We start from the raw sequence: 461,373 nt of genomic DNA, 5'->3' as shown, positions 1-461,373 counted from the left end.
CTGGGCTTGGATTTGTTCATCTTGACCAACCGCAGTACCCACAATGCCGCCCACCATAGCGCCGACTACCGCACCGACTGGCCCACCAACAATGGCGCCGAATGCAGCACCAGAACCCAGGCCAATAAGCTGTTCTTGTTCACCGACTTTGTAACTATCGTCTGAGTTGTCATTGGCCGTTGCGATTGGAGATACCAAAGAAGCTACTAACGTTGTTGCGATTAGGGTTGAAATAATCTGCTTTTTCATTGTGATGTCCTCATCATATGTATTGTGTCCGACTAACTGCTTAAGTCGCTGTGTCGTTTCGATGAGGTTATTAAAGCAAGCCGATCTGGCGAATCGGGGCGCAAAAAAAGGCAATGTCATGATCAATTGTGGCAAAAAAATGGCAATTGCCACGATTGCCCCAACAAGCCTTTTCTATCCGCTAGATTGTTGTATAGTCACAGCATAAACACTGTTCACAATATTTTACCGCTAGCGGTATAGGTAATAGGTCATGAAGAAAATTGTCATTGTCGAAGATGAAAAAGCCATCCGTGAAAACTACATCGATGTGTTGAAAAAACACGGCTACGATGTACAAGGCTATGACAACCGCCCTGATGCCCAGGCTGAATTTGAGAACGATCTGCCCGATTTGGCCATTATCGATATCGGCTTACAGGATGAAATAGACGGTGGCTTTACCCTTTGCCAGTCTTTGAGGGCTTTATCACCAACCCTGCCTATTATCTTTCTTACTGCAAGGGACAGTGATTTCGATACAGTCTGTGGATTACGCATGGGTGCAGACGATTACCTCACTAAGGATATCAGCCTGCCGCATTTGATTGCCCGCATTGCTGCCTTGTTCCGCCGTAGCGATCTGATGCAACAGCCAACCGATAAAGTTGAACTGATACAGCATGGCGATCTGTCTATCGACAAAAATAAGATGCAGGTGTTCTGGCAGCAAAATCTGGTAGAACTGACTGTGACTGAATTCTGGATGGTCTACGCCCTTGCCAAGCGCCCGGGGCATGTAAAGAGTCGCCATGATTTAATGGATGAAGCCCAAGTTGTTGTCGATGACAGCACCATTACTTCTCATATCAAACGGATCCGTAAGAAGTTCATGCAGTTTGACTCCAGTTTCGACTGCATCAATACCGTTTATGGCATGGGCTACCGCTGGGGGTCTTAATGCTCAAACACTTAATGGCTAAAGTAACCCACTTCGAACGAATAAGGCTAAAGCCATCCTTTGGCTTGCGTTCAAAAATCACCCTTATCGCCTGTTTGCTGCTAACACTCCCCTGGATCGGTTATAACTACATCCTTGAAATGGAAAAACTACTACGCCAAGGACAAGAGCAAACCTTGGTGGGAACGACTCGGGCTGTGGCGACCGCACTCAACGAACGTCCCAACCTATTTAGTGATCAAGCCAGCTTTTTGCAATCAGTACAAAAAGGGCGAGATCTTTATGCCTACGAACTGACATCAGCCATTAAGCTTGATGGACAAATCAATGACTGGGCCGACTATACCGAACAGGTTGTAAACTATGGTCGCGAATATATTCAATTCAGTCGTTGGCCCTACCAAAGATCCAGTATTCATTTCAATCATATGGTCGGTAAATATGAGGGTTACCTCTACGCCATGTTTGAAGTCAATGACAAGAAGCCTGTCATGCGACGGAAAGGATCAGCAAGAGTAGATCGCAACGATCATCTCATCATTGCAATGACAACGCCTAGCGGTGATTTCCAACGCTATGTCGTTTCGGTGTATGATGACGGTTGGTTTAATGCTTGGTATATCAATGGAGAAATCTCCAACCCTGCTGATTTGGTACTTGAGAGCCAAATACAGGGCTATTGGCATACCACTGACACTGGCTATAACATTGAGCTGCGCATCCCTGTGGAAATGCTAGGTAGCAAGCTAGGCTTTGCTTTCTATGATGTTAATAACACCAGCAACCGTGAAATTGAAACCATTATCGGTACCTCGAACACCAATCAGGTCAGCAAACTGGGCACTGTTCTTATTCCCTCACCGGAGATTGAAAATATCCTTAAAGGTATGGGCCACACCAGCTCACGGATTTGGGTAATAGACCGACACCAACGTGTTTTAGCACAAACGGGCGATATCCAAGACTCAAATGGCGTATGGTCATCATCGGTTAAATATGGCGATGATAATGATTCTTGGTGGGCGGCGTTAGAGCAAAAGTGGCTTCATCCCCTCTATTACCGCTATCTCATCAACGAGCCAACCGAATTCCAGGACTCTCTAAAAGATGCCGCTAGAGTTGAAGGTGTCCATATATCGCAAGCTCTGCAAGGACGAGGCTATTCACACTGGCGCCGTTCAAGTGATGGCAAAGCAATGATCTTGGCTGCCGCCTACCCGATTTGGTTAGGTGACAACGTAATGGGTGCAGTTGTTGCGGAAGAATCCACCATCGGTATCCAGACGCTGCGTAATCGCGCCCTTGAAAAGCTACTTAATGCCCTTATTGCTATTATCGCAATTGGTACGCTTACCCTCTTCTTGTTTGCCTCTAATATCTCACGCCGTATCAGAAAGCTACGCAATGAAGCCGAAAGAGCCATAGACAGCCAAGGTAAAATACAACATACCATTACTGCAGCAAGTGAAAGTGATGAAATTGGCGACCTTAGCCGCAGCCTGGCCGGCATGGTTAGTCGCCTTGGCCAATACAATCATTATCTCGAGAACCTTTCATCAAGGCTATCACATGAATTACGCACTCCGGTCGCTGTCGTCCGCTCATCGATTGAGAACCTGTCAATGCATGAACAAGACGAAGACGCCAAGCGCTACATAGACAGGGCTCAAGAAGGGGTTCAGAGGTTAAACACGATATTGTCGAGCATGACAGAGGCCACCCGGATAGAGCAGAGCCTTCAAGGTGCGGAAAAGGAGGTTTTCCCGCTAAACGAACTGGTTGAAGGCTGTATGCAAGGTTATCAAATGGCATACAAAGGCCAGTCTTTCAATGTTGATGCAGGCATGGAGCCTGTCATGGTTGATGGCGCACCGGATTACCTCGCCCAATTACTCGACAAGCTAATATCGAACGCTGTCGACTTCAGTCAAGATGATCACCCTATTAATGTGACATTGTCACAAAGCCATAGCCAAGCTTGCCTCATAGTCAGCAACAAAGGTCCACTACTACCAAAAGATATGGGCGATCAACTACTGAACTCTATGGTGTCTGTTCGCAGCCAAAGTAAGCATGATAAACCACATTTGGGGCTTGGGCTGTTCATCGCTCGCTTGATAACGGACTACCATCAAGGAACAATTGTGCTTAGAAACCGCAAAGACAATCTGGGTGTTGAAGTTTGCGTCACACTACCTGTAACGCAGCAAGAGGAAGAGTGATTAACTAGGCCATAACAGCAGCGGTAAACAAACCAATTGCTGCTGCTATTGCCACGACCACCAAAACGATCTCGAATAACATTTCTCGCATATTTAATTGCTCACGAACAAACAATGGAAACTTAGTCAAATAATGCCGCATAACCATACACTCACAAGGGTTAATGAAAGCAATTTATTTATCGTAACTATGATAAATAAAGCAAGCTTTCATTAGATGTTTAATTTACCTTATAGATAGTACGCCTATCGGCTAAATATAAGCTGAACAGTTAAAAAGCAGACGATCGATTATCCTATGCATAGAAACACACAGCATAAAGCCCAAGATATTGATAATTAAGTACTTATGATAGGTAGAAAATTATCGAACACAAATAAGCTTGTATCTCGTGTGAATTTACAAATAAATCACACGCACAGACAGCTTTCATTCAGAAAAGATTTTCAGAGGTAGCATAAAAAAGCTGGGAAAAAGGAAGGTACCTTACCCCAACAAATTGAACTCATTCACAGCATTGAATAAGTGATTAATTTTGTTCTCTCAGCTTTTCATCATTATTATTATCTTTGAGCCATTTCTCACTCTCTAAACCATTGGTTTGAGCAAATATTTCCTGCTCTTTTTTTTCGATGTCCCTATATTGATTTTCGCAAACGGAGCGTGTGACCTTATCCTGCCCATAAGAGGACATACACCTGTCCATATACTCATCGTACCCCATCAACAGAGTCTCGGCTGAAAGGCCAAATGACACAGCCATCGCCAAAGCAACCATCGAACTGTACTTCAAAGCCCGGTTCTTAAATGAGCAAGCATTCTTAAGTAAGCAAACCTCTAGCATATCAACCTCAGCTTAACTGGCAACGCCATAATTAAAGCAAAGTTGATTTCGGCTTCTTTTTCCAACCTGACTTTGAGACAAAATGAGACAAAAAAAGGAGCCTTTGTGGCTGTCTCTTATACACAAGTCCCCCGCCTCATGGCGGGGGCTTTTTTTGAACTCTTTTTCTTTATTGCGATCCGATCTTACACAATATGAGTAAAGGTCATCATCATGATAGGGAATTCTACTTTAGAATGGGCTCAACAAACCTTTTCGCATGCCAAGCTTGGCGACTCTAGACGTACACAACGACTAGTCCAATTAGCCAGTGATATGGCATCTAATGTTGGAGTGTCTATTGTGCAAGCCTGCCCTAATCCCGCCTCTATTGAAGGGGCATATCGCCTCATCCGTAACCCTGATGTTGAAGCCAATGCGATAGCTGAAGCCGGTTTTGTGGCAACAACTAACGAGGCTGAAGCGCATGACTTATTACTTGCCCTTGAAGACTCCACCGCTCTAACCTACACGCATAAAAGCCTCTCCGATGAACTTGGTCACGTGAACTCGGGAAATCGAACCCGGGGGATGCTAGCTCACTCTGTTCTGTTGTTTGCACCACGCGAGCAAAAGGTTGTGGGGCTAATCGAACAACAGCGGTGGACGAGGGATATTGCGACTCGAGGCCGGGGACATAAGTTCGCCAAGCGACCGTATGAAGAGAAGGAGACCTTCAAGTGGCAACAGGCATCAACCGCAATGTCTGAACGTTTAGGTCAACTCCAAGCCCGAGTCATTTCAGTGTGTGATAGGGAGTCAGACATCTACGAATACTTACATTACAAGCTGACCAACCAGCAGCGTTTTGTTGTGCGCTCGACCTATAGTCGCTGCATTGAGGAAAGTGGTTATAAGCTCCATGATTATGCAAAGGAGTTATCCCCATCGGGACAACGAACTGTCCATATTGCTCAACGGGGTGGTCGCAAAGCGCGTAAAGCAACATTAGATGTATGCTTTGCTCCTATTACGATTAAGGTTCCAGCCAATAAGTGTGGCAAGTCACTTTCTCTGTATTATGTTGGTTGTAAAGAGCGAGGTGACAACAACGAAAAATTGGAGTGGCACTTACTGACTTCAGAGCCAGTGACAACGTTAGCGAAAGCCCAGGAGATAATCAGTTACTACGAACAGCGCTGGTTGGTTGAAGAGTTCCACAAGGCGTGGAAAAGTGATGGAACCGATGTCGAAGCACTGCAACTTCAATCAAAGGACAACCTGGAGAGAGTTGCCGTCATTCAAGCGTTTATCGCTATCCGCTTGTTACAACTTAGAGCAGAAAGCCGCGGACAAGAAACCAGTAGCTGTGAGTCTGTTCTACCCGGAATATGCTGGAAATTATTATGGGTCAAACAAGAAAATAAGCCCTTACCAACAACAGCTCCAGATCTGAAATGGGCTCGAGTTACATTAGCAAGGCTAGGCGGATGGTATGACAGTAAGCGAACAGGGCGGCCCGGTTGGGCCGCCCTATGGCGAGGCTGGTATAAATTAGCAGCAATTCAAGAAGGATACCTTATAGCCCAATCCTTTACCTCTGATGAGATGTGATCAAGAGACAGCCTTTGTGGCTCCTTTTGAAATCAACAATAAAATCTAATAATTCCAATAATTTATTGGAAAATTATTGATTAACCACGATAGTAGTTTTGAGGAACGAATGGCATTTTTTCTACGGTCATCGGTAGTTTCTTGCCACGTACTTCAGCGAAAATCTCAGTACCGATAACAGCTAGGTCTGTTTTGACATAACCCATCGCTACTGGCGCACCTTTCGTTGGGCCAAAAGTGCCTGATGTAACGATACCGATTTCATTATCATCAGCATCAAATAGCTTGCTACCTTCACGGACAGGCGCTTTTGATTGACCAATCAAACCGATACGTTTACGAGCGACATCTTTAGTTTTGATCTGCTCAAGAATAATATCAGCACCAGGGAAACCGCCTGCACGCTCGCCATCGGCACGGCGCGGCTTGCTAATGCCCCACAACAGGCTACCTTCAACAGGTGTTGTTGTTGTATCGATATCATGGCCGTATAGGCATAGGCCACACTCAAGACGAAGTGAGTCACGGGCACCAAGGCCAATCCACTCTACTTCTTCTTGCCCAAGCAGTTCACGTGCTAGCGCTTCTGCTTTATCCGAAGGCACAGAGATCTCATAGCCGTCTTCACCGGTATAGCCAGAACGGCTGACTAGACACTCAACACCTAATAATTCAACACTTTCTGCATCCATGAAAATCATGTCGCTAACTGATGGGTTCAAGCGAGCCAATACCTGCGCAGCTTTAGGGCCTTGTAATGCCAGCAGAGCACGGTCTTCAATGATTTCCAAAGTGACATCTTCAGGAAGGTGCGCTTTGATGTGGGCAATATCTTGCTCTTTACATGCCGCGTTCACGACAACGAACAGGTGATCGCCGAAGTTTGTCACCATCAGATCATCAAGGATACCACCCTGCTCATTGGTGAAGAACGCATAACGCTGCTTGCCTTCAGGCAGGTCGATAATATCAACAGGAACCAGTGACTCAATCGCTTTTGCTGCGTTTGCACCGTGTAGGCGAAGTTGCCCCATGTGTGATACATCGAATAGACCAGCCGACTCACGGCAATGGATATGTTCTTTACGTACACCCAACGCATACTGTACTGGCATATCATAGCCAGCAAAAGGAACCATCTTGGCGCCCATTTCAATGTGAAGTGCGTGTAGTGGTGTTACCAGTAATTCTTGTGACATACGATTTTACTCCATACACCGCGAGCAATGCGGCGATACTCCATATCAGCTGTTACAACCATGTTATACATGGTTTCTTATAGTAAACAAAGTTTCCTATCATTCAACCGTGCTACATCACACATTTGAATCATAGGCAAATAATCTTGAGTTAACACTTTTTCAAAATAAAAGGAGCCTCACAACAAGCTCCCTTTCTTCCCAAGCAAGCCAGCAATTGTTAAATCACTCAATAGCATTAACAATCAACAGGCCGTTTGGTGATATTCAATAACCATGCGAAACATCATCAACAAAGAACTGTCTATGGTACAAAGCAGTTTCGTTTGCGGTTTTCTCTCCACACCAAAAGTTACACGGTCACTTAAGATGCAGTAACCCACAGTATTAATGCGTCGGCTTCACTGACAGAAGTGAGCATATGTCCCATGTTGGCATCGTAATAGACAGAGTCGCCTTCGCTTAAAGTCACTGGCTCGTAGAATTCTGAATAAAAGGTGATCTCACCATCTAACACCAACAAGAACTCTTCGCCATCATGACGAATCCAATCACTGTAATCCTCAAAAGCCCGCGCTCGAACTTTTGATTTAAAAGGCATCATCTTCTTATTGGTTAACTGCGTCGCCAATAACTCATGTTCATAGGTTGTTGTAGGATGCGGCTTGCCCTGCTCCTTACGGGTAATATCCCTCCGCCCCGTCGCCTTTAGCTGTTTTGGTGGTGCAAAAAGTTGAGGAATATCAATCTCTAACCCACCAGCGAGTTTTTGCATCGCCTGAAATGTCGGTGAAATTTGCTCATTTTCGATTTTTGACAACGTTGAACGAGCAAGCCCAGTTCGTTTACTGGCTTCCTCAAGAGTCAGGCCATGTGCCATACGAATTTCTTTGAGCCGCTTTCCTAGTTGCATTGGCTCAATCTTATCTGCCTTATCAGACTCGAACTCTTTTACGACGGTCATTGATGGATAAACATCAACCTGCTGTTCGTCACTCATTACTTCCCTCCCTGGTAACGACACTTACTTCATTCTGGCATAGCAACTCGGAAACATAAAAGCACATAGGTAAAAAAAATATGACCAATGCATCATATTTGAAATTTAGTTTCCAAAAGGAAACAGAGCAAAAATCAAACGTTCCTCTCGCATTGAATCACACCATAAAATGCATAACTAAGTTAAATCTGGTTCCTTTGTAATTGCGCTGTAGAACGTCATAATCCCTTACACAACAAGGGCTGATATACAAATTTAACCTTTTCAACACAGTTGAAGCCAAGCCACTCTTTAGAAAAAAGTTAACACCATATTAGAAATTTAGTTTGCAAAAGGCAAACGTTTGCGTAAGATTGTGACTACTAAAGTACATGATGTTCCACTATTGGAAATTTTCGTTTAATCGGCTATCTATAATAAGGCATGTTATGCAGTTGTTAGGGTGATACGTTACTCAACGCGTATTACTAGTAATCAGCAACGTGTAACAACAACTATCCATAACAACGATACACGCTTTGGCTCGGAACAAGGGATGACCTTAAAGAGCGCGATTAGAGGATAACGTGAAATGAAAGCTTCATACCAAAACCACGATTTAGAAGTGTTCTTCTCAACCCACCTTGCAGAGGTTGACGGTGCGGTTAACGCAGGTATTGCTGCAGAACTAACACGCCAAAACCAGCAGATCGAGTTGATTGCATCAGAGAACATTGTGTCTAAAGCGGTAATGCAAGCCCAAGGCAGCTGTCTAACCAACAAGTATGCAGAAGGTTATGCTGGTCGCCGTTACTATGGTGGTTGTGAGCATGTCGACGAAGTTGAACGCATCGCTATTGCCCGCGCCAAGCAACTTTTCCAATGTAAATACGTCAACGTTCAGCCTCACTCAGGCGCCCAAGCTAATGGTGCGGTGATGCTAGCTCTTCTTCAGCCAGGCGACACAATTTTAGGTATGTCGCTTGATGCGGGTGGTCACCTAACACACGGTGCACGACCTGCTCTATCAGGCAAATGGTTTGATGCCGTTCAATACGGTGTAGATAAAGAGACTTGTGAGATTGATTACGAGCAGGTTCGCCAACTTGCTATCGAAAGCCAGCCGAAGATGATTATCGCTGGTGGCTCAGCCATCCCTCGCCAGATCGACTTTGCTAAATTCCGTGCCATCGCTGATGAAGTCGGCGCATACCTAATGGTCGATATGGCACACATTGCTGGCCTAATCGCTGCTGGCGAGCACCCTAGCCCAATTCCCCATGCCCACGTTATTACTACCACGACTCACAAAACGCTTCGTGGCCCTCGTGGCGGCATGATTCTGACTAACCTGGAAGACATCAACAAGAAGATCAATTCTGCGGTATTCCCTGGCCTTCAGGGTGGCCCGCTAATGCATGTCATCGCGGGTAAAGCGGTTGCACTAGGCGAAGCCCTAGAGCCGGAATTTAAGTTATATATCAAGAATGTGATCAACAACGCGAAAGTCTTGGCCGAAGTGCTGCAAGCTCGCGGTTGCGATATCGTCACAAACGGTACTGATACACATTTGATGCTGGTTGACCTACGTCCGAAAGGCCTGAAAGGCAACCAAGTTGAAGAAGCACTGGAGCGTGCAGGCATTACCTGTAACAAAAACGGTATACCTTTTGATCCTGAAAAACCAATGGTGACTTCAGGTATCCGCCTTGGTACACCAGCAGGCACTAGCCGTGGCTTTGGTGCTGAAGAATTTAAGCAAATTGGTCAGTGGATCGGCGATGTACTTGACGGTTTGGCAGCAAACCCAGAAAACAACAGCGCCGTTGAACAGAAAGTGAAGCAGCAGGTGCAAAAACTTTGCAGCCGCTTCCCTCTTTACCAATAAGCTGAAGCAATAAAGTTAACTAACACATTTATATAGACATAGCGGCTGGTAAAGCCAGTCGCTGAAACAACTAATAAAATCTGCGGAAAGATTGCGCAAGGAGTTACAAATGGAAAATACACTGAAGTTCGCTGAAAGCCACGAGTGGGTTCGAGACAATGGTGACGGCACTATCACTATGGGCATCTCTGACCACGCTCAGGGTCTTCTTGGTGATGTTGTATTTGTTGACCTACCAGAAGTTGGCGATTCAACAGAAGCTGGCGAGTCTTTCTCTCTTGTTGAGTCAGTCAAAGCCGCATCTGATATCTACGCACCTGTAACTGGTGAAATCGTTGAAGTGAACGAAGAGCTGGAAGACAGCCCTGAGCTTGTAAACGAAGAACCGTACGAAGGCGGCTGGATTGCTAAAATCAAGATTCAGGATGTTGAAGAACTCTCCAACCTGATCGACGCTGAGAAATACCTAGCGAACATCGAAGAAGACTAATTGAGCCGGGCTTTCGTTGTTAATCATCTGAAAGCCCATTTAACACTGATACTCGCTCAACAACTCGATGACCCAAAGCTATTGCAATATGCTCAATGCAATAGGTAGTAACTGTTCAGGAAAGAACCATGACCGACATGACTCTTCTAAATGCTCTAAGTGACGATAAAGAATTTGCAGGTCGTCACAATGGCCCGGATTCGGCACAACAAAAAATCATGCTGGAAACCATTGGCGCTTCAAGCGTCGATCAGCTAATCGATGAAACGGTTCCGGCAGCAATTCGCCTACCAGAGGCAATGCAGCTCGACCTGCCACAAAGCGAAGCGGACATGCTGGCCTCTCTTAAAGCTATCGCCAGCAAAAACATTATCAACCGCAGCTTTATCGGTCAGGGTTACTACAACACCTTTACTCCGAATGTTATTCTACGCAACGTATTGGAAAACCCAGGTTGGTACACGGCTTACACTCCTTACCAGCCAGAAATCTCACAGGGCCGCCTAGAATCACTGCTTAACTACCAGCAAGTGATCATGGATCTAACCGGTATGGAACTGGCTAACGCATCACTTCTTGATGAAGCAACGGCAGCAGCCGAAGCCATGACCCTGTGTCAGCGCGCGAGCAAAAACAAGAGCAAGGCGTTCTTCGTTTCTAACGACTTGCACCCTCAAACCGTTGATGTTGTTCTGACTCGTGCCGGTTACATTGGTATCGAAATCATCCGCGGTGATATCAAAGATCTTGACCAGCACGACGTATTCGGTGCATTGGTTCAATACCCTGGTACTACCGGTAACGTACAAGATCTCACAGACATTATCGAAGCTGCTCACGCCAAGAAAACCTTGGTAGCGGTTGCTTCAGACCTACTAGCCCTTACCCTGCTTAAAGCACCGGGTGAAATGGGTGCAGATGTGGTTATCGGCTCAGCACAGCGCTTCGGCGTACCTATGGGCTTTGGTGGTCCACACGCTGGCTTTATGGCAACTAAAGACAAGCACAAGCGTACTATGCCTGGCCGTGTTATCGGTGTGTCTAAAGATTCCCGTGACAACCAAGCGCTACGTATGGCGATGCAGACGCGTGAGCAACATATCCGCCGTGAGAAAGCAACGTCTAATATCTGTACCGCTCAGGCACTCCTTGCCAACATGGCTGCTTTCTACGCGCTATACCATGGTCCAGAAGGCCTGCGTAAAATTGGCCGCCGTGTACACCACCTAACCGCTATTCTTGCTGCAGGTCTTCGTAACTCTGGCATTGAGCTTGCGAACGACAGCTTCTTCGATACCCTGACACTGAACACTGGCAAGAAAACGACTGAGTTCTATAACAAGGCGCTAGATGCTGGCATTAACCTGCGTAAATACGACGTTCAGTTGGGTATCAGCATTGATGAAACTACCAAGGTTGCCGACATCGAAGAGCTATTGGCTCTATTCAGCGGCGAAAACCTTAAAGCATCAATGTTCACAGCCGACATTGCTAGCGACGAGTTTGCTGCTATCCCTGAAAGCTGCCGTCGTACCAGCCAGTACCTGACTCACCCAGTGTTCAACCAGTACCACAGTGAAACGCTAATGATGCGTTACATGAAGAAACTGGAAAACAAAGATTACTCGCTAACACATGGCATGATCCCACTGGGCAGCTGTACCATGAAGCTAAATGCTGCTGCAGAGATGATCCCGGTTACTTGGCCTGAGTTTGGTGCCCTTCACCCATTTGCGCCTGCAGACCAAGCGAAAGGTTATGCTGAGCTAGCAGACAACCTGTCTAAGATGCTTTGTGAAATCACGGGCTACGATGCATTCTCGCTACAGCCAAACTCTGGTGCTCAGGGTGAATACGCAGGTCTTATCGCAATCCAGCGTTACCATGAAGCCAATGGCGACACACACCGTAATGTTTGTTTGATCCCAAGCTCTGCGCACGGTACTAACCCTGCTTCCGCGGCAATGGTTTCAATGAAAGTTGTGGTTGTAGGCTGTGATGATCAAGGCAACATCGATGTTGAAGATCTTAAAGCGAAGATCGAAAAACACCGTGACAGCCTGTCTTGCATCATGATCACCTACCCGTCTACGCACGGTGTATATGAAGAAGCGGTACAGGAAGTGTGTGAGCTTGTTCATGAAGCGGGTGGTCAGGTTTACCTTGACGGTGCAAACATGAACGCACAGGTTGGCCTAACTAGCCCTGGCTTCATCGGCTCTGACGTTTCTCACCTTAACCTGCACAAGACCTTCTGTATTCCACACGGTGGTGGCGGTCCAGGTATGGGTCCTATCGGTGTTAAATCTCACCTTGCTCCGTTCCTACCGGGCCACGTTGAGAACACTGAAGCTGATCAGCCACAATACTCAGTATCTGCTGCAGACCTTGGCTCTGCGTCAATCCTACCAATCTCTTACGCTTACATTGCGATGATGGGCGAAGAAGGTTTGACGGAAGCAACCAAGCTGGCAATCCTGAACGCTAACTACGTTATGGAACGCCTACGTCCGCACTACCCTGTGCTATACCGTGGTACACATGGCCGCATTGCGCACGAATGTATTATCGACATTCGCCCAATCAAAGAAGCGTCAGGTATCTCGGAAGAAGATGTTGCTAAGCGTCTGATGGACTACGGTTTCCACGCGCCAACCATGTCGTTCCCAGTAGCGGGTACGCTAATGATTGAGCCAACGGAATCTGAGGACATTGCAGAGCTAGACCGCTTCTGTGAGGCTATGATTGCAATCCGCCATGAAATCGCACGTGTTCAAGATGGCGAGTGGGATCTGAAAGACAACCCACTGGTTAACGCACCGCACACCCAAGCTGACATGATGGACGCTGAGTGGAACCGCAGCTACAGCCGCGAACTGGCTTGCTTCCCATCTGCACAGACTAAAGATGCGAAATACTGGCCAACTGCAAACCGTGTCGATAACGTGTTCGGTGACCGTAACCTAGTTTGTTCTTGCCCAAGCATTGATAACTACATTGAAGATTGAGTAAAGACAAAAGGTTTACAGCAACCAAATAGTAATTTGGACTAACCTATCAAAAATGGGCAAACTTCGGTTTGTCCATTTTTTATTTGCGCGAGTAACATCTAACCAAGGAAGGAAGAACATGCCCTCTTCAAAGCCAAAGCTGTATTACGTTTACGACCCAATGTGTTCTTGGTGTTGGGGTTACAAGCCGATCTAGAAGGAAATTTCCGAAGCGATATCCGATGAGGTAGAAATCATCTATGTTGTTGGCGGCCTTGCCCCTGATTCTGACGTGCCTATGCCCGAAATCATGCAACAACAGATTAAGGCTTATTGGAAGAAGATCGAGGACTACCTTGGCACCCAGTTCAATTATGACTTTTGGGTCAAGAACACCCCTCGCCGCTCAACTTATCCCGCCTGTAGAGCACTTCTCGCAGCCCGCTCACAAGGCGCAGAATTAGCAATGTTAAATGTCATTCAAGAAGCCTACTACCTAAATGCCAAAAACCCGAGTGATAACGACGTTCTGCAGAAATTGGCACAAGATATGGGCTTAGATATGGCTCGATTCAACACTGACTTTCTTTCTGAGCAAACTCACCAACGTTTATTGGATGAGATTGCCTTTTCTCGCTCGATCGGCGGTAGTAGTTTCCCTTCATTATTTATTGAAACCTCAGGAAGAATATTCCAATTACCCATTGATTATCAAAATGCAGTAACAACCGTTGGCCAGATCAGAAAGGTCACCGTAAACTGAAAACAAAAAGGCGAACTAAATGGTTCGCCTTTTTGCGTATGTCTGGACTAGAACAAATCCCAACCGATAAGACCATTGACTATTCCAGCAATGGCATCAATTGCTGCGTTGACCGCTTTTCAGCTAGCACCTAGTCATCAACACGCTCCCAAGCCATTACACTGTCGTAATTCACACAACTTTGAGTCACGTCAGATGCATCAGCAATAAATACCTGCTGTTTCTCCGATACTGGGTAGCTTAAATACTCTGAACATTTGGCGCTTTGCCCATTGCCAAGCACAATGCTTGTTCCTGGCTTTAAAGTGCATCGTACAAGCTTATCGAGCGGAGACCATTGATAGCAGATTTCATAAGCTTCTCTATAACCTGCAGTCTTACCTGCCGGGCGGGTAAATGACCACCATTGCCCCAATTGGCTACTGGGGTTAGTACTATTCCAAACCCGGTAAATCGTTACTTCTTGATTGCTTTGATATACTTGCCCCTGACATAACTTCCCTTCAAGAGGCTTACCAATGGCCTGATTCAGTAATGCAGCGTCTTGAACTTCAATAAATTTGTCACTCAGTTCATGGCTAAGTTCTGTCGTTCCTACGCATATTTGATCCTGCGTGCTTGCTGTCGTTACGGGATCACTCGCACACCCCTGGATGCCAACAATAAGCAATCCGATTAAAATCCTTTTCATACTTATTTCTTCCCTTCCTAAGTCGCTGCAACCTTGAGGGCAGCGCGTCAAATACCCACACAGCCCTAGGTTAGTCCACCCACTATGAGTCAACCTGCTTATTAATCGATTGCTGGTTTTTAAAATCATGTCGTGTTTCATGCTTAAATATCACGCCTTCTTTGCGCAATTTCGGGTCGCCCGCCTCATCCAAAAGAAAAACGGCTTGGTCAACACGACGCTGAATCTCAATGTTTATATAGAGGGTTTCATTGGGCTGTAACAGTGTGTTGATCTCTTCTTGTTCAAATCGATACTCAACGGCATGATAAAAACTAAAGCCTTGGGTTGGCCGAGCTATAATCCTGATACCCGTCAGTTGGCTCTTAATGATCACATCGTAATTTATGTAGTAAATAAGGTGATTGGGGCAGGCAGCGTTTTTCTGTCGGTCGACAAAAAAACCTTTCTTAAGTTTGTTTGGATCACGCTCTTGGCCACCAAGCAACACGATATCATAGTCAGTAATCGGCTCTGATTGATCATCATTCAGGACAAAAACCAGGCTAGAGTAACGTTTAGTGCTTTTTTGTGTTTGTTGAGTAAGTGCAGATAATTCCTGCTCCCGTGCCTTATATTTAGCGGATGAATCAACTTGTAAGCATTTTAGGATTTCGGCTAGTTGTGGCTTGTTCGATTTGTCGCTGATGATACTTCGCATTATCCCCTTGTCTTTGCCTGAATGGCTGGCATTAGGAATTACCCCAAGGGCAACAGGTTCGGGACGCTGTGCACTACCAACTAACTTTAGCAAGTTCACTTTAGGTTTTTCTATTCCATGAATAACGGTATCTGTAACATCAGATTCAACTAGCTTAACTGTAGTGAAGTTCATGTTTGCGCCAGAAACCCTGACGACCCCATCTGAGCCAGGTTCAGCGAGATAGCTATTCACGAAGTCGTAAAACTTCTTATCGATGGATTGGCCTGTTAAGACAAATGGGTAAAAATGATTAGCGACTGGTTTGTAGTCAAGGTAGGAAGTTGATAACTCAATTTGCTGCTGGCTTCCCAATGATAACCAATTGAGTATCAATTGACCGGGTTCAACCCCATCAAACCACGCCTTTATTCTACCTACCCTCTGCTTACCGAGCGCTGCTAGTGGTGAGCCATGGTTAGCCGGCGCTAGCATTATCAAATGACGTAGAGGGCTCTGGGACAGATTGGCACTTCCATAGTAGCGATCCAACCATTCTCGAACAACAGGCCCTCCCGTTGAATGGGTGATGCATGAAAACTCGGCGATACCACCAGCATCTGGATCACCACCTTCTGGGATAACATCGCGAAGTGCGCTATCAAACGCACGTATAATATCCCCCATGTTCACAGTATCGTTAAAACTAATGTATCTCCCTAACCAAAGGTGTTTTATTTCAATATCAAGCCCATAGAGAGTTGACTGTTTTGCCATCGCTTCTGGTAAAAGGCCATAGGTATTGGTATCTGTAACGCTCCATCCATGTACAAATATCACAATCATGTAATCACTCCTTTCATACACGTTAAATTTGAGACATTAAAATGCGGTAACTAAAATGTAACAATTGAAATTAATGCTGAAACAACTGCATAAAAACCTAGACTATGGGTGAATAATTTTTTGAGAGGGAGGTCATATAATAAACACTAACCTCTGTTATGTATTTCAACGGACACCAGTACAGTATGAAACGTCGCTAATGACATTTAACTCTATGGCGCGGCTGAGATTATTGGATTGGCTAAAGGCTGTAACGCAGAAAAAACTTGCAGAGAATTGTGACTCATGTAATTTGTCATACTAAATTTAATTGTATTGCCAACAGCTCGGTCAACTATGCCAACTAATAACATCAAATTCATTGCCGTCGATATGGACGGAACCCTACTCGATGAAAATAGCCAGCTACCTGAAGATTTCTATTCGGTATACCAGCAGCTAGAGCAGCGAGAGATTATTTTTGCTGCAGCATCAGGGCGTCAATATTACAGCTTGATGGAGACGTTCGCACCGGTAAGCGCAGATATGATGTTTATTGCTGAAAATGGCACCATGGTGATGCACCAAGGTAAAGAGTTGTACCGCTGCGAAATCGGCAAAGAATCTATTACTGCGATTATTCAGCAAGCGCGTGCTATCGACGGGGCTCATATCGTGTTGTGTGGTACGCAGTCAGCCTACATTGAAACCCAAGACCCACAGGCACTTACAGAGTTCGCGAAGTACTACCACCGCTGCCAGTATGTGGAAGATCTCTTGGACGTCGATGATGACTTCATCAAAGTCGCTATCTGCCATTTTGATGGCACTGAAGAGCATGTTTTCCCAAGCTTTGATCACGAGTTTGGTCAAAGCCATCAGGTGGTAGTCAGTGCCAAAATCTGGCTTGATGTAATGAATGCCGAAGCTTCAAAAGGTGCTGCCATTGAACACTTACAGAATACGCTTGGCTTTAGTTTTGAGCAAACTATGAGCTTTGGTGATTACCTTAATGATCTGGAAATGCTCAAAGCAAGCTACCACTCTTATGCCATGGAAAATGCCCACTCGAAGGTGAAAGAGATTGCGCGTTTCGCAGCACCAAGCCATCGTGATGCGGGTGTAATGACAGTAATCAAGCGCGAGTTGCTCAATTAAGCTTGATTGAAACTAGCCGGAGAGCCCTACTAAGCTCTCCGCTGTTTATTTCCCTAAAGGTATAAGCTGACTACTGACCAATAGGTGGCCAGGGCCTGTGCTGTTCGGAGTCAATCCATTCGGTCACCCACTGTGGCAGTATCGGTGTATTCACCGCCTCGTTCATTGCTTCAAGCAATTCGTGTGGTGAAACCAATCCCTTTTTAGATGTCACCCCCGCCCGAATCAATACAGACGAACACGGTTTGCCGTCTACCCACATAGATTGCTCTACATATAGCCATTTATCGTCCCAGCCGACGCACTGTGAGTACATTTTAACTTTGTGGAACATATGAATGCGTTTTCGATAACGCACCGAGCTGCCAGCAACCACCAATGCCCACCGTTTTTTCGCTAAGGTCTTCATCAAGCCGCAGCGAATCCCCAGCTCAGTACGCCCCAAGTCATACAGGGTAAGCACGCGGCCGTTATTCATTTCATTAAAAATATCGAGATCCCAAGGGCGGCAGGAGAAAGAAATTTCACTTTTGTCGGTAATGTGAACCGGCGAGTTTCGCTTGGCTTGCCACATTACTTTTGCTAGACGCATAAACGGGTACATAATCAGCTCTTCCTTTAACTGTTCTCTTTGTTATATACCACTGACATTTTGGACAATAATGACAATGGCAGGTACCACTATAGAGCAAAAAATCTAAACCCCATCATTATTCTGTCCAAATTGTCGTCTTCCAACAAATATTGTTGAAAATAAGCAATAATAAGGCCGAGTAAATTTACTCGGCTTTTTGCACATCAGCAATCGCTATAGATCAAGTGAGTTTCTGGCACTTAATAAAAATGAAGTTTGGGTTCTTCGATAAGTATTCGTAGCGGCCAGCATCCATTTCCTTGACCTTCTCTGATACTTCACCTTCAGATAGCTTAGTGATCACCAAGCCATTCTGTGTAAGCGCATTCATGATTTCGGTCAGCGAACGGCGATAAAAGCTTACTTGAACCGGTTTACCTACTGTATTCCACTCTTCTTGCACTAATTCGCGCTCAAAGTAGTTGCCGCTTTGTGTGCATTCAAAATCGGCAAACGGATGGTGGGTTGAAAACACAAACGAACCACCAGTTCTTAAGACACGATTCACATCACTGAACAACGGATTCAGATCTTCCAGGTAATGCACCATCAGCGGAGAAATAACCAAATCAGCGCTGGCATCTTTTTCTTTCGGTAGCCCTTTTGAAAGATTCTGAGCATAAGCAATTACCTTATCGGTTAGCTGTGCATTTTGTGCCTTACTCGCGACCAACTGAACCATTTCTTCAGAGTAATCAATACAAGTAACGTGTTTGGCGCCGTGCTCAAGCAAGTATTTTGCATAGACTCCCTAGCCACAGCCAAGATCGAGCACATCAAGATCGTTTAGGGCTGGCAGCATAGCTTGAAGCGTTGGTCGCTCTAAATGAGCGTTATAGATGTTGTCTTGAATAACTTCGTCATATTCGCTAGCGAATGTTGAGTACATCTTTGATTTCATAATACCTTCTCTGCTTAAGAATGCCGCGGTAAGGGGATGCATGTTTTACAGTATCAACTATTCAACAGCAATAGATGTAATGTGATCTTGCTCATAGTGATACAGTTTAAAACACAGCTAACCCTCTAAAATATCACCAGATTCAATATCAGAAACACAACCATACTCACTACAGTAGTCAGCAGGACATTTTTTGTTCTCCAGGCGAGGATTGCGGCTAGTAGTGCAGATACCAAATACGGGTTATCAAAAGCTAGCCACAACCCTTCCCCTTCGGGCATAAATACGATGGGTGCCCAAATCGCTGTCAGTACTGCTGGGCTTGAGTATTTCAGCAAGCGCTGCAATTCAGAGTTTATTTTGAGTGGCAGTTTAGGCTCTAAGAACAAATAACGACTCAAAAATACCAACGACGTCAGCACTAAAATCGATATAATAATCATCCCTGCTCTCCTCGCCATTTCTCAGCAAAGTAGCCCGCTAGCATGCCGCCTAGACTTGCGATCATTAACGCCCCACCAATCTCGAAGTAGTTCAAGGTAATTGATAAGCCAAGTGCAGCCAACACTGCAACAACTACCGGGAGGTTTATGACATGCGGTATCACCAAGGCAATAAACGTTGCCGCAACAGCAAACTCAAGTCCTAGCTCATTCAGCGCTGGGATATAACTACCAGCGACAATCCCAACCAGCGTCGCCGCATTCCACGCCAAATAGAAACTCAAACCCGCGCCTAACGCATACCAACGGTTAAATTGCTTTATTGATTGCTGACCACAGATGGCAAATAACTCATCGGTTAAAAGAAAACCCAGCCCCAAACGCCATCGCAATGGCAACGGGCTGATTTTCTCTCGCATCGATACGCTGTAGAGAAAGTGCCGTGAGGTAATAAAGAAAGTCGCCAGCATCATGGTAAGCAGTCCAGCCCCGGCCTTGAACATACCTGTCGCCACTAGTTGCGCCGATCCCGCAAATAAAATGGCTGACATCGCTTGGCTTTCCCAAGGGTTCAGTCCGGCATCAATCGCAAAAGACCCTGCCAATAGTCCCCATGGGATAACCGCAATGCTCAGTGGCAACATGGCTACAGCACCCTGACCAAATAAATACGATCTTCGGGTTTGGTCTAAATCATCCACTAACGTTGTATCCACCATGTCTCATTCTTCTTTGTTTCGAAATCATGCCTTCATCTCGCCAAAAAAACGTAATCAATACTTGTACAAAATTGCCCAATTCATAGTTAGCTTAGTGAGTGGGTGTATTGCTTGGGGGTTATGCCCATCGCACGCTTGAAATGGCGATGGAAGTGACTTTGATCATGAAAACCCGCTTCCTGTGCAGCATCTGAAATTGAATGTCCTGATTTCAGCAGCTTCTTAGCATAGCGTAAGCGACTTTGGATCTGGTATGCATGGGGAGGAAGACCAAACTCTTTTTGAAATGCCCGAACTAAATAGTAAGGACTATAGCCTGCTAAAGAAGCAAGCTCTTCCAGTGACACATCTGCTTGCGGAAAATCATCAAGAAACGTTTTCACCAACAGCACTTGCTTCTGACCACGAGTCCGCGGTTCAAACTCACTGCGGGTTTTGCTGTGCCTAGCCATTAGCTTAACAAGCGCACCATATACCAGGGTTTCACGTAATGGGCGATTGTCAGAGTTTTCCAGGGTAGAAAAAACCAAACGTAGCTGCTGAGCAACCTCGGGATCATGCACCACGGGTTCAGGAAAGTAAGGCACTGACGGATGGGAGCCTATCCCCTCTGTCATCGCGGCGAACTGCTCTGGCAACGGGTACATCGCCCTATATTCCCAGCCTCCTTCCGTTGCAGCATGACCGGTGTGTACCTCATCGGCATTGACCAAGATGATATGATCTTTGGGTGCAACATGGTTGCCACCGGTGCGGTAAAAACGCTGCGCACCTTTTTCAATCACGCCTATGGTGTAACCTTCATGGCTGTGGCGTGAAAAATTCTGGCGCTTGTATTTGGCCTGCAATAGTTCAAGGCCGCCCAGTTCATCGGCTATTGAGAAACTCGCATCCTCTTTGAATTTCTTTGTTTTCTCTGACATTGCTCACTCACTTTTCCTGTGATGCCAGTCTAGCTTAACGACCTTTGTGAATTTTGTACAAAATTGCCCTATTCAAATCAATCTCACTTAAAGCAACAAACAATATTTGCAGCCAAACCAGTCAACTGCTTCACATTTTGGCGCTATAAAGCCTTAAACTCATTGCTGTTAACGTGGTCAAAAGGCATCGTATGGACAGTTTTTTTAGTTGTTTTTCAAGGCTGTTCATGACAACTCACAATCATCTGCACTTTTATGTCGGTACTTATACCGATGCACCAAGTACCAGTACAGGTATTGCCCACATCAAGTTAGACCCTGCATCGGGTAAACTGACCCGCTGCGAAGATTTAACCTCGCTTCGTAATCCTTCTTACCTAACCACCACGGCTAATAGCCTCTATAGCTTCAGTGAAATATCTCAAGAAGAAGGGGCGGCGCTTCAGTTTTCGTCAGATATCGGCAATGCTTTCTTACCTATCGCAGGAGATTACCCTTGCCATGTAGATACCAAAGCCCCCTACCTTGCTGTTGCAAACTACGGTTCAGGTAATGTCTCTGTTTATCTGCTCGATGATAACGGTAGGCCCTTAAAAGCTGTTGCAAACTTATACGAAGATGGTTGTGGGCCAAATACTGACCGGCAGACAGCCCCTCATGCTCATCAGGTCACCTTCTTAGCACATTCTAATCAACTGGCCGTTGTTGATCTCGGCTCTGATCGTATTAGGTTTTACCAATACGATGACAAGCACTCATTCCAATTAGTTCAAAGCATTGCCATGCAAGCAGGCTCTGGGCCACGCCACATGGTATTTACCCACAATGAAAATCGCGCTTACGTCGTATGTGAGCTCTCTGAAACGCTTATCACTATAGACAGGCAAGGCAAAAGTTGGCAGGTATCTGAGCAATGCGAGCTATTACCGGGTGTGGCTAGCGGCGAAGCGGCATCGGCTATCCACCTTTCGGGAGATGAGAAATACCTCTATGTGTCCTGTCGAGCACAGAACAAAATCAGTACTTTTGACGTTTCTGGCGAGCAGCCGAAGCATCTCAATGCCTATGATTGCCATGGAGAATTTCCAAGAGATTTTACCCTTTCCGAAGATGGTCAATGGCTAATCGTTGCCAACCAGCATTCAAACAATATCGTGAGTTTCCACCATAACATTGAAACGGGAGAAATCACTCCAACAGGCTATCAGTGCAGCGTTGACGCACCTGTTTGTTTGGTTGAAGTTTGAATAACGGAAAAGACAGGCTTACTTACCTAACTCCCTGTATCGAAATAAGAATAAACCTTCGAGCTAAGAAAAAGCCTCTGTTCAAAATCAGAGGCTTTGGCTTTGGCTTTGGCTTTGGAGCTTAGACTTATGCCGATTTCAGCTCAGCTAGTACATCGCACAGCGAAGGGACAATCGCATGGCCAAACTGACGCACTTCTTCGCAAGGCTCGACCAAATCAGGGATTTGGTAAGTTTTCATTTTCGCTGCAACGGCGGCGCGAACACCATTGTTTGAGTCCTCAAAAGCCAGACAGTGCTCAGGCTCTACATTAAGACGGCTGGCCGCAAGCTGATAAATCTCTGGATGAGGCTTACCGTTAGCCACTTCACACCCCGTAGTGAGGTTATCAAAGTACTTGGCAATACCCGCTAGTTCTAACTTTGTTTTGGCAACATCTTTGGCGGTAGACGTCGCGATAGCAATCGGCGTACCTTGCGATTTAAGCCACTCCAATAGCTCTATCACTCCCTCTTTTATCGGGATTGCTTGATGCTTTACCACTGCAGTGTAACGAGTACGCCACTCGCTATGCAGGCGGTCTAAATCATCGCCATAGGTTTTGCGGAAAATCACCTCGATTCCCGCCGCGTTACGGCCAATGATAGAAAGGTAAACATCTTCATGAAATGGAAGGTTTTGTACCTCACATGCTTCTTTAAAGATACGCATACAGACGCGTTCCGTATCGAGAAGCAAACCATCCATATCGAAAATAGCAGCTTGATAGTTCATTACATTACAGATTTCTTGATGGAGACAGCACATTTTGACATAAGCACACAACTTTTTCCTGAATAATAACGTAATAAATAGCGTCTTAATCCTCTATTCATATTCAGAATGGTAGCCTTAACCCGACAAACAATAACGTTACTCAATACATCGCCATGAAACCAACTAAGACAATAATACTCAGTGCGACTGTTGCCGCGTTTACCCTAGCCGGTTGCCAAAGCACTGTAGAACATCCACTATATCAACCTTCAGGCAGCCAGACAGTCAAAAGCTACAAGTCTTTGATGAGTACCTTGGCAAAACTGAACGGCAACTCACCCAGCATCGCTACTTTTTGACTGACAACAAGCAGCTGGAAATAAAGGCAAACATGCCTTTTGAGGTGGAGCCTCGCTCACAACCTGGCCATTCACAAGCAGCCCTGCCTTCTGACACGCCACGAAAAGGGATACTACTGATTCACGGTTTGGGCGATTCCCCGTGGTCTTTTGTCGATATCAGCCAATCATTTGCTGATAGCGGTTTCCTAGTCAGGACTGTTTTACTTGATGGCCATGGCACACGCCCAGCAGATATGATGAATGCAGATCATGAGCAGTGGCAAAAGCTCGTTGATAAACAGGTACAATTACTGGAACAAGAGGTCGATGAGGTTTATTTAGGCGGATTTTCAACAGGGGGGAACCTTGCCTACCTTCATGCGGCTGATAATCCGGAGATATCTGGGCTGATGCTGTTTTCACCTGGTTTTCAATCCAATGAGCCGATGGCATTTATGACCCCTTTGCTTTCAACAGTAAGACCTTGGCTGCGCACAAACATCCCCAATGGCGAAACCAACTATACGCGCTACAGCAACATGCCCACCAATGGCTTTGCCCAGTATTACCACACCAGCAAAGCGACCATGGAAGATTTAGACAAACGGCATTTTGACCGCCCTACGTTCATGGTTGTGACTGAGCATGACAGTGTATTTGATACCAAGGCTATCCGAGAAGTGTTTCAAACTCGATTCACCCACCCTGACAACAAGCTAATGTGGTTTGGCACGAGCCCCGAACCTGCAGAAGATAATGTCGTTTATCTAAACAGCCGAGTACCCGAATTACGGATAAGTAATATGTCCCATATGGGCGTCTTATACTCACCGGATAACCATTATTACGGTATCTATGGTAGTGAAACAATTTGCCGTAACGGGCAAGAATCGCAAGAGGCAGAAGATTACTGCCGCTCTGGCGGTGAAGTCTGGTACAGCGCTTGGGATCACCGAGAACCGAATAAAGTACACGCTAGGCTGACATTCAACCCGTATTACGATCAGATGATAGATACAATCACAGAGGTATTTGAGCTCTAGGCCGTTTGCTTGGGCTCTAGGCAGTTTACTTCTGCTCTGGCAGTTAGTATTAGATGTCAGGTGGCCTTTTTATCGTCAGTCGTATTACCTCAGTTAGCACAAAGGCATTATTTCAGTTACATCTCACAGCAAAGGTGCGATAATCTTGCACCTCTGATTACCGAGAGTTCTCGACTGATTATCAGATCCCTGATTCAAAAGTATTTTTTCTGTAGGACATTCTTCAATGCGCGCCTTTGTATTACGAGCCCGATCCGCTCCTACCGACAGCCAGCTACTACTGGCTTCAGTTGGCCAAGAAGCTCACACCGAAATTTTGGCCCACACCCTAATGAACTCGATCTTTGTGGCGCAATCGCACCGTGAAGATGTGATTGTTCACCTGGTACTGGAAAGTACCCAGGACTTCTCCCGCACAGTGACGTTTGTTGCCAATGAAATGACCAATATCGGTGGTTTCCATGAGCAAGCACTGCTAAGCAAAGTCGCTAAAGCACTCGATGCATCACGTGGGATGACCAAAGAGCAAGAACGTCAAGTCGAACCAGGTATTACCGTTCGCACGCTAAGCTTCGAAAAGCTTGTGAAAGATCTAGCTGAAGATTACCAGCTATACATGATGGACAAGAAAGGAGCTTCAATCCGCGAACAAGAGTTCAGCGGCAACTCCTGCTTCCTGTTGACCGACCACATTCCAATGCCGAAGAAGACTTTCAAAAGCTTGGAACGCCTCGGCACCCAGAAGATCAGCTTAGGTCCGAAGATGATCTTCGCTTCTCAATGTGTGGTGCTGATCCATAACGAATTGGATCTTTGCGAATAACCGCCCCAGGCTATATACATTAAGCCCGAGTCAATCAGATTGGCTCGGTTTTTTCATTTTGCACTCTTGTATTTGTGCAGTAAATCCAACGGAATGTGGCAATAGTCGTTAGGAAAGCGCGTTAATCTGTCTTGGTGCTCTTCATCGCTTTTCACATAGTTGGTCAAAGGAAGCACTTCAACCGCGATACGATCTTTATCTACGCGGGCATTAATATACGCCTTAGCTAACAGAAGATGGTCCGGGTCTTTGCTATACACGCCTGTACGGTACTTTTCGCCAACATCCTCACCCTGCTTGTTAATACTGTAGGGGTCAATAATCTCGAACAAGTAGCCGATTAACTGCTCAACGCTCACGATCTTGGCGTCAAACTGAATCTGAACGCATTCGGCGTAACCATCGTAGTCACTTTGTGTTGTTTGCGTCGTACCATTTGCTCGGCCGGCCTCGGTAGCAATCACTCCGGGTAGGTGTTTCATAAACTCCTGAACACCCCAAAGGCAGCCGCCAGCAAAATAAATTTGTTCCATTCGAGTCTCCTGAGTTCTCAGGCTGATTATCTAACCATTGACGGCTCAATAGCAAGGAGTGACTACCATTAGCTCGTTTTTCTTTTTGGTTTGAACTGCTTAATACTCCGCTTAGCTTGGCTACGACGGTTAGCTTTTTTATCGCGTGGCGGCCGCTTACGTTCTGTGTTTGATGTAAGATCAGCAGGTTTATCCGTTACAGGGAAACCTTCAAGCTCTGTCGTTTCCATCGGCCTCCCCGTAAGCTTGCGGATAGCACTCAGGGCTAGCGTTTCACCGTGGCATACCAAGGAGATGGCGAGGCCATTATTACCTGCACGAGCCGTTCGCCCCACACGGTGAACATATACAGCTGCATTTTCAGGAAGATCAGCGTTGATCACGACTGGCAGCGCATCAACATGGATGCCTCGCGATAGTAAATCAGTGGTTATTAGCACCTGCGTTTTTTGTACTTTAAAGTCTGCCAATGTCTGCTCACGCATAGTTTGCTCTTTATCACCATGCAGCGCATCCACGCTGATACCCGCTTTTGACAGGCGTTTTGTCAGATTATCCGCAGCCTTCTTTTCACTAACAAAGACCAATACTTGCGGCCAGTTATTCTGCTTCAATAAGGCAATCAAGGCTTGAGGTTTGCTGCCTTTATTGACCAAATAAAGCTGCTCATGAATGTCTTCAACGACACTATTTTTCGTATTGGCCATAACACGCTCAGGTTTGTACATTAAACCCAATGCAGCTTTCTCTAACGTTTCAGGCAGCGTTGCTGAAAACAACAAGGTCTGTCTCGCAGCCGGAGCGAAAGAAAAGATCTTCTGGACATCAGGCCAAAAGCCCATTTCTAATAAGCGGTCGGCCTCATCAAGGGCAAACTGTGATAGGGATTTAAGCGAAATCAGCTCTTTGCTTAGAAAGTCCAACAAGCGCCCTGGCGTCGCAACGACTACCTGGGCGCCCTGCTCTACCTCTGCCTGTTGCGACTCTGGAGATACGCCACCGCAAAGCATGGCTACCTGTATACCCAACTTAACGCCAACTTCTTTCAAAGAGTCAGTCACCTGGGAGGCGAGCTCACGGGTTGGCACCAAGACCAAACTCTGAACCTGTTTCAGCTCGGTATCCACTCGCTGCAACATAGGCAGGCCGAAAGCATAGGTTTTACCGCTTCCAGTTTGTGCCAGTGCCAACAAATCACTTCCCTTGATAATGGTAGGGATCGCAAGACGTTGAATGTCGGTTGGTTTAGTCAGCTGGGATGGCAGTGCATCCAGTACCGACTTATTTAGCTGCAGTGAAGCAAATGTCATGGTAATTAACTATCACAATAGAAAAATTGGATGCGCAGTCTACCAGCCCACAACGTGTTTTTATAGTCAGACAAGACAGTTACCCACGGTACAATAGATAATTAGATCTTCTACTTCACGACTTGCCGATTAATAAAAGACAATTGCTGGTATACGGCTTCTGTTTTGGGCATTGCAACGCCCTGTTCCGCCGCCATATCCAATACGTTCTTGTACATATACTGCAACTCCATTTCACGGTTATTGCGTTTGTCTAACAACATACTGGTTAAGTATGGCTTCATCTTCGCCGTATTGGTCAGCATAGTGTCGATTAAAGACAGTTCAAGAATAGACCCTGTTGCCTGCGCGGCTTGCCTCACTTCAAGCATGATTGCTCTTGCCAACTGCGCCATTTCAGGGCAGCTCATCATCTTGGCGGTATCGGTATCTAATACTGCGGATAAACCATTGAAAGGCACGTTCCAGAGCAGCTTTTTCCAACGGGCATCCATAATGCTGGCTTCAACATCGACTTCAACGCCACTTTGTCTAAAGTCGTTCGCAACATCATTGAGATCAGCCATCCCTGATTCACCGTCAACTCCGAGGGTCAAGCGCCCATAGTCAATATGATTGATATGGCCTGGGCCTATTTTGTTGGAACAAATAAAACATAAACCACCAGCGATATGTTTCAACCCAAGCCTTTCAGAGAGAACTTGCTCTGCACCTATCCCATTCTGCAGCAGCACAACCAGTGTGTTTGGCTTGAGTAATGGGCGTATCAGTGTTTCTAGAAAGCCGTTTTGTGTCGTTTTCAACGCAACAAGCACTACATCGACTTTCGGCATAGCTTTGCTCGAATGATAAGCATTAAGCTGTTCAGCTGGTATCGAATAATCACCGTAATGCGAATCTACTTTCAAGCCGTTATCGCAAACAAAGTGGTAATCAGAATTGAAGAGAAAGTGCACATTGTGACCACTGCAATGAAGCCTAGCCCCGTAATATCCACCAATAGCACCAGAACCTATGACCGCATAAATCTTGCTACCCATCCGTTGAGTCTCCTCCTTTCCATATATCTTTATTGCTAGCTGTTTTGCCACTGTATAAGGTTTAGCCAATGGAACTAAGCTCTCGGTTATTGCTATGCTTCAATTGACTCATTGTTTTCTGATGGCACGTAACATACTTTCAGAGGACGTAATTTAGATTTACGTTTACGTTGATGCGCGTCCATCCTAGTCAAAACATTTACCAACAAAGCGATAGTATTTCGCATATTTTCACCTTTATTGAGCATAACGCACTCAGCTCGACTTGCCATAACGGCATCACTAATCTCCGCTCTTGATGGTGAACCTTTTTTAGCCAAATTTTCAAGTACCTGCGTAGCCCATATTACAGGTACATGGGCGGCTTCACACAGCCATAAAATCTCTTCCTGCAGTTCAGCTAATCGCTCGAAACCGACTTCAGCTGCGAGATCCCCCCGGGCAACCATCACACCAAACTTTGGCACTTCCAATCCAGTTAAGAGTAAATTACCTAGATTATTAAAAGCCATGTTGTTTTCAATCTTTAGCACAATGCCTTTATCTTGCGCGTTTAGCTTCTTAAGCATTTGCGTTAGATTTTTTATATCTTTAGGCTTTGTAACAAAAGACATTCCAATGATATCGACACGATTTACCAACTCAGCAAGGTCTGCTTGATCTTTTGGCGTCATTGCAGAAACAGATAACTGTGTTTTAGGTAAATTAATACCTTTATCTCCCTGCAGTTTAGTTCCCGATGGTCGGGCATGAGTAATTCTTATCCTTAAATACTGTTCTGACACATACTCAATTCTTCCCAGCAACTTGCCATCATCAAAACTAACTGGTTGACCGCTTTTGGCTGAAGTAAATACTTCCTGCATCGTACAGCTGACAGCTGGAATGTTATTATCAATAGGCTCAATCCTTCCTGGCGGCAGAAGATCGAGCAAATCGTCAATATTCAATGTAATTGAACTATATAGTTCAGGCAGTCGACCTATCAACTCCTGCGCGACCAACTTACCGTTACGGTAAAGATTCAATATTTGTCCAGCTTCAAAATATATTGATTTATCACAACTTGCGGTAACATAACCTTGATCAACTGACGTAACAATAAGTCGGCGTGATTTGCCCCTGCAATCGGTTAAGACAATCATATCCCTTAAACATACTTCATCCTGAAATAATGTCGAAATGGGAATATGGTTCTGATCACCAAACAGAGAGGGACTGTCAGCACATAAAATAATCTTTGCAGGTTCAATGACATACCCACGAGAATCTTTTCTGGCTTTGACATGTAAGATCCTTCCTAAGGATGACATTTGCCCGGTACGTAGCTTAGGGCCAGCTAAATCCATATAGACCTTACAACTCTTTCCAGAGAGTCTCTTCGCCGATTCTAAAAAGTCAATCATACGATGCCATTGTTCAGGTGAATCATGTGCACAGTTAATTCTCATGATATCCATACCAGCATTAAGGTAGCTATGTATCAATCCAGGCTCACTAGCCGCATCTGAAGGCATTGTCACCATAATATGCGAGCGGTGTTGAATCGGTCTTGGACCAAGTAGTTGATGACTATTTTCAGACAGTCGTTCATTTCCTGCCCTAAAGCTGCTTGGCTCGACTACTTGCATAGGCTTTCCTTGCATAGCAACTAATGCCTGCAATACCGCTTTAAGACTTGGTAAAATGTGTGCTTCAGAACGATCTAATGAGCTTAATCCTAATTCGGTTAATTGCTGTTGTAACTGCTGGATGTCAATTTGACGAAATGCGAGATAATTTAGAAGGTTTTGCGCACTAAAATAGTTATTTGAACTAAATTTATTTGGGTCTAAATTATATCTTTCTGTAAATTCAATAACGTAAGTAATAGTCTTTCGTAATAGCTTTTCCAAATCCATTAGATTATTCACAACACACTACCTTTAAAACTACTTGAATATAGCCACATTACGCTGTTAACTTGTTCAGGTACTGACCAAGATCATAAAACAATATGAATTTAAATTAAATATTTGTGTAAAAAATACCCTCTTAAAAGAGCCGGATATTAGGTTGATATTTCTAGTTATTCAGTATTTTTGTTAAAATTTATTTAAACTTGCTGCGCTATTATTATTAACCACTTAAGCAGTATTTCGGCTTGTTTAAGCAGAGCGATTCAATTTTGAGCAACTAAAACGGACACATTTCAATTTCTCCTCTATCCTCTGTAAAATGCATCCACAAACTTTCAGTAAAGAAAAATATTATGATCAATGAAAATGACGTTATCACCACGTTGGATGAACTTGAAGCCTTCCTTCTTTCAGTTGAAAACGGTGGTTTGGGTCTAACCAATGTCGCAGGCATTGCTCTAGCAACCAACAACGCGGATGGCCGCCACTTTGTCGCTGTCCTTGATGATAAGCATCAACTACTGATGGGTCGCTGGGTGACTGACGATGTTTATGAAAATGGTAAAGACCTTGTTCGTAACGGTCCAAAGAAACCACTTCACTAATTCGTGAGTGGTTAAAATGCCGCCACCAGCCAAGGCGGCATTTTTAGCTTCCACTGTTCGCCATATAGCCACAGTTTCCACTATAAACAGTTGCACCTAGGAAATATCTACTGTGATCTCAGCCTTAACAGAGTTCGCAATAAAGCAATTATCATGAGCGACTTTATGCAGTTTCTTCAAATTTCCCTCTGATGGTACATTTTCGCCGGAGAAACGAATATTAGGCATAAGCGTCACTTTTGTTATTGATAGTCTTCCCGACTTATCGCTTTCTAGAATACCAATTGCTTTGTCACTGTAGCTTTCAACTACATACTTACGCTTAGACGCTATAGTGAGAAATGCCATCATATGGCAACTTGACACTGCAGCAATGAAAGCTTGTTCAGGGTCAATATTATCTGGCTTGGAGAATGGAACAGGAACTATGTGATGAGATGATGATGCAGGAATACTCAAGCCGCCATCAAATTGCCAAAGATGTACCCTGCTGAATTTGTTATTAACAAATTGCTCCTCTTTCCCTTTTATCCAATCGACTTTTGCTTCAAAAGTAAGCTTATCCATTGCTCATCCTAAATAACACGATTTAACACCAAAGAAACATACAATACACTTAAAGCAACCCCGCATTCCAAATACGTATCGAAAGTAGTAAAACTGCGACATCAGTCACATGATTCAGCTGGCACATATTTATTATTATGCTATCGTTTTCATAAAAGCACTTTAATTGCTGTATTTTACCGTTACAGGTATCCGCAGTCGTACTGATCTTAAGTTATTTGTAATATGAGGTTGATTTATGGATCAAGCGGACAGCTTACGCAATCTCTTTGGAGAAAGAACAGCGAAGGATAAGCTTATCGATTGTAGAAACAAACTTTATGAAGCCATCATAATGGGAAATAATGAAAATATCGATTTCTTAATGGCAGAGCTTGAGCAAGCACAACGTCTTTTCGAAGCAAGCCTAAAAACAGATAAAACCACAGATACAGAGCAGCCATGATTAACTGGGGTTTATTCACTTCCGTTATAAATGATTTAATTAAAATACATCACTTTAAGTTACGACTGGTCAATCGTAACTTAAAGCCCTATGCCATAGAAAACGAAGGAATGCGTTTATTTGACAGGTAACTCAGTGTATAGAAATGTTATCTAGCTCTACAACCAAGTCATTATTGAGCTTATCAAGCCAACTATATCTGTCCCTGTACATTTTCCGCTTCGGCCTTTTTATTGACTCTATCTCTTTTCTCTCACTGCACAATGGTAATTGATAATACCATTCATTAAAGTCAGTACCACTTTGCTCAAGCCAAAGTTGATCGTAATTGAGCTTTAGCTTCTTGTTATAACGTGTATCTGAATACACATGTGCTGAGTTCTTTACAGCATACAAATTGTTGATATTGAAATAGTTCAACACAACCCTCAATGCTTCCACTACAAACGCTTTTGGGCGAATACCATAAACTGTTTTGGTAAATCGCTTACTAAAATTGTCCTTGTCAACACTCCCTTGAACACCACCAATGTAGGCATTACCTTCGTGTACCGTAAATGTAATCACATAGCGACGGTTTCCGCTGCTATCGCACAATGCTAACGTAAGCTCACCCTCTCGACGAAAGTTATCCAAAAAGAGTAGTTTTATCGAAAAATTTTCTTCATCAACATTGAATGTATGGAGTGTTAAGCCATTCTGATAAATAATATTTCTAGCTTCTTTTTTAATATTCGTGTCTATCCAATCATGGTGATTGATAACAACTTGTACCGCTTGTATACGACTAAGGTTTGTCCTTAGATACGGCCTCATTGCCTTTAGCGCAAATTCAGGCTGGTTGCGAAAAACTTGTACTCTTTCCCCGTGCCTGAAGTTGTCATTCAAAACCTTCAATGGCTTGTGATGAATCACACCCCGGAGTATGTATTTTGCTATACACTTAGGTTTATTACGGTAAGTATTTTTATAAGTACTAAAAGCATCGCGTATTAAAGTCATCACACACCAAAAATAAAACAGTATTTTTTAAGGGTAAAAACCAATACAGGATGACTCAATACCAACATTGTACTACTCTGTATCACTTTGTATTAAGGTTATGTCCTCTCGTGGATTATCCAGCCCTTCTATCTTTAGATTTAATGAAAGTTATTCACCATAATTAATCACATCAAAACCTATGTTGAATACCCGCCCAGGCTGCTCCAAAATGAGGGGCACCAAGGACAATCACCATGTAAGATATGCTGCCGCCCATTAAATACGAAATTAACTCTTTTAATTCAAATCTTTTAAGTTAATATCCAAGCCATGATCACCTAACAGTCAGGTTTGTCGTTCTATAATTTCAACAAGCCAAAGTATTTTATAGGAAAGGGTATGAAGCAGGGTCAACTGGTTCCACTTATCAAAACGGTTAATGCCAGTACCTTGATAGCGTTGATCAAACATTTCGAAAAAGACATCTACCCGCTACTTAGCGCGGCGGGTATCCCTGAAGATATTCTTCACCAAAAACATGAATACCTTCCTGAAGCGCCAATCAGAAATTTATTGGGGATGATGGCCGAACGAGCCGAACCTGAGTTTTACGGAGATATCCTCTGTACTTCCCTTCGTGAGTATTTTATTCCTAGAATGCTCAATTATCTGGTTTCCCCAAAAACCATTGGAGAAGCACTAGATCAAATGCTGACAGCAGTGCTGCATGAATCTCCGACAACACAAGTGAGCATAGAAATATTTAACGGAACCCCGTGGCTGTGTCGATATAAGCAGGTTGATGACTCAGACGGCTACGTATGGGCTGAGATTTTCGCCATTTTATTTCTTGTCGAGTTCATACGTTACGCCAGTAAGACAACATGGTCACCTTCTTGTATTGCCATGCAATCTAACGGAGCCGGGAAGCTAGCAAGTATCTTGCAGTCGAATGAAACGACTTACTACGGTGAGAGAAAACTCGCTGCCATCGCCCTAGATCAACAGATTCTAAACCTGCCTTACCATTCTGCAGCCAACTTCGATGATGCGGCCCCGTTTGATAATTCCCCTAAGTCAATTACCTATATTGAGTCTATATATCTCGCGCTGTCACCATATCTGTGCAAACAGTCAATGACCATTACCGAAGCGGCGAAAATCTTAGGAACTACATCACGAACGCTACAGCGCAGATTGGCGCAAGAACATACCAGCTTCAAACACATCAGAGATAACATTATGCTAGCTACAGCATGTCGGTTAATGGAACAAAAAGAGTATTCCCTTACAGACATCGCCATCGAGCTTGGTTACGCAGATATTGCTCATTTTTCGAGGGCTTTTAGAAAGTTAACCGGCTTTCCACCCAAGGATTATCGAAAACAATTTGTCCGCTAGCCAATGGGTACCGGTTGAGAGACCGATTGATTTGCTGCCAGGTTTAAAGCACGTCCGACCTGCCAGCATTCGATCAGTTTCGCCACTCCAATCATATAGACACTCATCAACACCAACTGCCAAATACGTGTATAGAAATTCATATCAATAAGTTTGCTGTCACTGGCAACAACCGCTCCGAAGATCACCAGAAACGCCGAGAATACCCCAGCATATAATGGTGCTTTAGCGGGTTGGCTAAAGATCTTACTCGCGAAACTCAGGGTTAAGAATGCCATCATTGCCAACAAGAAAGGAAACCAAGGTACAGTCACCAACAGCTCATAGGCAACGATTGCCAAAACACCACCAATAACATTGGTCATCAGCACAAACATGCTGAGTTTTACACTCTTTGGTGCCGTGAGTTGTAATGACAAAATCCCGACAAAAATCATGGTCAGGATCGCCCCTGTCAGCTGATTAAAATAACAAAACGCAATGACAGGGAAACTCACCAATAACGCTTTATAAGATTCCTGCATTCGCTGCTGATTCTCCGCCTGCGTTTGCTGAGCCGTTTTCGTCACTGGTTTGGGGAGTTCTTGCTGCTGGGGTGGCAAAACCCAGTGCATCAACCCATAAATAACAACCGCCCCGCCACCAGCCAACATTAACGCCTTACCCACTTGCAACGCGATGAAAGGCTGCATCAATCCCAAGTAAGGTAGCAGCAAAGCCGACACCATCAGCATAGTGGCAAAGAAATTCCAGTTGGGGTCTTGGAACAGGTAATATGCCCACAACATCATGACCCCAACCAACAACAACATAATGATTGGGTATTGTGCCAACCCATTGGTAACGGTTAAGGCTATCAGCACAGTTGCAACCATAGACAGCCCCAACTCCGTCATAACCTGCCTGGTTGCTACTGGCTTATCAACTAATAGTTTTGCAAGAAAAACCGGCATCACATAGGCCAATGTCCAATTGATGCTGTATGCGAGAATCAGCGACAACATGACACCAATGACATACCGGAGAATTTGATAGTTTCGCTCAGAGACCATCTCTTAAACCTCAACGTTATGATGTTATTATCGAATATATGAGAACCAAGTAATAATGCGGATCCAGGCTTTACCAAACACGTTCATCACAGAGCTTTCTTCGGTATACAGCATAATATCAGCCTGTCCGCCAACCCGTAGACTGCCGGATGGCATCGCTTCATCGAACTTGATCATAACAGGAAATCGCTGTGTTTGACGCAGCCAGCCTGACTGATTGGCAACAGTCGCAAGCTGCCCTGTTTGATGTGTTTGCCCCCAATCGACACCGTAATCAATGCTGGTCACTACACCGGTAAACACCTCGCCAGGAACATTATCCAAAGCAATTTCTACTTTGTTGCCCGGCTCAACATTGCCCAAACTGTTCTCACGGTAATATGCTTCGACCCAACTACCATCCCCCGAAAGAAACGTCATTAACGGTTGTCCTTTATTGGCAAACACCCCTTCATCTAATTTGAAGTTAGTGACCGCCCCTTTTGAAGGCGCACGGATAATGGTTCGCTCTAAATCAAGCTGCGCTTTTTGCAACGCAAGGATCGCCGCTTTAATTTCGGTATTTTCTTCCCCAATGGCACCTAGCTGCTTCTTGGCCTGATCAACAGCCGCTCTGGCTTGATCCACTCGGGCGCTGGCTTGTGCCAAAGCTGCATGAGTTTTGTCAGCATCAGCCTGGGTGACAATGCCTTTTTTGACCATTGCAAACACACGATTAGCTTGGCGGCGAACGTTCTGCTGGTTAGCGATGGCATCACTCAACTGTGCTTGAGCTGATTCAACAGATGCCGTTTGCACCCCAACTTGCTTACCCGCTTTTTCTAAATTCTCTTCAGCCTGCTTTAAAGCAATTTCGTAATCTGTCCTGTCTAACTCAATCAGTGGCTGACCAGCCTCTACAACATCATTGGGTTCAACATGCACCTTGGTAACAGGACCACTCACTAAAGGAGCTAGAGGTACAACATTGGCACGTACACGAGCCATGTCTGTCGTAGGAATGACCCTATCCGACACAAGATAGAACAGAAATAAGGCCGCACAGATCAGCAAAGCTATAGAGGTAGCTCGGCGGGGATCGGCTGCTTTTGGGCTTTCTTTACTATCAACGGTGCTACTCGTGTTTTCCACACTGTCTTTTACTGCTTGTTGTTGGTCTTGTGATTCTTGTTTTGTTTGTTCTGATGAAACTTTACTTTGCTGGCTCATTACAACCTCATTGTAATCATACAATTAGTTAATAACTTTCAATGCCAGCATTGTAGGTTTTACAGCGAACTATTCTTATCAATTCACGCCAGAAAGCATAATTTCGCACCTACACAATTTATCACTAAACAAAAGATGATAAAGCTCTGATTATCTGAATTAACTTGCTTATTAAATGCAATTTAGCTTGAAATATTGGAATCGATGTCACATATTGTCTTTATTGATGCTTTAATCAAAGAAATTATTGACCCATTTAGGTCTTACCACGGATGTATACGGTTGTAGTAGCTTAGATGATTGAATTCCCTCAGATCCATCTTGACCCTGATAACACCTTTGCCTCTGATTTCGGCATACTGATCCATGACGAGTTCGAAATCCTCTATGTCGATGAGAACCTCTGCAACATCATTGGTGTCGGTGAAGTGCCTGACAACATGTCTCTGCCTAACCTGCTGAGTTTAATCGTCGACATCAATCCAGAGCTCGCCCTGGCACACTATCACCGATTGATGGAAGGCTCGGTTCGACCTAGAGTTCAAACTTTCAAAGTCACTAAACCTTCTGGCAAAGTCGCCCATGTACTGGCTGCTGAATCTATTGTGCAATGGAAAGGTGAAATGGCGATACAATTGGCGATTATCGATATCACTGAAAAGTACAACGACTTTTACCAGCTGGAGCAGCAAGCTTCTGTTGACTCACTGTCCGGATTAACTACCCGCAATCGGTTTGAGTCTATTCTAAGCAATGAACTATCTAAGGCTCAGAAATACAACTACCCAATATCCTGTTTATACATCGACATCGATGACTTCAAACTCATCAATGACGCTTATGGGCACCAAGCAGGTGACAATGTCATTCAGCAATTTTCTCAGTGCTGTAAGTCTAGTATTCGTCAGTCGGACTTTATTGGCCGATGGGGAGGCGAAGAGTTCATTATCTTACTGCCACATACCTCTCATCAGTTCGCATTGCTATTAGCAGAACGTTTGCGCTGGCGGGTCAGCAAACTAGATATCACTATCCCTGAGGGAATAATTAACTTTACCATCAGCATAGGTGTGAAAACTCAGCTGAATGATTCGTCACCACCAGCCACAGTGCTACACCAGGCCGATCAGGCTCTTACTTATGCTAAACGCCACGGCAAGGATCAGGTTGTTTCTTACGAAAAACAGATTATCGCCGAAAACAAAAAAGACAAATAAAATCATAACCTTAAAAAATAAAAACCCATTAACTCTTTACTATCCATCACATTTCACTCAGTAATGGCGCGAATTGATAAACTCTATTTGCTGGTATTTTCTACACTTCTCCTCATCCAATAAACAACGAGGTTAAAAGTAAAGTGAAAAGTATTTGGAATAAAATTAAATATTTTCTAACTACACCTTACGGTAAAGCTTACTTAGTCTTTATTACCCTCACCAAGCTATTTCTTGTCTATGAGTGGGCTTTAGATCACGTCATCAACTATGGTGGACAATTGTTCAATTTCGTCGGAGCATCAATTAATTTTGGTGAGTCCGTCAGTGCTATTTCATTTACTACTCTGTGCGGTTATTACACGGTAAAAGCCGTGATAAATATCTTCAAGCCTTCTCCAAAAGAAGTCACCGCTTAAAATATCACCGGATATAATACTGAATGAAAAAAGATGGGAGCCAATTGGCTCCCATTGTTATTATTGTTTACTTTCCAACTCTACAGTATATCCCCAAACCTCCCCTTCACCTTCTGCTGGTGGTGGGTTATTCCACTCACCAGAGGTATCAATCCAGAAAGACTTGATAGCAAACTGAATACCATCAGATTCAGTGATCGCTAGTATCTCAGACGAGCCAATATAATCCTGATAGGTAATGGTAATACGAACCTGCCCATCGACCAATTGCCAATTAAATGGGAAATCACCATCTACCGGGTCAATGAATGCACCAGTATGGTCTGGGCTAAAGCGGATCATTTCCCCATCGTCATCAGATGTAATCCGCCAGATAGTCTGCTCATTGCCCTCTTTCCCAATCAACATATCTTCGGTGAATTTCAACATTCGGTTGTCAGTCCATACCAAACATTGCTGCACCGCATCCTGATATTCCTGTTCACTCGCATAGCTAGCTGGTTGCTCGGCCTCATCGTTCCAAGGGGTATCGCCATTTTCACAAATTGGAAGTGCTATACCTTGCTCATATTCCCGGAAGACAAAGCTCCAAATATCAGCTTGAAGAATACCGTCTTCTAGATATTGCTCATACACAACAAAGCTACTTTGGTTATCGTAGAATTGCTGATGAGCCAATAGCATGTACTCATTTGGGTTGCCGGTATCAGATACCATCTTCAGGAAGCCCTCAGTAGTGATTTCCCAATATGTCCCTTCTTCTGAACGCCAATCACCTGCGCGTATCCGGTTAAATAAACCGTTTTCATGGAACTGATAAGCGCGTGTATCGCCATCACTTCGCACTCGCACATAGGTCATGCCAGCTAGCGTGTTATTGAAGTCATCCTCGATGACATTGTATCCACCGCAGGTTTCTATAGCCTGATAGAAATCTTCCAGACTGGCACCCTGCTGGTCGACCGGACAGCTGGTTATCATTGGTGGATACGTCGTTACCCTTGCCGCCCATATGTTGTACCGGGACTCGCCACCTTCGTCCCACTGGCTATATATTTTCAACCCAACATATTGATCATCACTGCCTGTAATCGCAAAGTAATCAACAATCCCCGGGCCATAGGTGATCTCAATAACACCATCACTATTTACCCGCCAAGTGAAGTCTGCTGAAGTATCGTCGCTAAACACAACCTGGCCTTTTTCTTGATCCTTAAAGTGCCATTGCTGCAACTCTTGGCCGTTAAACAAGTAGTATGACTGACCCGCTATGTCTCTCTCAGTCGTTTGCACATAGACACACTGATCAAGAATATCTGCATAATCACCATATTGCGGCTCGCCTATTGGACCACCAGCATCCCACTCGGTATTGCCTAGATTACAGATCCTACCGTGTTGGGTAATCGCGACTTCCGCTTCGTCTTGGGATAGATAAAACTCGCCCAACCAGCTTTTCCATGCCCCTGAAGCCAAATCGATTTCATCAGCATTTACCATTACTCGCCGATACGCATCGAACCAATTCCACGGATTATCTATATGAGGAACAGAAATCACCAGCGTACCGCTTTGCGTATCATCTACTCGCCAATTGGGTTTAATACCATCATGAACCAACTGCAGTGAGCCAAGCTGATATTCCCCATCTGGATTTGGCGTCAATAGATCATTATTCGACACAACATATCAGTGCCTTGGTGCGCCTGACGCATCATATTGGAATGATTGCCCCAACAACATACCATTGTAATTACTTAGCCCGGGAAGAAGTGCTTCGTCTATTTCTTCGAACCCGTAACCACCGCTACGCAAGGCTTCTACTTTACCGCCTAAGTCGTTAACTTCCTTGCTTCCCCATTCAGCAAAACGATGACCTACCCACAAGCCATTGTCGCCTTTGATAAATACTTTGTAGTCTTGGCCGATATCAGCCTGCTGGACAGTAAAGTTACTCTCAGAGGAATCAAAATACTCATCAGAGACAGGCGTGTGATTCCAGCTAACGGACTCCCTATATTCTGATTCAGTTACCGCTGTTTGTTTCAAATTGAAGGAGTTAAACATCACACCATAAGGATTGGCTTCGTCTGTCAGTTTTCCTTCACTGCCTGATAATAGGTAACGATAACCTGTTACAACCTGAGACTTAGCGCTAAGATCGTATTCCGTCGTGACTTCATACCAATAGTTTCCTAGCACATCGGCTTTGTTGGGTACAAAGCTATATTGGGCATACTCTTCAAAATACGGCTGTTCCGGAGCGGCCCATATTGGACGGAAATGGCTGAAGGTATATTGCTGTTCATTGAGCACCGAGAAGCCAATTAAGGTATTGATAACCCCATTTGCTTGCCAGTCACGGGTATCTTGATAATCGACCACTACCCCTTTGCTAGCGGTAGAGGTTGCTTGTGCACTGTAGTTCAGCTCGCCATCTTTATCGCCAAACACCCAATTTGAAAGCTCATACTGTTCTAGCGTTGTTGTCGTAGTAACGGCATCTTGTTGGCTAACACGGGACACCTTGAGGTATTGCACGGCATCGATACCGTCGATACTCCCAAGAGCAACTTTAGCGGCTAAATCAATATCATCAAATTCACGGCCACTACCGTTGCTGCCACCCTCTGGTGCCGCATCTGATTCATCTATATAGCGCCAGAAGCTCTCCTGGTTTTCTGTGTATGTCCCAATATCAAGCCATTGGCTTTCATATTGGATATTACCGTCTAGGTTGTAATCGTAATAGCCGAAGCTATGGCGCTCGAAATTACCATCTTCTTTATAAGTCGCATGACTCTCCCATTCGCCGAACAAAGTGCCTGAGTCAGCATCGGTATAGGTTACTGTTTCCGTCTTGCGAATATCAGTATTATTCAACGTTTCGACGGTTATTTCGTGAATAACATCCAAGCTTTTCACATCTATCAAAATATCGATGAACATTGGTGAGGTATAGACATAGTGTTTGACGACATCTTCCATAGATTTTTCTGGATCATTGGGGTAAACATCACTGTTGTCGCCAACTTTATCTGAATCGCTGTCTAGCCATTCAGTGCCATCCAGCGGGAAAGCATCGTCTTCATCATTAACATCATCACCGTCATCATCAGGGTCAGCATTATTCCCTATTTTATCGCCATCAGTATCTAGCCATTCACTTTTATCAAAAGGAAAAGCATCTAGATTGTCGTCAACGTCGTCATTATCATCATCGGGATCACTGTTATCCCCAATTTCATCTAGGTCAAAGTCAGCCCACTCGGTTTTGTCATCAGGGAATTTATCAGCGAGATTATCGCCGTATCCATCACCGTCTTTATCTTCCCACTCATCTTTATCATCAGGGAACTTATCGGCTTTGTTGTCCCCATAACCATCGCCGTCTGTATCTTTCCATTCTGCACTGTTTTTCGGGAAGTCATCTTCTGAATCAGTGACACCGTCACTGTCTGTATCTGCCTCGACGGTTTTATTCTCTTCACTAACCACACGGTCAAAATCATAATCTTCAGGGAGTTCATCGCCACGGTCGGTTATCAAAGCATCACCAACCTGGTTACCCTCCTCTATCACTTCGGCGACATTGGCATCAATGTTATTTTCATCCAGCTCTTCTTCAGATTCAGGCAGCACGCCAGCAGTCACAATGGATTTAGCCGATTGTTTGACCAGCTTGACTGCAACACTAGCACCAACTGTCTCTGTGTCTTCATAATCTCTGTCTAACAGCTCAGGCTCAACACCAAACATTTGCGCCACATTCGCCTTCGCTTCATCGTGTGAAAGCCCCTCTTGGCGCATCTTAAAGTCAACCATCGTCGTCAGCGGCGATACCACAGTAGCGCCACTTGGTGCTGACATCACAAAGCTCTTCGAAACTGTCACATCAGGGTTATCAAGGTCGATCGTTTCCTTCTCGATCGCCTTTACCACCACCGGATACAACTGCGGGTTTTCAACGCCACTGACATCCAACGTCGCGGTGCCATTTTCACTTCGACCACTAGGCTCAGTGCCTTGATCAAACTGATAGTCTTTATCTAAATCCAACCAAACAAACGTATTATGGAGATATCCGTCTATCGCTTTAACACTCATGGATGTTGTAGGCTCAGGAATTGGCTGCTCGACATTGGAATTGTTATCGTCATTACAAGCCGCTACCGTCAATAAGGTGCCTATCCCTACTGCGACAGCTATGGGGTGCCGTTTCATACATGCTTCCTTGTCTATCCTCTACACAATACAGCTCAAGTCGTTCTCTTTATTTGGGGCATTTAAGAGCTATTACTGAGGTTATATGCAGGATATTTTTTGCTCGCATCACCCACACGGGGGAGAAAAGCCAACAAGAGCAGTAAATAACCGAATGGTTTGATATGGCTCAATAAAAAGCAGGTACAAAAAAGGAAGCCAAAGCCTGTCTCTTGATCACATCTCATCAGAGGTAAAGGATTGGGCTATAAGGTATCCTTCTTGAATTGCTGCTAATTTATACCAGCCTCGCCATAGGGCGGCCCAACCGGGCCGCCCTGTTCGCTTACTGTCATACCATCCGCCTAGCCTTGCTAATGTAACTCGAGCCCATTTCAGATCTGGAGCTGTTGTTGGTAAGGGCTTATTTTCTTGTTTGACCCATAATAATTTCCAGCATATTCCGGGTAGAACAGACTCACAGCTACTGGTTTCTTGTCCGCGGCTTTCTGCTCTAAGTTGTAACAAGCGGATAGCGATAAACGCTTGAATGACGGCAACTCTCTCCAGGTTGTCCTTTGATTGAAGTTGCAGTGCTTCGACATCGGTTCCATCACTTTTCCACGCCTTGTGGAACTCTTCAACCAACCAGCGCTGTTCGTAGTAACTGATTATCTCCTGGGCTTTCGCTAACGTTGTCACTGGCTCTGAAGTCAGTAAGTGCCACTCCAATTTTTCGTTGTTGTCACCTCGCTCTTTACAACCAACATAATACAGAGAAAGTGACTTGCCACACTTATTGGCTGGAACCTTAATCGTAATAGGAGCAAAGCATACATCTAATGTTGCTTTACGCGCTTTGCGACCACCCCGTTGAGCAATATGGACAGTTCGTTGTCCCGATGGGGATAACTCCTTTGCATAATCATGGAGCTTATAACCACTTTCCTCAATGCAGCGACTATAGGTCGAGCGCACAACAAAACGCTGCTGGTTGGTCAGCTTGTAATGTAAGTATTCGTAGATGTCTGACTCCCTATCACACACTGAAATGACTCGGGCTTGGAGTTGACCTAAACGTTCAGACATTGCGGTTGATGCCTGTTGCCACTTGAAGGTCTCCTTCTCTTCATACGGTCGCTTGGCGAACTTATGTCCCCGGCCTCGAGTCGCAATATCCCTCGTCCACCGCTGTTGTTCGATTAGCCCCACAACCTTTTGCTCGCGTGGTGCAAACAACAGAACAGAGTGAGCTAGCATCCCCCGGGTTCGATTTCCCGAGTTCACGTGACCAAGTTCATCGGAGAGGCTTTTATGCGTGTAGGTTAGAGCGGTGGAGTCTTCAAGGGCAAGTAATAAGTCATGCGCTTCAGCCTCGTTAGTTGTTGCCACAAAACCGGCTTCAGCTATCGCATTGGCTTCAACATCAGGGTTACGGATGAGGCGATATGCCCCTTCAATAGAGGCGGGATTAGGGCAGGCTTGCACAATAGACACTCCAACATTAGATGCCATATCACTGGCTAATTGGACTAGTCGTTGTGTACGTCTAGAGTCGCCAAGCTTGGCATGCGAAAAGGTTTGTTGAGCCCATTCTAAAGTAGAATTCCCTATCATGATGATGACCTTTACTCATATTGTGTAAGATCGGATCGCAATAAAGAAAAAGAGTTCAAAAAAAGCCCCCGCCATGAGGCGGGGGACTTGTGTATAAGAGACAGGCCAAAGCTTCTTTTTTTAATTAGAAATGACACTCAGAAATTAATAGCGGAAAAATGCCAACTGCTTGCGCTGCTGTTCTGCCAGTTGCGATAGCTCTTCACTGGCACTGGCACTCTGGCTAATACCAACCACGTTTTGATTAACCAGCTCAGACATATTCACCACATTCTTATTGATATCTTGCGTCACCATTGACTGTTGCTCAGCCGCTGTTGCTACCTCGGTATTCATATCACCAATCGAGGTAATCGCATCTGTAATGCCTTCAAATACTTCATTGGCTAGCCCGGTTAGTTCTTCGGACTCTTTCAGCATTTGCAGTGACTGCTGCATTCCATCGTTAGCACTCGCAGACTGGCGCTGCAGATCTTCAATGATCGCCTGGATCTCTTGCGTCGACTCTTGGGTGCGTGCTGCAAGCATTCGTACTTCGTCAGCAACAACGGCAAAGCCTCGACCAGACTCACCTGCTCGTGCCGCTTCAATGGCAGCATTGAGCGCCAGTAAGTTTGTCTGCTCGGAAATGGCCTGGATAACTTCGATAACCTTGCTAACTTGATCCGACTGCTCACGAAGGTGCATCACAACATTGGCCGCTTCAGACATCTTCTGTGAGGTAATTTGGTTAGATTGCTCGCTTTGGGTAAAGACGTTTCGACCTTCATCAACCATTCTCTGGCTTTGCTTCGCACAGGTATCAGCATCCTGAGCATTGCTACTCACATTGTCAGCAGTACTCGATAGTTCATTAACCGCTGAGGCAACCTGTTCAATCTCGGCCATCTCTTGTTGGGCATTGGCCTGAGAACTGTTCATCACCTCAGCAAGTTCAGTGGACGCAGCGGCAACTTCTTCACTAATACGGTTTAAGTGAGCGATGGTGTCTTGCATCTTTTCCAGCGTGTTATTCAAGTCGCGGCTAAGCTCACCGATTTCATTGGAACCCGAAACATGTACACGACCAGTCAAATTGCCAAGGGACAACTGCTTCAACACTTCACGTACTTCGAGGATCGGTTTTACCATCCGACCAGAAACGAGCCACGCAATAACTAAACCACTGATGACCATCACCGCCATAATTAACATGACACTCTGCATCATTTGGCGGTATTCCGCTTCTACTTCTTCAATTTCGTGTTCAACATACTGATCAATGGCAATGGTTAAATCATCTATCGATTGAATTAACTCGCTTCCTACCACTCTGAAATTCGTTGCCAGCATTTCTGATTCTTGCATCGTAACGCCAATGCTATTTTTGCGAGCAACAAAAGGCTTTAGATCACTATTTAAAAAGCGCTCATAACTTGCCATTTTTGCTTTAACTGCGTTGACATTTTGAGCGAGAGAGGATGTTTGGGAAAGCGTATCGAGCAATACTCTGTTTGCATCGAAGCCTTGCTTAACTGCACTATCTAAGTTATTAAATGCCGAAGGATCATACAGGGCATAAATAGCACTAACTCGAGCGGCGAAACTATTCTCAAGTATTTGTTGAGACATGGTTTTTTGCTGCAAAGCTGAAAAAGTTGTTTCGCTTGTCTGTGCTCGCTGTGAACGTGATTCCTTTGTTACTACGGCAAAAGCAACGGCCATAATTACGCATATTAGCAAGACCGGAACAAGCACCTGCTTCCTGATAGATATATTATTAATATTTATGAGCATGAGAAAAAATAAAAACTAAAACGTAATGAGAATGCAACTTTACCATGAATTAGCACTCTGTTTTTGATTTTTATCAATACGCTTGCACCGTTAATTTTATGACGGATATCGTCAAATAACCGCCTTTTAGAGATTAAAAAAAGCGGCGTAATAGCACCGCTTTTATCACTAGCCTTCTTTTGAGCTTTGGCTCATCGCTTCCCGTGTTGAGGTGATCACTTCATCAAAGAACAGCATCACTTCATCACGATTTAACCACTCAGGTTTAAATCGGAACTCGCTCCAATTGGTCACATGCTTCCATGTATTATCAATTGATGGTCCATGGAGATATAACATTGCTATCAATAGGCACTGAAAAGCGCTAATAAAAGGGTTTTTCGGTGAGAAAAACTTAAATGCAGAGCCAAAGGATAGCTTTAGACGGCGGTTGGCTAAGTCCACACTGTATAATTCGTCGAGCAATAAATGTACAACCCCACCAAAAAACAGAAAAGAACCGGATAACCAGGCGGTGACATCGCTATAGCCCAATAGATAAACAAGCCACACGGTGAAGAGCCCTGCAACAGCAATAAAAGCCAATGAGTGGCAGCAACCGCGATGTACTGTTATTTTTTCAAGTGAAGATTTGAAGTTGTACCTGATTGTCAAATAACAGAAGCCGCTATACACGATAAGCTCTAGCATCGACACCAGTTGATAGATATGACCGACAAAACTAAAGGTGATCAAGCCACCAAAAAACCGGAATAACGTACTCATTGACGTCGAGTTATCTGAGTCAATGTCCGGTAAAAGACCGCCTATTGTGCCAAGAAGCATCAACCATAACGCAGTGATCGGCACAATATGCCCTGCTGAGAGCAGGGCTGTCGCCGCCAAACTACTCGTAAGTGCGGCTGTTCCAAGATGTGTGTTGAAATTAGCCACTGTAATCACATATACATGACAGTTACTCAATCTATACTTTGGTCATAATGAGACCAACTCTAATTGTAGTATTCGTTGATAACTGCCATTGTCTCGTTAACTGGATAAATAACCAGTATATCGTATTACAGGGCGATTACTGTAATAAAATACAGTATTTTAATGCCACATCATGGTTGCGTGATCATTTTTTGGTCGCTTTTGACATCATGTTGACATATATGCTTTGAAGAACTCAGAGATCGAGAGCCAACTGATAAAATGCCAAATCTAACCATCGTTCGAATTTATAACCGGCACTCTTAATCACACCGACTTCTTCAAAGCCAAATTTTTGGTGCAGACGCAAACTCGCAATATTCTCTAAGTCTATTGCACCAATTAATGAACGATAACCTTGGCGTGAAGCGAGGACAATGATGGTTTTCATCAACTCCATGGCGACCCCCTTCCCACGGAAGTCGCCCGAAACATAAATGCTGTGCTCAACGGTAAATTGAAAAGCAGGCTGCTCCCTAAATTTGCCAAACGATGCAAAACCCATCAATCGGCCATTCTCATCAAAAGCACCTATAACGGGATAATCACCTTGTGTTTTCGATTCAAACCACTGCTCCATAACACCAATGGTCCGCGGTTCGTACTCATATAATGCCGTTGTGTTCAAAATGGCATCATTAAAGATGTCTAGCATCTCGCCAGCGTGTTCTTCATAAGAACAATATGTAATATGCATATCTTCCTTTCTTTGTATTTCGCCACACCCGTATACCCTAGTAATTTAGGTATATACCTACCAGGATCACAAGATGCACGCTTTTTTTTGTAATTAAATTCGTTATTGTCAAAAATCATTATAAGACTTAACGGATTAGGTTTGATATGGCTTTAGCTGATATATGGGTACGAAAGTTGATCGAAGCCGCTCAGTCTCCCTCTGATATCAACAGCGTGTTAGCTGAAATAAGCCATGCTATTGGTGCTGATGTCGGCGTGTTATTCATTGGTCCCTCCCCCAAGTTTGGGCCAGGTCATACTTTCCAATATGGCATCGAAAGCACTCTACTCGATTTTTACCATCGCCATTCAGACAACGATGCCTATCTCCAGCATTACTCTACCCATCACTTTCAAGGAAAAATGGTTCCTCTGCAGTCCATGCTGCCTATCAAACGGATAGAGAATGAATGGTTCCGGGACGTCATGCTGCCAACCTTGTCTGTCAAATATTCAATTAGCGGTTACAGCTACATAAGCAAGCACGAAGTACAAGTACTTACGTTTCATCGCTACACGACCCCCTTTGCACCTAACTGCCAAATCCAATTGCAGCAATTTATGGATGAACTTATTCCATGGTCACAGTACTACCTTTCAAGCCAAAAACTCATTGACCAGTTTGGTACAACCCCGCTTCACCATGGCAGCATACAACTTCCGGATGAATTAACCCCTGCAGAGCGGCAAGTGATCAAGCTATTGTCTAAAGGGTACGATGGCAGTGAAATTACCCAGTTCAGAGGCGTCTCCAAGGAAACCACCAAATCCCAAATCAAAAGCATACTGCACAAGCTTGACTGCAAACACCAGAACCACTTACTGCACAAACTATATACCCAGCTGGTCATCTAGCCTTTGTTTTTCAGTAATATAGTGAGAACCAGCACGCCCTAGCACAAGCAATCTTTGCTGAATTAGGTATACTATTAGCCATTCTCCATAAGCATTACGGAACAAACAATGGAAGCCGAACAGCTGGAAATTCTCAACTTTATCAGCCAGTACCCTCCTTTTAAGGCACTCCCGGAAGAGTCCATAAAAGAAATCGCCCTCAATATCGAAGTTGCCTATTACCGAGCTGACTCAATGATCCTGAATTTTGGCGATGAGATTCATGACCTTTACCTGATCCGCAGCGGTGCAGTCGAGATCTATCGCCGTAAGGGTGAACTATACAACAGGATTGATGAAGGTGACCTGTTCGGCCAAATGGGCCTGCTGATGAATAATAAAGTCAGGATGCCAGCCCGTGCCATTGAAGACACCTTGGTTTACTGTATCCCTGAAGATATTTTCAACAAGCTATGCGATGAGTTTGATTCCTTTGCTGATTTTGTTGAGCTTGAAGATAGTGCAAGGCTACGTAATGTCGTTTCCACCCAAGCTGAAGAAAACGATCTTACTACGTCTAAGGTACGCACCCTACTTTCTCGTGACCCTGTAACCATCAGCCGCGATGAAAGCATTCAAACCGCTGCGATGACAATGGCAGAAGAGAATATCTCGGCGATGCTCATTGTTGAGCCAAACGAAGACAGTGACGATGACGATTATGATCCACTGGTTGGTATCATTACTGATCGCGACCTGTGCTCTCGTGTTATTGCCAAAGGGTTAGACACATCGACCCCAGTGTCAGAAGTAATGAGCACCGAGCTTATCTCGCTCGATTACAACGCCTATGTCTTCGAAGCCATGCTCACTATGCTTCGCTACAATGTGCACCACCTTCCGGTTTTAAGAAACAAAAACCCAATCGGTATTATTGGTTTAACCGACATCGTCCGTTACGAGTCCCAAAACAGCCTTTTGCTTGTGAGTACCATTTTCCAGCAGCAAACCGTTGAAGAGCTGAAGGTTGTATCTGAAGAAGTTAAGCACTGTTTTGTCCGAATGGTAAACGAAGATGCCAACGCCCACATGATAGGTAGTGCATTGTCAGTTATTGGCCGCAGCTTCAAACAGCGTTTGGCTGAATTGGCACAAGAAGAGTTGGGGCCAGCCCCTATCCCATTCTGTCTCATGGCAATGGGCTCAATGGCAAGGGATGAACAGCTCATCGTTACTGATCAAGACAACGCATTGATCCTTGACGACAGCTACGATGAAAAACTTCACGGTGAGTACTTTGAGAAATTCGCTAAGTTTGTCTGTGATGGCTTAGCGGCATGTGGTTACAGCTATTGTACCGGTGATATCATGGCAACCAACCCAGAATGGCGTAAAACCCGTTCACAATGGGAACAATGTTTCGCTGAATGGATTGATAATCCAAAGCCACAGGCTCTGCTTAACAGCTCTATTTTCTTTGATTTGTCTGGCGTATGCGGTCGTGAAAAATGGGCCGAGCAGCTCAATAGCTTTGTAGTACGCCGTGCCCGAAAAAATAACCGCTTCCTGGCATGTTTGGCACGCAATGCGATTAGCCGTACCCCGCCACTTGGCTTCTTCAAAGACTTTGTGATGGAAAAAGATGGCAGGCACAATAACTCAATCAACCTTAAACGCCGTGGTACTGCCCCGCTGGCAGATTTGATCCGTGTCCATGCGCTGGCTGTTGGCTCGCGTTCGCAGAATTCCTTCGAACGTCTGGATGATGTCATCGATGCCGGCATCTTGCCTAAAGGGCGAGGCCAAGATTTACGTGATGCCATGGAATTAATCTACATGGTACGTATTCGTCACCAAGCATTGGATATTGAAGCAGGTATTGAAGCCGATAACAGTATCGAGCCGGAAAACATGTCAGACTTTGAACGCCGAAACCTAAAAGCAGCATTCCAAATTCTGAGTAACGCACAAAACTTTATTAAATTCCGCTACCAAGGTAACCGTCGTTAGTAAGCAGTATGACAGTTAACAAACCAAAATCTCATCGACAACTGCTGAATACGCGCAGTACGCCGGATTGGCCAACGTTTTTTCAGACGCTGCTCAACAAAGCCAATGATGAGAGACTAAAAAGTTTCTACTCCACTCCGATGGTAAGTGGTGATACTCCCCTAAGTGAGGTGCCATTCGTGGCACTTGATTTTGAGACGACAGGGCTAGACCCAAAGAAAGATGAAATCATCAGCATTGGCCTGGTTCCCTTCACACTGCAGCGCATCCGATGCCGGGAGTCAGCGCAGTGGACAGTGAACCCGCACCGCCCTCTCAATGAAGAGTCCGTAGTGATTCATGGTATCACCGACTCTGAAGTAGAAAACGCCCCTGATTTACTCAAAATCCTAGAGCGTGTATTGAATGCGCTCGCGGGAAAAATTGTTGTTGTTCACTATCAGAAGATCGAGCGTGAGTTCATGAATCAAGCATTGCTCAGCCGCTTAGAAGAAGGGATCCATTTCCCTGTTGTCGATACCATGGCAATAGAAATGGCCATTCAGCAACGAGATCACGGTGGCTTTATTAACCGACTTAAAGGTAACCGACCGGGCTCTGTTCGTTTGGCTCGTTCACGCCAGCGCTATGGTTTACCGGATTACCCTCCCCACCACGCCATGACGGATGCCTTGGCCACAGCGGAATTGTTGCAGGCTCAGATTGCCTATCATTTCTCTCCGGATACACCAATCTCGGAAATTTGGTTATAAAACGCTAATGCTTCACCCATAAAAAAAACGCCGTCATTATGACGGCGTCAGATTGCTGACGAACCCCACTTTTTAAGTGGGGTTCTTTTTAGAGAGCGGCCGTAGGCCGCGATCGCGATTTTTTTACCTACCAGCTCGGTTGGAGGCTCCTTTGCTCTTCTCGCCTGATATTGACTCGTATTAACCTAATTAGAGCGTTTATAAGGCCTATTTTCTGTAAGCAGCCCAGCACCAAGGCCATCTTCTTGATATTTTGAGCAGCAGCGGCCAACCAACATTGCATCTGCACCTTGTTCAACCCCCGGAACCGTGCATATCGGTGACCATGATGCTGTTTCGCATCTGCGAAGCTTCTTTCTACCGTTTCTCCCCTTCGCCGATAGGTCCTTTTACCATAAGGTGTCAGCCGTATTTTGTTTGCTCGTTCCACAGCCTCCGCGTAGATATGCCGGGTTATCACCTTCTTCATTGTTTTGCTTTGGGTGCAGTCATTTCTCATCGAGCAGAGCTCACACTCCTTGGGGGCCGAGTGGTATTCTCTGTAGCCTTCTCTTGACGTGGTTTTATAGATAAGTTCCTGGCCATTTGGGCACAGGTAAGTGTCTGTTTCTTTGTTATAGATAAAGTGCTTCTTCTTGATAGCATTCTGGGTGCGAGGCGGCCTACGGTAACCAAAGAGGCCAAGGATTTCTCTTCGTTCAAGGCTCTCAGCAACAGGAGCCGTGAAGTATCCAGCATCAAGGCCTACGGCTATAGGATTCAGGTTGAACTGGTTGAGCGTGTAGTCTAGCCGATTGATATAAGGCTGGGAGTCATTGACGTTACCTGCGGTCGCATAGGTATCGACGATAATCCCATGCATGCCATCGACGGTGCGGTGGTCAAGGTAAAAGAACCCTTGCGGCTTGTTATCCCGCGTCATAAAGCCGCTTTCAGAATCAGTCGTGCTCACTTTGGTATTTTTGAGCTTAGGCTCTGATTTTCGCTCAGCTAAAGGTTTTTTCCCTTCGGCTTCCCGCTCCTTGGCCACATCTTCGTTGAGCATCTCAAGGTAGGCACTGGTGCGGACAGCTTGCTGTTCATTGGTAAATTTCTTCTTGTTAGCATTGGCTTTGAGGTGGGTGCTGTCGGTGAATAATTCATTCCCGGCGACGAGCCCTTTATCCATGGCCTGGAGTACGATATTGGTAAAGATGCGTTCAAAAATATCCGTCCCGTTGAAGCGGCGGATGCGGTTTTGGCTGAGCGTCGAGGCATGGATAACTTTCTCTGTCAGTGACATGCGAAGGAACCACCGATAGGCCACATTGACCTCGATTTCTTTGACTAGCTGACGCTCGCTCTTGATGCCAAAGATGTAGCCCAGCAGGATGATTTTAAACAAGCGGACGGGGTCAACAGGAGGCCGGCCATTGTCTTGGCAATATAGGTGAGCGACTTCGTCTCTAATAAATTCGAAATCTATAACTTGGTCGATTTTACGTACGAGATGATGCTTCGGAACCAGCTGTTCCATTGTGACCATTTCGAGTTCGTACTGTTGGGGTGAGGGTTCTTTTAACATGTCGAGATATCCATATTTCGATATCTCTATTAGATCAAAGGCCTAGCTTAAAAGCCAGACCTTTGTCATCAGTCTGACGCCGTCATTATGACGGCGTTTTTTTATCTTCGCGACTGCTACTTGTTGTACTTTTCAGTGCTAAAGCCCATCAGCAAGCTTACACACATCAGCAGCAGGATAAAGACGAATGGCAATGCCGTCGATATTGCACCGGCTTGCAGCGCCTCGATAGCTTCTGTACCACCGACGTAAAGAAGAACCGCAGCAACTGCACCTTCGATAAAGGCCCAGAAGATACGCTGTGGCATTGGTGAATCAATCTTACCGCCCGCAGTGATGTTATCGATAACCAGTGAGCCTGAGTCAGATGAAGTGATGAAGAACACCATTACCAAGATGATTGCCGTTACAGATAGCAATGTGCTCAGTGGCAGTGATTCAAACATTTCAAACATCGCAAGCGGCACAGAAGTCAGGCCGTTTTCACCCAGAACGCCGATACCATTAATCACTTGATCAATTGCCTGGCCGCCAAATACTGACATCCAAAGCGTTGTGATTAGCGTTGGTACAATCAGTACTGCAACCATGAATTCACGGATAGTACGACCTTTCGATACACGTGCGATGAACATACCGACGAATGGAGACCAAGACACCCACCAAGCCCAGTAGAAAATAGTCCAACCGTGCAACCAAGTTTGGTCTTCACGACCATGTGGGTTACTCAGTGCGAAGAAGTTTTTCGCATAGCCCGCAACGGTTGTTGGTACTGTGCCCATTGAGATAGCGAAGCCAGCCAAGGCAACGAAAACTAGTAGCGCCAAAGCAACAAGCATGTTGATGTTACTCAGCAGCTTAACACCACCGTCGATACCACGGGCAACGGAAATAACAGCGAGCAACGTCACAATCGCAATAACCGCGATTTGCAAACCAATACCGCCAGAGATCCCAAATACGTGTTCAATACCACTTGCTGCCTGCTGAGCGCCCAAACCAAGTGAGGTTGCAAGGCCAAACAAGGTTGCAAGCACAGCAAAGATATCAATGATGTGACCCGGCCAGCCCCATACACGATCGCCAAGGATTGGGTAGAAAATAGAGCGGATTGAGAGTGGCAGACCTTTGTTGTAGGCAAAGAACGCGAGTGACAACGCCACAACACCGTAGATAGCCCAAGGGTGTAGACCCCAGTGATACATGGTGGCACCCAATGCCAGCTCTACCGCTGCAGGCGTATTTGGATCAACATTCAATGGGGTACCAAACCAACCTGTGTAGTAAGCCACAGGCTCAGCCACACTCCAGAACATCAGGCCAATACCCATACCTGCTGCGAACAGCATAGCTAGCCATGACATACGAGAGTAGTCAGCTTCGGCATCCTGACCACCAATGCGGATTTTACCAAAAGGAGAGAAAATAAGGCCTAGGCAAAAGATAACGAAGATGTTACCAGACCAAAGGAACAAAGCATCGAAGTTGTTAATGATGCCGTTTTTAACGCCATCCAATGCCGCTTTTGATGATGTTGGGTCACTTACCAAAATGGCTACGATGAAGAGAACAATCAAACCAGCACTGGTGCCGAAAACAGGGTTATGAACATCAAAGCCCCATTTCTGAATGTTATCCTGCCCTACCGTGTAATCCGTATTGTCTATGCTGTATCTATCAACTTTTTTCATTGTATTTTCCTACAAGCATACCGAAGTACTTCGGAAGCATTATCTGACCTATCAGTAAGATTAGACTGATGGGCCAGATAATGTCTCAGACGCGCCTCGGCACAAAATAGTTAGCCCTGTAAATATTCAAACGTGAAGTAGATCAAACCATTTCCACCCCCAGAGTGTCAAGTTTTGCTATAAATCAACGGTTAAAGCACAAATTTTAACCAAAAAATGTTAGTTTTATGCTCACTAAAAGCATAACCCAGCAGGTGAATTATTTTGTGAACTAATCATTATTGCTTCTAGCAGGAAAATGTTGCTTTCGTTATTTTCCCTTCTTTGTCAGCCTGTACGCATCAATAAGCGCAACTCACCGACACCAGATAACTCACAGCTCTCTGAATCCTGCACGTTTAGGTAAAGGGGATTAATGTTTATTTCATATAAAATTAGGCTTATCAAACTAATAGACTATTTATCGCCTAGTCATTAGCTGCCGCTAAGTCATTGATGGCGGCTAAACGAAAGAAGCGGCCGTTTGGCCGCTTCAATTATCTGTTTTTTACCTGGCAAAAAATTAGATAAACAGCAAGTAACCTAAGAACATGGCTGCTAGCGAGTAAATCACTGGGTGTACTTCTTTTGCTTTACCTGCAACGACCATTGAGAACGCATAACTTACAAAACCCATTGCCATACCGTTTGCTGGCGAGAAAGACAGCACCGTGAACATAATGGTAAAGAAAGAAGCGATACGTACTTCAATCACTTCCCAGCGGATCTTGGCAATACGGCCAATCATGTAGATACCGACCACAACCATCGCTGGAGCAACCATTGCCGCCGAGAAGATAGAAAAGATTGGGTAGAAGAATAACGAGGCGAAGAACATGCCGGCTGCCACTACGGCACTCAAGCCAGTCTTCGCACCTTGTGAAGATGCAATACCTGACTCTGAGAATGCTGTCACAGATGTTGTACCCAAAACCGCACCCACAACCGTACCACCCGCATCTGCAACCAGCGCAGACTTCGCATTTGGCACCTTGCCGTCCTTATCGATGATACCCGCATCGCGGCCTACACCAACGATGGTACTCAAGCCGTCGAAGAAGTCGACAATCAAGAAAATTAGCACAACAAATAGTAGGTCGAACATTTTCTCAGGTGTGAAGCCTGAGAAATCAAAAATCTGCCCGAAAGTTGGTGCAATGCTCGGTGGCAACGAAACAATTGAATCTGGGATCGGTGCATTGCTGGTGCCGAATACAAAATCGGCAGCGACCGTTAGAACAATCGCAGAAATGAAAGCAAAAAATGTGGCCAGTTTGATATTGCGGATCATACAAGCCAGCGCGATGAAGATAGAGATATAGGCAATCGCCACCTGAGGGTCACGGATGTCGCCTAGGCTAACCAGGATAATAGGGTTTGATACGATAATACCGGCGTTCTTTAGGCCAAGGAACGCAATGAATAAGCCCAAAGATACCGAGATAGCCAATTTTAGATCTTCTGGAATCGACTCAATCAAGCTCTTACGGATTGAAGTCATGCTCAGCAGAAGGTAAATGATACCTGAAATGAAGATACCCAATAGCGCTTCATGCCATACTAAGGCAATAGTACCGCTCAGTAGAACGCCCTTAAAGAAGCCGTTCATACTCATACCCGGTGCAAGCATAACTGGGTAGTTACCCCAAATACCCATCACCAAGGTAGCTAAGCCTGAAGCAATCGCTGTTGCTGTGAATAGCGCTCCCCTATCCATTCCGGGGATATCCCCCAAAATAGCAGGGTTAACAGCAAGGATGTAGCTCATCGCCAAAAAGGTAATGAAACCTGCATACATTTCTGTCGAAACAGTCGTCTTTCGCTCAGAAAGTTTAAATATCTTTTCCAAATTCACAACAAATCCCTAAGGGCAAAAAATCACAGGAAAGATATTATTAAATAGATACTTAGCGTGAGACATCTGAACCAAGATGTATAGCTACCGAGCTACGGATAAATTGTAGATTCAGAAATAGGTCCTGAAGTAGAAACTTTTGGTCCGTCTCACCAAAAATATACAATTTAATAATTCTTGGGCGCGGATTTTAATGGTCTGAGATTTGATTTCAATCTTGCAAATAGAAAAAAGTGACCCCAGAAACATTTTGAAACAATATAAAGCAAACGTTTGCGTCGCTATCGCAATATTGCTTCTGTTTCGTAAACCGACGATCACCTAACTGATACATTTCTGTCACAATCACCCTATAGGATACTGACAACAAAATGCATAACAGCCTAATATTGCGATAATAAAAAGGAAGCCAATAATGAGCGCCAAACCTAATTCCTCTCACCATGCAGAACCTGAGTTCAATCAAATCATCGAAAAAGGACTTAACCGTCGTCAGTTCCTCAAAGCCTCTTCAGCGGCAGGGACTGTCGCTTTTTTCGGAACCTCACCGCTATCGAGTGCTATTGCTGCATCGAAAGACAACAAAGATCTGATTGGATTTGATGCGATTCCTGCATCAACCGAAGATAAAGTGATTGTGCCAAAAGGTTACCAAGCTGATGTCCTTATCTCATGGGGCGATCCACTATTTAAAGGTGCTCCGGCGTTTAGCCAAAAAGCAGACAGCAAAGCGCAAGCCCTACAATTTGGTGATAATAATGACGGCATGACATTCTTCCAGATCAGCGATGATCGCGGCGTGCTCTCTATCAACAATGAATACACCAACCACGAATACTTGTTTGCCCATCAGGGTAAAGAAATGTCGGCTGATGATGTACTCAAGTCACAGAACGCACATGGCATTTCTGTTGTGGAGTTAAAGAAAGTGAACGGCCAATGGGAAATTAACGTAGATGGTCGCTTAAACCGCCGTATTACTGCCAATACCGAGATGGAACTGACTGGCCCAGCAGCGGGTGACGCCCTACTCAAGACTTCTGCCGATCCTAAAGGCACCAAAGTACTGGGTACTTTCAACAACTGTGCAAATGGTGAAACGCCGTGGGGGACTTATCTCACCTGTGAAGAAAACTTCAATGGTTTGTTTGGCTCAAAAGAAAGCCCAGCCCTTGACAGTAACTATGCGCGCTACGGCCTAAATACAAAGGGATCAGGTTACGACTGGTTCAAGCATGACGACCGTTTTGACCTAGCTAAAAACCCGAATGAACCACACCGCCATGGATGGGTGGTTGAAATCGATCCGATGAACCCAAATTCGACACCGAAAAAACGCACTGCACTTGGTCGCTTCAAGCATGAGAATGCCGCCTTGACTATCAACAATGACGGTCATGTTGTGGTTTACTTGGGCGATGACGAACGAGGTGAACACCTCTATCGCTTCGTATCTAAAAACAAATACAACCCAAGCAATCCAACTGCCAACCGCGACATCCTTGATGAAGGTACCTTGTATGTGGCTAAGTTCAATGCCAAAGAAGGTGAACTGGAAGGCAAAGGCGAATGGATTGAATTGACGTTTGGTAAAAACGGACTGAACAAAGAAAACGGCTTTAACAGTCAGGCTGAAGTGCTTATTTTTGCCCGTAAAGCAGCAACTCAAGTTGGCGCAACCACCATGGACCGCCCTGAATGGGTTGCGGTAAACCCTAAGAACCAGAGCGTATTCTGCACCCTAACCAACAACAAATACCGTGGTGTTAAAGCCAACCAACCTGTTGATGCGGTCAACCCACGAGAAAAGAACCCATATGGCCACATTGTTCGCTGGATGCCATCGGGGCAAGATCATACTTCGAACAACTTCGATTGGGACCTATACCTGATTGCGGGTAACCCTACCGTACACCAAGGTTTGATGGGCGGCAGTGACAACATCAATGCCGATAACATGTTCAACAGCCCAGACGGTATTGGTTTTGATAATGCTGGCCGCCTTTGGATCCAAACCGATGGTAAATACTCAAATACGGGTGATTTTGCCGGTATGGGGAACAACCAAATGCTATGTGGTGATCCGGACAGTGGCGAAGTGCGCCGCTTCCTAACTGGCCCTATTGCTTGTGAAATTACTGGGTTGACGTTTAGCCCTGATCAGAAAACGATGTTCATTGGTGTTCAGCACCCAGGTGAAGATCTCGCACCCTCACATTTCCCTGACGGCGGTAACACAATCCCGCGTTCGTCAGTGATTCGTATCACCCGCACTGATGGCGGTATCATCGGCGCGGCTTAATACAACAAGAACCATAACTCACTAGCTCATTTTGGCGGTTCTTCGGAGCCGCCTTTATTGTTTGTGCCCTTCTCTCGCATTGCCTCTTCGATGATAGCCCTTTTGTCTACGCTGATATGCTCATCAAAACGCGCTATCAAGATTTGTAGCTTAGGCATGATCTGTCCCTCGCAAAACGGCCGGTTAGGATGATTGAAAAAGTAATTCTGCTTTTCATCATCACAAGGTTCAAACTCACCCGCGGCTTCTACTTGAGTGACCAACCGATCACTAAAGTCACTCTGGTGCAACCTCAATGCTTCAACAGCCCTCTCGCTTTGAGGATCCGAGTAAGCATAAATGACAGAAGGATAACGGGTGCGAAGCGCATGATCGGAGGTGCAATGATGAGTATGTAGATGGACACCTACCAGTACATCAACCGAGATTGTTAATGGGTCATACTCCACCAGAACAGCTTCATAGCGCTCATTATTAGTCAGCGAAGTCATCCAGCCCTGTTCTGCCGATATCACCCCTTCTAATGACTGGAACACCGCTTCCATGCACCAATAACAACTTCCCGAAAAACCAAGTTGGAGTGTTTTCAACATGTGTATGACCTAGCTTGCTCTCACCCTATCAATGATAGTGTAGTGTGGCCATAGCCTGTTATGATCTTAGGTGCACTTAGGTAGTTAGTCGCTTGGCGGCTTCAATACCCTGCTCATACCCTTGCTGCAATTTAACACTATCTGTGGTTACCCGCCCAACTTCAAAGTTATCAGGGGGTGCTATCACCTTTACGTTACAGCCTTCCGGCGGGTTGAAGATAAAATCTATCGCTCGGTTATAGCTTTCAGCCCGATCCATCATTGCCTGTGCCAAATTAGGTTTATCATGCAGCAACTTTCTCACCAGCCAAGCACTTCTCGGCGCTTTCTTTCGATAACCTTTCGGACGGGAAAGCACAACGGTAATATCCCGGGCTCCCATCTCGTACGCTTTGATAACGGGTATCGAGTCGGCCACACCGCCATCCGTCATTTCGTACCCATCCAATTCTGGATAATGCCGGTAGGCTAATGGTACTGCGCAAGAAGCCTTGAGCAATTGATTCAGGTTTTGCTCTGTGGCTTGAATATAATGCGGCTCACCATTGTTTACATTGGTCGTGACAACAAACAGCGGGATCGATTGCTGCTCTAGTTCCCAGCCATCGATAGGAATTTCATCAATCGTCACATCCCAAAGCCAGTCAATATCAAGCCAGTGACCTCCTCGAATAAAACGGGGTAAGTCGATAAATTCGTCGCGGCACGAGTAATCGGTAATAACACGATGAGAGCGGCCATGCTGGTTTGCCAACCATGCTGCTATATTCGTTGAGCCTGCAGAAACGCCAATACAAAAGTCGAAAGTTCGGTACCCAATGTCGAGGAAATGATCCAGCACACCCGCTGCAAAAATTCCTCTCATTGCCCCACCTTCAACAACTAGCGCTGACTTTGTTCCTAGTGTGCCTTCTATGAACATACTGTCTAAAACTCCTTTTGATTCAGACAGTTTAGAATAAGAAATCTAAATATTAACTGAAGAGAAATAACTATTTGCTCAAAATTGGATCTCTGCCATATTAAACCTAGCCATAGCGTCTTGATAGGCAGGGTTATCTTGCTGGTAAAAGGCAGGAGGCATTCGGTCGCCAAGGCCGAGTTGACAAAGTGACTGCCACTCATTTCGTGACAGGATCACGTAATCTAAATATTGATCAAGTAATTCTCCAATCGCCTCTACCGTTAATTCGTCATCTCGGACTAATACTTTTAGCATGCCCGTTAGCACTGACAAAGGTAGCACCAGCTCTTTGATTGTCTCTTTACGAGCCTTGCAATGCTTAGCCTGTTTTGATGCCTTGGCGAAGCTAAAGACCTGCTGCCAATCCGGCTTTCCTTGCCGGGTTACTAAATTATGCCGATAACAATAATATGCCTCGAAGTATTGCTTTAGCGAATGATAACGTTCGCTATAAACTTCAAGGTAGATATGTTGTAACTCAAGATTGGCATTAAAATCGTTTGATGCCCCCATACTGGCTCCATCTTTTCTATGTATAACTACATACTGAGTGGGTGTACTCAGCCATGACGGGCGCAGACCTTACTCGTTTTAATCATTGGATCCAATGAAATCTTTGAAATTTATTAGCATGTAGCTAGGTCTACTTGTTTAACATCATCTTAGGTAAAGGAATATTCAATGTTTATCAAAAAACCTTCTCAGCTATCACTGAGTGAGAATGAGGCCACACCAGAAGCTATTTACAAGCAAAGGCGCACCATCTTGAAGGCATTGGGCATTACCGCTGCAAGCATCCCGCTTGCACAAACAGCGCAGGCTGGCCTATTTGATGGATTTGGAAAAAAAGAAGCGCCGGCCGATAAAAGGCGAGTATTAGCTTCCGCATCATCACCATACTCAAATAAGGCCTTGTCATTGACCCCTGAAGACAAGGTTCTGCAATACAACAATTTTTATGAGTTCGGAACGGACAAATCCGACCCGGCTGAAAGAGCTCAAAACTTTAAAACCAACCCATGGAACATAGAAATCGGCGGGCTTGTCAGTAAGCCAATCACATTGGGCTATGAAGATCTGTTCAAGTCTTTCCCTATTGAGGAGCGGATTTACCGTCTGCGCTGTGTTGAGGCTTGGTCAATGAATATCCCTTGGCTCGGCTTTCCTTTAGCGGCTTTACTCCGCAAAGCAGGTCCACTCAGCAATGCCAAGTATGTTGCATTTGAAACCCTCTATGATCCCAAACAAATGCCGGGGCAAGCATCACGCCGCTTGGGTGGTGGTATTGATTACCCTTATGTAGAAGGGCTGAGGTTGGATGAGGCCATGCATCCTTTAACTCTGATGTCTGTTGGCCTATACGGCAAAACATTAGCCCCTCAGAACGGCGCGCCAATTCGGCTTGTCGTGCCATGGAAGTACGGCTTCAAGAGCATTAAATCGGTAGTCAAAATCACATTGACGGACAAACAGCCACCAACGACCTGGAACATACTGGCACCTAACGAATACGGGTTTTATGCCAATGTAAACCCAAAAGTGGATCACCCTCGTTGGAGTCAATCCAGTGAACGTTTTATTGGTGAAGGCAGTATCTTTAGTAGTCGCCGCCAACCAACCAAGATGTTCAACGGCTATGAATCTCAAGTAGCCTCGTTATACAAAGGCTTAGATCTCAAACGAAATTACTAACCAACCACCTGTGTAACCAAGCTTTGAATCACAAGGGTTCAAGCTTAAAGGCATCAAACTGGATTTATATCAGGAGAGCTACATGCCATTACAAATGACGACTCAATGGCGATTAAAGATTACGCCACGCCAAGTGTTTTGGCTAAAGGTACTGATCCACGGTGTGTCCCTTATTTTCGTTGGACAGTTGGTATACCTTACGCTTTCCGGTGGCTTAGGTGCTGATCCCGTACAAGGGATCAGTCACTACACAGGTATAGCCGCCTTAAACACCTTATTGTTAACGCTGTGCATTTCACCACTGGCAAAATTGCTAAAAGCAGGGATGCTGGTACGCGTTCGCCGCCTACTCGGCTTGTATTGTTTTTTCTGGGCGTTACTACATCTAGCAGGCTATATCGCACTGGATTTGAATTTTAATTGGTCACTCGTGCTCGATGAAATTGTCAGCAGACCCTACCTTAGTGTTGGCGCGGTAAGCTGGTTAATCCTACTAGCCTTGGCAGTAACCTCGACCCAAGGCATCCAACGGCGAATGGGTAAGCACTGGCAAAAACTGCACAACTGGGTGTACCTTGCGACCTTACTATCACCTATTCATTATATCTGGTCGGTAAAATCAGGGCTTATCGAGCCGATCATTTACATTTTTATTGCACTAGGTCTTCTAGCATTTCGCTACAAAACCTTTATCAAGAGGCTTCCTGTTAAGGTAAACACCATACGTGTTAAATAAGTCACTGTTTCACCCCAACTAAATCACTGATATTAAGTGCTCATAGTCATTTTTCTGATACGATATAGATATCTACGTCCATAACGGACTTTAAGGCTGGAGAAAAGGGTTCCCACTCCAGCCTATGCTGTGAGCTAGTGGGGCAAACTTGTTTTCTGAACAACTAATTTCTGAATACCTTTCAACCAGCATTGAGCAGTTTCAACAAGACTGCTCAAAATTGTGTGCGCAACATTACCCTACGGTTCATAACCGAGGAATGCGTGAGAATCACCTTGGAAAAGCACTTTGCCGTAGAATTATGGCCACACTGCAACAAGCAGAATTCGCCCCTCATTTCTCGCAACTCAAAAATGATAACCAGATCTCACAGCCAGTGTTTGTGCTAGAAACTACGGATTTCACCATTGCGGTTGTAGCTCACCGTTTACTTAGCGCCAACAAGGCGTGCCGGAATGGTTTGGTTTCCACTATTGCCAATGTAAAAAGCAATCTTTCATTGTCAAAGACCTCTTTTATTGTTGTGGTTGCTGATCATTGGTTTGATCGCAGCAAAGCCAGTAAAGAGATCCCTGCTTGGTGGCTTGGCGAGTTACCTGCCAATTTCGATGACTATGTCAAAGACGGCATCAAGTTGATGGAATCAACTGATCATATTGCCGCTCAGTTACTCAACGAGCACCAAGTTTCTGATGGAGAATATCATCTCCATCATCCCCTAAAGCGTGAATCAAACAATAAGACTGTTCACAAATACCTCTTATTAAGTGCCTTTATCCCATTACATAAGTAGTTAGCTATGTCTTCAGCTTCACACCTTTCGCTCAAGGAAGATTCGATCGGTCGTCTTTTCTTACGCTATACCATGCCCACCATTGCCGCAATGCTGGTTACCGGAATTTATGTCGCTATCGACGGTATGTTCGTCGGCCACTTTATTGGTGAAAATGGCCTAGCCGGTATCATGCTCGGCTACCCAATAGGCTCTGTCCTCTATGCGCTTGGTGCTATGGTTGGTATGGGAGCTTCTGCCCTGGTATCGATTAAGCTAGGAGAAGGCAACGAACAGCAAGCCAAAAATATTGTTGGCAATGCACTGTCTCTCTGTATAGTCATCTCTCTAGTCACCTGTACCCTTGGTGTCGCTTACGGCGAAGCACTCCTTCGTTGGCTGGGCGCAGAAAGTGAAATTTTACAGATGGCCTCTGATTATCTGTTTTGGTATTTCACCCTTGGTGCCTTTCCTATTATCTCTATGGCTTTTTCTGCCCTTCTGAGAAACGACGGGCAGCCTAATCGCGTTACCATGATAATGATACTGGGTGGTGTGTTGAATGTAGTCTTGGATTGGCTGTTTATTGTTGTGATCCCTTGGGAGCTCACTGGTGCAGCCATTGCAACAATGCTATCGCAACTGGCAACAGCCCTACTTTGCCTTCAGCATTTCTTCTCAGACAAAAGCCAGCTTCGCATTACCTGGCAAACACTTAAGCTTAGGTGGCATGATGTTGGCCAGATATGCCAACTCGGCTTCTCCAGCCTGCTTATGTATCTTTATCTCTCTGTGGTGCTGACACTCCACAACAAGGCCTTTCTGTGGGTCGGTAAGCCAATTCATGTAGCAGCATATGGCATTGTCAGTTACACCGAAGCCTTCTTCTATCTTATCTTTGAAGGTATCGCGCTTGGTATCCAACCAATCACCAGTTACAACACAGGTGCTGGTCGGCATGATCGGGTCATCGCCGTAAGAAACCTGGCCTTTGCGGTTACTTTAGGTTTTGCACTATTGGGAGTCGCTTTCATTTACAGTCAGCCTCATTGGCTCGTCTATGCGTTTGCTGGTGACAACCCTGCCCTATATCCGGTTGCCATCAACGGCATTCAACATTATTTCTGGGGCTTGCCTATGGAAGGGATGCTGCTAGTCGGCGCTACTTACTTCCAGTCCATCAACCGTGCTCGAGAAGCCTCTGTGCTATCGGGTGGTAAGCTGATCCTGATTAGCTTATTCATCTTCGGCCTCGCTAAACTCTGGGGTGTAGATGGTGTTTGGATCGCACTACCACTGTGTAGCACTTTGCTAACAATATGGATGGTTTACGTTCTACGTAAGCAACATATGAAACAATAACAAACACAAGAAAAAGGGGCGACGCAAACGTTTCGCCCCTTCATTTCGTTGCATTATTGCGCGACTTTTACCTGCTCCCTACCCAAGATAGTGACCATGCTCACAGAATGTGATCTGACTCTGCAATACTGATTTCCAATAAATTGCTATTAGGTATTATCTGCGCAATTTCATTGATGTCTGGTGATGATCATGTTCAAAAAAACTCTTGTCGCAGTTTCCCTTGCTGCCGCCTCCCTTGCTAGTGTTTCTAGCTTTGCCGCCGAAAATGTTGACTTGCTGATCAAAAACGCAACTGTCTTAACGATGGATGAAGACAAAAACGTTTATGAAAACGGCTTAGTTGCAGTAAAAGAAAATAAAATTGTTGCAGTTACTGACGGCAGCGACCTTAAAGAGTTTGAGGCCAAGAAAATCATCGATGCTGATGGTGATATCGTGATGCCGGGTTTGATTAATACCCACACCCACGTATCAATGACAGTTTTCCGCTCGCTAGCCGATGACGTGCCTGACCGACTGCACCGCTACATCTTCCCGCTAGAAAAAAAACTAGTATCTCGTGACATGGTTCGCATCGGTGCCCAACTGGGTAACGTAGAAATGCTGAAAGGCGGTGTTACTACTTACGCAGACATGTATTACTTCGAAGATGAAGTCGCGAAAACTGTTGATGAAATTGGTATGCGCGCCATCTTAGGTGAAACTGTCATCATGTTCCCTGTTGCCGATGCGGCTAATGCCGATGAAGGTATCAAATATGCAGTTAACTTCATTGAAGAATACAAAGATCACCCTCGTATTACTCCAGCTTTTGCACCACATGCGCCATATACCAACACAACAGAGACACTAAAAAAGATTACTGAGCTGTCGTTGAAGTATGATGTACCTGTCCTTACCCACCTGGCTGAGTCAGATCGTGAAGAAGAAGTCATCGCAGAACGGAGTGGTGGTATGTCTCCGGTTGAGTACATGGCTGATATCGGTGCACTAACACCTAAGCTTGTAGGCGCACACGTTATTCATGTCAGCGACAGCGATATTGAGTTGCTGAAAAAGCATGACGTAGGTATTGCCCACAACATGAGTGCGAATGTCAAGTCAGCCAAAGGCGTATCTCCAGCAATGAAGATGCAGGAAGAAGGTCTGCGTATTGGCCTAGGAACTGATGGTCCAATGTCCGGTAATACTATCTCTACCATTGATGAGTTCAACCAGGTTGCTAAGGTACACAAGCTAGTCAACCAAGACCGTGCGGCTATGCCTCCGATTAAAGTGATTGAAATGGCAACCATTGGTGCAGCGCGCGCTCTTCACATGGAAGATACTATCGGCTCACTAGAAGTTGGTAAACTGGCGGATATCATTGTCATCGATACCAAAGCACCAAACATGGTACCGGTTTACAACCCATATTCTGCACTGGTTTACTCTGCTTATGCACCGAACGTTAAGCACACCATTGTTGACGGTAAAATCCTGATGAAAAACCGCGAAATGACAACCGTTGACGAAGACAAAATCCGCCAAGAAGCATTGGATTTTGCCGACAAAGTCCGTCAAACAGTTATCGAAAGTGGCGAAGTGGTTCAATAAACATCAAGCATCTTTTGAATAAAATTAAACACCGCCAGCTGGCGGTGTTTTTCATGAAGCACTTAATTGCTAGTGATTAACTTAATAATCAAACTTCATCGATTCAATCAAACTTATTATCTAGAAAAAAAGCCCTATTCCTTTTAGGATGCCGGTTCAAAATAAAGTCACACACTCGCGAGAAGCTATGTTCAAGGTAAGAGAAAGGTTCCAAACCGTCACTGTATATAATCAGCACGATCTAGATTGTGCACTGCGAGAGCTAATGGATGTTGAGATCCATCTGCAAGGTGACGTGTTTGAAATTTCTGCCGAGGATCTTTGTAGTGTGACACTTGTTGGCAGCGAAAGCCGCAAGACAACACTCATCCTCAAAGGTGCACCTGAGTTGTCAGCCAGAATGGATAATAGCCAGGCCGTACAACAGTTCTATCTGTCTAATTTTACCAATAGCGTATTTGTTAATGTTAGCTTAACGGCCAACGAACCAACTGAGTTACTCTTTGAATCTAAAGCAAATATTGATGCGAATGTGAATGTCTTTTATGACATCTCAAAACTTGAAGTATTGTCACTAAGTCATGATCACTCAAACATTTCTCATCGCATCAATTATGCAAGCAAGAAACCAGATACCGCACGTTTATTAGTAGAACATCTAGCGTAAATTAATTTTCAGTGAGCAAACTGGGCCAATTTTTATCACCCTGCGCTATGTGCTTGTGAACATTTTGTTGCCATTTCTTTTGAACTGACTTGTTATAGTTCAAGTAAAGTTTGCCTTGATGGATATGCCAGGCATCTGGATCTATTTTTGCGGTATAACCCTGGCTGACCGCCCATGCACAGTATCCACCATATTGTGGAGCATACTTTGCAGGGTTTTGGATGAATGAGTCCCTATTCTGTGCAGATGAAAAATACCACTTAGCTCCATTCCAACGATAGGTAAAATCGTTGTCTCCACGAACTGGCTTGCTCTGTGTAAAATAGGCGACCGGGTCATAGCCCTTAATCGCCTTACCAAAGAAGTCACTATACACTGGCTCTAATGCCATTGCTGGTAATGATAGGCTACCCCAAAGGGCAAAAATACCCAATATCCTAAGCATGAATTTCATCACTCGCCCTCTCCCTGTTCTAGCAGTCAGTAGTATAGACACGAGAAACAAATGAAAAATTTCAATTCAGGTCTCTTCAAATTGTTTAATCACGCCTGCTGCAGATAACCTATTTTGCTTACTGACTCCAACTAAGCTTCGCAATTTGCGAATATCGGCGACCAACAAGCGAATATGATTTCTTTTTTGCTCTCGGTGCGAGCGATTTGACGGACAGGTAAAGTCTCCGCGCTCTTTTAGAGAGTCGCATAGCCTACGCTCAAAGATCGCCAGCAACTCAGAGGGTGTATAGCGGAAAAGATCAGTGCTTAGCACGACATGAAATGATATAGCTTCCAAATACGTACCTTTCATATTTGCCTCCTATGAAACAAACAAATGTTAGGGCTTCTATTCCTCTCATGAATTGAATTTAGCTGGTTTACATTTTTAATCCTTAATTAAAGCAATATATAAGCCAATGCATAAAATTAGGGGGTATTGAATTTCATAATATAGGATAAATTTTTGATGTTGAGAGACTTAGTTTAGAGGATTTCATTAGAATGAAAGCCTGAGATATAGAGGTAGGGAAATATAGGGGTTGGAACATATAGAGCCTGGGAAGGCTCTATATGAAAATAGCTGCGACTTAAACGTAGTACGCTTCTACTGTACCCTTCAGGGTGATCAGGATTGGCTGGCCGCGGCGATCCAATGCTTTAGGAGAAGGGATTTTTACCCAACCTTCACTGATGCAGTACTCTTCAACATCTGTACGCTCTTTGCCGTTAAGACGGATACCGATCGCGTGCTCGAAGCACTCTGCCACGTGGTGTGGGCTACGAGGGTTACATGCAAGATGATCTGGCAATGCTGGTTTAGAATCGCTCATAATTATGACCTGGTTATAGTAAAAAGTGCGTCATTGTAGACAATGCTTGCTTGGCACTCAAGCACTGTAATCGTAGTTGAAGCAGTTATTTACCTCAAATCAGTTACCTAATTAGAAGCACTACTGTTGTTCTACGATCAGATAAGTGTGCAACTCAGGGTATTGGTCAAATTCAAGGTGTCTTATCGCACAGCCTAGTTCAATGAAAAGGTTTAGGAAGCCATTGGTGCCAAGCGATGAATAATATACATCGGGTCCCATAAAGTTATCGGTATGATCGCCTTCTTCGGCAGTACCGCCAAAAGAAAAGATAAATAGCCCACCACTATTCAGACTAGAAATGATTTTAATCAGTACATTGCGCTGCTCTGTCAGCGGAATATGCCAAATACTGTCCCAAGCAGTGATAAAGTCATACTTTTCGGTTAACTGATGCTTGCAAATATCAGCATGGATTAACTCCAGTTGTGGATGACGTTTCCTCGCAAGCACAATCTTCTTCTCAGACACATCAATGCCTGAAATAGTGTTCGCTTCAAAGCCCTCTTCCAATAGTAAATCAATAAACCGGCCTGTACAGCCACAACCGATATCCAGCGCTTTGCCTTTGTTTTTAACAAAAGATAACGCTCTCTTATGCGCCTCTATACCGTTGTTACGGTTAAAATCGTCACTTTCCCATAGGTGGGTAATTTGGTCGTAGGCTTTACCAATCTGCTCAGGTTTCATACATTATCCCTGCCGAATTTCTAAACAAGCTTTTCCATATAGATAAACTTTTCATCTTCACTGACGACAAGAAAGCCGCAGCGTTGATATAGATGAAATGCAGGACTTATCTTAAAGACTCTAAGCCTGAGCTTCTCTGCGCAAGCCTGTTTACTCAGTCGCATCGCTTCATCTAAAGCTTTTGCACCTAACCCTTTGTTTTGAAATTCCCCACTGATCTGAAGATCGCGTAAATAACCGCCCTCACTATCAAATGACATCCGTATGGCCCCAATAACTTCCCCATCATAGAGAATATCCCAGTTATCTAGGCCTTGAATCTGCTCCAGTATTTTCGACGGCTCCCAAGACACCGAAAGCTGCTCATAATATGGGCGCATATTAAAAAATGTGATTTCAGCAGATTTAGTTAGGTTCTTAGACGGCTGATATGAAATCATTATTTACTTCCTTATATCCATCACAACACTAAGCCCAATTCTCGTAACTCTTCCTCACACTGCACTGCATTTTCAAATTGAATTGCGGCAATACCCTCAGCCTTAGCACCTTCGACGTTATATGGCATATCATCGATAAACACAGTCTCTGATGGCTTAATATCATTTTGTTTCAACAAAGCTTGGTAAATGGCAGCTTGAGGTTTTAGTAAGCCTAAGTCAGCAGAAACTGTTGCACCTTTAAACAAGCTCCAGAACGAATAGGTCGACTTAAGGTAAGCTACAATTTCATGCACATTGTCGGTAAGCGCATAAACATTATAACCTGTGGCTTTGACACGCTTAACTAGATCAACAGACCCAAATATCAGAAGCTGGGTGTGCTTTATGTAGTAAAACAGCCGTTCACATTCTAGATCTGATAAGCCCAATGAAGTCTGATACCGTACCTTGGCTTCTGCTTCTGATATAAAGCCTTTGTTGAGATCCATCCAGGTATCAGATTGAAAGATGGCTTTGGCTAGCTCCTGGTGATCACGACCATTGCCAAATGTCAGCCTGATAATTTCTAAAGGAGCCCAACGTACAATGACATTACCGATATCAAAAACGACGTTTTTAATGCTTGTTGATTTCATTCTTGCTCCTTTGAAGTAATCAGGTACGTTATCGTACATCTCACTAGAAATGACTTATGACATATTGCTGTAGAGCCTTAATGAAATACAAGTAAAATCAGCAAGCTCAATGGACTTGGCTCAAAGAGTCTAGTAGGACGCCCCATCGATTTTTCGTACGGGAATACTAGCGAGTACCTCGAATTCAGCCATTTTCATATTAACCGCCAAAATATTCGCATCGCATTTCTCTGTGGTTACATAATGGGTCAAACAACCACAAGCACTACAGCGATGAAATTCGACCTCTTTATCACCCCAGCAATAGAAATCGGTTTCCTCGTTACAAGTCACCTCAACTTGCTTCGGAGAAAAGTAAGCCCAAGATGCAGCATACCTCCGGCAAATCGAGCAATTGCACTCGCCCACTTCACTGGGCGCAGATTCTAGTTTGATATTGACGTTACCGCAGTGGCAGGTTAATTCCATTTAATAATCCCTTATATGCTCAAGTTAACTGAAACCGTCTGCAGCACACCTTTTCCGCCTAACCACCTACACAATAGAACTAATCAGATCTCAGTTTCATAAGGCGCACTAATGTATCCATCTGAACTGATGTTTGTATCATAAAATCATTCCGAGATGACCTTAAGTCCTTTGTGATATCAGCCAAATTTAAATCATACGCACACACTATACTTAACCTTCAAAATAATCATGTCTGTTATACCCGGGATTCAGGAGCGACTTGAACAACTTTTTTATACTTAGTCCCTCATAAGAATAAATTCTTAAGGGGTTTTCACTTTTCTAAAATAAGGCATTGGTATTGCGCAATTTTAGCCAGCTCTGCTGTTTTACTCGGAAATTCAGATTCTAGGAAAAGCAAAGCATCAGCAAGCGTGATTTGGTGTAAATTTGAGGTGTAGTCGAATATTAAGCGATTCACTTGTTGGATAAACATTTTTCTATCTTGTTGTAACTCGCACCGCTCCCAAATTGATAGATCAATATTATCGTCAGGGTCTTCCAGTGGGCTATTTGCCTGAAGATATAAATTAGAAAGCATAGATTCATATTGAGTAGTTGATAAATGCTCTTTACAGCGTAACAACCATGCTAAGGTAATAAGGTTATGCCCAAAGAAACCGAATTGTTCAAGGCAAGATACCAATACATCTGAAACAACGAGCTTCTCTTTCTTAACTTCAACCTCGTTTGCACCGGAAAAGGTAGATGTAACAAACTCTGTAAAGCGATTTAGGAATGTTGGTACCTGGTCTGGACTCAGCTCTGAATACACTGAATTCACCGCAAGTAGAATCGTAACATTGTGCGACAGATACTCATTATTCAGTGAGGCTTTATTAGCAAAATGTTCAAAAATACCCTGAAAGCCTTTGCTTTGATACCACTGAAAGGTAGCTTGATATGATGCAGGATAAATACCACGTTGTAACATACGATGAATACGAAATTCTGGTAATTGTGGAGCTTGTACTGATTCAACATATTCAGGCAAAACATGGATTGAATCATTCTTCATTAGCATTGATGTATGTAAAAATATAGCTTCGCCATTACCCAGTCTATCCGTCAGATAATTTGCTGATAAATATGCCTTTAAAGCATGAGGTTGATGAATTATCGCTCCACTATGAAGTGCCTGTTCTAATAAATCTTGGTTGGTCATCTTTCCTGCATGAAATTAACCGCTTTATATATTGTTTTTCTACATCATCACACATATAAAACCCTAACGCACTTTTTATTAATGCGACACCACTCCAGATAGCGAAAGCGTGAATATCATGATGAAGAGTTCTTGAACAAAATTCATTTAGGCATACACCCATTTTTTCAGATGGTTTTAACGGCGGTTGGCATCTACACTTCTAGGACATTAGCCAACAAGGACATTACGCATGATTCAACAAGGTCAATCTATACCTAATGGTACGGTTAGCCAGTTAACCGAAGACGGGATGCAAAACCACTCAACCCAAGAGTTGTTTGCCAATAAAACCGTAGTGCTTTTCGCCGTACCCGGTGCTTTTACACCAACTTGTTCAGAAGCACACTTGCCCGGTTTTGTGGTCTTGGCTGATCAAATTAAAGCAAAAGGGGTCGACGTTATTGCGTGTGTCGCTGTGAATGACGCTTTTGTGATGCAGGCATGGGGCGAAGCACAAAACGCTTCTGAGCTAATGATGCTCGCAGATGGTGATGCGAGCTTTACCAAGTCAATGGGTCTAGAAATGGACACTGAGGGATTTGGTGGAATACGCTCACAGCGTTATGCCATGATTGTTGAAAATGGTGTTGTCAAACAACTGAATGTCGAAGAAGGCGGCCAGTTTGAAGTCAGTTCTGCCGAGGCGATCCTTGCCGCGTTATAGGATGTAGATTAATTTGGATCGGGATGAGGCTCCCGATCCGCACTCTCCTTTACTCTTCTATATACCCCATTTTCCAATGGCTGCTTCTAGTGACTTATTGATTACAACGACCTATTCAACGCCAAAATGCGGTGCTTAAACCGAGTTGATATCACCCTGTCCTCTGCATACTTTTCTATTAAAGTGTCGAAGCCTTCCATTGTCGACTCATTAACACGTGTCTCCGGCTCAAACAGCACCATCAATGAGATTAGATAGGCGTAATAATCTTGCTTGATAGTTGCGGTAGATGAGTGCTTATTGCAGAAATAGGATGGACTGAATTGTTTGAAGCCTCGCTCCAGCCATGGCTCTCCTATCCTTCGAGTATTTGAAAAGTCGATGAGATTGGCTGTATTGTCAGGGTGAAAGATAATATTGCTGGGTTTGATATCGCCATGAACAAAACCATTACTATGAATGGCTTCTAATTGGTCTAATACCGACTCAAGGTATTTTGATATCTGGTGATAATAGCTTAGCTGGTGAGTGTAGCTGGGTTGGTCATTGTAGCCTTGCTGAGCGATGTAGCTTGGTTCATCAATACTCTTACGCCGTTCTCGCAGCCATTGGTTGGCTGACAAGCCTGATAGGTAATTTGTCAGCAAGTAACTTTGCTGGCCGTTTCTATAGAATTTAATGCATTCACTGCTCGTGAGGTTAAGTGCGCTAAGCCGAGTCAACCACTCGGCTTCACGCTGCAGGACATAGGCTTCAGCAGGTGTTTCCCCATATTTCACCTTGAAAGCCTTGTCTTCCTGAGTCACCTTCAAGCAACTCTGCCCTATAATCTTAATCTGGGCGTCACTCGGCAGGCATAATTGTTCCAAAGAGGCTGAAATAACTTGAAGCTTTGAGGAAACAACCTGAGACATCAGGTTGTCAAATTTCATGTAGTTCATCAAATACAACAGGCCAAGCACAGAGAGTAAAATCACCCAAACCGTGATCACTAATCTTAAATGCACTTCAAAAAAATCCTTCATTGGCCACTTAATCCTAGAACGTGACGCTACCGCCAATCAAATATTTAGCAGTCAAGGGAGAAAAATGTGCATGAAATTTTGATTTGTTTTTAAAACCTGCTCTTGAGCCGAAAAACAATAATATATTTTTGTGTTTTCTTTAAATTTCGACTAGTCGAGATTTTTCGATAATAACCATATATAATACAATAAATTAATTTATAAGCAATCAACAACATCCACACAACAATTAATGAAAAACGTCGAAAAAAGGAAATAACCTCAACAAACAATAGGTGAAATTTATTTTACACGCCTCGATTTAATTAATATATAAAATAAACACACGTTTACATTCACCGAATTCACCATCTATTGTTCAATTATTCATTAGCGGCATATTATTAGGGCGTCCCATATCTCCGAGACTGTAATCACAGACACCGTCAGGAAAGGTTGCCTTTAGGCTTTCAATCTTACTAGATACATCGACTGACCCATAAATGCCCTTTTCAATCGCTTTCTCTAACGAAATTCTGTGACACTTGAATATACTACCTTTCCATGGTGCTCCCGCTTGAATACGGCTGTTACTATAGATTGGATAGGCTTGGGTACATGGACCATTGGCTTGTCCATTCCACTTCCCATCAAACACACCATTTCCAGATGCGTGTATGTTACCTTCAGTATTAAAACACGTATCAACGGCCAATTGCGGTTTTGTCGCTTTTACCTTCTGTTGGTAGCTCATCGTCGCTGGCATGCTTTTTATCGCCATCAGCCACTCATCCATCAGAGAGTATGCCTGCTCCACCGGATTAAACTGTTTATGGGAAATCCAGATAACATGGTTATCAGCATGGTTCATTGCTTCCAGAATCCGTAATCGAGTCGAGAACGATGCCGAAGTGTGATGCATATTCAGATCATCTTCGAGGTGATGGCGAATATCAATGATAGGTAAGCTAACATTTCCCAAGAATACTTGGCCATATTGATAAGCTCTTTCGATTGCAGATAAAGGAGCAGATCGCCGTTTAGCCGGCGTTGTTTTGTCTTCCGTTACGTTGTGTTCTCCCCAGAGTGAGAGCCAAAGCGGCGGGATACTTGCGCTTAAACTGAGTTTTTTCTCCGACTCCATGTCATTAAAAGGTTTCCAAGCCCCTATTCTCTGGTTTATTTCTATAAACTCATCTAAGGAAATCGTCTTATCGCGCAACGCTAGCAGACCATACTGTACACCTACGTTATCCCAAGTCGATTGGGCAAATCCGTGCTCGTCTTTGCCATAGACATGAACCAAATCCTGCCAGTAATTCCAATTGACCTTATCGACGACTGATTCATGGTAGTAAGGCTTAAGGAAGCCCTGTCTGGGATTGTTGAGGTAACTGCTAAGGCCAAAGTAACCGTTGATGCATTCGCTATTACCTTGCGGAAATTCAGGCATTTTCAATCGAACGAGCTGGTTTAATGGTTGCAGCCAGCCAAACCTTTGCTCCGCCTCATTAATCGCTCTTAGCCCTTCAATATGCTGTCGGGACTGCCAATCCTGCCACCTTTCTCTATCACTGGCTCTAAAGCTGAAATAGGTGTTGAGCAAGTCACAATCTAAGGCATATATCGAGACACTGACCATATCCGGATAGGAGTAGAGTGGCAGCAAACCATCCAAAATACCTTCACTGTTTTGAGCAATCAGGTATTGGGCAAGTCCTCCCCCAGAGCCACCGATACCTATGGTATACAAAGGCTCGCCAAACAGGCTAACAAACTGGGTCTTTACTCGACGTGCGGTATCTTCAGCAAGCAGCATGTTATAGCCATAGCTTGTTTTGTTCCCACTTGAAGCGATAACAGCGTAACCTTTTCTAATCTGTGGCAGCTCTTTTTTGATCAAGCGGTGTAGCTTCATTTTCCCTTGGCGAAACCCTAAGCCAGAGCCCCCCTCGAAACGGTATATCAAGCGCTTATTCCATGCTTTGGCACTGTCCTGCGACCCGACCTCATCGAGGCCAATAGGCATGGCGATGGTATAGATGTATCGATTAATGGTTCCTTTTTCGATTCGGACAAGGAGCTCTTCGTCTCTCGGAGGGTTATGTTGTAGCTCTAACTCGCTCCTTGGGGAAATGGTATTTTCTTTATCAATGACTACGTAAGAAAGCTGGGTTCTTATCGCACAATCTTTTGAGTAGCCAATGAGTTTCTTACCATTAAACACTTCGTAAATTGGAACACCGAAGCCGTCTTGGTTATCCACAACGGGCTGCCCGAGGCCTGAGTCCACCGTCATACAGAAAAAAGGATATTGGTTCGGGCCAGAGTAGAGAGATTTAACCGGGCCGATCTCGCCGACACGAATTGGAAAAGAAAAGGTTTCTTCTGGACGCGGGCTTTTGCTGATATGCCCTTTTATTTCAAGTAGGTAATTAGACTGTTCAGGAGCGAGTGCTTTCACTTGCCTTTCGACAATGTCGCCTTGATCATCAAACTGAAGGGCGATAGTGATAACAACAAAAAGACCAATCAAGCCAAATATCAGTTTTTTCATAGTGTCTACGAAGCTTTATTTACTCTTGTATAGTCTAGCTTCGTTACAGTTCTGCAGGGTCTTGGGACTTAGATTAGAAGATGATGAAGGATTTACTGGTAGGCTGAAAACGAAAAGGAGTACAAAACGTACTCCCTTCAATCAACATGTCAATCTGCGTAAGTATCTGATCAAAAATTATTAATCATATAGTTACTTAGATTCAATTAAGGCTCTTCATGTTCCGATTCGAGATCTGAACAGAATTTCAGTGTGCCTGTTTCAATATGATGACATAAGGGTGCCCGTCCATTGTGAACATTTTCAACTTCTACCCATTTGCCAGCTGATTGTACGCTTCCAGCAAAAAGGAGTCCGCTAACCACTACTCCACTGCTTACGCCAAGTATTTTTTTTGTACGGCGCGTGTTATGTGTCTTGATTGTAATTTGCTTTTTCATTTATCTATTCTGTTTTCTTGATTTAAGACTATTGATCAACAACAAAAAAGTCCTAGCCCAATAGTGCGTTTGCATTCAAACAGTTGATAACTCAATGACCTAGCCAGCATCAAACTGTCACTTTTTTAACATAACCCCACATAAGATATTAAAATTTAAGAATTTTATTGGTCATGCTACCCTGTTACAGGGTTGTACATAATGCAAGCTGAACAGAAAACAAACAACCCCGAATTTGGTTAAATGTGAGAATTTGGGTGTCAATTTATGAATGGATTTGAACAAATCACGACAGTACTGACGACTAACTATACATAGCGTGACTTGTCACGCAGATTCGATTTGAAAGACTTGAAACGATGTATTTACACTCAACAGCAAAGCAAATATAAATTGCCATAGTTATCGATAATAATTATCATTAACACCACTAAAGCTAAATGTACTGACAATTAATGTATGGAGGGGAATATGGATGTATCCCGGTGGGAGCAGCACACGTTGTTAGCCGACAACGCCGATAAGCAAGCAAAACCTATGATGGCAGTGCTTCATTATCACCTGGCTCTCGCAGAAGCTCAGCAACTCTCACCTGTCATTGGCACACAGGATGAACTAGATGAACTGCTGACTATCAAAGTGATGTCTTGTCATAATCTGGCAAATTTCTGGCGGATCCATGGTGATGATGAATATGAACTGAAGTACTTACAGCTCGCTTCGGAAGAAGTAATGGCGTTACTGCCACAGTGTCCATATACCAGCTGTAAAAGCTTCGTTTCTTCACTGGGCTGTTGCAAATCCGCGCTCATTGAATACTTGAAGCGCCATCCTAACCCGGCAGTGGCAAAACACGTCGAACGAATGCAGTCCACCAGCGAGTGCGAGCTGATTGTGAAATTCCAACTGCTTAAAATGTAGGAGAGAGTGCTATACAATTGAAGCTTCTATCAAGCTGCAATTGAATAGGACTCTCGTCCTGCATGTTTGTTCTTACGCTGGAAGCTCCCCTTGCCTTTTTTCGCCTTCACAACCCGTGTTTTGTACAGCTGGCTAGTCACTACTGCTTTTAGCGCATTGTCCCTAATAGTTCCTCTGCCGAAATCAGTTTCAACAATGTTCGTTTGATTTTGCTCTACAACTTCCTTTACAGGCGTTGAGTTCTTTCTTTTTTTACCCATTTTCAGGCCTCTTTTTGAGTTAAGTACCGGTCTCTTTGACCTCGTACCGCTGACGATACAACTTGAGGAAATAAAGTACAATCTCTCTGGCTACATCTGTCTCGCAATTAGTCAAAAATACCATACCTGTCTGAGTATGACGGTTAAACAGCATCTCAGTACGGATCCCTTTGACCCAGCCGCCATGATGGACAAATCCTGAGATCTCCTTGTAGTCAAAAGTACGCCAACCCAAGCCATAATACACATTACTGAGTTTCGCTCGGTAACGGTATTGGTTAGCTCTAATATGTGGTTTATGCATTATATCCAACAGTGGCGGCTGCAAAACTGAAGGGTTGTGACCAAACTGCGCCAGCATCCATTTCGATAAATCCTGCGCACTGGCATTAACACCCGCAGCAGCGGGTACTCGGTAGTAATACGGTGCAGGTTTAACCGGTGCAAAGCCCGCCTTCACTTTGACATGCGGTGTAACACGGTTTTCTGTTTCTTTGAATCCCTCCATTCCAAAAGAGGCATGATCCATCTCTAATGGGATGAAGATATTCTCCTGGACAAAAGTGGGGTAATCCATACCAACAGCTAAAGCCAGCATGTCGGCAGCCAAATTATAAACGACATTCTGATAGCCATAGCATTTGCCCGGATCACAAACGAACTTCACCCTATCCAGCATCTGTAGAATGCGCGTGTACCTGACGTTGTCCTCGATTAAATCTGAATATGCTTGTGGTACCAACCCGGTTGTATGGGACAGTAAATGACGCAAAGTGACATCTTTTCCCAACTGCGGGTCACTAAACTCTATGTTGTCTAAATACGGAACCACATGGGTATCCCACTCTATAGATTTCTGATCAACAAGTATTGATACTGCTGCTGAAGCGAAAGTCTTTGAAATTGAGGCCAGTGGAAACACCGTCGCTGAATCAATCTTATCTTTTCCCCCCTTCTTGGTCACTCCATAGCCCCGAAGCAATCGAATGTCCCCATTAATCACAACGGCCAGTGAAGCTCCCGGAATACCCTTCTTAACCGCCTTTTTGACATATTGATCAAGTTCAATTGCCATATCGTCATGCTCGGCACTGACGACAGGGACCGAAGCTAGCAACAACAAGGCCAGCCCCAGAATCCGATAACTTTTCATCAATTTACTACCTAGCCAAAATTATACTTACCAAAACACGCCAAGGCGTTCGGTTTCTATTAATTTTTTACCGCTGGCTATAAGCGTAGACGTATCACAGAAGGGGCTTTTTTCTCTTAAATGAGAAAGAATGTCAGCAATGGAACGTTGTTGACTAGTTAGCAATTTTAAGACGTAAAGTATTTCTCTAGATGATAAATAATTGCTATTTTTTAGAGCATTTATTTTGAATTTCTTCTAAGATAAGTTTGTTCTTCAACAGTTTTATACAGTGTATTTTTGTGCTTTTATCATTAAAATAAATATACATCTGTACGCTGAAATATAGGAACACATGTAAGCTGAAATAACTTACAGGTGTACGCTTAAATTTATGGGAAAGACTATTTTCTTACGACCGAATATCAAATGCGAGTTAAGTTAGTATTTTTACACTAAACCAAAACCTCTAAATATTGCTTGATATTCAGTTAGTTAAAGAAATGCTAGTAAGAAAACCGAGATGTAGAACACATTTTTTTCTTTCAATATTTTTATTTCCCATTACAATACTTCGCCTTGATTCGGCTTCAGGCAGTTTTAAATAATAAGGTATCAAGTCATGAAAGTTGTCGATTATTTTAAGCAAAAGCGTGGTGATCTATCGCTACATGCCTTTGAACTAAAAGACTTACTCTCTCCTTCTCTGCGTGAACATTGGCTTGATTTTGTCAACCGAGCAAACAAAACGCAGTTGGGCGCCCTTGTTATGCACAAACAGTCTGCATCCAACGATGATGTTGCCGAACAACCTAGTAAAAACAAGATAGAAAAAACTGTTGTGGAAAATATCGCACCTGAAGCTGTTGCTAAAACACCAGCTCCTATTGAAATGAAGCCTGAAGCAGAAGCCTTATACAAAGAGCTCACTGCTACCCTTGGCGAAGTCATCCATACTGGTGAATGGATGACTGTTGATCAGGGTCGTATCAACCAATTTGCTGATGTGACTGAAGATCACCAGTGGATTCACACTAACCCAGAGCGTGCAGCTGAAGAGTCTCCATTTAAGACGACTATTGCACACGGCTTCCTGACGCTGTCACTACTCTCTGTTCTTACAGACAGCGTTGACCCTGAGAACCAAAAGTTCCCAACGGCTAAAATGACCGTCAATATGGGTTTCAACAAAATCCGATTCCCATACCCGGTTAAATCTGAGAACCGTATTCGCGCTACTACCAAGATTCAATCTGTAAAGCCCGTTAAGCGCGGTTTGGAGATTGTCCAAGAGCTTACCGTTCAGATTGAAGGGATTCGTCGTCCTGGCTGTGTAGCGGAATCCGTTATCCAGCTTCACTTCTAATTCAAGAAGTACATCGCTGAACTATCATAGATGCCAAAAGCCATTGCTTTTGGCATTTTTGTATCTTGCGTCTAACCTCAAGATCAAACTCCCTCCAAGCGCTCCTCGATCAATAAAACTGTGTGATAGTTCAGCACACAATCAATCACTTCTTGCGTGAGCAAAAAATTACTCATACAATCACGCCAATTAAAAACATCATTCAAAAATAATTAACTATATTATCAATAATTTAAGCCAAACCATTCATTATGATTAGACTTGTCACCGTTATTCTTTTAGTCGCTATTTTAGCCGTTACTGGTGCAGTAACGATGTTAGGGATTCAGTCCGATGCTCGAAAATCAACACTAAACTCGATCGCCTCCACCATGCATACCACTTCGGAGATCGTTCATACCAAGGCTATTGTAAATGGCCTTACCGAAGCCTGTTATGTCTACAAGGATGAGACCACTCTCCGCGCATTCATTGAAGGAATTTATATCTGTAACGGCTACCCAACAGCCCATATAGATAACGTTAAGCGCGCCTTTAACATCAGCGATGATCTTGAAGTGAATAACCGAATGAAAGACGGAGGACGAATTGCTTATGTTTCTTTCAAGGAGGTCACTTACATCTCTGATAATGAAAGCAAACAGATTACTGTAACGCCTAAATGTTATGTCAGCTATCAAGATGCAAAAAGGGCTCATGGTCCGGAAATCTATGAGGTAACAGTTGAACTAGAGGATTGCTAAAAGAACCATGCCTAGGCACGGTTCTTCAATATCCAGCATGTGCCAAAGTATTAAGATACCACTAAGCTAACTGCTCTAAGCCCTCGAGGAAGGCAGTTGCATCTTGCTGAAACAAATGAAGGTTATCGCGGATTTTTTCGTCTTGCCAATCCCACCAGGCTAATGCCTCTAGCTTAGCCCCCATATCGGGATCTTCAAATCGCGGCCTCAGGATGCGGGCTGGATTGCCAACCACGATTGACCATGGCGGGACATCTTTAGTCACCACACTGCCCGCCCCGACAATGGAGCCGTTGCCTATCGTGACACCAGGTAGAATGATGGCACCATGGCCAATCCACACATCATGGCCGATAACCACTTTGTCTTCTTCACGCCACGCAAACACTTCATCATCAAGAGTTGCAGGGTCATCACCCAACTGATACTTACCCGGACGGTAGGTGAAATGATGCAAGGTCGGCCGCCACCAAGGGTGGTTACTCGGGTTTACCCTGACACTAGCCGCAATAGACGTAAATTTGCCGACTTGGGCAAACATCAGGTTGCTGTCATTCTGGATATAGCTGTAATCACCGACTGACACATTGTTCAAAATGCACCTGTCTGCAATTTCCACCCAACGGCCAAGTTTGGCATTATGCAGCTTGCTACTTTCAGCAATACTTGGCTCAGAGGATAAAGTTGGAGATAGCGGTTGATTCATTATTGCTTACTCATCGTTATGAGCCTACCTGTTCGTTCAAAAGCAGTTCGTTCAAAATCAGTTCTCTCTAAAGCTGCTCTCTCAAAAGCTACTCGCACGAAAACTATAGACTCAAAAGTTAAATTCCTGTCCATCGGAAACCAGAAAGAAGTCGTCATCAAAGGCTTGCGGGTTCGCCATGGCCCAGCTTTCAAGGTCATGGCCAATATGGATCAAGCCCATTTTCTTTGGACGGCATTCTTCTTTGAGTGATTTTGCCAGTATCACGTCGTTATGATTGCTCGGCTGCTCCCCTGCACTTCTATCAACAGGCGCAAAACTGCAGTCTATAAGCATTAGCTCTACGGGGTTATCTGCAAGCCATTGTTTAACCTCTGCTGGTAAATCAACGGTGTCAGTTAGGTATGCGATTCGCTTGCCCTGACATTCGAAGATATACCCTAAGCAAGGCTTCGAGTGAATCAAAGGCATAGGGGTGATACGGATATCTCGCCAATAGAAATGCTCAAACGGCTGCCTTGCCGCTTTGAAGTCCAAGATACCGGGATGTTTAAACAGATCATCACAGCCGACTGGGTCATCTGGACCAAACACCGGAATCGATAAATTCACTCCCCAGCGCAGATCAAACAGGGATTGCACATGATCCATGTGGTAATGGGTCAGCAAAATACTGTCGATACTCCCAGCGGGAAAACGTGCCATCAAGTCATCAGCATTGGCATCTATCAACAAGTTCCTGCCTTGATTGCTAATAAATGCCGATGTTTTCCCACGGGCATAGTCAGGGGTTGTCCTCGCCCTTTCGCAAGCTATGCAATGGCAGCCGTACACTGGCAATAGCCGAGCATTACCAGTCCCAATAACCGTGAGCTTCATTGCAATCTCTCCTTGTTGATTGGCAGCGCATGCTGGCTAAGGCGAGGCATGGCGCTCCGGTATTGGCTGTAATTTTTAATAAATTGTCCAATGGTCTGCTGCAACGAGCCGCTATTGTCCACGACAAAACCACTATCAGGGCATTGACCGCGGTAATACTCTGCCCTCGCCAGCCTGTCGACTATTTGATCCGGCGTCTCACGCCCTCTGGCATACAGCCGGGCTTCCAGGACTTCAGCGCTGACGTCGACGATGACAGGCACGACACGATAGCCGAAATCCATCATAGCTTGCTCTAAATAGGCTCTTGAGCCATTGACCACCACATCAAACCCTTGAGATAGCCAAAGCTCAATTTCTTTACCTAAGGCGTAATTAAAACCATTGGCCTTCCAACTCATAGCAAACAAACCTTGCTGCTTGCGCTGGGCAAACTCCTCCGCTGAGAGCTCTACGTGGTTCTCCCCGCCCGCCAGCGCAGAACGGGTGATATAACGATGTGCGACCAGCAACTGTTTGGGGTAGAGCGTGCGTATCGCCTGGAGCAGACTGTCTTTACCTGCCCCCGACGCGCCCATTACATAAAATAAGGTGCCTTGTTTATTCAACGCAGATCTCCTAGCGTTTCTAGTTCTTGGCATATCCCAGTATTAATTAAAATACCTGCTTGCCCTGACGCCAAACACGAGTGACATAAGTGTGATCATGCAAATGGTGTGCAAGGAGTAAGTCTGCACGTTTGCCCTCTGCTATCACACCGCGATCATTGAGTTGAAGTGCCTGTGCAGGGTTAATCGTCGCTAGCTTGGTTGCCTGCGGCAAATCCAAATCATTGCGCTCATCGTCTGCCAACTGGAACAGCGCATCAAGAAGGCTTCCCGGATAATAATCTGATGACAAAATATCCAATACGCCCAGGCTCGCGAGTTCATGTGCTGCCACATTGCCTGAATGCGAACCGCCACGAACAACATTCGGCGCGCCCATCATGACCTTCAATCCCATGTCATGAGATGCCTTGGCGGCTTCAATCGTGGTTGGAAACTCTGCAATCACCATCCCCAAGTCTTTTGACTCCTGAACGTGCTCAATGGTTGCATCATCATGGCTTGCCATTGGGATATTTCGCTCACGGCACTGGCGGGTAATTTCAGTGCGGTTCACCGCAGACCATTGCTGAGAACGTGCTACCTGCTCTTTCTCAAAGGCGAACATCTGCTCGTCGGAGAACTTGTATTTACCTTGGTAGTACTCACGGTATTTCTGAACATTGACGAACTGGCGTTGACCCGGCGCATGATCCATCAGTGACACCAAATGTACCTCAGGCAAATTGGCATAACGCTCAAACATCCCAACCGTAGTTTCATGGGGGACTTCACAGCGCAGATGCAAGAAATGTTCAGCGCGGTTTACCCCACGTTTTTGGCTTTCAATGACGGTGTCGATAAGGTGATCCAAATTTTCTTGGCGGCGTCCGCCTTCACGATAATCACCTAGGGCGACTGCATCCAATACCGTGGTGATCCCCGAGCCAACCAATTGGGCATCATGAGCGCTCATTGCCGAAAATGGCGGCCAGTCAACCTTAGGGCGCGGCGTGAAGTACTTTTCCAGGTTATCGGTATGGAGCTCAATCAAACCCGGCATCAGCCAGCCATTCTCGCCGTCATAGGCCTGTGGCAATTGGCTAAATGTGTCCGACATCGATTTAATCACGCCATTTTCCAATTCAACCGAGCCTTTTACGATCTCGTCTTCAAGGACCATATGTACATTGGTAATAATCACAATTGTTTCCTCATCCCTGAATTAGGCAACGTGTTCGGCTACTGGAGCCATTTCAAATTGCAATGATGATTGCTCTGTCATCTCGTACAAACGGTCTGCGACCTGCGACCTGACGTCTTCATCGTGGAATATGCCCACTATTGCTGCACCGCGAGATTTAGCCTCTTCAATCAAACTCACCACAACCGCGCTGTTGGTCGCATCCAATGACGCCGTTGGCTCATCAAGTAGCAAAATTGGGTAATCGACAATAAAACCCCTCGCGATGTTGACCCGCTGCTGCTCACCCCCAGAGAAGGTTGCTGGAGCCAAGTGCCATAGGTGCTCAGGCACATTCAATCGGCGAAGCAGCTCACTGGCTTTGCGCTTGGCCTCTTCACGGCAGCCTCCAATTTCCAGCATTGGCTGCATAACAACTTCCAGTGCGCTAATTCGAGGAATAACACGCAAGAACTGGCTTACCCACCCCACAGTATCACGGCGAACATTCAGCACATCTCGTGGGGCGGCGCTGACAAGGTCAACCCATTGGTCATTGTGGCGTACTTCAATGGAGCCACAATCAACCAGGTAGTTCGCATACAAAGCTCGCAGCAAGGTTGACTTACCCGAGCCAGAGTGGCCATGCAGCACAACACACTCCCCCTGCTCGACACCCATGGATGCATTTTGAAGAACTGGCAATTCAATACCGTTTTGATTATGCAAAACAAAGGTTTTGCTAACATTACAGACTTTCAACATTGGCTTGTTCATGTTCTTTCCTTAGTTTTGCAGTACCGATGAGACCAAAAGCTGGGTGTAAGGATGCTGGGGGTCGTCAAGCACCTGATCGGTCAAGCCAGTTTCCACTACATGGCTTTGCTTCATCACCATCAACCGGTGAGCAAGCAAACGTGCAACGGCCAAGTCATGAGTCACAATAACAACAGCAAGTTCCAGTTCTGTGACTAAGCGACGCAATAAATCCAATAGTTTTGCCTGAACAGACACATCGAGTCCGCCTGTGGGTTCATCCATAAAGATCAATTTAGGGTGAGTCACCAAGTTTCGGGCAATCTGCAAACGCTGCTGCATACCACCAGAGAAGGTGGTTGGCATGTCATCAATGCGTTCGGCTGGAATTTCAACATCGCCTAGCCACTTCTCGGCTTCGTTACGAATTTCACCGTAATGGCTTTTGCCTACAGCCATTAGCCGTTCGCCAATATTACCGCCAGCAGAGACACGCCCGCGCAAGCCATCCATAGGGTGCTGATGAACCACACCCCACTCAGTGCGAAGCAGGTGGCGGCGCTGGCTTTCTGCCATTGCATACAGGTCTTCTATCTGTGTAAGCTGTTGTTCTGCGCCACCGCGTAGGTAAAGCACTTCGCCATTGTCAGGTTGCAAGCGGCCAGAAATAGCCTTGAGCAAGGTACTTTTTCCCGAGCCTGATTCGCCAACAATACCCAAGACTTCACCAGGGAATAGCTCAAACGATACCTCTGAAAACCCTTTGCCAGGCGCATAGAGTTTGGTGAGATTTTGCACCGACAGTAGCGGTTGTTCTTTAAGGTTTGTCATTTCCATTATCTTCTTCTCGCACTGCCTATAGCGTATCCGTTAGTTCTGCGGTTTCAGGTGTGAATCCGGCAGCCTGTGACTCTGAGTTCTTTTCAACCTGCTGACGGCAGTAGTCGGTATCCGAGCAGACAAACATTCGGCTGCCCTCGTCATCAATCACCACCTCATCCAAAAAGGTATCAGTCGAGCCACAGATGCTGCATGGTTCATCCCACTTCTGTACTTCAAACGGGTGGTCATCAAAATCTAAACTGTGAACCTTGGTATATGGCGGGATGGCATAAATACGCTTCTCACGACCTGCGCCAAACAATTGAAGTGCCGCCATGTTGTCCATTTTCGGGTTGTCGAATTTCGGGATTGGAGACGGATCCATGATGTAACGATCATTGACGCGAACCGGATACGCATAAGCGGTTGCAATATGACCAAAACGTGCAATATCTTCATACAGTTTGACGTGCATGATGCCGTACTCCTGTAGGGCATGCATTTTACGGGTTTCCGTTTCACGCGGTTCGATAAAACGCAATGGCTCAGGGATCGGCACTTGATAGACAAGGATCTGATCTTCCTCCAACGCGACTTCAGGTATACGGTGGCGAGTCTGGATGATAGATGCTTCGGTTGTCGTTTCGGTGGTTTTAGCCCCGGCGACGGTTTTGAAAAACTCACGGATTGAAACGGCGTTAGTCGTATCGTCTGCCCCCTGGTCAATCACCTTCAGGGTATCGTCCTGACCAATGATGGTGGCTGTAAGCTGAACGCCCCCCGTCCCCCACCCATAGGGCATCGGCATTTCTCGACCGCCAAAAGGCACCTGATAACCAGGAATCGCTACCGCTTTTAGCAGCGCCCTACGGATCATTCGTTTGGTTTGCTCGTCTAGATAACCGTAGTTGTAGCCATGATTGTGTGTTTGTGACATTTACTTGTCCTCACCGTCTACGTGCTGTGTTGCCATCATTTCATCGTGTTCCTTGTGCATCTTGCGCAGAAGCTCCAATTCAGCTTGGAAATCAACGTAGTGCGGTAGTTTCAGGTGAGAGACAAAACCAGCAGCCTCAACGTTATCAGCGTGGGCCAAGACAAATTCTTCATCCTGCGCTGGGCCATCAACAGGCTCATCGTATTCGGCACCTTGCAACGCGCGGTCAACCAGCGCCATCGACATCGCTTTGCGCTCAGTAAAACCAAAGGTCAGGCCATAACCCCGTGTCAGCTTAGGTTTCTGCTGCTTATTACCAATGAATCCGTTAATCATCTGGCACTCGGTCAACTCAAGCTCACCGATATCAATATCAAAGCTTTCGGTTTTGGCTTCGGCTTCAGTTTCGGCGCATAGCTCTTCAGGACTCAGTGACAGCGTCACCTTCCCTGAGCGAATTTCACCAGCAAACGGGTGGTTGCGGCCGTAGCCACGTTGGGTCGAATAGCCAAGCGCCAGCAAAAAGCCCTCATCACCACGGGCCAGCTGCTGCAAGCGTGCAGAACGATCACATGGGAAATTAACCGGCTCCATGGTGACATCGTCGGGTTGCTCACCCTTATCCTGTTCAAAAACCATCAAATCCAGCTTTTCAAGAATCCCCATGACTTGCGGGCAAGGCTCGCTAGCGCTTTGAGCCCCCTCTTCAGCAGCCACCTGCTGCGCCATGTTCACCGGATTTTCACCCTCTGCAAGTAGGCTGAAATCCAACAAACGATGGGTGTAGTCATACGTTGGCCCTAACAACTGTCCGCCTGGTAAGTCTTTGTATGTCGCCGAGATACGGCGTTCTATACGCATATCTGAAGTATCAACCGGTTCCAGCACGGCCAAGCGAGGCAGCGTGGTACGGTAGGCGCGCAATAGGAAGATAGCTTCAACCAAGTCACCGCTCGCCTGTTTGATTGCCAGTGCCGCTAACTCTTTGTCGTAAATACCACCCTCAGTCATCACACGGTCGACAGAGCCGGCAAGCTGTTCGCTAATTTGTTCGACTTTCAACTCAGGCAAGTCGGTATTGCCCCGGCGTTTTTGTGCCTGAAGTTGGTGCGCGGCTTTAATCGCTTTTTCACCGCCTTTTACTGCAACGTACATTACATCGCCTCCACTGACGTTGAGCGCGGGATGGCCACCACTTGCTCACCTGAAACAAAAATCAAATCCAACCCTAGGGGAAACGCTTCTCCCTGAGCCAATAGGATGTTTTTTACATCCAGCGAAAGCACACCAAGCTGAATGCATTGTTCATCTTTGATACCCGGGCCTGTTAACTTGAACTGCTGGCCAGAAGATAAGCTATCTGTTTCGATAACAAGGGTTGTACTGCGGTCTGGGTACTCTTCATTGCCAGTATTAAAGGCAAGCTCATCCAAATTAATCGCTGGCATGTCCGTTAATGCAATGGCGGCAAATGATGCGTTGTCCGGGGTTGCATTGGTTGAAGCGCCAGTGTGGAAATGGATATTTTTTGTCGCAGCATTGTCTTGTAAAAACGACTGGGACAGCCATAAAGGCGTGCTGTTATCCGCCATCGCAAGTAACACTTGGCTTGTCGCAGGCATCATTGACCCGAAACCATGGCAGCGGTCTAATTTGACCTGGGTGCCCGGCTCCGACATGGCCTTAAGCAGGCGCCTGAAACAAAACTGACTGTCATGTACGGCATCAGTGAAAGCCGAGGTAATTTGGCTCATCGTATTTCTCCTTTATCTATTACCGCGGCTTAATCTTCACCACGAACCATGGTGAAAAAGTCCACTTTGCTGCTTGCAACTTCTTTCTGACGCAGCTCCCTTTCCGCTTGCTTGTCCGCCGCCAATGGGGAGATGATTTGAGCGAATATGACCTTGTGGTAATTTTCTGTTTGCAGCAATCCATCCAGCACTGCCGCTAGCTCTGCATGCTGCTTGTTGCGCCCCTGAAGGTAGCTATAACCCATCTCACCGCTTGCCAACTGAACCGCAGCACGAGTTATGGTGACATCGCCAATATTGAACTGGCGGCCAGTGCTCCCCATCCTTGCCCGTACTTGTGCCAAGCCGATTTCGGCCGGGCGGATGATCTGATAATCCGGAGCCAATCCATGTTGGTTTCGGCTCTGCAGCCAAAGGGTTGAGAGTTTTTCAAAACTGGCCTGAGCCAGTACAGACATCCAATGCTTTCTTTTTTCCGTGGTGTCCATTTAGTGCTCCATGACTAATTCAATGACATCGGATCGCGTATTTGAATTCGAATATTCAGCTACTTTTTCCGTGCCTTTGATGACATTTGTGGTACGTATAATTAATAACGGGATACTGCTATTTATTTGTAAAAGTCGGCAGTACTCGGTATTCGGTATTTGGGCGCGAAGCCGAGTGCTTTTACGCTCTAATTCAACACCCAATTCTTTTTTAATAAAATTATGCAGGGAGCCAGATTGAAAATGCTTAATCACTGGCCACCAGCTATAGTCAGGCAAATAATGATCAATCACGGTACGTGGAACACCATCCATTTTTCGGTATGTCCGCAAATGGATAATCTTACTTTCCGGTTCACAATCAAGCTTTCTGGCCAACCGTTCACTCGCTACAAGAATGCGGGACTGCAGGACTTCACAACGAGGTAGGGAACCTTGTTCAAGCAGGTTCCCGGTAAAGTGGGCGCCAGCGTGCAGGTAGTAGTCTGCTGGTTGGCTTAACACCATATTTCCTTTGCCTTGGTGGCGCAAAATCAACCCTGCCGTTACCAACTCATCTATAGCTCGTCTCACCGTGTGACGATTGACTTGAAAATATTTCGCTAATTGTGATTCGGATGGTAAATAATCACCTGCCTGATATTTATGACGTAAGTCATCCTCCAATTCCTTGGCAATTTTTTGATAGACAGGCATTTTCATTTCCTTAAATTTTGGTTTGCTAGTAGGTAAATAGTTATCTAGACATGTAAACCGAAAATTTTTATTTCGTGATTAAATCTATATTTCATTTAAATGAATTTCTTGCGAATGATCTGAGAAACAAAATCAATAATGCTCACAGTGACAATAACGATCAGCATGATGGCGGCAGTCTGCTGCATCTGGAAACCGGAGATTGATTGCCACAACAGTACGCCTATACCGCCCGCACCAACCATACCAACAACAGTCGCAGAGCGAATATTTGATTCTAGGCGATACAAGGAGTAAGAAATCCACAGCGGCATAACTTGCGGTATGACCCCATACAGAATCACTTCCAGTGGGTTTGCGCCGGTGGCTTTCACGCCTTCAATAGGTCCCGGCTCAATCGCTTCCACGGCCTCAGCAAACAGTTTGGCCAAAACACCCGTGGTGTGAATGAACAATGCCATAACACCGGCAAAAGGACCTAGGCCAACCACCACCACAAACAGCATGGCAAAAACCATCTCGTTGATTGCACGCAGGCCGTCCATCAAGCGCCTTACCGGAAAGGTAACCCAGGTCGGCATTAAGTTTTCTGCACTCAATATACCAAAAGGGACAGCCAGCATAATCGAAAGCAAGGTTCCCCAAATACCAATCTGAATCGTGACTAGCATTTCGCTGAAATACAGCTCAACATCAGTAAAGTCAGGTGGAAAGAAGTCCTTAAGTAGCTGCACCATATTTTCAGGATGCTCGAAGAACATCATAGGTGCCATTTCTGCGCCACGCCAAGCCCACATTAAAATGCTGAGCACGATGACCGCGACGACTGCGTTTTTAATCGAAAGCTTTGATGGTGGCATCAAGTGTTGAGTATTGGTGTGCATCATTATGTCCTTGTGTGGCAGGGACATCGCCCCTGCCCTCATCCTTTATTAACCTTGTGCTTTATCTAAGCTTGCGTTGAGTGCTTCAATTTCAGCACTCAAAGCGTCAAGTTCAGCCTGGTACTGGGCAATACGCTCTTGCTTCACTTTGTCACTCAAGCGTGGGTTATCTTGAGTTTCTACCAGTGCCTTATATGCTTCCATCTGTCGAATTGGCAGCAACTGGTTATTGTCTGCCGGTGCAAAGCCAGACCATGCCAATAACTTGAGGTTATCCAGCTGCTGAGGGTTTTCTCTTCCGTAAGCAAGGAAAAATTCACGAGCCTGTTCTTTGACGTTTTCAGGAATATCCTTACGCCAAGTGATCACATCCGAAGGGATCAGATCTGACTGCCACACCACTTTCAACTTGCTATACAAATCTGGATTGCTTTGCTTGATACGCACGAGGTTCATCGTGTGGTTCGTCGCCACATCGACCTGCTTGTTCGCCACAGCCATGGCATTTGACCCATGGTTAGCGATAATTGTGCGCTTAAAGTCGTTAGCTGAAATATGGTTCTGGGCAAAAGCATAGTAATTCGGAACCAAGAAACCTGAGGTTGAGTTAGGCTCACCATTGCCCAGCATCAAGTCTTTGCGGTTATCAATCACATCTTGCAGTGTATTGATGTCATCATTTTCACTGTTGACTAGCAATACGCTGTAATAACCTTGGGTTCCGTCTTTATCGATATAGCGAGCAAAGATTTCTGCATTGGCACGGTCAACCGCTTCCATCGCGGATTTATTACCAAAATAGGCGAAGTCGACTTTATTGAAGCGCATTCCCTGGATAATCCCAGCATAGTCTGGAGCAAAGTAGGCATTCACTTTGATACCCAGCTCTTCACTGAGGTCATCCAACATTGGCTCCCAGCGTTGCTTTAGGTTTTGCTGAGCATCAGTTGCAATAATGCCAAAGTTAATTTCTTTCATGGTTTCCGCCACGCTGGTTAGCGGTGATACCAAGCTGGCTGCTAATGCAATGGAGCAGCCAACTTTTTTGATAGTGGTAAACATGATCTTTCCCTGTCTAATTAAAATGATGGCGCTAGTTCAACACCAACAGGCGTATTTTCAGCCTGTGGCTTTGCCGCGGTATAAAGTGCTGTTAGTTTTTGCTCTGTCAATTCAGCCGCTGCGCCTTGATAGAAAACTTCCCCTTCACGCAGTGCGATGATCTGCTCGCAGTATTTAAGGGCATGGTCAACTTGGTGGAGGGTCACAATAACCGGAATGCCTTCTTTGCGGTTGATGTCCTCAAGTAACTCCATCACGATGCGGGATGACTCCGGGTCTAATGAAGCGATAGGCTCATCGGCGAAAATGATTTTAGCCCGCTGCATAAGCGCACGGGCGATTGCCACGCGCTGCTGCTGGCCGCCAGAAAGTGTTGATACTCGCTGATGGGCGAATTGTTCCATCCCTACACGTTGTAGTGCCTGCAACGCTCGTTGTTTCTGCTCTGCCGTAAAAGTGCCTGTCAGGGTGCGCCACTTGGATGTTTCGCTAAGTGCGCCAATAAGTACATTAGTCAATACACTCAGGCGATTCACCAAGTTGAACTGCTGGAAGATGTACCCTGCCTGTGCGCGGCACTGGCGAACCTGCTTACTGGCTTTACCCTGTGCCTGGACCGTTTCGCCAAGCACTGATATGTGTGAATCTGCGTCTTTGTCCGATACAACCAAGCCACTAAGGTGGCGCATTAACGTTGACTTTCCTGAACCCGATGGGCCCAGTAATGCAGTCATCGAGCGTTCTTTGATTGTCAGGTTAATCCCTTTCAGTGCCTGCTTGTTACCGAAAGTCTTATTGATATTGCTGATGCTTATGATGGTATCCATGTCCGTCATCTCATGTCCGATTCGAGGTACAGAGTGCGGGTGAAATATGAATGTTTTATTGATTGAAGATGTCAGGCTCGTGACGGGAGCAAACAACAATTAGCTTGTTGTTGTGAGGAAAAGTACCTAATAATCAATGAGCAATGCCAAAAATAAGCCAACAACAGGACAACTTGTCTAGATAACACCGTCAAGAAAGATTCATCAAGGGCAGATACTTGCTTCCATCGACCAAACACTCTAGGCTTGCAGGGTTTTTGATTATCCGTTGTAAGCATATGACTGCCAAGACCCGCTATCTAATCCACCACGAACCACAGATTTTGTTCACGCCAGATCAAAACCAGATCACCATAGGGCAAGAAGAAATACACCTAGAACCTTTGCAGTCAAAACTCCTGAGCTATTTCATCATTCAAAATGGTGTGGTCGTTAATGCTCGCCAGATCGCCGATAGCGTGTGGCAAAGAAACCATGTCTCCGACAACCTCGTTCGCCAAGTGATCAGTCTGCTTCGCAGTCAGCTAAAAGATAAATCCCGCCCTTACCAAATCGTCAAAACGATTCCCAAACAGGGATACCTGTTCGACCTACCGGTTTCAGCTATCATTGTTGAGGAAGTCACAGCAGAAGAAGCTAATTTAAGAGAACACAATCAAGATAGTTGCTCGCTAGGTGGTTGCTCCCAAAGTAATTGCTCTCAAGATAGTCAACCTGCAACTAAAGCGGTTACCAGCAAAGCGGAATCAGCAAAATCAGCTAACACGTTCAATGAAGTACAGAACAGTCCAGAACAATCATTTACTAATAAGCGAAAACACAAACGCATTGCAGCGACTCTATCTGGTATATTGGCATTAGCTGTAATGGGTTTAGGCGCAGGTTACATCTGGCAGAATACTCAGCCAGCACAAGAAACGATTATCACAGCTCAAACAAATCTCAATACCCCTGTATTTTTGCATCAAGTCCAGTTAGACACTGAGCAAGACTTTGAAATGGCACAAAGTGTCTATAACTATCTTTTCTACGGACTCAATTCTGCAAAAACAATCTCAGGCTATCATTTTTCAGAGCTAACCCCTGAGGCGAAGGACGCACTAGAAAATAAAGGTTTTGAACTTAAAAGTTGGATAAAGCATAACGGTCAAGACTATACATTTACTGTAATCTTGCAAAACACGAAACAGCCAGAGCTAAATCATAAAGTTGAAAAGCATTTTAACGAGCAAAGCTTTTTTAATGATATTGGTGATATCGTACTTGAATTAAAATCTCTTATATCACCCAATTATCCTGGCTATGAGATATCTAACCACCGTATTACTTCAATATCTGATTATGAAGACTGGAAAGCTATTTCTGCTGGCATCTCTCTTTTCTATCAAGGCAAGGGGAATAAAGCCTTAGATGCTGTTGCCGAACAACTTAAAATGATCAAATCGCAGGGGCGTGAGAATTACCTTGTCAATTCACTTCTTTCATACCACTCATCACTCGCTTTTTTGCAGTCAGGAAATGAGAGTGATAAGGAACTCGCACTTAACCTTGCTCATCAAGCTTTCGAAATGAATCCACGCTGTGACATTGCCAACTTAACTTTAGGGTTAGCACTGCTTCTCAATAAACGAAGTGATCAGGCTTTCCCTTATCTATTCTATGCGGCAGAAAGTACGCCTAGCCCTATCAGTTTTTATCTATTGAGTGTTGTCGACACCCAATCAATGAATCCGCGCGGTGCCGCATACCATTACCAATGCTATAGCGATATGAAAAAAGAGGTAAATGGTCAACTATATGATCTTATGGCACCTTTACAAAAAACAAACCTTTTCCAAACCCAAGATAAAAAGCATCAATAGACACTTTGGTCTATCTTGCCTAGCCTTTGCAACATAAGGGCTAGGCGCTTCATCACCCTGTTTAACCTGTTGGATAGCTCCTCTCAAAAGCTTTGATTTTTGTTTGTTTTCTTTTCGTCTTGCCTTGCATCAACAACCAATTAGTTCAATCTTTTCATAATCTCCTCATCCAACACTCTCTGTTTATTGAGGTAAAAGCATGTTAAAAAAGATGGCCTTCCAAATTATTCCTCTTCAAATTTTCTTGTTTGTATTTTGGTTTAAAAATGGCTTTATCGATAAGGTTATGGGCGTATTGTTAGGCGTGGTTACGCCAGACACCGCTTATTCTGGTGATACTTGGGCTGGATGGAAAGGCTATATTGTTGGCACGTGGGATAAAAGCCAAGTGGGACATGCTTTCCTCAGTCCTACTTTTGATTTCATGTTCCCTATTTTGATTGCATTGCAATGCGTTCCATTCATTTTAATTATTCGCTCTGTATTTAATGGAGAGTTCCTTTCAAATAAAGAGCGCCCATGGCTATTTTACTCAGCAGTATCTTCATTGTTTGTTGCTGGCTGTATGGCATTTACCCAAACACTTTCAGGTGCGAGTGATGGTCAATATCTATGGCAATTTATGGGCTTTAGTATGATTGCTATCATGTATATTCGTCATGAACAAGCCAAATAAGTAAAGTATTAAATTAAGCCACTCAATTAAACACGTTGAGTGGCTTTATTTGTTTAATGATACAGAACTCGTTTAATTAGTCTTCTTTGGGAAACCATCGATATACCGCTAAGAGGCTACAAAGACAAAGAGCGCCCATTACCCAATAAGCCGCAGATAACCCTAGCATTACCGCACTCCACCCTGCGAGCAAATAGGTAAACAACCACCACAAGTGGGTAAGCGAAAAATGAGCGGCTAAAAAAGCTGTTGCATCTTCCTCTTGGCATGAGCGGGTGATCAGCACACCTGCAGGAGTCTGGATAAATGACATACCGGCCCCAAACAGCAAACATACCCAACTAAACCCATACCAACCGGGAAGCTGAGTCGCTATCAAAAATGCGGTGACAATCATCGTGCTACCGAGCAACATGAAACTGCGAAGCTTTCTACCTTCGAGCCATTTAGGCAGTTTCAGCGCAATTACCATAGAGCCAAAACCTACCACTGCCATCGCTAATGCGGTCTCTTGTTCTCCTCCAACCAAAACCTGATTCACATAAACGACCGTATTTACAATAACCATTGCACTGGCAGCAGAAGCCGCCAGGTACCCAATCCACAGTGCCCTTAGCCTTGGTGTCGACAAATAAGACTGCATACCGTGCTTCAGTTGATTAAGAGGACCTCTATTACATGGCGGCGTTGCTTTGATTAATGGAAAAACACAAATCATCAGTAATATCGCCGACAACAAGAAGGTAAAAGCATTGAGAATAAATAACTGCCTGAACCCCAACATCACCAGCAATGAGGCGGTAAGTAACGGGCTGATGATTTGCTCCAGATCGTAGGCCAACCTGCTAAATGATAACGCCCTTAAATACTGGTTCTCATCAGGAAGTACAGCTGGCAGCGTTGATTGATACAAAGGAGTAAAACCTGCCGAACACATTAATGCAAAAGACCAGCACATAGATCTGCCAAGTTTCAGTGACAAAAAAACATAATGAAACCTGCTCGGAGTAAATCCAACGTGATCATTGCAGGTTTTCTGGGCAGCTTATAGGCAACGGCACCAAACACAGGTGCCAAGCCAACGTAAGCAATCATCTTCAAAGCAAATGCGATACCCAGTACAGCACTGGCTTCTTCCCCTGCGATATCCCAAGCAAGCAGCGCCAGCGTCAAGGTACTGATCCCAGTCCGTATAAGGGAAACCACTTGTGCAGACAGCAACTTCACATATGTCGCGTTTTTTCTCATCGGGATAGGTTCTGTCTGGCTCAGTAACGCCATGCTTACCATTCCTCTATAGAAGTTTATTTCACCGTAAGGTCTGCCGGTTCCGCTGATTCAACAAGCCCTGTCACAAGCTGCAAACCTATGGTTTCAGATGCCATTTTCACTGCATCCAAGTCTCCCACATATGGCTTTGCTTCATTCTTATTGCTAGTAATGTACTGGTACTTTTCATGTCCTTTACCACAGAGCAGCAAAACATCTCCCGATTGGAGCTCAGTAATGGCCACTTTGATTGCCAACAATCGGTCCTCAATACATGCGCTAGCTTTGTTTGAGTTCAATGGCAGTTTACTTGTCAGCGCCTTAAACAAATCTTCCTGATTAACGCCTAATGGATTATCCGTGGTCAGCACGAGTTGATCTGAATGCTCAAAACACAACGCACCAATATCATCGGCATCTGCTAGCCTCTCTCCCGTCACACCGATAACCGTCACGACTTTGCCAGTTTTATGCTCAAGGACATTCCGATAGAGATTACTTAGGCTATCGTAATTATGGGCATAATCGAGAATCACGGTTGCACCATTACTGAGTGGATACACTTCACTACGTCCTGGTGCCGGTTGCATTAACTCTAATAAACCCAGAACCTCTTTTATCGGCATTCCCAAACCCAGCATAGAAGCAATAATGGCAAGGCTATTTTCAACATTGAAAAGGAACGGCAAACTCGATGTGACTTGATATTCTGTCCCTTGGTAATTCAAGTTAAATTGACTGCCACTGCAAGTAGAAAGTACCTTTGAAGCAAAGAGATCTGCCCCTTCATCAACACAGCTAAAGCTGATAACTTCACAACGGCTTCGGCACCGTTCAATCACGGAAAGAGACTGCTCATCATCCAAATTTACAATGGCAACACCACCGGGCTTTAGCCTATCAATAAGCCTTAATTTCGCTTGAATGTAATCTTCACGGTGCTTGTGATAATCCAGATGGTCAGAACCAATATTGGTAATAATGACAATATCAAAGTCGATATGTGTCACCCTATCCTGCGATAAAGCATGGCTGCTCACTTCCATGACATGGTGGGACACACCACATTTCTCCATCGCATGAAATATGTTCAGTAAGGTAATAGCATCTGGCGTGGTGTTGTCCAACGGGTAATAAACGTCGTCAAACGAGCTGCCTAGTGTACCGGTATAAGCTGACTTGCCTCTGAGGTTGAGCAACTGGTTCAAGCAATATGCTACGGTTGTTTTGCCGTTGGTCCCTGTCACCCCAATATGCTTGATCTGATCTTGAGGGTAAGCATAGTACTGGTTAATCAAACTAACAGATGTACTGTGGCTGGGCGTCACCATGCATGGCACCGACAAGTCCAAGGGCCGATTCGCAATTACACCACAAGCACCACGTTCGACTGCGTCTTGAGCCGATAAATGACTATCCCATGTTAGGCCTTGTCGACATACAAACACATCGTCAGGATTCACCTTTTGGCTATGTGTCTTAAATTCCTTTACTGGTAATGAAGCTAATGACGTTAAAACTTTTCGGTGGCTACTATTCATACTGTTCTCAAGTCGAATACTCTCTTCAATGCTGTTATCTTAGCGCTATCAAAGATATCAACGAAATCGAATGGGCTGATTAAAGTTATGAGTGGTATTAATTGGAAAGGTGTCGACCTCAACCTTCTGCTGACGTTTGAAGCAATCATGATTTGCCGCAGTGACTCTGGAGCATCCGAACGCCTTCACCTTGGGCAACCTGCTACCAGTTATAACCTGAAGCGTCTCCGTGGTTTACTGGGTGATCCACTATTTGAACGGCAAGGTAACATCATGGTACCAACACAACGGGCCCACGAGTTATCACCAAAGATATCTGCCGTACTAACTATCATCCGCGAAGACATTCTGCTTCCTAATATTTTTGAGCCGCAAGAATACCACGACAAATTCGTCATTGGCCTTTCAGACTACGCAGAACAAGTGTTTGGTCCCGTCCTTTTTGATCAATTGCTGAGTGTTTGTCCAAACAGCCAGGTATTATTCAAAGCGATTGACCCTTCTAACTGCGAGTCTGCTCTTGAGTCAGGTGATATTGATTAGCCATTGGTGTGTTCAAAACCCTCCCCGAAAGCCTGTTGCGTACGTTTTTATACCGGGAGCGTCATGTTTGCTTATTCGATAACTCGGTATTGAACGTCAAATTGCCGATTAGTCTTGATGATTATCTAGCAACGCCACAGATGGTGATCACAGCCAATCGTGAATTAACCTCCCCGGTTGATATCACATTGTCTGACTTGGAAAAGAAACGAAAAGTCGTACTTGGCTCAACCCGCTTTCTTACCCTGCGTCATATGCTAATGGGTAGGCCGCTACTTTGCGTTATGGCAGAACTCGTTGGCCGCTCAGCGCCAAAAGGTGACATCGTTACTATATGTGAAGCCCCCATCCCAATCCCTGACTTTGATATTGAAATGATCACCCGACGGCGCGACAGTGAACATCCTAAACAAAAGTGGCTAACCAACCGGGTGCTTTCGATAATCCAACAGAAAGTTGCTGTATTAGTGAAATAGTAACGCGATAGTCTAGTTACCTTTACGCTTTTATATCTGAGACAATAAAATATTGTTTAATTAATAAATGCCATCAATAAAACAATATTCTTTTACTCACCAATCAATCCTGCTTATCGCAGTTATCAACGAGAGTAATGATCCTCATAACAATAATACAGTGTATAAATACACCATAACGTAAGCACTTAATCCAACGCCTACTTCTGTGGTAGGTCATCAATATGGTGAATTGAAATGAAAAAACTCTCTGCTGTTCTTGCAGTTGCATTGCTAGCTGGTTGTAACTCATCAAGCAACTCGTCAAATGATCCTTCTGATGACAAGATCCTGCCACCATCAAGCCATTTACCTGAGATTGCAGTGCCGGAAAGACCTGTGCCTGAAGTGCCTGATCATCTGCCGGAGTTTGGTCCTGATCGCCCACACCCAGACAACTGGTACCCGGAAGTATCTGCACGATTTGGTATGACGGTAGCTGCTCTTCACAAAGCGTGTAGCTTTGAAGGCGAGCATCCGCAATATGAAGTCTTCACAGGTTGTGACTGGGCCAATGAAACGCTAACTATCACCTACTACGCTGCTAAGCATACTGGCGATGATGACCAAGGCCATAGCAGCACTGACTTTGAGCACAATTTCACCTGGGTAATTAATGAAGACAACATAGCTGCGGGCAAAATTTGGCCTCAGGCAAACCATGTTGCAACAGGTCTAGACGGAAAAGAGCTGCATATCGAATATGGTAATGTCTCGTATGGCTTGAATATGTGTAATGTTGATGCGTGTAACACTGAAAGTGACTTTGACACGATCAATCACCCTCTTGCGGTTATTTCAAATAATAACCACATCTTCTCTGATGGGTCACCTCTCGATGGAGGCAATTCTGACTTTGTGATGGATTCGTACCGAACTGTTGAGCGTCTATTCTTTGTAGCTCACTTCACGGACAATAGTGATGGATTTGTCTACCAAAGACCTCTGATGATGGATACCGCATACCCTGCCATCATTTATGATGTACTTGCACCATCATTCGGTTACTAAACATATGATATGAGGGGGAGTTAACTCCCTCTCACTGCCTAAGTTCCTATTGTAATCTACCTTAAAAAGTGAAAATCTCACTCTATTACCCATGCAATATGGTGACTGAGTATGATTACTATCCATCCTTTGGATATCGCTTTGGAAAGCGGCATCCTGGACATTCAAGCAGACCAAGAGCAAATCGTTTTCTCTGCTTCGCCGGAATCTTTTTTAGCGACCAAGGAAGCAGGCATCCTTCCCTTTGCTATTTGCAAAGACCGCCAAGTCATCGGTTATTTCAAACTCGATATTCTCTTGTCTCAAAAACAAAACTACTGCCCTGCAAACAGTGTGGGACTGTGCACTTTGCTAATTGATAACAGGATGCAGGGAAAAGGCGTAGGCACACAGTCTGTTATCCGTGCTGTTGAGTATTGCAAAACACATTTCAAGCAATACGACTGCATTTACCTAACCGTAAATTGCAAAAACCCAGCCGCATACCGCTGTTACCTCAAGGCAGGATTTGAAGATACGAACGAATTGTATTGGGGTGGTCCTGTAGGGCCTCAGCACATAATGAGAGCCCCTCTAAAACCCGCAAAGACATAACCGCATGCCTTTGGTGCATATAATAGAGCGAGAAAGCTTGATAAGCCTCACTCTTTGATCAATCAAACCTTAATGAACTGTTTTTAAGTCACTGCTTTTAAACTATGTTTAAAGAGTGATTGATAAGGATGGAGTAATTTAGGATGCCACTGCAAGCTTGTCCACTTTGCGAAAAAGAAATTTCCAAACGTGCTCATACCTGCCCCAATTGCGGCGAGCCAGACCCATTTCGCTACTACAGCCGAAAGAGTTGGATCGAGCGCATCATATGGACCATCGTCATTGCCGTTATCGTTATCTACAGTTGGGTAGAATTGCTGCCAATGGCCATTGAAGCGCTTCGATAATTCCAAGCTAAAGAGCCTAAATCAAGAATAGATTTCCTCCTTGGACTGCTGCTGCGCTTCTATCTCGCTGATAAGGTCAAGCCTATATCGGCGAGTTTCCGTCCCATCAAACTCTGCATCAAGCCACGTGGTCACCAATTGCTTCGCATTGGCCTTCTCTGTGGTCAATGCGCCAAGTGTCAACACGTTGGTATCATTATGCTCTTTTGACTGTTTTACCGTGTAGAGGTTTGCCCCCATCACAGCGCGAACACCATTGAATTTATTGGCACAAATCGACATGCCAACCCCTGTACCACAAATTAAAATACCTAATTCGACTTCACCGTGATTGATTAGCCCTGCCACTGCGGTGGCATAAATGGCTGAATGTGTACGGTCAGTATCATTTGTCCCAACATTGACTACCGTGTGGCCAAGCTGTTCGAGTTGGGCTGTCAAATAACGTTTAAGCTCGACACCTGTGTGGTCATTACCTATTGCTATTTTCATATTGAGTCAGTCCTTTGATTATTATTGTGAATTTTACATGGGCGTATATACAAAAAGAGCCAGACTTACTCAGTGCAAGTCTGACTCTATTTTATTCAAATAAAAGAACCATTACATTGTCGGCATCACAAAACTGCTGCTGTGTTGCTCCAATCGTACGCTTGTAGGCCAACGGCTTGTCACTGTCTTCATTCGAGTATAAAAGCGAACGCCGTCGTTGCCGTGGACATTCAGCGGGCCAAACACTGAACGCTTCCAGCCACCGAAACTATGGAAAGCCATTGGCACAGGAATTGGTACATTCACACCCACCATGCCAGCCAATACATCTTCACTGAACTGGCGAGCCGTTTCGCCATCACGAGTAAAGATTGCAGTACCGTTACCGTACTCGTGGCGATTGATTAGCTCTAGGCCTGTCTGGTAGTCAGGCACACGAACGACGGCTAGTACCGGGCCAAAGATTTCTTCTTGGTAAATAGTCATCTCTGGCGACACATTATCAAACAGAGTTGGGCCAACGAAGAAGCCATTCTCATGCCCTTCGATACGGATATCACGGCCATCGACTACCAAAGCAGCACCCTGCTCAACGCCCGATGTGATGTAATCGCAGATCTTGTCTTTATGCTGTGAAGAGATCACAGGTCCCATGTCATTTTCAGGGCCGTCCACCACGCCAGGACCAACCTTCATCACATCAATTTGTGACTTCAGTTTACCAATAAGCTCGTTAGCAGTTTCATCACCCACAGCGACAACCACTGACAACGCCATACAACGTTCACCTGCCGCGCCATAAGCTGCACCCATGATTGCGCTTGTTGCCATATCCAAATCGGCATCCGGCATCAGGATACAGTGATTCTTCGCCCCACCAAGTGCCTGGCAACGCTTGCCATGTGCAGAGGCGGTTGAGTAAATATATTCTGCAATTGGTGTTGAGCCAACAAAGCTAACGGCTTGAATCCGAGGGTCAGTCAGCAATACATCGACCGCTTCTTTGTCACCGTTTACTACATTGAAGACACCATCTGGTAAGCCAGCTTCTTTTAATAGCTCAGCCAATACCAAACCCAGTGATGGATCTTTCTCTGACGGCTTCAAGACAAACGTGTTACCGGTTGCCAAAGCTATTGGGAACATCCACATCGGCACCATCGCTGGGAAGTTGAACGGCGTAATACCGGCACATACACCAAGCGGTTGCATCAGTGAATGGCTATCAACGCCCGTTCCCACGTTTGCTGAATGCTCGCCTTTTTGCAGGTGCGGAATACCACAGGCAAACTCAACCACTTCAAGGCCACGCGTAACTTCACCCACGGCATCCGAATACACTTTACCGTGCTCGTTTGAAATCAGGCGAGCCAGTTTGTCCATGTTCTGCTCAAGCAATGCTTTAAATTTGAACATGACACGGGCACGCTTCAATGGTGACGTTTTCGCCCAAGCCGGGAACGCTTTATCTGCCGCTGCAATAGCTTCTGCCGTTTCTGCTGCCGAGCTAAGTACTACCTGACGTGTCTGCTCACCGGTTGCGGGGTTGAATACAGGTGCAAAGCGCTGGCTGTGGCTTTCGCTGATTTGACCCTGAATGAAGTTTTGAACTGTTTCCATGTTTTGCTCCTGTAATTACTCTTGGCCTTCGCCATTTAATAGCCCGGCCTCGCGAGCAAGTTTTTGTAAATTGTTAAATCCTAAGGTGGCATAGGTCATTGGGTGGGCGATGGCTGGATCCTGCTCTGCCTCAACCACACACCAACCTTGGTAATTCGCTTTTTTCAGCTGTTCAAACACCGCTGGGTAATTCACACAACCATCACCCGGTACGGTGAACACGCCATCTAATACCGCATCAAGGAAGCTGGTTTGACGGTTCTTCACATCAGCCAATACATCGGCACGAACGTCTTTGGTATGGACATGGTTAATTCGGTGTGCCCAACGCGTTGCAACCTGCACCGGATCCGCGCCAGCAAATGTCAGGTGACCAGTATCAAGCAGCAGCCCGACTTCTTCACTGGTGAACTCCATGAGGTTATCGATATCTTCAGCCGTTTCGATAACGGTTCCCATGTGATGGTGATAGGCGACCTCAACACCTTGGCTTTTGGTGTACTTGGCAAACTCGCTCAGTTTCTTGCCATACTCTTGCCACTTGCCTGCAGGGAAATGAGGGCGTAAACGAACTGGTGTGTTTTGCTGGCCATGGATGCAATCGGTCACTTCAGCAAAAACCATTACCTTTGCCCCAAGTTCACGCAGCAATGTCAGGTGAGGCTGAACCGCTTCGATTTCTTCCTCTACCGAACGTGTTAGCAATTCGCCCGAATACCAACCTGATACTAACTTGAGGTCATGTTTAGCTAAAATAGGCCCAAGCACACTCGCTTCACGTGGAAACTTATTGCCAAGCTCAAAGCCGGCAAATCCTGCTTGGCGACCTTCGGTCAAACATGTTTCTAGCGGGGTTTCAGCTCCCAGAGACGGCAAGTCATCGTTGGTCCAAGTCAGAGGGTTGATACCTAGTTGAACAGTCATGCTAATTCTCCTTAAATAACTTGCTGTTGTTTGGCGACTTCATAACGTGCTCTGGCAGCACGTACTTGTTCTCGCTCAGACACTTCAGGTACTGCGACTTCCCACCATGAACCGCCCGATTCAGTTGTACTTAGTGGGTCGGTATCCAAGGTGATGACATACGTCGATGTCGCTTGCTTGGCTCGCACCAGGGCTTGCTCTAGCTCAGCAATATTGGCCACTTTCTCGGCCTGTGCCCCTAGCGAGCGGGCATGTGTAGCAAAATCTGTCTTCGGCGCTCCCTCATCAATGGTGTTGCAGTCTTTGAGCAAGTTATTGAAACCTGCCCCACCGCAAGCATGTTGAAGACGGTTAATACACCCGAATCCACGGTTATCCAGTACTACAAGCACCAACTTGTGCCCTAGCATCACCGAGGTAGCGATTTCTGAATTCAACATCAGGTATGAGCCATCACCGATCATGACGAAAACTTCAGACTCCGGCTTGGCCATCTTGACGCCAAGGCCACCGGCAATCTCATAGCCCATGCAAGAAAATCCATATTCGAGGTGATAGCCTTTGTCATAGCGGGTACGCCATAACTTATGCAGCTCGCCTGGCAGGCCACCAGCAGCACAAACCACTATGTCTTTTTCATCTGCCGAGCGGTTAACCGCACCAATCACTTCTGCATCGGTCGGCAGCTCTGTGCCACGGTCAGTCATAGCGATTGACACCGTTTCATTCCACTCAAGGCGAAGCGACTCGGCCTTTTGTTTCCAATCAGTACTCACTGGCCAATCCACTAACAGCTCTGTCAGTTTTGGCAGTGTTGACTTGGCATCGGCAACCAATGGCATGCCGTAATGCTTGGTCGCATCAAAACCATTGACGTTAAGCGAGACTATCTTGGCACCTGGCTTAAATAGCGCTCTTGAGCTAGAGGTAAAGTCTTGCAAGCGGCTACCAACTGCGATGATTATGTCTGCTTCTGCGGCCATCTTGTTGACTGCTGCCGAGCCAGTCACACCAATAGAGCCAAGGTTAGAGGTATGATCCCAAGGCAATGCCCCTTTACCTGCTTGTGTTTCACCAACCGGTAGCTGGTAGGTTTCAACAAATTCGCGGAATTGTTCCAGCGCACCTGAGTAATGAATACCACCACCAGCAATCACCAATGGCTGTTTGGCTTGCTTAATGAGTTCAACTACTTCAGCCAGTTCATGCTCGTCTGCACCTGGGCGGCGCACGCGGTGAACCTTTTCGTCAAAGAAATGCAGCGGATAGTCAAACGCCATGGTCTGCACATCTTGCGGGATGGCTATGGTAGCCGGGCCACACTCAACAGGGTCAGTTAACACACGCATCGCTTGCGGCAGACTGTTCAGCAGCTGCTCTGGGCGAGTAATGCGGTCAAAGAAACGACTGACAGGTTTGAAACAATCATTCGGCGTAATGGTTGCGTCACTCCAATCTTCAACTTGCTGAAGCACTGGATCCGGTTCACGAGTCGCAAAAGTGTCACCCGGCAGAAGCAGAACAGGCAAGCGGTTTACATGAGCCAGCGCCGCAGCTGTCACCATATTCAATGCACCTGGTCCAACCGAAGTTGTCGCTGCCATCATACGCTGACGATTATTCGCCTTGGCAAAGGCAATGGCACTGTGCGCCATTGCTTGCTCATTATGGGCGCGGTAAGTCGGCAAAATTTCGTTGGCGTGGTAAAGCGCTTCCCCTAGCCCGGCAACATTGCCATGGCCAAAGATGGCAAATACCCCAGCAAACATAGGCTTAATCTCGCCATCAATGTCTACTTTTTGTGCTTGAAGGTATTTCACTAGTGCCTGAGCCATTGTCAGGCGTACAGTATTAACACTCATGGTTGATTCCTTTAGCCACGCTGGCGCCACAGAGTAATTAGGTTGTGGTAGTTCTGTTTGATTTGTTCAATCAAACCAGCATCGTCAATCTCATTGGCAAGCCACAGGCGCGATGGCTGTCCGAAAATGGTTCTCCCCACCGCAAAGCCTTTTACAATGTCGGTGCTTGCCGCTGCATTGAACCCAGCTTTCAGCTCTTCTTCTGGTGCATCCAAGCCCAGCAGTACAACACCTCGGCAGTGCTTATCACGCGATTGAATAAGCGCATTAACAGCTTGCCAAGAATCAGCCTCCATCGGCGGTAGTTTCCACCAATCAGGTTTCACCCCTATGTTGTAGAAACGTTGCATTGCACGCAGATATAACTCATCAGTGCGTTCCATATCTGCAGGCAAAATCACTTCTAGCAGTAGCTCATGCCCTGTTTTACAGCAGGCTTCGTACACTTCACGCACTTGTTTCTCCTGCTCAAGGCGTAACGCATGGTGATCATCCGGGTGGAAGAACACAAGGCACTTCACAACATGCTCAAGCGGCCAATCAATCAACTGAGAGCCAATATTGCCGTGTTCCAACTCAAGCGGACGAGAAGCTGGCAGCTCTACCGGTCGGCCAATCCACCAACCTTCGCCGGTAATGTCATTCAGAACATCTTGTCCGAATGTGCTATCGCAAAGTAAACCGGCTTTACCTGACAGACCAGCCTCTTCAGCCACTTCACGGCTCGCCTGGAGGATAAGCTTTTTCAATGTTTTAACACGGCTGATATCCGTATTAGCTTCACGAGCCATTTCGACAAACTGGATACGGTGATCAAACGCAAGGACGCAGAGCTCTTCCCACTCTTTATCACGGGTCGTTACGCGGTGGAGGTGGTTCAGCGTATCATCTAGATCTGGACGGGGTACGTCATTGGCACGGGCTAAATAATTGTCTAGCTCTTCTTTAGATGGCATGGCAGGTGCACAACCATGGCGAGAAACTACCAAGGCACCACATGCGTTGGCATAAGCACAGGCTTTTTCCCAACCTTCATTATTTAGGTAGCCACGCAGCAAGCCAGACATAAAGGCATCGCCTGCCCCAAGTACATTCAGTACATCAACGCGAACGCCTTCAACGGTAATACCGTCGTCGAGATCATTTGGGATCTCATCAGAAAATACTGAGCAACCTAGTGGACCACGCTTACACACTAATTCGGCATTACTCACTTCACGAACGGCTTTCAGTGCTTCAACAGTATCTGTCGAGCCACCAGCGATGTGGAACTCTTCTTCGGTACCGACAATCAAGTCGAACAGCCCGAGAACTTCCTGCAATTGCTCAGTTACCTGACCTGATTCAATAAAGCGTGTCTCGCCATCGCCAAGTGTGGTTAAGCCCCAAAGTACAGGACGGTAATCAATATCAATGGCGGTTTTCACACCGTGCTTTCGGGCATAGCGCAAAGCCGTTAAGACTGCTTCGCGAGTGTTGGGATGAGAAAGATGGGTACCTGTTATCGCAAGACACCGAGCAGATGCAATGTATTGCTCATCAATATCATCGGCAGTAATCGCCATATCAGCGCAGTTATCACGGTAGAAAATCAGAGGAAAAGTATCTTCATCCTTAATTCCGAGGATGACCAGGGCGGTCAGGCGTTCTTTATCTGTAATCAAATTACTGGTATCAACACCCACACGTTGCAGCTCTTCGCGCAGAAAGCGCCCCATGTGTTCATCACCGACCCTTGCCAGCATGGAAGACTTCAAACCTTGCCTTGCTGTGCCATAAGCGACGTTGCCTGATGACCCACCAAGATACTTAGAGAAAGTGCCCATATCTTCTAGGCGAGCCCCAATTTGCTGGCCATATAGGTCAACAGCAACTCGCCCCAAACAAATAAGATCTAATTTCTTATTGCTGGTATTCATCCTTTTCACTCCTTCCTTTAACTACCGAGTAGTTAAGAACCGTTCAGATATTGATTAAACTGATTCCGACAATATTTGCTGAGAACACCTATCCCAACCCTCATTGTTTCGATACTCATATCATACGAAATATTAATTTCATTTTAAATGAAAAATGAAATGAAAAATATATTTTGTGATCAAGGTAAAATTTCCTTACCACTCAGAATCTCGCTCTCAACAGAAAAGAAATGGAAAATATTTTTCAAACATTTGCAACATACTAACAACAAGGTATCGTTTGCTTATTATTTTGTATAATTTCAATAACTTATACTTTTTACAGCACAAGCACTCAAATTTTAACCATAAAAATCATTAATTTAGAGGATAAGATAGCTATTAGACATTGATTCCAGTGAGACATGGTTAACAATTTTGTCATTTACACTCAATCAGTGGTGGTTATTAATTGAGCTCAGGCATATAGTTGTTTACATAAAAATAATAAATTTATTTCAATCAACGTGAACACGCTTTCTGGAGAGACATTTCACTCTAGAAAGTGACAAGCATCTATTTACCGTATTTTTGAAATGTACATTTCACCCAAGAAAACGGTTAGATGCATCATATTAAGGAGGCAACAATGCCGTCACTGATACATGGAATTACTTCTCTAATTACTAACTCTATTTCAACGACAAAGTCCCTATCCAAAGGGATCCTACGTAAGTTCGCGATCATCGGTGCTGTATTTGTACTGGCAGCCTGTGGTGGTGAAGATGGTGAAGATAAGATTAGGATTGGCGTTGCCATTCCTAACTTTGACGACACCTTCCTGGTCAATATGAAAGACTCCATGGATAAATACGCCAAGGAGATGGGCAACATAGATTTGATTTTCGTTGATGCAAAAGAAGACACAGTGAAACAGTTGGGTCAAATCCAAAACTTCATTGTTCAGCAAGTTGACGGCATCATCCTCGTACCGGTAAACACCGATGCGACCCAACCAATGACAGACAGCATCCAGAAAGCAGGCATCGAACTGGTTTACCTAAACCGTCGCCCTTCTTACCTGCCAGAAGGTGTGTCTTATGTTGGTTCTGACGAGCTTCGTTTCGGTGAAGAACAGGCTAAATACGCAGCATCTAAAGTAGAAGGCGGTAACATCGGTATCATCATGGGTATGATGACAGTAGAAGCGGCTATCCTACGTACCCAAGGTGTAGAAGACTTCTTCAAAGACAAGCCTGAATTTAACATCACCCGTAAGCAAACTGGCCTTTGGCAGCGTTCACAGGGCATGATCGTAATGGAAAACTGGATCAACTCTGGTGAACAGATCGACATTATCCTATCTAACAATGACGACATGGCTTTGGGTGCTATCCAGGCGCTACGTGCTGCGGGTAAACTTGATGACACTATCGTTGTCGGTGTCGATGCAACGCCAGACGGCATCATGGCAATCCAGGATGGTGCATTGGATGCAACCGTATTCCAAGACGGTGTTGGCCAAGCCCGCGGCGCACTTGACGCAGCAATGAATGCCATTAACAAAAAGCCTCAGGAAAAAATCACTTGGATCCCTGCTGAACTTGTTACCAAAGACAACCTAGCTGAATTCCAAGCTAAAAGTTAATCCACCACCCTCTCTATAAATAACTTATCCGGCCCTGCAACAGACTAGCCACGCGCTAGAGACGTAGGGCCAATTTTGGAGCAATTCTGTATGAGCCAAGTAATACTTGAGATGCGTGGTATTACCAAAACTTTTCCCGGTGTAAAGGCACTTGATAACGTGCAGCTTACCCTGAAGAAAGGCCGTGTAATGGCACTCATGGGCGAAAATGGTGCAGGAAAATCAACCTTGATGAAAGTGCTGTTTGGCACTTACCAGCGCGATGCTGGCACCATTCGCTACCTAGGGGAACTCGTAGATTTCTCTGGCGCTAAAGAATCTTTAGAGAGCGGGATTTCAATGATTCACCAAGAACTCTCTCCCGTTCTACACCGAAATATTGCTGAAAATATCTGGCTGGGACGCGAACCATTAAAAGGGCCACTTAAGCTCATCGACCATAAGAAGATGTTCGCTGATACCGAAGCCCTACTACAGCGTCTGGACTTAGAGCTTGATCCACGAACCCTGATGAGTGAGTTGACCGTGGCAACCATGCAGATGGTAGAAATCGCCAAGGCTATTTCCTTCGACTCAAAAATCATCATCATGGACGAGCCAACTTCAGCTCTGACCGATAAAGAAGTCGCCCACCTGTTTGAGATTATCGAAAAGCTCAAATCCCAAGGTGTGGCCATGGTGTATATCAGCCATAAAATGGATGAGATTTTCAAGATCTGTGATGACATCACAGTTTTCCGTGACGGGTGCTACATCGGCGAGCGGGAAGCACGGGACACCAATCATGATGAACTGGTTCAAATGATGGTTGGCCGTGATCTAGGTGATGTGTTCCCACCTCCTACCGCCAAGCCTGGTAGAACACGCCTCGAAGTGAAGAACCTCTCCGTTGATGGCTGCTTCCGTGATGTGAATTTCAAACTCCATGAAGGAGAGATCCTCGGGATTGCTGGGCTGGTCGGTGCAGGTCGCACTGAACTTATCGAAACACTGTTTGGTGTACGCGAAAAGGAAACCGGTGAGATATGGATCAACGGTGATCAAGTCGAGATCAAAGCTCCTCAGGACGCCATCAGCCATAAAATGGCTTTCTTGACCGAAGACCGCCGTCATTCAGGCCTCTACCTGATGCTCGATATCTTCGCCAACACCTCTATTGCCCATCTTGACGCCTACAAGAGCCGCGTTGCCAATGTCCTTGATGTCCGCCAAATGCGTAGCGACAGTGAGGATCACTGTAAAAAGCTAAAAGTCAAAACCCCACATATGAACGAGGCTATCGATAACCTCAGTGGTGGTAACCAGCAGAAAGTACTGCTAGCCCGCTGGATGTTAACCAAGCCTGACATCCTGTTCCTCGACGAGCCAACCCGAGGCATCGATGTGGGCGCGAAATCCGAAATCTACAAACTGATGCGTCTTTTAACCGGTATGGGTAAGAGCTTGGTCATGATCTCGTCTGAACTACCTGAAGTTATCGGCATGAGTGACCGTGTATTGGTCATGCATGAAGGGAAACTTAAAGGTGAGCTCGACGGTACCGAAGCGACCCAGGAAAAAATCATGTCAATGGCGTTGGCATAACGACCAGGCCAGCAAAAACATATATTCACCGCTGTTGTTACAGGGTGACGCAATAATTTATCAAGGAAAGTCATTATGATTGCGAAGTTAATAGAAGCAACGTCTGGTGCGAAATCGCCTCAGAATTATAAACGTTTGATTTCTAAATATGCCATCTACTTTGTTTTCATCGCCATGTGTGTGGTGATGTCGATTCTGTCTCCAGTATTCCTTACTGTAGCCAACCTGCTTAACGTTGTAACCCAAATGGCCAGTATCGGCCTGCTAGCACTTGGGGTAACCATCATCATTATCACCCGGGGTATCGACCTGTCGTCCGGTTCGGTACTCGCGGTCGCCGCTGTGGCCTCGGCTAGTATGGCCCAGACTCTCGACTGGGGTATGCGGATGTATCCTGCTATGCCTGAACTGCCGGTAATCGTGCCTATTCTGGTCGCGTTGGCAGTGGGTGCTCTATGTGGTTTCATCAATGGTGCATTGATTGCCTATACCGGTATCCCTCCGTTTATCGCCACTCTGGGTATGATGATCATCGCGCGTGGTGCAGCCCTACTCTACTCTGACGGCCGTCCAGTCAGTAGCTTGATCGATTCTTACCAGTGGATTGGCCAAGGCACCGTTGCAGGTATTCCGGTTCCAGTCATCATCTTTATTGTTATGGCTATTGTGTCTTATATCCTGCTGAACTATACACGCTTCGGTAAATACGCCTACGCTATTGGTGGTAACGAAACTGCAGCTTATGTATCGGGCATCAACGTTAAGAAATACAAAATCTTGGTTTACACCTACGCTGGCCTACTAGCCGGTATCGCGGCTCTTATCCTGTCTGCCCGTATCAACTCAGGTCAGCCTGGCCTTGGTGTGATGTACGAGCTTGATGCCATCGCATCGGCAACGGTAGGTGGTGTATCACACGCCGGTGGTATCGGTACGATTCAGGGCACCATCATTGGTACCATGATCATGGGTGTACTGCAGAATGGTCTCGACCTGCTCAACGTCTCGGCATACTGGCAGCAGGTTGTGAAAGGCTTAGTCATTGTGGTCGCTGTTGTCTTCGATATGAAACGCCAGAAGAAGAGCAAGTAACCATTAACTCAAATGAGCCATAAAGAAAATAACAACTCGAGCCTATAAAGAATTAGCTTTACTGTAGGACTTCACGTTGAAGTGCCACGTTGCTCCCCCTAGGGTTACGTGGCTTTTTTTATTTCACGTATTAGATCTCGGCGCCGAGTTGATGCAGGTACTCTTTCATAAAAGCAGTACGCTTTTCAGCTTCTACGATTGCAGACTGGGTGTTCATCGAGTCTTTCAACTTGAATAACTTGGTGTAGAAATGATCAATTGTATATTGTTTATCATTTAGCTCTCTATCCTCACTGAATGGGTCTTCTGCGTCATATAAGCTAACACCCAAATTTGAACTGACCTGGATACAACGGGCAATACCAATCGCCCCTAATGCATCAAGCCTGTCGGCATCTTGAACGATTTGGGCTTCCAAGGTTTCAGGCTTGATATTCGCGCTGAAACTGTGCGTCACAATAGCATGGTGGATTGCTTCCAAATGCTCCGCAGGGTAATCAATACTCGCCAGAAACGCTACCGCTTTATCTGCTGCAATCTTTGAACTCTTGGCTCTATCCGGATGATTTTTCGGAAAGGAAAAGCAGTCATGTAAGTAAGCGGCAGGGAGCACTACCTCAAGTTTTGCACCTTCACTGGCACACAATGTTTTGGCCGTTTTAACCACTCTCAGTACATGATTTAAATCATGCGCAAGATCTTGTTGCATTTCAGATTGGATAAACTCAATAAAGTGTTTTTCGATTTTATTATCAATAGTCGTTTTAAATGTATCTAACACTTTTACTCCTTATTGGCTTTTTCTATCACCTATTTCAGAAAGTACCATACACGCAACTGGCTTATCGCTCTAGCGTAATATGCTTACACGGCTAATGTTACTTTTTCTTCGCTTACAAGATAAAAACCATTACAATGCGCCCTGATTTAGACGTTAATCAGGCATTTTCATTGAAACTCAGTACAAGACTAAAGCAAATTGAACAAATGGTTCCATCTGGCTACGACTATGTTTGGGATTGCTGCTGTGACCACGGGCTCATCGGCGCTGCACTGCTATCACGACAGGCCGCTCCCAATGTTCACTTTGTCGATATTGTGCCTGACCTGATGGTCAAAGTAGAAAAGAACCTACATCGCTTCTTTCCAGAGGAGAATTGGCAAGTTCACTGCCAGGATGTCGCCACAATTCCTCTGAACCACTATGACGGCAAACACCTTGTGATCATTGCAGGCGTGGGCGGTGATTTAATGAGCGACCTTGCAGAAGCCATTCAACAGAACCATCAAGGCACTGACTTTGATTTTTTGCTGTGCCCGGTAAATAACCCATACACACTACGTCAAAAACTCAGAGAGCATCAATTTGGCCTAAAAAATGAGGTGCTAATTGAAGATAATCGACGCTTTTATGAAATCATGCATGTTACATCGACAGTTGGAGAAAACGGTCCTATCAACGCCGTCGGCTGTAAAATATGGCAATCTGATTCTGATGAGCAAACCGATTTAATCACACGATATATAGCCAAAACCTTGAGCCACTACCGACGCCTTCAACGAGGCAGTGCCGACAATATCAAGGCAATTATTGAGAGTTATAACGCTATAGTGGTTTGATTCAGCCTAAACGTCTGAAGGTAGCCACTCTCAATAACTTGGTAAGTTTTAAAGCCACACTTTTCGTAAAATGAAATCGCTGCTTTATTCTTAGGGTGTACCCCAAGTCGTACACCCAGTGCCAACTGGTCGGTATTAGAAAGCAGCTTCCGACTCTAACACCAAAATTACATCTCGGGTTGAGTAGGCATCAACGACAGGAGTATTTAAGCCTATTTTGACCATATCTACTGGCAGAGCATTCCAGCTAGGTAAAACAATTTTGTAGCGATCATTGTCCTTGGTTATTACAACCTGCCCGTGCTGGCTATTTAGCGTGACTGATTCACTACTAAAAACATCGTGTAGTTGAGCCTTGATGATTCACCGTCCCTTGTCTTACTACAGCGTAGTACTTTGATTTATTGCAACATTCACTGAGTATCCACGGTATTTATCAGGGAGGCAAGCTATTGATGCAATGAGAAGTTTTAGACCATTTTTCCAGTAATCAATGACTTTGACTCAAGCCACTTAAGAACAACCAATGCAGCAACAGAGCAAATGGCTTCATCATTACCATCGATAAATTTGAGCTCTTCAATTTCAGCATCTGGAAGTAACTCGCCAGTAAAGTCAGCGAAATAACAGGTTAACTTTACAGAGACACCTTCAGCTTTACCTTCAGCTTGAGCAGTAAATGTCTCCATATACTTAATACTATTCGAATCAAGTTCAGCGGATAGCTCTTCTTTGATTTCACGGATAATCGCCTGTTCATCACTTTCCCCGACTTCACGCTTGCCGCCAGGTAGGTAAAACAGCTCTTTGCCTTTCGATCTTACAACCAAAAGCTTGCCATCTTGAATCAACACCCAAGCAAGCTTATCTATGACTTTATTCATTATTATTCCTTAATCTACATTATTACACGAATGACTAATCGCTTGGCTAAGTGCTTGTTATTTCGCTGAACCCAGCATTTCATGCAATATATCTACTGAGTATTTCCAGCCAAGATTCCGCTGAGGTATTCTGTTTATTTTCATTGTTATTTCATTCAAATCACATACCCCCAACCCACCTTCAAGATGGATAAAATGTTCGAAATTCTCCAACAAGTCTTTCATGTTACCTAATAGTTTTTTGCTATCCGTCTTTGTAAATTCGACTTGCTCAGGAGCATTATCAAAGGCTTGAAGTACTTCAGCAGATACACCTTCAGATTTAAGGAGGCGCTTAACTCCATCTTGGAATAGTTGCCCAATGTCCTTATGATGTTCTTTACGGAGACCAACCAACACAAACGACATTAACGTTTTCTCTTCCATGAAAAATAGACACTTACGTCTATTTGATGTAAACGTATTTACATACCAGTTTCCTAGGACAAAGCCTTCCTCTTTTACCTCGGACAATTTAGATGATTTTAGTCCTAATACATCTTGAGCTTTCTTCGTACATCTTAGTTGGTACATTCTTTCTAGCCCCTTATTTTAAATCGATTTAGCTAAAGCTATTAAGCTACTCTCAATTACATCATATCGTCGAGCTGTAGCGTAAACCATTGTAATATTGGATAAATGACGAAATTGCAATGAAAAAGTGACAAAAACATTGTTAATCGAACATTTCCCAACGTAAATACGGGCGCTGACCATACATAATTTCCATAATTTCTGCACCGTAGCCTCTCGAACGGTGCTTGCTAGTACATTTACACCCATACATCTTGGAATGTATATTCTAATTACGCATATCAGTGGCCATTAATGAAAAAAAAGTTTCATAACAAAGCATAAGCCATTACAATAGATAAATGAGCAATTGAAGGGAGTGAAAAATGTCTGTTGCCAACAACCTTACCGAACTGCAAGATCAAATTCGAACGCGTTATAGCGATCTTAGCAAGCGTTTACAGCAGGTTGCCCGTTATGTGCTAGATAATTCCAACAGTGTTGCTTTCGATACAGTTGCGACTATTGCCAGCCAAGCCGAAGTTCCCCCTTCTACTCTTATCCGCTTTGCTAATGCTTTCGGTTTCAACGGTTTCAATGATATGAAACAACTGTTCCGTCGTAATCTTGTCGAGGAAACCGCGAGCTATACTGAACGGGCCAAACTGTTCAAAGAGCTCGATACCGACCAGAACGCACCGGAAAGCCCGGCGATGATTCTGCAAGAATTTGCTCGTGCTAATGCGCAGGCGATGAACCATCTTGCGGCACAAACACCGAGCGACAAACTCGAACAAGCGGTTGAGATCCTCAGTGAGGCGGAAAACATCTACCTGATTGGTTTAAGACGCTCTTTCAGCGTCGCCTCGTACCTTACGTATGCGCTGCGCCACTTAGAGCGCCGAGCCTTTCTTATCGATGGTCTCGGCGGTATGTTCAAAGAGCAGCTCTCGATGATTGGTCCTAAAGATGCGGTACTGTCGATTAGCTTTAGCCCATACGCGCAAGAGACAGTCACCCTTAGCGAAATCGCCTCTCAAGCTGGCGCCAAACAAATCGTTATCACCGACAGCCAGGTAAGCCCACTTGCTACCTTCAGTGACGTCTGCTTTGTGGTCAAAGAAGCCCAAGTTGAAGCCTTCCGCTCACAATCTGCTTCTCTGTGCCTGGCGCAAACATTGGCAGTTTCTTTGGCCTATCGGCAAGGTGCAACAAACGACTTTGAATCGAGCGTGACGAGTTAGCCCCCGTATACATAATTTGTTGCAGAATGCCGTCCTATTCTATCTATAGAAATGACGGCATTTTTGTTTCTGCCTAAAATTTTCGTTTCTGTCTAGAGTCGCATTCAGAGGTGATACCCCAATAGAAAAAGCCCCGCAAGTGCGAGGCTTAAAGAGTGATAAAACTTAAGGGGCGATGTCATTGGGGGGTAACTTCAACCCATACCGTCATCACTCAGGAGCTGTTAATTTAAGGTTTGATAAACCTGAAAGCTTAAAGCTTAAAGCTTGATGGTTTTACCCTGCTTCATTGACTCAAGCGCGGCATCCGCCAGCACTAGCGCGTATTCACCATCGGCACCGCCACACTCTGGCTCTTGACCTTCAAGCACATCTACGAAGTCCTGCCATTCAGCAACATAAGCCGCTTCGTAGCGCTCGAGGAAGAAATGCTGAGGTTTCGCGGCTACGCAGCCCTCTTCACCCCAGTGCTGAACCAAATTCTCTTTGACGTTGTGCGCTTGTAGCAAACCTTTTGAACCATGAAGTTCAAGGCGCTGATCATATCCGTAACCAGAGCGACGGCTATTGTTGATGGTTGCAATAGCGCCTGACGGGAAATTCATAACCAATACCGCAGTATCGATATCGCCAGCTTCACCGATTGCAGGATCAACCATGCAGCTACCGTGTGCAGTGATCGAGACTGGATCTTCACCCATGATAAAACGAGCCATATCCAAATCATGGATAGTCATGTCGCGGAACATACCACCTGATACTTTGGTGTACTCAGCTGGCGGTGGTGACGGATCACGTGAGGTGATCACCAAAGATTCAGGCTGGCCGATCACACCAGCATTAAGCTGATTCTTCACTGTTCTGAACTGAGGGTCATAACGGCGGTTAAAGCCAACCATCATTGGCACACCATGCTGGCGTACAGTAGCCAAACAATCGCGTACTCGGCTGATATCCAGATCAATTGGCTTCTCACAGAAGATCACTTTGCCATGCTGAGCTGCCATTTCGATCAAGTCGGCATGTGTATGGGTTGCAGAGCAAATACATACGGCGTGTACATTCGGATCAGACATAGCTTCGTCGATCTTTTGTATTTTCGCGCCATATTCTTCAGAGATCTTCTTCGCACCCTCTAAATATGGGTCGATGATTGAATACAATGTCGTCTTGGGATGCTTTGCAATATTTACAGCATGCACTTGGCCAATCCTGCCAGCGCCGAATAACGCAATATTAAACATGTCTCACTCCTTTGCCGGAAACTAATTATTGATGTTTTCTTGCATATTGCTCTTCGTTAATCCATTGGTGGTCATCTTCCCAGGTAAACAACCATTTACGTGTTGGCCCTGCCATTACATTAAGGTAATAGCTGTCGTAACCTGCAATGGTTGCCACTGGGTGATACCCCTTGGGTACTTGTACGACATCTTTGTCGTAAACCGCCATGCACTCGTCCAACGAACGGTCGTCGGTGTAGACACGCTGCATACAGAATCCTTGAGCTGGATTCAGACGGTGGTAATAAGTTTCTTCTAGATAGGTTTCGCTTGGCTCAGCGTCCTGGTCGTGCTTATGGCTTGGGTAAGAGCTGGTACAGCCTTCATCGGTATACACTTCAACCACCAGCAAGCTGTCGGCTGCTTTGTAATCAGGCAGGATGTTATGAACAAAACGCTTATTGTTACCTGCTCCACGCTGCTCGGCGTCAATATTGTCAGGCGCGATTAAACGTGTTGGGAAGTTACCCTGGCCTGGCGCAGTACACACCGCCAACTCAAGCTCGGTATTAGCCACCACTTTAATCGCCTCACCTTTTGCGACATACACGGCATAAGGCTTTTTGTGCTCGAACGGGCTCATTCGATCGCCGATATTTTCGAAGGTAGCAGTGGGTGTCGTCACAGTGGCAAAGCCACCTACCAACACCAAACAGACTTCATTATCGCTGGCTGGTAAGTCGATGCTCTGACCGCTTTCAAGTTCAAACGCTTGGAATCCTACATAGCCCCAACCTGCTGATTCCGGAGTAATATTCTGGGTATTACCCTGCTGGTCTGGTGCATGATATTTGGAGAGCAGTTTTGACATGGCGACCTTCCCGTTACCTATGATTAGAAATTATTTTTCAAAATAATAAGAGAATAAAAAAACCTTTTCAAACCAATTATGAAACAAATAATTCATTTTGTGGGCGAGGTAACACAGCAAAAATTTCTTCTTTTTTGATGAAATAATTGGCATAAAAAAATGATCTAGCCCGAAAAAATCGAGCCAAGCGATATGGCTTGGCTCGTGTATTTTCTACAGGAATATCAGAGGGTAATTAACGACGTCTGCTTGGTAGCATATCTGTCATTGAGCCATCTACCAGTTCAGCGGCAAATGCGAAGGTTTCTGCCAATGTCGGGTGGGCATGAACCGTATGAGCGATATCTTTTGCTGTACCACCAAATTGAAGCACTGCAGCCGCTTCGTGAATAAGCTCTCCGGCATTCTCGCCACATATTCCGGCACCCAACAAAGTGCCCGACTCTTTATCAAACAGTGCTTTGGTAACGCCATTAGTCGCACCGACACTTTGAGCACGCCCGCTAACAAGCCATGGTACTTTACCAGTTGTGTATTCGATACCTTGTAGCTTGGCTTCTTTCTCAGTCAGACCGACCCAAGCTACTTCCGGGCTCGTGTAAGCTACCGATGGGATCGCGACCGGATGGAAGGTGGCATCCAAACCTGAAATCACTTCAGAAGCAACCTTCCCTTCATGCGTTGCCTTGTGAGCGAGCATTGGACCTTTGACAATGTCACCAATCGCAAAAATATGCGGAACCGAGGTCTGCATTCTGTCATTGACTTCAACCAGTCCTTGCTCGTTGATATCAACACCGATATTTTCCAGGCCAATACCTGAAGTATTTGGCCTGCGACCAACAGCAACCAATACAGCATCAAAGACCGCACTCTCTGGCGCTTTCTTTCCTTCAAAACAAACAACGATGCCTTCCGGCTGTGCGGTCATATCCGTGACTTTGGTTTTCGTCAGCATTTGATAGGTCTTTTTCGTTGCCTTAAGCAACGGCTGAACAACGTCTTTATCAGCTGCAGGGATAATCTGATCTTGCGCTTCTACGATAGTAATATCAGAGCCAAGCGCTGAATAGACCTGCGCCATCTCCAACCCGATGATCCCGCCGCCGATGATCAACAGTTTTTCTGGGATGAATGGCAAAGACAGTGCATCCGTCGAGTCCCAAACCCTCGAGTCTTGCGGAGCAATCGGCAATTTGACCGAGTGTGATCCAGTCGCGACGATGGCATGTTTAAACTCTACCTGCTGCTCGCTGTCCCCTTTCACTAGCAGCGTATGTTCACCAATGAAATGTCCTTCACCTTGGACGCGCACCACTTTTCTCGCTTTGGATAGATTGGCAATGCCTTTGGTTAGCTCGGTGATCGTCTCTTCTTTATGGGAGCGCAGTGCATCAATATCGATATTGGGGGCGGAGAACGTGATACCCATTTGTGCACCATGCTTAGCATGCTCAACAAGCGATGCCGCATGAAGCAGGGTCTTCGAGGGAATACAGCCCACATTGACACACACACCACCTAATGTATCGCGCTTTTCAACGATACACACCGACAACCCAAGATCTGCAGCTCGAAAAGCTGCTGTATACCCACCGGGTCCACCACCGAGTACAACAACATCTACGTTGATAGATTCCGTCATTACGATTCCTTCTCTGCCTAGTGATTGACTTAAGTTATAAGCATCTGGATGAACAGATTTATCCCAGACGAAGTCAAAAATAAATCGCAAAGTTGGAATATCCGATGTTGGTCCACTTAATTGATAGGTTTCACCACCAAATTGTCTAGCAGCTCAATGTTTATGTTTTACAACGCTCGTGACACATTGCGCTTCTATCGGTGCTCTTAACGGCTAAACGTGTTGTTGAGTGCTTGATCTAGATGAGGTAGGTAGTAACGATGGTACAGCTAAGCAGAAGCTAGCCCGAGTATTGTGCAAATTATTGGAGCAGGTACATTCGGTCGTATTCATGAACGACGAGCTTAGTTGCTTGAAAATTGAAGTCGACGTACTCGCAAACTGGCGATTGTGAGAGCAGTCCCGGTATTATTGACTTACAAATGAGGTTCAAAACAGCTAAAGAAAAGCACTGAAAAGCTATACAATACTCGGGTTGCGAGGTCGCAGCATTGGATACTCATTCACAGAAAGCCTCAAAGTACCCATATGTCTAAAGATTTTAGTTTCACTACAGAGTACACCCTCGACAAGCCCTTTTTTGCCGAGTGTTATGATCAGACTAGCCGCCCTACTGAATTTCCAAAATCCTATTACAAAGCAATACTTTTTCTTCTTTTTGGGGTGGTTTTAGTCAAATTTGAGCTACTACCCAATAATTACGTTGGTTGGTTCTTTATTGTTTTGAGCATCGTTGAGGTGCTCAGTGTTTACTTTAAGAGAACCTGGTGGTTATGGCGACAATCTATCAGCTCAAGCTCTGGCAGCAAAGTAGGATTTCAGGTTGACTCTACAGGTGTGAGTTATACAAGAGGTAATAAAACTCATCACATCGCTTGGAATGAAATCGACCAGCTTCAACAAAGCGAATTAGGTTTAATCCTTCATATGGGTAAACAGCGCCAATATGTCAGTAAATCTTGCTTAAATGACGAAGTGATCGCGTTCATGGTAGAGCAGCACGCAATATCCAAAAAGCACTAACGTCAATGCGTGCAGAGTGGTGTTTATCTCTGCCGTTTTGTCCATTCTGTAATAGAATACCCGCAACCAACTCTCTTTCATATTGATAAGGAATGCCATGAGCAGCCAGAATGCACAATCAGATGATGTAGTGATTGTCAGTAACTCATCCGACAACCCGTTTGCAATCGATGTTGCATATGCAATGGGCCAAGATGAAGATATCTCAGATGTAATCAGCATGAAGCACTTCATGAACTCTGAGTTTTGCCCACGCTTTATCTCTGATGAAAATGACATGGAGAATATCGGCAACAGTTTAGAAGGCAAGACTGTTGTTATTGTGAGTACCGGTAACCTGGTTACTAGCCGCCAAGAATTGGCCATGCACAACCTTATCATTGCACGTGCGGCTAAAGAAAACGGTGCCAGCCGAGTAGTGTTGGTTGAGCCAGACCTCTTCTTCTCCGCTCAAGATCGTGGCCCCCGTGCAGATTTGGGGGATACGCCCGGCAAGCGTGATGTAGCCGACATCAAGAAGTTTGATGGCCAACCCTTTACTTCTAAACTCTATGCACAAATGCTAAAGCTTGCTGGGGTTGATGATGTCGTGACGGTGCATAACCATTCTGATTCTGTACAGAAAATGTTTAGCGAAGTGTTCGGTGGTCGATTCTACAACCTCATTCCTTACAAGATTTACACCCACTACTTGTTGAATTCAAATATTTTGAGCTACGGGCCTGACGGTGAAGGACTTGTTCTCTGTGCACCTGACAAAGGTGCTCGCGACTTCGTCAAAGAGATGTACAACACACTTGGTTTACCCAAGGCGAAGTTCATCATGTTAGACAAAGAACGTACTGCTGAACGTAAGGTAGAAATCACCCTACACGAAGAAAGTGAAGACACATTCGAGGGACTGAACAACCCGAGTATTGTGCTATTTGATGATATGGTGCGTACTGGCTCAACCGTAGTAAAATCCTGTCAGTTCCTTCAACAATTAAAGCCTGAGCGCATGGTATTTACCGTCTCACACTTCTATGCAAGTACTGAAGGACGTGAACGTATGTCTGACCCTGCATTGGGGGAGATTCTGACGCTGAATACAATGCCAACTATCCTCAATCGTGATGAGCAAGGCCGTTTACGCAAAAAAATGGTTGTACTGAAGATTGAGAAATTTTTGGCTCAAGAGCTTTGCAAGATCCTGGACCTACCACAGCGCTCTGAAGAAACGAACCCTTACAAGATTGACATGTCATCTAAAAACCCTCGCTTCCAGCGGAAGATTTGGTTCTCTGATCAACTATCCGAACTGTAGTCGTGGTACCTCTATATTCATAGGCTTGTTATCCAATTAGGGGAACATTTGTTCCCCTACATTTTCAACAATGATGATGTGAGAGGAGTTCATGAAATATGAGACGTTGTATTCTTTTTAAGAATGGTGCCACATTACGTCAAACATACGCGTCCGTCAGTTGAAATTAAATGAAGGTAATTGGTATTGTTGTGGCACGTAACCACACGCAATTGGGGGATAGCACGCTAGGTACCCCTTAATCTTTATTTATTCAACGAGAAAACCAAACATGTCAGCTACGCAATATCAATCAAACTGGATTAAGCCTTTCACTCTTGATCACGCTGCCCTCAAGCTCGGCAAAAGCAAAAAAGAAATCAAGGCGTTGTGTGAATCAAAAGTGTTGAATGGCGGTTGGGACGACTTTATCGGCGAGAATGGCGCTTTTGTAGTTTGGCTGCCAGAAGACCAAAATGATATTACAGCCGACGAAATACGTGCTGGCGCAACAATCCACTAAGCATTCAATCGAATTTTCCCACATCGTACCTCTGGTAAAGTCAGTTGAATCGTTGTCAGCCCTGTTTCAACCACGTTAATTCAGCAATAAATGCCTAATGAGATGGTATTTTGCAAGAAAATGCGCATAATCGTTGTTTACAACACTCTATGAAGAATTACCCATGACTACTTTTCAATATTTCTTTCATCAACTTCCTTGTTTTAACTGTAAAAAAGCCAAAGTAAGCACGGATCTTGGCTGGCTAACCCCAGCGATGAAAGAGGAAGCAATCGCGCAAGTGGCTACGATCATCGAGCAGGGCAAAGTTGAACCTGATCTTTCGGTAAACGTGACTTGTACTAAAGAAGAAGCACGTGACTACCTACTGCTGAACTTCTTTGGCTACCCAGAAGAAGAGCTAGCGAACCAAGTTGAAGCAGAAGATGAGCAAGAAGTCGCGGACGAAATCGCAGAGCTATTTGCTGAAGGTAACGAAACAGCTGTATTTGAGCACGAGATCGCATTGCAAAGTTGCACTGATTGCGACGTTGAATAAGCTTTAAGCTTAAAAAGAGCACCGTATATAGCACGGTGCTCTCTTTAAAACACCCGCTATCCCCACGGTCTACGATTCATGATGAAGCCGAGCATTTCAATCAACCTACCCTCTCTGGCACATAAAGTCACAACCGCAGGTATTTCAGAAATCAATTCAGTCATCACACCGTATGCTTGTGTTGTGAAACGCATTCGCCGCAGCCGAAACTACGTTCTTGTCGGCAGTTATAATGATCTGGTTTCGATAAAAACTGAATTGGCGCACCTCGTTAACTCCAAGAATTGTTTGAAGTGGCAGCGAGTCTATCAAAGCTTTCTTGCTGGCTTGGAAAAACTTAGCGAGGAAAGTGAATCTGCAACCTTTGAGATAAAGAACGCCACTGTTTCTCTTGGTAAAACAGACCGTATCTTCTTACTTGAAAAACTGACAGAAATTGGCATTGATACAAAACGCAAAGCTAACCAAAGGCACCTAGAGCTTTCTGGAGCATTAACGAAGTTAAACGCGCTACAGTCGATACTACAAGGTATGTCTAGTGAACCTTTAGCCGCCATCGGGAAATCAATTCAAAAGCGCCTTGCGAAATATCACGATATCGAAGAAATAGGCTTCGACTTCGGTAACACTGAGCAACCGCGTACTCTACTTTCCTATGTAGTCGAAAACCCAGCGATTACTGTTGCCGAGCTATGCTTTGAGACCAACTGCTCGACGGCAGATGCCAGAAAAGCGCTAGATGACTACTTCGAGCTCTAGCGCCCCCCAAGCCACCATTAAGCTAACTCCTATCAATTAAGATGTTTGGAGCGAACCACATAGCGGGTTTTACTGATACGAACGGTCCTTGATTTGGGCCGTTTTTTTCGTTCCGGCAAAATATAACGTTTCACTCTTTCCCGCATTGCCCTTAACTTCTTGGGTATTGAACCGGGCGATGCGATTGCACACCACATTAGTTCATCCTGGATATCCCTCAACGCCATCATGAAACTGATCCGTAAAGGCGACACTTTAGCTTCTTTTGCTATCCTGCTTATTTCCAACCGGACTAGGTTATAAGCAATTAAAATGCCCCAGATCTCCTGCTCAACACCTTCGATTGATTGACTACGGAGTAGGATCTCATCTTCAAGCATGTCATGCTTTATCTCCCCATAACTGTTTTCGATTTCCCATCGTTCGAAGTAAACATCAAGTAAGGATTGCAGGTCATATTTTTTGTCTGTTAGGGACGTCAAAACCCCTTTTATATGATTGGGTTGCTCTTTTTCTGGATAAAGCGCAAGCCTAGCTTGCCACTTTTCAGGCAGATGAGGATCTTTTTTGCGAGCGTGTTGAGAAACATTCATTTCGACTATCAAGTCACGCCCGTCTTCATCTAACTGCTCTATGATTGTGTACTTTGTATTGGATTTTATGGGGGTCATCCAGTGGCTAGAACCATGTTGGTTTTGCCAGTTAATCATTAACTCCGCACCTAAATAACATCGGTCGAAAATAGTAAGAGAGTTGGCCGTTGCAGAGGAAATGAGTTGCTTGGCGTAGCTTTCTTCACCGTTGTAGCTAGGGCCAAAAGCGACATTATGGATTAGGCGACTTCGAAGGGAGCAAAGTGCACATAGCCTTACAACTGGGTATTCAGTATGGCGTGTTTTACTGTGCTTAACGTATTGAAAATGCTCTGCAAGAGCTGGGGTATCGTGGGTTCTAAATTGCGTACCATCAACAGAGAAAAGCTTTAATCCGAACCATGTATCATCACTATCTTCTGTTTGTGCCCAATGTTGTGCAGTTAATGTAAATAAAGCTTCGAGAGGCTTAGCCGTTAACCGTTTTCTTGCTTGGGGGATCGCACTTGGAGCAATGGATTCACCTAGAGAACTGGAAAGCTTCAGATCTAACTTATCAAGTACATCGGTAATCGGTCTATCGCGGTATAAACCAATCCCGACAACGAGCCAGACCACAAGCTCAGCCGGTAACTTCCGTCGCCTCAAGCTTGCTTTATTGGTGTCATCGAGTGCCTGCTGAATCCACTCAAGCGGCAACTCTTTCTGAAACAAAGAGAGTGAGTCAGGTGAAGCAAAATCATCAACATCTATAAGCCAATGTGCCAACATAAAAAATACCCCCAAACTTAATGTCTGGGGGTATTTTCACTCAACCGTAGGATCATTCAACTGATCAATGGCTTAACTGATCGGTGTTAACCATTAAGCCGCTTTTTTGGTGATAAAACCGATCACGTGGCCGAGGCCACGATAGGTAAACAAAGCCAGCAGGATCATCAAGCACCCGGCTAGCTTATTGGCAGGCATTTCTTCGGCATACCAAATTACGCTTAGGATCACCGTCCATACCGGCTCCAGGATCATAATGATCGCTGCATTAGCAGCCGTGCTGTGCTTTTGTCCCATCGTCTGCATGACATATCGCAAACTGGTCGCAACCAACATGCTCAAGGTGAACCACCCCCATGTCGTCATGCTGACAGACTCTGGCCAGGTTTCGAACAGCAATGAGGCTATCAACCCCATACAACCAATGCTGAACAACTGCAAGCAGGTCAGTAACAACGTAGGGATCTTCCGGGCATACTGGCTGTTGAAATTAAAATGAACCGCCAGCATGACAGCCGAAGCCATAAACCATAATTGACTCGAAGACATCTGCCAGCCATTACCGCCGCCCAGTGATAGCATCAATAGACCTGCAAAGGCGATAGGTAACGCCAACCAGAATGTCCGAGGGGGTTTAGCCTTGAATAATGGCCAAGCAATTAAAGGAACGAACAGCATGGACAAGCTCATGATGAATGCGCCTTCACCCAGTGTTTCACTCACAGAGATAGCATGGATCCAAAGCAAGATAGCAGTACCTAAGATGCACCCTACCCCCAACGCTTTAGGGATAACGGATTTATCGACTTTCTTGATATCAGAAAAGCAAAATACCAACAGGCACAAAGAAGCCAGTACAAAACGTAGGCCAATAAAACCAAAAGCCGGCAACCCTTGGATAGCTTCTTTCGAAAATATCCAACCGGCTGCCGCCAACATTGTTGTTGCGACTAATATTAAATCTGCACGGCGCTCAAGATTCATTCTTAAACGCCTCCCATTTTGGTAGCGCGCAGACAATAACAACAAATTATATTCAACGTATTATTCCAAAAATTAGCCGAAACTCCTTGCCGGCTATTTCACTAATGCTTTCATCCCGCTCAGCATTTTTTCTGCCACTTCATAATGATCGTGTTCCCACAATTGGTCATTGAGGAATTCACCAGAGAAGAAGCCGTCATATCCTGTCTGTAGCAAGGCATCTACCCACTCTTGCATCGGGATATCACCTTCACCGATGTAGAAGCCGCGCAGCTCTCTTTCATCAACCCAAGGCTGGCCTTCTGCTGGGCGTTTACCATCAGAAAGGTGAACATTGTAAATCAATGACTTGTCAACTTGAGAGATCTGCTCAAGGGTAGCACCGCGACATGCCCACAGGTGCCATGTATCTAAAACGAAACCAAAATTATCACGCCCTACCGCATCGAGCAATCGATAGTAGTCTTCTAGCGTAGCAATAGGTGTCCATGCCGCACCTTCATACTGGAATCGGATACCATGCTCGCGACCAATATCGGCGATAGAACGGATGTTTTTAGCCGTTAATTGGATGTTGTCTTCGGTACTAAAAGCATTCAAACTTTCAAAGGCATTAAGCTGAATTGTCGGGGCACCAATATCCTTGGCAAAACGACATAAAATCTCGGCTTCTTTGAATACGCGCTGCTGCTCTTCTTTGGTTGCCGCTTCCACCCCGCCGATAATATCAATCGCAGAAGGCGTAATATTGGCCGCATCAAGTCTTGCCTTAAATTCTTCACTGGTAAAACCAGCGTTAATATAGCGCCATAATTTCTCAGTATGTATTTCTAAACCCTGGTAACCCGTTTCTTTTGCCAAACGAATATCAGAAAGAATATTACTGTGAAGCGCACACATTCCATGAAGAGCAAAACGCATTTTCAATCCTTATCGACAACAAATGCCGTGCATGAAGTTCCTAGGCGCCACGTCGAAGCACCTACCCAAATGAGAGTTTTAGCTGAAATTATTTATCTTGGTTTTAACTTGTTTATACCTAAGCACCTTCAAACGTCACTCTAATTTCAAAGATACTTAGATATAGGTAACCAAGTTATATAACTTGGTTACTCAATTTAAAGAAAGTAATTTAATTTAATTCAGTACCATTTATTTCACGGCAACTTAATTAACTGTCCTTTACTTCCTGGCACATCAAGCTAACTGCCAGTGTTTGTGTCAGATAAAGCGAACTACTCAAAGAACGGAAGCCCATGATTTCACCTTCAAGAACTTCGAAGCACACTTCCATTTTACTGCCCTGCGAAGTCATTTGATTATCGGTAATCGCGACAATAGGCACCTTCTTTTCAAACGCAGTATCAATCAGGCTACTGGTTTCTGGCGCATAAGGGCTGAATGTCACAGTGACCAATACATCTTGTTCATTCATACGGCGCGTCATTGGCGACAGCATCCCACCATGATCATCAAGCAGCACCACATTGTTGTCTGACTTCATTAGGGCATACCAGAGATAAAAAGCTACCGGATATGCACGGCGCATACCCTGGATGTAAATTGTCTCTGCCCCATCAAGTAAACTCACCGCTCTTTCAAGCTTTTGCGGAGAAACAGACATTTGCAGCTGTTCCATCGCTTCAATATTGGCTTGGCCAAAGTCTTGGAAAATAGCCATGGGTGAGTCTTGGCTCACTTCTTCTGTTTCACGCGCTTTTTTTACACGCTCGATATAATCCCGCGGACGATTCAAATACTGGTCGCGGAACAACGACTGCATTGAGCTAAAGCCTGAATAGCCCATCGCATTCGAAAACCGGCTCAGTGTAGACAAAGGAACATTGGCCTGTTCAGCAATGGTTGCCATTGTTTCGACCGCGACCAACATCGGCTGGGCCATCACAAAATCAGCTACCTGTTGTAGTCGCCCACTTAGGCTGTCGTATCGCTTTACAATAAGCTCACGCAGCGTATCTAAGTCAGCTGGTACTTGTTCTTCAACATCCATAATTGGCCGCTCTCCTGCCCGAAAGCACTACTACAAAATAAGAATACCTCAAGTGCTTAGCACCTGAGGCTATAGTTTATGATAATAATTCAAAGTTGCGAATCGCTTCTTCCTTAACGAAAGGCATTGCCTTCTTCATAAAGTAAATGCGATCAAACTTTTGTGGCTCCGCGTTCATAAAATCGCGCAAGTTATGACCCAAAGCCTGACGCAAACATGTGCCAATATTGAACTTGGACACACGAGTACGCTTTAGTACTTCCATGTCTTCGTCACGGATCCCGCTAGTACCATGAATAACCAAAGGAATATCTACCACATTCGCAATACGATCTAAACGACCGAAATCAATAGTACATGTAGGTTCGGTCAATCGGTGTACGTTTCCGACTGAAATGGCGACACAATCAGCGCCACTTTCTTTGGCAAAACGCAGTGCGTCTTCCGGCTCGGTATAAATCGACTTGATATGATCCCGGCCTTCATCGTAAGGCACCGAGCCAATCTCACCTTCTACTGATGCACCCAGTGCATGGGCGACGTCTGCAACGGCACGAGTACGAGCGATGTTCTCATCAAGCGGCAGCTGAGAGCCATCAAACATGACTGAGCTAAACCCCGCTTTCAGTGCACGGTATACAACATCTTCCTCGTAAGTATGATCGAGATGCAGGCAAACAGGTACTGTGCTGTTGTGGGCCAATGGCAACAACATTGCGGCAGCTGTCTCTACCCCGTAGAAGTCAGCGACATCTTTGTTGCAAGCCAAGATAACCGGCTTGTTCACCGCTTCAGCAGCTTCAACCACTGCGCAAGCATCTTCATAACCAAATACGTTAAAACAAGGTACTGCGTAATCAGATGCGGCAGCCTGAGGCAATAGTTCTTTTAAACTGACGAGCATATTGCCCCTCCTTATTTGAACTTGGCAATCATGTCCTTGATGCCAGGGATCGTCTCTACTTGGTACTCATGGTGTGGGTCGAAGTGCTGAATGAGCGACTTTTCGGTTTTGCCCACAATGATGGTGAAGTAGTACATTTCATAGCCCGGAGCGGCCACACTTGGGTGATAACCTTTGTCGATAGCAATCACAGAGCCTGTGCGCACGTGGTAAACCGGACCGAAGTCATCTTCATGTTCGTAAAGGAACTGGGCACCGAAGCCAAAGTCTGGGTTGAAACGGAACTGGTACACTTCTTCGTAAAGTGTCTCTTTGCTGCCATCAGGCTTAACGCGGTCTTCATCATGCTTGTGAGGAGGGAAACCTGACCAACCACCGGCACCAACGGTGAACAACTCGCTCACTAGCAGACGGCCGCGGTTATCGGCATTTGACTGACCCAGTACGTGTTTAATCTTACGGTGGGTTTTAGTGTCATCAGAGCCATACTGAACAATATCAACATTCTCTTCTCGGACACAGAATGGTTCCAGCGACTGTTCGAACTTACCGCCTGCAATCATCACATCAGCCGTATCGCTAACACAGTCAACGGTTGCGCTGTAGCCAAGCGGGACATACACCGCTTCAGGGTTACCGTCCCATACAGACTTACGCTTACCGATATTGTCGAATACTTCGGTCTTTTCACCATTGGTCACTGTGATTGAACAGGTACCGCCAGCCAGAACGATGACAGATTCATAGCCTTCAACAACGTGCTGGTGCTGCTCACCTTGAGCCAAACGAACTTGGTTGAAATAGCACAGTGGTGTTACTTCATCATTAACATCGATGATTGGTTGGTTTTTATTGTCAAATGGTGGGATATGCTTGCCCATGTTACTCTCTCCTCACTGCCCTGCTATTCCAACTGTCATTCGCCAGCACAGTGTTTATCAGTCTAATTTGTTTGAATAAAAAGGCCGGGCCTCGATGGTTTGTACCCTTCTAGACGTGTCCAGTAAAAATACTGACCCGGCAGGACCTAATTACCTTTAATCACTTCGTCCGGAGGTGGTTTATTAAAGGCTTTGTTCTCTGGTCTCAATAAAATCGAATAATTGTTCTTTGGTTGGCATCGCTTCGGTACAGCTATTACCGCTCACATTAATGGCAGCAGCGGCTGAACCATGTTTTACGCCGTCTTCTAACTCGCCACCGTTAACCAGTGTCCAAATCAAGCCACCAGCGAATGAGTCACCCGAGCCAAAAGGTTTTTGAACTTCTACGCGGAAGATGCCTTGCTGGAACTTGTGGCCGTCACGGCAGTAAACTTTAGAGCCGAACTCACCGGCTTTGATCACCACTACCTGGGTATTAGCTCGCAGGAAGCGCTCTGCCGTTGCATCGTCATCCTTGTTGCCCGGTGCCAACACGGTTTCCATCATGTCGAATTCTTCGCGGTTACCGATAACGATATCGGACAAGCTTGCTGCAATGCCGTAGTAGATAGAGGCATCAACATCGGTGCGCCAAGAATATGGGCGGTAATCAACATCTAGAACGACTAGCGTATTGCTACGGCGTGCATGATCCATCGCAATCAATGTGGCTTCACGGCTCGGGCTTTCAGAAAGCGCTGTACCTGTAACTACCAACACTTTTGCATTGGCGATGTATTCTGGGTCTACTTGCTCTGGCTTGATGGTCAAATCAGAGGCTGTATTGCGGTAAATCAATACCGTACAGTCACTTGGTTTCATCTCGGTAAACGCAACGGAAGTGCGCGAGCCCGAGTTGTCTGTCATCATGCCATCAAGGTTAATACCCTGGCCTGACATGTACTGCTTTACGTAGCCACCGAATGCATCATCAGCGACACAACCAATAAACCCTACTTTGCCGCCTAACTTGCTAACCGCCACTGCAATATTGGCTGCAGAGCCGCCGACAAACTTATTAAAGCCAGAAATGTCTGCCATGTCCGTGTTTGATTCACGGGCGTAGAGATCTACGCCCGCACGTCCCAACACGATGGCATCCAGCTTACGGTCTTGCTGAAGTGCAATCTTTGTCATGGTCCGTCCTTTCGTTATTACTTGTATTCAACCCATGCAGCGTTTTGGTCTGCTGACTCAACACACTTCTCACATAGGCGTACGCCTTCGATACCTGCATCGATACCTGGGAACCAGATACCTGCCAGTGTTTCTTGGTCATCACGGTCTGCAGCATCGAATGCCAATGCAAAACGGTGATATAGGTTTGCCCAAGACTCGAAGTAACCTTCAGCATGACCACCACCAACGCGGTTAGCAGCAACGCCTTCTACGTCTTGGTATAGGTAGCCCATACCGCGGTCTAGAATGCGTGGAGGCTCGCCCTGAATTTCGTAGCGAAGCTGGTTAGGCTGCTCATCCCACCACTCGATAGACGCTTTAGAACCCACGATGCGGATCTTCTGCTGGTGCATAGAGCCTGCGTTAACCGCTGATGCCCATAGCGTGCCCACAGCACCGCCTTTGAATTCCATCATCACGTGGGCGTTATCTTCTAGCGGTGTGCGTGATTTGATGAAGCTCTGGCGCATGCAAGATAGGCGGTCTACTTCCAGCCCTGTCATCACTTCACACAGGTAGAACGCGTGGGTACCGATATCGCCTAGCACGTACGTTGGGCCAGAGACTTCTGGGCTTACACGCCACTTCAAGCCTGGATCGTTTAGTTCGTACTCTTCGTTGTGGAAGCCATGCGCGAACTGCATGTTGATAACGCGGATTTCACCTAGGTCGCCACGCTTAACCATTTCGCGTGCCTGCTGAACCATTGGGAAACCGCTGTAGCCATACATCACGCCGATAACACGGTTGTTCTTCGCCGCAATTTCCTTCAGCTCTTCTGCTTCTTCTGTAGTGAAAGTAATTGGCTTTTCACACACCACGTGTAGCTTTGATTCAAGTGCTGCCTTACAGATTTCGTAATGCGTCGAGTTTGGCGTTGCGATAGATACCGCCTGAATGCCATCTTCGCGCTGGGCTTCTTGCTCGAACATCTCTTTGTAGTTGGCGTAGCAACGGTCGCCATCAAGGCCGAGGTTTTCACCGAAGTCACGGCAGCGCTGAGGATCAAGGTCAAAAGCACCGGCTACCAACTTGAACAAACCATCACGCTGTGCAGCGTTACGGTGAGAGTAACCGATCTGGCTACCACGACCGCCGCCCACCATTGCCCAACGGATAGGTTGATCAAAATGACGTTCTTCATTAAACATGGCTTCACTCCTTGCCAGGTATCCCCACCACTTTTTGAGAGAGACCTGCGTTTCAGATATTGGAAATAGTTTGTTCTTTTTTACTGAGTTCTTGTTTGCAAAGTTCTTGTTTACAAAGTTTTTATTCTCAGAGGCTCTCTGTGATAAGAGCCTCTTGGTTAATAAATTCTCTATACACCACGCCTTTGTGTAGCTCGGCCTTCTTCCCACTCTGCGACTTTCTGTGCAGTGTGGTCGTTGCGAGTCACTTCAGGCAGACCTACTTCCCACCAGCAGTCACACTTAGACCATGCCGCAGGTGATACCGGGTCGATATCCACCACAATCACGTAAGTACGGTCAGCTTCTTTAGCGCGGGCGAATGCTGCATCAAAGTCTTCGATAGAGGTCAGCTTCTCGGAAATCGCACCTTGAGCTTCTGCATGCTTGGCAAAGTCTACGCGGGCCAACTCGCCATCTGGGCGGCGGCAGTCTTCAAGCAGGTTGTTGAACGACTCGTTGCCGGTATTATTCTGTAGTTTGTTGATAACCGCGAAACCGCCGTTGTCACACACCACGACAATCATCTTGTGACCAGTCAGTACTGAGGAGTAGATATCTGAGTTCTGGATAAGGTATGAACCGTCACCAACTAGCACTACAACGTCGTTATCTGGGTTGGCAATTTTCGCGCCCCATCCGCCGGCAATCTCATAACCCATGCATGAGTAACCGAAGTCGATATCGAATTTACCGATCTGGTAGTTCTGCCAGTTCATTGACAGCTCAGCTGGAAGGCCACCTGCAGCAGTCAGTACGGTATCGCCTTTTTCCATTGACTTGTTTAGCTTGCCGATCACTTCCGCGTAAGAAGACATGCCCGGTAGCAAGTCGCCTTCTTGCGGGTGAGTACGGCGGTGAACCAGTTCTTTCCACTCATCCGCTTCTGCCTTGGCTTTTGCCGACCACTCATCACCTGAGCGCCAGTCGCCAAGTAGAGCAGACAGCTTGGTCATCGATGTTTTTGCATCGCCCAAGATTGGGTAAGACATGTGCTTGATGGCATCGAATTTCGCCACGTTGATGCTGACCAGCTTCATCTCTGGGTTCTTGAACACAGTCCAAGAGCCTGTGGTGAAGTCTTGTAGACGTGTACCGATAGCTAATACCACGTCCGCTTCGTTAGCCATGTGGTTGGCTGAATCAGAGCCGGTAACACCGATTGGGCCTGCGTTCAGCGGGTTGCCCTGCAGCATGGTGGCGCGACCAGCAATGGTCTCGACTACAGGGATATTGTGTTTGCCAGCAAAGTCAGCCAGCTCATCAGTAGCAAGTGAGTAGTGCACGCCGCCACCTGAAATGATCAGTGGCTTATTCGCTTGCATTAGGATTTCTTTCGCTTCTTCCAGAACAATCGCTTCAGGCTCTGGACGGCGGATACGGTGTACTTTCTCGGCGAAGAACACTTCAGGGAAGTCGTAAGCGACACCCTGGATATCTTGCGGTAGGCCAAGGAATACTGGGCCACAAGTGGCTGGGTCTAGCATGGTATCAAGCGCTTGCGGCAGCGTGTGCATTAGCTGAGATGGAGATAGAACGCGATCCCAGTAGCGCGTTAGCGGTTTAAAGGCATCATTTGAAGTCACAGACGGATCTTCGAAGTTCTCCGGTTGCTGCAAAACAGGGTCTGGCAGGCGGCTAACATAGGCGTCACCAGCAATAAGTAGTAGAGGTAGACGGTTGGTGTGTGCGATACCCGCAGCGGTAACCATGTTGGTTGCGCCTGGGCCGATAGAGCTGGTTGCAATACCAATGCGGCGACGCTGGTTAGCTTTCGCGTATGCAATGGCTGCTGTCGCCATCGACTGTTCGTTCTGACCACGCCAAGTTGGAATTTTATCTTCGATATTCTTTAGCTGCTGGCCAAAGCACGTCACATTACCGTGACCGAAAATCGCAAAGGCGGCACCAAAAAGTTGTTCTTTCTTTCCATCAATTTCAATCATTTGTGCTGCAAGGTACTTGGCAAGTGCTTCAGCAACGGTCAGGCGTACAGTATTCATTGTCTTCCTCGTTTTTCGATAGTCGAAAAATATTTCCTTTACTCACGGCAACTTTTTCATCGTTCTTGCTATGAGATGTTAAGGAGGCCTAGCCTGCCCCCTTATCCTTCAGCCTTTACTTACAGGCCGTATTTAGTCGCGTAGCCAGTGATGTTCTCAAAAGCGGTTTTTGCGAAAGTCAGCGGGTGCGCTTTTGCAGGATCCTGCTCAGCTTCAACCAATAGCCAACCTTTGTAGTCGCGCTCTTTCAGTGCAGCGAAAACGTCATCGTAATCAACATCGCCAGTGCCAGGAACGGTGAATACACCATCAAGAACTGCGTTAAGGAATGATTTGTCTGCATCACGAGCGGCCTTCATAACGTCTAGGCGTAGGTCTTTAAAATGCATGTGGCCGATACGGTGGCCCCAGCGCTTGATCATAGTGACAGGGTTACCGCCACCGTAGGTGATGTGGCCAGTATCCAGTGTTAGGTGAACAGCGTCGCCAGTCAGTTCCATCATTAGGTTGATGTCATCTTCTGTTTCACAGATAGTGCCCACGTGATGGTGGAAAGACAGCTTGATGTCGTGCTCGTTAAGTAGGTAATCAGCCACTGTAGTTAGCTTCTCACAGTAAGCCTTCCACTCATCCATCGTTAAGATAACGCGCTGAGATAGAGGGGTATTGATGTCGCCGTGAACTGTGTTGCTCACTTCACCGAATACCATGGCATTACAGCCAGCAGCCTTAAGCAGTTTGATGTGCTCTTGCATTGCTGCGATTTCTTCTTCAGCGGTTAGCGTCATCAAGTTGCCGCTGTACCAACCAGAAGCAAGAACAAGGCCGTGCTGTTCTAGAAGAGGGATAAGCACTTCAGGCTCACGTGGGTATTTAGTACCTAGCTCAGTACCAGTAAAGCCCGCTTCCGCCATTTCACTCAAACATGTTTCCAATGGGATCTCGCCGCCCAGTTCAGGCATATCATCGTTAGTCCAAGTTAGTGGGCTGATTCCGTATTGAACATTGCTCATGTTTGTACTCCAATTTTTTTGATTATTAAATTCCGGGTCGGTGACGATTGTGGTCAGTCCAGTGGAATATGTTCTTTAGGAATCTCTGAACCGCTTTTCAATCTGCACCATTTGCTTCACTGGAAATCACTATAACCGAAAAAATAAAAACGAAAAATATTTTTCACCAGTCACAATCGTTTTCACTTTTCCACATCAAAATGAAAAAACCCCAGTAATCACGCGGCTTAGAAGAAATTCTTGAGCAAGATCACAATTAATTATAACCATTTAAAATCAAATACTTAACCAGAAAACAAGTAACGGAAAATATTTTTCGCAATTTGACGTAAGTATCATTTTTAGACAAAACCACTTATTGGCTATAGCCGTAAAAATATTGGGAGCTTATGATTTAGGCCGTCACCAAGTGGAAAATTATTATCAAGGCAATAAATTACTATTACAAATATTGGTGGTGAGAATAATGCCGATGCAAATACCCTACAGTAATTAGCGCATTGGAAAGCTACCCAACTCAAACTTATTCGATGGTTGAGTAAGAGACGGGGATCTCATAAAGGAGTAGAACATGTCACCCACAACCGCGGCCGAGGCCCGAAAACATAACTTTGCATATATCATCAGAATTTGTTGTATCGCAGCCCTAGGGGGAATTTTATTAGGTTACGATACCGCTGTTATTTCAGGCGCCATCGGTCCTATCAGGGAGCACTTTGGCTTAACCCCGGCACAAACCGGCTGGGCAGTATCAAGTGTTGTTCTAGGTAGTATTATCGGTGCCGTCAGCGCCGGTTGGTCCGCACTAAAGTACGGACGCCGTAACACCCTCTTCATCGCCGCTATCCTCTTTATGATCTCCGCCATAGGCTCCGCACTGGCAACCACCTTCTCTTTCTACGTTATGCTTCGCATCGTTGGTGGTGTCGCAGTTGGTTTGGCCTGTGTGGTTTCACCTATGTACATGTCGGAAGTGGCACCGAAAGATTTCCGTGGCCGTGCGGTGAGTATGTTCCAGCAGTCTGCCGTTATCGGCCAGACCGGTGTATTCTACGTTAACTACCTGATTGCCAAAGGTATGAGTGAAGCTTGGTTGGTTGATATGGGCTGGCGCTGGATGCTGGGCTCAGAGGTGATCCCTGCCGCGCTATTTGCCGGTCTATTGTTCCTTATTCCGGAATCACCACGCTGGTTGGTATTGAAAGGCAAAATCGACCAAGCAAAAGAAACTCTATCGCGTATTTCCAACCCGAAACATGCTGATCAACTTATCGGCGAGATCCAGGATTCACTGGCTGACTCCAATCAACCGGGCAAAAAACAAGTTAGCCTGCGCTCACCGCTGCTGTTCGCTATCTTGGTGATCGGTACCTTCGTCGCCGCTGCCCAGCAGCTGACCGGTATCAACGTCATTATGTACTACACGCCGGAAATCCTGCGTCCAATTACTGGCAGCACAGAGAATGCGCTGTTCCAGACTACTTTCGTTGGTGTCGTCTTCATCCTGGGTAACGCTCTGGGTATGTACTTGATTGATAAAGTCGGCCGCCTACCACTGATGAAATACGGTACCTTTGGCTGTGCCGTCGGTATGACAGTGGTTGGCTTCGTGCTATACACCGGCACTGAAGGCTATGCGGCCCTGTTTGCTCTGTGTCTATACGTTGTTTCATACGCGACCTCTTGGGGCTGTGCGTGCTGGACCATGATTTCTGAAATCTTCCCGAACAGCATCCGCTCCCGTGCAATGGCTATCGCAGTGGGTGCCCAGTGGTTCACTGGCTTCATTGTGACCCAGTCATTCCCAATGCTGAACGAAAATGCCTTCCTGAAAGAGAACTTCAACGGCGCGTTCAGCTTCTGGTTGTTCGCAGCCCTGTCGCTAATCTGTATGTTTGTGGTCGTTAAATATGTACCAGAAACCAAAGGCGTCAGCTTGGAGAAAATGGAAGAAGCCATGGCCAAGAAGCTTGGTAAGAAAGTCCCGGCTAAAACTGCAGAAACCACCGCTTAACTTTTATAAATAGAACGAATGGCAGGCTTTCGTAAAGAAAGCCTGCTTTTGCATCATCACAAGGGAGAAATAATGCTCGATAAAATGGCTTTCTTTGTTTACGTCATCCGCACCGGTTCCATTTCTGCCGCCGCGCGGAAATTCAATATCTCTGTTTCTGCTGGGAGTCGCTGGCTACAGGATCTCGAACAGAGCTTTGGTATTACCCTCTGCCGCCGCACTAACCGGCTATTAACCGCCACCCCGGCAGGCCAAAAACTGGTTGATGAGTTCTCCCCTTTGGTTGATAACGCCGAGCAACTTTGTCGCAGCCTGCAAGATTTCCAGGAACAAGACAAAGGCCATATTAATATCGTTTGCACCCCTGTTTATGCCAATAATTTTTTGATGGATAAAATCAGTAACTACCTGATATCCCATCCGAATGTCACCTTTAACCTCAATGTGACGCCGTGGGCACTCGACCATGCTGCTGAGGCCGATTTGGTGATCAGTGCCAATGCTTGCTATCAAGGCTACCAGGAAAAAGATCTGCACCTAGTGCGTAGAGAGCTGATGCAAAGCCCGTTTGTTGCGGTGGCTTCTCCAACGTATCTGGAGCGAAACCCTGCCCCCGAACTGCCTACCGAACTTTCACAGCATCAATGCTTGTTCGCCACCACTCTGACCGGCAGCAATGATTGGATTTTCGAGCGCAATGGCGAAACCCAGATGATCAAAGTGCCTAAATCACTGGAAGTTAACGACAGCGATTTACTTTTACAAAGCGCGATAAAAGGCGCTGGAATTGCCTATCTTCCTGCTTTCATTGTTAATAAGCCATTATCTGATAAAGAGCTTACCCCTGTACTGGAAGAGTACGAAACCAGTATCTGGAGCCTCAACCTTTATTATCATCCACCGACAAAAGCTTCGGCGGTTGCGAGTCACTTCAAAAGCTACTTGCTAGACAATACGTAGCCCACTGGTTACAACAACGCACTGGAATGTCCATTCATAATGGCTTTTATGGATGGACATGTAAGACGTTTCTGGACAATTTCGAGCTTCGTTCTTTCTAATTTAGTAACACATGAATTAACTGAAGTATGGCAACTCACTTCGTCGAGTGCTCGATATCACTGGGGCAGGTCAAAATGAAAACACCGCTATAATTCTACAAATTAGCAGCTAAAGTTGTCCAAAATCGGCTGGGTCATTACAAGAATCCTCACAAAACAATATCAAATAACCATGACGAGAATTGTGCCCCTGCTTGATGTAGTTGAACCAAGAACGCCAGCAGACCCTCTGGCAGGATAGTTGTCACTGTTAAAATATCAGTAAATTTTATGTCCGCAGTAAGTTTTTGGGACTACAAGATAAAGCCCTGTATATTAACGCAGCAATCAGAAAACTTTTAGTTGAATCTAAAATAATTCCTAAGTACCATCACGCGCTCTCTGAACTCACAGAAAAAATCCGGACTAAAATTGAACTCACTTGATGAACTGAACGCATTCGCTCTTAAACTGCAGGAAGGTAAACTCCCTATTAGTGTTAAGGAATCATACAAAAAATATTTATATGAAGCTGCTTTTAGAACTATTAACCATATTGATTTACCCCTAACTACAGATGTAGATCAGATCTCTGAAGAAACAATTAGGAAGTGTATAAGAGACAGTGCTACAAAAGGTGTCAGAAAAGACTCCACAATTGATCGAATGTATAAAAACTGGATTGCAGTTGTTAAACACTTTAAAGCACATCAACAGCAATGTTATTCCGAAAATACTGTCGCTGAAGGTCTTGATCTCGAGCACAAGTCAGGAAGTACGAATGCTATTCTTACCTCAACACCTGATTACTCCGTTTTAAGCCATGAGCGCAACCAAAATGAAGGTGAACTAGAGATAGTTTTTGGGGAGATTAATAAGTATCAATCGCTCTGTCGCCGTTTTCCTGAACTAGAACCAAAGCTGACGCCACTTCTCAAGCAAGCCAAACAACGCTCTGCAGGTCTGCTAGGTAGTATAAATGCTTTGACAGAAGCACTTAGAGTACTCAAGGAGGATAAGTCAGCGTGTTAAGACATTGGCAGGTAGAATGCTCAGAACAAGCGTTACAGAAATATAAATCAAAGCAAGCCCATTTTTTCTGCCAAGCCACACCTGGTGCCGGTAAAACTGTGCTGGCAGCAAACATAGCTTCGAGATTACTTCAAAATGACATGATAGATCTTGTATTGTGTTTCTCACCTTCATTAGCTGTTGCAGAGGGGATTAAGAAGACCTTTTCGAACACTCTAAAATGTTCTTTTAGTGGCGAGTTAGGCTCTATCGGATGTTCACTTACTTATCAATCGATTCAATTTCTCAATGAGGAATTTTGGAAAACTTTGAGTAACTTTCGTGTGTTTGTCGTGTTTGATGAAATCCATCACTGCTCTGGTTCAGAGGCTGGGACTGCGAATGTCTGGGGGCAACAAATACTAACAAAAATTCAAGGGTTAGCTACATACACTCTTGCAATGTCTGGAACTCCTTGGCGATCGGATTCGTTGCCAATAGTAATGGCTGAATATAGCGCCCCCGATGGAAAGTTACTGGTCGACTACCAATACAGTTTAAAGCAAGCCATTGCCGATAAAGTTTGTCGTAGCCCTAAGATTGTACTTGTCGATAATGAACATTTGACAGTAACTAACGATGATGAGAAACAATCCTTTTCGTCGATTCTGGAGATGCTTAAACAAACTAAGACGTCTTACCAAAGTGTTCTTCACAATCAAGAAGCAATGGAGCACCTACTTGGCCTAGGCTGCAAAAAGCTAGTAAAGCTGCGCCGTCTAAAAAACGACGCCGGGGGCTTGGTCGTTGCCTCATCTGTTGCGCATGCACAAGAGATTAAAAGGATACTTACTAAAAAATACGCTCAAACAGTTTCTATCGTAACGTATCGTCACGAAGAGCCACTGGCAGAAATAGAACGATTTCGCAGTGGCAATACGCAATGGATCGTTAGTGTAGGGATGATTAGCGAGGGGACTGATATACCTCGCCTACAAGTTTGTTGCCACATGAGCTCGATAAAAACTGAGCTGTATTTTAGGCAAGTACTTGGTCGTATCCTGAGGGCAAATGGAATGGATCGTCAGTATGCATGGCTGTTTACTTTTGCAGAGCAAAGCTTGGTAGAGTTCTCTGAGCAAATAGAGCAAGACATCCCAACGTCTTGCATGTTCACTAGCGTAAAAGCACCAATAGTGCAGGATTTAATTTCTGCAGTTAAGTTGCTAGGAACTCGATCAACCCAACAAGCTGAAGGCTGTGCTGACCCGAGAGTTATCTGGGACGAAAAAACTACTCATGGCTCCCCTCAAGCACTAAATTGTACTTTAGATGAAATAAGGCTCGGCTTATTCAAGCAAAGGGTTATTGCAGCATTTACGTCACATGAACAGTAAGGTTACAAAGATAAGCAAGGCTACTAAGCCTTGCTCTGAGCTCAAAAGCTCATTGACAACATCACACGCTAGCAGCTATCCAGCAAGCATATGGACAATTCTGAGTTAATATTTGTAACAACTTTGACTAAACTCTTATAGAGTTAATTGATTAGGGAGATATCAAACTAGATTTTTGTAGCAATAATTTGTATTAGTTCCGACTAGATCTGACACTTCAATTGAAATGAAGAGAGTTACCCACTTTGATTAAAGGTGCTGAATCCGTAATCAAAGACAATAAGAGGTAACTCTCATGCTTCATACTAGCAATCCAATCATCAAACACAAAGCTGGGCTTCTCAATCTTGCAGAAGAACTCGGTAATGTATCAAAAGCTTGTAAAGTCATGGGTGTCTCAAGAGACACTTTCTATCGTTATCAAGAGTTGGTAGAAACAGGTGGTATCGATGCTCTGATTAATCAAAGCCGCAGAACACCAAACTTAAAGAATCGTGTCGATAGTGAGACTGAGCAGGCTGTGCTCAAATACGCCATCGACTTCCCTGCGCATGGACAAGTCAGAACAAGCAATGAACTGCGTAAACTAGGCGTGTTTATCTCTCCAAGTGGCGTACGCTCAATCTGGCTCCGCAATGACCTAGAAAACTTCAAGAAACGTCTTATCGCACTGGAAAAACAGGTCGCAGAGGACGGTATAATCCTAACGGACGAGCAAGTCGCTGCCCTTGAGCGCAAGAAGCATGATGATGAGGCCTGTGGTGAGATAGAAACTGCACACCCAGGTTATCTCGGCTCTCAAGACACGTTCTATGTTGGCAATCTGAAAGGTGTTGGACGCATCTATCAGCAGACGTTCGTTGATACCTATAGCAAAGTTGCTTTCGCTAAGCTCTATACGACAAAAACACCTATCACCGCAGCAGATATGTTGAATGACAAGGTTCTACCGTTCTTCGAGACTCACGAGTTGCCAATGCTGCGAATCTTGACTGACCGGGGTACTGAATACTGCGGTCGAGTTGAGCAACATGACTACCAACTTTACTTAGCCATCAATGATATCGATCACACTAAAACTAAAGCCATGTCGCCACAGACAAACGGGATCTGCGAGCGCTTCCACAAGACCATATTGAATGAGTTCTACCAAGTGACGTTCAGAAAGAAACTGTATGGCTCAATGGATGAGTTGCAGAAAGATCTGGACGAATGGGTGGACTACTACAACAATCATCGTACCCATCAAGGAAAAATGTGCTGTGGCAGAACGCCCATAGAAACATTAGAGGATGGGAAATCAATCTGGGCCGAAAAGAATCTAGCCCAGATATAATCTGACAGGCACCAAGTCGAAAGTGGGTAACTGTCAGATCGGGTCTGAATTAGTACATTTAATGAGTAACAATGCCAAACAATTCAGCTAATAGGGTCGCCCTTTCATCAGAATGATACGGGGTAATGGTTTTGCCCTCACTGGATGTTCTTGCTACATGCTCGTCAGACAACGCGATTCTTGTGTCACCCTGTAACTTTGAAACCACCCACTGTTTATTAAAGATTGATCGTTCATCATGCTCGATAAACGCAATACCATGTTTGAAGTCGATACGCTGATAAGGTTCATCGATGAATTGATAACGTGGTGACAGGCCTGGATTCTCTTTCCCCTTATCGCAATTAATGTCATGCAGCCACAATTGATAACAGTCCTGTCCAATGGGCTTTATTTGATGGGTAATGCCAAGGTGTTCGAAGCCAAGGCTGCCATCCATAGGAATAATTTGGGACATCGCCCGGGCATCCCCGACATCTGCGATGTACTTTTGCTCATCAAGCTCAAGAACCAGAGTGATGTGATTCGCAACATCTCTTAATTCACCTTCAACAAACATTCTTGCCGCAACACGATATACGCGGTAACCACAAAATGTAAGCAGCTCAAACAAGAAATTATTGAGCTCGAAGCAAACCCCTCCCCGTTTCGACAGAATTAATTTTTGGTAAAGGTGAGAGGTTTCATCATTGATTGGAATACCTGATAGCACATCCAAGTTCTCAAACGGAATCGCCGTCACCATCGCCTGGCAAAGTGCGTTTGCCCCTTCAAGGCCACTTAGTTGTGACAGCTGAAGACCAAGTCGCTGTTCAATTTGGGGTATCCAAGCTTTCTCTATCAACATCTGCTCCAATTATTTTTCGGTGGCTGCCAACAATGCTGCCCTATCATATAGCAACATAAAATCTGCAACTACGGAGGTAAATCAAGATTTTCTAACCCATACCACAGAAATCCCACAATAGTCGGTAGTAACCTGTTGGTTTCAAGAAGAATAACGCCACATAACCTTTTGGAACATCCTATGTATTTTAACCATCTCCAACAACCTATTGGCTCACCAATGCCTGACTGGCAAGGTGCCACCGTCCCAGAGCCTGTGACACTTTCCGGGCACTTTACCCGCTTAGAACCGCTTAACCCAAGCCGCCATGGCGATGATCTGTTTGCAGCATTCTCTGCCGACAAAGAGAACCGATTATGGACTTACATGTTCATGGGGCCATTTGATAGCAAAGAGAGCTTCTTTGACTGGCTAACCCCTCTAAAGCAAAGCCGCGACCCGCTTTTCTTTGCCATTATCGACCCTGCGACAGAACAAGCCGTGGGTATTGCTTCCTATATGCGAATTGTTCCCCAAATGGGTGTCATTGAAGTTGGCAACTTTCTTTTCTCGGCCAAACTGCAAAAAACGCCTGCTTCAACCGAAGCCATCCACCTAATGCTTAAACACGCCATCGAAACATTAGGCTACCGCCGCTGCGAGTGGAAGTGTGATTCCCTCAACCAGCCTTCGCGCCTTGCAGCAGAGCGCCTAGGGTTCACTTATGAAGGGTTGTTCAGACAAGCAATCGTCTACAACGGACGAAATAGAGATACTACTTGGTATGCCATCATTGACAGCGACTGGCCGCAAATCTCCAGCGCACATCAAGCTTGGCTGTCAGCGGATAATTTCGATGAAAAAGGAAGGCAGAAACAGCGCTTAGCAGACCTACTTCACTAGGCATAGCCTAACTATTTATAGCGTGTTATTTGGCTTTCCTTTAACCTAGCGCCGTACTGAACTGATAAGAAACAAAATTCAACAAAGGGATAACTGTGAAAATTTACCAGATCACCGACACTCACCTAGCCGTGGCTAGCAATGAGCTAGATGCCAATCTCATCAGGCTATTAGACATTGTTAACCAAGATAAGGACGAGAAAGTTTTGCTGCTGACCGGTGATCTTGCCAATGCCGCAGTCCCTGCTGCTTATCAGCGTATCCGAGCTTACCTTGAAGCCTGCGAGTTCATTACCCATTGCTATGCGCTTGCAGGAAATCATGACGATCTGAATGTTATGAAAACTTGCTTCAAGGGCAGCAAAATTAAGATTCGCCAATCAGCAACTGTGCACGGTATCCCTTTCCATTTCCTCGATACCAGCGAAAAGCCACAGGCAAATCTCTGGAGCTTGGTGCTGGGAGAGTTACAAGCAGAGAGATAGTGGCTCTAAGAAAGGCCATAAGGAAAACACCAAGGTTAATCGTCTCACACCACCCGATCCTTGATGTTAGCGAGCAATGGTTCAAGCAGATTGGCATTGAAAACCAAGCTGAGGTTGTTCGCTGTTTTACAAGCAAATGCAATGTGATTAGTGGCCATGCTCATCACCACTTTGATATTGAGGAAGGCGATGTCCGCCAGTTGGTCGGCATCGCTTCAGCCTATGGTTTTGAGCACCAAACTAATTCCCCACAGCGCAATGGCAGCAAAGGGATGACCATCTACAAAGCTAACTGGAAAGGTGGGGAAATCTGTGTCGAACACCTTGGCAACCACCAGCTATAGCTTCTTCTATATCTGATTACCACTGGTTTTGAGAAATGGTGCTCAAAATACAGCCCAGTCAAGTACTCACTGGGCTTGGTCTATGGCACTTATTGGTGGTGAAGTAGCTCTACGCCATCAAGTTCCACAATGGCTTGTGACATAGGTAATACCTGCCCCTCAGAAAGTAGGGACTCAAATTTTTCATTCGGCAGCGCCACCGAGTACGCACAGCGATCTTCTATACACACAAGTGCTTTGTCGTCAGAGCGGTGAATATCAGTGATCTTCTGCGTCATTGCCATACCTGCGACAAGCTGCTCGCCGGAAGACGATAGATCGAATAAGGTCGCTGTACTTGGGTACAGCACATCAACCTGCTCAACACTATCAGTCGGCGTAGATGTGCAGGCAGATAAGACAAAAGCAGCAAAAGCTGGCAAAAGAAGGTACTTGGTTTGCATTATGTCCCTTAATAATAGATTCCCTCCCCTATAGGAAGAACTAGGTAATATCCTACATCATCAAAAGACTAAGGCCACTTACCTTTGCCAAAATAGCCACTAAATGTCGTAAAATGACACTGTTGACATAAAAGCCGTAAGCTTTAGGTTGGTAGCTCTTTTATGCCCCTTTCCTTGTTTCAGCTTGCTGACGGTTAACTTCATCTAAGCGTTATTTGACTTACTTTCTCTCATATCAGTGACGTGATCATCAAGAGGCAAAAAGCAACCCCAGAATTAGTTCGCATCCTTACTATAACATTAGTAATGGTAGGCCAAATGTAATACTAACCATTACAATGCTAAGCCTTAATAACTTTCTGTTTTTTTAAAGTCAGCGATTAGAATTTCTGGCTTCATAAGACCCATCAACAGGCTAATGAATCAGACATAGTCTAATCCATTAACCTCCATAAGCTTGTTGATAAATAAAAGCAGATGAATTATTTATCAACTTTATAAGTAATGGTGGAGCCGCCTTCCCAGAATACACGATCCACTTCTGTTTTTGTGACATCTCTCCACGAGTCAAACAGAATATCACCTGGAGTCAATACGTTGTCTGTGTAGACAACAACCATTTCATCAGCATATGGCAGGAACAATTCCCATGTGGTTTTTCCGCCTGTAACAAGCAGCGTTTCATCACTGCCACTGAATTTATCTACCAGTTGTTTAAAATCAGTTACAACCTTTGCGTTTTCGTTGCCCATAAGATCAAAGTCTTCATCCAGAGATAAAACATTGATGTTCATGCCTTCTACAGCATTGGCATAAAATGCAGGGTAGGTAACACCTCCACTAGCGATATGTTCACCGTAGAAAAGTCGGCCTAGTTCAGCTTCAAAGTCTTTACCTTGTGGCCATTTTGCTACCCTGTTTTGCATATCCTGAGGATCTTTGCAGCCAATCATATTGCTGTCATCGGTCATAAATACTAGTCGGATCATGAAACGCTCCTATATTTGTTGTTTGTAAAATGTTTTATAAACGCAAAGTGCGTCTGCTATTGCATTATGAAATTAAGAACATTGTGTATTTTAAGAAGGCACTCAATATTCAGATTGAGATATTCTCTTTAAGTAAAATTCTTCAAACCCTGTTACTATGAAATAACTGGCGATACTGGACTCTCATCTGCCTTAAGTACCTGCCTGCATCACCACATGACTGCTCTAAGTGCAATGCCCATCACAATGGCGTACGCTGTAAGTACACAGGGGTAAATACGTTTAAACTAAATGGCTATTGACGCACAGTGAAAGACAATGCGACAAAGATTTAGACTCTGTCAGGCTAAATGCTTCTTCAAGAACCGACAATTGTTCGATTCGATCGAGATGAAAGTGGCGATAATCATCACTTTGTTCGCACCAAGCCACTAATGTCCAGTTGTTTCCCCAGAATATCTGCCCTAATGGTTGCAGTACGCGCTCAGTCACAAGGCCATCTTCAGTTATGTAATGAACTGAAACTTTATTTTGCTTATCAATTGCATGCCTTAGTAACTGCCCCCGCTTGGTGATATCAGACGGAATATGATTATCAGCAACAGCCATCGGGAAGGACTCGATTTGCTTCTTTACTCTGTCCGGCAGCACTGACTGTATTTTGGTTGACGCACTTTGAGCGGCTTTTGCAAGTTCTTCGTCTGACCAAGCTCGAACCATGCGCATACCCAGTTCAAACGCTACCATCTCTTGCTCTGTCAGCATCAAAGGAGGCAGGTGTGAACCAGCTTGTAGCATATAACCTACTCCGGTTTCTCCCTGAATGGGAACACCGGAATTTTGCAGTGACTGAATATCGCGGTAGATAGTCCGTTCACTCACATTCATTACTTTCGCAAGCTCAGTTGCGGTAACGGCATAGCGCTTTGAGCGTAGCACTGTCAGCAGGTCAAAAAGTCGTTCTGATTTACTCATATCAATTTCTATCCACCCGAACTTAGGGAATTCCTTTTATTTTAATTACTTGGTGATTAATAGCTAATGATTCAAAACCGATAAGTGACTTTGCTCGCCAGTCGTTCGTGCAAATCAATTGTTCAGTCGAGCGCGGATATTTTTACAACTACTGTCAGTTATTTTTAATGAATGTTTATAGCTCTGCTCAAGAGGCGTCTTCTCTCTGACCATGTCCTTGACGTTGAAATAATAGTATCTGACAGGAGTGTCAGTTTCTGTCAGTAGTGTGGGCAAATATTTTATTTTCAAATGTCAGCCACGATTAAGGCGTTGATTTAGTTGTGTTTTATGATAAAAAAAGGGGGGGGCTATCTATATTCTTCAAGGAAAGTTGCCTCAAAATCGGTGAGCTATTTTATAGGGTTAATGTTAACTAATTTTTTCCATGACTTTCCTAGCTAGAATGTCCCGCTAGCTTTCCTAAAATCCTAGTTGGCCAATAACATTCGAAGGAGGTCAACATGAGGAAGCAATCACCAAGGGCATGTAGCGGAATAAAAAGGCCATTCAAGCTTGAAGAAATCTGGCGAATCAGAACTCGATTAGAGCTTGAAAACGATTTGATGCAGCTTGCACTGCTTAATCTGGCAATTGATAGTAAATTGAGAGCCAGCGATTTACTTCAACTCCACGTATACGATGTATCATCCCAAGGAGTGATCTACGAAAGGGTGCAATGCATCCAGCAGAAAACTGGTACTGATGTGCATTACGAGATCACACCAAGAACGCAGGCAAAGTATCAGCCGATGGATCTATTCAGCCTCTCTAGAAGCAAATAATTACCTTTTCCCGAGTGCTCGACGAAAGGGGCAACCTATAAGCTACTCTTTTTATCGTTCAATAATCAGGAATTGGGCGAGCAAACTGGGGTTGAATGCAGATAATTATGGAACACATTCCATGCGTCGCACTAAAGCCACTTTAATCTACGCTAGAACAAAGAATATCAGGGCTGTGCAACTCCTGTTGGGGCACTCTAAATTAGATAACACAATCCGTTACCTTGGCGTTGAGTTGGAAGATGCACTGAGGCTTTCAGAGCAAACAGACTGCTAGAGTTAGTAATACAGGCTTTTTAATACACCGAAAAGCCTGTGCCGCAAAGCGTTGCAAGTGTTATTTCTTTGATTGTGAATAGTCTAATTACCAATAATAATGTAATGTATCTGCTTTATTTACTATGAACATTTAAATTATGAGTGATGTTTTTAAAACGCTATTAAACCTACGTTCTTTGCGCGCTACTGCACGAGAAGAGTTTACGTTAGAACAACTTCAAGAAGCCCTTGAGAAACTGCAAACTGTGGTTTCTGAGCGTGAAGAAGCTGAGGCAGAATCTCGCCAAGTAGAGAAAGAAAAAGAAGAAAAATTACAGGCGTACCGCGCTATGCTGATAGCAGATGGTATTGACCCAGAAGAATTGCTAGCAACATTGGCCGACACACCTAAAAAAGCTAAGCGTGCACCTCGTCCAGCTAAGTATAAATTCACCGTTGATGGTGAAGAGCGCACCTGGACAGGTCAAGGTCGTATGCCTGTGCCTCTGAAAGAGGCTATCGAGAATGAAGGAAAATCACTAGATGATTTTCTGATCTAATCTAATCGGGGAAAAGCCCCGATTGTTGGGGGCTTTCCCTTGAATTCAGCCTGTGCTTAATAGTTAGCTTTTTATCACTTAACTGACTTTGTAAGTATGTTCTGCCTCTTTCTAAGCTAGAGCATATATCCATCAATCTTTTCGGATCGCTATTTGACCTACTTTTTCTAATTATTTGTTCAGTGAAGAGAGGTCTTACCACTGGCTCTTGACTCGGCAGTAATTAATATATGTTGAAATCCCAAACTGAGGCACTGAGCAATCCCAAGCTAACCACATGATTTATAGATAAATAAAAAATAGAAGAAGAAATGTATATCTATTTGGTTCATACCGTGTATAGTAGCACTCAACTCAAACAGTGAGCTATTGATAACTTATTTAGTTCAAGCTCTTCTCAGTTCTCTATTGATTTGATTAATCATCTCTATCCTGCCCTGTGATACCTTTTTCTTCATTCCTTATTTAGTAGTTCGCTTTTTAACTCAATCTATCGAGATATACATGTCAAATAAAACAACTGGCTCAGTAAAATGGTTTAACGAAACAAAAGGCTTTGGATTTATCGCACCAGATAATGGGAGTTCTGATGTATTTGTTCATTTTAGGTCAATTACTTGCGATGGCTTCAAAACACTAGCGGAAGGTCAAAAAGTTTCCTTCAACGTGGAACAAGGTGGCAAAGGCCCACAAGCAGTCAACGTTACTACATTGTAAGAATTTTGGTGAGAACTTGCCTATTCCCTAGTGAAAGTAAGATCTCTCTATTTGAGCACTTATTAAGGAGTGAAATGATTAGAAGAACCAATCGAAAAAAATATTGGTACTATGTTTTGCGTGAGAAAAATCACCATAAGAGCAAAAGTTAATTGTATCAAGTTAAATATTATCTTTATCACAACAATACCTCTTGGTCAGCTATGATTAATCAGCTAAATAGCGATGTTTTAAAGCGTCATATCTTCCCTAGAGTAAATACTACCTGCCTTGACTTGCGTTTTACGTTTTGTGAGTCTGAAAATACTGGGGAAATCAGAAATGAAGAAGATATGGTTTTGGGACATTATTATATATTATAAGTAAAGGAGATTAGACTTTGAAAAAAACATCTGGTCGAAAATTGAAATCAAAAAATGTCGAAAGTCATGGCAACGGAGATCGTAAGGACAACATCCATAAGATAAGAAAGGAGATCGAGAATATTCTACTAGAACGAGAACAGAAAAAGCTATGGGAACTATGAAATGAAAATGAGAAAACCAGCAAAAAAATCAAGTAAGAATATTCGAAAAAACAACTTCGAAGAGAGGTTTTCTCTTATGGTAGCTGAGTATCACAAAGCTAAAGAAATTCTTGATTCTATGGCAGAAGGCACTCCAGAGTTTGCCAAACAGAAGAAAAAGTGTAATAGCCTGTTCGCTACCGCTGAACGGTTCATAAACACAAATTAATGCAATCTAATAGTTTTAGCCTTACTTGTGTGATTCATAGACATCCTTTCAACTATACTGGGTGTCTATGGACAGAGAAATCCAACAAAGACTTCAGTGGGTAAAAATGTATGAGGAATGTGGTGACGCAGGCCTCGTATGTCGACGCAGTGGTATTTCCAGACCAACATTACGCAAGTGGGCTAAGCGATATAAGGAGTGTGGAATAGCTGGTCTGGAAAGCCAGAGCAGACGCCCTCATTCATCTCCAGATACCAAAGTCACTGACAAGCTAAGAGCATTGATCCTTACGATGCGTGAGAAACGTAATCTAGGGGCGCGGCGTTTACAAACGGAATTAATCCGACTTCACCAAATACACCTAAGCACCGCAACACTCCATAAAGTTTTATCTGAAGCATCAGTGAAACCCATCGTAACTTACCGACGCAAAAAAGATTTCCAAAGATATGAGCGCCCAATTCCTGGTGATAGAGTCCAGATGGACACCTGTAAAATAGCGCCTGGAATTTATCAGTACACAGCTATTGATGACTGCTCTCGCTATCGGGTTCTAAGGTGCTACTCTCGACGCACAGCAGCAAATACAGTCGACTTTATTGATTGTGTCGTGGAAGAGATGCCATTTCCTATCCAGCGTATTCAGACGGACAGAGGGCGTGAATTCTTTGCTGAGAAAGTCCAGAAAAAACTCATGATTTATGGAATCAAGTTTCGCCCGAATAAACCTGGCTCACCTCACTTGAATGGTAAAGTGGAACGCTCGCAGAAAACAGATAAAAGTGAGTTCTATCCGACCATAGATGTCTCCGTGGGGCTGGAAGATCTGGATCTGCTACTAGCTGAAGACAACACTACTACAACTGGGAACGACCCCACAGCTCGTTAAATGGGCTAACCCCGATAGACAGGATTACGGAGATATCTGATCAGACTCCTTTGTCTGAAGACGTATCTCAGCACTACCAGATCGAGAAAGAGCGGTTTCAAGAGCAGAATTACAAGCTCGATCTTCAGCTAAGAAAATTGAAACCATCTCTATGATAGTGTTCATGCTCACCTAAATGCGACTTTGTTCTCACTTTTGTAATCGATTGTAAATAGCTGTAAAACACATTTAAGGCAGCCATCACGTTTCATTTTTCCCGTCTACATTGTAATCAGAAGGAATCGACACAACAGAATTATTCATTGTAAGGATGTAGAGGGTATTATGAGAAAGTATTGTCCTAACTGCAGCACTGAACTGATTGATCACTGCAATCGACTTGTGTGTCCGAGGAACGACATTGGTGAGTGCACCTATGACGGCTATGAGGTCTATAGACTTTACGAAGAGACCCATAACCTGATGGAAAGACACAGCCATTCAATTCACGATAATGAATTGACGACTGTTGATTAATAACAGTATCTTAGATGTAAGAAAAAGGTTTATGGATTAACCTTTTTAACAATATTCAAACAATAGGGATAGTTATCGATAGTGGCAGATAATCAAGGCAAGTCAAAGCCCTTACTAGACAGCGGCAAACACCAATATTCCCTTCTTGGGTTTGTGGTGTTTCCTGCTCTCATTTGTTTTGCTGCTATCTATTATTATCAGCCTTCCCCTGCCGGGCTTCGCTGGTCGGCTTCGTGGGTTCCCAGCCTCGATATCAACTTAAGCCTTCAACTCGATGCACTCTCCTTCGTTTTTGTCGGATTAATCAGCAGCATTGGCTTTTTTATTCAGCTCTATGCGCTGGCTTATATGAAGAGCAAAGCCGAACGCTTTTCATTCCACCTCTATCTCACCCTGTTCATGCTCTCAATGCTCGGGCTGGTGCTAAGTGACAACATCATCTTGATGTTTGTGTTCTGGGAACTCACAACAATCACTTCTTACCTGCTTATCGGGTTCAATCATGAAAACGAAAAGTCGCGCAAGAACGCCTTGCAGTCTTTGGTTGTCACAGGGGCTGGCGGCCTAGCACTGCTGGCTGGTTTGATACTACTAGGCCAAATTGCAGGTAGCTATGAAATAAGCACCATCATAGACAAGACGGTTAACGCCAAAGACAGTGTTACCCAGCATCCCTATTTCACCCCATCGTTAGTGCTGGTTCTCCTTGGCGCTTTTACCAAATCCGCCCAGTTTCCTTTTCACTTCTGGTTGCCTGGCGCGATGGCTGCACCGACGCCTGTCAGTGCCTTTCTACACTCAGCGACCATGGTCAAAGCTGGTATCTACCTGCTGGCCAGGCTTTCGCCTGTGTATGCCAGCAGTGATCTCTGGTTCTATACACTTATTACTGTTGGTGGTTTCACTGCGCTGTGGTCGGCTGTCATTGCGCTGATGCAAAAAGACCTCAAACTGATGCTGGCTTTCAGTACCAATACGATACTTGGGATCCTGACCCTACTGCTCGGCATCGGAACAGAAACGGCCTTGGCTGCCGCTATCTTGTTTATCCTTGCCCATGCCTTCTATAAGGCTGCATTGTTCATGGTGGTCGGCAATATCGACAAGGCAACCGGTACCCGTGATATTAGGGTATTGTATGGCTTAAAGGCCGTACTCATCTTTAGCTTTGCTTCTGGCCTTATTGCCGCCCTATCAAAAGCTGGAATACCGCCATTATTGGGGTTCCTGAGTAAAGAATACGCTTATAAGGCAGGGCTGGAAGTCCATGGCATCGTAATGTTAGCCCTAGTCATGATAAACGCTGTAATGGTCGCGCTAGCTATTGCGGTGATATCGCAGCCATTTTTACGGGAGAAAATAGAAGATAACCCTACGGTGAAATCCATCGAGGCAGAAATAGGCTACTGGATCCCGCCCATGGTCTTAGCCTGTTGCAGCGTTATTGTCCCGACTCTTGGGCTTGGCTGGCTTAATGAATATGTACTATCTGTCGCCATTTTTGAAATTAACCAAGTCGACCAGTCGAGTCCGGTTAAATTATGGCAAGGGATCAACCTGCCCTTAATCATGAGTGCAGTAACGCTAGCGCTTGGGATCCTTATCTTTAAGTACATGTCGTCAGTTACCCAAGCGTTAAATAAAGTGCTTAACCCTCTCCCAGTCGCTAGCGAAGTTTTTGAAAAGTGCATGGCAGCAATGTTGTCTGTTGCCACTTGGCAAACAGCGCGTTTACAGCAACGCAAGCTTAGCGTGTATGCCTTACTATTCTTCTCAGTGCTTGCCGCAATTTTGCTGTTGAGCCCAATTTTGCCAAATGGCGACTTCCTTGAGCGTATCCTTACGCTCAAGCTGTACGAAATTTCCATCGCACTGTTATTGATAGCTGCCGCCCTGCTGTGTGTTTTCTCCACCTCACGGCTTCTTTCAATTGCGGGGCTCGGTGCTATCGGCTTTTTAATGACACTGGTCTTCATGATTTACAGCGCGCCAGATGTGGCCAAAACCCTATTGCTGGTTGAAACCTTGATGGTGGTGTTTGTTGCGTTATTAATTCGCCACTTACCCCACTTCAGCACGGTTGCAAAGCATCCGGCTAGCCGCCGGGCTTTCCATGCTGCCATCGCTGCCGTAATCGGCTTTTCTGTTACCGCGCTGCTTGTCACCATTACCAAGGCTCCGCTGGACTCTCCACTCGCTGACTTCTTCGCTCAGAACAGCGTACCCGGCGGCCATGGCCGAAATATTGTCAATGTCATTCTGGTCGACTTCAGGGCTTTCGATACCATGGGCGAAGCCATTGTTGTGGTTATCGCAGCAATTGCTGCTATTAGCTTGTTTCAAAATCATTCCCAACAGCAAAACCGAATTCAATCTCTGATTTTTGGTACGACTGCACACATCGTTTCCGTATTGATGATGGTCTTTTCCCTGTACCTCCTTCTGCGCGGCCATAACTCACCGGGTGGCGGTTTCATCGGTGCCTTGATCGCCGTTATTGGTTTGACCCTGCTTATTTTCGCCGAGTCACCACAATACGTCAGGGAACGACTAGGCTATAGGCCGATGAATATTGCAATGGTTGGCGTCTTCCTGAGCTTATTGGCAGGCGGTATTGGCCTAGTGATGGGACAGCCTTTCTTAACCGGGATTTGGTGGAAGGAGATTTTACCTTTGGGCACACCGCTCATTTTCGATGTCGGTATCTATCTCGCCGTTATTGGTGGCGTGCTTGAAGTCTTATTGCGCGTGAATGAGGAGCTCGATTGATGGAAATACTTTGGAGCTTGGTCGTTGGGGGATTTGTCACAGCAGGGGTTTACCTCATGCTGGAGCGCCACATTATACGCATTCTGCTTGGGCTTATCTTAATCAGTAACGCGGTCAATTTAGCCATTTTCACTGCTGGTCGGCTAACGCCGGGCAATCCGCCGTTGATTGATGCTAACTCTGTGCTACCGCCAGAGGGAGCTGCGGATCCCTTGCCGCAAGCACTTATTCTGACCGCTATCGTGATTGGCTTTGGGTTATTGGTTTTCGCATTGATGTTGCTCTACCGGGCATACACCGAAACAGGATCTGCTGATGTCGATGCCATGCAACGCTCTGAGGAGGATCAATGACCTCAGTTTGGCTCACACTACCTGTTGTTATATCGCTACTGACCGCAACCGGTGCCTTTTTTGTCCGCCACAACCACAAGGCCATCAACTGGATTAGCGGCTCAAGCGTTATCCTTTCTGTATTATGTAGTGTGCAGTTATTGGCTGATATCACGGCAAACGGCCCTTATGCTGTGGCATTTAGTAACTGGATGGCTCCTTTCGGCATAGTGTTTGCGGCGGATTACCTTGCCGTTGCAATGACTGTCATAACCGCAATTATCGGTGCAGTCACCGTGTTTTACGCCATGGCTGATCTCAAGCACAAGCCTTCATACGGCCTCTATCATGTGTTGTTTCATGTTTTGCTGGCGGGGGTATATGGTGCATTTTTGACAGGCGATATCTTCAACCTGTATGTATGGTTCGAGGTCATGCTCATTGCGTCATTTGGCCTGATGATTGTCGATGCCGAGCGAAAGCAAATCGACGGTGCCGTTAAATACGTCCTGCTCAACCTAATTTCGACACTGGTCTTCCTATTAGCGATTGGCTTGACCTATGGGGCAACGGGAAGCCTCAACCTTGCCGATCTACACCTAAAATTCCCTGGAGTAGATACGCAAACTGCCACTGTGCTGTCAGCGTTATTCCTATTCACTTTTGCCATCAAATCAGCGCTATTCCCTTTATTTGCTTGGTTACCAGCGTCATACCATACATTGCCCAGTGCTGTCGTCGCCCTATTTGCAGCCCTGCTCACCAAGGTAGGGGTTTATGCCTTGATCAGGGTTTTCACCTTACTTTTTCCGCTTACCGAAACCAATTGGCAACCCATGCTATTCTGGATTAGCGGCCTGACAATGCTCACTGGTGTACTGGGTGCTGCCAGCCAATTTGATATTAAAAAGATCCTTTCATTTCATATTATCAGCCAGATTGGTTATATGATTATGGGCTTAGCTTTGTATACCCCTATCGCCATTGCCGGCGCGATTTTCTATATCATTCACCACATCATCGTAAAAGCAAATCTGTTCTTGATTGGCGGCTTTATTGAGAGAAAATATGGGACAAGCCAGTTGCGCCATTTAGGCGGCGTTTACAAAGCCATGCCATGGCTTGCTTTCCTGTTTCTTATCCCTGCTTTTTCATTAGCCGGTTTCCCACCGCTATCTGGCTTTTGGGGTAAATTTTTGGTTATCAAAGCCAGTATTATCAATGACTACAATGTACTGGCAGCCACAGCTCTGGTGGTTGGTTTATTGACTATTTTCTCTATGACAAAAATATGGAGTGAAGCCTTCTGGAAAGCGCCTGCAGCAGAGCAAACAGCACAGGAACTTACCCTGCCTACCACACTGCTTTACTGCTTGCCCATTGCCACTTTAACGATGATGACAATAACTATCGGGCTTGTGGCCCAGCCTTTCTTCGAATTTGCCAATGAAGCAGCAGAGCAGCTATTGAACCCAATACAGTATATTCACGCTGTACTGGGCGAGCCGTAAAGGAGCAAAGAAATGAGTTATTTTATCCTAAACCTGTTTCTTGCCATGGCATGGACACTGATCAATGGCCAATACAGCAGTGTCGATTTTATTGTTGGCTTTATTGTCGGGTATTTTACCCTCAGCCTTTGCCAACCGTTCGGGTTGAAAACCGGTTACTTCAAGAAATTTACTGCTTTCGTAAAACTCGTCATTTATTTCTGTTACGAAATGATCGTATCTGTCGCTAAAGTGGTCTGGGATGTCATCACGCCAACCCATTTGAGCCAACCGGACATTGTCTACGTACCGCTTGATGCCGAGACAGATCTCGAAATTACCCTGCTGGCCAACATGGTGTCATTAACACCGGGTAGCTTGAGCCTAGATGTCACGCCCGACAAGAAATACCTCATCTTGCATGTCATGTTTGCCCCTGATCATGAAAGCGTCAAGCAGGACATCAAACAGGGGATGGAAGCGCGGATTTTGGAGGTAACACGTGGCTGATTTCCTTCAAGTGAGCATTCAACTCTCCTACATCGGCTTAATTGTCAGCTTGGTATTGGCCTTTATACGCCTAATACTTGGACCAACTTTAGCTGACCGGGTGGTTGCATTGGATTTGATATCTTTCGTTACTATCGGCTTTATTGCTGTGTATACCCTAGATAGTGGCCAGAAGTCATTGCTCGATGTTGCCATCACCCTCGCGTTGGTCGCTTTCCTCGGCACCATTGCCTTTGCTCGGCTGATCACCAAACAGAAACTTGATAAAGGTTAACCATGGACATTTTAATCAGCATACTGCTGCTTTTCGGCACCTTTTTCACCCTTGTTGCCAGCCTAGGTATCGTCAGGATGCCCGATCTTTACACCCGCATGCATGCCGCGACAAAGGCTGGTACCGTGGGGATTTGTTTCCTTTTACTGGCCGTTTCATTATCAATGCCAGAGGTCACTGTGATCTCCAGGGTTATCGGTACGATTTTATTCCTCTTTATCACTGCCCCTGTTGCCGCCCACCTACTCGGCAAAGCAATGCGACAAGCTAACTATCAGATTTGGCGTAATAAGAAGTAACTCCTTTACGCACAGGCCTTCATTGAGATTATTTCCAAACTGATGCCTTTAGTTGTTTTGCCAATTCTCGATATTTTGCTTCATTGATAATCAAATTAAGCTCCGATATTGATATCGGTGTTTTCCCTGACTGGAAATAAAGTGTACGTAATTCATTGATGGCGCTGTTGACCTGAGCTAGAGGAACAGAATCATTTATTATCTCAACCGCATGCCTGACTGAGGCGTCAAAAGAAACAGCATCTTGCCACTCATCATCATTTGATAAGGTAATGAGATCAGTATTCGCACTATTTTTTATTATTGAGGTTCCACCATCAGCCTTTGTCATCACACTGTTTGTAGTAGCGGTATCTTCAACAGGAGGCAACAAGACAGCAAGAATTACAGCCCCTAAAGGGGAAAGAATCAAAGAGATAACGAAGAAGTCAGTCCCAGAATGAGCTCGAAGAGTTGCGAAAACAGCAACAACCACAGATAAAAACAACCACACAAAAGCAAATATTAACCACATAACAGCCCCTTAATGAATTGTTTTTCATTAATGCCAAATACGCAGTCGCCAAGTTTTTAGCTCTACCTTTGATAAACAAACTCGCACTGAATAACAGCATTTGTTTAATTTTTATACACGACATCTATTTGAACCGTGATCTTTCTCGAAATACGTGAATATTAATTAGTTTCATTACAAGATAATGACCTATGCCTAACTATCTCCCATGTCGAAATCTACATACCCACCATTTAGCGGCAACCTGCCACTAAATGGTAATTCCTTTCATATTAACTTTGCCTCTATTCCGGGCTTCGCATAACTTAACCGGCCTAGCCTGTGTGTTGAGTGATAGCTGTCCAAGCCTGACAACGCCACAGTACCCAGTGCTTCTATATCAATGTATCCACCAGAAGTCAGGGCGTTAACATCGACATCAATGTGTGTCACCTCGCCGATAACCATATCCACACCATTAATTTCCAGGGTCTGTACCGAGCGCAAAGCCAGTGCGAATTTCAAAGCGCTCTCTTTTACAAATGGTGCCGATGTGCCAGATAGCCATTGGGGGGTTAGTCCCACTTCAGAAAATTCAGAAACATCTTTGGAGTAACGAGCGGAGGTTTGATGAGCACGCTGCCAGATCTCCACATTGACATGATTGACTGTGTATTCACCCACTTCGAGAATGTTTTCGAGCGTATCTCGCCTTAAAGTATGAGGGCGCATTATCATACCGATTAACGCTGGATTTGCACCAAGGTGAAACACCGAACTGACAATAGCAAGATTGGTATTGCCTTTGTTATCTTGGGTCCCGATTAAATTTGCACTTTTGAACCCAGACAGGCTGTTAATTAAATTAATTCGATAACGGTCGTCCATTTCCAATAAGTCTGCTTTGCTAAAATGCATCTTACCTACCTGACATTGAATGATCATGGGATTGCTATACAGCCTTTCAGATACTCAGCCGCAAAGCAGAATGATCACACCCTTATCTTATTTCTCCTCCCCTTCTCCCCTATTTCGCACCTCTTTCGACCTATAATTATCCATTGTGAATAGGCGAGACCGAAAAAAACCGAAAAAAACCGAAAAAAACCGAAAAAAACCGAAAAAAATTAAATAGATAAAGCCATGTAAAACAAAGGAAAAAATGGAAAAACATCAAAACCTCATGCAGGTTACTAAAAGTTAACTAGTTGCACTTAGCATCCAGGCAACCATAATAAACCACATAGAGGGGGCGATCGAATTGATTGTTAGCCCAGTACAGTCCAGTGACATCTATTGAAGGATTTAGTTATGAATAGCGTTCTAATCATCAACGCCCATGAACCATCACCATTTTCTGAAGGCAAACTAAACGCAGCCCTGGTAGAAAAGGCGCGTACCCAGCTTGAAGCTAAAGGTCATGCTGTTCGCGTAGTGACGATGCAAGACGAGATTATTGTCGATGAACAGCTAGGTCACTTTGACTGGGCTGACCGCGTTATTTTGCAGTCACCTGTCAACTGGATGACAATCCCATGGTCTTTCAAACGCTATATGGATGACGTATTCACTGCAGGTATGGGCGGAGGCCTGTGTAATTTTGATGGCCGCAGCTCAGAGAACCCAACCAAAAATTACGGGACTGGCGGTACTCAAACGAACACTAAATATATGCTTTCTTTCACTTTCAACGCCCCTGAAGAATCATTCAATGACGAGAATGAATATTTGTTTGAAGGTAAGAGTGTCGATGATTTAATGTTCCATATGCATGCTAACTTCCGTTTCTTCGGCATGTCAGCCCTACCGACATTTGCTTGTTACGACGTAATGAAAAATGGCGATATTGAAAATGACTTCAATCGCTTCGAAGCGCATTTGGACGCAAACTTTTAACAGGGGGTAGCAAAATGAGCAAATTCACTTACTACACCGAAGATAGCGCTCCTGATGAGTCAAAAGAACTGGTCGCACAGTCACTCAAGGGATTTGGTATGCTTCCTAACCTTCACAGCATCTTAGCGGAAGCTCCTGCAACTTACGAAGCCTACAACACAACCTTTGAGTTGTTCATGAAGAACACAACTTTTAGCCCGCTGGAGCAACAAGTCGTGTTTATGACAGCTAACTTCGAAAATAACTGCCATTACTGTGTACCAGGCCATACTTGGATGATGAAAGCAGGGAAAATGCCAGAGGAAGTGATTGAGGCTTTGCGTGAAGGCACCGTCATTCCCGACGCCAAACTGCAAGCACTGCATGACTTTGCAAAAGCCCTGTTAGATAACCGCGGTCACATTGGTGATGAGCGCCTACAGGCTTTCTTGGATGCCGGTTATACCAAACGACAGGCATTAGAGGTACTAACAGGTCTATCGGCAAAGTTAATTTCTAACTTCACCAATGCCCTGGCTCATACCCAAACAGATAAGCCTTTTGAGCAATTTGCCTGGATCCACCCAAGCGAAAGATAACGGTTTATCTATTTACCAAGCTATTAAATAACAGCAGAACAAGCATAGGCTTGTTCTGCTTTTTGTTATATTGCCGTCTGTGATGCAGCTCGTTGTTAGACTCTTAAAACAACAGAGATATCTCATTCTTGCCCCATTCTGTTTTGTTTTAGATATCAATGATGTAAAGAGAGTCAATTTATGATGTGCGTTTATTCATCACATAAGGCTGTTAAGAAACCTCACGACTAACCTGTTTAGGTTGTTTTCTATCATTCACATTAGTTATGCACTATTGCAGGCCATCTGGTACATAAAAAATTCATATGCTTCAGTTACTCTCACACACCAGACTGTTTCAACGAATTTTGTATGCGTGATAAGCATCCCATAGACGGGTCAAAAACAGATTAAATGAGATAGCTACAGAGGAACAGTGAGTAAACCACTGTGAGGATCACAAGGGAAATAATAAGCAATGAAAAATACACATTTTATCGAAGTAAAAAGGTACATGGAACGTCATTATTCAGTACCTGCAGCTTACATTGATAACCTGAAGTCAGCACCACTTAAAGGGTTTCCTAATCAATATGCTGTCCTTGTAGAAGCGTTCGATAAAGAGTGGAGCTTATTGATTGATACCAGCACGTCGAATATCAACATTACAGAAGTTTAAACAGCGTATATTTCGTAATGGTTTGTAGTGGCTGAATGAGTTTGGCCACTCTATTAGAGGCTTCGCAATACTTCAGATGATCCGTTAAACGTTAATTTATCAAAATCACTGACCGCTTTTTCCAACATATTTCCGGCCCGGTATATAACCGATGAGGAAACTTTTCATGGCTCGATGTCTAAACAGATAAAGCCCTGGAAAGAAAGTTTAAGTTCATAACGCTGTGGGGTTTCAATGCCAAACGCTCATAGGCGAGAGCTTCAGCCAGCTCTTTCATACCGCCCCTTAGCGCTGACTCCGTCAGTGTCCAGTCAATGATATCCCGCTGAGCATGGCTGCCTCCGAAGCTATTTGTAATGTAACGGGCTTGGTAGAGTCTCTCTGCAGCGACTCTATAGTCGCCTTGCCAAAATGACTTGAACCCTTCAAGCAGTGGCAAACCGGTTTGACGTGCCCATACCTCCACCTCGCTCTGTGGGTTGTCCAGCCTCTGGAAGATTGTCAAAAGCCGCTCCACCTCTTCATTGCGCCCTGCGCCTAGGTAGGCCATCACTGCATGACAATCATTAAAAGGGTAGAGTTTGCCATCTGCGTGTTGATCCCACATATTCGCCAGCTCCAGCCAACGATTCGCAACCTTACAACCTGACAGTTCCAGCCGCCATAGAAGAGCTGAGGCATCAACCATATCTAGGGCAACACTGCTGTGATTCCCGCGAATCGGCCCGTCATAGAGTTCAAGAGCCTCTTCAGAGTGTCCCTGTTCCAAGTGATAGAGTGCCAAGTGCCACCAATTATGTACCTTGAAAAAGTTATCATCTCCGGACCAATAGCGCTCACGGTTGGTCATCCAACCTATACCGTCCTGAACCCGCCCCTGCATCTCCATTACGTGGGCAACAGCGTGATGTGCCCAGCAATCAAGGGGCTCGAGCTCAGTAGCCTGTCGTCCAACCTCTTCAGCTTGAGCATAATGATTACACTCCTCCAAGCCAAAGGAGTACATCCCAAGAACTATGGAGTAGCCTGGTATATCTGGAGACCAGTTACGCAAAACACGAGCCATCCGATCACGCAGGTTCCTGGCATTTGCCCGGTAGAAATCGATCAGGTGACCTACCTGTAAGCCAACAATATCCTGCGGGTAAGCGACATTATGGTGATCCAGAGCGATGGCAGCAGCACTCCAATTGCCTTTGAGCAGTTGATTCAAGGTGGCAATATGAGACTTTTCCCTTTCGTTGAGCGAAAGTGTTTTTGCTTTATCCAGGAGCTGTTGACTCGCTGTTATAGCTTCGGGCTCTGTCGCCATTGCGTATAGATAAGCCTTGAGGATATAAGCCATTCCCAAACCGGGGGCTTGCTCTATGGCATTGTCTAATAAAGTAATAGGATCGCCCCGGTATAGATTGAAGGTTTCGACTGCCTTGTTATATAGCTCAACCGCTTCTGGTGTTGCGCCTGACAACTTATTACCTTGTTGATCAGAAAACATAACCGAATCCTCCTAGGATGCCTTTACTCGAAGGAACTTTTGCACAGGTTAGGTCGCTTAAGTGTAGTCAATTTAGATGTACTCTTAGTGCACTAAGAATCGATACGCTCAGTGTGGACAGCAGATAATTATGACTTCATAACTCACCACTTCACTATGCCGAGTGTCACTTTTACCCCACCCACCAAGGTAGAACCGCCGTAATCCTTGGCTAGGCGTAACAAAGTGTCATGAAACCCAAGGTTAGGAAACGCCGCTTCCACTTCTGCAATAATTTCCTTACTCAAGCCTTTTCGGATGGTTCCTTTTGAAGCATCTATCCAATCGGCTTTGCGGCAAGCTTCAATCACCTTTTGGTGCTCCCCTTTGTAAGGTGAGATCTTATGGTGCCAATGAATTGCACCGCGCAGCGCCTCAGGGTCCAGACCCGACTCAAATTTCTCATTATCGGCCAATGCTACTGCCTCGGAAGGCTCCAAATAAGCCAGTTCGTGATCTGTCCATAATCCTATATCGTGATAGACAAAAGCCGTTTCGACCAACTGCTCATACTCCGCATCATTTCCCAGAAAGTGCATGGCGTAAGTAATGGTGCGATAAACATGGTTTCGGTAGCCGGGATAATCATCACCGATCTGGTCTTTATACCGTGCGAATAGCATTTCAACTCGTGGACGCTCAAGCTGTATATCTATCAGGGACATGCCTCATGCTCCTTTGGAGAAAGTGTTGTACGCTTTGGTCACTGGAATAATGATTTGAGAAAACAGTGCGGTTCCCCAAAGCAAATTCGCGACTATCGATGGAACAAATGCAACCGTCGCCAAGGTTATCAATGCCATTGTGATACCGAATGCCCTTACTTTGGCCGTCGCAAAGCGATGGGCTGTGCGAAGCTCAATCACATCTTGTATTTTCAATAAGCAATAAAGATAGGACACCAGTCCCAAGCAGCCAATTACTGCGTATTTCAGCGGGTACTGGTCGAGGAAAGAGACCTTTACCTCGGCTGATAATGCCACACCGATTGTGACCGCTGACAGCATCAATATTAGATGGGCAATAACCCATTTGACCAATGTCTTTGGCTTATCATCCCTTGGCTTGCCATTTCCGACAAAATCAAAATAAATCCAACACAGGACGAAAATGGCTGCGCCACCCAGGACATAATTAAAGAACACATCGACCACAACCTGGTCGATGCCTTTATCCGCCAACGTAATAACCAGTTTGAAAAAGCCCTCACCGGCGACAATAAGTAATAACAGTGCAAAACGCTCTGCCATATGACCAAACCGAGGAATAAAACGCTCACAATGTAATACACCCACTTTAGGAAGGACATAGAGAACAGCCATCAGCAACATGGCAAGGCTAAATACCAGATAGCTATAGGGTTTTGGCAAGAATGCACTGATAAGAAACAAGATTGCCCCTATTAAAAAAAAACGGGCTAATCTGCTTGGCAACTCCGCTTCCGTTTCCCCTACAAATCTCGCCCGCCAATATAACAAGGCAATAATGGCTCGGTTTACGGCATAACCCACCGCGAAATACGCCCAGCCACCTCCGTCTATATGCATGATAGACGCAGACATCACCATGATAGTAATGATCTGGGAAGCCATGATGTAACGATGCTGTATATCGGTACTGACGTAAAGTGAGTTAAACAAGCTTAAATCGAACCAAGCAAACCAAATCACCACAAAGATAGCGACAACATGAACAAGATCGTAGAACAGCTCTATCCAATGAACGTGATCATTACTGGTTTTGGCATCTAAATGATGCTGCGGCTTACGCCAAAGAGGATGGCTCGAGAGACTCATTTCAACATCAACCTTCCATATGTATTTTTCGTCACATGGTTTATTATGGTAACCTTAATCCCATAATCAACCAGTTTACTTTTTGTAACTTATAAATGAGGTAGATAGCGTGGAAGGCGTCGTAAAAGTTGATAGCAAAGGGCGTAAGTCTGTCGCCAATGTCTGCACAGAGCCATGCGCCATTGAGAAAGGCATGCGCCTGATTGGCGGAAAATGGAAAGGCTCGCTGATTTATCACTTAAAAGATGGTCCAGTTCGTTTCAACGACTTGGCTCGTTTACTGGGTGGCGCAAGTAAAAAGATGGTCGACCAGCGCCTCAAAGAACTTGAAGCTGAAGGCATGGTGATTCGCAAAGTGATCAGTGACCGCCCTATCGCCGTCAGTTATGAACTTACTGAGTTTGGCCGAACAGCCCTGAAGATTCTTGATGACCTTCGTGTCTGGTCTGAAAGTCACAAGCTTTAGGCTATTCTCTATCCACAACAGTGATTATATTCAAGCGTAAAAGCGGGGTAACAGCCATGACAAAAACGGTTGAACAAGCTTCTGAGTTGCTTAAAATCTGGGGAGCAACTGACGCCCAGTGCAAGCTCATCCTGCCCGATGACATCAGCCACACCGAACTGGAAGCAAGGGTTAACACCTTGCTTTCCATCCAAGAAAGCCTGGTTTGTATCTAACACCCAGTAAATCAACAAAAATTCGAATAGAACTTTAAATGTGCTTGCAAACACCCAGAGATGGGTATACCATCATCGTAAATTCACGATGAACGATAAACGATAAACACGAGTTAAAATCACTATGGCCGACTGTTTAACTAACCTCGACCCGATTGAACTAGATGAAGCAACCGAAAAAGAACTCGCTGCTTTTGGCAAGGCAATCAGCCATCCGGCTCGAGTCCGGTTGCTAAGGATCCTGGCCAGTGGCCAATGTCTTGGTACTGATCTTGTCGACCAATTGGATCTTGCACAATCGACAATTTCTGAGCATCTACGCGTTCTTAAGCTAGCGGGCTTGGTTCATGCTGAAGTCCAGCACCCCCGCACTTGTTTCAGCCTGAAGCCTGAAGCAATGGCAAGAATGAAAGAATTAATTGGCTACATCGCCTAATTTCAACAGCGCCTGAATGTTATTTCCCAGTCAGGCATTTTTATCACCATCATAATCGCAATTCGACGATAATCGATAAACATTAAGGTACAACTCATGGGCATATTTGAACGTTATCTAAGTGTCTGGGTAGGTCTGGCAATGGTTGCTGGCCTACTTGGGGGCACTGCTTTTCCCGAGCTCTTCTCATTTATGGGTGGACTAGAATACGCAAATATCAACTTCATCATCGCCGTTCTGATTTGGCTAATGATTTACCCAATGATGATGCAGATTGACTTTTCTTCGATAAAAGATATCCACCGCCGTCCCAAGGGGTTAATCGTTACTCTTACCGTAAACTGGCTGATCAAGCCTTTTACTATGGCGTTTTTGGCTGTGTTGTTCATCAAGCACCTGTTTGGCGACATGATGGGTTTAATTACGCCTGATTTGGCCAATGAATACATCGCAGGCATGATCCTTTTGGGCGTAGCGCCTTGTACGGCAATGGTATTTGTATGGAGTCAATTAACCAAAGGTGATGCCAACTACACCTTGGTTCAGGTTGCCGTCAATGACCTGATTATGGTTGTTGCCTTTGCCCCTCTAGCTGCATTCCTACTGGGTGTAACGGACGTGACAGTACCATGGAGCACGCTAATCATTGCGGTCGTCCTGTATATCGTCATTCCGTTAATCGCTGGCTTGATAACCCGTAAAGTGTTGAAGTCAGAGCAGGCATTGCAGCGCTTTGGTAGCAAAGTGAAACCACTTTCAATCCTTGGCTTAATCAGTACCGTTGTTCTGCTGTTCGGTTTCCAGGCTCCACAAATCCTGGCTAACCCTCTGGATATTGTATTGATTGCTATCCCACTGATCATTCAAACATTCTTGATCTTTGCGATTGCCTACTACTGGATGTTCAAGTGGAAAGAGCCGCATCGTGTAGCAGCACCTGGCGGTATGATTGGCGCTTCTAACTTCTTCGAGCTTGCTGTTGCCGTCGCTATCAGTCTGTTTGGTCTTCACTCAGGCGCCGCTCTGGCGACCGTAGTTGGCGTACTGGTCGAGGTACCTGTCATGCTGGCTCTAGTGGCCTATGCGAACAAGACCCGCGATAAATTCCCAGTTGCTCACGCTGTTTAATTCCTGACAATGCCTGCCCCTGACAACAGGGGCAGCAAATACTCACAATCAATAACGAAAAACGGAATCCTCACTATGTCTACTATTACTGTTTTCGACCCTGCAATGTGTTGTTCATCTGGTGTCTGTGGCCCGAAGCCGGACCAAAAGCTATCTGTTTTTTCCGCTGACCTTCAACACCTAGAAACGATCGGTCATAGCGTAACTCGCCACAACCTTGCACAAGAACCAGCAGCCTTCGTCTCAAACCTAACCGTCAAAGCGCTATTGGATGCAAATCAAAACGAAGCATTACCTATCATCCTGCGCGACGGTGAGTTGATCAGCTATGGCACCTACCCTAACCGTGAACAGCTTATTGCGTTAGTCAACGGTAGCCAACCACAGCCAGAACACGTCGAAGAAACCGTTGCAAAGACAACTAGCTGTTGCTGCAACGGTGAATGCTAAGGGGGGATCCAGATGGAATTTCTCTCACAATTACCGCGCGTTTTATTTTTTACCGGCAAAGGTGGTGTTGGCAAAACCAGTACCGCCTGCGCAACCGCCTTGCATCAAGCTAACTTAGGTGAAAAAGTCCTGCTCGTCAGCACTGATCCAGCCTCGAACATTGATGAAGTGTTAGAAACCCAGTTGGGTAGCACTCCAACAGCCGTTAACGGTGTAGACAAGTTGTTTGCCCTTAACATCGACCCTCGAGCAGCAGCGGCAGCATACCGCGCAAAAGCCATCGATCCTTATCGTGGTGTATTGCCTGATGCCGTTGTTGAAAATATGGAAGAGCAGCTTTCTGGTGCATGTACGTTGGAAATCGCCGCTTTTGATGCGTTTACCGAATTACTCGCAGACGAGAAAGCAACAGCAGGGTTTGACCGGGTTGTCTTTGATACTGCACCAACCGGCCATACGCTTCGCTTGCTGTCTCTGCCTAAAGCCTGGACGGGGTTTGTTGATGACAACTCTACCGGTACCTCTTGCCTTGGGCCGCTGGCTGCACTCGAGAAGCAGACCGAGCTTTATGCCAAAGCTGTTGAGTTACTGGCAGACGAGAGCCATACCCGACTGGTTCTGGTTACCCGCCCGGATCAAGCCGCATTGAAAGAAGCCGCTCGCAGTAGCGTTGAGCTACTGGACCTTGGTATAACCAACCAGCATCTTGTTATCAATGGCTTATTTACCGCAACGGATCAAACAGACTCTGTTGCCAATGCACTGGCACTGAGAGCTTCAGAAGCACTGGCAAAGATGCCGGAGCAACTGACTGAGCTACCTCAGACCATCATTCCGATGAAGGCAAACCCACCAATCGGCTTACAGGGATTGGCCTGTTTCTTTGAAGCTGAAGGTAACATTCAGCCAGTTCCGCAGGTGAACCTGTACGACAGTCACAGTGATGATCTTACCTCTTTCATTGACGACTTGGCAGAAAGTGGCCGCGGCGTAGTAATGACCATGGGTAAAGGTGGTGTAGGTAAAACATCTGTGGCAGCAATGATTGCCCGCCAACTGGCTGACAAAGGGCTGCCGGTGACATTGACGACTACCGACCCAGCAGCCCACGTTCAGGATGCAGCCGGACAAGTTCCTGGTAACTTGAATGTGGAACGTATCGACCCTGTGGCCGAGATTAAACGCTACAAAGAAGACGTGATCCGCGATGCGGGTGAACTCGATGCCGATGGTTTGGCATTGCTTGAAGAAGATCTCCGCTCACCATGCATTGAAGAAATAGCGGTATTCCAAGCTTTTGCCCGTACGGTTTACCAGGCAGATAACAGAATTACCGTTATCGATACCGCCCCGACCGGCCACACTATCTTGTTGCTAGATGCCGCGCAGAGCTATCACCGCGAGGTTCTCAAGCGTGGTGATGCCCACTCGGAAGAGGTGAGCGGCTTATTGCCAAGGTTGCGAGCCCCTGACTTTACCCGTTTGTTAATCTGCACTTTGCCAGAAGCGACACCTGTTCATGAGGCAGCTGATTTACAGCAAGATTTAGCACGCGCAGAGATCAAACCTGCGAGCTGGGTAGTGAATCAGTCACTTAACCCACTGACAGTGACTGATCCATTGCTAGTTGCCAAGCAATCACGCGAGTCGCAGTTTTTAACAGAGATTCGTTCCCAGCATGCCGAGCGTATGTTTGTTCTCCCATGGCAAGAACAAGGGTTGTAACTCCCAATTAGCTTTGCATACGTGTAAACCCTAAAAAAAGCAAAGGCCTTCAAAGCCTTTGCTTTTCCCTATCTCTACTCAACACTCACTTTACCGCTTTCTCTCGCTTTAAAAATCTCTTTAGCTAGAAACCGATAACCTCGCCCCCAAGGTCAGGGTTGTGATTGATTTTTTCTCCCAAAAATACGGTAAGCCTTGCTATTGGGATAATATTTGATGCTGCAACATTGATAAGATGATCGAGCTCTCAATTCCCACTAACAAAGTACGATTTCTGAAACGCTTATCAAACACGGTATAAACTTGGTATACAACAAGTTTGTTATTGGTACTGCTATGCTTTTGAAATCCCGCTTAATAGCCATGTTTAAAGGAATAAAGGTATGGCTGATCAAACGCATGATTTGGCGTATATTATTTATCGCCCTGTTTAGTACGGTTATCAATGCCGCTCAGTTCTATTTCTTCTACTCTCAAACTTTAGAAGTACTGGCGCAAGAATTATCTTTCCAGTTATTGCCTGAAGAATTTAATGCTGTCGCCCAATCTCTACCTTCAATGTATGAAGCCATGAACAATTGGCTGATATTACTGCTTTCCTTGCAGCTTGCATTAGCCACATGGGCAGGATGCTGGCTCAGTTATCGCCTTTACGGCCCTGTCGAGCGTATTCGCAATGCGCTAGTCGATATATCCATGGGAAAACTATCTTCAGAAATACAAATTCGCAAAGGAGATGAACTCACTGATATCGCGGAAGATATCAACGACAGTTCTGCGCGCATTCAAGTGATGGTGATGGGCATGAAGGAAAACCTCGCCGTACTGGAAAATTGTGACCTGCCCGAAGAGCACAATATCCATCTCGATACCATCCGCCATAACCTAGAATATTTCGAAACCCTAGAAATCGATTACGGGGACAAAAAAAAGTACAAAGCGGAGCGTGATGATGAGCCTGTGCTCTAACTCTCAAATGTCTATCAACCGTTTTATTGCTCTACTAATCACAATTTTCTTGTTGGGAAACTTCAGCAGCACTCGCGCCCAAACCCCAACGATCAATCAAACGATCGGTGAAGGCATACAACTAATTCAGCAGGGCCAGGTCAACGCAGCAAAGGTACGCTTAGCCAGCGCACGCCTGCCTGATAACGTCAATCCCTATCGTGGTGAAGCCTTGTTCTTGGCAGCCCGAATTGCTGAGTTCGAACACAATTGGCCGCAGGCCATGGCCTATTATCGCCAGTACCTGAGTGAGGACCCCTTCAGTGTGCACAGGCTAGAAGCCCGTGCTGCATTTGCCTTGCTACGAGCCTACCGCAATGATCCTCTTCTGCCTGATTTTCTGTACCTTATTCAATTGCGCGATCAGTATGCTATTTCGCAAATGCAGCAGGCGAGCTCTCGATTAATTGCGACCAACCCAAATCAACCACTGGCTATCAGAGGGCAAATTTTGATGGCTCACAGCCTATTAGAGCTTGCCCAACAGCCTGATAAAGCGTTGAACTTATACATGAGTGTCGCAAAGAAGACCGAAAGCCTAAATGCTGATTGGTATATTCAAGCCATGTTTGGGGCAGTATTTTCCGCACTCAGAACAAACCAGCCTGAAACAGCAATGGCATTATATAACCAACTCCAAGAAAAGCTGGACTCCAGTTGGGCAAGCCGGAATAGCCTGCTAGCCCTGAGTTGGCAACAGCGTGTAAATGCAATGACGTTTATGCTCAAGCTACAAGACAATGAATCCCCTCCCCCTGTTGAGCCCTTTCTATGGGGGATCGGCGCTAGACTCCTGCTGGATAACCCCGTAGGCAGCGGCAACCAGTTTGCTCCGATTTGGGATACGTTAACTCAACAAGAGTTAGCGGTTAAAAGCGTGACCCTTTGGATCACCCAAGAGAGTGATTGGCGCTGGTTACGCACAGATCTATTACGTGGTGCACATGCTAACGGTTATATTCCAATGATCAGTTATTGGTATTTTGGCGATAAAATCAGCCCTGATTATGTTCAAGCGAACCGCAGCCGTTATCTTGAGGAAATCCAAACCAAGCTGATCCCCTTATTGCGCGATCTACCGCAGGCATATTTGATCCTAGAACCTGAATTCAACAAACAAGGTATCGAGAGCTGGGAAGGTTGGGATCCTCTCATGCTAGAAGTGATTGCGCTCATTCGCGAAGGTGCACCACAGGTTAAAATCGGCCTTGGCTTGGGTGATTGGGATCAGCCAGGCAGCACCCCAAGCTATGCCAGCGCGCAAAAAAGCATTGAAGCTAGCGACTTTGTCGCTAGTATGTTGATGCTATCAAGTTACACCGAGCGAGTTCATTCCGCGCCAGATTGGTCGGCTTGGGTTCGCGCATTGCGTTTAGGTGAACGACTTCAACAGCGCTTCAATAAGCCTTGGATGCTGGCCTATCTATCCATTGCGTCCCAACCCAGCTGGGAAGCCCAGCAAGCCAATGAACTGCAAAAGTTGAATTATTACCTCCCCATGCTGCGTAAACTTGGCCTGTTTGCCTTGAACTGGTTCTCTCTTACCGATGAGCCTTTACAGCAAGGTTGGTTTGCCGATGCAGAACAGAGTTTTGGCCTTCTCGCTGCCGACTACCAAACCAAGGCCTCATTCAATGTTTACAAGAAACTGGTTAATAAAAACAACCACCTGATAGCCCCTCCGGCAATACTCAATTTTACTGTAGAGAAAACACCGGCACCAGTACTCACCCCCTTAACCATCCATGCCGAATTTTCCCATTGGGCGACTTGGCAAGTTGTTATTAAACAAGATGGTAAAGAGTGGATAACACAAGGGGTCGGAGACTCACTAATACTCGATTGGCATGGTCAAATGCTGCCAGAATGGGCGCATTCCGGTCCGGTCACAATCAGCCTTTCACTTAACGGGCAGGTCATTACGCATTCCCAGGCTTTGTGGGATGGAACATTGAGTCGCACATTTACCGTTAATGAAAGTATGAAGCTCAGTAAATGGCAGATATGGCAGAGGGAACCACCGGAAGAGCTTAACCCAACAATACTAGGCCAAGATACAAGCGGCGCTGTTGAGATTGTTTTAGCTAACACTTCGCCAAAGCAGGTGTCGCCACTTTACGTTGGCCTTATAGACAGTGACGGGTACTTGCAGACACTCTCCTCCTCTGGATATACCTACTCAAAGGGCAAAAACATTGCTATCAATATTCCCTTATCAGAGTTTAAATATTCTTGGGTAAAATATGAAAATGGCGTGCCAATATGGCGAAATAGCCCAACTGGAGCAATATCTATCGTGCTACAAAATAGTGCTCCCTCACCTATTTTTATTGAAGTAAATAAATTACGCGCTTTATTGCCTTAATCAAATCACTCTTAGTCCAATCAGCAATAAAAAAGGCAGGTATTTTACAATACCTGCCTACTCTTTATTTTTTTAATCTAAATATACTGACTAAATCAAAAATTATTCTACTTGCGGTAGCGTACCTTCGCCGTTAGACACAACAGCATCAATCTGAACTAGCGCATCCATTTCAATCTGAGAAACACCAACCACTGTACGAGCCGGTAGCTCGCCATTGAAGAAAGTGGTGTAAACCTCGTTGATTGCTTCGATGTCAGCAACATCTTTCAGGTGGATGTTGATTTTAACGATATCGTCCATAACGTGGTCAACACTTTCAACGATCGCTTTGATGTTCTTCAAGCACTGCTCTGCCTGCTCTTTGGCACCACCAGCAACGATAGCATTTGTTGCAACATCCACAGGCAACTGAGCAGCAATGTGGTTGTAGTGTGAGAACGCAACAGTTTGGGTGTGTAGCGCGTTACGTGGCGCAGCATCAGTATTGTTAGCACGAATAACGATATTGTGGCGATCTTCAACTTCTTGTGGTGGAGTACCGTCACCGTGAGAAACAGAAGCGTCGATTTGCACTAGCGCGCCCATAGGTAGTGCATCAGCTGCGATGATAGAACGTGCAGGTACGTAAGCGACGGTACGAGCAATAGATGAGTCAGGGAAGAAAGTTGAGTACACTTCGTTCACAGCATCAACATTAGCTAGATCACTTAGGTATAGGTTGATTTTTACGATGTCATCAAATGGTACATCGATGCTTTCAAGGATCGCTTTCATGTTCTTCAAACACTGAGCAGTTTGCTCCTTCACACCACCTTCAACGATAGCACCCGTTTTCGGGTCTACTGGCAGCTGAGCTGAGATATTGTTGTAGTGAGAGAAAGCAACAGTTTGAGTCGCTAATGGGTTTAGCGGTGCATTTTCAGTGTTGCGAGACAGTTTAACAAGCGGGCAAGGAGCTTGAGGAGCAGTACCCTCACCATTAGAAATTAGTGCATCCATCTGAACACGTGCATCGCTCATTGGTAGCGCTGCAACTTGAACCACTGTACGCGTTGGGATCAGGTTTTCAAAGAAAGTCGCGTAGACTTCGTCTACCGCTTCCATGTCTGCAATATCTTTAAGGAACACGTTGATTTTAACAACGTCGTCCATCACGTGATCGATGCTCTCTACAATCGCCTTGATGTTTGTTAGACACTGTTTCGCCTGCTCTTTGATATCGCCAACAACAATCTCACCTGTTTTAGGATCAACAGGAAGTTGTGCAGAGAAGTTATTGTAATGAGAGAAAGCCACTGTCTGAGTAGATACAGCGCTTAGAGGGGCATTTTCAGTGTTACGAGAAACTTTAATGATCGCATCAGTCATTTCTAATTATATCCTTTGATGTAGTACAGAAATAAATATCTATCTAAAGTAGATTTACTTTGAAGTGTTTTGAAAGTGAAGAGATAGTATGGGAAAAAATTCCGTTTAAATGTGACTCACATCAAAATATATTTTCACTAGCAGTTGACTATTGATAAGAATAATTAGTCATTTTACGACTAATTATCCACAAAAGTGATTATTTGCTGATTGCAGCTCTATTTTTTATTCAAATGATTCGAAAATAATGAATATAATCTCACGAGGTTAAAATCAAAAATTACCTTTTTTAAATCATTTTTGATATATTGTTCACAATAAATATATCCAAGTTGATATACGCCATGCTTTTCTATGTCGTTTATAGCGCTATTAATGAATAAAAACCCTCATTAAATTCCAGTTGAGAATAAAAATCACCGTTTCATACGCATACTTCTACATGAAATTTAAGCTAACGAGCCAAATGTTAAATTATTAACCAAAATGATAGGTGATTGTTAACACCTCAATGAAAGTAAAACTAATCAAGATATATAAAAAATAAAGGCCAAACACATATGTTGGCCTTTTTAAGAGCAAGCCTATTCAATAGTGGTTATAAACTATTGAAATGAGATATTTGATATCACAGATAAGTGATCAGAAGCGTAAATACCGTCTATGATTACATTCCGATATTCAAACGTGTTGACCGCTAATTTATCATTCACGAAAATGTAATCGATATCTTCCGGTTTCTCCTTGCCATAGCCTTGATAGGTAAAGACTTGATCTTTATTGCCATTGACGCCAGTAAATGGTTGTTTGGTGATCTCCCTGGCATCCTGATACAAATCTGTTAATGCTTTATAAGATGCAGTATCACTCCGCTCAAAATTCAGATCACCCAACACAATAACCGCATCGCCTGCGCCATTGGTGATCTCATCAGCTTTCTGGCTCAGCAGCTTGGCGCTCTCTTGCCTTGCCGTTTTCCCGATATGATCAAAGTGGGCATTGAACACAAGTACACGTTTGCCTGTTGCGATCTCTTCCAACCTAACCCAGGTAGTGATCCGGGTTAAATCTGCATCCCAGCCCACACTTGCGACGACTTGCGGGGTTTCTGACAACCAGAATGTACCCCCCCCCAGCTTCACATACTTATCATTGCGATAGAAAATCGGTACCGCTTCACCCTCTGCATTGCCGTCATCACGCCCTACCCCTACCCAGCTATATTCTGGTAGCTCACGAGCCAAATAGGCAATTTGATCACTGAAAGCCTCTTGTAACCCGGCGATATCTGTCTTCGCTACGATATCCACCACTATAGCCTTACGGTTATCCCACGTGTTGTTACCGTCGTATTCGCTGCCGATGACGCTGTCTTTATTATTGCGGATGTTGAATGACATCACATCGAAATCCGCTGCTATCGCCGGTAGACCAAGTGATATTAATAATGCCACTGCAATTTTGTTCATTATTAATTTTTCCATTAATGAAATTAAGAAGTGGCAGGGAAAGATGACCTTCCCTGCAACAAGAGAACATTAACCTTTGAGGTTTACTGTTTAATCTTTGAAACCTTTCCTGTTTCCAGATCCAATCGCTTCAAATCCACGATGGACCCTTTATCCAGGTTCAACTCGAAGTGATAGCTTGGCTCGCCATTAGCAAACTTGGTCAAGATGCCAAATAAGCCGCCAAAACGTTGTTTGAAAACATCGCCGAATTGGGTTGAATCCGTCACGGTCTGCTCAGCCAAGGTACTCGCCAAGAGTTCATATTGTGGCATCCGGTTTCGGTCAACGTCTTTGAAAGCCAATTCATCGGCGTTTCTCAAGCGGTAGAAATCGACAGCGAGATCGAAACCATTCCATTTTTCAAAGTCATCAAGCGATAGGCCATTCTCAGATGCTATCTGCTTGGCACTAGCCTCTGCCTGTTGCCATGCTTTAGAAAACGCGGGATCGTTTATGCCTGATGGGTCGAAGTTCACTGGATTTTCTTGACAAATTTCAATGGCATGGCGACCATTTGCCAGTTTCATGACTTGCTCTTGAGTTAACGGGCTGTCCAACTGGCTAAGAGTCAGCATCTGACGGCCGTCAAGTGCAAATACCATCTGTTTCAAGTCGCACGGCCATTCTTCCGGCAAGAAACGCATTCTTGTCAGCTCGGTAATATGCCAATTGGTAAACTCATAGTAATCCTTCGATGTCAGGACATCCTTGTTCCAAATTTCATCAGCCCCTTCGGCCTTGAGGTGTTTCCATTCCTTCTCATAATGCTCAAACAACTCATCGAAGCGCGGTACTTTGTCGAGTATCACCGTCTCGACTTCAACTTCGCTGTCCGATTTAAAGCTCAGCAATTTGTAGGCAGGAACATAGGCTGCCATCGACGGAGCCTGAACGTTAAATATGAAAGACCCATCATCATAGCGTTTCACACCGGTGTCATTGAAATGCATGTGGCCACCAATATGGAGCTTGATCCCCGTTTTAGCCAAAGCATGGCTAACATCCTCTTTCGGCGAGCGTGCTAATTGGAAGTTACCCGGACCAAAGATATCCTCTATGGTCTCCGCGGCGCCATTATAAAATTCCGTCATAGGAAAATGACTGAAAGCCACCAGCGTCTTGCCTTCGGCATTGGCCCTTTCAACAACGGTTTTCATCCATTCAATCACATGCTGTTTGTGAGTCAGCATCTTGTTGTAGCCGGCATTACCCGAGCCAGCGAAGTTCGAAGCCAATTCTGGCTGAGCAGTATCGGCGTCAGCATTTGGGATATACACGTTGGCATCGATTACCAGCAACCACAACCCTTCCACAGGCTCGACGAGGTAGCTAGTATCAGGAACCGTAAAACAAGCTGAATAGTTTGACTGTTTATACTCTCCCCCCGTCCCTTCGTGGCAAATCTCATACTGGCGCTGTTGATAGTTCGATTGGGCCAATGCCTTGTCGAAATCATATGTGACTTGGGTATAAGTTGAATATGGCGTTTCCCAATACACATTCGATGCCTGCGGAAAGAAACCAAAATCTCCCAACTCCGCCATCAAGCCTTCGTAGCCAAGTTCACGGATTTCTTCGGTACATACCGTTGGTAATTCATGGCCAGCATTAATGACAGCACTTTTTCCTTCGTAACCGGCACATTCATTGGCTCCTTTACTAAAAATACGCTGGGTCTTACCGTCTTTGCCGAGAAAGTCCTTCTCCCCGCTAGGCCTATCAAATGGGCGAACCGGGTCATGGTTACCGGGTGCGGCAAAGAACTCAATGCCATAAGTCTGGGCATAATGGTCGAGTATTTTTTTCAATCCTCGGATATGAACCGGTTGGCCGTCATCACTGAAATCACCCGGCAGAGCGATATACTTCACACCACGCCGCACGGCATCATCAAGCGCTGCCAGAAGGGCAAAGTAGTTTTCATTAAACAAGCGGGTCGAAGTCAGCTGGGCATGCATACTGCGGATAGTTGCATTCTGGCCACTATGGCTGTTTTTCAGGCCATCGAAACTGCCATCGGTAAAATCACCATATACATCATGGAAATGAATATCCGGCATGAAGGCGATTTGAACCTGATCCGCTGCCGAGGCCGTATTGAATGCCATTGCTGTAGCTATAGAAACGAGGAGCGCAACACTGCTTTTTCTGAACCTTTTCATTAAGGTATCTCCGTGAAGGGTCTTATTATTGGGCCCGAGTGATTTTGAATTTCGGTTTTGCTTCTTCTTGTTTTTTGGGTAGCTCTTCACCCTTGAAAACCAGCAATGAGCCAGCCGCGATGATGCCCGAGCCAACGGCAATTGCCAGCACATAAACCAGCCAGTTTTCAACGGCTAGCCAACCATAAAAACCAGAGATAGGTGCACGGTTTACAGCGCCTAACCCGACAGCCATAGCCGAGCCGACAGCTGAGCCGATCACGTTCACAACGATAATTTTCGGATTTGCCAGTGCGAATGGAATGGCACCTTCAGAGACACCTATGAGTCCCATTAAGGTTGATGCTTTACCTGCATCTTGTAGGGAATGTGGGAAACGCTGCTTCCAGATAAGTGTCGCGACGCCAATACCGATAGGCGGAATAATAATGGCGACCTGAGCGGCGGTGTTCGGATCATAGATCCCAGATGCAAGCATCGCCATCGCGGTTGTTACCGCCGCCTTGTTGATAGGACCACCGAGGTCAAAGCCGACCATACCACCAACGACTGCCGCCAGGACAATCTTGTTGCCATCAGACATGCTTAGTAGCCAGTTCTCCAATCCACGGTTCATGGCTGCAAGCGGATCACCAATGATGTACATCATGACGAGACAGGCAAGTAAGGTACCGCCTACGGGGATAATAAAAATGGGACCGGCAGATGCAACAGATTTAGGCAGCTTAACCTTGGTAACCAGCAACTTAACGATATAACCAGCAATAAAACCAGCCGCTAAGGCACCGAGGAAGCCTGTACCCATCTCTTTGGCTAACAAGCCGGCAACCATACCCGGAGCAATACCCGGTTTGTCTGCAATCGAGAAGGCGATATAGCCTGCGACAACCGGTAACATCAGGCTCAGTGCCAGCCCACCAAAGCCGTCAAAGGCATGGAAAAGTCGGACCAATGCATTGGCTGCTTCGGCGTGGCTTCCATCCCAAATATTGTCGATGCCATAGAATGACGCGCCGATACGGGCGATCCCCATGATCACTGCCCCGGCAATGATCAATGGCAGCATGTAGGAAACCCCGGTCATAATTGCGGTCTTAACTTCTGTTCCTACTGACTTTTCTTTTTTATTCATCGAAAACTTAGCCATTATTTATTTCCTCGCAAATTGCTTCGAAAACGGCATTTCCATGTTTAATTGGGTCTGCTACCGCACATTCCAAAATTGGTAAGGTTGAGAACCTGTCTTTTTTTGCAATCGCTACTTCAGCGGCAATAATACAACCGTCTGCGCGTGCAATATCTTCCTCTGTTATTTCGTTTTCAATCCCCAAGCTACCCTGGGTTTCGACTTTTACTTCATGTCCTAATTCTTTTCCAACCATTGCCAGTGATTCTGCCGCCATATAAGTATGTGCGACACCTGTTGGACAAGCCGCTACACAAACAAAATACATAATTAACCTCGTTGATTTTCACTTGGATAAAATAGAAAAAGCACAGAAAAGACATAAGTGCTTTCTGTGCTTTTATTCGGTTCGTTTCTTGCTTTGTATCTAGAACAGTTTCTAGACGTAAAGCGAGTTTATTTTCTTGATAGTTTTGATGAGAGGTAGAACGAAGAGACAAGCAAGTGGTGAGGGTGAAAAGTTGCAAGTACGCGGCTGCTGGATCACCCATATTGCGCTGACAAGACAACATCTGTGCAATAGAAGAGTTCACACAACCGTGAGATAGCAGATTAAAATCAGCAACTTGAATATTCAAGCGTGATTGCATTTCTGCTAACACAAGTAGCTCACGAACAGGCTTTTTACCCGACTTACGGAATGATAAACGATCAGTCACCGTATCCCACATTCCACTCCACTGCTTAGCTATTGTATCTAACTCATCAGTTTTGTTTTCATCAGACCGATTCAACTTCTCTAATTCAGGTGTTAGCGCTAGGCTAATATTTTCAAGCATAGTAAGCATGGAAAAGAGAGCATCTTTTCCCTTAACTACCACTATGCTGAAAAACAATACCAAACGAAGCATTGATATCACCTAATCAAATAAAAGTTAACGAACTAATCCTAACAGTAATAATCTTATATCGTCTAAGACAAAGATCACATTAACAGGAGTATGTAGAAATCAATCAATTTTTATATAGAAGATACTTAAGATAGATACCTTATTTTTATAAAATTAACATTAAGAGTAAAGATTATTAAATCGCTGTATTTCCTTCAGATTTAGACTTTAGCTTCATTAATAAAACAATACTTGAAAGAACCAAGGTAATACCATTGCCAAGCATAAGAGGCAGATCATGGGAGATTAATCCATAAATAAGCCAACATAAGATCCCAAACACAAACAAAACATACATAGCTAGCGAAATCCCTGCTGTATCTTTGGTCCTGATGGTATGCAGGACCTGGGGAAGAAATGACAGGGTTGTACATGCTGCCGCCAGGCTACCTAACATGGTGGGATGATCTATCATCAAAGGCAGCCCAATGGCCAATATTGTCATCACGACCAATACATTCAACGATATTACTTTCATTATTTTCAATCCAATACAGACCCTCAGGTATTTACCCGAAGTCATGTTGCCTATGCCACCTGCTCGTAGAGGATCCCTTGGAGTAGAGCAATTGTTTCCCCACTACTAGCGGCTGGGTTCATTAATGACTCGCGAAAATCTCGGTGCATCAGTTTCCGGGCCAGTTTGGAGAAAATACTCATATGAGTCCCCTCTTCATCACGACTGGAAATAGTTAGCATGATCACAGCAGAGACAGCTTCCCCCTCCGCTTCATTCCAAATTATTGGCTTCTCGAGTTGTGCTATCGAAATACTGTTATGGCTAACAGCGTCTGACTTACAGTGTGGAACAGCGACACCAAAGCCCAAGGACGTTGCAAAAATAGCCTCCCTGTCCCAGATAGCCTGCTCTACCGCTTCGGCTTTTTCCGTCCTTCCCTGTACTTCGAGAATATCCGTCAACTGCTTGATCACACCTGCTTTATCATTGGCATCACTCCGAATAACAAGGCTTTCGGATAGAATTTCTGGTTTTTCTTGCTGTTGCCAGAAGTGTTCGATACACGCCTTCACCTGATCTGCCGTTCCTTGGGCGCAGACTTCGTCAAGCAACTTACCGCATGCATCAAAATCAACTTTAGCCAGTTCTGCTCGTAACGGGATAATACTCGGCGCCGACATGCTGATTTCATCAAACCCCATGGCTAACAGTAGTGGCAATGCCCTTTTGTCACTGGCCATCTCACCACAGATACCCAACTCAAGCCCTGCACTTTTTGCCGCTCTGGCTATGTCACGCAGGAAGGCAATAAATCCAGGATGGAAGCTGTCATAAAGAGATGAAACTTGGCGGTTACCTCGATCACACGCCATGAAGTACTGGGTGAGGTCATTACTGCCTATTGAGATGAAATCGATCAACCCTGCCACTTTTTCAATCAAGTAACGTGCTGAAGGCACTTCGACCATAATTCCTAGCCGCCACTGGCCAACTTCTGTCCCTTCGGCCTGCAATTGTGCTTGGCATTGCTGGCATAACTGACTGATCCACTCCACCTCTTCCATGCAAGAAATCATCGGGATCATGATATCGACTTGACCATAACGAGATGCCTTTAGCAAAGCTCTTAGCTGAGTCTCTACCATAGCTTGGTACTGCGGGTACATCCGAACAGCGCGATAGCCCAAGAATGGATTTTCTTCTTCAGGTAACTCCAGATAAGGCAAAGGCTTGTCTCCGCCAATATCCAAAGTACGGATAATGACTGATTTTCCTGCAGCAGCCTCGATAACTTCACGATAAACCTCGAACTGTTCATCCTCACCAGGTGCTTGTTCTTGGTCCATAAATAGCATTTCGGTTCGGAATAGCCCTATCCCTTCAGCGCCCCGTCCAAAGGCACTACCGGCTTCCATACCCATTGCGATATTGGCAAACAACGCCATACGCTTTCCGTCTTTGCTTTGGCCCTGGCTGGTCGCAAATGGTATCAATATGGACGTTTTAGCCGCCTGTTTGCGTTGCTCTAAAAGGTAGAACTGATCCACTTTTTCATTTGGCTCGCGGATCAAACAACCATAGCTAGCATCAACCACCAAAGTATCAGTACCATGTGCAAAGGCATTGACGCCCTCAACAGTGGTTAATACCGGTACACCAAAAGAGCGTGCCAGAATCACGGTATGCGATGTCTGTCCTGCTTCTGCTAGCACAACCCCCTTGAGTAGTTGCTTATCCAATGCCAAAAACTCACTTGGCGTCAGGTTATCGGCGATTACAACACTGTTTTCAGAAAGAACAATAGGCTGCTGAAGGGGTTTACCCAAAACAATACCGGCTAACCTTGCACACAAGTCATCGATATCCAACGCCCGTTCACGCATGTAATTACTCTGACTTTTCAGCAATGGTACTTTTAACTCATCGCTTGCCTTTGCAATAGCATGGATAGGATTTCCCTGAGTGCTGAACTTCACCAACGATTCACTGAACAAACTGTCACCTGCAATCTGCAAATGGGCTTTGAGGATAGTGATCTCTTCATGACTGCTTTTTGATTCAGCTTCTACGATTTCCTGTTCAAGCTGCTGGCAAAGCGTGAACAACGCTTTTGCCAGCACGCTTTCGACGTTGCTACCAGACTGTAATTGCACATCTATAGCCAATTGGTGGAGGTCGATCTTGCTGCAAACAACCGGTCGCCCTCGGCCAATACCTCGGGAAACAATGGTGCCTCGAACCAAATCCGGCTCGGCTTTCACCAGCGCCACGGGAAGGGGCTGGTTTACGTCAGCTTCGATCACTTCCAGCGGCTCATCGCAAGAGGCGAAATCCTTGTCAATGAAGGATTTAATAGCCTCACAGGCAGCTTGCTCATCAGCGCCTTCGAATACCAGAAGACAATCGTCCCCCATTACAACATCGGCACCAACCAGCGAGAGCACGCTTTTTGCGTCTGCTTGTGTGCCTTTCGTTTTATTCATGAGGGTGATCTGACAGCTATACCGCTTTGCGCGGATCTCTATTTCAGCAGCAGGCCTAGCGTGAATGCCATTAACCAACGGATTGGTAAATTCAAATGATGTAGTCATGATTGCCCCTTGGGGTATATTTTGTTCGAATTTTCGGTGTAGCAGGCCACTCACCCGATCCGTTCACCTGGATCTGTAGTGAGGGCCTAATGCTATGGTTTAGGTTTTGCCTAAAGACTTTCTTTGCTCAATCGAAGGCCAATAATGCCTTGTGCAGGGATTGTCGTATCGGTTGTTGCATCACCCATTACTCGCTCCAAGCCGTCTACCTGCCAGGCCTTCCATCCAGACGGAAGTTGGCCCAGTTTGGCCTCGCCTTTACCGGCATTCATCAAACGGATGACGATACTATTGGCATCGTCCTCGCAGACCTTGATGGCGCTAACAGCCATTTCTGGCATGCCGAGCGCCACTAGGCTGAATGCCTCCGGTGCTGTGAACACTGGCGGTGCAATCATAAAGCGTTGCACCACCCCGTTATGCAAGGTCAACGGGGAACTCAACCACTCTTTCACTTGTTGACACAATCCAGCGTCAAAAGCACTACCACTGAATGGACAAAGTATCAGTCGGAATGACAGTGGCTGGCGAAGTTGAGAGTCAGGGCTGGCATCAGGCAGCCCGGACAGACGGCCTGGCCGGTATTTCAGCTCAGGCTTACCGACATATCCCATCGCTCGGAACAAAGTAATGGCAATTGAGTCATCATATTGCTGGTATTCACGGATACCGTCAGTCATCACAGCCAAACCACCTTTAGTGGTCTCCCCTGCAACAACACTTTGCATCGGGTAAATCGGCACTGGGCATGATGTCCACTCTTGGGCCTGCCAAACAGACAATGCAGATGCATCATCCCCACGCTTAATTAAACCGATAGGCTGATCGGCCACACTTTGGGCTCGAGCAAAATCTCCATTAATATGTAGCTGTACCCGATGGTCGTTGGCCTGATTGTCCAGCTCAACCGAAATTTCCAAACCTCGGCTGCCTTTTGCCAACCCAAGGATCACGTCGATGCGCTGTGTTACCGAACATTGCTTCGCAGCGCGCTCAGTTAAATCCGCAGGTAACATCGCTTGGTAAGAAATACGAACTTCAGAGCGCAAGCAACCTTCGGATACACTGATCGCATCTTCAAGCACTTCATAGGAAATTTTCAGATCGTCATGCGGCTCAGAAAAGTCGTAGTTATCACCATCATCACCACCATCGATCAAGGTAATCACATCATCCCAATGCTGGCCGCTGTCGAGACAAGATAAACTCACCCTGCCATGCTTATCGACATCAACTTTCATGGCTTCGTTAACTATGCTGATTGATGTCTCTTCAGTTGTTTCAGGCAGGCACGCGTTAGTGGCCATGTCCCCATCAGCCAAGCGCTCTACCCTCAGGTTGCGATAGCCACAGGCAGGCAAACCTTCCAAAGACACCCAAACACGGTGGCGGTACCAGGAGCGGAACCGCTCATCGCCCAAAGTGGTTGGATCCTGGACTATGGCATTGATATCGACCAGCTCACACGAAATGAACTGTATCTCAACGATTTGCTCACCGTCGTGAATGGCCAGATTGCGAGTCGGCAGCACCAGCTCCAACTCTATTTGGGCATTGCGTGAATAAGGCAATGGGTTGAAAACCAACACATACTCACCCTCTTTGCCTTTGGTTGATGCATCTGCCAGCTGCTTGAGCGTGATCGCTTGTAAACGCTCTGCATTTTCACGTACAGCTTGAATACGGGCTTTAACCTGACGGTTGACCGAGTCAGTGTTACAACCGCCGATAGAGTCATGAGCATGACTTTGCATCAGTTGTTTCCAGTTTTTCTCCATCAAGCCGTACGGGTACTTCAAGCCCAACTCATTGGCAACCGTCAACAATGGCTCCAACTGGTTGACCAACAGGTTCTCGACATCACTGTTGAGCTTCTTGATATCGTAGCGGGTTGAATAAATCCCACGGTGGATACGGCTGTATTTGCCATAGAGCATTTCGCTCTCAACCACAGGTAAAGTGTCGTTGGTCGTTTGGGCGAAATAATCTTCAAAAGTGCACAGCTGATATTGGTAAGGCCGCGATTCATTCGCGTACTTGATAGCTTCAACCGTTTCCCTTTGCCAAGGCTTTTGATCGTGCCCTCCCATGAACAGAAAGTGCTCACGTTCACCCGGCCAAAAACGTTCAGCTATTTTCTGGTCGATACCGTCAAGGTGGGTATCCATTGGCTTCATTCCCTGGAAGGCACTGTAGCCAAACTCGAGTACCGCAGTTGTCACTTCGCTGCCATCCGGAGCCCGCCAGACAAACTCAGTATTGCTGCAAATCCCTTCCCAGATCCCCCGCCAGAACACGCATTTATCGATTTTAAAATGTTGGAGAAGCTGAGGCAGTTGCTCACTCTGGCCGAATGAATCAGGTACATATCCAACTTTCATTATTGCGCCAAAGCGCTCGGCATCACGGCAACCCCACATCAAGTTTCTGATCTGCGATTCTCCGTGGACCACACATTGATCGGTTTGAGTGTACCAAGGGCCAACCAATAACTTACCCGACTCAACCAGGGCTTTCACCCTCTCTGTATCTTCAGGTACAACACTCAAGTAATCTTCAAGCATCACCGATTGGCCATCAAGTACGAAGCAAGGCAATCCTTCATCATTTTCCAACTGTTCTAAGATTTGCTGCATGGTAAAGACCAGCAAGACTTGTGATTCTTCCGTGCTGAAATACCACTCTCGATCCCAGTGAGTATGAGGAACTATGTAGGCTTTCTTATTCATTGACATCATTCTTACCTTAAGCAGATTTCGCTACTTGCTGCTGGTTTTCAGCATCAGTGGCCTGTTTATTAAACTGTCGCTTCATCAGTACTGTGGTGCAGGCGGCAACAAAAGCCACACCGGTTGCGATAGAAATGAAATACAAGAAGAAATGGGACGAAAGGATCAGGGCGAGAATGCCTGCCGCTGGCGCTTGGACTATCGAATCAAACATAATAACCATGGCAGCTGAAATGGCACTACCTATGGTATTGATAATGATCAGCGCGGGATTAGCAAGAATAAAAGGTATCGCCCCTTCACTGATCCCAACACAAGACATCATTAATGCAGCGCGGCCATTTTCCTGAAGTTCTTTGCTGTAGTATTGCTTGGCAAAAATCGTGGACAAGCCAATACCAAATGGGGCAATCATAATAGCGATATGTGACGCGGTAACTGGCTCAAAAATTCCCTGAGCAAACAGACCCAAGCTCACTGTAATGGCTGCTTTGTTGATTGGCCCACCCAAGTCAAAACCGACCATCGCGCCCAATACAGCGGCCATCACCACCTTGTTACCACCAGACATACCAACCAACCAGTTTTCCAAACCAGTGTTAAGGGCAATCAGTGGATAACCAACAATATACTTCATAACGAAAAGGATGATGGCAGAGCCGATAAGGGGAATAATGACCATCGGTAACAAACTTCGGAACTCTTTCGGCAGTTTAATGTTAGCCAGCATCCAGCGGACTAAGTACCCCACCATCAAGCCGCCTAATAAAGCGCCTAAAAAGCCCATTTGCATATCGCGGGCTAACATACCCGCAATGAGCCCCGGGGCAATTGCAGGTTTACCAGCTAGACCAAACCCGACAAATGCAGCAATGACTGGAAATAATAAAGTCAGGCCATATAAGCCAAAGGTTTTTAGATCATTTATTAATTGGGCAGCTAAAGAGTTGCTTTCTTTTAAATCAACACCAGTTAACGTTTCAAATAAAGAACCAAATGCCAACATCATACCACCAGCGACAATTACTGGGATCATATATGATACGCCGGTCATTAATGCTTCACGTAATTTATCTATTTCTGTTTTTTCTTTTTTTAGTAGTAGGGCCATGGTAATTATCCTTAATTAGTATTAATTAAATGCATCATGGTTTCATAAACGGCATCAGGTTGTTTGATTGGGTCTGCCACTGCGCATTCCAAAATGGTAAGAGGTTCAAACCTGTCCATTCCTTCCACTGCGACTTCTGCAGCAATGATAGCGCCATCTGCCCTTGAGATATCCTCAGCCGTGATTGCATTATCGATACCCGTACTGCCTTGAGTTTCGACCTTCACTTCCCAACCGTGATCCTTACCCAAGACTTCAAGTGCTTCTGCCGCCATATAGGTATGGGCAATGCCTGTCGGACACGCTGCTACACAAACAATATACATTTTGACCTCGCTAGCAACTTATTAAGCTGCTGTTATTTAATACAAAAAAAGCAGCAATCATCTTACGACGATTGCTGCTCATTGGATGGGTGCTAACGTAATTTACGTTGCTTTTGCTAGCATGTTCACGACCAACAGATGCAGTTCCATTGTTTAAAGACATCGCTGCGTTCGCTGGTGCATAGCGGTAGAAGCACACCAAGGAACTGGCCGAAACCTGCTTAGCAAAATATAGGTATGTCAGAGACAGTAAAGAAAACAAGGTGCGCATCTGAGCGGCACAGTACTGGTGATTGCGTTTCCAACGTGCAAAAGATGCATCACACCAATACCTGACTTGTTTCCCTAGCATGTCACCAACACTAATATAAAGCTGGTTATAGTTCGACGCTATCTCATCCAGTTCCTTGTCAGAGCTGGAGACTAAGCTTTCGCTAGAACTGATACAGACACACGAATAAATAGCATTAACCAGAGTGTGTAAAACACCCCGGACAAATACTAATAGTGTCGCCGCATCAAATTTCATCAAAGTATCCCCTATAAAGATACGCAAATCATATACACTTGAAATCAGTTAAGATGTGATGAAATTCACAAATAAACATCAATTGTTTTTTCACATGACTATTAATGACATTCATCACAAATATTAAAATAAATAAAATGGAAGCTTAATTATTAATATTTCATGAAAATTACTGTTTATTTTAAAATAGAAACCCCTGAAATACAGATTAAAAAGCCGCAGTATTATTTCCCTACGGCTTTTGTATTTATCAGCATGATATGGAGTTACAACACATCTAATACCAACTTCATCCCTGATAAGAAAAGGAAAAGATAGCACAGACGGTAAACTACATCCTGGCTGACACGATGAAGTAGCCACACCCCCATGTACACCCCAACCGGAGCGAGTGGCATAAGCACCATCGCCGTCATTAAGTTCGTGGTATCAAATTCACCAAGCATGCTATAAGGGATCAGCTTAGCCAAATTGATAATGCCGAACAGCACGGCCATGGTTGCAATCAGGGTGACTTTCTCCAGTCGCAGCGGCAGTAGATAAATACTGGCCGGCCCGCCCCCTGCATGAATTGCAGTGCTGGAGAAACCACCCAAGCTGCTCCACCACCACGCACTGGCTTTGCCGGGCTTTTTATCTTGCTGGCTACCGCCTAGCACATACTGCACACAGAACAGCAGTGATAACACCCCAATCAAAAGTTTGAGCCCTGCTTCAGGGGTTACGCTAAGAAACAGCCCTGCAAGCAATACCCCTAACAAGGAGCCTGGCAGCATTTGCTTCAGTACAGAATAATCAGCACTGCGATAGTGCTGCTTGACCGCAAATGCATCCATCACACACAGGATAGGAAGCAAAATAGCAGCGGCTTGTGTTGGCGAGACTACTAAAGCCATCAGGGGAACCGCGATGATCCCTAACGCCCCGCCCAAACCGCCTTTACCAATCCCGTAAATCAATACAGCAGGTACAGCAGTGATGTAAAACCAAGGATCGGTAACTATCATCTCAACCCTTACCTGCAATGCTCAGCAAGATAACCTCGGCTTTTCGCCATATCACCCTTCACATGGTCTAGCTGGGTTACTGCACGTTCTTGCTCGACTACGATCCAACCTTGGTAGTCGATATCCTGCAATACCTTGAAGATTTTAGAGAAGTTGATACTCCCCTCGCCCAGCGGGCGGGTCAGCCCTTTACTGAACGCATTGGTCATACCGCAGCGGTCGCGCATCGCATTGTGTAATTGCTGGCCATCAACATCTTTAAAGTGCAAGTGTTCTAAGCGGTTTGCATACCGGCGGATAAACTCTTCAGGTTTCATACCATCAATAAACAGGTGGCCGATATCCAAACACAAGCCAAGACGCTCAGCTGGAATTGTGTTCAATATCGTGGCAATCTCATCAGAAAACGCCACAAAGCCGCCTGAACTTGGATGCAGCAAGGTTCGCACACCTTTAGCCGCCGCCATATCAGCAACCTCGGAGATAGTCGATATCATCGCCTGCATTTGATCCTGCTTCAGCCGTGGTGCGATAACGCCATGGCCAACATAAGCATCCCTCGCCGCATTAGCGCGATCCAGGATGATCAGCTTATCGACGCCAATGGCGCTGAGCAGATCTATCACGCGCTGCGCATTTGCCAGCACCTCACCTCTTGAATCTGGGCAACTAAAATCACCATGCAGATTACCGGCGCAAACTCGCATTCCCCTTACCCGAAGAGAGCTAGCAAGGATCGTCGGGTCTTCAGGAAAGTACCCCACAGGCCCAAGCTCAATCCCTTCATACCCTGCTTCACGTGCCTCTACCAGCACTTTCGCCCAACTCGGGTTTCCACCTTGCTCTGAATTTTCCACTCCCCACGAGCAAGGTGCACACGCTATCTTCATTGCCATAATTACATCCTCTACATGACAAACTACTAAACAAAATTCTTTTGCAAACTCGCTTGCGACTAAATGAAGCCTTTTTCAACCAAGAACTGACGGCTTTTCTTAATATCGGGCAGCGTAGTGTCTGAGTTACGTGGGTCGCGCTCTTGCTCAATCGTGATCCAGCCGTGGTAGCCGATGCTATCCAAGGCATTCGCCACTTGGTCATAATCCACCGCACCTTCACCTAGTGGACACATCACACCATCGGCACAGGCTTGCCAGAAACCAACTTGCTTCTCAATAGCTTGTTGCAAGCGCTGCTGGTTAACATCTTTGAAGTGGACATATTCCAGCCGGTCTTTGTATTCAACCAAGCTCTTGGCAGGATCCATGGTCGCGTAATAGAGGTGGCCAGTATCAAGGCACAGACCCACCTCGTCAGCAGGCAAATCGGCAAGCATATGATCAATTTCATCCCGGTATTCGATATACCCACCCGCATGTGGATGGACAACAGCCCTGATCTGATGGCGCTTTGCAATCTCGGCAATATCCCTAATGGTGTTCATCATCTGCGCCCAGCGCACATCGTCGAGTCTTGGTGCCTGCTCTGGCATACCGGCATATCGGCTTCTTATGTCGTTGACGCAATCAATCACCACCAGCTTTTCACAGCCAATCTGTTGTAACAGGCCACACAAGCGCTTGGTTTTACTGATAATGCCTTCATAATTAGCAGACTCGGATAGCGGCTCGAAAATAGTCCCCGCGCAAATTTCCAACTCTTTGACATACAGAGCCGTGTTTACCGTATCGGCATCGAGTGGCAAAAAACCGTAAGGCCCCAACTCTGTACCGGTAAAACCACCCGACCTAGCTTCTGACAAGACTGTCATCCAATTCGGGTTATGTGGATTGTCAGATGATTCAACACCCCAGCAGCAAGGTGCACATGCAATTGAATAACTCATAGTTCCACCCTCAAGTGATCCAGTAACTGAACAAAACAAATTACAGTCAGACTAATCACTCTCCAGCCGAAATGGCGTGACCAAGCGCGCATCTTATTTTTGCATTTTCGCAAATCAGATTTGAATCTATGCCTATAACACCTCCAGCCCGCTCCCAAATACACTGTTGATAACAAATCAAACTGAAACAGGAAGTTGTATGGAATCTGTATACATTGTTGCCGCCAAACGCACCCCAATAGGCAGTTTTAATGGCGCCCTCGCCCCAGTCTCTGCCCCTCAGCTAGGGGCAACTGCCATCAAGGGTGCACTTGAGCAATGTCATCTCGATCCAAGCCTGGTTGATGAAGTAATTGCCGGTAATGTCCTTAGTGCTGGGATAGGTATGGGGCCGGGCAGGCAGGCTGCCATTTTGGCCGGTATCCCTGAAACCGTGCCGGCTTATACACTCAATATGATCTGTGGCTCTGGCATGAAAACCGTGATGGATGGTGTCAGCCATATCCGAGCAGGCGAGGCCGAGGTAGTTATTGCATGTGGAATGGAGAGCATGTCACAAGCGCCTTTCATTTCTGCAAACCCACTGCGTGATGGCGTGAAAATGGGTCAGCTGACACTTGACGACTCAATAATCAAAGATGGCCTGACCGATGTGTTCAACCAATACCACATGGGGCTTACCGCAGAGAACATTGCCGAACTGCACGAACTTAGCCGTGAAGAGCAAGACCTATTTGCCCTATCAAGCCAGCAGAAAGCGACGGCAGCTATTAACGAGCATGGCTTCAGCGATGAAATCGAGCCGGTCAATGTCTCCCACCGCCGTCAGCAATATAGCGTCAGCATTGATGAATACCCAAAAGCCGATGCGACGTTTGAAAAATTACAAAGCCTCCGTACCGCCTTCAAAAAAGAAGGCACAGTCACTGCCGGTAATGCTTCTGGCATTAACGATGGTGCCTCCGCCATTATTCTTGCTTCCAAGGCTGCGGTTGAGCGCTATAACCTCACGCCTATGGCTGAGATCGTCTCTTGCGGCCAAGCAGGACTATCACCAAAAGTAATGGGTCTTGGCCCTGTACCAGCCATCGCCAACGCGCTGGATAAAGCCAAATTGACCTTGGCTGATATCGAATATTTCGAGCTCAATGAAGCCTTCGCAGCCCAGGCACTTGGGGTAATGAAAGAGCTATGCGAGAAACACGGTGTCGATAAGTCTTGGCTAGAATCTCGAACCAACTTAAATGGCGGCGCAATCGCCCTAGGTCACCCTCTTGGGGCTTCAGGCAACCGCATTCTAACCACATTGATTTACCAACTTGAACGTTCACAGCAAACCTATGGCTTAGCCTCCCTCTGCATTGGTGGTGGTATGGGTACTGCTGTGATTATCCGTCGATGCCAGGCGAACAAATAGGAGCACAAGATGAAAAAATCTATTTCAGCCAATGAGATCGCCAACCTACTCCGTGATGATATGACCATCATGATTGGTGGCTTTATGGCAAACGGCGCACCTGAAGGGCTTATTGATATCATTCTTGAGTCTGATATTAAAAATATCACATTGATCACCACAGACACTGGTACGCCTGAGTCAGGCTCTGGCCGCCTGATCAAAGCCAAGCGTATCAAAAAGCTTTTTGCCTCCCACATCGGCACCAACCCTGAAACTGGCGCGCAGATGAACAGTGGCGAACTGGATGTTGAACTCGTACCCCAAGGCACATTAGCCGAACGTATTCGGGCGGCAGGCGCGGGCCTTGGTGGTGTATTGACGCCTACCGGTCTCGGTACGCTCGTCGCGGAGTCCAAGCAGGTCATTCAAGTCGATGGCAAAGATTTCCTATTGGAAAAACCGCTGCACGCAGACCTCGCTCTGATCCGAGGCTCTGTGGTCGATACCAAAGGCAATACTGTCTACAAAGGCACTACGCAAAACTTCAATCCGCTTATGGCCACAGCTGCTGATACCGTCATTATTGAAGCGGCAAGCTTGGTCAACGCTGGTGACATTGCCCCTGAGGCAGTGCACACACCAGGGCTGTTCATTGATCATATTTACCAAGGAGCCTAACCATGACAATTCAACGAGAAAAGCATCAGATCCGACGCATGATTGCATGGCGTGTCGCTCAAGAGCTTCATGATGGCGATGTGGTCAACCTAGGCATCGGGCTACCTAGCCTTGTGGCTAATGAGACTTCATCAGATATTGAAATTCTACTGCAGGCCGAGAATGGTCTTATCGGCATCGGTGAAATGCCGGACGAAGCCAACATTGACCCAGACTTGGTAAATGCCGGTGGTCAGTCTATTACCGCGACGACAGGCGCATGTACGTTCCACAGTGCTGACTCATTTACCATCATCCGTGGTGGCCACGTTGATGCAACGGTGCTGGGTGCACTGCAAGTTGACCAGTTCGGCAATTTGGCCAACTGGATCATCCCGGGGAAAATGGTGCCGGGCATGGGCGGTGCCATGGATCTTGTGGTCGGCGCCAAAAAGGTTATCGTTGCCATGGAGCACACCGTTAAAGGGAAGCCTAAGCTACTCAAACACTGCTCGCTACCGCTTACTGCGGCCAATCAGGTTGATCTGATTGTGACAGAACTCGGCGTTATCAAAATCACCGAGCAAGGGATGATGCTGACTGAGCTGGCACCGGGTACCACCATTGATGAGATACAAGCAGCAACAGAAGCCGAGCTGATCATCTCGCCGGATCTGAAAGCGATGCCGATCCCTAACGATCTGTAATATCACCAACGGCTGTTACTTAACCATATACAACACCGAGATCATGTTCCTATGAGTCTTGGTGTTGTTTTAAAGAAGGCTAAAACAGCACGCTGATAGTTACACCGTCGCACACGCCTCTTTATTATGTGAAGGAGTACGTTTTAACCACATGTCCTGCCCTAACCGCATGGCCAGCGCAATAACGACCGAAACTAAGCACACCCACAACGCCAAGTAGTAAGTAAAATATTCACCTAGAATACCGATGGCTAAACTGGCTAGTAGCAAGCTGGTTTGAATCGCATTTGAGAACAAAGTTGTCGCTGTGCCGACTTGGTCTTTCATCATGTCTTGCAAAACAACCATTCCCAGCGTCGCTGTTGCCCCGATAAACAAACCATTAAATAACTGCAAAGCTAACATCGCTGGCTCACTATCAACGACGGCCATACCCGCGAAAAACAAACACCCAAAAAACACACCAAGGTTCAGCAGGCGGTGAGGCCCCCATTTTACCGTCAGCAACCCAATCCCCAGCATAATTGGGATTTCAAACAAGGCCGCTAACCCCATCATATTCCCCACTAAGCCGCTGCCGTAATCAAGCTCATGGGTCAAGTACAATGGAATGGTCGTGAGGTAGAGGTTGTTTGCAAGAAACATCAGTACCACTGACACCAAGAATACCCATACCGATATTTGGCGATACCAAGGTTCAATAGGCATCGTTTGCGACGCGCTTCCCTCTTCAACCAGCTCTTTTTTTGTTCCATTAGGCAAGGTAATGACTATCAATAAAGTGATAACACAGCACAACGATGCCAGCAAAAATGTTAATGTAAAACCATATTGCGCTTGAGCCATGAAAGCCATTGGCGGGCCGCATACCCAAGCGAGCGCAATCCCAGCCCGCATAGCATTAAGAAAAAGTGTTCCTTTATCGCCTAAATGTTCATCCGCGTATTCCCTTCCTAAGGCAAACACCTGCGGAAATGCTGCACTGCTAATACTGGTTATCGCCATGACTACCGCCAATGCAAGCCAGTAATCCCTATTAAAAGCAAAAATAACCGCAGTGATTACGTAGCATGAGAAAGCAATGAATATAAGTCGCTTACGGCTTGTGCCCGTATCTGAAAAATACGCTATACGCTGGGAAACAATAATTGCACTCAACACGCTGCAAACGAGATATAAACTGATTTTAAATGGTGATGCACCCAGCGCTTCAACCAGATAAAGGGTGGTGTTCGGAAATAAAAAGGCTCCCCCTAACCCAAAAAAAAAGCGGTTGCAATAAAGCTAAAGACATGTCGGTTCAATGGCATGCGAAATCCTTTGACAAGAATGTGATTCAATTCACAAGAAGTTTACAGCGACTACCGGCCTAATGTTATACCCCCCCTCCATCAACTAATATTATTCATTCACTTTTGTCTGAAATTATAAAAGCTATGTATTAGTTATTTTGATAAGCCACGGATAAGGCAACTAAACCAATGAAACCCTACATCGAAAAAGTCAGTCCAGAACATGGTGCCACTTGGCGTTTAGAGCACTATCTTTCATTAGAAGAATCTTATGAGCTGAAGTGCGGCTGGCATTACCACCATGAGTATGAACTTGCCCTATGCCATGACCCGGGTGGTGCATTGCAAAGTACTGCTGTAAGCGGTGACCACTGCTATGAGCAAACGCACAACACATTGGTGCTATACGGGCCGGGACTCCCCCATATGATGTCAGGCCATGTATATGCTAAAAAGGGTTTGCCCGTCAGTAACCATATCCTCTGGTTTGACCCTAAATGGATTGAAAAGCTGATTCAGGCAGAGCCTGCACTATTAGTTCTTGAAAACACGCTCAAGCGTTCAAAAAGCGGTATAAAATTTAGCTCGAGATGTGCCGAACAAGTATCAGCTTTACTCAGAGAAACTAAACAGCTCTCACCCGCCCGGCAATTTAGTCAAATATTGAATATCCTACTTTGCCTTGCCGAAGATAGTGAAGCTCAGTCAATGGCTTCAACGAGCTATACCTACCATATACCCGATGACTCAGGCAGCCACCTACAGCGTTTGAAAAAGCTTCAGAGCTACATTGAAAAAAATTATCACAGACCGATAAAGATTGCAGAAATTTGCGACGAGCTACATATGAGTGAAAGCTCGGTTTACCGTTTATTTGAGCGCCACTTTATGGAAAGTTTTGCCGAGCACCTCAAGCGTTACCGGCTAGGAAAAGCCAGCGAAAAAATCATTAATACGGAATTACCGATTGCCTTGATTGCCGAGCAAAGCGGCTTTGCCAATTTGTCCAACTTCAACCGTCAGTTCAAGCAACAGAAGCAGATGACACCCAGCCAATTTCGCAGCATGTTCCGGCTGAATAGCAAAAATAAAAAAGCCAATGCTTAACAAGCATTGGCTTTGCTCATAGGTTGTTTACCTAATTAAACTTCTTCCGGTTGACCTTGCAACACGTTAGACACTTCAATAGGTAGCTTTTGCATCACATAGTCACCAGGAGCTGCGCATTTCACTGGGTAGTTCTCACTACCAGCAGAGCGAGCATCAACGACCTCGGCCTCTTCGAAGCCTGCCATCCACTGGTTCCAATGACCCCACCAAGAACCTTCCTGGCGTTTAGCCCCTTTCAGCCATGTTTCAGGCTCAGCCGAAGACTTATCATTCGTCCAGAAACCGTACTTGTTCTTGGCTGGATGGTTAACAATACCTGCAATGTGCCCTGACTCACCTAGAACAAACGTGGACTTGCCACCTAGCTTGCGTGCACCGCGATAAGTACCCTGCCACAGCGCGATGTGATCTTCCTGGGTTGAGATGAAGTAGGTCGGGATCTTGATCTTCGCCAGATCAATATACACGCCACCCACTTTGAACCCTTTAGGATCAACAAGACGGTTTTCCAGGTAGAACTGGCGCAGCAGCGTACTGTGACACGCTACAGCAACATTGGTGCTATCACCGTTCCAGTACAGCAAATCAAAATCGATTGGGCTGTTACCTTTCAGGTAGTTGTTGATGTAGTAGTTCCAGTACAGGCTGTTCTCACGCAGCAGGCTGAAGGTGACACTCAGCGAGCGGCCATCCATATACCCTTTTGCTTCGTTCTGCGCTTCAATGGCCGAGACTATCGGATCGTTGATATAAGCACCGATTTCACCTGGCTGAGAGAAGTCTAGCAGCGTGGTAAAGAATGTCGCCGATTTAATGCGGCTACGCATGCGCTTCGCAGAGTAGTACGCCAAGGCAGTCGCTAGCAGCGTACCACCAATACAGTAACCGGCTGCATTGATTTGCTTCTCACCAGTGATATCTTCAATAACATCAACGGCTTTGACCACCCCATCAACAACGTAGTTGTCAAAGTCGACATCGTACATGCTGGCATCAGGGTTACGCCAAGACATCATAAATACGGTATGCCCTTGCTCCACCAGCCAACGCACCATTGAATTCTTCTCACGAAGATCCAAGATGTAGTACTTATTGATAAACGGCGGTACGATCAAAAGCGGTGTTGAGTTGACTTTTTCAGTGAGTGGCTTGTACTGAATCAGCTCAAACAGGTGGTTCTTGTAGACAACATCACCGGCGGTGTTTGCCACATTTTCACCCAGCTGGAAAGCCGCATCATTGGTCATGCGGATCTTCAACACATCGGCACTTGACTGCATGTCTTGCTGAAGCAACTCCATACCTTTGAGCAGGTTTTCACCATTACTTTCAACCGTTAGCTTCGCCAGCTCAGGGTTGGTGGTGATAAAGTTGGTCGGCGACAATGCATTGATCGCCTGGCGCGAAAAGAAGCCCAAACGCTCTTTCGACTTCTCATCCAGCCCTTCAATTGACTCGATGGACTCTTTCATCTTATTGCTAAATAGCAGATAAGATTGCTTGATATAGTTGTAAAACGCCTCATTTTCCCATGCTGGGTCGGTGAAGCGCTTATCATCTTTTTCGGGCTGAATAAAATCTGACGTATCGCTATCTTTCATGACGACATTTTGCCAAATCTTCATTTGGTTTTCCCACCAGTCCATTTGCAATTGGGCAATGACGGCTGGCTGCGCTGATGCTTTTTCGATAAATTCGGTCGTATCTTCCAAGCTAACTTCATTAAGCGCTTTATTAAGGGGAGTATTCATGGCTGCCTTGCCTGAATCCAGCTCCTTCCACCACATTTGGTTCATTTCTTGGAGCTTGGCAAAGTAGTCCGAAAAAAAGTTCTGGTTCATTCCAATGACCTCTAATTTTGGACTAAAAATGCCGCCCCGGAGCGGGGGCGGCAGAGTGGTCATTTTGATTAAGCTGGAGTGACTTGCTTTACGTTTTCAGCAACTAGCTCTTCAACTTCAGTCTTGAAAGACTGAGCGATTGCAGTGAACTTGTTGCTGTCATCGATTAGCTGCTGAGAAAGCTTAGTCAATGTTTCTAGCTGCTGGCTGTTGTAAGCAGCAAATGACTGAACGTCTTTAACTTCGCTAACAGCTTTAAGCTGCGTTAGGCCTAGGTCGCTGTAAGCGCGAACAGCTGCAAGCTGAAGTTCAGTTAGGTCTTCAACGTTCTTAGTGAACAACTTGTTGAACTTAACGTATGGTGCTAGTGATTTTTCAGTCTGCTCAGAGAAAGATTTAAACATTTCCGTATACATAGCTTGTTTCCTTCATTTAAAGAATGATTGAGTACCTGTGCCATGGTGAATACAGGTACTGTTTAGCTTTACAATTGAATTAGACGCTCTTCAGTACAATCGCTGTACCCATACCACCACCAACACAAAGAGTGGCAAGGCCATGGTCTGTGCCGCGACGGCGCATTTCGTGAAGAAGGCTGACAATAATACGGTTACCTGAAGCACCCAATGGGTGACCCAGTGCAATCGCACCACCATTTACATTGGAACGCTCGGCCAGGTCTTCAACTTGAGACCCTAGCTCGTCAGCCAATTCATGTAGTACACCTAGTGCCTGACCCGCAAACGCCTCATTGAACTCGAACAGACCAACATCAGCAATGTTGAGTTCTGCTTTGTCCAACGCTTTAACCACAGCAGGAACCGGTCCTAGACCCATTACCTCTGGAGCAATGCCTGCTTGGGCATAGCTTTCAATTTCAGCTAGCGGTGTTAGGCCATATTTTTCAACAGCAGCTTCTGAAGCTACGATAATTGCACTAGCACCATCGTTGATGCCTGACGCATTACCTGCTGTCACAGAGCCGCCTTCTTTCTTGAAAGCAGGGCGTAATTTAGCCAAGCTTTCAATACTTGCGTCCGCCTTTGGATACTCATCGGTATCTACAACACTGGTTTTCCTGCGAACAGTCACTTCAACAGGTGCAATCTCACCTGCAAATTTGCCTTGTTCAATAGCAGCCACTGCTTTTTGCTGGCTAGCCAGTGCAAAGTTGTCCTGTTGTTCACGGGTAAGGCCTACTTTTGCAACAACATTTTCAGCTGTTACGCCCATATGGTACTTATTGAAGACATCGGTCAGACCGTCAGAAATAAGTAGATCATCCAGGCTTAGAGAGCCCATTTTCTGACCATCACGAATCGTTGCAGGTGCACAGAATGGAATCTGTGACATATTTTCTGCACCGGCTGCAACAACAAGTTCAGCATCACCTGCTTTGATATGAGCAGCAGCATCCATCACCGCTTTCATACCTGAGCCACATACCATATTTAGGCTGTATGCGGGTACTTCCTGAGGGACGCCAGCATAAATAGCAGCCTGACGGCCAGGACCCATACCTTGTCCAGCACCAACAACATTACCCAGAATAACTTCGTCAAGGTTTGCTGGGTCAACCTTTGCTTCTTCCAGCGCTGCTTTAATTGCAACAGCAGCAAGTTGAGAAGCAGGAACTGATTTCAGCGCACCATTGAAACTACCGATAGGCGTACGTTTAGCCGCAACGATATATACTTTTGACATGATTTTTTGCGTCCTTTCGAAATTCAGAAATTAAACCATTAGTGCATGTACAAGCCGCCGTTCACAGACAGCGTTTCGCCTGTGATGTAAGCAGCAGCATCGCTCGCCAAGAAAGTTACCGCCGCTGCAACTTCAGCAGGAGCTGCGAGACGCTTCATTGGGATTTCAGCTTTAATGCTATCGAGTACTTCTGGTTTAATTGCTTCTACCATTGGCGTACCGGTGTAGCCTGGGGCAATGGCATTAACAGTAACACCAGAGCGTGCACCTTCTGCTGCCAATGCTTTCGTGAAGCCGATCATCCCTGCTTTAGCAGCAGAGTAGTTCGCCTGACCAAACTGACCTTTAAGACCATTTACTGAGGAAATATTAATCACACGTGAATTACCGTGTTCGCACATAGAAGCAAATAGCGGCTGAGTAACGTTAAACAAACTGTTCAGGTTTGTTGTAATGACATCCCCCCATTGCTCTTTGGACATGCGCTTGAATGTTGTGTCACGTGTAATGCCTGCGTTATTAACAAGAACATCAATATTACCTTCCTCCTGCAACAATGTTGCCAGAGCCTCTGAGCAATAGTCAGCATCTGTAACATCCAGCGGGAACAAACGAACCTGCTCTTCTGAATAATTATTCTCTTTAAACCATTCTTTAGCTTTGGCTTCACCGCTTGGGAAATATGTGGCAATCACACGAAAACCCGCATCCACTAATCCTTTAGTGATCGCTGAACCAATACCACCTTTTGCACCAGTTACTAATGCTTTTTTACTCATTACAGAAGACTCCATTCCATCTTTATGATGACTTACCATCCCTAAATTCAAACACTTATAAGCATTATGTCAATAAGGACCACTAACCAACTTAGGCTGTTTTTCAGCCTTATTTTTAATCTTGTTGCATCCTAGCGAGTGAAAAAGACACTTGGGTGACTTTTACATTGCACGAATATTATAAGAACACATGCACATAGCAATATCAACACGGAGTATCAATGGTCGTACCAATATTCCTGCATAGAATCACGCTAAAGCACAAAACCAAGACTAACCTTTAAATGTGTCATTAATGTTAACTTTCATAAGCACAATAGGTGCCAAGTTTTATATATGCAAAAACAATGATATAGAAGGGGCTAACAGCTAAGCTTTGACTGAAATTTGTGCAAAGTTGCACTTCAAAAGTGCATCAATAATCACCAATTCAAAGAGGTCATACCTGTTATATACTTGGATGAAAGGCTAGAAAATAGACACCTACACCTTAGCGCTGAACTAAAACTTTTAATTTGAGTCTTAATTTTCATATTTGACTGTTTCATTTAAGGAAAATAGCACCCCATGTTGACAACGACTTTCCAACGCCTTCAATCTCACCTGAATACTCAGGTCATCGGTCAACCAAATCTTGTTAAACAGTTAATGATTGCCCTACTCGCTGACGGCCATATTTTGGTTGAAGGGCCTCCTGGACTAGCAAAAACACGAGCTGTAAAAGTGTTATCAGACAGTATTGAGGGGAACTTCCACCGCATCCAATTTACCCCGGACCTGTTGCCCGCAGATTTAACAGGTACTGATATTTTCCGTCCTGAAACGGGGGACTTCACATTCCAACCAGGGCCGATCTTTAATGCCTTGTTGCTAGCCGATGAAATAAACCGGGCGCCGGCAAAAGTGCAAGCCGCGATGCTAGAAGCAATGGCTGAAAAGCAAATCACCGCAGGGCGTAAAACCTATCAACTGCCTGAATTGTTTTTGGTCATGGCGACCCAAAACCCTATTGAGCAAGAAGGAACCTATCCACTGCCAGAAGCTCAGTTGGATCGCTTTCTACTGCAGTTGAATGTTGAATATCCAGACGAATCCAGCGAACTGGAAATTCTGCGACTTAATCGAGGGGAAGCTTTAGGGATCACTGCTGAGGAACAAGTACAAATCACACAAGAAGAGATATTTGCGGCCCGTAAGGAAGTGCTCAACATCCATATGGCGGAAGAGGTTGAGCAATACATCATTCGCTTGGTCATGGCGACACGCCACCCTCACCGATACAGCGAGCAACTTGCCAACTGGTTACAGATGGGGGTCAGCCCACGTGCAACACTTGCGCTTGACCGCTGTGCCCGTGCCCATGCTTGGCTTAACGGCAGGGACTTTGTCACACCTGAAGATGTCCAGCTAATGGCTTACCCCGTGCTACGTCACCGCTTGCTCCTCAGCTATGAGGCCCAGGCTGAAGCTGTCGCCCCGGATACCATTATCGAGCAGCTTGTTTCACAGGTTGCTTGCGCATGAATTCAAAGGATTTAACTCCAATACTCCCTACTCACAGTGATGGTGTTAACCTCTGCCTGGCTGAGTTACTGCAATACAAAAACCAGTCTGTCAGATGGTTGCCGCCAGCGCAAAGTGTCTGGTCACAGCTCAATGGCCAGCACCAGAGCCGCCACAAAGGGCGTGGAATGAATTTTGCCGAAGTACGCCCTTATCAGGCTGGAGATGACATCCGCTCCATTGATTGGCGAGTTACAGCACGCACAGGTAAAACGCATACCAAACTGTTCACCGAGGAACGCGAACAACCGGTTATGCTGTTAATTGATGTTAGCCCTAGTATGAAGTTCGGTACGCAGCTATTGCTTAAATCCGTTCAAGCAGCCCATTTTTCCAGCTTATTAAGTTGGCTCGCTGTCAGTGAACAAGACCGGATCGGAGCCATAGTGTTTAACGGTAATCGCTTGTACGAATGTAAACCAACCGCTCGCCAGCAAGGACCTTTGAGAGTCATCAATACCATGATTGCCGCCCACCAAGAAAGTGTAAGTGAAGAGAGTGTGAACGGCGGATTCGATGGCAAGCGACTCAGCTTTTCCGATGCCTTGAAGCATCTCCACCACCTCTGCCCTAAAGGTAGCGAAATCATCGTACTCAGTGATTTCTATCAATTGCAGGAAAAAGACAAACGGCGTTTAAGCCAGCTTCGCCAACATAACCGGCTTCAGTTTGTGCAACTCTTTGACCCATTGGAATTGGGTCAAACTTCATTCAATGGCACTGAGTTTGTCACCGATGATCATCAGTCAACGTGGCTAGACTTTTCGGCTAAAAGTACCCGTGACAGCCTGAGCACTCAGTACCAGCAGCATCAGCAATTTATTCAGGAAATGTGCAAAAGCCTAGCCATACCATTGCACCACTTATCTGCGGCTCAAACCTTGATGGAGCAATTGGGTCATTCTGGTTTCAAGCCTTATAAAGGAGGGGAAAATGGCTGAAGCAGCAGTACTCCCAGCGCTTCCCCTTGCTGATATTCACCTGCCTGATGCCCCGGGAGTTTGGCCGCTGGCATGGGGATGGTGGGTAGCAATCATAATCACTTGTATCGGGGCTGCTTATTTGGTGATGGCAGTCAAGAAACAGCGACGTTACAACCTTGCAAGGCGGGAAGCTTTACAACATATGGCAACATTTAAGTCTCCTGAGGATTTCAACCAAATCAACTTGCTATTGCGCCGGGTGGCAATGTCATACCACTCGCGCGAGTACGTGGCTGGCTTGACTGGTCAATCGTGGCTTGTGTTTCTCGATCAGCATCTTGAGCAGAGGGATCAAGGTTTTGTTCGTTTGTCAGTAGCTTGGCAGCAGGGGTTATTTTCACCTGTCCCATTAGAAAAAGATCAATTTACGATGTGTCACCAACAAGCCAAAAAATGGATACGCAAGGCTAAGTTCAATACCTTGCCAGAAATATCCAAGGAGTCGGGTAATGTTTGAATTTACTTGGCTTTGGGCGTTCGGGCTGATCCCATTACCCGCTGCCATCTATTTCTTTAGTAAACCCAAAGCTCAGCCATCGGCTATCAGGCTACCGAAATTACCTGACGGGCTCGGCCAGAAAGCCAAAGTCAGCCGCTGGTTAGTGATACTTATGGTGACGGCATGGATAAGCTTGATCGGTGCGCTTTCACGCCCGGTCTGGTATGGGGATCCAATAGAGATCAACCCAGATCACCGGGATATGATGCTCGCAGTCGATTTATCAGGATCGATGTCGATCAAAGATATGATCACCCAAGATGGGGAGGCCATTGATCGCCTAACAGCCGTTAAAGATGTGCTGCATCAGTTCATCGGCAAGCGTAGTGGCGATCGTCTCGGGCTGGTTTTATTTGCCAACCATGCCTATCTGCAAACACCTCTGACCTTTGACCGAGATACCGTCCAGCAACAACTCGACCGTACTGTATTAGGGCTTATCGGCCAAAGTACCGCTATCGGTGAAGGACTGGGTATCGCGACAAAGACCTTCATTGATAGTGAAGCACCACAGCGAGTGATTGTGTTGCTGAGTGACGGTGCCAATACAGCGGGTGTCATTGAGCCTTTGGAAGCTGCTGAGCTCGCTGCGCGCAGTGATGTCACCATTTATACCGTTGGTGTCGGCGCTGAAGAGATGGAGCAACGTACCTTCTTCTCTACCCGCACGGTTAACCCTTCCCACGATCTCGATGAAAGGATGCTAACCCGCATTGCGGAAATGACTGGCGGGCAATACTTCCGTGCCAGAAACCCGCAAGAGTTAGAGCAAATTTATCAGATGATTGACCAACTAGAGCCTATTAATACCGCCCAGCAGACTTGGCGGCCTCGTCAGGAGCTATTCCGATTCCCATTGGCTCTATCTCTGTTGTTGTCGGTCGTTATTGTTGTTATGAGAAAGCGTAATGGTTAGTTTTACATTTCTATATCCATATTGGCTAATCGCTCTGCTGCCATTGCTGATGATCTTACCTTGGCTAGCCAAGAAGAAACACAAGCAAGGGCTTATTGCACCGCACTTGGCCGAAAAACTCGGGCTATCAACTAAAGGTCAATCTCGGGCAACCTTACCCGCTTTAGGTATCCTGTGGACCTTGGCAGTTGTCGCTCTTGCAGGCCCAAGCTGGCAGAAATCACCGATCCCCGCATTCAGCCTTGCTGGGGCTCGGGTTTTGGTCATGGACATGTCTCGCTCTATGTATGCCGATGACATTGTGCCTAACCGTCTTAGCCAAGCCCGCTTCAAGGCACTTGATCTCCTGCCCGGCTGGAAAGAAGGCAGCACAGGGTTGGTCACCTATGCTGCTGATGGCTATATTGTGAGTCCTTTAACCAAAGACAGCTCAACGCTATCGAGCCTTATCCCCCACCTCTCCCCCGAGATAATGCCAATACAGGGCAGTAATGCTGCTGCAGGCATTCAGGAAGCCATTAACTTACTTAAACAAGCTGGCCACCAGCAAGGGGATATCATCTTGATCACTGATGGGCTCAGCCCAAAAGAGAGTCGTGATAGCAAAAAGCTCTTGGGTGATAATCTATACCGACTTTCTATTTTAGGCGTCGGGACAACCGATGGTGCCCCAATTCGGTTACAAGACGGAACGCTGCTGACCAATACCAATGGCAAAACTGTCATTGATAAGCTTGAAGTCGCTCCTCTGCGTGAGTTAGCGCGATTAACAGGTGGTATTTTCCAGCTATCCCAACCTACCGACTTTGATATCGAAGCGCTCATCAAGGCAACAGAGAAGCCTGTCAGCAACAATAGCAGCGATGCCAGCAAAGAGCTCGAAGAGCGCATCAATGGCGGCTTCTGGCTATTGGTTCCTATTGTCTTGCTTGCCTTACTTGGTTTCCGCCGTGGTGTGATTATCGCGGCCGTATTGATAATCACACCAGTTGATAATGCATTCGCTGCGTCCTTGTCTTCTCCATTCACCAATAGCGACAATCTGGGATTTGAATTATTTGAGCAGGAAAAGTTTGCTGAAGCCGCCGAGCAATTTTCTTCGCCGCAATGGCGTGGTGCCGCGCAATATAGAGCGGGAGACTTTGAAGGGGCGATAGATACTCTCTCACCGCTTTCTGATGAGCAGTCCCAATACAACCTTGCCAATGCCTATGCGCAAAGCGGCGATTTAGACCATGCCGAAGATCTTTATCAATCAATTCTTGATAACAGCCCTGATCACCAAGATGCTCAAAAAAACCTATCACTAGTCCAAGCCCTCAAACAACAGCAAGAGAAGCAACAACCAGAAAACCAGCAGCAGGATCAGAGCCAGCAGCAGAGCGATCAGCAATCAAAGCAAGATCAGAATCAATCTCAGGGGCAACAGCAACCCCAAGATAATTCATCTGAGAATGGGCAAAACCAGTCGCAAGACAATCATCAAGATCAGCAACAGGAACAAACAGGAGATAGCTTTGACTCCGAGCAAGGCCAAGATCAAAATCAACCAGATGGTTCACAGCAACAGAGCCAACAAGCTCAGGCTGGCCAACAGCAGAATGATCAACAACAAAGTGATCAACAATCAGGACAAGCTCAGAATCAATCTAATGATGACCCGGCTAATGAGATGAAGCCACAACAGGCTCAACCTTCTGCAGAGCAACAACAATCAGACGAAGAGAGCTCAGCGCAGTCATCACCGGCTGGGGATACCAATGAAGAACCAGACGAAAACAGTACTCGTGCCGCCACAAGCTCGCAAGGCCAAGAAACGCCAGACAATGTGACAGCCAGTGATCCGGTTCTGAAAAAATTAGAACAGGTGCCGAATGACACCAGTGCCTTGATCCGTGCTCAGCTTATCTTGCAAGCTCGAGAGAAACAGGCGCCTGAAGCAACAGATAACTCTTGGTAAATATATGATTAGTAATAATATGTTTAGCTTTCAATGTAAAACCCATGCAGGGAATCACTGGCTGAAAATGCTATTTTTGGGATGGCTACTCGCGTTTTCATTGCCTTCAAATGCCGCCCAGGCCATCGCAACGGTTTCCAAAAATATCGTTGGGGTTAATGAGGTATTTCAGCTCACGATTAATGTCGATGATAACGTCAACACGAATGCCCTAGATCTCAGTGTGCTCGACGGTGATTTCAATTACGGCACCCCGTCGGTAAGCAGTGGAACCAGTTTTGTGAACGGCGTTGTGACCCGGCAAACCGAATGGAAAATTGCCGTTGCCGCAAAAGAGGTCGGGGAATTTACTATCCCGAGCTTTCGAATCGGCGCCAGCCAGACCGATCCTATCACCATGACGGTTATGAAATCGGCAAACAAATCTTCGACAAACGCATCCAAGCCAGAAATTCGAATTGATGCGGAAAGCAATAAAGACCAACTGTACGTTGGTGAAAGCATTCGTTACACCGTGCGGATCCGTATTGGTGAGCAAATGAGCCAGGCTGCACTGCAAGCTCCTTCTGGTGATGGCCTCAGCGTGAAACAATTAGGCGAAGATCGCCAGGTCGAAACGGTATTGAACGGACGCCGTTACTTGATCATTACCCGTGACTACCAGATATCTGCCAATAAGTCTGGCGATATTCTGCTTCGCGGCGCCAAGTTTACCGGCAACTTAATCAAAGGTAACCGTGGCTTTGGCTCTACCTTGCAGATCCCGTTCGAACAACAAGCTGATGACCTGACACTAACTGTATTGGCCAAGCCTGCTGATTACAAAGGGCTATGGCTTCCAACTGAAGCCTTAGAGCTAGAGCAGCAATGGCAGCCTGAAGTCAACGAGATAAAAGTCGGCGAGCCGATTAGCCGGACCATCACCTTACGGATAAAGAATGCCGAACAAAGTACGCTACCCAACCTCAATTTGCAGTACCCGAACTCGGTAAGGGTTTATGATGAAAGCCCTGTCTATGGCAGTGATGATGACTTTACCTTTATGACAATCAAGCAAGTGATCATCCCGCGCCAGTCAGGAGAAATTACACTGCCACCGTTGTCGATCAATTGGTGGAACACAGCTACCTCAAAACAAGAAACCAGCAAAATCGATGGCTTAACATTATCGGTACTACCGGGAGATCCTAATTCACAAGCATTGCTGCCACCTCAGGCCTTGCAATCAGATCAATCTGAGCCTGAAACCACAAATGTTCAGACAGAGATCGTTAAAGACAGTGGCTGGTGGCCTTGGCTATCCTTGTGCCTTGCCATCCTTTGGCTAGCGACGTTAATGCTATGGCTCGTTGAAAGGAACAAGCCCAAGCAGCAACTTCAACCGTCATATAAAGCACCCAATCCCAAAAAGCTTACGCCTGTAAACGGGATGATTGATGCACTCGAGAATAACCAACCCGTTCAGCTTCAAACCTACTACCAACAATGGCTTAAACAGCACCCTGCCCATCCGCTAGTTAAAGAGTTGGACGAAGCAATACAGCACGTTATGCAGTGCCATTACAGCAAAGATAAACACCAGTTTAGTGAAACTGATAAGCATAAAGCACTCTCTGTTATGCAAAGACTGAATAAAACAACCAGTACAGACGTGAATATGAAGTCAAGCACACTAGAGCCAATAACCCCAAAATAACAGCACTTTACCGCCCACAAAGCCCACCTCCCGGTGGGCTTTTTAACAATTACCCGCTAACCATGGATGCCATGCCTTAACAACCTTCTTCTGACAAGCGAATAGAATTAAAGGCTTCAATATAAGCAGAAACAAACTGTTAACACCGTGTAAATCAAAAGTTTCTTTAATTGATTGTGGAAATATGCCAAAATTCCTGTTACAAAATGTGTCGCAGGCAAGATTTAATGCTTAGCGTCAAAATTATAAATATGCAGGATGTAATATGAATCAAACACAACCCTTTCTAGCCCGAGTCGCGAATGGAAGCCTGGTGGTACAAATACTGTTTGGTATTGTCGCCGGTGTTCTCCTCGCACTATTTTCACCCGCTTCAGCTGTTAAAGTTGGCTTTTTAGGCGGCTTGTTCGTCAGCGCCCTTAAAGCTGTTGCTCCGATTTTGGTCTTCATTCTTGTCGCCTCTTCTATTGCTAACCAAAAGAAAGGCGCTCATACCAACATGAAGCCGATCATTGTGCTGTACCTATTCGGTACCTTGATGGCATCGCTAACCGCCGTAACCATGAGTTTCCTTTTCCCTACCACTCTAACTCTGGTTACCGGTGCAACCGGTGCGACACCGCCTGAAGGCATTACTGAGGTTCTTAATACCTTACTATTCAAGATTGTCGATAACCCAGTAAACGCCCTAATGTCTGGTAACTTCATTGGTATTCTGGCGTGGGCAATCGCGTTGGGCTTTGCCCTTCACCAAGCCAGTGATGCAACCAAGCAGGTTTTCCATGATGTTTCTAACGGCATCACGCTAATTGTTCGCTTTGTTATCCGCCTAGCACCAATTGGCATCTTTGGCCTTGTTGCCAATACATTTGCTGAAACAGGTTTTGAGGCTCTGTTTGGTTATGGCCACCTACTCGCAGTGCTGCTAGGCTCTATGGCCGTTATCGCCTTTGTGGTTAACCCAATCATCGTTTTTGTGAAAACCAAAGAAAACCCATACCCGCTGGTCCTTCGCTGTATTCGTGAAAGTGGTATTACAGCGTTCTTCACCCGTAGTTCTGCGGCAAACATCCCGGTCAACATGCAGCTATGCAAAGACCTGGATTTGCATGAAGATACTTACTCTGTATCGATCCCTCTGGGTGCTACCATCAACATGGCAGGTGCTGCAATTACCATCACGGTTCTGACTTTGGCTGCCGTGCACACTATGGGTATCGACGTTGATGTGGCAACCGCGGTGCTATTGAGTGTGGTTGCTGCAGTATCAGCTTGTGGTGCTTCTGGCGTGGCAGGTGGTTCGCTATTGCTGATCCCTCTTGCATGTAGCTTGTTTGGTATCCCTAACGATGTGGCAATGCAGGTTGTCGCTGTAGGTTTCATCATCGGTGTAATTCAGGATTCAGCTGAAACAGCCCTGAACAGCTCGACTGACGTCATCTTTACAGCCGCTGCGTGTAAAGCTGCTGAAGCCAAGCTTGAAAATGCTGATGTTAAAGCCGCATAAAATAAGGCTTAATCAGTACTGATTAAGTACTAAATAATAAAAATCCAGCATCGTTGATGCTGGATTTTTCATATAACTCAAGCTATTCGCTTAAAACTATTTTTCCATTTCGAAGCCAGGAACAAACACTTCAACGCGACGGTTCTGTGCACGGCCTTCTTCAGTATCATTGCTCGCAACAGGTTCTAGCTCACCGCGGCCTTGGGCTACAATACGTCTTTCATCAATACCGAAGTGATTGCCTACATAGCCAGCAACAACCGCTGCACGGTCTTCAGACAGCTTCTGGTTGTATTCAATAGAACCACGGCTGTCAGTATGACCGACCACATAAAGCTGGGTATCTGGGTACTTCACAAGCTGCTGGGCAACTGGCTGAAGCAGCTCGATATCACGCTGGGTCAAATTATCACTGTCAAACGCAAATGGAAGTACAGCGCCTACGGCCTCAACTTTTACAATTTCTGGTACTGGCTCTGGCATAGGTTCTGGCTCAGGCTCAATCACTGCTACCGGCGCGGGCGCACCCCAGTGGTAGACCAAACTTAGGCCATAGAAGTGAATATCACTTTCGCCCGGTGAGTCAGTATCACCCACCTGGTTATAATATTGGTACTCTGCACGGGCTGATAGATCATTATTGAAGAAATACTCAAGACCGACACCAGCCGTACCAGCCAGGCCACTCTTATCATCATTTTCAACACCATTGTCTGCATCGAAAACGAAGCCGCCAAGCTTACCGTAGATATCAAACGAGTCTGAGACTTCGTAGGTAAACTTACCTAACAGATCAATACCCTGAACTTCAAAACCATCATTCATGTAGTCGGCTTGACCGAGATAAGTGTACCCACCCTCGAGAGCAAACCAAGAGTTAAAGTTATAACCAAGGAAGACACCGCCACCCCAGTCATCTTTATCGGCATTCTCGCCTTTAATTACACCGTCCAGGTTGTCATACGTAGTACCACCGACACGTGCACCCACATACCATGGATTATCAGTGGCCGCTTGAACAGCTCCAGATATCAATAGTGCGAGAGGAAGTACCTTGAAGACTTTATTCATAACTAACTGTCCTTATTTATTATTTACCACTACCACATTAGGTGTAGAACAAAGAACAGCTTATGTACAAATTTAGATAACAAAATTCTTCAATAAAAAGAGCTAATAACGTGATATTTTGCTCAATTAGCTATAACGGCTAAGTGAAAATTTACGTTTATTTTCTTATTTATAGGCAATTTCTGTTTCAAAAGGGCTGTAGGCTACGTCATTGTGTTGATCGGACTTTTTACTGTTCTGATATGCACTTTTTTAACATTCCTCACCCTCATAGGGTTAGCATTGACAGTCGCCAGGCCTTTTTATACGTACATCACTAAAAAATATTAACAAAACCCTATTCTTTTTCGGTTTTCAATGTGATCCATGCAAAGTAAAATCAGGTAACTTAAACATTGTATTATAACGACGCGCATTTATATGAAAGAACAAGCTAACCCGCATGAACATCACCCCTCTTTGACAGTAGGAATAATTGGTGGTGGCGTAGCAGGCTCAACCATTGCGCTGCGTTTGGCAGAGTTAGGTATCAACGTCGAGATTTTTGAGGAAGGCACAAGCCTAGTCAACGGTCCGCCAATTTGTCACCTTCATGCTGGTGGTAACTTATACCGTGAAATTTCAGATGAGCAATGCATTGCCCTCCTTCAGCAATCTATTGATTCACTCAAAGTCTATCCGCACACCGTCAATGTTCGCCCGACGGTTATTGCGACTCCGAAGCATGATAAAGGTGAGCCAGATGCCCTTATCCATCGTTTGGAAAGGTTGCAGTCAGTTTACCAGCAGATAGTTGATGAAGACCTAACCAACCAGGTTATTGGCAACCCTGAGCATTACTTCAAACTCTACTATCAGCAAGATCTTGAAGCGCTCTCTATGCGAGACATACCTTCTTGCCCAGAGACGTTTGATGACTGGATGATCCCGGTTGCAAAAAACCTAGAGCTAGACCAATTCAAATACCCGTTGGTTCTTGTACAAGAATACGGCTGGAGCGTTTTTCGCCTTGCGGCTACCGCCAACCTTGCACTCGGTAAGCTAGATACCTGCCAAGTTCATACACAAAGCAAAGTTACTCACGTCACTCAATATGATAATTCCACTTGGCAAATTGAGTACCAAGAGTATGACGCAAGCTGCCAAGACTATATCACCCGTCATATCAATGTTGACTACCTTGTTAATGCCTGTGGTTTCCAAACTGGTGTCGTTGATGATATGGCAAAGCTGAAGCGTAGCCGCCTAGTGGAATTCAAAGCTGCGTACGTTACCCAGTGGCCAAATTGCCAGGGTTGCTGGCCAGAAGTGATCTTCCACGGTGAACGCGGTACACCAGACGGTATGGCACAGTTAACCCCATACCCTGATGGCTATTTCCAGTTACACGGTATGACGGAAGATATCACCCTGTTCAAACAGGGCCTTGTCCAAAGTACCTCCGAGAGCGCGCAGCCAAAGCTCGCGGATAGCTTCATGCGCAAAATTAAATCGGGCTGGGATCATCATGAAATCGATACGCGTACCACTCGCGCAATCAATCATATGTCCCGCTTTGTGCCAAACTACAAGTCAGCGAAAGTAGGTGGAAAACCCTTATTTGGTGCCCAGCAGGTACCTGGTGACGATATTACCCTCCGTGCAGCAGATGTATCCTTTGCTGGAAAGCGTTATGCCCGCACTGAAATTGTTAAAGCTTCTTCTGCTTTGTCAGCAGCAAATAGTATTCTTGAGCAATTCCATACTGAAGGTTTGTTTATGCAACCAATCAACGAGCTGAGCGTAGAGCACTCCTTCCCTGTGACACGGTCACTTTCTGCTGAAGATATTGAACGGTATGCTGTAGAGCTTGCTCACGAGCGTGACTACCCAGCCGCCCTAGCTAAGATATTATCTTTTGAGCTAAAGAACTAGTTCCGTCCTAAGTATCATTTGTATTCAGGGGAGAGTTTTCTCCCCCCTTATCTATATATCCGTTTTTGTCATAAAAACAGTCACTTTATCCTGTAAAGTCTCTCTGCTTCTAACCGACCTTGGTAAAAATCATGACAGCAGATAAAGTCATCGCACTCTATTCACTTTTCAAACAACACGATATACAAATATGGATTGACGGCGGATGGGGGATTGATGCGCTATTGAGGGCACAAACACGAGACCATTCAGATTTAGATATCGTTATCCAAACTAATGATGTGCATAACGCTACTCAATTATTGCAAGATCATGGCTACAGGAAACTCGAAGAGACGAATACACGCCATCATAACTTTGTCATGATATGTGATACCGACCATATCGATTTTCATGTCATCTGCTTCGATAAAGCTGGGAACGGTATTTATGGACCAAAAGAGGAAAACGCTTTCTATCCTCATTATGCTTTTGGACACTGTGGCCTGATCAAAAATTTAGCTGTTAATTGTATCTCTCCCCAGTATCAGCTTGAAAGCCACAGCGGTTATACATTAAGACCCTGTGACTATCTGGATATACAGCGGCTCTGCGAGAAATTCCAACTACCAACTCCAATCTGGCTACATCAAGTGGCGGAGTAGAATACCGCTAACCAGATTGTTTCTTGCCTAGGATCAGTCCAAGAAACGCGGTGGCGTTGATGGGCAGGGATATTAATGTGGTCACCTGCTTCCATGGAGACTTCACGCATCCCCTCCTCAAAAAGGAGCTTTGCACTGCCTTTTACCACCATCACCCACTCCCCTTCATCTTGATCGTACCACTCCCCTTCTGGGGTAATGTGACCACGGGAGATAATGCGCTCAATCCTCACCTTGTCTGTCTTTAGGATATCCTCAAAAAGCTCATCCGGTAATGATTCAGGAATCGCGCCAAGCAAATTGTTCATATAGACTCCAAAGAACAAGGCGAGCCTACGCTCGCCTCAGATTGCTGACGAACCCCACTTTTTAAGTGGGGTTCTTTTTAGAGAGCGGCCGTAGGCCGCGATCGCGATTTTTTTACCTACCAGCTCGGTTGGAGGCTCCTTTGCTCTTCTCGCCTGATATTGACTCGTATTAACCTAATTAGAGCGTTTATAAGGCCTATTTTCTGTAAGCAGCCCAGCACCAAGGCCATCTTCTTGATATTTTGAGCAGCAGCGGCCAACCAACATTGCATCTGCACCTTGTTCAACCCCCGGAACCGTGCATATCGGTGACCATGATGCTGTTTCGCATCTGCGAAGCTTCTTTCTACCGTTTCTCCCCTTCGCCGATAGGTCCTTTTACCATAAGGTGTCAGCCGTATTTTGTTTGCTCGTTCCACAGCCTCCGCGTAGATATGCCGGGTTATCACCTTCTTCATTGTTTTGCTTTGGGTGCAGTCATTTCTCATCGAGCAGAGCTCACACTCCTTGGGGGCCGAGTGGTATTCTCTGTAGCCTTCTCTTGACGTGGTTTTATAGATAAGTTCCTGGCCATTTGGGCACAGGTAAGTGTCTGTTTCTTTGTTATAGATAAAGTGCTTCTTCTTGATAGCATTCTGGGTGCGAGGCGGCCTACGGTAACCAAAGAGGCCAAGGATTTCTCTTCGTTCAAGGCTCTCAGCAACAGGAGCCGTGAAGTATCCAGCATCAAGGCCTACGGCTATAGGATTCAGGTTGAACTGGTTGAGCGTGTAGTCTAGCCGATTGATATAAGGCTGGGAGTCATTGACGTTACCTGCGGTCGCATAGGTATCGACGATAATCCCATGCATGCCATCGACGGTGCGGTGGTCAAGGTAAAAGAACCCTTGCGGCTTGTTATCCCGCGTCATAAAGCCGCTTTCAGAATCAGTCGTGCTCACTTTGGTATTTTTGAGCTTAGGCTCTGATTTTCGCTCAGCTAAAGGTTTTTTCCCTTCGGCTTCCCGCTCCTTGGCCACATCTTCGTTGAGCATCTCAAGGTAGGCACTGGTGCGGACAGCTTGCTGTTCATTGGTAAATTTCTTCTTGTTAGCATTGGCTTTGAGGTGGGTGCTGTCGGTGAATAATTCATTCCCGGCGACGAGCCCTTTATCCATGGCCTGGAGTACGATATTGGTAAAGATGCGTTCAAAAATATCCGTCCCGTTGAAGCGGCGGATGCGGTTTTGGCTGAGCGTCGAGGCATGGATAACTTTCTCTGTCAGTGACATGCGAAGGAACCACCGATAGGCCACATTGACCTCGATTTCTTTGACTAGCTGACGCTCGCTCTTGATGCCAAAGATGTAGCCCAGCAGGATGATTTTAAACAAGCGGACGGGGTCAACAGGAGGCCGGCCATTGTCTTGGCAATATAGGTGAGCGACTTCGTCTCTAATAAATTCGAAATCTATAACTTGGTCGATTTTACGTACGAGATGATGCTTCGGAACCAGCTGTTCCATTGTGACCATTTCGAGTTCGTACTGTTGGGGTGAGGGTTCTTTTAACATGTCGAGATATCCATATTTCGATATCTCTATTAGATCAAAGGCCTAGCTTAAAAGCCAGACCTTTGTCATCAGTCTGAGGCGAGCCTACGCTCGCCTTTTTCTTTCTCTTAATTAATTCATTTTCGGAATTTCTATTTCAATACGCTGGTTTAACTGGTCAAGCTCTTGCTCCAACGCAGCCAGTTGCGCTTGCTCACCTTCAACCACTTTTAGCCGTGCTTCATATTTGTCACAGTCGGCTTGTGAAACCCAATTCCAGCTAGTCCCTGACTTGAACTCATCACAAGCTTGTTTGAACTCAGCAGCAACTTGTTCTGCCTTCTTAACATCAGCTTTAGCTGTCCTTATCTGCTTTTGAAGCTCTAGCTGCTGTTGGTACAAGGCTTTTGAGTTATCCAATACGGCTTTTTGCTGTTCAGCGGTGCTGGTTAATTTAACGACTTGGGTATCGAGCTTTTTCTTGGTCACAACCAACGATTTTTTCTCAGTCGTCATCGCCTTCAATTTTTGATCAAACTCGGCTTTTTGATCTTCTATCGCTTGATGAGATGCTTTTAGCTCAGTACGAACTTGCTCAATATCAAGTGCGCTTTGGGTTTGGAATGCTTCAAACTCTTGCTCGACTGCTGTCTTTTGAGCAATCAATTGCTGGTTTTCCTGCTGAAGTTGCTCAAAGTCTTCTTGTGTTGGTCTAGGCGTGCGGTGCCAAACAGCGGTTGTCAACAAAGCGCCAGTCACCAAACCTGCAACTAAAGATATTTTCCAAGATGTCATATAACGATATCCATAAGAATTGGAAATATTTCCCCTCACTAGGCAGCAATACAGCGATTTACAACATAAAAGGAGTTGCAATCGGACAAGCAAAATCCAGCCGCCAACAATCAAATTATCAGTGTAGAGAAACCGAATGTCAGATTTATATCAAATTTTCCGAAAATTCTATATAGCCATATTTGTTTCTTGATTTAGAGCCATTAAATTTTCAAAACAATGGGTTGTCACTGCAAGTTGAGCTTTAGATCACCCGCTTTTATCCAGCCGACTTTTCTTAGCATCTCCGAAAACAGTAACGTAAGCACAGCAGGAAGAACAAAGTGAAGCAAGGCAATCACGCTGTACATCGTCATGCTATCCCAACCAGCAGCTTCTAAAGCAATAAAGGTTTGGATTTGACCTACGAAGCCAGATGTCCCCATACCCGCCCCTAATGGGGTATTTTCCACCACAAAAACAGTCGTTGCCACTGGGCCAAGAACCGCAGAAGTCAAAATGGTCGGGATCCAAATTTTATAGTTTTTGATGATATTTGGCATTTGCAGCATAGATGTTCCTAGCCCTTGTGCCATTACCCCAGCCCAGCGGTTTTCGCGGAAGCTCATTACTGCAAAGCCAACCATTTGAGCACAGCACCCTACTGTGGCCGCACCGGCAGCCAACCCGTTAAGGCTCAGCATAATGGCTATCGCCGCACTACTAATAGGAAGTGTTAACGCCATTCCCATTAAAACGGCAACGATGACGCCCATAAGGAAAGGCTGCAACAGTGTTGCCGACATGATCAAGTCACCAAGAGAGGTCATAAACTGGCTGATATAAGGGCCAATCAATGTCCCGACTAATACACCGCTAATCATCGTAACAGCAGGTGTCACAAGAATATCGACCTTGGTTTCATTGGCGACCAGCTTGCCCAACTCTGTGGCAATCAATGCCGATACGAACGCGCCTACAGGCCCTCCCAGCATAGCGCCAGCTGCACCGACCGTCGTTACCGAGAACATCACCAGAGGCGGTGCCTTCAAGGCGAAGGCAACAGCGACAGCAATGGCTGGGCCTGTCATTTGCTTGGCTAATGGCCACAACGTATCAGTAAACAGTGGGATACCCAATTTGATCCCTACCGTGTTTAAAATCGAACCAATCAGAAGTGATGAGAACAGTCCGAGTGCCATAAAACTCATAGCGTGGATAAAGTAAGTTCTTGGGGAAAGCGTGACACCTTTGCGGTGGAAAAACGCCTGGCATTGAGCCGAAAAGGTAGCGGACTGGGTACTGGACATATTTTAACGTAACTAAACTTCTAACGCACAAGCGGTTAATTTTATCCCTCGCATACAAAGATGCAACTAAATATACCCAAGCTACTTCAAGATGCTGGTTCCGCGAGAATTTATAAGCTTATAGACAAGGCATTGTTTTGAAGATCTAGTGGCTCTAAATCAAGAAACAAGGACGCGGTATAAATCTTCCAATTTCAACGCTCTATTTCTCATTCGGTGCACCTTTTTTTCACTAAGAAAGCTTAAAAATGCCTTACCGATCCTATTGCTGGGGATCACTTAACAATGTCATTTTTATCACTGCCCCCATGGCCTTTATCGTTTTTACACATTTTTTTGTCACGAGGCTAAAGTTGATGACCCAAAGTATGTTTCCGTTTTGCTTTCAGTACAGTTCTCTCGCAGCCTGTATCATTCTGGCAGCTAGCCCGTTTAACCCTGCATCCGCTGCAAGCCCCATCAAACAAGAACTGATGCATGCTCAAAGCAAGACAATGGAGGCTCTCGAGCATGATGAAGCCTTCAAAACGCAGCTGAATGGCTTTCTTGCCAGTGAAAAACTCGATGGTATCAGGGCTATCTGGACAGGGAGCTCACTTGTCACTCGGCAAGGAAACACCATTTATGCTCCAACATGGTTTACTGACGGTCTTCCTCAAAATATCTGGCTGGAAGGCGAGCTTTGGGTTGGCAGACAGCAGTTTCAATTAGTCAGCAGTATAGTCCGTGATCATGTCCCCATCGATAAAGAGTGGAATAAAGTAAAGTTCATGATATTTGATTCCCCTTCTCTGAATACACCGTTCAAACACAGGCTGAAAACACTAGAGGCACTGCTCCCTTCTCTCAATGTGCCTTTCGTCCAGTTACTGGCTCAATACGAGATTGACCACCTTGACGACTTAGAAAAACTACTCGAATCCATTGAAAGCCGAGGCGGTGAAGGGGTTATGCTGCACCAACAAGACAACCTCTATCAACCCGGTAGAAGTCCACAACTGATCAAGGTTAAATCATTTACAGACAGTGAAGCTGTTGTTGTTGGGTATGAACCAGGCAAAGGCAAATACCAAGGGCAGATGGGGGCAATTTGGGTAATAACATCTGATAACAAGAAGTTCAAAATTGGCTCAGGCTTTAGTGACAACGACAGAAAGCGCCCCCCAGCCCTGGGGTCGATTATCCAATACCGTTTCAGCGGCTTCACAGACAGTGGGCTACCCCGCTTTGCTCGATATCTCAGGGTACGCAATAGCCCAGACGCATAAACAAGGTTAAGAGGCACATATAAAAAAGTACTACTCCCCCGCTACTGAGAGTAGTACGTAAAAAAGATGTGATTGTGTACCATCTGCTGCAACCCTAAGCTATGTTAAGGAGTGTCAGATTGCAATTAAACCAATGCATGATGTTTGCCAACTTTTCAGTTGTTATAAATCAGTGGGTTACTATAAGCCAAGTCTTCTTCGTGCCCCATAACAGTGATTAGCTGCACTACTCAGTGGCAGTGGCAGTGGCAGTGGCAGTGGCAAAAGCCGTAGAAAATCGACATGCCAGTAACGAAAAATACAGTCGATCCTGTCCCTTCATGAAAAAATCATCTTTTATCAAAATATAAAATCAATATTTGGCTAAACTTCAAATCATTTAGTTTACTAAGCATTTTTCACGTATTAACCCCAACCAAGATTACAGCACTAAACTTATAAGATGATTTTATTCAATTACTTAGAATATAAAACACAGAATTACTGTAGCCAACATAACATTACCCATCAAAGTATTAATTTACCCTTATTATTCAGATAAATTCGATTGTTATTTCGCATTAGAATTAGTCATTTTACTCAACCTCTTTTTCTCGCCATAGTCCCGATCAGCGACAATCCATTGGGCATATCCATTGCCAATACCATCGCCTAAATACCCTATAACCACCGCTTCTCTACCTGAGTGAGTGGTCATTATTTATTGCTTACTTTTTTGGAGATTAAAGTAGTGAACAAGCACGCTACGACATCAGCAAAGAGCCCTGTTTGGGTTCCTATTTTGGGGCTATCTATTTTTGCAGTTGCCTCGGGGTATTTTATGAGCGTGCTGCCTCTTACCTTGGCTAGCCATCAAATTCCTGAAACCGCGGCAGGATGGCTTGCAAGCATTTATTACTTTGGCCTCTTGGCGGGTGCGATGTTTATCGAGCCAGTCATAAAAAAAACCGGCCACCGTATGGCCTTTATTGGCTTCGTAGCCTTATTGGCTGTATCTGTTGGCTTTATGGGGTTTACCTCAACACTAAGCCTCTGGATGGCAAGCCGTTTTGTCGCAGGTTTCGCGGTTGCGGGGATTTTTGTCGTGATTGAGTCTTGGTTATTGATCGGAGACAGCAAAGAAGAACGAGCTAAGAACCTTGGCCTGTATATGACCTCCCTTTATGGCGGCACGACAGTCGGCCAATTTGGCATTAGTGTAATAGGTACTAGCGGTGCATTGCCATTTATTGTAACGGTTGCTTTGTTAGCGATTGCAATTGTTCCTGCGCTAACGGCAAAGCAATCAAACCCTGTTCATGAAGAGCATGTGAGCCTGAGCGTGAAACAAATCTTAGCCCTCAGCAAACCAGCACTCATCGGCTGTTTAGTCTCAGGCGTTGTAATGGGCTCAATATATGGCTTGCTCCCTCTGGCTTTAAAAGCGACCACCAGCAACCTAGAGCAAGTGGGTAGCCTTATGGCCGCGACAGTGCTGGGTGGAATGAGCATTCAGCCAGTTCTGAGCAAGCTCTCGTGCCGAATGCCAAAATCGCTGCTATTGGCATTGATGAGTCTTCTCGGGGTATTTGCGATGGGCTTATTGCATATAGATAACAGCTACGGGGTACAAATCGTGGCATTGGCACTATTGGGGATGTCTGCCTTTGCGCTATACCCTATTGCCATTACTTTGGCATGTGATGGGCTAGCGTCAGCTTCGATTGTATCGGCAACACAGATTATGTTGTTTAGCTACAGTGTCGGGTCGGCATTTGGCCCTGTAGCAGCAAACCACATCATGCAAACAGAAACAGGGTTAGCTGGCTTTTTCTTTGCCGTGTTAACCGCAACGGCTATTTACATGTTGCTGGCGAGTTTGAAAACCAAGCCAACTGCGATTGCTCAATAAAGCTCAGAGAGAAATGGATGATAAGAATTTTGTAGGGCTACAAAAAAGAGCGGGCGCGACTTTCGTCGCGCCCTTTGGTCTTACTTGCAGCAATCCGGCTACTAAGGTGCTCCCTGCATCATTCCATGATCATGCTGTTTCCGTCAGCGTATCCTTTTATATCCGTCCTGGACATGTCCTATTGGTCTCGCCTTGACCCGTCGATTCTTCCTGTATCGACTCTCTTCTCCATCCTGGAGGTGTCCCTAACTTCTTCCTGAAGTGGTCCGTCTGCGTCGTCATGACTGGCAAGCATCCTACCTACCGTATCGCTTCCGTTCGATTTTCCCTTCACAGTCCTTGTCCGATAAATCTTCCTGATCTACCGACCTCATCCTGAGGTTGCCAACTTCCCTGGCCGCTTTCCTGTTCCGTTCCGTCAGTTCCTTCCGACGCAGTAAAGATTACGCGAACTGAAAATCTTCACAACCAATAAAGATCACATTTCTCGTACCTATTTCGTTGCTATACAACAAGTTACTTATAAGTATTTGTTTTTAAACAGATCAATTTTAACCGCACATTTCATCTGACATGCATAAACATAAAAATCCCACCGTTTTGTAAGAGATCTCTCACAAGGCGATGGGATGATTGCGCATTAGTACAGCTAAACTACCTGGTCTTCTACACTTTTTGACCGCGCTAGATCTTGAAGCTTCTCTAGCAAAGTGTCCTTCTTAAACGGCTTGGCCACATAATCATTCATACCGACTTCATAACATTTCGAAATATCAGCATCGAGTACACTCGCCGTGAGTGCAATGATATGCAAACTTTGAGCAGCAGTTTGTTGTTCCCATGACCGTATAGCTTCTGTCGCGGTAAAGCCATCCATCACCGGCATCATACAATCCATAAGAACGGCATAGTATTGGTTACCCGCTTTCACTTTATCAACGGCTTCCTGGCCATTATTGGCGATATCGAACTGGTAACCGGCTTTTTTCAAAAACAGCCCTGCTACTTTCTGGTTAACGGCATTATCTTCAACAATCAGTACTTTTGGTTGTTCTGTATTAAGCTCCTGAGTTTGCTCTGAAGACTCAACAGTTGCTGTTGTAGCGTGAGTAGCTGTTTTGGTTAAAGCAGCCTCAATAGAAGCACTGGTGCTATTTGGCGGTATATCACTTTGTTGGTGAGAAACGGGTGATTTTTTCGCTTCCAGCGCTTTATTAAGAGTTTTAACCAACCGCTTACCAAAAAACGGCAGAGTAACAATTCCGCTGATCATATTACCAAAGTCATGCTGTTCGTTTCGATGATCAACACACAGCACAACATTCAAGCTTGGCATCAGTGAGTTTATTAACCCAAGGTCGTATTGGGTCTGTTTTATATTTTGCTGGCAATAGAAAATAACATCGAAGTCATTTTCTGATTGAGTTGAAAGGTCGGCAATGTTCACCGTTGTTGCCTGCAGACCAAGGTCTTTGCACTCAGCCTTTATACGGTGTATCGCCTGTATATTGGCACCAAGGATCATTGCTTTGCGGTTATTTAGCGTAGCTAGAGAGTCATCATGCGCTTTGCACACTTCAACATCCAAGCTGAAGAAAAACCGGCTGCCTACCCCTTTTTCAGACTCCAAGGCCAATTCCCCTCCCATCAGCTCCACCAATTGGCGACAAATTGCCAAGCCTAAGCCCGTACCACCAAACTGCCGGGTAATTGAGCTGTCTTCTTGGATAAACGGTGCAAACACCTGTGCTTGTTTATCTTTCTCGATACCAATGCCGGTATCTATCATTGAAAACATAACCTTGGCGCGGCCATTGTGATGTTCTGTGCAGTGGATCTCAAGGGTGACCCCGCCTTCCTGCGTAAACTTGACCGCATTGGATGCCAGGTTCATTAGTACTTGCCTCAAACGGTGTTCGTCCAAGATAACCATGGCAGGTAAATCAGGATCAATTTTGACATCAAGATTGAGCTGGCTAGCCGTCGCCTTTGCCAATACCACCGTCATTGTATCGTAGGCAACCTCAGCAACCCGACTTTCACTCGCCGCGAGCACTAAGTTACCAGATTCAATTTTCGATAAGTCAAGGATGTCATTGATCAGCAACAGCAAGGTTTGAGAAGAGGTTTCAATCGTCTGAACATATTCAAACTGTGAGGGCGCCAGATCCGTATCAGATAGAATACCTGACATGCCAATAATCCCATTGAGTGGTGTGCGGATTTCATGAGACATATTGGCCAAGAATGAACTTTTTGCGAGGTTGGCTTTTTCTGCCTCGTCTTTAGCAATAATCAACTTATTGTGGTTATCTATACGCTCTTCTATCATGCCGTTGAGTTGGTGGCTGAAAACCGTAAATTCATCCTTGCCATCGACCTTTATCTTGGCCTCAGAACCATTATTGCTGCTGGTTTCAAGTAAAGACATGGCCTTGAGTATCCGGTTCAAATATGAGCCTATCCGCCTGATAAGGTTCACCCCCAGCCAAATAATCATGGTCACAGAAGCCAAGATAACAGTGACATATAACCAGATCAGTGTTTTTGAGTGGCTGATACTGCCCTGAATGTCTTGGGCTAATTCCCGGCTGATTTCGGTAACAACGAACTGAATTAACGTGTAGCGCTCATCCAGCGCAGAAAACGAATCCATTTGCGGGAAGCCAGTAAATGAGTCGGAAAAAATACTTTCGCGTAGCTGGTAGCTTTTGGCAAAGACAGGGTTGGCAAAGGTTTTCCGCAACAGCTCAATCTGTGCCGAGGTCGCATTAACCGATAAGTACCGTTCAATGATCAGCTGCTGCCTTTCTATAATGGTATCTAGCTGCTCCTTGTAGTCAGATACTTGTTCAGGCTGGCTCGCAATGATCCGGATATACCAGTTTTCTTGCTGTGCCCATAATTGCAGCCACTGCAATTGATACAAAATAGATAATTTTTGTTCAATGTTGGCATCAGCAACATGCAGCGGTGCTTTCTCTAATGAGATCAAGTTCTGGATTAAAAGATCAAATCCCCAATCAGACCAATCATTCACATCCATCGGCTCAACAAATTCATATTCAGTGAGCAAATCATTCATTTCAGCACTGGACGATATTTGTTCTGTGAAGTCAATATTAGAAAATGCCTGGGGTATTAAAGCAGAATAATGTGATGCTTGTTCAGAAGCAAAAACCTGCGTTTCATTATTTTCATTGCTAGACAACTTATCTAGCTTTAACTCATGTACTGCATTTGAAAATTGAGAATTCGCTTTCAGCAAATCCATCCTGGCTGTTAATGTATTTAACGAGGAGACCTTGTCGAATAAGCTAGATATCTCTATTGCAGCAAAGACACCAGAAAATGTAAGTGGCAGAACAACAAGAGAAATTAGCCTAAATTTTATCGAAAACCGATTAAGCAGTCCCATAACCTCACCTTGATCAAAAAATCCTATTTTGACTATTTGTACTAACGTCAATGTCTACTAACATTTATAGCAGGAATGGACGCTAATGATGGAACTAAATCAATGATCAAAGGATTGACTTTAAAAAGTTTATTACCTTTCACATTATTATTGACAAGTATGTCGATAATGATTTTTCCGGCACACGCCAAAACTACTGATGTCGAGTTTGCCGTTTTTTCTTTAAATAGTGATATTCCAGCTTTAACGAAAAGCAAAGCCAGAATGTTATACAAGGGAAAAACGAAGAAGCTAAATGGTAGCATCAAGATTGTATTAGTTGATTTACCTGAGAAGTCGATTCACAGGGAAGAATTCTACAACATGCTATTAGGTAAGTCGGTATCCCAAATGAATGGTTATTGGGCTAGCCTATCATTCTCTGGTAAAGGTACACCGCCAGAAGAATTAAGCAGTGACGATATTAAAGAGATCCTTGAGTGGCTCAACGCCAACCCCAATGGCATCGCCTATGCACCCGTTACTGCAGTACCAGAAAATGCCAATATCCTTATTACAGTCTTACAAGGAGAGTAAGATATGACTCATAAATCATTACTTGCATTCACTCTGCTTGTAACGCCATTAACCAGTGTGGCAGCCATACAAGTTACCGATAATTTTTCTATCAGCGGCTTTGGTTCCACCTCTATTGCCAAAACCGATAACAGCACCCCGTTGTTCGTCAACCGCGAAATTACAGACGATACCTGCTACGACTGTGACACCACGTTTGGCCTGCAGGCGGACTTGTCCATTGTGGACAACTTAAATGCCTCGGTGCAGGTCGTTAAGCGTCCACAAGATGATTGGTCAGATCCTGAATTGGAATGGGCTTACCTCAACTACGAGTTCAACCAGTTTTCTTTCCGTGGCGGCAAGCTTCGTATACCGCTATTCCTTGTTTCTGAATACTTCTTTGTCGGACAGGCATACACTTGGGCTCGCCCACCGCAGGATGTCTATGACAGTATTCTTGGTTTTACCTCTTTCGAAGGCTTAAGTGCGTCATGGCAGTGGGATGCTAACGATGAAATTGTGGTAAATATCACCCCGTATTACGGCTTTGGTAATGACAATAAAGTCGAGTTCAGTGGGGATCAATTTAATTTCAAGTCAGACTACATGGCTGGTTTATCGACTGAGGTGAGTGGGTTTAACTACCGTATTCACCTAGGATATATGCGCTCTGAATATCAAATTGAGCGACCCGGCACTCAAAAAGAAACCACCAATATTTATACCTTGGGCGGTGAATATTCCTATGAGCAATGGCACTTTATGTCCGAAGTGCAGACCGATGATATCCAGACTAACTGGTATGTAAGTGCAGGCTATAACATTAACGACTTCACCCCCTATTTGGTATATGGCGAGAGTCACCACCGCCGTAAAACCAATAGCGTGACAGCTGGTGTGCGTTATGATCTTACTCCGAAGATTTCACTCAATGCCGAATGGCAAGGGATCTATATGGACCGTGACGACTATAACGCAGGCAATGACGGGCAGTTTGTTACAGCACCAATCAGGTTCAATGAAGACAAAGACGTCAACCTATACACCTTGATGGTTAACTTTTTCTTCTAGAACTGAATCGTAAGCCCAATAAAACGGAAGCGTCTCCGGTTCTTAGCCTGAGACGCTTCTTCTGTCTTTACACCCTAAGAGAAATACCCCTGGGGTCAATCGTGGTGTATTTTCATATGAAGTATCGGGAAAGGTTTGCCCATACCGTCAAGCGGTGACCGAGATTCTACCTTGAAGCCCATGTGCTGGTAGAAACCGACAGCTTGTGGGTTTTGCTCATTCACATCGACAAATCGAGCGCCCAGCTCATCTATCGCATGCTGAAGCAAGAGCTTACCTACCCCTTTTCCTCTGGCATCGTCATGAACAAATAGCATTTCAACTTTTGCATCATGGATACCAACAAAACCTAAAATCACACCCTGTGTGTCTTTGACGCACTTGAGCGTGACGGCAGGAAATGCCTGCTCAATGATAATAGGCTTGAAGAACTCAATGTCCTCTTCAGTAATGAAGTCATGAGTCGCTCGGACTGAATTCTCCCAGACACTCATTAGCTCTGAGTAATCTTTGGAGTTAACACTTTCTACAATCATCTTGTTCTCTTTTGCCCAGACTGACGGGGCTATTGTAACAGCCTATTTACCTAGCATGGATTACTTCACTAGCATGGCCGCACCAAATACGCCAGCGCTGTCGCCCAATGCCGGTTTTGCCAGTACGGTATTAAGTTCAGGGTTAAATAGGTGAGGGAGAATCGCATCCCTACCCTCGGCATACAGTGAGTCAATGTTACCCACACCGCCACCTACGACAATGACATCTGGGTCAATCACATTAATGATAGAGGCAACGGCCAATCCAAAATACGAATGCATTCTATCTATGGTCTGCTTCGCTAGTTTATCCCCTTGCGCTACCAATGACACAATCTCAGGTAAGCTCAAGTCGCAATCACTTTGTTCTCTGTAATAGCGCTCTAAGCCTTTGCCTGAAAGCACGGTTTCAACACATCCCTGCTTGCCGCAATAACAAGGTGCACCTCCGGCCTCTAGTACATTGTGCCCCCATTCTCCGGCAATACCGTGGCAACCACTTAGGACCTTGCCGTTAACCACAATACCGCTACCAACACCGGTTCCCATGATGATACCAAATACCACTTCCGCATCCGGTTTGATCTGCTTAGCCACACCCAGGGTCGCTTCTGCCAACGCAAAGCAGTTGGCATCGTTGGCTAACTTAACAGAGCATCTCAATAAGGCTTGAAGATCTTTATCCAGAGGCTGGCCGTTGAGATGGGTCGAGTTACAGTTCTTCATGGTGCCCGTCGCTGGGTCTAGCGTCCCGGGCGTGCCGAAACCAACTGAGCAGGGATATTCTCCGACCTTTTTTGCACATAAGTCGATCAGTTTTTTTATCTGATTAAGAACATGCTGGTAGCCCTTGTCGCCCTCCGTCGGTACGCGTTCACGCAATACACAGTGGTCATCTTCATATTGCATCACTGCACATTCAATCTTGGTGCCGCCAAGGTCAACACCCCAATAGTATTTGCTCATAGCTCTCCTGCTCTGCAAAGCGCGTAAAATCAGCCATACTTATACCAAAACATAATGGCACCGATGATGCGTTATCGTCATTAATTCAATATATTTTGGAGATTTGTGATGTTTCTAAAAGAGTCACGCACTGGTGATTTGGTTGACGTCATCGACATGTCTTCCTTGATCAACCCATTCTCCTCGCATGTAAAAGTGCAGTATCAGTCTGGCGAAGATCTTGCCGACCCCGTCACTATCGACAAACAAAATTTAGCCTTCCCTTCAGGTGAAGAGTTACCTGAATGCTGGATCAACGGTTACTATCGGCACAGCCAGCGTTAAACCCAATAGTTAATTCTAAACAGTTAGTACCCAGCAGTTCCACCAAACAAAAGCGCCCTCACTGACTGTGAGGGTGCTTTCTTATTACGTCAGCTTAGGTGAAATGGCTTCTACAAACCATTCATGCTTTGGCTAATTTGGTTGGTTAGGCGTGTCACCCCTTGAGAAAGGGCTTTAACCTGCGCATCATAACCATCTTGTTCCAAAGGCACCTGAATAAAAAACGGTTGCCTTGCCAAGGCTTCACCTTGTTCGCCAATCAAAAGCCATTGCCCACTCAATCTTGCCAAACCACTGTAATGCCCATTGAACTGGGTAAATTTCACCTGCAGCTTGGGCAAACCACTACTGCTAACCGCAGGAGTCAGCTCATCAAACCAATACCTTGACTGCTTCTGGCGTAAATCTTGAGTAATCATCCGGGTCAACTGGCGCGATAGGCTCTCGGCCCACAAGTTCTGCTGAGCCTGTACAACTTCAGTTTCACTGGTTTGATAAACCAGCCCTGTGCCGGCCAAATGCTCTGCAACTTCTACGGGGCGGACAATCACCACAGGCTGATGCTTGTTGGCAAAGGCCATCGTTAAGTCACCGCTTTGAGCGGGCAACAAGTACGTTTTTGTCACTGGATCTGTTGAACTACACCCTGCCACAGCAAGCAGAATCAACGCCATCAAGCTTCCCTTTAACATTATTGACGTCCTCCTACTGGAATTGGGTCAGCGGCTTTCTCGCCACTGAAGATCAACGAGTTTGGTTTTTCATTTATTTGACGTAATACCGGCTGCAACTCGGCCATTACCTGCTCAAACTGCACCAGCGCCTGCTCAAGACTTTGGTATGGAGCGCCATCTGGGCTATAGCCGTTAAGAGTATCTTGGATTTGCTGCAAGCTTTCACGGATCTCACCCGGAATCGCTTTAGTGTCTTTCTGGGCAAGCAAGCTATTCAACTCCTTGGCCACTTTCTCAGCCGCTAGTAAGGTTTTCTGGGAGGTTTCCAGCGTCTTATTGAGCGTTAACAGTGTATCCTCAACCGGCAAATTGTTGATCTTCTTGAGTACTGCAGATATTTCTTTCTGAATTTGGGCAAACCCACCCGCTTTGGTTGGGAACACATCATATTCACCATAGGTTTGATGCTTATATCTATTCTCTTCTTCAAAGACACCCACATCCACCAACAATGCACCTGTCAGCAAGTTAGCCGTTTTCAACGACCCACGCAGACCGTATTTGAATTCTTCTTCAAGGCTTGCTTTGAGCAAATCCAAATTATCATACCTGACATGGGCTATTACCCTGTCCAGTTCGATGCGCACTAATACAGGGATTTCTCTATTGGAGAAGTTTTTCTCACTGGCCATGATATCGAGTGGCACTTTACGTACGGTACCAATTTGAATACCGCGATACTCAACTGGCGCGCCCGGCTTCAATCCACGAACGGACTCATCAAACAACATGACGTACTCAAGATAGTCCTCGAAAAAACGCTCTCGTACTTGCTTAATATTGTTATACAAGCGGAACTTGGCTTTATCTTTAGTAATAAGCTCGCCAGGTTCCCTCCCTTTGGGTACGCGGAAACTTACGCCACCAGTGATCAGCGATTCGATCGAGCCGATTTTCAAATTAAAGCCTTCCGCAGACATCTGAAGATCAACGCCAGATGTTAGCCAAAACCGGGTACTCTTACGGATCAGGCTATTGTAAGGCTCGAAAATAAACAGCTGGTAGTGGGCTTTCTTGCTCTCGGTATCAAAGGTTACGTTCTCTACCCGTCCAACGGTGAACCCCTCGTAAAGTACTGGGTCACCAACACCCAATTTCCCCGCTTCGTTATGTGACAAAATTAAACGAAGCCCTTTCGCGTCAGGCGGAGCAACAGGCGGGATATCCAGTACCTCAAACGAGCGTTGCTCTTTGTCACTCTTCCCAGGTTGCAATTGGATATAGGCCCCTGATAGCAATGTATCTAGCCCAGACACCCCAGATTTCCCGATGCGCGGTTTCACTACCCAAAACAAGGTGTCATCTTTAAGCATGCGTGCGGCATCTTTGTCCATTTGGGCAGTCACTTCGATGGCACTGTAATCCTCATTCAACGTCACACTCGTCACAACGCCGACTTTCACATTCAGCGCTTTGATCTCGGTCTTACCCACCTCAATGCCTTCGGCGGTGTCGATTTTCAATGTAATTTCTGGGCCTTGGCTGGTAATAAACTGAAACAGCATCCAGATACCAATCCCTACAGCAATGACGGGCACCAACCAAATCGATGATATTTGTTTAATGGCTTCTTTCTTAGCCTTTGGAGGTGAGGCTTCATTCATAACTGTTTTTCTCTTTATTGTTGTTCACATAGCCTGCAGGTGAGACAAGCGCCGGATCCTTGGGCCAAAATACACGTGGATCAAAAGTCATTGCCGATAGCATGGTTAGCAGCACAACACAGGCAAAGGATAGTGCAGCAGGGCCGGGGTAAATCGCCATCAGGTTCTGGAGTTGTACCAAGGCCACAAGAATCGCCACTACAAATATGTCGATCATCGACCATCGGCCGATAAATTCTGTAATTCGATATACCTTCAGCTTCTGCACGGCTTTCTTTTCATCAGCAGTTCCCCCCTTACCTGCCACAATATACAGCCAGGACAGTGCAATGATTTTTGCCAGGGGAATAACAACGCTGGCGATAAAGATAACCGCGGCAATAGGATAGGACTTCAATTGCCACAACAGCACTACCCCACCAAGTATGGTTGAACCTTCAGCCTTACCCAAGCTGACGGTATACATCATGGGGTACAAATTGGCAGGAATGAAAAAGACAGCGGATGCAATCAATAACGCCCATGAGCGTTGCAGCATTTGTTGTGGCTCATAGGGGTGTAACTTGCCATGGCAACGCAGACATCGAGCATGCTTCTCATCTGTTACCGGGTTTAACTGCGAGCAAACATGACAGCTGATGTGGTTGTGACTGTTGTGGCAATCTCCCGCTTTCACGCCTTCTTGAGGTTTAAGGGGAAGAAACTGCAGCCATAGCCAAGTTCGGTCAGCCATAGAGACGCATTTCACCACCAGCATGGTATAAAGGCAGAACGCCCAGAATGACATCCCTAACCCAATGTCTGCCAACGAGGCAATTTTGATCAGGCTAACCAGAACACCGATCAAGAACACATCCACCATCAACCACGGCTCTATGCGGATCATCAAACGGCACAGTCGCTTTTCCCATATCGCAATAGGCTTTTTCCCTGCCAGTTTGATTAATTGACCCGCGCGGAAATAAAGATAGAGCAAAGAGAGCAAATACATCGCTGGCAAAACGATAACAGTGAGCAAAAGGAGTACTGCCAGTAAGCTATTTTGAAAAACGCTGAGCATTTCTGCGGAATGCATCAAGGTAATTTCCTGGCTTATACCCTTCACGCTGAAAGACATAAACGGGAAGCTAACGCTGGCAACAAGCATCACAAGGCTCGCCAAACCATAAGACAGCGGCCTTTGAAAGGGTTGGGCTATACGTTTAACTAATGTGTGATGGCACCTTGGACAAACCGACTTCTCATCGTCTTCAAGCTCTGGCAACGCAACCACCAATCCACACTCTTCACACCCGACTAGCGCCTGTCGTTGTTGTGGTTCACCCATTTGTACCTCAATCCACCCTACCTACTGGCAAGGTCATCCTGTTTGTGAGCGGTATAATACTTTATTTTTTTAACTTATACCCAAGTTACCTCAAGGTGAAGGATTCAGAGGGTTGTCAGCGCATTCAATGCAAGGCGAAGATTTGCAGGAATGTCACTCCCTTTCAATAAGCTTCAACGAAGGAGTGAATGAGCTGACACCCTCCCAAAGGGCGAGTTTTCTAAGCTCATATACAGCCTTATTGTTTCTTGACTTAGAACCACTAGGTCTTCAAAACAATGCCTTGTCTATAAGCTTATAAATTCTCGCTGAACCTGCACCTTGAAGTAGCTTGGGTATATAACATATTTAAGTTATTAGCACATAACAGAAAAAGCACCCGGTTTATTCGGGTGCTTCTTTAAAATAAGAGGGGTTTAACCGATAATTTTCGGCGAGTTAATCTTCGGCGAGTAAACGATCTGTTTTTGCGGCACAGATAAAATCATTCTTATGAAGCCCTTTCGCTGAATGGCTCCACCAGCGTACCCTGACCTTGCCCCATTCAAGGGTAATTTCAGGGTGATGAAACTCTTCTTCGGCCAAAGCCGCTACTTTGTCGGTAAATGCCCAGGCCAGCTTGAAGTTCTTGAAAGTATACTGGCGCTCCAATTGTTCAACACCACCGATATCAACTGCCTGCCAATCAGGCAAAGAAGCTAGCAATGCTATTTTTTCATTTTCAGTAACTTTCGGTGCCCCAGCATGGCACGCTTCGCATTTCTGTTGATGTAGTTCTGTCATCAGTACCCCTTAACCCACGTCCTTGATTTTTGTTTCGAACAGTGGCGGATGCAGCCCCTGTATCTGTGCTTGGCTTACCAACGCCATAATGTCTTGATGTGCCAAATCGTATAGCTGATTAATATCTTCAAGAATAAAGTAGAGCGGCTGCATGATATCAATCCGATACGGCGTCCGCATGATATCCACCGGATCAAATGGCTTATAGCGTGGCTTGCATTTTTCCTGCTCGGAACCGCTCTTTAGCGCTCCCGTCAAGGCATATTGCGTCTCGCCAGGAGAAGATAAAACCCCCCCGCCGTATATCCTCAAACCATCTGATTGCTGTAACAACCCAAACTCAACTGTAAACCAGTATAGCCTTGCTAAATAAACTCTTTGTGCAGAATTCGCTTTGGCTCCCAGTTTTCCGTAAGTATGAGTAAATGCTGCAAAAGCTGAGTTGGTCAACATCGCACAATGACCAAATATCTCGTGGAAGAAATCCGGCTCCTGAAGGTAATCAAACTCGTCCCTTCGGCGCAGGAAAGTGGCAACAGGAAACTGCTGGTTGGCTAACAATGCAAAAAAGCGGTCAAAATTGATAAGAGCAGGGACAGCAACGCATTCCCACCCGGTTGTAGATTTCAATACCGCATTAATGTCAGCCAGTTGCGGCGGATATTCCCGCGGTAAGTTTAATAAGTCCAGTCCATCGATATAGGCTTGGCAAGCCCGTCCCTCAATACAGGCAAGCTGGCGCTCAAGCAAATCGTGCCAAACCTGGCTTTCCTCACTGTCCCAATGGACAACCCCATTTTCATCTGGCTTATTTGATACGTATTTCGTTCCGCTACCCATAAGTGACCTTCATCTTTGTTTCTGCCTCACCCTGGCATCCGATTATTCCGCTGATTTCACGTTCGTTTCTTTTAGATTAGGCCGGGTCACTAAGGCTCCGAAAGCTCTTCTCAGCAATGAAACCAAACCAATATGTAACATTTATTTTACACCTACAAATTTCACTTGTAGCACATCCACAGCGCTAGCTTATAGTCATCAAGGCATTGGGAAATATCGATAAACAAATGATTTAATTTGCAGTTATTGTAAATCCTTACGAACAGCCCTTTCGGTTTGTTGTTAGGGTATTTTGTTGCCTTGCCCACCTGAGTGCGCCAGAGTTAAGTCATTGAGCTAACATTTTATTAACAGAGTCGTTCTGGAATGACTGTGATCACGAGGGACATGCAATGCGGCAATGGTTTCAATTTCCTATCACCGAAGGAGACGCTTCACGACAAGCACACTGTGACTTGCCTGAAGGTACATTCGAGCGCGAGTGTGGCCGGGAAGGTTTTTTTGGCCCCGCAAGCCACATGTACCATCGCCACCCTCCTACTGGGTGGATAGATTGGGACGGACCACTTCGCCCACGATCGATAGACACCAACAAGATGCCTTGTGAAGGGGTGTCGCCTTGGGATGCCTCACTGATTTTGTTCAACAACAACCTTAAGATGAGGGTTTGGCATTGCAACAGAGCGATGAAAGATCTTGCCCGCAATGGTGACGGCGATGAAGTGCTGTTCATCCACCAAGGAAGCGGTGACTTGTTCTGTGATTACGGCCATATGACGTTCCGTGATGGTGACTACATTGTCCTGCCAAGGGCAACCAGCTGGCGCATTGAGCCTAAAGAGCCTGTCTCAATGCTGCTCATCGAAGCGTCTAACAGTGCCTACCAGATGGCAGAGCGCGGTATTGTCGGCCAACATGCTGTCTATGACCCAGCGGTGTTGGAATATGCCCGAATAAATGATGCTTTCCTCAGCCAGCAACATGACCATCAACACTGGCGGGTACAGTTAAAAGCCCGAAACCAACTCAATACGATCACCTACCCCTACAACCCGCTCGATGCCCAGGGCTGGAAAGGCAACCTAACGGCATTCAAGCTCAACTGGCGTGACATCAGGCCCTTGATGAGCCACCGCTATCATCTTCCCCCATCGGCACATACAACCTTTGTCGCTGATGGCTTTGTGATCTGTACTTTTGTGCCACGACCGATAGAAAGTGACCCCAATGCGTTGAAAGTCCCCTTCTACCATAACAATGACGATTACGACGAAGTGCTGTTTTACCACCGGGGGAACTTCTTCAGCCGCGACAATATCGATGCCGGCATGATCACCCATCATCCATGTGGCTTCTCCCATGGTCCACACCCCAAAGCGTTAGCAACAAGTATGGCCTCTCCGAAAAAGGAAACGGATGAAGTCGCGGTGATGATAGATGCCCGCTGGCCACTCGAAGTTGCTCCTCTGCCCGAGGGTGCTGAAAACAAAAATTATGTCTTTTCATGGAAGGGGGAAACGGATGAGAAGTAGCACTGAGTAATCCCCTGGATAAACACATTAAGGAGACGAACGTGAAACTTGCATCACTTAACCATGGCCGAGACGGCCAGCTCATTGTGGTTTCCCGTGACCTAAAACAGGCTGTTCACGCCCATGATATTGCCCCGACCCTGCAATTTGCCCTGGATAACTGGCAGGAAGTCGAAGCTGATTTACAGCACTTATACCGCAACCTTAACGACGGTGTTGCCCAGCATGCCTTCCCCTTTAACCCAGTCCTTTGTAGTTCACCACTACCACGTGCCTACCAATGGGCTGACGGCAGCGCCTACGTCAACCATGTAGAACTGGTACGCAAGGCCCGAGGCGCTGAAATGCCAGAAAGCTTCTGGACCGACCCTTTGATATACCAAGGCATGTCAGACGGCTTCCTTGGCCCCACAGAAGATATCCGAATTGCCGATGAACAATGGGGGATTGACTTTGAGGGAGAAATCGCCGTCATTACCGATGATATCGATATGGGGATCCGCACCGAAGAAGTCCGTGGCCATATCAAGCTACTGATGCTGGTCAATGATGTCTCGCTTCGCAATTTGATCCCGAGCGAGCTGGCAAAAGGCTTTGGCTTTTTCCAATCCAAGCCCTCTTCATCGTTTTCGCCTGTCGCGGTCACACCCGATGAACTCGGTGACAGCTGGCATGATTTCAAACTCCACCATCGCCTATCTGTCCACCTTAATGGAACGTTATTCGGTCAACCCCACGCTGGCACAGACATGACATTCAATTTCGCTGAGCTTGTCCAGCATGTGGCGAAAAGCCGGGCTGTCTGCGCCGGCACCATCATAGGCTCAGGAACGGTCTCCAACAAAGATCGCAGCAGTGGCTCTTGTTGCTTGGCAGAAAAAAGGATGCTGGAAACCTTGGAATACGGCAATCCGGAAACGCCGTTCATGAAATTTGGCGATACGGTCAAAATTGAAATGTTCGACAGCAACGGAGATTCCATCTTCGGGGCTATCGAACAAACCGTGGTTAAGTACGAACATCAATACCACGATGAAGATTTAAACCACCATAACCCGCACCACCATCAATGATAATAACGCTAAGGGATCTGGGAACGTGAAACTGTATGATTACTATCGCTCATCGGCATCGTACCGGGTGCGAATTGCGCTAAACCTCAAGGGCTTGAGCTACGACCAAGTCACTATATCACTACTGGACAACGAGCAAAGCAGTGCCGCCTATTCGGCGCTCAACCCAAACAAACTGGTGCCAGGGCTTTCTCGGGAAAAGACAAGCAACAACGACGCAGAAAATACAGCAGTATTAGGCCAGTCCCTCGCAATTATCGAATACCTCGACGAGTGTTATCCCGAGCCCGCATTATTGCCCAGCGATCCTTGGCACAAGGCCCAATGTCGGGAAATAGCCCTTATCGTCGCCTGTGATATCCACCCGCTGAACAATCTTCGAGTCCTCAACTATTTGAATAGCGAACTCGGCGTTAACCAAAACGAGAAGATGGTTTGGTACCACCATTGGCTCAAACAAGGATTCCAGAGCCTAGAGACCTTATCGAGCCGCTACAGGTCACATTTCACCTGTTCCGATAGCCCATCCCTTGCTGATATTTGCCTAATCCCCCAGCTTTACAATGCCAAACGATTCGGCTTTGAGACCAGCCATTACCCCAGACTGCTCGAGGTTGAGCAAAGGTGCCTAGCGCTACCCGAATTCCAGCAAGCACACCCTGATAACCAGTAAGGAGACCGCTGTGAACGATAAAACACCTGAAAGCTCAGCCTCTTCAAATACAGGCTATCAACCCGCAGAGCAGCCCAAATTGTTGTGGATGCCAGAGAAAGACCGGATTCACGATAGCAAGCTCTACCAATTCATGGTCGAGCTCAGTGAGAAAAAGAACACCCTCTATCATGACTACAACCAGCTCCACCATTGGAGTGTCAACCACAGTGAAGAGTTTTGGAGCATGGTATGGGATTTCTGCCAGGTGGAAGGCGCGAAAAAACCGCCCGTCACATTTTGCCCGCCTGATAGCATCACTCCGGCTAAAGACACCCAATGGTTCCCGCACGCCAAGCTCAATTACGCCGAGAACCTATTGCGTAACTGGCGGACCCGCGCTGCGGCTGATGCCATTATCTTTCACTGCGAGGGTGACCCAGAGCAGAGACAACACCTGAGCTGGCAACAGCTTTACCGGCAAACCGCTCAGGTTGCCAGCTTTCTCCATAACCACGGCGTCAAGAAAGGCGATGTTGTTGCGGGCTATCTGCCGAATATCCCTCAGACCGTCGTTGCTATGCTTGCCACCGCGTCACTTGGCGCAATATGGACTTCAACCTCACCGGATTTCGGCGCGGAGAGTGTCATTGAGCGATTTGGTCAAACCAAACCGAAAGTGATGTTTTTCGCCCAAGGATACCAATACAACGGCAAACCTATTTCCTACCGTGATAAGGTCGTGGCGGTCAGTAACAGCATCCCCGAACTGGAGCACTTGGTCGAAATACCAGCCACTGCATCTATATCCCACGCTCTGTCTATATCCGGCCATTCAAACACAGCCACACTTTCTGATAAGATTCAGCATCACTACTGGAGTGATATCCTCGACAGTACAGTTCCCAGTGAGCTTGGCTTTACCCCTGTACCCTTCAATCATCCGCTCTATATCCTTTACTCATCGGGTACCACAGGCAAACCCAAGTGTATTGTCCATAGCGTGGGCGGCACCCTACTCAACCACCTTAAAGAGCATCAACTGCAAACGGACATCCGGGCCGGCGACAAAGTCTTCTACTTCACCACGTGCGGCTGGATGATGTGGAACTGGCTGGTATCTGGGCTGGCTTCAGGCGCGACGTTGATCCTCTATGACGGCTCTCCCTTCTATCCCGACGGTAATGTGTTGTGGCAACTCGCCGAGCAAGAGGAAGTCACCTTATTTGGTACCTCGGCTAAATACCTTGAGGCTTTGGAAAAGCAAGGCTATCGACCCAAAGATAATACTCAGCTGTCATCGCTCCGTACCCTGTGCTCAACAGGATCCGTGCTTGCACCCGAGCAATTTGATTTTGTCTATGAGGCGATTCACAGTGACATTCAGCTCGCCAGTATTTCCGGGGGCACTGATATCTGTGGCTGTTTTGCCATCGGTAACCCCCTTAGCCCTGTTTACCGTGGTGAGTGCCAAGGGCTTGCACTGGGTATGGATGTTCAGGTGTTCAATGAACAAGGCCAGTCGGTATACCAGCAGCATGGCGAGCTGGTCTGCCTCAATAGCTTTCCTAATCAGCCTATTGGCTTCTGGAACGATCCTGATGGCAGTAAATACCATAGCGCTTACTGGGCGACCTATTCCGATATTCGTCCCGGTATTTGGCACCATGGCGACTACGTCAGCCTCACCAGTACAGGTGGCATGGTGTTCTACGGCCGATCCGATGCCGTCCTTAACCCCGGTGGAGTTAGGATAGGAACCGCAGAAATATACCGCCAGGTTAACCGCTTAGAGGAAATAAAAGACTCATTGGTGATAGGCCAGAACAAAGATGCGGATGTGCGTGTCGTTTTGTTTGTTCAGCTCGTTGAGGGAGAACTGCTGACCGACGAGTTAAAAACCAACATCAAGCAAAAGATCCGAGAGCATTGCTCACCCCGCCATGTGCCCGAGCTGATCCTAGCTGTGAGGGATGTCCCCCGCACCAAATCCGGCAAGCTGGTTGAACTGGCTGTTCGCAATATCGTCCATGATCAACCGGTTAAAAATGTCGGGGCGCTGGCAAACCCTGAATCATTAGAGGAATTTAGAGATAGGGAAGAGCTAAAGACGTAGCATCAACAACTGTTACTTGTTGGCGTTAACTCCCCCAAGTGGCCTGAACCATTGCAGCCAGCGATGTATTCGACGTATTGGCGATGGTGTCACGACAATACTGGAGGTTGCTACGCGTATTGCATGGATGGTTGTCTAACCACTCATAAATCAGCTCGGGTGTCGTAATGTCGTCCAGTGCTACACCACTGTCGAGTTGATCTTCAACCTTACTGAACTCATCGCGTAGTTCCTGCGCCAACTCAAAGCATTCCTGAATCGAATTCATTCAAACCTGTCCTTTGTACCTACCTTTGTTGAGTGTAGGGTACTGCCCTGATAATTAGAAATGTTTGCCGACTCAGGGTAAGCCGCCATGAACACAATTATGAAGGCAAGCTTAAATCCGATTTAGCTCAAGACAGATTCATATTATCCCAACCATGGCGAAGTAAGACTAAAGCTCTCTTGGTCAAAATCTATTTCGCCTTGAACGCCGATAGGTGTTACCAGCATTGGATGGGTATGACAGCTATCAAAACCATTTAGAATCGGAACCGCTTGTCCGTTGAGTACTTCCGTTAACACGTCCAAAGGTTGGCGACCTGTCCCCTTATCATCAAACAGCTCATGCTTGCCGAGTATAATCGCTGAAACTTTGTCGAATACCCCACAAAGCTTTAAGTGACTAAATGAGCGCTCTACCGTCTCTATCCCCTTTAAGCAGTCTTCAATCAGTAAAATATCCCCTTGCTTGATCTCCGGCATATAAGGGCTTCCCCATATTCCCGCCATGGTACTTAAGTTTCCACCAACAACTCGGCCTTTTACGACCCCGCTACCAATAAACTGCCAATTATTGGCTTGGGTCGGTTTTGCTTCATTTTGACTTTCCCAGTCTATTTTTACGTCTGTCCATTGCTGGGGCATTGGATAGCGGTAAGGGAGGTTTTGCTGTTCAGAAGCTTTTTCACATTGCCTGTCACACAACAGCGTTTCAAAGGAAGCAAATGTCTCATCGACCAATGGATGGAATTCGCCAAACGATGCCACAAGTGCGGGACCGTAAAAAGTCACCAGGCCTGTTTGGGCGTAAATACCCAGCAGCAAGGCAGTGACGTCCGAATAGCCAATAATGATTTTCGGATCTTTCCTTAAGGCTTCGTAATCTATATAGGGCAACAAGGCATTACTGTTATTGCCGCCAATGGTGGACATAATACAGCGGACTTCTGGATCACGGATTAGCGCATTAAGCTCTTCCGCTCGTGCTTGGATACTACCCGAGCGGTAGTAGTCTGACTTCCCCGTTAACTGCCCAGCTTTCAGCTTAAAGCCTTTTTGCTGTAAAAATAACTTTGCCCTCTCGAATCGCTTCGGTGCAAAACACGTTGCGGGTGAGGACGGAGAGAAAAAGCCTATGGTGTCGCCACGTTTTAATGGTGAGGGAAATAGTGTCATCCTTGACTCACTCTTTAACTGCACTAAATTACCTTCACCATCTTACTCATATTACTTTCATATTTTCCCAAAACTTAACAGACACTTAGATCTTCATCACAAAGTTTGCTTCTATACAACGTCATCTAAAACACATTTCTGAAACAAAAAATTCATTAGAGAACGAAACATATCAAAATCAACAAAACAAATTCCAGCTATAAAAATGAGATCTAAATCTTACTTGAATAGACTCAAATCCTTATGTTACAGATAAAAAAGCAAAATCCAGTCACATTTGTTCACAAATCATATACAATCTTATTGAGCAACTCATTCGAACACTAATAATTGTGTTGGGTGAAACTAAAATTTGAGGAAGGATACTCGATATGAAATATAAAACCCCATTACTGCTTGCCATAAGCGCATTGGCAATGAATGCCAATGCCAGCGAGTGTGGGAAAGTCACCATTGCTGACATGAATTGGAGTTCTGCCAGCCTTATCGCCAACATTGACCGCTTTATCTTAGAGCACGGCTATGGATGTGACGCCGAGCTCATTCCGGGCGATACCATGCCAACCGGCACATCAATGATTGAAAAAGGCCAGCCAGATGTTGCTCCAGAACTGTGGAGCAACAGTCTAAAAGATGCCTTGGATAAAGGCTTAGAGGAAAAACGTCTTCGCTACGCGGGTAAAGCCCTTGTCGACGGTGGTGAAGAAGGCTTTTGGGTTCCTTCTTACTTAGTCGAGAAATACCCAGAGATGAAAACCATCGAGGGCATTGAAAAGCACGCCAAACTGTTCGAGCACCCGGAAGATCCAGATAAATCGGCTTTCTACAGCTGTCCGGCTGGTTGGAACTGTCAAATCAGTGCTGGTAACCTCTTCAAGGCCATGAAGCTTGATGAATCAGGTTTTGTCATTGTTGACCCAGGTTCAGCGGCCGGTTTATCCGGCTCGATTGCAAAAGCTTATGAGCGCCAAGAGCCATGGTTTGGCTACTACTGGGCCCCGACTGCCGTACTGGGTAAATACAATATGGTTAAAGTCGACTTCGGCAGTGGCATTGACGAAGAGGAGTTCGTCAAATGTACCACCAATGCCGAATGTGATTCACCCAAAACAACTATGTACCCACCATCACCAGTCCATACCGTTACCACTGAAAAGTTTGCTGCTAGTGCCCCAGAGGCTTATGAATACTTTACCAAACGTGGTTTCACCAATGCTGACATGAACCAGATTCTGGCATGGATGGAAGATAACCAGGCTGATGGTGAAGAGGCGATGTTCTACTTCCTCGAAGAGTATCCGCAAATTTGGCAACAATGGGTACCACAAGATGTCGCGAAAAAAGTGCAGAACGCATTGTAAAACACATCTAAATTTTGAGGTATAGGATTACCTTGCAGTACGCCAGAGCCCTTCGGGGCTCAGGTAAGAAAAGGAATTAAACATGTCTGAGTCTAATTGGCTTAGTGAATTTCCGGAGATGGATCGTTCTGATCTCCGTGCAATTCGCAAATCACTTGATGGCGCTTATCGCGACTTTTCTCGCGAATACGGCGACCTCATCGAATCTTTCTTCGATCCCCTACTTTCTTTCTTGGTCTGGTTTGAAAAGCTCCTCATTTCCACCCCTTGGGTTATTGTTCTTGCCGTCTGTACCGCGTTAATTTACACAGCTAGCCGCTCTTGGAAGCTTTCCCTAGGCTGTTTTGTTTCCCTCCTTCTCATCGGCTATTTCGGCATGTGGGAAGATACTATGCGTACCCTTAGCATCATCACGGTATGCACCCTACTCGCCATTGTGATGGGCATCCCTATCGGCATCGCCATGGCCCGCTCTAACCGGGTACAAGCAACAGTGACACCCTTACTGGATGTCATGCAGACCATGCCGGCATTTGTCTACCTCATTCCGGTCGTCATGTTGTTGGGCATAGGGAAAATCCCAGGGCTGATTGCCGTTGTGATCTATGCCATTCCGCCAGTTATCCGCCTGACTAACCTTGGCATCCGTCTTGTCGATAAGGAAGTGTTAGAAGCTGCAACCGCTTTCGGAGCTAACAAGAAACAGCGCTTACTGGGCGTCCAACTACCTTTGGCCATGCCAACGATCATGGCTGGTATCAACCAAACCATTATGATGGCGCTGTCTATGGTCGTCATTGCATCGATGATCGGTGTGAAAGGTTTGGGGCAACCTGTACTTAAGTCGATAACCAATCAATACTTTACACTAGGATTGTTAAACGGTTTGGCGATTGTAGCCCTTGCAATCCTGTTTGATCGTGCGTCACAAGCATATGCCAAACGTACCCAGGCCCATTTAGGAGATCTTACACATGACTGAGCCATTAATTGAAGTTAGCGGTCTGTACAAGATCTTCGGTCCCAAGCCGGCTTCGGTCATTGACCGAGTCAAAAACGGTGAAAGCAAAGATCAGGTACTCAATGACACCAGCCACACTGTCGGCCTCAAAGATATCAACCTGAAGATCAATAAAGGGGAGATCTTTGTCATAATGGGCCTATCAGGATCTGGTAAATCCACCCTGATCCGTCACTTCAACCGTCTTATCGACCCAACACTAGGGCAAATCCTGGTTGAAGGGATCGATGTCATGAAGCTATCGGCCGATGAACTGGTTGCTTTCCGCCGACATAAAATGTCGATGGTTTTTCAGCGCTTTGGCCTGCTGCCTCACCGTACTGTGGTCGACAATGTCGCATATGGATTAGAAATTCAGGGGTTGCCTAAGGCAGAACGCTTGGCAAAAGCCAATGAGTGGCTCGACACGGTTGGCCTTAAAGGTTACGGGAAGCAATATCCTGCACAGCTATCAGGTGGACAGCAGCAACGTGTCGGGCTAGCTCGGGCATTAAGTACGGATGCAGAAATTCTGTTGATGGATGAAGCATTTTCAGCACTTGATCCCCTGATCCGAAGTGAAATGCAAGATCAACTTATTGAGTTACAAGAGAAGCTCCATAAGACCATCATCTTTATCACTCACGATTTAGACGAAGCTTTACGGCTTGGCGATCGCATAGCCATTCTCAAAGACGGTGAACTGGTGCAGCAAGGCTCACCGGATCAAATCCTGCTACACCCTGCCGATGAGTATGTCGAAGCCTTCGTTAAAGACGTAAACCGCGCTCGGGCTCTGACTGTAGAAACGGTTATGCAGCCTCCGGCTTACCGGATAACAGCGAAAACTATTGAAGAAGCGTTAGCGGAAATGAAGCGTATCAAACAAGATTACGCCTATAACGTGACCGACGAAGGCTATCAGGGGGTTGTCACCAAAGAAAGCTTACTTGATGCCGCCAAGACGGATGCGAGCCAAAGCCTGGAAGAAGACATTTACGAGGAAGTCCCTGTTGTCTCTCCAGACTCTGTTATCGAAGAGGTGCTACCTGACACTATGTCTTGTGATTATTCACTACCTGTGGTGGATGAAGACGGCAATTTACAAGGTGAACTGGAACGCAGTGCAGTTGCAGAAATCTTTACTGACGTCAGCGAGGCTAAGCCATCCACAAAGGAAGATCTCAGCATCCACCCCGTGATGGATAAAGCTTCATAGCCAAAATTCGAATACCACGACCTATCGGCTTACAATACCAGCCGTCTCACAATATAAAAACCGCCCACACCTGAAAAGTGTGGACGGTTTTAATTTCTAAGCGCAATAGAAGAATTAAGCGCTCTCTTTCATTGCCGAAATCACCGACGGATCATTAAGCAAATTAAACAGCATGCTTTTAGCTGATGCACGCTGAGCATCCGAAAGCACCTTCTTCGGGTTCTCTCGAGCCATAGTCAGGATATTCTTAATGAACTTGCTGTTAGTACCTGAAAGCTCGTACACATAACGTAGGGTATCAAGCAGTTCGCCTTGTGGCAGGCTGTAAACCGCCATTTCACAGCTAAGGCCATCCATCGCTAGGAAATTGTTCACGACTTCCCTACGCTCTGCGTTAAACTTCTCTTTGGCAATATGGCCATCGATCAAAGCCTGCACTCTATCAGCAATTGCGACAGGTACTTCCATTGTTCTTGTTTCTTGAGTCATTTTGTTCTTCTCCTGCTCTAGCTGAAGATTAGTGTTTAAAGTAAGCCGATACAATTAGGAAGGCTAACCTCTTTGCTTAGGTAAGTAGTTATCGTTTATTCCTGAAACTGTAGACTACCCACCTTCGAATGAAAGGTTATAAATCTGAGATCCCCAGCAGCACTTGCTCGAGTTCATCCCACGGCATAAGTTGGCTATCGATAACTTCAAGGCGGCTCTCAAAACCTTCCAGCGTCACTTGGTTTACCGAGACGACACCATTGTTCACATTAAATGCGTGGCAGCCCTTATCAGTATTGATCACCCCTTTCACACGCTCAGCGGTCAAATTGCAGAACATCGAAAAAAGCTGGTCAAAATCAAAAGTCACTTCGGCACCGAAAATCCAGCCACAGCTGTAATAGCCCTGCCCTTTGTTTTCCTTGCGGATAAACGTCTCATTCGGCGGCAGCTGAAATTGTGGCTCCATCTCTGCGTGTTCATGGTGATGGGCTTCGATTTCTGTCGCTTCGTTTTGCTGCGCTCGCTCGGTATCGAGCAGCTCTAGTGGAAACTCACCCTGGTTAACTAACATGCTGGCGAGTTTTTTCGGCTGCTGCGTCGCTACCCAGTGTTCAAAAATCCCTACATCGACCTCATCGCATTCATCAAGCTTGTTACCGATGACGATATCTGCCACATCGAGCTGATCGTTGAAGTTCTGGTTTTCCGTGTACTTTTTGTCAGAGAGGTTACGGGGGTCAACCAAAGCCAAGGTGGCTTTCAAATCTATGTAGTCTTTGAATTGGTTCGAGGTCAAGACCGAGATAATTTTATGAGGATGGCCAAGCCCAGTCGGCTCGATAAGCAGCCGGTCAGGGTTCTGGCGCAACAAGGCGGTGATCCCAACAGACGTCGGCACACCGGCAGTGCAGCACATACAGCCACCCGGGACTTCTTTGATCATCGCACCGGAGTCGGTAAGAATGGCACCATCAATACCGATTTCGCCAAACTCGTTGACCAATACAGCCCATTTTTCATTGGCAGGCTTATTCTTCAACAGGTTGAGGATCGTCGTGGTTTTTCCTACACCAAGAAAACCGGTGATGACATTCGTTGGTATTCGCATAATGAGTGATTTTTCCGTAAATGTTGACGGGAAATTTACATGAAATACGCCCTCGCCTCAAATCATTGTGGCGGTATTGTGGCTCTGAGGCTTTTGATTTATTTTAGTTTATTACCCAGAATTAGACTATTGGGTAAAAAGTTACCCTTTTTGAGCACTTGCCTCCCATATAAACGGTAAATCCAAGCCAATAATGGCAATTCTGCTCACAATTTGTTTACATAACGTTTTCCGTGAGATTGCTAACACGCAAGGAGCATCTATGCTAAACCCTGCAACAGCGCAAGCAGTGATCGACCATGCCCTCTTCCTTGGCGCCGATTTTGCCGAACTGTTCGTTGAACACCATCAATCCAGCTCAGTCGAGCTACTGTCCGGTGATATCGACAAAATAAACTCCGGTATCGATTTCGGTATTGGTGTTCGCCTTTTCTTTGGCCACAAAGTGCTTTACGGCTACACCAACAGCACTGATGAGGAAGAGCTAAAACGCGTCATCAGCTTGCTTGCCGCCAAAGACAAGCGCGACCAAATCGCCAATGCAGGCGCATTAAACCTTAGCCGCTACCAGAGCAAACATGCTTGTCAGCAGCCTTTGAGCCAAAACCCTAACCTTGAGGCTAAAATTGCCTTCCTGCGCCAGTGCGACGCCGCTGCGCGAGACGAAGACGAGAAAATCAACCAGTTCATTGGCCGTATCTTGCAGCGTGAACAACAAGTCGAAATTTTCAACTCAACCGGCCTGCATATTGGCGACACCCGCCACTATACCCGTGTCGCGGCAACGGCTATCGCGCAAAACGGCAGCGATCAGTCAACTGGCTTTGAAGCACCAGGTGCTTTGACCGGCTGGGAGTTCAATAACCAGCTAGAAGCCAAAGAGCTTGGCCACACTGTTGCCAAGCAAGCGATGGTGAAGCTGTTTGCTGAAAACTGCCCGTCGGGTGAAATGCCGGTCATTATCGGCAATGGTTTCGGTGGTGTTATCTTCCATGAAGCGTGTGGCCACTTGCTTGAAACCACATCTGTCGCGAAAAAAGCCTCGGTATTCCACGACAAGATGGGTGAAATGATTGCCAACCCTGTGGTCAGCGCTGTCGATGACGGCACCATGGCCAACGAGTGGGGTTCAATCAATATTGATGACGAGGGTATGGAAACCCAACGTACCCAGCTCATTAAAGACGGTAAGCTGACCAGCTTTATGGTTGATCATATGGGCTCGCTGAAAACCGGCTTTGCGCCAACTGGATCCGGCCGCCGTGAGTCCTATAAGTTTGCCCCGACCTCAAGGATGCGAAATACCTTTATCGAGCCAGGCGATAGCTCACTGGAGGAGATGATTTCCAGTGTCGAGAAAGGCATCTATGCCAAGAAGATGGGCGGTGGTTCTGTACAACCTGGTACCGGTGAATTCAATTTTGCCGTGCAGGAAGCCTACCTGGTTGAAGATGGTCAAATCACCAAGCCATTGAAATCAGCCACGCTGATCAGCACCGGTCCAAAAGTTCTCAAAGAGATTTCCATGATCGGGCGTGATTTCGCCTTGGCCGCAGGAATGTGTGGCTCTGTAAGCGGCTCGGTACCGACCACGGTTGGTCAGCCAGCACTTAAAGTGGACAACATTCTTGTAGGGGGTAACTAATGGCCGATCACCAACAACTTCAACACGCGATTGATCAAGTGCTAGAGCGTGCCAAGGCAGCAGGTGCCGAAGCGGATGTTATTGCGAGCAGCAGCAATAACTTCTCACTTAAAGCCAACGCCGGAGAACTTGATGAATACAAGGTAACATCGGGCCAAGTGATCGGCGTACGTATTGTCAAAGACGAGCATATCGCTACGAGTTATTCAGAGTCATTAGAGCCTGCCAGCCTGGATATGATGGTTGAGCATGCCCTTGCCAATGCGACATACACCAAGAAAGATCCTCACCAGACCATCGCTTGTGCAAACAGCCAACTCACAACCGAATACCCAGAAATCTACCAGTCCGATACTGCGACGGTGGATGACAAGATCTCCCTTGCCCTAGCACTAGAGAAAGGTGTGGTCGAGAAGCCAAACGCCACCTCAGCACCTTATAATGGGTTCGGCGAATCTGACAGCCAAGTTATTCTTGCCAATACCTTAGGTACCCGCTGTTACCACAAAGAGCGTTCAACCTACTGCTATGCCTATACCTTGTTCGAAAAAGACGGCAAGCAGTCCATGCACGGCGGAATGTCTACCGGTCGTCGTTTCGATGAACTCGACCCAGAATATTGCATCAATCACGGCTACGACATGGCAAAAGCCCTGCTGGATGGTGAGCCTGTCAATACCGGGAATTACAGCGTTGTCTTTGACCTGAACTGCCTGAGCAGCCTGTTTGGCGCATTTGGTATGTGTTTTTCTGGCCAGTCCGCAATGAAGGGTATTAACCCATGGCGTGATTCACTGCATGCTACTGTTGCCAGTCCTTTGCTGACCATTTCAGATACCGCCTACATCGAAGGTGGCTCTGCCATCAAAGCCTTTGACAGTGAAGGCTTCGCGACTTGCGATACAATTCTGATTGGTGAGGGACAACTGCAGAGCTTGCTGCACAACAGCCATACCGCCAGCTTCTTTGGTATTGAGAATACTGCAAACGGTTCTCGCTCGGCGAAAGGCGGTCTAGGCGTGTCTGCTCGCCATACCGTTATCGCAACAGGACAAAGCAGTGAAACTGAACTTACTGGTGGCGAATACCTAGAGCTAATCGAGCTTCAAGGGGTTCACTCTGGTGCCGATGCTGTCAGCGGTGACTTCTCATTTGGTGCAAGTGGCTTCCTATGCAGGGACGGCAAGCGTATTCAGCCCGTTCGTGGTATTACGGTTGCTGGTAACTTCTATCAAATGATCAAAGAAATTGATGCCGTAGGCGATACACTCAACCACGACCACGGCAAAAACTTCTTTGCCCCTCTTATTCGCTTTAGCAAACTGAGCATTGCAGGCAAATAAGTGGCGAGTTAGTCACCTCATTTAATGGTTTGGCTACCAGTAGATATATCCTGCTGGTAGCCTTAATGACTACTTTGCAATTAAATACCCCACTCTTCATTTTTATCGACTTCTCCTTTTTTTCTGGTTTTCCATCAAAATAAAACACCAGGCCATTTACGTGATTCAAATCACGTTTTTGCTCGCCTTTACTTTCCTCTGACTTTAGCCAACAAAAAACAAGCAGTTGCTGATTTTCCCCTAACAATTGCTTTCATTATTTCTGTTTTAATACACGCATACTGAAAAGCATAAATAAAACTGTTTAAAACATAAAAACAACGTACAAAAAGGTATTCACATTTATCAAGAAAGCTAAAAGATGAAGTTTCTGGCACATTTTTTATCTATTTTATTGTTAAATAGAATAACTTTATGTAATGCTAATTCAGTGTTTGTAGCAGTAGTAAATATCAACCAATTGTGGAGAATAATTATGAAACGTTCTATGACTCTAGCTGTCGGCCTTATTCTTAGTGCAACTCTTATGGGCTGTTCAAGCAGCGAAGAAGCAGATCAGCTAAGCCAGCTAACAAATAAAGTTGATGCGCTATCTGATCAAGTTGCAGGTCTTCAGAGCCAGCAAGATCAAATGGCTGGTGCGGTTAACGATACTCGCGCTGCATCTGATGCTGCATACCAAGAAGCCATGCGTGCAAACCAGCGTATCGATAACATCGCTGACTCTTACACCAAATAATGAAAAAGAGTGGCGCCGTCATTACTGCGCCACTCTTTTAACCTATTGCTTTATCCGGGTCGACCAAGCCATACGTATTGATGCTTGCCTCACCCAGCTCAGGTTCTAGGTAATTCCGTACTACATCGATTGATTCCGCTTCCCACATGCATTGGCAAAGTGTATGCCGCTCGACAACCATAGTGGTATGTAAGCGCATTCCAGAAGGTGGATGAGTCAGCACACCACTTGCCTTTTGCCAAAACAGTTCGGGATCGGTGATCTCATGCTGGATAACAATATACATTCCCTATTCCTTGTTTTAACAATGACCATAACCCCATTATAGGCGGCATACTAACCAACAATGTATCAGCAATGAAGAGAATCAATCAGTTGTAACACCAAGCTCTGGTTCCATTGAGACAATCTTTTCAAGTAATGATGGGCTCAAGCTAGCACGTTTTTGCGTTTTAAAATTAATCATCACCACCTTTGCGGTCCCTGTGGTCGTCACGGCTCCCTGCTGCTGACTGACAATCTTGTAATCCATCACAAAGCTATCATCAGCAAGCTCAGATACCCTGCTACCCACCAATAATTTATCGGGGTATGTCACAGGCCTGCGGTATCGGCTTGAAGTTTCGCTTAGTACTGGCCCTGTGCCAGTCACCTGCATTTCTTCCATCAGGCCAATGTCAGCAAAATAATCTAGCCTTGCCGTCTCAAAGTAGCGGAAATACACCACATTATTGACATGGTTTAGAGCATCCATTTCGCCCCAAGCTACTGGAATTTCGGTAATGACGGGGTAACCTTCAAGTAAATCGTACATGTGCAGTTCCTTGCATCAACTTATGTGGGACTCTATTAAACGCTTAATTCAAACTTGCGTTTGATTTCTAACCTACACGGCAAGTAACAAGTTTGCAACAACGGCTGTTGTTTCTTGTTTCCTCGAACCATCCACGCATTCCTCAAAAGAATGGTGGACATCTTTTCTACAGTTATGAAAGCAGCGTGTAAAAATTCGGCGTAAAAACGGTAAAGGCCTTAATTTATAAGGGATAGCGGGCGCTTTTACGTTATCCTAGGCCACCTTTTTTCTACCTGACGAGAAATGATGCTTTTCGGCAGGTTACTTTCGGCGCCAGCGCCAGTTATAACGATCAACAAGTATGCTTTACGATAACAATATTCCAGCCCGTTACCCCAAAGGGGCTTTTGCAATGGGGACGGTATACAGCTTTACCGGTGCTTCCATTCTTGCGTCTATCATTTTTTCACTACTGCTCTTCCTCTCTATTGATGAAGATCCTGTCATGCAGGTCTTGTTTGGCGGCCTAGCTGTCATCTTCGAGTTGGGTAAGTTCTTTGCGTGGTATGAATTTGGCGAACGCCGTGCGAGGCGAAACTACGCAGGGGCCGCTTCGGCCTTTGCTTTTTATACTGTCCTTGCCGCAATTTCGATTGGCGGCTCGGTTGGGGGAATCAACAGTGCCACCAACCAAGCTCAAAGCCATGTCAATGTGCAGCAGAGCAGAGTCAACAACTACGACATGCAAATTGCCGCGATTGAAAGGCAAATTGAACTGAACAACTCAGCTGCTGAGAAATACATTGAGATGGAACGTATCGCGACCGGTGTGGCACGTATCCAGCGAGAAAACGATGAGCTGCGTGAGCAGCAGCTAAAACTTGCCGCTGAGCGGGACAACTTGCCGGTTGTAAATCAAGGCTCAGTTATTGGCCTGATTGACAGCTTAGCGAAATCGCTAAAAGTGGAAACAGAAACTGCCCAGCTAAGCTTGGTAATATTTCTGTCGGTTCTTCTGGACTTCTTCGCCGCTTTCTTTGTTGGCCTGATTGGTGAAGAGCTTCGTTTCAGGAACCAGTTCCGCCGTGTCGGGCCAATTACCATCGACACCTATGCCGAGAACGAGATTAAGCAGCCTGAATTGCTGACTAATCAGCAGCCGGAACCTGCAGAAGACAAAGCGGGAACCGATGAGAAAGAGCCTGTAGCGCCTGCCGAACCAGAAAAGCCAAAGTCACTGTACGAACAGGCTATCGAGGCACTGAGCACCAACCAGGTCAACTGTACCAAGCGTGCCGTCACCAAATACCTCAAGACCAGCAGTGACGAGGTTGACGACATCTTCAGTCGCTTTATGGAAGAAGGTATTGTCAGCAAGAAGCCTAACAACCATTACCAATGGCACGGCGTTTCTGAGGCCGCCGAGGCATAAATTGTTCACTTGCTAAGACGCAAATAAAAGCCCGACTTTATGTTAATAAAGTCGGGCTTTTCTATGCTTGGGCTAGTAGGCAAATACTATTCCTACAAACCTTTTTTGTATTGGGCCATCGTCGTTGGGGCAAGCTTGGCATGAAGTGCGGCCGATGCGACATCACCTTTGAGCTGCTCCCGAAAGGCTTCAAGCAATTCAGGTTTTTCCAACGCCGTCTGGGTGTGGGTCTTAATATCACGCAGATCCACCATATAGCCATCAAATAGACCAGAATGATCCGCCAGCACATCCAAGTTAAGGTAATTCTCTTGGCTGTACAAAGCGTTATGGGCACCGCGCTGTTTATCTACCACATAAGAAGCATGTTTAAGGCTTAGGATAGACGCTGACTTATCACATTTACGCAAGCACTTGTCATCGAACCGCTTCTTCTTGCAGCCAACTGTTTGGTGGAACAAACACTGTCGGCTAGTTAATAAGGTGATTGGATGGTAAATACTGTAGTACAGCTCAAAGTTGTCTGGCTTGGCCAGTGGCTTGATCTGCTTCTTGTTGATCTCGTTAGAGACAAACGCTCCCACGCAGTTAAACTCCTCTTTCAAGCAAGCCAAACTGTATGAGTTGATAATATTCATCTGTGGGCCTGCGACCCAATCAATGCCCAGCTGGTAGGCGGCGTAACCCACCCCGCTGTTATTGGTCACAATACGGCTTGGCTTTACTTGCTCAAGGAAAGTAACAGCCGCCTCATAGTTCTCACCGATTAAGATAGCCGGGAACCAAGGTAGCAATTGCGTGTTGTCCTTGAATAAAGTGACCAACTTTGGCAATTCACTCGCCAATGCTTCAGGCAACTGGAAGTAAACCGTTGTATTTGGCTCAGACAATAGAGGTAAATCACTTTGCGATGAAATCAGCGTGGAAAGGCGTGTTGCCTGGCCAGCCTCTATATTATCGGCCTGCTGAGGTTTTCCAAGCTCAACAGGTGCAACAAGCGGTTTGTTTCCATTGAGGGCAACAGCCACCTGCTCTTTAATTGCAGTTTGCTCTTTGTAAGGAATGTATAGGCCGCTTTCTAGCGCACTCAGGTCAATGTCATTGATCTGGTAATCTGCATTGGCAAAGCTGTTGACCCACTTGGTTACCCCTTCTTCATCGAGGGTATATTTGCCTGAAGCCACCAAGTTTGATTCTGACAGAAGTTCAACCAAACCTTGAACTGTGAGAAGTTCGACCTTCAGTGGCTGGCCTTCAACCGCAATGACTTTGACATCAAGCGGTAACTTCTCAACACACAAATCTTTGGTGACCCGCTCAACTTCCTGGATGATGTCTGTTTTTGTGTCATAGAGCTTTTTCTTCACCGCTTTGACATCATCCATGCTGGTGCAGCTGTAGATATTCGAGAAGTGAGTCGCGGCATGATCCCTTGGGTTATCAATAAACATGTTTTTATTGATTTCGCCGGTCAGGAAGGCATTGGAGAAATCACGGTTAAATACCGTGTAAAGTCGGCTGGTATCCGTCAGCATCTCTCCCTTGCTGCAGTAGCTGTCGATTTGTTTGCGCCAGGAATCCACTACCGTATAAACATAGTGGGACTTCTTGATTCGCCCTTCGACTTTCAAGGAATAAACCCCAGCATCAGCCAGAGCCACCATATCAGAATAGGCAGAGTTATCCTTCAGGTTCAGAGGGTAATCTTTGCCTGCGTCGGTCGTTTGGTACTGTTCACGGCAAGGCTGGCTACAACGGCCTCGGTTACCAGAACTACCATTTCTCACCGAGCTGATATAACACAGGCCAGAAAAGCCTATGCAGTAAGAGCCATGGACAAAGACTTCCATCAATACGTCATGCTGATGGCCAAACTGTGCCAGGTGTTTGATCTCTTTGATATTCAGTTCACGTGACAAGTTCACTCGTGAAGCCGTCAACTGCTTGAGGAAAAGGATTTGGCCTTCATTATGGGTGTTTAGCTGTGTCGAAGCATGCACATCCAAAGTAGGGAAATACGTCTTCAAAATAGAAAACAAACCGATGTCCTGAACAATCACCCCATCGATATCGGTATTGACCAGTTTATTCAGCAGGCGGATCAAAGCCGGTACTTCGCTTTCGAGGATGATGACATTGAGTGTCAGGAAGATCTTGCATTGGTGCTGATGGGCAAGCCGAACCACGCCGCTGAGATTTTCGAAAGTAAGGTTGGTTGCCCGGTTACGCGCATTAAAGTTATCCAGCCCGCAGTACACCGCGTCAGCACCTGCAACAATAGCGGCTTTTATTGATTCTAAATCGCCGCCCGGTGCTAACAGCTCAAATTGGTCACTCATTTCGACATTACCCTTTTGCCAATACCCAATGCAAAAGGGCGGTATTCTACGTGGTACGAGCTGTAAATTCCATGAATAACATTAACAGCACTAAGGAGATTAATGGCGATCAGTTGTCACCATCATGCTCAAAACATTGCAGCTTGAGCCATTGGCCGAGTGTTTTGATTTCAAATTGCTTAACTCGCGATTGCTTGTAGACGAAATAGAGGTTGTCACCGGTCGGCAGATCATGCATTGGAATGCGAACAAGGTTTTGCTGGTGATCATGATCATTGAGGAAATAATCATTCAAAAACGCAATACCCTGATGATACTTCACCGCTTCGGCGGCCAGCACCATATGACTAAAATGGCTGACCTTCACCTCTTCGGGTAACTCAAACCCGCCACGCCGACACCAGGTTTGCCAATCTTTCGCCTGATTGCCATCTTTAAAGATTGAATGAACCGACAGCAATGGGTGCTCCCACAGAGCCTCTGGCAAAGGCTTGTCCTGGATCTGTTGCCACAATTTTTGGCTGCAAAACGGGTACAGCAACTCTTTATACAGAAAATCACTGACGTAGTTTTTCTTAGGGGGATGCGCTGTAATGAAGCAATCAGCCACCTGATCGGTAAACTCAGGCTCATCGGCAAACATCGCAAGTGATAAATCAATTTCAGGGTGTTGCTGGCGCAAATTTTCCAGCCTTGGCACCAGCCATTTCACCGCAAGTGAGCTATACATGGCGAGCCGTATCTTGCCGCTCTCCCCTTCTCGGATCTGTTGGCTGGCCTGTGCAATATTCTGCAGTGAATGGGAAATTTCTTCGTAATACTTCTCTCCCATAGGGGTCAGGGATAAGCGCCTCCCCTGCCGCACAAACAGGTTTTCACCCAAATATTCTTCCAACAGCCGCACCTGATGGCTAATCGCACTTTGTGTCACATTCAATGACCTTGCTGCATGCGAAAAGCTATTTAAGCGAGCAACAGATTCGAAACACTGGACAGCACGTAAAGGAGGCAGCTTCATTATTAGATTAGCTCATACTAAGTGAATATTTATCATTATATATGAAGGGGATTTATAGATTAAGCTTACCCAATCACAACTCTTCACTTTCCTTTTGCACGAACTTGGAATGCGTGTCAGTCAATGACAGGAGCTTAGTCATGCCTTCAATGTCTGTTGGAATGGCAATGGGTTTACTCATTGTCGGCAACCTTATTGCGGTTTTTTCTGATGCCTTGATTAAAACCTTGGGCGAAGATACAGCGGTTTTTCAATTTGTCTTTTTCAGGCAATTAACAGCAGTATTGATATTATTGCCCTTTTGTTATGGTGTCAGTAAAAAGAGCTTTACCGACGGGCTAAAATGGCATGCCTTGCGAGCCCATATCTGGTTGCTTGGGGCAATCTTTATGGTATTCGCAATCAACGCTATGCCACTGGCAACGGCTAACGCCATCTTCTACGCAGCGCCTTTGATGATGCTGCCCCTCGCATTGTTGTTTTTCAAAGAACAACTCACTCGATACTCCATTGCAACAGGAGTGCTTGGATTTATTGGCGTATTGGTGATCATCCGGCCTACAGAAATTGACTGGGCGGCAATAGCCGCATTGATTGTTGCTCTAACGATTGCCAGCAATAACTTGCTGATCCGCAAACTGCCCAAACACCAAACGGTGGCACAAACCATATTGTTAACCAACCTGGCTGGTATTCCGGCTTCACTCGGGCTGGCACTATGGGAAGGACGAGAGTGGGATTGGGCACCACTCATCACTGCAGCAGGCTCAAGTAGCTTCATATTAATCTATGCCGCTATTTGTGTGGTTGCCTATCGCTCTGCAGAAAGCAATAAAATCGCCAGTGCCGAATACAGCGGCCTGCTTGGTGCTGTGGGGGTCGGCTTAGTCTGGTTTGGAGAAACCCCGGATATGGCTATGATGCTTGGGACAGCCATGATTGTACTACCGCTTATCTGGCTAGCGCGAATCGAGAAGAAGAAGGCCGCAACGAATACTGAACTTTCGGAATAACTTATGTCAGCATTTTTACTATCACAAATATTAATAGGTATCGCAGTTTGCTTTGATCTTGTTTCCTTCCAGTTCAAGGACAAGAAAAACATCATCAAATGTTTTGTCTGCGCGGTTACCCTGATCGGTATCCACTTTGCGTTATTGGAACAATGGACTGGCGCTAGCCTGATGGCTCTGGGGGCAGTACGCTATTTTACCAGCCTGTATACAACGTGCAAGAAGATGGTATTGCTATTTTGCATCAACACGCTGGCCATCACCTTCTTTACCTACGCGGGCCTTGCCAGCATCATCAGCTGCACGGCAGCCTTAGTTCAAACTATCGCGACTTTCAGCAACGACGACAAGCGGCTGCGTCTGCTAATGATCATAGGTACAAGCTTGTGGCTAACCCATAACATCGTTATTGGCTCACCGACAGCCGTGCTACTGGAGGCGTTATTCCTCTCCAGTAACCTTATTGGCTTCTATCGCTACTACCTAAAACCCACGAAAACTGCCGAGCAGATGTAAAAAAGGGCCTTCCGGCCCTTTTTCGTTTATCTCTGGTAGATGTTAGGCCGTCGCCTTGTCCGCCCTTTCCTTTACTTTATCCAGGATGGCAGAAATCGGAACTATAGGCCCCATCATATTCACCCTCAGTGCGTCACTGCCCGATGCATAGTGCAGCTCTGACGAATCGTAAGAGGAATAGTTATACTTGTAGTTAAACTTCCCCGTTGCGATATGTAACAGATCGAACTCTTTTCGATGGCAAGAGATATAAGCCCGCCAGTACATCGCATCCACAATTTCTGACGGCCGATCTGCGCGAATAATAAATCGCCAGCTCCCATCCTCGCCGTAGAAATCCAAAGGAAAATTATTTTTTGTTTTTCTTTTGCTAAACAAAGTCAATTAATCCACTTAACCAGCCTATCAAATGAATTATGCAAGGATTAAAAAATAATGGAAGAGATTACCGACCAAAACCGTCAATTTTGACATAACTGTACAATTTTCGACGCATTTAATTTAACCACATTCATCATTTCGCCGATTCTGCGAGTGCTCAGTTCAGTAGCGGTAACTTCCATCATTTTTCAATGAAAAAATCGCTGTGCCAAGCACCCGCAACCAATACACACCAATTGTCAAACGAAAATCATTACTATTGATAATAATACAATAGCCAACCAACTTTAGCGCACCCAGATATTAAGCTATTGAAAATATGATTAAAAGTCTAAGTATCAGGTGATTATTGTTTCTAATAACTACCCTGCATAAAAATAATTAACTCTATTGATAAATATAACTAATGTTTTCTTTGTCACTAAAGGCACATTTTAAAGAGTACCTGACGGTAAGAAGTGATAACATCCCCTCCGATTTACATTTGGTTACATTTAGTCAGATGTACCTCAAACACTCAATCCATGAACATAGAGATGTATTATGTGGAATAGACTCAATAAGTCGATGATGGTTTGCCAAATGATGTTTGGCCTGTCCTTCTACGGTGTGATGGTGATCCTCACCCGCTTTTTCCTAGAAAACCTCAACTATAGTGAAGCCGACACCATGATGGTCGTAGGTGCTTTCTCATCAATAGGCCCGTTGTTCGCCATTGCCGGCGGTTTTATTGCTGATAAATTTCTTGGGGCTTACCGTTCGCTCACTATCAGTTATTTCGGTTTTGCGGTTGGCTATGCCCTGCTTGTGATGGGTGCATCGACACTGAATGTACCAATGAGCTTGATTGGTATTGCACTTGCAAGTTATTCCCGCGGTTTAATGTCTCCTTCTTACCCAAGCCTGTACAAGCGTACATTCCAGTCTGAAGAACACTTTGAGAATGCCTACCCGGTTAACTACTCTGTCAACAACATTGGTGCGCTACTGGGCCAGTACTTCTTCCCGATGCTGGTGTTGATCCTTGGCTTCAATGGCAGCTTTGCCCTGTCAGGTGCAATGGCTACATTGGCTTTCGTTATCTTGATCATTTCGCGTAAGCCTCTGCTATCTGTTGCTACAGACATGGATACCAAACCGGCTGGTGCGAAGAACTGGCTGGCCTTTATTGCCATTTCAGCTTCGATGATCGGCCTTGTTTTCTTCATGTTCTCCAACATGGATATCGGCAAAAACATCGTATATGCCATTGGCGCCGCAGCTATTGGTTACTTCATTTGGTTAATGATGCAAGCCAACCGTTCAGACTCTCTGAAAATGGGGACTATCTTGATCATCACTGCGTTGACCACGGCATTTTTCGTTTACTACGGCCAGATGATGACTTCAATGACCATGGTGACCATCAACACCATGCGTGGCGATCTCTTCGGTATCATCCCAATCGCACCGGAAGCCTCAATGGCGATGAACCCGCTGTGGTGTATTGTCGGTGGCCCTTTGGTATCGTGGGGTTTCTCTTCACTTGAAAAGCGCAACATCAACTTCTCGACCGCAACGAAAGTGAGCTTCTCTTTCGTATTAACCGCTATCGCCTTTGGTATTTTGACCATGGCGATCTACAACATCGGTGAAAATGTCATTATCCGTCCAGAAGTGTTCTTGGCTATCCACTTCTTCCAGGCTCTGGCAGAAGTGATTGTCGGCAGCTTGGTCGTTGCTTTCATCCTGTCGGTTGCACCTAAGCACATTGAGAACTTCTCTGTCAGCCTTTTCTCGGTGGCTATTGCCCTAAGTGGCATTGTCGGTGCGGTATTCTCAACCTCAATCGCGCTGGAAAAAGGTCAGGAAATTACCCAAGAAATAGTAAAAACCGTTTACGGTGACTACTTCAGCCTATTGACGATGCTTGCAGCCGTGATGGTTGCGGTTGCCCTGCTTGCTTCTCGCATGATCCGTGTAATGCTGAAAAAAGCAGACGCCGAACAAGAGCAAGACGCTACGTTGGCTGAAGCCTAATAGCTAATCCATAACCTAATGCATAAAGACACCATGATTAATTGAGGCTCCGAAAGGGGCCTTTTTTATGACTTGAAAACCATAAACAATGGAAAGGGCTAATTATTGTGCAACACGCGAGAAAATGATGAAGATTTGAGTGAAAGTAACAGGAAAGTTGAAGGTAGCGTGGGTACTATCTTTTTAAAGATAACACAAAAAAATTTCTATTATTAGACTTGTTAAAAAACTTTCTCAGCCTATAATGCTGAAAACCGGAGCGTCTGCCAACGCTCCGGTTTTTTTGTGCCTGCAACATGGTGTATGCAAAAGCTGTCTGCCAACAGCCGCCTACCATGTGGCAATATTCGATAAGATTTAAGGAATTACCAATGCGTATCGAACAAGACTTGAAGCTGGGTTTTAAAGATGTACTGTTTCGTCCAAAACGTTCAACCCTAAAAAGCCGTTCTCAAGTTGAATTAACCCGCGATTTTACATTCAAGCATAGCGGTCGTCAATGGTCTGGTGTACCTATTATTGCTGCCAATATGGACTCTGTGGGTAGCTTCGAAATGACCGCTGCCCTTGCCAAGCACGGCGTAATGACAGCTGTTCACAAGCACTACACAGTAGCTGACTGGGCGGAGTTCGTTAAAAACAACGACGCTAACGTGCTGAACAACGCAATGGTGTCTACCGGTACGTCTGATGCTGACTTCCAGAAAACCAAAGACATCATGGAGCTGTCTGACGACCTTATCTTCATCTGTATCGATATTGCCAACGGTTACTCTGAGCACCTTGTACAGTACGTACAGAAAGTCCGTGCCGAGTTCCCTAACAAGGTTATCAGTGCTGGTAACGTGGTAACGGGCGACATGGTTGAAGAGCTTATCCTTGCAGGTGCTGACATCGTTAAAGTCGGTATCGGCCCTGGCTCTGTATGTACTACCCGCGTTAAGACAGGTGTAGGCTACCCTCAGCTGTCTGCCATCATCGAATGTGCTGACGCAGCACACGGCCTAGGTGGTCGTATCATCGGTGACGGTGGTTGTGCCTGTGCCGGTGATGTTGCCAAAGCCTTCGGTGGCGGTGCTGACTTCGTGATGCTTGGCGGTATGCTGGCTGGTCACGAAGAGAGCAACGGTGAAGTTATCGAGCAAGACGGTAAGACTTTCATGAAGTTCTACGGCATGTCTTCACAAAGCGCGATGGACAAGCACTCTGGCGGTGTAGCCAAGTACCGTGCAGCTGAAGGCAAGACAGTTCTTCTGCCGTTCCGTGGCCCAGTAGAGAACACTATCCAGGACATCATGGGTGGCGTACGTTCTACGTGTACTTACGTCGGTGCCGCGAAGCTGAAAGAGCTAACCAAGCGCACGACGTTCATCCGCGTACAAGAACAAGAAAACAACGTATTCGGTAAAGAGTAAACAGGTTTTCGGTAAATTATAAGCCATTGCTTATTTTTGACAGATTTCTACAAGGCCGCTTAGTAATAAGCGGCCTTTCTTATATCGCTCTTAGACTCCACAAAAGAATAATTCATATCCGCTTACATTCTTTGGCTCAAAACCTAATACCCAAACCAATCTGAACAAGCATGTTCACCGTAACCATGGATAGTTGTAACGTGAACAAGTTATGCGGAGGCAGATATGGACTTAGCAGATAAACTTAGATCCAGAGGTAAAGCCGTAGAAGATGACTACTTTGCCCGTGAGGAAAGAGCACTGATTGAAGCTATTCGTGAAAAGCATCAGAACGGAGAGCTTGAAAGCTGGCACCGAGATGATGAATCGTTAAGCGAATAGCGATCACCTTATTTTTATTGGTTCGACTGAACTAGATGCTGCAATCAGAGGCCACATCATAGTGGCCTTTTAAATTATTGCTGACACTGGTTCAGATATTCCACTAATCCATCGAGGTCTACAGGGACGATCGTAGAGTTATCCTCCCCTTTCTTCACTAGCCCTTCCTTAATTAACTCATGAATGATTCGGGTATAGGCTCTATCCGTACAACCGAAGCGCTGTGCTTCCTGATACATATAATCATGTTTTAAAGAACGGGCATCAGTCGTACATCTGTCTACGATATCTTTAACGATGTTGAACTTCAGCGGATACAAAGATCGCTCGATGGCAATGTTCATTGACGATTGATACATATTCGCCATGCGGTGATTCATCCAAAATGAAATCGTCGCATCTTCAAGCAAGATTTCAGCAAACCGCTCCTTTGGGATCACAACAAGCTCGGTTGTCGCTGTAGCTACCACATCGAATGAGCAACGATTTCCTGAGAAAAACTCGATCTCGCCAAAGAAGTTATCTTCCAGGAAGTAGTCACCCAAGCTAAGAGTTTTACCATTAAGTGCTGTGTGTAACAGCATAAACTGGGCGGTAGCTGACCAATATACCTCGGTGATATCGTGTTCTTGCCTGACGATATAGTCGCCCTTATGCCGAGTAATGCGCCGAAAGTTCTCATTGGCAATTAACTGACGAAACCTTTCTGGCCCTTTGCTCAAATTTTCAGACATATCCATTTTGTGTAAACTGTGTCCAACCTATCAAAATATAAAATTATTTTTGCCACACCCGGACAATTGTCGTGCTAGTGTCCCTAAGCGATTCTATAAGCTACAGTTCATAAGCTTAGGAAGCAAAATGCTAACTATCTATACTCATAATAATCAACCGCAATTTGGGAAACACTGCGTTTTCCCGGATTATACATTGTTGGGACAACACGAATGAATTACTTCGATCTTCCGAAAATTGATCTTCATTGCCACCTAGATGGCAGCGTCAGACCACAAACTGTTATCGATCTGGCCAAACAGCAAAACATCACGCTACCTAGCTATGATGTTGATGAAATCAACGCTTTGATGGTTGCCCCAGAAACTTGCTCTGACCTGCCAGAATACCTAAGCCGCTTTGATCTACCGGTATCTGTGATGCAAACAGCTGAAAGCCTGGAGCGCATTTCCTTTGAGCTGTTTGAAGACGCAGCCAAAGAAAACGTGAAGTACTTGGAAGTTCGCTTTGCGCCTCAACTTCACATTCAAAACGGCCTGACGTATGAAGAAATCATTGCCAGCGCGGTTAAGGGAATGACAAAAGCTGAAGCGCAATACGATATCAAAGGTAACTACATCCTTTCGATGGTGAAGTTCCTACCTTCTGATACTATCCCGCAGGTTATTGACGCAGGTGTTAGCCTGCTGAACCAAGGCGTGGTTGCCTTTGATCTTGCGGGTAGTGAACTCGATGGCTTTAGCCATGACTATGCCACCTTCGCACAGGATGCAAAGGATAAAGGGTATAGAGTAACTATTCACGCCGGCGAACAAGGCAGCGGCCAAAATGTCTATGAAGCGATTTCTATCCTAGGTGCTGAGCGCATTGGCCATGGTGTTGCGATCAAAGACCATCAGCAAGCTTACAACCTAGTTAAGGATGAAGATGTTGCACTTGAAACTTGCCCAAGCAGCAACGTACAAACTAAAGCGATCCCAGAACTATCGCAGCACCCAATCAAAGCGTTTTACAAAGATGGTGTGCCAGTCACAATCAACACTGACAACCGCACAGTATCAAACACTACGATGACCGATGAAGTTCGCAAGGTGGTGGAGCAGTTCGATCTCACTGAAGAAGATTACTACCAAATCTACAAGATGAGTGTTAAGCACTCCTTCGCTTCTGATGACGTCAAGCAAGCACTGATGCAGTTTACTAAATAACACCTAAAACGATTCCATCATGGCTAACCTGTATTAGTTCCGACTAGATCTGACACTTCAATTGAAATGAAGAGAGTTACCCACTTTGATTAAAGGTGCTGAATCCGTAATCAAAGACAATAAGAGGTAACTCTCATGCTTCATACTAGCAATCCAATCATCAAACACAAAGCTGGGCTTCTCAATCTTGCAGAAGAACTCGGTAATGTATCAAAAGCTTGTAAAGTCATGGGTGTCTCAAGAGACACTTTCTATCGTTATCAAGAGTTGGTAGAAACAGGTGGTATCGATGCTCTGATTAATCAAAGCCGCAGAACACCAAACTTAAAGAATCGTGTCGATAGTGAGACTGAGCAGGCTGTGCTCAAATACGCCATCGACTTCCCTGCGCATGGACAAGTCAGAACAAGCAATGAACTGCGTAAACTAGGCGTGTTTATCTCTCCAAGTGGCGTACGCTCAATCTGGCTCCGCAATGACCTAGAAAACTTCAAGAAACGTCTTATCGCACTGGAAAAACAGGTCGCAGAGGACGGTATAATCCTAACGGACGAGCAAGTCGCTGCCCTTGAGCGCAAGAAGCATGATGATGAGGCCTGTGGTGAGATAGAAACTGCACACCCAGGTTATCTCGGCTCTCAAGACACGTTCTATGTTGGCAATCTGAAAGGTGTTGGACGCATCTATCAGCAGACGTTCGTTGATACCTATAGCAAAGTTGCTTTCGCTAAGCTCTATACGACAAAAACACCTATCACCGCAGCAGATATGTTGAATGACAAGGTTCTACCGTTCTTCGAGACTCACGAGTTGCCAATGCTGCGAATCTTGACTGACCGGGGTACTGAATACTGCGGTCGAGTTGAGCAACATGACTACCAACTTTACTTAGCCATCAATGATATCGATCACACTAAAACTAAAGCCATGTCGCCACAGACAAACGGGATCTGCGAGCGCTTCCACAAGACCATATTGAATGAGTTCTACCAAGTGACGTTCAGAAAGAAACTGTATGGCTCAATGGATGAGTTGCAGAAAGATCTGGACGAATGGGTGGACTACTACAACAATCATCGTACCCATCAAGGAAAAATGTGCTGTGGCAGAACGCCCATAGAAACATTAGAGGATGGGAAATCAATCTGGGCCGAAAAGAATCTAGCCCAGATATAATCTGACAGGCACCAAGTCGAAAGTGGGTAACTGTCAGATCGGGTCTGAATTAGTACAGCTAACCCTATAGCCATGATGGTTTTTCTAGTTCGCTAAATTGTATTGAATCAAGGCCGACTTAGCATTGTTGACCGAACAGTTCGTCTGCCCACTGCGGATTATCAATAAATGGATTACGGTTGCCTTGTACCTTGTGGATCAAATCGTTACGGTTTGACTCAAACTGATCCACGGGATCCTGCTTGTTCCACTCAAGCATGGTACACACATTGCCAAAGTCAGTGCCGTTACCTGTTATCGCCTTGCTCAACTCAAGATCCGGTGTTTTCGGGTCGTACCCTTCATAACGTACAGCCATATAAAACATCATTCTTGATGCGTCTCCCTTGACTTCATCTCGGGGCTCAAAGCTCGTACTGGTTTTTTTATTGCCAAGCCAAGGTGACTCAATCGTTGCCTCACCACCCCAATCATATTCTAAGCTGCCACGCTCGCTGTTTATGGATTTGTCCGCTGGGCGCAGATGGTGGATATCGGTATAGGCGAATGCCGACTTATTGTTAAAGCCTCCATTAGACTTGGGGTACACATGCTCACGATTCCATAAATCACCATCTCTTCCACCGTCGTCTTTAGACAACTTGCCTTGAGAGCGACCGGTATAGAAAAGAATGACATTATTCTTATCATTCGGGTCTTCATCTGTAATCATCAGAGCCTTCCATACATCTGTGGTCGACTTAGAGGTGTATGGCAAACGTTTATGCCCTGCTGTAACAATAGTGTTTAGTGACGCTTTTAACACCTCTCCGGTTTTACCGATCGCTGAGTCATAGTAACCATCTGGGTTATTTATCTCTTCCTGTGTAATTTCAGCTTCCTTAACTTCAAGGGTGCAAGTTAGGGAAAAAGGCGTCAAGATATGTGGATCGTGAGACTGAACATAAGCGGCATTTGCGCTGGTTGCGAATAAGGTTGCGAGCGCAAGAGCTTTCAATTTCATGGAATTACCTTAATAGGCGCATCACTGAAAATGATGCGCCATGTTGCTACTTATAAAGGGTTATTTTTTAAAACGACGGGATACAGCAAGCAGGGCTAGGCCAAATAGCGATAACAAACCTGTAGAGCCACCACCTCGATGTGTACGCTCGTTGGTAATAACATCGATAGCAGTATCAGGCTCGGCAACCTTGATGACAGTTGCTGGGTAGTTGAAGACTTTACCGCTGGCACTTTGGATGCTCTTTCTCAGCTCAAACTCACCTGCTGTCTCTATCTGGACAGAAGCAACAGCCCAACCCTGTTCAATGTCTTTTCGCGTCAGTTCAACAGTTGTGCTATTACCGCCGCCTGTGCGCGAATACTCACTGTATGAACGGCCTTGTGTCATCTTGCTCAATGACATACTGATCGTGTCACCTGCACGCAACTCAAAACCGTTGATAGCGGTAAGGTCAAACACTGCTTTGATCGGCTCGCCGGCGACTGGCGCCTCAGGGGTCTCTGAGATGTCGGCAGGTGGATTGACCGGGTTTGTTGGCGTCGGAATTGGTTTTGGTAACTCTGTAATGATATCCGGACCGACAACCTCAACGATTTCGCTGGTTTCAGGCTTGATTCCAAAGGTCAGGTCAAGAATGGCCGGGTCATGATCCGAAGAGCGGAAATGGTCGCTTGCACGGTATGAACAATCTTTCGTTCCTTTTACACAGTTATTTTTATTGGCATATTCCAGCAGTTTCGATTCAGCCGCATTGATATTCCAGTCGATAGCATCGACAAACTTTGGCATCAATGAAGGGCTCATCAGCAGGTAATCCAACGTACCCGTTTCACCACCGTACACATAGCTGTAAGAGTATGGGTGGTTAATTGATACCGCACTGGTGTAACCAAAGGATTGCTCAATGATACGCCCCTGCTCACCATCAAGCGGTTTGCCCAACACATCTTTCGTACCACCAATAAAAGTATCTCGAGCGGCTTTGATAACATACCCTTCTGGTGCCTTATTACGGTTGGTCAGAACCATCACTGGGTCTTCGCTTGCGTAAGAGTTCAAGTCGCCAAGAATGATTTTATGCCCGTCAATTTTTGCAAGCTGCTCTCCCAAGTAGTAGGCTGCGGAGACACGGAATGCTTCACAGTTACCCTGCTTGTCGGTGTCTTTACCCGCTTGGCCACCTTGATCCAGGGGGGCGGCATCTTCCCAACAAGACGAGCCTTTGGACTTAAAGTGGTTGACTGACAAAGTGATTGATTCGCTAGTACCGTTCACTTTGAACGTTGGCGATACTGCTTCACGCTGGTAGTTATGGCCGTCTTCGAGCACCTTTTCATTGCCATGGCGATCAGTGCCTCTTACTTCCGGTGCATGCTGCTGCGGCATTGGGATAACACGGTACTTATCCAGCGTCAGCTTGTTGGTTCGGTAAATAACGTGGTTGGTGATAACGTCAGTGCCAATACTCTCGATCAGCTCATCTTCTGGCGAGATATAAACATAATGCTTAGACTCGTCATGGATCTTGCCATTAATCTTCTCAACCAAATGGTGAATGGCAGAAGACGAATCAAAGCCATTATTTTCGACTTCCATCAACCCCACAACGTCAGCATCCATGGCGGCAATAGCCACTGCTACCTTTTCAGCCTGAAGTTCAAACTCCTCTACTGACTGTGCACCACGGCTCTTACCGAATGGGTTAGGGTTACCACCAGCATGATCCGATGTGAAGTAGTTCAGAACGTTGAAAGAAGCGACGCGTAGATCACCGCCTTCTTTGAGCTCAGGCTTATCGCTGCGAGGGTTATGGCGAATCAAGTCTTTGTCAGTGATTTTGTTGGAGGTAAACAGGCGGTAATCGTTATAACTGTAACCAATAACACCTTTCAGTCCGGTGACACCATCACCAATACGTACATAGTTTTCATCTTGGCTGGCAGCTTCTAGCCAAGGGACATTTTCGCTAGAACCTGAAGTCACCTTGTGTAAGGTTTCAATAATCAGTTTTTTGTCTTCGTTACAATCTGCCTGGCCTTCAGAAACCGTATCGATATTGCCATCAAACTTAACGGGTGCGTTATGCTGATTAGGGTGGACATTCACCTGCCCCTGCGACACAACAGCATTGTAACGACGCGGGCCGTAATCAAAGCCGAACGTCTTAGTCAGACGCATATCAAGAGCGTGGTCAAGCTCAACCAGCATACCTTCATAGCGCTCCAGCGTTGCATCAAAATCTATATCTGATCCTAAGCGCTCAATCGCTGTACTGTGGATATTGGCCTGTCTTGCCCCCAGCTTTTCTACCTTCTCAGCAGGGATCATTGTCCAGCCATAACGCTCCTCCACTGGTCCCGTTACATCAACAACATCGCCTACTTTTAAGCCTTCCGTTTTGGTAGCGACGAAGATACCGTCTGAGGTTTTAGGATCTCCATCTCCATTGATGTCTTGGATGTATACCCCAGCAGGCAGGTCTCTGCTTAAGTTATCCTGAATCGCAGTGATAGCACCTTCTACGACGAAGCTTTCATCAGACTTGTACTTCTTATTGGCGACGTCGGTAAACGGCGACTGCCAACCACTTCCCTGAAGCTCAGGTATCGTTGTTCTATTTGATTTGCCAGTTTGCTCGGTAGTGACTGTACCAGACACACCGCCAAGGCCATCAATAACGTCTTTCTTGTCCCTCTTCCAATCACTCGGCTCAAAGGTGGTCGAAGGTGTAAGGTTTACCCGTGAAAGTGTAACGTCTTTGCCGAAGTGATATTTGCTGTCGCTGGGTTTGTAATCGCCAACAACATCAAAGAGTTCTCCGTTCTTAAATACGGCGACTGGATCATTCCCACTAAACTCAGCGACTGCATTCGTTATCTGAGCAACAGCGAGGATTTGTGGGTTAGCGCTTTTATTGGCGACGACCAGCTTGCCACCCGCCGATAGCGTTCGGTCGGATAAATCCAAGTTTTTTTTATAGTCTTGACCATTGGTCGATATAGCTAGCTCATAGCCATCAAGGCTTATTGCTTGGCCTGCAATATTGGTCAGTTCAATGGCTTTATTTAAAGCAGAGCCTTCAACATACTTAGTGATAATAAGCTCTGCATTGGCGGCAGGAACCATCGACGCAGCAATCGCTACGCTGAGAAATGTTTTTTTCATGCTATTTCCTAGAAAAAGCCCCGCTTTTGCGAGGCTAAAGAGGCGTGTAAAGTTAGAACCAGTAGTAGGCTTTACCGTAACCGTAAGTACCGTCGTTGCCGCCAGTGACAAGCTCTGCTGACAGTTTGATGTTGCGGGCATACTTGAAGTTGATACCGGCAGTCACCCAGCGATCGTTATCTTTTGATGCTTTATCAACGTAAGAGAAGGTCGACACACCCTCAAGCTTGTCTGTGAAGCTGTATGATGCTGAAGTCACATACGTATGAGAGTCTGAGCTGCTGTTTGATTTTTCAGAGTATGAGTACAAACCACCAACAGCAAAGTCACCGAAGCTATATTTACTGTGTAGAGAATAAATTTCGCCACGATCATCAACAGTCTCTGCACCTAAAATCACCGTCAGAGCTTGACCAAAATAGCCTGCATAACCGTTAACGACTACGCCGTAACGGCTATCCGTTTTGTATGAGCCCTTATCGACAAGTGCAACCAACTTACCGTCTTGGTCAAAGGTCGGTTTATAGTCAGCTTCATAGTCATCACCTTTAGCTGAGTAAGACAAACCGTACTTCAGGCTTTTGAATTGACCTTGGTATTTTATGGTATTGTCCTGATCACCCGCTTCAGATACCTCAGCTGCTTCATTTACCGAAAAATCGCCAAACGAATCGAAATGATCATAAGCAGTATCAGTTCGGCCAAGCTCAACAGAGTGGCCTTCAGCTAGGTTGTATCCGATATAGGCTTTGTCGATAACAACACGCATGTTGTTTTCTTTTGTCCAAGGAGTACGTTCGGCATCAAGCTCAAACTTTGCGTAAAAATCGCCGGTTTGACCTTTGATCCCTATGGTTGCAAATGAGTCATCAACATAATTCGAGTCATGGGTAACGCGACCATGGTTTGTTTTACCGACCCAACCGCCAATTTCTGCGCCGCCGTAAAGGCTCATAGAGTCGCCATTATCATGTTCAACGATTGTCATGGCATTTGCCGACATTGAAATTGCCGACGCGATAGAGAGAGCGATTATTTTTGTTTTCATGGTTCTTCCAATTTTTAGGCTTAGCCTGTTTATTTCCGGCGGGAAATCTACACAACAAAAACATTCATGCAAGTAATAAATCGCTAAATGCACGATTTTAAATATTAAACTTTTATGACAGAACAAAATCCAAACTAAATAATTTAATATTTGTTTATATCTTTTATTTATAATTTCAAACTTTGAAAAGTAACGTCAAAAAACCGTCACAGCGTAAAATAAAGCCAAAAACAACCCTAATAATTCAACAATTTAGAATGATAATGAAACATTCATGAAAATACAGTGGACAGACCAGAAGGCAAATCTTTGAATGCAATGATTATTTTAAACACCGTTCGATATCGATAGTTAAACATAGACTTTACATTCATAAATCTAATGCTTGGCGTGGGAGTTAAATAAATAAATTTGATCAAAAAAATATTTTGAACGCTATTCAATCAAGTTATTTGTTTTTTAATCAATATATCTATATGTGTATTTCACAATAGGCTATAGCAGCCCCTCCCCCTCCTTGTTGAATTTCTGACCCTGCTTCTTGTGGTGACGAAAAGTACAGTCCTGATAACATCAACATATAATGTGCCTAAGCTTGACTATATAATGAAGGCACACCCCAAATAGTAGTGGTCATAAAACGTGCCTGAACTTATCTCATCTGTACTCTTACCCAAAGGCCGGCCCTTAAGTGTCGAATACATAGAAGGTCGCCCCGAGGACTTATTTTCTAAGCCTCACCGGCATGAGTATTACGAGATAGTGTGGGCACTTGAAGGGTCAGGAAGCCATAGCATCGATTTCATTGAGTACCCGTTGAATAGAGGGGATATCTACTTTATCTCACCGGGCCAGGTGCACAGTGATACAAGGACTAGCGGGAAGATCTGCCTAATTACTTTTCAGCCTGACTTTGTCGAAAACAATTACCGCGGCCAACTGATCATCGATCAAACCTTTTATCATGAGAAAAACTCCGCCTCCATGGTCACCATTGATGCTCAAGGTGAAAAAGATCTCGCTGATCTTGTTCGTATTTTATCGCAGGAGATTGATCGAGAGGAAACCAACTGGCGGTTAGTCAATACACTAGTGAGCAGTATTTTATCTTACATCCAGCGCTACCATGAGAAAGAACTCAAAGCTGACACTTTGCTCGAACAACGTATGCACAAACTCTATGTATTGATAGATGAATATTTCCGAACCGAAAAAAAGACCGATTTCTATGCCAGACAGCTGGCAGTTTCGAACAAACGAGCCAATGAGATTTCCCGGCAGCACTGCGGCAAAACTATCACCAAGTTAATCCAGGATCGAACCCTGTTAGATGCAAGGCGCGAGCTTGCTTTTACCAACAAAACAGTCAAACAAATTGCCCACGAACTGGGATATGACGACGTTGCCTATTTCTGCAGATTCTTTCGCAAAGCTGCCCACGAGTCACCGTTAGACTTTCGCGCCAGAGTGTTCAAATAGTCCTATCATTAGGCCATATAGTCCCTTTTTACCCCGATCGCCCTGCCACATAATACCCAGCACATACAATGAATGATTATGCCAGGAAAGTGCTTCTATCCTGGCGGAGCAAAGCATGGCAGAAACACGCATCGACCTTCGCACGACCCCAATAGAACAATGCTTCAAGCATTATCTCCTCCCGGCGATCACCGGCTTGGCCATCAAGTCACTCTTCATCATGGGTGACAGTATCATGATTGGCCGTGGGGTTGGCCCGGATGGCCTGGGCGCTATTGCACTGACTATCCCGTTTTTTTCTTTCTTTACCGCGATTGCCATGATGGTTGGCATTGGTGGCTCTGCCATGATGTCAATCCAGTTCGGCAAAGGGCACTATCAAGAAGGCCAAACATTGTTTGCCCAATCTTTGCTGCTGACTCTCATCCTTTCAGCCGGCCTATCCTTTACTGCACTTTACTGGCTTGATGACATACTGCTATTTATCGGTGCGCAGGGCAGCATTGCCAGCCTTGCTGGTGACTTTCTTGGTGTTATGCTGCAATTTTTTGTTATTTACGCCATTGCTTGGGTTATTTCCTGTTTTGTCCGCAATGACGGTAATCCAAAGCTTGCCATGTATGCTATGGCTGGCGGCGCTATCGTCAATTTGGTGTTAGACTACTTTTTCATTTTCCATTTCGGGTGGGGCTTGAAAGGTGCCGCATACGCAACCGGGATTGCCCAAGTATTGATGCTGGTAAGTTTGTTGAGCCACTTCATACGCGGACAAGGAAAACTGACTCTATCCCTGCAAGACATCGGTTTAGGTAAAGCACCAAAAATTTTGGCTATCGGCCTGCCTATTTTCTTTATTGAATCATCAATGGCAGCAACCACTTTCATCTACAACGCTGTATTGCTTGAACTCGGGGGTGAGTTGTACCTCAATGCCTTTAGTATCGTGATGAATGTAGGTGTCTTTGTCATGTTCATTTTGGTTGGCATTGGCCAAGCCTGCCAGCCGATTATCAGTTTCAACCACGGTGCCAATGCCCCTGAACGGGTAGAAAGAACCCTTTCTATCGGCTTGAAGTTTGCGGTAACTGTTGGTGTGATAGCTATCATCGTTGTACAGTGCTTCGCGACTGAAATTGCCAGCCTGTTTACGGTTGATCACCAACCATTAATTTTACTCGCTGCAACCGCACTGGGGCTGTACTTCCTCGCCTACCCGTTCATGGCGATCAACCTGGTTACAGCTACCATGTTTCAGTCAATTGGCAGCCCGGCTCAAGCCAATATCATATCGGTATGCCGAGGGTTCGTTTTCGTGATTATCGGCCTGTTCCTCTTGCCTAAAACTATGCCGGAAACAGGTGTTTGGCTAAGCCCACTCTTTGCAGAAACACTGGCTGCAGGCATTAGCCTATTTTTCCTTGCCAAAGTTAGGAAGAAATCAAAGCTTGCACAGAGCACTATCTGCCAGTCAGAAGCCTAAGCCAGTATGGGCTCAAATAACCAAAAGACCGCCTGTGCGGTCTTTTTTCATAATGGCTGCTATCTAAGTTCAGATATAGACCTAATTTCAGATATAGACGTTGAAGCAAGATAGATCTCTGCTTTATTTGCCAAAAACTCTTTCAAAGCCTGGATCTGCGGGTTAATGACTCTTCTACTTGCACAAACCAGATACAAAGGAGCCGGCTCTGGCTCTCTGCCGATATCTATCGCAATCAACCGCCCAGTCAAGAGATCCTCTTTGGCATCCAATAGCGACTTGTAAGCAATCCCCTTCCCAGCCAGGGCCCAACGCCTTACTGCCTCACCATCATTGGCATAGCGATTGCCTTTAACGACCAGTGTCACCTCTTGGCCATCGTGGAAGAAACGCCAACGGTTATACAAGCTATCGCCCAAAGCAAAACACAGGCAATTGTGAGAAGCCAAAGCTTCAGGCGTTGTGGGTATACCATGTCCATCTAAATAGTCAGGAGAAGCACACAAGACCCGGGTATTTCCCCCTGCAATCGGTAAGGCCACCAGCGAAGAGTCACTTGGCTCGCCATAGCGAAGGGCTACATCGACAGGTTGGGTATACATGTCTGCTAGCCCATCTGTTAATTGCACCCTGATTTCCAACTTTGGGTGCATTGCCATAAACTCATCAATCCAGCCCAGCAGTAAATTTCGGCCACAGTCGGATGGCATAGAGAGTTTTATCACCCCCTGAAACTCCGCCTGCCCCTCTGAGAGGGAACTGCACGCTTCGACCATCAAGCCAACAGCTTGTTCGCAGTAATTAAGAAATTGCTCTCCTTGCTGGGTGAGCCTGAGGTTTCGAGTTGAGCGAATAAAAAGTAACGTGCCGACCTCTGCCTCTAGCCTTTTGAGGGCAACACTGGCCGCCGCTGGGGTAATATCCATATTTCTGGCTGCGGCAGAAAGACTGTGCTGTTTTGCCGTTTCTATAAAAATCTTTAGATCGTTGAGCGCTTTCACAGAGATCCTTTATTTTCAAAAAACATTTGAAAGTAATTTAAACCAATACTGGTTTTTCAAAATTTCATTGTCAAATAAACTTCAATCATAATTTTTATACAGCACCTACCTTTTGATAAGGGAGGCTAAAGTTGTAAGGAACGCAAAAGGAGAGCAACATGAAAGCAGTCGGCTATCAACAATCACTACCTATTTCTGAACCTCAATCACTGGTGGATATTACCCTGCCTGAGCCAGTTGCTACGGGCACTGACATCTTGGTAGAAGTTAAAGCTATCTCAGTTAACCCTGTGGATACCAAAGTACGGATGCGCGCTGCGCCTGAACAAGGTGAATATAAAGTACTTGGCTGGGATGCGGCTGGTATTGTCAAAGCCGTTGGCCCTGATGCCACTTTATTCAAACCAGGCGACAAGGTTTGGTATGCAGGTGATCTGACTCGCTCAGGCTCCAATGCCGAGTTCCAGCTAGTCGATGAGAAAATTGTCGGCCATATGCCACAGAGCCTTGGATTTGCAGAAGCTGCTGCTTTGCCACTGACTACCATCACCGCATGGGAGCTGCTATTTGACCGCCTACAGGTAGAAAAAGAAGGAAATAAGAAGATTCTGATCATCGGCGCGGCAGGTGGTGTGGGTTCGATTATGGTTCAGTTAGCGAAAAAACTGACTAACCTAACCGTTATCGGTACTGCTTCCCGCCCTGAAACCCAAGCATGGCTCGAAGAGCTTGGGGCAGATCATGTGATCAACCACCGCGAGTCGCTGAGCAAGCAATTGGCTGATAAAAGTCTAGGTGAAGTGGATTACGTCGTAGGGCTTACTAACTCGGATGATCACCTAAGCGAGATTGTCGAGTCTATTAAACCACAAGGCAAATTCGGCTTGATTGATGATCCGGCATCGTTTGATATCTTACAGCTCAAACGTAAAAGCATTTCATTGCATTGGGAATTTATGTATACCCGTTCATTATTTGGCACAGAAGACATGATTGATCAGCATCACCTACTCAACAATGTTGCAAAAATGGTCGATAACGGGGACATAAAATCAACAGTTGCCCATCAAGGCGGTAAGATTTGCGCGGATAACTTGAAGAAAGCACATGAGCTGTTGGAATCACAGAAGGCGCTAGGCAAAATCGTACTTGAAGGTTTCTGATTGATATTCAGTGACTTAAAATGTTAAGCGAGAAAGTATGTGGAGGTAGCAGACAGCAGTCTAGGTGCTATCTTCGTAAAGGTAACACAAAAAAATCTCTATTATTAGACTTGTTAAAAAACTTTCTCAGCCTATAATGCTGAAAACCGGAGCGTCTGCCAACGCTCCGGTTTTTTTGTGCCTGCAACATGGTGTATGCAAAAGCTGTCTGCCAACAGCCGCCATCCATGTGGCAATATTCGATAAGATTTAAGGAATTACCAATGCGTATCGAACAAGACTTGAAACTAGGTTTTAAAGATGTACTGTTTCGTCCAAAACGTTCAACCCTAAAAAGCCGTTCTCAAGTTGAATTAACCCGCGATTTTACATTCAAGCATAGCGGTCGTCAATGGTCTGGTGTACCTATTATTGCTGCCAATATGGACTCTGTGGGTAGCTTCGAAATGACCGCTGCCCTTGCCAAGCACGGCGTGATGACGGCTGTTCACAAGCACTACACCGTGGCTGACTGGGCTGAGTTCGTTAAAAACAATGACGCTAGCGTGCTGAACAACGCAATGGTGTCTACCGGTACGTCTGACGCTGACTTCCAGAAGACCAAAGACATCATGGAACTGTCTGACGACCTTATCTTCATCTGTATCGATATCGCCAACGGCTACTCTGAGCACCTAGTACAGTACGTACAAAAAGTCCGTGCCGAGTTCCCTAACAAGGTTATCAGTGCCGGTAACGTGGTAACTGGCGACATGGTTGAAGAGCTTATCCTTGCAGGTGCTGACATCGTTAAAGTCGGTATCGGCCCAGGCTCTGTATGTACTACCCGTGTTAAGACTGGCGTAGGCTACCCTCAGCTATCTGCCATTATCGAATGTGCTGACGCAGCACACGGCCTAGGCGGTCGCATCATCGGTGACGGCGGTTGTGCTTGTGCGGGTGATGTTGCCAAAGCCTTCGGTGGCGGTGCTGACTTCGTGATGCTTGGCGGTATGCTTGCTGGCCACGAAGAGAGCAACGGTGAAGTTATCGAGCAAGACGGTAAGACTTTCATGAAGTTCTACGGCATGTCTTCACAAAGCGCGATGGACAAGCACTCTGGCGGTGTAGCCAAGTACCGTGCAGCTGAAGGCAAGACAGTTCTTCTGCCGTTCCGTGGCCCAGTAGAGAACACTATCCAGGACATCATGGGTGGCGTACGTTCTACGTGTACTTACGTCGGTGCCGCGAAGCTGAAAGAGCTAACCAAGCGCACGACGTTCATCCGCGTACAAGAACAAGAAAACAACGTATTCGGTAAAGAGTAAATAGGTTTTCGGTAAAGAATAAGTCTGGACAAGGAGAAATAGCCTCCTTACGATAGACATAGATTTAAAAGGCCACTGTTTTTTCAGTGGCCTTTTTTCATACAAATGCCACTAGAGCCTTTTTGAAGTCAATTGCTCTATAATCAATCATTACAGTCATGCTAGCTTTATTCTAGATAAGTGATTAGAGGAAAATGAAAAATTCACAACATTAAAAATTGCTTTAAAGATTACATGTAAACATCCAGGATATAAGTTTACCTTAACATGTATTACAAAAGGACAAACTGTCTCAGTTTGGATAAATTCGGTTAAACTCTGTTGTGTAACTATAATAAAAACTGAGCTACCCTTTCCTTGAATGAATAAATTCAAGGAATGTCCTCATGAAATACGTATTTGCATTAACATTAGCGTTATGCTCTTTTTCTTCTTACGCGACAACAGATAAAGAGTTGTGCGAACAATATGGTCACGCTTTAGCAGGTAACTATGTTGAAAAGCAAAAGGTTTTTCTCAATGAGTTAACGTCTCGAACCCAGCAAGGCACTTGGTCGTTAAGCGTAGAGGAATGCTCAATGTATATCAATCATGGAAAGCATGACTTCAACTATGAGCTCGTTGAAATCGTTCTCGATTAATCTTCTTGGTGAGTAGCATTCAATTGATGGTTCACTCACTGACTCGGAATTAAGCAATAATTCTAATAGGCCACTGATAATAAAGTGGCCCTTTTATTATTAATCCCGCGTCACTCTAAAGTAATAATGGCCTCTACAATCTCATTCATAGTCTTTCCTATTATATCGGGTTTCTTATACAAAGGATTATATGGCCAATTCAAACGATCGATATAAGCTGCTTTCATTCCCACGCTAAGAGCCCCATGCGTATCCCAGTCATGGGTAGCCACCAAGCGTAACTTCTCCATTGGCAAGTTCATGTTTTCGGCTAAGTAACCATAGGCTGCAGGATCAGGCTTGAAAGTTCCAGCTTCTTCAACTGACACAATTTCATCGAAATACCCTAACAAGCCTGCCTGTTTGATTTGCGCAGAGACTAAGCTCAACGATGAACTTGAAAACGCTACTGTTTTATGCCCAGCGGACCGCAACCGCAAAAGTGCGCTTTTAATATCATCATGTGGCTGCAAGCTAGCGAAAGTTGTTAGCATTTCAGTCTTCTTATCTTCCGTTAGCTCAACCCCAAGACGGGATGCGACGGTATCCAACGTGATTTTTGAAAGAGTCAGGAAATCGGTTTTCACTTTCGTCAAAATACAAACAGTCGATGAGTGCAGTAACATTGAAAACCATAACCCCGTGATTTTTTCATCACCAAAGACTCTCCCAAATTTGGGCTTTAATGAATCAAGGTTTAATACTGTTTCGTTTATATCGAAAATTATCGTGTCCTTTTCCACCAAAGCCCCCTTTGAGCCGTTAGATATAAGACTGCGGATACATATCGCACCCGCCATCCCTACTTATTGTCCTCGGTTTTGTTTCGGATAATTTGATGGAAATAGCGCACGTCGGCTTTCATCATCCACCGTTGATTTAAACTCGATATCTTTGTCAATGCTTCTAGCGACTGCCACTGCCGGGCGACTATTCACGCTATCAAACCAACGCTTGAGGTTAGGATATGACGCTAGCCCCTCTTCACTCAAGACAACTTGCGCCTTATCAATCCAGCCCCAAGCCGCCACATCTACAATTGTGAACTCATCACTGACAATGTACTCACGCCCTTCCAGGTGACCATCTAGCACCTCGTAATGACGCTGCGCTTCTCGCAAGTAACGATTTTGCGCATAAGGGATTTGTTCTGGAGCCATACGGTGAAAATGCACACATTGACCGGAGAATGGGCCAAGTCCAGATGCTATGAACATCATCCAGGACAACAACTCTGCCCGATCTTCCGTCTTACCAGCCAACAAACCTGTTTTTTCTGATAGATATAGCAAGATGGCATTAGAGTCAAACACACGGGTACCTTCATCGACAATCGCCGGAAGCTTGCCATTTGGATTGATCGCACGGAACTCCGCAGTGTGCTGCTCCCCTTTTAGCGTATCTACCGCAACCAGTTCATAGGGCAAATCGGTTTCAGCAAGAAACAGAGCAACCTTCATTGGGTTAGGCGTTTGATGAAAATAAAACTTAAGCATTGATAACTCTCCTGATGAATGGTGTTTAGTCGCAGGCGTCTGTCGGCGACGTGTGATCCCTTGTAGCAAAAGGTTTTATTGATTTTGTCGTTAAACTATAGAACAACATGAACGATCGCTCAATATCATTTTGAACTAATGTTCAAAATCTTTAAGTAACATCTTCTTTCATGCTTTTTTGAACTGGAAAAATGCCCGCACACGTCTACAGTAATGTCTAATACCACCACCTATGGCTATGCCATATAAGCTGACATTATAAACTCCCACCAAGAAACTCTCAGCAGTCAGTTTCAAGGAAGAATCATCGTACCTGATGGCAGTGATTATGATGACGTACGGCAAATATGGAATGCGATGATAGATAAACGGCCTTCAGTTATCGCTCAATGCAGCAGGTGCTTATGTGAACTGCATGACTGAAGAAGAAGGAGGGCGAGTAACTGCTGCTTATGACAGTAATTACCAACAACTAGTTGAACTCAAACGCCAATACGACCCTGATAACCTGTTCCATCATAATCAGAATATTAAGCCGTAACGTATTCAACAAGGCCACCAAGCGTGGCCTTAAATTATGCACTTTTTTATATTTAATTGGAGTAAAAAAGATCGCATTATAAATTCACATTATAAAGCCACCCCAAAACGTTAAATTACCGTTACAGCTTGAGTTGCGATGATACACAAATAAAACAATTGAAACATTGATGATACAGAGACCTATAACACCAAAACTCAACAATATAGTCAATTATTATTATGGTTAAATAAAAAAACACGTTAGATATTGCTATCCCAACAAATAAAAACGCAATTTAAGCCTGTAACGAAACCATAATAAGTCAACTCGTAACAGCCCAACATTCATCACCCTTACTATAAAAAACAAAATTATTTATTACTTTTCAAACACTTTCATTGAAAAATATTTTTCAACCAGTCAAAAACCTGTATATCGTCATTGGAAATTAAAATAAAAATAATATCCCAACAAGTTATTTGTAATTTTCACACCTATAAACGACATTAAGTTTGTCACATGAAATTAATGCATAAAACTCAACAAGTAAGGGAGTACAGATATGAGGACGATTTTATCTTTAATAATATCAATAACTGCATTTCATGCAAGTGCCGAAGCGATATTGAACGTTGAAGGACAAATACAGATTAACGGAGAAACGGTAATCAACAGTGCTGGGCAATGGGTTGGAAATAATCCAATCAACTCTGATTTTATCAACGTCAGTGACTACCGTTCGTCTCCAAGCGGACGAGCACTCACTTACCTTCACTATGATTTCACAACTGACTTATACTCATCAAATTCAATCACTTATACACTAGACAGCAATACAGGACTTATGAGTGAAAGTGAAATTGGATTTGATGAAAATGGTGTTGAAGTGGGCCGTTATACCTATCAGCCTACTGCAGTAGATGGCAATACTGTAACAGCAATAATTACCGAATCAGAAGGTGGTGAGCAAATACAATTCACTGAGGCTTTAACAACAGTCACTAGCTTACCTGACACTATGGAAGTCGGTAAAAACTATGGCATGTTTTATTACCTTACCGCAACAGGAGGTGGGGAGGATGATTATATGCGCGATTACGAAACCTTCAATATATTGGGAAAAACAACTTGGGCATTAGATACCGTCCCTAATGAAAATATACCAGCTGTATTTAGCGCAAACAGAAGCCTGAAATATGATGATTGTATTCTCACACTTAGGACTGAGTCAGACAGGTTCCGTACACGCTATATCACCTATTGTAAGGGAATAGGTAAAGTTGAAGAACGACGCGTAGAGCACCGTCCGGGGAACGACACGAGAAGCCGTTTGATAGTATTAATCAATGCAGGGTAAGCATTATGACAAAATGGATATTTATCGTATTGGTTCCAGCTTTAATTCTTGGCTGTAGTGACAGTTCGTCGCCTGCTCCTTCGTCAAACTCAGAAGAGTTTTTTGATAATGAAGATCAAATTAATACCTTTATTGCAAGCGGTAAGGTTGAAGAAGGAAAAACTGTTACAATCAAGCTTCCGGCTGATATGGATACGTTCGAAATCAGTGAAAAAAGCCTTGGTGATAATGTCGAAGTAGACGCTGCTGGAAATAAAATATTTACCATTTCAGGCATACTCAACATTACGAAATAATGTATGCATATATAAAGGCCGCATCGCGGCCTTTCAGAGGTATTTTCGACCGGTATATTAACTTACTCGACCCAGATCAAACTTCTGTCACTTAACCCCTAAGTGCTTCAATACAATGACTACACTTATAGTGAAAATCATCATTGGAGGGGGAAGGATTATGGACTTCACACAAAAGATGAGACTGAGGGGTAAAGCCGAAGAAGATCTCTATTTCGCAGAACAAGACAGAGCGCTTATTGAAGCCCTGCACGATATGCAGGAAAACGGTGAAATTGACAACTGGCATAAGTCGTCAAAGCGTGACAGCCAAGCAAAGCCGCAATAAATCTGATCCAAATAACTTTTCGCGGCTCTGAGGCAAGACAAATAAGGAACCTTGTTCAATAAGGTTTCTTTGGTCGTGCTTGGTATTTAACACGATTAACCTAGCCTAAAGACTCATTCCAGGTCAAAAGGTTAACTCTAGGTCCAAGTCCGATTTATGCAGTCAGCACTTTTTTCATATACAGTGCAGTCCAACTCTCCCCGCTTGCTGCCATAAACCCTGGCTTTCGCTCGTAGAGCTCAAATCCTAACGACTCATAACATCTTCGCGCTTGGCGATTATGCTCAAAGACAGTGAGTTTAAGGTGCTTAGCGCTTAACTGGGTTCGTGCATGCTCTATTGCAAACTCTACCATCCTTCGCCCATGGCCTTTTCCCCGGCTTGATGGTTCGCCAATCAGGACGCGGCATAATCGATAAATTGTCTCTGATTCTCGGAATAGTTCTATATATCCGAGTTTTTTCCATTTTCATCCAGTACCAGAGGCGTGACTTCTTCACAAAGAAGGTGTTTTGAAAGTTGTCTTTTATCGAGTGGGAATGTAAATCGGTCACCACCCCAGAGGTGATTAAACTCAGCCGTATGAACCCAATTTATCAATAAATCCATATCTTCTTTTCGAAAAGCGACTAGATCCATGTCTAGCTCCCTAATTGCGTAAATACCTTAGATTCAGCATTAAATCAGAAAGATACCTAATCCACTACACTTAAGCACGTGATAACAGCTTACGTATTAGCAGTCAGGTATATCTATGGGAGCGTAGTTATGGGGAAACTGCTAGGGTTAATTATGGGTGGTGACATCAAAGATGAGTGGAGCTAGTCGCTTCTTCCGGTTATTAACACCGTCAAATGGGTCTTTCTACTTCACTGGGTTTATCTAAACACCGAAAACATTTATGTATCCCGCTAGTTACGTTAAACTTCACGGCAACTGACAATCAAAAGCCCCCCAGGTACCTCGAATTGGCTCGGTTATCGCTGATTCGAGAATTATTTATCTTGGGAGACTGATTTCGGCACATCATTCTTGCAGGTACTAAGGTACTCAATGCCGGTGTCCGAGCTAATAAGAGTTAACAAACCATGAGTAACACAATCCAGTGGTTCCCAGGCCACATGCACAAGGCCCGTAAAGAGATCGAAGAAGTTCTACCAAAGGTCGATGTGATCATCGAAGTGCTTGATGCGCGTATCCCTTTCAGTAGTGAGAACCCACTGATCAAAACCTTCCGCGAGAAAACCAACAAGCCTGTTGTTAAGGTTTTGAATAAGCGTGACCTTGCAGATCCTGAAATGACCCAGCTTTGGATTGAGCACCTTGAACAAGAGCAAGGTGTAAAGGCTCTTGCGATCACCACAGAGAATGTCAACGAAGTTAATAAGATCATGGATCTTTGCCGCAAGCTAGCGCCAAACCGTGAAGAAATGGGCAAGAACATTCGTACCATGATCATGGGTATTCCAAATGTTGGTAAATCTACCATCATCAATACCCTTGCAGGCCGTACTGTTGCCGTCACCGGTAACCAGCCAGCGGTTACCCGCCAACAGCAGCGCATCAACCTGCAAAACGGCATTGTACTTTCTGACACCCCGGGGATCCTATGGCCTAAAGTAGAAAACCCACACAGTGGTTTCCGCTTGGCAGCGACCGGCGCGGTAAAAGACACAGCCATGGACTACATTGATGTGGCCTTCTTTACCATCGAGTACTTGATCAAGGCATACCCTAACCTCATCAAGGCCCGTTACGATCTCGACGAAGATGAAGTTCCAGAAACTGAAATCGAGCTAATGGAAGCCATTGGCCGCAAACGTGGCTGCCTGAAAGCCGGTGGTCGTGTCGATCTTCACAAAGCTTCTGAGATCCTAATCAATGAACTGCGTAACGGCACTCTGGGCCAAATCACTATGGAACGCCCTGAGATGATCACTCAAGAGCTGATCAACGTAGCAATCGAAGCTGAGCAGAAAGCAGAGCAAAAAGCGAAGAAGAAAGAAGAACGCCGCAAACGCTATCTAAAGAACAAGCGTTAATCTGATTTCGTGCTTTACGGCACAATGCCGAAATACGAAGCCCTCATGAGCTTAGGCCCATGAGGGCTTTCTTTTATCTCAGTGTGTTACCAACATGCTGACAATGCCTGTTTACACACAAACCTTGCACATCAGTTGCGGTATAGAAAGAAAAGTTAGAAAATGGCCAACAGCATACTTACAGTGAAACTTTTCATTTCACATACGGTCTGAATGTCATTGTAAGGAATCAAGTTGTTACTGAGATATTCAATGAGCAAAGCGGTAAACCGAAGCCATACAGCCAGATATACCCTGCTGTTAGTAATGGTCGTCATTTTTGTCTGTTCCGGGCAAAATTTCGGCTTTGCGGCTTCGTGCACCTTGAACTCATCACCAGGCTATGAAGTCACTCAGGGTAAACAAGCTGTTGCTCAACACACGGTAACCGACAACTCCAGTACTGACTCATCTGAACAGGGTCACTGCTCGCTTGCAGACCATTTACTTCAGATGCACCAACACTCAGTAGAGCATGCCATTGTTAGCATGTTTATCGTAGTACTGGCACTGTTGATCTATGCTGCAGTAACCAAAGCCACACCAGTATTCACTGAACCTATTCCTCCCACACGGCGGCGTCATCTAACGTTGTGTGTGTTCCGAGAATAAACCTAAGCCTTTATCTATCAAGCCTTGCTTGAGTTTGCTTTAGTTATTCTTGGAGTTATTACATTGAAAAATATAATTTTTAAACGATTTTCCGTTCTGACATCCCTGCTTATTTTGCTGGGTAGCCTTTTCTCGTTCTCGGCTTCTGCGGTTGAGTATTCTTCCGGCTGGTTGCAAAACCCTGATCACCCTCCTGTCCAGCTTCGCTATATGCTGACAGGCCAACAAGACCCGCAAAACAAGACAGTCGAAGCCCTGTTAGAAGTAAAGCTCGACACAGATTGGAAAACCTACTGGCGCAGCCCGGGCGAAGGCGGCGTTGCACCTTCTATTGACTGGTCGCTTTCCAACAACCTCGAAGACGTTGACTGGCATTGGCCGATGCCCAAGCGTTATGAGTTCTTGGGCGTTGAAACACTAGGCTACAAGCATACCATCATCTTCCCGATGACTATTCACGTCAAAGACATGTCCAAGCCTGTATTTCTTTCAGGAATCCTGACTATGTCTTCGTGTACCAATATCTGTGTACTGACCGATTACGAAATCTCACTCGATTTTAACCCGGCCAATCTGACTGCTTCTGAGCAGGCAATGCATTTGTACAACCAAGGAATGAGCCACGTACCGACAGAGCAACCAAGCGTCGAGATCAAGGCCCTTTCTTGGGACAAGAATAAAAAAGTATTGTCTGTCGTCGCCAGTAATACGCTTGGTTGGAACCAACCAGATGTGTTCATTGATGGCGAATCACAGAACGTTCAAGATGCGTCTTTCCTAAAACCAACCGTCAATGTGGACGGCAACACGCTTACTGCACAAATGAAAGTCAGCAGTTGGTTCGGTGAGCCGAAACTGCTTGGGGAGGCGCTCAATATCACCATCAGTGACACCGACTTTTCAGTTGAAACCAAAGGTGTTGCCAATGATATTCCCGTTACCATTACAGCCAGTAGCAACAACTTACTCGAAATCATCGGTATTGCCCTGCTTGGTGGTTTAATTCTAAACATCATGCCTTGCGTACTTCCTGTATTGGGTATGAAGTTAAGCAGTGTGATTGCAGCTGAAGGGTTGGAAAAACGCCAAATCCGCATGCAGTTCCTGTCGTCTGCAGCCGGGATCCTGACCTCTTTTTGGCTATTGGCAGGCTTCCTGATCGCACTTAAGCTTTCAGGGCAAGCTCTTGGCTGGGGTGTACAGTTCCAAAGTCCTTATTTCATTGGCGCTATGGTGATCATCACCGCGCTGTTCGCCGCTAATATGCTTGGTTTGTTCGAAATACGGCTATCAAGCGAAGCCAATACATGGATGGCGACTAAAGGTGATGACTCTTATGTCGGTCACTTTGTCCAAGGTATGTTTGCTACCTTGTTAGCTACCCCATGCAGTGCCCCTTTCCTTGGCACCGCCGTCGCGTTCGCCCTCGGCGCTGATATCGTTACCCTAGTTGCTATCTTTACTGCCCTGGCCGTTGGTATGGCTGCGCCTTGGCTACTGATTGCTCTGTTCCCTCGCCTTGCTAGGCTACTGCCGAAACCAGGCATGTGGATGGATAAAGTTAAAAGCTTGTTCGGTTTGATGATGCTGGCGACCAGCTTGTGGCTACTGAGCTTGATGACCAGCTTCTTCTCAACCGCCGTAGTCATTCTGATCGACGTCTTAATGGTTGTGGTATTGCTGTGGCGTCTAGGTATGGTAAAAGGCCGCAAGCCGGTCATTCTGGCGATGGCTTTCATCATCGTCGGCTCTGGTGGTGGTTTAATCGCAGGAAGCATGACAGCCGACAACTGGGCGACACCTCTGCCACAGGATCATGCATGGCAACCGCTCAATATCGATGCTATCCAGCAACAAGTCAGCCAAGGCAAGACCGTGTTTGTCGATGTAACCGCAGACTGGTGTATTACCTGTAAGGTCAATAAGGTCAGTGTACTGCTTCAAGACCCGGTTTACTCAGCTCTTAAGCAAGACCATATGGTTCTGATGAAAGGGGATTGGACCAAGCCTTCTGACTATGTCACCGGCTATCTGCGCTCCAATGGTCGCTTTGGTGTGCCATTCAACATCGTCTACGGGCCTAATGCCCCTACAGGCATTGCCCTACCGGTTATCCTGACCAGTAACGATGTTATCAAGGCGATTGAAGCTGCGAGCGGCAAAGGAGTTGAGTGATGGCATCGAAATCAACTGATGAGTCAAACAAAGCTATTCAAGCTGATAAAGCTAAACCCTCGAGGCTGATGAAGTGGATAAAAGAAGCACTCCTAATGGGCCTTGTACTCATTGCTGTTTCAACGGGATTAGATGTTTGGCGTAGCCAGAGCATGCCGCAAGATGCGATTCCGCCGTTGGTTGCCCAGTCAACCACAGGCGAACATATCGACCTTATCGCTCGTAGTCATGAAAAACCGGTCTTAGTCTATTTCTGGGGAACCTGGTGCAGTGTCTGCCGCTTTGTCAGCCCAACGATAAATTGGCTGGATGACAGCTTTGATGTGGTCTCTATCGCGGTTAATTCCGGCGATAACCGACGTCTTAACGCTTACCTTGGCCACCATGAATATGGCTTTACCACCATCAATGATAACCGTGGTAGTTTGATGCAACAGTGGGGAATTTCAGCAGTTCCTTCAGTCTTCATCATTAAAGACGGTGAAGTAGCTTCTGTCACCACAGGTTTCAGCACCCCGCCGGGTTTATGGCTCAGAATGAAAATGGCCAGTTAAGGAAAAACAATCAGCCCAGTCTATGACTGGGCTGTTTTCTTCGTAATACGTTACAACGTCAATACCAAGCTATTCCTATTCCCACTCCCAGTGCCTGCCTTCATGGCCATCTGAAAACATCATCCGATACCCGCTGATGTTCTTATGGGGAATATCATGCATGATTTTGTGAAACTGCTTGCTATCAACATGAATCAGGTTCTCATGGTCACCCGATTCAATGAACAGCTCATCTTGATCAAACAGCATATCATCCACCAGCATATCTACCTGATAAGCTTGGCCAATTGATGGAACCGCACCGGGTTCGCAGTCTTGGAATATGCCTGATAGTTCATGCTCACCGACAAGGAAATATTGTTTCCCCATCATGCGGCTGATTTTATCTATCATTACGCGGCGGTTTGAAGGAACGACAGCCATCAAGAACTCACCGTTTTGATCTTTCAGCATTACCGCTTTCGCAACCTGTGAGGTTGGAACATGAGCCGATATGGCCGAGCTAAATGACGTATCGGTATGTTTGTGTCGAGTCAGACTAAAATCGACATTGTGGCTGTTGAGGAATTGCCCTACTGTCAGTGCCATAGCCATGGGATCACCTCCTGATCAATCATCAAGCCACTTCCCAACACTAGAAATCGGGCCTGATGGAAACTGGACCTACAGCCTCAGTATGGAAGGTGATGGCCAATTTCGCGAGCTAAATTCAGAGCCAGAGCCGTAAAGAAATTCACACAGAAAGAAGTGCTATTGGACAACCCGTCTTGCTTGCCAGTAAGTGCTACGCCAATAAGGGTTTTTAAGATTCGAAATCATCACACCTTGTGATGTTGAGGCATGAAGAAATTGTGAGTCCCCAAGGTAAATACCAACGTGACGCAGGGTGCGGCCAGTCTTGAAGAAAACGAGATCGCCTTCTTCCAGCTCTGTAATCGCCACCCACTTGCCCTGCCTTACCTGCTCACCGGTCGATCTTGGAAGCTTTTTCTGAAACACCTCGGCAAGACCAATCTGGACGAAGGCCGAACAATCAATGCCAGACTTAGTCGTTCCCCCTAACCGATAAGGGGTGCCTCGCCACTGGCGGTAAACAGAATCAAGCGAAGGTGATTGATGAGTGGGGACATTCATTTCAACAAATTCATAGCGCGGAGTATTGGCCTGTAGCTCGCTAGAAGCTTTATCGCTTTCCAGAGAGTCAGGGGAAGAGGAACACCCCGAAAGCCAAATTGTCAAAGCCAGTGATAGTAACTGCTTCTTCACTGTGGTTGGCTCCTTTGCAATGTCAGAATTTGTCTAAGTATGATTTTTTTGTGGTAGCAATTTACTAGGATAGTCAATTGCTGAGGCTACGGAAACCCAAATCGCCACCCGACTCAAAAATTTGACATAACTGATGATAAACTCAGCAAATAAAGGCTTGGAGGCGAATTTTAGCCAAAAAAAATGGCTGACAATTGTCAGCCAACAAAACTCCACACAACAGAAGAGATAGATACTTGATGCTCCCACAACCAAGGAGAGCTCTCTGCATCTATCAAATGTATTTATCTCTTTAATTCAGGAACTTATCCAGGTGTTTTTTCCAACTACGACAACAACTGCGAGTAACTTCACGCTATTAATGCCCCCTAAATGTATTTTGTTCAAATTATTACTTATTAGCTATACGATTGATTTAATTGAGTGAGTTATCAAAACAAGCATCTTCCCCAACCAGGACTGTACACAAAGCAGCCAATTGTTACTAGCCATCTCGTATTTAAATAAAACGCGTTGTTAATTACTGGTCATACAACGAAAAAGATTTCATAATGCACACAGTTTTTCATTAAATCGCTAAGGAGTAAGCGTGCTTGCATTCTTCCGTATTTTCCTCGCGGCCATTTTTATTGTCTTTACTACACTCTTCGCACTGGTGTACTGCACTGTGTTTAAACCGCGCGATCCCAAGCACGTGCATTTTTTCTGTCGCTGGTTTAATCAGCTGCATCGTATCGTCGGCGTCGAGCTAATCCACCGGGGCCAGGAAAAGATCACTAATACTCCCAAAGCCGTTTACATCTCTAACCACCAAAACGTCTTTGATTTCGTGACTTCACCAGGCATGTTGCCACCACGTGCTGTATCTATTGGTAAAAAAAGCCTGTTATGGGTGCCTTTCTTCGGGCAACTGTATTGGATAACGGGCAATATACTGATCGATCGTGAAAACAAGTCCAGTGCCCGTAATACCATCCAGCAGGTTGCTGATGCGATCCACAAGCGCAACCTTTCGGTTTGGATGTACCCGGAAGGTACCCGCAGCAAAGGCCGTGGCCTTTTGCCGTTCAAGACCGGCGCTTTCCGTATGGCTATCGAAGCGGGTGTACCCATCGTTCCTATGTGTGTAAGCTCAATTCACAATAAGATCTCACTCTCCAACCGTGATAATGGCATTGTCATTGCGGAAATGTTGGATCCTATTGATGTGTCCGGTTATGAACTAGCAGATGCTCGCAAATTAGCTGACCACTGCCATGAGTTGATGGAAAAGAAGATTGCAGAATTAGACGCTGAAGTTGCCCAGCTTGAACAAGCCCGCTTAAGAGATAAGGTCAGTATCAGCTCCTAGCATGCTAGATACGGATATATACCCGTTAATTTAAAACAGGCTTGCCAAGTGGCAAGCCTGTTTTTTTACCTATCAGATAACCCTATCATGCCTCTTTAATGAGTAAGTCGAAACCACCCTTGAGCTGCTCACTCTGCAAGATCCTGCCATGCCCCAAGCCTTCTGTCGCAATCAAGGTAACGTGTTGGTTAGTGCTTGCTAGCTCAGAGTGGGCATAGGAAGCAAAACGATCATATTTATCATGGACAATCACCGCTTTCGCCCCCCTAGCCTCAAGGCGACCCATAGGGTTGATACTATCTAGCGGGTATTGGTATTGCTCAGCAATATCATCCACCACTTCATGGAACAACTTCATGGAATACCCAGACTGTGCCACTGTCGATACTAGGTTCTCGGTATAATTAAGTACCGGTGCAACCAGTAAGACGGGTTTGTCTTGTAATCGTGGGTGGCGGCTTTCCAAAACCATTGCACCGCCCATGCTATGGGCAACAACGCCAGCAATCGACTCTTGCTGCTCTAAAACACTGTCAAATGCCGCAACAAAGCCCGGCAAATGTCCAAACCGCCCTTCACTCTCGCCATGGGCAGGGTTATCGAAAGCCAGCGCCTTATAACCCGATGCTGCAATATGCTCCATCAAGGCGTAGTACTGACGAGATGAACCTGACCAGCCATGGCCTAGCACCCATGTAGGTCCTTCGCCCAAGCTGTAAGTCATCATCATGCCTTCAGAGGTTTCAATGGGCTTTCTTTCCATTCCTATCGGTTCTTCAACGGCTTTTTTACTGCGCACTGGGGTAAGCAGTACCTTGCGCGCCAAACGCTTTGCGTGCTCAGGGGCAAGCCGGTGATGTAGACTGGTTGTCAGGTTGATAAGCTTCCTGCGCACATCAAAGCCTCGACTTTTCTTGAAATAAATCTTGCTGCTCATGACTTTCTCTCTTATGAAAAAATAGAACGACCGTGCTATTTGTATTCAATATAATTTTTATAGACGCGGCTTCATCGACAGCAAAACTGTGATGAAGCTTCTCTCTTTTTCGGATTTCTTGTATCTTGGCTACACTCGCCACTGCTCAAGTAGCCCTTCGACGCCTTGCCAAAAACGTTGGTGATCATCCGTTTCTAGCTCCATGCTAAGGAACAAGTGGCTACTGAGGTAAACCCCATAAACTTGATACACACATTGCCAGCTATCCAGCGTGGACTTAAATTCACCCTGCTGCTTACCCTGTTCAAACTGACGGTATAAATAATCAAGCCAGCGCTTGGTCACTTCTTTTAGTCTTAGTTGCATGGACGGTTCTTGGTCACTCCGTTCTGTCCAAGCATCCAAGAACATACAGCTGCCCTGAAACGAGCGGTTCCAGGCCAACCAATTTGCCAGCAAATGCCGTAACTTTTGCTTAATGGTATCAGCTTGTTGCAAATGAGCTGGCTGAATCACTCGCTCTACAAATTGCTCTCCAGCAAAGTCCAGGACAGCAATCTGCAAATTTTCTCTTGAGTTGAAATGGGCAAACAAACCGCTTTTGGACATGCCTGACGCTTTCGCCAACTGGCCAATCGTCAAACTATCAAGCCCTTCTCGACTCGCCAATGAAAAAGCGGTATTTAAAATATGGAGGCGAGTGGCCTCTTTTTTACTCATTGCTTGTTTGTCCATTACAAAAACTCATTTTTACTGTCAGTTTTCGATTACCTTGTATATTTAGCACGATCGTACTTTTATGGGAAGGCTTATGAGGATTGTTACACAATTCTTCATGCCTGTATCTAAAATACAGGCACGAAGGAAGAGGAGTTAGCGCTCAGCAAAGCGGAACAAGCTATCTATGCGAACGGGACAGTCTCCAACTTGGTGAACCATATCTTCCGCTTGCTTGAGCGAGTCATAGCTGCATGGGATTCCGTAAGTATCCGTTATCGGGTACTCATTACCTTGGTTATCGATAAAGTTAACCCCCCACCCAGCACTCAGGAAATCATGTACTAAACGGGCTTCTACAATTGCATTTTCTGCCATCAACTGGCGACATTCTGACAGGACCATAATACTCTCCTAGCAGAAAGAGCCTTCACTCCCCAGTGACCTCAATAATTTCTGGGTAGCACCGACTCTGTTAATGTTAGTTCTATTATAGCAACGGCATGAAAAAGGCCACCTGACGGTGGCCTGTGGAGTGTACTTATAGGTACATTTTCGCCACATCAGAAGGCTCAGATTCAGAGCCTTCAAGCTGATCAGTCCAGTTCAAACCAACCAGTACACCGTCTTCAGCAAGTGTAATCATCCAATCTTCAACAAATACATCCAGTGGAATCATCACAGCAGAGAATTCAGCCCACTCGTCAACACAGTGAACAGTTGCATCAGCTTCGTTAGACCAGAAAGGCATTACTTCAGATTCTTCGAACTCGCTAGAGTCAACAGAAAGCCAGTCACCCTCTTCGTTACAAAGTCCCCAGACTTGCTGAGTATCTTTGGTTTCTTCAACAAACAGATCACAATTTGCTTTAATGTCTGTGGTTAACTTAGTCATTCTATTCTCTCTTATATATGTTTATACCCAAGAGGCTTGGGTATAGCATCAGTTGCTTGGGTATCATAATACCAGAGAATCATGGAGGAAGATGAACAATTTCTTACGTTATGCCTGGCTAAAAGCATCTAATTTTTGGCAGTTTGAGCTTGAGATCGAGAATTGCCCATTGATAGCTATACTTGTTTAGATGACTGGAATATCAATACGTAACGGGCAGTAACAGAGGAATACACATGGCAACCGTCGACTGGCTATCAAACCTCAATAACCAAACCATTCTTAATCCACGTTCCCACCTGGTAGAAGCTCACGAGTATATCGGTGAACACGGTGACAGAAAAGTCGCGGTTGACTGTGCCTGTGGCAATGGCAGAGATACATTATACCTACTCGAGCAAGGCTACCAAGTCTATGCATTTGATAACGATAGGCCTCGGCTCAAAACCCTGTCTGAGCACCCTCTGCTAGGCGCACATCCCAACCTTGATATTCAGATCAGCAGCTTTGCCGAGTATCAATTTCCACGAGCTAACCTCATTAATGCCAGTGCTTGCCTATTTTTTTGCACCCCACATGATTTCAATATACTTTGGGCAAACATTTCTGCCAGCCTCAAGAAAAATGGCATATTTTGTGGTCACTTTTTAGGTAAAGAAGCGTTAGAGCCCAATGAAAAGCTACCTATTCTCACCCACAGTCAATTTGAACTCGAACAGCTCTTCGCTGACTTTTACATCATTTCTTGGAAAAAGAAACAAGAGTGCTCGGCAAACCTCACTGGGAAAAAAAGGCTTTGGGTTATCCATACTATTATTGCGATGAAGAAGTAATGCCAAATACATCAACATAGTAAATAGCAAATAAAAACTAGTTATTTATGTTCGTTTTTTGTTCTTGTTTAGATGAAACCATGCCAAAATATCAACTCCCCAATGAGTTTCACCGAATCACACTCAATCAAAGCCTTGACTGAGTGCTATTGGGTTTTTGTCTTTCATGTAATTATGTAGGTTTGCTGCTATGCACACTCAACGTGCCGGAAATGCACTTGCTGCATTTTCATTTGTGCTTTGGGGGATCCTCCCTCTTTACTATCAGTATCTACCAAGAGCTGATATCAATGATTTGCTAGCATTAAGGATTGTTTTTTCTATCCCATTTATGTTGCTCGTCATGTTGCTATTACGCCGACCGATGCCGAAGCTCACTCAAATCTGGCAGGACAAGCGCTCCCTTACAATGGCAGGCCTTGCTGGCGTAATCATGTGTGTATCATGGTATGCCTTCACCTGGGCTATGACTCATGATCAGGTTCTAGCAGCTAGCTTAGGCTTTTTCATCAACCCAATCTTTGCTATTGCCTTGGGAGTCCTCTTCCTTAAAGAAAAACTGACTAAGGCACAGTCAGCAGCTGTGGTGCTGGGGATTCTGGGTATCGGTTACCAGGTCTGGCAATACGGCGTGTTCCCATGGATCTCCTTAATCATGGGGAGCTTCTTCGCACTGTATGGCTTGTGCAAAAAGCACATCCGTTACGATGCACTGACTTCAGTAACACTTGAGGCCTTACTTCTTGCCCCATTCGCACTCATGTACCTGGGATATACCTATGCCAGCCAGACCTCTACGGCACTTTCGTCAGATATCACGACGCTTATGCTTTATATTGGCTCAGCACCTATCACGCTAGCGCCACTGATTTTCTTCGCGCTTGCAGTCAACCGTACCAGTTTAACCATGATTGGCTTGATGCAGTACATTGAGCCAACGTTACAGTTTCTTTTGGCTGTGATCTTATTTGGCGAGGTCTTTGACCAAGTAAAAGCGGTCAGTTTCAGCTTTATCTGGCTGGGCTTGTTGCTTTGCAGCTTAGAAGCAATTAGCTCTTTGGCATCAAGAAGGCTGAAATCCACTTAACCTCTTTCCTCTCCTTGCGGTGCTCGGACCATGATGAATGGGACGAGCACCATATATCACTATTTGTATAATAAAAAATGATTGCCATAATAAAATTAAGGTTTTATCGAAAAGGCTGGCTGAGGTATGGATACCCACGAAATTTTCAATGACAGCTATGCGCGCTGTCAGCGAAATAAGCAGTTTTTCTATATTTTTTATCGCAATTTCTGGCAAAAAGATGAGCGGTTTAAAGATATCTTCGAAGGTGTCGATTTAGAGCGCCAAATTCAGATGCTTAAATTATCTATATCAATGATCATGCTGGCGTCCTCTTCCGAGCAAGCAAAATTAGGTATCCGTCGGTTTGGTAAAGCGCATGGGCCTGAAGGTATTGGTGTAAAGCCAGAAGACTTTGAGGTTTGGCTAGATTCTCTCATAGAGTCCGTTCAATTTTGCGATCCCAAATACAATGATGAGATTGCATTGGCATGGCGGCAATGCTTCAAAGAAGGTATCGCTATAATGAAAGAGGAATGTTCCTAGAGACTGACTATGCCTTCAAAGCCCCAGCCAAAAGATGTAAAGCCACCAAACAAGCAGGCGCCATTGAGCAAAAACACATTATATGACAGGCGCTACGCCTTGCTCATCGCCATTGCCGTAGTGCTTGGGGTATTGGCACTCTACTTCTCACCGATACATCAAAGCCGTAACTTTTATGACTATGCCGACCATCGGCATTTGCTCGGAGTCCCCCACTTCTGGGATGTGGTCAGTAATGCGGGCTTCCTCATCGTTGGCGTTATGGGGTTAATCAAAAACAAACGCCAATCCCTTGCACTCATCCCCTCAATATCATTTGCTTACCAACTTTTCTTTATTGGGCTTATTTGTGCTTGTTTCGGGTCTAGTCTTTACCACTGGGCACCAGGCGCTTTTACCTTGATGATAGATAGGATCCCGATAACGGTGTGCTTTATCAGCCTGTATTGCATCATTCTTGCTGAATACCTGTCGCCTAAACTGGGGAAGGCAATGCTATTGCCTATGCTAGCCTATGGGGTGCTTTCTGTCATTTATTGGTATATGACCGATGTCATTACCGGCCGTGGTGATATTGCTCCATATGTACTGGTTCAGTTACTTCCCATCATTCATATCCCTCTCATCGTCTGGCTCTACCCCAATAAGCAAAGCCCAACCAAGTATTACCTTTATGCCGTTGGCTTGTATGTTCTTTGCAAATGGGCAGAATCAAATGATGACGAACTCTATGCACTCACTTCACTGCTGAGTGGCCATAGCATCAAACATATCCTGGCAGCTATTGGTGGCTACTACATTTACCTTGGCTGGAAAAATGCAGCCACAAAAAAGCCCTGCGTATAGCAGGGCTTCCATTTATAACTCAATAGCTTACTTTTTACCGACGCCGCGGTTCTCTTTTTGCATCAAGGCAATCTTGCCAAAACCAAGCTTGCGGAAGTGGCTATCTCGGAAATCCCTCACCGCCTTACTGCCGGCAGACACAGCTTCAACTTGCTGTTCCATTTTTAGGTATTCGGTCAGATCAATGCCTTCTGCTGCTGCAACCGCCTCATGAATCGTATGATACTGAGAGTAAGAAAACGTGATTGTTTTCTCTTCTTTCTTATAGGTATAAATAATAGTGCGTGACATAACGCCTCCAACAGCAAAACAAAGACAGGGAATTTACCCTACTTCAATTTGAGAAGAAACCTTTTTTGAGGCGCTATCCGGCCTTGTTGGTACAATATGCTCAGCTAAGATCTGTGCTTTTGTCATCGGGCGGTAAAAAAAGAACCCCTGCACATACTGTACCCCTTTCTCTTGTATAAAGCTTAGCTCTTCAGCGGTCTCAACACCCTCTACCACAATCTTTGCTTGCGTAATATGGCCAAGTTGAACCACTACATCAAACAGGCTCCGACCGCGTTCCGTATCAAGGTTCTCAACCAGCGTTCGGTCAATTTTAATCTTGTCGAATTCAAAACGAGACAGGTAAGCCAACGATGAATAGCCGGTTCCAAAATCATCCAAAGCAACGGATACGCCCAACGCCTTGATGTCTTGAATAACACTCGCTGTTCTTACCTCATCTTGGATCAGCATATCTTCAGTAATTTCTATTTCAACTTGCTCATAATCCAATACGCTGTTATCGATCACCTGCTTCAGTGACTTCACAAAACCTTTCTTCAACATAGTTTCAGGGGAAATATTTACCGAAATGGTAAAGTGCGGTGAACTTACCATGTCTGAAGCGTCTGATATCGCTCTCTCCAAAACCCAGAAATCCACATCTGATGATAGCCCCAACTGGCTAAATGACTTCAAAAAGGTTGGTCCTATAACACGGCCTTTAACATCTTCATGGCGAATTAACGCCTCCAAAGCCACGACTTCAGCACTGATGATGTCAACTTGAGGTTGGTAATGAAGTACAAAAGACCCGCTATTTTGAAGCCGCTCGACTTCACGCTGCGCATTAATATTGTCTTGAATCGATGGGATAAAGCTGTTCAGCTTCGACTTAATCGGCACTTCATCTCCTTTAAAGAAATGAGTGCGAAATATCGCGGAGACGTCAACCCCCATAGACCGCTGATCCATAACCTTAAAGAAAGGGTAATAAATGGCTATACCTAGCAAAATAAGCATACCCTGGAAAAGAACGACTGAAACAGCTCCCCCTGATGCGACATAACCGCTGAATAACGGGGGGAGCAGCCAGCTATGAACTTCACTCAAGGGTGGGATGACACCAGTAAAAATAGCCCCATAAGCCAATATATAACTAACAATAGGTACGCACAAAAACGGCAATAGCATAATCGGGTTGAATATGATCGGTATACCAAAAAGAAGCGGCTCATTAATATTAAAAATAACTAAAACAAGTGCTGCTTTTGCTAGTAGCTTATAACCTTTACTCTTCGCAAAAAGTAACATACATAAGACAAGGCTAATGGTATTACCGCTACCTCCCATACCTGTAAAGAAATCATAAAAATTCGTACTGATTATATTGAGATCCGTACCAAAGTTCTTCCAGTCCGCCATATTCGCAATACTGATATCATATAACTCAGTCTTATACATATGCAGAATATTATGCCCGTTAACGCCAATACTCCATAATACCCCTCGTATAAACTCATACAAAAGGCCATCATAAAAAGACGTTGGGTCAAGCTTTGGAATAATCAACTCTGGCTGGATCTGCTTAATATATATAAGTAAAAACAGGTGGGAGCTCACGATTAATATCGTTAAGGTAAGAACACAAGTGACTACCATCTGAACAGATGAATCTACTGCACTTATAAATTTATCGAAATTAAATAAACGTATCTTACTGAACTTGGCGATAATGACGCACGACGCATAAGCCGTCAAAAGGGAAAGTGCGAAACTGTTTGGCAAAGCGATTACAGGGGAGATAAGCCCCCACTGCTGTGAAATAATAAAGAAAGAGGCTAGAGCACAAGATATAGGTGCAGCTTTTGGTAACCGGAGTAGTGATGAGTAGTATGAAGCAAAAAAGATATTGAGTAATAATGGAAAGATATGCCCCGTCATCTCACCCATATAACCTAGTGCGACACTGACTCCATCAAGACCATACTTTCCTGAAAATATCGAAAGCAAGTTAAAAAACGCTGCCATCAAGGATACAGGCAGGGCCATTATAAAGACATTGCTAATAGCAACAATAAAGGAGTTAGTGGATAACTTTGATAATAAAAGTGGCAATGTATACTATCCAATATCTAAAACACTAAGCTGTATACGCCCAGGTATAGTTGTATGAAAGAAACCAGAGGCTCATTACTTAGCATCATATCAAATTAGTTTTATTAGCACACTACTTATCACTTTTATATGACTTAAAATTATATTTTACATTCAAATAATTTATTAAACTTAAAAAATAATAAACTTAACTCATGAAACAAAACAAACAAAATGCATTCCCCTTAGAGATATAATTCCTCGTAGATATTATACCCAGAGGAACAAAAAATATGATTAAAGGGGAATGAGTGACGCGGCTTTAGTATAAAAATCACTTTTTTATACTGGAATTCTCATTAACTACGTTGTTTTCCCAAAGTTATGCACAGAAACAGTGGATAACCCTTGAGATTAAACATTTCCTTAACAAATAGCATGACTTTCCTCCCCTCCATGCTATATAAAGACCAAAGTTACACTGTCATCTCACTCTGCATCTAGCTAAGATCGTTTCAAGTAGTGGATAACTTGATTACGACTACCTCGCCAAACCAGCTCAGGATCGTGTAATTCTTTCTCAAACTTACCGTCAACCACAACGTCAACATATTCGAGTACTGCTCTCTGCTGAGCAGTGAGTTCTTGTAGCCGATAACCTGTCCACAACCAGATGTCTTTCCCCTGGCATTCAGCATGTACCCGCTTCACCAGTTTCAAAATTGCAGGCACATTTGAGGGATGAAGAGGGTCTCCACCGGACAGAGACAAGCCTCGGCGCTTTATGCGGTTGTCATTAAGATCTGCAATGATTTGGTCTTCCATCTCCGGAGTGTAGACATGCCCTGCATCAAGACGCCATGTACTCTGGTTGTAACAGCCTCGGCATTGATGCACACACCCTGACACAAACAGTGTACAACGTGTACCAGGACCATTGACTACATCAACAGAATAATAGTTATGGTAATTCATTGCAGCTCCAAACAAAAAGTGCCGAGAACTCGGCACTTGATTCAATATGAGGTGTTTACGCCAGAAATTACATGTGTTTTACGCGGCGTTTTACTTCTTCTTGTTTACCGAAGTTAAATGGACGAGCATCCGGGCTGCCTAGGTAACCACATACTCGGCGGGTAACAGACACTTTGGATGGCTCATGGTTGCCACATTTAGGGCAAGTGAAACCTTTGCTGGTACAGTCAAACTCACCGGTAAACCCACACTCGTAACACTCATCAATTGGTGTGTTTGTTCCATAGTATGGCACACGGGTGTAGCTGTAATCCCAAACGTTCTCTAGCGCTTCAACATTATGCTGAATGTTCGGGTATTCGCCGTAACAGATAAAGCCACCATTTGCGATTTCAGGATATGGCATCTCAAAATCAATCTTGTCGTAAGGGTTAACCTTCTTTTCAACATCCAGGTGGAAGCTATTGGTGTAGTAACCCTTATCGGTAACGCCATCTACCACACCAAACTCTTTGGTGTCGATAGAGCAGAAACGGCTGCACAAGTTTTCGCTCGGTGTGCTGTAAAGACTAAAGCCGTAGCCTGTTTCTTCCTTCCAGCTATCCGTTGCCTCTTTCAATCGCTCAACAATCGCGATTGCTTTTTGGCGTAGAGCTTCATTATCGTATACATGCTCATCTGTTCCATACAGAGCATTGATAGTTTCATGGATACCGATATAACCCAATGAAATCGATGCACGACCGTTTTTGAAGATTTCCGATACGTCATCGTCTGGCTTTAGACGTACACCACAGGCACCTTCCATATAAAGAATAGGTGCAACACGTGCTTTAACGCCTTCCAAACGGCTGATACGCGTTTCTAGTGCACGACGAGCTAGACCCAACTTCTCATCAAGCAAAGCGAAGAATGTCGCCTCATCACCCTTGGCTTTGAGTGCAATTCGCGGCAAGTTCAAACTTACCACACCGATGTTGTTACGGCCTTCGTGGATCAGCTCACCGTTTTCTTCGTATGCACCCAAGAAGCTACGGCAACCCATTGGAGTCTTGAATGAGCCTGTTACTTCAACCACTTTGTCGTAGTTTAGAATATCTGGGTACATTCGCTTAGATGCACACTCAAGCGCCAGTTTCTTGATGTCATAGTTTGCATCTTCTGGCTTATGGTTCAAGCCGTCTCTAATCGCAAAAACCAACTTAGGGAAAACTGCAGTCTTGTGATTTTTACCCAAGCCCGCAATCCGGTTTTTCAAGATAGACGACTGAATCAAACGTGATTCCCAAGATGTACCCAAGCCAAAGCCAAAGGTCACGAACGGTGTTTGGCCGTTTGCTGTGTGAAGGGTATTTACTTCATACTCAAGAGACTGGAATGCGTCATAACACTCTTTCTCAGTACGCGCCTTAGCGAATTCCTCTGGTTGAGGAATATCCCACTCCATTGCGACTTTAAGATGCTTCTCATAACTCACAGTGACGTATGGTGCCAGTACTTCATCGATACGGTTAATTGTTGTACCGCCGTATATATGGCTGGCAACCTGAGCAATGATCTGAGCAGTAACCGCTGTTGCAGTAGAAATCGATTTTGGCGTATCGATTTCAGCGTTACCCATCTTAAAACCGTGAGTCAGCATGCCGTTTAGGTCAATCAGCATACAGTTAAACATTGGGAAGAAAGGTGAGTAATCCAAATCATGGAAATGGATATCGCCATCTTCGTGTGCTGACACAATATCACGCGGTAGTAGATGCTGTTTTGCGTAGTGCTTGGCCACAATACCAGCAAGAAGATCACGCTGAGTAGGGATAACCTTACCATCTTTGTTAGCATTTTCATTAAGTAGAGACGCATTGCTCTGCTCAATCAAGCCACGGATTTCATTATTTAGGTGGCTCTTCTTCTCACGCGCGATATCGCGATCGTGGCGGTACTCAATATAAGCACGAGCAACTTCTTTGTGTGGACCATTCATCAGGTGATTTTCAACCGCGTCCTGAATAGCGTGGATCTCGACCTGATCCTGGTCAGTAAACTGAGAAAGTACTTGCTCAGCAACAGACTCAGCATAAGTGGCATCCATTGCCTCTACAGATTCGGCAGCGCTTAGTACCGCTTCTTTAATACGCTTGGTATTAAACGGTACAAGGCAACCATCACGCTTAATCACAACAGGGTTCACACAAGGCTCCTAAAAATGACAGTGTCACGAAAACCACTAAATATAGGGCTAACTAAATTGACCAATACAAGATGTGGTGTATTAAGCGAGAATTCAGGATTGGAAACATTGATCTATGTCAGTATTTCACCAAGACCGTACACCTAACGAGCGATGTTTTCGGTGAGCTCTCAAATTGGACATTTTCACTCGTTGCATTACAAAATTGTCAACTCATTTATTTGTTGCTGAACGCTGAAATCACTGAAAAAAAACTTGAAATATCTTTAGAGTTTTAGTTCCAATTTTGAGCACAATTAGCGCTCATCACGGCAGCATTTTGTCGGTTACCTTCACGCCCTCTATACTCAAAAGCATTATTGTGAAGAGTATTGCCTATGCGAACCGCATTGCCTTTCTTGTTCATGATTGGCGTACTGTTGTCTTCCGTCTGCGGCGCATTCCAAATCACCCCGCAGAAATACGAAAGATACACCGGTGATCTTCCTGTTATGGAAGAGGAGCGAGTGATCAGAGTTCTCGTGGCCGCAGATCTGGGGTTTTACTACCTAGACAGAGGTCAACCCAAAGGTCTCATTTCTGAGATGCTGCTGCTATTTGAAAAATTTGTCACTGAGAAAACCCAGAAAAAAATTCGTATCCAAATCATCCCTGTCAACCGAGATCAACTTCTCCCTGCGCTGAATGCCGGCATAGGTGATCTTGTCACAGCCAACCTGACCATTACACCAAGGCGAATGAAGCAAGTGGACTTTAGCCGCCCGATTCTCTCTGATATCCAGGAACTGTTCATCACCCACTCTACCCGCAGCCCAATCACAAATATTAAGCAACTGTCGAAAAAGAGTGTCTGGCTTCGAGCCAGTTCTAGCTACTACCAAAGTATCCGCCGCATAAACCAACGGCTTGAAAAGCTTGGCAAAGAGCCAATGTTCGTCCATTTTCTAGAAGAAACACTTCAAGACTTTGAGATGTTGCAGATGGTTCAGGAAGGTATTATTCCGATGACTGTAATGGATTCACACAAAGCCGAGTTTTGGGATCTCGTTACCGACGATTTACAGATCCACTATGAATACCCAATCCGTAAAAATGGGGCTATTGGCTGGAGTTTTCGCAAAAATAGCCCTGAATTTAAAGCATTAGTCGATGAGTTTGTGGAAAACAACCGCCGCGGGACGCTAAATGGCAATGTCTTGTTCAACCGCTACCTCAACAGCAAACAGTGGTTCCAGAAAGTGATGAGCCCAGACAATATTGAAAAATTTCAAGAATTGGAAGATAGGTTTATCCGCTACGGTAATATGTACGATATCAACTGGTTAATCATCGCTGCTCAAGCTTACCAGGAGTCAGGCTTTGATCAGTCCAAACGCTCGCATGCCGGTGCCATCGGCATCATGCAGGTGCTACCACAAACGGCCAGTGAACCTTACATCAACATTCGCAATATCCAGAACATTGAAAACAATATCCATGCCGGAGTGAAATATATGGATTTCATCCGCGAACGATACGTAACGGATGACGACACTGACGAACTCAACCAGCTCTACTTTGCCCTTGCGAGCTACAATGCCGGGCCAAACCGGATAAGGCGACTAAGAAAAGTTGCTGAAGAGCGCGGCTACGATCCGACCAAATGGTTCAACAATGTCGAAGTGATTGTTAAAGAGGAAGTCGGCATGGAGCCGATCACCTATGTAGGGAACATCAACAGATACTTCACTATCTACAAGCAAATCTTTTCTTTACAGAATGCCGCTGGACAACGGATGGCTAGCCAAAACCGATTGCGCTTTAAGCTATCTCGTTAGACTATTTCGTTCAGCTATCTCCCTGCTTAAAATTCATCCAAAAAATAGCAAGTCGGGCTTGATGGTGAGATCAGTGTCTCGCTTTCATCAATCTGTCATTTAACGTCCCTACTCTTGCCAGTACAACAATAAGTAATGGAAAGTCCTCTTGAGGATAAACTGGCTATGGGCCTCTGCCATAGCGCTATACAAGGTGTGTAACTATGGATTTACTGAACAATACAACAATTGTCGTACCGACAGATGAAGAGCTACTGGCAAACTGCCCAGATAGCCTGAACTTAAATGATGATGAAGACGAGCTTGCCAATGACATTATTGTGCTCTAGCTCTCTATGCTGCAGTGATCAAAAAGAGCGAATCTGTGACTCGCTCTTTTTGTATTAGCTGTATTAGTTCCGACTAGATCTGACACTTCAATTGAAATGAAGAGAGTTACCCACTTTGATTAAAGGTGCTGAATCCGTAATCAAAGACAATAAGAGGTAACTCTCATGCTTCATACTAGCAATCCAATCATCAAACACAAAGCTGGGCTTCTCAATCTTGCAGAAGAACTCGGTAATGTATCAAAAGCTTGTAAAGTCATGGGTGTCTCAAGAGACACTTTCTATCGTTATCAAGAGTTGGTAGAAACAGGTGGTATCGATGCTCTGATTAATCAAAGCCGCAGAACACCAAACTTAAAGAATCGTGTCGATAGTGAGACTGAGCAGGCTGTGCTCAAATACGCCATCGACTTCCCTGCGCATGGACAAGTCAGAACAAGCAATGAACTGCGTAAACTAGGCGTGTTTATCTCTCCAAGTGGCGTACGCTCAATCTGGCTCCGCAATGACCTAGAAAACTTCAAGAAACGTCTTATCGCACTGGAAAAACAGGTCGCAGAGGACGGTATAATCCTAACGGACGAGCAAGTCGCTGCCCTTGAGCGCAAGAAGCATGATGATGAGGCCTGTGGTGAGATAGAAACTGCACACCCAGGTTATCTCGGCTCTCAAGACACGTTCTATGTTGGCAATCTGAAAGGTGTTGGACGCATCTATCAGCAGACGTTCGTTGATACCTATAGCAAAGTTGCTTTCGCTAAGCTCTATACGACAAAAACACCTATCACCGCAGCAGATATGTTGAATGACAAGGTTCTACCGTTCTTCGAGACTCACGAGTTGCCAATGCTGCGAATCTTGACTGACCGGGGTACTGAATACTGCGGTCGAGTTGAGCAACATGACTACCAACTTTACTTAGCCATCAATGATATCGATCACACTAAAACTAAAGCCATGTCGCCACAGACAAACGGGATCTGCGAGCGCTTCCACAAGACCATATTGAATGAGTTCTACCAAGTGACGTTCAGAAAGAAACTGTATGGCTCAATGGATGAGTTGCAGAAAGATCTGGACGAATGGGTGGACTACTACAACAATCATCGTACCCATCAAGGAAAAATGTGCTGTGGCAGAACGCCCATAGAAACATTAGAGGATGGGAAATCAATCTGGGCCGAAAAGAATCTAGCCCAGATATAATCTGACAGGCACCAAGTCGAAAGTGGGTAACTGTCAGATCGGGTCTGAATTAGTACATATTAGCATATAGAGGCATGATCCGGCCTGATCCGCGACATCAGCACCATATCGATATACTTACCTGCTTTGAATATACTCAATCGTTTTATTCCTTCGGTTTCAAATCCCACTTTTTATACAGCGCGCATGCCGCTTCATTATCAACATGGACTTCCAGTTCTAACCTGATCAAATTCAACCAGTTGTCAGCCTGCTCAACAGCTTGCTCCATAAGGTATCGCCCTATCCCTGACTTTGTTAGTCAAAAACAGTGTAACGTGGCCAACGCCCCCTCCATCCACTTCAGCAACCAGCGTGTAGTTTTCAGGGTTATCAAACAACTGGGCAACAGTGTCTGATAAATATTTCCACAAAATTCCTTTCTGCTTTATTAACGATTAATTTCGTCTCAATGGACGTATGACGCTCTCCAGCCCTTCAATTTTCATCTCAAGGGCTAATGCCATTAGTAAGCCCAATTCACCTTCAGGAAAGCCTTTTTTCTGAAACCACAGCAAGTACTCTTCAGGCAAATCAATAATGACCCTGCCTGCATACTTACCAAACGGCATCTTCACATTTGCTAACTTTACAATTTTTTCTTTATCAAACACGCGTAGCTTTCTCTTTTGGTATGGTGCAGGTATTTCAACGTTTTACTTGGCTAGCCATTGCGTTGCAACGATAACCTCTTCACCCGCCGTTACCTGAGCCTCAAACTGGCTCCCGGCTTGTACTTTACCAACACCAGACGGTGTACCTGTCATCACAATATCACCATCATTAAGCGTCATGAAAGTTTGGACTTCTTGCAAAATGACATCAGGCGAATAAATCATCAGAGAGATATTTCCTGCCTGGATCAACTCACCATCAATATACAGACGCAAGCCTAGTTCTCCCAGAGCATCTGAAGGCAATGAAACAAAATCACTAAACAATACTGATCCATCAAACGCTTTACTTCGCTCCCAAGGCAGCCCTTTCTCCTTTAGCTTGCTTTGTACACCTCGCTTGGTGAGATCTAACCCAACAGCTACGGCATCAAAACGGCCATTGCGAAATAAAAAAGAAAGCTCAGCCTCATAGTGAAGCTGATCACTCCGGTGGGAGGATAACAGCACTTCAGAGATCGCCGAATTAGGTTTAGTGAAAAGTACCATCTCATCAGGGATTTCATTGCCTAGTTCATGAATGTGGGCCACGTAATTTCGGCCTACACACACCACTTTATTTGGCATCACAGCTTGTTTCTCGACGCTAACTGTTTTCATTTCAATCCCTTTCAACATGTCCTTGATTTAGCAAAATAACACCGATAAAAAAAGCCGACAATGATCGGCTTTGAAAAAACTTATAATATGGGTATTGGTTTTAGGTATAACCTACTAGGCATAATGTACCAAGATTGATTTGTTTGCCTATTCAGCCACAAAAACCAAGTTTGCATTAACAGGAACAGTTAGCAGAATCGAGTTTAGTTTCGCGATATCTTTGAGCTTACCGACTCCTGCATCAAGACCAAAGGAGCCTGCCTGCACTTCTACCGGGCTAATTGTCGAAACCAACAAGCCGCCACCGTCTAGCCCTGTCACTTGAACTTTGGCATTCAGCGCTTCTTCCTTGCCATGCAGGTCGAGCTTAAACTCAACATCTTGCACCAGTGTTTGCCCGGCACTCAAACCGCTGATCGCGTCGCTATCCACTTTAGCTTCAACCGTAGTAAGCGGGTACTCTTCGGTATTAAAGAGCTCTTTCTTCATTCGCTCATCACGGATCTGGATCTTGGTATCTACACTTGTTAAGTCAATCGACAACGATACGTCACCACTATCAGAAATAGCGCCACTCAAGTTGCGAAAGCCGTGTTGCTCCATCACGCTATCGTTTTTAACCGAAGAGAACCCGACAGAAGATTGAGTACTATCTAACTTCCATCCCGCCCATGCACTACTAGCCCCTAGCATTAAGGCAGTAGATAAAGCCCCCACCATTAAATGCTTCTTCCTATTTACCGCCATTGACTTCCCCTTCTCTTGTTATTTCTTTGAATATTTCTTAGAAAATATAGGCTAGTTCATAGCAAGCCGGAAAGAAGCCGTTCAATTTTTTAAATGCGATATGGTTCTAAAAGTGCTACTGCCCATTGGGGTTTATCGATTTAAGCCTTGACTTAAAGCCTACTCAAACCTGTATTCCTGAGGCTATCAGTTTTTATTTTTGCAGCAAAGATACAGGATATGAGAATGGATACAAAAACACTTGGTAATTCCGATTTGAAAATCAGCCGACTAGGTATTGGAAGCTGGGCTATTGGTGGCGATATCGGTGAGTGGGGATGGGGAAAACAATCAACACAAGATTCAATAAACACCATCCACGCGGCGCTAGACAATGGAATAAACTGGATTGATACCGCACCAGCGTACGGCTTAGGGAATGCAGAAAAGGTCATTAGCAAAGCATTAAAACAAACCGGCAGTAAGCCATACATATTTACCAAATGTGGTTTGTGTTGGAAGCCTGGTGAAACCGAGCTATTCAATAGAATTTCGAGTGAGTCCGTCATCAAGGAAGTTGAAGATAGCCTTCGTCGGCTCGATGTCGAGGCAATTGATCTCTACCAAATACACTGGCCGCTACCAGAGGCAGATATCACAGAAGCTTGGCAAACATTGGCAGATTTGAAGAAACAGGGAAAAGTACGCCATATTGGTGTATCAAACTTTTCAGCCGAGCAAATGGAGACGCTAAACGAGATCTCCCCGATCACATCAAACCAGTCTGCCTATTCACTCTTGAATCGAACTATAGAAGATAGTGTTATGCCTTGGTGTGCTGAACATAACGTGGGGACTATCCATCATTCAACGATGGCTTCAGGCCTTCTAACCGGCGCAATGACTAAGGAAAGGTTTGCGCAATTGGATCTACGGGACTGGCGCCATAAAAATCACCTTTTTCATGAGCCAGATTTCACCAGAAACCTACTCTTGGTGGACTTACTAAAACAGATAGCTGCAAACAAAGGCTGTAGCGTTGGTGAACTCAGCATTGCCTGGACGCTTTCACACCCAGCAACCACAGGATCAATTATCGGTGCACGTACACCTCAACAGTTAATGGAGCTCATTAACGCTTCAAAGATAAAACTAACGAAAGAAGACATTGCTAAAATAAATAATTTTTTTGAATCAAACAAACTAGAAACTGCATAGCATAGCAATTCATTAAAATTCCACTGCAGGCTTTAATAGCCTGCAGTGCTAAACATAATCTACTTTTGATCGACCAAAATTTCTTGGTAATGGCTTATTTTCCAATCTATATGCGAGAGAAAGTCCTGGGTCTCAAGTAATTTACTTTGAAGCCTTTTTCTATGACTAATAAGAATATCAAGTAATAAATCATCTCTACTATTAGCATGAGTCATCTTTTCAACATACAACTGAATATCCCTAAGTGGCATTCCCGTACTTTTTAAACACTGAACAAACTGCAACCATTTAATATCATGCTCTCTGTAATACCTGTGGCCTGATGAATCCCTCGGGATAGGGTAAATCAAACCACTACGCTCATAATACCTCAAGGTGTGGCAACTTAAACCACTCTGTTTAGCCGCTTCCTGTATTCTCACTATTTTTCCTTACTACTTCACGTTCCTGTTTCCACCATCCCATTATCAATAAATTTCATGGATATAATCCATCGATTTAAAAGTATAAATGGTGATATCCGCTGGAATTAGACAAGGCCACTAGCAGTTAGGTGGTAATGATTAATCTTGACTAATCAGGCTACTTACCAATTGGAGGAAAACTCACCCTCTCCCCTTCGGCAGTCAAGATAGCGATATCGATAGGTTTACCGTCCGCATCTAACCGGACTTCACCGATGGCACTGCGGTTTATCAAACGATGATTTCCGGGTAAATCCGGATCACGCTTGAAGATTTTGAGCCGCTTTCGCTTGGTAAGCCAATTGAGTGGCGAACGAGGGCTATAGAGTATTCGATCCATGAAATCACAGACACGAAGTAAACCATTAGGAAACTCGTTTTTAATTCCACTTGAGGTGATCTGATAAATATTCGGGCTACAGTTTCTAAAACGCAGTTTAACGTCGTAGGCAAACGAATAATGCACATCGCCCGAGAGGATCACAAAGTTTGTGGGAGTCTTAGTATGAGTAAAAATACTCATCAAGGTATTGGCCGATCCCGGGTGCGCCATCCAGTTTTCAGCATCGATCAACAATGGCTGCCCTAGCCATGTCATCCCACGCTGCAGCGATTCAATAAACTTTACTCCGAACATCGGCGCGGCAGAAACCAAAATCACTGCGGGTTCATTCATCAAGGACATTTGCAGCTCACTGAGTGCTTCCCAGTCCATTAAGCCCGATGGCTTGTTCATCTTGGACTCTGAACGCCACCGACGAGTACGGGTATCAAGCACCAGCATTTTCGGCACCGTGCCAATGGTGTAATGCCATTGTTCAAAGCGGTAAAGAAAATCAATCAAGCTGTCTTGGCTATCACTGTCAGGGTGATTGAAGTAGGTGTCCACATGGGTATGAAATGTCTTGTCGAATTTCTCAGGTGCGTTCCCCCATCCCTGGCATAACCAATAGCTGATCAAGCCATTTCCAATAATCCTCCTAGAAAAGTGATTATGGTAAGCCGCTTGTTCCCACCCCACCGTTAGGTTCCAGTCATCTGTTATGTCGTGATCGTCAAAAATCATGTAGGTAGGAATATGCGCCATTAACCGACGGACTTGCGGCAAGCCTTCGACAAACTGATCGATCTGGACTTTTTCATCAGCCCAAAGGTTTTGCCATTTGGCTTCCAGAATATTGGTTACACTGCTATTACTACCTTCCAAAGAAGTGCCTTGCCACTGAAATCGATTTTTCTCCAGTCGAGAGCTATCAACCAGCTTCCACAACTCTGGCGACCACACCAACAAGTACATGGCATTAAACTCACTCAAGGTGATCAAGTGGTTGCCTGATTCCCGGGAGCTGAAAACCGGAGACTTGCGCCTTAGCCAGTTAGCGATGCGGGGAAAACGTTCAATGATGTCTTCACCGCCTTCTAGGTATTGCGGTAGCAGTTTATCCCTGCCATAGAAGTTATCGGCATGGCATAGCAGTTCATTGGTATTGGCGACCGGCGCTTTGTCAAAAGCTTCATCATATAAACCAAGCAGAGAGATAACTTGATGAATACTATCAAGGGTTGAACCAGCAACGTGGTCGGCATAGATCTGATCACCGCTCATCATAAGCAGTGATGGCCTATCGGTAATTTCTTGGCTTGCAACTTTATCATCGGCGGCCACTAAGCTGTCTTTGCTTGGGTAATGCGGGTTCCGGCAGGAGCCGTGCATCACATAATCGGCTTGGGTTCTAATGATAAAGGCCGGGCGTGTTTCACCACCATAAAGTAGATCAGGAATGAGTTCAGTGACTAAACCATCCTGTGTTTCAATTTGGTACTCTAACGGGATATCAGCAGGAAACTCACCACGATAAGTTACTTGATATACCCAAGCTCGCCCCCCAATTTGGATGTGCTTTCCCTGAGAGAGGCTGCCAGAAAACAGTTCTTTTTGTTCTGCTTGCTGATAGAGAGTAAAGGTGCCTTCCAGCGGGCTTGAAACCGCAAACCACAACGTCAGCTCCTTGGGTGTTACCTTACGTAAAATCGGCCCGGCAAGGATAAGAGGCAATGGCTGAGAGTTAATTTGAGTTCTGTTTAACGGCGATTCAACGGTCATAGCTTGGCTGTACTCTTTATTTCTTTATGTTTCGCGGTGTTGTTTTTTTAGTGTGTTATAGGTACGACATTAGCAGCAACAATTTGTTTAATAAAGATAACTAGAAATTGAACCTCAGCTAAAAAATGTCTGCCAACTCGGCATACATCCAATTCATCACTTGGCCGACTCCTTTGTCCCTGCGCTTAACTACACCCATCTCAACTAAAAGGGGCTCAGGGATTTCTTCACTCGACAACTCCACCAGTTCATCCACGTACCATATCTCCTTTGCAACGTGCTCAGGAACTAACGCCCAGCCTATGCCGCGTATCACCATGGCGGAAATCAGATAATAAGAGTCAATATGCCAATAGTTTGATGAAATAGGCTTCGCTTTACCTATTCCCATTCGATCACGAATCACGAGTTGCCTGTGCTGGGTTAGATCAGCGATTTTCGGAGCAGGGATTTTTGCCAAAGGGTGTGCTTTCGACACAATCAAGGCATGTTTGAATTGGCCTATTGAGGTAAATTCCAAGCTCTCAGGCAAAACATCTTGGTGAAACAGTACTCCAAGATCAGCCTTTTCAGACTCCACCCATTGCGAAATATCTTGTTGCGAGCCATTAATGATTGTCAGTTTCAGCAATGGATGGCGCTCTGCCAACAAAGCAAATAGGCTCTCAAATGCAGTAACCGGCACTGCTTCATCAATCGCTATAGTAAATGTCGCCTCCTCACCTGAGGATACAGTCATGGCTCTGGCCGATAAACGCTGACACTGTGCCAGTACCGTCTGAGCTTCTATGTACATTTCTTCACCGGCGGCAGTTAACACCGGCAACCGGGCACTCCGATCAAACAACTCAAACCCCAAGTCCAGCTCAAGGTTGTTAATCGCGGTACTCACTCGTGATTGCGCTTTACCCAGGTGCCTGGCTGCGGCGGAAAAAGAGCCGTGTTTCACCGCACTTACAAAAGCTTCCAGTTGATCTATCGTCCAATTCACGCAGCTCATCCCACAGTAATCCAATGACTCTTCATTTTAACCCATCCGAAAACCGGATGGATACCAACTTCAATCAATCTTGAAAATAACGATAATGATATCAAAGTCACAAAAGCCTGATATCCCATGCAAGAGAAAATCACTCAAGAGTCACCACAGCCAAGCACTACAATTGATAACAAAAGTATTAGTAAAACTTTCTGGCGATATGCGATACCGTCCGTCGCCGCCATGCTGGTAAACGGCCTGTATCAAGTCATTGATGGTATTTTCGTTGGCCACTACATCGGTTTTGAAGGCTTGGCTGGTATCAATATGGCCTGGCCAATCATCGGCCTTATTGCTGGCCTCGGCTTACTTGTGGGCATGGGTACAGGCAGCCTTATTTCAATCTACAAAGGCGAAGGCAACCACACCAAGGCGCAGCAGGCACTCTCAACCGGCCTGGGCCTAATCGCGATCTTTGGTTTATTGGTGATGGCTCTGCTGGCCATGATTGCTCCATCGTTATTGCTCGCACAGGGCGCAACAGGAACGCCATTGGCAATGGGCAGCGCCTATATCGAAGTCTTCACTTGGGGCGCAGTATTTACGATCGCCGCAGGTGCCCTGCCCATGCTCATCCGTAACGACGATAGCCCTAACTTCTCAACCGCATTGATGATGGCGGGTGCAGTGATCAATATCATCCTCGATTACATTTTCATTGCCCATTTGGATATGGGGCTCAAAGGGGCTGCGATTGCAACAATCATTGCCCAAATATCTATCACTGTCGTGGCGGTTGGCTATTTTTTTACGCACTATTCAAAGCTAAGGCTCAATTTAAGCACTCTGAGATTTAACTTCCGTATTGCGGCTAATGCAGTAAGCCTTGGCACATCTAGCTTGTTTATGTATGTCTATTTCAGCTTTATCATTGCCGTACACAACAAGCTTTTTATGGATTATGGCAGTGCCATCCATGTCGGGGCATTTGCTATTGTTGGCTACTTAATGACCATGTACTACCTACTTGCGGAAGGTATTGCTAGCGGTATGCAGCCACCGGTCAGTTATTACTATGGGGCTGGCCATGGCAAGAAAATCCGGGCAACGCTCATCCTTGCTAGCAAAGTCGTTGTGCTCACAGGGGTAGGCTCAGTTATCTTCCTAAACCTGTTCCCTAATACCTTGGTAAGCTTATTCAGCAACGGCGACCCTGCCCTTGCGACTGAAACAGTCAATGGGCTTCGCTTGCATCTGTTTGCCATGTTCCTAGATGGCTTTATTGCGCTAGCTTCCGTTTACTTCATGTCAGTTAACCAAGGCGGAAAGGCGCTCGGTATCTCAGCGGGTAACATGCTGGTTCAATTGCCATTCCTGTACTTTTTGCCGCAATGGCTTGGTGTAGATGGTGTTTGGCTGTCGGTGCCATTATCGAACATTCTGCTGGCAGCGATTGTTGTGCCTTTGGTATGGAAAGATATTCAGAAAAAGCAGCGTAGCGATATCTCGTTCAACGCGGTAACGGCGTAACGCAGCCATAGGAAGTTAAAATGCACCCAATAAAAAAGTACACGCAGAAAGCGTGTACTTTTTACTTGTTCTTTTACCTTAAATTGCAGCCGGCAGGTATCGCTAGAATATCCCTTTCTTCTTGATCTTCTGCACATGGGCAAGACGCTCATTAAGATCAACAACCGGCGTTTCATTATTCTCTTGTAACGGTTGCCCCTGCTGAGCCCCAGCACTGCCATTAGGTAAGTTACGGATCATATCGGTTTGGGCTGTAAGTAATTGCTTTAGTTCAGCAATCTGTTGCGACTGTTCCTCTACCCGCTTCAATAGCTCTGCCTGTGATGGATGCAGCTCCTGTGACTCAAGGTGATTTTGCGACGCTTGGTGCTTCTGCGACGTCTGCTGACTTTGTAACGATAGCTGCTCGCGGGTATGGTTTGCTTCAGCTTGAATGTGTTCGACAATTGAAGCTTTCATTGCCTGAAGCATTTCATTCTGTGCTTGTTGGCTTGCTGCTGGCTCGATTTCTTTCGCTAGCAACCCCAACCCTTTCAGGATTCCCTCCAAAGTTGACGCTGACACCTGCGCTTCTGTTACCTGCAAACTCAGTTGCTGGGAAAGTTCAGGGTTTAACAGATACAAGAACAAACCACTGAGATAGACTTGTTTCTGAACATTCCGCGCATTGATTAAGGCCAACCCATTCTCTTCGGCTGACTCTGCTTTCAAACGCGAAAAGTCTTCAGCCCATTGATGAAGAACTTTACTCGCATAAAGATCTGCCGGGTTGTTGAGCGGGTCGAGGTAAATCGAATAATTAATCCGCTTCAAACGATCAACCATTGACAGCCTCTTGCTCTGGCATGTTCACAGCCTCGCCGTCTGCATGGTACAAACAAAGCTCGCGGGCCAATGCTTCTTGTGGCTCATCCACCAGCACGACTCGCTCACCCAATGTCTCATAGGCTTTTTTCACGGCCGGATAGATTAAACTCGCTCCACCACCGACTAGGTAGACACGGTTAGGGTTCTTGGCGAACTTCTTCGCTTCGTATGCCACTTGCTTACCTAGCTCTTCAACCTTGGTTTCGATTTTGTCGAGAATGACCGAAATCTGGCTCTCGTCGTTCACTACCTCGCGAACAAAACCCAAATTATCACGTTGCTTGATAAGCTCATTGGCCACCAAGTAACTTGAATCACTGTCAGCAACAGCCAGTGACTTGCGCGCCACATCCGTCACCATGGACACACCGATTTCATTATTGCCGTAGATTGCAGAAACATCATCAAACTCACCAACAATCACCCCCATATCCAGTGTCGTACCACCGATATCAATCACCAGAGAACGATTAAACTGGCTAACAGACTGCATAGTCAGGGTAGAAAGCACCGCAGGTAAACTCTCCGGCATCACCTCAACATCAACGATTTCAAACAACTCGCCTTTGTTAAGCTCGATCTGGCGCATCAAATTGTCACGCTTACGGGCAATTTTATCTTCGTTCTTCTGACAGTCTTCGCCGTTGTAGTATTCCGTTATTGGCAAGGTGACCACCAATTTTACCGGGCTTGGTTCAATACCTGTCTGTAACAAGGCATGGTGGACGGACAGCAGGTTCAAATCATCATATTGATAATCGACATGTGTTGTTTCCAGCGCCTTGTCTGAAGTCATGTCGTAGGTATATTTGGTTGAGCCAATCGTATAGTTAAAGATCTTCTTGTCTTTTCGCAGTGCGGCACTTTTCCAGTTTTTTCGGAACGAGTTAGGCGAGATAACGGTGTGTAGTTCACCTTGCTCAATCCAACTTACTTTAACGTTGGTTGAACCGTCATCAACCGCAAATTTACGTGGCGTCATTGTTTTCCTGCTTTTTCTCAGTGAGAGTAATTTGTCTACGCGAAAGTAAATATAAACCGCAGTCCAATGGCAAACGCAGCACGAGAGATTTGAAGCAAATCAGCAAAAACAAAATAATCTTAGTTATTCATTTAATTTCTTCGAAAGTGCGTCGATCAGCTTTATTTGACAGCAATTTCTCGCTAACACCCAGCCTAGTTACAACCAGTGAATAACAGTACTTAATTTTAACGTTTAACTTTCTTGCTCATTCACCTCACCTTATTTCAAATGATATTAGTAAGCGATTGATTTAAAATAAAAATAGATTAGGTCCTTGAATTTTATAAATCATTTTCTGAATACCTTTCAACACCATTGCTTCATAGAACACCTAAATAAAAGAACAGTATATTGGTGTCAGATTGAGTGTTATGGATTACCTTGGTCTATATTCACCTAAAAAATATAGCCCGAGCCATCTATAACAATAAAAAATAGTAAGTTATATCGACATTTTTTTGTCACCATAGGCCGCAGTGCATGGCGATCAGGGAGTTAAACTGGTCGCACCAATTTGCTAGACACAGATCACCAAACCAATTAAATTCAAACACTTAATTGAATTAATTTTACCATTAAAGTTCATGAAGCAAGCTCACATACCTACAATTTTTTGCTACCAAACAAAAGATTTTTCTTTGACCAAAATAAGAGGCTTTGCTACTAATTTAATAGTACTTGTGACAACGGCAAACTAAATGAAAGTTTAGGACGCAAAGCTTCCGGTCTAATGATTTATCTATGATAGCGGGGCTACCTCAAGTGGAGTTTACTCCCTTTCGTTGTGCTTGTATTTATTAAAACAAATGGAGTGTGAACATTATTGATTGGTTCTGTTTTGTCTCGTTTTCTAAATAGAGTTTCAATTTATTCCGCTCAACAAACCATTACTCGTTATATGTAAATGGAGTTCATTCTGTGAAAAAGTCTAATCTAGCCATATTTATTGGCGGCTTACTCTCGTCCTCAATAAGCTATGCTGCCGCACCCGGCGCACCAACCATTGATTGGGGTGAGCACACCTACGCTCTTGTCGAGTTAAACCGAGATGCCAGCAGCTACGAAGATATCGTGGTTGATGTACATGACAGTGTCGCCGTTACCGTTTCTTGGCAAACATGGAGCGGCGACCCTGCAGAGACGGCCAATGTGAAACTTGATGGCAGTACGGTCTGGACCGGCAGTGGCAGCGTTAAAAGCGCCACATTTGATGTCAGCAAAGGTGGTGTCTACGACATGACTGTTGAACTGTGTAACGCTGATGGCTGCAGCGAAAGTGGCAGCGTCGAGCTTACTATCGCCGATACCGATGGTAGCCACTTAGCGCCGTTGGTACCCGTTCTGCAAGAGAACAATAAACCTTATACCAATAAATCAGGTAAGGTTGTCGGTAGCTATTTTGTTGAGTGGAGTGTGTATGACCGCGCCTTCCCTATCGATAAAGTCCCAGCCCAAAACCTCACTCACATCATCTACGGTTTCACCCCAATCTGTGGCGGCAATGGCATCAATGACAGCTTGAAGCAAATCCCTGGCAGCTTCGAAGCATTGCAAAAAGCCTGTGCGGGGCGAGAGGATTTCAAAGTCGCTATCCATGACCCTTGGGCTGCACTTCAAAAAGGCCAACAAGGCGTCAGTGACTGGGCTGATCCGTACCGGGGTAACTTTGGCCAGATGATGGCGCTCAAACAAGCCTACCCAGATTTGAAGCTCCTGCCTTCTATTGGTGGCTGGACCCTATCAGACCCATTCTACTTCATGCACGATGAAGCGAAGCGCCGGACCTTTGTTAACTCAGTCAAAGAGTTCCTGCAGACCTGGAAGTTCTTCGATGGTGTAGATATCGACTGGGAATACCCGGGCGGTAACGGTGCTCACCCTACTCTTGGTGACAAAGAAAAAGACGGTGAATTGTATGTCACGCTGATGAAAGAGCTGCGTGAAATGCTGGATGACTTGTCCAAAGAAACCGGCCGTACCTATGAGCTGACTTCTGCCATCGGTGTCGATGTCAAAAAGATCGAAGTCGTAGATTACAGCCGCGCCCAGCAATATATGGACTACATCTTCCTGATGAACTACGACATGTTCGGTGCCTTCGATTTGAACAACCTAGGCCATCAATCCGGACTGTATGATGCGAGCCATAACCCTGCGGTTACCCACACCACAGACCGCGGCGTCAATGACCTCCTAGCACAAGGGCTCGATCCGAAAAAGCTTGTCATAGGCGTACCTAAATATGGACGAGGCTGGAAAGGCGTTCACAACTATACTGGCGATAACCCGATGACCGGACAGGCCACCGGCGGCATTGATGGCACCTGGGAGGCTGGTGTGCTCGATTACCGTGACATTGCCGACAACCATTCAGGCAATGGCTGGGAAGATCGTTACGATGAGCAAGCAGAAGCCTCTTACAAGTGGAACCCAACCACCAGGGAGCTTATCTCTTACGATAATGCCAGAGCAGTTAAAGCCAAGGGCAACTATGTCCAGCAACATGGCTTAGCCGGCTTGTTCTCATGGGAAATTGATGCCGATAATGGCGATGTCCTTAATGCCATGCACGAAGGGCTGGGCCATGGTGATGGCGGAGTGACACCACCACCGGAGAACAAACCGCCTCATGCCAATGCCGGCGTTGACAAGACCGTTACAGGGCCAATTGATGTCATATTAGATGGCTCAAACTCCTACGATCCGGAACAGCAAGCTATTAGTTATGCCTGGAAACAAACTGCTGGTGACACCCTGGCTATTACTGGGGAACACGAAGCAAAGGCAACGATAGCCGTTCCGTCTACCGATATTGACATCAGCTATTCCTTCACCCTGACAGTAACAGACGAGGAAGGCCTAACTGACAGCGACACGGTAACCATCAACAACAAGGCAGAGCAGGAAAACCAGCCGCCGAGCGTATCGCTACCCGCCCAGCTTCCTGTGGAATCACAGGATACCTTCACCCTCAATGCCCAAGCGGATGACCCAGACGGTGACCCGTTGACTTACAGCTGGACTATCCCTCAAGGGTTTAGCTTAGTTTCGGGTCAAGGCACAGCATCACTCACCCTTTCTGCTCCTGCCGTTACTGAAACATTGCAGGCAACAGTGTCTGTATTGGTATCAGACGGCGCACTGGATGCACAGGCGCAAACCTCAGTGACTGTGACACCTAAAGATACAGGTGGCAATGAGTGTGACTTAACCGATCCAAATGCTGGCAACTACCCTGCTTGGTCTGGTGGTGCTGTTTACAATACCGGTGACCAAGTCAGCCACGACCAACTAGTCTGGGAAGCTAAGTACTGGACACAAAACAACAAGCCAAGTGCGACTGCCGATCAGTGGAAACTGATCAGTGATGTTGAGTTTGGTTGGAACACGGGTGTGGCGTACAACGGTGGTGATGAGGTCAACCATAACGACTACCGTTGGAAAGCCAAATGGTGGACCAAAGGCGAAGAGCCAGGAGTTGCTTCAGTATGGGAGAACATCGGTGCTGTTACTTGTGACTAACAAAAGCTAAGTGACAAACAAGTAAACCAACACCTCGAAAAGAAAAACAGCGACTCAGTGAGTCGCTGTTTTTCATGTTTTCTTCAAGTTAATCTCGGGTCAAGTTCAGTTCAATTCGATCCCACTCGACTAAGCGTTCTTCAGTAATGCCAGTTTCTTCAGACTTCACTTTAGCACTACGATAAACAACAAACGGCTGCAACGTTTCCCATGCACCATCATAAAAATCAAACTTATTAATTTCTGATTTATCAAGAATTGTATAAGTCAAAATTAGATTTGTTGGACCATTTTCACATTGCTTACCTTCGTAAAAATTAACGGCTTTTTTCTGTTCCATTAATTCATGCAGATTAGCCTCGTTAACAATAGAAGCACAGCCTTCATAGCGTTGTACAAGTAGACGAACTGTCCGTTGATATTGCTGCCCTGAGTTCCCGAACAATTCGGAAGATAACACTTCAACCGGAATAACAACCCCATTTCCATATTGAGTCATTTCTTCTCTTGTCGGATGTATGACTGTAGCGCCAGCAATATCAAATTCGGTTTTATCAAACCACGGTTCATCACTATCTACTGAGCTTCCCATAACAGTCAATGAGTCTGAGATGGTAAAGTCACGGTTTGCATTTCCTTTAGTCGGTGGCGTTATGCTAATGAGACTCACAGGTTGAGGGTCTAAGTGCTTGTAAAGATTATTGGCATCTTCACCTACCCACAAGGAATAGAGTTTACCTTGAGTATAATTTTGCAGTGATATTTCGCCGGTACTCTCCTGAACCCTCAACTCATAACCTACCCAGCCACCTGTAGGGCTTTGTAGACTGTACCTTCTTGTACCTTTAGCCTCAGGAAGATCTATCGTGACTTTCTTCAAGGGTGCATATTCAAAAGTATCATTGCGAAAATCAATACCTGGGTTTTCAGCCAAATCTACATATGCTGTCGCTAGCTTTGTTACAGGTTTATAGTTTCGTGTTTCGACAGCATCAAAGTAAACATGAAAAGTCCCTGTAGAGCGAATCGATAGCTGCCCTTGCCTTAGTAGTTCGACTGGTGATGTATCAGGCTCATACAGCCTAAATGTGATTTCACCAACTTGGTTTTCAACTACTGGTGTAATTATTCCATTTGGAGAATATGCTACATCATCATATGACACAGTAACTGGGTTTACCGCTTTTTCAATATTTACAGTAAATGATGTTGAGGCTGGGCCATACTTATCATCACCTTGGTCAGTCACTTCAACAACAGCGTGCCCAGAATTAAGAATTGTGATATCCCCGCTTTGAGCATTCACAGTAATGACATCGCTTTCACTTTTATCTTCAACTAACTTAAAGCTTAAATTATCAGTACCCCCACCGATAGCTGGAGAATGAACAGTTGGCTTACCTTCTGTATAAGTTCTCGTTAAATTGCCATCAACACTTAAGCGAGAATCAGCGGGATCAACCACAACAGTCAAGCGTTGTGGCTCTGAAGCTAAATAGTTATCCGTTTCTCCAGCAATAGCATTAAAGCTTGCAACACCACTTCTTTTTATCTTAAAGCACTGGTTGTCAGCATCGTATTCAGCGACACTTTGATCATCATCAGTTAATGGTAATACTGTTACCTTACCCACACTGTTAGTAAAGATTGCATTCTCACACTGTCCAGGAGCGTATGATGTCGATATATCACTAACAGTAAAGTCAAGTTGTCGAGCTTTGAGCACTTTCACTGTCAAGAAACCTGGTGTGGATGTTTGATAATTTTCGCCACCATCATCAACAACTTTTAACTTAGCGACGCCAGATTTAAGAAGAGTCAGTTTATTTCCAGCAACAGAAACGACATTTGTATCACCACTGAAAGTTAAACTTCCTAATTGTCCCTTCATGTTTGGAGATACTTTCATATCTTCTGCGAAGGTATAGGTTACTTGACCATCTTCAATCCCTGGGTGAATCGCGGGGTTCACTGTCACTGTAAATGAGCGTTCATCTGCGGCGTAATTCTTATTGATATCATCAACAGCTTTAACTTCGGCATAGCCTACTTTCAGTATTCGCAATAAACCAGTTTGATCATCTACTTCAATAACATCATTACCAGATAAAACCTCATAATGGACAGGTGCGACACTGTTGTTTACTGCTGGAGAAAACAGCGTCTTATTGTCAAACTGGATATCGGCATTTTTTACATCTAAATTTGCACGGTCACCAAGATCAATCCTCACTCTAAAAATGGCTTCTTTCTTCGCATATCCGTACTCGCTGCCAAGGTGCTGAGTAGCTTTAACAGTAGCCTCACCAACTCGTAAAGCAGTCATCAAGCCTGTTTCTTCATTGAGCGTAATGACAGGGTTTGATATATCCTGGTCAGTGAGTTCATAGTGGATGTATCCACTTTCAGAACCGCTGATCTTGATTGGATTAAAGGTCAAACCTGTTTGATAGCTGCGTGTGATTGGCGAAAAATCAAGTATATCGGCTTCAATTGCCTCAATATCTATTGTGGCTGATTTAGACGTTTCTAAGTAATTTCTATTGCCAAGATCAGTTAGCGTAACTTCGACCTCCCCCGGTACTCCCTCTGCCACGATAGTATCCGTTTCTGGGTCAAAACGTACTAAGCCTTCAGGCTGAAACTCAACTTTTATTTCGCCTTTATTGCCAGAGAATGGTAATAACACATCTTCTGTAGAGCTAGTCGATATCTTGATATCAGAGAGTTCTAATTCGTTATTCTTGGCTTTTTCAACCACAACATTAAATGTAGTACTTGAAGTCTTATATTCACTGCTGCTGTCCACAACCGTAACTGCAGTTTCTCCAGCTGCGAGAATTGTTATCACACCTGAATCAGAATCAATTGCGATCACATCATGAGGTTTACCAGCAGAGATACTAAATTCAGTCTCTCCAACTTGATAGTGTACTTGCGGGGAAGCAATACCTTGTTCAGAAAAGGTTAGAGAAATGTCTTGAGCTGATATTGCTGTTCGTTCTAGTTTTTCAGGTGGTTTCGGGGCTGAATTTGGCTCACTTGAACCTCCGCCGCCTCCACCACAACCAAATAATAGTAAACTTAAAATTACCGCAGAATATTTTATTTTCATTGTCATGCCATACTGCCACAAGCTGTTATTTACCACTTAAGTGGTAATAAATCATTGAACACCGTTTTATTTTCGCCGTGATTATATGTTCAGCAATTATTCAGGTTCAAGACATTAAATGAATGAATGTGTATGGACAGGTGCTTATATTTTATAAAAAATGAATTGGTGTTATTTAAAATTCATACAATTCAGCAACTTAAGGTACGCTATTATATGTATTTAAAAGATATTAATTGATTTAACCAATCAAAATTTCCAAATTTGAAAATAGATTAACCATGAAGTGGGATGAAAACCCTTGTAAAACATTTCACAAGGGCATTTATACATGAGCTCTACTAGTACAAAAGTAGTAAATAAAGTAGTTACTACTGAAGCAACTGTACTGTCGTGACAACTTTGTCATTCAGATGCGGATGAATAATGCCACCATTTTCAGCATCGAAATTCTCATAGAAGCTTGGTACCGAAAGCGTTGCCTTCACTTCTGCACCGAAGAATGGCATTGATGCCTCTGCGGCTGCCAATACGTTCTTGGCACCACCTGGACCCGGTGAGGTTGATAGCAAAACAACGGGTTTATCTTGATACACTTTAGGCTCGATGCGAGAAACCCAATCAAACAAATTCTTATAGGCCGCTGTGTATGAACCATTGTGCTCGGCGAATGAAATCAGCAGTGCATCTGCAGATTGAACCTTCTTAAGGAATGCATGGGCGAGTGCGGGTTGTCCCAGTTCATTTTCCTTATCCTGGCTAAAAAGTGGCAACTCGAAATCATTGAGATCCAACACTTCAACGTTGATGCCTTCCAATTGCGAGGCGGCATAGGTGACAAGTTGTTTATTAATGGAGGTGCTGCTGTTGCTTGCGGCGAAGGCTATCACTTTCATTTTGTCATCCTTTTCAATAAGTATTATTTTGCTTTCCCGTTAACAGTAGCAATCCAGTTTAGCTAAGTAAACCTAATAGCTTATTTAGCACCCGGCTATATAACCTTATGATAAAAGGGGATAACTAGCGTTCTCCCCTCTTGCTTATTCATTCAACCCGGCCATATAGAAGGCTGAAAGTATTCTCTTTTTTAAAGTAATACCGTGCTTAAAGTGACAGAATCACACCTGCGATTGAGGCACTCATCAAGTTCGCCAGTACACCAGCAGCAATCGCACGGAAGCCCATTTTCGAAATAAAGGTGCGACGTTCAGGGGCAAGGCTGCCCAAACCACCAATCAGAATCGCCATGGTTGAAACATTGGCAAAGCCGCACAATGCGAAAGTGACAATCGCCAGTGAGTGCTCGCTCAGCTGATCTTTCACTTCCATCATTTGGATAAAGGCAACGAATTCGTTAACTACTACCTTGCTACCAATCAATGAGCCAGCCACCAAGGCTTCATTCCATGGCACACCAATCAGGAAGGCAATCGGTGCAAACAGGTAACCAAGGATAATTTCAAAGCTAAGCTGAATACCAAACAAGTCGCCGGCGCTACCCAGTAAGCCGTTAAGCAGCGCAATCACACTAATGAAAGCAAGTAGCGTTGCACCTACCGCAACAGCAATACGCACGCCGGACATGGCACCGTCCGCCAAAGCTTCAACCACGTTGGTTGCGCGTGGCAGCTCTACAGACGTGATTTCATCTTCATCGTTCGCCTGCTCGCTTGGTGGTACCATCATTTTAGCCATCAACAAGCCTGCAGGAGCCGACATGAAGGCCGCAGCAATCAGAAAGTTCAATTCCACACCCAGCGAGGCATAGCCAACCAAGGTTCCACCTGCCACTGAAGCTAGGCCGCAAGTCATCACCGCAAAGAATTGCGAGTCACTCATTTTTGTCAGGTAAGGCTTAACCACCAGCGGTGCTTCAACCATACCAACAAAGATATTAGCGGTTGCAGATAGTGATTCCGCACGGCCGGTGCCCAGCAGACGCTGCAAGCCGCCGCCAATGACGTTAATCACTTTCGGCATCAAGCCAATATGGTATAGGGCAGAAATAAGCGCCGAGAAGAAAATGATAATACCCAGTACATTAATGGCAAAAACAAACCCTACACTGCCGGTTGCCAAGCCACCAAACAAAAAGCTAATTCCCTGCTGCCCATAATCGATGACACTGGAGACACCTGCTGTTACTGCATTTAAGGCATCTTTCCCTGCCGGGACATACAGTACCAACAAAGCAAAAATAATCTGCAGACCAAATGCCAGTGATACAGTTCTGACTGGAATATTGCGGCGATCTGTTGATAGAAGATACGCAATAACCAGAATGGCGAAAATACCCAGTAAGGAAGACATGAAATAAGCACCTTTGCTCTAAATGTTGAGCCGCGCATTCTAGAGAGCAAAGGATTGCGTACAAGGCGAGTTTGCTATTCGTTTGTTACATGTTGGGCATGCCAATAATGACAATCTATTCAACTACTTGATTTTAAAGCACTAAAATCACCTCATCTAACTATTATTGCCAGATGGAAAAAGTATTTATGCCTTCACGAACAATTATTTGCTATCAACTGTTGGAAATATCAGCAATTTTTATAACTTAACCCAAGGCTTTAGTGCTTCATCCCAATAAGGGGACTCGCCGATGTAGTGTTTAAAGAAATCAATAACAGCACTTACCTTACGGGGCAAATGCTTGCGGCTTGGATAAACGGCATAAAACGGCATGGTCTGGTTGGCAGTCCAGTCCGGTAATAGCTGTATCAATTTACCGTCCCTAAACTCATCCGTTATTAAATAACTGGCAAGATAGGCAACTCCCCAACCAGCGATTGCAGCATCCCTAACGGCTTCTGCCAAATCAACCCGGTAGTTACCTGACACCTTCACACTCAAAGACTCCCCCTCTTTGGTAAAGTCCCAACAACTATAATCACGCTGGCGACTTTGGTAGGTCACGCAGTTGTGGTTGGCAAGCTCTGACGGATGGCTGGGTGCAGGGTGTTCAATCAGGTATTTAGGCGAAGCAGTAACAATAAAACGCGTCTCTGCCAAGCGCTGGGCAACGTACCCTTCCGGAATATGCTCAAAGTTGGTAATCCACAAATCCAAGCCATCCGCCAACATATCCGCTTTATGATCAAACAGGCTAAGCTCAACCTGTAAATCTGGATACATCTGGCGCAGCTTTTCTATGGCAGGGATAATATGCATGGTGCCAAAAGACTGGGACAACCCCAAACGAATCACACCCGTTACGTCATCACGCTCCTGCGCCATGCTGTCATTGGCTTCATTGACTGCAGAAAAAACTTGCTTGGCATAAGTCGCAAAGTGATGCCCTGCCTCTGTCAGGGTTAAGCTGCGCGTTGTCCGCTGGATCAACTTGACATTCAAATCACTCTCCAACATCCCCAACTGCTTACTGACATGGGAAGTCGATACCCCTAGAGTGCGCGCTGCGGCGGTAAAGCTCCCCGCCTCGACTAAGGTATGAAAAATCACCATTTGGCTGGCTCGGTCATGGATCATGTTTTGCCCTCTCTACACACCATCCATGGCCCACATTCCAACATCAGGAATTAAAAGCCGGCAAGTTTACTCTTAAAGCACTGAATGTCACGCTCAAATAGGTATGCATCCCAAAGGCGACTATGATTATCTTCATGCCTATACGTTTATATTCAACCTTAGCCTTATTTTTTGCCCACGCTGCTGGAGCATATGAGATTCCCGTTGCCCAGTTTGGCCAGGAATCTATCGCGTCTTGGAACGTCAAGCACTTTGCCGGCCGCACACACTATGTCGTGGTTCCCCTCGACGGACAGCGTGTTCTCAAGGCCACAAGCAACGATAGCGCCACCATCATCACCAAACCTATTCGGATTGACCTTGAAGAGACTCCTTATATCAATTGGTCATGGCGGATGGAAGATAAGTTAAACGGTATTGATGAAACGACTAAGAGCGGCGATGACTTCGCTGTTCGGATTTACCTTGTCATTGGCGACAATTTGCTGAAACCCTCTACGAAAGCAATAAATTATGTGTGGTCTAGCAACCAGCCTCGCTACTCGCGCTGGAGCAATGCGTTTGCTGGGGATAAAGTCCAAATGCTAGCTGTTAGAGGGGTAAGTGATAGTGTTTCTCGATGGCAAAAAGAGAAACGCAATGTCTATCAAGATTTTATCAACTTATTTGGTGATAAAGGCAGCGAGCACAAAAACCGTCAGGCCTATCGGTATATCAATGGCATCGCCATCATGACAGATACCGATAACAGCGGCCAAGCCGTTACCGCTTACTATGGCGATATCTTCTTTTCGACAAAGTAGAAAAAGAAACCAGTAACAAAAGAAAAGTGTAATGGCAAACAAGCAGACGTTCGTTGCCATTACACTCCCCCAATCTGAGGTAAATAGACGAGATTTTAATAAAACATCATCAAAGGTCACACAGACTGCATATTATCAGTACTAGGTACGGAACGCTATACCATATAGTGGGTAATTTCATTCTTAAGGCATTTCGCGAGCATCAGGCCCTTCATAAGTCCACAGCAGGTTCCGTGGAATCGGCCCTTTATTCCTGCCGCCTTGTCCTGTTTGCTCCCAAGCATGGGCCAATATCCCTACCGAGCGGGACAGGCAAAACAATCCCCTTGCTAGCGGCGCAGGAATGCCCAACTCGGCATATATCACAGCCGTTGCGCCGTCGATATTCATCGGAATGCGTTTGCCTTTTTGCTGATACAGGTAGTTTTCTACCCCCATAGCAATCTCTGCGAATTGCCCGGTTACGGTTCCACTATCTGCTGTTTGCTTCACTAGCGCCATCAAAGCAGGAGCTCGGGGGTCTACGGGGTGGAAACGATGGCCAAAGCCAGGAATGAATTTACCGTGTAGCTCTTTGTGCGCCGTCACTTCTAACTCAATCGCCGTCTCCAGCGATTCCCCTTGCTCGCAACGAGCTGCAATGGCTTGATATAAAGCGACAGCTTGCTCACCCGCTCCACCATGCACATCACCCAGCACATTCACCGCCGATGCCATAGCATTATTGAGGCCAACGCCACAGGTCGCCGCCATTCTGGCAATCGCAATACTTGGCGCTTGTGGGCCGTGATCGACGGCTGACATCAGCGCCGCATCAAGCAGCTTTGCCTGTGAGGGCAACGGCAACTCACCGCTTACCATCAGCCAAATCATCTGGGCAAAGCTGACATTGCCAATGAGATCTTCAATCGGGTAACCATAATAGCGAATCACACCTGGTGACATGTCGATAATATCGGTCTTCCACCAATCGCTCACTTCACGACCAACGCCATGTTCCGGTCTTTCGATACTCATATTGCTCCCTGCCCTTGTAATTGTTCGATCTCTTCTTTGCTTAATCCCAATGTCGTCAACCACTGTTCGGTATGCTCTCCCAATTGAGGGGGTGGCAAGGTTACCGCTGGGCGCTCACCATCGAGTTTGAAGCCTGTTCTGACATAACGGACATCTTGGTTAACCCCGGGCGAATCAACAAAACACCCGGTAAAATCACGGCCTTGTACCTGTGGCAAATCCAATGCTTGTGGGACGCTCAGCACCCTACCAGCAGGCACACCTATATGGTTAAGGGCAGATTCCCACTCTTTTGCTGATTTAACCGCAAAGGCCGCTTCAATATGGCCGGTGAGTAACTCGCGATTTTCCAGCCTCGCCTGCCGCTCTGCAAAACGGGGCTCAGTAATCAAATCGTTCCGCCCAATGAGTTGGCACAACGCTTCGAACTGCTCTTGTTTATTGGCAGCAATATTCAACAATCCTTCACCTGTTTTAAAGGTTCCTGACGGGCTGGCGGTGACATTGTTATTGCCTAGTGGCTGAGGCACTTTATCTGCCACCAGAAAATTAGAAACTGCCCACCCCATTGTGGTCAACGTTGACTCCAACATGGATACATCGATGAATGAACCTTCGCCCGCTTTCTCCCTGCCTGCCAATGCAGCACAGATTGCAAATGCAGCGGTCATCCCCCCTATGGTATCGGCTATCGGGTACCCCACTCGGTACGGGCATTTTCCGGCGCTCCGGTAATGCTCATTACCCCAGACATACCCTGGATGATTTGATCATAGGCAGGCAAGTGGCGCATCGGGCCATCAGCGCCATAGCCAGAGATTGCGCAATAAACAATATTGGGGTTCACCTCTTTAAGCTCTGTATAACCCAAGCCCAGCCTATCCATGACACCCGGACGGAAGTTTTCTATCACCACATCCGCAGTTTTTACCAACTGCTTAAACAGGGATTTCCCTTCATCTGTTTTCAAGTTAAGCGTGACCGACTGTTTGCCCACATTCTGAGCGAGGAATGAAATCCCCATTCCCGCTTTGTTCAACGTGGGAGAAGCCCCTAACTGGCGGGCTAGATCGCCACTTTTAGGCACTTCAACCTTAATGACTTCAGCACCCAAGTGGGCCAGCTGATGCCCACAGAATGGCCCCGCCAGCACATTAGTCAGATCCAGTACTCGGTATTGGTTTAGTGGTGTCAGCATCCTTCGACTCCATCGTAGTAATTGTTATTTCTGTGTGTTTACTGTTGTTCTGTTGCTGCTACATCATCTGATATTTGTTCGCGCTTGGCTTTTCGGGCATCTAACACGTTGCTGACCATTGGCATCATCAAAGCCAGTACGGCACAAATCATGATGGACAGTGTCAATGGGCGCTCCCACAAGAAAGCATAACTACCATCTGACAAGGTCAGAGAACGACTGAGGTTCTTCTCAAGTATTTCGCCAAGGATGAAACCCAGCAGCATAGGAGCCATCGGAAAATGAAGCAACTTCAAGAAGGTAGCGATAACCGTGATAATCACCATCATGTGGATATCGAAAGTATTGAAGCTCACCAAATACACGCCAGTGATAGAGAAGAACAAGATCAATGGGATCAAAATAGGTCTTGGGATCACCAACAAGCGTGAAATATAAGGGATCAACGGCAGGTTCAAAATAAGCAGAACCAAGTTACCGAAGTACATCGAAATAATCACCGACCAGAAGACATCTGGGTTATTAACGAACAAGCGTGGACCTGGCTGAATACCGTAGGCAATGAGTGCCCCCAGCATAATTGCCGTGGTACCAGAGCCGGGGATACCCAGTGTAAGGAGCGGCACAAAAGAACCTGTCGATGCCGCGTTGTTGGCTGATTCCGGTGCAGCCAAACCACGCAAGGCACCTTTGCCGAATTTGGCTTTTTCTTCTTTGCTGGCAAGGTTCCGCTCCATGCCGTAGCTAAGGAATGACGCAATCGTCGCACCTGCGCCTGGCAATACCCCAACCAAAAAGCCAAACACCGATGAACGCACTACTGTCGGCGCAACGTGCTTCACTTCCTCTTTATTCAGCTTCATGCTGCCCAACGAGTCCATGTCCATCTGCGGCTCTTTCTCTTTGTGCTCACCACGCAGTACCGTCATGATCACTTCGGTCAGAGCAAAAGTCGCCATTGCTAGCAACAAGAAGCTGATACCATCAATCAAGTTAATATTGTCGAAGGTAAAACGCGGGATCCCCGACATGACATCGTTACCCACAGTGGCAATCATCAAGCCAAACACAGTCATCATTAGTGCTTTGATCACTTGCCCTTTTCCGGAAAAGGCAGCAACGGCGGTAAGGCCTAAGATCATCAAGGCAAAATAATCAGACGACTGGAAGCTGAGTGACACCTTGGCAAGCGCAGGTGCGGCAAACAACAGGATAATCGCACCAATGGTTCCGCCAGTGAAAGAAGAGTAAGCCGCCAATGCCAGTGCTTTACCGGCTTGCTTGCGCTGCGCCATTGGATAGCCATCAAACGCGGTAACCACGGTACTGGCACAACCCGGTGCATTAATAAGGATTGAAGACGTTGAGCCACCAAAAATGGCACCGTAATACACCCCGGCCATCAAGATAATGCCCGATGAAGGATCCAGCCCGTAGGTAATCGGGATCATCAAGGCAATCGCAGAAATTGGCCCTAAACCCGGTAGCATTCCGATGAAGGTACCGGCAAAGCAGCCGATCACCACCATCATTAAATTAAATGGCATAAATGCCGTTGTCAGTCCTGACATCATTCCATCAAACATGGAAGTTTCTCCCTTTTAGATGAATGCCCAAAATCGGCCTGGGGCTAAGTAAATATCGAGCAACTGAGTCAGGACGTACCAAAACCCCGTCGCAAACGGCACCGATGCCAGAAAGATGATTTTCGGGCGACGCTCACCCAGTAGCCAGTAACCACCGACAAGAAAGAAAACAGTGGAAACCAGAAAGCCTACCCACTCCAGCGCAATGGCAAACAGCACCATCAGGACTAACAGCTTGCTGATAATTTTGAAATCCAGCCCTGCCAGCGACAGCATGTCTGAAGCGGTAACTTGGTTTTTTCTATGTGCGGCGACTAGCTGTAATAGTGATAGTACAATCCCCAATCCAGCCAGCATGGTCGGCATCGATTTCGCGTGGAAGGGTTCGTACTCATCTCCTGGAAACAGTGGTATTTGGGTGGCGTAATAGCCGTAGGCAACTGAAAAGCACAAGAAGATCAGCCCGCCGATATGATCTTTGGTAAGCGTCATGGGTGTATCCCCTGATTAATATTATTTGAAATCTTTCGCTTTAGAAGTGGGCAGAGCAGGCATATTGCCTACCCTGCATTTAGACAAGCAATGGGATTAATTTAAAAAGCCAAGCTCTTTCATCAAGTTACCCATCTCTTTTTCCTGCTCTTGCAAGAAGGCTTCAAATTCTGCGCGAGGTTTGTAGATTTCTGTCCAACCATAGCGGTCTCGGACTGATGTCCACTCGTTGGTCTGGTACATCTTCTCAAGCACAGCAGCGAACTCGTCTGCCTGCTCATCGCTGATCCCTGGAGCTGCGAAAAAGCCGCGCCAGTTTACAAAGCTTGCGTCATAACCTAACTCTTTCAGAGTCGGTACATCCGGTGCGACTGGCGAACGGCTTTCACCGGTCATAGCCAGAATGCGCACTTCACCCGCCTCGGCAAGGCTAAGCGCTTCGCTTAAACCCGTTGATAGCACTTGGGTTTCTCCCGATAGCAAGCCAGCCATTGCTTTACCGCCAGCATCATAGGCAAGGTATTTCACCCGACGTGGTTCACCACCAGCGGCTTTGAAAGCCAATGCCGCAACAAGGTGATCCATACCGCCACGGGATGAACCTCCAGCCACAGACACTGAGCGAGGGTTTTTCTTGTACTCTTCAGCCAGTTCATTAAATGACTGGTAAGGAGAGTCTTTCGCCACCACAAAGGCGGCATAATCACCAATGGTAGCGGCGACTGGGGTCAGGTCACGGAATGACTGAGGGAAGACTTTAGAAAGGGAGCGAATAACAATAGGCGTCGAATTCACCATCAAGGTATCTTGTGACTGCTCAGCCGTCTTGATCAGATAGGCAATTGCTTTACCGCCGCCGCCACCAGACATATTTTCATAAGACACTTTGTCGACCAATTCGGATTTTGCGAGTGCTTCACCGGTACCACGTGCTGTGCTATCCCAGCCACCACCTGCACCACCCGGTACCAAGAAGTGAATTTCGTCGACTTTCGCCTGCACAGAGCCAATGCTCATAGCAGAAGCCATAATCGTCGCCAGTAGGGTTACACGTTTGCGGGTAATAAACTGAGTAAGCATAGCTCTTTCCTCGTTGAGTGTTGTTTTTATCCTTCAACACAAAGGTAAGGCAGCTATTGAGCAAACTAAAGATTGTAAAATTAATGTGAATAACGGCTTTATTTATCATTTTGTTCATATTGTTCACAGCATGTCGCCACAAAAACAGGTAAAGTCGTTACATCATTTACGGTGAAAGGAATCACCCGCTTCATGTTACGTATGCTGTCATTACGTCACCTCAGATTAAAGTGGCGTATGGTATTGATTTTAGGTGTTATTGCTGTATTGCAGACCGGCATGCTTGGCCATTTTGCTATCCGCTACCTCGATAGTGTGCTGGATGAACAAATCGGTCAGCAAGCCATGCGTGTGGCATTGGCAATTGCTGCTTCACCCGATGTGGTTCGCGCAGTAGAGGGCAGAGACTCTGATTTTTTGCAACCTTTAAGTTACAAACTTGCTCACTCAGCCGAAGCGCGGTTTGTGGTTTTTGGCGATAAGGACGGCATACGCCTTGCGCACCCTTTCCCCCATATGATTGGCCAGTCCATGGCAGATGACGATGGCGATACCAATGAGCCAGCCCTTGTTCATGGTAAGCCCTATATATCCAAAGCCCTTGGCAGTATCGGCTGGTCAATGCGAGGCAAAGCACCAGTGTTCAATCCCGCCGGCACTGAAGTTATCGGTATCGTCTCGGTGGGCTATATGCTTGATACTGTTGATAGATTAGTGAGCAACCACCGCCTCAGTATGTTCTTCGCTATTGGTGGCGCTTTCCTTTTCAGTGTATTTACTGCTGTCTGGTTTGCCTCCCATTTCAAAAAGGCCATTTTCAACCTAGAGCCGGAACAAATCGGCCGAATGTTCCAGGAACGAAATGCGACGTTAGAGACCGTTCGTGAAGGGATTGTCGCTATCAACCACGAAGGGAGAATCACCACCTTCAACCACGCAGCAATTAAAACATTGGAGCTGCCGGAAGACGGCAACTATATTGGCAAACATATTCAATCTGTGTTGCCAGACAGCGGCATGCTCGATGTTCTGGAGCAAGGAGAGCCCCAATATGATCAAGAGGTTTGGCTGCACAATCATCTGTTGATAGCGAACCGGATCCCGCTGATCCAAGGCGATCAGGTTAATGGCGTGGTCTCGAGTTTTAGGCTTAAGAACGAGGTGGATCTGGTCAGCCGTAAACTAACCCGCATCAAGCAATATGCCGAGAGCTTGCGTAGTCAATCCCATGAGTACAACAACAAACTCCACACCATTGCCGGGCTGATCCAAATCGATGCCAAAGACGAGGCTCTGGCGGTTATCGGCCAAGAATCATCAAGTCACCAAGCTTTTATCCAACAGCTTATGGAAGTCACCTCCGATAGCATTCTCGCAGGGTGCCTACTGGGTAAATACAATCGAGCCAAAGAACTAGGTTTAGAATTGGTCATCGAGCAAGACAGCCAAATGTCAGCCCTGCCTGACGCCCTACCCCGAGAGCAACTGGTCAGCATTTTAGGCAACCTGATAGACAATGCATTAGAAGCGACCCTGTCCCACCACGGCAAGGGCGGCACAGTCACAGTGATCTTGTCAGATTTTGGTAAAGAACTGATATTTGAGGTAGAGGACCAAGGACCAGGCATTGCCGGTGAAATGCAGGACAAGATCTTTACCCGTGGTTTTACAACTAAAGCATCACAAGGACACGGAATCGGGTTGGATTTAGTGAAAAGCCTGACAGAACATCTCGGTGGACTCATTACCGTTGAGCCTATTGAAGCGAATACTGATGCCACAGGCAGCCGGTTTACCTTATATCTACCCAAACAGCTAAACCACAATAACAACAATATTCAGGACAAGGATTCAACGACGCACATGGAGGAGCAATCATGACCACTACTATCCGTATTGTCATCGCTGAGGATGACCCGCAGATTGCAGAGATCCAACGGCGTTTCATTGAGCGTATCGAAGGGTTCGAGGTAGTTGGCCTCGCTCATGGCATTGATGAAACGCGCGACCTAATTGAAGTGCTCGCGCCAGAGCTGGTACTACTTGATAATCAATTCCCTACCGGTACCGGCCTCGACTTACTCAGGGAGCTGCGCGCCAATGGCTGCAACACCGATGTCATTCTGGTAACGGCAGCCAAAGAAGTCGATACCCTGCGCCAGGCGATGCACAACGGCATTTTTGATTACATTCTCAAACCTCTGGTATTCGAAAGGCTGCAAGCCTCATTACAAAAGTTTCGCGATCACCTTAATCGTTTTTCTGACATCGAGTCACTGATGCAGAGTGACGTTGATGGGCTATTGCAGGCAACACCGGACACAGCCACAAAGCCTAATAGTTCATTCACACCAGCAAGCCGACTACCCAAAGGGATCGACGGGCTAACCTTGGATAAAATCCGTGCAGTGTTCAATGCGCCAAAGACACTGTTGAATGCAGAAGAAGTCGGGCAACATATCGGTGCGAGTCGAACCACCGCCAGACGTTACCTTGAATATATGGTCAGTACCGATGAGCTCAGTGCCGAAGTCTCCTATGGCAGTGTCGGCCGCCCAGAACGGCGCTATCAGCTATGTTCATGAAGCTATTAGCGATGCTCATAAAGCAAAAAGAAGGGGAAGCCATTGGCCTGTCTCTTATACACAAGTCCCCCGCCTCATGGCGGGGGCTTTTTTTGAACTCTTTTTCTTTATTGCGATCCGATCTTACACAATATGAGTAAAGGTCATCATCATGATAGGGAATTCTACTTTAGAATGGGCTCAACAAACCTTTTCGCATGCCAAGCTTGGCGACTCTAGACGTACACAACGACTAGTCCAATTAGCCAGTGATATGGCATCTAATGTTGGAGTGTCTATTGTGCAAGCCTGCCCTAATCCCGCCTCTATTGAAGGGGCATATCGCCTCATCCGTAACCCTGATGTTGAAGCCAATGCGATAGCTGAAGCCGGTTTTGTGGCAACAACTAACGAGGCTGAAGCGCATGACTTATTACTTGCCCTTGAAGACTCCACCGCTCTAACCTACACGCATAAAAGCCTCTCCGATGAACTTGGTCACGTGAACTCGGGAAATCGAACCCGGGGGATGCTAGCTCACTCTGTTCTGTTGTTTGCACCACGCGAGCAAAAGGTTGTGGGGCTAATCGAACAACAGCGGTGGACGAGGGATATTGCGACTCGAGGCCGGGGACATAAGTTCGCCAAGCGACCGTATGAAGAGAAGGAGACCTTCAAGTGGCAACAGGCATCAACCGCAATGTCTGAACGTTTAGGTCAACTCCAAGCCCGAGTCATTTCAGTGTGTGATAGGGAGTCAGACATCTACGAATACTTACATTACAAGCTGACCAACCAGCAGCGTTTTGTTGTGCGCTCGACCTATAGTCGCTGCATTGAGGAAAGTGGTTATAAGCTCCATGATTATGCAAAGGAGTTATCCCCATCGGGACAACGAACTGTCCATATTGCTCAACGGGGTGGTCGCAAAGCGCGTAAAGCAACATTAGATGTATGCTTTGCTCCTATTACGATTAAGGTTCCAGCCAATAAGTGTGGCAAGTCACTTTCTCTGTATTATGTTGGTTGTAAAGAGCGAGGTGACAACAACGAAAAATTGGAGTGGCACTTACTGACTTCAGAGCCAGTGACAACGTTAGCGAAAGCCCAGGAGATAATCAGTTACTACGAACAGCGCTGGTTGGTTGAAGAGTTCCACAAGGCGTGGAAAAGTGATGGAACCGATGTCGAAGCACTGCAACTTCAATCAAAGGACAACCTGGAGAGAGTTGCCGTCATTCAAGCGTTTATCGCTATCCGCTTGTTACAACTTAGAGCAGAAAGCCGCGGACAAGAAACCAGTAGCTGTGAGTCTGTTCTACCCGGAATATGCTGGAAATTATTATGGGTCAAACAAGAAAATAAGCCCTTACCAACAACAGCTCCAGATCTGAAATGGGCTCGAGTTACATTAGCAAGGCTAGGCGGATGGTATGACAGTAAGCGAACAGGGCGGCCCGGTTGGGCCGCCCTATGGCGAGGCTGGTATAAATTAGCAGCAATTCAAGAAGGATACCTTATAGCCCAATCCTTTACCTCTGATGAGATGTGATCAAGAGACAGGCCATTGGCTTCCCCTCTTCATCTATTCGTGATTGATACTAAGGCTATTAAACAGGAGTGACGCTTCTTTCCCTGCCCCGAAACGCATTAAGTGACACAATAACAACCACAATAGCAACCGCCGCTAGTTTGATCATTAGCCCACTGAAAATCAGCGCAAAGGGCACAACCAGCAGCACAGCCCTCTCAATCATCGACAATGGCTTGATCAGCCGGCCTTCAATACCTCCAGCAAAGGCAACAATCAAAGCAATCGTCGTCACAATTGCAAACATGAAACCAAGTAGGTTTTCCCCGTCATAGATAAGCGGTGAGAAAGCCATCATCAATGGTATCAGGAAGAAGCCCTGTGCCAGCTTAAATGCCTGAACCGCTGACTGCATCGGTGAAGCACCAGCGACACCTGCGCCAGCAAAGGCTGCCAAAGCAATTGGTGGTGTCACATTCGAGGTTTGCGACAACCAGAACACAATCATGTGTGCGGCCAAGATGCTCAAGCCCAACTCCGTCAAAGCTGGCACTGCCATGATCGACAGCACAATATACGCAGCAGTAACAGGCAAGCCCATACCAAGAATAACGGCGGCTACTGCAATCAAGGCCATCACCGACCATAAGTAACCACCAGATAGCGCCATCAGGAACTGGGTGAACTGCAGACCGATGCCGGTTTGACCGACGACCCCAACCACAATACCCGCGGTAGCACAGGCAACCGAAATAGGCAGCGCCAATAGTGCCCCTTCTTTCATCCCTTCAAAGAAAAGACGGATACTGATACGGCTGTGCTTACGGCACATGGCTGCGACCAATATAGCACTACAGCCTGCGATACCCACCAGCACAGGCGAGTAACTCATCAGCAGCAAGGTCGTGATCAGCACCAAAGGCACAATAAAGTGCCAGCCTTGCTTCATCACTATTTTTAGCTGGGTGACTTTGTCCATGCCTTTTAGGCCAAGCTTACAGGCCATCAAGTGGACATAAAGTAAAGTACAACCAAAGTACAAAATAGCCGGTGCAATCGACACCAATAGAATTTCGCTATAGGCAATACCGGTGAACTGGGCCATGACAAAGGCCCCTGCCCCCATTACCGGCGGCATAATTTGCCCACCCGTAGAGGCCGCCGCTTCAATACCCGCCGCTTGCTCAGGCTTATATCCGAGCTTTTTCATCATCGGAATGGTCAAGGCACCGGTGGTCACCGTATTGGCAATAGCCGAGCCGGAAATCGACCCCAGCGCAGCAGAAGCCACCACACTGGCCTTTGCCGGACCACCACGGTATTTACCCGCGACAGCAAACGCCGCGTCAATAAAGAATTGGCCCGCGCCGGTCACCTGCAAAAATGCACCAAACAGCACGAAGATAAAAACCACACCTGCGGCAATTGCCAACGGCGCACCAAACACCCCGTTGGTAGAATAAATATGGAAACGGATGATTTCATCCAGTGCGAAACCTTTACTCGCTACACTGGCAGGCAAGACATCGCCAAACATGGCGTAAGCCAAAAAGATCGCAGCAATCACCACCATGACCATCCCCACGGTCCGGCGTGTCGCTTCAAGCAGTGTGACGATTAATATCGAGCCGGCCAGGACATCATCAGCACCTAACCCGTCAAGCAAAAAGCCAATATCGTCATAATCAAACCGGACGATATGCTGCGCAGCCCACAAGGTGGCTAATACCATTGATAAATCGATAAACCTTGCTGGAAGATAAAGTCGGCTATCTTCTTTGACTAATGGCCTAACGAGGAATACGAGAGCGAGGATCCAACATAGGTGGACGGGGCGAAATACAGGTGCGGAGAGGTTGGCAGTTAGCCCCTGCCAAATTTGAAACACTGATAATGCAATTGCAGCAATGGTTGCTATTTGCATTAACCGCTCAGTGACCCTGTGATTTAACGCCGAAGATTTGGTCATTGCGAACTCCTTGTACACTGCAATGTTTTCTACCCCCGAAATGCTTCGGGGGTATACGTTTACCTATCGATAGAGATAGGCATTACTTCGGTTCTCTTACTTTTTCTCATCCATGAACTGCTGAGAGCCTGGGTGCAGAGGAATACCTGCAAGCTTGTTCATGTTCTCAACCGTAGTGAACTTAGTCACACCGATAGACTGGCGGATTTGATCGATGTTATCAAACGCCACCTTAGTCATCTCGTAAGCGAGTTCTTTATCCAGATCGCCTTTCACCACGAGTACATTCCATACCGCAGGCGCTTGGAAAGCAGGAACATTGCGGTAGCTGTCAGCATCGACATCCAGGCCGCTGTATGACGCATTGGCTTCGTTGATTTGCGCAATTTCCTCATCGCTGAATGACAAAATACGGATATCACGAGTCAAAGCTAGCTCGGTAATTGCACCAACACCTAGGCTACCTACAATAACACCGGCATCAATCTGGCCATTTGCCAATGCTTCGGTCGTCGCCGTGTAATTCAGCGCCTGGCCGCGCATATCGCTTTCTTCAACACCAAGGGTCTTCAAAATGTTCAGGGCACTAACACGAGTACCTGAACCTGGCGCGCCAAGGGCAACACGTTTGCCTTTCAGGTCTGCTACAGACTTAATGTCTGAGTTGGCAGGTACCATGAATTGAACAACGTTAGGATACAGTGCAAATAAAACTGACACGTCCATCTTACGCGGGAAAGGCTCTGTGCCCTGATAAGCCTGCTGCACTACGTTGCCCATAGCGATACCGGCAAGCTGTTGTTTAGTCGATACTTTGATGACATTTTCTACCGAAGCTGCCGTCACTTCCGCACGCATATTGAAGTCATCTATATTTTCACTCCACACCTTTGCTAGCAAACCACCTAAAGGATAGTAAGTACCGCTTTGGCTACCTGTGCCTATGGTGTAGTTATTCGCTGCAACAGGCAGAGAAACCGCTAGAGCCAAAGAGATAATCCCTTTTTTGATCATTGAACGCATTGAGTACTCCTTCTCGTTGAATGCCGGATGCAAAGTGTCAAACTCGACACATACGCATCAGGTTTTATTGTCATACAGATGTTGCATCAAATGAAATCGCATTTAAATGTTAAAATTGTGAAAGTTGTGAAAATGAGATATTGGTGGTGATAAGCATATCAATAAGTTTGCTTCTTCTTACCTAGCATAAAACCCTCGCTACATTCAGAATTGTTACCAACAGTAAAAAGTAATTTGCAATACATGGTAATTATCATCAAATAGGAAATAGTTATACTTCTCCCATCTTGATACCGCATATCAACAACCAAAATAAGAGAGGATTAAATGGGCTGGGTATTTCTACTTCTAGGGGTAATGGCTGAAGCAACATCGCATGTTGCACTTCGTGCTACAAACGGATTTTCGAACTGGTTGCCTAGCACCATAGTGATCTTTGGACACCTCATTGCCTTTATCTTTCTTGGTCAGGCCATGAAATCACTGCCTGTTGGTATCGTCCATGCAATCTGGGCAGGGCTTGCGATTGTTACCGTGACAGCGATGTCCGGACTTATCTATAAACAGCACCTTGATGCCAAGGTGTGGCTAGGTATGGTGATTGTTGCGATTGGTATTGCCATTATCAACTTGGGTGGCGCTGCCCACAGCCATTAATAACGCCTTCATTTCATTAAGCTTTCCTTTCTAAGAGAAGGCTCGTTGATGATGTCATCAACTTTGGCGTCTGCCCAAGCGACTTCAAGTAAACATATTTGATCATTCACCAATTTGATCATTCACCGATCAGTTTAAACATTCAGATTTGGAGGAAAGTATGACTGAAGAACGTGCCATCAACCTTTACTACTTCTTGCTGCAGAATAAAGCCCCGAAACGAGAACTCGATGTAGTATTAGATTTACTAAAGCAACAATACCAAATCGACCTATCCCGCTTAGAGAGGAAAAGACATCGTCCGCAGAACCGCTTTGACATCAACAGTTATGGTGCTGGAGGGTCAAGGACGATGAACCAAACTCGCCAACTTGGGGGGTGACAGCCAGTCACTCCCACTCTTTAGATATATACCCGCAGCCCCACTTTTACATTTACTTACATTCAATAACTTAAGTTTGCACAGAATCAGTTTTTGATCCAACTCCACAAACTGAAAAACCGCTCGTATTTAAAAACAGCGTTTTTAAAATCAACCACATAGGAAAAAGCGATACTGCGCTCTATATATAGCGATAAAACGCAAGCATATTTACATTTTGAAATATAAAAAACACCGTTCAATTCGTACAGGAATGATTCAGTTTTAGGTTGTTAAATTAGCGCCATAACAAAACGCAATCACATCAGTGATAAGCCTTAAAGCATATTTATCAGCAGGAATCATCATGAACACATTCGCTAAGAGCTCTATTGTTTCAATCATCGGCCTGACTCTTCTTACTGGCTGTGTTAACCCTGATACCCAAGATGATCCAAACGCCCTGACCAAACAAGGTGCAGCCGGTGGTGCCCTACTTGGCCTAACTCTGGGAGCTTTGACAGGTGATGCTGACCTTGCTGTTAAAGGTGCAATTGCAGGTGGTGTTTCTGGTGGTGTAGCAGGCGCTTCTGCTGATATACAAAACAACCGTGAAAACCAACGCCACGACAGCCGCAATGATGCATTGGCTCAAATAGGTAACGGTGGCCAAGTCGCAGCAACCAACGCACAGCCACAAAACTGGGATAAGCTCGACAACTTCACAGGTAATTGGAACGTAAGTATCTGGAGTGGAGCGACTGAAAAGCCAATTAATGCAACAGCCAAAGCGGCAGGCTCACTAGCGAAGACCACCGAGGCCAGCGTTAACATTAATAACCTAAACATTGATGGTAAATCACAGGCACTGTCTATTACTGCTAACTTTGCCTACACCCCAGAAGCAGGCTATAGCCTGACCGTTACTGATAACGCAACCAATGTACCAGTGACCTTTGCCGGTGAGTACCAGCAGAACAAGAACCGTTACAACTTCTACCCAACAAATGCTCAGGCAAGCATTTACGAGAACTTTGACTCCTCAACCGTTCGTGTAGAGTTGGGTTTCGCTGGGCCGAGTGTTTGGATGGTTGACACCTACGCTCAAGTAAGCGGTCAGGAGCAAAAGATTCAGACCTACCGCTTTACAAAAGGTTAATTCAACCCAACTTAATTTCCTGTAGCGCTGTGCCTTCAAGGGCGTCAATCGAAGGCACGGCGTCTTTTTCCCTTCACTTTAACACCTTATATACTGCACACCCTCCCCCCCAAAATCCCCCCCTTCCTCACCCACCGCCATCAAAATAGCAGCAGCGCCTATAAATAGCCCCTCACTTACCCCCACGACTTCTGTGGAAAAAAACAAGAAATAAACCACACTTTGTTCGGGGACAACGGTTCAATACAACTGTTGCAAGCTTTTTAACTCGTTCTGTAGAGCACTGACCATGGTGAAGGTAATTATCAACAAGACGTTGGCTGAACATGCCAACCTTAAGGATTACAATCAAGCGCAAACCCTCTCTCCTCCTGCTTGTACTCTCCCTAAAGGGCTTTCATCAGGGGGACTGAATATGGGGTATGAAGCCATCGACCGTCACCTTGGACTGCCTTGTGAAGATAAAATAGCCATCCGCTGGATTAGCAAGAAAGACCAGGTCATGGATCTGAGCTATCGAGATCTTTACCAGCAAACGAGTCGCTTTGCCAACCTACTTCGACAGCTAGCACTTTCCCCTGGTAGCCGGGTATTTAGCCTTGCTGGGCGTAGACCTGAACTCTATATTGCTGCATTAGGCACTTTGCGTGCTGGCTGTGTATTTACCCCGCTATTTTCTGCTTTTGGCCCTGAACCCATTCGCTCCCGTATGGAAATTGGTGAAGCTAATCTGATCCTGACAACTCGCAGCCTATACCGTAAGAAACTCAAAGGCTGGTGGAATGAACTTCCCCATTTAAAGGCGGTATTGCTGATTGATGGTGATCCTGACAACGAACCAGGCTGCTTTGACTACCCCACGATGATGGCAGCGGCCGAAGACCAATTTACCTGCCATCCAACCCATGCTGAAGATAACGCATTACTTCACTTTACCAGCGGAACAACGGGAAAACCCAAGGGGGTGCTCCACGTTCACCAAGCTGTTAGTCACCATATTCTATCCGCATACTATGCCCTTGATCTAAAACCTGATGATATTTACTGGTGTACCGCGGATCCCGGTTGGGTAACAGGTACCACCTACGGGATAATTGCCCCGCTTTGCCTAGGTGTCACAATGATTATTGATGAGGCGGAGTTTGATGCGAAAAGGTGGTATTGGGTTCTGCAGGATTTTCACGTATCGGTTTGGTATACCGCTCCCACGGCAATTCGTATGCTGATGAAAGCGGGGGAATCACTGCCGGCTCAATACGATTTATCCGCCCTGAGATTTATGGCCAGTGTCGGTGAGCCGCTCAATCCAGAAGCCGTTGAATGGGGAAACCAAGTACTCGGCATGCCTTTTCACGACAACTGGTGGCAAACCGAAACTGGCGGCATATTGATTGCCAATTACCCCAGCGAACCGATAAAACCCGGCTCAATGGGCCAGCCTCTTCCTGGTATCGAGGCCGCTATTGTCAACCAAGATGAAGATGGCCAACTGACAGTCGAACAATCGCCAATGCAAGTTGGCGAGCTGGCAATCAAACCCAACTGGCCTTCGATGTTCCGCGGCTACCTCCATCAGCCCGAGAAATACCAGGCCTGTTTCGTTGGCGGCTGGTATTTAAGTGGTGACCTAGCCATGAAAGACGAAGATGGCTATTTCTGGTTTGTAGGAAGAAAGGATGACCTTATTAAGTCTTCTGGCCACCTTATCGGGCCTTTCGAAGTCGAAAGTGTCCTGATGGAACACCCTGCCGTTGCGGAAGCTGGCGTCATTGGCGTGCCCGATGCCGTAGCAGGTCAACTCGTTAAAGCATTTGTCGCTTTAAAACCTGGTATCCAGGCTGATGATGAATTGCAACAACAGTTGTTGGCGCTTGCCAGAAGTCGGCTTGGCGCAGCGGTTTCTCCCAAGGAAGTTGTCTTCCGAACCAACCTTCCGAAAACACGTAGCGGAAAGATCATGCGCCGCTTACTCAAGGCTCGTGAGCTTGGCCTGCCCGAGGGGGATATTTCAACCCTGGAGAGTGATGAACAATGACAAACCGACTCCATATAAACAGGCAGCACCTCATCGAGCAACTCCATCAAATGCTGCGTATCAGACGATTTGAAGAAAAGTGTGCTGAGTTATACGCACACGAGAAAATTCGGGGATTCCTTCACCTTTATATTGGCGAAGAAGCCATTGCGGTGGGTGTGATGTCCAGTCTTCGGCCCGATGACCAAATCGTTGCGACCTACCGGGAGCATGGCCATGCCCTTGCCCGGGGCATGAGTATGAATAGCATATTGGCAGAAATGTATGGCCGCTCTAATGGCTGTAGCCGCGGGCGGGGAGGCTCAATGCACCTTTTCGACAAAAGTTGCCACTTCTATGGCGGCAATGCGATTGTGGGAGGAGGGTTGCCGCTGGCAACCGGCCTAGCCATGGCTAACAAAAAGATGCAACGAGACGCCATTGCCGTTTGTTTTTTCGGAGAAGGTGCCGTCGCTGAAGGCGAATTTCATGAAAGCTTGAATTTAGCGGCCCTTTGGCAGCTTCCTGTCCTGTTTGTCTGCGAAAATAACCAATACGCAATGGGAACCGCGCTGAATCTATCAGAATCTGAAACAGATATTACAAAGAAAGCACAAAGTTATGGCATCAATGCCACAAAGGTCGATGGCATGAATGTTGTTGACGTAGAAGCAGTCGCCAGTAACGCTGTTGAATATATCCGTCAGCACCAACGCCCATTTTTCATCGAGTGCCAAACCTATCGATTCCGTGGGCACTCAAGCTTTGACACCCAACTCTATCGCGACAAAGCAGAAATCGCCCACTGGGAAGAAAAAGGCCCGGTCAAAAAGCTGATTCAGTGGTTGCAGAAAAACAGCCACTTCCAAGATCATGAACTCACGCAGATCGAATCTGCGATCGCCCAAGAAATCGATGCCGCTATCGCCTTTGCTGAGGCCGGTCAGTTGGAGCCAACCGAGGAACTGACCCGCTATGTTTACAGCCCGGGAAGTCGCCCACCGCCACCAGAAGTGATCAGTACCCAGCAGCCGGCTGAGCTGACCTACCGCGAAAGCCTTCGCGCCGGAATTAAAGATGCTCTCAGCCATGACCCCCGTGTATTCTTGATGGGGGAAGATGTTGGGCGTTACGGTGGATGTTATGCTGTTAGCAAAGGGCTCATTGAGCAATTCGGCCCTGATCGAATCATTGACACGCCATTGTGTGAGTCAGGTTTTGTCGGTGTCGGCATTGGCGCAGCGCTTGGCGGAATGAAACCGATTGTTGAAGTCATGACGGTGAATTTCAGCCTGCTTGCGATGGATCAGATCATCAACAGTGCTGCAACCCTGCTACATATGTCTGGCGGTCAGTTTAATGTTCCTCTGGTAATTCGCATGGCGTGTGGCGCGGGTAAACAACTGGCTGCCCAGCATTCTCACAGCTGGGAAAACTATTATGCCCATGTGCCTGGCTTAAAGGTATTAAGTCCTGCAACCCATAATGATGCGAGGTATATGCTTGGCCAGGCGCTAGTTGATCCCGACCCTGTTCTGATTTTCGAGCATGTCATGCTACTCAACGAAAACGGTCCTGTCTCCGAGGAGCCAGACGCCCCCATGGACCAAGCCATGATCAGGCGGATCGGCACCGATATCAGCTTAATTACCTACGGTGGCAGCCTGGGCAAGACTCTGGAAGCCGCGGAGCAACTCCAAAAGGAAGGGGTCAGTGCCGAAGTCATCGACCTGCGCTCCCTGAGACCACTCGATACGCCTACGATTATCGCCAGTGTAAATAAAACCCATAGAGCAGTCATCGTTGATGAGGGTTGGTATACGGGCAGCCTTGCGGGTGAAATCAGTGCCATTATCATGGAACAAGCCTTCTGGCAGTTGGACGCACCTGTTGGCCGAGTATGTACGATAGAAGTCCCAATACCTTATGCCCAACACCTCGAGCAGGCAGCACTGCCCCAATGCAATAAGATTATCGCAGCGGCAAGATCTGCTCTTGCCATAGCGGATTGGCAGGACAACACAGGTAAGCCATCCCATGGATAAAATGCAATCAGAAGACACATTGATTGATATCACGATGCCTGCTCTAGGGGCTGACATGCATGATGGCACCCTTGTTGAGTGGCAAGTCAATCTGGGTGATGAAGTCCAAAAAGGCGATATCATCGCAGTTATCGAAACCAGCAAGGGAGCCATTGATATGGAGTCCTATCATGACGGTACGATCACTGATCTGCTGGTAGAGCCCGAAATCAAACTTCCCGTCGGGAGTGTCATGGCCCGTATGACAACTGCACAGCCAGCTAATACTGAGCCAAAAGCAAATGAGAGCCAACCTTCCGCGCCAAAGCCTAACTCAAACGAGCCTACATCGGCCTTCAGCGAAGACAATTACCCCTTCCCTCCTTTTGCCCTCGCCCGCCAACATAAAAACAATGACCAACATTCGACACGGGTGCTCATTTCTCCTGCTGCTCGGCACCGGGTCGAAGAAGACCATCTTGATGTCTCGTACCTACATGGCAGCGGCCCCGAGGGCGCGATTGTACTTCGTGATTTGCCTCCCCAGATACCCACCGGCAGCAAAACGAAAACGAGCACTAAGAGTAGCCAAATGCGGCAGGCAATCAGTGAAGCAATGAGTCGTTCTAAACAGCAAATCCCACATTACTACCTTTCCTTGGAGGCTGATTTATCAAAGGCTGAGCAATGGTTAGTGCAATACAACCAGCAACGAGAGCCGGAAGACCGAATGCTGCTATCATCCCTTGTAATTACCGCCATTGCTCGGCAACTTACCAAATACCCTTCCCTGAACGGCTATTATATCAAAGGGGAATTTATCCCATCGCCTGCTGTAAATATCGGTAATGCCATTAGCTTGCGAGAAGGAGGCTTAGTCGTTCCAGCCATTCTCAATGCCAATGAACTTTCCTTAGAACAGGTCATGATAAAGCTAAAAGAGCTGGCAGAAAGGGGACGTCATGGGCACCTACGCAGCACAGAGCTCACTGACGCAACCATCACAGTAACGAGTATTGGCGAGCGCGGCGCTGATATGATCACCGGGATCATATACCCCCCTCAAGTCGCTATTATTGGGCTTGGCCGAGTGCGAGAAGCGGCCATCGTCAGTAAGGGCACGCTTACCGTGGGAAGTGTGATGACCATTACCCTCGCCGCGGATCACCGTGTCAGCGACGGCATCATCGGAGCCCGTTTTCTTCACTCCGTTGCCAAACAACTCCAAAAACCAGAGGCGCTCTACCATGATTGATCCTGCCAGCAGCATTGCCAATGCCTTGAAACGTATCGCCCCGGAAATTGACATCTCAGATATCGACCTTGATGAAGATTTGCGCGAGGAGTGCGATCTCGATTCCATGGATTTCCTCAACCTACTGGCTGCCATCAAGCAGCAGACCGGTGTCAGCATTCCCGAGGATGATTACCCCAAAGTAAGAAGCTACAGCCAGCTCATTGCCTACCTTTCGAACAGAGACCAAAGCTAGGGAGCGCATGATGGACAAACCAGAACTCATCTACTGGTACAGACAACTTCGAGCGACAGATGTCGGCCTTGTCGGTGGTAAAAATGCCAGTCTCGGGGAAATGTTAAGCCAACTTGATAAGGCCGGTATCCGGGTGCCGGATGGCTTCGCAACCAGCGCACAATTATTTCGAGATTTCCTTCACCAAAACCAACTCAATAGTCCCATCGACGACCAGCTCAATGCCATGCATGCCGGTCAGGTGAGCCTGGCTGAAGCCGGGCATGAAATCCGGAAACGGATCATCCAGGGTCATTTTACCGCCGAGCAAGAGCAGGCAATTACCAGCGCCTACCTGCAGCTGTGCCAGCACGTTTCAGCCCCAGAATTTTCAGTGGCCGTCAGAAGCTCAGCGACAGCCGAAGATCTGCCTGAAGCCAGTTTTGCCGGCCAGCAAGAGAGCTACTTGAATATCCGAGGTGAGCATCAAGTCATCGCGGCCTGCAAACAGTGCTTTGCCTCGTTGTATACCGACCGGGCCATTATCTACCGCGAAGAGCAAGGCTTTGCCCACCAGCAGGTCGCCTTATCGGTGGGCATACAGCAAATGATCGAAGCAGAATGTGCGGGAGTGATGTTCACCCTTGATACCGAAAATGGCTTCCCAGATGTCGTTATGATCAATGGCAACTGGGGCCTGGGGGAAACCGTCGTAAAAGGCACAGTGACCCCGGATCGGTTTATGGTCTTCAAACCTTTGCTCGCTGAGTCTGATAAAACACCGATTATCGAAAAGCATCTCGGCAAGAAAACAGAAAAGATGCAATTCGCTGCCACTGCCAGCGCCTCTCCCACTGTCACCCTGCCGACTAGCGAACATGAGCGCAGCCACCTGGTGCTGACGGTTCAGGAAATACTGCAGCTAAGCCGGTGGGCCGTGCTGATTGAACAGCATTATGGCCATGCCATGGATATCGAGTGGGTGAAAGACACCCATCGCCAGCGACTGTATATCGTGCAGGCCCGGCCGGAGACGGTTGAAGCACGCAAAGACACCGCGGTATTGCTCAACTACCGGCTGGACAAAAACAAGGCACCGGTATTGCTAGAGGGTGCCAGCGTTGGTGGAGCCATCGCCAGCGGCAAGACCTTTACTATCCTTTCCCCCGAAGACAGCGAACAGTTTCCCGAAGGCGCCATTCTGGTGACCGAGCGAACCGATCCCGACTGGGTTCCCCTGATGCGCAAAGCGGCGGGCATCATCACCGACTCCGGGGGGCCGACCAGCCATGCCGCAATCGTCAGCCGGGAGCTAAAAGTCCCGGCTATCGTTGGTACCGAAGAGGCCACCCGGATTTTACCATCGGGAACCCCCGTCACGATGAGCTGTGCCACTGGCGCTGTCGGGCAAATATTCGACGGTATCATCAACTTCACCACCGAGGAGATTGATCTTGCATCGCTGCCCAACACACAGACTCAAATCATGATCAACGCGGCCATGCCAGACGGTATTTTTCATTGGTGGCAACTACCAACGGCTGGCATAGGGTTAACAAGAATTGAGTTCATCATATCAAGCTTGATAGGCATTCATCCGATGGCACTGCTGCATCCCGAAAAGGTTACTGATCCCAAGGTCATGCAGGCCATACGCCAGCGCTGCACCGGGGTCGAAAGCCTGCCTGACTTCTTCGTTGAGAACCTCGCGCTCGGCGTCGGCAAAATCGCTGCCAGCCAGCACCCCAAACCGGTGATCGTAAGGATGTCGGATTTCAAGTCGAACGAATACCGCGGGCTTATCGGCGGCGAGTTCTTTGAACTGCACGAAGAAAACCCGATGCTAGGCTTGCGCGGCGCATCCCGCTATTACCATCCCCGCTACCAGGAAGCCTTCCAGCTCGAATGCCAGGCCATTGCAAAAGCACGTGATGAGATGGGCTTTAACAATATCATTGTGATGATCCCATTCTGCCGCACGGTCCAAGAAGCCGACAAGGTACTTGGCGTGATGGCCCAAGCAGGACTCGAGCGGGGTAAAAACGGGCTTCAAGTCTATGTGATGTGTGAAATACCGTCGAACATCATTCTCGCCGAGCGTTTTGCTGAGCGTTTTGATGGCTTCTCCATCGGCAGTAACGATTTGACGCAGCTGGTGCTAGGTATAGACCGGGATTCCGCCGAGCTAAAACCCATGTTTGATGCCCAGGATGATGCGGTTAAAATTTTGATTGAACAGGTGATCACGGTTGCCCACCAAAAAGGCTGTAAAGTCGGGATCTGCGGCCAGGCACCTTCCGATCATCCAGAGTTTGCCGCTTTTCTTGTCCATCAAGGCATCGACTCCATTTCCCTCAACCCTGACTCTTTTGCCAAGGGATGCAAAGTGATATCAGACGCTGAGCACCAACGCCAGGAGCGCCCCGCCACCGCCCCGCCTAAAGACAAGGAGGACTAGGCCATAGCCGATGAGATTAGGATACATTGATCACCACCAACCTGTTACCCGGGCGGCTATTGCCCGCTACTATGGAGTGGCATAAGCTCTGCCCAGGAAAAGGTTGGACCATCAGTACAGACATACCGGTTTTGCAGGTAACAGTGCCCGCATAAGCCAACGGCACAATGCATACGCCGCTCAACCGAGAGGTAAATGGCTTGAGAAGCGATGCCGTAAGCGGTAAGGTATTCAGCTGCTGCCTCCATCATTCCCTCAGGCCCGGCCAACAGCACCCTGTCTGGTTGCTCAGCGAAGGCATGAAGCACTTTGGGTAAAATCCCTACCGCGGTTCCCGGATAAAACTCTTGCTCATTAAGATCAGTCATATCTTCAACAACGGTAAAAAAAGGAACGCAGTGCTGCCAGCGCTCTCGTTCAGGGTTGAGCATCAAGGTCGCTCGACTTCTCGCGGCATAAACCACTTCAAGCTGAGTAAAACACTGTGTATCAATAAGTCGATTAATGAGACTGGCTAGAGGCGCAATGCCACACCCACCAGCAACAATGAGCAAGCGCTCTTTGGACATATCATCTACTGGCCACCCTCGGCCAAAAGGCCCTCTCGCACCAATTACATCCCCGACAGAGCAATTAAATAAGGCGTGAGTCACACTGCCCACTTGGCGTACCAAGGCGCGAAACTCACCATCTTCACCGGGTAACTCCGTAAAGGTAAAAGGCGCCTCGCCAATACCCGGCAGGCAAAGCATAAAAAATTGACCGTTTTGTGCCGTGCGCCATGCTACTTGCTGGTTTGGATCACCGTCATCCATCAGTCGAAAACGATAATGGCGGGTGTCTTGGCCATCATCATAAAAGTCGAGCACTTCAATTGGCACTGGCGTCAAATTAAACATCATCAGCAATCCTTTTCATTATGGCGTGGACACCAACAACCCCGGGGCAAGTCTGTTCACACCGCCCGCAACCTACACATCCATAGCGGCCAAATTCAGGTATAAAGTCATCGCTGAATTTGTGATACCAAAACCGCTGCATTCTTTGTCCAGCATTCTTACTCGGATTGTGAAAGCTCGCTTCCCGCTGGAACCCCTCATAGAGGCATGAGTCCCAGAACCTGACTTGAGTGGTTTCAATTTCAGATTCCTCCCCGGCTTCTGACACCGAACGAGTCGCAAAGCACGAGCAGGTAGGACACAAGGTTGTACAGCCTGAGCACCCAAGACATTGAACGCCAACCTGCAGCCAAAACTCATCAGGGATCTGCTCATTGTTAATCTTCTTGATCCCGTCGAGGATATATTGATGAGCTGGGAAAGACTGCTCGCAATGGCTGATATTTTCCCAGCGCAAACTGACATCGTGCGGTGAAGCGGGGTGCAAAGACAGTCCATCTAGAGCTTCCTTACCAGCAGCGCTTAAGATAACCAATAACCATTGCTCACTACTGAGAGGATGTAACACTATATCTGCCGTTTCATCGCGTACACTGGGACCTGCATTCACGGCCGGGCAAAACCCATGCTCACAAGGAGAAGTACAATCAATACCAACAAGCAATGCCTGGCTTCGCCTCGCCTGATAATAGGGATCTTGTTCAAAAAAAGTGTCTTGATAATGGATTGCCATCAAATCACAGCTTTTTACCCCAAAGAGAACAAACGGCGCGATATTCGGCAGGGTCTCGCGGAAGAAACGGCCATCAAAGACATACAGCGGTTCTTCGTCGCTGAAAAAGAACTGCTTCGCAGAGTGTAAGGGCTTATTGTGTTGCAAAGCCGGCCAAGATCCCCCCTCCACCTGTTGCCAGTGCACATCATTAGGTTCCCCTTCTGCCGAAGCAACCACCTGGAAGATATTCCTATCCTGGGCTAAGTGAGTACGTAACGCGTCCAATGAATCAAGCAGGTAAGTACTGTGCATACTAGCTATCCTCCTTCAGCTGCCAGACAGGGCTTGGAATATGATCAGCCGGTAAAGCAATGACTGCTACGGCACAAGCCTTCAATTCAGGCATCTTGGTTACAGGATCCTGAGCAGTATTGGTTAGTTGGTTGGAAGGCGCCTCCTTGAAATGGTAGGGCATGCTAACTAACCCAGGCGCGACATCTTTTGTTATCACTGCCCGCGTTTCCACGTAACCTCGACGCGAACGGACGCCAACAGGGCCGTACGGGTCTATGGACAGCGCCTCGGCATCCACCGGATGGATAAACAAAATCCCAGGAGGGGTCTCTCGTTCAAGCAAAGGGGATTTTCGGCTCATTGAGCCACAACCATAATGGAAGTGCAGGCGATTGGTAGTAAGAAGCAACGGATAAAACTCATCTGCAGATTCATCTATCGGTACATAATGCACTGGCGTTAGCCGGGCTCTGCCAATTGGAAAGGTCGATTGATGCAGTATACGCGTTCCTTGAGGAGCCCCATCGTTACATGGCCACTGCAAGCCAGCGTCCAGATCAAGTTTGTGATAGTTCATCCCTTGGTAAGGCGGTGTCAGCGAGGCCATTTCATCAAAGACCGCTTCGCTGTCTGGCCATTTGAGACACTCACTTCCCATTGCCTCGGCGAGGGCACTCAACCACTGCCAATCCCCTTTAGCCTCTCCGGGAGGATCGATGAGCGGTCGTATTCGCTGTACCCTTCGCTCGCAATTTGTAAAAGTGCCTGACTTTTCAGCAAAAGAAGCCGCAGGCAAAATATAATCAGCCAGCTTAGCCGTTTCGGTCATTGTCAGTTCAGCAACGACGAGTAGATCCAGCGATTTATACGCTTCACGAACATGGTTTTGGTCCGGATCGGTCACAACCGGATCCTCGCCAAATAATATCTGCGCCCTAAACTGACCAGCCAATGCCGCCTTGGTCATACCCAGCGACGTTAACCCAGCACTTTCAGCGACTTTCGTTCCCCAAGCATTAGAGAAACGCTCTTGGGTTGCTTGTTGATCTGCTAATTGATAACCAGGATAGACATTGGGCAAACATCCCATATCGCATGCCCCTTGGACATTATTTTGCCCACGCAAGGGATTTATCCCTGTCCCGGGCTTGCCAATGTGACCACATACCAATGCCAAATCAGCCAGCGCCATCACACTCGAGGTTCCCGCGACAAATTGGGTGATTCCCATACCATAAAGGATCATGGCCCGTTCCGCTTGACTGTAATACTGGGCTGCTTGACGGATTAATAGCGGTTCTAGGCCGGTTATTTCCTCAACAGATTCAGGTGTCACCTTGTCAACATGTGACGCTAAGGTTTCGAACCCCTCGCAGCGACGCTCGATAAAATCTTGATCATGCCACTGGTTACCCAAGATCACATGGATCATGGCATTTATAAGGGCAATATTGGTGCCCGGATTGAGCTGTAAGTGGATATCCGCCAGCTTCGCCAGTCGGGTTACCCTTGGGTCAACCACAATCAGGGTAGCGCCAGCAAGCTTCGCCTCGATCACCTGACCGCCCAAGACACTGTGGTTTTCAGTCGGATCTGCACCAATCACTACAATGACATCTGCCTTGAAAACATCATCAGTGCTGTTTGTCATTGCGCCAGAGCCAAGGACTTGCTTGAGTCCGGCCACTGTTGGGCTATGGCAAATCCGTGCACAATGATCGACATTGTTGGTCTTCAATACAGATCGAGCAAATTTCTGGGCGGCATAATTATCTTCATTGGTTGCCCGGGCACTGCTTATCACACCAACAGCACCGGCGCCTGATTCATCAATAATTTCTGTTAGCGCAGAGGCAATTGAGGAGAGTGCTTCATCCCAACTCACAGGGACAAACTTGTCGACTTCTCTTTTGAGGGGGTGGGTAATTCGATTCTCGGGTGAGACGGCGTAGACTGTGCTCCACCCTTTGTCACATAACTTACCTTTGCTTATAGGGTGATCCCACTGTGGGGTCACCCTACACACCCTCCCTTCACTATCACGGGCTAAGTACATTCCGCACCCAACCCCACAGAAAGGACAGACAGTTTTCACGACTTTGGACTGCATGCTGGTTGCCTGATGATTTATGCCAGATAAATTATAGCACCCAGCACTGACTCAAAGATGCTCCACCTTCAAACAGCGCTGTTCAACTAAACGCCTTCGCTCTCTAGCCTTGCTTGCGCAAGTAAATGATGTGATACACCAATCCAACCAGGACACTGCCACCAACCAAGTTTCCCAAAATCACAGGAATCAAATTCCCGATAAACCCGATCATTGTGACCGAATCAGCCACTTCAACCGAACCTGAAGCTTTGAGTAGCATTGCCAAGGGAATGAAGTACATGTTGGCAATGCTGTGTTCAAAACCAGCAGCGACAAAAGCTGAAATGGGGAACACGATGGCGACCGCTTTGTCAATCACGCTGCGGCCGGCGAGCGCCATCCATACAGCCATGCAGACCAGAACATTACACAGTACCCCACGGAAAAAAGCCTCCCAAAAGGGCAGTTCACACTTAGCAGCGGCAATCTTGGCGTACATCAGTGCAATGGCGCCGTCATTCATCCCGGTATGGCCAGAAAAAAAAGCTAACACCGCCACCCCAACAGCACCGACCAAGTTAGCCAGGCACACCACAATCCAGTTTTTTAATATTTCTCCGGTCGTGATCTTCTTATCAGCCCATGCCATCGCCAATAAGTTGTTGCCAGTAAATAGTTCAGCACCTGCCACAATAACAAGTAACAAGCCAAGGGAAAAAGTAAGCCCGCCCACAACCTGCTGAGTAGCAAACCCCAATGTGGGATCAGACTTCACCAAGGTAAAATACAAGCCACCAAGACCGATGAACGCACCAGCCAATATCCCCAGCATCACCATGGATAACAGTGGCAACCTTGCTTTCACCACCCCGATGCTGTCTACCTTCTCGGCGATTTGCTTGGGAGAGAACGCATCGAAACCAAATACATCAGCCATTACCTTTTTCCTTTCCCACAATTCATACACACAACCTAGACCAGATTGCCTAATAATCAATTAACGTCGAATTTAGGCTTCTGGGTATGCTGCCATGTACGAGCCCCCCCATCCCTGGCACCATTGCTCTGTGCAACAAGCTTTCAAGGCAGTAAACAGCCAGCCCGAAGGCCTGGATTCAGCAGAAGCCAAAAGACGCCTGGAAAGTCACGGCGCAAATAAATTACCTGATAGTCAAAAACGCTCTGTTATCTTTCGCTTTATAAGCCAATTCAATAACTTACTTATTTATGTACTACTTGCCGTCATGATCATTACGGGTTTTCTTGGCCATTGGCTTGATACCGGTGTCATTGCAGGCGTTGTTCTCATCAATGCCATTATCGGTTTTATACAAGAAGGCCGAGCTGAAGAAGCCTTGAAAGCTATCCATAGCATGTTGTCGCCCAATGCTGAAGTTATCCGCGATGGGCAACAGCAAACTATCGCGGTCGAAAATTTGGTTGTCGGCGATATCGTATTACTGCAGGCCGGAGATCGCATACCCGCAGATTTACGGCTCAGCCTAGTTAAGGGGCTGCAAATATCTGAAGCGGTACTGACCGGGGAGTCAGTTGCCATCGACAAACAATGTGAACCTGTCGAGCCTCAAGCGGAATTAGCCAGTCGCACTTCGATGGCTTTTTCCGGCACGCTAGTAACCCACGGTCTAGGGACTGGTATTGTGGTGGCAACAGGCACCCAAACAGCACTGGGGCAAATCAGTGAGTTAGTATCAAAGGTAACACCAACAGATACCCCCTTACTTAGGCAGATAGCCATTTTCGGTCGATGGTTGACTGCCACCATATTGATACTGGCCACCGCGACTTTTTCCTTTGGGGTATTAATCCGTGGTTATCCTACCTCCGAAATGTTTCTTGCCGCTGTCAGCTTGGCTGTGGCGGCTATTCCTGAGGGACTGCCAGCCATTATGACGATCACATTGGCCATCGGGGTCGAGCGAATGGCAAAGCGCCAAGCGGTGATCCGCCGCCTCCCCGCCGTTGAAACCCTAGGTTCAGTCAATGTGATATGCACAGATAAAACGGGAACACTAACCCGCAATGAGATGACGGTTCGCACGATAATCACCACAGACAGGCAATATACGCTAACTGGCACCGGCTATGATCCTCATGGGTTTCTGACAATCGGGAAACAGGCCACCTTCCCCGAAGCTAACCATCCCATCTCTTTGGCTATCAGAGCCGCAGTGCTATGCAATGACTCCACCCTGAGAAATGAAGGTAATGAATGGCGTGTACATGGTGACCCAATGGAAGGGGCTTTGCTCGTCGCAGGTGCGAAGGTCGGCCTCGATGCAGAAGAAGAAAAACAAAATTACCCCCGTACTGACCTGATCCCCTTCGAATCTGAACACCGCTTTATGGCCACGCTCCATCACAGCCATGATGGGCATGCCTTCATATTTCTCAAGGGGGCTCCGGAGCGAATCCTTGAAATGTGCAGCCAACAAATGGCCACATCAGGGCCTACCGCCATCCAGCAGGATTTCTGGTCTGAAATGATTGAACAGCAGGCGCACAATGGCCAAAGGCTTTTAGCTGTCGCTTATAGTCCTGCAAATTATGCCCAAGTTGAGCTGACTTTTACCGACATTGCTAACCAATTCATTATGTTAGGGTTGTTTGGCTTGATTGATCCCCCCCGGGATGAAGCTATAGAGGCTGTAAATGACTGCAATAAAGCCGGAATACGCGTCAAAATGATCACCGGTGACCACGCCCTGACAGCCAGAGCCATCGCAATGCAACTGGGGATGGTCAATACGGAGGAAGCCCTGACAGGCCAGCAAATGGATAGACTCAGTGACGAGGAATTATTTGAACTTGCGGGCCGAATCGATATTTATGCACGAGTCAATCCGGAGCATAAAATGCGCCTTATCAATACATTACAGCAACACGGGCAAATCGTGGCAATGACGGGGGATGGCGTCAACGATGCACCAGCCCTTAAATGCTCCGATATAGGAACAGCTATGGGACAAAACGGCACAGAAGCGGCGAAAGAGGCCTCTGAAATGGTACTTGCCGATGACAATTTTGCCACTATTACCGCAGCCGTCGAGGAGGGGCGAGCCGTATACGACAACCTCCAAAAAGCGATTCTGTTTATTCTGCCAACTAATGGTGGTGAGGCCCTAATCATTCTCACCGCAGTATTGCTAGGCTTTCAGCAATTACCCCTAACTCCAGTCCAAATCCTCTGGGTCAATATGGTCACGGCAGTGACTCTGGCTCTTTCACTGGCTTTCGAGCCCAAAGAAAAGGGCATCATGCAGCGTCCGCCCCGCCCGACAAACCAGCCGCTCCTAAGCAACCATCTCATTTGGCGAGTAGCTTTCGTCTCTGTGATCATCATGGGAGGCACCCTTGGGTTATTTCAATGGGAATTGGCACAGAATCCAGATACCGAACGTGCCCGCACAATAGCAGTTAATACGCTTGTGATGTTCGAGATCTTCTACCTCTTTAACTCACGCTTTTTTCTTGAGCCTATTTTAAACCGCCAGGGCATTATGGGGAACTATTACATCCTTCTTGCAATCAGTATCCTATGCGTGTTCCAACTTGCATTCACCTATGTGCCAATCATGCAGGTACTTTTCGGCACCTATGCGCTTGAAATCAGTGCATGGCCAAAAATTGTTATCATAGCTTCAAGCGTATTCCTATTTGTCGAAACCGAAAAAGCTATCATGCGACACTTCTTCGCCAAACCTGCATAGCCCTATGCCGAATCATTACTAATTCCCTGCTAAATTGCCACTTTGATCTCAAAAGCGCTACAAACATTTAACCATAAAAGTTACATCCAGGCTTTTGCTTGATACTATCCTTGCATTGTCCACCCAACACACAGTTCCATGCCGTTGCCCCCACCTTCATGTAAATCATTATTTACTTATAGAAAATTGATCAGTTTACTGGTGGCGGCTGCACTTATAACCTCCTCACTGCTTTCATCCGTCGTTGTTCTTAATCCTCAATTTTTCGCAAAAAACGCTGGATGGCTCACTGGTGAAAAAGTTCTTATCTGTACTTCTGAGGGGTTAAAGTGGGTTTCTGCCTCTTCCCTTGAAAGGCACAACAACCATCAGGACCATAGTGAGCATTCAGGATTTAATACCCACTGTCCTATTTTTAAACTGCATGACGGAAAAGGCTTTTCGTTCGATGGCGCCTACAATTTTGTAGGTTTTATCCAGTTTGTCGGGCACATAGGACACATTCAATCTCAACACCATGCTGTTACAAGTAAACTGTACCGAATTGCCCCCAAGCACTCTCCACCTATATCGATTATATTTTCATAAATTTAATATATTGATATCAAAAATAATTTTATTGGCATGACGCCTAATGGAGAACGTAATGAAAACAATAAAAAATATCCTGCTTGGAAGCCTATTCGCTCTAACCGCGACCGCCAACGCCCATGACTACAAAGCTGGCGATTTGCATATCGATCACCCTTGGTCGAAGCAAGTCCCGCCGACTTCTCAGGTCGCTGCGGCATTTTTCACTATCATGAACCACAGTGACAGTAGTGATGAACTATTAAGCGCTTCTTCCCCGATTGCAGGAAAAACCGAGCTCCATGCCCATATCCATGAAGATGGCATGATGAAAATGCGCGAAGTTGGAAAAATTGATATTCCAGCCCATGGTTCGCAAATGCTACAGCCAGGCGGTTATCACATTATGTTTTTTAATCTTAATGATGTCCCACAGTTAGGTGAAAGTTTCCCGCTGACGCTGAGCTTCAAAAATGCCGGTTCCGTTGAGGTCGAAGTAAAGGTTGAGGAATCGACTTACATGCCTGAAGGTATGAAGCACGAGAAAATGGATCATAGCCATCACTGATTCTAATAAGCATCTGAATAACCACTAACAGAAGCCGACAATAAGTCGGCTTTCTTCTTCCTCCTTCATGACATTTATCATTCCCTTGCAAATGCTCGGCATTTACACTGTAAAACAGTGAATAATATCTATAAGTGCCATTTATGCGTCTGGATGATCTCAAGCTGTTTACCACAGTCGTCGAACTGGGTAGCTTTTCGGCTGCCGCCAATGCACTCGATCTGCCGCGGGCCAACGTAAGCCGCCGCATAGGCGAGTTAGAAAAACACCTCAACGCCCAGTTGTTTTTCCGAACCACACGTAAACTTCGCCTTACTCAACATGGCGAAGTGCTCTATCAGGAGCTGTTGAAAGTGGTTCAGGGGATAGAAAAAGCCCAAGAAGCGATGTACCAGCTTGATAGCAAGCCAACAGGCAAGGTTAAAATCGGCGCACTCCCCGATAGCGATGAACTACTAGAACCTATCCTCACCCAGTTTCAACAAGAATTCCCTGATGTGGAACTGGACGTTCGCTTCAGTACCAATGGCTACCACGACCTGTACGAGCAAGGGCTTGATTTAAGTTTCCATGTAGGCCCACTACAAGATTCAAGCTTGGTTGCTCGCCACATTACCTCTATCCATCGTTTTTTATTGGCAAGTCCCAAATACATCGAGCAATACGGTGAACCTAACAGTATTGATGAACTCACTCACCATCGCTGCATTTGCTATCGCTGGCCTGATGGCAGAATCGAAGATACCTGGCGATTTACGGACACGAGTTTGAAAGTTAAGCCAGTGCTCAGTAGCAACAGTACAGGCTATATCCGTCGCTCCATGATCGCCGGCCAAGGGATCAGCTTCCTTCCATTGCTTCTCGCAATCAAAGCCATGGAATCCGGTGAGTTAGTCCAGATCCTCCCCGACTGCAAATCGCAGTCAGAAGATGTGTGGCTAATTTACCCCGACCGGATGGGTATAAGCCAAGCAACTCGAGTGCTTATTGACCACTTACTCGAATACTTACCCAAGGCCTTTTGACTGTTACGTTTTTTGCATCAAATATAGAGATTAACCTCAATTAGCAAGAGAAAATTTGCTTTTATTGTCACAAATACCGTGACAGTGTTTCACGGTACAGCCTGATTATCCTTTCCGCTTCAAAACTTAAAATAACACTGTTTTAAATTTATCGACTTTAAATAAAACAGCATTTTTTGAGTGGAATGGAATATGAAAACAATAACTCCCTATGTATTGGCACCGATTGCCATACTTGTTCTCAGCGGTTGCAGTGAAACAGCGCCACCAACCGCTGAAAAATCTCCGCGCCCTGTACAAACCATTGAGCTTGGCAGCCAGCACCAATTTAATACCCGTCAATTTTCTGGGGTACTAGAAGCCATAGATACCGCCAACCTTGCGTTCAAGGTACCGGGTACTATTACAGAAGTGCTAGTAAGAACGGGGGAGCACGTTAAACAGGGCCAGCTCATCGCAAGGCTAGACCCACATGATTATCAGGTTGCGGTACTTGAACTGGAAGCTAGATTGGATGAGGCTAAGGCCGCTAAAGCACTCGCGGCTATAGAGCTGAAGCGTGTGAAGCAAGCCACCCAGGATAATGCTATTGCGGCAGTCAACCTCGACCGCGCGGTATCCGGTTACAAGCGCAGCGAAGCAATGGTCAAAGTGGTTGAGCAGAACCTGCAAAAAGCCCAAGATGCCCTCTCTTACACCGAGTTAACCGCGCCTTTTGACGGTGTAGTTGGCAAGCGCTTTAGCGAGCAATTCGAACAAGCTGCGCCGGGGCTTCCTGTCTTTACTCTCCACCAGCCAAATCACCTCCAAGCGGTTGTTGATGTGCCTGAAAGCTTGATCGGCGAATTTAAAGCCCAGCCAACCGGCTCTGTATCATGGTATGGCAATAATGAGGCGATCAAAGCCACATTGAAGGAAGTGAATACCCTTCCAGATCCTATCAAACAAACATACCAGATCACCTACCAGCTGGATCAAAGCGCCTTGACCATCACTGACACCGCCCTGCCGGGCAAAGCTATTCAATTAAATGTCGCGTTTAAACAAACGGCTGGACAATATTGCATTCCCTACTCTGCTCTGAGGCAAAACGGTGAGGCGCATACGGTATTCGCTATTGAGAATGGGAAAACTCAGACAAGAACAGTGCACATCGAATCACTACAGGCTCAGCAGGCCTGTGTTACTGGCAATATAGCTGCCGGTGATCACATCATCACTGCTGGCGTGCACTACCTTCAGCCAGGGCAAACTGTTGGCAAGATCCTAACAACAGCATTGATCCAGCCGCAGAGCTTGTACAGCGAAAGCCTCATTGCTTCCGTACCAAGCCCTTCCGTACCAAGCTCCTCCGCGCCAAACAACTCAAAACCACAAAGCTAATAGGTGACAAAGATGAATCTTGCAGAATTTGCAATTCGACAGCGCACCTTCATTGTATTTTTCAGTGTGATCTGCGTAATTGCCGGTATTACTTCGTACTTCAAGCTAGGCAAGCTTGAAGACCCGACCTTCACCGTAAAAAGTGCCGTTGTTGTGACGCTCTATCCCGGCGCCTCTGCACAAGAAGTCGAAGAACAAGTAACAGATAAGATCGAGACCAAGCTACAGGAAATGGAGGCAGTCTGGAAACTTCGCTCCCTATCGCGACCTGGCAGCTCGATGATTTTCGTTGATCTTCAAGAGGCAACCAATTCAAAGGATCTTCCTCAGCAATGGGACTTGCTGCGCCGTAAGGTTAACGACGTCAAACTCAACTTGCCGGCCACCGCCCAAATCAGCATTGTTCAGGATGAATTCTCTGAAGTGTACGGCATGTTGTTTGCCGTAACTGGTGAAGGTGTCGAGCCCAGTGAGCTGCGCCTGTATGCCAAAGAGCTCCAACGCCGCTTAAAAGCAGTCGAGGGGATCAAGAAAATTGAACTTCACGGCGTACGCAATCAGGTGGTAAACATCGACTTGCCTGATGAGCGCTTGGCAGATTACGGCATTTCGTCAGCTCAAGTAATCAACCAATTAGCCAGCCAAAACATGATATATGAAGCGGGCAAATTCAAAGCGGGTATCGAACGTATCAGAATCGATCAAGGTAGTGAATTCAATAACTTGGATGATGTCCGGAACTTGATGATCAAAGGTGGCGTAGGTAACTTGGGAACCGGGCTGATCCGCCTTGGTGATATTGCCACTGTCTCGATGGGTTACCAAACGCCAGCCCTTACTGAAAGCCGCTTCAACGGCATCGATGCCATTACTCTCGCGGTTAGCCCTAACTCAGGCATCAATGTGGTTTCGCTAGGTGCTCAACTTAACCAAGTCATTGATGAATACCAGCAGACTCTACCACTAGGCGTTGAAATCAACACCGTTGCTTTCCAACCAGAAGAAGTACAAAAGTCGATCAACAACTTCGTCTTCAACTTGGTAGAAAGTGTCGCTATCGTCGTTGTGATCCTATGGCTGTTCATGGGTATGAAAAGCGCATTCATTGTTGGCAGCAGCTTGATGCTCACTATTCTGCTGACACTGATCTACATGAAGATAAGTGCGATTGATCTCCAGCGAGTTTCGCTTGGTACCTTCATCCTTGCCTTGGGTATGTTGGTAGATAACGCGATTGTCGTAACAGACATGATCATCTCAAAGGTCAACAAAGGCATTGATCGTCTAAAAGCGGCAAAAGAGACTGTTCAGGAAACCGCCGTACCGCTTCTTGCCGCCACTTTCATCGCAGTAATGGGTGCTAGCCCTGTGATGTTCTCAAAGACTGACTCTGCCGAATTTGCTGGCTCGGTATTCTGGGTGATGTGTGCCTCATTGCTACTTTCCTGGCTAATTGCCATGACTATCACCCCATTGATGTGCTGGGCATGGATAAAACCGACCAAAGCACCATCGGTAGCGGGTAACGCGCAAACAGACAACAAACCATCACTGTACCGTAAAGCTGTTCACTACACAGTCCGTCATCCGCTGAAGGGGCTCAGCCTATTAATACCGCTGCTTGGTATCACCGCTTTCGTTGTGCCACATATCGCAGTGAACTTCATGCCAACCTCCGATCGCCCAATGGTCTTCCTGGATTACTGGCTGCCTAATGGCGCTCAAATAGAACAGACTTCAGCAGATATGGTTGAAATCGAAGATTGGTTACGTGAACAGCCCGAGGTAAAAGACTTCACTACCTTTGTCGGTGCCAGCGCGCCACGTTTCTCGGTAACGGTCGAGCCAGAGCCTTATGACCCAAGTTACGGCCAGATTCTGATCAACACCCACGACTTTGATGGTATTGCAGCGCTTGAACGTCGCGGCGATAAATGGCTGGAACAGCAGTTCCCTCATGCAGAACCGCGTTTCAGGGCTCTCAAGCTTGCCACTAAAGACAAATTCAGCATTGAAGCCAGGTTTATTGGCCCTGATCCCGATGTGCTGCATGACTTGTCCAAACAAGCACAAGCCATTATGCAAGCGCATCCAAATACCAAATATGTCCGTGATGACTGGCGCCAAAAAAGTAAGGTCATCGTGCCGCAGCTTAACCAAGAGCAAGCCCGACAGGCTGGGATCAACCGCACCGATGTCGCCCTTGCGATTCAACGTGCAACAGAAGGCGTTACCTTGGCACAACTGCATCAAGGTGACGAGCTGATCCCAATCAAGATCCGCAGCACAGAGGCCGACATTAATTCGCTAGAAACCCTGCCGGTTCGTTCCCTGATGGGCATGCACTCTGTTCCTCTAGGCCAGGTCGTTGATAAATTTGAGCTTAAAGAAGAAGAGAGCATGGTCTGGCGGCGTAACCGTGTACCGGCAATCACAGTACAAGCTTCTGTTACTGGCAAGACGGCTTCTGATGTACGCAAGGAATTAACTGCGGACATTGAAGCAATAGAGCTTCCATACGGCTATAGCTTCGAGTGGGGCGGTGAATTTTACGATGAAGACAGGGCAATCACTGATACCTTCAAACAGCTGCCAAAAGCCCTGTTGATTATGGTGATCATCCTTGTTGCTTTATTCAATGGCTTCAAGCAGCCCATCATCATCCTAACCACTGTGCCGCTGGCTGCCACTGGTGCAAGCTGGTTCCTATTAATGGCGGATAAACCATTCGGCTTCATGGCATTGATCGGCGCCATTGCCCTATCAGGCATGATCATCAAAAACGGCATCGTACTGATGGATCAAATAGAACTGGAAAGGAAGAACGGTAAAGGATTGGAAGAAGCGGTTGAGGAAGCAACCTTAAACCGCACCATGGCGATTTCGATGGGGGCACTAACAACCGCCCTGGGTATGATCCCACTACTGTCGGACCGCTTGTTTGACCAAATGGCTGCAACCATCATCGGCGGTTTGGCGGCAGCGACGGTACTGTCCCTGTTTGTGATGCCAGCCTTATACCGGCTGTTCTATCGGGCAGATCTGAACCAAACAACCCAAAGTAATGTGGCTAACGAGGAGCTGACTAATGAAAAAGCGTGATCTATCGGTATTGGTCGCTGCCTTAATCCTAACCGGCTGTGCATCGGCACCTGACTACCAGCAGCCAAGCCACTCACTGACGGAGACCTTCCTGAATCAATCCGTTGCCGGAACACATTCAGGCCAGCGCCTCGCCAATGAGCCAATCAGTGCCCATTGGTGGTCGCAATTTAATGACCCTACCCTAAATCAACTGATTGAGGATGCCCAGAACCAAAACATACCGCTGAAAGTGGCCTCTGAGCGGATCAAATCTGCCCAGGCTTTCAACCAGATCGTCGAGTCTTTCAAAGTACCGACGGTCAGCCTTGGCGCTGGTTATATCTCGTATGGGATCAGTGAGAACGACCCGCTGCTCGGTGCCGCGGTGTCATCCAACAACCCATTGGGTACACCGATTCTCGACAGTGATCAAAGCGCATTTCATGCTGGCATGACTATCGCCTGGGAATTGGACTTGTTTGGTCGCATCGACAACCAAGCCAAAGCCGCCTCGATCCGTGCCGAGCAAGCTGAAATCATGCGACAGGGACTGACAACCTTGATCACCAGTGATGTGATCCATAACTACCTGCAGCTGCGAGGCGCACAGGATCGTAAGGCTATCGCGCTCGATCTTATTGAAGATCAGCAGCAAACACTGGAGTTAGTAGAAAAAGTCCAGCGCAGTGGCTACGGCTCACAGCTTGATGTTGCAAGGGCTAAAGCCATGCTGGCAGCAACCAAAGCCGTTATCCCTCAATTGGAAACAGCAGAAACTGCCCACCAGCAACGTTTGGCAATACTGCTCGGTGAATCACCAAGACAAATGCAGCAGCGCCTTATAACCGCTCCCCCATTGCCGACCTTTGACGGTGTCATTCCCACCGGATTGCCATCTGATTTGTTGCAAAGACGGCCAGATCTTCGCATCGCCGAACGGGAAATGGCTGCACAAAATGCCGAACTTGCCGCTGCGGTTGCCAACCAATACCCAAAATTCTACCTGACCGGCGCGCCGGGAGTCTTGGCCAACGACTTTGATGATTTGTTTAGCAGCGACTCGGCTACCTGGATGGCAAGTTTAGGTGTCAGCTGGAACATTTTCGACGGTGGACGTACCGACGCCATGATTAAGCTTCAAGAGTCACGTTTCGAAGCCAGTGCCCTCTCTTACCAGCATGCTTTTAACAGCGCGGTTGGCGAAGTGGAAACCTTACTGGCGGGCTACGGCAACAGCCAGCAATACCAAACATTGCTACTAGAGGCTGAAGCAGAGACAGACAAAGCAGTCAACAAAGCGCTTTCACTCTATAAAGCAGGCTTGATCGACTATCTGTCGGTGTTGGATGCCCAGCGCCAGCAGCATGCAATGCGTGATCAAGTGGTAGCCGCCCGACTTCAGACCGCCAACATGGTTGTTGGCTTGAACAAAGCACTAGGAGGTGACTGGGAAATTTAAAACCGCTCTCTGTTCGTTATTTTTAGGTATCTAAACCTTTGCCCAGCAAGTTGCTCGCTCTACCACTCATAACAGGCTTGCTGGGCCTTTTTCTTAATATTCGCGTTACTAAGAGTTCCGCCACTCACCTTATTCCTTCCACAACCACGCTATAACCTTGCAATTCCCTGCTTGATTGGTCTGATGAGTTGTTAAATAATGATTTCATTACGGAAGGTTCAATTGCTTTCATCCATATAGGGATATTAAGATGAAACTGCACCATATCAATGGCTACATCCAATCGATATACCTCGCTGAATACCGCTACGGCCTGTTATTGCTCGATGGCTGCTGCCGGGCGGATATCCCTATTCTGCTAGATTTCATCTCTAAACAGCTCAAACGCCCAGTCAAGGATCTCAAGCTCGTCGTGGTAACTCACATGCATCCCGATCATGCAGGTGCGGCACACCGCCTTCGTAAACTCACCGGTTGCGCAATTGCGGCTGCTAATGTGCCAGGCCACTGGTATCAAGGCTTTGACGGTGCATTAATGCATTGGACGGACTTGCTGCTGGCGGGTTGGGTAGCAAAACGAATGAAGAAGCCCCGTACTAACTTATGGTATAACGCCAAGTTAAAGCCAGACTACTTGCTGGATGACCAAGAGCCATTGCCTGGTTTCCCTGAGTGGCAGGCATTGGCAACCCAAGGCCATACCGACAGGGATTTATCTTTATACCACAAGGATTCAGGCAAGATTTATGTCGCGGACTTGATGGTGAAAGTCAAAGGGCGCTATATCCCGCCTTTCCCGGTGTTCTACCCTAAGCGTTACCGCAGCTCGGTTGAAAAAATTATCAATCTGTCACCTTCAAGTGTGCTACTTGCCCACGGTGGCGAGATCAGCCCTGAATCCCAGGATTACCAACACCTACTCGACAAGGCTCCAACAACGCCAGTCACCCATTGGCGGTCGGTAAAAACAAAATTCAAACGTGCGATTTCAGCAACTTGAGTTGCCTGTTTTGGTAGCCAATTTAACGTAGTATCAATGCGAACCTTTATCGCATACGGAAGATAGCCCGCAATGAGCCAGAGCCATACAGAAACAGCCGCCAATACTGCCATCAATACGGCGACAAAAGCCCGCCCTTGCCTGATGTCGGCTTGGTCTGAAAACGCCCAACCTCTCCGCCACTGGCTCAAGGCAAAGTCTCATAACGAAGCATTGGCTGAAGATCTACTCCAAGAAGTGTTTATCCGTGCCATGCTCAAAGATGCTGAGTTCTGTGACATTACCAACCCTCGCGCTTGGCTTTATCGTGTCGCTAATAACCTGCTTATCGACCAAAGCCGAAAGAAACGCCTTGACCCACTTGAGCAAGATATCGAACAGGATGCAGACTCAGAAGAAGTCATCGACACGCTTACCCAATGCCTGGAACGGGTGCTGACAGAGCTCCCTGAGCCAGATAGGCACATTCTCCAAGCTTGCGACATAAAAGGGATGGCTCAGCAATCCTATGCCAATCAACATGGCCTAACCCTTCCCGCAGTTAAATCTCGCCTGCTACGTGCGCGTGGGAAATTGAAGAAACAATTGATGACGTCATGCAAAGTGAAGCTAGATGCTAATGAACATGTTTGTTGTTTTACACCGAGAACATAGAAGAAAGAAATGTATGGACAAAAGACACTCATAAAAGGCAACCCAGCCCAAATAAAACGACTACAAACTATTCCATACAATCATGAAAAATGACCCAGCAGCAACTAACCATAGTATTGGATGAGCCTTGATATTCTTTACAAAAAACATTTGATACGCGAGCCCGGCAATTAAAATCAATTCAAACAAAATTTGTCCCGGAAAAATGACAAGTGCGTAAAGTATGCCATAGCCAGGTGCCTGGCCGTGCACCCGACTGTCAGCATTCATCATCATAGATTCAATATACTGTTCAAAGCATAAGAATAATGTGTGATTCAATATTAATATAGCTAACAGTACTTTCATTTATCTCTCAATGAATTAAACGTCTCCTGAAAGTACACCAGTTAACTCTGTCATACAACGTAAATTTAAAAAGCTAAACCTTTAAGGCTTATGTTACAATCATGGAAGAAAGAAGTGCGGTGAGACATTATAAGTAAAAACTATATATTCATCTATATACATAATTTTTTCGATCTACCGCAAATCTCGACACTAAATATATACTTACATTCGACATAGGGATTTATTTTATATGCCAAGTCAAACCACTGGATATTGTTAATCCCTTACTTATGGCTCACTTCTATTTTTAACCGCATTGATAAACGTTTCCCTGGCGTTAGGCACGCCTTTTTCTTCCGCTTCATTCAGCAAGGTAATCGCCTGATCCATATCACCTTGCTCCACGCTGTTTTGAATCGAATCCAGGTAGTCAATTTGCCCACTTAAGCTGGTGCTGGTATTGCTGGCTGGTCGGTAGTCAGGTGCATAATAGGCAGTGCCTTGATGACCTTGGCCTAGCGCCAGTGCCGTTAAATGTAGCTGGCCATACCTACTATGCAACGCCGTAAGATCAGGGATACTGGGTGGCTGGTTTCCTTTTCCAATCGCGAAAGCTTTGGCAGGATGCAGCACCGTAGTACTTCCTTCTAGATCCTCAGGAGTGGTATAGATTAAAACATTAACCTGCTCAGTACCGAACTTCGGTGCAATCGTAAACCGAGCCTGAACTTGGTCTCCTTGCAACAGCCTGGCTGGTATATATTTGAACTCACCCGATTCAATATGGTAAAGCACTTCCCCTTCGGGATCCGTAATCAAGACATTTGGGTTGTAAAGGGTTAATTTGCTATCCACATAACTGGTCAGCACCATTTCTATCGGCGTACTCGTTACCGGAATAACAAAACTGGCAACTGGGCCTGTACTCTCATCACTGACCAGAACCTGGCTTTTTTCGTTAAACTCAAAATTGATATCTAACGGCATAGCCAATTCCTGCCAATTTAATTCAGCTGAAGAAACAACCCTCTTGCTGTCTGGGCTCTTGGCTTGAGTACTGACTTCGGGTATTGACGAGCAACCCGAAGTCATAACAAAGCACAGGGATAAAATTATGGTGATTGACTTAATCATTGCCTATCCCTCTATGCCTCTTACCACCAAGCTTCAACCTGAACACCTAAGTTGTATTCCGAGTCATCCGCTTCGCCAATCGAGTTATCTTCATAATCTTCTATGTAACTGGCATACACACGAAGTTCAGGACGGGCCCAGAAGCTGCTACCGGCTGACCAAGCTTGTGCGATGGTAAATTTACTCGCAGAGCTGTCGACATTATCCTTTTCTTCAGTAAACCAACCCGCCTCAAACACGGTCCGGTTATATTCATTCCATTTGTACATCGGGCGAGCAACTATGCTAAAAATGTCGTGATCGTCCTGACTATCAAAAGTTGAACGAGCATAAACAAGCTGGTAACCAATTTCCCAAGTATCCGATGGAGCCATCACCCCCCAGTTAATGATTCGATAACCGTCAACACCATCATCTGAGTTTGCATCAGGAGAATTACCCGCTCCCAACCCGGCCATTTGCTCACCAAAGCTTTCAGTAGCATATTGGAGAATGACTTTGTTCAAGCCACCAACAACATCATCCATGGTAAGCTCAGCGGTTACCATTAGTGGGTCTTCACCTACGCCCAATCCTTCATCTTTTTGGCTATCTGTTTCGTTAATGAAGCCGTAATTAAAGCCAAGTTCAAGGTTGGCTCCATCCCAAAGTCCAATCTCGGCATACCGAATATCCAAATTATTCACATTGACGTCACCGTCATCTTGGCGAAGAGCGGCTAACGACAGTTTACCCGCGCCAGCAGAGATGTTCTCCACACCCGCACCTGAGCCTGAGGTATCCCAGTAGTAAAAGTCAGTAATGTGAATGTCATGACGTTGATAGTAGCGCTTGCCTGCCCAGATAATCGCCCCTGGATCGCGTGCAATAAGCCCCTCTGTTTGGACATTAAACTGTCGGATGGCAAACTCTGCATCATTGTCACAGGAGATAACGCCATCTTCATCAGGATCCAACTCACAAGAAGTATTTGTCCCTTCAAAGTCGTTACTTCCATCAGAGAGCCAAGCGGCCATTGAATCGACATAAAAGGATTTACCATTCTGGTTATAGACTTCTTTGCCTAATTGGACTTCAGCATATAAGTCATCCTCGTTACCGAGTCGGCCAATCTTGTTGGACTCATAACGCACCTGCTGGCCATTATCACCGCTGATACCTATACCTGCTCGCATATAGCCGTGAAAATCCACTTCAGCCGTGACGGATGTTGAAACAATCAAGGTCGAGATAACACCAGTCAAATTCAGCGTTTGCTTTTTCATTGTTAGCGCTCCTATGATGGATCTTATTATTTTGTTATTCGTTTTTCTTTATTAGCAAGCATAGCGAACCCTAAGCCGCTGGCCATCACAGTTACAGAATAATTTGCTATTTGTATTTTTTTATTGTGTATTCAAGACAAAATATTACTTTTGATACTATCTTCTAACCGATAAAAATAGGAATTATTGATTCTTGATACACAACTATAAGACATATATTAATAATGATAAAACAGCTCAATTTAATTAATGTTATCAAACCTGAGAGAAATCAGTCAGCAATAAATATACCCAAGATACTTCAAGATGCAGATTAAGAGATAATTCATAAGCTTATAAACAATAACGCGTTCTAAAAGCTAGATAGGATAATGGCGTCTAACACAGAATACTGTGGCCCAGCAAAGTAACACTGTGATAGTAGCACTATTGATTCTCGCGAAAATCAATTTTGATTTCTAACTTTATATAGAGTGGATCTATCGCAACTGATAACGCAGGAAATTCTTATGTTAAAGGCTCAACTGAAACGTGTCGCTTTGCTAACTGGTTTACTTGTTTCATCATCAGTCTTTGCAACAAACGGCGCCTATAATACTGATATTCCACCCAGCATCGTGACCCCGGATAAAGTTGAAACCAGCATTGGTACACTGAACTTCAACGATGGCGTGCCCAGCGAACAAACCATGGAAACGCTTTACAATAATCTCGACACCATGCGTGCTACCGAGGTGTTTATGAATGCCATTCCAATGGCGTCGTTAGAAGCACTAAGAATTGGTCATGAGAAAATGGGGATAACTCAATCCAATCAAGTCATGATATTCGATAAATTGATGGATTCTAATCCTCTGTTCCTAACAGGCAATACTGACACAGTGTATGCCTCAGCCTTTTTGGATCTTGAGCGAGATGGCCCGACAGTAGTCGAGATTCCACCGGGCATGGGGCCAACAACAGTGAACGATGCCTTCTTTCGATTTGTGACTGACATGGGTATTGTTGGCCCCGACAAAGGCGAAGGAGGCAAATACTTAATCCTTCCCCCTAACTACGACGGCGAGGTACCTGATGGCTACCATGTTTCACAATCAACCAGTTATGTGAACTGGTTTATCGCCCGTGGCTTCTTGAAAGACGGTAAAACGGATGCCGCTGTGAATGCTTATCACACCGGTTTAAAGATCTACCCGTTATCAAAGAAAGATGATCAGCCTAAAATGGCGTTTATCTCTGGCAGCGGTAAATCATTCAACACCATTCATGCTAATGATGAACATTTCTACGATGAAATTAAAACTGTGATTGATAAGGAACCGATTGAGTTCATCGACCCTGAATTAAGAGGCTTAATTGCAACAATTGGTATTCAAAAAAATAAGCCGTTCACGCCAGATGAACGTACGCAAAAAATCCTTAAAGACGGTGCAGCAATCGGCAATGCCACAGCACGCGCGTTAATGTTCAACCCGCGTACCGAGAACGCCTATCTATGGGATGATCGCAACTGGAAAACCGCATTCATTGGCAAAGATTACCAATGGTTGATTGAGGGAGGTAATGGTGGCCGAAACCTTGATGCACGAACATACTTCTTCTACATGGCAACAGTCAACACGCCAGCAATGGCGTTGAAAATGGTCGGTAAAGGCTCGAAGTACGCAATTGTTGATAAGACTGAAAAGGGACAGTTCTTTGATGGTGGGAAAAACTATAAGCTGACTATTCCTGCCAACGTACCGGCAAAAAATTTCTGGTCAGTGGTTGCTTACGATACGCAAACACGTTCTGAGCTTCAGACCAGCCAGCCGTTCCCAAGTAAGAACGATAAACGTGACAACATGATGGAAAACTCAGATGGCTCAGTAGATTTGTATTTCGGACCTACTGCGCCAGAAGGTAAAGAAGCAAACTGGATTCAAACTGTACCGGAGAAAGGGTGGTTTGCCATCTTACGTATTTATGGCCCACTTGACCCTTGGTATGACGGCAGTTGGAAACCGAGTGATATCACTGAAGTGAAGTAGCAGAATAAAAGGGAAGTGAAAAGCCAGTCAGTCCAAAGACTGGCTTTTTCATATCTGCTCGCTAGCCTGACTAATAAGCGCTTGCTTAATAAAGACTTCTACTTGCTCAATGAGAGGGTGTTGGTAGAACGCGCGGTGAAATTGGATACCGACGCCAAACAGTACAAGTAAAGCTTGTCCAACCCAAAATAAACGGATTACTCCCTCTGATATCTGTTGATCACGTTCTCTATCGTCATGATGCCAAACATGATTTTTCGTACAAATGACTCAGAACTGCCAACAAAATAAAAGTTAGGATGCCGAGCCCAGATATTTTGCAGGGCGATATCCAGTTGTGCCGCCTGCTCTGATGATTCACTCCGTACCGGGTTGTTACTACTGATGTCATGGCCTGTAGCACCCGCAGACTCAAAAAAGATCACCGCATCATAACGGGATATTTCCTCTTCAAACGTTGAGTTCACCTGTTTGAAAAAGTCTTTTTCGCTGCCAGGCCAATAGGCTAAACCGTCCAGCGAGCCACGGTCACACACCAGCAATCGGTCTGGATAATGTGCTTCATTGATATCCTCTAAGTTTTTCTGCAATTGGAAGATGGTTCTCTGGATAATTTTTAGCACTTGCTCATCTTCAGAGCGTGTAATCCCACCGGAAAAAAGGACAGTTGCCGCCTCAGGGACTACTGCAATTTTGTTACCTAACTCCCTGCGGAACAAGTCCAGTGCCGTGGTTTTGCCACCACCCGGCCCGCCTGTAATGACCACTTTGAGCTGTTCCTTCATCATGTCCCCTCAGCAAACAGAGCCTGTTAACAGACTAGCTAACAACAGGTCTTATTGCTTCATAGAAAACACTCCAACTAGCTACCTTCCCGAATAACTGAAACCCACATCTGCATACGAAATCCACGTAAAGTACGCCGCATAGTCATTCGGAGGCACTTAGAGTCATTGAAAAAGCCGTTTTTGGGGGCATTCCCCACCCCTTCTCCTCGCTTAGGGGGCTTTTTCAATTTTTCTAAAAAAAAAAAGCGAATCCTTTTCCCCCTTGCTTCGTCTTTATCAGTAGTTATTCATTTTGCTAAGGACGAAGTATGTTCCAAGTATTCACCGATATCGCCTCATGGGCAGTATATTCGGTATTGGGTTTATCTCCTGACACTCAACTCGCAGGCGCCCTGCACTTCTTCATTGACGACACCCTCAAGATTTTTTCCCTCTTGCTGGTAATGATTTACATCATTGCCTTGGTAAGGGCGTCTCTCAACGTAGAACGAGTTAGGGATTACCTCGCAGGCAAACACCGGGCATTAGGTTATTCACTGGGGTCACTCTTTGGCGCAATTACCCCATTTTGCTCCTGCTCCAGTATTCCGGTTTTCCTGGGTTTCACCTCTGCGGGGATCCCTTTGGGGATCACTATGACTTTTCTCATTACGTCACCGCTGATTAACGAGGTCGCGGTGTTATTGCTGGTGAGCCTCCTCGGCTGGAAATTCACCCTTGTCTATATTGCGCTGGGAATGTCGGTTGGAATATTGGGTGGGGTTTTCCTCGATGCCATTAAGGCCGAGCGTTGGCTTCAGCCGTTTGCGGCCAATGCCCTTAAACAAGGGCAGATAACACATCAAAATAGAACACAAAACGAGGAAGATACAGCAGACGCTGAAGCCCACTTAACCCCTTTATCTCTGGCTGAAAGGCACAGGTTCGCCAAAGAGGAAGTGGTAACCATATTCAGCCGAGTATGGAAATGGGTGTTCATCGGGGTCGGATTGGGTGCAGCCCTGCACGGTTACGTTCCTGAAGGCTTGATTGAGTCATATCTTGGTGCTGGACAATGGTGGTCGGTTCCGGCTGCGGTGGTACTCGGGATTCCGCTGTATTCCAATGCGACCGGGGTTATTCCTGTAATGGAAAGCCTTATAACCAACGGGTTGCCGATAGGGACTACCCTGGCTTTTTGCATGAGTACGGTTGCAGCAAGCTTCCCTGAATTCATTTTGTTAAAGCAAGTCATGCAGTGGCGCCTACTTGCCATGCTGTTTGTTGTTTTATTGGTGGCATTCACCCTGATTGGCTGGGTGTTCAATGCCACCTTCCCCATTTTGTAACACCGATTGAACTAACGATAAGGATTGAAAAATGAAAAATGTAAAAGTACTCGGCTCTGGTTGTAAAAACTGCAAAGTCACAGCCGAACTCATTAATGATGTATTCCAGCACCAAGGCATTGAATTTGAGCTGGAAAAAGTGCAAGACATGGCACAAATCATGGCATACGGGGTGATGTCGACACCTGCAGTTGTCATCGACGACGTTGTTGTACACAAAGGCAGCGTACCTAAAAAAGAGAATATTGAAGGCTGGTTGATGAGCTAACTCAAATAAACCTTTATACAGCGCAATAACAGGGAGAGTTGTTTATCAAACCCTCCCTGTTTCACTCAAATCTATGATACCCATCGAAAATAGAATGGCTTGCCGCCGATAACCCCAGAAGCTTGTTCTACGCTTATGGCTACCAGTTATGACACGGAGCAAGCAATGAACCTAAGGATAACGTCCCCTAAAGCACTATTACCTTTAGTGCTACTCCCGTTAGCACTATTGCTGTGCAATTTTTCAGTTTCAGCAGCAACATCGAAGGATCTGGTGAAAACAACCACCAGCTGGAATGGCGAACCACTTCCCTCGATTCAACTCCAACAGCCGGAAATCACCATCAAAGAGATCACCGTTGCGCCGGGAGAAAAGCTTCCATGGCACCAACACCCCGTTATCAATACCGGGATCTTACACAGCGGGCAGTTGACCGTTCACACCCAAGATAAGAAAGTCACTGTTAATGCTGGAGAAGTACTGGTTGAAGTGATGAACACCTCCCATTACGGTGAAAATACCGGCGATGAACCCGCTAAGGTCATTGTGTTTTATATTGGTGAGAAAGACAGCAAGGTTACCGTGCTGGATGACTAGCCTTTTTATGACGAGGCATTGCATCAATTTCTTCGCTATGCGATGATCACGAAAACGTTTGCTTGCACTATTTTGTGATTTATTACTACACTGAACGAATAAGCAAACGGCTTCGTATAACCCCATTGATATGGTATGGGGGTCTCTACCAGAATCCGTAAAATTCTGATTACGAAGAGTTAAGCGCATGTGTGCTTTTCTCTTTGTATGTCAGTCTCCGACGCAACAGAAAAGCACCTTAATACTCCACAATCCATACGCCTACCACAGTAAGGCTTGTTTAGAATTATAATAAGGGCTTGATATGAAAGACTTTATCCAAGGACTACCTAAAGTAGAACTGCACTTGCACATCGAAGGCACGCTTGAACCTGAATTAATGTTTGAGCTTGCACAACGCAACAAGGTGGCCATCCCATTTTCATCCCCCCAAGCAGTTCGCGATGCCTACCAATTCCATAACCTGCAATCTTTTTTAGATATTTACTACCAAGGCGCCAATGTGCTCATTACAGAGCAGGACTTTTTTGATCTTACCTGGGCCTACCTATTACGTTGCCGCGAGGACAACGTCGTACACACTGAGATCTTCTTTGATCCGCAAACCCATACCGAACGTGGAATTGCCTTCGAAACCGTCATTAACGGCATCACCCGGGCACTCGACCAAGCCCAGTCCCAGCTAGATATTTCAAGCCAATTGATCATGTGCTTCCTGCATCATCTTGATGAAGAAGCAGCGTTCGATACACTAGAACAAGCAAAGCCATTTAAAGATAAGATCATCGCTGTAGGTCTGGACTCCTCTGAACTGGGTCATCCACCAGAAAAATTTGCCAGAGTCTTCCAGTCGGCCAGAGAGGCTGGCTTCCTAACCGTTGCCCATGCTGGCGAAGAAGGCCCGGCCCAAAACATACTCGATGCCATTTATATGCTTGGTATCAGTCGTATTGACCATGGGGTACGCTGTGTTGAAAACCCTGAGTTGGTCAAACAACTTGCTGAAAGCCAGATGCCTTTGACCGTCTGCCCACTTTCCAATATTAAACTTAAAGTATTCGACAATATGGAACAGCACAATATTGTTGATCTGCTTGAAACTGGCCTGTGTGTCACGATCAACTCGGATGACCCGGCTTACTTTGGTGGGTACATGACCGACAACTTTTCGGCGGTAGTTGATGCACACCCAATCAGCCATCAGCAGATTGCTCAGTTCAGCCTGAATGCTATCGAAGCCAGTTTTATCGAAAACACCCATAAAGTGACACTGTCACAGAAAGTGGAAGACTACCTCTCTAATTACAGCGGCTAACGACAACGCCTGCCTCTGCTACCGCAGGCTTTGATAGAGCCGTCATTGAAACAAAATCAGGCCGACATTCTGCCCTGCAAGCTGAATAGGAAACGCTGGCGTTTTGACTTTCACCATCATGTTAGGCAGAACCAGTGCGGTTGGTTGGCCTAGCAGGGTTTTGGCTAGTGCATTGGCACTCAACAAAGCCGGTTGCAGGTAGGCAAACACCTCACCATTTATCTCGGCGCAGTCACCAAGGGCGTATACATCAGTAATAGATGATTGCAGATACTCATCAACCACGATACCTCGGTTAACCTTAATCCCGGCACCTGCGGCTAATTGCGTGTTGGGCTTTAGCCCTGCGGCTGAGATCACTGCATCAACCTCGATCACTTTGCCCGATGCCAGCTCAACACTTATCGATAAAGCCGATGCCGATAAGTCCGCCACCGATAACTGCAATACGTTGTGCTCGCTGCAAGGTCTCTTGTGCATCCTCGTATTCTGATAGGCTATTTAGCGTTAATACCCGATGAGCCGCATCACCACTGATAGGCGGGACAAAAGCCTTCGCACCTGTTGCCAGAACTAATTTTCCATATTGGTAATGCTTACCATCCACTTCGAGGTACTTTTGAGTGGTATTAATAGCTTCAACATGACAATTGGCATGTAACTCGATGTGGTGTTCTTGAGCAAAGTCTTGCCCACTCATCCGGATCAAATCACGCGCCGTTTGCTTTTTCGACAATACATGGCTCAAATCAGGCTTGTTGTAGTCATGGCCATCGTCAGCCGTGAACACGTGGATTGGCATCGCCTTATCTTGGCGTCGAATCGCCTTAACCAGTTGGTAAGCGGCAAAGCCGCTACCAATTATCACTAGGGGCTGTACCATGAATCACGCCCCTTTCACTGGTTCGAACACATCTTTGCCCAAGCCACATTCTGGGCATAAGAAGCTCTCAAGAATATCTGACCAACACGTCCCAACTTCAATCCCTTGATTCACCTCACCCACCGCAGGGTCGTAGATCCAGTTACAAACGGTGCACAGCATCTTCTGGCTATCTGACATTGCTTGTTCTATTGGTGCAGATACTGGCTCTGCTATTGCAACTGGCGCGGCGTCGTAAAAATCAACAGTTTCTTTCTTCGGCTTGGCAGCCAACGGTTGAACCGGCGGCAATGCTTTCAATGCCCATTGTTTAGCGATCGTACGGCCATGTTCACGACACTCACGCATCGCTTTACCATCAGGCTTCCATTTCGCTTTCAGCCCCACAGTTGTCTCAAATCCTGCATCTGTCAACCGAGAGTGAATACGGTCTACCGCGCCGCCATTCCAACCATAACTACCAAAGGCACCGGCTTTTTTATTTTTGAAGCGAAGCCCTGTGATTTCCTCAAGCATGCCGGCAACTTTTGGCATCATTACGTTGTTCATGGTAGAAGATCCGACCAAGATCCCTTTAGAACGGAACACATTAGCGAGAATTTCGTTCTTATCCTGACGCGAAACATTAAACACTTTCACGGCAACACCAGGATCAACATCGTGGATCCCCTGGGCAATAGCATCAGCCATCATTCGCGTGTTATTGGACATGGTGTCGTAAAAGATCGTAATGCGATCTTCCTGGTAGTTATCAGCCCATTCCAGGTATTGCTGAATGATCTGGGTCGGATTATCACGCCATACAATACCGTGCGAAGTCGCAATCATGTCTACCGGCACGTTGAAGCTTAGAACCTCATGAATCTTGACAGTCACCAAACCGCTAAACGGGGTGAGGATGTTGGAGTAATAGCGCAAACACTGCTCCATCAATTCGTTCTGATCGACTTCGTCGTTAAACAGGCGCTCATCGCAGTAATGCTGGCCAAAAGCATCGTTACTGAAAAGCACAGCATCACCGGTTAGGTAAGTCATCATGCTGTCCGGCCAATGAAGCATTGGGGCTTCGATAAAGATCAGCTGCTTGCCGTTACCAATATCAAGCGTGTCACCGGTTTTAACGACATTGAAATTCCACTCTGGATGGTGACCGACAATGGAGTCTACCGCGTTTTCTGTACAGTAAATTGGCGTGTTAGGGATGCGAGCCATCAACGCAGTTAGCGCACCAGAGTGATCTTCCTCTGCGTGATTAATATGAAGAACACGCCCAAGGAATTAACCCAGCTAGCACTGGATCTGACCCAAGGTATTTCCAGCCAACACCGGTTTGACCGGCTACTCTCTGTGATTAAGTCTCTTTTTGGCTGTGATTCATCAGCCCTACTGGCTTTCCGGGACCAACACTTTTCCCCGCTCGCGATTAACGGGCTTTATGAAGAAGTACTTGAGCGCCAGTTTCACATTGATGAACACCCTCGGCTGGAAGCTATCGCCAGAGCCGGCGACATCGTCCGTTTTCCTCATGACAGCGATCTGCCCGATCCTTACGATGGGCTAATTCCAAGCCATCAAGGGAACCTCCATGTCCATGCGTGTATTGGCCTCCCGCTTATCGCTAACGAGTCGCTCATCGGCGCGTTGACCATTGATGGTTTTGACCCCCACCAATTTGACCAGTTTAGTGATGATGAGCTCAGGGTGATCAGTGCCCTTGCCGCCGCAAGCTTGCACACCGCATTATTGATGGAGCAACTTGAATACCAAGCCCTCAATATGCCGGAACCGCAAGGAGCCAATAACTTCCAGGCCGGAAAACACCCCCAGTCCGAAAAGGTGGAGATGATCGGTAAGTCAAAAGCCATGGAGGGTCTCAGAAACCACATCCAAGCCGTTGCGGCGACCGAGCTAACAGTATTAGTCACTGGGGAAACTGGCGTGGGTAAAGAGCTGATCGCAGCTTCCATCCATCAAGCCTCACACAGAAGCCAACAGCCACTGGTTTACCTCAACTGCGCTGCACTGCCAGAGTCCGTCGCTGAGAGCGAATTGTTCGGCCATGTGAAAGGGGCATTTACCGGTGCCATTAGCGATCGCAAGGGCAAGTTTGAAATGGCAGATGGCGGTACCCTTTTCCTTGATGAAGTGGGTGAGCTGCCCCTCGCTTTGCAAGCGAAGCTTTTGCGGGTGTTACAATATGGCGATCTGCAACGAGTGGGTGACGATAGCGTACTGAAAGTGAATACCCGGATAGTGGCGGCGACAAACCGGTTGCTGCATGAAGAAGTGAAAGAAGGAAAGTTCAGGGCTGATCTCTACCACCGTTTGAGTGTGTTTCCCATTATGGCTCCACCACTTAGAGAGCGTGAGAATGACATCTTGCTTTTGGCAGGCTTCTTCATGGAACGCTGTAAAGGCAAGCTTGGCATTCAATCTATGCGCTTGAGCCAAGAGGCTGTAGCACAGCTCAGTGCATATTCTTGGCCGGGCAATGTCCGGGAGCTTGAACATGCCATCAACCGGGCATCTGTGGTGGCAAGGGCAGAATCAAATAACCTGGACTTCATTGAGCTCCAACCGCTGCATTTTGATTTCCATACAGAGTCTCATCTTCCGCCACCGGCGATACTCATAGCTCCTCCGAACCGCATTCCTACGAACAGCATGGAAAAAGCCCAATATCAGTGGATACCAATATTGGGCTTAAAGAGGCCACCAACTACTTTCAGTACCAGTTTATTGATGCGTGCTACCAACGTAACAACCAAAACTGGGCGGCAACCGCCAGAGAGCTTGAACTAGACGCAGGAAACCTCCATCGCCTAGCCAAGCGCCTTGGGTTAAAGTAACGCCTTTAGACGATGAAAGTGGACACCTTGTCATTCAAACTTGCTGCTTGCTGGCTAAGGCTTTCAGCCTGCTGGCGTGCTTGATGGGCGTCTTCCGTTAACTGATCACTCACATCCTTAATGGTGGTAGTATTTTGGGTGATTTCATCGGTCACATGGGTTTGCTCTTCAGCGGCGGTGGCTATCTGAGTAGCCATATCGCTAATCATCGCAACCGAAGCATTGATTTGCTCCAGCGCCACATTCGCTTCGTCAGCATCCTCAACAGTACACTGGGCTAGCTTGGAGCTGGTCTCCATCAAGTTCACCGCCTTGGTGGTAATTTGTTGCAAGGTAGCAATCATGCTCTGGATCTCTTCTGTCGAGGTATGAGTGCGCTGAGAAAGGACACGTACTTCATCAGCAACCACCGCAAAGCCCCTGCCCTGCTCACCGGCACGCGCAGCCTCGATCGCCGCATTCAATGCTAATAGGTTTGTCTGCTCAGCAATGCCTTGAATCGTCGATAGAATACTGTTGATGCCTTGAGCATGTTCATTTAGCTGGCTGATCACCGTAGAGGCTTCATTCACCTCATTGGCTAAATTCGAAATCGAATGGCGGCTTTGGATAACCAGTTCACGCCCACTGTTAGTATGAGAAGTAGAGTCTTGTGCAGCACGGGCGGTTTGCTCGGCATGTGAAGCAATTTCCTGAGTGGCTGACGCCATTTCAGTGACTGCTGTCGCTACCATGGTGATTTCATCTTGCTGGCGCTGAAGCTCCATGGCTTGCTTATCAGCACGGGATTCACTCTGTGATGCGCTATTACCTAACTCTTCACCCTGGTGGCGGACATGACGAATCAATGTTTGAAGGCTAGCCACGAACTGGTTGAAATTTCGTGCCAAATCACCCACTTCATCTTGCGTATCAATATTAATTCGCTGGGTTAGATCACCGCCACCCTGTGCAATCACACCCAAAGCCGAAGACACCTGCTGTAGCGGCTTGAACAAGTACATGCACAGTAAGTTAAACAAGAACGCACACACAACAACGACCAACAGCGTCATAAACAATTGTTCATATAAAGTACTGTACAGAGGCTCCAGTACTGACTTGGCATCAATCACAATGACCGTTTGCAAAGGCTTGCCAACAATTGGGGCGACATACAGGTAGCTATCTGTCCCATTGATATCAACCCGTTCAACATGGCGACCATTCGCCAAACGAGCAAGCAGACGGTCTGTTAAATCACTGTCTTTGTAATTGGTTGGCTGGTTTAGCAATGAGGTATCAGCATGGGCGAAAATATTGCCTTGGTCATTGGCAATAAACATGTAACCAGCCCCCGGCAAAACCACATTATCCAGCTGGCTGATAATATTTTTGATCTCTACATCCGCGCCAAGCACCGCCTGGCTGCCCAGCACATTCACTGCCTTCCCCATAGAGACCACACTGGCACCCGTCGCCGCCGCGACTGTCGGGTTTTCAACAGTTACCTTGCCATTTTGACCCAGTGCATTCTGGTACCAATGCCATTGGCGAGGATCGTTATTGCCATCAGGCAGCAATACTTGGTTGGCATTAACCTGTAAGCCATCAGAAAATGCCAAGAATACGTTATCAAAGCCAGCTGAATGCTTGACTTGTCGTAGGTGGACAGGGATCTCTTGCGCAGAAATATCAAGGGGAAAGGCCGATAGCGCCATGGCCTTTGAGTCGAGCCAATCGGTGACATATTCATTGTATGCAGAAGCAACACCACGGAGCCTTGCATTAAGATCATCATCAAGGCGGTTAAGGGAAGAGACAAACGAGAGTACAGTGACCAGAGCACCGCCAAGGATAATGGCAACGCTTGCGGAAATGGCAAGTTTCTGCCGTAAAGATAAACTGAGCATCTGTTTCCTTTATTATAAAATATAATGCATAAATTAATTCACACCTCGAATTATTACATTTTTATCTCGACAAGAGTATTACTTAGTAGCACTTTTTAACACTGAAATTATTTGTGCAGAATTAATTTGATCGCTATCAAGAAATGCAGTACCTCCCTGCATACAAAGCAACCCAATACGGAAATATTCCAATAAAATACATGCGTAAAAAAAAAGACCCTGAATGGGTCTTTTTACTAAAGGAATATTTTAACTCAATCCCTTGCATATCCATTGTTATAATGGCGGACATCCGGCACTATATTATGCTTATTAAGCAACCTGTACATTGTTGCCCTTGAAACCCCCAAGTCTTTTGCAGCTGATGCCACTTGTCCTCGATGAGTTTCTAGAACAGCAACCAGTACATCTTTTTCGGCTTCATCTTTAATATTACGTAAACTTTGCTTGAGGTTAGACTTACTTGGTAAGTCAAAGTGTTCAGCTTTAACCTCATTACCCTCAGCTAACAAAGCTGCACGCTTGACCTGATTAATCAGCTCACGGACATTGCCAGGCCAACTATAGCGTAATAACAGCTGCTTAGAGTCTTCTGAAAACGATGAGGCCATCGTACTGTACTCACGTGCGAACTTGGTCAAAAAGGTTTCAGCTAGCAAGAAGATATCTGAACCACGCTCACGCAAAGTTGGTACTTTGATATGGAATACATTCAGGCGGTAGAACAACTCTTTGCTAAACAACCCATTTGTCACCGCGGCTTCAAGGTCAGCACTTGTGGAAGCAATAATTCTTACATCTCCAGAAGCCTCACCCTCTAAGCTCTCACAACTAGGTGCCTGTAGATAAGCCAGCAACGTTTCCTGCAACTCTTTAGATAACTCATCAACGTTATCTAGCATGAGGGTACCATTAAATGGCGAACCATCTTCTTGACGATAGCTGCCATCTAGCAGAGCCATATTCTCATCATCTTGATTCAAAGCGGCACAATTAACTGCAATGAAAGGCGTGTTTTTACGTTTTGATAGGTTATGTACGGACTTCGCAATCAGCTCTTTACCAGTGCCATTTTCACCCGTAAGGAATACATTGACTTCGGTCATCGCTACACGACGAACCATATCGCGTAATTGTTTAATGGATTTTGACTCACCGTAAAGCCCCATGTCGTGCTGAGAGGTGATCTCAACCCAAGAGCTTGACTCAATCTCAAGCATACCCAACTGGTGTCCAATAGTGCTGAGTAAATGGCTGCTCGGAATAGGTACAGTAAAGTAATCAACGCAGAAGTTATTAATAAACTGACAGATAGCATCGGTTTTCAATTGTTCCTTTTTAATAATTGCTATCCATTTAACTTGTTTTGTTTTATTTGCCCTCAAAGAAATGCTGTTTAAGCTAAAATCATTATTACTTAAATCAACAACACAAATACACGGACTGTATTCTTCCAAGATTGAATCAACCGTACGTAGATCATAACAACAGTGGGTTTTCCATCCAGATTGTTCTAATAGCGCAATCCAAGGTTCGTAGTTACATCCTAGAGCTACTAAACGACCATCTATTGATTTGTTTTGACTTTGAGTCACCATCGAAGTCACCTTCTATCAACTTATATTTATTTTGGTTGTATTGAAAATATAGGTGACATTTTTGTGTTGTGACGCGTTTCAATTATAAGAAATTTCATTAAGACTATTGCAACCCTTAGAAAGCACACCCAATTCACATAATTATCAATAAGTTACAAAAGTGAAAAAGACATAAAAAAAATTGAACTTTTTATCAGTGACAAGAGTTTCACTAGAAATAAAAAAAAGCATTGTTAAGAAAACAATGCTTTAAATGACAAAAATGTACCAAATAACAAAAAATTAATGCACTTGGTTTAGTATCCGTTATGCAGAATTGCATGCTCCAAGCGGTTATTAAACAGGCTTTGTCGATTGAAGGTCTTAACATCAGCCTCAATATCCAAAACTGTTTGGGTTTGGATAGTAACGTCATCTTTGGTGTTTTGCACAACATACCCTATTGCATCACCAGAATCACTGACGTTTGCAACGTTACCCGCCCCATAGCTTAAGACCTTGAGCGGATCACCGTGATCATAGGTTTTCGTACCATCATGGCTTGTGAGTATACCGTTACTTATCGTAAAGTCTGCAACATGACTCGACAAAACGGTTTCACCATTTAATTGGGTTTTCACTGACAAGCCGATATTAATAACATTATCGTTAATTGAGACGAACCCGCCTCGCAGTGAGGACATTTCAGAATCAGACAACGTCGTCAGCCCCAGCTCGTCAATGGAAAGAAATCCAATAGATGCATGCGTTATAAGAGCGGAGCCACTAATTGCTGACGCAATAAATAACCGCGATAACTTTTTCATACTAGCCTCTAATATTCATTACTACCAGGCAGAGTAATGCTAAACGTTGATAGTGAGTCTCTGACAACAGCCTCTGACGTGGGAGATGTGTTATATATATTATAGTTATCTGCTGTAATGAAGCTTCCCCGGCCTTGCTCAACCATATTCTTAACCAATAAGACAGTCCCTTTATATACTTGTTCGAAGTCTTTAATTGGGATCATTAACGTTCCTCGCGAGGGATCCCCTAAAATAACATTATTTTGGTTCATCCCTTTAATCACGACGAAGTGCATATACCCATCAAAGTTTACTATAGTAATTGCCGGGATACGTAATTCATGAAACTTATCTAGTGGTATATTATACCCGTTTGCATCGAGTCCAACAGAATGCAGGTATTTTTTCATATCGAGCATGGAAAAACCTTGTTTTTCTATTTTATCTTTATCTCCATGCTTGAACATAAACTCAAAGATAGTACTTTCTTGAGATTCAATATCATAATGGTAAGTCAGCAGTGAGGCTACAGCAGCAGAGCCACAACTGAAATCATATTGCTGCCTGAATACATCACCAAACAGTTGCTCTTGGTAAGTTTTCACTTCCACGTTATAGCCCCCCCTGGATGGGAAATAATCCAAAGCATGGACACTTGATGACGCTAAAGCACTGATAAGCAGAATAATTGATTTTTTCATATGCTATCGCCTATCACACAATACTCCATAAAACACTACTCAAGCAAAGCAAGAAAGGGCCTTTCGGCCCTTAATCTTAATATGAGCCGCCACCACCAGGGAGGGTAGCTCCACCTGAGCCAACAAGCGCTGCGTTTGTACTTGTTGTTTGTTGTACCATTGAGTTGTTACCCACGTTCTGACCGGCAATGTTGATACCAGAAGCACTTTGGTAACCAGAATAAAGGGTGTTGGTTTGATCGATGACAACGTCTGGAGAAGTGCCTTTACAGCAAGCACCGCCATATGTCACTTCAGTACCCATTACATGACCATCAATTTTTGACTTGGCTAGGTATTTTTCAACTTCGATAGTGACTTTTTTGTCTAGCTCAAACTTAGTTTCAGAATTGTTTTTATATACTTTGTCGTAAGTGTTCCCAACATGCTTCATGATTAACTTGTCATCATCTTTATCTGCATAGTAAGTATCAGTATAGGTCTTATTGATAGTCGCATCTGCATTAAGAGTTAGCTCTTTGTTGAAGCTATCCTCAATGGTGACATCATCGATGTCATCATAGCCGTAGCCATAGTCATAGCCATCTGCAAAGGCCATTGGTGATGCGATAATTGCTGCTAAAAGCATAAGATTTGTTTTACGCATGATTAAACTCCGAATTTGTAATTATGTTATATCAAGTCCATTTGTATTGGTAATCTCACAAATATCTAAATAAACCAGAAGCTTTTTGTTACCCCTGCGAAACCAGCATTTAAGTGGTTGCTGACATAAAATGCCAGCAGAGATAGACTAACAATTACTTCAATGTCAGGTTTATTACGGTTGCATTTTGAATTAATACATTGTTACCGGTATTTTGTACGATATTATATACCCCAGACGAGTTGCTTAACGCATTTCCATCAAGCACATTGTTACCTGTAGTATTGTTATACGCACTATTATTACTAACATCGCCATACATCTCTGACTGCGCGAGAAGGTACTCAGATTCGAGCTCATATTCACCACCACGAGAGTGGGTCATAAATTCTTCACTTAACATCTCAGAGCTTGCTAGAATATCCAACTCCTCAGCAGCAGCTGTATTATATGAAATTAGCGCAACCACTATCAGTGTTAAATATTTCATGACATCCTCCTGAGGACTGCCGAAGCAGCCCTCAGTTATGTATTAATTACCTGCCAATGCTGCGTTGGTGCTAGCACTCTGTTGAACCAGAGAGTTGTTACCCGCATTCTGGCCCGCAATATTGATACCTGAGGCACCAGAGAAAGCGCCTGTCATATCATTAGATTGAGTTACCATTAAGCTTGATGGGTCAGATGAACCGCCGTAGTAGCCTTTACCTTTGCCGTACCCACCCTTGTCACAACAAGCACCACCGTATTCAACTGATGCATAGCCAACATGACCGTCAAGCTTAGACTTAGCAACGTTGTAAGTGTGCATTTCACTTAGTTCAAAGTTTGAAGAGTGCTCGTACACACTGTTGTCAATCCACTCTTTGCTGTAAGAGTTATTCACATCATGCATCTTCAATGTATCATCATCAGAGTAGTATTTGTGATCTACTGTATATTCTTTATTTACATCTAGAGTTAGATCTTTATCGATTGTTTTATTGAAAGATCCACTTACTTCAATGTCTTTACCATCATCATATGATGGGTAGTAAGGATTGTAATAATCGTTCGCTAGCGCAAGTGGTGAACTAACAACTGCTACTAAAAGTGCGATATGTGTTTTACGCATGGTCATACTCCAAATATATTTAGTAGTTATTTTCTTATAATCACTCGCATGTGTTTGCGAGATAACTTAACTATAGTGTTGGCAAGAAATGACCATGTATTATTTTTAATAATTTTTTGTCCATTTCATTATTTAATTTCCCTTTTAATTCCTAGAGCTTATAACGTAAAAAATATGAAAAAAATTCTCACTTTATCAACTTTAGGAATAATAACTCAATTAGTTTACATTGTTTTTTCTTCTCATTATTTAGAAAGCGCTCTCATTTAATAAACACGCATTTAATTTTCTCGAAAAAGAGATAACATCAAAATATTCTCACAAACAAGACTAATAATAAGATTCTTAATTACCATATAATTCTCACCTCTACTATTATTTTCTTATCTAGCAATATGCTTTTTTTATTGCATATATATAAGCAGAACTAACAACACTTTTTTGGGTATGCTAAGAGTATTAAGTGAGGAAATCGTGAGTACTTTCAACAACAAAAGCTTTATCGCGCTTCTTGCTTTGATTTCAGGGACTGTCTCCGCGGAAACAGACCAAACACCAGGCGCCTCTCAACCTGGCGAAAAACCTAAGCGAGTACAAACATTTGGCGATCTCCTTGACCCTGATTTGCCTGGTGTCCTGACACCAAAGGGATCGTTTGTTCTAGATACCAGTTTTTCATTCACGCAGAACTCTTCCAATACAGTATCTGTCGTCGGTTATACCGTTTTACCTTCTTTGCTCGTCGGCCTCATCGAGGCTAACGACACGGACAGGACTACGCTTACCTTTGGACTTACCGGTCGATATGGTATTACCAACCGTTTGGAAGTAGAAGCAAGGATTCCCTGGGTTTACCGCTATGACTCCATTTCGAAAAGAAGCGTAAGCGCCCCAAGTGAAGGTTCCCAGACACAAACTTTTGACAGTAGTGACCTTGGTGATATTGAAGCGGGATTTAAATATCAAATTAACATGGAAACGGCTCCCTATTGGATTGCTGGCTTGCGCTTCAAAACCACAACCGGGACATCTCCCTATGATGTTCCGGTAGACAGTACCTTCGGCTTCGAGGAATTACCTACAGGCTCAGGTTTTCCAAGCATTGAGCCCAGTGTCACCATGATTATGCCGATGGATCCCGCAGTCATCTACGCCAACTTAAGCTATATATGGAACATAAAAGATGATGTCACGACAGAAGTTGATAATACAACCACACGCAATGAAATAGATCTAGGCGACACAATTGGCTTCAGCGCCGGTATGGGTTTTGCTGTGAACCCAAAATTTTCCTTTAGCCTAGGACTAAGCCACAGAACCATACTTAAATCGAAAATTGACGGTCGTACCCAGGATGATGCAAAGTTACTTCAATTAGATTCCATCTCTATGGGGGCAAACTATGCCATCAACCCTGAAACCACTTTGAACGTGGGTGTCAGTGCTGGCTTAACTGCCGATGCTCCTGACTTCCAACTGACAGTCCGTGTCCCTTATACCTTGCGCTAACTAATCTGCTTGCCTTGCCCACTATAAAATAGCCCTACCTATTGCAGGTGGGGCTATTTTCATGACTAAAGTCTAATTTTCCTCTATGCTATGTCGCTACTACTATGTGTTACAGGAAAATAAGAATGCCGACGCCATTAGATCCAAGCCAAATCGAACAAATTCAAGGCTATGATGCTGAAAAGCGATACAAGTATTTGGTGAAAGAAGTGGTGAGTAACCGCGAAATCTGGATTCTGACGGATGAGCATGGTTGTGTCATGCTAAATACCGATGACGAAGATTGTGTACCTGTGTGGCCGAATAAAGAATTTGCTGAGTCTTGGGCAACCGGAGAGTGGGACAACTGCAAAGCAGAAGCTATATCACTCAACAAATGGCACAGCCGCTGGACAGTCGGCCTTGAAGACGATGAACTTGCCGTCGTTATTTTCCCAAACCAAGATGAAGATGGTCTTGTGGTTTTCCCTGATGAGCTGGATTTTGAGCTGAAACAGCAAGCAAAAAAATCAGGTAACCGCTAAACCAACCAATAAAAACCTATAGCTCGGGGGCGATCTCATCATTTCGCCCCCCATTTTAAGGATATCAGCCATGGAAGCGCTTCTCGCTAAGCTTAAATCCCAGCCAGATTCAGTCTCATTTACTGAAGTAATGAGCGCTATTGAGAAGAATTATACTTACCAACCGACTCCATTTACCAACGGACTTGGTAATGACACCCTGATAAATGAAGCTGGCTCCAATGAAGGATCGTGCCGGATCTTCGCGTTTGCGAAACTTAATTGCTTATCTGAAGCGGAAACCCTCGCCTGTTTTGGTGACTATTACCGTGTTGACGTTCTGAAGCACCCCGACAGAGATGATCACCAAAACATTCGCCACTTTATGAAATACGGCTGGCAAGGTATTCAATTTGCTCAGGCTCCACTAAGTGAAAAGGCCTGCGCTTAGGAAGGTAGGTTAGAAATACCCAAGTAGCTTCAAGGTGCTCGGCTCAGTGAGAATTACTTGGGTAAAAGTACTCTTAATTTACAGTTTTTTCTGGCAGTGAGAGCACTTCTCTGGAGGCTTCATGAAAAATGGAGAGCGTGATGGACTGCCGCAGCTATCACAAAACTTTGTAGAACGGATCGTCAACCAAGTTAATGGCACCATAAATAGCAATAAACCTATTAACATTGCCATCGGTGGTTGTAAGTAAACAATCACCGCACCTATCACAACATTGCTAGCAACTGTATAAATTGGCCACAACTTACGCTTTCTTTCAACATCCGTCCCTCTTTGAAACAACATATAGCTTCCTGCAGCCATCGCCAGCCAAATTGCGGCAAAGATAATCATTAAGTTTTGTTGCATCGTTTATCTCTTCATTAACATCACTTTGGCATTCTATCATTTTCCCTGAGCTCATCGTAAATGTTCCGTAAACGCTGCTAACTTTATAATCCAAAACCCGCCTCACCCTGGACAATAAACAGTCACATGTGATGCAAAGCTTGTCTTGTGGCCACGCACCCCATTAAAGAATGATTTTCTATTTTTGCCCTTGATCACATTGCAAATCTGTCGATTGGGAAGCGCGTCACAGGATGATAATTTACCACCCGCTTTTCTACTTGGTTCCTATTGAAAACCCAGCCCCCGCCCAGATATCTTACGTGTACCGCTTGAACTTAGAGCGGTGATACCAAGGAGATCCAATGATCGCGAAGTCTTTGTTCAGAACGTGTTTTGTTCTGTTATGTGTTTTCGGACGTGGCCCAGTTGCCAATGCAGCAGTACCACAATTTACTGATTCGGAGTTTAAGCTTCCATCCCCAACACAAGACACCAAGGATAACTTCCAACGCTCACTAAGCGGTTTATTCGCAATACCCAGCTTCCGTCAAGAAACTTTGAGCCAGCCTTACCATAACTTCGACGAGCTATACCATCACGCTCATACAGCCCAGCATGAGCTGGAGCAACTACTGACTCACATCAGCCTTCACACAGAAGCTAAACCTATCATTCCGGGTATTAAGTCTCGCCAACGCGCAGAGCAGAAAATCGCCACAGAACTCAATGGCCAACCAGAAAAGCTGACAGATCTCGCCCGTGGGACACTGGTTGCCAATAATATTTCTTCGTTAGTCGACGCATTTAACCACCTTAGCCGTGAGAGCACTATCGTAGAAACAAAAAACCGCTTCAAGCAGCCGGCTTCATCTGGCTACCGTGACTTGAAAATGCTGGTTCAGCTCCCTCAATCAGGCTTAATTGCTGAGGTACAGATCCACCTAGATACCATTGCCGAGATCAAAAGCGGCCCCGAACACGACATTTACGTAGCGATTCAGCATATAGAACGCCAAGCAAACCTTGAGCAGCGTGAATTGAATGATATCGAAGTGGCCAAAATCAAGGCGTTGCGCAAGCAATCACAGCAAATGTACCAGCAAGCATGGCACCAGTATTTACAGCCTGAACCACTAGCCATGGCAAGTTAGTTAAAAGGAATATTAGAGGGGAGCTGCTTGCTCCCCTTTTTATTTCAGCCGCTTACCACTTCCTCTGTCAGGCCTTTGTTAACTCTCATCAATGAATTTTCCAAATTCATCCAGCGTTCAGATAACTCTGTTAATCTATGAAGCATAGAGTAGCTAGCAACTCACCCCAAAATACGTCACTTTTTCTGAGCAGGTCCTTACCCGCTGAGATGCACCTTTTTACGTATGATGCCCGATTCGATCGGGCAACCAAGGAGTTGTTTGATGGATTTGAAATCTGTACTTCGAACGTGTTTTGTTCTGTTTTTCCTGACCCGCGGGTCAGCGATGGCAACACCATTGATGACAGACTACTCTGGGCAAGATTATGAGTTATCACCAAAGCATTCAGAAGCCAGTAAAAAGTCGTTCCAGAAAAGTCTGAGCGGTCTTTATAGCATTGAGAGCTGGCGCGCTGCTGATATCCAGCAGCCACACCAAAATTTTGAAGATTTATACAAAGTGGCTCCTTCAGTCCAGCAGGAACTGGCAAACCTGATGAATGAAGTGGGTCTGATGACAAACACCAACATCGTCATACCTGATGTGAAATCACGCGAACGAGCCGAGAAGAAAATTGCCACCGAGCTTAATGGCGATGCCAGTAAGATTACCGATCTTGCCCGTGCATCCCTCGTTGCTGACGATATTCCTGGCTTGGTGCACGCTTTTGAGTTGATTAGCAAAGAGGCGACGATTGTCTCGGTTAAAAACCGATTTAAATCGCCAACAGACTCAGGCTACCGTGATTTGAAACTGTTGGTTCAGCTGCCAGGCTCTGAATTGATTGCTGAAGTTCAGCTGCACTTGGATGCCATTTCTGAAGTAAAAAATGGTGAAGAGCACAAGATTTACGAGCAGATTCAGCACATCGAGCGTACTGCGCTAAGCCAGAGCCGCCCGCAGAGTGAATTTGAAGTGGCTCAAATCAACAAGCTGCGTGCTACTTCGAAAGCACTTTACCACGATGCGTGGCAGCAATACCTTCAGCCTGCAAGTATCGCGGTTTAAACTTCCCCCAGAGGTCACTACGATTGGGTAGTGGCCTCTCCCCCTAAACGATTATTCATCCATTAAATCATTTCAAGTTGTTTCAGTTTTAAGCGAGATTCTCATTCTTGACTACGCTTTTATGTGGTGGCTATGGAATCTTGATCCAACTTCAACTCAACTTGGGGCCATAACAACAACGCAGCCCCTAATTACAGAGACCGCGTTATGACCAATAGATACCAACCCATAGACTACACACTGCAGAATTACCTCGAGCAAGCCTGTGATGCCCATTATGACGTCCTGCTTGAGCTCACGGATGACAGCACTGTGGAAGGCCAATGTATCAACACTGAAATTCACCCAGACCGCTCTGAATGGCTGGTGTGTAAAACACAATACCAGTACACCAAAATACGGCTTGATTTCATTTCCAAAATGAAGTCATTGACTCCGGGTTCAAGTTTTTCAGAAGTCACGTCTTCTTCGCCACAGGTCATTTTCAAAGGATAAAAAAAGAGCACCTTGGTGCCCTTCTTCATCATTTGCGATGCACTAGTTAGTGATCATTTATGAACCATGATCTCCAAGATCTGAACATCGGTTTGGGTCATTGCGCCGTTGGCTAGTGCTGACATATTGCGAATTGAAGCATCAACATCATCAGCAACAATGCCTTCATTGCCTGTTACTCGAATGCCATCAAGCGCCATCAAAGCCGCTTTAATCGCTGCGCTTGCAGATGAGGATACTTTCATTGCACAGCTTGTTTTGGCACCGTCACAAATAATGCCAGTGATATCACCAATCATGCTGCAGATTGCATTGCTGATGTGGCTAAACTGACCACCAAGCAACCAAGTCATACCCGCTACTGCGCCCATCGAAGCGGTAGTTGCCCCGCAAAGGGCTGACAGTTTATTTTGATAACTCTTAATATAGATAGCCATCAGGTGAGACATCATCAGAGCGCGAATAGTTGTTTCTTGATCTGCCTTTATATGCTCCGCCACCACGACGACCGGCATTGTTGCTGCAATACCTTGGTTACCTGATCCTGAGTTGCTCATCGCCGGTTTCATCGCACCATCCATGCGGGCATCAGAAGCCGCTGATGTACGACGAAGAATGTCCGTCAATAGACCACCTGACAGTAAACCACGGTCCACATTGCGCTGGAACGTCGCCCCGATTTGTAAGCCATATTTGCCTGTCAAACCTTCTTTCGACAGTTCATCATTGAGCGAGTATGCCTGTGAAATAAAGTCGATATCCTCAATCGGTGCATTTAACGCAAATTCAAAAATATCATGGGCTGTAGCTTGCTCGAAAATATTCTCTTTGGCTGCTGGCTGTGCTGAATCTGCTTGATCGGCAATAAACAACACCTGGTCATTTTTTTCAATAGAAACAACACGTGTGTGGCTATCTGCAATGATCACGGTTACCAAGTCAGTACCGCTGCGAACAGTCACTTTGGCAAACAAGATATTACTAACATCAGCCACACCTACAGATACTGATTTGCTATCTAGCATCTCTCTAGCTTTATCAACATCTACAGGCGTAATATTTTTAAGTACTTCAAGACCAGCATCGGCATCACCCGCAATTGCACCCACTGCCGCAGCAATGGGCAAACCGACCATTCCGGTACCAGGCACACCAACACCCATACCATTTTTCATCAGGTTAGGCGAAACAAAAGCATCAATTTGGGTTGGGATGCCCCCCAGTTCGCGCGTGGCTAAAGCAGCGGCCAAGGCAACAGAAACAGGCTCGGTACAACCCAGCGCCGGGACAACTTCACGCTTTACAGTTTCAATGAAACCATTCCATAGATGCTTTTTCATGTTCATCACCTTTATGCTATTCGGTAGGGCTACGGGCTTATTGAAATGCGAAATGAGGAAATATAAGCCGTAAGATTTATAAGGCTAATGTACAGCTATCTTGAGGAAAATGTTTTCTTATTTACCCTACTCCAACCATGATATTTAGAAAGTTTTTCTCCTAAGGCCGTGAAGTGTGACATAAATCATGCATTATTCCACCACCAATGCAAATATTCACACTATCAAACTATAAGCCTCACCACCCCCAAGCCGCGAAAATAAAAACACTATGCATACCTTGAAAAACGATCTGTCTACGACCATAAAAAACGGCCTCATAAGAGGCCGTTCAAAGGAAAATAATCTCTCTGTTACCAGTAGCAGGGTTAGCTGGCCGCTTTCAATTCAAAAGCACTCGCTTCAGCCACTTCCTGACCAAGTAGCTCGGCGGCAATGGTTTTAAGCAAGAAGGTTTCACGCTCAATCGACATGCCTTTCTTTTCGCTGTTGGCGATGGTGTGTTCATTGTGGGCAATGGCATCAAAGATATTGATCCAAACTGGCTTCATGCCGTTTTTCACTTCGTAATCTTCCAATTTGGTATCACCCAGTTTCTCGTCGATCGTGCAGACATAGCAGTAAGAAAGCATATGCATGATATCAAAGTCTGGCTTGTACCAAGGGCGGTATTCTTCGTAAATACCAAACTCACGGATATCACGAATGTTCTGCGCGCCGGTTTCTTCTTCCAGTTCGCGGATCAAGCCTTCGATGGCGTCTTCACCCTGATCGATACCACCACCAGGTAAGGTGTAATCGTGGTAACGCTCGGTATACAGCATTAGGATATTGTCGCCATTGAGAATGATGCCTCGTGCAGCCTTACGGTGAAACGTATTTCGGTGAAGCTCAGACGTTTCTAAATGTTGTAAATCAGGATGCACGGTCGCTTTCAGTAATCGCATGTATATTTTCCGAACGTTTTAACAAGCCGTGCATTCTAGCGGATAACCTTCAGTTCCCCAAGTTAAAGCATAAAAGTATTCATCCGCTTAACCATTGTTAACCCTGGCGTACAGTCATACAGTCTCAATGCTGTTAGCACGCATTGCACCCCGAGTATTGAGCGGTTAAACACATCACCATTTTCACTAAATATGGTCGCCACCCCTTCGCGTAGCAGTTGGTTCTTGGTCTTCGTCGGCAACGAAAACTGCCACTGGTTCGCTTTCGGTTTATCTACATCAATTGGGCATGGGATATGGCCGGGATAGGTTTGCCATGGTGTTTCTAGGGCTTGAGGGTAGCTGTGCTGCAGCCACGCTATATAGACACCATGCTTTAAAACCCAACGAGTATCCATTGAATAAATAGCCTTGAGCACTGACTTGCTGTAAAACGGAAGGCAAAAGTCGAGTTGGAATAGATCCATGTCTTCAAATGGTAAGGCGACATGGTGATGTTGATCGTTTTCCCATAAGAATAATTGGTAGGCTTTTAGCAGTGGCAAATGCGAATACTCACTCAGGCTAACCATGATATTTTCCCGCAACCGCTGCTGCAGTTTGGCGCCTTGCTTGATCAATCGCTGTGGTATATAGGCCATCTGTTGTTCTATATAACAGTCAACTAATCGCTCAAGGTTTTCTTGCTTGCAGGCCTCTACGATAGCCTCCCCGGTGTAAATCTGGCCAACACAGACACTCCCACCATTTCCTGACCAAAAAAGCCGAGGACGGGATAATTTGTCGTAGTACTCAAAGCTATTCGCTTTCCAATGCTTTCCAAGTCGCTGCTCTACGGTCAGTTCTTGGGTATCTGTCACTCGAATGCTGTGCAGGGGGATTTGGTGGTGGGCTGCAAATTGCTGCCCAAAAGAAGCATCTTGTGAATGGTTTCGGGAAAAGTTCAAGCATTCTAGCTCCACACCACGCCTTTTCAGCTCCGTCGCTATGGTGCGTGAATCCAACCCACCCGATAATGTACTGATAACAGCAGTGTCAGACCCAAGATAACGCTCAACAGCCTGTTTAAAACCGTAGTCCAAATGCTTGATCCCCTCCTCTAATGAGCAGGCTTCTAGGTCATACTCGGACCACTTGAAATAGCGCCTTCTGTTTACACAAACCTCAGGCTCAGGGCGTTTTGAAACCGCGATCTGCATCATTTCACCCGGCCGTGAAGCAAGGACTTGGCTATACGGCGTTTTGCTGCCTAGCGGATACCCTAGAGTCGCAATTTCAGTCAGCGCTTCGAGGTCGTTGTCGATAGGGATGCCGAGTTCAGGGAAGATCCGTAAGCAAGTACTGAAAATGACCGCGCCTTGAAAATGCATGAAGTAGTAGGGGCGTATGGCTAAGCTATCTGTGTATATGTTCAGACAGTGCTTTTTTTTGAGGTAGTGAAAGGTACAAAACGTCCCCTCGCCTTCGAGTAATAATTTCTCCGGTTCAGTACTTTCCTGAAGGTGCTCTAAATCCTTTTCTAAGCAAGATGAGAGCAGCGGATGGCCAGTTGTAACAATAAAACTGTTCTCGCCGTCTACCTTCGCTGGCTTTCCGAAGCTTTGGTAATCGACATGGCAGAGAAACAGGAAAGGGTCAGAAAAGCTGTCCCGGACGTCTCCTTGATTACGTGATATATGCCTCTCGATATTGTGTTTTACTGCTGTTAGCTCCGGCGTCCAGCGAGTTGAAAAAATGCCTGCGACTATACTCATTGCCTACTCCTTTTGATCTATATGAACAATTAGGCAATTTGTAAGCCAACTCAGGCACAGCAATAAGAATATGTTTTTATTAACTTATTTACAAAAAACCATGAACTAATAACTGCTATTTGCTAATTGCAAAGCAATACAAAAACACCCCCAATCCAAAATTTGGATTGGGGGTGTTCCGACGTTATGCTGGTTGTTATTTTTCAATTAAGATGACTAATTAAAATCAAATAGCCGCTTGAAGAAAGTTTCTACCTTCTTAACACAACCCTGTTTGAGTGTTCCTTGCGGATCCCAGGCAGGCAGGTGGGTTTTGCCCACACAGCTTTGCGATAACACCCCTTGCTGATCCCGGTAATAATCAAAATCAGTAATTTGAGCTGGGGTTTGTATAACCAGCGGTTCAGGATCACGGCTCTGTATATAGTCTGCATACAAACGCAATGGCCCAGATGACCCCGTCAGTTTCACCGCTTTGTTATCATCACGCCCCATCCATACCGTCACCACTTCACGGCCATCGACACCAACATACCAGCTATCTCGGCCTCTATCTGAGGTACCGGTTTTGCCAGCCAAGCGTGAAGATGGCAGCAAAGAATTCAGGTAACGTCCAGTACCTTCAGTGACAACACGTTGTAAGCCATACATGGTCAACCAAGCCGCCTGCATGGAGACCGCCTGAGTCGACACAGGCAAAGACTGGTACAAGATATTGCCTTCACTATCAACCACCGCACCTAGTGCCGAGAGTTCAGTTCTATGCCCGCCGCTAGCAATGGTTTGGTACATCTGGGTGACCTCTACCGGAGTTAAGGTGAATGCCCCTAGCAGCATTGACGGTAACTTCGGTACTTCATTTTTATCAATACCGAGCTTTTCCATGGTATTAATGACTTCATCCAAGCCAACAGCCATCCCCAAATTCACCGTCGGAATGTTATAAGATTTTGCCAACGCACTATACAGCGGGACTTCACCCCGGTATTGGCGGTCGTAGTTACGTGGAGACCAGTTTTCGCCATTTTGTCCTTTCAAAGTCAACGGCCTGTCTTGAAGGCTGGTTGCAAGAGAGAAACGCTTTGGCATCTCAAGCGCTGCCAGGTAGACCGCTGGTTTTACGACCGAGCCAATTTGACGCTTTGCATCGACCGCACGGTTAAAACCGTCGTATCCAGGTCGAGAGCCTCCAACCATGGCTCGGATTTCTCCACTGACACGGTCGGCAATAACAACCGCAGTTTCAAGTTGATCGCCAGCCTTAGATTCAAGCTTCGGGATCACTTTACGTACCGACTGCTCTGCCATGGCCTGCGAGCGGGGATCAAGCGTTGTGAATAGTCTTAGCCCTTGGCCCGGCTGATAGTTTTTCACTTTCGCCGCCAGTTCACGTTGCAATTGGCCAAAATATGCAGGCTGACGGTTAGAAATCGTCCCTTTTTCTTGAATATTTAACGGCTTTTCTACGGCAGCAAGGTAATCCTCTTGTTCCAGCACGCCATTTTCGAACATCAGTTGCAATACCAAGTCACGGCGGCGCTTGGCACGCTCAGGGTAACGCCATGGGTTGTAATAAGATGGTCCTTTTACCAGTCCAACCAACAATGCTTGCTGGTCAACACGTAATTCAGACAGCGGCAAGCCGAAGTAAAACCGCGCACCCAATTCGAAGCCATGAACGGCATCTTTACCACTTTGGGCTAAATAAACCTGATTTAGATAGGCATCGAGAATTTGATCTTTGCTATAGCGATAGTCAATGATAAGCGCCATATAGGCTTCGCGGGCTTTACGCCATAGACTGCGCTCGCTGGACAAAAACATATTTTTGGCCAGCTGCTGAGTCAGTGTACTACCACCTTGAACCGTGCGCCCTGCTTTTAAGTTAGCAATAAATGCCCGTGCAATGGCGGTAGGTGACACACCATCATGCTGATAAAAGTCACGGTCTTCCGTTGCTATCAACGCATCAATCAAACCTTCCGGCATTTCATCCATAGAGCGATAAATGCGCTGCTCTTCAGTTTTTGCTTCCAACATACCGAGCAGCTTGGGTTCGACGCGGACATAACCAAGTTCGCGGCTTGAATCTACCTCAACGATAGATTTTACTTTGGAGTAATCAAACTCCACCACAACATGCCTGGCCTCTTGCTGACCATCACGAAATTCAAATGGACGACGAATGAATTCTACTTTCAGCCGACTCGTCGTATATTCTCCCGGACGCGTAGGCTTACTGACTTTACGGTACTTCAGTGCTTCAAGTTCATTGATCAGATCGTCATAACGGATAACCGCTCCAGGCTGAAGAGCGAGTTCACGCGCATACACAACAGAAGGAAGTTGCCATAGCTGCCCTTCAAACTTCGCTGTGACTTCTTCATTGAGATCCATGCCCATTTTAATCAAGCCTCCCGTAGTCAGTAGGCAGATACCTACTACGGCAAACTTTAACTTCCGGTAAGAACGACGTGGCTTAACACTTTTCTTTGGTGTCGAGGATTCAGATGATGAGATACTCAGTTCAGTTATTTGAGGCTCAATGCGCTTCTGTTGCTTGGTCATAATATCTGTTTCGTTACAAATTCGCGCCGACCTTACCGCAAGGTTCCGCGTATTTTGTCAGTACTTTGTCAAAGCACACCAAGCCCAAAATCCACTCTGACACGTCCAATGACGCTAAGCCCGTTCCACAACTGGAAATTGTGATCAAAATCGCGCAAAATACGCGCCCCACTACTGATAGCCAAGCAGAGATAAAATGGAACGCGATTACAAACTAGAGTGCCTGTTAACGATGCCACGTCATGAGCTGGAAGAATTCAGCTTACGTGTTATTGGCCGTATGGTGCCTGAAGATATGATGCAAGAGATCTTTACCTTCGAACAGGAAGAGATCGACAGCGAAGATCGTATGAAATCTGCCCAGTTTGATGCCATGCTGCGTATGACAGCCATTGCACTCGGCGAAGTCAGTGCCGCATTTGCCGAATCAGAAAATGCCAAGCAAAACACCGAGCGTATGACCCGCCTTATCCTATGGCACTTCTACGCAATGTCATTCAATTTGGAAGAAGCGGTAACACTTGAGCAGCACTGCGAGCAAGTGGAAAAGCTGCTCATCAATGCCCCGCAGGATGCCTTTGGCTGGATTAAGGTATTGACGGATCTGCTTCACACTTACGCTGAACTCAACGAACAGCGAAATGGCAAATAACCCGCCATTCGATTTCTAAGTCATTAATTTAATGACGCTGGCCCAGCCAGTTCTCATCACACTGGCTGGGCAGTTAATGGCTAACTGAGTGACATCTGATGTTTGCTGATCAGATCGTTCATTGCCTCTTCAGCGCGTTGCTGAACATGATTGAAGCAATCTTCGTGGCTCATCGCCTCAACCACCTCATAGTAGCACTTGAGCTTTGGCTCAGTCCCTGACGGTCTCACTACAACCCGAGAATCATCGTCAAGGTGATAAATCAACACATCACTTGCAGGTAAATCAATGGCCTCTGTTGTGCCATCAGCATAAGTCCGTATCGACGTTTTTAAATCATCGGTCATGGCAACACCACGACCAGCAACATGGCTAGGCGGTGATGCTCGCAAGCTATCACCAACCGGCGGGGTTCCCGGTTGCAGAGCGATGCTGCGTTGAGCATTGATATACAAACCATGCTCCCGATAAATCGACTCAAGCTGCTCCCAAACCGTTTTCCCCTTCGAAGCCAACTCTGCTGCTAACTGGGCAAAAGCAACTAACGCAGACAGACCATCCTTGTCCCACACCACATTGCCCACGGTGTAGCCTAGCGCTTCCTCATAGGCAAACAAGAACTGGCTCTCCTCCGTCTGCTTTTCCATGGCAACGTTGGTTAGCCATTTGAAGCCAGTTAGTGTCTGGTAAAACGAGGCGTCAACCGACTCTGCAACCTTGTTGAGCAAAGTAGAAGAAACGATGGTCGTTCCCACCAAATTTTGAACCGGTGAGGCATGGGTCAACAAATAATGCCCCAACAATACACCCACTTGATCCCCCGTCAGCATTCGATAAGCCCCTTCTTCGGTTCGAACAGCAACCGCGAATCTATCCGCATCGGGATCATTGGCACAGGCCAAAGTCGCTTGGTGTTTTTCCGCCTCTGCGATCACCATATCCATCGCACCAGGCTCTTCCGGGTTAGGGAAATTAACGGTTGGGAATGAACCATCGGGTTCACGTTGCGCAGCAACACTATACACCTTGCCAAAGCCCGCATCGGCTAGCAATGACTCAGCCATTTCAGCGCCTACGCCATGCATCGCCGTGTATGCAAGGCTGAGCGCTTCAGGTTCATTATGGTTTGATAACAGCGGGCTATTATTTAGTGCTTTGCGGTATTCGGTATAGAAATCTCCGTTAAGCCAATGCAGGAGCCCTTCCCGTTCACCATCTTCAATGGAGTGCTTAGGAAGCGACTCAGAAGCCGCAATATCAATTTGCTCAGCAATACCAGAGTCATGAGGCGGGATAATTTGTGCACCATTGCCCCAATACACCTTGAAGCCATTATAGGCCGGCGGGTTATGGCTAGCAGTGACAACCACACCTGCCGCTGCATTCAAATGGCGGACACCAAAAGCAACCACTGGAGTCGGTGCCACTTTTTCAGTCAGGTAAACCTTAATACCCAACGAAGTCAGCATGGCGGCGGCATCACTGGCAAACTGGCGTGAGTCTGGACGACCGTCGTACCCAATCACCACCCCTTTCGCTGCCGAATGCTGATCTACCTGCAACAAGTACTTGCCCAGCCCCAACGCCGTTTCATGGATCACAAGGCGATTCATCCGATTCGGGCCTGCGCCGACAATCCCGCGCAGCCCTGCCGTACCAAACGCCAAGCGAGCAGAAAACCTATCTGCTAACTCTGTTTGGCGATTAGCATCAACTAATTGCTGCAACTCTTCACGTGTTACCGGATCAGGATCCCGTGCTAACCATGTTGAGATTTCTGGAGACATGTCGGTATTCCCTCTAACAAACCATTTGGGAAAGTATAGAGGGTGTGCCACAAGGAACAATTATCTCTGTCTCAAAATGCAGACTTATCGGTATCAAAAATAAGTCATTGGAATAGCTGAAAGAAGGGCCAACTATCAAGCAAAAAAAATCCAGCCCCTTTCGGAGCTGGATTTTCAAATCATCTGACTAGATTGTGAAATCTGCGTCGATTAGTCTTCGAAGCGAGGCTTACGGTCGCGACGAGGGGCACCATGGTTACGCTCACCACGGTAGCTGCCACGGTTGTCACCACCACGGTTACGATCGAAACGGCGCTCGCCGTCACGACGTGGGCGGTTACCATCACGGTTGCCATCGCGGTTGCCACGGTAGCCACCACGGTTACCATCACGGTTGCCATCACGGCCGCCACGACGGTGCTCACGCAGTACATCGTCAGCAACAACAACTGCTTTCGCTTCGTTCTGGCGAATACGTAGCTTCTTAAGCTGTGCAGCCACTTCGCTAGTCATCTTCTTAGGAAGCTGAACATAAGTGTGCTCTGGTGCAAGCTTGATAGCACCGATGAACTCTTTGCTTAGGCCAAGTTCGTTTGCGATTGCGCCAACGATATCTTTAACCTGAACACCTTGCTCACGGCCAACTTGAAGCTGGTAAGTATCCCAGTCAGCGTTGTTGTAGTTACGACGCTCACGACGTTCGCCACGCTCACCACCACGATCATCACGGCGGCGCTCACGACGCTGCTTGTCACGCTCGATAGCAGCGATCATTGGGTCTGGACCTTTGTAGAACAGAGGACGGTTACCCTGCTGGCGCTTAAGTAGCATTGCTGCAAGCGTTGACGCATCAACTTCGATAGTTTCTTGTAGCTTCTCTACAAGCTCAACGAAAGCTTCTAGGCTTGATTCTTCTTTCTGTGCTTCAAGCTCCTGACCTAGGCGGTTCAGGCGAGCTTCTGCAACAGTGTCACGTAGAGGAAGTTGGATTTCTTCCATACGAGACTTAGTCACTCGCTCGATAGTACGTAGCATGCGGATCTGGTTAGTACGAACCAATAGGATCGCTTTACCGTTACGACCAGCACGGCCAGTACGACCAATACGGTGGATGTATGACTCAACATCGAATGGGATGTCGTAGTTAAACACGTGTGTAATACGTGGAACATCAAGACCACGAGCGACAACGTCAGTTGCTACTAGGATATCGATAACACCCTTCTTGATGTGATCAACAGTACGCTCACGTAGAGACTGAGGGATATCACCGTGAAGAGCAGCAGCTTTAAAGCCACGTGCAGATAGCCAATCAGCTAGACGCTCGGTGTCCTGACGAGTACGTACGAATACGATAGACGCATCAGTATCTTCAGTTTCAAGAAGACGCATCATTGCTTCGTCTTTCTCTACGCCTTTAACAACCCAGAACTGCTGCTCAACCTGAGAAACAGTACGGTTTTCACCAGCAACGTCGATGCGCGCAGGTTCACGAAGGAAACGGTCAACGATTTCTTTAACCATTGGAGGCATAGTTGCAGAGAACAGAACACGCTGTGCTGTTTCTGGCGCTTGCTCCATGATCCAAGTAACGTCGTCAACAAAGCCCATTTTCAGCATTTCGTCTGCTTCATCAAGTACAAACGTGTGTACTTCATCAAGGTGTAGACGGTCACGCGTGATAAGGTCTTTAACACGGCCTGGAGTACCAACAACAATGTGGGCACCGCTCTTAAGGGCACGCATTTGATCTACGATAGATGCACCACCGTAAATCTCTAGAACTTTAAGGCCCTTAACGTTCTGACCAAGAGTCTTGATTTCAGCTGCAACCTGAATCGCTAGTTCGCGAGTCGGTGCCATAACAATAGCCTGTGGCTTGTGCTGGCCAAGATCTAGTTTGTTTAGTAGAGGCAGTGAGAATGCCGCTGTTTTACCTGTACCTGTCTGCGCTTTACCTAGTGCATCAGTACCAGTAAGAAGAAGAGGAATAGACGCCGCCTGGATAGGAGTCGGCGCAACGAAGCCCATTGAGTCTAGTGCGGATAGTAGTGTGTCGGCCAGGTCTAACTGGCGAAATTCTGTAACAGATTCTTGCATTGGGATCCCAATAAATGATCTAACGGAAACGGGGCCCCTACGGCTATAAAACGGTTCTGCAACAGCAACCACAAGCTTGGGCCTCGACTATAGAGGCGCGCATTGTGCGCCAATACAAGATAAAAAGCCAGAAAAAATTGAGCACTGTCACAAAATACCCCTCAAGCACCTATTATTTATACAAACAGGTTATTAAGGTCGCCCACTTCATGCCATTTATGTAGATTTTTAGTTTTCAACAATAGCCATTTTTCAATGTAAGGTACGATGCAAACAGCCTTTTAGACTGTCAACATATCGAAGTTCTTTATACAGGCTTGATTTCTTCCTGCTTTTTTAGCCTGGTACAAAGCCACATCTGCTTTATTCATTAATAGGCTAGCCTCTTGCCCATACACAGCCGTCAATTGTACCTGACGTTCGGTACTGCCTTTTTTATTACTATTGATGGTGTCTATCGGCAATTGCGCAGGCATCAAATAGCAGCCACCCGCTGTCAACGTTACCAAACCATATGGGCTTTTGGCATGGGCTAACTTCAGCGCTCTTGCTCCTGCCACCATACTATTTGCCAACGCTTCAAGTTGCTGCTGGCTACAACTAGGCAAGATACAAGCAAACTCCTCCCCGCCAAAACGTGACAAGACAGCCCCTTCATATTCTTCAGCAACGGTGTTTAGCATATTGGCAATTTGCTTTAGGCAATGATCCCCCTGCAGGTGGCCATAGTAGTCATTGAACGCCTTGAAGTGATCGATATCGAGCATAATCACCCCAACAGGCTTCTCCCCCTCCAGCGCCTCAGACCAGATCCTTTGATAAGACGCATCAAAAAAACGCCGATTTGATATTTGAGTGAGACCATCTTGCATCGACCAACGCTCCAACTTTTGGTTGGCAGCTTCTAAAGCAGCATTGGTGGATGTCAGCTCCAGCGTTCTTTGAGTCACCCTCTCTTCCAATTCATGGTTGAGCTGGCGCAGTTCTTCATATTGTTGGTGGATCACTATCTGTTGAGCTAGCGATGCGCCAAACAGTTTAAATATTTGCTTTACGTGTTCTGTGATGGGTTGGCGTTTGAGTAGGTTATCGGCAGCAATCCAGCCGATACAGCGGTCACCGTTCCACATTGCAATCATCGCGTTCCAGCCCGTACCCACTTGTTCAGTGCCGTAATATAGCGGGGCATTTTCTTTAACAACAACGTGATCTTTTCGGCTCAGTGCTTCATTGACCATTGGGTGATCGGGTACGGCACTGCAGAATGAACGCCTGCAAACTAGCTCTCCATCGGGATCGGTTCCGTAAGTCCCCCGCATTTCATTTTTCTCGAAGTCGATAAGAAAGACGGCCATACGATCAATATCGAGCTTTTCACGCCCCTGTTTGACTGCAGTTTTAAAGAGTTCATCATTGGTACTGACTTTCGACAAAGCCAAAGTTAACTCATGTAAATTTTTTAGCAGCCTCAGGTATTGGTTTAACGATGTATTACGTAAAGCAAGTTCCTCTTCTGCTGTTTGCCTGCTTTGGTGCTGCGAGTCCAGCTCTTTCAGCAACACCCGAGCACTGACATCAGACGCGATGACAGCAAAAAACTTTTCAACTTCCTTTATGCTTGCTTCAAAATACTCAGGCTTATTGGTTTCTGCATAAATGTAGCCCACTGTTCTATCGTGCATCACAATAGGCAAGACTAACTGGCACCATTCATCAGAATCGTCATACCAAATGGCTTTGTAGGGCTTTTTTACATACGTCCTAACAAACTGGCCACTGTCACGGGCAAACTGGATCACACCCAGTGGTACCCCGTTATATTCATCTAACCGTAGCGTTGGGGAGTAATATTGGAATTCATCTTCTACGCAACTGGCAATCACCATGATTTCACTACCCTGCTCAATCATGAAGGTCATATTGCTTAGGTGGAAATCATCCTTGAGTGCCGCTAATAGAGCTTGGCACCACTGTTTCATATTTGCCTGCCGAACAAGTTGATCCACTAACTTATCCAGCCCTCTATTCGCTTCTATTCCCATTAAAATACCTAGCCATGCTGTAATATCTCTTCAGCTCAACCTATGCCACATCGCTGAAATTTGCTTGCAACCTTTTGATATTCCACTTATATCTTATAAATTCACTAATAACTTCGCCTTTATTTGTGTATTGCTACCAATGTTATAAATTGCAGGACTGTTTGTTTATTTTTTCGCCATCAGGCTTGCCTATTTTGGTTTACAGCACAGGCAGGGAGTCAGTAAGACAATTTGATGACATTCCGTCTTACGCTTGGTTTTACGGGCTGAAAACTTTATAGTGTGGCTGTTAACCACCTGAGACCGGGCATAATGTTTCAAGATAATCCTTTATTAGCACAGCTTAAAAAACAAATTCAGGAAACACTTCCTAAAAAAGAAGGCAACATCAAAGCTACTGACCGTGGTTTTGGCTTTCTTGAAGTCGATAACAAAGAAAGTTTCTTCATTCCACCTAACTATATGAAAAACGTCATGCACGGAGACCGTGTGACAGCCGTTATTCGTACCGAGAAGGAACGTGAAGTTGCTGAACCACAGGAGCTGATCGAGCAGTTCATCACTCGTTTTATTGGCCGAGTGAAGCTGATCCGCGATCGACTGCATGTTGTTCCCGATCACCCGCAGCTGAAAGATGCCATTAAAGCTCGCCCTGTCAAAGGTCTGAACCCGGAGCTGCTTAAAGAAGGCGACTGGGTTGTTGCCAATATGACTCGCCACCCATTGGTCAGTGACAACAAGACTTTCTTTTGTGAAATCAAAGAAAAGATCACTGACAGCAATGACAAGATTGCGCCATGGTGGGTAACGCTTGCTCGCCACGACCTGCCAAATGCAGAACCTGCACCGCAGGAAAGCTGGTCGATGCTCGAAGAAGGCTTGGAGCGTGAAGATCTGACCGAGCTTCCTTTCATCACTATCGATGGTGAATCAACCAAAGATATGGATGACGCGATTTACACAGTTGCTAAGGAAGACGGTAGCTTTGAAATCACCATCGCCATTGCCGACCCAACGTCATACATCGAAGTGGGTGACAAGATGGACAAAGAAGCACGCGAGCGCGGCTTCACCATCTACCTGCCTGGCCGTAACATCCCAATGTTGCCTCGTGAACTGAGTGACGAACTTTGCTCGCTGCTAGAAGGCGAGAAGCGCCCAACACTTTGCTGCCGCGTAAGCATCGATAAAGACGGTGTTATCCAAGACGATATCCATTTCTTTGCTGCATGGATTAAGTCACAAGGCCGTTTGGCTTACGACAATGTGTCTGACCTGCTTGAAAACGGCGCATGCGAAAACTGGACGCCTAACGACACTATCCTGGAGCAGATCAAAGCGCTTCACGGCTTTGCCAACGCACGTAGCGCTTGGCGTGCCGCCAATGCAGTCGTATTCCCAGATCGCCCAGACTACCGCTTCGAACTGAGCGAAGACAATGACGTAGTTGCAATCCACACTGATCCGCGCCGCACTGCAAACCGCATGATCGAAGAAGCGATGATCACGGCCAACATCTGTGCTGGTCGTGCTCTACAAGAGAAATTCGGTTTCGGTGTTTACAACTACCACAACGGCTTCAATCCAGAAAAGCTGGATACTGCGATGGACTTCCTGACCAACGCCGAAGCACCATTTGAAAAAGAGCAACTGCTAACCCTTGACGGTTTCAGTGCGCTTCGCCGCTGGCTGAACGCCCAAGACTCGACTTACTTGGACAACCGCTTACGCAAGTTCCAGGCATACAGTGAAGTAGGCAACAAGCCAGCAGCTCACTACGCAATGGGCTTGGATGTCTACGCCACATGGACATCACCAATTCGTAAGTACGGCGATATGATCAATCACCGCCTTATTAAAGCGATAATCTCTGGCCAAGAGCCAAGCCAAACGCCGGATGACAGCGTGGGCGAAGAAATCGCGATGCACCGCCGTAGCCACCGCATGGCTGAGCGAGATGTTGCTGATTGGCTATACGTACGCCTACTGAAAGACGCAGTGAAAGAGGCAACGATATTTACTGCTGAGATCTTCGATATCAACCGTGCGGGTATGCGTGTTCGCCTGCTTGAGAATGGCGCTGCTGCTTTCATCCCAGCACCATTGATCCTTGATAACAAAGAGCGTATCGAGTGTAACGGTGAGCTAGGCATTGTGAATATCGACAAGGTTAAAGAATACCAGCTTGGTGATCAGCTTGAAGTGAACATTGCTGAGGTGCGCACTGCGACACGCCAGCTAGTTGCCAAGCCAGTCAAGCAGTTCCCGGCGCCAGAAGCAGAGAGCACGCCAGCTAAAGAATCCGCTGAAGCTTAATAAGCTCTCGATAAGCAACACTTAAGGGCCAGCGCTTGCTGGCCCTTTTTATATAATTACCACTATAAATACGAAGTACCACATTGCTCAGTGGTCTAACAATAAGTCAGCTATGAATAATCAAAAAATCGACAACGTACACCAGCAAGTCCAGCAATGGTTGGAAAATGTCGTCATCGGCCTAAACCTCTGCCCGTTTGCGGCAAAGCCTAACCGTAACCATCAAATTCAAATCTTTATCTCTGAAGCACAAGACGAGGAAGTTTTGCTTGAAGAGATCTATCAACAGCTCAAAAAACTAGACAGCACACCTGTTAATGAACTAGAAACAACCCTGGTTGTTACGCCTCATATGTTCGAGGACTTTGCTGACTACAACCAGTACCTTGACCTTGTCGACGCCTTATTATTCCAAATGGGCTACCAAGGCACTTACCAAGTGGCGAGCTTCCACCCAGACTACTGCTTCCACGGTACCCAACCTGATGATGCGGAAAATTTAACCAACCGCTCTCCGTACCCTGTTTTCCACCTGATCCGAGAAGACAGTATGGAAAAAGTACTGAAGCACTACCCAGATCCTGAAGGAATTCCTGAAAGGAACATTGAGTGCGTTGAGAGCTTAAACGATGAAGAAGTCGCCCGCTTGTTCCCGTTCTTGAAATAAACATCATAAAACTAGGCTGAGCCAATCAGCCTAGTCTTGCCTCATCACTTCACGTTCATAAAAAATTACAATCTCAGACTATTCTCAACCATTCATACGCCTATCAGAGAACTATAATGTAAATATGCAACAATAGTCATTTTTAGGTATATACTGAACCTTATCAATAATGAGAGCTGTGCTTTACTCGCTTGATAATAATGAACAACACCATGGAAGAGGTCGTAGTTATCATATAATGCAGCCAGTATCTATTTCCCTTTACCGAAATAGCTTCGTCCGGTTTGCGCTCCCCCTGATACTCGCTATCGGGTTACCCATAGGACTGCAGCAAGCTCCGCTTGATTTAGGCTCTTATGAGTCACTCTTGGAGAGGCCACCTTACATCCTAATGCCCGTAGTCATAGTGCTTGGCCAAATATTCAACCAGTACTGGATATCTGTCGCTGCCATTGTCATGGTTGCAAGCTACTATGCCATTGACACTCAGCTCATATCACCTTTAGCTGCCAATACGCCCAATGAATGTTATATCCTGCTGGCAATACTGCTTCCCCTCAACCTATCAATACTTCACCGATTACCTGAGCAGCGCTTACTTTCTCGGCCGTACGTAGGGTACTTGGTATTTTTCTTTAGCCAGTTGATGGCTTGCCATTACCACGTCAACAATGATACCGCCATCAATATTTCTCAATCATTGGAGCAATTTCAATTTACATTCCCTTTGATCTCACCACTGCCTGTCGTTTTCATCTTATTATTCATTGGCGCTATAACGATGAACTCATTACTCGTTCTCAAGAGCAACCAACCTCATGACCAGGCACTTTTCATTTGTACATTGTTCTCTGCAATCACTTTGTTTTTCGTCAATCTCCCTTTGATTGATTCAGTAGCCTATTCCCTTGTAGCCATTCTCTTGCTTGTCAATCTCATTAACCGTAGCCATGAACTCGCCTACATCGACCAACTCACAGGCATACCAGGAAGACGTTCACTTGATACTGAACTCAAACACCTAGGTCGGATCTATTCTATCGCAATGGTTGATATCGATTACTTCAAAAACTTTAATGATACTTATGGTCATAAGACAGGTGATGACGTGTTGCGCTTGGTTGCAAATATCCTTTCAAACCAGAGCAATGGTGCAAAAGTATACCGTTATGGAGGCGAGGAATTCACCATCATATTTAAAGGCAAACCCCAACAACACTGCCTAAGAGCGCTTGAACGGGTGAGAAAGCAGATAGCAAATTACCCTCTTGAGATCCACGGGTACCATTCACAAGCCGATGGTGCCGATGCTTCACCGTATAAAACCAATGTGACAGTCAGCATTGGCATTTCTGATAATCACCGTCTTTCAGACCCTGTGGCGGTTCTGAAAGCCGCGAATAAAGCCCTATACCAGGCCAAAGATGATGGTAGGAACCGTGTTTGTCAACGCTTGTTGTTCTGAGAAAGTGAAGTGAGATACAAAAAAACCCGAACAGGCATGTCGGGTTTTGGTTACTAAATAAACTTACTTTTTTGCAAAGGTAAGCCCAGCTATGCAGCAACGCCAATAGATATGTGAACTTAGCTTACCCTAACAGATCGGCGGCCAAACCAATGCTAGGCACTAAGCCCGGGAGTTGCTTGCCTAAGTGAAAACAAGCATGTTGTTATTATTTCTCGGGGTTATTTTTCATACCCCACTAGAATGATTCTATCAGTCATTCTCGAAATGTAAAACAATATAGAAGGCATAAATGCCTAAAATTCATCATTTATTCAATTTTATTCTTTTAACTAATTAGACAATAACAGAGAGAAAATTCGTTAGGAATATTTCATAAAATCATGGTGATAGATTTGAAATTTATTTTTATTTTATAAATAAAAAAGTGACCACTATGATGATCACTTTTATAAAAACGAGGCGAATTTACTTAGCTGACTCTTCCTTCATCTCTTTTTTCAGCTTAGTGCATTCATAAACAGGAATAGCGGTAACGCCCAATATCTTTCCTTCATACATACATATAATTTGTGGAGTGGTGACGGTACTCCCTCCACTATGACCGGTTGAAGAATTGGCAAAAGTAAATCCAGAAAAAGCAACCATCATCAGAACAAGCAGTTTTTTCATTACAAGCCTCCGCGTATTTAGGTTTATTCACAACGTAAACCAACTTCTAAAGCGTAGCATGTATTACATAGAGTAAAAGCAGCGTGCTACTTGTAGTGATTTATATCGTATCTCTCGTATTAATAATGAGAAACCACGTTTCACTTTATGGCATACCTATATTCATTTTAGGTATAAAAAAACCGGATACCTAAGCATCCGGTTGTACTCTTATAATAGGTTCTTTGTGGAGGTTACCCTTTCACACCACCAGCAGTCAGACCACCGACCAAGAACTTCTGCGCCAGTAGGAACACGGTCGTAATTGGAATCGCTGATAGTACCGCGGCCGCTGCAAAGTCACCCCATAGGTAGTTCTGCGGGTATAGGTACTGCTGCATACCAACGGCAAGGGTGTAGTTATTGACATCAGTCAATAGCAGTGACGCCACTGGTACTTCTGTTACTACCCCGATGAACGACAGGATAAAGACTACTGCAAGGATTGGCACAGAGAGTGGCAACAGTACTAAGCGGAATGCCTGCCACGGTGTTGCGCCATCCAATGCTGCCGCTTCTTCCAGCGAGCCATCAATCGTTTCAAAGTAGCCTTTGATTGTCCAAACGTGCAGGGCAATACCACCAAGGTAAGAGAAAATCAGGCCACCGTGCGTGTTGAGCCCCAAGAATGGGATGTACTGGCCCAAACGGTCAAACAAGGCGTACAACGCAACCAGAGCAAGTACCGCAGGGAACATCTGAAAAATCATCATCCCTTTCAAGATGGTGCTTTTACCTTTGAAGCGCATACGGGCGAACGCATAAGCACTGGTTGTTGAAAGTGCAACGATGATAATGGACGTAATACCTGCCACTTTCACTGTGTTCCATAGCCACAGTAGAACTGGGAATGGAGGAGGTGTCACGCTACCGTCGCTGTTCGTCACCGAGAAGCCTAGCGCTAGGCGCCAGTGATCTAGGGTTGGATTACTTGGAATTAACTCACCACCAGCAAAGTTACCTTCACGCAAGGAGATAGCAACAATCATCAGTAGCGGGAAAATCGTTGCCGCCAGGAACAAACACAATCCAATGTGTGTTGCCCATACCCGATATTTTAATGACTTAGGTTGAACCATTGGCATGACGTCTCTCCTTAGTCCTGCTCAAGCTTAGTGTTGGTAAATTTCAGGTTAAGTAGTGCCATACCACCTACCAAGATGAAGATAATTGTTGCGATTGCACCGGCTAGACCGAAGTCCTGGCCACCGCCACCTTCGAACGCGATGCGGTAGGTATAACTTACTAGCAAGTCTGTGTAACCCGCTGGCTCTGAGGTACCGACCATGTTCGGACCACCAGAGGTCAATAGCTGAATCATTACGAAGTTATTGAAGTTAAACGCGAAGCTTGCAATCAATAGCGGCGTTAGCGGTTTAATCAACATTGGTAGTGTAATGTTGAAGAAGTTCTGGATTGGGCCGGCACCATCAATGGCAGACGCTTCATACAAATCTTCAGGAATCGACTTCAACAGACCCATACATAGGATCATCATGTAAGGGAAACCAAGCCAGGTATTAACCAGAACAACCATCACTCGGGCCATAACAGGGTCTGAGAACCACGATGGCTTGATGCCGAACATGGCTTCAAGCAGCATGTTTATCTCACCAAAGCTCTGGTTAAACAAACCCTTGAAGATAAGGATTGAGATAAATGACGGTACTGCGTAAGGAAGGATAAGCAGCACGCGGTAGATACCACTGCCCTTTAACGGCTCCCACTGTACGATAACGGCCAGAATCATACCCAGAGCCAGTGTCAGAGCAACAGCTAGGAAAGCAAAGACAACTGTCCAGACGAAGATACCTAGGAAAGGTTCTTTGATGCCGTCATCTGTAAGCACGCGCTCAAAGTTTGCACCACCAACGCCGACAACAAATCCAGGCGAAATTGGTTTTTCGATGAACTTGCCATTGGCGTCAACAGGTTGGTAGAAGCCAATCTCATAGTTTGGCTTAAACAGCTGGTTCGTTTGATTGTTAAAGAGTGACTCACCGTCTTCTTGCAACGTGAAGAGTTCAGTCTCAGCGGCGAATTTACGTAGCCCACTCATGCGGATATGTTCACCGCTAGGCATTTCCAACTCAACCTTGTTCAGGTTAGAGCGGTTTTGCACGATAGTACGGATCACTTCTTTCTCGCCCTGAACAGCATCAACCTGGCGTAGGTTCATGTGATCTTCAGCAGGCGGGTTAGAAATATCGAACACGTCTGAGGCCAAAAGGTCACCATTGGATTTAATGATTAGCTGGTGACCGTTCTCAACCTTGTACAAATCGAAACCGTAGCTTTCCCCTGACAGGAACGAACGCTGTTGCAAAACGCTTTGCGCCCGCTCGAGAGACAACTGGTTGGAGGCGCTGTAGTTAGTAAAGGCCAACCCGACCGTATAAATCAGCGGGAAAATAACAAAAATAATCATCCCGGCGATACCAGGATAGATATAGCGATGGGCGTAGGTTTTCTTACTTCCGAAAATATAAAGAGCAAGAGCTGTGAGAACAACGGTAAGAAGCGCGAAGGGAATTTCACCCTGTGCATACATTAAGACAGTGGCATAACCGTTAACCGTACCAATCATGCCAAGAAGTGACCATTTCAGCCACTTACGATAATTTAATTTCGAACTTTCTTCCGGAGAATCTAAAAGTTCTGCACCTTGAACTGACTGCATCTCAGCTCCTTGCTAGCAAAATGACAAATAAAAATGGGGAGAGTTACCCCTCCCCGTAAAACGTATTACTTAAGGATGTGACCCGCTGCTGCGTCTAGAGCATCATCAACACTCTGGCGACCGTCAACAACGTTCTGGATGGCGTTACCTTGTGCGTACCAGAAAGCAGTCATCTGTGGAACGTTCGGCATGATTTCACCGTTCATTGCGTTGTCCATTGTCGCGGCAATGCGGGTGTCTTTATCAAGCTTCTGCTGGAAAGACTTAAGGGCTACTGCACCTAGAGGCTTGTCAGCGTCAACTTTCGCCAGACCTTCGTTAGTTAGTAGGTAGTTTTCAATAAACTCAACAGCCAAGTCTTTGTTAGGAGAAACTGCGCTGATGCCCGCGGTTAGTACACCAACAAAAGGTTTAGACGGGTTGCCGTTTAGTTTAGGAAGCAGAGTTACGCCGTAGTCGATGCCAGACTTCTCAATGTTGCCCCAAGACCATGGGCCATTGATTGTCATTGCAACAGTACCTTTGTTGAACTCGGCTTCAGAAATGCTGTAGTCCATGTCTGGAGAGATAACTTTCTTATCAACCAGTGACTTGATGAAGTTCATGCCGTACTTCGCACCAGAGTTGTTCACACCAACATCTTTAACGTCGTAGCCGTTCGCAGTGAACTTGAAGGCATAACCACCGTCAGCAGTTAGGATTGGCCATGTGAAGAACGGTTCTTTCAGGTTCCACATGATCGCTTTCTTGCCATCTTTTTGAAGCTTCTTGTCTAGCGCTTCAATGTCTTCCCAGTTCTTAGGTGGGTTTGGAACAAGATCCTTGTTGTAAATTAGAGAAAGAGCTTCTACAGCAACAGGGTAACCAACATATTTGCCGTCGTATGAAACCGCGTCCCAAGTGAAGTCGATGATTTTGTCTTTCATCTCTTGCGTTGGGTTGATTTCAGCAAGCAGACCAGCTTTCGCATAGCCACCGAAACGGTCGTGCGCCCAGAAAACAATATCAGGGCCATCGCCAGCCGCTGCTACCTGTGGGAAACGCTCTGCAAGGTTATCAGGGAAAGCGACAGTAACTTTTACGCCAGTGTCTTCTTCGAACTGTTTACCTACTTCTGCCAAGCCGTTGTAACCTTTGTCACCATTAATCCAAATGGTAAGTTGGCCTTCTTCAATTGCTGCATGTGCAGAAACTGAACCAAGAGCAGCAAGGGTACATAATGCGACTGTGCTGAGGACTTTCTTCATTATTAACATCCTTCATGATTGTTATTGGTTGTATTGCAGAAGCCTGTCTGCGATACAAATTTCAGTCTGTATCTTCCAACAGTATCAAGCACTCGGCATCATCCTGTGTCCTACGCCCCCACCCCCTATGTGTGAAAAGCGTGATCTCCGTCGTTTCGCTTAGTGATGCAGATCTAATAACGACGATTGATTGTGATACAGCGCACATACTATAGGGAATAAAACATACCTTCAGCCCTTACAATGACAAAGTGTGATCTAAGCACTCCTCCCCCCCTCATCCCCCTTTTTATTTATCAATAAGGAGGATGTTTCCTCACTAATCCTCAGCAAGAATACAACCATACCCACTGGGTAGTTGAAGACACTGTTCTTTTTCTTAGGTAATGCACTATTTGCACTAACCACTCTTTTTAAAGACGACAGCGCCATTTTATTTCTTGGGGAAGTAGATAATTTGGATTTGGTCAGGGTAGACGTCAATTCCCATAGAGAATGGCGCTCTACCCGATTTTTCTTCAATTACACTGAAAAATTCTTTACCCGCAAGGCCACGCGCGAATAAGATGAGGCCTTGCTGGCAACAACAACTTAGAGGAATAGGCTCGATGACGAGTGTTACTTTACGAAATGTATGTAAAGCATATGGAGATAACCTGATTTCCAAAAACGTTGATCTCGATATTGCTGAGGGTGAGTTCGTTGTCTTCGTAGGCCCATCAGGCTGTGGTAAATCAACACTTCTACGTTGTATCGCTGGCCTTGAAGACATTACTTCAGGTGATTTGTACATCGGTGAAGAGCGCATGAACGACGTCCCGCCGTCGGAGCGCGGCGTGGGCATGGTATTCCAGTCTTATGCACTTTACCCTCACCTTAACCTGTTCGATAACATGTCATTCGGCATGAAGCTGGCTAAAGCCGACAAGGACGAAACCAAGCGCCGCGTAGATCACGCAGCCGAAATTCTTCAGCTTGGTCACCTTTTAGAGCGTAAGCCTAAGGCACTTTCTGGCGGTCAGCGCCAGCGTGTGGCAATCGGCCGTACCTTGGTATCGCAACCTAACGTTTTCCTACTGGACGAACCGCTATCTAACCTTGATGCTGCACTGCGTGTACAAATGCGCATCGAGATCGCCAAGCTTCACAAGCAACTTGGTTGTACCATGATCTACGTAACTCACGATCAGGTTGAAGCGATGACCATGGCACAAAAAATTGTGGTGCTGGATGGTGGCTATGTTTCTCAGGTTGGTAAACCGCTAGAACTATACCACTACCCGCAAAACCGCTTCGTTGCTGGTTTCATTGGCTCACCGAAGATGAACTTCATGAGTGTCTTCATTGAGCAGGTTGAGGAAGACCGCGTGATGGTACAAATGGCGAACGGTAAAGCATTCTGGATCCCAGTTGACGGTACAACCGTCACCAAAGGCGACCGTATGTCTCTGGGTATTCGTCCTGAGCACCTTGTATCAGAAGGTGAAGGTGATGCAACCATCGAAGGTAAAGTTCAGGTCGTAGAGAAACTTGGCTACGAAACCCAAGCTTACCTTCGCCTTGAGCACATGGATGCTGATTTCATCTACCGCCGCCCAGATACCATCGACGTTGATGCAGGCGACTCGTTCAAAGTCGATATCCCAGCGCACCGCTGTCACCTGTTCCACAGCGATGGCAAAGCCTGCCGCCGCTTGTACAAAGAGCCAGGTGTATAAGAAAACGGGTTCCCCCTCGTATGATCAAGTGACTTGATATCACTTGAATCCAAGCAAGCGCTGTTGATTAAACCCAACAGCGCTTTTTTTATGCCCCGCCCTCGGAGTACCTATGCCGTTTACCCTAGACCCAACACAAAAAACCTATGACCCCGCACGGATGATTGTCCATGAGAATATGGATATCCCGCAACTAAACCGCCAGCGCCATGTTCGCGTTTATCTACCAACAGGCTACGAAAACACCACACACCGCTACCCTGTCATATACATGCATGACGGCCAGAACGTCTTTGAGCCCGAGCTATGCATTGCCGGTGCTAGCTGGCAAGTCGCTGAGCAGCTAGATGCGCTTCATGCCAACGGCGAATCAACAGGGTTCATTGTGGTCGCTATTGATTGCAGCCAACGCCGAGGCCACCTCGGCCGGCGGGATGAATACTCGCCCTGGGCATTCGCCCCACCCGCAGTACTGGCCAGCTGGGAGCAAGCAATTGAGCCGCAAGGTGGTGAAGGCGAAGCTTACTGCGATTTTATCGCCCAAACCCTCAAGCCTTTCATTGACCACCATTACCGAACCCAGCCAGAACGGACATCAACGACTATCGCTGGCAGCTCAATGGGAGGCTTTATCAGCCTCTATGCAGTGTTGAAATACCAAGATACCTTTTCCAAAGCTGGCGTGTTCTCACCAGCCTTCTGGTTCGCACCAAAGGCTATGAAAGCCTACCTCGAGCAAGCATCTATCGAGCATCCTATCGATATCTATATGGATATCGGCACCAATGAGACCAGTGACCCCTCTATTGAAGCATTCCCGGCACTTTACCATGACCTTGCCAAGGAGTTTGCGAGTATCCTGAGCACCAAATCACCCCAGGTAACTTGCCAGTTCAATGTTGATCATGGCGGTATTCACAGTGAAACGGCCTGGGCACGGCGTTTCATCAACCTAATTTGCCCAAGCTACCCTGCACCTTGAGGTAACTTGGGTATATATATTTAAAGCGAAAGTGATCCAAATCGCCCTTAGTGGAGTTAACAGGTGGAACAGGAGTAAAAGTGCTCCTACACTGAAAATGAAACGGCAAGTAGGTTGTACCACTTCTTTTCTTATGCAAGCACTGAACCGCGCATGTGTTTGCCTAAGTGGGTATGGCTTTCTAATGGAGGATCATGACATGAGCAGCCATGATAGGATCGAAGATATCGAACAACGCATCCACCTAGCGTATCAAGAGGGTAACTATCAAGAGGCAAAAGCCCTTGAAGCCAAAGTACAAAAGCTCAGAGGGCAACGGAATTTATATGATGACAACGAGCCCTACTCCCTAGAGGGGCGTACTTATATGGACTACGACTAATACTCATGCTGCTCCTTTAGCTGACTAACCGACGACCCAAAACAAAAGCGCTGCCCATTGGCAGCGCTTTCCTTTTCCCCGTAGAAACTAACTAAACTAGTCAGTCGCTTGAGCAAGGTTGGCATTTTCTACTTGCTGCTGCAGCACGTGCTGGCCCTGTAGTACTGGGAAAACCAATGAATGATCCGGTTTGGCAAAAGCAAGATCACCAATCACAGGGACAAAGCTTGGTTGAATTTGAGCAAGATCACGAACCTGACCATTCACAGCAACGGATGAATCAACTGGATCAAACTCGATCACTGCTGGTAGCTCGTTGGCCTCCAGCACAAGCTGATACTTCGCCTTATCAGATGCCATCAAGTGAAGTTCAAGCTGAACAGAACTACTTTCCTTATAAGCAAGCTCGAATCGCTGCAAGCCTTGAACAGTGCACTGGTAACCTACCGACAGGGCATTGAACTGCCCAAAACGAAGCTCGGCATCAAACTGCTGCCAGCTAGACGGCAAACATGGCGCCAAAACAACTTTCCCCGATAATAATTCTGGTTTGAAGCCAATGTAGTCCTGGTAACCATTACGGCTAAACTCCGATACTGACCACGCTTGGGCATAAGTACCTGTTGTGGTTAGCGCACCCTGCTCATTCAAAAATGCATCAAGGTTTTCACTCATAGTCCCACGGTGGCCTAGGTATAAGATCTGATCGGACAGGTTCTTGGTCAGCTGGTAGGCAAAATCGGCGTAGCCATATTCAATTAGACTTGAAACCGTGAAACCCGCATTCCACCCCCAAATGGTTCCATTATGGTAAGCAGCATCTTTGTGGTATTCCTCACGGTTGGCATGGTAAGGATGGAAGATCGGATCGTACTGTGACAGCGAAGTGATCCCCCAAGGGAACAGCAACTCACTCACGGCATTCTTCACTACCTTGGCACCAATCGCTTTGTCCAGCAGACCATTATCAAATGGCACGGTAACGGCCATCAGCTGGTTAGTTCGCACCTGAAGATCACGCTGATCATCACTATACAAACGATCAGCCAGTTTTTGCTGGCCTTGATCCCAGAACAACGCCTGGAAACTTTCACTTACCCGCTCAGCCATTTGCTGATAGCGCTCAACATTCTGCTTGTCATCTGTCAGCTTGGCCAGTTCAGCAGCGACCAACAGGCTGGTATACCAAAGCGCTTGGATATCGTTTGCACGGGTACCACGAGCCGACCAAGGCAGTTTGCCTTCAAGCTTGGCATCCATCCAGGTATCCGGATCACGGTGAGTCATCAGCCCATGAGCATCGAGATAATGCTTTTCGATACCTGCAATGTAGGTCTGTACCACCGGGTAGATAGCTTTGGCGTAGTCTTTATCGCCGCTATAGCGCAAGTAATCCCACACCTCACGTACCATCCATGGGGTACCGTCGGTCGTGTTGTAGATAATATTGGTTAGGCTGGTGACCCGGTTAGGAATGCGGCCATAATTCACATTGGTTTCATCAGCCAGCTGCATCGATGCGAAATTGTCGATAATGGTCTTGGCATCGTCAAAATCACCATTGACCAAGGTAATACCCGGTACAGCAATAAAGGAATCACGCCCCCAGCAGTCCTTGAACCATGGAAGGCCGGCCCAAATGCCCTTGCCAAACTCGGTCGAAACAAACACTTTGCCAGCAGCCTTCGCCCACATCAAAGCACGGTTGTATTCGCGATCGGATGTCCAGACATAGGAATGGGTCAGCATGTCGTAAACCTGCTGCAAGTGAACACTCACCCCATCCTGCTCGACCAATGTGCGAGCATGAGCAAGCGCTTCCGCTTCCGTTTCCGCAAAAGCCAGATACAGGGTCAGCTCTGTTTGAGGGGCTAATGACATTAGCAACGGCTTCACATGGTGGCCACTTAAGTGAACCTTGTCTTTAAGATCTGGCGTTTCGCCAAAAGTCGTTTCACTGAACGAAAAAGACTGGTCAGCACAAAGCGCAATAAACGATGGCGTACCTGCCTGGCGGAGCTCTTCTGAAAGTGCATACACCACCCCGCCATCAAATGCTGTCACTGATGAGCTGTCCATTGCGAGGTTTAGCTGGGGCGCTATCGCTAAGAGAGCTGGTTCAGCCGACTTAACCCTGATAGCAGCACTACGCTGGCGGCTTTGTTGCCCGGAAAACAACATGAAGGTCTCTTCGATATCTTTTCCAGTTCCAGTTTTAAAACTATGGGTCACTCCATACGGGTAGATACGCGCTTCTTTGGCGATGGTTTTGTCATTTAGCACGCCATCAACAAATGAGGCCATTGCACCAAGATACCAACCTTGCTTGTGGCGGTACTTACCTGCCGCAACGTAACCGTGGGTCACACCATCAAAGTAACCGTCGATGTTGTCCCCGAATACAAATGGGGCGCTCTGCTCAACAGCGATGGCAAGCTCATCAAACAGCAACTCAGGGCTAAGCACCTTATTACCTTTGCCTAGCACGTTCCCTTTCGCAGCTTTGACCGAGAAAGTAGCGTTGAACAATGCACGGTTCGGCTCGCTATCGAGGTTTTCGCCACCCGCCTCTATCACCATATCGACTTTCTCATCGGAAACAAAGACAGAGATTGTATATAAACCGGTATCTGGTGCCATAAAGGTAAGGTCGTTGCCGATCCCCTTGGCTGGGATAAGTGCCTGTGGCTGCTTCAACTCACAAGCCACCGCTTTGTATTTATCGGCTGCGAAGCTAAATGCCTCAGAGCCTTGTTGATCAGATATTTTGAAGTTATGAAGATCGGCAGAAAAGCAAACTACAGCTTGGTAACAGCCATCACCAATATATGCCATTGGTGTGTCGTCACCCCAGCCATTGAATGTCCCTTTAACGTATAACTGCTCTGCAAAAGGCGCTCGTTCAATTGTGCTCACGTGTATTCCTTGGGTCATCGTAAATGACAAAAAAGCGCAGACTCATCAAAGATGAGCTGCGCATAATGTTGTGTCTATTGGTTTTCAGACATGTATATCGGGTTAAATTAACGGATCTGAGAAGCTGCCGTATCCAATGCTTCCTGAACAGTCTGACGACCTAGAAGCGCATTCTCGATTGCGGCACCTTCAGCGAACCAGTAAGCCGTCATTTCAGGGATGTTCGGCATGATTTCACCGTTTTCGGCGTTGGTCATTGTTGCTGCAATACGGCTATCTTTAGAAAGCTCCTGCTGGAAAGATTTCAACGTCACAGCGCCCAGTGGTTTGTCATCGTTCACTTTCGCCAGACCTTCATCTGTGATCAGGTAATTCTCTAGGAACTCAACTGCCAAGTCAGTATTTGGGCTAGCTGAGTTAATACCCGCACTCAATACACCAACGAATGGGTTAGATTTACCGCCGTCAAGGGTTGGGAATACTGCAACACCGTAGTTGATATTTGACTTCTCAAGGTTGCCCCAAGACCAAGGACCATTGATGGTCATTGCCACGTTACCTTTGTTGAACTCAGATTCTGATACTGCGTAGTCCATATCCGCTGACACAACACCTTTCTTGGACAGATCGACCAAGAAGCTCAAGCCAGCCACACCCGCTTCGTTGTTGATACCGATTTGCTTGCCGTCAAAACCGGTTTCGGTTTTCTTAAAGGCATAACCGCCGTTTGCGGAGATCATCGGCCAAGTAAAGTATGCATTCTTCACATCCCACATGATGGCTTTCTTGCCCTTGGCCGCCATCTGCTTTTCAATCGCGTATAGTTCTTCCCAAGTCTTCGGTGGCTCAGGAAGTAGGTCTTTGTTGTAAATAAGTGAAGGTGATTCTAGTGCGATAGGGTAGCCCACCAACTTGCCTTCGTATGTCACCGCATCCCAGCTAAAGTCAACCAGCTTGTCTTTGAATTCTTGCGACGGTTTGATTTCTGTCAGCAGGCCTGATTTGGCGTAACCGCCAAAGCGGTCATGGGCCCAGAAGATGATGTCAGGACCGCCGCCTGTAGGCGCGACTTGCTGGAACTTGGCTTCCAGTGATTCAGGGTACTGAACATTCACTTTCACCCCAGTGTCTTCTTCAAACTGGCGGCCAACTTCAGCTAGGCCTTCGTAGCCTTTGTCGCCGTTGATCCAAATAAGAATTTCACCTTCCTGCATGGCAGAGGCCGCCATCGGAAAAGTAAGAGCAGCAGTCAGAGAGCACAGAGCGAACGATTTCATCACACGTTTCATAGTTGTTTCCAAATTATTTTTATTCGACCCGAGCATTTTCCTCCTCCCACTCGAGATGAGCATCATCCCCCTCGCCTACGCCCCCCTATACTTAACTCAACACTGTGAAACTGAACACATTTTGTAGATATTCATATCTTAAGGTAGCGGAGTTAGTCGCAGAGGAAAGATAGAGAGATCCATAAAAAAACAGCCACAAGAACTGTGGCTGTTTATTTGAGGAGAGTCAGGAGTCGATTACTTATCCACTAACCCCAACTTGTTCGATAAGGGTTCGATAGCCCAGCCTTGCAACACGACTGAGATAAGCACAATAAAGAACACCATATGCACCATTTCTTGCGAGCCTGCAACGCCCGCAGAGGCAGGGATCAAGGCAAAGACAATCGGCGTTGCCCCTTTTAGGCCAATGGCTGAAATGAACAATTTCTTTTTGAACGATACGCCCCTGAATGGCAGGTAGCTCAGGAATACGGCTAATGGCCTTGCAATGAAAATCAGCGCAATGGCAGGTAATATCGCAGACCAAACATCCCCGAATAGCTCGCTCGGGAAGAACTGCAAACCAAGGATAATAAACATCAGTGCCTGTGCCAGCCAAGATAAACTATTAAAGAAGTGCTTACTGACTTCGCGGCCACGCTTGAGCTCATTGCCGATAAACACACCCGCAACATAAGAAGACACTAGAATATTCCCGCCCAGCAAATCACTACCGTAAGCCGCAATGAAGAAACAGGCCAAGATAAAGACAGGGATCAAGCCGTATTCTTCAAGTTTGATTTTGTTCAGTAGCCATACACAGCACCAACCTATCAAATAACCCGCACCGAGGCCGACGATGATTTGCTGTACAAGTTCAATGCCAATCGATATACCGCTAATTTGTTGGTTAGTATTGACCAACATTTCGGTAAGAATTGCCACCAGCAACAATGCCACCGGGTCATTGGTGGCTGATTCAAACTCCAAGATAGTATCGGTGGACTCTTTCAGTTTGAGTTTCTTCGATTCAAGGATTGAAAATACCGCAGCGGCATCGGTCGATGAGACGACGGCAGCAAACAGTAAACAAGTTAAGATATTAAAATCAGTAATATAGTAAAGTAACCCACCAAAAATGGCGGTGGTAAACAACACCCCAACGGTTGAAAGCACCCCGCCTTCTTTGTAAGCCACTTTGATGCTGGCCTTAGAAGTATTCAAGCCGCCGACAAATACAATGACATTCAAGGCTAGCGAGCCAATAAATGAAGTCAAAGCCAAATCGTCATAAACAAAATTAAATTCACCATTACCAAACAGCAGGCCGACACCAATAAAAATAAGCAAAGAAGGCAAACCCAGTGTTTTCGATGGTTGATGAAGCAGGATCCCGATGGCAATCAACGCCGCCATCCCTAGCATAATTAATTCTGTACTCAATAGACTTCTCCCAACAACACGGATAAATAACAATCTGGTAACTCAAATTGTACCATGCGCCCTGTTGCTTTGAGGCTAATGTTTGCTGACAGATTGAAATTATTAGCTAATTTCATGTAACTAAACATTACATTTTTTTGTGATCCCGCTTAGATTTCTATGCTGGTCTTTATAAGCACACTAAAAACAACAAAAGGCCGCAAAATTGCGGCCTCCAATGCTGTGTAATCAATAAGCCTTTTCACTATCGGCGCTATGAAAGTGCAAGTTATATGAAAGTGATCGCTCTATGGAAATGATAGTTTTATTAAAACGATAGTACAGTGCTTTCTAAAGCTTTCACATCTAGCGTGATACGCCCCTCGCCGCTTTCAACCACCAGCACAGCATTTGCCGAATGATAGAGCTGCTCATCCAGTTGGTATTCACCGTCGGCCAACTGCCATTGGTCAATCAGATCCTCAGGGAGTGACAGCGTCACTGTACCCTTTGGACTATCAGCAAAGTTAGCCAGCATGATCAGCTTCTCGTCATCATCAAAACGCGAGAAAGCAAACAACTGCTCATCGTAGCCGATCCCATGCTGGCGGTTGTGGGTATGCAGTTCTTGGTACTGTCCCATCAGCGCAGGGCTGCTTAGAGAGAAATTCATCAAGCGCTGGTAGAAGTCTCGTAGGTTGCGTTCATCCTCGGTCAACTGGCCGCCATCGAACTCGCCATGGTTCATCCAGCGTTGATGATGGGGCACACCGAAATAGTCAAAGATGGTCGTACGTGAAGCTAAGCCAAAACCAGCATCTTCAGCGCCAGGTTCTCCGACCTCCTGGCCAAAGTACAGCATAGTCGGTGACGTGCTCAGCAAGGTGGATACCAGCATGGCTGGCTTGCCTTTATTGGCATCTCCTGCAAATTCCGGACTTGCAACCCGCAGTTCGTCGTGGTTATCCAAGAAGTGCAGCATATGGTGTTCAATATCCATCAGCTGCTCCTGGACATCCACGATAGCATCCGTTGAGCTCTTGCCTTGCATGACCAACTTGAGCGTATCGTATAAGTCGACCTTGTCGTACAGGTAATCCATTTTGCCAAGGTGAATGTAATCGCGGTAGAGATCCGGCTGGTAAACCTCTGCCATCAAGAAGGCATCTGGGTTAACCTGTTTGATCGATGAGTTCATGTAACTCCAGAACTCCACTGGTACCATCTCGGCCATATCATATCGGAAGCCATCAACTCCCATTGCCAGCCAATACAGGCCGATATCTCGGAACTTCACCCACGAGTCAGGCACTTCCTTGCCTTGCCAAAAAGCAAAATGGGCTGCATGATCTTGCTTGTCGAAACCAGCAGGGAGTTCATCGAAATCTTTGTTGCCATCAGGACGGATACCGTAGTTCACCTTGACGGTTTCATACCAATCATCAAATTCAGGCTGGGCCAATCGCGAGCCATTCCCCGTCCATTTGGCTGGGTTTTCTTCGAAAGGCGTCGCTAGCGAAGAATGCGCTTCCCCACCAAGCGGCAGGTAGCCTCCTTCCGCTTCAGGTACTGAGAAACGTTCCCCTGGAATGTAATAAAAGTTGTTGTCTTTGTGGTAAGCAACGCTGGAATCATCAGATGCACCGAAATCTTCCACGCCCTCAGGGTTAGTCAGGCTCTGGTAACGCCTTGCAACATGGTTAGGTACAATATCGATAATGACCTTCAGCCCATGTTGATGTGAACGCTCGATAAGTGCCTTGAACTCTTCAAGCCGATTGGCAGGGTCAACGGCCAAGTCGGGGTTCACATTATAGTAGTCTTTAACCGCATACGGAGAGCCTGCACGACCTTTCACCACACTTGGGTGGTCATCTTCGATGCCAAACTCGGTGTAATCTCGCACCAAGGCATGGTGAGGAACACCGGTGTACCAAATGTGGGTTACCCCTAGGGCCTTAATTTCACTTAATGCCTTATCAGTAAAATCAGCAAACTTGCCAACACCATTTTCTTCCAACGTACCCCAGGGCTTATTGGTCGTGTTGGTGTTGCCAAATAGGCGTGTGAATACCTGGTAAACCACTTCTTTGTTTTGCTTTGCCGTACGCTTGAAAGCGGATGAATGCATAGGATCTGTCATGAAATAAACTCAATACAAGCAAATAGAATCGCTATAGACAATAGATAAGAGAACGGGCAGACGATTGTCTGCCCGACATACCCAATGCTTTGCAAGGTGAGGATTCGAAAAACACCCTGCCTTCGTAGGTATTGTTTAAAACTGCACCCTTACTTTTTAATCAACTCAAGGAAGGTCGCTTCCGCGGTGCTTGAACCCGCACGCTTGGCTTCTTCCATTAGGGTAAGGGCTTTTTGCATATCATTGCTTTCTACTGCCGCTTTAATCTGGCTGTTATAAAAAGCTTCGCTCTCAGGGAGCATCTTAGCCGATGTAGGCGTAGCAACTGCCACGCTTGCTGCCGTTGCCGCAACCGGTGCCGCCGCTGCGACCGCAGGTTTTGGCTGGGTGACAACAGGCGCTGCCACTACCGCTTTAGGCGCTTCACTTGCGCGATATGAACGAAGCGCTGTTGGCTTCATGTCTAATTCAAGCGAGCCGAATTTCTGGTGCTGGATAATAGGATCGGTCACCATCGGGCGGGCTAGTCCAAGTTCTTCCGCTCGCACCCTTTCCGGGTGAGGAATTTGGATTTCACCTTCGCGGTACTCCAGTGGAGAGTACACCACCATATAAGGTGTTTCTGTCTGGCTCAGCTCGAAGCGCTTTTCATAGCGCGATAAGCGGAACATATCAGATGTCTTAACTTCAAACTCATCAAGCTCGATGGAATCGACTACCTCGAAAGTCGGGCTAAGCAGAAGTACCTTAGGCGCAAACACACCATTGGCACGCATCCAACTCTTTAGGTCAACGCGCATACGTTCCACATTCTCAGGCAGTACAAAGCCTGCAAAGTAACTTTTGCCCTCTGCAAAGTTACCGATTTGCGAATACTGATCAACGGCAAAATCAATGCTGTCGCCACTCATTGGGATCCAGGCAAACTGGCTGAAGGCTTCACAGCAAGCCTGCTCTGTAACAGTGATGTCTTTGATTGTTTCTGTTGAAGGGGAAGATGCACAGCCAACAAGCGAAGCTGTCAGCAGTGCTGCTAATGTTAGTTTCATTATTTTCATTTTATCTCCTACACCCATATTACTGACTTGGTATATATTTATTTGGGCATATATCTATTTGCTTTCACTCTACTTAAAAAAGCGAATAGGTATAGAACCAATCGTGACGAAAAAAGGCAGCCCGAGGGCTGCCTTAACAATTTTGTGATTTAGAACCAGATTTCAGTGTGGACACCAACAACTGTTTCACTGTCACCGTTCTTGATGCCGATTTGCTTAGCACTCGCACGATCATCAGCCATAATGTGGCTCACGTAAGGTTTGATCTGTGGTCGACCGAAGTAGTCAGAGTTAACTGTGATTGGAGTTGCTAACTCAACGTTCCAGATATCGCTCTCAACGTCATCACCGGTACGCCCCCAGTAACCTTCTTTACCTTCTTCATGTGCATAAGAAGCAGTCATTTCAACGCGCAGGTTGTCATTCACTTTGTATGAAGGGCGAACTGCAACAATGTAACGTTTCAGGTCTTCCGCACCCCATAACTCATCTAGCGCGCCGATGTAAGTGATTTCAGAGCCCATCTGCCAGCGGTCAGAGATGTTAAGCACACCGTAAGAGGTGAAGAACAGAGATTCTGCATTATCGTCACCACCAGACCAGCCACCGAAATTCACACCACGGTTCTGGGCAATACCTTTACCGTATGCAACGGCAGTCTGAGTCCAACCATCTAGGCCGTAGTAGTCTCGGTTATAGGTGATAGACGCACCGATACCGTCATCATCGCTGTTAGCTTGCGACATGAATTTCAAGTCGAAATCAAAGCTACCGCCAAGCGCCTGAACACCGTAGTAGTACAAGTCAATAGAAGTTAGAGTGGAGCGCTCATCGGCACCGTCTAGTACAATTTTACACTCATTCGGGTTTGTAGAAATAGTGCCGTCTTCTTGCTTACAATCAAGGCTGTAAGAGTCCGCAGAACCTGCATCTGGGTCAGCAGATACAACAGCTAAACCCGCAGTATTGCCACCAAGCTTGGTTTGTACACCGGCACCAACACCTGATGACTGTTTCCAGAATTCACCAGATAGTAAACCTGCAGAACGATTTAGGAAGCGCTGACCACCCCAAACAGATGTATCTTCACCTAGGAATGAAATACCACCAATTTCAACAAAAGTTTCTTTGATTTCAAACTGTGCAGTTGTGTTATCTTTCTGGCTACCTGAAGATGTATAAGCGTAAGAGTTACCATTACCGTACTCAGCTCGAACAACGAAATCAGACCACACACCATTTTGGTGCTCTGTATGTTTCTTAATTACGAACTCAACTTGGTTTGTGCTCTTACCGTGTGTACCAGCAGTTTTGTAATCTGGCTTTCCATATTCAGTATCAACTGTTTCACCTTCAACCATACGGTAGTTCATAGATGCGTATCCATGTACTTCCCAGCCATCGGCAATAACATCAGTTGCAGATTCAGCGGCTACATTGTGTGAAGCTAGCGCGGTAAGTAATGCCGCTGCTACAGGTACTAACTTGTGTTTCATAGGAATGTCCCTTCTTATATTTTTATCGTGACTGCTCTCTAGCAATCTTTTCGGAACTCATATTCAGCCTTGATACAGTTTTCGACATCCTCCTGAAACAGGGAGTAGGAGGGAGGATGAGAGGGGCGTAGTAAATGGGGTGGAGAGGGGTTCCGTGATAAGCCTCACGAAGGTTAGGCGTAAAACTGAAAGAAAATTACAGAACAACCGATAAAAACAAGAAGCCAATCACCTTTATTAAAGTTTGGTGAAACTATTGGTAACTGAATTTTTTTTAATTTTTTAAGAAAAAAAAACTTTCCTTGACTGAAATTTATTTCTCGCTTAAATAACACTATAGATATGTAAAATTAGCAAAGAGATGTACAGGATGTTCGCTAAATTAGCTCAACCATTTCCACTAGGGGCTACATTATGTGATCAAGGGTGTAATTTTTCTATTCATTGCCCAGAAAGCAAAGAAGTCAAACTGGTTTTATTTGATTACAACAACAAAAAAACCTTTATTGAATTAGAAAACCAGCACTTAGATATACATTACACCTTCGTAGCAGGTATAAATAAGGGACAGGTATACGGTTACCAAATTAAAGATAAAAATGAAACCCGCCTTATACTCGATCCTTATGCCCAAGCCCTGAATAAAGTTCCCTATTATATTGAACCCTTTACTGCCGACAGAAGCTGGCATTTCGCCAAATCGGTAGTGGTCGACCACAGCTTTGATTGGCAAGGCACCACCCTGCCCCAAGTTCCGCTCGAAGAAACCATTGTTTTCGAAACCCATGTCAAAGGCTTTACCAAACAGCACCCTGAGATTGAAGAAAAATATCAAGGTACCTATTTAGGCCTCTGCCAGCCAGCCATGATCAACTACTTCAAACAGCAAGGTGTCACTAGCCTGCAGCTTCTCCCGGTTACCTCATGCATGTCCGAGCCCCATTTGCTGAAAATGGACAAGGTTAACTTCTGGGGATACAACAGCCTGTGCTTTATGGCACCAGAGCCTCGCTATGCCACCGAAGACCCGGTCACCGAAATGAAAACCATGGTGAGGGAGCTCCATCGCCACGGTATCGAAGTCATCATGGATATTGTCTTCAACCATACCGCAGAAGGCGGCAAGGGAGGGCCGAAATTCCACTTCAAATGCCTGGACAAGAACTATTACCTCCAGGACTCCGTCAAGAATTACAAAAACCATACCGGTTGCGGCAACACCTTTGACCTGACGTACCAACCGAGCTTGAACATCGTGCTAGACACCTTGCGTCACTGGGTCACTAACTACAAAATCGATGGTTTCCGCTTCGACTTGGCGGCAACCCTAGGCCGCCATGGCGATCGCTTTAATGCCCAAAGCGCGTTCTTCAAGGCTATAGCCCAAGATCCTATTCTCCAAAAGGTAAAGCTCATTGCCGAGCCATGGGATATTGGTCCTGATGGCTATCAACTGGGCTACTTCCCTCGTGGCTGGAACGAATGCAACGACAAATTCCGCGACACGGTAAAGAGCTACTGGCTATGCCAGGAAAACAATGTCAAAGAGTTCGCTACCCGGATCATGGGCTCTCGAGACCTATTCAGTGCCGGTAACTGGCCTGATAAGCTGCCGGTTAACTTTGTGTCTTACCACGATGGCTTTACCTTGCAGGATCTCGTTTCCTACAACCAAAAGCACAACCATGCCAATGGCGAGAACAACCGTGACGGCCATGGCGATAACCGCTCAAACAACCAAGGGGTCGAAGGAGAAACCACTAATTACGCCATACTGAGCCGTAGGGAGCGCCAAAAACGCAATTTGATGACAACCTTGCTGTTTAGCTTCGGTATTCCGCATATCTTGGCGGTCGATGCCCTCTCGCATACCCAGGGGGGCAATAACAACGCTTATTGCCAAGACAATGAGATTAGCTGGGCAGACTGGTCACCGAGCATTGACAAATCTGAGTTTAGCCAATGGCTGGCAACCATGCTTGAACGGCGTAAAACCTATATGTCCCCGTTCATCCGTGCTTTCAGCGGGCAGAACCGCGGCCATCACCGCATTCACTGGAACCGTTCCAATGGCCAGCCAATGAATGCCGAAGACTGGCAGGGGCTAGAAGCGTTTTCTTTATACCTCGGCTTGTTCAATACCGGCAAGGAGCTGCTGTTTTTAACCAACAGTTCGCCGATACCGACTCGCTACCGTTTACCAGAGGGCAGCAAATGGCAAGTGATCTGCGATACTTCTGAATCCAACTTAGGTTCACGGCAAGTCCAAACAACCTATATGCAAGGTGCTCACTCAATGACTATTTTGTACCGTGATTAAGCCCGACCGCAAAGCAATCAAAGATTCAAACTAAATAAAAACAGCCCAACGAAGTCGGCTCTGTTGGGCTGTTTTGTTTTTTCACCTTTAAGCGTCATACGAGGTTGCTTTTAGCCTGCTCAATGATTGATAACGGCAGGCCTAAGCTTAATAGGTATCTCAATGCCTTTTCTTCGCCATTTTGGAAACAGTCATCCCCAACCGCAGCCATTAGCGCCCTTTCCAACAACCTAAAGCTTCGGTATTCACCGATACCAAGTTGGTTCGTCATAAGGTAGTTGTCTGCGATACCCTCTTTCTCAGCCCCCATCAGTAACTGAATGAAAGCACAGATCACCCCGGTTCTATCTGAACCTAGACGGCAATGGACTAAATATGGCCCAGAAGTGGCTGCGATTGTCTCAATCAAACAGCGGATACCATCTTCGAACCCCAGCTCATCGTCGTTTAACGGCTCGTTTCTGTTGGACATGAAATAAACCGTCTCGTACGCGACCGGAATACTATTCACCCTACCTTGCTGCCAACAATGTTTGTAATAGCTCTCAGGTACTAACGGCATCAATTGATCAAGCTCTGCGGCGGTATCGGACAGGTTAATCACATTCCCGATGTGATGCTGTGCCATCAGGGCGAGCACCTTAGCCTGCCTTACTGGCTCAATGTGCTTTAGCTCAGGATGGTTTTCCCTAGAGGCAATGACTGGATGATAACTGCGATACAACCAGTCTGGCTTTATCTTTCCGCCAACTACACTGCGAAAATTAGCTAACTGTGCATCAGAAGAAAAGTCATCTTCATGGTTTTTTATATGGAAGGATTGCCGAGAGGCTTCATAAATCTCTGTTAGTTCATCTTTAGTAGGAGGATGTAAAAATAATAACTGGTTGAAGCCACCATTAAACTGGTTGTTAAAATAATGCCCTTTCATGGCAGAGCTTATTTCAACTGAGACTTGGGCTATATCATCCCATATGACATATTCTATAAATCCGGAATTCCCTATTTTATTAACATCCTCAAAGTGTTTAATTAAACGGTAGCCCTCAGGACTTTTTTCAAACCGGAAATCTTCATCAACCATCCAATTTGTAAATGTCCCTTTTAAATATAAACTTTCACATTGAGACTGAACGGTGAATACAACCTGATTATCTTTGACTTTATAATGCATAATTTTGCATCCGTATACCCCACCGCTTAAAAGCAGTATCCACTGACCATAAATAAAAAGGGCTCTACTTCAACCAAGAAATAGAGCCAAGCCTAACAACAATAATGACAATTAACTGCAGTTACGGATATTAACGATTTTCTGGCAGCAACACGGCAAATGACTCATAAGGCTTAAGAGTCATCGTCGCTGGCAACGATTGATGATGCTCGTAGTTCGCAATCACACATTCAACTTGCTGAGCCTGTAGATGTGCAGGCAGATCAATACTGATCTCTTCTGCGGTAAAGTTGTTGAGCACAAACAAACGCTGGTTTGCATCTGAACGAACGTAGCCAAAGATCTTGTCATGCTCTTCAAACACTGGCTCAAACTCACCGTAGACGATAACAGGCAGCGACTTACGCAGCTCAATTAACTTCTGGTAGTGATAGAACACCGAGTTTTGGTCATCCAGTGCTGCACTGACATTCACTTCAGGGTAATTCGGGTTCGACTTGATCCAAGGCTCAACTGACGAGAAACCGCCATTGGCACTGTCATTCCACTGCATTGGGGTACGGCCGTTATCGCGGCTGTTTTCATGTACCGCTGCCAGCATAGTTTCTGGTGCCACACCGTTTTCGGTACGCTCTTTGTAGAAGTTCAGCGTCTCGATATCCCGGTATTCATCAATACTGTCAAAGGCGACATTGGTCATGCCGATCTCTTCACCTTGGTAAATGTAAGGTGTGCCTTTCATCATGTGCAGTGTCGTCGCCAGCATTTTGGCTGATTCAACTCGGTACTGGCCATCACAACCGTATTTCGACACCACGCGAGGTAAATCGTGGTTATTCCAGAACAAAGAGTTCCAGCCTTCATCAGCCAGTTCTACTTGCCATTTGGTCAATACTTTCTTGAACGTTGGCAGATCCAATGGGATTGGCTGCCACTTATCACCATGCTTCCACGTCAGGCTAATATGCTCAAATTGGAACACCATGGAGAACTCTTCGCGAGCAGGGTCGCTGTATAGTTTGGCAATCTCAGGTGTTGCATCCCAAGTTTCACCCACAGTCAGAAGATCTTTATCACCGAAGGTAGCGCGGTTCATCTGCTGGATAAGCGGGTGCAAGCGTGGGCCGTTGCCGGTGATTTTCTTGTCGATTTCCTTACCAATAAGGTCGATAACATCTAAACGGAAACCACCGATACCCTTGTCGATCCACCAGTTCATCATCTTATGGACTTCCTCTTGAACCTTAGGGTTTTCCCAGTTCAAGTCTGGCTGGCGCTTGGAGAAAATATGCAGGAAGTACTCACCGGTTTGCTCGTCGAACTCCCAGCCGCTGCCACCAAATACAGAACCCATTTCATCTGGAACACCGCCGTCCTCGGCAGGCTGGCGCCAAACGTAGTAATCACGATAAGGGTTGTCTTTCGACTTGCGCGCTTCAACAAACCAAGGGTGCTCATCAGAGGTATGGTTCACCACTAAATCCATAATAAGGCGAATATCACGCTTTTTAGCTTCCGCCAGCAATTGATCCATGTCTTCCATGGTGCCAAACTCCGGTGCGATATCCTGGTAGTCAGAAATATCATAACCATTGTCGTCCATTGGCGATTTATACACCGGCGACAGCCACAGGACATTCACGCCCAACGCTTTCAGATAATCCAGCTTGCTGATAATGCCCTGAAGATCCCCCATGCCATCATTATTGCTGTCGCAAAAGCTGCGTGGGTAGATCTGGTATACGACGGCATCGTGCCACCATTTAGGTGTCATGTTCATGGCAAACCCTCAAAAAAGGCCCTCAAGGGGCTCAGTTTTAGTTGTGTTGTAGTCTAGGTTGATTTCTAGGACAGAAATCGAAGTTGCCGATATCTTATGACGCCGCTTTCACTATGAAAAATACACCACCACACTTGTGATATAGTTTTTTTCTATATCATAAGGGATATTGCCGACAGAGATCACAAGTTTGATTCCTTTCTCTTTGTGACGGATTTCAATAAATGTGAGACTGCTTGCAAAGATATTTTCACTGGTTTTATCGATGGACAAGCACTACCGCCAATTTCTCGCGATAGCCGAATTAGGCAATATCAGCTCGGCAGCACAGCAACTTAACCTTAGCCAGCCTACACTGACCAACAACATGAAAAAGTTGGAGAGCGGCTTGGGAGTTTCCCTGTTCACGCGCCGCTCCAAAGGTGTTGAACTCACCGAGTACGGCAAGCTTTTCCAAGAACAGATCCAAGACCTCAGCCGCCGCCATGACGCCATGCTGGACAAGCTCGCCGATCTCAAAGCGCGGAAAACAGAAAAGATCAAAATGGGTACCGGCGATGCTTGGTGGGAAGTCTTTGTCAAAGAGGCCCTAAACGCCTATTGCGGCCAGCACCCAGGTATTTCAATCCAGCTTGAATTTGGCAATCACCTCAAGCTGATGGACATGCTTATCCATGGCCACATTGACCTTTTCATTGGCCATGAGATCCAAGGGCTATCCCGCCGCTACAATGTGAAATTCACCCCGATCCTGCAAGACAAAGAAGCGCAATTTGTCCATCGCTCCCACCCTCTTCTCATTGCCGGTGATATTGAAAAAGACTATGACGTTTACCCGTTACTGCAAGTCACCCCTGATCAGGACAATTACCAACACCTAATTGAAAACCCGCAGCCTAAACTGCAAGAAAAAGAAAGGAAAAAACTTAGTGAAAGAATTAGTTATGAGATTAATTCGCTAAGTGCCAGCCTAGACTTCCTTGCCAGCTCCAAAGCCATCATGCCCTACACCCAAAGTATGGCTGACTACTTTGCTAAATTTGACATTTTCCCCCTGCCTGAGGCCCAAGCACCGCAAACGGGCATCGTTGGCATTTATCACCTCAATGAATCATTACCAACTCATATATCTGACATTAAAGAAGTTTTAATAGATTTCTCCTAATTACCCCATCTCCGGGGATGTAAGGAGAATGTGAACCGACTTACGTGGTGGGAACATTCCCATTTACCCGCTCGCACTTCCCTGCCATTATCTGCCATCAATAAATGGGAACATTCCCACAAAAATAATTCCAATATTTATGACCAACACATTTCCATTAAAGGGATGAAAAATGATGAAAATGAACCTTACCGCGCTGGCTGTTTCTGCGTCTCTGCTTGCCCCAACAGTGTTTGCCGACGACAGCTTTGTCTTCCACGGCTATGCCCGTTCAGGTATCGGTATCAGCGGTGACAATGGCCAAAACGTTGAATTCAACAAGCAGCAACTAGGCCGCCTGGGTAACGAAGCCGATACGTTTGCTGAGTTTGGCCTCGGCAAAGAAATCTACAACGAAGAGGGTGCCCGGTTTTACTTTGATTCTATGCTGGCTGTGGGCAGTGATGGCTCTAACATTTTTGAATCACTCAAAGATGACGAAGAAAACGGCTTCATAGATTTTCGCCAATTGAATGTGCAAGCGACAGGCATTTTAAAATTTGCCCCAGAAGCCACACTCTGGGCTGGTAAGCGTTACTACCAACGCCATGATGTCCACATTACCGATTTTTACTACTGGAATACATCTGGCGCGGGTGCAGGTATCGAGAACCTAGACCTCGGTGACGGCCGCTTCTCATTTGCCGTCATACGAAACGACGATAACGATATTACTGACACTGGAAACCGCGGTGAGGGACTTAACGTCAACGTTGTCGACATGCGCTATGCCGGTATTGACCTATGGAACAGTGCAGACTTGGAACTGGGTATCAACTACGCCATCACTAACCCTTCCGAAGACGCCCCACAAGAGGCAAAAGACAGCAAAGACGGTGTAATGGCAACCGCGCAAATTACCCAAAACCTAGACAGTGGCTTTAGCAAAACCGTTCTTCAATACGGTACTGAAGGCTACGCCACAGAACTCGCTACGTTCGGCGCCGGTACCACTTACCACGCGAACACCAAAAGCGGTGGTAGTGCATACCGTTTGATCAACTGGGGGGTGGTTAACCTAACCGAAAACATTGAGCTTGGCCACCAACTACTATGGTCTGCGACTATCGACGATGTTGATGCCAACCAGAATGACGACCTGACCTACTTTTCTGCCGTGCTACGTCCTACCTACAGTTGGGACAAACACCACAAAACCATTTTTGAAGCAGGTTACTTCAACAACCAAGATACCAGTGGTAAAGACCTTTCTGGCCAGAAAGTGACAATCGCCCAGGCTTGGAGTGCCGGCGAAGACTTCTTTGCTCGTCCAGAAATCCGCTTATATGGCACCTACTTCTCTAACATCGACAGTATCGACGAAAACAATGTTGTCTCAACGGTAGACTCTGAGTTTAACGTCGGCGTTCAGTTCGAAGCTTGGTGGTAAGCGCTTTTCAATTACCCAAGGCCAAATAAAAAACGGGAAGTGAAAACCACTTCCCGATAAAAAGTGGCAACAGCAAACGCTGTTGCCAAAAAGGACTGAAAAGAACAATAGATAACAGTATTTAAAAGAGGTTTAACTTAGAAGAAGTACTTGAAGCGTACACGAGCACCTTTGTCGTCTAGCTCGCTGAACATTGCACCGTCGTTCAAACGCGTACCTTCTTCATTCAGGCTTGTGTGGAAAGCACCTAGGTAAATTGAGAAGTCTTCCACATCCAGTACATTGGCGAACTCATAAGATGCGTAGAACGTACCAATCTTCACTTTACCGTCATAGAAATCAGATTTTGCATCGAAGTCATTCACACCGTAAACATAACCCGCACCGTCTCGGTAGAAATCATTAGCGGTATCACCCGAGTATTCTAGGAAGGTATCTTGCCCTACTGGGAACATGTCATACGCTTCGAAGCGACCCATACGCAGCTCCCATCCCCCTTGCTCACAAAAAAATAGCTGATTACTTGCTAAAATCGATGCTCCCCCCTTGCCAGAAACCCATTCCCTGCAAAGGTGTATCGGAGGCATTTGCCACCTCAATGAGACTTTGGCTTCACATGTAACATCACTTAAAGAAATACTCATAGAATCAATTTAAAGCCATTAGTGAAATGATTTATATGATTAAGGGCTATTACTTTATAGAGGTAATCTATTTTTATAATTAGACATTTAAAAAGTCACCATTGCCATGGTTATTCACATCACACTAATAAAAGCACAGTTACTACGTGCAACTTACGTATTTTAATAATTAGTTCAAGTAAAATCGCATAAATAAATTCTTACAATTAATAAGAAAGCAGTTTCATACTTTTTTTACAAATAAATACAACAAATAAATGTTTAAAAATGTAAGTTATATAAAGTAATTACATCAACAGAAATATTTCAGAAAAATATTACAGTTACTGAAGGTGATTTCGCAAATTTTTGCCTTTACTTAATATTTATAATCACTTAGAAGAAAACCCATGTCATGACAATGTAAAATTGTGATATTGCTTCCTTTTGTGAGGGTGTTTAGAATTCGCACGACAATGATGTCTTCTAGCAGGGTTATATTGTGAAATATAAATGGACTATACTACCTCTCACACTAGCAATTATTGGCTGTGTTGATGAGAAAGATAATGAGCCCACACCAAATTATAAAGAATTTACTATTAGTGGTGAGCTTCACGGTGCAAGAAATAACTATGGTGCCGTAGCAATTTATGCAGGCAATCAACTTTTAGGTTCGGTTGATTCAAGTCACCGAGGAAGTTACAACTTACCTGTAAACATTAATGACTCAATTTACCAAAAAGTAAGAAACGAACGCCTATATCTAATTTCAACGGCTGATTCAATTCAATTGGCAAGTTATTTAAATTTTTCGCTTCAAGATGCTGTTAGCCTTGGTCACCTTTCGGGCAATCTTTCATCACTGTCAACATCACAATATATTGTGGCTGACTTAAATGACGATGGGATAATTAGCCAAGAAGAATGGCGTCAATTTTCAGAAAACAAACATTCTGATACTGTCAATTCTTCAATCCTTCAGTTCAGTAGCTCACTACAAACTGTCCTTGAAGGTTTAGCAGACAGTAACAGCACAGGCTCACTAAGTTGGCTTACCGGGCTAAAAAGTGGTACGCAATGGAACACCTGGTCTTTAGAAAACAGTGAAGCTCTCGCTCAGAGCTGGTCACTTCTATTTTCTGAACCGCTGGCATCTGAAATCAATAATGTGCTCGAGTTAGGGACAGGGATCCTTGATGACTGGTATCAAAAGAATGATGAGGTTCTTGGCAGTAAACCAGCTCGGTGCGACCTTACTATTATTCCTCCTGGGGATGTTGACCCACATAAAGGCCGAGTGGGTGATAGCTGGACACTCTCTAGCTATATCACAGACCGTGTCACAGGTAGTCAAATTGCCGGCCAGTCACCTAGCTGGACGACAGATAACACTTATGTCGCATCAGTTTCATCTAATGGCTTAGTTAACCTCAACGGTGCAGGCAGTGCCTCTGTTTCAGCATCATATAGTTATGGTGGTGAGAGCTGTATTGATACATTCAACATTACAGTATTTGAGCGTGATGAAATCGTTGACCTTGATAGGATACAAATTGATCTTGATGTAGAAGAAATCAGTGTAAATGAGCAAGTCCACCTATCAGCCATTGCTTACTGGTCAAATGATACAGCCTCTGATATATCCAATGTCATTACTTGGTCTACTGAACCTGCTGAGAATGCGGATATTGATGACCAATGGCTAACCGCTATCAAGCCTGGCACTTTGATTATTCGTGCTAACTATGACGGAAAGCAAGATGTCACGACGCTGACCATCCGTGATGAAGACGTACTTCCACCTCAACTCGAGTCACTATCTTTATCTGGTTACGACTCACCAAAGAAACCGGGTGAAAGCTGGCAGCTTACAGCTACGGGGTTCTATGATGATGAGTCATCCCGTGATCTGACCTATTCAGCAACTTGGACATCATCCAATTCCACTATTGCCACAGTTGCTAATGGTACAGTAATTGCTAACGCCCCAGGACAAGCAACAATAAAAGCAATGATTAGCGGTTTCGAGCAGAGCCAAACAGTTACCGTACTCGAAGAGGATATTGTCGAACCAGAAATAGTATCTATCACGCTTCTTGGAAATAATGAAAATAAACCTGTTGGTGAAAAATGGCATCTATCTGCCGAGGCACTGTTTGATAACGATGATACACGAGACGTTACCACTCAAGCCCAATGGCGAAGCAGCAATAGTGATATCCTAACTGTTCACCAAGGTGTCGTTGAGGCTGTTGGCGAAGGTAGTGCAACGATTACTGTTTCACTACATGGTTTATCAGATAACACCACACTTACCGTTGAAGCCTACGAGGCAGAGCTAGTTGATATTATACTAACCACCGGTGAAACCATTCTGTTTGCTGGTGATAGTTCAGTATGGGGGGCAACAGCAACATTTGATGATGAATCTGAACTCGACTTTTCACGTCGAGCTCAGTGGACATCAAGCAATGAGGCCATTGCCAGTGTTGTTCACGGTATCGTGACTGCACACGCAGAAGGCAAAGTTACCATTACAGCTTCTCACAAAGGCAAGCAAGACAGTACAGAACTAACTGTTGAGGCACTATCACTTGAGTCAGTATCAATTAGCTCAGGTTCTGAAGCACTACGTGTAGGTGAGTCAACCACCTTCGTTGCCATGGGTAGCTATAACAATGGTCAAGAAATCGACGTATCACGCCGTGGTCAATGGAGTTCAGACAATTCAACTGTTGCCCATGTCATGTCTGGAGTGACAAAAGCTATTGGTGTTGGCCAAGCTTCAATCAACTTCGAACTTGATACACAAAGCGCTTCTGCCGCACTGACGGTTACCACAGATGCACCTCAATTAGTGGGTCTTGCAATAAACGGTGATACAGGACAGATCGAGAAAAACGATAGCCGCCAGCTAACAGCCAGAGCGTCATTTGACAACAATGATGAATTTGATGTTATCCCTGAGTGGATTTCATCTAACTCGAATGTATTGACTGTCAATGCTGCGGGGATGATTAGCGCAAAAGAAATTGGTTCTGCAACCATTACCGCGAAGTACCAAGAGCAAACTAGCGCAACCGTAATTGAAGTTATCAGTGACGAGCCAGTACTGGTTGGCCTCGAGATTTCTGGTGATGTCGGTCATTTCCGAAAAGGTGATATCCTGCAGTTGACGGCTACTGCCCACTTCGACCGTGGTGATAGCCAAAATGTTACTACGGATGTTAGCTGGCGTTCAACGGGAGACCAATATGTAACTGTTGAGCACGGGCTAATTGAAGGTATTGCTCCTGGTAACGCCAATATTATTGCTGAGTGGCAAGGTGAGCGTGACTCTCTTGAAGTAATGGTATTATTACCAGATCTAGTGTCCATTGAGCCATCAATTTTCAATAATGAAATGACGATGGTTGAAGGTGATATTCACCCAGGCCAGTTAGTCCTAAGTTTCTCTGATGGCACAACGTTAGATTACTCCCATGCTATTTCAAATTATTATGTAAATACTGACTATGACCAGTCATCAAAACGCATTGCTAATTACCTCAATTCGAGTGCTAGGAAAGAAGGGTTTAGGGCATTCAGAGCAGGCGAAACAAGGTTCAGAATTGACCTATCTGGAGATGAAACCGAACTAATAGAAAGCCTCCGCTATGCTGGTATTGAGGTTTCAGGTTCAGCAAGTTCTCCTCAAGTTAATGTTGACCTGACAGTTCAACATAATGCTAATACTTACATGTGGCACCGTATGAACCTCGGCAGCGAACGTAACCATACAGCTACAGGACAAGTTTTTTATGACGAGAAATTATACCAATTCTGGAGTAAGTCAGAAAACAGTGTCCTACAAGGCATCTATGTCACAGAGTTTGATGGCGAATCAATCAGTGACTATACCTTAATTCTTGAGGGTCTAAAGCTTAACTCAGATATGTCTAGGGTGTTGAGTGATGGTGGTGGTAATGGTTACGTACTGCTTAAAACAGAAAATGCAAACAGGGTTACTGACCAGTACATCTACAACTTAGAGACAAGTGAAATTCACCTAATTGACTTTAGCAGTGTTGATTTTACTCAAGTTGCCATGACTCAAAGACGAGACGTATACAGTTTTACTGAAGATGGACTGCTAAATTACCACCAATTACACACATCAAATCCACGTCGGCTTGTAACATACCAATACAATCCAGAATCGAAGGAATGGATAACGTTAAACGAACGTTCGCATGATCACGGTAATTATACTTGGATTCATCAATTCGACTCAGACAAACACTATATTTTACTTGATACCAATAGTTCAACAAACTCTAGTGGTGGCTACCGCCCACCTGAGCTGAGTTATGTCAATCGAGATTCAGGAAAAATAGATAAGGTTAAAACCTTTGTTTATCCAACTCAGGCTGAGGGGCGTTACTGCTACAATATGACCACCTCCATGAATACAGGGTTCCAGTTACAGTTCGAGAATGGTGTAGTACGTGCATACTGCTTTGCATCAGTTTCTAATGGTCATGATGAGTACTGGTTATGGGATGATATTACTAAATTCCCTGAGGTATTTACGCGAGATGAACGTGAAGCGTGGTCAACTCGAACTCAATTCAACATTGCTAAACATGAAGATCTATTAGTTGCACATGCCACCACTTATAAAGATTCACCAGGAAATACTTGGCGGGAGGCTCATGAATGGGATACGTTTGAATTTACGACGAACGTAGTTCAATTGCCTAATCTTTCCAACTCTACTAGTGTCAATAATGAATTCAACGACACCCATAAAAACTATGATGTTTCTAACTTGAGTCTGCTAAACCCTAAAGCAAACAATGAACTATTAATGATTAGTTACGGTACTCTCATGGTGCAAGACTCTGAAACTGGTGAGTTCCTCGATGATGAGGCTCTATTTGGCCTTCCAACATCAATAACGAGTAATAAGCGTCTATATAAGATGAATGGAACTTGGTACCTTTTCGAAGCAGTACACACTAACAGTGGTACCAACTACTTCTGGCGACTACAACTTCGTGACCCAGAAGCCCTTCCTCATTAATTAGTACTGAGCTAACCGCGGTCCTCGCGGTTAGCTCTTTTTTCCGGTTATATACAATGAAAAAAATGAATCAGAGCACCCTTGGTCTGCTAGTGTGTTTCAGTGCCAGCGGACTTGTTCATGCTGATGCCGATGCCCGAAAAATGGCAATGGGTGGCGTTGGGGTGGCGTCGGCCAGTTATCTTACTGCACCTATGTCTAACCCAGCCATGCTGGCGAATTATAACTCAGATCGTGACAACTTTGGCTTGCTAATACCTGCAGTGAGTGGTTACTCCAACGGTTACATTGAACATGCAGATCGTGAAGACGACCTGTGGAATGCTTCCGCTCAAATATTGCGCTTTCAGTACGCCCAACCTGGTAGCCCAATCCCCCCCCATTTACTTTCAGGCTGGCAACATGCGTTAGTGAACTATGATAGTAGCTTTGGTGTTGCTAATACGAGTGCTGCTATTGCCTTAGCCATCCCAAATAAGTATATGAGCGCTAACCTGTTTATCTCTGCTGAGTCGACTTTCTTCTCATTTGCCAATGTTGATGAGAATGACTTTAATCTTGATTTCAATGGTGGCGATTCAGTCAGTGATATAGGGAGTACTTATAACGAACTCCTTGTTGCCACCGTTGATGTCGGTATTTCTATGGCTAGCCGACATGACTTCAAATGGGGCGAACGTGACATGGCTTGGGCCTTTGGTATCACACCTAAATATCAGGCAATGTACGCAGAATTTGAAAGTGCCCGCATGACTGCCATGTATGATCCTAATGAAATCATGCATGATGTAGACTCCAGTGGGATCAATCTCGATATCGGTATGACATTTAACCCAACCGATAATTTAACTATCGGTATGGTAGGTAAAAACCTGATTTCCCAGTCGATGACCCTGCCTATCGATCAGTTAGGTACCGAATATACAATGGTTGTCGAACCAGCCTACCAACTAGGAATAGGTTATAAAACCAATGTATTCCAATTCGGGTTTGATCTGGATTTGAATGCGCGCCAATACATTGAAGAATTTGGCTATGACAGCCAATTTGCCCGCCTAGGTGCTGAAATTGATCTTTGGCATTGGTTGCAATTTCGCTCTGGTTATAAACACAGCTTGAATAAACACCATGATGATACCATTTCTGCAGGTTTCGGCTTTACACCATTTGGCCGCTTTGGTGCTGATATTGCCTTCGAGTATGGCGATGACCAACTAGGAGCATCAGCCCAATTTAAGCTGACATTCTAATAACCCATTTATCAACTTCAAAAGCCGCTCTCTAGAAATATTGGGTGGCTTTTTTACTTTACAGTAGCCCAAGCTCTTTTTTCGTGGATGCCATTTCGCTAATTTTCAATAAGAGATAAAAAACGGGAAGTGAAAACCACTTCCCGATAAAAAGTGGCAACAGCAAACGCTGTTGCCAAAAAGGACTGAAAAGAACAATAGATAACAGTATTTAAAAGAGGTTTAACTTAGAAGAAGTACTTGAAGCGTACACGAGCACCTTTGTCGTCTAGCTCGCTGAACATTGCACCGTCGTTCAAACGCGTACCTTCTTCATTCAGGCTTGTGTGGAAAGCACCTAGGTAAATTGAGAAGTCTTCCACATCCAGTACATTGGCGAACTCATAAGATGCGTAGAACGTATCAATCTTCACTTTACCGTCATAGAAATCAGATTTTGCATCGAAGTCATTCACACCGTAGACATAGCCAATACCGAAGCCTTTCCACAATACGTTTAGGCCTACAGATGTATCTTTTTCATTTAGCGCATCCATGTAAGCAACGTTTGCATTCACAGATAGGTCATTCATTGTGTAGTTTGCGGTAATACCGTAACCAATACGGTCGCTGACATCATTACCTTCGCTATCAATCACAGCGTCTTTAACAAGGTTTGCTTCAATCGCACCAGCAATGCGGAAGTCGCCCATCTGGTAAGCAACAACCGGACGCAATACAATCGCATCTTTATTCGATTCTACTTCACGACCATGGTAAGTCACTTTCTCATCTGAGGTATTTGTACCGAATAGGTCAGCACGCTCGCCAATCACACTTGCCAATTCAACATAAAGGTTGTCAAAGCTTTGGCTATACATTAACTGGCCTGCTGATGTTGCACGACCACGCGCTTCTTTCATCTGGTAAACATAACCCGCACCGTCTCGGTATAGGTCATTGGCAGTATCGCCCGAGTATTCTAGGAATGTATCCTGACCAACTGGGAACATATCGTAGGCTTCGAAGCGGCCCATACGTAGGTCCCAACCACCTTGCTCACCAAAAGAGAAGTACGCATCATCAAGGTTTACGTCACCGTTTGAATCCATCAACGGCTGCGCTTTGATAGCTAGGTAGTGACCAGTTTCAGTCTTGCGCTCGCCCGCAAATTCTACAAGGACACGGCCGGTTTGGTTATAGTTTGAATCTTTGCCACGGTTTAGCTGATCGGCCTTGTCATTGTCTTGGTAGTTAAAATCAAACTCAACATCACCGCCAATAGAGAAGCTGCCTTGCTCATTATCTACGATGCTGATCCCTGCCGTAGCAGTGAAAGAAGTTGCGATCGCCAAAGCGGCTAGGGACAGTTTGAATTGACCACTGCGTTTCATAAAAGATACTCCGGATAATTGTTATATATGCTAATCATTGTGTTCGCTGCAATTATTGCTAAACTGTTTTAGCAGATCGAGAAATACTTGCTAAAACCATTTAGCTTTGTGATCACCAAAACAATTTGGTGCTTTTTTGTGATCAAGATATATGTCGATAAACACACATGGAATGGTCGAATGCTCTACAGTGAGCAATGAATCCGTTAAGGAAGGTATATTCAGCAGTACGGAAGGAGCAATTTGGTTTACTGGATTTAGCACGCATTCGCTTATCGCCATACAGATAAGGCGATAACACTGTGAGCCTGCTCAAATTATTTTTTATTAATTGATAAAGCCAACAAGTTTATCGTTTTACCAAAAGCCATTAAATTAAATTTCCTTAAAAACAACAACTTAATAAACTTACCGTGATAGTTTTCCGCTAACAATAATAAAATGCCCCTGCCAATTTTTTAATTAACAAGGGCAACAAATACATTCAGCAAATAATTATTTGCTTCGCCAGTGGATGGTGGCATCCAAAGCAAAAGCGGTTGGACTGACGTTTTGACTCGACATCAAGAGCTGGATAAGTTGAAAACTGCGTTTCGCTAACTCTTCACTGTTTTGCGCTATCGAGTCTATGTTCAATGGCAGGCAATCGAGGAGATCGTGGTTATCGAAAGTGACTAGGCGCATTTCTTTGTTTAGCAATGCATTTAGCAAGTTATGTTCATTCAGGTAGCGAAGTACCCCTTCAAGCAAAGTATACGATGCTGTAAACAGTGCCTGAGGTAATCTGCCTAGCTCTTGATGAAGTTGTTCCATCAAAATATAACCAGATTCGGTCTGGTAATCACGATGACGGATCCAGTTATCATCTAACTCCATACCCGCCCTATTCAAACCCAACTTGAAACCGGCCATACGGTGGCGGCTTGGCGATAATTCCAACTGACCACCGAAATAGTAAAACTCGTCAACAGACTCTGCCGTTTTGCTGATGAGTTCCGCCGTTACCTTGGCGGCATCGGTGATCACCATTGGCAGAGTGGATTGCCCGATATGGCGGTCGAGTTGCAGAACAGGAATTTGTTTCGTTAATGCCTGGTAATCATCATCTTCAGTTTGGCTTGAAGCAATGATTAACCCATCGACCTGGCGTTTGACCAACCCGGCTACTGCCTGCCGCTCGATGTCTGGATTATCTTCTGAACAAGCGATAAAAAGCTGTAATCCAGCTTCACGGCATAATCGCTCGAGCTCGCGAGAAATAGAAGCAAAACCAAAGTTGGTCAAATCCGGGATCACTAATCCAATGGCATCAGAACGTTTAGCTTGAAGAGATTTTGCATGGACATTAGGCGAATAATTTTGTTCTTTCGCCACGGCTAAGACCCTTTCCCGAGTCTCATCCTTGATCCGAAAAGTCGATGCCCTTCCGTTTAGCACCATACTTGCGGTTGTTTTGGAAACCCCTGCCAGTTTGGCAATATCGGCTATGGTTATACGTTTTCTTTTTTCCACAACTAACCCGTTTTAGCTACATCTTGCCTCTCATTATGTGTAGAGAGTGCAAAAATGAAAAGAAAAACAGGCTAAAAGTTAGGGTTAGCGTCAGGAAAGTTAACGATTTAGAAAGGACTGTCTTTGTCTAGTTCGGCGCAAATACCGGAAACAGCCAAAGCCATGGCCGATTTAATCACTTGCTCCTGCCGGGCAATTTGCATCTGGTAAAAAGTAATATCGGTATCATCATCAGGCGGCGCGACATCAAGCAATACAACGCCCATGGTTTGTACCATATGTAGCATTTTGATTGGTTCGAGAATTGCGGGCTCGGCAAAGCTGTATTCCTTGCCTTCTTTATTCAAAAAATCACGCAGCTTAATAATCGCTTCGATATCGTGGTACACATTGTCTTCGACCACGCCCAGACCAAACAATAACTTAAGGCGAACAGAAAGCTCCCCTAGCGGGCCTGACTGACTTAGCAAGGGTTCGACAACAGACTTCACAGCAAAGTCATCTTTGCGAAATATCCGTTGGATCAAATTTTCAACTGCTTCATCAAACACCTCAACCGAGGTAATGAAAAAACCTCTCACTGTCGGGGCATCATTAAGCCGCTCTAAAATGTCAGATTCTTGGTCACTATGTGCCATAAATTAGGTATCTCTGTAACAAAAGGATAGCACTTAGCCTCCTTAACCTGTTGTTATAAAAGTGATTGTATCATCACAACTGGCAAGATTTCACTTTATGATGCCATATCTGCCGCTTTTTCACTCTTCTCGTCCGTATTCGGTTCTGTTTTCAACAAAATACCTGCCACTGCGAATGACACAAGCGTTGCCGAAACAATAGACAAAACAACGCCAAGCAACGATGACTTAGGTGTTAGCAGTAATATCGCAAAGATTGAGCCAGGCGAGGCCGGCGACACCATCCCCGCATCAAAGAAAGACAAAACAAAAACGCCTGTCATACCGCCCGCAATGGCAGCGAGGATCAACCTCGGCTTCATCAAGATATACGGGAAGTAAATCTCATGGATACCACCAAAAAAGTGAATAATCGTCGCACCACCCGCCGTTTGCTTCGCCATTCCCTGACCAAACACCATGTATGCCAGCAAGATACCAAGCCCAGGGCCTGGGTTAGCCTCAATCAGGAAGAAGATAGAGTCCCCGGCTTCACGTACCTGCTGTACGCCCAGCGGCGAGAAAATGCCATGGTTGACGGCATTATTCAAAAACAGCACTTTGGCAGGCTCGACAAATATCGAGGTCAATGGCAACAAACCAATATCGATCATGGCATTCACCCCGGTAGCCAGGGCAACCGAAATGATCTTGACCGCCGGGCCAATCATAAAGAAGGCAATAATGGCGCACACCATACCTATGATGCCGGAGGAGAAGTTGTTGACCAGCATCTCAAAGCCACTTTTGACCTTGCCCTCTACGGCCTGATCAAACTTTTTGATGACCCAACCACCCATAGGCCCTAAGATCATCGCTCCCATAAACATGGGGATATCCGTACCAACAATCGCCCCCATGGTGGTGACGGCACCGACGACTGCACCGCGCTCGCCCCCAGTAAGCTTACCGCCTGAATAGCCGATCAGCAGTGGCAGCAAGTAGATAATCATGGGCTCGACAAGCTGGGCGATGACCTCGTTTGGCCACCAGCCAGTTGGAATAAATAAAGCGGTTAAAAAGCCCCAAGCGATAAATGCACCAATATTAGGCAAAACCATATTGGTAAGAAACCGACCGAAGCTGTGTATTTTTATTTTTGTTGTTGGTGAAAGCATAAATCATCCCATCATTTTTCTTTCTTTAACCACTATACCCAAGTCGAGCTAAACCACATAATTGCTTATTTCAAAATATTGTTTTCAGATACTTAACAAAATGCAAAGCCGGCATAGGAAAATGCCCGCTCACGCCTTGGTAACGCGAGGCATTGCTGAATAAAGTGCTTACCCCGTGCTGAAGAGTGAAGGGAAAGTTCATTTTCAAGCAATTGCATGGTTTCAAACTCTAATCCCAACTCTTGGCAAGATACCCTTAACACACTATTTTCCTGTAGAGTTTCGTCACTCCAACGTAGTTTATAGATATAGCCTATCTCTTCATCAAAATGGCATTTTTCAATCGTACCAATCCAGCCAGAGATCTCTTGGCCAAAGTCAGGATCAACCCTGCCACAGTTAACGATAACCATATCGCCTAGACTGAACTTATTCTTCGTCAGGTTCATGACTCTACCCCACTTCCTACTTCGAGATTTATCATTTCATGACAAAAAAGAGGCGCTATTGCGCCCCTTATTACCAAAACTTAAAGCGACTGGAACAGTGCCTCAATCTGCTTGGCTTCTTCACCATCCGCATCAAGGCCTGTGTATTTCGCCAATGTCGGGCGCAAACCAATCTCTTTAAGCGATGTTTGCAGCTCGATCGCTTGTGGATCCGTATCGTTCGTGTATTTAAAGGCAGCAGCAATACCTTTTAGCAGCATACCGTTTTCAACACCGTACTCCATCGTACCTAGCAACGGCTTGATCAGACGATCATTCGCACCTAGCTTACGGATTGGCTGACGGCCTACACGGTCGATTTCATCACGTAGATATGGGTTGGCAAAGCGGCTTAGGATCTTATCGATGTAGGCATTGTGCATATCACGATCAAAACCATAACGGCGGATCAGCACCTCACCACTTTCCTGCATAGCAGCTTTAACTTGATCATAGATTTCTTGGTCTTCAATCGCATCGCGAACAGTCTCGTGACCTTTTAAGGCACCAAGATAAGCAGTAACAATATGACCAGTATTGAGAGTAAACAGCTTACGCTCTACAAAGGCCATCAGGTTATCGGTTGTTTCCATGCCTTCAATAGCAGGGATATCACCTTTGAACTGCTGTTTATCGACAATCCATTCGCTAAAGCTTTCTACTGTGACTTCCAATGGATCATCATTAGCGGCTTCCGAAGGAGGTACGATGCGGTCAACTGCTGAATCAACAAAGCCTACCAACTCATCAGCCTGGCTGTGGTAAATGCTATTGAGGTGCTTGTAGACTTCTTCTTTCAGGTGAGTCGTACCACGTACCATGTTTTCACAAGCAATGATGTTTAGTGGTTTGTTGTTACCCGCCTCGAAACGGTGGGTTAGACCAGTGGCAATAGTTTTTGCAATGATATCCAGCACGTTAGGACCAACGGCTGTGGTCACCATATCTGTGTGAATAATCTGATCAATCACGTCCTGGCTTGCTGAGTTAACGGCTGTTACGTGAGTAACCGTATCAATTTTACATTCGCTACCAACTACTTTGACCTTGTATGACTGGTCATGGCTTAGCTGGTCAACCAACGGCTCATCAACGTCGGCAAACGTCACGGCTACATTAGCGTCTGCTAGCAATTTACCAATAAAACCACGACCGATGTTACCTGCACCAAAATGTACTGCTTTCATAATAATTCCTACCTAAAAATGTGTTCTCTATTAACGCGCTAGAGGGGTGAGGCCGGAGGGGGAACACCGGCCTCGATGTTACTCAATGATTGTGTTGATTAAGCGGCTTTCTCACCGGCTAGGATTTCTAGCACTTCGTTGACATCACTGGTCGTGGTCAAGCGCTCAATCGCCTCTGGATCATCAAGTGCATTGGTGATGGTAGTAATTACCTGAATGTGTTCATCATTTTTGGCTGCGATACCGATTACTAGTTTCGCTACATCGTCCTCGTCTTCTGTAAACTGCACACCATCTTGGTATTGGCAGATAATGATGCCGGTTTTCATTACCTTATCTTTGGCTTCCACGGTACCGTGAGGTACTGCAATTGACTCGCCCAAGTAAGTTGGAACCAGTTTTTCACGCTCGAACATGGCATCTACATATTCGTCTTGTGCGTAACCAAGCTTCACTAGCTGCTCACCAGCGTAACGGATTGCTTCTTCTTTACTGTTCGCTTTCAGGCCAAGGTGGATATTCTCAGCTTGAATCTGGAATACCTGTGCTGGTTGCTCTTCAAAGCTGTCATCGTTGGCGGCAATTGGAGACACTTTTACCATCTCGCCATTTACCATCTCATCATCGTTAGCCGCTTCTGGGCTGCCTGCAGCTACAATGCTGGTTACGAGGTCGTTGTACACCTGGCTATCAAGGAAGTTAGTTAGCGAAAGGTGCTGGGCATTAGCGGCGTGCTTACGTGCACGGTCAGTTAAATCTTTATGAGTAATCACGATATCCACCTCTTGCGGCAAGCTATTGATAGCACAGTTGGTCACACTGATATTTAGGCCCGCTTCCTGAACTTTCTTACGAAGCAGGCTGGCACCCATCGCACTGGAGCCCATACCGGCATCACAAGCGACGATGATGTTGCGCACATTGGCTAGATTGAATTCTGATTGAGCAAGAACTGTTGCTGGAGAACCTTTAGACCCTTTTGAAGAAGCTTTCATGCCTTTCATCTTGCTCGTTGCTTCTGCAAGGTCGTCGCCTTCTTCATCTGTCACTTTCTGCGTTTTCATCAGTAGCGCAGCAACACAGAAAGAGACGGACGTTGCAGCGATAACAGAAAGGATTACCCCGACAAATGATGCTTTAGGTGTCATCAGCAAGATTGCGAAGATTGAACCCGGAGATGCTGGAGACACAATGCCTGCATCGAAAACTGTTAGGGTGAACACACCCGCCATACCACCTGCGATAACCGCAAGGATTAGACGTGGGTTCATCAAGATGTACGGGAAGTAAATCTCATGGATACCACCGAAGAAGTGGATGATAGATGCACCGCCAGCAGTTTGTTTAGCCGTACCGCGACCGAACACCATGTAAGCCAGTAGGATGCCTAGGCCAGGACCTGGGTTAGCTTCAATCAGGAAGAAGATTGACTGACCCATCTCGTTTGCCTGCTGGATACCCAGAGGAGAGAAGATGCCGTGGTTAATTGCATTGTTGAGGAACAGGATCTTCGCTGGCTCGACAAAAATTGACGTCAGAGGAAGCAGGCCTGCGCTCACCAGCATGTTTACCCCACCAGCCAAGGCTGATGACAATACCTTCACGAATGGACCAATCATGTAGAAGGCAAGGATAGCACATAGCATACCAACGATACCGGCAGAGAAGTTGTTAACCAACATCTCGAAACCGCTCTTCACTTTGCCATCAACCCAGCGGTCAAAACGCTTGATTGCCCAGCCACCCAGCGGTCCCACCATCATGGCACCCATGAACATCGGGATATCGGTACCGACGATCACACCGATGGTTGTAATGGCACCGACTACGGCACCGCGATCACCACCTACCAATTTACCACCGGTATAACCGATGAGTAGCGGCAGCAAGTAAGTAATCATTGGACCAACCAACTTAGCTAGTTCTTCATTCGGGAACCAACCCGTTGGAATGAAAAGTGCAGTGATGAAGCCCCACGCGATGAATGCGCCAATGTTAGGCATCACCATGTTAGATAAGAAACGACCAAAATTTTGTATCTTGATCTTTGCATCTGGTGATATCATATCGATTCCCCGTCTGATGTTCAGTTATAGATTTTGTGTTAGGTACGGTTCGCCAAAACCGTCCAATTGCTTAGTACCCAATTAATCTAACACAGAATTTTTAAACCGATCTGATGACGGGTTTTTTGTGAGCCACATCCCCGAAATCCCCCTCCCAACCTTTTTCTTCGTGATCTTTATTGCAAAACTGTAATGAAACTTTTCTACAAATAAGCCCAAATCAATTTGTCAATAAAAAACAAACGATCAACATCACAGAACCAGTCAGGACGCTTGTTAATCAGTTGGTGATCACGATCACATAAAGAGCAATTTAGCTCTATTAAGTCGACCTTGATGGTGATGCAGATCACATTCACACAGCCAATACCAGCCCCCTTCAACTTGTCAGCCGTTCCAGTGTTACGTTTTGTAACTCACTTTCAGTTGAAGCAAGCGAAAAGCCATATCTAACCACTTGCTTATAAACATAAAACACACCTGATTTCCCACCACAAAAGGGGTAGTCTCGCTAGCTGATATCCCTTTATCTGTCAGGTATAATTTGGGGGTTCACCAGGAGGGATGATGACGAATTACATTGCGCAGAAACAATCACTGCCGCTCTATGTGCAAATTGCAGACTTTATTAAACAAGAAATTGAACGCGGTAACTTCAAGCCGGGTTCGATATTGCCTTCAGAAAAGCAACTGGTGGAAGATTTCAATGTCAGCCGCGTAACTGTTCGAAAAGCAATTCAGATACTGAATGATGAAGGGCTGACATACAGCGAAAAAGGTAAAGGGACTTTTATTGCCCAGCAGAAACTCAAGCACAGCTTTGTCAATGTGGTGGGTTTAACAGAAGAAAGCCAGTTAGGCGGCCAGAAAGTCAGTAATAAAGTGATTGATTTCGCCATTATTGATGCGTCTGCTGCAGTTGCCCAGAAACTACAGATCGCAGAAAACAGCCCAGTCTACTGCTGCTCCCGTCAACGCCTATTAGACAACCGTGTCGCGTCTTTCGAAACCTTTTATATCCCGGTCAGTTACCTCCCTGAAATGACCGAGCAAGATATGGCAGGCTCCAAGTTCGCTTACCTAGAAGCCAAAGGCTACAGCATCGGCCAGATCACCCAGAAGCTAAAACCAGCCTTGCCGGAAAAACGTATTCAAGGCTATTTCGACATAGATCCTTTGACACCTATTTTGATCAACGAATCGCTCTCATACCTTAAAGATGGTCAGATTTTCGAGCTTTCTACGGTATACTTCAAAACCAGCGAATACGATTTCGAGCTTGTTGCTTATAACGATTAATGTCGATAACAAGTAAACAAGCCTATTAATAGATAAAGAAAAGTAATAGATAAAGAAAAGGCGCCCAGAAAGATGGAAGGGGCGCCCAAAACACTACCCCCAACACGGATAGTGTTTTATTAGAGTAAAAAGGCTCAGGGGAAACCTTAGTACAAAGAAATAGCCGACATTTCAGAGATGCTCACTTGTGCAGCACCAGAAAACGCCAAGTTATGGATCCGGTTCGGGATAAAGAATCGGGATGTCGTCACCTCTTCTCCACCATTGATGAAAATCTCAATCACTGAGTTATCAATGAAGATTTCCAGCTGCTGCAAGCTTTCCAATGTCACTATCCGCTCAGAGCCAAAACGCTTCATATCATCGGTTTCAACTGTCTGGCTACGATCAAGCAATAGGCTTCCGTCTTGATAAGTCAGAATGAGTTTGTATTCAGCGTCTTCAAACAAAGTAAGGCTAAATGCTTGGTCAGCAATGCCATCAACTAAAATGTGAGATTGGCTGAGATTACCGTCAATGTCATAGCGGCCAGGCTGCTCTAAAGTCACCAACGGCTGTTTGAGTTGATCGAACTCTGCTAATGGACGCTGTATCAGTTTACTGCCTTCCACCACCAACTCACGCGGCATGGTAAGCATGAATTTCCAACCCAGTAGCTCCGTCGGTATGCTTAATGAGCCATTACCGCACCAAGCCAGCATGATGTTACGCTCACTATCGGTGAAAGTTTGCGGGGCATAGAAATCAAACCCTTTGTCTAGTTCAATCACCTGCTCGGCATGCATTTCACCTTTCTGGTATTGGCCAATCATCAGCTGGGTACTGAAGATATTGTTGTAACGCTCTGCCTGTGGTTTCAAGCCCATTGGCGAGAGGATAAACAAATCTTTGCCATTGGAATGGCTGATATCCGGGCACTCATGCATGTATACATCAGCTTGCTGGGCAAGATCCGACTTCCCACCGTAACTAACCTCTCCAATTAATTCCGCTTGGGTAAAGGATGACATCTTATACAGTAGTGTCGCGCCGGTTTGGTCTTCACGCTGGGCACCCACCACGAACATCAGATCGCCCTCATCGTTGATAAATGGGCTTGGGTCACGGAAGTTACCGGTATACCCAGCAGGCGCTTCAGGCACAATATTCCATTTATCAAGTAGCTTACCGTCGGTAGAGTACTTGGCGACATTCTGGTTCTGGGAGAATGTCTCGCCATCCTCATTCATCACATTGCCGCTGTAGAAGCAGTAGATGAAACCATCAATACAGATTGCGCCGCCAGAATAGATCCCATGTGTTTCAAACTCATTTTCTGGCGTCAGCACATCCCCTTCTTCAAAGTGGATGAAGTCTTTAGTGATCAGGTACTTCCAATGCTTCATGCCATGGAAAGGGCCAAACGGGAACCACTGATAAAACAGGTGGTATTTTTCACCATCAAACACCATTCCATTTGGATCATTCAAGTGACCCGTTTTCGGTGCAATGTGGTAAGCAGGCAGATAATCCGTATCCTGCGCCAGCATCTGCTGGCGTAGGTTTTCTAGTTCTCCGGGTTTAGCTGTCCCTAGCGCTCGGAATCGATTCGACTTATCAATCATTACGCTGTTTCCACATTACTTTCTGTTACTGACTTCTTTATTGAAGGCTTGTTTCGAGATGATTTGCTTTCAACATCCGCAGGGTAGTCTTCCAGCATTTTCTTTGGAATACCCCACAAGCAAACTGCAATGAAGGCAACCACAGATGTAATGAGCATCAGCGCAGCATAGGATACGAACTGGTGCATATCATAGGTGTAGAACAAGATACCCGGTAGCATACTGATACCGTTGCCCTGTGCCGCTAACTCCAGTAGCGCCGCTGCCATACCACCGAAGCCACCGACAATCGAAGCCACGACGAAAGGACGAATACCAAAGCGAAGGTTCATACCGAAAATAGCAGGCTCTGTAATACCCAGATAAACCGTGGCACCCGCTGGAATACCCGCTGCACGGATCTTCTTGTTACGTGAACGATAAGCAAGTGCCAGAGCCGCCGCACCTTGCGCCGCCATTGAAGGCATACCCAGCGCGATAATTGGGTTCATCCCAGTCTGGCTAACCAGCATAACTTCAAACATGGTAATGATGTGGTGCATACCGGTAACTACAATCGCTTGTAGGAACAGGCCATAAATAAATCCACCGATACCAAATGGGATATCAGCAAGGCCAACCAAGACAAAGCCAATGCCCTGCTCTACGACCTGAAGTGCAGGACCAAGCACGCTCAATGCCAGGAACAAAGTAATAGAGACAGACAAGATAGGAACAAGGATCAACTGTAATACATCCGGTACCACCTTGTTCAAGCGCTTCTCGATTTTCGCGCCCATCAAGCCTACAACCAGTGATGGCAATACAGAGCCCTGGTAGCCTTGCCACGCAATAACATCAAATAGCATGATGGCATTTACATCTGGATTCAGCGCCACTTCCCATGCATTAGGGAATGCTGGGGAAATTAGCATCAAGCCCAGCAGGATACCCAAAGATGGCGAACCGCCAGCAACTCGGTATGCCGACCAACAAACCAAAGCGGGTAAGAACACAAAGGCGGTTTCAGTTACTGCGGCCAAAAATGCGGTTAAAGGCTGAGGTACGCTCTCTGGCGTTAAACCCATCATTGCCAAAATAGCTGGGTTAAGCAGGACTGACTTCAAACCCAAACCGACACCAGTTGCAATAATGGCAGGTAGGAGCGGCACAAAAACATCGGAGAAAAAACGCATAGCACGTTTGTGTGCAGGCTCTCGCTGAATCGCTTCCTGTTTTACTTCGCTAGCCGATTTTGCTGCAAAGCCTTTGTCGGCCAACTGATCGTAAACCTTGTTGACGATACCTGTGCCAAAGATCACCTGGTACTGACCCGATGTGAAGAATTGCCCTTTCACCAAATCAATATCAGAAATTTTCTTGTCATCGATAAGATCTTTATTTTTAACGATGATCCGTAGTCGTGTCGCACAATGGGCAATCGACTCGATGTTGTCTTCGCCGATCACCTGAATAAGCTGATCCGCAATCTTGCTGTAGTTTGCCATAACCAATCCCAACCTGTATTAAACATGTATACAGTAATACAGGTGTAATACATGGTGAATTCTTTTCGTATATTTAGTCTATATAACGTGCTGCAACTCACATCTTTTCGAACCTTCGTACGCCTGAGTGTAAGCGCTATAGTCAACACTTCACATATTGCAGAGACAAAAAAGGCCAGTTAAAACTGGCCAAACGGGATAGTGCGGAATTAATAGGAGTTAATTAGGTATCAGCTTTGAGCACTCCCCTTCGGATCTGATCAAGCTCGATAGATTCGAACAGTGCCTGGAAGTTACCTTCACCGAATCCTTCATTACCTTTGCGCTGGATGATCTCGAAAAACACAGGGCCAATAACGGTGTCAGTAAAGATCTGCAGTAATATGCCGGTCTCATCACCGTCTATCAGGATCTTCAGATCTTGGAGTTTGGCGACATCTTCGTGATGGCCAGGGACGCGCTTGTTGATCCCCTCGTAATAGGTATTAGGCGTGTCCATGAAGATCAACCCACCTGACTTTAATTTCGATACGGTGGCAAAAATATCATCGGTGCTCATGGCGATATGCTGGATCCCTTCGCCATTGTACTGATCGAGGTACTCGGCAATCTGCGACTTGTCATCGCTGGACTCATTGATCGGAATGCGGATCTTGCCACAAGGTGCTGTCATCGCCCGAGACAGCAAGCCTGTCATTTTGCCTTTAATATCGAAGTGCCTGATCTCCCTGAAGTTAGCAATACGTTCGTAGAAACTGGCCCATAAATCCATATTGCCCTGCTTCACGTTGTGAGTCAGGTGATCAATAAAGTGTAAACCAGCATCAAGCTCTGCCATTCTCGCTTGGTAATCCGGGTAGAAATCGAAGTCGATATCATAGATATTGCTATCGCCATAGCGATCGACGAGGTAAATCAACGACTCACCAATGCCATAGATAGCAGGGATATTGAGCTCCATCGGCCCCGCCTGAGCTGGACAAGCCGTAGCACCTTTCTCAACAGCATAAGCCAGTGCCTTGGCTGAATCGGTTACCCGAAAGGCCATTGCGTTTACGCTGGCACCATGTACACCAGCAAAACCAGAAGCCTGAGAGTGTAGCTCCCCATTAACGATAAAATTGACATCTCCTTGGCGGTATAGCCATACGGATTTGTGCTTATGTTTAGCGATTTCAGCAAACCCCATATCGTGAAAGAGCTGTTTGAGGTTCGCGATCCCTTCAGGTGTTGGGGCGGTATATTCCACAAACTCAAAGCCGTCCGTCCCTAGTGGGTTTTCAATCATCTTCATCATCCTTTTCAGCCACTAACGTGCGGTCAACTGACCTTTACTAAAGAATTAGCAGTTCTCTGTTTGGATGAGAAATTCGTGCTGCAAACCATGTTGCAAAATTGTAAACCCGCAACGTAAAGCCAAATTGCCAACCTGATACATACACCAAAAGAGACAACTGAGCGAACTATCACAAAAATCATTTTCTTCTTATTTCTCAGTGAGATTTTCGCAGTCTCACCGCCAAATAAAGAAAATTAGCACTACATTTAATATAGGAAGGAGGTACGTCATGACAGTCACCAAGCGGGACCAGCTAAAGCTACCAAAACGAAAAAAACCAGCGGTTCTGCTGACACCGGACGTAGAGATTTACCTCCCCACCTATCATTTCCTTGTTAACGAGTTTGACCACGCTAGAAAACACGAGCTAGGCATTATCCGCGATGATCATGAAGAGTTTATTCATCAATATCGTGTTGCCCTGAGAAGAAGCCGTGCGTTAATCAGCCTGCTGAAACCGCTATTTCGTAGTAAAGAAAAAGACATCCTAAAAGACACACTCAGGCAACTCATGCAGCACACCAACCTGATGCGTGATCTCGATGTGTTCCTCATCAATATGGAACAATATTTTTCTTTGCTTGAACATCAACACCACAAAGGCCTGATCCGCTTCTTCGATGATATTCAGTCACAACGGAGGAAATCTCTGAAGACACTCAAAGGGTGGCTAAAGTCTGGTGAATATAAATCGGCTTGCAACCAAGTGCTAACCCAGCTTGATAGCATGCGGGATAACCCGACCACTGAGGGCAAATTAGGCTGCAAAGCCACAGCCCACAGTATGTTATGGCATCAATTTAAGCAGATAGAAAGCCAATGCCACAACATTGATACCAACAGCGATGACGCCATCATTCATCAACTTCGAATCGACTGTAAAAAGTTCCGCTATCTCCTAGAGTACTTTGCGCCAATACTCGCTTCACGTGATACCAAGCAACAAGTTGACCGACTCAAAACACTGCAAGATACGTTGGGAAGTTTCAACGACTCTTCTGTTCAGTTAGAGTTTTTCAAGCATTACCTGACCGAGCAGAAAAAGAAAAGTGGCCGTTACAAAGCCATTGAGGAGTTAATCGATATATATGGGGATTACCACAATAAAGCAAAGCAGTTAACGGTAGAGCAACTCGTCCAATTTAGACAGCCAAAGAGCCTAGATATTTATTACACCCAATATCAAGAACCTCAAGATTAGGCCGTCAAAAATCGAACATGCTAGCCCACACAGACTTTGGGCTAGCTTTGCTGACGGCTTAGCGATCAAGCGCTCGAACAATATCTTTCTCGATTGCCTCGGGGGTTTTGGTTGATGCAAAACGCTTCATCGGTTTTCCATCACGGCCAATCAGAAACTTAGTAAAATTCCATTTGATCTTCTTACCCATTAATCCAGGGAGCGCACTGGTCAGGTATTTGAAGACTTCATGGCTATCAGGTCCATTGACATCAACTTTTTCAAACATCGGGAAACTTACCCCGTAGTTAAGCTGACAGACTTGCTCAATTTCGTTGTTTTCACCAGGCTCCTGCCCGCCAAACTGATTACACGGGAAACCAAGGATCACTAACCCCTTCTCCTGGTACTTATCAAATAATGCCTGTAGTCCTTTGTACTGGGGAGTAAAGCCACACTCACTGGCGGTATTAACCACCAAGACCACCTTCCCTTCGAACTCGTTCATATCAACCGTATCACCGTTGATTTTATTAGCTGAAAGCTCGTAAAAGCCTGACATAACCTATCCCTCTGTTTGATTAGAATGTTTTTCTATCATCTATTTATATACATGATTTATAGTAAATGAATGATTTAGAAAGTGAGCTCTAATTTTGTATACTGGCTAAACTGCACCTTACCCGTAGCCCAGTATGAAATCATTAAAACAACTATTGAATGAATTTGGCTTTGAGCAATTGCCATTTAGTGAAGTCGAGCGCGAGTTTGCGGCAAGTTTTATCGACTTCCGTTCTGATTTTTTCCTCAATGTTTGCCAGCAAAAAGCAGACAAACCGCAGCAAGACTTAGCCCTTGGGCTGTTCACCCACTCGTTCCAACAAATCTTGGATGAGTTTCATGCCACACAAAGCAAAATCAGTGAAATGGATGCTTTGTTCGAGCGGCATGTCGGCGAGCAACATGCTAAAAAGTTTCACACTATGAATGAGTTGGAAGTCAAAGCTATCGCCATGGTTTGGTTCCTATGCCAGGGGTTCAATGGCATTGATTTCAGCTATGCCAATGATCACGCCACTGAAATTAGCCAACAGCTTGCCAGCAATAGCAGTGACGACACCAGGGCAAAATCGCTACGCCAGCAATTGATGCAATCCTATTACATAGGTGTTGATCAAGCTCACAGTATGAAGCCCAAAGCCAGTCTGCTGTTAACATTACAAAACGCAGTAAAATCATTATTTAAATAAGTTACTTAGCTCACATAGCGGCGTTGTGGTTACGAATTCAAGTTAGCAGCCAGCATTAACCGTTGAAAAATAAAGGTTATTAGAGGTCAGCGACATTCATAAAAATAATTTGAATGTTTAGTCTAGGCTAACTATCTAAACAAAAAGAGATTTAACAAAATAATATACAACTTTTACATCACTGATCGTTGCACGATTTTTGCCCAGATCGTATGATTCTCGCACTTCAAATATGTTGTTCCTTAATCGATTTATTGCTCGCCTATCATGGACTTGATAGGCGTTTTTTTTTAAATAATCGGCCGGAACTGAATATCTAAGTAATGCGCTAGTTTGTTATGCAGCGCCTGCTTCTTCTCATCACTCAAAAAGCTTGCCTTTATGGCATTGTCACTCAACAATGCAACATCCTGTTTGGATAGTTCAAAAGTCTCTGCAACGGCTAAATAATTGTCATTGAGATAACCACCGAAATAAGCGGGATCATCTGAGTTAATTGTCACGAGTACCCCTTGTTGAAACAGCTCAACAATATTGTGCTTTGACAGATCATCAAAAACATTGAGCTTCACGTTAGATAGCGGGCAGACTGTCAAAGGGATCTGGTGCTCAACCAAATAGGTCACCAGCTTGGGATCATCCGTGCATCTCACGCCATGATCGACCCGATCCACCTTTAGCGCTTCGATCGCTTCCCAGATATACTCAGTTGGCCCTTCTTCACCTGCGTGGGCAACGGTTTTGAAACCTGTATTTCGCGCCATGGCAAACACACGCTCGAATTTCTCTGGCGGGTTTCCCTGCTCCGATGAATCCAATCCTATGGCAACAATATCGTCTTTAAAAGCAATCGCTTGTTTTAGAGTCTCTATCGCCTCCTCTTCCGGTAAATCTCGCAAGAAACACATGATCAACCCTGAAGAGATCCCCAAATTTGCCTCTCCATCTCGCAATGCTTGGATTATTCCTGCGGCTACCGTATCAAAAGACACGCCGGCCCGGGTATGGATTTGCGGGTCGAAGAACACTTCAGTATGGATAATATGCTGTTCTTTACAGCGCTGTAGGTAAGCATAGGTAAGGTCATAGAAATCCTGCTCGGTTCTAAGTACCAAAGCGCCTTGATAATACAAGTTTAGAAAAGCTTGGAGATCGTGAAATTGATAAGCCGCTTTTAACGACTCGATTGAAGAATAAGGGATTGTGACGTTATTTCGGTGAGCCAGAGCAAACATTAACTCTGGTTCAAGCGTTCCTTCTAGATGAAGGTGGAGTTCTACCTTGGGCAAACCACTGATAAAGCCTTTCATTACTCTTTCTCCACTGGAAGGGGAAGAGAACTCCCCCTCGGAGTCTAAGGTGGTATTGAAAGTAGTGTAGTTAAACTTGTGTTGTCCCGCTTAGTCGCCTTTCGCTTAGTGATCTTCCACTTATTAACGTTGCCACTTAGTAGCGGTGCCACTGGCCGCGCATCATGAAACCACCAATGGCCATCATCACAATGCCGCTGCTCAGCAGTAATTGGTATTTGTGCTTCACTTCGCTCGCTGCATAGTCTGAGCTAAATGAGTGGAGATAATCTCCTCCACCAGCACTAATAAAGGTGCTCATATCAGAGACCACCTGTGTTTGACCAATCATTCCGCCAATAGTGACAAAACCAAAAATCAAAGAAACGCTACCGATCAGTAGCGAAAGGAAACCCCAAGTACGTTTGATGTCCATGTCTAGCCTAATCTTTTGTTCGATTCAGTTTATGCTAACGTGATTACGAAAAATCAATGTCAACATAACGTAGGAAACTGAAAATATCAGGCGTTATTGATATTTTTATGAACAAGGTTCCAAAAAACACAGTATTGGTTACTTAGGCTATGCGATTTAAGGCATCAAAGAGAGGCATACACCCAAGTTAATGCGTATTACTCGGGTGTATGAGAAGTGTTTAGTAGGTATATATACATAAACAAGGTAAAAAGTGCTACTGCTGGGTTAAATCAGTATCAATCCAGTATTTTGAGCCGGAAATATTAGCATCAAGCAACAAGCCTTTTTCGCCAATCTGGTAAATCGCCATCCCGCCATTGTATTTCGCGGTTAACTCGGCACTGTCCGTACCTGCCACCACGCCCATTTCTGAAGTGGCTTCCCAGCCGTCGGTGACAAAGCCGTCAAAGGTTTTCTGGTCTTCGAAAAAGATAACCTGCTGGTAGAACTTACCCCCAAGACCAACTGCAAGCCCGGCACCAAACATCTTCATGTAAGTGTGTTGTTCAGTTTGTCGATTAACCGCAACACCGGCCCCTTGGTTGGTATGTAGCATCAATGAAAACTTGCGGGAGTCAAACACCGCGTAGCCATAGGCACTATCAAACAGTAATTTAGCTGACGGCTGCTCATTGAATAAACGCACCAGTGCGGTATCGGCCACGGTATTCAAGGCAAGGCGGGCTTCTTCTGGGGTTTCTGGCTCGAGCATTTCATCTAGCTTGGCATCGGCGACATCCAGCCATTCCTTACTCTTCTCTATCGAAGCATCAGTCCATTCACCTGCAGTGTTGTAGGCATCCTCTCCCCACTCAGAAACTGAATCCCATGTTTCCTTTGAAAAATCCGACACAGAATCCCAAGCCTCTTTAGAGCCCTTGCCGACTTCCTCACCAAGCTTTGAAGCTGCATCTTTAATTTCATCCCAGCCCGCATAAGCCGGGGCTATTGACGTTGTAGCCAGTGTTGTCGTTGCCAGTGCTATGGCAGCAACCAATGAACGTAACTTCACAATCGTCCCTCCTATACCAAGACCAAGTTTAAGCCTAGTCCAAGCAGATAAAAGAAAGGCCAAGCACATTGCTTAGCCTTATATCCCAATACTCCCTCAACCTTGAATTAAGCGAGTCATTACTTCTTCTTAGGGCGGAAAGGCTTCATCACCTCTTCGTTACACTCGAGGTATGGCCCCTCCATCAAATCGATGCAGTAAGGGATTGCAGGGAATACCGCATCCAAACACTCACGAATCGATTTAGGCTTACCCGGCAGGTTAACAATCAGGCTATCACCACGTAGGCCAGCTGTCTGACGCGACAAGATAGCTGTCGGTACAAACTTCAACGACTCAGCTCGCATCAGCTCACCAAAACCCGGCATCATGCGATCACATACCGCTTCAGTGGCTTCAGGAGTCACATCACGCTTGGCAGGGCCGGTACCGCCGGTAGTGACAATCAGGCTGCAGTCTTGCTCGTCGGCCATTTTGATCAGCGTCGCTTCGATCACATTCTGCTCATCAGGAATGACTTCGTACACAGGCTCCCACTCAGAAGTCAGGTAATCATTCAACGTATCGATAATCGCCTGTCCAGAGATATCTTCGTATACACCTGCACTCGCACGGTCGCTTACAGTAACGATACCGATTTTTGCTTTAGTCATTGGTTATTCCTCAGGCTGAGCCTTGTTATCCATTTCTACTTTCTTGCAAGCAGGAAAGTAATGTTTCTTCATGCATGCAAGTTTAAGAAATTCTCTTGAATTGTTAAACACCTAAAACGGATAAAGACGATTATAGGCCGCCCATTAAAGTGTATTTGGTTTCAAGAAAATCTTCTAAGCCTTGCCTTGCACCTTCACGGCCCAGGCCTGATTCTTTAATACCGCCAAATGGGGCAACCTCAGTAGAAATCCCCCCCTCGTTAATCCCGACCATACCGTATTCCAGCGACTCACTGAATTTGAAGGCGCGAGACAGAGATCTCGTGTAGGCATATGAGGCAAGGCCAGAGCTGACATGATTAGCCCGGCGGATCACCTCATCGTCATCAGAGAAGCGGAATAAAGCAGCAACCGGGCCGAATGTTTCATCAGAAGCAATCAGCATGTCGTCGTTCATTTCGGTCAGTACTTGAGGCGGGAAGAAGTGGGTGCCTTCAGGTTGCGGTTCGCCGTAAGCAAGGGTTGCACCTTTTGCCACAGCATCATCAATATGGCTTTGCACTTTAGCAACCGCAGCTGCATTAATTAGAGGCCCAAGGTTTGCTCCTTCCTCAAACCCATCCGCGACTTTAAGGGCTTTGACTTTTTCAACCAATTTCGCCGTAAACTCGTCATACACTTTGTCATGGACATAGATCCTGTTAGCACAGATACAAGTCTGTCCGGCATTACGGAATTTTGCCAGCATCACCCCGTCAATGGCTTTATCGAGATCGGCATCATCACAGACAATAAACGGTGCATTACCACCCAGTTCCAGTGCCAGCTTCTTCACCGTATCAGCCGACTGCGCCATCAAGAGTTTTCCAACACCGGTAGAGCCGGTAAAAGAAATCTTCTTCACTACAGGGTTTTCGGTCAAAGCCCCGCCAATCGACACCGCATCGCCGGTGATCACGCTAAACAACCCAGCCGGGATCCCTGCTCTATCAGCAAGCTCAGCCAACGCCAGCGCCGTCAGGGGAGTATCCGGCGCAGGTTTGAGCACAACTGCGCACCCAGCCGCAAAGGCCGGCCCGCATTTACGGGTGATCATTGCTGCTGGAAAGTTCCATGGCGTGATTGCCCCCACGACACCAATAGGCTGCTTCGACACTAAGATCCGAGCATCCGGCTTATGGCTAGGAACCATTTCCCCGTAAGAGCGCTTCGCTTCTTCGGCATACCATTCCACAAAACTGGCCGCATAGGTGATTTCACCTTTTGCTTCCGCCAATGGCTTGCCCTGCTCCAATGTAAGGATGGTTGCCAAATCTTCGGTGTTTTCGACAATCAGCTCATACCAGCGGCGCAAAATGGTTGCCCGCTCTTTCGCCGTTCGTACTGCCCACTCACCCTGAGTTTTCTCGGCTGCATGGATAGCAGAAAGTGTCTCATCACGGCCAAGACTCGGTACTGTTGCAATCAACTCGCCCGTTGATGGGTTGGTCACTGGGGTATAAGCATCATCAATGGCAGTCACCCATTTACCTGCTACGAAGCAAGCCTGTTTCAGTAGTTGGGGATCATGTAGCTTCACGAAGTTTTCCTCTGGCGGCATCTGTTTAGCAACCAGCATAATGACTTACGGGGATAGTTTGAAGTTAGCTTGATCGTGTTTTCAGACATGGGTGACATTTTATGACTAAGTAACCAAGCAATCTGTTACATCCAATCACAAAATAGCAACCACAGAGACATATTACGGATATCAATACGATTGCGTCAGGTTACACAGTCAATTATTCTGTTTGAACAAAGACAAACACACACAACAAAAGACAATCGAATGAAACGCGAACATAACTACCCAATCGGAACACCAGGCACGCCATGGGGCGACGAAGAAAAAGCACAATGGCTGGCGCAAACAACCATTAAGCGCTCGTACCAAGAAGAAGTGGTATCTAAAATCAAAGCGCTAGAAGCAGACTTCGACCTAGTCCAGTACGGTGCGCTTAGCTACGATGTAGAGAAATACCCGCTGTTTTCCATCAAAACCCGCAATTGGGACAGCAGCAAGCCCGTTGTTCTAGTTACTGGTGGTGTTCACGGTTACGAAACCAGTGGTGTACACGGTGCCCTGCAATTTGCACAAAACAAAGCAGCGCAATACAGCGATCGTTTCAATATTGTGATTGCGCCTTGCGTCAGCCCTTGGGGCTACGAAGTGATCAACCGCTGGAACCCTAACACGGTCGATCCAAACCGCGCATTCTATGCCGACAGCCCTTCTGAAGAAGCAGCCAACCTGATGAAGATGGTTAACGAGTTGGAAGGCGAAGTACTGATCCATATCGACCTGCACGAAACCACAGATTCCGATGAGCTGGAATTCCGCCCGGCCCGTGAAGCCCGTGACGGTAAACTATACATTGAAGACGGTGTGCCGGATGGCTTCTACACCGTTGGTGATACCGAGAACCCTCAGCCTGAATTCCAAAAGGCAATCATCGACTCTGTTCGCAAAGTGACTCATATCGCGCCGCCAGATGCCGATGGCAATATCATCGGTAGCCCTTTACAGCAAGAAGGTGTGATCAACTACCCACTGAAAAAGCTGAGCCTGTGCAACGGTATTACTGATTGTACTTACGGCACCACCACAGAGGTCTACCCGGACAGCGACCGTGCAACACCCGAGCAATGCAATGACGCGCAAGTAGCGGCTATCACTGGCGCGCTGGATTATGTCGTCACGCAACTGGGCTAACTGCTACGGTAATAAGCAATAGACTCAAGCTGGAGCGAACCACTCCAGCTTGATCCCCCCTTAGGCGCAACGTTCAAAATACCTTCCCATATTATAAGTTTCGATTCACCTCTCGCTTTATCCCACCCATTTCACTATTTCAGCAGCTATAATTTATTACTTTCAATGTGTTATAAATTTTGGTGGTTATGCGTTTTTTCTTATTTGTCACATTGACGGCTCTACTGAGTGCGTGCGCCACTCCATATTCAAATTTTCACACCCAGGATCTACAAGGGTGCTTTAACCGGCTGGTGACTTTCAAACAAGAAGTAAACCGCCAACAGGTCAAAGATGCTCAGGTGGTTAACCACAAGGCTTTCCCCTACCTTGCTTTTGATCGTTTCAGCCAATCACAACTCAAACGATTATCCACCCAACAAGACCGCGAGCAATGGCTCGACTACACAGCTCGGCTTGCTTCTGACCAGCGCCGTGCCGAATACAACAACCTGATAGTGAACAACTTTGACTTGCCTGCGCTAGATGCCTGTGCTGAACAACTCGTGGCCAAAGCCAAAGTCAACAATGAAGTTTGGACAGCCATTACCGAACGACCAGTCACAATTGCTGATAGCTATGAGCCTTGGCTGCGTGTGTTTGGGCTCTACCCCATCAGTAGCCAACTCGCCCAATCGTCTATCAATACGGAAAAAAAGCGGATTTTGGCTGGCTTTAATGAGCCGACAAACGAAACAACTCATTACCAGCTAACTAAAGAAACGGTTGGGAATCAGAGGCATCTAACCCAGCCAAAAATAGTGCAATGGTTCAACGAGGCACTCGATGCATCAACCATGCACTGGCCACAATTAAACGATGATCAAATTTCACAGCTATACCACTATTATTCGCCATTAGTATCCGTAGAACACGCTTCTGGTGATGATATCCCGGGGACGGTGTACTTCGATGGCCACCAGAAGAAACCAGCCGTTAATACTTCACAGCCGGCTATCTATTTTCACCACAGCTATACACAGCTCTACGGTAAAACCTACCTACAACTGAACTACAACCTATGGTTTGCCAACCGCACGGCGACATCTTCTTTAGACCCTTATGCAGGAAAGTTTGATGGCGTATTACTGCGCCTAACTCTCGACCACCAAGGCCGACCTATGCTGCTCGACTCAATTCACCACTGTGGTTGCTACCATATGGTCTTC

Annotated in this window: 401 protein-coding genes, 12 pseudogenes and 3 riboswitches (2 of these 416 running past the window's edge); of the genes and pseudogenes, 186 read left to right on the top strand and 227 right to left on the bottom strand. The window is 45.8% G+C overall.

Going from position 1 to position 461,373, the window contains the following annotated elements; translation table 11 throughout:
* A protein-coding gene (gene pdsO / locus ACXAGQ_RS17395; protein ID WP_475255505.1) for a sortase-associated OmpA-like protein PdsO crosses the window boundary here: on the bottom strand, positions 1–249 show its beginning. It extends 504 nt beyond the left edge of the window; 249 of the gene's 753 nt are visible here — the first part of the coding sequence; its start codon is at positions 247–249; its stop codon lies beyond the left edge, outside the window.
* A gap of 253 nt (positions 250–502) precedes the next feature.
* Here pdsO and pdsR point away from each other — a divergent pair, with 253 nt between their 5' ends.
* On the top strand, positions 503–1,189 hold the full coding sequence (pdsR, locus tag ACXAGQ_RS17390; protein ID WP_475255504.1) for a proteobacterial dedicated sortase system response regulator: 687 nt from the start codon (positions 503–505) through the stop codon (positions 1,187–1,189).
* Positions 1,189–3,411: a proteobacterial dedicated sortase system histidine kinase gene (pdsS, locus tag ACXAGQ_RS17385; protein WP_475255503.1), complete on the top strand. Its 2,223-nt coding sequence runs from the start codon at positions 1,189–1,191 to the stop codon at positions 3,409–3,411. The genes pdsR and pdsS overlap by 1 nt, the downstream gene beginning before the upstream one ends.
* A gap of 530 nt (positions 3,412–3,941) precedes the next feature.
* On the opposite strand, the gene ACXAGQ_RS17380 is transcribed toward pdsS, so the two are convergent.
* A complete protein-coding gene (locus ACXAGQ_RS17380) occupies positions 3,942–4,256 on the bottom strand; it encodes a hypothetical protein (protein WP_475255502.1) in 315 nt (104 codons plus the stop codon).
* A 213-nt stretch (positions 4,257–4,469) separates the two neighbouring features.
* Here ACXAGQ_RS17380 and ACXAGQ_RS17375 point away from each other — a divergent pair, with 213 nt between their 5' ends.
* Positions 4,470–5,849: an IS4 family transposase gene (locus tag ACXAGQ_RS17375; protein WP_475251517.1), complete on the top strand. Its 1,380-nt coding sequence runs from the start codon at positions 4,470–4,472 to the stop codon at positions 5,847–5,849.
* An 80-nt stretch (positions 5,850–5,929) separates the two neighbouring features.
* Here ACXAGQ_RS17375 and gcvT read toward each other — a convergent pair whose 3' ends face one another.
* On the bottom strand, positions 5,930–7,048 hold the full coding sequence (gene gcvT / locus ACXAGQ_RS17370; RefSeq protein ID WP_475255500.1) for a glycine cleavage system aminomethyltransferase GcvT: 1,119 nt from the start codon (positions 7,046–7,048) through the stop codon (positions 5,930–5,932).
* A 364-nt stretch (positions 7,049–7,412) separates the two neighbouring features.
* Entirely contained in the window at positions 7,413–8,048 is a 636-nt protein-coding gene (locus ACXAGQ_RS17365) for a helix-turn-helix domain-containing protein (protein WP_475255499.1), read from the bottom strand.
* Positions 8,049–8,619: 571 nt separating this feature from the next.
* Here ACXAGQ_RS17365 and ACXAGQ_RS17360 point away from each other — a divergent pair.
* The 4 genes and pseudogenes from ACXAGQ_RS17360 (at position 8,620) to ACXAGQ_RS17345 (ending at position 14,158) form a co-directional block, all read left to right on the top strand.
* Positions 8,620–9,915 carry a serine hydroxymethyltransferase gene (locus ACXAGQ_RS17360; protein WP_475255498.1) on the top strand — a complete coding sequence of 432 codons (1,296 nt, stop codon included), beginning with the start codon at positions 8,620–8,622 and terminating at the stop codon, positions 9,913–9,915.
* Positions 9,916–10,024: 109 nt separating this feature from the next.
* Positions 10,025–10,405, top strand: coding sequence for a glycine cleavage system protein GcvH (gcvH, locus tag ACXAGQ_RS17355; RefSeq protein WP_475243119.1), 381 nt, complete (start codon positions 10,025–10,027; stop codon positions 10,403–10,405).
* Positions 10,406–10,533: 128 nt separating this feature from the next.
* Positions 10,534–13,413 carry an aminomethyl-transferring glycine dehydrogenase gene (gene gcvP, locus ACXAGQ_RS17350; protein ID WP_475255497.1) on the top strand — a complete coding sequence of 960 codons (2,880 nt, stop codon included), beginning with the start codon at positions 10,534–10,536 and terminating at the stop codon, positions 13,411–13,413.
* A 121-nt stretch (positions 13,414–13,534) separates the two neighbouring features.
* Positions 13,535–14,158: pseudogene (locus ACXAGQ_RS17345) on the top strand (DsbA family protein).
* Between the two features lie 130 nt (positions 14,159–14,288).
* On the opposite strand, the gene ACXAGQ_RS17340 reads toward ACXAGQ_RS17345, so the two are convergent.
* The gene (locus tag ACXAGQ_RS17340) at positions 14,289–14,849 is read right to left on the bottom strand and encodes a hypothetical protein (RefSeq protein WP_475255495.1); all 561 of its coding nucleotides are present in this window, start codon (positions 14,847–14,849) and stop codon (positions 14,289–14,291) included.
* Between the two features lie 82 nt (positions 14,850–14,931).
* Positions 14,932–16,374, bottom strand: a complete 1,443-nt coding sequence (locus tag ACXAGQ_RS17335; RefSeq protein WP_475255494.1) for an esterase/lipase family protein — start codon at positions 16,372–16,374, stop codon at positions 14,932–14,934.
* Between the two features lie 336 nt (positions 16,375–16,710).
* On the opposite strand from ACXAGQ_RS17335, the gene ACXAGQ_RS17330 reads away from it, so the two are divergent.
* Positions 16,711–17,511, top strand: coding sequence for a Cof-type HAD-IIB family hydrolase (locus ACXAGQ_RS17330; RefSeq protein WP_475255493.1), 801 nt, complete (start codon positions 16,711–16,713; stop codon positions 17,509–17,511).
* A gap of 70 nt (positions 17,512–17,581) precedes the next feature.
* Here ACXAGQ_RS17330 and ACXAGQ_RS17325 read toward each other — a convergent pair whose 3' ends face one another.
* The 5 genes and pseudogenes from ACXAGQ_RS17325 to ACXAGQ_RS17305 all read right to left on the bottom strand — a co-directional run bounded on the left by ACXAGQ_RS17325 (position 17,582) and on the right by ACXAGQ_RS17305 (position 21,131).
* Complete coding sequence (locus ACXAGQ_RS17325) at positions 17,582–18,115, bottom strand: thioesterase family protein (protein WP_475255491.1); 534 nt, start codon at positions 18,113–18,115, stop codon at positions 17,582–17,584.
* A gap of 211 nt (positions 18,116–18,326) precedes the next feature.
* Positions 18,327–19,034, bottom strand: a pseudogene (locus ACXAGQ_RS17320) (class I SAM-dependent methyltransferase).
* Between the two features lie 137 nt (positions 19,035–19,171).
* Complete coding sequence (locus ACXAGQ_RS17315) at positions 19,172–19,489, bottom strand: AzlD domain-containing protein (protein ID WP_475255490.1); 318 nt, start codon at positions 19,487–19,489, stop codon at positions 19,172–19,174.
* Positions 19,486–20,208 carry an AzlC family ABC transporter permease gene (locus ACXAGQ_RS17310; RefSeq protein WP_475255489.1) on the bottom strand — a complete coding sequence of 241 codons (723 nt, stop codon included), beginning with the start codon at positions 20,206–20,208 and terminating at the stop codon, positions 19,486–19,488. The genes ACXAGQ_RS17315 and ACXAGQ_RS17310 overlap by 4 nt, the downstream gene beginning before the upstream one ends.
* Before the next feature lie 86 nt (positions 20,209–20,294).
* Complete coding sequence (locus ACXAGQ_RS17305) at positions 20,295–21,131, bottom strand: AraC family transcriptional regulator (RefSeq protein ID WP_475255487.1); 837 nt, start codon at positions 21,129–21,131, stop codon at positions 20,295–20,297.
* A gap of 227 nt (positions 21,132–21,358) precedes the next feature.
* Between ACXAGQ_RS17305 and ACXAGQ_RS17300 the strand changes: the two genes are divergently transcribed.
* The gene (locus ACXAGQ_RS17300) at positions 21,359–22,378 is read left to right on the top strand and encodes a lactonase family protein (RefSeq protein ID WP_475255485.1); all 1,020 of its coding nucleotides are present in this window, start codon (positions 21,359–21,361) and stop codon (positions 22,376–22,378) included.
* A 127-nt stretch (positions 22,379–22,505) separates the two neighbouring features.
* Here ACXAGQ_RS17300 and ACXAGQ_RS17295 read toward each other — a convergent pair whose 3' ends face one another.
* Positions 22,506–23,153, bottom strand: a complete 648-nt coding sequence (locus ACXAGQ_RS17295) for an HAD family hydrolase (RefSeq protein WP_475255484.1) — start codon at positions 23,151–23,153, stop codon at positions 22,506–22,508.
* Positions 23,154–23,526: 373 nt separating this feature from the next.
* Here ACXAGQ_RS17295 and ACXAGQ_RS17290 point away from each other — a divergent pair, with 373 nt between their 5' ends.
* Together ACXAGQ_RS17290 and trmY are read left to right on the top strand one after the other, a co-directional pair.
* Positions 23,527–24,519: an alpha/beta hydrolase gene (locus ACXAGQ_RS17290; RefSeq protein WP_475255483.1), complete on the top strand. Its 993-nt coding sequence runs from the start codon at positions 23,527–23,529 to the stop codon at positions 24,517–24,519.
* Between the two features lie 226 nt (positions 24,520–24,745).
* Complete coding sequence (trmY, locus tag ACXAGQ_RS17285; RefSeq protein ID WP_475243141.1) at positions 24,746–25,342, top strand: tRNA (pseudouridine(54)-N(1))-methyltransferase TrmY; 597 nt, start codon at positions 24,746–24,748, stop codon at positions 25,340–25,342.
* 53 nt (positions 25,343–25,395) lie between these two features.
* Here trmY and ACXAGQ_RS17280 read toward each other — a convergent pair whose 3' ends face one another.
* From ACXAGQ_RS17280 to ACXAGQ_RS17265, 4 genes are all read right to left on the bottom strand, one after another.
* Positions 25,396–25,875: a peptide-methionine (S)-S-oxide reductase gene (locus ACXAGQ_RS17280; RefSeq protein WP_475255482.1), complete on the bottom strand. Its 480-nt coding sequence runs from the start codon at positions 25,873–25,875 to the stop codon at positions 25,396–25,398.
* 68 nt (positions 25,876–25,943) lie between these two features.
* Positions 25,944–27,185 carry a DEAD/DEAH box helicase gene (locus ACXAGQ_RS17275; protein ID WP_475255480.1) on the bottom strand — a complete coding sequence of 414 codons (1,242 nt, stop codon included), beginning with the start codon at positions 27,183–27,185 and terminating at the stop codon, positions 25,944–25,946.
* 110 nt (positions 27,186–27,295) lie between these two features.
* Complete coding sequence (locus ACXAGQ_RS17270; RefSeq protein WP_475255479.1) at positions 27,296–28,225, bottom strand: putative 2-dehydropantoate 2-reductase; 930 nt, start codon at positions 28,223–28,225, stop codon at positions 27,296–27,298.
* A 92-nt stretch (positions 28,226–28,317) separates the two neighbouring features.
* Entirely contained in the window at positions 28,318–30,138 is a 1,821-nt protein-coding gene (locus tag ACXAGQ_RS17265) for a pyruvate kinase (RefSeq protein ID WP_475255478.1), read from the bottom strand.
* Positions 30,139–30,476: 338 nt separating this feature from the next.
* On the opposite strand from ACXAGQ_RS17265, the gene ACXAGQ_RS17260 reads away from it, so the two are divergent.
* On the top strand, positions 30,477–30,728 hold the full coding sequence (locus ACXAGQ_RS17260) for a hypothetical protein (protein WP_475255476.1): 252 nt from the start codon (positions 30,477–30,479) through the stop codon (positions 30,726–30,728).
* 96 nt (positions 30,729–30,824) lie between these two features.
* On the opposite strand, the gene ACXAGQ_RS17255 is transcribed toward ACXAGQ_RS17260, so the two are convergent.
* On the bottom strand, positions 30,825–31,295 hold the full coding sequence (locus ACXAGQ_RS17255; RefSeq protein ID WP_475255475.1) for an OsmC family protein: 471 nt from the start codon (positions 31,293–31,295) through the stop codon (positions 30,825–30,827).
* Positions 31,296–31,533: 238 nt separating this feature from the next.
* On the opposite strand from ACXAGQ_RS17255, the gene ACXAGQ_RS17250 reads away from it, so the two are divergent.
* Positions 31,534–31,740 (top strand): hypothetical protein, encoded by a 207-nt coding sequence (locus ACXAGQ_RS17250; RefSeq protein ID WP_475255473.1) that lies wholly within the window; start codon positions 31,534–31,536, stop codon positions 31,738–31,740.
* Between the two features lie 132 nt (positions 31,741–31,872).
* Here ACXAGQ_RS17250 and ACXAGQ_RS17245 read toward each other — a convergent pair whose 3' ends face one another.
* Complete coding sequence (locus tag ACXAGQ_RS17245) at positions 31,873–32,742, bottom strand: VirK/YbjX family protein (protein WP_475255471.1); 870 nt, start codon at positions 32,740–32,742, stop codon at positions 31,873–31,875.
* 381 nt (positions 32,743–33,123) lie between these two features.
* Here ACXAGQ_RS17245 and ACXAGQ_RS17240 point away from each other — a divergent pair, with 381 nt between their 5' ends.
* On the top strand, positions 33,124–34,125 hold the full coding sequence (locus ACXAGQ_RS17240; RefSeq protein ID WP_475255470.1) for a helix-turn-helix domain-containing protein: 1,002 nt from the start codon (positions 33,124–33,126) through the stop codon (positions 34,123–34,125).
* On the opposite strand, the gene ACXAGQ_RS17235 is transcribed toward ACXAGQ_RS17240, so the two are convergent.
* Both ACXAGQ_RS17235 and ACXAGQ_RS17230 read right to left on the bottom strand, forming a co-directional pair.
* Positions 34,122–35,177 carry a DUF2955 domain-containing protein gene (locus ACXAGQ_RS17235; protein ID WP_475255469.1) on the bottom strand — a complete coding sequence of 352 codons (1,056 nt, stop codon included), beginning with the start codon at positions 35,175–35,177 and terminating at the stop codon, positions 34,122–34,124. The genes ACXAGQ_RS17240 and ACXAGQ_RS17235 overlap by 4 nt on opposite strands.
* 27 nt (positions 35,178–35,204) lie before the next feature.
* Entirely contained in the window at positions 35,205–36,386 is a 1,182-nt protein-coding gene (locus ACXAGQ_RS17230; RefSeq protein ID WP_475255467.1) for an HlyD family secretion protein, read from the bottom strand.
* 296 nt (positions 36,387–36,682) lie between these two features.
* Between ACXAGQ_RS17230 and ACXAGQ_RS17225 the strand changes: the two genes are divergently transcribed.
* Positions 36,683–37,603: a GGDEF domain-containing protein gene (locus tag ACXAGQ_RS17225; protein ID WP_475255466.1), complete on the top strand. Its 921-nt coding sequence runs from the start codon at positions 36,683–36,685 to the stop codon at positions 37,601–37,603.
* Positions 37,604–37,746: 143 nt separating this feature from the next.
* Positions 37,747–38,022, top strand: a complete 276-nt coding sequence (locus ACXAGQ_RS17220; RefSeq protein ID WP_475255464.1) for a hypothetical protein — start codon at positions 37,747–37,749, stop codon at positions 38,020–38,022.
* A gap of 60 nt (positions 38,023–38,082) precedes the next feature.
* On the opposite strand, the gene ACXAGQ_RS17215 is transcribed toward ACXAGQ_RS17220, so the two are convergent.
* From ACXAGQ_RS17215 to ACXAGQ_RS17190, 6 genes are all read right to left on the bottom strand, one after another.
* Positions 38,083–39,705, bottom strand: a complete 1,623-nt coding sequence (locus tag ACXAGQ_RS17215) for a hypothetical protein (protein ID WP_475255463.1) — start codon at positions 39,703–39,705, stop codon at positions 38,083–38,085.
* Positions 39,706–39,711: 6 nt separating this feature from the next.
* Positions 39,712–42,246 carry a hypothetical protein gene (locus tag ACXAGQ_RS17210; RefSeq protein WP_475255462.1) on the bottom strand — a complete coding sequence of 845 codons (2,535 nt, stop codon included), beginning with the start codon at positions 42,244–42,246 and terminating at the stop codon, positions 39,712–39,714.
* A 216-nt stretch (positions 42,247–42,462) separates the two neighbouring features.
* The gene (locus ACXAGQ_RS17205; protein ID WP_475251517.1) at positions 42,463–43,842 is read right to left on the bottom strand and encodes an IS4 family transposase; all 1,380 of its coding nucleotides are present in this window, start codon (positions 43,840–43,842) and stop codon (positions 42,463–42,465) included.
* 144 nt (positions 43,843–43,986) lie between these two features.
* On the bottom strand, positions 43,987–45,453 hold the full coding sequence (locus ACXAGQ_RS17200) for a methyl-accepting chemotaxis protein (protein ID WP_475255461.1): 1,467 nt from the start codon (positions 45,451–45,453) through the stop codon (positions 43,987–43,989).
* 333 nt (positions 45,454–45,786) lie between these two features.
* Entirely contained in the window at positions 45,787–46,551 is a 765-nt protein-coding gene (locus tag ACXAGQ_RS17195; protein WP_475255460.1) for a metal-dependent hydrolase, read from the bottom strand.
* A 235-nt stretch (positions 46,552–46,786) separates the two neighbouring features.
* On the bottom strand, positions 46,787–47,287 hold the full coding sequence (locus ACXAGQ_RS17190) for an N-acetyltransferase family protein (RefSeq protein ID WP_475255459.1): 501 nt from the start codon (positions 47,285–47,287) through the stop codon (positions 46,787–46,789).
* Positions 47,288–47,433: 146 nt separating this feature from the next.
* On the opposite strand from ACXAGQ_RS17190, the gene ACXAGQ_RS17185 reads away from it, so the two are divergent.
* From ACXAGQ_RS17185 to ACXAGQ_RS17175, 3 genes are all read left to right on the top strand, one after another.
* Positions 47,434–48,183: a helix-turn-helix transcriptional regulator gene (locus ACXAGQ_RS17185; protein WP_475255458.1), complete on the top strand. Its 750-nt coding sequence runs from the start codon at positions 47,434–47,436 to the stop codon at positions 48,181–48,183.
* 108 nt (positions 48,184–48,291) lie between these two features.
* On the top strand, positions 48,292–50,172 hold the full coding sequence (locus tag ACXAGQ_RS17180) for a DUF294 nucleotidyltransferase-like domain-containing protein (protein WP_475255457.1): 1,881 nt from the start codon (positions 48,292–48,294) through the stop codon (positions 50,170–50,172).
* 8 nt (positions 50,173–50,180) lie between these two features.
* Positions 50,181–50,924, top strand: a complete 744-nt coding sequence (locus ACXAGQ_RS17175) for a 3'-5' exonuclease (RefSeq protein WP_475255455.1) — start codon at positions 50,181–50,183, stop codon at positions 50,922–50,924.
* Positions 50,925–51,051: 127 nt separating this feature from the next.
* On the opposite strand, the gene ACXAGQ_RS17170 is transcribed toward ACXAGQ_RS17175, so the two are convergent.
* The 3 genes from ACXAGQ_RS17170 to ACXAGQ_RS17160 form a co-directional block, all read right to left on the bottom strand.
* Positions 51,052–52,488 (bottom strand): IS1182 family transposase, encoded by a 1,437-nt coding sequence (locus ACXAGQ_RS17170; protein ID WP_475251115.1) that lies wholly within the window; start codon positions 52,486–52,488, stop codon positions 51,052–51,054.
* Between the two features lie 116 nt (positions 52,489–52,604).
* Positions 52,605–54,179 carry a BCCT family transporter gene (locus tag ACXAGQ_RS17165; protein ID WP_475255454.1) on the bottom strand — a complete coding sequence of 525 codons (1,575 nt, stop codon included), beginning with the start codon at positions 54,177–54,179 and terminating at the stop codon, positions 52,605–52,607.
* 562 nt (positions 54,180–54,741) lie between these two features.
* On the bottom strand, positions 54,742–56,073 hold the full coding sequence (locus ACXAGQ_RS17160; RefSeq protein ID WP_475255453.1) for an NCS2 family permease: 1,332 nt from the start codon (positions 56,071–56,073) through the stop codon (positions 54,742–54,744).
* An 86-nt stretch (positions 56,074–56,159) separates the two neighbouring features.
* A riboswitch (purine riboswitch) is annotated at positions 56,160–56,259 on the bottom strand.
* Positions 56,260–56,488: 229 nt separating this feature from the next.
* Between ACXAGQ_RS17160 and ACXAGQ_RS17155 the strand changes: the two genes are divergently transcribed.
* Complete coding sequence (locus tag ACXAGQ_RS17155) at positions 56,489–58,375, top strand: PhoX family protein (RefSeq protein WP_475255452.1); 1,887 nt, start codon at positions 56,489–56,491, stop codon at positions 58,373–58,375.
* A gap of 26 nt (positions 58,376–58,401) precedes the next feature.
* Here ACXAGQ_RS17155 and ACXAGQ_RS17150 read toward each other — a convergent pair whose 3' ends face one another.
* The 3 genes from ACXAGQ_RS17150 to ACXAGQ_RS17140 form a co-directional block, all read right to left on the bottom strand.
* Positions 58,402–58,968: a peptide-methionine (S)-S-oxide reductase gene (locus ACXAGQ_RS17150; RefSeq protein WP_475255451.1), complete on the bottom strand. Its 567-nt coding sequence runs from the start codon at positions 58,966–58,968 to the stop codon at positions 58,402–58,404.
* 76 nt (positions 58,969–59,044) lie between these two features.
* A complete protein-coding gene (locus tag ACXAGQ_RS17145) occupies positions 59,045–59,890 on the bottom strand; it encodes a patatin-like phospholipase family protein (RefSeq protein WP_475255450.1) in 846 nt (281 codons plus the stop codon).
* A gap of 78 nt (positions 59,891–59,968) precedes the next feature.
* Positions 59,969–60,445: a hypothetical protein gene (locus ACXAGQ_RS17140; RefSeq protein WP_475255449.1), complete on the bottom strand. Its 477-nt coding sequence runs from the start codon at positions 60,443–60,445 to the stop codon at positions 59,969–59,971.
* A gap of 168 nt (positions 60,446–60,613) precedes the next feature.
* On the opposite strand from ACXAGQ_RS17140, the gene msrP reads away from it, so the two are divergent.
* The 6 genes from msrP (at position 60,614) to ACXAGQ_RS17110 (ending at position 66,760) form a co-directional block, all read left to right on the top strand.
* On the top strand, positions 60,614–61,624 hold the full coding sequence (gene msrP / locus ACXAGQ_RS17135; protein ID WP_475255448.1) for a protein-methionine-sulfoxide reductase catalytic subunit MsrP: 1,011 nt from the start codon (positions 60,614–60,616) through the stop codon (positions 61,622–61,624).
* A gap of 82 nt (positions 61,625–61,706) precedes the next feature.
* Positions 61,707–62,360, top strand: coding sequence for a protein-methionine-sulfoxide reductase heme-binding subunit MsrQ (gene msrQ / locus ACXAGQ_RS17130; protein ID WP_475255447.1), 654 nt, complete (start codon positions 61,707–61,709; stop codon positions 62,358–62,360).
* A gap of 148 nt (positions 62,361–62,508) precedes the next feature.
* The gene (locus tag ACXAGQ_RS17125) at positions 62,509–63,153 is read left to right on the top strand and encodes a hypothetical protein (RefSeq protein WP_475255445.1); all 645 of its coding nucleotides are present in this window, start codon (positions 62,509–62,511) and stop codon (positions 63,151–63,153) included.
* Positions 63,154–63,159: 6 nt separating this feature from the next.
* Positions 63,160–64,494, top strand: coding sequence for an MATE family efflux transporter (locus ACXAGQ_RS17120; RefSeq protein WP_475255444.1), 1,335 nt, complete (start codon positions 63,160–63,162; stop codon positions 64,492–64,494).
* Positions 64,495–64,683: 189 nt separating this feature from the next.
* Positions 64,684–66,093, top strand: a complete 1,410-nt coding sequence (locus tag ACXAGQ_RS17115) for an amidohydrolase (protein WP_475256613.1) — start codon at positions 64,684–64,686, stop codon at positions 66,091–66,093.
* Between the two features lie 265 nt (positions 66,094–66,358).
* Positions 66,359–66,760 (top strand): hypothetical protein, encoded by a 402-nt coding sequence (locus ACXAGQ_RS17110; RefSeq protein WP_475255443.1) that lies wholly within the window; start codon positions 66,359–66,361, stop codon positions 66,758–66,760.
* Between the two features lies 1 nt (position 66,761).
* Here the strand turns inward: ACXAGQ_RS17110 and ACXAGQ_RS17105 are convergent, their stop codons facing one another.
* From ACXAGQ_RS17105 to ACXAGQ_RS17070, 8 genes are all read right to left on the bottom strand, one after another.
* Complete coding sequence (locus tag ACXAGQ_RS17105) at positions 66,762–67,205, bottom strand: YHS domain-containing (seleno)protein (RefSeq protein WP_475256611.1); 444 nt, start codon at positions 67,203–67,205, stop codon at positions 66,762–66,764.
* A 75-nt stretch (positions 67,206–67,280) separates the two neighbouring features.
* A complete protein-coding gene (locus ACXAGQ_RS17100; RefSeq protein ID WP_475255442.1) occupies positions 67,281–67,568 on the bottom strand; it encodes a hypothetical protein in 288 nt (95 codons plus the stop codon).
* Positions 67,569–67,845: 277 nt separating this feature from the next.
* Positions 67,846–68,088: a DUF3297 family protein gene (locus ACXAGQ_RS17095; RefSeq protein WP_107296735.1), complete on the bottom strand. Its 243-nt coding sequence runs from the start codon at positions 68,086–68,088 to the stop codon at positions 67,846–67,848.
* Between the two features lie 120 nt (positions 68,089–68,208).
* Positions 68,209–68,817, bottom strand: a complete 609-nt coding sequence (locus ACXAGQ_RS17090) for a class I SAM-dependent methyltransferase (protein ID WP_475255441.1) — start codon at positions 68,815–68,817, stop codon at positions 68,209–68,211.
* A 20-nt stretch (positions 68,818–68,837) separates the two neighbouring features.
* On the bottom strand, positions 68,838–69,257 hold the full coding sequence (locus tag ACXAGQ_RS17085) for a GNAT family N-acetyltransferase (RefSeq protein WP_475255440.1): 420 nt from the start codon (positions 69,255–69,257) through the stop codon (positions 68,838–68,840).
* Positions 69,258–69,277: 20 nt separating this feature from the next.
* A complete protein-coding gene (locus ACXAGQ_RS17080; RefSeq protein ID WP_475255439.1) occupies positions 69,278–69,895 on the bottom strand; it encodes an HAD family hydrolase in 618 nt (205 codons plus the stop codon).
* Positions 69,896–70,024: 129 nt separating this feature from the next.
* Entirely contained in the window at positions 70,025–70,363 is a 339-nt protein-coding gene (locus tag ACXAGQ_RS17075) for a GFA family protein (RefSeq protein WP_475255437.1), read from the bottom strand.
* Positions 70,364–70,679: 316 nt separating this feature from the next.
* On the bottom strand, positions 70,680–71,570 hold the full coding sequence (locus tag ACXAGQ_RS17070; RefSeq protein ID WP_475255436.1) for a hypothetical protein: 891 nt from the start codon (positions 71,568–71,570) through the stop codon (positions 70,680–70,682).
* 232 nt (positions 71,571–71,802) lie between these two features.
* On the opposite strand from ACXAGQ_RS17070, the gene ACXAGQ_RS17065 reads away from it, so the two are divergent.
* Positions 71,803–72,276, top strand: a complete 474-nt coding sequence (locus ACXAGQ_RS17065) for a redoxin family protein (RefSeq protein ID WP_475255435.1) — start codon at positions 71,803–71,805, stop codon at positions 72,274–72,276.
* Positions 72,277–72,377: 101 nt separating this feature from the next.
* On the opposite strand, the gene ACXAGQ_RS17060 is transcribed toward ACXAGQ_RS17065, so the two are convergent.
* The 3 genes from ACXAGQ_RS17060 to ACXAGQ_RS17050 form a co-directional block, all read right to left on the bottom strand.
* Positions 72,378–73,301: a protein kinase domain-containing protein gene (locus ACXAGQ_RS17060; protein WP_475255434.1), complete on the bottom strand. Its 924-nt coding sequence runs from the start codon at positions 73,299–73,301 to the stop codon at positions 72,378–72,380.
* 358 nt (positions 73,302–73,659) lie between these two features.
* Positions 73,660–75,837: a DUF6351 family protein gene (locus ACXAGQ_RS17055; protein WP_475255433.1), complete on the bottom strand. Its 2,178-nt coding sequence runs from the start codon at positions 75,835–75,837 to the stop codon at positions 73,660–73,662.
* Between the two features lie 206 nt (positions 75,838–76,043).
* Positions 76,044–76,277 carry a hypothetical protein gene (locus ACXAGQ_RS17050; RefSeq protein WP_475255431.1) on the bottom strand — a complete coding sequence of 78 codons (234 nt, stop codon included), beginning with the start codon at positions 76,275–76,277 and terminating at the stop codon, positions 76,044–76,046.
* A 471-nt stretch (positions 76,278–76,748) separates the two neighbouring features.
* On the opposite strand from ACXAGQ_RS17050, the gene ACXAGQ_RS17045 reads away from it, so the two are divergent.
* Positions 76,749–77,198 (top strand): DUF2753 family protein, encoded by a 450-nt coding sequence (locus ACXAGQ_RS17045; RefSeq protein WP_475255429.1) that lies wholly within the window; start codon positions 76,749–76,751, stop codon positions 77,196–77,198.
* 41 nt (positions 77,199–77,239) lie between these two features.
* On the opposite strand, the pseudogene ACXAGQ_RS17040 reads toward ACXAGQ_RS17045, so the two are convergent.
* A pseudogene (locus ACXAGQ_RS17040) lies at positions 77,240–77,458 on the bottom strand (alternative ribosome-rescue factor A); the annotation flags it as partial.
* A gap of 19 nt (positions 77,459–77,477) precedes the next feature.
* Positions 77,478–78,611, bottom strand: a complete 1,134-nt coding sequence (locus tag ACXAGQ_RS17035) for a serine hydrolase domain-containing protein (protein ID WP_475255427.1) — start codon at positions 78,609–78,611, stop codon at positions 77,478–77,480.
* 601 nt (positions 78,612–79,212) lie between these two features.
* Between ACXAGQ_RS17035 and ACXAGQ_RS17030 the strand changes: the two genes are divergently transcribed.
* Together ACXAGQ_RS17030 and ACXAGQ_RS17025 are read left to right on the top strand one after the other, a co-directional pair.
* Entirely contained in the window at positions 79,213–79,956 is a 744-nt protein-coding gene (locus ACXAGQ_RS17030; RefSeq protein WP_475255425.1) for a MaoC family dehydratase, read from the top strand.
* 251 nt (positions 79,957–80,207) lie between these two features.
* A complete protein-coding gene (locus ACXAGQ_RS17025) occupies positions 80,208–80,699 on the top strand; it encodes a hypothetical protein (RefSeq protein ID WP_475255424.1) in 492 nt (163 codons plus the stop codon).
* Between the two features lie 61 nt (positions 80,700–80,760).
* On the opposite strand, the gene ACXAGQ_RS17020 is transcribed toward ACXAGQ_RS17025, so the two are convergent.
* The 14 genes from ACXAGQ_RS17020 to phnC all read right to left on the bottom strand — a co-directional run bounded on the left by ACXAGQ_RS17020 (position 80,761) and on the right by phnC (position 92,280).
* Positions 80,761–81,405 (bottom strand): DapH/DapD/GlmU-related protein, encoded by a 645-nt coding sequence (locus ACXAGQ_RS17020; protein ID WP_475255422.1) that lies wholly within the window; start codon positions 81,403–81,405, stop codon positions 80,761–80,763.
* A 111-nt stretch (positions 81,406–81,516) separates the two neighbouring features.
* Complete coding sequence (phnP, locus tag ACXAGQ_RS17015; protein WP_475255421.1) at positions 81,517–82,284, bottom strand: phosphonate metabolism protein PhnP; 768 nt, start codon at positions 82,282–82,284, stop codon at positions 81,517–81,519.
* On the bottom strand, positions 82,281–82,892 hold the full coding sequence (gene phnN, locus ACXAGQ_RS17010; RefSeq protein WP_475255419.1) for a ribose 1,5-bisphosphokinase: 612 nt from the start codon (positions 82,890–82,892) through the stop codon (positions 82,281–82,283). Before phnN ends, phnP begins: the two co-directional genes overlap by 4 nt.
* A 46-nt stretch (positions 82,893–82,938) precedes the next feature.
* Positions 82,939–84,075 carry an alpha-D-ribose 1-methylphosphonate 5-triphosphate diphosphatase gene (gene phnM, locus ACXAGQ_RS17005; protein ID WP_475255417.1) on the bottom strand — a complete coding sequence of 379 codons (1,137 nt, stop codon included), beginning with the start codon at positions 84,073–84,075 and terminating at the stop codon, positions 82,939–82,941.
* A 21-nt stretch (positions 84,076–84,096) separates the two neighbouring features.
* Positions 84,097–84,831 (bottom strand): phosphonate C-P lyase system protein PhnL, encoded by a 735-nt coding sequence (phnL, locus tag ACXAGQ_RS17000; protein WP_475255415.1) that lies wholly within the window; start codon positions 84,829–84,831, stop codon positions 84,097–84,099.
* A gap of 9 nt (positions 84,832–84,840) precedes the next feature.
* Complete coding sequence (gene phnK, locus ACXAGQ_RS16995; RefSeq protein ID WP_475255413.1) at positions 84,841–85,647, bottom strand: phosphonate C-P lyase system protein PhnK; 807 nt, start codon at positions 85,645–85,647, stop codon at positions 84,841–84,843.
* A gap of 19 nt (positions 85,648–85,666) precedes the next feature.
* Positions 85,667–86,569 carry an alpha-D-ribose 1-methylphosphonate 5-phosphate C-P-lyase PhnJ gene (locus tag ACXAGQ_RS16990; RefSeq protein WP_475255411.1) on the bottom strand — a complete coding sequence of 301 codons (903 nt, stop codon included), beginning with the start codon at positions 86,567–86,569 and terminating at the stop codon, positions 85,667–85,669.
* A complete protein-coding gene (locus tag ACXAGQ_RS16985; RefSeq protein WP_475255409.1) occupies positions 86,570–87,724 on the bottom strand; it encodes a carbon-phosphorus lyase complex subunit in 1,155 nt (384 codons plus the stop codon). It abuts the gene before it with no gap.
* On the bottom strand, positions 87,724–88,323 hold the full coding sequence (gene phnH, locus ACXAGQ_RS16980) for a phosphonate C-P lyase system protein PhnH (protein ID WP_475255407.1): 600 nt from the start codon (positions 88,321–88,323) through the stop codon (positions 87,724–87,726). Before phnH ends, ACXAGQ_RS16985 begins: the two co-directional genes overlap by 1 nt.
* A gap of 29 nt (positions 88,324–88,352) precedes the next feature.
* Entirely contained in the window at positions 88,353–88,811 is a 459-nt protein-coding gene (gene phnG / locus ACXAGQ_RS16975; RefSeq protein ID WP_475255405.1) for a phosphonate C-P lyase system protein PhnG, read from the bottom strand.
* Positions 88,812–89,507, bottom strand: coding sequence for a phosphonate metabolism transcriptional regulator PhnF (gene phnF, locus ACXAGQ_RS16970; protein ID WP_475255404.1), 696 nt, complete (start codon positions 89,505–89,507; stop codon positions 88,812–88,814).
* A 95-nt stretch (positions 89,508–89,602) separates the two neighbouring features.
* Positions 89,603–90,367: a phosphonate ABC transporter, permease protein PhnE gene (gene phnE / locus ACXAGQ_RS16965; RefSeq protein WP_475256610.1), complete on the bottom strand. Its 765-nt coding sequence runs from the start codon at positions 90,365–90,367 to the stop codon at positions 89,603–89,605.
* Positions 90,368–90,439: 72 nt separating this feature from the next.
* The gene (gene phnD, locus ACXAGQ_RS16960) at positions 90,440–91,453 is read right to left on the bottom strand and encodes a phosphonate ABC transporter substrate-binding protein (protein ID WP_475255403.1); all 1,014 of its coding nucleotides are present in this window, start codon (positions 91,451–91,453) and stop codon (positions 90,440–90,442) included.
* Positions 91,454–91,470: 17 nt separating this feature from the next.
* Positions 91,471–92,280, bottom strand: a complete 810-nt coding sequence (gene phnC, locus ACXAGQ_RS16955; RefSeq protein WP_475255401.1) for a phosphonate ABC transporter ATP-binding protein — start codon at positions 92,278–92,280, stop codon at positions 91,471–91,473.
* A gap of 278 nt (positions 92,281–92,558) precedes the next feature.
* On the opposite strand from phnC, the gene ACXAGQ_RS16950 reads away from it, so the two are divergent.
* The gene (locus ACXAGQ_RS16950; RefSeq protein ID WP_475255399.1) at positions 92,559–94,142 is read left to right on the top strand and encodes a winged helix-turn-helix domain-containing protein; all 1,584 of its coding nucleotides are present in this window, start codon (positions 92,559–92,561) and stop codon (positions 94,140–94,142) included.
* Between the two features lie 199 nt (positions 94,143–94,341).
* Positions 94,342–94,818, top strand: a complete 477-nt coding sequence (locus ACXAGQ_RS16945; RefSeq protein ID WP_475255398.1) for a hypothetical protein — start codon at positions 94,342–94,344, stop codon at positions 94,816–94,818.
* 76 nt (positions 94,819–94,894) lie between these two features.
* Here the strand turns inward: ACXAGQ_RS16945 and ACXAGQ_RS16940 are convergent, their stop codons facing one another.
* From ACXAGQ_RS16940 to ACXAGQ_RS16930, 3 genes are read right to left on the bottom strand one after another with little or no spacing between them, the layout of a single operon-like run.
* Positions 94,895–95,731 (bottom strand): MFS transporter, encoded by an 837-nt coding sequence (locus ACXAGQ_RS16940; protein ID WP_475255397.1) that lies wholly within the window; start codon positions 95,729–95,731, stop codon positions 94,895–94,897.
* Positions 95,732–95,790: 59 nt separating this feature from the next.
* Entirely contained in the window at positions 95,791–96,099 is a 309-nt protein-coding gene (locus tag ACXAGQ_RS16935; protein WP_475255396.1) for a hypothetical protein, read from the bottom strand.
* 23 nt (positions 96,100–96,122) lie between these two features.
* Positions 96,123–97,628 carry a Mur ligase family protein gene (locus tag ACXAGQ_RS16930; protein ID WP_475255394.1) on the bottom strand — a complete coding sequence of 502 codons (1,506 nt, stop codon included), beginning with the start codon at positions 97,626–97,628 and terminating at the stop codon, positions 96,123–96,125.
* 87 nt (positions 97,629–97,715) lie between these two features.
* Between ACXAGQ_RS16930 and ACXAGQ_RS16925 the strand changes: the two genes are divergently transcribed.
* The 5 genes from ACXAGQ_RS16925 (at position 97,716) to ACXAGQ_RS16905 (ending at position 100,638) form a co-directional block, all read left to right on the top strand.
* The gene (locus tag ACXAGQ_RS16925) at positions 97,716–98,171 is read left to right on the top strand and encodes a LysR family transcriptional regulator (protein WP_475255392.1); all 456 of its coding nucleotides are present in this window, start codon (positions 97,716–97,718) and stop codon (positions 98,169–98,171) included.
* A 35-nt stretch (positions 98,172–98,206) separates the two neighbouring features.
* Positions 98,207–98,647 carry a LysR substrate-binding domain-containing protein gene (locus tag ACXAGQ_RS16920; RefSeq protein WP_475255390.1) on the top strand — a complete coding sequence of 147 codons (441 nt, stop codon included), beginning with the start codon at positions 98,207–98,209 and terminating at the stop codon, positions 98,645–98,647.
* 237 nt (positions 98,648–98,884) lie between these two features.
* Positions 98,885–99,697 (top strand): hypothetical protein, encoded by an 813-nt coding sequence (locus ACXAGQ_RS16915; RefSeq protein WP_475255389.1) that lies wholly within the window; start codon positions 98,885–98,887, stop codon positions 99,695–99,697.
* 111 nt (positions 99,698–99,808) lie between these two features.
* Entirely contained in the window at positions 99,809–100,291 is a 483-nt protein-coding gene (locus ACXAGQ_RS16910; RefSeq protein WP_475255387.1) for a GNAT family N-acetyltransferase, read from the top strand.
* Positions 100,292–100,434: 143 nt separating this feature from the next.
* The gene (locus ACXAGQ_RS16905) at positions 100,435–100,638 is read left to right on the top strand and encodes a hypothetical protein (protein ID WP_475255385.1); all 204 of its coding nucleotides are present in this window, start codon (positions 100,435–100,437) and stop codon (positions 100,636–100,638) included.
* 21 nt (positions 100,639–100,659) lie between these two features.
* Here the strand turns inward: ACXAGQ_RS16905 and ACXAGQ_RS16900 are convergent, their stop codons facing one another.
* The 5 genes from ACXAGQ_RS16900 to ACXAGQ_RS16880 form a co-directional block, all read right to left on the bottom strand.
* Positions 100,660–101,130, bottom strand: a complete 471-nt coding sequence (locus ACXAGQ_RS16900; RefSeq protein WP_475255383.1) for an RpiB/LacA/LacB family sugar-phosphate isomerase — start codon at positions 101,128–101,130, stop codon at positions 100,660–100,662.
* A 111-nt stretch (positions 101,131–101,241) separates the two neighbouring features.
* A complete protein-coding gene (locus tag ACXAGQ_RS16895) occupies positions 101,242–102,750 on the bottom strand; it encodes a CoA-acylating methylmalonate-semialdehyde dehydrogenase (protein ID WP_475255381.1) in 1,509 nt (502 codons plus the stop codon).
* A 15-nt stretch (positions 102,751–102,765) separates the two neighbouring features.
* Positions 102,766–103,674, bottom strand: coding sequence for a myo-inosose-2 dehydratase (gene iolE / locus ACXAGQ_RS16890; protein ID WP_475255379.1), 909 nt, complete (start codon positions 103,672–103,674; stop codon positions 102,766–102,768).
* 11 nt (positions 103,675–103,685) lie between these two features.
* Positions 103,686–105,536, bottom strand: a complete 1,851-nt coding sequence (gene iolD, locus ACXAGQ_RS16885; protein WP_475255377.1) for a 3D-(3,5/4)-trihydroxycyclohexane-1,2-dione acylhydrolase (decyclizing) — start codon at positions 105,534–105,536, stop codon at positions 103,686–103,688.
* An 11-nt stretch (positions 105,537–105,547) separates the two neighbouring features.
* On the bottom strand, positions 105,548–107,455 hold the full coding sequence (locus ACXAGQ_RS16880) for a bifunctional 5-dehydro-2-deoxygluconokinase/5-dehydro-2-deoxyphosphogluconate aldolase (protein WP_475255375.1): 1,908 nt from the start codon (positions 107,453–107,455) through the stop codon (positions 105,548–105,550).
* Between the two features lie 628 nt (positions 107,456–108,083).
* On the opposite strand from ACXAGQ_RS16880, the gene ACXAGQ_RS16875 reads away from it, so the two are divergent.
* From ACXAGQ_RS16875 to ACXAGQ_RS16865, 3 genes are all read left to right on the top strand, one after another.
* Entirely contained in the window at positions 108,084–109,082 is a 999-nt protein-coding gene (locus tag ACXAGQ_RS16875; RefSeq protein WP_475255373.1) for a sugar ABC transporter substrate-binding protein, read from the top strand.
* A gap of 90 nt (positions 109,083–109,172) precedes the next feature.
* The gene (locus ACXAGQ_RS16870) at positions 109,173–110,666 is read left to right on the top strand and encodes a sugar ABC transporter ATP-binding protein (protein ID WP_475243266.1); all 1,494 of its coding nucleotides are present in this window, start codon (positions 109,173–109,175) and stop codon (positions 110,664–110,666) included.
* A gap of 75 nt (positions 110,667–110,741) precedes the next feature.
* The gene (locus ACXAGQ_RS16865) at positions 110,742–111,758 is read left to right on the top strand and encodes an ABC transporter permease (RefSeq protein WP_107296804.1); all 1,017 of its coding nucleotides are present in this window, start codon (positions 110,742–110,744) and stop codon (positions 111,756–111,758) included.
* A 130-nt stretch (positions 111,759–111,888) separates the two neighbouring features.
* Here ACXAGQ_RS16865 and ACXAGQ_RS16860 read toward each other — a convergent pair whose 3' ends face one another.
* On the bottom strand, positions 111,889–112,467 hold the full coding sequence (locus tag ACXAGQ_RS16860; protein ID WP_475256608.1) for an HD domain-containing protein: 579 nt from the start codon (positions 112,465–112,467) through the stop codon (positions 111,889–111,891).
* A 242-nt stretch (positions 112,468–112,709) separates the two neighbouring features.
* On the opposite strand from ACXAGQ_RS16860, the gene ACXAGQ_RS16855 reads away from it, so the two are divergent.
* On the top strand, positions 112,710–113,378 hold the full coding sequence (locus ACXAGQ_RS16855; protein WP_475255371.1) for a tRNA (adenine(22)-N(1))-methyltransferase: 669 nt from the start codon (positions 112,710–112,712) through the stop codon (positions 113,376–113,378).
* A 470-nt stretch (positions 113,379–113,848) separates the two neighbouring features.
* Here the strand turns inward: ACXAGQ_RS16855 and ACXAGQ_RS16850 are convergent, their stop codons facing one another.
* Positions 113,849–114,262: an NUDIX hydrolase gene (locus ACXAGQ_RS16850; protein ID WP_475255369.1), complete on the bottom strand. Its 414-nt coding sequence runs from the start codon at positions 114,260–114,262 to the stop codon at positions 113,849–113,851.
* Between the two features lie 57 nt (positions 114,263–114,319).
* Positions 114,320–114,835 (bottom strand): DUF6933 domain-containing protein, encoded by a 516-nt coding sequence (locus ACXAGQ_RS16845; RefSeq protein WP_475255368.1) that lies wholly within the window; start codon positions 114,833–114,835, stop codon positions 114,320–114,322.
* 365 nt (positions 114,836–115,200) lie between these two features.
* Between ACXAGQ_RS16845 and ACXAGQ_RS16840 the strand changes: the two genes are divergently transcribed.
* A complete protein-coding gene (locus tag ACXAGQ_RS16840; protein ID WP_475255367.1) occupies positions 115,201–116,058 on the top strand; it encodes a MurR/RpiR family transcriptional regulator in 858 nt (285 codons plus the stop codon).
* 260 nt (positions 116,059–116,318) lie between these two features.
* Here ACXAGQ_RS16840 and iolG read toward each other — a convergent pair whose 3' ends face one another.
* The 3 genes from iolG to lpdA form a co-directional block, all read right to left on the bottom strand.
* Positions 116,319–117,302, bottom strand: coding sequence for an inositol 2-dehydrogenase (gene iolG / locus ACXAGQ_RS16835; protein ID WP_475255366.1), 984 nt, complete (start codon positions 117,300–117,302; stop codon positions 116,319–116,321).
* A 25-nt stretch (positions 117,303–117,327) separates the two neighbouring features.
* The gene (gene iolB / locus ACXAGQ_RS16830; RefSeq protein WP_475255364.1) at positions 117,328–118,152 is read right to left on the bottom strand and encodes a 5-deoxy-glucuronate isomerase; all 825 of its coding nucleotides are present in this window, start codon (positions 118,150–118,152) and stop codon (positions 117,328–117,330) included.
* A gap of 235 nt (positions 118,153–118,387) precedes the next feature.
* Entirely contained in the window at positions 118,388–119,797 is a 1,410-nt protein-coding gene (lpdA, locus tag ACXAGQ_RS16825; protein ID WP_475255362.1) for a dihydrolipoyl dehydrogenase, read from the bottom strand.
* 528 nt (positions 119,798–120,325) lie between these two features.
* On the opposite strand from lpdA, the gene ACXAGQ_RS16820 reads away from it, so the two are divergent.
* From ACXAGQ_RS16820 to ACXAGQ_RS16800, 5 genes are all read left to right on the top strand, one after another.
* Positions 120,326–120,820, top strand: a complete 495-nt coding sequence (locus tag ACXAGQ_RS16820) for a YcxB family protein (RefSeq protein WP_475255361.1) — start codon at positions 120,326–120,328, stop codon at positions 120,818–120,820.
* 97 nt (positions 120,821–120,917) lie between these two features.
* Complete coding sequence (locus ACXAGQ_RS16815; protein WP_475255359.1) at positions 120,918–122,126, top strand: phosphoribosyltransferase family protein; 1,209 nt, start codon at positions 120,918–120,920, stop codon at positions 122,124–122,126.
* A 271-nt stretch (positions 122,127–122,397) separates the two neighbouring features.
* On the top strand, positions 122,398–122,628 hold the full coding sequence (locus ACXAGQ_RS16810; RefSeq protein ID WP_475255358.1) for a hypothetical protein: 231 nt from the start codon (positions 122,398–122,400) through the stop codon (positions 122,626–122,628).
* A gap of 163 nt (positions 122,629–122,791) precedes the next feature.
* Entirely contained in the window at positions 122,792–123,166 is a 375-nt protein-coding gene (locus ACXAGQ_RS16805) for a hypothetical protein (RefSeq protein WP_475255357.1), read from the top strand.
* A gap of 78 nt (positions 123,167–123,244) precedes the next feature.
* Entirely contained in the window at positions 123,245–123,925 is a 681-nt protein-coding gene (locus ACXAGQ_RS16800) for a ribosome recycling factor family protein (RefSeq protein ID WP_475255356.1), read from the top strand.
* 32 nt (positions 123,926–123,957) lie between these two features.
* On the opposite strand, the gene ACXAGQ_RS16795 is transcribed toward ACXAGQ_RS16800, so the two are convergent.
* From ACXAGQ_RS16795 to iolE (ACXAGQ_RS16750), 10 genes are all read right to left on the bottom strand, one after another.
* Positions 123,958–125,289: an IS4 family transposase gene (locus tag ACXAGQ_RS16795; protein ID WP_475251668.1), complete on the bottom strand. Its 1,332-nt coding sequence runs from the start codon at positions 125,287–125,289 to the stop codon at positions 123,958–123,960.
* A 93-nt stretch (positions 125,290–125,382) separates the two neighbouring features.
* Positions 125,383–126,273, bottom strand: coding sequence for a DMT family transporter (locus ACXAGQ_RS16790; protein ID WP_317522878.1), 891 nt, complete (start codon positions 126,271–126,273; stop codon positions 125,383–125,385).
* Between the two features lie 93 nt (positions 126,274–126,366).
* The gene (locus ACXAGQ_RS16785; protein WP_475255355.1) at positions 126,367–127,194 is read right to left on the bottom strand and encodes a sugar phosphate isomerase/epimerase family protein; all 828 of its coding nucleotides are present in this window, start codon (positions 127,192–127,194) and stop codon (positions 126,367–126,369) included.
* A 250-nt stretch (positions 127,195–127,444) separates the two neighbouring features.
* On the bottom strand, positions 127,445–128,284 hold the full coding sequence (locus ACXAGQ_RS16780) for a MurR/RpiR family transcriptional regulator (protein WP_475255353.1): 840 nt from the start codon (positions 128,282–128,284) through the stop codon (positions 127,445–127,447).
* A gap of 76 nt (positions 128,285–128,360) precedes the next feature.
* Positions 128,361–129,188 carry a class II fructose-bisphosphate aldolase gene (locus ACXAGQ_RS16775; protein ID WP_475255352.1) on the bottom strand — a complete coding sequence of 276 codons (828 nt, stop codon included), beginning with the start codon at positions 129,186–129,188 and terminating at the stop codon, positions 128,361–128,363.
* 11 nt (positions 129,189–129,199) lie between these two features.
* Positions 129,200–130,069 (bottom strand): 5-deoxy-glucuronate isomerase, encoded by an 870-nt coding sequence (locus ACXAGQ_RS16770; RefSeq protein WP_317522882.1) that lies wholly within the window; start codon positions 130,067–130,069, stop codon positions 129,200–129,202.
* 183 nt (positions 130,070–130,252) lie between these two features.
* Positions 130,253–131,248 carry a 5-dehydro-2-deoxygluconokinase gene (iolC, locus tag ACXAGQ_RS16765; RefSeq protein ID WP_475255351.1) on the bottom strand — a complete coding sequence of 332 codons (996 nt, stop codon included), beginning with the start codon at positions 131,246–131,248 and terminating at the stop codon, positions 130,253–130,255.
* 17 nt (positions 131,249–131,265) lie between these two features.
* The gene (locus ACXAGQ_RS16760; RefSeq protein ID WP_475255350.1) at positions 131,266–132,441 is read right to left on the bottom strand and encodes a Gfo/Idh/MocA family protein; all 1,176 of its coding nucleotides are present in this window, start codon (positions 132,439–132,441) and stop codon (positions 131,266–131,268) included.
* Between the two features lie 170 nt (positions 132,442–132,611).
* Positions 132,612–134,483: a 3D-(3,5/4)-trihydroxycyclohexane-1,2-dione acylhydrolase (decyclizing) gene (gene iolD, locus ACXAGQ_RS16755; protein ID WP_475255349.1), complete on the bottom strand. Its 1,872-nt coding sequence runs from the start codon at positions 134,481–134,483 to the stop codon at positions 132,612–132,614.
* A gap of 119 nt (positions 134,484–134,602) precedes the next feature.
* Positions 134,603–135,496, bottom strand: coding sequence for a myo-inosose-2 dehydratase (iolE, locus tag ACXAGQ_RS16750; RefSeq protein ID WP_475255347.1), 894 nt, complete (start codon positions 135,494–135,496; stop codon positions 134,603–134,605).
* Positions 135,497–136,067: 571 nt separating this feature from the next.
* Here iolE (ACXAGQ_RS16750) and ACXAGQ_RS16745 point away from each other — a divergent pair.
* From ACXAGQ_RS16745 to ACXAGQ_RS16725, 5 genes are all read left to right on the top strand, one after another.
* A complete protein-coding gene (locus ACXAGQ_RS16745) occupies positions 136,068–137,510 on the top strand; it encodes a sugar porter family MFS transporter (protein WP_475255346.1) in 1,443 nt (480 codons plus the stop codon).
* A 72-nt stretch (positions 137,511–137,582) separates the two neighbouring features.
* A complete protein-coding gene (locus ACXAGQ_RS16740) occupies positions 137,583–138,470 on the top strand; it encodes a LysR family transcriptional regulator (RefSeq protein WP_475255344.1) in 888 nt (295 codons plus the stop codon).
* Between the two features lie 512 nt (positions 138,471–138,982).
* Complete coding sequence (locus tag ACXAGQ_RS16735; protein ID WP_475255343.1) at positions 138,983–139,582, top strand: hypothetical protein; 600 nt, start codon at positions 138,983–138,985, stop codon at positions 139,580–139,582.
* Positions 139,576–140,958, top strand: coding sequence for a DEAD/DEAH box helicase (locus ACXAGQ_RS16730; RefSeq protein WP_475255342.1), 1,383 nt, complete (start codon positions 139,576–139,578; stop codon positions 140,956–140,958). Before ACXAGQ_RS16735 ends, ACXAGQ_RS16730 begins: the two co-directional genes overlap by 7 nt.
* Positions 140,959–141,253: 295 nt before the next feature.
* Positions 141,254–142,294 (top strand): IS481 family transposase, encoded by a 1,041-nt coding sequence (locus tag ACXAGQ_RS16725; RefSeq protein WP_475250925.1) that lies wholly within the window; start codon positions 141,254–141,256, stop codon positions 142,292–142,294.
* Positions 142,295–142,352: 58 nt separating this feature from the next.
* Here ACXAGQ_RS16725 and ACXAGQ_RS16720 read toward each other — a convergent pair whose 3' ends face one another.
* Positions 142,353–143,141: an arylamine N-acetyltransferase family protein gene (locus ACXAGQ_RS16720; RefSeq protein ID WP_475255340.1), complete on the bottom strand. Its 789-nt coding sequence runs from the start codon at positions 143,139–143,141 to the stop codon at positions 142,353–142,355.
* Positions 143,142–143,321: 180 nt separating this feature from the next.
* Between ACXAGQ_RS16720 and ACXAGQ_RS16715 the strand changes: the two genes are divergently transcribed.
* The 3 genes from ACXAGQ_RS16715 (at position 143,322) to ACXAGQ_RS16705 (ending at position 144,852) form a co-directional block, all read left to right on the top strand.
* Complete coding sequence (locus ACXAGQ_RS16715) at positions 143,322–144,023, top strand: GNAT family N-acetyltransferase (RefSeq protein WP_475255339.1); 702 nt, start codon at positions 143,322–143,324, stop codon at positions 144,021–144,023.
* A gap of 95 nt (positions 144,024–144,118) precedes the next feature.
* Positions 144,119–144,508 (top strand): metallophosphoesterase family protein, encoded by a 390-nt coding sequence (locus ACXAGQ_RS16710; RefSeq protein ID WP_475255337.1) that lies wholly within the window; start codon positions 144,119–144,121, stop codon positions 144,506–144,508.
* A complete protein-coding gene (locus ACXAGQ_RS16705; protein WP_475255336.1) occupies positions 144,508–144,852 on the top strand; it encodes a hypothetical protein in 345 nt (114 codons plus the stop codon). The genes ACXAGQ_RS16710 and ACXAGQ_RS16705 overlap by 1 nt, the downstream gene beginning before the upstream one ends.
* An 89-nt stretch (positions 144,853–144,941) precedes the next feature.
* Here the strand turns inward: ACXAGQ_RS16705 and ACXAGQ_RS16700 are convergent, their stop codons facing one another.
* The 3 genes from ACXAGQ_RS16700 to ACXAGQ_RS16690 form a co-directional block, all read right to left on the bottom strand.
* A complete protein-coding gene (locus ACXAGQ_RS16700; RefSeq protein WP_475255335.1) occupies positions 144,942–145,295 on the bottom strand; it encodes a hypothetical protein in 354 nt (117 codons plus the stop codon).
* A gap of 482 nt (positions 145,296–145,777) precedes the next feature.
* On the bottom strand, positions 145,778–146,284 hold the full coding sequence (locus tag ACXAGQ_RS16695; RefSeq protein ID WP_475255334.1) for a dihydrofolate reductase: 507 nt from the start codon (positions 146,282–146,284) through the stop codon (positions 145,778–145,780).
* 282 nt (positions 146,285–146,566) lie between these two features.
* Complete coding sequence (locus ACXAGQ_RS16690; RefSeq protein WP_475255333.1) at positions 146,567–147,259, bottom strand: helix-turn-helix transcriptional regulator; 693 nt, start codon at positions 147,257–147,259, stop codon at positions 146,567–146,569.
* A 503-nt stretch (positions 147,260–147,762) separates the two neighbouring features.
* Between ACXAGQ_RS16690 and ACXAGQ_RS16685 the strand changes: the two are divergent.
* From ACXAGQ_RS16685 to mnhG, 11 genes and pseudogenes are all read left to right on the top strand, one after another.
* Positions 147,763–148,360 (top strand): annotated as a pseudogene (locus tag ACXAGQ_RS16685) (tyrosine-type recombinase/integrase).
* A 139-nt stretch (positions 148,361–148,499) separates the two neighbouring features.
* A complete protein-coding gene (locus tag ACXAGQ_RS16680) occupies positions 148,500–148,901 on the top strand; it encodes an H-NS family histone-like protein (protein WP_475255332.1) in 402 nt (133 codons plus the stop codon).
* 504 nt (positions 148,902–149,405) lie between these two features.
* Entirely contained in the window at positions 149,406–149,618 is a 213-nt protein-coding gene (cspE, locus tag ACXAGQ_RS16675; RefSeq protein WP_475255331.1) for a transcription antiterminator/RNA stability regulator CspE, read from the top strand.
* A 533-nt stretch (positions 149,619–150,151) separates the two neighbouring features.
* Positions 150,152–150,352 (top strand): hypothetical protein, encoded by a 201-nt coding sequence (locus ACXAGQ_RS16670; protein ID WP_475256606.1) that lies wholly within the window; start codon positions 150,152–150,154, stop codon positions 150,350–150,352.
* Between the two features lie 67 nt (positions 150,353–150,419).
* Positions 150,420–151,396, top strand: a pseudogene (locus tag ACXAGQ_RS16665) (IS481 family transposase).
* A gap of 517 nt (positions 151,397–151,913) precedes the next feature.
* Complete coding sequence (gene mbhE / locus ACXAGQ_RS16660; RefSeq protein ID WP_475256605.1) at positions 151,914–154,526, top strand: hydrogen gas-evolving membrane-bound hydrogenase subunit E; 2,613 nt, start codon at positions 151,914–151,916, stop codon at positions 154,524–154,526.
* Entirely contained in the window at positions 154,526–154,879 is a 354-nt protein-coding gene (locus tag ACXAGQ_RS16655) for a Na+/H+ antiporter subunit C (protein WP_475255330.1), read from the top strand. Before mbhE ends, ACXAGQ_RS16655 begins: the two co-directional genes overlap by 1 nt.
* A complete protein-coding gene (locus ACXAGQ_RS16650) occupies positions 154,876–156,369 on the top strand; it encodes a proton-conducting transporter transmembrane domain-containing protein (RefSeq protein ID WP_475255328.1) in 1,494 nt (497 codons plus the stop codon). The genes ACXAGQ_RS16655 and ACXAGQ_RS16650 overlap by 4 nt, the downstream gene beginning before the upstream one ends.
* Before the next feature lie 12 nt (positions 156,370–156,381).
* A complete protein-coding gene (locus ACXAGQ_RS16645) occupies positions 156,382–156,858 on the top strand; it encodes a Na+/H+ antiporter subunit E (RefSeq protein WP_475255327.1) in 477 nt (158 codons plus the stop codon).
* Positions 156,851–157,132, top strand: a complete 282-nt coding sequence (locus ACXAGQ_RS16640; RefSeq protein ID WP_475255325.1) for a monovalent cation/H+ antiporter complex subunit F — start codon at positions 156,851–156,853, stop codon at positions 157,130–157,132. Before ACXAGQ_RS16645 ends, ACXAGQ_RS16640 begins: the two co-directional genes overlap by 8 nt.
* A 2-nt stretch (positions 157,133–157,134) precedes the next feature.
* Entirely contained in the window at positions 157,135–157,431 is a 297-nt protein-coding gene (gene mnhG / locus ACXAGQ_RS16635) for a monovalent cation/H(+) antiporter subunit G (RefSeq protein WP_475255323.1), read from the top strand.
* A gap of 28 nt (positions 157,432–157,459) precedes the next feature.
* Here the strand turns inward: mnhG and ACXAGQ_RS16630 are convergent, their stop codons facing one another.
* Together ACXAGQ_RS16630 and ACXAGQ_RS16625 are read right to left on the bottom strand one after the other, a co-directional pair.
* Positions 157,460–157,945: a hypothetical protein gene (locus ACXAGQ_RS16630; RefSeq protein WP_475255322.1), complete on the bottom strand. Its 486-nt coding sequence runs from the start codon at positions 157,943–157,945 to the stop codon at positions 157,460–157,462.
* Positions 157,946–158,212: 267 nt separating this feature from the next.
* Complete coding sequence (locus ACXAGQ_RS16625; protein WP_475255320.1) at positions 158,213–158,842, bottom strand: flavin reductase family protein; 630 nt, start codon at positions 158,840–158,842, stop codon at positions 158,213–158,215.
* Between the two features lie 393 nt (positions 158,843–159,235).
* Here ACXAGQ_RS16625 and ACXAGQ_RS16620 point away from each other — a divergent pair, with 393 nt between their 5' ends.
* The 3 genes from ACXAGQ_RS16620 (at position 159,236) to ACXAGQ_RS16610 (ending at position 161,056) form a co-directional block, all read left to right on the top strand.
* Positions 159,236–159,820 carry an NAD(P)H-dependent oxidoreductase gene (locus ACXAGQ_RS16620; protein ID WP_475255319.1) on the top strand — a complete coding sequence of 195 codons (585 nt, stop codon included), beginning with the start codon at positions 159,236–159,238 and terminating at the stop codon, positions 159,818–159,820.
* Positions 159,821–159,834: 14 nt separating this feature from the next.
* Positions 159,835–160,398 (top strand): carboxymuconolactone decarboxylase family protein, encoded by a 564-nt coding sequence (locus tag ACXAGQ_RS16615; protein WP_475255318.1) that lies wholly within the window; start codon positions 159,835–159,837, stop codon positions 160,396–160,398.
* 493 nt (positions 160,399–160,891) lie between these two features.
* Entirely contained in the window at positions 160,892–161,056 is a 165-nt protein-coding gene (locus tag ACXAGQ_RS16610) for a hypothetical protein (protein ID WP_475255317.1), read from the top strand.
* Positions 161,057–161,234: 178 nt separating this feature from the next.
* On the opposite strand, the gene ACXAGQ_RS16605 is transcribed toward ACXAGQ_RS16610, so the two are convergent.
* From ACXAGQ_RS16605 to ACXAGQ_RS16595, 3 genes are all read right to left on the bottom strand, one after another.
* On the bottom strand, positions 161,235–162,551 hold the full coding sequence (locus tag ACXAGQ_RS16605) for a tetratricopeptide repeat protein (RefSeq protein ID WP_475255315.1): 1,317 nt from the start codon (positions 162,549–162,551) through the stop codon (positions 161,235–161,237).
* Positions 162,552–162,694: 143 nt separating this feature from the next.
* Positions 162,695–163,255 (bottom strand): phosphohydrolase, encoded by a 561-nt coding sequence (locus ACXAGQ_RS16600; protein WP_475255314.1) that lies wholly within the window; start codon positions 163,253–163,255, stop codon positions 162,695–162,697.
* A gap of 3 nt (positions 163,256–163,258) precedes the next feature.
* Entirely contained in the window at positions 163,259–164,386 is a 1,128-nt protein-coding gene (locus ACXAGQ_RS16595) for a low temperature requirement protein A (protein WP_475255312.1), read from the bottom strand.
* 109 nt (positions 164,387–164,495) lie between these two features.
* On the opposite strand from ACXAGQ_RS16595, the gene ACXAGQ_RS16590 reads away from it, so the two are divergent.
* From ACXAGQ_RS16590 to ACXAGQ_RS16555, 8 genes are all read left to right on the top strand, one after another.
* Complete coding sequence (locus tag ACXAGQ_RS16590) at positions 164,496–164,852, top strand: winged helix-turn-helix transcriptional regulator (protein WP_475255311.1); 357 nt, start codon at positions 164,496–164,498, stop codon at positions 164,850–164,852.
* Between the two features lie 56 nt (positions 164,853–164,908).
* Positions 164,909–165,067 (top strand): hypothetical protein, encoded by a 159-nt coding sequence (locus ACXAGQ_RS16585; protein ID WP_475255310.1) that lies wholly within the window; start codon positions 164,909–164,911, stop codon positions 165,065–165,067.
* 124 nt (positions 165,068–165,191) lie between these two features.
* Positions 165,192–165,503, top strand: coding sequence for an ArsR/SmtB family transcription factor (locus tag ACXAGQ_RS16580; RefSeq protein WP_475255309.1), 312 nt, complete (start codon positions 165,192–165,194; stop codon positions 165,501–165,503).
* Between the two features lie 96 nt (positions 165,504–165,599).
* On the top strand, positions 165,600–166,631 hold the full coding sequence (arsB, locus tag ACXAGQ_RS16575) for an ACR3 family arsenite efflux transporter (RefSeq protein ID WP_475255308.1): 1,032 nt from the start codon (positions 165,600–165,602) through the stop codon (positions 166,629–166,631).
* A 75-nt stretch (positions 166,632–166,706) separates the two neighbouring features.
* Positions 166,707–167,081: an arsenite efflux transporter metallochaperone ArsD gene (gene arsD / locus ACXAGQ_RS16570; RefSeq protein WP_475243349.1), complete on the top strand. Its 375-nt coding sequence runs from the start codon at positions 166,707–166,709 to the stop codon at positions 167,079–167,081.
* Between the two features lie 12 nt (positions 167,082–167,093).
* The gene (arsA, locus tag ACXAGQ_RS16565) at positions 167,094–168,806 is read left to right on the top strand and encodes an arsenical pump-driving ATPase (protein ID WP_475255307.1); all 1,713 of its coding nucleotides are present in this window, start codon (positions 167,094–167,096) and stop codon (positions 168,804–168,806) included.
* 336 nt (positions 168,807–169,142) lie between these two features.
* Positions 169,143–169,775, top strand: a complete 633-nt coding sequence (locus tag ACXAGQ_RS16560; RefSeq protein ID WP_475255306.1) for a hypothetical protein — start codon at positions 169,143–169,145, stop codon at positions 169,773–169,775.
* Positions 169,756–172,179, top strand: coding sequence for a tetratricopeptide repeat protein (locus tag ACXAGQ_RS16555; RefSeq protein ID WP_475255304.1), 2,424 nt, complete (start codon positions 169,756–169,758; stop codon positions 172,177–172,179). Before ACXAGQ_RS16560 ends, ACXAGQ_RS16555 begins: the two co-directional genes overlap by 20 nt.
* 102 nt (positions 172,180–172,281) lie before the next feature.
* On the opposite strand, the gene ACXAGQ_RS16550 is transcribed toward ACXAGQ_RS16555, so the two are convergent.
* From ACXAGQ_RS16550 to ACXAGQ_RS16480, 15 genes are all read right to left on the bottom strand, one after another.
* Positions 172,282–173,550: a Rid family hydrolase gene (locus tag ACXAGQ_RS16550; RefSeq protein WP_475255303.1), complete on the bottom strand. Its 1,269-nt coding sequence runs from the start codon at positions 173,548–173,550 to the stop codon at positions 172,282–172,284.
* Positions 173,551–174,155: 605 nt separating this feature from the next.
* Entirely contained in the window at positions 174,156–175,019 is an 864-nt protein-coding gene (locus ACXAGQ_RS16545) for an endonuclease/exonuclease/phosphatase family protein (protein ID WP_475255302.1), read from the bottom strand.
* A gap of 83 nt (positions 175,020–175,102) precedes the next feature.
* Positions 175,103–177,223 (bottom strand): metallophosphoesterase, encoded by a 2,121-nt coding sequence (locus tag ACXAGQ_RS16540; protein WP_475255301.1) that lies wholly within the window; start codon positions 177,221–177,223, stop codon positions 175,103–175,105.
* A 25-nt stretch (positions 177,224–177,248) separates the two neighbouring features.
* A complete protein-coding gene (locus ACXAGQ_RS16535; protein ID WP_475255300.1) occupies positions 177,249–178,370 on the bottom strand; it encodes a PTS fructose transporter subunit IIC in 1,122 nt (373 codons plus the stop codon).
* On the bottom strand, positions 178,363–178,626 hold the full coding sequence (locus ACXAGQ_RS16530) for a PTS fructose transporter subunit IIB (protein WP_475255298.1): 264 nt from the start codon (positions 178,624–178,626) through the stop codon (positions 178,363–178,365). The genes ACXAGQ_RS16535 and ACXAGQ_RS16530 overlap by 8 nt, the downstream gene beginning before the upstream one ends.
* Positions 178,580–179,260, bottom strand: coding sequence for a hypothetical protein (locus tag ACXAGQ_RS16525; protein WP_475255297.1), 681 nt, complete (start codon positions 179,258–179,260; stop codon positions 178,580–178,582). Before ACXAGQ_RS16525 ends, ACXAGQ_RS16530 begins: the two co-directional genes overlap by 47 nt.
* 175 nt (positions 179,261–179,435) lie before the next feature.
* On the bottom strand, positions 179,436–179,777 hold the full coding sequence (locus tag ACXAGQ_RS16520; protein ID WP_475255296.1) for a SemiSWEET transporter: 342 nt from the start codon (positions 179,775–179,777) through the stop codon (positions 179,436–179,438).
* A gap of 50 nt (positions 179,778–179,827) precedes the next feature.
* A complete protein-coding gene (gene ptsP / locus ACXAGQ_RS16515; RefSeq protein WP_475255294.1) occupies positions 179,828–182,350 on the bottom strand; it encodes a phosphoenolpyruvate--protein phosphotransferase in 2,523 nt (840 codons plus the stop codon).
* Positions 182,351–182,460: 110 nt separating this feature from the next.
* On the bottom strand, positions 182,461–185,079 hold the full coding sequence (locus ACXAGQ_RS16510) for a glycoside hydrolase family 38 N-terminal domain-containing protein (protein WP_475255293.1): 2,619 nt from the start codon (positions 185,077–185,079) through the stop codon (positions 182,461–182,463).
* A 16-nt stretch (positions 185,080–185,095) separates the two neighbouring features.
* Positions 185,096–186,190, bottom strand: a complete 1,095-nt coding sequence (locus ACXAGQ_RS16505) for a PTS fructose transporter subunit IIC (protein WP_475255292.1) — start codon at positions 186,188–186,190, stop codon at positions 185,096–185,098.
* An 11-nt stretch (positions 186,191–186,201) separates the two neighbouring features.
* Positions 186,202–186,516, bottom strand: coding sequence for a PTS fructose transporter subunit IIB (locus ACXAGQ_RS16500; protein ID WP_475255291.1), 315 nt, complete (start codon positions 186,514–186,516; stop codon positions 186,202–186,204).
* A 10-nt stretch (positions 186,517–186,526) separates the two neighbouring features.
* A complete protein-coding gene (locus ACXAGQ_RS16495) occupies positions 186,527–187,045 on the bottom strand; it encodes a hypothetical protein (RefSeq protein ID WP_475255289.1) in 519 nt (172 codons plus the stop codon).
* A 266-nt stretch (positions 187,046–187,311) separates the two neighbouring features.
* A complete protein-coding gene (locus ACXAGQ_RS16490) occupies positions 187,312–188,052 on the bottom strand; it encodes a sulfite exporter TauE/SafE family protein (protein WP_475255288.1) in 741 nt (246 codons plus the stop codon).
* 8 nt (positions 188,053–188,060) lie between these two features.
* Positions 188,061–188,948, bottom strand: coding sequence for a sugar phosphate isomerase/epimerase family protein (locus tag ACXAGQ_RS16485; protein ID WP_475255286.1), 888 nt, complete (start codon positions 188,946–188,948; stop codon positions 188,061–188,063).
* 59 nt (positions 188,949–189,007) lie between these two features.
* Positions 189,008–189,898 carry a TIM barrel protein gene (locus ACXAGQ_RS16480; RefSeq protein ID WP_475255285.1) on the bottom strand — a complete coding sequence of 297 codons (891 nt, stop codon included), beginning with the start codon at positions 189,896–189,898 and terminating at the stop codon, positions 189,008–189,010.
* A gap of 199 nt (positions 189,899–190,097) precedes the next feature.
* Here ACXAGQ_RS16480 and ACXAGQ_RS16475 point away from each other — a divergent pair, with 199 nt between their 5' ends.
* From ACXAGQ_RS16475 to ACXAGQ_RS16465, 3 genes are read left to right on the top strand one after another with little or no spacing between them, the layout of a single operon-like run.
* Positions 190,098–191,315 (top strand): acetyl-CoA C-acetyltransferase, encoded by a 1,218-nt coding sequence (locus ACXAGQ_RS16475; protein WP_475255283.1) that lies wholly within the window; start codon positions 190,098–190,100, stop codon positions 191,313–191,315.
* A gap of 9 nt (positions 191,316–191,324) precedes the next feature.
* A complete protein-coding gene (locus ACXAGQ_RS16470) occupies positions 191,325–191,975 on the top strand; it encodes a CoA transferase subunit A (RefSeq protein WP_475255281.1) in 651 nt (216 codons plus the stop codon).
* Positions 191,976–191,977: 2 nt separating this feature from the next.
* The gene (locus ACXAGQ_RS16465) at positions 191,978–192,661 is read left to right on the top strand and encodes a 3-oxoacid CoA-transferase subunit B (RefSeq protein ID WP_475255280.1); all 684 of its coding nucleotides are present in this window, start codon (positions 191,978–191,980) and stop codon (positions 192,659–192,661) included.
* Between the two features lie 99 nt (positions 192,662–192,760).
* On the opposite strand, the pseudogene ACXAGQ_RS16460 reads toward ACXAGQ_RS16465, so the two are convergent.
* A pseudogene (locus ACXAGQ_RS16460) lies at positions 192,761–193,930 on the bottom strand (sugar efflux transporter); the annotation flags it as partial.
* Between the two features lie 212 nt (positions 193,931–194,142).
* On the opposite strand from ACXAGQ_RS16460, the gene ACXAGQ_RS16455 reads away from it, so the two are divergent.
* On the top strand, positions 194,143–195,060 hold the full coding sequence (locus ACXAGQ_RS16455; protein WP_475255279.1) for an AraC family transcriptional regulator: 918 nt from the start codon (positions 194,143–194,145) through the stop codon (positions 195,058–195,060).
* A gap of 35 nt (positions 195,061–195,095) precedes the next feature.
* Here the strand turns inward: ACXAGQ_RS16455 and phaC are convergent, their stop codons facing one another.
* From phaC to ACXAGQ_RS16435, 4 genes are all read right to left on the bottom strand, one after another.
* Entirely contained in the window at positions 195,096–196,904 is a 1,809-nt protein-coding gene (phaC, locus tag ACXAGQ_RS16450) for a class I poly(R)-hydroxyalkanoic acid synthase (protein ID WP_475255278.1), read from the bottom strand.
* A 68-nt stretch (positions 196,905–196,972) separates the two neighbouring features.
* Positions 196,973–197,320, bottom strand: a complete 348-nt coding sequence (locus tag ACXAGQ_RS16445) for a phasin family protein (protein WP_475255277.1) — start codon at positions 197,318–197,320, stop codon at positions 196,973–196,975.
* Between the two features lie 79 nt (positions 197,321–197,399).
* Positions 197,400–198,608 carry an acetyl-CoA C-acetyltransferase gene (locus ACXAGQ_RS16440; protein WP_475255275.1) on the bottom strand — a complete coding sequence of 403 codons (1,209 nt, stop codon included), beginning with the start codon at positions 198,606–198,608 and terminating at the stop codon, positions 197,400–197,402.
* Positions 198,609–198,646: 38 nt separating this feature from the next.
* Positions 198,647–199,387 carry an SDR family oxidoreductase gene (locus ACXAGQ_RS16435; protein ID WP_475255274.1) on the bottom strand — a complete coding sequence of 247 codons (741 nt, stop codon included), beginning with the start codon at positions 199,385–199,387 and terminating at the stop codon, positions 198,647–198,649.
* 567 nt (positions 199,388–199,954) lie between these two features.
* Between ACXAGQ_RS16435 and ACXAGQ_RS16430 the strand changes: the two genes are divergently transcribed.
* From ACXAGQ_RS16430 to sstT, 7 genes are all read left to right on the top strand, one after another.
* Positions 199,955–200,911 carry an AAA family ATPase gene (locus ACXAGQ_RS16430; RefSeq protein ID WP_475255273.1) on the top strand — a complete coding sequence of 319 codons (957 nt, stop codon included), beginning with the start codon at positions 199,955–199,957 and terminating at the stop codon, positions 200,909–200,911.
* Positions 200,908–201,891 carry a DUF58 domain-containing protein gene (locus tag ACXAGQ_RS16425; RefSeq protein WP_475255272.1) on the top strand — a complete coding sequence of 328 codons (984 nt, stop codon included), beginning with the start codon at positions 200,908–200,910 and terminating at the stop codon, positions 201,889–201,891. Before ACXAGQ_RS16430 ends, ACXAGQ_RS16425 begins: the two co-directional genes overlap by 4 nt.
* Positions 201,884–202,390: a DUF4381 domain-containing protein gene (locus ACXAGQ_RS16420; protein WP_475255271.1), complete on the top strand. Its 507-nt coding sequence runs from the start codon at positions 201,884–201,886 to the stop codon at positions 202,388–202,390. Before ACXAGQ_RS16425 ends, ACXAGQ_RS16420 begins: the two co-directional genes overlap by 8 nt.
* Positions 202,383–203,348, top strand: coding sequence for a vWA domain-containing protein (locus tag ACXAGQ_RS16415; protein WP_475255269.1), 966 nt, complete (start codon positions 202,383–202,385; stop codon positions 203,346–203,348). The genes ACXAGQ_RS16420 and ACXAGQ_RS16415 overlap by 8 nt, the downstream gene beginning before the upstream one ends.
* Entirely contained in the window at positions 203,341–205,308 is a 1,968-nt protein-coding gene (locus tag ACXAGQ_RS16410) for a vWA domain-containing protein (protein WP_475255268.1), read from the top strand. Before ACXAGQ_RS16415 ends, ACXAGQ_RS16410 begins: the two co-directional genes overlap by 8 nt.
* 4 nt (positions 205,309–205,312) lie before the next feature.
* Positions 205,313–207,004 carry a BatD family protein gene (locus tag ACXAGQ_RS16405; RefSeq protein ID WP_475255266.1) on the top strand — a complete coding sequence of 564 codons (1,692 nt, stop codon included), beginning with the start codon at positions 205,313–205,315 and terminating at the stop codon, positions 207,002–207,004.
* Positions 207,005–207,269: 265 nt separating this feature from the next.
* Entirely contained in the window at positions 207,270–208,511 is a 1,242-nt protein-coding gene (gene sstT, locus ACXAGQ_RS16400; protein ID WP_475255264.1) for a serine/threonine transporter SstT, read from the top strand.
* Positions 208,512–208,607: 96 nt separating this feature from the next.
* Here the strand turns inward: sstT and ACXAGQ_RS16395 are convergent, their stop codons facing one another.
* Positions 208,608–209,582 carry an outer membrane beta-barrel protein gene (locus ACXAGQ_RS16395; protein WP_475255262.1) on the bottom strand — a complete coding sequence of 325 codons (975 nt, stop codon included), beginning with the start codon at positions 209,580–209,582 and terminating at the stop codon, positions 208,608–208,610.
* A gap of 420 nt (positions 209,583–210,002) precedes the next feature.
* Between ACXAGQ_RS16395 and ACXAGQ_RS16390 the strand changes: the two genes are divergently transcribed.
* Positions 210,003–211,496 carry an FAD-dependent oxidoreductase gene (locus tag ACXAGQ_RS16390; protein WP_475255260.1) on the top strand — a complete coding sequence of 498 codons (1,494 nt, stop codon included), beginning with the start codon at positions 210,003–210,005 and terminating at the stop codon, positions 211,494–211,496.
* Positions 211,497–211,627: 131 nt separating this feature from the next.
* Positions 211,628–212,140, top strand: a complete 513-nt coding sequence (locus tag ACXAGQ_RS16385) for a nucleotidyltransferase domain-containing protein (protein WP_475255259.1) — start codon at positions 211,628–211,630, stop codon at positions 212,138–212,140.
* Here ACXAGQ_RS16385 and ACXAGQ_RS16380 read toward each other — a convergent pair.
* From ACXAGQ_RS16380 to ACXAGQ_RS16365, 4 genes are all read right to left on the bottom strand, one after another.
* Positions 212,125–212,448: a cupin domain-containing protein gene (locus ACXAGQ_RS16380; protein WP_475255258.1), complete on the bottom strand. Its 324-nt coding sequence runs from the start codon at positions 212,446–212,448 to the stop codon at positions 212,125–212,127. The genes ACXAGQ_RS16385 and ACXAGQ_RS16380 overlap by 16 nt on opposite strands.
* Before the next feature lie 116 nt (positions 212,449–212,564).
* Positions 212,565–214,001: an IS1182 family transposase gene (locus ACXAGQ_RS16375; protein ID WP_475251115.1), complete on the bottom strand. Its 1,437-nt coding sequence runs from the start codon at positions 213,999–214,001 to the stop codon at positions 212,565–212,567.
* A 111-nt stretch (positions 214,002–214,112) separates the two neighbouring features.
* Entirely contained in the window at positions 214,113–214,775 is a 663-nt protein-coding gene (locus tag ACXAGQ_RS16370; RefSeq protein ID WP_475255257.1) for a zinc ribbon domain-containing protein, read from the bottom strand.
* A gap of 227 nt (positions 214,776–215,002) precedes the next feature.
* A complete protein-coding gene (locus ACXAGQ_RS16365) occupies positions 215,003–216,064 on the bottom strand; it encodes a PTS sugar transporter subunit IIC (RefSeq protein ID WP_475255256.1) in 1,062 nt (353 codons plus the stop codon).
* Positions 216,065–216,420: 356 nt separating this feature from the next.
* Between ACXAGQ_RS16365 and ACXAGQ_RS16360 the strand changes: the two genes are divergently transcribed.
* Together ACXAGQ_RS16360 and ACXAGQ_RS16355 are read left to right on the top strand one after the other, a co-directional pair.
* Positions 216,421–217,332: a DNA ligase gene (locus tag ACXAGQ_RS16360; RefSeq protein ID WP_475255254.1), complete on the top strand. Its 912-nt coding sequence runs from the start codon at positions 216,421–216,423 to the stop codon at positions 217,330–217,332.
* A gap of 730 nt (positions 217,333–218,062) precedes the next feature.
* Positions 218,063–219,223 (top strand): MFS transporter, encoded by a 1,161-nt coding sequence (locus ACXAGQ_RS16355; protein WP_475255253.1) that lies wholly within the window; start codon positions 218,063–218,065, stop codon positions 219,221–219,223.
* Between the two features lie 649 nt (positions 219,224–219,872).
* Here ACXAGQ_RS16355 and ACXAGQ_RS16350 read toward each other — a convergent pair.
* The gene (locus ACXAGQ_RS16350; RefSeq protein ID WP_475255252.1) at positions 219,873–222,308 is read right to left on the bottom strand and encodes a hybrid sensor histidine kinase/response regulator; all 2,436 of its coding nucleotides are present in this window, start codon (positions 222,306–222,308) and stop codon (positions 219,873–219,875) included.
* Between the two features lie 435 nt (positions 222,309–222,743).
* On the opposite strand from ACXAGQ_RS16350, the gene ACXAGQ_RS16345 reads away from it, so the two are divergent.
* Together ACXAGQ_RS16345 and ACXAGQ_RS16340 are read left to right on the top strand one after the other, a co-directional pair.
* Positions 222,744–223,217, top strand: a complete 474-nt coding sequence (locus ACXAGQ_RS16345) for a hypothetical protein (protein WP_475255250.1) — start codon at positions 222,744–222,746, stop codon at positions 223,215–223,217.
* 3 nt (positions 223,218–223,220) lie between these two features.
* Positions 223,221–224,270 carry a porin gene (locus ACXAGQ_RS16340; protein ID WP_475255249.1) on the top strand — a complete coding sequence of 350 codons (1,050 nt, stop codon included), beginning with the start codon at positions 223,221–223,223 and terminating at the stop codon, positions 224,268–224,270.
* Between the two features lie 95 nt (positions 224,271–224,365).
* On the opposite strand, the gene ACXAGQ_RS16335 is transcribed toward ACXAGQ_RS16340, so the two are convergent.
* Complete coding sequence (locus tag ACXAGQ_RS16335; RefSeq protein ID WP_475255248.1) at positions 224,366–224,806, bottom strand: GNAT family N-acetyltransferase; 441 nt, start codon at positions 224,804–224,806, stop codon at positions 224,366–224,368.
* 60 nt (positions 224,807–224,866) lie between these two features.
* Positions 224,867–225,772, bottom strand: coding sequence for an ROK family protein (locus tag ACXAGQ_RS16330; protein WP_475255246.1), 906 nt, complete (start codon positions 225,770–225,772; stop codon positions 224,867–224,869).
* Between the two features lie 108 nt (positions 225,773–225,880).
* Between ACXAGQ_RS16330 and ACXAGQ_RS16325 the strand changes: the two genes are divergently transcribed.
* Complete coding sequence (locus ACXAGQ_RS16325; RefSeq protein WP_317522957.1) at positions 225,881–226,096, top strand: acetyltransferase; 216 nt, start codon at positions 225,881–225,883, stop codon at positions 226,094–226,096.
* A 110-nt stretch (positions 226,097–226,206) separates the two neighbouring features.
* Here the strand turns inward: ACXAGQ_RS16325 and ACXAGQ_RS16320 are convergent, their stop codons facing one another.
* From ACXAGQ_RS16320 to phhA, 5 genes are all read right to left on the bottom strand, one after another.
* On the bottom strand, positions 226,207–226,770 hold the full coding sequence (locus tag ACXAGQ_RS16320; RefSeq protein ID WP_475255244.1) for a PqiC family protein: 564 nt from the start codon (positions 226,768–226,770) through the stop codon (positions 226,207–226,209).
* 17 nt (positions 226,771–226,787) lie between these two features.
* Positions 226,788–228,434 carry an intermembrane transport protein PqiB gene (pqiB, locus tag ACXAGQ_RS16315; RefSeq protein WP_475255243.1) on the bottom strand — a complete coding sequence of 549 codons (1,647 nt, stop codon included), beginning with the start codon at positions 228,432–228,434 and terminating at the stop codon, positions 226,788–226,790.
* Positions 228,427–229,761, bottom strand: a complete 1,335-nt coding sequence (locus tag ACXAGQ_RS16310) for a PqiA/YebS family transporter subunit (RefSeq protein WP_475255242.1) — start codon at positions 229,759–229,761, stop codon at positions 228,427–228,429. The genes pqiB and ACXAGQ_RS16310 overlap by 8 nt, the downstream gene beginning before the upstream one ends.
* A 438-nt stretch (positions 229,762–230,199) precedes the next feature.
* Entirely contained in the window at positions 230,200–230,544 is a 345-nt protein-coding gene (locus tag ACXAGQ_RS16305) for a 4a-hydroxytetrahydrobiopterin dehydratase (protein ID WP_475255241.1), read from the bottom strand.
* 9 nt (positions 230,545–230,553) lie between these two features.
* Positions 230,554–231,384, bottom strand: a complete 831-nt coding sequence (gene phhA, locus ACXAGQ_RS16300) for a phenylalanine 4-monooxygenase (RefSeq protein WP_475255240.1) — start codon at positions 231,382–231,384, stop codon at positions 230,554–230,556.
* Positions 231,385–231,776: 392 nt separating this feature from the next.
* Here phhA and ACXAGQ_RS16295 point away from each other — a divergent pair, with 392 nt between their 5' ends.
* The 4 genes from ACXAGQ_RS16295 to ACXAGQ_RS16280 all read left to right on the top strand — a co-directional run bounded on the left by ACXAGQ_RS16295 (position 231,777) and on the right by ACXAGQ_RS16280 (position 236,757).
* A complete protein-coding gene (locus ACXAGQ_RS16295) occupies positions 231,777–232,916 on the top strand; it encodes a homogentisate 1,2-dioxygenase (protein WP_475255238.1) in 1,140 nt (379 codons plus the stop codon).
* A gap of 41 nt (positions 232,917–232,957) precedes the next feature.
* Positions 232,958–233,989: a fumarylacetoacetate hydrolase family protein gene (locus ACXAGQ_RS16290; RefSeq protein WP_475255237.1), complete on the top strand. Its 1,032-nt coding sequence runs from the start codon at positions 232,958–232,960 to the stop codon at positions 233,987–233,989.
* 25 nt (positions 233,990–234,014) lie between these two features.
* On the top strand, positions 234,015–234,662 hold the full coding sequence (gene maiA / locus ACXAGQ_RS16285) for a maleylacetoacetate isomerase (RefSeq protein ID WP_475255235.1): 648 nt from the start codon (positions 234,015–234,017) through the stop codon (positions 234,660–234,662).
* A gap of 88 nt (positions 234,663–234,750) precedes the next feature.
* Positions 234,751–236,757, top strand: coding sequence for an acetoacetate--CoA ligase (locus ACXAGQ_RS16280; RefSeq protein ID WP_475256604.1), 2,007 nt, complete (start codon positions 234,751–234,753; stop codon positions 236,755–236,757).
* A gap of 25 nt (positions 236,758–236,782) precedes the next feature.
* On the opposite strand, the gene ACXAGQ_RS16275 is transcribed toward ACXAGQ_RS16280, so the two are convergent.
* Both ACXAGQ_RS16275 and ACXAGQ_RS16270 read right to left on the bottom strand, forming a co-directional pair.
* The gene (locus ACXAGQ_RS16275) at positions 236,783–237,025 is read right to left on the bottom strand and encodes a hypothetical protein (protein WP_475243428.1); all 243 of its coding nucleotides are present in this window, start codon (positions 237,023–237,025) and stop codon (positions 236,783–236,785) included.
* A gap of 143 nt (positions 237,026–237,168) precedes the next feature.
* The gene (locus ACXAGQ_RS16270) at positions 237,169–238,197 is read right to left on the bottom strand and encodes a S66 family peptidase (protein WP_475255234.1); all 1,029 of its coding nucleotides are present in this window, start codon (positions 238,195–238,197) and stop codon (positions 237,169–237,171) included.
* A 371-nt stretch (positions 238,198–238,568) separates the two neighbouring features.
* Between ACXAGQ_RS16270 and ACXAGQ_RS16265 the strand changes: the two genes are divergently transcribed.
* From ACXAGQ_RS16265 to ACXAGQ_RS16255, 3 genes are all read left to right on the top strand, one after another.
* On the top strand, positions 238,569–239,558 hold the full coding sequence (locus ACXAGQ_RS16265) for an ABC transporter substrate-binding protein (RefSeq protein ID WP_475255232.1): 990 nt from the start codon (positions 238,569–238,571) through the stop codon (positions 239,556–239,558).
* 82 nt (positions 239,559–239,640) lie between these two features.
* The gene (locus ACXAGQ_RS16260; protein ID WP_475255230.1) at positions 239,641–240,540 is read left to right on the top strand and encodes an ABC transporter permease; all 900 of its coding nucleotides are present in this window, start codon (positions 239,641–239,643) and stop codon (positions 240,538–240,540) included.
* Positions 240,533–241,777 (top strand): quaternary amine ABC transporter ATP-binding protein, encoded by a 1,245-nt coding sequence (locus tag ACXAGQ_RS16255; RefSeq protein ID WP_475255229.1) that lies wholly within the window; start codon positions 240,533–240,535, stop codon positions 241,775–241,777. The genes ACXAGQ_RS16260 and ACXAGQ_RS16255 overlap by 8 nt, the downstream gene beginning before the upstream one ends.
* Before the next feature lie 114 nt (positions 241,778–241,891).
* On the opposite strand, the gene ACXAGQ_RS16250 is transcribed toward ACXAGQ_RS16255, so the two are convergent.
* Together ACXAGQ_RS16250 and ACXAGQ_RS16245 are read right to left on the bottom strand one after the other, a co-directional pair.
* Entirely contained in the window at positions 241,892–242,266 is a 375-nt protein-coding gene (locus ACXAGQ_RS16250; protein ID WP_475243434.1) for a hypothetical protein, read from the bottom strand.
* A 136-nt stretch (positions 242,267–242,402) separates the two neighbouring features.
* Complete coding sequence (locus ACXAGQ_RS16245) at positions 242,403–243,377, bottom strand: CobW family GTP-binding protein (RefSeq protein ID WP_475255227.1); 975 nt, start codon at positions 243,375–243,377, stop codon at positions 242,403–242,405.
* Between the two features lie 262 nt (positions 243,378–243,639).
* Between ACXAGQ_RS16245 and ACXAGQ_RS16240 the strand changes: the two genes are divergently transcribed.
* The 3 genes from ACXAGQ_RS16240 (at position 243,640) to ACXAGQ_RS16230 (ending at position 247,104) form a co-directional block, all read left to right on the top strand.
* Complete coding sequence (locus tag ACXAGQ_RS16240) at positions 243,640–245,022, top strand: TldD/PmbA family protein (RefSeq protein WP_475255226.1); 1,383 nt, start codon at positions 243,640–243,642, stop codon at positions 245,020–245,022.
* Entirely contained in the window at positions 245,022–246,365 is a 1,344-nt protein-coding gene (locus ACXAGQ_RS16235) for a TldD/PmbA family protein (protein WP_475255225.1), read from the top strand. The genes ACXAGQ_RS16240 and ACXAGQ_RS16235 overlap by 1 nt, the downstream gene beginning before the upstream one ends.
* Before the next feature lie 475 nt (positions 246,366–246,840).
* On the top strand, positions 246,841–247,104 hold the full coding sequence (locus ACXAGQ_RS16230) for an Lpp/OprI family alanine-zipper lipoprotein (RefSeq protein WP_475255224.1): 264 nt from the start codon (positions 246,841–246,843) through the stop codon (positions 247,102–247,104).
* A 37-nt stretch (positions 247,105–247,141) separates the two neighbouring features.
* Here the strand turns inward: ACXAGQ_RS16230 and ACXAGQ_RS16225 are convergent, their stop codons facing one another.
* The gene (locus ACXAGQ_RS16225) at positions 247,142–247,390 is read right to left on the bottom strand and encodes a hypothetical protein (RefSeq protein WP_475255222.1); all 249 of its coding nucleotides are present in this window, start codon (positions 247,388–247,390) and stop codon (positions 247,142–247,144) included.
* Between the two features lie 81 nt (positions 247,391–247,471).
* Positions 247,472–247,918, bottom strand: a complete 447-nt coding sequence (locus ACXAGQ_RS16220; protein ID WP_475255220.1) for an acyl-CoA thioesterase — start codon at positions 247,916–247,918, stop codon at positions 247,472–247,474.
* A gap of 343 nt (positions 247,919–248,261) precedes the next feature.
* Between ACXAGQ_RS16220 and ACXAGQ_RS16215 the strand changes: the two genes are divergently transcribed.
* Positions 248,262–249,332, top strand: coding sequence for a Preprotein translocase subunit SecY (locus ACXAGQ_RS16215; protein ID WP_475255219.1), 1,071 nt, complete (start codon positions 248,262–248,264; stop codon positions 249,330–249,332).
* Positions 249,333–249,424: 92 nt separating this feature from the next.
* On the opposite strand, the gene ACXAGQ_RS16210 is transcribed toward ACXAGQ_RS16215, so the two are convergent.
* Both ACXAGQ_RS16210 and ACXAGQ_RS16205 read right to left on the bottom strand, forming a co-directional pair.
* The gene (locus ACXAGQ_RS16210) at positions 249,425–251,671 is read right to left on the bottom strand and encodes a peptidase U32 family protein (protein WP_475255217.1); all 2,247 of its coding nucleotides are present in this window, start codon (positions 251,669–251,671) and stop codon (positions 249,425–249,427) included.
* Between the two features lie 109 nt (positions 251,672–251,780).
* A complete protein-coding gene (locus ACXAGQ_RS16205) occupies positions 251,781–252,689 on the bottom strand; it encodes a LysR substrate-binding domain-containing protein (protein ID WP_475255215.1) in 909 nt (302 codons plus the stop codon).
* 140 nt (positions 252,690–252,829) lie between these two features.
* On the opposite strand from ACXAGQ_RS16205, the gene ACXAGQ_RS16200 reads away from it, so the two are divergent.
* On the top strand, positions 252,830–253,702 hold the full coding sequence (locus ACXAGQ_RS16200; protein WP_475255213.1) for a DMT family transporter: 873 nt from the start codon (positions 252,830–252,832) through the stop codon (positions 253,700–253,702).
* A gap of 3 nt (positions 253,703–253,705) precedes the next feature.
* Positions 253,706–254,218, top strand: a complete 513-nt coding sequence (locus ACXAGQ_RS16195; RefSeq protein WP_475255211.1) for a YgjV family protein — start codon at positions 253,706–253,708, stop codon at positions 254,216–254,218.
* A 42-nt stretch (positions 254,219–254,260) separates the two neighbouring features.
* Here ACXAGQ_RS16195 and ACXAGQ_RS16190 read toward each other — a convergent pair whose 3' ends face one another.
* Positions 254,261–254,602 (bottom strand): hypothetical protein, encoded by a 342-nt coding sequence (locus ACXAGQ_RS16190; RefSeq protein WP_475255210.1) that lies wholly within the window; start codon positions 254,600–254,602, stop codon positions 254,261–254,263.
* A 540-nt stretch (positions 254,603–255,142) separates the two neighbouring features.
* On the opposite strand from ACXAGQ_RS16190, the gene ACXAGQ_RS16185 reads away from it, so the two are divergent.
* From ACXAGQ_RS16185 to ACXAGQ_RS16175, 3 genes are all read left to right on the top strand, one after another.
* Entirely contained in the window at positions 255,143–256,618 is a 1,476-nt protein-coding gene (locus tag ACXAGQ_RS16185) for a peptide MFS transporter (protein WP_475255209.1), read from the top strand.
* A gap of 371 nt (positions 256,619–256,989) precedes the next feature.
* Positions 256,990–258,033, top strand: coding sequence for a GMP reductase (locus ACXAGQ_RS16180; protein WP_187463929.1), 1,044 nt, complete (start codon positions 256,990–256,992; stop codon positions 258,031–258,033).
* Positions 258,034–258,258: 225 nt separating this feature from the next.
* Positions 258,259–258,414: a hypothetical protein gene (locus tag ACXAGQ_RS16175; RefSeq protein ID WP_475255208.1), complete on the top strand. Its 156-nt coding sequence runs from the start codon at positions 258,259–258,261 to the stop codon at positions 258,412–258,414.
* Between the two features lie 74 nt (positions 258,415–258,488).
* Here ACXAGQ_RS16175 and ACXAGQ_RS16170 read toward each other — a convergent pair whose 3' ends face one another.
* Positions 258,489–259,148 carry a Crp/Fnr family transcriptional regulator gene (locus tag ACXAGQ_RS16170; protein WP_475255207.1) on the bottom strand — a complete coding sequence of 220 codons (660 nt, stop codon included), beginning with the start codon at positions 259,146–259,148 and terminating at the stop codon, positions 258,489–258,491.
* A 213-nt stretch (positions 259,149–259,361) separates the two neighbouring features.
* Here ACXAGQ_RS16170 and add point away from each other — a divergent pair, with 213 nt between their 5' ends.
* A complete protein-coding gene (gene add / locus ACXAGQ_RS16165; protein WP_475255206.1) occupies positions 259,362–260,357 on the top strand; it encodes an adenosine deaminase in 996 nt (331 codons plus the stop codon).
* Positions 260,358–260,492: 135 nt separating this feature from the next.
* Positions 260,493–261,533, top strand: coding sequence for an IS481 family transposase (locus ACXAGQ_RS16160; RefSeq protein WP_475250925.1), 1,041 nt, complete (start codon positions 260,493–260,495; stop codon positions 261,531–261,533).
* Positions 261,534–261,651: 118 nt separating this feature from the next.
* Here the strand turns inward: ACXAGQ_RS16160 and ACXAGQ_RS16155 are convergent, their stop codons facing one another.
* From ACXAGQ_RS16155 to ACXAGQ_RS16145, 3 genes are read right to left on the bottom strand one after another with little or no spacing between them, the layout of a single operon-like run.
* Positions 261,652–262,536: an endonuclease I family protein gene (locus tag ACXAGQ_RS16155; protein ID WP_475255205.1), complete on the bottom strand. Its 885-nt coding sequence runs from the start codon at positions 262,534–262,536 to the stop codon at positions 261,652–261,654.
* 60 nt (positions 262,537–262,596) lie between these two features.
* Complete coding sequence (locus tag ACXAGQ_RS16150; RefSeq protein ID WP_475255203.1) at positions 262,597–265,704, bottom strand: ExeM/NucH family extracellular endonuclease; 3,108 nt, start codon at positions 265,702–265,704, stop codon at positions 262,597–262,599.
* Between the two features lie 52 nt (positions 265,705–265,756).
* Complete coding sequence (locus ACXAGQ_RS16145; RefSeq protein WP_475255202.1) at positions 265,757–266,752, bottom strand: porin; 996 nt, start codon at positions 266,750–266,752, stop codon at positions 265,757–265,759.
* Positions 266,753–267,394: 642 nt separating this feature from the next.
* Between ACXAGQ_RS16145 and ACXAGQ_RS16140 the strand changes: the two genes are divergently transcribed.
* On the top strand, positions 267,395–268,231 hold the full coding sequence (locus ACXAGQ_RS16140; protein ID WP_475255201.1) for an AraC family transcriptional regulator: 837 nt from the start codon (positions 267,395–267,397) through the stop codon (positions 268,229–268,231).
* 115 nt (positions 268,232–268,346) lie between these two features.
* Complete coding sequence (locus ACXAGQ_RS16135; protein ID WP_475255199.1) at positions 268,347–269,711, top strand: MATE family efflux transporter; 1,365 nt, start codon at positions 268,347–268,349, stop codon at positions 269,709–269,711.
* 59 nt (positions 269,712–269,770) lie between these two features.
* On the opposite strand, the gene ACXAGQ_RS16130 is transcribed toward ACXAGQ_RS16135, so the two are convergent.
* Complete coding sequence (locus tag ACXAGQ_RS16130; protein WP_475255197.1) at positions 269,771–270,712, bottom strand: LysR family transcriptional regulator; 942 nt, start codon at positions 270,710–270,712, stop codon at positions 269,771–269,773.
* 158 nt (positions 270,713–270,870) lie between these two features.
* Between ACXAGQ_RS16130 and ACXAGQ_RS16125 the strand changes: the two genes are divergently transcribed.
* From ACXAGQ_RS16125 to ACXAGQ_RS16115, 3 genes are all read left to right on the top strand, one after another.
* A complete protein-coding gene (locus ACXAGQ_RS16125) occupies positions 270,871–271,875 on the top strand; it encodes a zinc-binding alcohol dehydrogenase family protein (RefSeq protein WP_475255196.1) in 1,005 nt (334 codons plus the stop codon).
* A gap of 263 nt (positions 271,876–272,138) precedes the next feature.
* Positions 272,139–273,182 carry a GMP reductase gene (locus tag ACXAGQ_RS16120; protein WP_222549204.1) on the top strand — a complete coding sequence of 348 codons (1,044 nt, stop codon included), beginning with the start codon at positions 272,139–272,141 and terminating at the stop codon, positions 273,180–273,182.
* 386 nt (positions 273,183–273,568) lie between these two features.
* The gene (locus ACXAGQ_RS16115; protein ID WP_475255195.1) at positions 273,569–273,823 is read left to right on the top strand and encodes a hypothetical protein; all 255 of its coding nucleotides are present in this window, start codon (positions 273,569–273,571) and stop codon (positions 273,821–273,823) included.
* Between the two features lie 110 nt (positions 273,824–273,933).
* Here the strand turns inward: ACXAGQ_RS16115 and ACXAGQ_RS16110 are convergent, their stop codons facing one another.
* Together ACXAGQ_RS16110 and ACXAGQ_RS16105 are read right to left on the bottom strand one after the other, a co-directional pair.
* On the bottom strand, positions 273,934–274,605 hold the full coding sequence (locus ACXAGQ_RS16110) for a haloacid dehalogenase type II (protein WP_475255194.1): 672 nt from the start codon (positions 274,603–274,605) through the stop codon (positions 273,934–273,936).
* Positions 274,606–274,668: 63 nt separating this feature from the next.
* Positions 274,669–275,358 carry a glutathione S-transferase family protein gene (locus tag ACXAGQ_RS16105; RefSeq protein WP_475255192.1) on the bottom strand — a complete coding sequence of 230 codons (690 nt, stop codon included), beginning with the start codon at positions 275,356–275,358 and terminating at the stop codon, positions 274,669–274,671.
* Between the two features lie 406 nt (positions 275,359–275,764).
* Here ACXAGQ_RS16105 and ACXAGQ_RS16100 point away from each other — a divergent pair, with 406 nt between their 5' ends.
* The 4 genes from ACXAGQ_RS16100 to ACXAGQ_RS16085 all read left to right on the top strand — a co-directional run bounded on the left by ACXAGQ_RS16100 (position 275,765) and on the right by ACXAGQ_RS16085 (position 277,862).
* Positions 275,765–275,899 carry a BBE domain-containing protein gene (locus tag ACXAGQ_RS16100; protein WP_475255190.1) on the top strand — a complete coding sequence of 45 codons (135 nt, stop codon included), beginning with the start codon at positions 275,765–275,767 and terminating at the stop codon, positions 275,897–275,899.
* 544 nt (positions 275,900–276,443) lie between these two features.
* Positions 276,444–277,238, top strand: coding sequence for a hypothetical protein (locus tag ACXAGQ_RS16095; RefSeq protein ID WP_475255188.1), 795 nt, complete (start codon positions 276,444–276,446; stop codon positions 277,236–277,238).
* A 5-nt stretch (positions 277,239–277,243) separates the two neighbouring features.
* Complete coding sequence (locus ACXAGQ_RS16090) at positions 277,244–277,534, top strand: hypothetical protein (protein WP_475255187.1); 291 nt, start codon at positions 277,244–277,246, stop codon at positions 277,532–277,534.
* A 160-nt stretch (positions 277,535–277,694) separates the two neighbouring features.
* Positions 277,695–277,862: a hypothetical protein gene (locus ACXAGQ_RS16085; RefSeq protein ID WP_317523030.1), complete on the top strand. Its 168-nt coding sequence runs from the start codon at positions 277,695–277,697 to the stop codon at positions 277,860–277,862.
* Between the two features lie 154 nt (positions 277,863–278,016).
* On the opposite strand, the gene ACXAGQ_RS16080 is transcribed toward ACXAGQ_RS16085, so the two are convergent.
* A complete protein-coding gene (locus tag ACXAGQ_RS16080) occupies positions 278,017–278,259 on the bottom strand; it encodes a GNAT family N-acetyltransferase (RefSeq protein WP_475256602.1) in 243 nt (80 codons plus the stop codon).
* 47 nt (positions 278,260–278,306) lie between these two features.
* Positions 278,307–278,501, bottom strand: coding sequence for a hypothetical protein (locus tag ACXAGQ_RS16075; RefSeq protein ID WP_475255186.1), 195 nt, complete (start codon positions 278,499–278,501; stop codon positions 278,307–278,309).
* A gap of 449 nt (positions 278,502–278,950) precedes the next feature.
* Between ACXAGQ_RS16075 and ylqF the strand changes: the two genes are divergently transcribed.
* The 4 genes from ylqF to ACXAGQ_RS16055 all read left to right on the top strand — a co-directional run bounded on the left by ylqF (position 278,951) and on the right by ACXAGQ_RS16055 (position 283,284).
* Positions 278,951–279,904, top strand: a complete 954-nt coding sequence (gene ylqF / locus ACXAGQ_RS16070; RefSeq protein WP_317523032.1) for a ribosome biogenesis GTPase YlqF — start codon at positions 278,951–278,953, stop codon at positions 279,902–279,904.
* Between the two features lie 252 nt (positions 279,905–280,156).
* On the top strand, positions 280,157–280,555 hold the full coding sequence (locus tag ACXAGQ_RS16065) for a hypothetical protein (RefSeq protein ID WP_475255184.1): 399 nt from the start codon (positions 280,157–280,159) through the stop codon (positions 280,553–280,555).
* A gap of 63 nt (positions 280,556–280,618) precedes the next feature.
* The gene (locus ACXAGQ_RS16060; RefSeq protein WP_475255182.1) at positions 280,619–282,730 is read left to right on the top strand and encodes a protein-disulfide reductase DsbD family protein; all 2,112 of its coding nucleotides are present in this window, start codon (positions 280,619–280,621) and stop codon (positions 282,728–282,730) included.
* Positions 282,730–283,284, top strand: coding sequence for a protein disulfide oxidoreductase (locus tag ACXAGQ_RS16055; RefSeq protein ID WP_475255180.1), 555 nt, complete (start codon positions 282,730–282,732; stop codon positions 283,282–283,284). The genes ACXAGQ_RS16060 and ACXAGQ_RS16055 overlap by 1 nt, the downstream gene beginning before the upstream one ends.
* Positions 283,285–283,359: 75 nt before the next feature.
* Here the strand turns inward: ACXAGQ_RS16055 and ACXAGQ_RS16050 are convergent, their stop codons facing one another.
* Both ACXAGQ_RS16050 and ACXAGQ_RS16045 read right to left on the bottom strand, forming a co-directional pair.
* On the bottom strand, positions 283,360–283,878 hold the full coding sequence (locus ACXAGQ_RS16050) for an aminoacyl-tRNA deacylase (protein ID WP_475243468.1): 519 nt from the start codon (positions 283,876–283,878) through the stop codon (positions 283,360–283,362).
* 156 nt (positions 283,879–284,034) lie between these two features.
* Positions 284,035–284,550: an NlpC/P60 family protein gene (locus tag ACXAGQ_RS16045; RefSeq protein WP_475255179.1), complete on the bottom strand. Its 516-nt coding sequence runs from the start codon at positions 284,548–284,550 to the stop codon at positions 284,035–284,037.
* 589 nt (positions 284,551–285,139) lie between these two features.
* Here ACXAGQ_RS16045 and ACXAGQ_RS16040 point away from each other — a divergent pair.
* Positions 285,140–285,901, top strand: coding sequence for a 1-acylglycerol-3-phosphate O-acyltransferase (locus tag ACXAGQ_RS16040; RefSeq protein ID WP_475255177.1), 762 nt, complete (start codon positions 285,140–285,142; stop codon positions 285,899–285,901).
* An 85-nt stretch (positions 285,902–285,986) separates the two neighbouring features.
* Here ACXAGQ_RS16040 and ACXAGQ_RS16035 read toward each other — a convergent pair whose 3' ends face one another.
* The 4 genes from ACXAGQ_RS16035 to ACXAGQ_RS16020 form a co-directional block, all read right to left on the bottom strand.
* Positions 285,987–286,838: an alpha/beta hydrolase gene (locus tag ACXAGQ_RS16035; RefSeq protein ID WP_475255175.1), complete on the bottom strand. Its 852-nt coding sequence runs from the start codon at positions 286,836–286,838 to the stop codon at positions 285,987–285,989.
* Positions 286,839–286,967: 129 nt separating this feature from the next.
* The gene (locus ACXAGQ_RS16030; protein WP_475255173.1) at positions 286,968–287,558 is read right to left on the bottom strand and encodes a TetR/AcrR family transcriptional regulator; all 591 of its coding nucleotides are present in this window, start codon (positions 287,556–287,558) and stop codon (positions 286,968–286,970) included.
* Positions 287,559–287,711: 153 nt separating this feature from the next.
* Positions 287,712–287,960 (bottom strand): hypothetical protein, encoded by a 249-nt coding sequence (locus ACXAGQ_RS16025; RefSeq protein WP_475255171.1) that lies wholly within the window; start codon positions 287,958–287,960, stop codon positions 287,712–287,714.
* A 136-nt stretch (positions 287,961–288,096) separates the two neighbouring features.
* The gene (locus ACXAGQ_RS16020; protein WP_475255169.1) at positions 288,097–288,450 is read right to left on the bottom strand and encodes a DUF2750 domain-containing protein; all 354 of its coding nucleotides are present in this window, start codon (positions 288,448–288,450) and stop codon (positions 288,097–288,099) included.
* A 236-nt stretch (positions 288,451–288,686) separates the two neighbouring features.
* Here ACXAGQ_RS16020 and ACXAGQ_RS16015 point away from each other — a divergent pair, with 236 nt between their 5' ends.
* From ACXAGQ_RS16015 to ACXAGQ_RS16000, 4 genes are all read left to right on the top strand, one after another.
* Positions 288,687–289,283, top strand: a complete 597-nt coding sequence (locus ACXAGQ_RS16015; RefSeq protein ID WP_475255168.1) for a class I SAM-dependent methyltransferase — start codon at positions 288,687–288,689, stop codon at positions 289,281–289,283.
* A gap of 190 nt (positions 289,284–289,473) precedes the next feature.
* The gene (rarD, locus tag ACXAGQ_RS16010) at positions 289,474–290,370 is read left to right on the top strand and encodes an EamA family transporter RarD (RefSeq protein WP_475255167.1); all 897 of its coding nucleotides are present in this window, start codon (positions 289,474–289,476) and stop codon (positions 290,368–290,370) included.
* A 126-nt stretch (positions 290,371–290,496) separates the two neighbouring features.
* Positions 290,497–290,895 (top strand): globin, encoded by a 399-nt coding sequence (locus ACXAGQ_RS16005; RefSeq protein WP_475255166.1) that lies wholly within the window; start codon positions 290,497–290,499, stop codon positions 290,893–290,895.
* Between the two features lie 9 nt (positions 290,896–290,904).
* Positions 290,905–291,741 (top strand): ceramidase domain-containing protein, encoded by an 837-nt coding sequence (locus ACXAGQ_RS16000; protein WP_475255165.1) that lies wholly within the window; start codon positions 290,905–290,907, stop codon positions 291,739–291,741.
* A gap of 27 nt (positions 291,742–291,768) precedes the next feature.
* Here the strand turns inward: ACXAGQ_RS16000 and ACXAGQ_RS15995 are convergent, their stop codons facing one another.
* The 4 genes from ACXAGQ_RS15995 to nrdD all read right to left on the bottom strand — a co-directional run bounded on the left by ACXAGQ_RS15995 (position 291,769) and on the right by nrdD (position 297,271).
* The gene (locus ACXAGQ_RS15995; RefSeq protein WP_475255164.1) at positions 291,769–292,032 is read right to left on the bottom strand and encodes a DUF2960 domain-containing protein; all 264 of its coding nucleotides are present in this window, start codon (positions 292,030–292,032) and stop codon (positions 291,769–291,771) included.
* Between the two features lie 33 nt (positions 292,033–292,065).
* Positions 292,066–294,129 carry an EAL domain-containing protein gene (locus ACXAGQ_RS15990; RefSeq protein ID WP_475255162.1) on the bottom strand — a complete coding sequence of 688 codons (2,064 nt, stop codon included), beginning with the start codon at positions 294,127–294,129 and terminating at the stop codon, positions 292,066–292,068.
* Between the two features lie 483 nt (positions 294,130–294,612).
* Positions 294,613–295,083 carry an anaerobic ribonucleoside-triphosphate reductase-activating protein gene (gene nrdG / locus ACXAGQ_RS15985; protein ID WP_475255161.1) on the bottom strand — a complete coding sequence of 157 codons (471 nt, stop codon included), beginning with the start codon at positions 295,081–295,083 and terminating at the stop codon, positions 294,613–294,615.
* 67 nt (positions 295,084–295,150) lie between these two features.
* Positions 295,151–297,271, bottom strand: coding sequence for an anaerobic ribonucleoside-triphosphate reductase (gene nrdD / locus ACXAGQ_RS15980; RefSeq protein ID WP_475255159.1), 2,121 nt, complete (start codon positions 297,269–297,271; stop codon positions 295,151–295,153).
* 377 nt (positions 297,272–297,648) lie between these two features.
* Here nrdD and ACXAGQ_RS15975 point away from each other — a divergent pair, with 377 nt between their 5' ends.
* The 3 genes from ACXAGQ_RS15975 to ACXAGQ_RS15965 all read left to right on the top strand — a co-directional run bounded on the left by ACXAGQ_RS15975 (position 297,649) and on the right by ACXAGQ_RS15965 (position 300,623).
* Positions 297,649–299,088 (top strand): MltF family protein, encoded by a 1,440-nt coding sequence (locus ACXAGQ_RS15975; protein WP_475255158.1) that lies wholly within the window; start codon positions 297,649–297,651, stop codon positions 299,086–299,088.
* 203 nt (positions 299,089–299,291) lie between these two features.
* The gene (locus ACXAGQ_RS15970; RefSeq protein ID WP_475243493.1) at positions 299,292–299,417 is read left to right on the top strand and encodes a hypothetical protein; all 126 of its coding nucleotides are present in this window, start codon (positions 299,292–299,294) and stop codon (positions 299,415–299,417) included.
* A 165-nt stretch (positions 299,418–299,582) separates the two neighbouring features.
* Positions 299,583–300,623: an IS481 family transposase gene (locus ACXAGQ_RS15965; RefSeq protein ID WP_475250925.1), complete on the top strand. Its 1,041-nt coding sequence runs from the start codon at positions 299,583–299,585 to the stop codon at positions 300,621–300,623.
* A 59-nt stretch (positions 300,624–300,682) separates the two neighbouring features.
* Here the strand turns inward: ACXAGQ_RS15965 and ACXAGQ_RS15960 are convergent.
* From ACXAGQ_RS15960 to ACXAGQ_RS15945, 4 genes and pseudogenes are all read right to left on the bottom strand, one after another.
* A pseudogene (locus ACXAGQ_RS15960) lies at positions 300,683–301,021 on the bottom strand (GNAT family N-acetyltransferase); the annotation flags it as partial.
* Between the two features lie 39 nt (positions 301,022–301,060).
* On the bottom strand, positions 301,061–301,276 hold the full coding sequence (locus tag ACXAGQ_RS15955) for a DUF3820 family protein (RefSeq protein ID WP_475255157.1): 216 nt from the start codon (positions 301,274–301,276) through the stop codon (positions 301,061–301,063).
* A 42-nt stretch (positions 301,277–301,318) separates the two neighbouring features.
* On the bottom strand, positions 301,319–301,936 hold the full coding sequence (locus tag ACXAGQ_RS15950; RefSeq protein ID WP_475255155.1) for a fumarylacetoacetate hydrolase family protein: 618 nt from the start codon (positions 301,934–301,936) through the stop codon (positions 301,319–301,321).
* Between the two features lie 147 nt (positions 301,937–302,083).
* Positions 302,084–302,683 (bottom strand): YceI family protein, encoded by a 600-nt coding sequence (locus tag ACXAGQ_RS15945; RefSeq protein WP_475255154.1) that lies wholly within the window; start codon positions 302,681–302,683, stop codon positions 302,084–302,086.
* 225 nt (positions 302,684–302,908) lie between these two features.
* Here ACXAGQ_RS15945 and ACXAGQ_RS15940 point away from each other — a divergent pair, with 225 nt between their 5' ends.
* Entirely contained in the window at positions 302,909–303,880 is a 972-nt protein-coding gene (locus ACXAGQ_RS15940; protein ID WP_475255153.1) for an aldo/keto reductase, read from the top strand.
* Positions 303,881–303,939: 59 nt separating this feature from the next.
* Here ACXAGQ_RS15940 and ACXAGQ_RS15935 read toward each other — a convergent pair whose 3' ends face one another.
* The 3 genes from ACXAGQ_RS15935 to ACXAGQ_RS15925 form a co-directional block, all read right to left on the bottom strand.
* A complete protein-coding gene (locus ACXAGQ_RS15935) occupies positions 303,940–304,302 on the bottom strand; it encodes a MerR family transcriptional regulator (RefSeq protein WP_475255151.1) in 363 nt (120 codons plus the stop codon).
* Positions 304,303–304,462: 160 nt separating this feature from the next.
* Positions 304,463–306,448, bottom strand: a complete 1,986-nt coding sequence (locus ACXAGQ_RS15930; RefSeq protein WP_475255150.1) for an alkaline phosphatase D family protein — start codon at positions 306,446–306,448, stop codon at positions 304,463–304,465.
* Positions 306,449–306,566: 118 nt separating this feature from the next.
* On the bottom strand, positions 306,567–307,439 hold the full coding sequence (locus ACXAGQ_RS15925) for a LysR family transcriptional regulator (RefSeq protein ID WP_475255148.1): 873 nt from the start codon (positions 307,437–307,439) through the stop codon (positions 306,567–306,569).
* A 126-nt stretch (positions 307,440–307,565) separates the two neighbouring features.
* On the opposite strand from ACXAGQ_RS15925, the gene ACXAGQ_RS15920 reads away from it, so the two are divergent.
* On the top strand, positions 307,566–308,957 hold the full coding sequence (locus tag ACXAGQ_RS15920) for an MATE family efflux transporter (RefSeq protein WP_475255147.1): 1,392 nt from the start codon (positions 307,566–307,568) through the stop codon (positions 308,955–308,957).
* 102 nt (positions 308,958–309,059) lie between these two features.
* Here the strand turns inward: ACXAGQ_RS15920 and ACXAGQ_RS15915 are convergent, their stop codons facing one another.
* Positions 309,060–309,782 carry a hypothetical protein gene (locus ACXAGQ_RS15915; RefSeq protein ID WP_475255145.1) on the bottom strand — a complete coding sequence of 241 codons (723 nt, stop codon included), beginning with the start codon at positions 309,780–309,782 and terminating at the stop codon, positions 309,060–309,062.
* Positions 309,775–310,806 (bottom strand): plasmid segregation protein ParM domain-containing protein, encoded by a 1,032-nt coding sequence (parM, locus tag ACXAGQ_RS15910; protein WP_475255144.1) that lies wholly within the window; start codon positions 310,804–310,806, stop codon positions 309,775–309,777. Before parM ends, ACXAGQ_RS15915 begins: the two co-directional genes overlap by 8 nt.
* 720 nt (positions 310,807–311,526) lie before the next feature.
* A riboswitch (cyclic di-GMP riboswitch) is annotated at positions 311,527–311,609 on the top strand.
* A gap of 157 nt (positions 311,610–311,766) precedes the next feature.
* On the opposite strand from parM, the gene ACXAGQ_RS15905 reads away from it, so the two are divergent.
* A complete protein-coding gene (locus ACXAGQ_RS15905; protein WP_475255142.1) occupies positions 311,767–314,370 on the top strand; it encodes a glycosyl hydrolase family 18 protein in 2,604 nt (867 codons plus the stop codon).
* Between the two features lie 88 nt (positions 314,371–314,458).
* Here ACXAGQ_RS15905 and ACXAGQ_RS15900 read toward each other — a convergent pair whose 3' ends face one another.
* The 4 genes from ACXAGQ_RS15900 to ACXAGQ_RS15885 form a co-directional block, all read right to left on the bottom strand.
* Positions 314,459–317,491, bottom strand: a complete 3,033-nt coding sequence (locus ACXAGQ_RS15900) for a hypothetical protein (protein WP_475255140.1) — start codon at positions 317,489–317,491, stop codon at positions 314,459–314,461.
* A 365-nt stretch (positions 317,492–317,856) separates the two neighbouring features.
* Positions 317,857–318,381 (bottom strand): NADPH-dependent FMN reductase, encoded by a 525-nt coding sequence (locus ACXAGQ_RS15895; protein ID WP_475255138.1) that lies wholly within the window; start codon positions 318,379–318,381, stop codon positions 317,857–317,859.
* Between the two features lie 208 nt (positions 318,382–318,589).
* Positions 318,590–319,795: a NupC/NupG family nucleoside CNT transporter gene (locus ACXAGQ_RS15890; RefSeq protein WP_475255137.1), complete on the bottom strand. Its 1,206-nt coding sequence runs from the start codon at positions 319,793–319,795 to the stop codon at positions 318,590–318,592.
* A gap of 240 nt (positions 319,796–320,035) precedes the next feature.
* Positions 320,036–320,974: a LysR family transcriptional regulator gene (locus ACXAGQ_RS15885; RefSeq protein WP_475255136.1), complete on the bottom strand. Its 939-nt coding sequence runs from the start codon at positions 320,972–320,974 to the stop codon at positions 320,036–320,038.
* Positions 320,975–321,108: 134 nt separating this feature from the next.
* Between ACXAGQ_RS15885 and ACXAGQ_RS15880 the strand changes: the two genes are divergently transcribed.
* Complete coding sequence (locus ACXAGQ_RS15880) at positions 321,109–321,777, top strand: DUF3047 domain-containing protein (protein ID WP_475255135.1); 669 nt, start codon at positions 321,109–321,111, stop codon at positions 321,775–321,777.
* A 183-nt stretch (positions 321,778–321,960) separates the two neighbouring features.
* On the opposite strand, the gene ACXAGQ_RS15875 is transcribed toward ACXAGQ_RS15880, so the two are convergent.
* The 5 genes and pseudogenes from ACXAGQ_RS15875 to ACXAGQ_RS15855 all read right to left on the bottom strand — a co-directional run bounded on the left by ACXAGQ_RS15875 (position 321,961) and on the right by ACXAGQ_RS15855 (position 327,150).
* Complete coding sequence (locus ACXAGQ_RS15875) at positions 321,961–322,794, bottom strand: citryl-CoA lyase (RefSeq protein ID WP_475255133.1); 834 nt, start codon at positions 322,792–322,794, stop codon at positions 321,961–321,963.
* Positions 322,791–323,992, bottom strand: a pseudogene (locus tag ACXAGQ_RS15870) (CaiB/BaiF CoA transferase family protein). The gene ACXAGQ_RS15875 and the pseudogene ACXAGQ_RS15870 overlap by 4 nt, the downstream one beginning before the upstream one ends.
* Before the next feature lie 38 nt (positions 323,993–324,030).
* Positions 324,031–325,578: a tripartite tricarboxylate transporter permease gene (locus tag ACXAGQ_RS15865; protein ID WP_475255131.1), complete on the bottom strand. Its 1,548-nt coding sequence runs from the start codon at positions 325,576–325,578 to the stop codon at positions 324,031–324,033.
* A gap of 15 nt (positions 325,579–325,593) precedes the next feature.
* A complete protein-coding gene (locus tag ACXAGQ_RS15860) occupies positions 325,594–326,070 on the bottom strand; it encodes a tripartite tricarboxylate transporter TctB family protein (protein WP_475255130.1) in 477 nt (158 codons plus the stop codon).
* A 96-nt stretch (positions 326,071–326,166) separates the two neighbouring features.
* The gene (locus ACXAGQ_RS15855) at positions 326,167–327,150 is read right to left on the bottom strand and encodes a tripartite tricarboxylate transporter substrate binding protein (protein ID WP_475255128.1); all 984 of its coding nucleotides are present in this window, start codon (positions 327,148–327,150) and stop codon (positions 326,167–326,169) included.
* A gap of 192 nt (positions 327,151–327,342) precedes the next feature.
* Here ACXAGQ_RS15855 and ACXAGQ_RS15850 point away from each other — a divergent pair, with 192 nt between their 5' ends.
* From ACXAGQ_RS15850 to ACXAGQ_RS15840, 3 genes are all read left to right on the top strand, one after another.
* Entirely contained in the window at positions 327,343–329,031 is a 1,689-nt protein-coding gene (locus ACXAGQ_RS15850) for an ATP-binding protein (protein ID WP_475255126.1), read from the top strand.
* Complete coding sequence (locus ACXAGQ_RS15845; RefSeq protein ID WP_475255124.1) at positions 329,028–329,735, top strand: response regulator; 708 nt, start codon at positions 329,028–329,030, stop codon at positions 329,733–329,735. Before ACXAGQ_RS15850 ends, ACXAGQ_RS15845 begins: the two co-directional genes overlap by 4 nt.
* A gap of 151 nt (positions 329,736–329,886) precedes the next feature.
* Positions 329,887–331,266, top strand: coding sequence for an IS4 family transposase (locus ACXAGQ_RS15840; protein ID WP_475251517.1), 1,380 nt, complete (start codon positions 329,887–329,889; stop codon positions 331,264–331,266).
* A gap of 58 nt (positions 331,267–331,324) precedes the next feature.
* On the opposite strand, the gene ACXAGQ_RS15835 is transcribed toward ACXAGQ_RS15840, so the two are convergent.
* Together ACXAGQ_RS15835 and ACXAGQ_RS15830 are read right to left on the bottom strand one after the other, a co-directional pair.
* Positions 331,325–333,214, bottom strand: a complete 1,890-nt coding sequence (locus tag ACXAGQ_RS15835) for a TRAP transporter permease (RefSeq protein WP_475255123.1) — start codon at positions 333,212–333,214, stop codon at positions 331,325–331,327.
* A 96-nt stretch (positions 333,215–333,310) separates the two neighbouring features.
* Positions 333,311–334,237 carry a TAXI family TRAP transporter solute-binding subunit gene (locus ACXAGQ_RS15830; RefSeq protein ID WP_475255121.1) on the bottom strand — a complete coding sequence of 309 codons (927 nt, stop codon included), beginning with the start codon at positions 334,235–334,237 and terminating at the stop codon, positions 333,311–333,313.
* A 327-nt stretch (positions 334,238–334,564) separates the two neighbouring features.
* On the opposite strand from ACXAGQ_RS15830, the gene ACXAGQ_RS15825 reads away from it, so the two are divergent.
* The 8 genes from ACXAGQ_RS15825 (at position 334,565) to ppsA (ending at position 344,379) form a co-directional block, all read left to right on the top strand.
* Positions 334,565–334,894, top strand: a complete 330-nt coding sequence (locus ACXAGQ_RS15825) for a DMT family transporter (RefSeq protein WP_475255119.1) — start codon at positions 334,565–334,567, stop codon at positions 334,892–334,894.
* Between the two features lie 160 nt (positions 334,895–335,054).
* Positions 335,055–335,276, top strand: a complete 222-nt coding sequence (locus ACXAGQ_RS15820) for a hypothetical protein (protein ID WP_475255117.1) — start codon at positions 335,055–335,057, stop codon at positions 335,274–335,276.
* A gap of 346 nt (positions 335,277–335,622) precedes the next feature.
* Complete coding sequence (locus ACXAGQ_RS15815) at positions 335,623–336,414, top strand: hypothetical protein (protein ID WP_475255115.1); 792 nt, start codon at positions 335,623–335,625, stop codon at positions 336,412–336,414.
* A gap of 289 nt (positions 336,415–336,703) precedes the next feature.
* The gene (acsA, locus tag ACXAGQ_RS15810) at positions 336,704–338,449 is read left to right on the top strand and encodes an acetate--CoA ligase (RefSeq protein WP_475255114.1); all 1,746 of its coding nucleotides are present in this window, start codon (positions 336,704–336,706) and stop codon (positions 338,447–338,449) included.
* Entirely contained in the window at positions 338,446–340,473 is a 2,028-nt protein-coding gene (pdhA, locus tag ACXAGQ_RS15805; RefSeq protein WP_475255113.1) for a pyruvate dehydrogenase (acetyl-transferring) E1 component subunit alpha, read from the top strand. The genes acsA and pdhA overlap by 4 nt, the downstream gene beginning before the upstream one ends.
* Positions 340,466–341,707, top strand: coding sequence for a dihydrolipoamide acetyltransferase family protein (locus tag ACXAGQ_RS15800; RefSeq protein WP_475255111.1), 1,242 nt, complete (start codon positions 340,466–340,468; stop codon positions 341,705–341,707). The genes pdhA and ACXAGQ_RS15800 overlap by 8 nt, the downstream gene beginning before the upstream one ends.
* Complete coding sequence (locus ACXAGQ_RS15795; RefSeq protein WP_317523084.1) at positions 341,700–341,942, top strand: acyl carrier protein; 243 nt, start codon at positions 341,700–341,702, stop codon at positions 341,940–341,942. The genes ACXAGQ_RS15800 and ACXAGQ_RS15795 overlap by 8 nt, the downstream gene beginning before the upstream one ends.
* 7 nt (positions 341,943–341,949) lie before the next feature.
* Positions 341,950–344,379 (top strand): phosphoenolpyruvate synthase, encoded by a 2,430-nt coding sequence (gene ppsA / locus ACXAGQ_RS15790; protein WP_475255110.1) that lies wholly within the window; start codon positions 341,950–341,952, stop codon positions 344,377–344,379.
* Between the two features lie 56 nt (positions 344,380–344,435).
* Here ppsA and ACXAGQ_RS15785 read toward each other — a convergent pair whose 3' ends face one another.
* From ACXAGQ_RS15785 to ACXAGQ_RS15770, 4 genes are all read right to left on the bottom strand, one after another.
* Complete coding sequence (locus tag ACXAGQ_RS15785) at positions 344,436–345,281, bottom strand: FAD/NAD(P)-binding protein (protein ID WP_475255108.1); 846 nt, start codon at positions 345,279–345,281, stop codon at positions 344,436–344,438.
* Positions 345,271–346,305, bottom strand: coding sequence for a 4Fe-4S dicluster domain-containing protein (locus tag ACXAGQ_RS15780; RefSeq protein WP_475255106.1), 1,035 nt, complete (start codon positions 346,303–346,305; stop codon positions 345,271–345,273). Before ACXAGQ_RS15780 ends, ACXAGQ_RS15785 begins: the two co-directional genes overlap by 11 nt.
* A 1-nt stretch (position 346,306) precedes the next feature.
* Positions 346,307–348,397, bottom strand: coding sequence for a formate dehydrogenase subunit alpha (gene fdhF, locus ACXAGQ_RS15775; RefSeq protein WP_475255105.1), 2,091 nt, complete (start codon positions 348,395–348,397; stop codon positions 346,307–346,309).
* Between the two features lie 103 nt (positions 348,398–348,500).
* Entirely contained in the window at positions 348,501–349,316 is an 816-nt protein-coding gene (locus tag ACXAGQ_RS15770) for a formate/nitrite transporter family protein (protein ID WP_475255103.1), read from the bottom strand.
* 94 nt (positions 349,317–349,410) lie between these two features.
* On the opposite strand from ACXAGQ_RS15770, the gene ACXAGQ_RS15765 reads away from it, so the two are divergent.
* The 8 genes from ACXAGQ_RS15765 (at position 349,411) to ACXAGQ_RS15730 (ending at position 361,853) form a co-directional block, all read left to right on the top strand.
* Complete coding sequence (locus ACXAGQ_RS15765) at positions 349,411–352,110, top strand: cation-transporting P-type ATPase (RefSeq protein ID WP_475255102.1); 2,700 nt, start codon at positions 349,411–349,413, stop codon at positions 352,108–352,110.
* A 646-nt stretch (positions 352,111–352,756) separates the two neighbouring features.
* Positions 352,757–353,248: a copper chaperone PCu(A)C gene (locus tag ACXAGQ_RS15760; RefSeq protein ID WP_475255100.1), complete on the top strand. Its 492-nt coding sequence runs from the start codon at positions 352,757–352,759 to the stop codon at positions 353,246–353,248.
* 143 nt (positions 353,249–353,391) lie between these two features.
* Positions 353,392–354,273: a LysR family transcriptional regulator gene (locus ACXAGQ_RS15755; protein ID WP_475255099.1), complete on the top strand. Its 882-nt coding sequence runs from the start codon at positions 353,392–353,394 to the stop codon at positions 354,271–354,273.
* A 192-nt stretch (positions 354,274–354,465) separates the two neighbouring features.
* Positions 354,466–355,656: an efflux RND transporter periplasmic adaptor subunit gene (locus ACXAGQ_RS15750; protein WP_475255098.1), complete on the top strand. Its 1,191-nt coding sequence runs from the start codon at positions 354,466–354,468 to the stop codon at positions 355,654–355,656.
* Positions 355,657–355,668: 12 nt separating this feature from the next.
* The gene (locus ACXAGQ_RS15745; protein ID WP_475255096.1) at positions 355,669–358,758 is read left to right on the top strand and encodes an efflux RND transporter permease subunit; all 3,090 of its coding nucleotides are present in this window, start codon (positions 355,669–355,671) and stop codon (positions 358,756–358,758) included.
* Positions 358,745–360,199, top strand: a complete 1,455-nt coding sequence (locus tag ACXAGQ_RS15740) for an efflux transporter outer membrane subunit (protein ID WP_475255095.1) — start codon at positions 358,745–358,747, stop codon at positions 360,197–360,199. The genes ACXAGQ_RS15745 and ACXAGQ_RS15740 overlap by 14 nt, the downstream gene beginning before the upstream one ends.
* Positions 360,200–360,449: 250 nt before the next feature.
* A complete protein-coding gene (locus tag ACXAGQ_RS15735) occupies positions 360,450–361,199 on the top strand; it encodes an MBL fold metallo-hydrolase (protein WP_475255094.1) in 750 nt (249 codons plus the stop codon).
* Positions 361,200–361,271: 72 nt separating this feature from the next.
* Complete coding sequence (locus tag ACXAGQ_RS15730) at positions 361,272–361,853, top strand: sigma-70 family RNA polymerase sigma factor (protein WP_475255092.1); 582 nt, start codon at positions 361,272–361,274, stop codon at positions 361,851–361,853.
* A gap of 60 nt (positions 361,854–361,913) precedes the next feature.
* On the opposite strand, the gene ACXAGQ_RS15725 is transcribed toward ACXAGQ_RS15730, so the two are convergent.
* The 3 genes from ACXAGQ_RS15725 to ACXAGQ_RS15715 all read right to left on the bottom strand — a co-directional run bounded on the left by ACXAGQ_RS15725 (position 361,914) and on the right by ACXAGQ_RS15715 (position 364,582).
* A complete protein-coding gene (locus ACXAGQ_RS15725; protein WP_475255090.1) occupies positions 361,914–362,201 on the bottom strand; it encodes a hypothetical protein in 288 nt (95 codons plus the stop codon).
* A 270-nt stretch (positions 362,202–362,471) separates the two neighbouring features.
* Positions 362,472–363,317: a MalM family protein gene (locus ACXAGQ_RS15720; protein ID WP_475255089.1), complete on the bottom strand. Its 846-nt coding sequence runs from the start codon at positions 363,315–363,317 to the stop codon at positions 362,472–362,474.
* Positions 363,318–363,337: 20 nt separating this feature from the next.
* Positions 363,338–364,582, bottom strand: a complete 1,245-nt coding sequence (locus tag ACXAGQ_RS15715; protein WP_475255087.1) for a maltoporin — start codon at positions 364,580–364,582, stop codon at positions 363,338–363,340.
* A gap of 509 nt (positions 364,583–365,091) precedes the next feature.
* Between ACXAGQ_RS15715 and ACXAGQ_RS15710 the strand changes: the two genes are divergently transcribed.
* A complete protein-coding gene (locus tag ACXAGQ_RS15710; protein WP_475255085.1) occupies positions 365,092–366,612 on the top strand; it encodes a DUF1254 domain-containing protein in 1,521 nt (506 codons plus the stop codon).
* A 197-nt stretch (positions 366,613–366,809) separates the two neighbouring features.
* On the opposite strand, the gene ACXAGQ_RS15705 is transcribed toward ACXAGQ_RS15710, so the two are convergent.
* Positions 366,810–367,400: an AAA family ATPase gene (locus ACXAGQ_RS15705; RefSeq protein WP_475255084.1), complete on the bottom strand. Its 591-nt coding sequence runs from the start codon at positions 367,398–367,400 to the stop codon at positions 366,810–366,812.
* A 308-nt stretch (positions 367,401–367,708) separates the two neighbouring features.
* Between ACXAGQ_RS15705 and ACXAGQ_RS15700 the strand changes: the two genes are divergently transcribed.
* The 4 genes from ACXAGQ_RS15700 to ACXAGQ_RS15685 all read left to right on the top strand — a co-directional run bounded on the left by ACXAGQ_RS15700 (position 367,709) and on the right by ACXAGQ_RS15685 (position 370,908).
* On the top strand, positions 367,709–368,728 hold the full coding sequence (locus ACXAGQ_RS15700) for a permease (protein WP_475255082.1): 1,020 nt from the start codon (positions 367,709–367,711) through the stop codon (positions 368,726–368,728).
* A 31-nt stretch (positions 368,729–368,759) separates the two neighbouring features.
* Positions 368,760–368,996 carry a thioredoxin family protein gene (locus ACXAGQ_RS15695; protein ID WP_475255080.1) on the top strand — a complete coding sequence of 79 codons (237 nt, stop codon included), beginning with the start codon at positions 368,760–368,762 and terminating at the stop codon, positions 368,994–368,996.
* 273 nt (positions 368,997–369,269) lie between these two features.
* Positions 369,270–369,593, top strand: a complete 324-nt coding sequence (locus ACXAGQ_RS15690; RefSeq protein WP_475255078.1) for a cupin domain-containing protein — start codon at positions 369,270–369,272, stop codon at positions 369,591–369,593.
* Between the two features lie 92 nt (positions 369,594–369,685).
* Positions 369,686–369,785: riboswitch (purine riboswitch) on the top strand.
* A gap of 112 nt (positions 369,786–369,897) precedes the next feature.
* Complete coding sequence (locus tag ACXAGQ_RS15685; RefSeq protein WP_475255077.1) at positions 369,898–370,908, top strand: adenosine deaminase; 1,011 nt, start codon at positions 369,898–369,900, stop codon at positions 370,906–370,908.
* A gap of 72 nt (positions 370,909–370,980) precedes the next feature.
* Here the strand turns inward: ACXAGQ_RS15685 and ACXAGQ_RS15680 are convergent.
* Positions 370,981–371,791, bottom strand: a pseudogene (locus ACXAGQ_RS15680) (FAD-dependent oxidoreductase); the annotation flags it as partial.
* 3 nt (positions 371,792–371,794) lie between these two features.
* A pseudogene (gene norV, locus ACXAGQ_RS15675) lies at positions 371,795–372,994 on the bottom strand (anaerobic nitric oxide reductase flavorubredoxin); the annotation flags it as partial.
* A gap of 54 nt (positions 372,995–373,048) precedes the next feature.
* Between norV and norR the strand changes: the two are divergent.
* A pseudogene (gene norR, locus ACXAGQ_RS15670) lies at positions 373,049–374,640 on the top strand (nitric oxide reductase transcriptional regulator NorR).
* Positions 374,641–374,645: 5 nt separating this feature from the next.
* Here the strand turns inward: norR and ACXAGQ_RS15665 are convergent.
* The 7 genes from ACXAGQ_RS15665 to ACXAGQ_RS15635 all read right to left on the bottom strand — a co-directional run bounded on the left by ACXAGQ_RS15665 (position 374,646) and on the right by ACXAGQ_RS15635 (position 381,379).
* Positions 374,646–376,532: a methyl-accepting chemotaxis protein gene (locus ACXAGQ_RS15665; RefSeq protein ID WP_475255075.1), complete on the bottom strand. Its 1,887-nt coding sequence runs from the start codon at positions 376,530–376,532 to the stop codon at positions 374,646–374,648.
* 254 nt (positions 376,533–376,786) lie between these two features.
* Positions 376,787–378,130, bottom strand: coding sequence for a VpsR-related response regulator (locus tag ACXAGQ_RS15660; protein ID WP_475255073.1), 1,344 nt, complete (start codon positions 378,128–378,130; stop codon positions 376,787–376,789).
* A gap of 296 nt (positions 378,131–378,426) precedes the next feature.
* Positions 378,427–378,936 carry a hypothetical protein gene (locus ACXAGQ_RS15655; protein ID WP_475255072.1) on the bottom strand — a complete coding sequence of 170 codons (510 nt, stop codon included), beginning with the start codon at positions 378,934–378,936 and terminating at the stop codon, positions 378,427–378,429.
* An 8-nt stretch (positions 378,937–378,944) separates the two neighbouring features.
* A complete protein-coding gene (locus ACXAGQ_RS15650; protein ID WP_475255071.1) occupies positions 378,945–379,619 on the bottom strand; it encodes a C39 family peptidase in 675 nt (224 codons plus the stop codon).
* A 76-nt stretch (positions 379,620–379,695) separates the two neighbouring features.
* Positions 379,696–380,265: a hypothetical protein gene (locus ACXAGQ_RS15645; RefSeq protein ID WP_475255069.1), complete on the bottom strand. Its 570-nt coding sequence runs from the start codon at positions 380,263–380,265 to the stop codon at positions 379,696–379,698.
* 154 nt (positions 380,266–380,419) lie between these two features.
* Positions 380,420–380,755 (bottom strand): carbon storage regulator, encoded by a 336-nt coding sequence (locus ACXAGQ_RS15640; protein ID WP_475255068.1) that lies wholly within the window; start codon positions 380,753–380,755, stop codon positions 380,420–380,422.
* 42 nt (positions 380,756–380,797) lie between these two features.
* Positions 380,798–381,379 carry a hypothetical protein gene (locus tag ACXAGQ_RS15635; protein ID WP_475255066.1) on the bottom strand — a complete coding sequence of 194 codons (582 nt, stop codon included), beginning with the start codon at positions 381,377–381,379 and terminating at the stop codon, positions 380,798–380,800.
* A 474-nt stretch (positions 381,380–381,853) separates the two neighbouring features.
* Here ACXAGQ_RS15635 and ACXAGQ_RS15630 point away from each other — a divergent pair, with 474 nt between their 5' ends.
* The 3 genes from ACXAGQ_RS15630 (at position 381,854) to ACXAGQ_RS15620 (ending at position 383,842) form a co-directional block, all read left to right on the top strand.
* On the top strand, positions 381,854–382,888 hold the full coding sequence (locus ACXAGQ_RS15630; RefSeq protein ID WP_475255065.1) for a transporter: 1,035 nt from the start codon (positions 381,854–381,856) through the stop codon (positions 382,886–382,888).
* Positions 382,889–383,013: 125 nt separating this feature from the next.
* Positions 383,014–383,412 carry a DUF2750 domain-containing protein gene (locus tag ACXAGQ_RS15625; RefSeq protein ID WP_475255064.1) on the top strand — a complete coding sequence of 133 codons (399 nt, stop codon included), beginning with the start codon at positions 383,014–383,016 and terminating at the stop codon, positions 383,410–383,412.
* Between the two features lie 70 nt (positions 383,413–383,482).
* Complete coding sequence (locus tag ACXAGQ_RS15620; protein WP_475255062.1) at positions 383,483–383,842, top strand: HopJ type III effector protein; 360 nt, start codon at positions 383,483–383,485, stop codon at positions 383,840–383,842.
* Between the two features lie 78 nt (positions 383,843–383,920).
* Here ACXAGQ_RS15620 and ACXAGQ_RS15615 read toward each other — a convergent pair whose 3' ends face one another.
* The gene (locus ACXAGQ_RS15615; RefSeq protein ID WP_475255061.1) at positions 383,921–384,250 is read right to left on the bottom strand and encodes a hypothetical protein; all 330 of its coding nucleotides are present in this window, start codon (positions 384,248–384,250) and stop codon (positions 383,921–383,923) included.
* A gap of 344 nt (positions 384,251–384,594) precedes the next feature.
* Here ACXAGQ_RS15615 and ACXAGQ_RS15610 point away from each other — a divergent pair, with 344 nt between their 5' ends.
* From ACXAGQ_RS15610 to ACXAGQ_RS15600, 3 genes are all read left to right on the top strand, one after another.
* Positions 384,595–385,383: a nucleotidyltransferase family protein gene (locus tag ACXAGQ_RS15610; RefSeq protein WP_475255059.1), complete on the top strand. Its 789-nt coding sequence runs from the start codon at positions 384,595–384,597 to the stop codon at positions 385,381–385,383.
* Positions 385,384–385,653: 270 nt separating this feature from the next.
* The gene (locus ACXAGQ_RS15605) at positions 385,654–386,433 is read left to right on the top strand and encodes a RelA/SpoT domain-containing protein (RefSeq protein WP_475256600.1); all 780 of its coding nucleotides are present in this window, start codon (positions 385,654–385,656) and stop codon (positions 386,431–386,433) included.
* A 207-nt stretch (positions 386,434–386,640) separates the two neighbouring features.
* Complete coding sequence (locus ACXAGQ_RS15600) at positions 386,641–386,928, top strand: Rho-binding antiterminator (protein ID WP_475255058.1); 288 nt, start codon at positions 386,641–386,643, stop codon at positions 386,926–386,928.
* Between the two features lie 53 nt (positions 386,929–386,981).
* On the opposite strand, the gene ACXAGQ_RS15595 is transcribed toward ACXAGQ_RS15600, so the two are convergent.
* From ACXAGQ_RS15595 to mrcB, 4 genes are all read right to left on the bottom strand, one after another.
* Positions 386,982–388,268: an L-cysteine desulfidase family protein gene (locus ACXAGQ_RS15595; RefSeq protein ID WP_475255056.1), complete on the bottom strand. Its 1,287-nt coding sequence runs from the start codon at positions 388,266–388,268 to the stop codon at positions 386,982–386,984.
* 368 nt (positions 388,269–388,636) lie between these two features.
* The gene (locus tag ACXAGQ_RS15590; protein WP_475255055.1) at positions 388,637–389,215 is read right to left on the bottom strand and encodes an NUDIX hydrolase; all 579 of its coding nucleotides are present in this window, start codon (positions 389,213–389,215) and stop codon (positions 388,637–388,639) included.
* A gap of 62 nt (positions 389,216–389,277) precedes the next feature.
* Positions 389,278–390,969, bottom strand: a complete 1,692-nt coding sequence (locus tag ACXAGQ_RS15585) for an asparagine synthase-related protein (RefSeq protein ID WP_475255054.1) — start codon at positions 390,967–390,969, stop codon at positions 389,278–389,280.
* 216 nt (positions 390,970–391,185) lie between these two features.
* Entirely contained in the window at positions 391,186–393,537 is a 2,352-nt protein-coding gene (mrcB, locus tag ACXAGQ_RS15580; RefSeq protein ID WP_475255053.1) for a penicillin-binding protein 1B, read from the bottom strand.
* A 196-nt stretch (positions 393,538–393,733) separates the two neighbouring features.
* Here mrcB and ACXAGQ_RS15575 point away from each other — a divergent pair, with 196 nt between their 5' ends.
* Positions 393,734–394,189 carry an exoribonuclease R gene (locus ACXAGQ_RS15575; protein WP_475255052.1) on the top strand — a complete coding sequence of 152 codons (456 nt, stop codon included), beginning with the start codon at positions 393,734–393,736 and terminating at the stop codon, positions 394,187–394,189.
* An 80-nt stretch (positions 394,190–394,269) separates the two neighbouring features.
* On the opposite strand, the gene ACXAGQ_RS15570 is transcribed toward ACXAGQ_RS15575, so the two are convergent.
* From ACXAGQ_RS15570 to ACXAGQ_RS15560, 3 genes are all read right to left on the bottom strand, one after another.
* Positions 394,270–395,976: a phospho-sugar mutase gene (locus ACXAGQ_RS15570; protein ID WP_475255051.1), complete on the bottom strand. Its 1,707-nt coding sequence runs from the start codon at positions 395,974–395,976 to the stop codon at positions 394,270–394,272.
* Between the two features lie 210 nt (positions 395,977–396,186).
* The gene (locus tag ACXAGQ_RS15565; RefSeq protein ID WP_475255049.1) at positions 396,187–398,076 is read right to left on the bottom strand and encodes a DEAD/DEAH box helicase; all 1,890 of its coding nucleotides are present in this window, start codon (positions 398,074–398,076) and stop codon (positions 396,187–396,189) included.
* Positions 398,077–398,357: 281 nt separating this feature from the next.
* A complete protein-coding gene (locus ACXAGQ_RS15560; protein ID WP_475255048.1) occupies positions 398,358–400,055 on the bottom strand; it encodes a sensor domain-containing diguanylate cyclase in 1,698 nt (565 codons plus the stop codon).
* 375 nt (positions 400,056–400,430) lie between these two features.
* Between ACXAGQ_RS15560 and ACXAGQ_RS15555 the strand changes: the two genes are divergently transcribed.
* The 3 genes from ACXAGQ_RS15555 to ACXAGQ_RS15545 all read left to right on the top strand — a co-directional run bounded on the left by ACXAGQ_RS15555 (position 400,431) and on the right by ACXAGQ_RS15545 (position 404,566).
* A complete protein-coding gene (locus ACXAGQ_RS15555; RefSeq protein ID WP_475255047.1) occupies positions 400,431–402,434 on the top strand; it encodes an exoribonuclease II in 2,004 nt (667 codons plus the stop codon).
* A 112-nt stretch (positions 402,435–402,546) separates the two neighbouring features.
* Positions 402,547–403,101, top strand: coding sequence for a DUF1415 domain-containing protein (locus ACXAGQ_RS15550; protein WP_475255046.1), 555 nt, complete (start codon positions 402,547–402,549; stop codon positions 403,099–403,101).
* 457 nt (positions 403,102–403,558) lie between these two features.
* Positions 403,559–404,566: a GGDEF domain-containing protein gene (locus tag ACXAGQ_RS15545; protein ID WP_475255044.1), complete on the top strand. Its 1,008-nt coding sequence runs from the start codon at positions 403,559–403,561 to the stop codon at positions 404,564–404,566.
* A gap of 468 nt (positions 404,567–405,034) precedes the next feature.
* On the opposite strand, the gene ACXAGQ_RS15540 is transcribed toward ACXAGQ_RS15545, so the two are convergent.
* From ACXAGQ_RS15540 to malE (ACXAGQ_RS15525), 4 genes are all read right to left on the bottom strand, one after another.
* Positions 405,035–405,238, bottom strand: a complete 204-nt coding sequence (locus ACXAGQ_RS15540; protein ID WP_475255043.1) for a hypothetical protein — start codon at positions 405,236–405,238, stop codon at positions 405,035–405,037.
* 233 nt (positions 405,239–405,471) lie between these two features.
* Positions 405,472–406,362: a maltose ABC transporter permease MalG gene (malG, locus tag ACXAGQ_RS15535; RefSeq protein WP_475255042.1), complete on the bottom strand. Its 891-nt coding sequence runs from the start codon at positions 406,360–406,362 to the stop codon at positions 405,472–405,474.
* A gap of 11 nt (positions 406,363–406,373) precedes the next feature.
* Positions 406,374–407,957 (bottom strand): maltose ABC transporter permease MalF, encoded by a 1,584-nt coding sequence (gene malF / locus ACXAGQ_RS15530; protein ID WP_475255041.1) that lies wholly within the window; start codon positions 407,955–407,957, stop codon positions 406,374–406,376.
* A gap of 65 nt (positions 407,958–408,022) precedes the next feature.
* Positions 408,023–409,204: a maltose/maltodextrin ABC transporter substrate-binding protein MalE gene (gene malE, locus ACXAGQ_RS15525; RefSeq protein WP_475255039.1), complete on the bottom strand. Its 1,182-nt coding sequence runs from the start codon at positions 409,202–409,204 to the stop codon at positions 408,023–408,025.
* 608 nt (positions 409,205–409,812) lie between these two features.
* Here malE (ACXAGQ_RS15525) and malK point away from each other — a divergent pair.
* The 3 genes from malK to ACXAGQ_RS15510 all read left to right on the top strand — a co-directional run bounded on the left by malK (position 409,813) and on the right by ACXAGQ_RS15510 (position 412,286).
* Positions 409,813–410,922: a maltose/maltodextrin ABC transporter ATP-binding protein MalK gene (gene malK, locus ACXAGQ_RS15520; protein ID WP_475255037.1), complete on the top strand. Its 1,110-nt coding sequence runs from the start codon at positions 409,813–409,815 to the stop codon at positions 410,920–410,922.
* A 112-nt stretch (positions 410,923–411,034) separates the two neighbouring features.
* Positions 411,035–411,904 carry an alpha/beta hydrolase gene (locus tag ACXAGQ_RS15515; RefSeq protein ID WP_475255036.1) on the top strand — a complete coding sequence of 290 codons (870 nt, stop codon included), beginning with the start codon at positions 411,035–411,037 and terminating at the stop codon, positions 411,902–411,904.
* A gap of 199 nt (positions 411,905–412,103) precedes the next feature.
* Positions 412,104–412,286, top strand: coding sequence for a hypothetical protein (locus ACXAGQ_RS15510; RefSeq protein ID WP_107297079.1), 183 nt, complete (start codon positions 412,104–412,106; stop codon positions 412,284–412,286).
* 96 nt (positions 412,287–412,382) lie between these two features.
* Here ACXAGQ_RS15510 and ACXAGQ_RS15505 read toward each other — a convergent pair whose 3' ends face one another.
* From ACXAGQ_RS15505 to ACXAGQ_RS15480, 6 genes are all read right to left on the bottom strand, one after another.
* Complete coding sequence (locus ACXAGQ_RS15505) at positions 412,383–415,202, bottom strand: amylo-alpha-1,6-glucosidase (RefSeq protein WP_475255035.1); 2,820 nt, start codon at positions 415,200–415,202, stop codon at positions 412,383–412,385.
* A gap of 107 nt (positions 415,203–415,309) precedes the next feature.
* Positions 415,310–416,491: a maltose/maltodextrin ABC transporter substrate-binding protein MalE gene (gene malE, locus ACXAGQ_RS15500; protein WP_475255034.1), complete on the bottom strand. Its 1,182-nt coding sequence runs from the start codon at positions 416,489–416,491 to the stop codon at positions 415,310–415,312.
* A 237-nt stretch (positions 416,492–416,728) separates the two neighbouring features.
* Positions 416,729–417,916: a potassium/proton antiporter gene (locus ACXAGQ_RS15495; RefSeq protein ID WP_475255033.1), complete on the bottom strand. Its 1,188-nt coding sequence runs from the start codon at positions 417,914–417,916 to the stop codon at positions 416,729–416,731.
* Between the two features lie 307 nt (positions 417,917–418,223).
* Complete coding sequence (locus ACXAGQ_RS15490) at positions 418,224–420,038, bottom strand: alpha-amylase family glycosyl hydrolase (protein ID WP_475255032.1); 1,815 nt, start codon at positions 420,036–420,038, stop codon at positions 418,224–418,226.
* Between the two features lie 149 nt (positions 420,039–420,187).
* On the bottom strand, positions 420,188–421,096 hold the full coding sequence (locus ACXAGQ_RS15485; protein WP_475255031.1) for a MalM family protein: 909 nt from the start codon (positions 421,094–421,096) through the stop codon (positions 420,188–420,190).
* A 149-nt stretch (positions 421,097–421,245) separates the two neighbouring features.
* Positions 421,246–422,592 carry a carbohydrate porin gene (locus ACXAGQ_RS15480; RefSeq protein ID WP_475255029.1) on the bottom strand — a complete coding sequence of 449 codons (1,347 nt, stop codon included), beginning with the start codon at positions 422,590–422,592 and terminating at the stop codon, positions 421,246–421,248.
* Between the two features lie 370 nt (positions 422,593–422,962).
* Here ACXAGQ_RS15480 and glgX point away from each other — a divergent pair, with 370 nt between their 5' ends.
* Positions 422,963–424,912, top strand: a complete 1,950-nt coding sequence (glgX, locus tag ACXAGQ_RS15475) for a glycogen debranching protein GlgX (RefSeq protein WP_475255028.1) — start codon at positions 422,963–422,965, stop codon at positions 424,910–424,912.
* 94 nt (positions 424,913–425,006) lie between these two features.
* Here the strand turns inward: glgX and ACXAGQ_RS15470 are convergent, their stop codons facing one another.
* The gene (locus ACXAGQ_RS15470; RefSeq protein ID WP_475255027.1) at positions 425,007–426,086 is read right to left on the bottom strand and encodes a tyrosine-protein phosphatase; all 1,080 of its coding nucleotides are present in this window, start codon (positions 426,084–426,086) and stop codon (positions 425,007–425,009) included.
* Between the two features lie 130 nt (positions 426,087–426,216).
* Positions 426,217–427,860, bottom strand: a complete 1,644-nt coding sequence (locus ACXAGQ_RS15465; RefSeq protein ID WP_475256599.1) for a glycoside hydrolase family 13 protein — start codon at positions 427,858–427,860, stop codon at positions 426,217–426,219.
* Positions 427,861–428,131: 271 nt separating this feature from the next.
* Between ACXAGQ_RS15465 and ACXAGQ_RS15460 the strand changes: the two genes are divergently transcribed.
* Both ACXAGQ_RS15460 and ACXAGQ_RS15455 read left to right on the top strand, forming a co-directional pair.
* A complete protein-coding gene (locus tag ACXAGQ_RS15460) occupies positions 428,132–429,031 on the top strand; it encodes a LysR family transcriptional regulator (protein ID WP_475255025.1) in 900 nt (299 codons plus the stop codon).
* 172 nt (positions 429,032–429,203) lie between these two features.
* Entirely contained in the window at positions 429,204–430,460 is a 1,257-nt protein-coding gene (locus ACXAGQ_RS15455) for a maltoporin (protein WP_475255024.1), read from the top strand.
* A gap of 137 nt (positions 430,461–430,597) precedes the next feature.
* Here ACXAGQ_RS15455 and ACXAGQ_RS15450 read toward each other — a convergent pair whose 3' ends face one another.
* Positions 430,598–431,047, bottom strand: a complete 450-nt coding sequence (locus ACXAGQ_RS15450) for a carbohydrate porin (RefSeq protein WP_475255023.1) — start codon at positions 431,045–431,047, stop codon at positions 430,598–430,600.
* Between the two features lie 538 nt (positions 431,048–431,585).
* Between ACXAGQ_RS15450 and ACXAGQ_RS15445 the strand changes: the two genes are divergently transcribed.
* Positions 431,586–436,151 (top strand): Ig-like domain-containing protein, encoded by a 4,566-nt coding sequence (locus tag ACXAGQ_RS15445; protein WP_475255022.1) that lies wholly within the window; start codon positions 431,586–431,588, stop codon positions 436,149–436,151.
* 56 nt (positions 436,152–436,207) lie between these two features.
* Complete coding sequence (traF, locus tag ACXAGQ_RS15440; protein ID WP_475255021.1) at positions 436,208–437,401, top strand: conjugal transfer protein TraF; 1,194 nt, start codon at positions 436,208–436,210, stop codon at positions 437,399–437,401.
* A 227-nt stretch (positions 437,402–437,628) separates the two neighbouring features.
* Here the strand turns inward: traF and ACXAGQ_RS15435 are convergent, their stop codons facing one another.
* From ACXAGQ_RS15435 to ACXAGQ_RS15405, 7 genes and pseudogenes are all read right to left on the bottom strand, one after another.
* Positions 437,629–438,774, bottom strand: coding sequence for a carbohydrate porin (locus tag ACXAGQ_RS15435; protein ID WP_475255020.1), 1,146 nt, complete (start codon positions 438,772–438,774; stop codon positions 437,629–437,631).
* A gap of 495 nt (positions 438,775–439,269) precedes the next feature.
* Positions 439,270–440,286, bottom strand: a complete 1,017-nt coding sequence (locus ACXAGQ_RS15430) for a LacI family DNA-binding transcriptional regulator (protein ID WP_475255019.1) — start codon at positions 440,284–440,286, stop codon at positions 439,270–439,272.
* Between the two features lie 107 nt (positions 440,287–440,393).
* Complete coding sequence (locus ACXAGQ_RS15425) at positions 440,394–440,924, bottom strand: MltR family transcriptional regulator (RefSeq protein ID WP_475255018.1); 531 nt, start codon at positions 440,922–440,924, stop codon at positions 440,394–440,396.
* A gap of 110 nt (positions 440,925–441,034) precedes the next feature.
* Positions 441,035–442,081, bottom strand: a pseudogene (locus ACXAGQ_RS15420) (PTS mannitol transporter subunit IICBA); the annotation flags it as partial.
* 92 nt (positions 442,082–442,173) lie between these two features.
* On the bottom strand, positions 442,174–442,530 hold the full coding sequence (locus tag ACXAGQ_RS15415) for a hypothetical protein (RefSeq protein ID WP_475255016.1): 357 nt from the start codon (positions 442,528–442,530) through the stop codon (positions 442,174–442,176).
* Positions 442,531–442,610: 80 nt separating this feature from the next.
* The gene (locus ACXAGQ_RS15410; protein ID WP_475255015.1) at positions 442,611–443,756 is read right to left on the bottom strand and encodes a mannitol-1-phosphate 5-dehydrogenase; all 1,146 of its coding nucleotides are present in this window, start codon (positions 443,754–443,756) and stop codon (positions 442,611–442,613) included.
* Between the two features lie 98 nt (positions 443,757–443,854).
* Complete coding sequence (locus ACXAGQ_RS15405; protein ID WP_475243640.1) at positions 443,855–445,822, bottom strand: PTS mannitol transporter subunit IICBA; 1,968 nt, start codon at positions 445,820–445,822, stop codon at positions 443,855–443,857.
* Between the two features lie 567 nt (positions 445,823–446,389).
* On the opposite strand from ACXAGQ_RS15405, the gene ACXAGQ_RS15400 reads away from it, so the two are divergent.
* Entirely contained in the window at positions 446,390–447,121 is a 732-nt protein-coding gene (locus ACXAGQ_RS15400) for a GntR family transcriptional regulator (RefSeq protein ID WP_475255013.1), read from the top strand.
* Between the two features lie 146 nt (positions 447,122–447,267).
* Here the strand turns inward: ACXAGQ_RS15400 and ACXAGQ_RS15395 are convergent, their stop codons facing one another.
* The 3 genes from ACXAGQ_RS15395 to hppD all read right to left on the bottom strand — a co-directional run bounded on the left by ACXAGQ_RS15395 (position 447,268) and on the right by hppD (position 451,506).
* Positions 447,268–448,725, bottom strand: a complete 1,458-nt coding sequence (locus ACXAGQ_RS15395; protein WP_475255012.1) for a glycoside hydrolase family 32 protein — start codon at positions 448,723–448,725, stop codon at positions 447,268–447,270.
* Complete coding sequence (locus tag ACXAGQ_RS15390; protein WP_475255010.1) at positions 448,725–450,212, bottom strand: PTS transporter subunit EIIC; 1,488 nt, start codon at positions 450,210–450,212, stop codon at positions 448,725–448,727. Before ACXAGQ_RS15390 ends, ACXAGQ_RS15395 begins: the two co-directional genes overlap by 1 nt.
* Before the next feature lie 223 nt (positions 450,213–450,435).
* The gene (gene hppD / locus ACXAGQ_RS15385) at positions 450,436–451,506 is read right to left on the bottom strand and encodes a 4-hydroxyphenylpyruvate dioxygenase (RefSeq protein WP_475256598.1); all 1,071 of its coding nucleotides are present in this window, start codon (positions 451,504–451,506) and stop codon (positions 450,436–450,438) included.
* A 274-nt stretch (positions 451,507–451,780) separates the two neighbouring features.
* Between hppD and ACXAGQ_RS15380 the strand changes: the two genes are divergently transcribed.
* Positions 451,781–452,752 (top strand): CHAD domain-containing protein, encoded by a 972-nt coding sequence (locus ACXAGQ_RS15380; protein ID WP_475255009.1) that lies wholly within the window; start codon positions 451,781–451,783, stop codon positions 452,750–452,752.
* A 58-nt stretch (positions 452,753–452,810) separates the two neighbouring features.
* On the opposite strand, the gene ACXAGQ_RS15375 is transcribed toward ACXAGQ_RS15380, so the two are convergent.
* Positions 452,811–453,293, bottom strand: a complete 483-nt coding sequence (locus ACXAGQ_RS15375) for a glutathione peroxidase (protein ID WP_475255007.1) — start codon at positions 453,291–453,293, stop codon at positions 452,811–452,813.
* Between the two features lie 133 nt (positions 453,294–453,426).
* Here ACXAGQ_RS15375 and ACXAGQ_RS15370 point away from each other — a divergent pair, with 133 nt between their 5' ends.
* Complete coding sequence (locus ACXAGQ_RS15370) at positions 453,427–453,981, top strand: hypothetical protein (RefSeq protein WP_475255006.1); 555 nt, start codon at positions 453,427–453,429, stop codon at positions 453,979–453,981.
* A 290-nt stretch (positions 453,982–454,271) separates the two neighbouring features.
* Here the strand turns inward: ACXAGQ_RS15370 and ACXAGQ_RS15365 are convergent, their stop codons facing one another.
* From ACXAGQ_RS15365 to ACXAGQ_RS15345, 5 genes are all read right to left on the bottom strand, one after another.
* Positions 454,272–455,291 carry an adenosine deaminase gene (locus ACXAGQ_RS15365; protein ID WP_475255005.1) on the bottom strand — a complete coding sequence of 340 codons (1,020 nt, stop codon included), beginning with the start codon at positions 455,289–455,291 and terminating at the stop codon, positions 454,272–454,274.
* 136 nt (positions 455,292–455,427) lie between these two features.
* The gene (locus ACXAGQ_RS15360) at positions 455,428–455,706 is read right to left on the bottom strand and encodes a hypothetical protein (RefSeq protein WP_475255003.1); all 279 of its coding nucleotides are present in this window, start codon (positions 455,704–455,706) and stop codon (positions 455,428–455,430) included.
* Positions 455,707–455,962: 256 nt separating this feature from the next.
* Positions 455,963–456,745: a beta cell expansion factor BefA gene (gene befA, locus ACXAGQ_RS15355; protein WP_475256597.1), complete on the bottom strand. Its 783-nt coding sequence runs from the start codon at positions 456,743–456,745 to the stop codon at positions 455,963–455,965.
* Positions 456,746–456,879: 134 nt separating this feature from the next.
* Positions 456,880–457,413 carry a molybdopterin adenylyltransferase gene (mog, locus tag ACXAGQ_RS15350; protein ID WP_475255002.1) on the bottom strand — a complete coding sequence of 178 codons (534 nt, stop codon included), beginning with the start codon at positions 457,411–457,413 and terminating at the stop codon, positions 456,880–456,882.
* A gap of 130 nt (positions 457,414–457,543) precedes the next feature.
* A complete protein-coding gene (locus ACXAGQ_RS15345; RefSeq protein WP_475256595.1) occupies positions 457,544–459,013 on the bottom strand; it encodes an NAD-dependent succinate-semialdehyde dehydrogenase in 1,470 nt (489 codons plus the stop codon).
* 228 nt (positions 459,014–459,241) lie between these two features.
* On the opposite strand from ACXAGQ_RS15345, the gene ACXAGQ_RS15340 reads away from it, so the two are divergent.
* A complete protein-coding gene (locus ACXAGQ_RS15340; protein ID WP_475255000.1) occupies positions 459,242–460,165 on the top strand; it encodes a M14 family metallopeptidase in 924 nt (307 codons plus the stop codon).
* Positions 460,166–460,458: 293 nt separating this feature from the next.
* Positions 460,459–461,373 carry the 5' portion of a hypothetical protein gene (locus tag ACXAGQ_RS15335; protein WP_475254999.1) on the top strand. Its footprint extends 450 nt past the window's final position, so the window shows 915 of its 1,365 coding nt (coding positions 1–915); the start codon lies at positions 460,459–460,461; the stop codon falls past the right edge of the window.

It is taken from the genome of Photobacterium sp. ABD4_091 (genome assembly GCF_056160145.1).
The sequence above is the reverse complement of the archived record's forward strand: the minus strand, read 5'-3'. Positions and strand labels throughout refer to the sequence as shown.

Bases quoted from the DNA above. Each gene is read 5' to 3' on its own strand.
- ACXAGQ_RS16820 (WP_475255361.1), top strand. From the start codon at position 120,326: ATGTCTAAAGATTTTAGTTTCACTACAGAGTACACCCTCGACAAGCCC.
- ACXAGQ_RS16410 (WP_475255268.1), top strand. From the start codon at position 203,341: ATGGTTAGTTTTACATTTCTATATCCATATTGGCTAATCGCTCTGCTG.
- ACXAGQ_RS16420 (WP_475255271.1), top strand. From the start codon at position 201,884: ATGGCTGAAGCAGCAGTACTCCCAGCGCTTCCCCTTGCTGATATTCAC.
- ACXAGQ_RS16645 (WP_475255327.1), top strand. From the start codon at position 156,382: ATGAGTTATTTTATCCTAAACCTGTTTCTTGCCATGGCATGGACACTG.
- phnF (WP_475255404.1), bottom strand. From the start codon at position 89,507: ATGCCTGTCTATCAAAAAATTGCCAAGGAATTGGAGGATGACTTACGT.
- ACXAGQ_RS16770 (WP_317522882.1), bottom strand. From the start codon at position 130,069: ATGGGCAAGCATATCCCACCATTTGACAATAAAAACCAACCAATCATC.
- ACXAGQ_RS16915 (WP_475255389.1), top strand. From the start codon at position 98,885: ATGAAAAAACTCTCTGCTGTTCTTGCAGTTGCATTGCTAGCTGGTTGT.
- ACXAGQ_RS15635 (WP_475255066.1), bottom strand. From the start codon at position 381,379: ATGCGTAAAACACATATCGCACTTTTAGTAGCAGTTGTTAGTTCACCA.
- pdhA (WP_475255113.1), top strand. From the start codon at position 338,446: ATGACAAACCGACTCCATATAAACAGGCAGCACCTCATCGAGCAACTC.
- ACXAGQ_RS15735 (WP_475255094.1), top strand. From the start codon at position 360,450: ATGAAACTGCACCATATCAATGGCTACATCCAATCGATATACCTCGCT.
- ACXAGQ_RS16330 (WP_475255246.1), bottom strand. From the start codon at position 225,772: ATGAGCAAATACTATTGGGGTGTTGACCTTGGCGGCACCAAGATTGAA.
- ACXAGQ_RS17105 (WP_475256611.1), bottom strand. From the start codon at position 67,205: ATGCTTAGGATATTGGGTATTTTTGCCCTTTGGGGTAGCCTATCATTA.
- phaC (WP_475255278.1), bottom strand. From the start codon at position 196,904: ATGAACCAGAACTTTTTTTCGGACTACTTTGCCAAGCTCCAAGAAATG.
- ACXAGQ_RS17190 (WP_475255459.1), bottom strand. From the start codon at position 47,287: ATGCATATTACATATTGTTCTTATGAAGAACACGCTGGCGAGATGCTA.
- iolE (WP_475255379.1), bottom strand. From the start codon at position 103,674: ATGACTGTTCAACTAGGTATCAACCCTCTGACTTGGACCAACGATGAC.
- ACXAGQ_RS15705 (WP_475255084.1), bottom strand. From the start codon at position 367,400: ATGATGAAGGAACAGCTCAAAGTGGTCATTACAGGCGGGCCGGGTGGT.
- phnP (WP_475255421.1), bottom strand. From the start codon at position 82,284: ATGAAGCTCACGGTTATTGGGACTGGTAATGCTCGGCTATTGCCAGTG.
- ACXAGQ_RS16905 (WP_475255385.1), top strand. From the start codon at position 100,435: ATGCCACTGCAAGCTTGTCCACTTTGCGAAAAAGAAATTTCCAAACGT.
- iolB (WP_475255364.1), bottom strand. From the start codon at position 118,152: ATGTCAAAACTGCTCTCCAAATATCATGCACCAGACCAGCAGGGTAAT.
- ACXAGQ_RS15400 (WP_475255013.1), top strand. From the start codon at position 446,390: ATGACGAATTACATTGCGCAGAAACAATCACTGCCGCTCTATGTGCAA.
- ACXAGQ_RS16295 (WP_475255238.1), top strand. From the start codon at position 231,777: ATGCGGCAATGGTTTCAATTTCCTATCACCGAAGGAGACGCTTCACGA.
- ACXAGQ_RS16490 (WP_475255288.1), bottom strand. From the start codon at position 188,052: ATGATAGTTACCGATCCTTGGTTTTACATCACTGCTGTACCTGCTGTA.
- phnD (WP_475255403.1), bottom strand. From the start codon at position 91,453: ATGTTTACCACTATCAAAAAAGTTGGCTGCTCCATTGCATTAGCAGCC.
- ACXAGQ_RS16865 (WP_107296804.1), top strand. From the start codon at position 110,742: ATGATTGCGAAGTTAATAGAAGCAACGTCTGGTGCGAAATCGCCTCAG.
- ACXAGQ_RS15720 (WP_475255089.1), bottom strand. From the start codon at position 363,317: ATGATTAAGTCAATCACCATAATTTTATCCCTGTGCTTTGTTATGACT.
- ACXAGQ_RS15375 (WP_475255007.1), bottom strand. From the start codon at position 453,293: ATGTCAGGCTTTTACGAGCTTTCAGCTAATAAAATCAACGGTGATACG.
- malK (WP_475255037.1), top strand. From the start codon at position 409,813: ATGACGAGTGTTACTTTACGAAATGTATGTAAAGCATATGGAGATAAC.
- ACXAGQ_RS16005 (WP_475255166.1), top strand. From the start codon at position 290,497: ATGGATACCCACGAAATTTTCAATGACAGCTATGCGCGCTGTCAGCGA.
- ACXAGQ_RS15485 (WP_475255031.1), bottom strand. From the start codon at position 421,096: ATGAAAATAATGAAACTAACATTAGCAGCACTGCTGACAGCTTCGCTT.
- ACXAGQ_RS17120 (WP_475255444.1), top strand. From the start codon at position 63,160: ATGTCTTCAGCTTCACACCTTTCGCTCAAGGAAGATTCGATCGGTCGT.
- ACXAGQ_RS15965 (WP_475250925.1), top strand. From the start codon at position 299,583: ATGCTTCATACTAGCAATCCAATCATCAAACACAAAGCTGGGCTTCTC.
- ACXAGQ_RS16115 (WP_475255195.1), top strand. From the start codon at position 273,569: ATGAAATACGTATTTGCATTAACATTAGCGTTATGCTCTTTTTCTTCT.
- ACXAGQ_RS15655 (WP_475255072.1), bottom strand. From the start codon at position 378,936: ATGAAAAAGTTATCGCGGTTATTTATTGCGTCAGCAATTAGTGGCTCC.
- ACXAGQ_RS16880 (WP_475255375.1), bottom strand. From the start codon at position 107,455: ATGAATACCAGCAATAAGAAATTAGATCTTATTTGTTTGGGGCGAGTT.
- ACXAGQ_RS16745 (WP_475255346.1), top strand. From the start codon at position 136,068: ATGTCACCCACAACCGCGGCCGAGGCCCGAAAACATAACTTTGCATAT.
- ACXAGQ_RS15480 (WP_475255029.1), bottom strand. From the start codon at position 422,592: ATGAAACACAAGTTAGTACCTGTAGCAGCGGCATTACTTACCGCGCTA.
- ACXAGQ_RS16250 (WP_475243434.1), bottom strand. From the start codon at position 242,266: ATGACTCAAGAAACAAGAACAATGGAAGTACCTGTCGCAATTGCTGAT.
- ACXAGQ_RS15395 (WP_475255012.1), bottom strand. From the start codon at position 448,725: ATGATTGATAAGTCGAATCGATTCCGAGCGCTAGGGACAGCTAAACCC.
- ACXAGQ_RS16265 (WP_475255232.1), top strand. From the start codon at position 238,569: ATGAAATATAAAACCCCATTACTGCTTGCCATAAGCGCATTGGCAATG.
- lpdA (WP_475255362.1), bottom strand. From the start codon at position 119,797: ATGACGGAATCTATCAACGTAGATGTTGTTGTACTCGGTGGTGGACCC.
- ACXAGQ_RS15915 (WP_475255145.1), bottom strand. From the start codon at position 309,782: ATGGTTGATCGTTTGAAGCGGATTAATTATTCGATTTACCTCGACCCG.
- traF (WP_475255021.1), top strand. From the start codon at position 436,208: ATGAAAAAAATGAATCAGAGCACCCTTGGTCTGCTAGTGTGTTTCAGT.
- ACXAGQ_RS17180 (WP_475255457.1), top strand. From the start codon at position 48,292: ATGGAAGCCGAACAGCTGGAAATTCTCAACTTTATCAGCCAGTACCCT.
- ACXAGQ_RS16610 (WP_475255317.1), top strand. From the start codon at position 160,892: ATGGAACGTCATTATTCAGTACCTGCAGCTTACATTGATAACCTGAAG.
- ACXAGQ_RS16550 (WP_475255303.1), bottom strand. From the start codon at position 173,550: ATGACTGATGCGATCATTAAAGTTTCTCGTAACACTGAAAATGCCCCT.
- ACXAGQ_RS15895 (WP_475255138.1), bottom strand. From the start codon at position 318,381: ATGAAAGTGATAGCCTTCGCCGCAAGCAACAGCAGCACCTCCATTAAT.
- ACXAGQ_RS15725 (WP_475255090.1), bottom strand. From the start codon at position 362,201: ATGAAAGTACTGTTAGCTATATTAATATTGAATCACACATTATTCTTA.
- ACXAGQ_RS17150 (WP_475255451.1), bottom strand. From the start codon at position 58,968: ATGTTGAAAACACTCCAACTTGGTTTTTCGGGAAGTTGTTATTGGTGC.
- ACXAGQ_RS16595 (WP_475255312.1), bottom strand. From the start codon at position 164,386: ATGAGTCTCTCGAGCCATCCTCTTTGGCGTAAGCCGCAGCATCATTTA.
- ACXAGQ_RS16505 (WP_475255292.1), bottom strand. From the start codon at position 186,190: ATGGCCCTACTACTAAAAAAAGAAAAAACAGAAATAGATAAATTACGT.
- ACXAGQ_RS15930 (WP_475255150.1), bottom strand. From the start codon at position 306,448: ATGACCGTTGAATCGCCGTTAAACAGAACTCAAATTAACTCTCAGCCA.
- ACXAGQ_RS16530 (WP_475255298.1), bottom strand. From the start codon at position 178,626: ATGGCGGCAGAATCACTGGCAATGGTTGGAAAAGAATTAGGACATGAA.
- ACXAGQ_RS16430 (WP_475255273.1), top strand. From the start codon at position 199,955: ATGTTGACAACGACTTTCCAACGCCTTCAATCTCACCTGAATACTCAG.
- add (WP_475255206.1), top strand. From the start codon at position 259,362: ATGAATTACTTCGATCTTCCGAAAATTGATCTTCATTGCCACCTAGAT.
- ACXAGQ_RS16725 (WP_475250925.1), top strand. From the start codon at position 141,254: ATGCTTCATACTAGCAATCCAATCATCAAACACAAAGCTGGGCTTCTC.
- ACXAGQ_RS15665 (WP_475255075.1), bottom strand. From the start codon at position 376,532: ATGCTCAGTTTATCTTTACGGCAGAAACTTGCCATTTCCGCAAGCGTT.
- ACXAGQ_RS17055 (WP_475255433.1), bottom strand. From the start codon at position 75,837: ATGAAAAAACTGATATTTGGCTTGATTGGTCTTTTTGTTGTTATCACT.
- ACXAGQ_RS15545 (WP_475255044.1), top strand. From the start codon at position 403,559: ATGGTTGCAAGCTACTATGCCATTGACACTCAGCTCATATCACCTTTA.
- ACXAGQ_RS15425 (WP_475255018.1), bottom strand. From the start codon at position 440,924: ATGGCACATAGTGACCAAGAATCTGACATTTTAGAGCGGCTTAATGAT.
- ACXAGQ_RS17240 (WP_475255470.1), top strand. From the start codon at position 33,124: ATGAAGCAGGGTCAACTGGTTCCACTTATCAAAACGGTTAATGCCAGT.
- ACXAGQ_RS17305 (WP_475255487.1), bottom strand. From the start codon at position 21,131: ATGTCAGAGAAAACAAAGAAATTCAAAGAGGATGCGAGTTTCTCAATA.
- pdsR (WP_475255504.1), top strand. From the start codon at position 503: ATGAAGAAAATTGTCATTGTCGAAGATGAAAAAGCCATCCGTGAAAAC.
- ACXAGQ_RS16000 (WP_475255165.1), top strand. From the start codon at position 290,905: ATGCCTTCAAAGCCCCAGCCAAAAGATGTAAAGCCACCAAACAAGCAG.
- ACXAGQ_RS16325 (WP_317522957.1), top strand. From the start codon at position 225,881: ATGTTTCTAAAAGAGTCACGCACTGGTGATTTGGTTGACGTCATCGAC.
- ACXAGQ_RS17145 (WP_475255450.1), bottom strand. From the start codon at position 59,890: ATGTTCATAGAAGGCACACTAGGAACAAAGTCAGCGCTAGTTGTTGAA.
- ACXAGQ_RS17140 (WP_475255449.1), bottom strand. From the start codon at position 60,445: ATGGGGGCATCAAACGATTTTAATGCCAATCTTGAGTTACAACATATC.
- ACXAGQ_RS16245 (WP_475255227.1), bottom strand. From the start codon at position 243,377: ATGCGAATACCAACGAATGTCATCACCGGTTTTCTTGGTGTAGGAAAA.
- ACXAGQ_RS16160 (WP_475250925.1), top strand. From the start codon at position 260,493: ATGCTTCATACTAGCAATCCAATCATCAAACACAAAGCTGGGCTTCTC.
- ACXAGQ_RS15640 (WP_475255068.1), bottom strand. From the start codon at position 380,755: ATGAAATATTTAACACTGATAGTGGTTGCGCTAATTTCATATAATACA.
- ACXAGQ_RS15435 (WP_475255020.1), bottom strand. From the start codon at position 438,774: ATGAAACGCAGTGGTCAATTCAAACTGTCCCTAGCCGCTTTGGCGATC.
- ACXAGQ_RS16345 (WP_475255250.1), top strand. From the start codon at position 222,744: ATGATCAAAGGATTGACTTTAAAAAGTTTATTACCTTTCACATTATTA.
- ACXAGQ_RS15875 (WP_475255133.1), bottom strand. From the start codon at position 322,794: ATGAGTATCGAAAGACCGGAACATGGCGTTGGTCGTGAAGTGAGCGAT.
- ACXAGQ_RS15940 (WP_475255153.1), top strand. From the start codon at position 302,909: ATGGATACAAAAACACTTGGTAATTCCGATTTGAAAATCAGCCGACTA.
- ACXAGQ_RS16695 (WP_475255334.1), bottom strand. From the start codon at position 146,284: ATGATCCGACTAGTATTTATGACCGATGACAGCAATATGATTGGCTGC.
- ACXAGQ_RS15890 (WP_475255137.1), bottom strand. From the start codon at position 319,795: ATGTCTTCCTTACTGGGTATTTTCGCCATTCTGGTTATTGCGTATCTT.
- ACXAGQ_RS17110 (WP_475255443.1), top strand. From the start codon at position 66,359: ATGGATGTTGAGATCCATCTGCAAGGTGACGTGTTTGAAATTTCTGCC.
- ACXAGQ_RS15830 (WP_475255121.1), bottom strand. From the start codon at position 334,237: ATGCGTTCAATGATCAAAAAAGGGATTATCTCTTTGGCTCTAGCGGTT.
- ACXAGQ_RS16255 (WP_475255229.1), top strand. From the start codon at position 240,533: ATGACTGAGCCATTAATTGAAGTTAGCGGTCTGTACAAGATCTTCGGT.
- glgX (WP_475255028.1), top strand. From the start codon at position 422,963: ATGTTCGCTAAATTAGCTCAACCATTTCCACTAGGGGCTACATTATGT.
- ACXAGQ_RS15780 (WP_475255106.1), bottom strand. From the start codon at position 346,305: ATGCACAGTACTTACCTGCTTGATTCATTGGACGCGTTACGTACTCAC.
- ACXAGQ_RS16200 (WP_475255213.1), top strand. From the start codon at position 252,830: ATGCCTTCAATGTCTGTTGGAATGGCAATGGGTTTACTCATTGTCGGC.
- ACXAGQ_RS16845 (WP_475255368.1), bottom strand. From the start codon at position 114,835: ATGTACCAACTAAGATGTACGAAGAAAGCTCAAGATGTATTAGGACTA.
- rarD (WP_475255167.1), top strand. From the start codon at position 289,474: ATGCACACTCAACGTGCCGGAAATGCACTTGCTGCATTTTCATTTGTG.
- ACXAGQ_RS15900 (WP_475255140.1), bottom strand. From the start codon at position 317,491: ATGACAATGAAAATAAAATATTCTGCGGTAATTTTAAGTTTACTATTA.
- ACXAGQ_RS17230 (WP_475255467.1), bottom strand. From the start codon at position 36,386: ATGAGCCAGCAAAGTAAAGTTTCATCAGAACAAACAAAACAAGAATCA.
- ACXAGQ_RS16670 (WP_475256606.1), top strand. From the start codon at position 150,152: ATGAGAAAACCAGCAAAAAAATCAAGTAAGAATATTCGAAAAAACAAC.
- ACXAGQ_RS15390 (WP_475255010.1), bottom strand. From the start codon at position 450,212: ATGGCAAACTACAGCAAGATTGCGGATCAGCTTATTCAGGTGATCGGC.
- ACXAGQ_RS16185 (WP_475255209.1), top strand. From the start codon at position 255,143: ATGTGGAATAGACTCAATAAGTCGATGATGGTTTGCCAAATGATGTTT.
- ACXAGQ_RS16170 (WP_475255207.1), bottom strand. From the start codon at position 259,148: ATGTCTGAAAATTTGAGCAAAGGGCCAGAAAGGTTTCGTCAGTTAATT.
- ACXAGQ_RS15610 (WP_475255059.1), top strand. From the start codon at position 384,595: ATGATCGCGAAGTCTTTGTTCAGAACGTGTTTTGTTCTGTTATGTGTT.
- ACXAGQ_RS15715 (WP_475255087.1), bottom strand. From the start codon at position 364,582: ATGAAAAAGCAAACGCTGAATTTGACTGGTGTTATCTCGACCTTGATT.
- ACXAGQ_RS16125 (WP_475255196.1), top strand. From the start codon at position 270,871: ATGAAAGCAGTCGGCTATCAACAATCACTACCTATTTCTGAACCTCAA.
- ACXAGQ_RS16840 (WP_475255367.1), top strand. From the start codon at position 115,201: ATGTCTGTTGCCAACAACCTTACCGAACTGCAAGATCAAATTCGAACG.
- ACXAGQ_RS17065 (WP_475255435.1), top strand. From the start codon at position 71,803: ATGATTCAACAAGGTCAATCTATACCTAATGGTACGGTTAGCCAGTTA.
- ACXAGQ_RS17075 (WP_475255437.1), bottom strand. From the start codon at position 70,363: ATGGAATTAACCTGCCACTGCGGTAACGTCAATATCAAACTAGAATCT.
- ACXAGQ_RS15515 (WP_475255036.1), top strand. From the start codon at position 411,035: ATGCCGTTTACCCTAGACCCAACACAAAAAACCTATGACCCCGCACGG.
- ACXAGQ_RS16075 (WP_475255186.1), bottom strand. From the start codon at position 278,501: ATGGATCTAGTCGCTTTTCGAAAAGAAGATATGGATTTATTGATAAAT.
- ACXAGQ_RS15885 (WP_475255136.1), bottom strand. From the start codon at position 320,974: ATGATCCATGACCGAGCCAGCCAAATGGTGATTTTTCATACCTTAGTC.
- ACXAGQ_RS17310 (WP_475255489.1), bottom strand. From the start codon at position 20,208: ATGGTGGATACAACGTTAGTGGATGATTTAGACCAAACCCGAAGATCG.
- ACXAGQ_RS15840 (WP_475251517.1), top strand. From the start codon at position 329,887: ATGATAGGGAATTCTACTTTAGAATGGGCTCAACAAACCTTTTCGCAT.
- ACXAGQ_RS15590 (WP_475255055.1), bottom strand. From the start codon at position 389,215: ATGCGATTACTGAAAGCGACCGTGCATCCTGATTTACAACATTTAGAA.
- ACXAGQ_RS16425 (WP_475255272.1), top strand. From the start codon at position 200,908: ATGAATTCAAAGGATTTAACTCCAATACTCCCTACTCACAGTGATGGT.
- ACXAGQ_RS15760 (WP_475255100.1), top strand. From the start codon at position 352,757: ATGAAAACAATAAAAAATATCCTGCTTGGAAGCCTATTCGCTCTAACC.
- ACXAGQ_RS17335 (WP_475255494.1), bottom strand. From the start codon at position 16,374: ATGATTGTGATATTTGTACATGGATGGAGCGTTACAGATACCAATACC.
- gcvT (WP_475255500.1), bottom strand. From the start codon at position 7,048: ATGTCACAAGAATTACTGGTAACACCACTACACGCACTTCACATTGAA.
- ACXAGQ_RS16510 (WP_475255293.1), bottom strand. From the start codon at position 185,079: ATGAATAAGAAAGCCTACATAGTTCCTCATACTCACTGGGATCGAGAG.
- mog (WP_475255002.1), bottom strand. From the start codon at position 457,413: ATGACTAAAGCAAAAATCGGTATCGTTACTGTAAGCGACCGTGCGAGT.
- ACXAGQ_RS17245 (WP_475255471.1), bottom strand. From the start codon at position 32,742: ATGACTTTAATACGCGATGCTTTTAGTACTTATAAAAATACTTACCGT.
- ACXAGQ_RS16440 (WP_475255275.1), bottom strand. From the start codon at position 198,608: ATGTCAAAAGTATATATCGTTGCGGCTAAACGTACGCCTATCGGTAGT.
- ACXAGQ_RS16415 (WP_475255269.1), top strand. From the start codon at position 202,383: ATGTTTGAATTTACTTGGCTTTGGGCGTTCGGGCTGATCCCATTACCC.
- ACXAGQ_RS16270 (WP_475255234.1), bottom strand. From the start codon at position 238,197: ATGACACTATTTCCCTCACCATTAAAACGTGGCGACACCATAGGCTTT.
- ACXAGQ_RS16690 (WP_475255333.1), bottom strand. From the start codon at position 147,259: ATGAGTAAATCAGAACGACTTTTTGACCTGCTGACAGTGCTACGCTCA.
- ACXAGQ_RS16145 (WP_475255202.1), bottom strand. From the start codon at position 266,752: ATGAAAACAAAAATAATCGCTCTCTCTATCGCGTCGGCAATTTCAATG.
- ACXAGQ_RS16495 (WP_475255289.1), bottom strand. From the start codon at position 187,045: ATGAAATTTGATGCGGCGACACTATTAGTATTTGTCCGGGGTGTTTTA.
- ACXAGQ_RS15570 (WP_475255051.1), bottom strand. From the start codon at position 395,976: ATGTCTCCAGAAATCTCAACATGGTTAGCACGGGATCCTGATCCGGTA.
- ACXAGQ_RS15700 (WP_475255082.1), top strand. From the start codon at position 367,709: ATGTTCCAAGTATTCACCGATATCGCCTCATGGGCAGTATATTCGGTA.
- ACXAGQ_RS17330 (WP_475255493.1), top strand. From the start codon at position 16,711: ATGCCAACTAATAACATCAAATTCATTGCCGTCGATATGGACGGAACC.
- ACXAGQ_RS16545 (WP_475255302.1), bottom strand. From the start codon at position 175,019: ATGAACAAAATTGCAGTGGCATTATTAATATCACTTGGTCTACCGGCG.
- ACXAGQ_RS16475 (WP_475255283.1), top strand. From the start codon at position 190,098: ATGGAATCTGTATACATTGTTGCCGCCAAACGCACCCCAATAGGCAGT.
- ppsA (WP_475255110.1), top strand. From the start codon at position 341,950: ATGATGGACAAACCAGAACTCATCTACTGGTACAGACAACTTCGAGCG.
- ACXAGQ_RS16120 (WP_222549204.1), top strand. From the start codon at position 272,139: ATGCGTATCGAACAAGACTTGAAACTAGGTTTTAAAGATGTACTGTTT.
- ACXAGQ_RS16485 (WP_475255286.1), bottom strand. From the start codon at position 188,948: ATGGCAATGAAGATAGCGTGTGCACCTTGCTCGTGGGGAGTGGAAAAT.
- arsB (WP_475255308.1), top strand. From the start codon at position 165,600: ATGGGCATATTTGAACGTTATCTAAGTGTCTGGGTAGGTCTGGCAATG.
- ACXAGQ_RS15660 (WP_475255073.1), bottom strand. From the start codon at position 378,130: ATGGTGACTCAAAGTCAAAACAAATCAATAGATGGTCGTTTAGTAGCT.
- ACXAGQ_RS15360 (WP_475255003.1), bottom strand. From the start codon at position 455,706: ATGGACATCAAACGTACTTGGGGTTTCCTTTCGCTACTGATCGGTAGC.
- ACXAGQ_RS16035 (WP_475255175.1), bottom strand. From the start codon at position 286,838: ATGAGCAGCAAGATTTATTTCAAGAAAAGTCGAGGCTTTGATGTGCGC.
- gcvP (WP_475255497.1), top strand. From the start codon at position 10,534: ATGACCGACATGACTCTTCTAAATGCTCTAAGTGACGATAAAGAATTT.
- ACXAGQ_RS16445 (WP_475255277.1), bottom strand. From the start codon at position 197,320: ATGTATACGGAAATGTTTAAATCTTTCTCTGAGCAGACTGAAAAATCA.
- msrP (WP_475255448.1), top strand. From the start codon at position 60,614: ATGTTTATCAAAAAACCTTCTCAGCTATCACTGAGTGAGAATGAGGCC.
- ptsP (WP_475255294.1), bottom strand. From the start codon at position 182,350: ATGACTACATCATTTGAATTTACCAATCCGTTGGTTAATGGCATTCAC.
- ACXAGQ_RS16900 (WP_475255383.1), bottom strand. From the start codon at position 101,130: ATGAAAATAGCAATAGGTAATGACCACACAGGTGTCGAGCTTAAACGT.
- ACXAGQ_RS16895 (WP_475255381.1), bottom strand. From the start codon at position 102,750: ATGGAAACAGTTCAAAACTTCATTCAGGGTCAAATCAGCGAAAGCCAC.
- trmY (WP_475243141.1), top strand. From the start codon at position 24,746: ATGCGCGCCTTTGTATTACGAGCCCGATCCGCTCCTACCGACAGCCAG.
- ACXAGQ_RS15620 (WP_475255062.1), top strand. From the start codon at position 383,483: ATGGAAGCGCTTCTCGCTAAGCTTAAATCCCAGCCAGATTCAGTCTCA.
- ACXAGQ_RS17315 (WP_475255490.1), bottom strand. From the start codon at position 19,489: ATGATTATTATATCGATTTTAGTGCTGACGTCGTTGGTATTTTTGAGT.
- ACXAGQ_RS16605 (WP_475255315.1), bottom strand. From the start codon at position 162,551: ATGTTTTCTGATCAACAAGGTAATAAGTTGTCAGGCGCAACACCAGAA.
- ACXAGQ_RS16860 (WP_475256608.1), bottom strand. From the start codon at position 112,467: ATGCAACAAGATCTTGCGCATGATTTAAATCATGTACTGAGAGTGGTT.
- ACXAGQ_RS15945 (WP_475255154.1), bottom strand. From the start codon at position 302,683: ATGGCGGTAAATAGGAAGAAGCATTTAATGGTGGGGGCTTTATCTACT.
- ACXAGQ_RS16055 (WP_475255180.1), top strand. From the start codon at position 282,730: ATGGCATCGAAATCAACTGATGAGTCAAACAAAGCTATTCAAGCTGAT.
- arsD (WP_475243349.1), top strand. From the start codon at position 166,707: ATGTCTACTATTACTGTTTTCGACCCTGCAATGTGTTGTTCATCTGGT.
- ylqF (WP_317523032.1), top strand. From the start codon at position 278,951: ATGAGTAACACAATCCAGTGGTTCCCAGGCCACATGCACAAGGCCCGT.
- ACXAGQ_RS16600 (WP_475255314.1), bottom strand. From the start codon at position 163,255: ATGTCCCTGATAGATATACAGCTTGAGCGTCCACGAGTTGAAATGCTA.
- ACXAGQ_RS16375 (WP_475251115.1), bottom strand. From the start codon at position 214,001: ATGTTAAAAGAACCCTCACCCCAACAGTACGAACTCGAAATGGTCACA.
- ACXAGQ_RS16340 (WP_475255249.1), top strand. From the start codon at position 223,221: ATGACTCATAAATCATTACTTGCATTCACTCTGCTTGTAACGCCATTA.
- ACXAGQ_RS17175 (WP_475255455.1), top strand. From the start codon at position 50,181: ATGACAGTTAACAAACCAAAATCTCATCGACAACTGCTGAATACGCGC.
- ACXAGQ_RS16310 (WP_475255242.1), bottom strand. From the start codon at position 229,761: ATGGGTGAACCACAACAACGACAGGCGCTAGTCGGGTGTGAAGAGTGT.
- ACXAGQ_RS16215 (WP_475255219.1), top strand. From the start codon at position 248,262: ATGCTTTACGATAACAATATTCCAGCCCGTTACCCCAAAGGGGCTTTT.
- ACXAGQ_RS15825 (WP_475255119.1), top strand. From the start codon at position 334,565: ATGGGCTGGGTATTTCTACTTCTAGGGGTAATGGCTGAAGCAACATCG.
- ACXAGQ_RS16480 (WP_475255285.1), bottom strand. From the start codon at position 189,898: ATGAGTTATTCAATTGCATGTGCACCTTGCTGCTGGGGTGTTGAATCA.
- ACXAGQ_RS16180 (WP_187463929.1), top strand. From the start codon at position 256,990: ATGCGTATCGAACAAGACTTGAAGCTGGGTTTTAAAGATGTACTGTTT.
- ACXAGQ_RS16810 (WP_475255358.1), top strand. From the start codon at position 122,398: ATGTCAGCTACGCAATATCAATCAAACTGGATTAAGCCTTTCACTCTT.
- ACXAGQ_RS16715 (WP_475255339.1), top strand. From the start codon at position 143,322: ATGTATTTTAACCATCTCCAACAACCTATTGGCTCACCAATGCCTGAC.
- ACXAGQ_RS15820 (WP_475255117.1), top strand. From the start codon at position 335,055: ATGACTGAAGAACGTGCCATCAACCTTTACTACTTCTTGCTGCAGAAT.
- ACXAGQ_RS15835 (WP_475255123.1), bottom strand. From the start codon at position 333,214: ATGACCAAATCTTCGGCGTTAAATCACAGGGTCACTGAGCGGTTAATG.
- iolD (WP_475255377.1), bottom strand. From the start codon at position 105,536: ATGAGTGTTAATACTGTACGCCTGACAATGGCTCAGGCACTAGTGAAA.
- ACXAGQ_RS16025 (WP_475255171.1), bottom strand. From the start codon at position 287,960: ATGGTCCTGTCAGAATGTCGCCAGTTGATGGCAGAAAATGCAATTGTA.
- ACXAGQ_RS15380 (WP_475255009.1), top strand. From the start codon at position 451,781: ATGACAGTCACCAAGCGGGACCAGCTAAAGCTACCAAAACGAAAAAAA.
- ACXAGQ_RS15615 (WP_475255061.1), bottom strand. From the start codon at position 384,250: ATGCAACAAAACTTAATGATTATCTTTGCCGCAATTTGGCTGGCGATG.
- ACXAGQ_RS16625 (WP_475255320.1), bottom strand. From the start codon at position 158,842: ATGCATTTTAGCAAAGCAGACTTATTGGAAATGGACGACCGTTATCGA.
- ACXAGQ_RS16720 (WP_475255340.1), bottom strand. From the start codon at position 143,141: ATGTTGATAGAGAAAGCTTGGATACCCCAAATTGAACAGCGACTTGGT.
- ACXAGQ_RS15405 (WP_475243640.1), bottom strand. From the start codon at position 445,822: ATGATATCACCAGATGCAAAGATCAAGATACAAAATTTTGGTCGTTTC.
- ACXAGQ_RS15455 (WP_475255024.1), top strand. From the start codon at position 429,204: ATGATGAAAATGAACCTTACCGCGCTGGCTGTTTCTGCGTCTCTGCTT.
- ACXAGQ_RS16985 (WP_475255409.1), bottom strand. From the start codon at position 87,724: ATGTACGTTGCAGTAAAAGGCGGTGAAAAAGCGATTAAAGCCGCGCAC.
- ACXAGQ_RS15970 (WP_475243493.1), top strand. From the start codon at position 299,292: ATGGATTTACTGAACAATACAACAATTGTCGTACCGACAGATGAAGAG.
- ACXAGQ_RS16585 (WP_475255310.1), top strand. From the start codon at position 164,909: ATGACAAAAACGGTTGAACAAGCTTCTGAGTTGCTTAAAATCTGGGGA.
- ACXAGQ_RS15575 (WP_475255052.1), top strand. From the start codon at position 393,734: ATGGAACGCGATTACAAACTAGAGTGCCTGTTAACGATGCCACGTCAT.
- phnK (WP_475255413.1), bottom strand. From the start codon at position 85,647: ATGGAAATGACAAACCTTAAAGAACAACCGCTACTGTCGGTGCAAAAT.
- msrQ (WP_475255447.1), top strand. From the start codon at position 61,707: ATGCCATTACAAATGACGACTCAATGGCGATTAAAGATTACGCCACGC.
- ACXAGQ_RS16680 (WP_475255332.1), top strand. From the start codon at position 148,500: ATGAGTGATGTTTTTAAAACGCTATTAAACCTACGTTCTTTGCGCGCT.
- iolD (WP_475255349.1), bottom strand. From the start codon at position 134,483: ATGAATACTGTACGCCTGACCGTTGCTGAAGCACTTGCCAAGTACCTT.
- ACXAGQ_RS17185 (WP_475255458.1), top strand. From the start codon at position 47,434: ATGGCTTTAGCTGATATATGGGTACGAAAGTTGATCGAAGCCGCTCAG.
- ACXAGQ_RS15815 (WP_475255115.1), top strand. From the start codon at position 335,623: ATGAACACATTCGCTAAGAGCTCTATTGTTTCAATCATCGGCCTGACT.
- ACXAGQ_RS15410 (WP_475255015.1), bottom strand. From the start codon at position 443,756: ATGAAAGCAGTACATTTTGGTGCAGGTAACATCGGTCGTGGTTTTATT.
- ACXAGQ_RS16990 (WP_475255411.1), bottom strand. From the start codon at position 86,569: ATGTCACAAACACACAATCATGGCTACAACTACGGTTATCTAGACGAG.
- gcvH (WP_475243119.1), top strand. From the start codon at position 10,025: ATGGAAAATACACTGAAGTTCGCTGAAAGCCACGAGTGGGTTCGAGAC.
- ACXAGQ_RS16540 (WP_475255301.1), bottom strand. From the start codon at position 177,223: ATGAAAAGGTTCAGAAAAAGCAGTGTTGCGCTCCTCGTTTCTATAGCT.
- pqiB (WP_475255243.1), bottom strand. From the start codon at position 228,434: ATGAATGAAGCCTCACCTCCAAAGGCTAAGAAAGAAGCCATTAAACAA.
- ACXAGQ_RS15625 (WP_475255064.1), top strand. From the start codon at position 383,014: ATGCCGACGCCATTAGATCCAAGCCAAATCGAACAAATTCAAGGCTAT.
- ACXAGQ_RS15460 (WP_475255025.1), top strand. From the start codon at position 428,132: ATGGACAAGCACTACCGCCAATTTCTCGCGATAGCCGAATTAGGCAAT.
- ACXAGQ_RS15800 (WP_475255111.1), top strand. From the start codon at position 340,466: ATGGATAAAATGCAATCAGAAGACACATTGATTGATATCACGATGCCT.
- ACXAGQ_RS16470 (WP_475255281.1), top strand. From the start codon at position 191,325: ATGAAAAAATCTATTTCAGCCAATGAGATCGCCAACCTACTCCGTGAT.
- ACXAGQ_RS15415 (WP_475255016.1), bottom strand. From the start codon at position 442,530: ATGAACCTGACGAAGAATAAGTTCAGTCTAGGCGATATGGTTATCGTT.
- ACXAGQ_RS16380 (WP_475255258.1), bottom strand. From the start codon at position 212,448: ATGAACAATTTGCTTGGCGCGATTCCTGAATCATTACCGGATGAGCTT.
- ACXAGQ_RS15340 (WP_475255000.1), top strand. From the start codon at position 459,242: ATGAAACGCGAACATAACTACCCAATCGGAACACCAGGCACGCCATGG.
- ACXAGQ_RS17080 (WP_475255439.1), bottom strand. From the start codon at position 69,895: ATGAAATCAACAAGCATTAAAAACGTCGTTTTTGATATCGGTAATGTC.
- ACXAGQ_RS16385 (WP_475255259.1), top strand. From the start codon at position 211,628: ATGACAGCAGATAAAGTCATCGCACTCTATTCACTTTTCAAACAACAC.
- ACXAGQ_RS17270 (WP_475255479.1), bottom strand. From the start codon at position 28,225: ATGGGTAGCAAGATTTATGCGGTCATAGGTTCTGGTGCTATTGGTGGA.
- ACXAGQ_RS15995 (WP_475255164.1), bottom strand. From the start codon at position 292,032: ATGTCACGCACTATTATTTATACCTATAAGAAAGAAGAGAAAACAATC.
- iolG (WP_475255366.1), bottom strand. From the start codon at position 117,302: ATGTTTAATATTGCGTTATTCGGCGCTGGCAGGATTGGCCAAGTGCAT.
- ACXAGQ_RS16870 (WP_475243266.1), top strand. From the start codon at position 109,173: ATGAGCCAAGTAATACTTGAGATGCGTGGTATTACCAAAACTTTTCCC.
- ACXAGQ_RS17210 (WP_475255462.1), bottom strand. From the start codon at position 42,246: ATGAAACGGCACCCCATAGCTGTCGCAGTAGGGATAGGCACCTTATTG.
- ACXAGQ_RS17100 (WP_475255442.1), bottom strand. From the start codon at position 67,568: ATGAAAGGTACGTATTTGGAAGCTATATCATTTCATGTCGTGCTAAGC.
- ACXAGQ_RS15370 (WP_475255006.1), top strand. From the start codon at position 453,427: ATGAAATCATTAAAACAACTATTGAATGAATTTGGCTTTGAGCAATTG.
- ACXAGQ_RS16620 (WP_475255319.1), top strand. From the start codon at position 159,236: ATGAATAGCGTTCTAATCATCAACGCCCATGAACCATCACCATTTTCT.
- ACXAGQ_RS15860 (WP_475255130.1), bottom strand. From the start codon at position 326,070: ATGACGCTTACCAAAGATCATATCGGCGGGCTGATCTTCTTGTGCTTT.
- ACXAGQ_RS17170 (WP_475251115.1), bottom strand. From the start codon at position 52,488: ATGTTAAAAGAACCCTCACCCCAACAGTACGAACTCGAAATGGTCACA.
- ACXAGQ_RS16235 (WP_475255225.1), top strand. From the start codon at position 245,022: ATGGCCGATCACCAACAACTTCAACACGCGATTGATCAAGTGCTAGAG.
- ACXAGQ_RS16230 (WP_475255224.1), top strand. From the start codon at position 246,841: ATGAAACGTTCTATGACTCTAGCTGTCGGCCTTATTCTTAGTGCAACT.
- phnH (WP_475255407.1), bottom strand. From the start codon at position 88,323: ATGAGCCAAATTACCTCGGCTTTCACTGATGCCGTACATGACAGTCAG.
- ACXAGQ_RS15755 (WP_475255099.1), top strand. From the start codon at position 353,392: ATGCGTCTGGATGATCTCAAGCTGTTTACCACAGTCGTCGAACTGGGT.
- ACXAGQ_RS17085 (WP_475255440.1), bottom strand. From the start codon at position 69,257: ATGATTTCATATCAGCCGTCTAAGAACCTAACTAAATCTGCTGAAATC.
- ACXAGQ_RS15365 (WP_475255005.1), bottom strand. From the start codon at position 455,291: ATGAAAGGCTTTATCAGTGGTTTGCCCAAGGTAGAACTCCACCTTCAT.
- ACXAGQ_RS16065 (WP_475255184.1), top strand. From the start codon at position 280,157: ATGAGCAAAGCGGTAAACCGAAGCCATACAGCCAGATATACCCTGCTG.
- iolC (WP_475255351.1), bottom strand. From the start codon at position 131,248: ATGACAAAGATTGCACTTCAGCAAGACCGTAAGCTGGATGCCATCGTG.
- ACXAGQ_RS16105 (WP_475255192.1), bottom strand. From the start codon at position 275,358: ATGCTTAAGTTTTATTTTCATCAAACGCCTAACCCAATGAAGGTTGCT.
- ACXAGQ_RS17035 (WP_475255427.1), bottom strand. From the start codon at position 78,611: ATGAAAAGTTATCGGATTCTGGGGCTGGCCTTGTTGTTGCTAGCTTCG.
- ACXAGQ_RS16630 (WP_475255322.1), bottom strand. From the start codon at position 157,945: ATGTGGTTAATATTTGCTTTTGTGTGGTTGTTTTTATCTGTGGTTGTT.
- ACXAGQ_RS15550 (WP_475255046.1), top strand. From the start codon at position 402,547: ATGAATAATCAAAAAATCGACAACGTACACCAGCAAGTCCAGCAATGG.
- ACXAGQ_RS16095 (WP_475255188.1), top strand. From the start codon at position 276,444: ATGAGGACGATTTTATCTTTAATAATATCAATAACTGCATTTCATGCA.
- ACXAGQ_RS15695 (WP_475255080.1), top strand. From the start codon at position 368,760: ATGAAAAATGTAAAAGTACTCGGCTCTGGTTGTAAAAACTGCAAAGTC.
- ACXAGQ_RS17290 (WP_475255483.1), top strand. From the start codon at position 23,527: ATGCCTTTTGAGGTGGAGCCTCGCTCACAACCTGGCCATTCACAAGCA.
- ACXAGQ_RS16800 (WP_475255356.1), top strand. From the start codon at position 123,245: ATGATGAAGCCGAGCATTTCAATCAACCTACCCTCTCTGGCACATAAA.
- ACXAGQ_RS16150 (WP_475255203.1), bottom strand. From the start codon at position 265,704: ATGAAAAAAACATTTCTCAGCGTAGCGATTGCTGCGTCGATGGTTCCT.
- ACXAGQ_RS15465 (WP_475256599.1), bottom strand. From the start codon at position 427,860: ATGACACCTAAATGGTGGCACGATGCCGTCGTATACCAGATCTACCCA.
- ACXAGQ_RS15595 (WP_475255056.1), bottom strand. From the start codon at position 388,268: ATGAAAAAGCATCTATGGAATGGTTTCATTGAAACTGTAAAGCGTGAA.
- ACXAGQ_RS17070 (WP_475255436.1), bottom strand. From the start codon at position 71,570: ATGACCAACCAAGATTTATTAGAACAGGCACTTCATAGTGGAGCGATA.
- ACXAGQ_RS17050 (WP_475255431.1), bottom strand. From the start codon at position 76,277: ATGAAAAAGCAAATTACAATCAAGACACATAACACGCGCCGTACAAAA.
- ACXAGQ_RS16740 (WP_475255344.1), top strand. From the start codon at position 137,583: ATGCTCGATAAAATGGCTTTCTTTGTTTACGTCATCCGCACCGGTTCC.
- ACXAGQ_RS16805 (WP_475255357.1), top strand. From the start codon at position 122,792: ATGACTACTTTTCAATATTTCTTTCATCAACTTCCTTGTTTTAACTGT.
- ACXAGQ_RS16370 (WP_475255257.1), bottom strand. From the start codon at position 214,775: ATGACATCTTGGAAAATATCTTTAGTTGCAGGTTTGGTGACTGGCGCT.
- pdsS (WP_475255503.1), top strand. From the start codon at position 1,189: ATGCTCAAACACTTAATGGCTAAAGTAACCCACTTCGAACGAATAAGG.
- fdhF (WP_475255105.1), bottom strand. From the start codon at position 348,397: ATGCAGTCCAAAGTCGTGAAAACTGTCTGTCCTTTCTGTGGGGTTGGG.
- ACXAGQ_RS16335 (WP_475255248.1), bottom strand. From the start codon at position 224,806: ATGATTGTAGAAAGTGTTAACTCCAAAGATTACTCAGAGCTAATGAGT.
- phhA (WP_475255240.1), bottom strand. From the start codon at position 231,384: ATGGGTAGCGGAACGAAATACGTATCAAATAAGCCAGATGAAAATGGG.
- ACXAGQ_RS17020 (WP_475255422.1), bottom strand. From the start codon at position 81,405: ATGAATCAACCGCTATCTCCAACTTTATCCTCTGAGCCAAGTATTGCT.
- ACXAGQ_RS16465 (WP_475255280.1), top strand. From the start codon at position 191,978: ATGACAATTCAACGAGAAAAGCATCAGATCCGACGCATGATTGCATGG.
- ACXAGQ_RS16030 (WP_475255173.1), bottom strand. From the start codon at position 287,558: ATGAGTAAAAAAGAGGCCACTCGCCTCCATATTTTAAATACCGCTTTT.
- ACXAGQ_RS17095 (WP_107296735.1), bottom strand. From the start codon at position 68,088: ATGAGCGATTCTAAACCAGCATTGCCAGATCATCTTGCATGTAACCCT.
- malG (WP_475255042.1), bottom strand. From the start codon at position 406,362: ATGCCAATGGTTCAACCTAAGTCATTAAAATATCGGGTATGGGCAACA.
- ACXAGQ_RS16050 (WP_475243468.1), bottom strand. From the start codon at position 283,878: ATGGCTATGGCACTGACAGTAGGGCAATTCCTCAACAGCCACAATGTC.
- phnC (WP_475255401.1), bottom strand. From the start codon at position 92,280: ATGGATACCATCATAAGCATCAGCAATATCAATAAGACTTTCGGTAAC.
- ACXAGQ_RS16090 (WP_475255187.1), top strand. From the start codon at position 277,244: ATGACAAAATGGATATTTATCGTATTGGTTCCAGCTTTAATTCTTGGC.
- ACXAGQ_RS15920 (WP_475255147.1), top strand. From the start codon at position 307,566: ATGCAAGAGAAAATCACTCAAGAGTCACCACAGCCAAGCACTACAATT.
- ACXAGQ_RS16320 (WP_475255244.1), bottom strand. From the start codon at position 226,770: ATGGCGTTGATTCTGCTTGCTGTGGCAGGGTGTAGTTCAACAGATCCA.
- ACXAGQ_RS15560 (WP_475255048.1), bottom strand. From the start codon at position 400,055: ATGAAACAGTGGTGCCAAGCTCTATTAGCGGCACTCAAGGATGATTTC.
- ACXAGQ_RS15510 (WP_107297079.1), top strand. From the start codon at position 412,104: ATGAGCAGCCATGATAGGATCGAAGATATCGAACAACGCATCCACCTA.
- ACXAGQ_RS15950 (WP_475255155.1), bottom strand. From the start codon at position 301,936: ATGAAAACAGTTAGCGTCGAGAAACAAGCTGTGATGCCAAATAAAGTG.
- ACXAGQ_RS17060 (WP_475255434.1), bottom strand. From the start codon at position 73,301: ATGAAGGATTTTTTTGAAGTGCATTTAAGATTAGTGATCACGGTTTGG.
- arsA (WP_475255307.1), top strand. From the start codon at position 167,094: ATGGAATTTCTCTCACAATTACCGCGCGTTTTATTTTTTACCGGCAAA.
- ACXAGQ_RS16175 (WP_475255208.1), top strand. From the start codon at position 258,259: ATGGACTTAGCAGATAAACTTAGATCCAGAGGTAAAGCCGTAGAAGAT.
- phnL (WP_475255415.1), bottom strand. From the start codon at position 84,831: ATGAACAAGCCAATGTTGAAAGTCTGTAATGTTAGCAAAACCTTTGTT.
- ACXAGQ_RS15975 (WP_475255158.1), top strand. From the start codon at position 297,649: ATGCGAACCGCATTGCCTTTCTTGTTCATGATTGGCGTACTGTTGTCT.
- ACXAGQ_RS16580 (WP_475255309.1), top strand. From the start codon at position 165,192: ATGGCCGACTGTTTAACTAACCTCGACCCGATTGAACTAGATGAAGCA.
- ACXAGQ_RS15730 (WP_475255092.1), top strand. From the start codon at position 361,272: ATGAGCCAGAGCCATACAGAAACAGCCGCCAATACTGCCATCAATACG.
- ACXAGQ_RS15850 (WP_475255126.1), top strand. From the start codon at position 327,343: ATGTTACGTATGCTGTCATTACGTCACCTCAGATTAAAGTGGCGTATG.
- cspE (WP_475255331.1), top strand. From the start codon at position 149,406: ATGTCAAATAAAACAACTGGCTCAGTAAAATGGTTTAACGAAACAAAA.
- ACXAGQ_RS16195 (WP_475255211.1), top strand. From the start codon at position 253,706: ATGTCAGCATTTTTACTATCACAAATATTAATAGGTATCGCAGTTTGC.
- ACXAGQ_RS16930 (WP_475255394.1), bottom strand. From the start codon at position 97,628: ATGAATAGTAGCCACCGAAAAGTTTTAACGTCATTAGCTTCATTACCA.
- ACXAGQ_RS15740 (WP_475255095.1), top strand. From the start codon at position 358,745: ATGAAAAAGCGTGATCTATCGGTATTGGTCGCTGCCTTAATCCTAACC.
- ACXAGQ_RS16780 (WP_475255353.1), bottom strand. From the start codon at position 128,284: ATGGATGTTGAAGAACAAGTACCAGCTGACTTAGATACGCTGCGTGAG.
- ACXAGQ_RS16395 (WP_475255262.1), bottom strand. From the start codon at position 209,582: ATGAATAAAGTCTTCAAGGTACTTCCTCTCGCACTATTGATATCTGGA.
- ACXAGQ_RS17275 (WP_475255480.1), bottom strand. From the start codon at position 27,185: ATGACATTTGCTTCACTGCAGCTAAATAAGTCGGTACTGGATGCACTG.
- ACXAGQ_RS15555 (WP_475255047.1), top strand. From the start codon at position 400,431: ATGTTTCAAGATAATCCTTTATTAGCACAGCTTAAAAAACAAATTCAG.
- ACXAGQ_RS16500 (WP_475255291.1), bottom strand. From the start codon at position 186,516: ATGTATATTGTTTGTGTAGCAGCGTGTCCGACAGGCATTGCCCATACC.
- malF (WP_475255041.1), bottom strand. From the start codon at position 407,957: ATGCAGTCAGTTCAAGGTGCAGAACTTTTAGATTCTCCGGAAGAAAGT.
- ACXAGQ_RS17255 (WP_475255475.1), bottom strand. From the start codon at position 31,295: ATGGATAAGCTTACTTTTGAAGCAAAAGTCGATTGGATAAAAGGGAAA.
- ACXAGQ_RS16935 (WP_475255396.1), bottom strand. From the start codon at position 96,099: ATGGCGTTACTGAGCCAGACAGAACCTATCCCGATGAGAAAAAACGCG.
- ACXAGQ_RS15540 (WP_475255043.1), bottom strand. From the start codon at position 405,238: ATGAAAAAACTGCTTGTTCTGATGATGGTTGCTTTTTCTGGATTTACT.
- ACXAGQ_RS17365 (WP_475255499.1), bottom strand. From the start codon at position 8,048: ATGAGTGACGAACAGCAGGTTGATGTTTATCCATCAATGACCGTCGTA.
- ACXAGQ_RS17260 (WP_475255476.1), top strand. From the start codon at position 30,477: ATGATCAATGAAAATGACGTTATCACCACGTTGGATGAACTTGAAGCC.
- ACXAGQ_RS17250 (WP_475255473.1), top strand. From the start codon at position 31,534: ATGGATCAAGCGGACAGCTTACGCAATCTCTTTGGAGAAAGAACAGCG.
- ACXAGQ_RS17280 (WP_475255482.1), bottom strand. From the start codon at position 25,875: ATGGAACAAATTTATTTTGCTGGCGGCTGCCTTTGGGGTGTTCAGGAG.
- ACXAGQ_RS16760 (WP_475255350.1), bottom strand. From the start codon at position 132,441: ATGTTTAATGAAGAACGTCATTTTGATCAACCTATCCGTTGGGCAATG.
- ACXAGQ_RS16240 (WP_475255226.1), top strand. From the start codon at position 243,640: ATGCTAAACCCTGCAACAGCGCAAGCAGTGATCGACCATGCCCTCTTC.
- ACXAGQ_RS16305 (WP_475255241.1), bottom strand. From the start codon at position 230,544: ATGACAGAACTACATCAACAGAAATGCGAAGCGTGCCATGCTGGGGCA.
- ACXAGQ_RS16615 (WP_475255318.1), top strand. From the start codon at position 159,835: ATGAGCAAATTCACTTACTACACCGAAGATAGCGCTCCTGATGAGTCA.
- ACXAGQ_RS16350 (WP_475255252.1), bottom strand. From the start codon at position 222,308: ATGAATGATTTGCTCACTGAATATGAATTTGTTGAGCCGATGGATGTG.
- ACXAGQ_RS17200 (WP_475255461.1), bottom strand. From the start codon at position 45,453: ATGTCTCAACAAATACTTGAGAATAGTTTCGCCGCTCGAGTTAGTGCT.
- ACXAGQ_RS16945 (WP_475255398.1), top strand. From the start codon at position 94,342: ATGTTAAAAAAGATGGCCTTCCAAATTATTCCTCTTCAAATTTTCTTG.
- ACXAGQ_RS15345 (WP_475256595.1), bottom strand. From the start codon at position 459,013: ATGCCGCCAGAGGAAAACTTCGTGAAGCTACATGATCCCCAACTACTG.
- ACXAGQ_RS15770 (WP_475255103.1), bottom strand. From the start codon at position 349,316: ATGGCTGATGTATTTGGTTTCGATGCGTTCTCTCCCAAGCAAATCGCC.
- ACXAGQ_RS15565 (WP_475255049.1), bottom strand. From the start codon at position 398,076: ATGCAAGAATCTGTTACAGAATTTCGCCAGTTAGACCTGGCCGACACA.
- ACXAGQ_RS16220 (WP_475255220.1), bottom strand. From the start codon at position 247,918: ATGTACGATTTACTTGAAGGTTACCCCGTCATTACCGAAATTCCAGTA.
- ACXAGQ_RS17030 (WP_475255425.1), top strand. From the start codon at position 79,213: ATGAAAGTTGTCGATTATTTTAAGCAAAAGCGTGGTGATCTATCGCTA.
- ACXAGQ_RS17165 (WP_475255454.1), bottom strand. From the start codon at position 54,179: ATGAAAAAAGTTGATAGATACAGCATAGACAATACGGATTACACGGTA.
- ACXAGQ_RS15470 (WP_475255027.1), bottom strand. From the start codon at position 426,086: ATGCATTATAAAGTCAAAGATAATCAGGTTGTATTCACCGTTCAGTCT.
- ACXAGQ_RS17360 (WP_475255498.1), top strand. From the start codon at position 8,620: ATGAAAGCTTCATACCAAAACCACGATTTAGAAGTGTTCTTCTCAACC.
- ACXAGQ_RS16260 (WP_475255230.1), top strand. From the start codon at position 239,641: ATGTCTGAGTCTAATTGGCTTAGTGAATTTCCGGAGATGGATCGTTCT.
- ACXAGQ_RS16850 (WP_475255369.1), bottom strand. From the start codon at position 114,262: ATGAATAAAGTCATAGATAAGCTTGCTTGGGTGTTGATTCAAGATGGC.
- ACXAGQ_RS16795 (WP_475251668.1), bottom strand. From the start codon at position 125,289: ATGTTGGCACATTGGCTTATAGATGTTGATGATTTTGCTTCACCTGAC.
- mrcB (WP_475255053.1), bottom strand. From the start codon at position 393,537: ATGACCAAGCAACAGAAGCGCATTGAGCCTCAAATAACTGAACTGAGT.
- ACXAGQ_RS15880 (WP_475255135.1), top strand. From the start codon at position 321,109: ATGCCTATACGTTTATATTCAACCTTAGCCTTATTTTTTGCCCACGCT.
- ACXAGQ_RS16775 (WP_475255352.1), bottom strand. From the start codon at position 129,188: ATGCTCGTCAGTTTAAAAGAACTATTGCCTCAGGCTGCCGCATCTGAT.
- ACXAGQ_RS16790 (WP_317522878.1), bottom strand. From the start codon at position 126,273: ATGAATCTTGAGCGCCGTGCAGATTTAATATTAGTCGCAACAACAATG.
- ACXAGQ_RS16205 (WP_475255215.1), bottom strand. From the start codon at position 252,689: ATGAAGCTGCCTCCTTTACGTGCTGTCCAGTGTTTCGAATCTGTTGCT.
- ACXAGQ_RS17235 (WP_475255469.1), bottom strand. From the start codon at position 35,177: ATGGTCTCTGAGCGAAACTATCAAATTCTCCGGTATGTCATTGGTGTC.
- ACXAGQ_RS17340 (WP_475255495.1), bottom strand. From the start codon at position 14,849: ATGAAAAGGATTTTAATCGGATTGCTTATTGTTGGCATCCAGGGGTGT.
- ACXAGQ_RS16555 (WP_475255304.1), top strand. From the start codon at position 169,756: ATGATGAGCCTGTGCTCTAACTCTCAAATGTCTATCAACCGTTTTATT.
- ACXAGQ_RS17325 (WP_475255491.1), bottom strand. From the start codon at position 18,115: ATGTACCCGTTTATGCGTCTAGCAAAAGTAATGTGGCAAGCCAAGCGA.
- ACXAGQ_RS16650 (WP_475255328.1), top strand. From the start codon at position 154,876: ATGACCTCAGTTTGGCTCACACTACCTGTTGTTATATCGCTACTGACC.
- ACXAGQ_RS15785 (WP_475255108.1), bottom strand. From the start codon at position 345,281: ATGATGTTTAATTTGACGCCAGTGCCAATTGAAGTGCTCGACTTTTAT.
- ACXAGQ_RS15795 (WP_317523084.1), top strand. From the start codon at position 341,700: ATGATTGATCCTGCCAGCAGCATTGCCAATGCCTTGAAACGTATCGCC.
- ACXAGQ_RS15710 (WP_475255085.1), top strand. From the start codon at position 365,092: ATGTTAAAGGCTCAACTGAAACGTGTCGCTTTGCTAACTGGTTTACTT.
- ACXAGQ_RS15585 (WP_475255054.1), bottom strand. From the start codon at position 390,969: ATGAGTATAGTCGCAGGCATTTTTTCAACTCGCTGGACGCCGGAGCTA.
- ACXAGQ_RS15650 (WP_475255071.1), bottom strand. From the start codon at position 379,619: ATGAAAAAATCAATTATTCTGCTTATCAGTGCTTTAGCGTCATCAAGT.
- ACXAGQ_RS15765 (WP_475255102.1), top strand. From the start codon at position 349,411: ATGTACGAGCCCCCCCATCCCTGGCACCATTGCTCTGTGCAACAAGCT.
- ACXAGQ_RS15845 (WP_475255124.1), top strand. From the start codon at position 329,028: ATGACCACTACTATCCGTATTGTCATCGCTGAGGATGACCCGCAGATT.
- ACXAGQ_RS17045 (WP_475255429.1), top strand. From the start codon at position 76,749: ATGGATGTATCCCGGTGGGAGCAGCACACGTTGTTAGCCGACAACGCC.
- ACXAGQ_RS16785 (WP_475255355.1), bottom strand. From the start codon at position 127,194: ATGCGTTTTGCTCTTCATGGAATGTGTGCGCTTCACAGTAATATTCTT.
- phnG (WP_475255405.1), bottom strand. From the start codon at position 88,811: ATGGACACCACGGAAAAAAGAAAGCATTGGATGTCTGTACTGGCTCAG.
- ACXAGQ_RS15865 (WP_475255131.1), bottom strand. From the start codon at position 325,578: ATGTTTGATGGAATGATGTCAGGACTGACAACGGCATTTATGCCATTT.
- ACXAGQ_RS17090 (WP_475255441.1), bottom strand. From the start codon at position 68,817: ATGAAACCTGAGCAGATTGGTAAAGCCTACGACCAAATTACCCACCTA.
- ACXAGQ_RS17205 (WP_475251517.1), bottom strand. From the start codon at position 43,842: ATGATAGGGAATTCTACTTTAGAATGGGCTCAACAAACCTTTTCGCAT.
- ACXAGQ_RS16910 (WP_475255387.1), top strand. From the start codon at position 99,809: ATGATTACTATCCATCCTTTGGATATCGCTTTGGAAAGCGGCATCCTG.
- ACXAGQ_RS15600 (WP_475255058.1), top strand. From the start codon at position 386,641: ATGACCAATAGATACCAACCCATAGACTACACACTGCAGAATTACCTC.
- ACXAGQ_RS17300 (WP_475255485.1), top strand. From the start codon at position 21,359: ATGACAACTCACAATCATCTGCACTTTTATGTCGGTACTTATACCGAT.
- ACXAGQ_RS16365 (WP_475255256.1), bottom strand. From the start codon at position 216,064: ATGTCCAGTACCCAGTCCGCTACCTTTTCGGCTCAATGCCAGGCGTTT.
- ACXAGQ_RS15450 (WP_475255023.1), bottom strand. From the start codon at position 431,047: ATGCCTCCGATACACCTTTGCAGGGAATGGGTTTCTGGCAAGGGGGGA.
- mnhG (WP_475255323.1), top strand. From the start codon at position 157,135: ATGGACATTTTAATCAGCATACTGCTGCTTTTCGGCACCTTTTTCACC.
- ACXAGQ_RS16560 (WP_475255306.1), top strand. From the start codon at position 169,143: ATGCTTTTGAAATCCCGCTTAATAGCCATGTTTAAAGGAATAAAGGTA.
- ACXAGQ_RS16950 (WP_475255399.1), top strand. From the start codon at position 92,559: ATGACTGCCAAGACCCGCTATCTAATCCACCACGAACCACAGATTTTG.
- ACXAGQ_RS17295 (WP_475255484.1), bottom strand. From the start codon at position 23,153: ATGAACTATCAAGCTGCTATTTTCGATATGGATGGTTTGCTTCTCGAT.
- ACXAGQ_RS15750 (WP_475255098.1), top strand. From the start codon at position 354,466: ATGAAAACAATAACTCCCTATGTATTGGCACCGATTGCCATACTTGTT.
- iolE (WP_475255347.1), bottom strand. From the start codon at position 135,496: ATGAGCAATGTTCAATACGGAATCAGCCCACTAACTTGGACTAACGAT.
- nrdG (WP_475255161.1), bottom strand. From the start codon at position 295,083: ATGAATTACCATAACTATTATTCTGTTGATGTAGTCAATGGTCCTGGT.
- ACXAGQ_RS15490 (WP_475255032.1), bottom strand. From the start codon at position 420,038: ATGACAGATCCTATGCATTCATCCGCTTTCAAGCGTACGGCAAAGCAA.
- ACXAGQ_RS16280 (WP_475256604.1), top strand. From the start codon at position 234,751: ATGCCAGAGAAAGACCGGATTCACGATAGCAAGCTCTACCAATTCATG.
- ACXAGQ_RS16155 (WP_475255205.1), bottom strand. From the start codon at position 262,536: ATGAAATTGAAAGCTCTTGCGCTCGCAACCTTATTCGCAACCAGCGCA.
- ACXAGQ_RS16520 (WP_475255296.1), bottom strand. From the start codon at position 179,777: ATGAAAGTAATATCGTTGAATGTATTGGTCGTGATGACAATATTGGCC.
- phnE (WP_475256610.1), bottom strand. From the start codon at position 90,367: ATGCCACCATCAAAGCTTTCGATTAAAAACGCAGTCGTCGCGGTCATC.
- ACXAGQ_RS16135 (WP_475255199.1), top strand. From the start codon at position 268,347: ATGGCAGAAACACGCATCGACCTTCGCACGACCCCAATAGAACAATGC.
- ACXAGQ_RS15685 (WP_475255077.1), top strand. From the start codon at position 369,898: ATGAAAGACTTTATCCAAGGACTACCTAAAGTAGAACTGCACTTGCAC.
- acsA (WP_475255114.1), top strand. From the start codon at position 336,704: ATGGTGAAGGTAATTATCAACAAGACGTTGGCTGAACATGCCAACCTT.
- ACXAGQ_RS16875 (WP_475255373.1), top strand. From the start codon at position 108,084: ATGCCGTCACTGATACATGGAATTACTTCTCTAATTACTAACTCTATT.
- ACXAGQ_RS16525 (WP_475255297.1), bottom strand. From the start codon at position 179,260: ATGCTTCGTTTGGTATTGTTTTTCAGCATAGTGGTAGTTAAGGGAAAA.
- ACXAGQ_RS15745 (WP_475255096.1), top strand. From the start codon at position 355,669: ATGAATCTTGCAGAATTTGCAATTCGACAGCGCACCTTCATTGTATTT.
- ACXAGQ_RS16435 (WP_475255274.1), bottom strand. From the start codon at position 199,387: ATGAGTAAAAAAGCATTAGTAACTGGTGCAAAAGGTGGTATTGGTTCA.
- ACXAGQ_RS16700 (WP_475255335.1), bottom strand. From the start codon at position 145,295: ATGCAAACCAAGTACCTTCTTTTGCCAGCTTTTGCTGCTTTTGTCTTA.
- ACXAGQ_RS16275 (WP_475243428.1), bottom strand. From the start codon at position 237,025: ATGAATTCGATTCAGGAATGCTTTGAGTTGGCGCAGGAACTACGCGAT.
- ACXAGQ_RS16210 (WP_475255217.1), bottom strand. From the start codon at position 251,671: ATGAGTGACCAATTTGAGCTGTTAGCACCGGGCGGCGATTTAGAATCA.
- ACXAGQ_RS15645 (WP_475255069.1), bottom strand. From the start codon at position 380,265: ATGCGTAAAACAAATCTTATGCTTTTAGCAGCAATTATCGCATCACCA.
- ACXAGQ_RS16085 (WP_317523030.1), top strand. From the start codon at position 277,695: ATGGACTTCACACAAAAGATGAGACTGAGGGGTAAAGCCGAAGAAGAT.
- ACXAGQ_RS16390 (WP_475255260.1), top strand. From the start codon at position 210,003: ATGAAAGAACAAGCTAACCCGCATGAACATCACCCCTCTTTGACAGTA.
- ACXAGQ_RS16925 (WP_475255392.1), top strand. From the start codon at position 97,716: ATGAGTGGTATTAATTGGAAAGGTGTCGACCTCAACCTTCTGCTGACG.
- sstT (WP_475255264.1), top strand. From the start codon at position 207,270: ATGAATCAAACACAACCCTTTCTAGCCCGAGTCGCGAATGGAAGCCTG.
- ACXAGQ_RS16455 (WP_475255279.1), top strand. From the start codon at position 194,143: ATGAAACCCTACATCGAAAAAGTCAGTCCAGAACATGGTGCCACTTGG.
- ACXAGQ_RS17375 (WP_475251517.1), top strand. From the start codon at position 4,470: ATGATAGGGAATTCTACTTTAGAATGGGCTCAACAAACCTTTTCGCAT.
- ACXAGQ_RS16225 (WP_475255222.1), bottom strand. From the start codon at position 247,390: ATGTATATTGTTATCCAGCATGAGATCACCGATCCCGAACTGTTTTGG.
- ACXAGQ_RS16015 (WP_475255168.1), top strand. From the start codon at position 288,687: ATGGCAACCGTCGACTGGCTATCAAACCTCAATAACCAAACCATTCTT.
- ACXAGQ_RS16535 (WP_475255300.1), bottom strand. From the start codon at position 178,370: ATGGCTAAGTTTTCGATGAATAAAAAAGAAAAGTCAGTAGGAACAGAA.
- malE (WP_475255039.1), bottom strand. From the start codon at position 409,204: ATGAAGAAAGTCCTCAGCACAGTCGCATTATGTACCCTTGCTGCTCTT.
- ACXAGQ_RS17225 (WP_475255466.1), top strand. From the start codon at position 36,683: ATGATTGAATTCCCTCAGATCCATCTTGACCCTGATAACACCTTTGCC.
- ACXAGQ_RS17155 (WP_475255452.1), top strand. From the start codon at position 56,489: ATGAGCGCCAAACCTAATTCCTCTCACCATGCAGAACCTGAGTTCAAT.
- ACXAGQ_RS16655 (WP_475255330.1), top strand. From the start codon at position 154,526: ATGGAAATACTTTGGAGCTTGGTCGTTGGGGGATTTGTCACAGCAGGG.
- ACXAGQ_RS15855 (WP_475255128.1), bottom strand. From the start codon at position 327,150: ATGCTTACTCAGTTTATTACCCGCAAACGTGTAACCCTACTGGCGACG.
- ACXAGQ_RS16360 (WP_475255254.1), top strand. From the start codon at position 216,421: ATGACCCAAAGTATGTTTCCGTTTTGCTTTCAGTACAGTTCTCTCGCA.
- malE (WP_475255034.1), bottom strand. From the start codon at position 416,491: ATGAAACGTGTGATGAAATCGTTCGCTCTGTGCTCTCTGACTGCTGCT.
- parM (WP_475255144.1), bottom strand. From the start codon at position 310,806: ATGACGCCACGTAAATTTGCGGTTGATGACGGTTCAACCAACGTTAAA.
- ACXAGQ_RS17380 (WP_475255502.1), bottom strand. From the start codon at position 4,256: ATGCTAGAGGTTTGCTTACTTAAGAATGCTTGCTCATTTAAGAACCGG.
- ACXAGQ_RS16815 (WP_475255359.1), top strand. From the start codon at position 120,918: ATGAGCAGCCAGAATGCACAATCAGATGATGTAGTGATTGTCAGTAAC.
- ACXAGQ_RS17025 (WP_475255424.1), top strand. From the start codon at position 80,208: ATGATTAGACTTGTCACCGTTATTCTTTTAGTCGCTATTTTAGCCGTT.
- ACXAGQ_RS16405 (WP_475255266.1), top strand. From the start codon at position 205,313: ATGATTAGTAATAATATGTTTAGCTTTCAATGTAAAACCCATGCAGGG.
- ACXAGQ_RS16020 (WP_475255169.1), bottom strand. From the start codon at position 288,450: ATGACTAAGTTAACCACAGACATTAAAGCAAATTGTGATCTGTTTGTT.
- hppD (WP_475256598.1), bottom strand. From the start codon at position 451,506: ATGAAGATGATTGAAAACCCACTAGGGACGGACGGCTTTGAGTTTGTG.